The sequence below is a fragment of the Cellulomonas fulva genome (assembly GCF_018531375.1).
GTDB lineage: Bacteria > Actinomycetota > Actinomycetes > Actinomycetales > Cellulomonadaceae > Cellulomonas > Cellulomonas fulva.
The window spans coordinates 1-461,373 of record NZ_JAHBOH010000002.1 but is presented as its reverse complement, the minus strand read 5'-3'; the positions used below and the strand labels follow the sequence as shown (position 1 = coordinate 461,373).

The window sequence follows — 461,373 nt, the reverse complement described above, 5'->3', positions numbered from 1 at the left end:
GGCCGTCGACGAACGACTCGGCGTCGAACGGCGCGAGGTCGTCGGGACCTTCCCCCAGCCCGACGAGCTTGACCGGGACGCCGAGCTCGCGCTGCACCGCGACGACGATGCCGCCCTTGGCGGTGCCGTCCAGCTTGGTCAGGACGATGCCTGTGACCCCCGCGACCTCCCCGAACACCCGGGCCTGGTTGAGCCCGTTCTGGCCCGTGGTCGCGTCGAGCACCAGGAGGACCTCGCTCAGCGGGGCCTCCTTGCCGATGACGCGCGTGATCTTGCCGAGCTCGTCCATCAGCCCGGCCTTGTTCTGCAGCCGCCCGGCGGTGTCGACGACGACGACGTCGACCTCGGCCTGCTTGCCGGTGCGCACGGCCTCGAACGCGACCGACGCGGGGTCCGCGCCCTCGCGGTCGGAGCGCACGGTCGGCACGCCGACGCGCGATCCCCACGTCTCGAGCTGGTCCGCGGCCGCGGCGCGGAACGTGTCCGCCGCACCGAGCACCACGGACCGCCCCTCGGCGACGAGCAGGCGGCTGAGCTTGCCGATCGTCGTCGTCTTGCCCGTGCCGTTCACGCCGACGACGAGCAGGACGGCGGGCGTGCGCGCGCCCTCGTCGGACACGCTCGGCGCGGTGCGCAGCGACCGGTCCAGCGACGGGTCGACGAGCGCGAGGAGCTGCTCGCGCAGGACCGCCCGGACCTGTGCGGGGTCCTTGAGGCCCTCGACGCGCACGCGCGTGCGCAGCGCGTCGATGAGCTCACCGGTCGGACCCGCACCGACGTCCGCGAGCAGCAGCGTCTCCTCGAGCTCGTCCCAGTCGTCCTCGGTGAGGTGGTCGCGCGAGAGCACCGCGAGCAGCCGGGTGCCCAGCGGCGAGCCGGAGCGGGCGAGCCGCTCGCGCAGCCGCGCGAGCCGGCCGGCGGCGGGCGCGGGCACCTCGAGGTCCAGCGGCGGTGCGGCGCCCGCGGGCGACGCCTCCTCGAGCAGCTCCTCCTCGAACGGCGGGGCGCCCTGGCCCGGCACGCCGGGGGTCGGCGCCGTTCCCGTGGGCACTCCCGCGGTGGGTGGGACGGGGACGCCGGTCGCGTCGACCGCGTCAGCCGCCGACGGCTGGGTCGGCACCTCGTCGACCGTCGAGGGCGGGGTCGTCGGGCCCCCGCGGTCGCCGCGGCGACGGACGACGAGCGTGGCCGCGACCGCGACGAGCGCGATCGGGACCCCGGCGGCGAGCAGGGTGGTCAGGACGTCCGGGTTCACCTGCACAGTCTGACGGGCGAAGAGCCCACGCGGCGAACCGGGCGGAGCCCGGCGGCGTCAGGAGCGCACGACGCGCGGCCGCGCCTCCTGCTTGGCGTCAGCCGTGGCGGCGCAGCGGGATGGCGCGGGCAGCCTTGTCGCGGGCGCGCTGCAGGTTGTCCGAGAGGTCGTCGACGTTGAGGTAGCCCTCGCCCTCCTCCGTCGTCTGACGCAGGAAGTCGGCGAGCGACAGGTCGACCGGGCGGGCCTGCGCGGCGGTGGCGGCGGCGACCTGGTCCGGCTCCGGGCGCTTGCGTGCCGAGAGCCCGCGGCGGAACGCCTGCCAGGGCGACTCGGGGGCACCGTCCTCCGGACGGCTCTCGGACGCGCTCGCGAGCAGGAGCACCACGCCGGCGACGACGAGTGCGAGCAGGATCCCGAGAGCAACGGCCACGGGACCAGTGTGGGTGCCCGCACCCCGCACGGCAGCCGCGGGACACGATCACGACGACAACGTCACACAATCTTCACCGCGCCGTGGATCGCCGTGGATCGCCGTGGATCGCCGTGGATCGCCGCGTGACCGGGGATGACGCCCGTCAGGCCGTGTCGCGCATCCGCTGGCTCACGACGGTCGTCACGCCGTCACCGCGCATGGTCACGCCGTAGAGCGCGTCGGCGATCTCCATGGTGCGCTTCTGGTGCGTGACGACGATGAGCTGCGAGTCCTCCTGGAGCTCGCGGAAGATCTCGAGGAGGCGGCCCAGGTTGGCGTCGTCCAACGCGGCCTCGACCTCGTCCATGACGTAGAACGGGCTCGGCCGGGCCTTGAAGATCGCGACGAGCATCGCGACCGCGGTCAGCGAGCGCTCGCCGCCCGAGAGCAGCGACAGCCGCTTGACCTTCTTGCCCGCGGGCCGTGCCTCGACGTCGATGCCCGTGGTCAGCATGTCCGAGGGGTCGGTGAGGACGAGCCGGCCCTCGCCGCCCGGGAACAGGCGCGGGAACACGTCGTCGAACGCGGCCGCGGTGTCGCGGTACGCCTCGGCGAAGACCTGCTCGACGCGCTCGTCGATCTCCTGCACGATCTCGAGCAGGTCGGTGCGCGACTTCTTGAGGTCCGCGAGCTGCTCGACCAGGAACCGGTGCCGCTCCTCCAACGCCGCGAACTCCTCGAGCGCGAGCGGGTTCACCCGTCCGAGCAGGGACAGCGCGCGCTCCGCCGAGCGCAGCCGCTTCTCCTGCTGCTCGCGCACGTAGGGCACGTGCGTGGGCGCCTCCGGGTCCGGCTCGGTGCCCGGCGGGACGACCACGGGGACGTCCTGGTGCGGGCCGAACTCCTCGAGCAGCACGGCGGGGTCCAGGCCGAGCTCCTCGACCGCCCGCGTCTCCAGCTGCTCGATGCGCAGCCGCTGCTGGGTCCGGGCGACCTCGTCCCGGTGCGCCACGTCGGTCAGGCGCGCGAGCTCGCCGGCCTGCTGCTCCGCCTGCGCGCGGGTCCCCGCGAGCGCCTCGTCGCGCTGCGCGCGCTCCGCCTCGGCGCGCTCGCGCTCGTCGGACGCCCGCCGCAGCGAGACGTCGAGCACGACGAGCGCGCGCGTCGCCCCGTCCCGCACGGCCTCGGCGACCGCCGCCTGGCGCGCGCGGGCCCGCTCGCGCTCGGCGGCGCGCTCGCGTGCCACGCGCTCGGCCTGCGCGGCCCGCTCGAGGGACTCGGCGCGGCCCGCGAGCGCCCGGGCGCGCTCCTCGACCGTCCGCAGCGTGAGGCGGGCCTCGGTCTCCCGCGTCCGCGCCGCCGTGGCCGCCTGGCCGAGCTCGTCCCGCAGGCGGCTGCCCTCGGCGATCTGCGCCTCGCTCTCGACCGGCTCGACCTCGGCGGCCGCGAGCCGCTCCGTGAGCTCGGCGAGCTGGGCCGTGTCGTCCTCGAGCGTCCGGGCCGCCTGGGCGAGCGACGCACCGACGCGCTCCGCCTCGGCGCGCGCGGAGCGGGCCGCGGAGCCCAGGTTGCCGAGCTGCTCGGCCACCGCCGCGAGCTGCGCGTCCGACTCGTTCAGCCGCTCGAGCGTCTCCTCGTACGCCGATCGCGCGTCCTGCTTGGCCTGCGTCGCGCGCGCGACCTCGAACCGCAGCCGCTCGGCGTCCTGCGCGGCCGCGGCGGCGCCCTGCCGGGCCTGGTCGAGCGCCGACTGCAGGTGCAGCGCGCTGGGTGCGGACGCCGAACCGCCCGAGGCCCGGTGGCGCGACAGCACGTCCCCGGTGCGCGTGGCGACGACGGCGTCAGGGAGCCGCGTCAGCACCGCCCGGGCCGTCGCGAGGTCGTCGACGACGAGGACGTCGCCGAGCAGGTCCGCCACGGCGGCCCGCAGGTCACCGCCCGCCCGGACCAGGTCGACCGCGCGGACGGCGCCCTCGGGCACCTCGGCCCCCGCGAGCACCGCCTGCCGGCCGGCACGGGCGTCCGTCGCCGCGCCGTCGGTGGGGTGCGCCACCAGGAGCGACGTGCGGCCGGCGTCCTCGGTGCGGAGCCAGCGGATCGCGTCCACGGCCGCCTCGACCGACTCGACGGCGACCGCGTCCGCGAGGGCGCCGAGGGCGGCGACGACCGCCTCCTCGTCGCGCTCGTCGACGTCCAGGAGCGCCGCGACCGAGCCGATCGTGCCGGGCAGCCCGTCGGCGGCGAGCAGCGCGCCGGCCCCGTCCTTGCGGGTCAGGCTGAGCTCGAGCGTCTCGGCCCGGGACTCGAGAGCGGCGCGCTCACGCTCGGCGGCGGAGAGCCGCTCGGTCAGGTCCGCGAGCTGCTGGGTGGCGCGCTCGAGCGCGTCGGCCGCGGCCTCGTGCGCCGCGTCCAGTCCTTCCTCGCCCTCCTCGGCCCCGGCGACCTGCGACTCGAGCGCGGTGAACTGCGCGCTCGCCTCGGCACCGCGCTGCTCCGCCGCGGCCAGCGTCTCCCGCAGCCGGCCGAGCTCGGCCTGCGTGGCCTCGACCCGGCTGCGCCGGGCGGCGACCTGACCGGCCAGCCGCGCGACGCCCTCGCGACGGTCGGCCGCGCCGCGGAGCGCGGTCGCGAGCGCCTTCTCGGCGTCGCCCGCCTCCGTCTCCGCGCGCTGGCGCGCCGCCACGGCACCCTCGAGCCCCGCCCGCGCGACGTCGACCTCTGCCGCGAGCTCCGCCTCGGCCTGCCGCACGCGCTCGGCCTGGGCGGCCAGGTCGTCGGGGTCGCGGCCGTCGGATCGCTCGGGCGCCGACGAGCCCAGGAGGCGCACCCGGTCCGCGGCCAGCGAGGCCGTCCCCCGCAGCCGCTCGCGCAGCGAGGACAGGCGGTACCAGATCTCGCTGACCTCGGCGAGCGCGGGCGCCGCCTGGGCCGCCTCGCGCTCGAGCGTCGCGAGGCGCGCACGCGAGGCCCCGAGCTCCTGCTCCACCTGCGTGCGCTGGGCCACGAGCGCGGTCTCGTCGGCGATCTCCTGCTCGAGCTGGGAGCTGAGCTGGGCCAGGTCGTCCGCCAGCAGGCGCGCGCGGGCGTCGCGCAGGTCGGACTGGACCACGGCGGCCTTGCGCGCGACCTCCGCCTGGCGGCCGAGCGGCCCGAGCTGGCGCCGGATCTCGGCGGTGAGGTCGTTCAGCCGCGTCAGGTTCGCCTGCATCGCGTCGAGCTTGCGCAGCGCCTTGTCCTTGCGCTTGCGGTGCTTGAGGACGCCCGCGGCCTCCTCGATGAAGCCGCGCCGCTCCTCCGGGGTCGCGCGCAGCACCGCGTCGAGCTGGCCCTGGCCCACGATCACGTGCATCTCGCGGCCGAGGCCGGAGTCCGAGAGCAGGTCCTGGATGTCGAGCAGGCGGCAGCCCTGGCCGTTGATCGCGTACTCCGAGCCGCCGTTGCGGAACAGCGTCCGGGAGATCGTCACCTCGGTGTACTCGATCGGCAGCGCACCGTCGGTGTTGTCGATCGTCAGCGACACCTCGGCGCGGCCGAGCGGGGGCCGACCCGCGGTGCCGGCGAAGATGACGTCCTCCATCTTGCCGCCGCGCAGGGACTTGGCGCCCTGCTCCCCCATGACCCACGCGAGCGCGTCGACCACGTTCGACTTGCCCGAGCCGTTGGGTCCGACGACGCAGGTGACCCCCGGCTCGAAGCTCAAGGTCGTCGCCGAGGCGAACGACTTGAACCCGCGCAGGGTCAGCGTCTTGAGGTGCACGGGGGCGAGTGTAGGTCGCGGGGTGCTACAGACCCGGGAACCAGAGCCCGATCTCCCGCGCGGCCGACTCGGGCGAGTCCGAGCCGTGGACGATGTTCTCGATGACCTTCTTGCCCCAGTCGCGGGCCAGGTCACCGCGGATGGTGCCGGGGGCCGCGGTCGTCGGGTCGGTCGCACCGGCCAGCGAGCGGAAGCCCTCGATCGCCCGGTGCCCCTCGACGACCGCCGCGGCCGTCGGGCCCGAGCTCATGAAGTCGACGAGCGGCTGCAGGAAGGGCTTGCCCGCGTGCTCGGCGTAGTGCTCCCGCAGCAGCGCGTCGTCAGCGGTGCGCAGGTCGAGCGCGACGAGGGTGTAGCCCTTGGCCTCGATGCGGCGCAGGACCTCGCCGACGAGGCCGCGGGCCACGCCGTCGGGCTTGACGAGGACGAGAGTGCGCTGGACGTCGGTCATGTGCCGAACCCTAGTGCCGCGGTGCGTGCCTGCGGGCACCGGTCCGACGAGCGGGTCCTCTCGTCGGACCGGCGGAGCGGCTCAGGGGCCGACGACCCCGGGGTTCGCGGCGTCGAACTCCGCGCGCTCCCGGTCGATGCGGCCGCCGAGCCGCAGGGCCGTGACCCACAGCGCCACGAAGACCAGCGCCACGACGATGCCGATGTCCCGGGCCACCGACGGCAGCAGGACCGCCGCGGCGACCATCCAGCCCTGGAGCACCCAGCCCACGACGTACCCGCCGGGCCGGCCGACCAGGCCGGCCGCGAGCACCATGAGCAGCGCGAGGCCGCCGCCGACGCCCCACACCACGGCGGGGTCCGCCGCGCGCAGGCCGTACGCCACGAGCGTCGCGAAGAGCACGCACAGCGCCTCCAGGACGAGGATCGTCTGGGTGAACTGCGGCTTCGCGGGACGCTTGCGGCGCACGGCCTGCTCGGGGGACGTCACCGGCCCAGGTTACCGGCGGGCTCGTCGACGCGGTCGTGCCCACCGACGTCGTGCCCACCGACGTCGAGCTGGTCGCTGTCGACGTGCGCGGTGAGCTCGTCCACCACCAGCGGCCCCTCGACCGGGGCCGCGCCCGAGCCGTCGGCGGCCACGGCCTCGCCGCGCGCCACCATGCCGGCGACGTCGGAGAGCTTGACCTCCTTGAGGAACAGCGCCAGCACCAGGCCGACGAGCACCAGCGGGACGAAGTACCAGAACGAGGGCGCCAGCGTGCTGGCGAACGCGTCCACGACGCCGCTGTGGTACGGCTCGGGCAGGTTCTTGACGATCTCCGGCGTGATGTCCGTGGCTCCGCCGGTCGAGCCGGCCGGTGCGTCCGCGAAGACGTCGGTGAGCTTGGCGGCGAGCGCGGTCGTGAAGATCGTCGAGAAGATCGCCGTGCCGACCGCCGCGCCGATCTCGCGGAAGAAGTTGTTCGAGCTCGTCGCCGTCCCGATCTCGTGCGGGTCGACGGAGTTCTGCACCGCGAGCACGATCGTCTGCATCACCAGGCCCATGCCGGCGCCCAGGACGAAGATCATGGCGCCGAAGAGCCACATCGACATGTCACCGGTGATCTGCGTGAGCCACGCCAGGCCGCCCGCGGTGATCAGCAGACCGGCGACCGGGAAGAGCTTGTAGCGGCCGGTCTTGGTGATCGCGATGCCCGAGCCGATCGCCGTGATCATCACGCCGACCATCATCGGGAGCATCAGGAACCCGGACTCGGTGACGCTCGCGCCGGTCGCCATCTGCAGGAACGTGGGCAGGAACGCGAGGGCCGCGAACATGCCCGCGCCCAGGATGAACCCGATGAGCGTCGCGATCGTGAAGGTGGCGTTCTTGAACAGGCGCAGCGGCAGGATCGGGTCCTGCACGTTGAGCTCGACGAGGACGAACGCGCCGATCGAGACGAGGGTGCCCACCACGAGCCCGACGAGACCGAGGTCGGACCAGTCGTAGTCCGCGTTGCCCGAGAACGACGTCCACGAGCTGGTCAGGACCAGGCCCGAGGTGCCGAGCACCAGGAAGAGGATGCCGAGGACGTCGAGCGGGCGGTTCGAGCGGTGCGACGGCAGCTTGAGCGTGAACCACGCGGTCGCGAACGCCGCGATGCCGATCGGGATGTTGATCCAGAAGCACCAGCGCCAGTCGGCGTGCTGCGTGAACAGACCGCCGAGCAGCGGGCCGACGACCGCGGCGATGCCGAACAGCGCGCCCATCGGGCCCATGTACTTGCCGCGCTCCCGCGCCGGGACGATGTCCGCGATGATCGCCTGCGACAGGATCATCAGGCCACCGCCACCGAGGCCCTGCACGCCGCGCCACGCGACGAGCTCGCCGAACGACTGCGCGAAGCCCGCACCGGCCGACGCGACGGTGAACAGGCCGATCGCGACCAGGAACGGCCAGCGCCGGCCCCAGATGTCGCCGAACTTGCCGTACAGCGGCATGACGATCGCGATCGCCAGGATGTAGGCGGTGACGACCCAGCCCTGGTGGGCGACGCCGTCGAGCTCGCCGACGATCGTGGGCATCGCGGTGCCGACGATCGACTGGTCGAGCGAGGACAGGAACATGCTCGCCATGAGCGCGCCGAAGATCAGCCAGACGGTGCGCGGTGTCAGCACGACGAGCGGCTTGTCGCTCGTCTGCTCAGGGGTGGTGGCCAGGGCCATGGGGGACCTCATTCGGTGGTACGGCCCGGGTCGTGCAGCGGCCCGGGAGCTCAGGGGGGCGACGCTCAGGCGAAGAGCGTGCGCAGGTCGGTGACGACGGCGGCGAGGTGCGCGCGGGAGTCGGTGTCCGGTCCCGCGGCCTCCCAGCGCATGCCCGTCGCGTGCACCAGGAACATCGACACCGCGGCGATCGTCTCGGGGTCGACCACGGGGTCGGCGCCGAGCCGGGCGGTCGCGAGCTCGAGCATCTCGCCGCGGTGCGCCTCCACCCACGCGATGTGCCGCGCGAGCAGCCGGGGCTCGGCGGCGGCGAGCTCGAGCGCCCGCCGGAACCGCTCGTGCCCGAGCGGCGGCTGCGCGATGACCGTCGCGAGCAGCGCCTCGAGGTCGGTCACCAGGTCGCCCGTGGGGCCGCCCGCGACGAACCGTGCCGACGCCACGGGCGAGACCGGCCACGGCGCGTGGCCGAGCACCGCGTCGTCCTTGGACTCGAAGTAGTTGAAGAACGTCCGCGACGAGACGCCCGCCTCGGCGCAGATCGCGTCGACGGTCACGGCGTCCAGCCCGTCGCGCTCGACCAGCCGGTGGGTCGCGTCGATCAGCGCCTCGCGGCGCGCGCGCTTCTTGCGCTCGCGCAGGCCCACCTGCGGCGCGTCCTCGTAGGCGTCCGCGAGCGCCGCGAGGTCGGGCTCGGGCCCCCGTCGCGGACGCGCCGCCGGAGACGTCGGCGCGGTCGCCGTCGTGCGGGCGCGCGGGGTGGACTCGGTCACGCGAGGACATTACACGGAGTGCAACTTTGCAGTCCATGTAAAACCGTGCGACATCGGTCACACGGCGGTCACCCGGTTCAGATCTCGCCGAACCCCGAGTCGATCGCCGCGGTGAGCGCGTCCACGGCGGCGGACGCCTGCGCGCCCGAGGCCTCGATCCGCAGCTCGGCGCCCTGCGTCGCCCCCAGCTTCATCAGCTCCAGGACGCTCGCGGCATTCACGCCGTTCACCGCGACCTGGGCGTCGAAGGCCGCGAGCATGCGCGCGACCACCGCTGCCGGGCGCGCGTGCAGCCCGAGCGGGTTGAGCAGCGTCCGTGTGGCCCGCACGACCCCGTCGGCCGCGCCCTCGTCGGACGCCTCCCCCGCCTCCTGCGGCGCGCGCGAGCCGAACAGGCTCCCCGCGTGCTCCGCCGACGCCTGCACCTCGGCGAGCGAGGCGCCGCCGTGCGCCGTCACCGCCGCCGCCACCGCTCCCTCGACGAACGGCGCGTCCGCGAGGACCACCCGCTCCGCCACGTCGGGATCCGCCATCTCCAGCACCGCCTCCGTCGTCAGCACCGCCGATCCCAGGTCCGTCAGCACGACGACGGAGCGACCCTCGCCCGCCGCCCGCGCGACCGCCTGCTCGATCCGCCCGTAGTCCGTGCCCAGCAGCCCGCCCTCGAGCCCGCCGGCGGGCACGATGAGGACACCGGGCGCCATCTGCCCCGCGAGCTCCGCCGCGCCCTCGGCGAGTCCGCCCGAGTGCGAGACCAGCACCAGCGCGACCGCGGCGAGGTCCCGTCCGCCCGCGGTCACGGCGCCGGTTCCGCGGCCGCGGCGGCGGCCTCCAGCAGGAGCTGCGACGAGCGCGCGCCCGGGTCCAGGTGACCGGCGGACCGCTCACCGAGGTAGCTGGCCCGCCCCTTGGTGGCCACCAGCGGCGCGGTGGACCCGGCCCCGCGCGCGGCGGCCTCCGCGGCGGCGCGCAGGACCTCGCGCGGCCCGGCGCCGTCCGCCGCCGCCTTCGCGGCCGCCTCCGCCGCGGGCGACCACGCGTCGACCATCGTCTTCTCCCCCGTGGTCGCCTTGCCGCGCGCGACGATCCCGTCCAGCCCGGCCTCGAGGAGCGCGACGACGCCCGCGGAGTCCAGCGTCGGGCCGGCGGCGGCCTTCGCGGCCCGCAGGTAGGCGGTCCCGTAGAGCGGGCCCGCCGCACCGCCGACCGTCGACATCAGGGTGGTCGCGACGAGCTTGAGCACGTCCCCGATGGTCGCCGGGGGCTCCTCGAGGGCGTCGAGCTTGGCCACCACCGCCGTGAAGCCGCGCTTGAGGTTCTCGCCGTGGTCGCCGTCGCCGATCTGCCGGTCCAGCTCGACGAGCTCGTCACGGTGCTCCAGCACCGCCGCCGCGCTCGCGCGTACCCATCCGACCGCCCATGCCACGTCCAGCGTCATCCACGCGCCTCCCTCTCGTCGCCCCCATCCTTGCCCACCCGGACCCCTGCCCACGCACCGACTCACCCGCCGGCGGCGTCCGGCACCGTCCTGCTCCCTCGACCACCGGACCGCCGCGGGCGGTCGGTCACCAGCGCAGCGCCGTCGTGTGCACCGGGGCGTCCCACAGCGCCGTGAGCTCGTCGTCCAGCCGCAGCACCGTGACGGAGGCGCCCTGCATCTCCAGCGACGTCACGTAGTTCCCGACGAGCGAGCGCGTCACCTCGACGCCCCGCTCCTCCAGCAGCTGCCGTGCCCTGCGGTAGACGATGTACAGCTCGGACGCGGGCGTTCCGCCCATGCCGTTGACGAGGAGCAGCACCTGCTCGCCCGCCTGGAGCCGCAGGTCCTCGACCACGGGCGTCAGGAGCATCTGCGTGATCTCGTCCGCGGTGGCCATCGGGATGCGGTGGCGTCCGGGCTCGCCGTGGATGCCGATGCCGATCTCGATCTCGTCGTCCGTCAGGTCGAACGACGGCTTGCCCGCGTGCGGGACGGTGCAGGCCGACAGCGCGACACCCATCGTGCGGACGTTCGCCACGACCTTCTTCGCGACCGCCTCGACCGCGTCGAGGTCGTCGCCGCGCTCCGCCGCCGCGCCCGCGATCTTCTCCACCGCGACCGTGCCCGCGACGCCCCGACGGCCCGCCGTGTACAGCGAGTCCTCGACCGCGACGTCGTCGTTCACGACGACCGTGCGCACCGTGACGTCCTCCGCCTCGGCGAGCTCGGCGGCGGTCTCGAAGTTGAGCACGTCGCCCGTGTAGTTCTTGACGATCGCGAGGACGCCCGCGCCGCCGTCGGCGGCCTGAAAGGCGGGGGCGATCTGGTCCGGCGTGGGACTCGTGAACACCGCGCCGGGCACCGCCGCGTCGAGCATGCCGACGCCCACGAACCCGGCGTGCAGCGGCTCGTGACCGCTGCCGCCGCCGCTGACCAGGCCGACCTTGCCGCTCGTCGCGCCGCCCGCCCGCGTGACGTAGTCCGGCGCCGTGTGCACCGCGACCAGGTCGCCGTGCGCTGCCGCGAACCCCGCCAGGGTCTCCGCGACCACGTCCGCCGGATCGTTGATGAGCTTCTTCACCCTCGCCGTCCCATCTCCGGGGCTCCTCGTCGGGCCCCGGACGCACGTGCTGAACCGGACGTCCTCACCTTCGTCGCGCGCCCCGCTCCGCGGCAAGTGGAACTCGTGCACGCGCCGTGCACGTTTGTGCACGGCGGCGGTACCGACCGCGCACCCCGGCGCGGCAGGCCCGACTCAGTCCCGGCCGAGGAGCACCCGCGCCTCGGCCACGAGCAGGATCGACCCCGTCACCAGGACCGCCGCCCCCCGCTCGACCTCGGACTCCGCGCGCTCGACCGCCCGCGCCACCGCCTCGTCGAGCCGCTCGACGACGTGCACGCGATCCTCCCCGAAGACGTCCACGGCGATCTCGCCGAGCTCGTCGGCCGGCATCGCGCGCGCGGCGGTCGCCTGCGTCACCACGATCTCGGCCAGCTCGGGCTCGAGGACGGACAGGATGCCCTCGGGGTCCTTGTCCGCCATGACGCCGACCACACCGACCACGCGCTGGAACGCGAACGCCTCGTCGAGCGACGAGACCAGCGCCTGCGCGCCCGCCGGGTTGTGCGCGCCGTCCACGACGACCGTCGGGCTGGAGCGCACGATCTCGAGGCGACCGGGCGACGTCACGTCGCCGAACGCGACCTCGACCACGCCGCCGTCGAGCGCGGCGCCGCCCGTCAGCAGCGCCTCGGTCGCGACGAGCGCGAGGAGCGCGTTGTGCGCCTGGAACTCGCCGTGCAGGGGCAGGAACACGTCCGTGTAGACGCCGCCGAGCCCGCGCAGCGTCAGGAGCTGACCGCCCACCGCCACCTGGCGCTCCACGACCGCGACGTCGACGCCCTCCCGCACGACGCGCGCGCCCCGCTCCGCCGCGATCTCGAGCACCACTCCGTCGACGTCCTCGTCCTGCTCCGCGAGGACCAGCGTCGCGCCGTCCTTGACGATGCCCGCCTTGACCGCCGCGATCTCGAGGAGCGTGTCGCCGAGCCACTGCTCGTGGTCCATGCCCACGGGCGTGATGACCGCGACCTCGCCGTCGGCCACGTTGGTGGCGTCCCACAGCCCGCCCATGCCGACCTCGATCACCGCGACGTCCACGGGCGCGTCCGCAAAGGCGGCGAACGCCATCACGACGAAGACCTCGAAGAACGACAGCCGGGGCTCGCCGCGCTCGGCCGAGCGCGCGTCGACCATCTCCACGTAGGGCAGGACGTCGCGGTACGTCGCGACGAAGGTCTCGTCGTCGATGGGCTCGCCGTCGATCGCGATGCGCTCGTTGACCCGCGTGAGGTGCGGGCTGGTGAACCGTCCCGTGCGCAGCCCGTGCTCCCGGACCAGCCGCTCGACCATGCGGCTCGTCGACGTCTTGCCGTTGGTGCCCGTCAGGTGCACCACGCGGTAGGCGCGCTGCGGGTCGCCCAGGAGCTCGCACACCTCCTGCACGCGACGGAACGACGGGTCGATCTCGTGCTCCGGCGTGCGGCGCAGGATCTCCCGGTAGACCTCGTCGGCCTCCCGACGCGCGGCCGCGGCGGCCTCGTCCCGGCGGTGCTCGCGGCCGCCCTCGCGCCTGCTCATGCGCGGGCTCCCGGGGCGGACGGCTGGGGCTGGACGTGCGCGGTGCCGGTCATGGGGCCATTGTGCCCGGCGCCGGCGCCGGCGCCGGCACCGGCGCCGGCCCCGCACCGCTACCGTGCGTCCATGCGCCGCCGCACCCGTCCTCGCGTCGCCCCCGTGCTCGCCCAGGTCGTCGCCTCCGTCCTCGCCCTCGTCGTCGCGGCTGTAGTCGTCCTCACGGCCACGCCTGCGACGGCCGCCCCGCAGCCCTCACCCGCGGCCACGACGACGGTCGGCCGCGGGACCCCCGCGTCGTGCACGCCGGCGGCCCTCGCGGCGGCGGTCCGGCGCGGCGGCACGGTGCGCTTCGACTGCGGCCCCCGACGCGTGACGATCGTCCTCGACCGCACGCTCGTCGTGTGCAACACCACCACCTGCCACCACCCGTGGGAGGACCCGCGGGCGGCGGTCGTGGAGCAGCTGGTGCTCGACGGCGGCGGGAAGGTGACGCTCTCGGGCGGGGGCACGCGCGGCATCCTCTATGCGAACACGTGCGAGGAGCGGCTCGGCTGGCTCGACGCGCACTGCGACACCCAGACCACGCCGCACGTCGTCGTGAAGAACCTGACGATGCAGAAGGGCAACGCCACCAGGGCGCCGACCTGGGGCGGGGGCAAGCGGTTGGCGGACCTGCGGGGCGGCGGCGCGATCGCGATGCGGGGTGGCCGGCTCACGGTCCAGCGCGTCACGTTCCGCGACAACCGGTGCGTCGTGCGCGACTCGGACGCGGGCGGCGGCGCGGTGCGCCTGGTCGGGCAGCGCGTGACCGCCCGGGTCCTCGACTCGACGTTCACCGGCAACCGGTGCGCCAACGGGGGCGCGGTCTCCTCGCTCCAGGCCCCGCTGCTGCTGCGCCGCAGCACGCTCACCGAGAACACCGCGACCGGGTCCGGTGCGTCCTCGGGGCAGGGCGGCAACGGCGGTGCGGTGTACTTCGACGGGACCCGTCAGGGCGTGACCGTCGACGCCTCGACCCTGCAGCGCAACCACGCACCCGAGGGCGGCCCCGGCGTCTTCTACGTGAGCAACGACCGGACCGGGACGCTGACGATCAGCGGCTCGACGATCACCCGCAACACCGGCGCCTCGTTCTGGACGGGGAGCACGCACAGCCTGTTCTTCCTCGGCAAGCGGCTGGTCCGCTCGGGGTCGACGATCACCTGACCACCCCGCGGCCCGGTCCCGGACCCGCGGGTCCGGGACCGGGTGCCCGCCGGGTACGGGACCGGGACGACGAGCGTCAGGCGCTCGTCCTGCGCACCTCGGCCTCGAGCGCCTCGCCCGCGGTGACGGTCAGCTCGAGCGCCAGGGTCTCGGCGGCGACGAACTCCCGGTGCGCCTCGACCGCGGCGACGTGCTCGGCCGGCACCGTCAGCGCGAGCGCGATGCGGTCGGTCACGTCGAGGCCGGCCGCCTTGCGGGCGTCCTGCACGGCGCGGACGACGTCGCGGGCGTAGCCCTCGGCGCGCAGCTCGTCGTCGAGGCCGATGTCGAGCACGACGAAGCCGCGCTCGGGCAGCACGGCCGCGGCGACCTCGTCGCCCTCCTCGTCGCGCACGGCCGCGACGAGCTTGTACTCCGTCTCGAGGAGCGGCACCTCGCCGTCGGGGGTGCGCACGACCACCCCCGCGTCGGTCTGCTCCCAGTCGCCGGCCTTGGCGGCCCGGATCACGGTCTGCACCGCCTTGCCGAGCCGCGGGCCCGCCGCTCGGGCGTTGACGTCGAGCCGCGTCCAGACGCCGAACTCGGAGGCCGCGGCGTCGTCCACCGAGTGCACGACGACGCTCCTGACGTTCACCTCCGACGCCACCAGGCCGGTGAACGGCCGGGCGAGCTCCGGGAACGGCAGCGCCACGCGCAGCTCCCGCAGCGGCTGGCGCACGCGCAGCCCGTTCGCCTTGCGCAGGGCGTGCGCGGTCGAGACGACCTCGCGCACGCGGTCCATGGCGGCGACCAGCTCGGCGTCCGTGAACTCGGCGCCCGTCAGCTCGGCTCCCTCGACCGTGCTCGCCGCGCCCAGGCCCGGCGCGGTGACCAGGGAGTCCGCCGTCGGCCAGTCGGTCAGGTGCACGCTGCGCCCGCCCGTGAGCCCGCGCCAGATCTCCTCGGTGACCAGCGGCGCGAGCGGCGCCATCACGCGCGTGATCGTCTCGAGCACGGTGAACAGCGTGTCGAACGCCGCCGCGTCCTCGTCCCAGAACCGCTGGCGCTGGGTGCGCACGTACCAGTTGGTCAGCACGTCCAGGTGCTGGCGCACGGCCTCGCACGCGCCGGACACGTCGTACTCGTCGAGCAGCCGCGTGACGTCGGCGACGAGCCCGCGGGTGCGTGCGAGCAGGTCCCGGTCGGCCGTGGCCAGGCCGGGCGCGCTCGCCTCGTCGACCGCCGAGGCGACCAGGCCCGCGCCGTCGTTCGCGGCGCCCGCGTACAGCGTGAAGAAGTAGTACGTGCTCCACAGCGGCAGCAGCACCTGGCGCACGCCGTCGCGGATGCCCTCCTCGGCGACGATCAGGTTGCCGCCGCGCAGGATCGGGCTCGACATGAGCGACCAGCGCACGGCGTCCGAGCCGTACACGTCCCACATCTCGACGGGGTCCGGGAAGTTGCGCAGGGACTTGCTCGCCTTGCGGCCGTCGTCGCCGAGCACGATGCCGTGGCACATGACGTTGCGGAACGACGGGCGGTCGAAGATCGCGGTGGCGAGCACGTGCAGCGTGTAGAACCAGCCGCGCGTCTGGCCGATGTACTCGACGATGAAGTCGCCCGGGTAGTGGTGCTCGAACCAGTCCGCGTTCTCGAACGGGTAGTGCACCTGCGCGAACGGCATGGAGCCCGAGTCGAACCAGACGTCCAGCACGTCGGGGATGCGGCGCATGGTCGAGCGCCCCGACGGGTCGTCGGGGTTCGGACGGGTGAGCTCGTCGATGAACGGGCGGTGCAGGTCCGGCTCGCCCGCCTCGTTCGTCGGGACGCGGCCGAAGTCGCGCTCGAGCTCCGCCAGCGAGCCGTACGCGTCGACGCGCGGGAACGCGGGGTCGTCGGACACCCACACGGGGATCGGCGTGCCCCAGTAGCGGTTGCGGCTGATCGACCAGTCGCGCGCGCCGGAGAGCCACTTGCCGAACTGCCCGTCCTTGATGTGCTCCGGGATCCAGGTGATCTCCTGGTTGAGCTCGACCATCCGGTCCCGGAAGTCCGTGACGCGCACGAACCACGACGAGACGGCCTTGTAGATCAGCGGGTTCCGGCAGCGCCAGCAGTGCGGGTAGGAGTGCTCGTAGGTCTCGTGCCGCACGACGACCGCGCGCCGCGCCTCGTCGACGCGGGCCAGCGGGCCCGTGCCCGCCTTGAGGTCGGCGATGATCGGCTTGTTGCCGTCGAAGACCTGCACGCCCGCGTAGTCGCTGACCAGCGACGTGAACCGGCCCCGCTCGTCGACCGGGACCACGGCCGGGATGCCGGCGGCGTCGCACGCCGCCATGTCGTCCTCGCCGAACGCGGGCGCCAGGTGCACCAGCCCCGAGCCGTCCTCGGTGGTGACGAAGTCGGCGAGCAGGACCTGGTGGGCGTTCTCGTGCCCGACGAGGTAGTCGAACGGCGGGGTGTAGCGGCGGCCCGCGAGCTCGGCACCACGCACCGTCGCGACGACCGTCGCCTCGCCGAGCTCACGCGCGTACGCGGCCAGCCGCGGCGCGGCGAGCAGCACCCGCTCGCCGGGGTGGGCCTGCCCGAAGGGCGAGTCCGGCGCCGGCTCGACCGTGACGTACTCGATGTCCGGACCGACCGCGACCGCGAGGTTGCTGGGCAGGGTCCAGGGCGTCGTCGTCCAGACGAGCGCCAGCTCGCCGGTCTCGAGCCGCAGCCCGACCGTCAGCGCCGGGTCCTGGCGGTTGGCGTAGACGTCGTCGTCCATCCGCAGCTCGTGGTTGGACAGGGGCGTCTCGTCCACCCAGCAGTACGGCAGGACGCGGTAGCCCTCGTAGGCCAGGCCCTTGTCGTAGAGCTGCTTGAAGCCCCAGATCACCGACTCCATGAAGGAGACGTCGAGGGTCTTGTAGTCGTTCTCGAAGTCGACCCAGCGCGCCTGGCGCGTGACGTACTCGCGCCACTCCTGGGTGTACTTGAGCACCGAGTCGCGGCACGCCGCGTTGAACGCCGCGATGCCCATCTCCTCGATCTGCGCCTTGTCGGAGATGCCGAGCAGCCGCTGCGCCTCGAGCTCGGCCGGGAGCCCGTGGGTGTCCCAGCCGAACCGCCGCTCGACGCGGCGGCCCTTCATGGTCTGGAAGCGCGGGATGACGTCCTTGGCGTAGCCCGTGAGCAGGTGGCCGTAGTGCGGCAGGCCGTTGGCGAACGGCGGGCCGTCGTAGAAGACGTACTCGTTGCTGCCGTGCTCGCCCGCCTCGCGCTGGTCGATCGAGGCCTGGAAGGTCCCGTCGGCGTCCCAGTGGGCCAGCACCTCGCGCTCGAGCGCGGGCAGGTCCGGGGAGGGCGGCACGGGCGTGCCCGGGCGGTGCAGCGGGTAGTGACGATCGGTCACCGGAGCATCTCCTGTGGTCGGCACGCAGGTGCGTGCGTCGCGCGGCTGCGAGGACGATCGCCCGGACCGCCCGGGACCACCGCGGTACCACCCCGCTTGCCGGCTCGTCGTCCCCGGCGGACCGCGAGCGGCTCCGACGAGGGTGCGACGCGTCGACCACTCGTGACGGCTGTGACGGGCCTGCCCGTCCGGTTCTACTGAGGTCCGCCGACGCCCGCTGGTGCGGGGCTCGTCGGACCCGTTCTTCCGGAGGCTCCCCGGTGATGGCCGGATCGGTGCCTGTCCGCCCAGGGTAGCCCAGCGACGCCGCGGGCGACCCCGGGCGTGCGGCACACTCCTGGCGTGACCCTCCCGATCTCCCGCGGCCGCCCCGTGGTGCTGCTCGATCTCGACGGGACGCTCAGCGAGTCGGCGCCGGGCATCACGGCGAGCCTGGCTGCGGCGTACCGCGACCTCGCCCTGCCCGTCCCGGACGCGGCGGTGCTGCGCTCGTTCGTCGGCCCGCCCCTGACCGCGAGCTTCCGCACGCACGGCGTGCCGGAACCGCTGGTCGCCGACCTGCTCGCGGCCTACCGGAGGCACTACGACGCCGGCGGGCTGCGGGACACGCGCGTCTACCCCGGGGTGCGCGACGCGCTCGCCACGTTGCGTGCCGCCGGCTGCACCCTGCTCGTCGCCACCTCCAAGCCGCGCGTCCGCGCGCTGCCGGTGTGCGCGCACCTCGGGCTCGACGGGCTGCTTGACGGGGTGTTCGCCGCACCCGACGACGAGGCCTCGACCAGCAAGGCCGACGTGGTGGCCGCGGCGCTCGCGAGCGCGACCGACGCCGGGACGGACCGGCGACCGGCGGTCATGGTCGGCGACCGGGTGTTCGACGTGGCCGGCGCGCACGCCAACGGCATCCCGTGCGTCGGCGTGGCGTGGGGCTACGCCGAGCCCGCCGAGCTCGCGGACGCCGACGCCGTCGTCCGGGACCCGGCGGACCTCGCGCGCACCGTGCTCGACCTGCTGCGCGCCGCCTGAGCCGCACTTCGGGCCGGCTCGCTGCGGATGAGAGGATCCGCCGGGTGACGAGCGTGGCGCTGCTGGACCTGGACGGGACCCTCATCGACTCGGCGGACGGGGTGGTCGCCGCGCTCCGCGACGGCTTCGTCGAGGCCGGCCTGGACGCGCCGGACGACGCGGTCCTGCGGACGTTCATCGGGCCGCCCGTGCACGACTCCGTGCGGCGGGTGGGCGTGCCGGCGGACCTGCACGACGCCGTCGTCGCGGGGTACCAGCGCGCGTTCGGCGAGCGCGGCAACCTCATGTCGCACGTCTTCGACGGCATCCCCGAGGCGCTCGCCGACCTCCGTGCCGCGGGCGTGCGCCTCGTCGTCGCGACCGCCAAGCCGTACCGGTTCGCCGTTCCCGTGCTCGAGCACCTGGGGCTGGCTCCGCTCGTGGACGGCGTCGTCGGCGCACCGGACGACGAGAGCGAGTCCAAGGGCGGCATCATCGGCCGCGCGCTCGCCTCGCTCCCGGCCGGCAGCCGCGCGGTGATGGTCGGTGACCGGGAGCACGATGTCGCGGGCGCCGCCGAGCACGGGCTCGACTGCATCGGCGTGCTGTGGGGCTTCGGCGACCGGGAGGAGCTCGAGGGCGCAGGTGCCGCCGCGCTCGTCGGGTCGCCCGGCGACCTCGTCGGGACGGTGCTGGCGCGACTCGACCGCTGACCCTTCCGCAGGCTGCGCGCCGGCTTGCGGTTGACGCGACGTCAACCTCTACCGTGGCGTGCGTCGCCACGGAAGGAGGAGCGGTGGACGCGTCCATCCAGGAGGTCGCCCGGCTGACGGGCACCACGAGCCGGACCCTGCGGCACTACGACGCGGTCGGGCTGGTGCCGCCGAGCCGGGTCTCCGCAGGAGGCACCCGGTGGTACGACGAGACCGCGCTCGTCCGCCTGCAGCGCGTCCTGCTGCTGCGCGAGCTGGGCCTCGGCCTGGCCGAGATCGGCCGGGTCCTGGACCGCGAGCACGACGAGGCGACCGCGCTGCGCCGCCACCTGCGGTGGTTGCGCGCCGAGCAGGACCGGCTGGCGCGTCTGGTCGCGTCGGTCGAGCGCACGCTCACGGCACGAGAGAGCGCACGAGAAGGCGCACGAGGAACCGCACGAGAGGAAGGAGCCGGTCTCATGGCCGAGGAGATGTTCGACGGGTTCGACCACACCCAGTACCGGCAGGAGGTCGAGGAGCGCTGGGGCCAGGACGCGTACGCGACGTCCGACGCCTGGTGGCGCGGCATGGACGACGGCGAGCGCACCGCGTGGCAGAAGCGCGCGGCACGGCTGTCCGCGGACTGGCGCGCCGCGGCGGAGTCGGGCACCGACCCCGCGTCCGACGAGGCGCAGGCGCTGGCCGCGCGCCACGTCGCGTGGCTGACCGCGATCCCCGGGACGCCCGGGCACGGCATCGGCTCGCCGGTCGCGTACGTCCTGGGCCTCGCCGACATGTACGTCGCCGACCCGCGCTTCGCGGCGGGCTACGGCGGCGCTCCGGGCGCGACCTTCGTCCGCGACGCCCTCCGCGCCTGGGCGGCCGCCCGCTCCTGACCGCCCCGGCACCCACCCCCGCCCCGACTCCGTTCCCGTCCCGACTCCGTCCCCGTCCGCGACCCCGCGATGTCTCCGGCTCTGACCGCTCAGAGCCGGAGAGATCACGGGGTCGCGGGTGGGGTCGAGGAAGGGGGGTCAGGTGGGGTGGGAGGCGGTCAGGGTCGCCTGCCAGTCCGCGTAGAGCTCGGCGAACCGCCCGTCGCCGGCGGCGAGCTCGGCCGGGCTGCCGTCCTCGACCACGCGTCCGCCGTCGACGACGAGCACGCGATCGGAGCCCATCACGGTCGAGAGCCGGTGGGCGATGACCACCGCGGTCCGCCCGGCGAGGAGCGTGCGCAGGCCGCGCTGGACCAGCGCCTCGCCCGGCACGTCGAGCGAGCTCGTCGCCTCGTCGAGGATGAGCACGGCCGGGTCCGCGAGGAACGCGCGCGCGAACGAGACGAGCTGCCGCTGGCCGGCGGAGAGCCGCCCGCCGCGCTTGTCCACGTCCGTGTCGTAGCCCTGCGGCATCGCGGCGACGAGCTCGTGCACCCCGACGGCGCGCGCCGCGGCCTCGATCTCCTCGCGGGAGGCGTCCGGACGGCCGAGCGCGATGTTCGCGGCGATCGAGCCGGAGAACAGGTAGGCCTCCTGGGTGACCATCACGACGGCTCGGCGGAGATCGGTCGGGTCGATGCGGCGCACGTCCACGCCGTCGAGCAGGACCGCACCCGTGCGCACGTCGTAGAAGCGCGCGAGCAGCTTGGCGATCGTGGACTTGCCCGCGCCCGTCTCCCCCACCAGCGCGAGCGACTGTCCCGCCGGCACGTGCAGGTCCATGGCCGGCAGGACGCTGGGCCCCGCGCCGTAGCCGAACTCGACGTCCGCGAACCGCACGTCGCCCCGCACGCGCGGCAGCGCGACGGGCTCGGCCGGGTCCGGCACGGTGGGCTCCTCGGCGAGCAGCGCGGACAGCTTCTCCAGCGCCGCGGTCGCCGACTGGAACGAGTTGTAGAACATGCCGATCTGCGCGAGCGGCTGGAAGAACCGCCGCGCGTACAGCACGGCCGCCACGAGCACGCCGACCTCGAGCCCGTCGTCGAGCACGCGCAGGCCACCGACCAGCAGCACCGCCGCGACGGTGACGTTGCCGATGAGCGTGAGCCCGGTGTCGAACACCCCGTTGACCCGGATCGCCTCGGCCGTCGTGCGCCGGTAGTCCTCCGCCTCCGCGCCGTACACCGCGTCGGCCCGGCCCTCCCGGCGGAACGCCTGCACCGCGCGGATGCCCGTCATGGTCTCCACGAAGCGCACGATCACCCGCGCCGCGGCCGTGCGGTTGAGCCGGTACTGACGCTGCGACCGGATCTGGAACCACCGCGTGAGCAGCACGCCCGGCACCACCGCCACCAGCAGCACGAGCCCGCTGCGCGGGTCGAGCCACACGAGCGACGCGGCCGTGAAGACCATCGCGAGCCCGCTCGACGCCAGGGTCGTCACGCCGCCGTCGAGCAGCTCGCGCAGCGCGTCGGTGTCCGAGGTCTGCCGCGAGATGATCCGGCCCGAGGTGTACCGCTCGTGGAACTCGAGGCTGAGCCGCTGCGTGTGCCGGAACAGCCGGCCCCGCAGGTCGAGCAGGATCGCCTGGCTCACCCGCGCCGACGCGCGCACCACCTGCGCCGAGAGCAGACCGCCGCCGAGCGCGAGCACCAGGTACGTGCCCGCCGCCAGCACCAGCGGCGCGGCGTCGTCGTCGTCGGCGAGCGCGGGCAGCGCCGAGTCGATGCCGAACGCGACGAGCGCGGGGCCCGCCACCGCGGCGAGCTGCGCGAGCACGACGAGCGCGACCGTCCACCACGCCGGCCCGGCGACCGGACGGATCAGCGACCCGAGCAGCCGCAGCGACCGGCGCCGCACCGCGCGGGGGTCCTCGCGCTCGTCGTCGGTGACCGTCCCGCGCGGCGCCGCCGCGCGGTCCGCGCCCGTGCCCGCGCTCATCGCCGCACCTCCAGCTTCTCGTCGGCCGTCTCGTCCGCGACCTCCACGACCTCGGACTCCTCGTCCTCGCGGCGCTCCGCCGCCCGGTCGCGGCGCTCGGCCTCGAGCGCCGCCCGCTCGGTGTCCTCGAGCTCGAGGGCCGTCAGGACGTACCGGTAGTGCGCGTGCGTGGCCAGCAGGTCGGCGTGCGCGCCGACGGCGGTGATGCGCCCGTCCTCGAGCACCGCGACGCGGTCCGCGAGCGCGACGGTCGAGGGCCGGTGCGCGACGACGAGCGTCGTGGTCCCCGCGAGCTCCTCCCGCAGCCGGCGCGTGACCTCGGCCTCCGTCGTGACGTCGAGCGCGGACAGCGGGTCGTCGAGCAGCAGGACGCGGGGGCGCACGGCGATGGCTCGCGCGAGGGCGACCCGCTGCCGCTGGCCGCCGGACAGGCTCAGCCCCTCCTCCCCGATCACGGTGTCCAGCCCGTCGGGCAGGTCACGGGCGAACCCCGCCCGCGCCACGTCGAGCGAGCGCTGCAGGAGCGCCTCCGCCTGCTCGGGCGGCAGGTCGTCCGGGGCGCCCATCAGCACGTTCTCGCGCACCGACGCCGAGAACAGGATCGGGTCCTCGAACGCCACGGAGACCGCGGCCCGGAGCTCTGCCCGGGTGAGGTCGCGGACGTCCACCCCGTCGACCCGGACGGCACCGGCCGTCACGTCGTAGAGCCGGGGCACGAGCTGCAGGAGCGTCGTCTTGCCGCTGCCCGTGAGCCCGACCAGCGCGGTCGTCGTGCCCGGCTCGAGCCGCAGGTCGATCCCCGTCAGGATCTCGGTGCCCGCGTCGCGGCCCCGTCCGGGGTGCGCGAACCGCACGTCGGCCAGCTCGACGAGCGACCCGCCGCCGGGCGGCGCAGACAGGCGCGCGGGCTCGTCCGGGTCCTGGACGGCGGGGACGGTGTCGATGACCTGGACGAACCGCTCCGTGGCGGCGCGCGCGTCGAGGGTCATCGCGAGCAGCTGACCGAGCCGCTCGACGGGCGCGTTGACGATCGCGGCCGTCGCGAAGAAGGCGACCAGCGCGCCGACGGACACGTCACCGCGCGCGGCCAGCACGACGCCGATCGCGAGCGAGACGGCCAGGACGGCCTCGGGGATCGCCCCGAGCGCGAAGGTCACGCGCGACTGCGTGCGGGCCTTGGCGACCTCGGTCGCCCGGAGCGCGTCCGCCTGCCGCACGAAGTCGCCGAGGGCGTCCTCGCCGCGGCCGAAGGCCTTGAGCACCCGGATGCCGTGCACGGACTCCTCGACGGTCGTCGCCAGGTCACCCGCCTGGTCCCGCGCGCGCCGGGCGACCACCCGGTAGTCGCGCCGGAACCGGAAGCCCAGCCAGACCATCGGCACCGCGCCCGCGAGGTAGACGAGCCCGAGCACCGGCGCGGTCGCGATCATGAGGCCGACCCCGACGACCACGGTCGTCGCGCTCACGCAGAGCATCACGAGGCCGAACACCATCCACCGCCGCACCGTGGACAGGTCGCTCATCGAGCGGGACAGCAGCTGCCCGCCCGACCAGCGGTCGTGGAACTCGACGGGCAGGTCCAGCAGGCGACGGAACAGGTCCCGCCGCATGGCCAGCTCGACGTTGGTCCCGGGCGTGAGGATCAGCGCCCGGCGGCACCAGACGAGGAACGCCTCGAGCGCGCCCAGCAGCAGCACCAGCCCCGCCGCCTCGACGACCCCCGTCCGGGACCCGCTGGTCAGCAGGGGGCCGTTGACGACCGCGCGGAGCACCTGCGGGACGGCGAGGGCGAGCAGGCTCGCGCCGAGCGCCGTCAGCCCGCCGAGGACGATGCGGGGCAGGGCGGGGCGGCCCCAGGCGACCAGGCGGAGCAGGACGCTGGTGGTGGACGCCGTGCGCTGGGGGGCCGTGCGGGGCGACGAGCCGGAGGGCTGGGGAGCGGGGGTGGGCGAGAGTCGCGGTGTGCGGGGTGGATCTGAGGGCACCCGATCACCCTACGACCGTCCGCCGACAGCGCTCGTCGGGCAGGCTCGTCGGGCAGGCTCAGACGCCCGTGCGCGCGATCGTCGTGTTGTTCGCCTGCGCGCGCGGACGCACGACGAGCAGGTCCACGTTGACGTGCGCGGGCCGCGCGAGCGTCCACGCGATGGCCTCGGCGACGTCCTCGGCAACGAGCGGCTGGTACCCCTCGTAGACCTTGGCGGCCCGCTCGGCGTCCCCGTCGAAGCGCACGAGCGAGAACTCCTCCGTCGCGACCGCGCCGGGCGCGACCTCGATGACGCGGATCGGCTCGCCGACGATCTCCCAGCGCAGCGTCGTGGCGAGCATGCGCTCGGCGTGCTTGGCGCCGGTGTAGCCCGCGCCCCCCGGGTAGGCCCCGTGGGCCGCGGTGGACGTCACGACGACGACGTCGCCCTGGCCGCGCTCGCGCAGCAGCGGCAGCAGACCCTGCGTGACCCGGAGCGTGCCGAGGACGTTGAGCTCGAACATCGCCCGCCACTGGTCCAGGTCGCCGTCCTCGACGGTGTCCTGGCCCAGCGCACCGCCCGCGTTGTTGACCACCGCGTCCAGCCCGCCCGTGGACCGCACGTGCGCGACGAGCGCCGCGACGTCCTCGTCGGACGTCACGTCGGCCACGAACGTCTCGGCGCCCGTCTCCTGCGCGAGCGCGGCCAGCCGGTCGGCCCGCCGCGCCGTGGCCAGCACGTCCCAGCCCTCCGCGCGCAGCAGGCGGACCGTGGCCGCGCCGATCCCGGACGACGCGCCGGTGACGACGGCGCGCCGGTGGCGGCCGTGGACGGTGCTGCTCATGCCTGCTCCTCGACTGTGTCCCGCGGGCGTCCAGCCCGCACGAGCACGCTACGACACCGACCCCACCCCACCCCCACCCAGACCCCCGACCCCCACCCAGACCCCCCGACCCCCAACCCGGCGCGGACCCCGGCCCGACCCGACCCGACCCCACAACCACCCCGCCGAGAACGCCTTCCCTCCGGCTCTCAACGGCCAGACCCTGAGGGAAGGCGTTCTCGGCGGCAGGTGGCGGGGTCGGGCGGGGTGGCGGGGTGGGGCGGGGGCGGGGTCGGGCGGGGGTCGGCGGGGGCGGGGGGCGGGGGGGTTGGTTTGCTGTGGGGCGGCGGCGTCCTTAGGGTGGCGGCGGAACCTCGGTCGGACGTTCGACCAGGTCGCACCGGCCTCGACTGGGACGGTCCTCCGCGGCGCGACGTGCGCCGGCACCCGTCCCTCTCCACCTTCCCGCGCCCGACGGCGTGCGCGGCGCGTCGCCCACCGGAGGACCGATGCCCACGCCCGTGCGCCACCCGCTCCACCCGCTCCGACGGCGCCGCCAGCGCCGGCTGGTGCCCGCCGCGACCGTCCTGGCGGTCGGCGCCGTGCTGACGCTCAGCGCGTGCGGCGATGACACGCCCGACGCCGACACCACGCCGGCCGCCGCCGGGCCGACCGCCATCGCGTCCGTTGCCGCCGCCGACTACCCCGTCACGGTCGACAACTGCGGCACCGAGGTGACGTTCGACTCCGCCCCGCAGCGCATCCTCGCGGTCAAGTCCTCGACGGCGGAGATGGTGGCCGCGCTCGGGGCGGCCGACCGCCTCGTCGGGACCGCGTTCAGCGACGGGCCCCCGCCGGAGGACCTGGCCGCAGCCCTCGCCGACGTCCCCGTCGTCTCGGACAAGGTGCCGGGCCAGGAGGCGACGCTCGCGCTCGAGCCGGACCTGGTCTACGGCGGCTGGGAGTCGACGTTCTCGGCCGACGGCGCGGGCGAGCGGGACACGCTGGCGGGCTACGGGATCGCGACCTACGTCTCGCCCTCGGCGTGCAAGGAGCCCGGCTACCAGCCGGACCCGCTGACGTTCGACGACGTGTACGACGAGATCCGCGAGGCCGGGGCGGTGCTCGGCGAGCCGGCCGCGGCGGAGACGGTCGTCGCCGAGCAGCAGTCCACGCTCGCCGCCGTCGAGCCTGCGGACGGGCAGACCGTCGTCTGGTGGTCGTCGGGCACCGACACGCCGTACGTGGGGGCGGGGATCGGGGCGCCCGAGATGATGCTCGAGGCGGCCGGACTGACCAACGTCTTCGCCGACGTGCGGGACACGTGGACCTCGGTGGGCTGGGAGGAGGTCGTCGCGGCCGACCCCGACGTCCTCGTGCTGGTGGACTCGGTGTGGAACTCCGCCGACGACAAGAAGGCCGCGCTCGCCGCCAACCCCGCCACCGCCGCGCTGCGCGCGGTGCAGGACGAGCGCTACGTCGTCGTGCCGTTCGCGGCCACGGAGGCAGGCGTGCGCAACGCCGACACCGTGGCCACGCTCGTCGACCAGGTCGCCGCGCTGGGCTCCTGACCGTGCCGACCCCCGCAGCCGTCCCGGTGCGGCGCCCGCCGCTCACGCTGCTGCTGGGGGTGGGCGGTGCGCTGCTCGTCGCGAGCCTGCTCGTGGCCGTCACCGTGGGACCCGCCGGGCTGGGCGTCGGCGAGGTCGCGCGGGTGATCGGCAGCCACCTCGGGGTGGGCGGCGACGTCCCGCCGCTGCACGACGCGATCGTCTGGGAGCTCCGCCTCCCCCGCGTGCTGACGGCAGCCGCCGTCGGGGGCGGCCTCGCGGTGGCCGGGGCCGTCATGCAGTCGCTCACGCGCAACCCGCTCGCGGACCCGTACCTCCTCGGGCTGTCCTCCGGGGCGTCGCTGGGCGCGGTCGCGGTCCTGGTGCTCGGCGTCGCGGTGCTGCTCCCCGTCGCGGCGTTCGTCGGGGCGCTCGCCGCGCTCGTCGCGACCCTCGCGCTCGCCCGCACCGGCGGCTCGGTCACCCCCACGCGCGCCGTGCTCGCGGGGCTCGCCGTCTCCCAGCTCGCCGCCGCCGCCACCTCCTTCGTGGTGTTCTGGACCGCGACGGGCGACTCCTACCGCGAGATCCTGTCCTGGCTCATGGGCTCGCTCGCGGGCGCGACATGGACGTCGGTCGCGATCGCGGGCGGCGCCGCGCTCGTCGTCGGCAGCGTCCTGCTGGGCGCCGCGACGCGGCTCGACGCGTTCACCTTCGGCGACACCGCCGCCGCCGCGCTCGGCATCGACGTGGACCGCACGCGCTGGACGCTCATGACGCTCGTCGCGCTGCTCACCGGCGGGCTGGTGGCCGTGAGCGGTGCGATCGGGTTCGTCGGGCTGGTGCTGCCGCACGGCGTGTCGCCGCTCACCGGCCCGGCGCACCGGCGCCTCCTGCCGGTCGCGGCGCTCACAGGCGCCGTGTTCCTGGTGTGGGCGGACACCCTGGCGCGCACCGTGTTCGCCCCGCGTGAGATCCCGGTCGGCATCGTGACCGCACTCGTCGGGGTGCCGGTGTTCGCGGTGGTGCTGCGGCGCGGACGGGGGACGTCGTGGAGCTGAGGATCGAGGGCGTCGGGGCGCGCCTGGGCGGCCGCTGGGTGGTCGACGGGGTCGACGCCACTCCCCCGCCCGGCGCGCTGACCGGGCTGCTCGGACCCAACGGCGCGGGCAAGACGACCCTGCTCCGGCTGGTCGCCGGGCTGCTCCCGCCAGGTGCGGGAGCGGTGCTCGTCCCGGACGACGAGCACCCGGGCGGGTCGTCAGGCCCCGTGCCCGCGCCTCGGCAGGTGCCCGTGCACACGCTCGACCGGCGACGACGAGCGCGCCGCGTCGCGCTGCTCGAGCAGGAGTCCAGCGCGAGCGTCCCGCTGACGGTGCGTGAGGCGGTCGCGCTCGGCCGCATCCCCTACCGGACGCTGTGGGGCTCGGACCCCGACGAGCGCGCCGTCGACCGCGCGCTGTCCGCCGCGAGCGCCGAGCACCTGGCCGAACGCACGTGGGCGACGCTGTCCGGCGGCGAGCGGCAGCGCGTGCACGTCGCCCGCGCGCTCGCCCAGGAGCCCGAGCTGCTGCTGCTCGACGAGCCGACGAACCACCTCGACGTGTCCGCCCAGCTCTCCCTGCTGGCGTTCGTCCGCGGCCTCGGCGTGACCACGATCGCCGCGCTGCACGACCTCAACCTCGCGGCCGCCTTCTGCCGCCACGTGCTGGTGCTGTCCGACGGTCGCCTGGTCGCCGCCGGCGCCCCCGCCGACGTGCTCACGCCCGCGCTGCTGCGCGAGGTCTACGACGTCGACGCCGAGGTGCTCACCCACCCCCGCACCGGCCACCCGGTCATCGCGCTCTCCCCCGACGAGGCATGACGCGGACCTCCCGGCTCGCCACAGCGCAAGGCAGGATGGACGCATGACGCTCTGGATGACCGGCGACGCCGCCGCGGACGCGCTGCTCGACTCCGACCCGTTCGCGCTCCTGCTCGGCATGCTGCTGGACCAGCAGTACCCGATGGAGGCGGCGTTCGCAGGCCCCGCCAAGATCCTGGACCGCCTCGGGACGCTGGCGCCCGCGGCCGTGGCCGACACCGACCCCGAGTCGTTCGCGGCGCTGTGCGCGACTCCCCCGGCCGTGCACCGGTACCCCGGCTCGATGGCGACGCGCATCCAGGCGGTCGCCCGCGCGGTGGTCGACGAGTACGACGGGGACGTGACGCGGATGTGGACCGAGGGCGACCCCGACGCGGCGACCGTCCTCACGCGGCTGCGCGCGCTGCCGGGCTTCGGCGAGCAGAAGGCGAGGATCTTCCTGGCGCTGCTGGGCAAGCAGCGCGGCGTGCAGCCCGCCGGCTGGCGCGAGGCCGCCGGCGCGTACGGCGAGGAGGGCTCGCGGCGGTCCATCGCGGACGTCACCGACGCGGTGTCGCTGGGTCAGGTGCGCGAGACCAAGAAAGCCGCCAAGGCCGCCGCGAAGGCGGGCTGACGTGCGCCCGGAACTCGTGCTCGCCGCGCTGGGGGCGGCGCTGCTCGTCTCGTCGTGCGGGGCCTCCGAGGACGACACGGCCGGCTACGGGCACGTCGAGGTGACCGACCTGCGCGAGGACGCGACCGCGCACTTCACCGCCGAGAGCGCGGTGGTCGCCGCGCGCCTGGTGCTGCGCGACAACGGCTGCGTGAACGTCGAGATCGACGGGACCGAGCACGTGCCGCTGTGGCCGGAGGGCACGCGCGTCGAGCAGGACGGCGACGACCTGGACCGGTACGAGGTCGAGCTGAGCAACGGGTTCGTGCTCGCCGTCGCCGGCGCGCACGGGGACGCGTTCACGGCCAACGGCGTCGTCGACTCCGCGTCGGTCCCGCTGACCAGCGACGACGAGGGCGGCAAGGTCGGCAGCCTCGTCGGGTACTGCGAGGCCACGGGCGCGCCCGTGGCGTTCTTCGACGCCGCGTCGTTCGAGCACGTCGACGCCTGACGGCTCGCTACAGCGCCGCCTTGGCCGCGAGCACGCGCTGGAACGCGGCGTCGACCTGGGCGGCGAAGTCCGGGTCCACCTGGGCCTGATGGACGACGGCCCGCACCATCTCCGGTGCGACGTCCGGCACCTTCGAGACCAGCACGACGTCGACGCCGGCGGCGATCGCGGCGATCGCCCGGTCCGCCGGGGACCACGCCGCGACCTGCTCGGCGCCCGAGAGGTCGTCGGTGATGACCAGGCCGTCGAACCCGAGCCGGCCGCGCAGGAGGCCGCCGACCACCGCGCTCGAGAACGCCGCCGGGGCGCCGGGGTCGATCAGGCTGTAGACCGCCGTCGAGACCATGACCGACTCGGCGCCCGCGGCGATCCCCGCGGCGAAGACCTGCACCTCGGGCCCGTCGCTCGTCGTGACGTCGTCGGTGACCCCGGCAGTGGTGTCGGTGTTCGCGGTGACGTGGCCGAGGCCCGGGAAGTGCTTGATCGACGACGCGACGCCCGCGTCCCGCAGGCCGACGGCGAACGCGTTCGCGTGCGCCGTGACCGACGCCGCGGTCGTGCCGTAGTTGCGGCCGAGCGCACCGACGGGCGGGTTGTCCTGCTCGGTGCCGGGCGGCACCAGGTCCATCACCGGCGCCAGGTCGAGGTCGACCCCGACGCCCGCGAGCTGCCGGCCCCACGCGCCCGCCTGCTCACGCAGTTCCGCGGGGTCCCAGGTGGCCTGCTCGGTGGCCGCCGGGATGTCGGCGAACCCTGGGCCGCGCAGCACCTGCACGGTGCCGCCCTCCTGGTCGGTCGCGACCAGCAGGGGGACGTCGTTGGTCGTCTCCGGCCCGACGAGCGCGGTGTAGCGCGCGACGAGCGCCGCGACCGCGTCGGCACCCGCCTGCGTGCGCCCGTGCAGGAAGACGTTCCCGACGTGCTCGTCGACGATCGACGACCGGCTGACGTCGGCCGGGTCGGTGACGTCGACGCCGACCATGAACAGCTGGCCGACCTTCTGCTCGAGGGTCCAGCCGTCGTCGGGATCGGTCGGGTCCGACGTGGGGGTGGGCGTCGGGTCCGGGCTCGGCGTCGCGACCGGGCTCGGCGCGCCGCTCGTGGTGCCGCCCGACGCGGCCGGCGACGGCCCACCCGCGTCCCGCGCCAGCACCACCGCGGCGAAGGTCACCGCCACGCACACCAGCACCACCGCGCCGGCCATCGCCCACCTCTGCACCCGGGTCACCCGGCCATCGTCGCCTACGGCGCGGCGTCGCCGCAGGTCGCGCGCCGCGATGACAGGCTCGACGCATGATCGTCGTGACCACCGAGACCGTCGCAGGCCACCGCATCCGCACGACCCTCGGCGAGGTGCTGGGCGTCACGAGCGTCAACGTCCGTGCGGGCATCACCTTCGCCGGCTCGTTCGGCGCGTCCGCGCGCGACGAGCTGCCCGACCTCACCCAGGTCCTCTACGCCACCCGGCGCGAGGCGATCGCCCGCATGGTCCACGAGGCGGTGCAGCGGGGTGCGAACGCGGTCGTCGGGATGCGGCACGACGTGGGCGAGGTCGGCGAGTTCCGCGAGGTCTGCGTCTACGGGACCGCGGTCGTCATCGAGCCCGCGGACGCGTGACGAGCGCGCACCTAGCCCGTCGGCTCGTCGCCGCCCTGCTCGCCGAGCGCGTCCTTCCAGCCCTGCGCGTACGCCTCGGCGCTGCCCTGCCGGAACATGTCCTGCTCCCCGAGCCGGACCAGCACGCGCGCGCCCGGCCCGTCCTCGTCGAGGACGTGGTCGGCCAGGCCACGCACCACCGCGAGCGGGCGGCCCGCCGCCTTGCCCTTGACCAGCTCGGCAGCCGCGGCGACCTCGTCGGCCACCGCCGTCACGGTCATGGTCAGCGGTCGGCCGTGCGAGTCGGTCTCGCCGCGCAGGTCGTCGAGCACGCGCACACCGGCGGCGCCGATGGCGATGTCGGTGACGCCGTCCCGCCACGGCCGCCCGGCGGTGTCCGTGACCAGCACACCGACGCGCACGCCGAACGCCGCGGCGACGCCCGCCCGCAGCGCGCGGGCACTGGCGTCGGGGTCGACGGGCAGCAGCAGGACGGTGCCCTGCGGGGTGTTGCTCGCGTCCACCCCGGCCGCGGCCATGACCAGGCCGAGCCGGTTCTCGACGATGCGGGTCACCCCGCCGGGGTGCTCGCGCGTGGCGACCACCCGCACCGTCTCGTCGGTGATCGCCTGCTCGCGGTCGTCGGCCGCGACCACGCGACCCTCCGCCTTGGACACGACCTTCGACGTCAGGACGAGCAGGTCGCCGTCCGCGAGCGCGCGGTCCGGGTGCGCCCGCGCGTCGTCGGCCAGGAGCCCGACGAGCAGCGCGACCAGGTCGTCGCCCGGGACGACCTCCCGCAGCCCGTCCGGCGCCCAGACCCGCAGCTCGGTCACCGGACGAGCTTCGGCAGCACGTGCTCGCCGAAGGTCTCGATCCACTCGCGCTGGTTGCGCCCCACGTTGTGCAGGTAGATGCGGTCGAACCCGAGGTCGACGTACTTCTGGATCTCGGCGCGGTGCTTGTCCGGGTCGCTGGAGATGACCATGCGCCCCTCGAAGTCCTCCGGCCGGACCAGCTTGGCCATCTGCTCGAACTCGAACGGCGAGCGGATGTCCGCCTTCGGGAACTTCATGCCGCCGTTGGGCCACTCGTGCATCGCGTTCGCGAGCGCCTCCTCGTCGGTGGCGGCCCAGGACATGTGCACCTGCAGCACCTTGGGCAGCGACTCGGGGTCCCGCCCGGACTCGCGCACGCCCTCGTGGAACCGGCCGAACAGCCCTTCGATCTTCTCGAGCGGGGCCCCCACGGTGATGAGGCCGTCGGCGTGGCGCCCGGCGCGCTTGGCCGTGATGGGTCCGGCGGTCGCGACGAGGATCGGCGGCGCCTCCTCCGGCATGGTCCACAGCCGGGTCGACTCCATCGTGTAGAAGTCGCCGCGGTGCTTGACGTCCTTGCCGGCGAGCGAGCCGTGGAAGAGCTTCTTGATGATGTCGATGGCCTCGAACATCCGGTTGATGCGCTCGGGCGCCTCCGGCCAGTACTGGCCGGTGATGTGCTCGTTGAGCGCCTCGCCCGAGCCGAGCCCGAGCCAGTGCCGCCCCGGGTACATGGCGGCCAGGGTCGCGCTCGCCTGGGCGACCATCGCGGGGTGCCAGCGGAACGTCGGCGCGGTGACGCCCGGCCCCATGTCGCCCGTCGTCCGCTCGCCGACCGCGGTCAGCACGTTCCAGACGAAGCTCGCCTGGCCCTGCGCGGGCACCCAGGGCTGGAAGTGGTCGGCGGCCATCACCCCGGAGAAGCCGTGCTGCTCGGCGTACGCCGAGAGCTCGACCGCCTCCGTCGGGTGGAACTGCTCGAGCATCGCCGCGTACCCGACCGTCAGACCGGCCGCGGTCACTCCCGACCCCACACCATCCGTCGTCCCCGCCACGCAGCGTCCCTCGTCCCTGTGCTCGCGCACCGCTCGTCGTCCTGCTCGTCGCTCGACCCTAACCCCGTGCGCGCCGCACGGGAGGTCGGGGCCGTGCCGGCCGGTGGTGCGCCCGGATGGCGTGTCCGGATGGCGCGCCCGGATGGCGCGTCCGGGTGGGGCGTCCGGATGGTGCGTCCGGGTGGCGCACCGGCTGGTACGACCGGACCGGCCGGGCGACGTCGTCAGGCGGAGTGCGCCCGGTCGCCCAGCGCCGGCAGCGCCGCGGTGTGCAGCCACGCGTCGAACAGGTCGCCGAGCGGCCGCCCCACCGCCGCCTCGGCCTCGGCGACCAGGTCCGCCGTCACCACGGTGCCGAACCGGTGCCGCGCGCTCCACGCCCGCAGCAGCCCGAAGAACGTCGCGTCGCCCGCGGCCAGCCGCAGGGCGTGCAGCGTGAGCGCCCCGCGCTTGTACACCCGGTCGTCGAACATCCGCTCGCGCCCGGGGTCGCCGACCAGGAGGTCCTGCGGCGCGGCGGCGAGGCGGGCGTGGGCGGCGCGCGCCCGCTCGTCGGCGGTCGGTCCGCCCGAGGCCTGCGACCACAGCCACTCGGCGTAGCAGGCGAACCCCTCGTGCAGCCAGATGTCCTGCCAGCGCCGGACGGTCACGCTGTTGCCGAACCACTGGTGCGCGAGCTCGTGCGCCACCAGGCGCTCGGCGCCCCGCCGGCCGTCCACGTGGTTGGACCCGAAGACGCTCATGCCGTGCGCCTCGAGCGGGATCTCGAGCACGTCCGCGGTGACCACGACGGTGTACTCGTCGAACGGGTAGGGCCCGAAGCACTCGACGAAGAGGTCCATCATCTGCGGCTGGCGAGCCAGGTCGTGCGCCACGCGAGCGGCGAGCGCGGGCGGCGCCACCACGTGCTGCGGCACGGGACCGCCGACGAGCGTGGATCGCGTGTACCGGCCGACCTGGACCGTCGCGAGGTACGGCGCGGTCGGCTCGTCGTGCTCGAACTGCCACCGGACCCGGCTGGACCGCACCGTGCGCGCCACCAGCCGCCCGTTGCACGCGACCTCGTACCCCGGGTCCGTGGTCATCGCGATCGAGAAGCTCGCCTTGTCGCCGGGGTGGTCGTGGCAGGGGAACCAGGACGGGGCGCCGTCCGGCTGGCCGGCGACGATCACGCCGTCCTCGAGCTCCTCCCAGCCCACCTCGCCCCACGGGCCGCGGCGCGGCTGCGGGTGACCGGCGTAGGCGACGTCGACGACGAGCGTGGCGCCCGCGGCCACCGGCCGGGCCAGGCGGACGTCCAGGCGCCCGTCGCGGTGGGTCCAGCGCGCGGGCCTGCGGCCGTCGACGAGCACCTCGCCCACCCGCAGCCGCACCAGGTCCAGCGACAGCCGGTCCAGCGCGTGCGTGGCGCGCGCGTGGACGCGGGCGCGGCCGGACAGGCGGTTGCCCGCGACGCGGTAGTCGAGCTCGAGCTCGTACCGCGCGACGTCCAGCCCGCCGTCGACGCGGCCGGGCAGGTACGGGTCGACCGCGCTGACCGTGCTCGATGTGCTCGCTGTGCTCGCTGTGCTCGCTGTGCTCGCTGTGCGCACTGTGCTCCCCGTGCTCATCCCGCGACCGGAGCGACGGGGTTGCCCGTCCACCGCGTCCCCGCGGGGATGTGCTCGCCGCGCAGCACCAGCGACGCCGGCCCCACGCGGGACCCGTCACCGAGCGCCGCCGCGGGCAGCACCACCCCGTGCGGACCGATCCCCGCACCGGTCCCGACCGTCACCGTGTCCATGCTCATCACCCGATCATGGAACAGGTGCGTCTGCAGCACGCAGCCCCGGTTGACGCTCGCGCCGTCGCCGATCCGCACCAGGTCGGCCTCCGGCAGCCAGTAGGTCTCGCACCAGACGCCCCGGCCGATGCGCGCGCCGAGCGTCCGCAGCCACAGCACGAGCGCGGGCGAGCCCGCGGTGGCCGGCCCCAGCCAGGGCACCGCGACGTACTCCACGAACGTGTCGGCGAGCTCGTTGCGCCAGATGAACGAGCTCCACAGCGGGTGGTCGCCCGCCCGCAGCCGGCCCACGAGCAGCCACTTCGCCGCGGTGGCGAGCACGCACGCGACCGCGGCCGCGGCGAGCACGACGAGCCCCGACAGCAGCGCCGCCGCGAGCGTCCCGAACCGGTCCACCACGCCCGCCAGCGCGACGAGCACGGCGGTCCCGAGCGCGAACGTGGCGCACACCGACGCGAACCGGCACACCTCGACGAGCGCGCGTGCCACGCGCAGCCGCGCGGGCGGCTCGAACGTCAGCCCCTGGTCGACCTCGGCGCTGGCACGCCGCAGCCGCACGGGGGGCGAGCCCAGCCACGACGAGCCAGCCTTCGCCTTCTCCGGCGTCGCGGACAGCACCGCGACGAGGCTGCGCTTCGGGACCGTCCGGCCCGGCGCGATCATCCCCGAGTTGCCGAGGAACGCGCGCTTGCCGATGCGCGCCGGCTCGATCCGCAGCCAGCCGTGCCCCAGCTCGTAGGAGCCGACGAGCGTGTCGTCGGCCAGGAACGCACCGTCCCCGACCGACGTCATGGTCGGCAGCAGCAGCACGGTGGAGGCCTCGACGTCGCGCCCGACGTCCGCACCGAGCGCACGTAGCCAGGCGGGCGTGAGGCTGCTCGAGTAGAGCGGGAACAGGGTCGTGCGCGCGTCGTCCATGAGGCGCAGGGTCGCCCACACCTGCCAGCCGGTCCGGCTGCGCACCGCGTGGTACCCCTCGCGCACGCCCAGGCCGAGCAGGCGCGCGCCGGCGAGCGTCGCGGCGGCCAGCACGACGAGCAGGACGAGCGCCCCGAGGGGGCTCGCGAGCAGCAGCCGCCCCGCGGCCTCGCCCCACGACGAGGTGTCCCGCGCGAACGCGGCGACGACGGCCAGGCCGCACGCCGCCGCGAGGACCGGGAGCGCCGCGATCGCGCCCGCCGTCGCGCCGTAGACCGCGGGCCAGGCACGCCCGCGCGGGGCGCGCGCGGACGGCCAGTGCTCGCGCGCCGGCCCCTCGAACGTCGCGGGCGACCCGGTCCACAGCTCGCCCGGCGGCACCGACCCAAGCACGGCGGACCCGGCGGCGATCTCCGCGCCCTGCCCCACGCGTACCCCGGGCGCGAGCGTGCTGCGCGTGCCGACGGTCGCGCGCTTGTCGATCCGCACGCGTCCGAGGTGCAGCACGTCCCCGTCGATCCAGTGCCCGGACAGGTCGACCTCCGGCTCGACCGCGCACCCGTCGCCCAGCGTCAGCAGGCCGGTGACCGGCGGGAACGCGTGCAGGTCCACGTCACGGCCGACCTTGGCGCCCAGCGCCCGCGCGTACACGGCGGTCCACGGCGCGCAGGACAGGTTTCCCGCGCCCGCCGCGGCCGCCCAGCTCTCGACGAACCACAGCCGCAGGTGCACCGAGCCGCCCCGGCGGTACCGGCCCGGACGCACCCCGCGCAGCAGCACGCGCGCCACCAGCACCGTGCTGCCCATCCGGCCGAGCGGGCTGATCAGCGCGAGCCACCCGGCCGCCACCCACCACCACAGCCCGGCGACCTCCGGCAGCCACCCCGCCCAGCCGACGGCACGGGCCACGCCGAGCGCGGCCAGGAGCCAGGTCAGCCAGCGCAGGCCGACGAGCGCGGCGAGCGGCGCCGCGAGCACCCACTGCAGCGCCTGCGTGCTCGTCGGGACGGGCGCGGCCGGGACCTCGTCGCCACCGACCACCGGCTCGAGCTCCTCGAGCCGCCGGGCGAGGTCGGCGAGCCGCGGGTTCTCGTAGACGTCGGCGACGGTGGCGGTGGGGTACCGCTCGCGCAGCGCCGAGACCAGCTGGGCGGCGAGCAGGCTCCCGCCGCCGCTCGCGAAGAAGTCGTCGTCGGGCCCCTGCACGGCGGCTCCCAGCACGGACGTCCAGCGCCGCGCGACCCACTCCTGCGTCGGCGTCAGCCCGGCCACGGGCTCGTCGGAGGCCGCCGCCTGCTCGAGCGGCCACGGCAGGGCGTCGCGGTCGACCTTGCCGGAGCCGCGCGTCGGGATCGTCTCGACGACGGCGAGCAGCGGCACCAGGGCCGCGGGCAGCTCGCCGCGCAGGCGCGTGCGGGCGTCCTCGAGGTCGATCGTCGCGCCGGCCACGGGCGCCAGGTAGCCGACGAGCAGGGCGCTGCCGGACGGTGCGCGGCGGACCGCAGCGGCCGCGCCACCGACCCCGGGCAGCGCCGCCAGCGCCGCGTCGACCTCGCCCAGCTCGATGCGCCGGCCGCCGATCTTGACCTGGTCGTCGGCGCGCCCGACGAACACCAGGCCCTCCGGCTCGTCGCGCACCAGGTCGCCGGACCGGTAGGCGCGGTCCCAGCCCAGCGCGGGCGCGGGCGCGTACTTCTCGGCGTCCTTCGCGGCGTCGAGGTAGCGCGCCAGCCCGACGCCGCCGATCACCAGCTCGCCGGTGCCGCCCGGCTCGACCGGCACGCCGTCGGCGCCCACCACCGCGAGGTCCCAGCCGTCGAGCGCGTGCCCGATCCGTACGGGCCCCTCGCCGGTCATGAGCGCCGCGCACGCGACCACGGTCGCCTCGGTGGGCCCGTAGGTGTTCCACACCTCGCGGCCGGCGCCGACGAGCCGCGCCGCCAGCTCGGGCGGGCACGCCTCGCCACCGAAGATGAGCAGCCGCACGGCCGCGAGCTCCTCGGCCCGCCACAGGCCGGCGAGCGTGGGCACGGTCGAGACCACGGTGACCCGCTGCGCGACCAGCCAGGGCCCCAGGTCCATGCCGGTGCGCACGAGCGCGCGGGGCGCGGGCACCAGGCACGCGCCGTGCGCCCACGCGAGCCACATCTCCTCGCAGCTCGCGTCGAATGCCACCGACAGCCCCGCGAGCACCCGGTCGCCCGGCGCCAGCGGCTCGCGCTGCAGGAACAGCCGCGCCTCGGCGTCGACGAAGGCGGCGGCCGAGCGGTGGGTCACCGCGACCCCCTTGGGCGTGCCGGTGGAGCCGGACGTGAAGATGATCCACGCGTCGTCGTCCAGCGCCGGCGGGCGGACCTGGGTCTGACGAGCGGGCGGCCGCGTCGCCAGGTCGCCCTGCGTCAGCACGCGCGCGACGCGCGCCTCGCGGAACACCGTCCGGGCCCGCTCGTCGGGGTCGTCGACGTCCACCGGGACGTAGGCCGCGCCCGCCGCGAGCACCGCGAGGATCGCGACGTACAGCTCGACGGTGCCGGAGGGGATCCGCACGCCGACCCGGTCCCCCGGCCCGACCCCCGCGACCGCGAGCCCCTGCGCGCCCACCTCGACCGCGCGCGCGAGCTCGCGGTAGGTCAGGACCGTGGAGCCGTCGTCGAGCGCGGGCGCGTCCGGGTAGCGCGCGACCGTGGCCGCGAGCACGTCGACCAGGGTGCGCGCCGGGGGCGCCAGGTGCGCGCGGAGCAACCCCGCGCGGCCCTCGTCGGGCGCGCCGTCCGGGTGACCTGCCTGGCCGTGGACCTGCGTGCCGTCGATGCTCCACCTCCGCGCCGTCGGCCCGCCGGGCCGTAGGCCCGTCCGGCCCGACGGTCGATCCTGTCAGCCTCGCGCGGTGCGGACCGCCGCGCGAGCGGGGCGTTCACCGAGCCGTCACGCAGGGTTCGACGGGCGTTCGCCGAGCCGGCGGCACCTCGCCGTCCTCGGCCGCGCCCGCGCGGACGAGCGCGACGCCCGCCACCACCAGGAGCGCGCCGAGCACCTGCACCGGCAGCGGCTGCTCGCCGAGCAGGAGCCACGCCAGCAGCACCGCGAACAGCACCTCGGTGAGCGCCAGGAAGGACGCGATCCGCTCCCCCAGGAGCCGCACGGACACCGCGCTCACGCCGTACGCGAACGCGGTCGGCACCGCGCCCACGACGAGCAGCGGGACCGCCCAGTGCACGTGCGCACCGAGCAGGTCCACCCGCACGTCCGGCGCCGTCACCGGCAGGATCCCGACGAGCGCGACCAGCGAGACGGTGAGGGCGCCGACGACCATCGCGGCGCCCGCCAGGCTCACCGCGGGCAGCTCGATCGGCCGCGCGGTGAACGCGAAGTACGCCGCGTTCCCCACGGCCGCGCCGGCTGCGGACAGCAGCCCCACCGGGTCGAGGTCGAGCGAGCCGGTGACGTCCAGGACCAGCACCAGCCCGCCCATCGCGAGCGCGGCGCCGACGAGCGTGGCGCGCGCGGGCGGACGCCGCGTGCGCACCCAGGCGAGCGCGAGCAGGAGCAGCGGCCCGGTGTACTCGACCAGCAGCGCGACGGCGACGGGGAGCCGGTCGACGGCCAGGAAGTAGCACGTGGTCGCGCCCGCGACGCCGAGCAGACCGAGCCCGACGACCGTGCCGCGGTCCGCACGCAGCGCACGCCAGCGGCCGCGCAGCGCCCAGGCCGCCGGACCCGCCAGCAGGAGCGCACCCAGCCAGAGCCGCACGACGACGGCCGCGCCCGGGGACCAGCCGGCCTCGAGCAGCGGCTTGACGACGGGCCCGCTCGTCGCGAACGCGAGCGCCGCGACCAGGCCGGCGACGACCCCCGCCCCGCGGACCCGTGCGCGCGGTGCCGACGCGCCCGCCGCAGCGTGGCCCGTCCCGGGCGACCCCGTCCCGCCGTCCATGCGTCCGCTCCCGATCTCCGGCGTCACCTGCTCCCGTGCTCGTGACCCTACGGTCACCGCCGTCGGAGGCCTACCTCTCGCGCCGCGTGCCGACCGGGCTCCCGCGACGGGACGACGACCGCCCAGGGCTGACGCCAGGACCCGAGCGAGAACCCGGAGCCGACGAACTGGTCCCGGCTGACCGTGCGGAGGACCCCGCGGCTCGGCTCGTACACCTGGACGCCGCGCTCGTCGTGGGCCAGTGCCAGCACGACGTGCCGCGGCGAGAGGTCGTTGCCGACGTAGAGGAGCGCCGGGGAGCCGGCGTCGGTCGCGTCGACGAGCGACCGGAACGCCGCGGCGCGGTCCCGCGCCGAGCCCTTGTCGACCAGCTCGACGCGGTGGTCGACCCCCGAGCCCTGCCGGAGCTCGCGCGCCGCGGCCCAGGGCGCCGTCCCCGCGGCCGGCGGCCACGGGGCGGACAGGTTGCGCGGTGCCCAGCCCCGGGCGGGGTCGTCCCGTGGGTCGTCGGTGCGCGCCTTCGTCTGCCGGACGAGCTCCTCGAACCGGTCCTGCGGCGTGCGCGCGTCGCGCTCGTCCGTGCGGACGTCGTAGCCGTCGAGCACCCAGGTCGCGACCGCGGGGTCCCGCACCATCCGGGCGACGACGAGCGACGACGAGCCGCACGTGAGGTCGTCGGGCTGCCGCAGCGTGCGTCCCGCGGCGAGGTGACGCACCGGGTCCGACGAGGCGTCGGGGTCGCGGTCGGCGAGGTGGCGCGCCAGGCGGTGCAGCGCCGTCGGACCGTGCCCCGCCGCGAGCAGCGCGAGCAGCCACGCCCGGGTGCGCGCCGACGCCGCCCCCGCGAGCGCCGCGTCCACGGCGGCGCGATCCGTCGCCGGCAGGCGGGCGTACTCGTAACGTGCCCGGCGCAGCACGCCGTCGACGAGCGGGGGCCGGCCGGATCCCGGCGCGTGCAGCGCGGTCAGCTCCGCTGCGCGCAGGCCGGGCGCGAGGCCGTCCGGGAACGGCATGGCGGCCCGCACCGCAGCAAGCTCCGCCTCGCACCGGCGCGCGGCCGTGGCGGCGGCACGCCAGGGGCCGAACCCGGCCGCGAGCGCCTCGCGGAGGTGCGCGAGCAGGCCGTCGACCCGGCCGAGGTCCCGAGGACGGCGCGGGAGGTCGGCGGCGGCGCGCCGCAGTGCCGTGCGCACCGCGCCGTGGCCGGTGCGCGCGCGGGCGAGCGCGTCGGCGAGCGCCGCCAGGGCCGCGCCGGCTCGTCGGGCGCCCGCGGCGGTGTCCTCCAGCCGGGATGCGAGGTCGCCGGCCGCGCCGTCGGTCGCCACCTCGCGGGTGGCCGCATCGAGCGCGTCCGCCAGGGCGCGCCACGCGTCCGCGGCGCGCCCGCTCGCGGCCGCGTCGCCGGGCGGCGGCCGGGTCGCGGCGCGGCGTGCCCGTGCCGCGAGGGCGGCCGCGGTGCGGAGGTTGGCGGCTGCGTCGCGCGGGTCGAGCGAGAAGCCCGCCGACCCGACCCGGTCGAGGGTCCGCCACAGCGCTCCGACGACGGCCTCGGCGGCCGCCGTCGCGAGGCCCGCGAGCCCGCGCGGCGACGGCGCGCGTACCGTCGCCGACGGGGCCGGCGGGGCCGGCCGGGCCGGCGGGGCAGACAGCGCCGACAGCTCCTGCGACGGCTCGTCGTGCCGTCCGTCGCCCACCTCGGTCAGCGCCGCGGCGGCGACACGCAGGCCTGCGGTCCACCGCCGGGCGGCCGCGGCGTGCACGGCCGTGACCGGGTCGACCGGCGCGCTCGTCGCGCGTGCGTGCGCGTCCCGGGCGGCCTCGACCAGCGCGCTCGCCCGGTGCGCCCCGCCGCCGGGCGCCGGACGCTGCCCCGCGAGGCCGTCGTCGCCGGTCATCGTTCCCCTCTCGACGCCTCGCCATCGTGCCAGAGGCCGCGCGCCGTGACGCGCGCTCCCGGCCCGCCCGGAGGGCACGTGGAATGCGTGCGGCGAGCGCCGCCGCATCTGGGAGGATCAGGGGTCATGAGCGACCTCACCCCCGACGCAGCACGCACCGAGCCCGCGACGTCCGCCACCGGCCGCCGGGTACCGGACAAGGTCGGGCTCGAGGGGCTCGAGGACACCTGGGCCGCGCGCTGGGCGCAGGACGGCACGTACGCGTTCGACCGGTCGCGCACGCGCGAGGAGATCTACTCGATCGACACCCCGCCGCCCACGGTCTCCGGGTCGCTGCACGTGGGCCACGTGTTCTCCTACACGCACACCGACGTCGTCGCGCGCTACCGCCGCATGCGGGGGGCCGAGGTCTTCTACCCGATGGGCTGGGACGACAACGGCCTGCCGACCGAGCGGCGGGTGCAGAACTACTACGGGGTGCGCTGCGACCCGTCGCTGCCCTACGTCGAGGGCTTCGAGCCGCCGCACGAGGGCTTCGAGGGCTCCGCCGGCAAGTCCCGCGCCGCCGACCAGGTGCCGATCAGCCGGCGCAACTTCGTCGAGCTGTGCGAGCGGCTGACGGTGGACGACGAGCGCCAGTTCGAGGCGCTGTGGCGTCACCTGGGCCTGTCGGTGGACTGGTCGCGCACGTACCAGACCATCTCGGCCGAGGCGCGCGCCGTCGCCCAGCAGGCGTTCCTGCGCAACCTCGCGCGCGGCGAGGCGTACCAGGCCGAGGCGCCCGGGCTCTGGGACGTGACGTTCCAGACCGCGGTGGCGCAGGCCGAGCTCGAGGCGCGCGACTACCCGGGCGCCTTCCACCGCGTCGCGTTCCACGGTGCCGACGGCCCTGTCCACATCGAGACCACGCGCCCGGAGCTCCTGCCGGCGTGCGTCGCGCTGATCGCGCACCCCGACGACGAGCGCTACCAGCACCTGTTCGGCACCACGGTGACGACGCCGCTGTTCGGCGTCGAGGTCCCGGTGCTCGCGCACCCGGCGGCCGAGCCGGACAAGGGCGCGGGCATCGCGATGTGCTGCACGTTCGGTGACCTCACCGACGTGCAGTGGTGGCGCGAGCTGCAGCTGCCGACGCGCTCGGTGGTTCAGCGCGACGGCCGGCTGCTGCGGGAGACGCCGGAGTGGATCACCTCCGAGCAGGGCCGGGCACGGTTCGCCGAGCTGCACGGCAAGACGACGTTCTCGGCGCGCGAGGCCGTCGTCGCCGGGCTGCGCGAGACGGGCGACCTGGACGGCGAGCCCACACCCACGCAGCGCAAGGCGAACTTCTACGAGAAGGGCGACAAGCCCCTCGAGATCGTCACGAGCCGCCAGTGGTACCTGCGCAACGGCGGCCGCGACGAGCAGCTCCGCGCGGACCTCCTCGAGCGCGGCACGCAGCTCGACTTCCACCCCGACTTCATGGCGGTCCGCTACGCCAACTGGGTCGGAGGCCTCAACGGCGACTGGCTGATCAGCCGGCAGCGGTTCTTCGGCGTCCCGTTCCCGGTCTGGTACGCGCTCGACGAGCACGGCGAGCCCGACCACTCGCGCCCGCTCGTGCCCACCGAGGACCAGCTCCCGGTGGACCCGTCGTCCGACGTCCCGGCCGGCTACTCGGCCGACCAGCGCGGCGTGCCCGGCGGCTTCGTCGGGGACCCCGACGTCATGGACACCTGGGCGACCTCCTCGCTCACGCCGCAGATCGCCGGCGGCTGGCGCACGGACCCCGACCTGTTCGCCCGCGTGTTCCCCATGGACCTGCGCCCGCAGGGGCAGGACATCATCCGGACGTGGCTGTTCTCCACGGTCGTCCGCTCGCACCTGGAGCACGGCTCGCTGCCGTGGTCCGACGCGGCGATCAGCGGGTGGATCCTCGATCCCGACCGCAAGAAGATGAGCAAGTCCAAGGGCAACGTCGTCACGCCCATGGCGCTCCTCGAGGAGCACGGCTCCGACGCGGTGCGGTACTGGGCGGCCTCCGCACGCCTCGGCACGGACGCCGCGTTCGAGGTCGGCCAGATGAAGATCGGCCGCCGCCTCGCGATCAAGGTGCTCAACGCGTCCAAGTTCGCGCTCTCCTTCGGCGACGCGGACGCCGCGCCCGCGCTGGACCCGGCGCTGGTCACGGTGCCGCTCGACCGGGCGATGCTGGCGGGGCTCGCCGACGTCGTGGAGCAGGCGACCGCGGCCCTCGAGGCCTACGACCACACGCGCGCCCTCGAGGTCACCGAGACGTTCTTCTGGACGTTCTGCGACGACTACCTCGAGCTCGTCAAGGACCGCGCCTACGGCGAGGGTGCCGGCGCCGACAGCGCGCGCGCCGCGCTGTGCCTCGCGCTCGACGTGCTGCTGCGCCTGCTCGCGCCGGTGCTGCCGTTCGCGACCGAGGAGGTCTGGTCCTGGTGGCGCGAGGGCACCGTGCACCGCGCCCCGTGGCCCGAGGCCGCGCCCTTGCGCGGCGCCGCGGGCGACGCGACGTTCGGCACCGTGACCGCCGCGGGTGCCGCCCTCGCCGCGCTGCGCAAGGTCAAGTCCGAGGCCAAGGTCTCCATGCGCACCGAGATCCTCGCGGCGCGCCTGGAGGTCCCGGCCGAGAGCCTGGACGCGGTCGGCACGGCGCTCGACGACGTGCGCGCCGCGGGCCGCGCGACCGGCACGCTCGAGCTCGTCGGCGGCGACGTCGAGCAGCCCGTGGCGCACGACGCGCAGCTGGGCGAGCCGGTCAAGCGCGGCGGCTGACTCCCGCTCGCGGTCGAGGCGGGCGGGGCTCGTCGGACGCACGTAGCGTGAAACCCATGACCCTCCTCACGCACGCGCTGTCCGACGGCCTCGCCCTGCCCGCGATCGGGTTCGGCACCTACCCGCTCAAGGGCTACGCCGCGCGGGACGCGGTCGCCGACGCGATCGACGCGGGCTACCGCCTGATCGACACCGCGTACAACTACGAGAACGAGGCCGGCGTGGGTGCCGGCGTCCGAGCCTCCGGCGTGCCGCGCGACGAGCTGGTGCTGCAGTCGAAGCTGCCCGGGCGCTACCACCGGCACGACGACGCGGTCCGCGCGGTGCAGGAGTCCCTGCTCCGCGCCGGGCTCGACCACTGGGACCTCTACCTCATCCACTGGCCCAACCCGGGGCACGGCCTGTACGCGGAGGCGTTCGCGGCGCTGCTGTCGCTGCGCGACGCGGGGCTCGTCCGGTCGGTCGGCGTGTCCAACTTCCTGCCGGAGCACCTCGACTCGCTGCAGCGCGTCACCGGCGAGCTGCCCAGCGTCAACCAGGTCGAGCTGCACCCGCGGTTCGCCCAGGCGGAGCAGCGGGCCGCCGACGCCGCCCGTGGCGTGGTCACGCAGTCGTGGAGCCCGCTCGGACGCGGCAGCACGGTCCTGGAGGACCCCGCCGTCGTCGGCATCGCGCAGGAGCACGGGCTCACGCCCGGGCAGGTGGTGCTGCGTTGGCACGTCCAGCTCGGTGCCGTCCCGCTGCCCAAGTCCTCGTCGGCGGACCGACGCCGGGAGAACCTCGCCGCGCTCGACGGGGACGGGCTGTCCGACGAGGAGATGGCGGCGATCAGCGCCCTGACCCGCCCCGACGGGCGGATCGCCGACCAGGACCCGGCGGTCTACACCGAGCTCTGAGCGGCGGTAGGGTCGCGGCGTCCACGGTGCCACCGACCTCGGGAGACCCACGTGCCCGGCACGCCCGCCACCGCCACGGCCGACCCGCTCGCGGACGCGCCGCGCAACGTCCCCGGCCTGCTGGCCCGCCGCCTCGAACGCGATCCCGAGGGCGTGCTGGTGGAGCGCTCGTCGGGCCCCGGCACGCCGTGGGTCCCGCTGTCGGTCCGCGAGGTCTCCGGCCACGTCACGGCCGTGGCGCGCGGTCTCGTCGCGCGCGGGCTGCAGCCCGGCGACCGGGTCGCGATCATGAGCCGCACGCGCTACGAGTGGACGCTGCTGGACCTGGCGGTCTGGGCCGCCGGCGCGGTCGGGGTGCCGATCTACGAGACCTCGTCGCCGGAGCAGGTGCGCTGGATCTGCTCGGACACGGGCGCGCGGCTCGCGGTCGTGGAGACCCCGGCGCACGCCGCGGTGGTCGCGCAGGTCCGCGACGACCTGCCCGGGCTCACCGACGTGCTCGTGATCGACGAGGGCGCCGTCGACGCGCTCGTCGCCGAGGGCCGCGACGTCCCGGACAGCGAGGTCGCGCGGCGCAGCGCGTTGGCGGGGCCCGACGACCTGGCCACCGTCATCTACACCTCCGGCACGACCGGTCGCCCCAAGGGCGTCGAGCTCACGCACGGCAACTTCGTGTCGCTCGCACTGCTGGGCGTCGACGGCCTGGGCGACGTCTGCGCGCGGCCCGGGAGCCGGACGCTGCTGTTCATGCCGCTCGCGCACGTGTTCGCCCGGTTCATCCAGGTGCTGTGCATCCCGTCGGGCGCGGTCCTGGGCCACACGCCCGACACCCGCAACCTCCTGCCGGACCTGGCGTCGTTCCAGCCCACGTTCGTGCTCGCGGTCCCCCGGGTGTTCGAGAAGGTCTACAACTCCGCGGAGCAGAAGGCCGGCTCGGGCGCGTCGCTGCGGGTCTTCCGGTGGGCCGCCAAGGTCGCGATCGCGTACTCCCGCGCGATCGACGAGCCCGGCGGCCCCGGCGCGGCGCTGCGCGCGCAGCACCGCCTCGCGGGCCGGCTGGTGCACGGCCGGCTGCGCGCGGCGCTCGGCGGGCGGGCCGAGTACGCGATCTCCGGCGGGGCGCCCCTGGGCGAGCGCCTCGGCCACTTCTACCGCGGCATCGGCGTACGGGTGCTCGAGGGGTACGGCCTCACGGAGACCACGGCGCCGACCGCGGTCAACCGACCGGGGCTGGTGAAGGTCGGGACGGTGGGCCCCGCGTTCCCGGGGACCCGGCTGCGGGTCGACGAGTCCGGCGAGATCTGGGTGGCCGGCCCGCACGTGTTCCGCGGCTACCGGCACGACGAGGAGGCGACCCGGGCCGTGCTCGTCGACGGCTGGTTCCGCACCGGCGACCTCGGCACGCTCGACGAGGACGGCTACCTGCACATCACCGGCCGGTCCAAGGAGATCATCGTGACCGCGGGCGGCAAGAACGTCGCGCCGGCGGTGCTCGAGGACCGCCTGCGCGGGCACCCGCTCGTGAGCCAGGTCGTCGTGGTCGGCGACCAGCGCCCGTTCATCGGCGCGCTCGTCACGCTCGACGCCGAGATGCTCCCCGGGTGGCTCGCCAACCACGGGCTGCCGGAGATGGACGTCACCGCGGCCGCGACGCACCCCCAGGTGGTCGAGGCGCTGGACCGCGCCGTCTCGCGCGCCAACGAGGCCGTCTCCCGCGCCGAGTCGATCCGCAAGATCCGCGTGCTCGACACCGACTTCACGGAGGCCAACGGCTACCTGACGCCGAGCCTGAAGGTGAAGCGCGCGCTGGTGCTGCGCGACCTGGCGGACCAGGTCGACGCGCTCTACGTGGACACGCGCGAGGGCACCGACCGGGCGTGAGCCCAGCCGGCGCCCCGGGGGCGCCGGTGCCCGTCGTCAGACGATCGAGCGCACCCGGCCGGCGTCCGCCGACTGCGTCAGCAGCTGCTCGCTCGGCGTCGACTCGTCGGTCCAGCGCAGCAGCGCGCCCACGCCGTCGACGAGCTCGACGGTGCCGTCGGGCGCGAACGTGACGCCCGCGTCCTGACCCAGCGCCGCCCGGACCAGCGCGACGATCGCCGGATAGCCCCTGGACTCGGTGGCGCCGAGCGCGTCGAGGTCCGCCTGGTTGGTCGCGAGCTCCAGGGGCTGGCCGCCGACGACGAGCTCACGGTCCTGCAGCCCCGCGAGCCCCGCGTCCGCCAGCACCAGCTCCGCGACCTGACCGCGGCGCAGCACCTCGACCACGTCGGCGAGCGACGTGACGGCGCCGTCACCGCGGCCCAGCGCCTGCGCGAACCGGTCGAGCGTCGCGCCGCGACGGCGCATGCGGAACGCGTCGACCTCCTCGCGCACCTTCGTCGCGAACGCCCCGGCCTTGACGCCTTCGCCACGGGCGCCACCGGGCACCTCGACGACGAGCTCGCGCACGTGCTGACCGACCGCCTCGCACACCAGCGCGACCGCCCGCACGTCGCCCGTCACGACGACGAGCTCCGGCGAACGCTCCGTCACCCGCCGGTCGAGGAACGCCGCGACCGCCTCCGCGTTGCGGTGCCACGAGTCCTCGGCGCGCGTCTGGCTGCGCCGGGACAGGCCGCCCTCGCGCGTCTTGTGGATGTCGTCGTGGTCGCCCTCCACCGTCTCGCGGCCGGGCTGGTCACCGCCCTCCGCGGTGGACCGGGCCACGTCCGCGTCCTTCCAGGTCAGGTCCGCACCGGTGCGGTCGACCTCGACGACGAGCAGCGACACCGACTCGTCCGCCGACCGGACGGCCGGCAGCAGGTCGGGGACGGGGCCGTGGGTCGCGACCGTCTGCGCGGGCGCCTCCGAGACCACCCGGTCGATCACCACGCCGTCGGCGTCGGCGACCACGACCCGGCCGTGGGGTCCGCGCACCGAGGGCGGCCGCGCGACCAGCTCCTCGATCTCGTCCAGCACCCCGGACGCCGCCCCCGCTCGCTCCAGGTCGCGGCGCGCGGCGCGCCACCGGTCCGACGCCTCCGACTCCCCCGCGACCTCAGCGCGGGTCGCGTCGAGGAACACCGTGGTGAACGGTGCCGGGCGTCCGAGCAGCGGCGTGAGCCAGTGCAGGTCCATGGGCAACCTCCTGTGGGCTGGTACGGGCCCCTGCATCCACGTCCGGCCAGGGCCCGCGTGCTTACCCCACCAACCAACCGCACGCCGCCCGGAGCCGCCACCCCAGGAAAGACTGCGCGCCTGAGCGCGACCGCACGCGACCCACCTAGCGCGACGGCGAGCGGCCGCCCGAGCCGCGCTGCTCGTGCCGCTAGTCCTGCTGCTGGTCCTGAGCGTGGTCCTGCGCCAGCGCCTCGTGGTGCCGGATGACCTCGGCCACGATGAAAGCCAGGAGCTTCTCCGCGAACACCGGGTCGAGGTCGGCGGTGCGGGCGAGCTCGCGCAGGCGCGCGACCTGGCGCTCCTCGCGACCGGGGTCGGACGCGGGCAGCCCGCGCTGGGCCTTGAGGACACCGACCTGCTTGGTCGCCTTGAACCGCTCGGCGAGCAGGTAGATCAGCGCGGCGTCGATGTTGTCGATGCTGTGGCGCAGGCGCGCGAGCTCGGGCGGGATGCCGTCGTCGTCCCGGGACGTCGTGGCGGGCGTGTCGGTCACGCGAGCGATCCTAGGCCGGGCGGACGGCTCGACCCGTACTCTCAGGCGCTCTTCTCGCGCGGCGTGCGCTTGTCCCGCGGCGCCTCGCGCGGCACCAGCGTCGGGTTGACGTTCTCGAGGACCACCTCGCGCGTGATCAGCACGCGCGCCACGTCGTCGCGGCTGGGGACCTCGAACATCACCTGCTGGAGGACCTCCTCCATGATGGCGCGCAGACCGCGCGCGCCCGTCCCCCGCAGCAGCGCCTGGTCGGCGATCGCCGCGACGGCCTCGTCGGCGAACTCGAGCTCGACGCCGTCGATCTGGAACATCCGCTGGTACTGCTTGACCAACGCGTTCCGCGGCTCCGTGAGGATCCGGACCAGTGCGTCCTGGTCGAGCCGGCCCACCGCGGCGACCACGGGGAGCCGCCCGATGAACTCCGGGATCAGCCCGTACTTCTGCAGGTCCTCGGGGCGCACCTCGGAGAACAGGTCGCCCTCCTCGTGGTGGTCGACGAGCGGCGCGCCGAAGCCGACGACGCGCTTGCGGGCCCGCGCGGCGATGATGTCGTCCAGCCCGGAGAACGCACCGGCGACGATGAACAGCACGTTGCCCGTGTCGATCTGGATGAACTCCTGGTGCGGGTGCTTGCGGCCGCCCTGCGGCGGGACCGAGGCGGTCGTGCCCTCGATGATCTTCAGCAGCGCCTGCTGCACGCCCTCGCCCGAGACGTCGCGCGTGATCGACGGGTTCTCGCTCTTGCGCGCGATCTTGTCGATCTCGTCGATGTAGATGATGCCCTGCTCGGCCTTCTTGACGTCGTAGTCCGCGGCCTGGATGAGCTTGAGCAGGATGTTCTCGACGTCCTCGCCGACGTAGCCCGCCTCGGTCAGGGCGGTCGCGTCCGCGATGGCGAACGGCACGTTCAGCATCCGCGCGAGCGTCTGCGCGAGGTACGTCTTGCCCGTGCCCGTCGGTCCGACGAGCAGGATGTTCGACTTGGCGATCTCCACGTGGTCGTCCGCGCTGCGCGCGCCCTCGCCCGCCTGGATCCGCTTGTAGTGGTTGTACACCGAGACCGACAGGGCCTTCTTGGCCTGCTCCTGGCCGACGATGTACTGCTCGAGGAACTCGAAGATCTCCTTCGGCTTCGGCAGCTCCACCAGGCCGGTCTCGCTGGCCTCGGCGAGCTCCTCCTCGATGATCTCGTTGCAGAGCTCGATGCACTCGTCGCAGATGTAGACGCCGGGCCCCGCGATGAGCTTCTTGACCTGCTTCTGGGACTTCCCGCAGAAGGAGCACTTGAGGAGGTCGGCACCGTCCCCGATCCGAGCCACGTCGTGTCCCCTTCCGTGCAGTCCTGCGTTCCGTGTCCGTGCAGTGCGTGTGCCTGTTCATTGGACACTACGCCGTGCCCCGTGTCAGCCGTAGCCGCGCCGAGAGTCGCGGCGTGTCCCTGTCTCTTCGGTCCTGAACCGGTTCACACGAGGAGCCAGCGGCCGAATCACCCGCATGAGCGCTCACGGCGGCGCCGCGCCGTCCCGCGGTCCCCGGGTCCAGCATGCGGACCCGGGACGGGACGGACGCGACGCCGCCGTCAGGACGAGCGGGTCAGGAGGGCTCGATCACCGTGGGCTGGACGCCCTTGCGGCTCGCGAGCACCTGGTCGACCAGGCCGTACTCCAGCGCCTGCTGCGCGGTCAGGATCTTGTCGCGCTCGATGTCCTGACGCACCTTGTCGACCTCGCGGCCGGTGTGGTGCGCGATCGTCTCCTCGAGCCACTCCCGCATCCGGATCAGCTCGTTGGCGTGGATCTCGATGTCGGACGCCTGCGCGTAGCCGCCGCCCTCCATCGCGGGCTGGTGGATCAGCACGCGGGCGTTCGGCAGTGCCAGACGCTTGCCCGGCGTGCCCGCGGCCAGCAGCACGGCCGCGGCCGACGCCGCCTGGCCCAGGCAGACCGTCGCGATGTGCGGCTTGATGTACTGCATCGTGTCGTAGATCGCGGTCAGCGCGGTGAACGAGCCACCGGGCGAGTTGATGTACAGCGTGATGTCGCGGTCCGGGTCGGTGCTCTCGAGCACCAGGAGCTGGGCCATGACGTCGTCGGCCGAGGCGTCGTCCACCTGCACGCCGAGGAAGATGATGCGGTCCTCGAACAGCTTGGTGTACGGGTCCTGGCGCTTGAAGCCGTAGGCGGTGCGCTCCTCGAACTGCGGCAGCACGTACCGGCTGGACGGCGCGGCGGCCGCCGGCCGGCCGAAGCCGCCGGCGAGCGTGCCCGCGCGGGCGATGAACTGGGACTCGGTGCTCACGGGTTCTCCTCGAGGTCTCGGTGGGCGACGGGCCGGCCGGTGCCGGCGACGCGGCGCACGCTCAGGCGGTGCCGCCGGCGCCGGTCACGGAGCTCGCGGCCTCGACCACGTGGTCGATGAACCCGTACTCGAGCGCCTCGGGCGCGGTGAACCAGCGGTCGCGGTCCGAGTCGGCGTGGATCTGCTCGACCGGCTTGCCGGTCTGCTCCGCGATCAGCTCGGCCAGCACGGTCTTCATGTGCAGGATGAGCTGGGCGTTGATCCGCACGTCGGTCGCGGTGCCGCCGATGCCGCCGGACGGCTGGTGCATCATCACGCGGGCGTGGGGCGTCGCGTAGCGCTTGCCCTTGGCGCCCGACGAGAGCAGGAACTGCCCCATCGAGGCCGCCATGCCCATCGCGATCGTGGCGACGTCCGGCTTGATGTACTGCATGGTGTCGTAGATCGCCATGCCCGCCGTGATCGAGCCACCCGGCGAGTTGATGTACAGCCAGATGTCCTTGTCCGGGTCCTCGGCCGCCAGGAGCATCATCTGCGCGCAGATCGCGTTCGCGTTCTCGTCGCGCACCTCGGAGCCGAGCCAGATGATCCGCTCGCGCAGCAGCCGGTTGTAGATGTGGTCGTTCAGGCCGAATCCCGGGGAGTCAGCCCGGGCCATCGGGGCGTCGTTCACGAAGGCTCCTTGGTCGGTACGGGGGTCCTGCGTTGCAGTGACACTAACGCCAGCGACGGCGCCGTCATGGCCGGGCGGGGCCCGTTTTCGCTGTCGGCGCAGCCGAGCGCCCGGTGGGTCGCAGGCGGCCCCGGGGACGACGAAGGCCCCGCCCAGGCGCAGAGCCGGGGACGGGGCCTTCGAGCGGGCTCAGGCCTTGGCGGCGGCGGCCTCGTCGTCCGTGGTCTCGTCGGCGGTCGCCTCCGCCTCGGGCGCGGACGCGACGGCGGCGTCGGCCACCGCGGCGGCCTGGGCCGCGGCGTCCTGCTCGGCGGCCGCGTCGTCCTCGTCGGACCCGATGAAGTCCGAGAGGTCGACGTCGGCGCCCGCCGGGTCGGTGACCTTGACCTGGCGCAGCGCGACCGCGAGCGACTTCGAGCGCGCGACCTCGGCCACCATCGCCGGGATCTGGCCGCCCTCGTCGAGCGTCTTGATGAACGTGTTGGGGTCCATGCCGTACTGGCGCGAGGCCTGGACCAGGTACTCGACGAGCTCCTGCTGCGAGACCTTCACCTCGAGCTGCTCGGCGAGCGTGTCGAGCAGGATCTGGTTGCGCAGGGCGGTCTGCGCCTGCTCCGTGACCTCCGTGCGGTGCTCGTCGTCCTCGAGGCGGTTCTCCGACTCCAGGTGACGGTGCACCTCGGCCTCGACCACGCCGGCCGGCACGGGGATGTCGGTGCCCTCGAGGAGCTTCTCGACCAGGAGGTCGCGCGCCTGCACGGCCTGGTTCGAGACCTTCGTGCGGGCGGCCTGCTCGCGCAGGTCGGCGGTCAGCTCCTCGAGCGTGTCGAACTCCGAGGCCAGCTGGGCGAAGTCGTCGTCCGCCTCGGGGAGCTGGCGCTCCTTCACGTTGGACGCCGTGACGGTGACCTGAGCCTTCTCGCCCGCGTGCTCGCCGCCGACGAGCTCGGTCTCGAACGTCGTCGTCTCGCCCGCCGACAGGCCCGTCAGCGCCTCGTCGAGGCCCTCGAGCATGTTGCCCGAGCCGATCTGGTAGCTGATGCCGGAGACCGAGTCGACCTCCTCCTCGCCGATCTTGGCGACCAGGTCGATCACGACGAAGTTGCCCTCGACCGCCGGGGCGTCGACGCCCACCAGCGTGCCGAAGCGCTCGCGCAGCGCGTCCAGGCGCCCCGCCACGTCCTCGTCGGACACCTCGACGCCGTCCACCGTGATCGCGACGTCCGTCAGCGCGGGGATCGTGATCTCGGGGCGCACCTCGATCTCGGCGGAGAAGTGCAGCTCGCCCTCCTCCTCGCCGGCGACCAGGCCGGGGACCTTGGTGACCTCGACCTCGGGCTGGCCCAGCGGGCGCAGCTTGTTCTCGCGCACCGCGTCGGCGTAGAAGGCGCCCAGGCCCTCGTTGACGGCGTGCTCGATGACGGCCGGACGGCCGACCCGCTGGTCGATGATCCGCGGCGGCACCTTGCCCTTGCGGAAGCCCGGCACGGTGACCTGCTCCGCGATGTGCTGGTAGGCGTGCTCGATGCTCGGGCGGAGCTCGTCGTACGTGACCTCGACGGTCAGCTTGACCTTCGTCGGGTCCAGGGTCTCGACGGCGCTCTTCACTTCGATGCTCTCCAACTGATCGGGGTGGCTCGCCGAGATCGGCGGCTGGCGTGCGCGGCTCGCAGGACGCGCGGGCGACCCTCGATGGTACGCCACGGCGGTTCCCCGGGCCGAATCACGGGCTGGCGGGAACGACGTCCGGCGAACGCGGCAGCGGGCTGCGCGCACCGGGTGTCGCCGGTGCCGGACCGTCCGCGAGAACCGGTAGCCTGTCGGGGCTGGTCACCCCGCGGGTGGCCCGTGCGGACGTAGCTCAATGGTAGAGCCCCAGTCTTCCAAACTGGCTACGCGGGTTCGATTCCCGTCGTCCGCTCCCAGCATCAGGCCAGGTCAGGCCATATTTGACCGGTCGGCCGAAGGGCCCGGCGAGGCGGTTTCAGTACCGGGATGGGCCGTTGTGGCGTGTTCCGGTACCCACTCAGTACCGACTCGGTACCGGCGGCGGGTGCAGACTGGCTATCAACCCGCGTTCGAAGGTCCCCGTGCCACGACCGTTCGGCCGTGTCCGCGAGCAGGCCGGTTGGTGGCATGGCAGGCCTACCACCCAGGCCCTGACGGGAAGCGCGTCCACGAGACCACCCACTTTGAATCCTACGACGACGCCCGTGGCTGGCTCGACGACCTCACCGGGGCGGGTGGAACGACCCCGCTGCGCCACAGCTGCCGCTTCGGCACCCTGGCGAGCTTCCGGGCGGTCATCGCGGCCACCTCGTCGGCAGTGAGGATTCGTTCACCGTCACCACGCGGGTTCGTCGTCACGCCGCTCATCGTCCCTGGCAGGACGGCCAGGGGCGAAATGCCCGGCCCTCCCTGATGAGGGTCACCGTGCCGGGCGGTATTCGCTTCGACTTCGTCGCACGTCAGGAGGCGGCCCGGCTAAGGGCTTTGTGTCATCACTTGGTGCGGGGGTTCCCCACGGGTAACGACCTGGTCACCCCTACTCGCATACCCGACCTTCGGGGGCCACGGTGATGCTTGTGTGCGTAAAGGCCGTGTGAGGAGTGCCCTCGACTTTGTAGTGAACTACAGACTGGTGCGCCGACCCGCCCTCCTCAGAGGCCTTGACTACCTGAACGAGACCCCACGTCTCGCCAGCGGGAACGACCGCATCCGCGCCCGGGGGAATCGCCTGGCTGACCCACTCGTCGCTCGGCCTGAACGGTGCGCCGTTCATCAGTCTCTGCCAGACCTCCGGAGGCGCGATGTACGCCTTTGTGAGCTCGAGGGCCTTCTGCTCCTGCAGTTCGACCGACTCGACCGTCAGATCTCGGTCGCCGCGACTATTGTCCAACCCCACTGTAGCGCTGATGACACCGGTATCGGCGTATGGCACGCAGTGCTCGGAATCTACCGAGTCGTCGTCGGCTCCGATTAGGTTCTCGACTGCGGGCGCCGACGACGTGCAGGAGGACAAGGCTAACGCTGCCGCGACTAGGAGGGACGTCCTACCTGCGTACGACTGTCGACCTACCGGTCTCTCTCCAGCCGCACCGTGTACGGACGTGAGCATCGGTGCTCCTGTCTCGGCCCGGGCAGATCGTGCCACCGGTTACGAAGTCCCAGCGCGTGTGTACAGCCGCGCGGCAACGTTGGCTGGCCCGTTGGTCCCGCAAATTCGGGCAGCCTTGTTGAACTGGTATCGGATCTTCACGCGGGTGTTGTAGCCAGCCTGCGAGCTCAACGTCATACCGATGGCATCGCCAACTGCCAGGCCTCCGCCGAACGTCGCAGCCTTCTCACTCGCCCTGCCGTAGCTGCTGCCGGCGACCTGATTAATGCAGTACTTGAGTGGACCCGTCGGAACGTTGGTGGAGGATGAGACTGCCGTCCCTCCTGCGCCCGCCCAGGGGCGCAGGCTGTAGGAGACTGAGATGGGATTAGGGTTATGAAGCGACCAGCATGTCGTCTTGTAGATGGCCATGAAGAACCCAGTCTTGTACACGTTCTTCGATGCGAAGTAGGTGGAGGCCGGGAAGTCGACTTCGACATCCGACTTGAGCGTCTTGGTTCCGGAAGCCTTCCAGCCTCCCGCCTTGGAGGTCGCAGAAATCGCTGTTCCAAGCGTCGTCTCACGACCCTCGTTGTACGAGAACTGGTTGGTCACGCCGGTCGAGTTGTAGCCTTCGCCAACGATCGCCCACCGATTGCCGACTTCCTTGTAGCGTGCCACGGAGCATGAGCTGGCGGGGGTCGCCTCGCTGGAAGCAACCGTGGAGATCGGCGCCGTGGTTGCGGCGGCCGAGTCCGCGTCCATCTCTGCGGTCTCCTCTAGCGGTACCGTTCCATCCGGGCTTAGGCTGATCCCGTTTGTTTCGACGGTGGGCTCGATCTCGGCGACTTCGACCATCCCGGATGTTCCCTCTGGCGTCGTACCGCCGTTCACCACGGGAAGCCCCGGACGCACGCCTCCCGCAAGAATCTTGCGCACGCTGCGCTTGACGGAGAACGACGAGCTCACTGGCTGCGCATCCGCCGATGTCATAATCTCCAGGTCCGCAATGCCGTCGCCAGACGAGAACGGCGCGAGCGCGTCCGAGTTGGGCAGTCGAAGTTCAAACCTGCCCGCCGTGGTCGTCGTTGCGGCGACCGGCGTCAGCGGGAGTGCCTCTCCGATGGCCGCACTCGCGAGCGCTTCGTCGTCTGGCCACGCGTACAGCACGACGGGGGTTCCATCGCCTACAGCTGCGCCGGTGGTGGTTCGCAGGGTGCCGCTGCTTAGCAGCGGGGTGTCAAGGCTGCGGGAATCTTCGATGCCACTCGGAAGTTCTGGTGCCGCTACGTCCGGCGGCGCGACCGCTCCCGCCGTAGTCAGCGCCACGGTCACTGCAAGGGCAGATGCCGCTGCCGCTGCCTTGCGCTCGAGCATGTGCTTCATCTACCCGGAGCCCCCTAAGTGGTGCGATACCGGGTGTATCGCGCGTCCAAGGTAGCCCTTGGTTGACGCACCCGGAAGGGTTGTTGACTCCGGCGTCATGCGGCCGGGGTGTGATCCGCATCACATCGGGAGGGAGCGCGTCGGACCCCCCTCTGCCTGCGTCGTGCTCACCCCCTGCGTGCGGCGTCGAGCCCTGAGCATGAAGAAGCCCCCGGTGACGTTCCACCGGGGGCTTCTCTCGTCACTTGGGCGGGGTCAGCAGGACGCGGCTGCCGCTTCCCTGAGCTGCCGCCGCGTCGTGGTCGCGGGGGCACGGTCCGGGTCGGTCGTCGCCATGGATCGGGCAGGGCGGCTCGGACCCGTAGCGAACAGGCCGCGAGGGGTACGTGGGGTAGACCCGCACGCGGATGCCGGGGCGCTCCTCGGGTGGGTGCTCGAGCAGCGCGCGACCCTGTACCGGGAGCTCTGACGACCAGTGCGTGCCGAGCCGCGTGCAGCGGCTCACCGCCAACGGGCCGCGCGTGCCGTGCCAGGACCCGGCGTGAGGCGCGCTCAGTCGCTATCGCAGCCGTCTCAATTGGGACCTGGGACCGGCCAAACGAGCGACTCGACACCGCGTAGTCCGAACTGGTTGACGACGTCTTCTGTCAGTTGCCGGCTGACGTGACGCCTGTCGACGACCGCTGCTGGGTCGATGAGGTCGGCCTCTGCTGGAAGCACCCGCTTCAGTCCGATGGTCCAGTCCGCAACCTCGTAGCCGAGGTCGAGCCCGCCGATGACCCGGCGGGTCACTGCGCGTGTGAGCTTGGCGGCGGGGGTGACACGCGAACGACTCTCCAGCGAGAGTGCAATAGCGCCACCGAGGCCTAGCGACTCCGCCCACGCGGTCGCAAGCGATGCCAGCGCCACGGATGCCGTCTCGACGAGTTGGGACGGCAGCAGCGAGTCATCTCGGTAGACCGCTTCGAGCTGCCTCGGCGCGCGCACGGGCAACGCCAGGCTCGTGGAGCCATCGTCGTGGAACTCTGCGTAGATCTCGTAGACGAGTCCAGTGAGGCGGGTCTGGTCGCTGTCGCGTCGGAGAACCCACCGTCGAAGCCCCTTGCGGGGATTCACGGCCGCGTCACCGAAGGTGACCAGGGTGCGTGCGATGCGTGCGAGCGCCTGGCCCGGACCGCTCTGCACATCGACGCCCTCCCAGAGCGTCTCCTCCTCAATCGCCGCGGCACGCGCTACGGCTGCGGTAACGGCGTCTCTGTCGGGCGACGAGAGTGACAACCCTGCGGGTGACCGTGGTCTGGACACGCCGACCAGCCATGGATGCTCGCCCGCCAGCCGCTCAGCGGTCGACTCGAACAGCCGCTCAAGCCGGGCGTGTTCGTCCTGACGGCGCGCAAACCGGTCTGCGTAGGCGCGCTCAATCTGACGCTCCAGCATCGCGTCCGTGTGCGAACCGTTCCTCCACGGTGCAATGGTCGACTCACGACGCTCAACGAAGTGCGGCGCATCGGGCGACCGCGGGATGTACACGACCACGACGCCGTATCCAGGTCGCGAATCGCAGGGCAGCTGAGCGACCTCAACTCCTTGTACGACTGGCCGAACCCGAGACACGTTCACTGCCCGAACCTGCTGCTCGGCTTGCTCCCCGAGCGCGACCGGGCTGAGTTCGAGGGCTTTCTCCGCTCCCTTGCCCTTCTCTGCAACACCGATGACAAGGACGCCGCCTGCGGTGTTCGCCATCGCAGCGATGTCCTTGGCGAGTTCGGCTCTCGCCGCCTCGTCGGAGCGTTGGTCCGACTTCCAGTCGAGGTCGTCCGCCTCGCTGACGTTGGCGGCAACGGCGCGGGCCACGAGTTCATAGGTCAGCGGACCGCGGGGGGCGCCCAGGGCTTCGTGGATTCGCGACCAGGATGTCGGCACGCGTCGAGTCTGTCAGCCCAGTACACAACTCGGGTGACTATCCGATGCCGACCCACTCCCCTCTCGTGTCACGCAAGCCGGGGTGCACTGGTTGGGGCCACGCGCCCGGCCGCACGTGCCCCGGTCGGCCCTACCTCCACTTCCTCATGTACTTCGATACCGACTCGATACCGACTGGCTATCGAACAGGTGCTGCGATGCAGGTCAGCGCACTTAACACCCCAGTCTTCCAAACTGGCTACGCGGGTTCGATTCCCGTCGTCCGCTCCCCTGTCTCGGATCTCCCGCTCGGCCGCTCCGTGGCCGTCGCCCGCCGCAGCCGGTGTGGGACGGTGTGCCGATGACGACCTTTCGCACCGTCCTGATCCGGTCCGGCGCCAACAACGTCGGCATCGATGTCCCGGAGGACCTGGTGCTCGCGCTCGGTGCGGGGAGGCGGCCGCCCGTCCTCGTGACCCTCAACGGCCACACCTACCGGTCGACCGTCGCACCGATGGGTGGCCGGTACCTCGTCCCCGTCTCCGCCCAGGTCCGCGCGGAGGCGGGCGTCGCGGGCGGCGAGGAGCACGAGGTGACGATCGTGCTCGACGACCAGCCGCGCACCGTCGACGTGCCGGACGACCTCGCCGCCGCGCTCGCCGCGGCGGGCGTGCGCGACGCCTTCGACGCGCTTGCGCCGTCGCGGCGCAAGGAGCACGTGCGCGGTGTCGTCGAGGCGAAGCAGGAGGCGACGCGAGCGCGACGCGTCGCCGCGGTCGTCGCGTCGCTCACCTGAGCGCCCTCCCTTGCTGGGCGCGCCCGCGACCGGGACCGCGACGAACCCCGTCGCCTCGCCGTGTCGGTGGTGCTGGCTAGCGTCGGGACGTCGGTGCGCGCCGCGCACCGACTCCGCTGCGGACGCCGAGGGGGTCGCTCGTGAAGGTCGGGATCGTGGGGACGTTCGGCGCGGCGGGCGAGGTCGTGGACCTCGCCGTCGCGGCCGAGGAGCACGGGTGGGACGGGTTCTTCACCTGGGACGCCGTCGACCTGCGGATGGAGGACGCGGTCTGGGACCCCTGGTCGATCCTCGCCGCGGCGGCCGTGCGGACCCGGCGCATCACGCTGGGCGCGCTGGTGTTCGCGCTGCCGCGGCGGCGGCCGTGGGTCGTGGCGCGGCAGGCCGTGACGGTCGACCACCTCTCCGGCGGGCGGCTCGTCATCCCGGCGGGCCTGGGCGTGCCGACCGACCACGGGTTCGTCGGCGTCTCGGGCGAGCTCGTCGGGACGCGTGAGCGTGCGGAGCTGCTCGACGACCATCTCGCGATCCTCGACCGGGCGTTCAGCGGCGAGGTGTTCGCCTACGCGGGCACGCACCACACGGTGACCGACCTGCAGATCCGCCCGCGGCCCGTCCAGCGACCGCGCGTGCCGCTGTGGGTCGTCGGCGCGTTCCCGAGCGAGCGGTCGATGGGCCGCGCGGTGCGCTACGACGGGGTCGTCCCCCAGCTGCGCGGGGACCGCGCGATGGACCACCTGGGGCCCGACGAGGTGGCGGAGGTCGCCGCGTGGGTGGCCGAGCACCGGCCGGCGGACGCGGGCCCGTTCGACATCGTGCTGCAGGGCCGTCTGCCCGACGACGCGGCGGAGGCGCGGGACCACCTCGCAGCGCTCGCCGAGGCCGGCGCCACCTGGTTCATCGACTCCCGCTGGGAGGGACCGGAGGCGACGATCGAGGCGGTGTCCGCCCGGATCCGCGCGGGAGCGCCCGCGCGCTGAGTGCAGCCACGCCGCGGGATGCGGCCGGCCGTGCGCATCCTGCGGCAGGCCGGGCCCCCGTGCGCCACTGCGCTCGGCCACCGCTCTCCCGACGGGTCAGCCCCAGGTGGAGACCTGGCGCTGGACGGCCTCGCGGGCGCGGTGGAGCTGCTCCGCGACGAGCCGGCGCTCGGCCCAGAGCACCTCGCGGGCGCGCAGTGCCCCCTCGATCCGCGCGAGCTCGTCGTCGTCGACGGCCAGGCCGTAGGCGGTCGGGACCATCCGTGCGAGATCGGCGCGGTAGTCGTGCCCGCGCGCGACGAAGGTGCCCGGGACGGTGCTCATCGCGTTGGTGACGTCGACGAGCGTGAGCACGAACGACACGAGCGGGTACCAGTGCGCCAGCCGGGAGACGCCCGGCGGTCGGGTCGCGACCGGCCCCAGCCAGCCCGGCTGCTGGATCGCGAGCGCGCCGTCGAACCGCGTGATCGGGTCCTCGTGGTGCGAGAGCAGGAAGTAGCGCTGGCTCTCGCGCACGTCCTCGTCCTGCGCCGCCCACTCGGCCCACGAGCCGACCTCGACCGCCTGCGCCCCGGGATCGTCCCGCTCCGGGTCGAGCCGCCACTGCTTGGCCCACGAGCTCCCCGCCGGCGTGCCGAGGAACAGCGCACGCTCCATGTCGACGCGGTGCAGGCCGCGCACCCCCTCGTGCAGGAACGCGTCCTGCAGCGTGTGGGCGCCCAGCGACTCGCCGAACCCGACCAGGCGCGGCCGGGACTCCTCCGGGATGCTGCGCAGGCGCCAGGTGAGGGCGTGGAACAGCGCGCGGTTCTGCTCGCGCCCCATCGCGACGCGGTCGAGCGAGAGGAACGAGGGGCGCAGCGAGTACTGCAGGGCGACCGTCGCGCAGTCGCCGCGCGTCAGGTACTCGAGCGTCTCGATCGCCACGTAGTTCACGTACCCGCTGCCGGTGGGCGACGCCACGCAGATCACGCTGCGCTCGAACGCGCCCAGCCGCTCGAGGTCGCGCATCACGAGGTCGACCCGGGCGTCCACGGTCGGGGCGCTCGCCAGGCCGACGAAGGCGCGCACCGGCTCGACCACCTGCGCCTCGTCCGCGCCCGTGACGTCCGTGATCTCGCGCGGCGTGAGCGCCATGTTGACGAACCGCACGCCCTCGCGCCCCATCGTCGACCACGGCACGAGCGACGCCGGCCCGCCGCTCACGCTCGTGGACTCGGGCGCGCTGGTGTACGCGGCGTCGATCGCCGCGCCGCCCGCGTCCGCGGTCCGCAGCGCGTACTCGACGGCGCCCGCGAGCCCCGCCGCGGTCGCGCCGAGGGCCACCGTGTGCCCGACGGCACCCGCGAGCCGGCCCGAGCCCGGGGCCACCCGACGCACGCCGGCGCTCACCGTCCGGGCGAACAGCCCCTCGAGCGCGGCGAACGACTGCAGCCCGACGTTGACCGCCGCGCCCAGCACCAGCGAGCGGGTGACGGGCGGAAGCGGCAGGGCCGTCGAGGCGTCGGCGGTCCCGATCGACGCGCCGGTGACGGGGTCCACCGCCGGCGCCAGACGAGCGCGCTCGTCAGGGTCGTCCGTGCGGTACTGCCGGATCTGCCAGGCCGCGAGCGCCGTGCCGACCGCCAGGCCGGCGCCGCCGGACGCCGCCCGCAGCCACCGGTGCCGGTCACCGAGCGCCGCGTCGGCCGCGGCGAGCGCCGACACCGCCACGCCGGACAGGCCCACCCGGAACGTCCGACGACCCACGGTGCGCACCATCGCGCGGCGCACGCGCTCCCCGTGGCGCGGCGACGCCAGGCGCTCGGCGGCCGCGCCCGCCGTCGCCAGCACCAGGCCCGCGCCCGCCTGCACGGCCAGCCGGCGCGCGGCGGCCGCCGTCGTCCCGTCGTCGTCGACCAGGTGCCGGGCGACCGCCACCGAGACGGACTGCGACGTGACCACCAGGCCGTACTCCGTGGCGGCCACCACGCCCGTGGCGACCGCCTGGTCCGCGCCGTCGCGCGCGAGCAGCCCCGGCATGAAGGTCATGCCGGTCGACAGCGCCGAGACGAGCGCCGCCGTCTGCTCCGCGGGGTCGACGCCCGCCACGAGCCGTGCGGCCTTCCGAGCTGCTCCCGCGACGTCCATGGCGCGATCCTCTCGTCCCCCGCGGCCGGACGTCCATGCCTGTCCGGCGGTGGTTGTCACCGCCACCTGGCACCCTGGCCGCGAGCGCCTCCAGGGCGCCGGGAGGAGGCGGACGTGATCGAGACCGTGGCGGTCGAGGGCTACCGCTCGTTGCGTGGGCTCGTGCTGCCGCTGGGCGGGCTCACGGTGGTGACCGGGGCCAACGGCACGGGCAAGTCCGGGGTGTACCGGGCGCTGCGGCTGCTCGCCGAGTGCGCGCTCGGCGGCGCCGTCGGGGCGGTCGCCCGGGAGGGCGGCCTGCGCTCGACGCTGTGGGCCGGGCCCGAGCGCGGCACGCGCCGCCGCGGTGGCGACGCGCAGGGCACCGTGCGCTCGGGGCCGGTCGCGCTCCGGCTCGGCTTCGCGAGCCGTGAGGACCTGGGGTACGCGGTCGACCTCGGTCTGCCGCAGGACGGCGGCTCTCCGTTCATGCTCGACCCGGAGGTCAAGGTCGAGTCGATCTGGAGCGGGCCGTTCCCCCGCCCCGCGACCACGCTCGTCGAGCGGCGCGGTCCGGCGGTCCGGGTCCGGGACGACGAGGGTGCTTGGCAGCCCGTCGGCGGCCGGCTGCGGCCGTTCGACTCGATGCTCTCGGAGGTCGTCGACCCCACCGGAGCGCCCGAGGTCGTGGCCGTGCGCGAGCGCCTGCGGGGCTGGCGGTTCTACGACCACCTGCGCACCGACGCCGACGCCCCCGCGCGCCGCGTCCGCGTGGGCACCCGCACCACCGCCCTCGCCCACGACGGCGGCGACCTGGCGGCGGCGATCGAGACCGCGCGCGAGCTGGGGCGCGGCCAGGAGCTCGACGACGCGGTGGCCGAGGCCTTCCCCGGTGCCCGGGTGGTGGTGCGCGCCGACGACGGCCGGTTCGCGCTGCAGCTCGAGCGCCGGTCGCTGCTGCGTCCGCTCGACGCGGCGGAGCTGTCCGACGGCACGCTGCGCTACCTGCTGTGGGTCGCGGCGCTGCTGACCCCGCGCCCGCCCGAGCTGATGGTGCTCAACGAGCCCGAGACGAGCCTGCACCCCGAGCTGCTGCCCGCGCTCGCGCGGCTGGTGCAGCGCGCGGCGCGCGACACCCAGGTCGTGGTCGTCACGCACTCGGACGCGCTCGCCGCCGCTCTGGTCGCGGGCCCGCAGACCGTGCCCGACACCCAGGAGGTGCGCCTGCTGCTCGAGCAGGGCGAGACCGTCGTGGACGGCCGCGACGGGCCGCTCGACCAGCCGGCGTGGCACTGGCCCTCGCGCTGACCCCGGTCCGCGTCCGGTCGCGCTTAGGCTGAGGGACACCGACCACGCCCCCGGAGCTGCCGACATGACCGCCGACACCTGGGCCGACGCCGGCCTGGTCCTCCTGTTCATCCTTCTCGGCGGCGTGTTCGCCGGGACCGAGCTCGCGCTCGTCTCGCTGCGCGAGTCCCAGCTCGGCCAGCTCGAGAAGCAGAGCCGACGTGGAGCGCGGGTGGCCGCCGTCGCCCGTGACCCCAACCGCTTCCTGGCGGCCGTGCAGATCGGCGTGACGGTGGCCGGGTTCTTCTCGGCGGCGTTCGGCGCGTCGACGCTCGCGCCGTCGCTGTCGCCCGCGCTCGAGTCCCTGGGGCTGTCGCCCGGGGCGGCGTCGGGCACCGCGCTCATCGTGCTGACGCTCGTCATCGCCTACCTCTCGCTCGTCCTGGGCGAGCTCGCCCCCAAGCGCATCGCCATGCAGCAGTCCGCCCGGGTGTCGCTGTGGGTGGGGCCGCCGCTCGACCGGTTCGCCGCGCTGATGACGCCGGTCGTGTGGCTGCTGTCCGTCTCGACCAACGGCGTCGTGCGGCTCCTGGGCTTCGACCCGCACGCGACCAGCGACCAGATGTCCGACGAGGAGCTGCGCGACCTGGTCCGCACCCACCCGGACCTGCCGGAGGACGAGCGGCGCCTGATCGACGACGTCTTCGCCGCCGGCGACCGCTCGCTCGTCGAGGCGATGCGTCCCCGCGCGGACGTGCAGTTCCTCGCGGCGGACGCGCCGATCGCCGAGGCCGCGCGCGTCGTCGGCGACCTGCCGTACTCCCGGTACCCCGTGACCGGGGAGGACTTCGACGACATCGTCGGGTTCGTGCACGTCCGCGACCTGCTGGCGCCCGTCGCGCGCGCCGTCCGCGACGCCGACGAGGACCCGGACACGCGGGGTGGGGAGGGCGTGGTCGAGGCGATCATCGAGGTGGCCGCGACGACCGTGCGCGACGTGACGCGGCCCGTGGTGTCGCTGCCCGGGACCAACGCGGTCCTGCCGACGCTGTCGATGATGCGCCGCACCGGGGCCCATCTCGCGGTCGTCGTCGACGAGTACGGCGGCACCGACGGGATCGTGACCCTCGAGGACCTGCTGGAGGAGCTCGTCGGCGACATCGTCGACGAGTACGACGTGGTGCCCGCGTCCCCTCCCGCGTCCCGGGACCAGGACTCCGAGGTGGACGCGCGGCTCACCCTCGAGGAGTTCGCGCAGCGCACGGGTGTCACGCTGCCGGACGGACCGTACGAGACGGTCGCGGGCTTCGTCCTCGCGCGGCTGGGCCACATCCCCGTGACGGGCGAGGCGGTCGACGTCGAGCCGGCCGACGGGGCGCACGACGGGTCGGTCCCGAGCGGGGCGCCGGTCGCGCGGATCGTCGTGCGGGACGTGGACCGGCGCCGCATCACCTCGGTGCGCGTGGAGCGCGACCCGGCCCCGGCCGACGACCCGCTCTGACGACCCGGTCCGACGACGGGGTCTGAGGTACCTCAGACCCCTCACCCTGACCCTCACCACCCCTCACCTCTGCCTCACGCGAGAACACTGGACGGTCTCCCGATCCACCCCGGCGCGCCTCACGACGAGAGTCGACGTGTCGGATCGAGACGGGTCGGCTCCAGGACGGGTCGGCACACTTCCGGAGGGGGAAGAGCCATGGTCGAGATCGTGGACTGGTCGGGGGCGGAGCTCGCGTACCGCCGCGAGCGCGTGGTCGAGGACCTGCGGGCGGAGCGGGGTCACGCGGACCGGGGGCGTCCGGCGCGGCGCCGCACGCGGGGCGAGACGTCCGCGCACCGGCGGACCCGTGCGCCGCGTGGGTGGTCGCTGCGAGGATCGGGGGCGTGGTCCGCGGCCCGATGAGCACACCCTTCGTCGCCCGCTCGCACCAGGTGGACGTCCTGCGGGACGCGCTGGTCCGGGCGGGCGCCGGCGCGCCCGGCGTCGTCCTCGTCGCCGGTGACGCCGGCGTGGGCAAGTCCGCCCTGGTGCGGGAGGTCGCGCGCCGCGCCGCGGACGGCGGGGCGGCCGTCGTCGTCGCGCACTGCGTCGACCTGGGCGAGATCGGCCTGCCGTACCTCCCCTTCGCCGAGGCGGTCGCCCGCCTGCGGGAGGAGTGCCCGGAGACGGTCGCGCGCGTCGCGGCCGACCGCCCCGCGCTGGGCCGGCTCCTGGGCCGCGGCGACCTGGGGGACGACGCGGACCGCCTCCAGCTCTTCGACGCGCTGGCCGAGCTGTTCGCCGCCGTCGCGAGCGCCGACCGACCGCTGCTGCTCGTCGTCGAGGACGCGCACTGGGCCGACGCCTCGAGCCGGGACGTGCTGCGGTTCCTCGTCAGCCGGCTGCACGACGAGCACGTGCTGCTCGTCGTGTCCTACCGCACGGACGACCTGCACCGCCGTCACCCCTGGCGGCCCGTGGCGCTCGAGCTCGCCCGGCACCCGCGCGTGCAGCGCCTCGAGCTGCCTCCGTTCACCCCCGCCGAGGTGCGGGAGTTCGCGACCGCGCTCACCGGACGGGCGCCCGCCGCGCGGACGGTGCGTCGCGTCGCGGAGCGGTCGGGCGGCAACGCGTACTTCGCGCAGGAGCTCCTGGAGCAGCCCGACGACGAGCTGCCGGGCTCGCTCGCCGACGTCCTGCGAGCCCGCGTCGAACAGCTCGACCCAGCGGTCCAGCAGCTCGTGCGGGTCGCGTCGGTCGCGGGTCGCCGGGTCGACGAGCCGCTGCTGCGGGCGGCCGCCGGCGCGCTCGACGCCGGCCTGACGGCGGGGTTCGACGCCGCGCTGCGGGAGGCGGTCGGTCACCACGTGCTGGCGGTCGAGGACGGGCACCTGGCCTTCCGGCACGCGCTGCTGGCCGAGGCGGTGGCCGCCGACCTGCTGCCCGGGGAGACGACCGCGGTGCACCGCGCCTACGTGACCGCGCTGCGCGCCGAGCCGGCGCTGGGGAGCGCGGCCGAGCTCGCCACGCACGCGATGCAGGCGCACGACCTGCCCACGGCGCTCGGCGCGTCGCTCGCGGCGGGGCGGGCGGCGCACACGCTCCTGGCGCCCGAGGAGGAGCTGCGCCATCTCGAGGTGGCGCTCCGGCTGTGGGACGCGGTGCCCGCCGCGCCGGAGGAGTCCGGGGAGCGGCGCGACGCCGTGCTGGCCCGCGCGGCGTCGGCCGCCGCCGCGACCGCACGGCGGGACCGCGCGGTGCAGCTCGCGCGCTCGGCCGTCGAGGAGGCGACCGACGCCGACCGCCCGCGCCGCCGGACCGCGCTGGCCCGCCACCTGCAGGCCGTCGAGCGCGTGGCGGACGCGCTCGAGCAGTCGGGCCTCGCCCTCGCCGACCTGCCCACGGCGCCCAGCGCCGAGCGGGCCTGGGCGCTCGCGACGCACGCGCGCTCGCTGGTCTACCTCGACCGTACCCTCGAGGCCTTCGCGACCACGCAGGAGGCCCTCGCGGTCGCGCGCGGCATCGGCGCGCTCGACGCGGAGTCGGACGCGCTGACGACGCTCGCGGTGATGGTCGCCGACGACGACGCCGACCAGGCCGAGCAGATGCTGCACCAGGCGCTCGAGCGTGCCCGCTCGGTCGGCGACGTCGTGACCCAGCTCCGGATCCTGACCAACATGGCGGCCAACCGGTACGACGTCGGCGACCTCGAGGGCACCGGGCGCCTCGCCGCTGACGGGGTCGGCCTCGCCGCGGCGGCGGGGCTGGCCAACACCGAGCACGGCCTCGAGCTCGCCGGCTACGCCGCACTGGTCGCCTACCAGCGCGGCGACCTGTCCCCCGTGCCGGCGCCCGCCCGCGGGCCCGACGAGGACGGCGGACTGCTCGACGTGGCCGTGTTCTACAGCGCTGCCGCGCGGGGCGACGAGGACCTGCTCGACCGGGCCCGGGCGCTCGAGCCGCAGTGGGAGCGCGACGGCCTGATCGCGCTCGTGACCGGCGGGTGCGCCGCGGACGTGCTGACCCGCCAGGGCGCCACGGACGAGGCCGTCGCGCTCGTGTCACGCGTGGTGACCCTGTTGAGCGAGGCGTGGAACCCGCAGTTCTTCGGTGGGCTGTGGCTCTCCGCGCTCGCTCTCGCCGCCCTGGCCGACGCCGCCGAGGACGACCGCCTGCACGGCCGCGACCCCGCACCGCGCGTCGAGCAGGGCGAGCCGTTCCGCGAGCGGGTCGAGTCCACCGCGGCGCGGCCGCTGCCCCCCGGCCGACGCGTCGGCCCCGAAGGGCTGGCGTGGGTCGCCCGGGCGCGCGCCGAGCACGCGCGCCTGCGCGGGGCGCACGACGAGGCGGTCGAGCTGTGGCGCGCCTCCGTCGAGGCCTTCGGGTACGGCAACCGGTACGAGCAGACGCGCAGCCGCTCGCGCTGGGCCCAGGCCCTGCTCGAGGCCGGCGACCGCACCGAGGCCGCGCGTCAGGCGACGACGGCGCTCCAGGACGCCCGCGCGATGGCCGCGGTGCCGCTCGCCGAGGAGCTCGAGGCGCTCGCGCGCCGCGGTCGGCTCGCCGTCCCGGGCACCGCGTCGGAACGCGCGGGGGCCGACGTGCTCACCGCGCGCGAGTCGGAGGTGCTCGCGCTCGTCGCGCAGGGTCTCTCGAACAACCAGATCGGCGCGCGGCTCTTCATCTCCGGCAAGACCGTCTCGGTGCACATCTCGAACGTGCTCGCCAAGCTCGGGGCGTCGGGGCGCGCCGAGGCGGTCTCGATCGCCCACCGCCGGGGCCTGCTCGACGTGGCCGCGGCGCCGGGCTGAGCCGACGATGCTCGTCCCGCGGCATCGCCGAGATCGCGCAGAGATCGCCGAGCACCGCGCCCGGGGTCGTGCTGCGCCTCGTCGTGCGTGCTCGTCGTGCGACGCGCACGCACGCCCCTGCGTGGTCGGGGTGGTCGGATTCGAACCGGCGACCTTCCGCTCCCAAAGCGGACGCGCTACCAACCTGCGCCACACCCCGCCGCACGGCACCGAGGCCGTGCGCGGGTTCAGGCTAGTGGACGGCCCGCGCCCGGTCCCGCGGCACGGCCCGATGTGGTGGGATGACGCCCGTGACGACGTTCCTGCAGCGTGGCGACCGCGTCCTCTTCCAGGGCGACTCCATCACCGACTGGGGCCGCGACCGCGACGACCCCATGAGCCTGGGCCACGGCTGGGTCGCGATCGCCGCGGCCCTCGCGGGTGCCCGCCGGCCCGAGCTCGGGCTCGAGTTCCTCAACCGCGGCGTCGGGGGCGACACCGCGGCGATGGTGCGGGACCGCTGGGAGCGCGACGCGCTGGAGCTCCGGCCGACGGTGATCTCGCTGCTCGTGGGGATCAACGACACGTGGCGCCGGTACGACGCGGGCACCGCCACCAGCACGGACGAGTACGAGGAGCACTACCGCGCGCTCCTGGACCCCGCGCGCGAGCGCCTCGCGGCGCGGTTCGTCCTGGTGGAGCCGTTCCTCCTCCCGCTGACCCCCGACCAGCCCGCGTGGCGTGAGGACCTGGACCCGCGGATCGCAGTGGTCCGGCGCCTGGCGACCGAGTACGACGCGCTGCTGCTGCGCGCGGACGACCTCTTCGCCGAGGCCGCCGAGGCCGCGGGGGCGGAGCACTGGACCTTCGACGGCGTGCACCTGTCCGTCGCGGGCAACGGGCTGCTCGCCGAGGCCTGGCTCGACGCGGTGGGCATCCCGGCGTGACCTGTCCGGCGTGATCTGTCCGGCGTGACCTGTCCTGCGTGACCTGTCCGGCCGGAACTGTCCGGCCGGCACCTGTTCGGCTCGATCTCGCTGGTCCTGGTTGCGCACGGCCCGTCCGACGAGCCTGCGCGCGGCCTGTCGGTGGCGTGCGGCAGGCTCCGAGGGTGCTCGTCCTGCTCGCGCGACCCGCGTCACCCGCCGGCGCGCCTCGCGCCGCGCCTCCCGACGCACCTGCCGACGCACCTGGTCCCGCGGGGTCCGTCGGTCCGGTGGTCAGCGTGCGGAGCGTGCCCGACGCCGTCGTCGGGCATGAGCGCGCCGTCCGCTGGGTGTGGGCGGACACCGCGAGCTGGTACCCGCGCCTGCTGCAGGACGGCACCCGCGTCGAGCGCTGCCTGGACCTGCGCCTCACCCACCGCATCCTGCGGACCTCGGCCGCGACCGCGGGCTCCGCGCTCGCCCGCGACGTGCCCGGCCCGTTCGACCTCGCGGCCGCGGCAGCCGTGCCCGGTCCCGTGCGCCCCGACGGTCGCCAGGACACCCTCTTCGACGCCGACGAGCCCGACGAGCACGGCGCCGCGGGCGGGTCCGACGACGCGGCCCCGGGCGTCGACGCGTGCGAGCGGGAGCTCGCCGCCCAGGACGCGGCGGTCACCGGCTCGACCGCGCCGCACCGGTTGCGGCTCCTGCTCGTCGGCGAGTCGGCCGGGGCGCTCGCGGCCGCGGAGATGCAGCACACCGGGCTGCCCTGGGACGTCGCGACGCACGACGCGGTGCTGACCGACCTGCTGGGGCCGCGACCGCCGCGCGGCGAGCGGCCCGCGCTCATGGCGGACCTCGCGGCCCGCCTCCGGACCGCGCTCGACGCGCCGCTGCTCAACCCCGACTCGCTGCCCGACGTGCTGCGCGCGCTGCGCCGCCAGGGGCTCCCCGTCACCTCGACCAGGTCCTGGGAGCTGCGGGAGGTCGACCACCCCGCCATCGCGCCGCTGCTCGCCTACAAGAAGCTGTCCCGCCTGCACAGCGCGAACGGCTGGACCTGGCTCGACCAGTGGGTGCCCGACGGCCGGTTCCGGCCCGAGTACGTCGTCGGCGGCGTGGTCACCGGTCGGTGGGGCTCGAGCGGCGGCGGTGCGCAGCAGATCCCGCGCCTGCTGCGGTCCGCCGTGCGGGCGGACCCCGGGTGGCGCCTGGTCGTCGCCGACGCTGCCCAGCTGGAGCCGCGCGTGCTCGCGGGGCTCGCGCACGACGAGCGGATGGCCGCCGCCGGGGCGGGCAAGGACCTGTACGCGGGCATCGTCGAGTCCGGCGTGGTGCCCGAGCGCGCGCTCGCGAAGGTCGGGATGCTCGGTGCGCTGTACGGCGGCACGACGGGCGCGAGCGCGAGCGTCCTCCCCCGGCTCCTCCAGGCGTACCCCCGAGCGACCGGGCTGGTCGAGGAGGCCGCCCGCGCGGGCGAGCGCGGTGAGGTGGTCTCGACGCTGCTCGGCCGCAGCTCGCCGCGTCCCGACGCCGCCTGGGCGCAGGCGCAGGCGGACGCGCTCGACCCCGAGGCGAACGAGGGCGCCCAGTCCCGCGCCCGGGCACGGACGCGCGCGTGGGGCCGGTTCACCCGCAACTTCGTCGTCCAGGGCACCGCCGCCGAGTGGGCGCTGTGCTGGATCGCCGAGCTGCGCCGCAGCCTGTGGGCGATGGGCGTCGACGACGATGCGCCGGGCCTGGTGCGACCGCCGTTCCAGGGCCGCCCGCACCTCGTGTACTTCCTGCACGACGAGCTCGTCGTGCACTGCCCCGCCCGGCACGCCGGGGCCGTGGCGGACGCGGTCGTCGACGCCGCGACGACCGCCGGGCGCCGCCTCTTCGGCGACTTCCCGATCGAGTTCCCGCTCTCGGTGGGCACCGCCGCGACGTACGACGCAGCCAAGGAGTCGGCCGAGCTGCGTCAGGGCCCGGCGGGCAGGGTGTGACGCGCGAGACGGTCCGGTTCCTCCCGGAACGTCGGAAATGACGGCGACCGGTGTGGGTGGCGGCACCTAGGGTCGAGAGGTCGCCGGGCCTCCGCGCCCGCTCGCGCGGCGCTCGGCGCCGCGCTCTCGCACCAGCACACTCACCACGCATGCCACAAGGGGATACCTCCGCTATGAAGTCGTCCGTCATCCGTTCCGTCGTCGCCCTCGTCGCGGTGGCCGCCCTCGCGGCCGGCTGCTCCGACGACTCGTCCGACGAGTCGTCCGACGCGACCACGGGCACCAGCGCCACGGCTTCGGCCACCGACATGGCCGACGCCGACGCCACGCCGCAGGACACCGCCTCCCCCACGGAGGTCGAGGTCCTCGACATCACGTACGTGCAGCTGCAGACCGCCATCGACACCCTCGGCCTGCGCGGCCTCGAGGCCAAGGCCGTGGACGCCGACGGCAACGAGGTCACGCCCGACGAGGACACCACCTGGCTCGTCGTCGACCAGGACCCGATCGAGGGCGTCGTGCCCGTCGGGACCGTCGTGACCCTCACCGTGAAGAAGCAGGGCAGCTGACCTCGTCCCGCCTCCGACGACGCCCGCCCGGCCACGGCTCCCGCCGCGGCCCGGCGGGCGTCGTGCGTCACGGCCCGGGAGACCGTCCGAGGCGCGGGAACCTTTGCGCTCGGGTTCCCGTTGACGCTAGCGTCACCACGTTCGCGGCCGGCACCGGCCGCCCCGGGAGGAGAACGATGAGCGAGCGGACGTCCGTCCCCGCCTCCTTCCCGCGCGCCCTCGTGGCGCCCTGTTGTCGCTGTCGGTAGAGCGCTGGCTCCCGCGCGCGACGACACCACCCCTGGGTGAGGATCGTCCCTGTGCACCAGCGCTCGCCCCGGCGGCCGGCTCTGCACGGACAGCAGGCACGGACAGCAGGCACGGACCGCAGGCACAGACCGCAGGAACGGCCCTGCGGAGACCCCGTCCTCAGCACGACGACACCCCCACCGCCGACCACCCGCGTCGGCTCGACCGAAGAGGAACCATGGCACGCATCTACGACGACGCGACCGCGCTCATCGGCAACACGCCGCTGGTCCGCATCAACAAGATCACCGACGGCGCCCCCGCCACGGTCGTCGGCAAGCTCGAGTTCTACAACCCCGCCAACTCGGTCAAGGACCGCATCGGCGTCGCGATCATCGACGCGGCCGAGGAGTCCGGGGACCTCAAGCCCGGCGGCACGATCGTCGAGGCGACGTCGGGCAACACCGGCATCGCGCTCGCGTTCGTCGGCGCCGCGCGCGGCTACAAGGTCGTGCTGACCATGCCCGAGTCGATGTCCAAGGAGCGGCGTGCGCTGCTGCGGGCGTTCGGCGCCGAGCTCATCCTCACCCCCGCGGGCGAGGGCATGAAGGGTGCCGTCAACCGCGCCAACGAGGTCGCCGCCGAGCGTGAGGGCGCGATCCTGGCCCGCCAGTTCGCCAACGAGGCCAACCCGGCGATCCACCGCCGCACGACGGCCGAGGAGATCTGGGCGGACACCGACGGCAAGATCGACATCCTCGTCGCGGGCATCGGCACGGGCGGCACCATCACGGGCGTCGGCCAGGTGCTCAAGGAGCGCAAGCCCGACGTCAAGATCGTCGCGGTCGAGCCGGCCGAGTCCCCGATCCTCAACGGCGGCCAGCCCGGCCCGCACAAGATCCAGGGTCTCGGGGCCAACTTCGTCCCCGAGATCCTCGACACCACGGTGTACGACGAGGTCATCGACGTGGACGCCGAGACGGCCGTGACGTACGCGCGCCGCGCCGCCGCCGAGGAGGGCCTGCTCGTCGGGATCTCCTCCGGCGCCGCGCTGTACGCAGCCAAGCAGCTCGCCGAGCGCCCCGAGAACGCGGGCAAGCTGATCGTCGCGGTCATCCCGTCCTTCGGCGAGCGCTACCTGTCGACGGTGCTCTACGCCGACCTGCTCGACTGACCGGTCGCCGTCCCCCGGCCGCCACCGCGGCCGGGGGACGGCGCGCTCCGGCCCGTCCCCCCGCACCACCACCCGAGAGCCAGGTCCCATGCCCCCGCTGCGCCACTTCGCCGCCACCTTCCGCGAGGACCTCGAGGCCGCGCGCCGCCGCGACCCCGCGGCACGCTCGCTGCTCGAGGTCGCGCTCGCGTACCCCGGCGTGCACGCGGTGTGGACCTACCGGGTCGCCCACGCGATGTGGCGCGAGCCCGGGCTGCGCCTGCCCGCGCGCCTGCTCTCGCAGCTGGTCCGCGCGCTGACCGGCATCGAGATCCACCCCGGCGCACGTCTGGGGCGGCGTCTGTTCATCGACCACGGCATGGGCGTCGTGATCGGCGAGACGGCCGAGGTCGGCGACGACGTGGTGCTGTTCCACGGGTCGACGCTCGGCGGCAAGTCGATGCGCCACGGGAAGCGCCACCCCACGCTCGGCGACCACGTCGTGGTCGGTGCGGGCGCCAAGATCCTCGGTCCGGTGTGGATCGGCGACGGTGTGCAGGTGGGCGCCAACGCGGTGGTCATCCACGACGTGCCCGCCGGTGCGATCGCGGTCGGCGTGCCCGCCCAGATCCGCCGGCGCAGCGTCGCCGCTCCCTTCGACGCCGAGGTCGACGACCCCGCGATCTACATCTGAGGCGATCGACGTCTGAGGCGATCTACGTCTGAGGCGGCCTCGGGCCGCGGCGGCTCACGGCTGAGGCGGCGCGTCGCCCGGCGCCGACCGCGCCTCGACGCGCACCCGTCCCGCCTCGACGACGAGAACCGTGTCCTCGTCGGGCGGCGGAGCGCCATCCGGCAGGAACGCGCCGACCAGCTCGGTACCGCCGACCAGCTCGGGGCCGAGCCCGTGCAGGGCCCGCGGCACGAACGGCAGCGTCGGCAGGGCGCCGACCTCAGCGAGCGCGACCCACGCCAGGTCGTCGGACGTGCCGTCGACCTCCGGCCGCTGCGCTCCCCCGACGAGCTCGAGCGGGTAGCAGAGACGGACCGAGTGGACGACGACGCCCTTGCCCCGGACGTCCATGACGTCGGAGACGACGACGGGCGCGCCGACGACGCGCGCGGTGAGCCCGGTCTCCTCCGCGACCTCGCGGACGACGGCGCGCTCCGGGCTCTCCCCGAACTCGACCCCGCCGCCCGGCAGCCACCAGGTGCCCGGGACGTCGGAGCGGATGCTCGCGCGCACGAGCAGCACCTCGGGCCCCGCCGGGCCGGGCCGGGCCAGCACGCCGTACGCAGCAACCCGGACGACCCGCTGCGACCCCACGTGCCGAGTCTAGGCCGCACCCGCCGGGCCGTCGGGTACCGGCCGGTAACCTGACCGGGCCGCACCGACGCGGCGCGACACCACGGGAGGCATGGATGCGGCTGGGCTACTCGTTGGGGTACTGGTCCGCGGGGCCTCCGCCAGGCGCCCTCGAGACGGTGCTCGCCGCCGAGCGGCTTGGCTTCGACTCGGTGTGGACGTCCGAGGCGTACGGCTCGGACGCGTTCACCCCGCTCGCCTGGTGGGGCTCGCGCACGACGAGCGTGCGGCTGGGCACGGCGATCGCGCAGATCTCCGCGCGCACGCCCACCGCGACGGCGATGGCGGCGCTGACGCTCGACCACCTGTCCGGGGGCCGGTTCGTCCTGGGCCTGGGCGCGTCCGGGCCGCAGGTCGTCGAGGGCTGGTACGGCGCGCCCTACCCGCGGCCGCTGGCCCGCACGCGCGAGTTCGTCGCGGTGGTCCGCCAGGTGCTCGCCCGCGAGGCGCCCGTGACGTACGACGGCGCCTTCTACCGCCTCCCCCTGCCGTCCGACGAGGGCGCCGGGCTCGGCAAGGCGCTCAGGCCGACGGTGCACCCGCTGCGTGCGGACCTGCCGATCCACCTGGCCGCCGAGGGCCCGCGCAACGTCGCCCTCGCCGCGGAGGTCGCCGACGGCTGGCTGCCGATGTTCTACTCCCCGCGGATGGACGGCGAGTACCGCTCGCTGCTCGCCGAGGGCTTCGCGGCCCGCACCGACGGGCGCGGCACCGAGGGCTTCGAGGTCGTGTGCCCCGTGCCCGTGGTCCTCGGCGACAGCCAGGAGTCCGCCGCCGACCAGGTGCGCCCCTTCGTCGCGCTGTACGCCGGAGGCATGGGCGCCAAGGGCGCGAACTTCCACCGCAACGTGCTCGACCGGCTGGGGTACACGGAGGTGTGCGACGAGATCCAGGCGCACTACCTGGCCGGGGACAAGGAACGGGCCGCCGCCGCCGTGCCGCTCGAGCTCGTGCGGGACGTCGCGCTCGTCGGGACGCCCGACGACGTGCGGGCCCAGCTGCCCGCGTGGCGCGCGACCGCGATCACGACGCTCGTCGTGCAGGGCGACCCGCGGACCCTGCCCGCCGTGGCCGAGGTGCTGCGCGAGGACGGCTGAGCAGGGCAGGCTCCCGTCGTGGACGAGACGTACCTGGAGGCCGTGCTCGACCTGGTCGCGAGCATCCCCGCGGGCCGGGCGATGACGTACGGGACGGTGGCGGAGGTCGTCGCGGAGCGGTTCGTCGCGGCCGGCGAGCCCGCCCGCGGCGGTCCGCGGCAGGTGGGGCAGGTGATGGCGCGGGCCGGCTCGGGGGTGCCGTGGTGGCGCGTCGTCAACGCGTCGGGGGCGCCGCCCGCGCGGCACCTGGCGCGCGCGCTCGTCGAGCTGCGGGGCGAGGGCACGCCGCTGGTGCCCGACGGGACGCGGGTCGCGCTGCGCCGGGCGATCTGGTTCCCGGACGACGACGCCTGACCGCCGCCGTCGCCCAGAAAGCGCTGGGCAGCCCGGCTGCCCGGACGCCACCATGGGCGCATGACTCCTCTCCCGGACGGGTACCGCGTCGTCGCCGTGCCCCGCGAGCGCAAGCCCGAGCTGCTGGCCGTCGACCACCTCGCGTTCGCGTACGAGCCCGACGCCGCGACGAGCGAGATCGTCCCCGACCAGCTCGAGTGGGACCGCACGGTCGCCGTCGAGCGACCCGACGGCACGCTCGCCGCCGTGCACGCGTCGTACGACTTCGACCTGCCCGTGCCGGGCGGCGAGGTGGCCTGCGCAGGCCTCACCTGGGTGGGGGTCCGGCCCGACGAGCGACGTCGCGGGCTGCTCACGGCCATGATGGACGCCCACTTCACGCGGTCGCTCGAGCGCGGCGAGCCGGTCTCGGCGCTGACCGCCGCGGAGATGGCGATCTACGGCCGCTTCGGCTACGGCTGCGCGTCCGACGACGTCCGGCTCAAGGTCCCGCGCGGCGCACGGCTCCGGGACGTCCCCGGCAGCGACGCCCTGACGGTCCGGATCGCGACGGCGGACCCCGACGAGCACACCGAGCTGGTCCACGCGCTGCACACCGCCGCGGGAGCGGGGCGGCCCGGGTGGGTGCTGCGGTCGAGCGACGCGCTGCGCCGCGGCCGCGTGGTCGACCCGCCCGCGTGGCGCGACGGCGGGGAGCCGCTGCGGATCGTCACGGTGCACGACGAGGCCGGCGAGCCGCGCGCGTACGCGCTGCTGCGCCGCAAGGAGACGTGGGCGGAGACCGGCGCGCGCTACCCCGTCATGGTGCGCGAGGCCGTCGCGGCCGACGCGGCGGCGGCGCACCGGCTGTGGTCGTTCGTGCTGGACATGGACCTCACGCACGAGGTCTCGGTGCGCGGGCTGGCACCGGACGACGCCCTGCTCTCGCTCCTGCTCGACTCGCGCTCCGCCGTCCCGCAGATCGGCGACAACGTCTGGGTGCGCCTGCTGGACGTGCCGCGCGCGCTGACCGCCCGGCGCTACGCCGCGCCCGTCGACGTCGTCCTCAAGGTGACGGACGACCGCCTGCCGGCCAACGCGCGCCGCTGGCGGCTGACCACGGGCGAGGCCGACGGCGCCGGCCTGGCCGCCGAGGTCACGCCGTCCGACGACGAGCCCGACCTGCGCCTCGACGTGCGCGAGCTCGGCGGCGCGTACCTGGGCGGCCGCTCGCTCGCCGCCTACGCCCGCGCCGGCCTGGTCACCGAGCTCACGCCCGGGGCCCTGCTGCGGACCGCCACGGCCTTCTCGTGGCCGCTCGCGCCGGTGTGCAGCTGGGTGTTCTAGGACCGCGTCGCGTCAGCGGGACTCGTACGTCGCCAGGAGGTCGATGCGGCGCTGGTGGCGCGGGTCCCCGCTGAACGGCTCGGCCAGGAACGCGTCGACCAGCTCCGTGGCCTCGTCCACCGAGTGCTGGCGGGCGCCGATCGCGACGACGTTCGCGTCGTTGTGCTGGCGGCCCAGGCGGGCGGTCTCGAGGTTCCACGCGAGCGCGGCCCGCACGCCGCGGACCTTGTTCGCCGCGATCTGCTCGCCGTTGCCGGACCCGCCCAGGACGATGCCGAGCGAGCCGGGCTCGGCGACCACGGCCTCCCCGGTCTCGAAGCAGAACGGCGGGTAGTCGTCCTGCGCGTCGTACGTGTGCGCGCCGTGGTCGACGACGTCGTGCCCTGCGGCCTGCAGGTGCTCGACGAGCGCGACCTTGAGCTCGTAGCCGGCGTGGTCGGAACCGATGTGGATGCGCATGGCGCCATCCTGCCGCACCGGGCGGCGAGCACACCCACCGCGTCCGTAGGCTGGGGCCATGACGCGCAGCGGCCTCGACCTGACCGACCTCGACCCCGACGTCCGCCCCCAGGACGACCTGTTCCGGCACGTGAACGGGCGCTGGATCGCCCAGCACGTGATCCCCGCGGACCGCGCGATGGACGGCACCTTCCGCGCGCTGCACGACCGGGCGGAGGAGCAGGTCCGCGACATCATCGCCGACCTCGGGGCGCAGGCCGACGGCGACGCGTCGGGCGCCGGTGCCAAGGTCGGCGCCGTCTACGCGAGCTTCATGGACACCGAGGCGATCGAGGCGGCGGGCCTCACGCCGCTGCGCACCGACCTGGCACTGGTCGAGGACGCGACCTCGCAGGCCGAGCTCACCGGCGCGCTGGGCGCGCTGCAGCGCACGGGCGCCGGCGGCGCGGTCGGCTTCTGGGTCGACAACGACGCGGACGACCCCGAGCGGTACGTCGTCTACCTCACCCAGAGCGGCCTGGGCCTGCCGGACGAGGCGTACTACCGCGACGAGCAGTACGCGGCGGTGCTCGCGGCGTACCGGCCGCACGTCGCCCGCATGCTCGAGCTCGCGCAGGTCGCCTCGGGCGACGAGGCCGACCGGCTCGCCGGGCTCGTCGTCGACCTGGAGACGCGCCTCGCGGCCGGACACTGGGACGTCGTGAAGGACCGCGACGCCGACCTGACCTACAACCCGACCACGCTCGCGGCGCTCGCTCAGAGCGCGCCCGGCTTCGACTGGCGCGCCTGGGCGCAGGCGCTCGGCGCTCCGGCGGGCTCGTTGGACCAGCTCGTCGTGCGCGAGCCGGAGTACGCGGAGGCGTTCGCGCGGGCGTGGGCCGACGAGCCGCTCGAGAGCTGGCAGGCGTGGCTCGCGTACCACGTGGTCACGGCGCGGGCGCCGTACCTGACCGACGAGGTCGTCGAGGCGAACTTCGACTTCTACGGCCGCACGCTCACCGGGGCGCAGGAGCTGCGGGACCGGTGGAAGCGCGGGGTCTCGCTCGTCCAGGGCGTGCTCGGCGAGGCGGTGGGCGAGGTCTACGTCGCGCGGCACTTCCCGCCCGCGCACAAGGAGCGGATGGACGAGCTCGTCGGCCACCTGGTCGAGGCGTACCGCGAGTCGATCACCGGCCTGGACTGGATGAGCCCGGAGACCCGGGCCAAGGCGCTCGCCAAGCTCGACGCGTTCACGCCCAAGATCGGCTACCCGGTGCGGTGGCGGGACTACTCCGCGCTGCAGGTCGACGCGACGGACCTCCTGGGCAACGTCCGGCACGCCAACGCGTTCGAGCTCGACCGGGAGCTCGGCAAGATCGGCAAGCCGATCGACCGCGACGAGTGGTTCATGACGCCCCAGACCGTCAACGCCTACTACAACCCGGGCATGAACGAGATCGTCTTCCCCGCGGCGATCCTGCAGCCGCCGTTCTTCGACGCCGAGGCGGACGACGCGATGAACTTCGGCGCGATCGGCGCGGTCATCGGCCACGAGATCGGCCACGGCTTCGACGACCAGGGCAGCAAGTACGACGGCGCGGGCCGGCTCGAGGACTGGTGGACCGCGGACGACCGCGCCGAGTTCGAGCGCCGGACCGCCGCGCTCGTCGCGCAGTACGACGCGTTCTCCCCCGCACAGCTCGACGGGTCGCACCACGTCAACGGCGCGCTCACCATCGGCGAGAACATCGGCGACCTGGGCGGCCTGTCGATCGCGCTGCGCGCCTACCGCATCGCGCTCGGCCGTCCGCTCGACGAGGCCCCGGTGATCGACGGCGTCACGGGCGTGCAGCGGTTCTTCCTGGGCTGGGCGCAGGCCTGGCGGACCAAGGGCCGCGACGAGGAGGTCGTCCGCCGCCTGGCGACCGACCCCCACGCGCCGGACGAGTTCCGGTGCAACGGCGTGGTCCGGAACGTCCCGGAGTTCGCCGCGGCGTTCGACGTGCAGCCCGGCGACGCGCTGTACCTGGAGCCGGAGCGCCGCGTCCGCATCTGGTGACCGCCGTCAGGGCAGCTCCTCCCAGGAGGCGCGCGCGAGCTTGAAGCCCACGCCGGCGTCGTCGGTGCACGTGACGCCGTCGGTGGCGCTGGTGCACGTGTAGCCGCCCGCCGTCGCCGACGAGCCGTACTCGAGCACGGGCACGTCGTCGCCCGCGACCGACGGCGCCGCCCCGTTCACGCAGTCGAACGCGAAGCCGTCGTCGTTGAGGACGAGCACGTGGCCCGTGTCGCCCGTGCAGCCGGCGACCGCCGGCGGGTCGTAGGTGATGCTCGCGATCGTGCAGGTGACCCCGCTGGCCGCCATGGTGCACGCGATGTTGCCGCTCGGCAGGGCGAACTCCGTGGCGTCGCCGGCGCGCGTCGCGACCGCCGTCGGGGACCCCGACGGTGGCCCGGCGCCCGGGTCCGCGGGCTCGTCGTCGCCGCTCACGAGCGTGACGACCAGCAGGACCAGGAAGACCGCCACGAGCACCGCGTCGATGACGACCCACGTGCGGATCGTTCGCCTGGTGGCCATCACGGGACTCCTCACCGTCAGCTGTCGTGTCCGTCGCCTCGACGGGGCCGCGCGGCAGCCGGCAGGGGCCGGCCACGGGACCGCGTCACGCTAGCCTGCCACGCCGTGCCCGGCGCGCACCCGGCGTGGCCATCGCCCTCGTCGGCCCCGTCGACCCGTCCTCTGCCCGCGCGGCCCCGTCAGAACTGGGGGCCGGCGGTCCGCGTGCGCTTGAGCTCGTAGAAGCCGGGGACGCGCGTCATCAGCACGAGCCCGTCGAAGAGGTCGAGCGCCGCCTGCCCGGTCGGGGCGGGCGTGACGACGGGGCCGAAGTAGCCGACGCCGTCGATCGCCACGACGGGCGTGCCGACCTCGTCCCCGACGAGCGCGATCGCCTCGCCGTGCGAGGCGCGCAGCAGGTCGTCGACCTCGTCCGTCGCGCCCACGGCGGCCAGCTCGGCGGGCAGGCCGACCTCGGCGAGCGACTCGGCGATGACCGCCTCGTTGTCCTCCCGTCCGCCCGGGTGCTTGCGCGTGCCCATCGCGTCGTACAGCGGCTTGAGCACCTGGTCGCCGTGGTCACGCGCGGCGGCGACCAGCACGCGGACGGGCGCCCACCCCTCGCTCATGAGCCGCACGTACCGCTCGGGGAGGTCCTCGCGCCCCTCGTTCAGCACCGACAGGCTCATGACGTGCCAGCGCACCTCGAGGTCGCGGTGGCGGGACACCTCGTCGATCCAGCGGGAGGTCATCCACGCCCACGGGCAGGCGGGGTCGAACCAGAAGTCGACGACGGGACGTGCGGGCGTGCCGGACACAGGCGCTCCGTTCCTCGGGTGGCCGACGGCGGGTGGCCGGCGGCGGGGGTGTGCCCATCATGCTCCGTCACCCCTCGGCGCTGCGTGCGATGATCGGCTGCGGCCCGCAACCCGGGCCTATGAACCGACCGAAGGAGCCCCTGTGCCCGCCGAGAACCTGACCCGTGCCGAGGCGCGCGAGCGCGCCTCGACCGTCGCGACGCAGTCGTACGACGTGACGCTGGACCTGACCACGGGTCCGACGACGTTCGCGTCGCGCACGGTGCTGCGGTTCACCGCGACGCCCGGTGCGAGCACGTTCGTCGACCTGATCGCCCCGGCGGTGCACGAGGTCACGCTCAACGGGCGCTCCCTCGACCCGGCGCAGGTCGTGGCCGACTCCCGCATCGCGCTCGACGACCTCGCCGAGACCAACGAGCTCGTGGTCGTCGCCGACTGCGCGTACATGAACACGGGCGAGGGCCTGCACCGGTTCGTCGACCCGGTGGACGACGAGGTGTACCTCTACTCGCAGTTCGAGGTGTCGGACTCGCGCCGCGTCTTCGCGGTGTTCGAGCAGCCCGACCTCAAGGCGGAGTTCACGTTCACCGTGACCGCGCCCGCGCACTGGGTGGTCGTGTCGAACTACCCCCAGGTCGGGGAGCCGGTCCCCGTCGAGGGCGGCGTCAACCGCAACGGCGGCCGGGACGAGGGCACGGCCACCTGGACGTTCGAGACCACGCCGCCCCTGTCGTCGTACGTCACCGCCGTCGTGGCGGGTCCGTACCACCACGAGCACAGCGCGCTGACGAGCGCGGACGGCCGCGAGATCCCGCTCGGGGTCTACTGCCGCGGCTCGCTCGCGCAGTACCTGGACACCGACGAGATCCTGGACGTCACCCGCCGCGGGTTCACGTTCTACGAGGAGCAGTTCGACCGGCCGTACCCGTTCGCGAAGTACGACCAGCTCTTCGTGCCCGAGTTCAACGCCGGCGCCATGGAGAACGCGGGCGCGGTGACCTTCCTCGAGACCTACGTCTTCCGGTCCAAGGTGCCCGAGGCCACGGTCGAGCGGCGCGCGGTGACGATCCTGCACGAGCTCGCGCACATGTGGTTCGGCGACCTCGTGACGATGCGCTGGTGGGACGACCTGTGGCTCAACGAGTCGTTCGCCGAGTACGCGTCGACGCTCGCGGCGGCCGAGGCGACGCGGTGGACCTCGTCGTGGACGACCTTCTCCTCGCTCGAGAAGTCCTGGGCGTACCGCCAGGACCAGCTGCCGAGCACGCACCCGATCGTCGCGGACATGCGCGACCTCGAGGACGTCGAGGTGAACTTCGACGGCATCACCTACGCCAAGGGCGCGAGCGTGCTCAAGCAGCTGGTCGCCTGGGTGGGCCAGGAGGAGTTCTTCGCGGGGGTCCGCGCGTACTTCGCCACGCACGCGTGGGGCAACACCGAGCTGCGTGACCTCCTGACCGAGCTCGAGCGGACCTCCGGGCGCGAGCTCGCGCCGTGGTCCGCGCTGTGGCTCGAGCAGGCGGGCGTGACGCTGCTGCGGCCCCGGGTGACCTCCGACGAGGACGGCACGATCACCTCCTTCACGATCCACCAGGAGGTGCCCGACGAGCACCCCGTCCTGCGCCCTCACCGGCTGGCGGTCGGCGGCTACGACCTGGCCGACGGACGGCTGGTGCGCACGCTGCACGTGGAGCTCGACGTGGACGGCGAGAGCACGGACGTGCCCGAGCTAGTGGGGCAGCGGCGGCCGCTGCTGCTCCTGGTGAACGACGACGACCTGGCGTACGCGAAGGTCCGGCTCGACGAGGAGTCGATGGCCGCGGCCATCGAGCACCTGGCCGCGTTCGACCAGTCGCTGCCGCGCACGCTGATCTGGGCCGCGGCCTGGGACGCGACGCGCGACGGCGAGACCCCGGGCCGTGACTACGCCGACCTGATCGTGCGGAACGTCGCGCACGAGACGGACTCGACGGTGGTCCTGGTGCTCATGCGCCAGCTCGCCACGACGCTGGACCTCTACGTCGCGCCCGAGCACCGCGAGGCGGCCGCCACCGCGGCGGCGGACCGGCTGCTCGAGCTCGCCCGCTCGGCCCCCGCGGGCTCGGACCTGCAGCTGCAGCTGCTCAAGGCGTTCGCCGCCCGCGCGGCCACGGCCGAGCAGCTGGACGCCGTCGCCGGGTTCCTCGACGAGCGCGAGGTGCTGGACGGCCTGCGGATGGACACCGACCTGCGGTGGGAGCTGCTCACCGCGCTCGTGGCCGGCGGTCGGGCCGACGAGGTCCAGATCGCGGCCCAGCTCACCCAGGACCCGACGGCCACCGGCGAGCGCGCCGCGGCCCAGGCGCGCGCGGCGCTGCCCACGGCGGACGGCAAGCGCTCGACGTGGGAGGCGATCGTGCACGGCGACCTCCCGAACGCGATCCAGGCCGCGTCGATCGCCGGGTTCGGGCGCGTGCACGACCGCGCGCTCCTGCGCCCGTTCGTCGCCGCCTACTTCGCGAGCCTCGAGAGCGTCTGGAAGGACAAGACGAGCGAGATCGCGCAGAACATCGTCGTCGGCCTGTACCCGACGCTGCTGGCGGACGACGAGGCCGCGGACGTGCTGGGCGCGACCGACGCCTGGCTGGCGTCGCACGAGGACGCCACCCCCGCGCTGCGGCGCCTGGTGCTCGAGGCCCGCGACGGCGTCCGGCGCGCCCTGGCCGCCCAGCAGGCCGACCGCGCGCGCGGCTGAGCCCGACGACCCCGCGGGCGGCGCACTGCCGCCCGCGGGGCTGCGTGCGTGCTCGGCCGGCGTGCTTACCGGTGTGCTCGACCGGGGTGCTCGACCAGCGGGCCCGACAGCTGTGCCCGGCAGCCGGGCTCAGGACCGGAGGACCGCCGCGAGGCTGCGGAGCCGGGCGTTGGTGAAGAGGTCGTCGAGCAGGACGACCTGACCCACCGAGTCGGCCAGCGGGACCTTCCAGTTGGGGTACTCCTGGTCGGTGCCGGGCTGGTTCTGGGCCCGTCGTTCCCCCACCGCGTCGGCGAGCGAGACGCCGACCAGCACGGCCGGCGTGGCCATGACGTAGCGGTGCAGCGCCTCGACGACCTCGCGCTCCGAGGGGTCGTCGCCCACCAGGCCGCGCTGCCGCAGGGCCGCCAGCATCCGGTCGCGCTCCGCGTCGGCCTGCGCGCGGACGACCGCGAGCGGCTCGGTGAGCAGGCCGAGGCGCTCCCGGATCGCGACGTGCTCCCCGGCGAGGTAGCCCGCGCTCGGCGGCAGGTCGTGCGTGGTCACCGTGGCGAGCACGAGCGGCCGGTAGTGCTCGGGGGGCAGCGGGCTGCCGTGCCCGTCGCCCTCGAACCACAGCACCGAGGTCCCGAGGATGCCGCGCTCGGACAGGTAGTCCCGCACCCACGGCTCGACGGTGCCGAGGTCCTCGCCGATCACGACGGCACCGGCGCGGTGCGCCTCGAGCGCGAGGATGCCGACGAGCGCCTCGTGGTCGTACCGCACGTAGGCACCCTCGTCGGCGCCCGCGCCGGTCGGGATCCACCACAGCCGGAACAGGCCGATGACGTGGTCGATGCGGATCGCGCCGGCGTGCCGGAGCACGGTGCGCAGCATGTCCCGGTAGGGCGCGTACGCGGCCCGGGCGAGCGCGTCGGGGCGCCACGGCGGCTGCGACCAGTTCTGGCCCTGCTGGTTGTACATGTCGGGCGGGGCGCCGACGGTCGCACCGCGGGCCAGGACGTCACCGAGCGACCACACGTCGGCGCCGGCGGGGTGCACGCCCACCGCGAGGTCGTGCATGATCCCGATCGCCATGCCGCCGGCGTGCGCGGCGGCCTGCGCCGCGGCGAGCTGCTCGTCGGCCACCCACTGCAGCCACGTGTGGAACTCGACGCGGTCCGCGAGCGCCGCCCGCTCGGCCGCGACCGCGGGCGACGCGGGGTCGCCGAGCTCGGCCGGGATCGTCTCCGGCCCGTACTTCTCCGCGAGCGCGCACCACAGCGCGAACGTGCCGAGGCCCGGGCCCTGCTCCTCGACGAAGTCCTGGTAGGCGGCCTGCCGCGCGGCGGAGCGGGGCTGCGCGAACAGCACGTCGAGCGCGGACCGCTTCGCCTCCCAGGCCGCGTCGCGGTCGATCGGCCCGGCGTCGAGCGCGAGGCCCTGGACCGACTCGAACGCCCACTCGACCAGCGAGCGGTCCGCGGAGGTCAGGTAGGCGGCCTCGGGGACCGCCTCAGGGCGGATGTACAGCGGGTTGACGAACCGGCGCGTGGTCGGCAGGTAGGGCGACGGCGTCATGGGCGCCACGGGCTCCGCCGCGTGCAGCGGGTTGATCAGCAGGAAGTCGGCGCCCGCCTCCCGGCCCGCGAGCCAGCCGATGTCGGCCAGGTCCGCGAGGTCGCCGACGCCCCACGAGCGCCGCGAGCGCACCGAGTAGAGCTGTGCCATGTAGCCCCACGACCGCCCGCCGCGCAGCCGCTCGGGGAGCTCGAGGCGGTCGGGGGTCACGACCACGACCGCACGGGCGTTCGCCGACGGGCCCGCGGCGTGGATCTGGTGCCAGCCGAGCGGCAGGTCCCCCGGGAGCGTGAACGTGGCACGTCCGACGCGTCGGCCGTCGACCGCTCGCGGCTCGACGTACGCGTCGACCTGCGTGAGCTCCCGGCGTCCGCCGCCCGCCTCCTCGTCGAGCTCGAGCCAGACGTGCACCGGGTCCCCGTCGGTGACGTGCACGGGAACCTGCTGCTGCCGGCCCTGCCGCGTGACGACCACGGGCGGCAGGATGCGGCGCCACGGCTGGTCGTCGACGTGCGCGAGCGCGACGTCGATCCGCTCCGGCGAACCGGCGTCCACGCCGAGCGCGGCGAGGACGGCGCGCAGGGTGTCCGCGGACGCGCGGCGCAGGTCGCCGTGGAAACCCCAGTGGTCGGGGACGACGCCGTGCGCTGTCGCGAGGCGCAGCAGCGCCTCGGAGGGTGCCTGGGTGTCGTCCGCCACGGTTCGATCCTGCCAGAGCACCGCGGCGACGGCCGTCCCACAGGTCCCGACGCGCAGGCGCAGGCGCACGTCGTAGCCTTGCGGACCATGACCGCACCCTCGTCGAACCCGGTCCCCCGCACGCCCCGGGCGGCCGACCCCGCGGCCGCCCCGACGTCCTTGACCTCCCCGGCCACCCCGTTCGGGTACCCGTCGGCACGCCGCGTCGACCTCGTCGAGGACCTGCACGGCCACCGGGTCGCCGACCCGTACCGCTGGCTCGAGGACGCGGACGACGACGAGACGCGCGCCTGGTCGCAGGCGCAGGACGAGCTCTACGAGCGGTGCCGCGCCGCGGCCGAGCCCGCGGACGGCCCGTTCGCGACGGCGACGCTGACCGCGCGGATGCGCACCCTGCTCGGCGCGGGCTTCGTCGGCGCGCCGGTGTGGCGGGGCGAGCGGCGCTTCTTCTCCCGCCGCGCGGGCGACCAGGAGCACGCGGTGGTCGTGCTGGCGGAGCCGGGGGGACGAGCGTCCGGGCCCGCGGGTGCCGAGAGCGCCGCGGGTGCGCACGGCACCGGCGCGGAGCGCGTGCTCGTCGACCCCATGCAGCTCGACCCCGCGGGCACCACGACGCTCGACGCGTGGCAGCCGTCCCGGGAGGGCGACCTGCTGGCCTACCAGGCGTCCACGGGCGGGACCGAGGAGTCCGTGCTGCGCGTGCTCGACGTGGCGACCGGCGAGGTGGTGGACGGGCCGATCGACCGGGCCCGCTACTCGCCCGTCGCGTGGCTGCCGGGAGGCGAGGCGTTCTTCTACGTCCGCCGCCTGGCTCCCGTGCTGCTGCCGGAGGACGAGCGGCAGTACCACCGCCGGGTGTGGCTGCACCGGGTCGGCACCCCGGCGGACGACGACGTCGAGGTGTTCGGCGCCGGGCTGGCGCACACCAGCTACTACGGCGTGTCCGTCTCCCGGGACGGGCGCTGGCTGATCGTCTCGGCCTCCGCCGGCACGGCGCCGCGGACGGACGTGTGGATCGCGGACCTCGCGACGTCCTCGCCGCAGGCGCCGGTCTTCGTCGAGGTCGCGGTCGGTCTCGACGCCGAGACCGGCGCGTGGGTCGCCCGCGACGGCCGGCTCTACGTGCACACGGACCTGGACGCGCCCCGCGGGCGGCTGGCGGTCACGGACCCCACCACGCCGGGCGTCCCCCACTGGCGCACGCTCCTGGCGGAGGACGACGAGGCCGTGCTCGAGGACGTCGCGTTCACCGACGACGGCGGGGACGACGGCCGGACCCCGAGGCTCCTGCTCGCCTCGTGGCGCCGGCACGCCGTCTCCGAGGTCACGGTGCACGACCCCGCGTCGGGCACGCGCCTGCCGGGCGCCGACGGCAGCGTGGTCCTGCCCGGGCTCGGGTCGGTGTCGGGCCTGGTCACCCGCCCCGAGGGCGGTCCGGAGGTGTGGTTCTCCTACACGGACCACACGAGCGTGCCGAGGGTGCTGCGGTTCGACGCGACGACGCGGGAGGTGACGCTGTGGGCCGCTCCCCCGGGTGCGGTCGCCGACGTCCCGGACGTGCGCGTCCTGCGCCACGCGGTGCCGTCCGCGGACGGGACCACCGTGCGCGCGTTCGTCGTGGTGCGGGCGGACCTGGTGCGCCCGGGCGCCTCCGGGGACGACGAGGACGTGCGTCCCCTCGCCGCGCTGCCGACGATCCTGTACGGCTACGGCGGCTTCCAGATCTCGCTGGACCCCGCGTACTCCGCGTCCACGCTCGCGTGGGTGGAGGCCGGCGGCGCGTACGTCGTCGCGAACCTGCGCGGCGGCGGCGAGGAGGGCGAGCAGTGGCACCGCGACGGCATGCGCGGCGCCAAGCAGAACGTGTTCGACGACTTCCACGCGGTCGCGCAGGCGCTCGTGGCGCAGGGCTGGACCACGCCGGACCGCCTCGCGTGCTGGGGCGGCTCCAACGGCGGCCTCCTGGTGGGGGCGGCGATCACGCAGCGGCCGGACCTGTTCGCCGCGGCCGTGTGCTCCGCCCCGCTCCTCGACATGGTCCGCTACCAGCGGTTCGGCCTCGGCGTGACCTGGACCGAGGAGTACGGCGACGCCGACGTCCCCGAGGAGCTCGCCTGGCTCCTGGGGTACTCCCCCTACCACCGCGTCGTCACGGGCACGCGCTACCCCGCCACGCTGTTCACGGTGTTCGAGGGCGACACGCGCGTCGACCCGCTGCACGCGCGCAAGCTGGCCGCGGCGCTGCAGCACGCGACCTCGGCCACCGTCGAGGACCGTCCCGTCCTGGTGCGCCGGGAGACGGGCGTGGGCCACGGCGGCCGGGCGCTGTCGCGCACCATCGGTCTGACGGTGGAGCAGCTCCAGTTCGCGGCGCGCCACACCGGCCTGGCAGGCTCGTGACGATGACTGCCGCCACCCTGGCCACCGCACTGGCCACCACGACGCCGAGCCCCGGCCCCACCGACTCGGACCTGGCGCCGGGCGACCTGACGTCCGCGAGCGCGTGGTGGGACTGGCTGCTGGGCGTCCCGCTGCGCATCGCGATCATCGTGGTGGTCAGCGCGATCGTGCTCGTCGTGCTGCGGTCCGCGATCCGCCGCGTGACCGACCACGTCGCGGAGGGCACGCCCGCGCTGCGGCGGGGCGTGCTCAAGCCGATCGGCGACAGCGCGGTGGGCGCGACGCTGCTCAAGGCGGACCCGATCGCGACCGCTCGTCGCGCGCAGCGCGCCCGGACCCTCGGCTCGGTCCTGCGCTCGACCGCCACGATCCTGGTCGGCAGCATCGCGGTCATCCTGGTGCTCGACGCGCTCAGCGTGAACGTCGCACCGTTCATCGCCTCCGCCGGCATCGTCGGGGTGGCCCTCGGCTTCGGCGCCCAGAGCCTCGTCAAGGACTTCCTCACCGGCACGTTCATGCTGCTCGAGGACCAGTACGGCGTCGGCGACGTCGTCGACGTCGGGCCGGCCAACGGGACCGTGGAGGCCGTCACGCTGCGGGTGACGAAGATCCGCGACGACGACGGCACGCTCTGGTACGTGCCCAACGGCACGATGCTGCGCGTCGGCAACAAGACCCAGGGCTGGGCGACCGCCGTGGTCGAGGTCGACGTCGACTACTGGGTCGACCTCGACGAGGCCCGGTCCCTGCTGACCCGCGCGGCCCGCGCGGTGGCCGCCGACCCGTCGCTCGAGGGCGCCGTCCTGGGCGCGCCGCGGATCACGGGGATCGAGAAGCTCACGGCCGACGCCGTCACCCTGCGGATGCGGGTGCGCACCTCGCCGGCGATGCAGTGGGAGGTCGCCCGCGCGCTGCGGACCGCGGTCCGCAGCACCCTCGAGGAGGCCGGCGTCCCGCTCGCGGGCCAGCGCGACGCGCTCACGGCCTACCGCGCCCGCGCGCAGGAGGCGGCGTCCGGCGGGGCCGACGACCAGGCGGGCGGGTCCACGGCCGAGGAGGAGCCCGCCGAGGACGCGCCGCAGTCCGCGGACGACGCGCGACGCCCGCGCGACCCGCACGCCACCCCCGTCGAGGAGGCCCTGGACCCGCCCGCCCCGGAGCCGCCGGCGCGCCCCTGACGACGGACGCCGGGCCGGGGATCCGGGGTCGCGGATCGCGCGGTGTCGACGGTCTCAGCGCCGGATCTCAGTGCCAGGTCTCAGTGCCAGGTCAGCAGGTGGTCGCCGGCGGCGACGTGTGCGCCCACGGGCGCGGCCTGCTCGACCACCGCGGGCTCGGCCTGCAGCGCGATCACGGGGCACACGGTGGGCATCCCGGACGCGGCGACGTCCACGGGTGACCACGTGATCATCCGCTGGCCCGCGTGCACCTCGGCGCCGCGGTCCACGTGCAGCTCGAACCCCAGCCCGGCGAGGCTCACGGTGTCGATGCCGAGGTGCACCAGGACGGAGCGGCCGCCGTCGACCTCGAGGGCGAACGCGTGGGGGTGCAGCGCACCGACGACGCCGTCGCACGGTGCCACGGCCGTGAGGCTCTGCACGCGGTCCGGCTCGACGGCGGCGCCGGGGCCGACCATCTCGCCGGCGAAGACGGGATCGGGCACGCCCGTCAGGGCGACGACCGTGCCGGCGACGGGGGCCAGGATGCGGAGCTCGCTCATCGGCGGGCGGCTGCGCGGGGTGCCGACCGGCGGCCGGTCAGCGCAGGGAGTCGAGCTCGGCGGCCAGGTTGTCGGCCTCCGGGCCGACGATGACCTGCACGATGCGGCCGGACCGCACGACGCCGAACGCGCCCGAGGCCTTGAGCGCCGCCTCGTCGACGAGCTGGGCGTCGCTCACCTCGACACGCAGTCGCGTGATGCACGGCTCCAGGTCGACGACGTTGCCGTCGCCACCCAGTGCGGCGAGGATCTGCTCTGCCTTGCTCAATGCCACTCCCCGAGGTCCAGGCGAGAACGGCGCGGCGGGGTCGCCGCGCACCTGCACCAGCCTAACGCGCGGGGAGAGCCGTGCACGTCCCCGCGTGTCCGGCTGGCGGCGCGGGTCGCGCGGGGGCCAGACTGCCCCCGAACGACGAGGAGGTCGCCCCGTGAACGCCCAGCCCCCCACGGTGGTGCCCGGCCTCGGCGTGAGCCCCGGGCGCGTGGTCGCGCCCGTCGTGCTCATGCCGGAGCCCATCACCGAACCCCCGTCCGGTCGGCGGCTCGCCCCCGGCGCGGACCACGAGGCCGCAGCGGCGCAGATCGCCGCCGCGTCCGAGCGGGTGCGCGCCGCCCTGGACGCGGCGGCGGACCGGGCGCAGGGCGACGCGGCGGACGTGCTCCACGCGACGGCGGCGATCGCGGCCGACCCGACGCTGGTCGCGGACGCCGTGCAGCGCGTGATGACCGACCACCTGGTGCCCGAGCGTGCCGTCTGGGAGGCGGCGGAGTCCGTCGCCGAGCAGTTCGCGGCGCTCGGCGGGCTGTTCGCCGAGCGGACGCGCGACATCGCCGACGTCCGCGACCGCCTGGTCGCCGACCTCACGGGCCGGGCCGCGCCGGGCGTGCCGGACCAGGACGAGCCGTTCGTGCTCGTCGCGCCGGACCTGGCACCCGCGCTCGTCGCGACGCTCGACACCGCTCGCGTGCTCGCGATCGCGACCTCGCAGGGCGGTCCGACCGCGCACACCGCGATCCTCGCCCGCGCGCGCGGCATCCCCGCGGTCGTCGCGGCGCGCGGGCTCGAGACCGCCGTCACGGCGGGCGACGTGGTGATCGTCGACGGCGGCGCGGGCACGGTCGTCGTGCACCCGGACGACGAGCAGGTGGAGGCGGCCCGCGCGCTCGCCGCCCAGGCGCGGACGTTCGACGGCGACGGCCGGACCGCCGACGGGCACCGCGTCGAGCTGCTGGCCAACGTCGGCGACCCCGCCGACGCGGAGGCGGCCGCCGCGGCGCACGCCCAGGGCGTCGGGCTGTTCCGCACCGAGTTCCAGTTCCTCGACCGGGACGAGCCGCCGACGATCGACGAGCAGGTCACCGCCTACCGGCGCGTGTTCGCGGCGTTCGCGGGCCGGAAAGTCGTCATCCGCACGCTCGACGCGGGCGCGGACAAGCCGATGCCGTTCCTGACCAGCGACGACGAGGCGAACCCGGCGCTGGGCGTGCGCGGTCTGCGGACCGCGGCGCTGCACGCCGACGTGCTCGAGGACCAGCTCACCGCGATCGCGCGCGCCGCGGACGCCGAGTCGGCCGTGGTGTGGGTCATGGCGCCGATGGTGTCGACCGTCGACGAGGCCGAGGACTTCGTCGCGCGCTGCGCCCGGCACGGGCTCGGCACCGCGGGGGTCATGGTCGAGGTGCCGAGCGCGGCGCTGGTCGCGGACCGCATCCTGGCGCACGCGGCCTTCGCGAGCATCGGCACCAACGACCTCACGCAGTACACGATGGCGGCGGACCGGCTGCTCGGCTCGGTCGCCCACCTGTCCGACGCTTGGCACCCCGCCGTGCTGCGCCTGGTCGCCGAGACGTGCCGCGGCGGCGCCGCGCAGGGGCGGCCGGTGGGGGTCTGCGGTGAGGCGGCCGCGGTGCCGGCGCTCGCCGTCGTGCTCGTCGGGCTCGGTGTCACGTCGCTGTCGATGACGCCGCGCGCCCTCGCCGACGTCGCGGCCGTGCTGGGTGCGACCACGTCCGACGAGTGCGCGCGCCTGGCGCAGCGGGCGCTGGCGGCCCCCACCGCTGCCGACGCCCGCGAGCTGGTCCGCGCGGCGCTCCCCGTGCTCGCCGAGCTGGGGCTGTGACGCCCGGCTGACGTCCGGCTGACGTCCGGCTGACGTCCGGCCGGCGCGCGTGCGACGTCCGGGACCGCCGTGCCTCCGTGTGAGGATGGGCCGGTGAGACCCGACTCGTTCTACGCCGCCGTGGGCGGGCACGAGACGTTCGTCGCGCTCGTCGCGCGGTTCTACGAGGGCGTCGCGGCGGACCCGGTGCTGAAGCCGATGTACCCGGAGGAGGACCTGGGGCCCGCCGCCGAGCGCCTCACGCTCTTCCTCGAGCAGTACTGGGGCGGGCCGACGACGTACTCCGACCAGCGCGGCCACCCGCGACTGCGGATGCGGCACGCGCCGTACAAGGTCAACCCGGACGCCCGCGACCGCTGGCTCGCGCACATGCGCGACGCGGTCGACTCCCTCGACCTCGCGCCGCTGCACAAGGCGGAGCTGTGGGACTACCTGGAGCGGGCCGCCCACTCGATGCTCAACACGTTCGACGACTGAGGCGACGACTGAGGCGGACGCCACCGCCGCGGGGTCCGCGCGGACGCGACGCCGGACCGGGGCCGCGTGAGAGTCTGCGGTCATGACCTCGGACCCCGCTGCGACCCCCCGCACCGGACGCATGGCGCCCGTGCTCGACGTGCTCCGCCTGACGGACGACCCCGCGAACCCGGACCTGTTCCAGGGTCGCTCGCTGCCGCAGCCGAACGGACGCGTCTTCGGCGGTCAGGTGCTCGCGCAGGCCCTGCTGGCCGCGGGGGCCACGGTGCCCGACGACCGGCTCCCCCACTCGCTGCACGGCTACTTCCTGCGCGCCGGTGTGGTCGACGAGCCGATCACGTTCGCCGTCGAGCGGCTGCGGGACGGGCGGTCGTTCACGGCCCGACGGACCCACGCGCTGCAGGGCGGCGCGCCGATCCTGTCGATGATCACCTCCTTCCAGGCCGAGCAGGACGGGCACGAGTACGCGGACCCGATGCCGGCGGGCGTCCCGGGTCCCGACGATGTGCGCTCGGCGTACGACGTGATCGGCCACATCGACCACCCCGTCGCGAAGTTCTGGACGCAGGAGGCGGCGTTCGACGTGCGGCACGTCGAGGGCGCGCTCTACCTCGGTCCGGCGGCCGAGCCGTCGGGGCACCAGATGGTCTGGTTCCGCGCGCTCGACCCGCTGCCGGACGACCGGCTGCTGCACCGCGCGCTCCTGGCCTACGCCTGCGACCAGGTGATGCTCGAGCCCGTCCTGCGCCGCGCCGGCCAGTCCTGGATGACCCGGGGCATGTCGATCGCGAGCCTGGACCACGCGATGTGGTGGCACCGGGACGTCCGCGTCGACGAGTGGCTGCTGTTCGTCCAGTCCTCGCCGAGCGCGCAGGGCGGGCGCGGTCTGGGCGCGGCCCGCGTCTTCACGCGGTCCGGCGAGCTGGTCGCCTCGATCGCCCAGGAGGGGATGGTCCGGCTGCCCTGACCGGACCGGGGGTCACGCGGGTCACGCGGGTCACAGGGGTCACAGGGGCACTCGGGTCACGGCGGCTCCGACGACACGCCGACGCGCCTGACCTGCGGTTCGACGAGCGCGGTGGCGCGTCGTCGTCCATGCTCGCACCATGTCCCGACGCCCCGCTCTCGTGCGCGCCGTTCTCGTCGCCGTCGCCGTCGTCGCCTGGCTCGCCATCGGCTCCTTCGGTGGCATGGCCCAGGGCAAGCTCTCGCAGGTCCAGACCAACGACGCGGCGGCGTTCCTCCCGTCGTCGGCGGAGTCGACCCTGGCGGCCGAGGCGAGCCGCGCCTTCGTCGAGACCCCGACCCTGCCCGCGCTCGTCGTCCTGACCCCCGCCGACGGCGGCGCCGTGTCCGACGAGCAGGTCGCGGGGGTCACCGAGGTCGCCCAGGCCGTGCCCGACGGCGAGGTACCCGGGACGCAGGACACGTGGGCGTCGTTCCTCACCGCCGACCCGGTGGTGACGCCGTCGGACGACGGCGAGGCGCTGCTGGTCGTCTACTCGCTCGACGCTGACGCGGCGGACCAGCTCGTCGGGGCGGACGAGGAGTCGGTCACCGAGGCGTTCGTCGCCGATCTGCGCCAGACCTTCGACGACGAGCTCGGTGCCACCGCGGACTCCGCGGGCGAGCTGGGGCTGAACGCCTGGGTGACCGGGCCCGCGGGCTTCGTCGCCGACCTGGTCACCGCGTTCGGCGGGATCGACGGCATCCTGCTCCTCGTCGCGCTCGCGGCGGTGCTCCTCATCCTCGTGGTGGTGTACCGCTCGCCGCTGCTGCCGCTCGTCGTGATCCTCACGGCCGTGTTCGGCCTGTGCCTCGCGGGCCTCGTCGTCTACCACCTCGCGGACTCCGGGACGATCGTGCTGAACGGCCAGGCGCAGGGCATCCTGTCGATCCTGGTCGTCGGCGCCAGCGTGGACTACGCGCTCCTGCTGGTGGCCCGCTACCGCGAGGAGCTGCGCCGCGCGGAGCACCCGGCGACCGCGATGCGGCGTGCCTGGCGCGCGTGCCTCGAGCCGGTCGCCGCGTCCGCCGGGACGGTCATCGCCGGCGTCCTGTGCCTGCTGCTGTCCGACCTGGGCTCCAACCGCAGCCTGGGCCCCGTGGCCGCGATCGGCATCGCGTCCGCCTTCCTGGCGGCGCTCACGCTGCTCCCCGCGCTCCTCCTGCTCGGCGGGCGGCGTTCGCGGTTCTACTTCTGGCCGCGGATCCCCCGGCCCGCCGCGCCGACGTCCGACCTCACCTCCGACGGCCTCACCTCCGACGCGCACGGGCAGCACGCCGCGCCGGCGCAGGACCCGGCCGAGTCCACCGGCCTGTGGGGCCGCCTCGCCCGCTGGGTCGCGCGCCGCGCACGCCCGGTCTGGGTGGTGACCGCGGTGGTCCTGCTCGGCTTCGCCGCGTTCCTGCCCACCTTCCAGGCGTCCGGGACCAGCGAGTCCGACGTCTTCCGGACCGACGTCGACGCGGTCGCGGGTGAGGAGGTGCTCGCCGAGCACTTCCCGGCGGGCGCGGTCCAGCCGATCACCGTCGTCGTGCCGCAGGAGGACGCGCAGGCCGCGACGCAGGCCGCGCAGGACGTCGCCGGCGTCGACGCCGTCGCGCCGTACACGGGCGCGCCGGCGGGCGCAGGCCCGGGCGGGGGCGGGCAGGAGGCCGAGCCCGTGGTCGTCGACGGCCGGGTGCGCCTGGACGTCACGACGAGCGCGCCCTCCGACTCGCTGGCCGCGCAGGACGCCGTGCGCGACGTGCGCGAGGCGGTCCACGCCGTCTCGCCCGACGCGCTCGTGGGCGGCGCGGCGGCCGAGCAGGTCGACACCGTCGACGCCGCGCAGCGCGACCTGCGGGTCATCGTCCCGGTGGTGCTGACGGTGATCGTCCTGATCCTCATGCTGCTGCTGCGCTCGGTGGTCGCGGCGCTGGTCCTTCTGGTCGCCAACGTGCTGTCCTTCGCGGCGTCGCTCGGCGTCTCGGCGATCCTGTTCAACCACGTCCTCGACCTCCCCGGCGCCGATCCCACGGTCCCCCTGTTCGCGTTCGTGTTCCTGGTCGCGCTGGGGGTCGACTACTCGATCTTCCTGATGACCCGGGTGCGGGAGGAGTCCGTCCACTCCGGGACCCGGCTGGGGGTGGTGCGCGGGCTCGCGGTGACGGGCGGGGTCATCACGTCGGCCGGCGTGGTCCTCGCGACGACGTTCGCCGCGCTCGCCGTGATCCCGCTGCTGTTCCTGGTGCAGATCGCGTTCATCGTCGCGTTCGGCGTCCTGCTCGACACGTTCGTCGTGCGCAGCCTCCTGGTCCCCGCCCTGGTGCACGACCTGGGCGACCGGACCTGGTGGCCCTCGCGCATCGGCGGCGCCACGCACCAGCCCGCGCACGCCACGCCCGACGCGCCGGTCGCGGACCGGTCGGGCGAGCCTCGCCCGGGCGGGCCGCAGCCGGGCGACCCGGCGAGCGGTCCGCGAACGGCCGGGTGAGACTGCCCGCATGGTCCGTCTGCGTCGTGTCCGCATCGACGACCCCGGCTGGTCGCGGCGGCGGTCCGGCTCGGGGTTCGTCTACCTCGACCTCGACCGTGCCCGGATCGTCGACGAGGAGCACCTGAGCCGGATCGTCGGGCTCGCGATCCCGCCCGCGTGGCAGGACGTGTGGATCTGCCCGCTGCCCCACGGCCACATCCAGGCGGCGGGGCTGGACGACGCGCAACGGCGGCAGTACCTGTACCACCAGCAGTGGCGGGCCCGCCGGGACCGGCTCAAGCACGACCACGTGCTCGAGGTGGGCCGCCGGCTGCCCGCGGCGCGCCGCCGCGTGCGCCGGGACCTCGCGCTCGACGGGTTCCCGCGGAACAAGGCCCTGGCGCTCGCGTTCCGGCTGCTCGACCTGGCCTACCTGCGGGTCGGCGGCGAGGGGTACGCGCTGCGCCACGGCTCGTACGGCCTGGCGACGCTGCGCAAGGACCACGTGCGCGTGCTGGCTCCGGCCGACGACGCCGACCCGGGCCGTGTCCACCTGCACTTCCCCGCGAAGTCCGGCCAGGTGCGGGACACCGTCGTGGAGGACGACGACGTGGCGGAGCTGGTACGCACGCTCGTGCGGCGACGCGACGAGAGCCCGGAGCTGCTCGCGTGGCGCGACGAGGCCGGCTGGCACGACGTGACCAGCGCGGACGTCTCGTCGTACGTGAAGGAGCGGCTCGGCGAGGACGCGAGCCCCAAGGACTTCCGGACGTGGCACGCGACCGTGCTCGCCGCACGCGGGCTCGCGGCGGCGGGGGCCGCACCCTCGTCGGACCGCGGCCGACGACGCGTCGTCACGCAGGTGGTGAAGGACGTCGCCGAGGAGCTCGGCAACACCCCGGCGGTCTGCCGCGCGTCCTACATCGACCCGCGCGTCATCGACCTCTGGGAGCGGGGCCAGACCATCCGGCCCACGCGCTCGCAGGCCGTGGCCGAGCGCGAGACCCTCGCGCTGCTGTCCTGACCCCGGCCCGGCCGGCGCGACCGCGCCTCCGGGTTCGCGACCGCGGCTCCGGGTGCGCGGCCGCGCGCGGGCACGCAGACTGCGGCGATGACGTCCGACGCCGATCTCGCCCCCGAGCCCGTCGCCCGCACCCTGCAGGGCCTGGTCCCGGGGACCGGCCCCGACGGGCGCCCGCGTGCCGACGCGCCCCTCGCCGTCGTCACGGGCGTCACCGGCTACGTCGGCGGCCGCCTGGTCCCCGAGCTGCTCGCCGCCGGCTACCGCGTGCGCGCGCTCGCCCGGCACCCCGACCGTCTCCGCAGCCGTCCCTGGTACGACGAGGTGGAGGTGGTCGCCGCCGACGCGTCCGACCGCGAGCAGATCGGTCCGGCGCTGCGGGGGGCGCACGTCGCCTACTACCTGATCCACTCCCTCGGCTCCGGGCGCGACTTCGCCGAGCGCGACCGGCGCACCGCGACCACGTTCGCCGACGCCGCCCGGGCCGCGGACGTGGGCCGCGTGGTGTACCTCGGTGGCCTGATCCCGGACGACGAGGACCTCTCCCCTCACCTGGCCTCGCGCACGGAGGTCGGCGAGATCCTCCTCGCCAGCGGTGTCCCGACGACGGTGCTGCGCGCCGCGGTGATCCTGGGCTCCGGCTCCGCGTCGTTCGAGATGATGCGCTACCTGACCGAGCGGCTCCCGGCGATGACGGTGCCGCGGTGGGTGGAGAACCGGATCCAGCCGGTCGCGATCCGGGACGTGCTGCGCTACCTCGTCGGGTCGGCGGCGATGCCCGCGGAGGTGTCCCGGACCTTCGACATCGGCGGCCCGGACGTCCTGACCTACCGGGACATGATGCAGCGGTACGCGGCCGTCGCGGGGCTGCCCCGGCGCCTGATCGTCGGCGTGGGCGTGCTGACGCCGCGCCTCTCCAGCCTGTGGGTGTCGCTGGTCACCCCCGTGCCGAGCGGGCTGGCGCGCCCGCTCGTCGACTCGCTGGTGCACGAGGTGGTGTGCCAGGAGCACGACATCGCGCAGCACGTCCCGGACCCGCCCGGCGGGCTCGTCGGGTTCGAGCGCGCCGTGCGGCTGGCGCTGCGCCGCGTGCAGGAGGCCGCCGTCGCGACCCGGTGGTCCTCGGCCGCCGTGCCCGGCGCGCCGTCCGACCCGCTCCCGAGCGACCCGGACTGGGCCGGCGGGTCGCTGTACGTCGACGAGCGCCGGGTCGAGGTCGACGCCTCGCCGGCGGCGCTGTGGCGCGTGCTGGAGGCGGTCGGTGGCGAGCGCGGCTGGTACTCGTGGGCGCTCGCGTGGCGGGTCCGTGGGCTGCTCGACCGGCTGGTCGGCGGGCCGGGCCTGCGCCGCGGCCGCCGCGACCCCGGCCGGCTCCTGGTGGACGACGCGGTCGACTTCTGGCGAGTCGAGGCGATCGAGCACGGCCGCCTGCTGCGGCTGCGCGCCGAGATGCGGGTGCCGGGCCTCGCGTGGCTGGAGCTGCGGGTCGAGCCCGCGGAGGGCGCCGACCCGGCCACGGCGTGGACCACGCGCGGCGTGACCTACGCGCAGCGCGCGCTGTTCCACCCCCGCGGGCTCGCGGGCCAGCTGTACTGGTGGTCCGTCGCGCCCTTCCACGGCGTCGTGTTCGGCGGGATGCAGCGCAACATCGCCGCGGCGGCGATGAGCGCCGAGCGCGCCATGGTCCGGCGCGAGACCGCGCCGCCGCCGGCCCCGGCACCCGCGTCGTCGACGCCCGCCGACGAGCACCCGGCGTCCTGACCCGGCGCCCCGGGGTCCTGACGAGCGGCCCCGGCTCCCTGGCTCAGCGCGCGCCGCGGCGCCGGATCGCGACCGGCTCCTCGAGGAACGTCTCGAGCACGGCCCGTTCGGCCGCCCCGATCCGCGTGGGCGATCCCGTCGCCGGGTCGACGAGCACCAGCGTGGTGACCGCCCGCGCGTGGACGACCGACGCGGGGTCCGCCGCGGGCAGGTCCCGCACCTGGTAGCAGACGTCGAGGCTCGCGCCGCCCAGGTGGCCGAGCCACATCTCGACCACGACCGGTGCCCGGCGGTAGCCGAGCGGCCGCAGGTACTGGATCTCCTGGTGCGCGACGAGCGTCGAGACGGTCGCCCCCGGGCCGGCGTCGATCACCGCGGTGGCCCACCGGGGCTCCGGACGGACGCCGTCCGGCCCCGGCGGGTGCTGCCAGAACGCCTCGATGCGCGCCTCCTCCAGGAGGCGCAGCATCTCGACGTTGTTGACGTGCTGGTACGCGTCCATGTCCGACCAGCGGAGCTGGACGGACACCTCGAGCCGGGCCACCGGGCGTCAGTCGCGGCGCAGCTTGCGGTACGTCACGCGGTGCGGACGCGCCGCGTCGGCGCCGAGCCGGGCGACCTTGTTCTCCTCGTAGGAGGCGAAGTTGCCCTCGAACCAGTACCAGTTCGCCGGGTCCTCCTCGGTGCCCTCGTACGCCAGGATGTGCGTCGCGACGCGGTCGAGGAACCACCGGTCGTGCGAGACCACGACGGCGCAGCCCGGGAACTCGAGCAGCGCGTTCTCGAGCGAGCCGAGCGTCTCGACGTCGAGGTCGTTGGTCGGCTCGTCGAGCAGGAGCAGGTTGCCGCCCTGCTTGAGCGTCAGCGCCAGGTTGAGCCGGTTCCGCTCGCCGCCCGAGAGCACGCCCGCAGGCTTCTGCTGGTCCGGGCCCTTGAAGCCGAACGCCGCGACGTACGCGCGCGACGGCATCTCCACGTTGCCGACCTTGAGGAAGTCGAGCCCGTCGGAGACCACCTCGAAGAGGGTCTTCTTGGGGTCGATGCCGCCACGCGACTGGTCGACGTAGGAGATCGAGACGGTCTCGCCGATCTTCAGGTCGCCGTCGTCGAGCGGCTCGAGGCCGACGATCGTCTTGAACAGCGTGGTCTTGCCGACCCCGTTGGGGCCGATCACGCCGACGATGCCGTTGCGCGGGAGCGTGAACGACAGGCCGTCGATGAGCGTGCGGCCGTCGAACCCCTTCTGCAGGTCCTTGGCCTCGAGCACCACGTTGCCCAGTCGCGGACCCGGCGGGATCTGGATCTCCTCGAAGTCCAGCTTCCTGGTGCGGTCGGCCTCGGCCGCCATCTCCTCGTAGCGCGCCAGGCGCGACTTCGACTTGGTCTGGCGGCCCTTGGCGTTGGACCGGACCCACTCGAGCTCGTCCTTGAGCCGCTTGGCGAGCTTGGCGTCCTTCTTGCCCTGGATCGCCAGGCGCTCCTGCTTCTTCTCGAGGTACGTCGAGTAGTTGCCCTCGTACGGGTACAGGCGGCCGCGGTCGACCTCGCAGATCCACTCGGCGACGTGGTCGAGGAAGTACCGGTCGTGCGTGACGGCCAGGATCGCGCCGGGGTAGTCCTTGAGGTGCGCCTCGAGCCACAGCACGCTCTCGGCGTCGAGGTGGTTGGTCGGCTCGTCGAGCAGCAGGAGGTCCGGCTTCTCGAGGAGCAGCTTGCACAGCGCCACGCGGCGACGCTCACCGCCGGACAGGACGGTGACGTCGGCGTCCGGGGGCGGGCAGCGCAGCGCGTCCATGGCCTGCTCGAGCTGGGCGTCGAGGTCCCACGCGTCCGCGGCGTCGATCGCCTCCTGGAGCTGGCCCATCTCCGCCAGCAGCGCGTCGAAGTCCGCGTCGGGCTCCGCCATGAGCGCGGAGATCTCGTTGTAGCGGTCGAGCTTGGCCTTGATCTCGCCGACGCCCTCCTCGACGTTGCCGAGGACGGTCTTCTCCTCGTTCAGCGGCGGCTCCTGCTGCAGGATGCCGACCGAGAAGCCCGGGCTGAGCCGCGCCTCGCCGTTCGAGGGCTGGTCCAGCCCCGCCATGATCTTGAGGATCGTCGACTTGCCCGCGCCGTTCGGCCCGACGACGCCGATCTTGGCGCCGGGCAGGAAGTTCAGCGTGACGTCGTCGAGGATGACCTTGTCGCCGTGCGCCTTGCGCGCCTTGTACATGCTGTAGATGAACTCAGCCACTGGCTCGGTACTCCGCCTCGGTGCTCGGGTGCTCGGGTGCGCGTGCGATCGCCCGCCGGCCCCGCTGCACGCGGGCCGCGCGGCGATCCCCGCCGACGCCGGCCGCGGCACGTGCGGCGTGCGCGTGCGCGCCGCTGGACCGCGGCCGGGCGTCGTCGGGATCGCGATGCACCAGCCTAGACGCTCAGGCGCGGGACGCCGCCAGCACGCCCGCGCCGGCCTCCTCGAGGTCGTCGTCGTACTCGTCGAACCCGTCCTCGCCCGGCGCCCGGTCGTCCGCGAGCACGTCGCCCGCCTCGACCAGACCCTCGTCCTCGCCGCCGCGCTCGTCCTCGTGCACCCCGTCCACCGCCGTGAGGGCCGAGAGGTCCACGGGCGGCCGCTCGGCACGCTCCTCCTGCGGGCTCTGCGCGGCCGCGCCGGACAGCGTGCGCTGGAACTGCCCCACCGTGCCGTAGCTGAGGTCGATGCCGACGGACGTCGCCTCGAGCACCAGCGACGTGCGCAGCGCGCCGCCCGCGTCCTGCCACTCGCGCGTCGAGAGCCGGCCCTGCACCACCACCGGCACGCCCTTGCGCAGCGAGAGGCCGACGTTCACCGCGAGCGCGCGCCAGGCCTTGACCTGGAACCACTCGGTCTGCGAGTCCTGCCACGCGCCGGTGGCACGGTTCCACCAGCGCCGCGTGCTGCCCAGGCGGAACGTCGTGTACGCCGCCCGCCCGTCCTGCGCGGGCAGGGTCGTGACGTCGCTGCCCACCAATCCCGTGACCGTGATGTCGAGGGTCCCGTTGCTCATGCTGCCTCCCGTGCCAGGGCGCCCCTGCGTGGGACGCGTCCGGCCGAGCGTCGCGCGTCGCGGGGCGCCGAGAGCCGCGCGCCGACCGGTTGTGGAGGACCGCGCTCGGTCAGGGGGCTGGGGTCGGGTCGCGGGCCCCACCACGGTCAGGCGCGCACGGCCAGGAGCGCACGGCCAGGCGCGGACGGTCAGGCGCGCACGGTCAGGTGCGAGCCGTCAGGCGCGCGCGGCCTCGAGGAGCCCGCGGACGCGCCGGTGCTCCGCGACCACCTGCGTCGCGGGGTCGACGAGGTCGCGCCGCGCGACCGCCTCGATCGCCGCGCGGCCCTGCTCGTGCACGCGGGCGCCCGCCCGGGTCGCGGCGGTCCGGCGCAGGATGCCGGAGGCCGCACCGGCCAGCACGGCGAGCACGGCCAGCACCACGGCCGTCCACAGCAGCCCGGCGCCGGACCCGCCGGCGCCGTCCGGTCCCAGCATCCGTCCCCCGGCGACGCCCCCGACGACGAGCGCGCCCGCGCCCAGCGCGACGGCCAGCCAGCCGAGCACGGACACCACGCCCGAGCGGCGCGCGCTGACGGTGACCTCGCCGAGGGCGTCCGCGAGGTGGGTGCCGACCCGGTCCGCGGGGACGACGCGCTCGTCGACCGACCGGACCCACGGCCGCGGCAGCCCCGCGGTGGCGGCGGCGAGCCATGAGGAGCGAGCGAGCCGGACGGCGTCCGGGTGCACGGCCGCGAGCGCCGGGACGCCGGAGCGCCGGCCGCGCCCGCGCAGCACCGCGACCACCGCGTCCCGCACGGCGTCGAGCCCCGACGCCGCGGCGAGCGTGTCGACCAGCGGGCCGGTCGCGAACGCCGTCGGCCCGGGCTCGCGCTCGGCCAGCCCCTGCCCCACGCGGTCGGTCGCCGCACGGACCTCGGCCTCGGCCCGGCGCGCGGCCAGCGACCGCCCGGCGACGACCGCCGCGAGCCCGGACCGCAGCTCGGCGATGCCCTCGCCCGTCGCCGCGGACGCGGGCCGCACGGGCACCCCGGGCAGACCGTCCGCCGCCAGGAGCCGGCCGACGTCGCGGACCAGCGCGTCGCGCTCGTCGGGCCGCACGGTGTCCACCTGGTTGAGCACGACGAGCATCGAGGTGTCCTGACCCACGAGGCCCTGCAGGTACCCGGTGTGCAGCGCGTCGTCGGCGTACTTCTGGGGGTCGACCACCCACACCAGGAGGTCGGCCTGCGGCAGCAGCGCGTCCACGACCTCGCGGTGGGTGGGCTCGACCGAGTCGTGGTCCGGCAGGTCGAGCAGCACCAGCCCTCGCAACGGCGCCTCGGTCTCGCCGTCGAGCAGGCTCTCGCGCTCGATGCGGCGCTCGGGGTCGACGCCCAGCCAGTCCAGGACGGCACCGCCGCCGCTGCCCCACACGCACGCCGTGACCTGCGACGTCGTCGGCCGGCGGACGCCCACGTCGGCGAAGTCCAGCCCGCTGACCCGGTTGAAGAGGCTGGACTTGCCGGAGCCGGTGCCGCCGACGAGCGCGACGACCGTGTGGTCCACGCCCAGCCGCAGCCGCTCGCGCAGCCGCTCGACCGCCGTGCGGGCGTCCTGGACGGCGTCGGCGTCGAGGCGGTCGCCGCCCAGCTCGATCGCGTCCTCGAGGGAGGCGACCCGCGCCTCGAGCGCCCGCGTCTCCTCGCCGACAGCCACGTCGGTGCGTTCCGCGGGCGTCGGGCCAGGTCCTGCCGGTACCTGCTGCGGCGTCTCGGTCATGTGAGCCCCTTGATGACGGCCAGGCGCACGCGCAGCCGGGCGGCGGCGTCGGCGGCCAGGTCGGGATCGGCGAGCGGCTGTGCCGCCTCGGCACGCACCTGCTCCACGCGGGTGGCCGCGTGCGCGGCGAGGTCCGCGCGCAGGTCGTCGACCGCGGTCCGGCCGGCGGGTCCGACGAGCGCGACCAGGAGGTCCCCCGCCCCGGCGACGCCCGCCGCGGCCGTGAGCCCGATCGTCGCGAGCGTCTGCTCCCCCAGGACGCGGACGGCCTTGTCGCGACGACGAGCGGCCGCCTTGTCCGCGAGCGGCGCCTGGAGCGCCGCGGTGACGGCACGGACACCCTGCCCGGCCCACGCCCGGGCGTGCTGCTCGGCGGCGGGGTCCGGGCCGGGTGGCTGCACGGTCCACCGGGCGAGGACGGCGTGAGCACCGGCGGAGCCCGACTCGAGCGCGGCGCGCAGGGCCTCCTCGGCGTCGTCGGCGGCGGCCGAGAGCACCGTGGTGGCCGCGCGCGTCACCTCGTCGCGCAGCGGCTGCACCCCGGCCTCGCGCTCCGCCCGACCGCGCGGCGAGCCCTTGACCTTGCCGGTCGGTGCGCCCGTCCGGTCGACCACGCCGCCGAGCGGCCCGGCCGGCGACGTCAGCTCCGCCCACCGCACCCCGACCGCGCCGTCGGCCACGTCACCCCGCTCGACCGCGGCCACGGCCGCGCGCACCGGTTCGGCGAGGGCCTCGTCGAGCAGGGTGCCCACGCTCTGCGCCGCGTCGGCCTGCTCCTGCACCGCCTCCGCGAGCTCGTCGACCCACACGCGCAGGGCCGCCAGCGAGCCGCGCAGCGTCCGCCCGATGACCGTGCGCGCGCGGTCCGGGCCGGCCAGCATGAGCAGCCATCGCGTGACCGGGGCGACCGTCGCCGCGTCGAGCGGGCCGCTGTGGGGTCCGCGGTCCGGCACGACGAACAGCGGCGACCCGGCGAGGCCGTGCTCGCGCAGCCGCTCGAGCAGGTCGCCGCGGACCGCGGGCAGCGACGCGGGGGGCACGCGGTTGAGCACCATCGCGATGGACGCGCCCCGGGCGACGGCGTCCTCCAGCACGCGCCACGGCAGCGCGTCGCCGTACCGCGCCGCGGTGGTGACGAAGAGCCACAGGTCCGCGGCCTCGAGCAGCCGGTGCGCCGAGGCCCGGTTGGCCTCGAGCAGCGAGTCCAGGTCCGGTGCGTCCAGCAGCGCGACCCCGCGGGGCACGGCCTCGTCGGCGACGGCGCGCGCGGACCCGACGAGCGGGTGCGCGGCCAGGAGGTCGGCGTCACCCGGGTGGTGCACCAGCACGGGCTCGCGGGTCGTCGGGCGCAGCACGCCCGCCGTCGTCACCTCGCGGCCCACGATCGAGTTCACGAGCGTCGACTTGCCGGCCCCGGTCGACCCCGCGACCACGACGACCGCGGGGGCCGAGAGCTCGGTGAGCCGCGGCACCAGGTGCTCCGTGAGCTGGTCCACCAGGCGCGCACGCGAGGCGCGGGCGCGCTCGACGCCCGGCAGGTCGAGCGGGAAGGCGGTGTCGTCGACGTCGCGGCGCAGGTCGCGCACCGCGTCGAGCAGCGAGCCGGCGGCCAGCGGCCGGGCGAGGATCGAGCGCGGGTCGTCGGCCGTGTGCCGGCCGGCGTGCACCGGTGACCCGCCGCCCGTGCTGCCCGACGACGCGGCCGACGCGACGTCCCGCGCGACGTGGGGCACCTGTCGCGCCGAGTCGGTTCCCTGGGCGCTCACGGTGACATTGTCGGGGCCCCGGATGACCAGGACAAACGCGCCACGCGGGGGACGGTCCGCCGATCCGCGCGCCGGGTATGTCCGGACGCCGGCGGATCGGCGCGTGCGGCGCCCCCGGCAGGACTCGAACCTGCGACCGGCCGCTTAGAAGGCGGCTGCTCTATCCACTGAGCTACGGGGGCCTGTGCGCCGCAGGTTACCGGCTCCCTCCCCCGGTCCGACGGGCGGCCCGGGTGCGGCCGGGTTGCAGGTGGTGACAAATGCCGTGACGTGGGTATCTGTCCCGTGGTCGAGTGCTCCTGCTACCTCGTCGGACCACGGTCACGACGATCTCGCGGCCCGGTGCCGCACCCACCCCACCCACGCAGCAGGAGTCCGTCATGCACGCCTACGAGCTCGACCTCAACCGCACGCACCTCGTCCAGCGCCTCACCGACCGGCTGGCCGACCAGGCGCACGACCGTGCCGCCGAACCACGCGAGCACGCCCCGAGCCATCCTCCGGATCCCCGGGCGGCCTACGCACGCGCGTCCTGAGCCCACCGGCTCCTGCGCGCTCGACGGGCGCGGACCCTCTCCCTCACGGGACGGGTCCGCGCCCGTCGTCGTCCCGGCGCCGTGCCACGATGTCGCCATGCATGACCGGCGCGACGGGCGCGACGAGCGCGACGAGCCGCAGCGCACCGCGCTGCGCGATCCGACGCCCCGGACCGGCGGCGGCGACGCGGACGCCCCCTGATGGGGCGGCACGCCGACGCGCCCGTGCCGGCGCCGGACGCCCCGCGACGCCGCTCCGTGTGGCTGGAACGCGCCGCGACCGGGCTCGTCGCGGGGGCCGTCCTCGCCCTGGTCCTGCGGTGGACCGGCTGGTCCTGGTCCGCGAGCCTCCTCCTCGGCGCGGCGGTGCTGGCGGGCGTCCCGCTGGCGGCCTGGCTCGCGGGCACGGTCCCCGGTCCGCCCGACGACGGTGGACGGGCCGCCGCGCCGCACGACGAGGAGCCCTAGGCTGGCCCCCGTGACCAGCAGCAGCACCAGCCCGGGCAACGGGCACGAGAGCGCGGACCGGATCGTCTGGATCGACTGCGAGATGACCGGGCTGGACCTGGCCGCCGACGCGCTGGTCGAGGTCGCCGTCGTCGTGACCGACTCCGAGCTCAACGTCCTCGGCGAGGGTGTCGACGTCCTGATCGCGCCGCCGGCCGCGGCCCTCGAGCAGATGGGCGACTTCGTCCGCACCATGCACACGACCTCGGGCCTGCTCGACGAGCTCGCCCACGGCACCACGCTCGCGGACGCGCAGGAGCAGGTGCTCGCCTACGTGCGGCAGTGGGTGCCGGAGGCGAACAAGGCGCCGCTGGCCGGGAACTCGGTCGGCACCGACAAGGCGTTCCTCGAGCGGGACATGCCGGAGCTCGTCGGGCACCTGCACTACCGCGTGGTCGACGTCTCCTCGATCAAGGAGCTCGCCCGCCGTTGGTACCCGCGGGTGTACTTCGCCTCGCCGAGCAAGCAGGGCGGCCACCGCGCGCTCGCGGACATCCTCGAGAGCATCGACGAGCTGCGCTACTACCGGGCGGCGCTGTTCCCCGCGCTCCCCGGCCCGGACTCCGCCACGGCGCGCAAGATCGCGGCCGAGGTCACCGCGACGTCGGTCGCCGCACGCTGAGACCCATCGCACGCTGAGACCCATCGCACGCTGAGACCCGCCGCACGCTGACACCCGCCGTGCGCGGGTGCGCGGTGCGCAGGAAGATCGTGGCCATGGCCACGACGACGTCCGCCACCCCGCCCCCGATCGTCCTCGTCCCGGGCTACTGGCTCGGCGCGTGGGTGTGGGACGCCGTGGTCGCACGGCTCGCCGAGCGCGGCCTGGACGCGACCGCGCTGACCCTGCCCGGACTGGCCCCGGGCGCCACGCGCGCGGGCGTCCGGTTCGCCGACCACGTCGCGCACGTCGCCGAGCACGTCCCGCCGGGGCGCGGCACGGTGCTGGTCGCGCACAGCGGTGCCGGCGCGGTCGCGACCGCCGTCGCCGACCGCGCACCGGACGCGCTCGCGCGCGTGGTCTACGTCGACTCGGGCCCGGTCGCGGACGGCCACGTGCCGGACGCGGACCTGCCCGCGGACCAGGTCGACGTCCCCTTCCCCGGTCTCGAGGCGCTCGGCGAGCAGGGTGCGAGCCCCGAGGGGCTCACGGCCGCGGACAGGTCGCGGCTCGAGACGCTCGCGGTCCCGCATCCCGCGGGCGCGGTCCGCGACCGGGTGGCGCTGCACGACGCGCGGCGCGACGCGGTGCCGACGACGCTCGTGTGCTGCTCGATCCCGAGCGCGACCGTGCGCGAGCTGGCCGGATCGGGTGAGGGGATGTTCGCACCCGTGGCGGCCCTGACCGACCTGACCCTGGTCGATCTCCCGACGGGCCACTGGCCGATGCTGTCCCGCCCGGTCGACCTGGCCGACCTGATCGCGGCCGAGGCGACCCGGGGCTCCTGACGGCGGTCCGTGGCCGGTCCGCACCCGGGCCGAGAGCCCCGCAATGGGGCGAGGCCCGCCCCGCGGCCGGAGTGTCCTCCGGTCCCGCGGTGCGGGCCTCGCCCTCGTCGGGGTGGCTAACGGGACTTGAACCCGCGACCCCCTGGACCACAACCAGGTGCTCTACCTGCTGAGCTATAGCCACCATGCCGTGCGCACGACCCGGCGGACCGGGCCGACGAGAAGTGTACCTGCTCGTCGTACACCCCTCGAACACGATCCGCGCAGGGGCCTGTCGTCAGCCCGCGGTCACCCGCGCGGCCACGGCGTCCGCGAACCGGTCGACCGCGCCCGGGGCGTGCTCGAAGAACAGGGACGGCTCGGTGAGCTCGAGCTCCAGGAGCACGGGGTTGCCCTCGTCGTCCGGGATGAGGTCGACCCGCGCGTAGAGGAGCGGCCCGTCGAGCCCCAGCACCTCCGGCAGCAGGCCGATGATCCGGCGCGCCAGCTCGAGCTCGGCCTCGCTCGCGTCCCGCGGGGTCATGACCTCCTCGCGGTAGAGCAGGCCCTCCTGGTCACCCTCGCGGTACGGACCCTGCAGCAGCGGCCCCTTGCGCACCGCGTGGCTGAACTCGCCCTCGACGAAGACGAGCGCCGTCTCCCCCGCCGAGTCCACCTGCGTCAGGTAGCGCTGGATCATGACCCAACGCCCGACGCCCAGGAGGTTCTTGGCGTGCATGATCGCCTGCGAGCGCTGCGGCGTCTCGTCCGCGCGGTAGCGCCCGGTGTCCCGCGACCCCGCGCTCACCGTCGGCTTCACCACGAAGTCACCGAACGCCGGGAAGCGCGTGTGGATCGCGCGGGAGTCGAAGTTGCGCGCTGGGTCCAGCCAGATCGTCGGGACCGTGGCGATCCCTCGCGCCTCGAGGTCCCGCAGGTAGGTCTTGTCGACGTTCCACGCGACCACGCCGGCCGGGTTGAGCAGGACGCTCGACGCCTCGACCTGCTTGGTCCACTGGGTGAAGCGCAGCGGCCGCTGCGTGTAGTCCCACGTCGAGCGGATCAGGACGTGCTGGTACGTGCCCCAGTCGACCGTGGGGTCGTCCCACACGACGACGTCGGTGGCGATGCCGCGCGCCTCGAGAGCGGTCCGCAGTGGGACGTCGTCCGGGTCCAGCTCGGGGAGCTCGGCGCACGTGGCGAGGGCGAGGCGCGCGTGCTGCCCGTCGGGTGATGTCGTCACCCTCGGAAGGCTACCGGCGCGACGACGAGCGCGACCCTGGTGACGCTCGTCACGTGAGCCGCCGCGGTCCCGCTCGGCGTACGACGCTGGAGCGCAGGGCGCCGACGGCGCGGGACGCGGAAGGCCCCCGACGCACGAGCGTCGAGGGCCTTCCGGGGTGGTACGGCACCAGGGACTCGAACCCTGAACCCGCTGATTAAGAGTCAGCTGCTCTGCCAGTTGAGCTAGTGCCGCGCGGTGCAGAAGATTAGCAGCCCCCGGGCGCCGGAGGCGAACCGGATCCGCCACCGTGACGAGGCTCACGAGCCGACCCGCTCGGACACGGGACGGCCGGCCGGGACGCCGTCACTCGCCGAGCCGCTCCTGCCGCAGGATCTGCTCGCCCGTCGCGGCGCCGGGCGCGAGGTCGAGCAGGAGCGCGTGCGGCACCCGCCCGGCCACCAGGGCGCGGATGCGCTCGGGGCTCACGTCGACGTCCTCCGGGCGGCCGGTCCGGCCGCGCGGCGGGACCGGCTCGAGCGGCCGTCCTCCGGACTGCTTCATGGTGCACCTCCACACCGGGTGGGACTGCGCCCGGTCAGCACACACCATCACCCGGACCTGTGCGTGGCAACCTGCCACGGCCCGGGCGGCCAGGTCCTGACGAACCCTTCACAACGCGGTCCCGTCCCGCTCACCTCGACGGTGGTCGACGAGGCGTGCAGGGCGCCTCGACAAGCACGCGGCTGGACCGCCGGCTGGACGGACGGCTGGATCGACGGCCGGTCGTCAGAGGTACAGGCCGGTGCCCTGACCGCCGGGCCGCGGCGCGGCGACGGCGTGCACGTCCTTCTCCCGCAGCAGCAGGAACGTCTGCCCGTCGAGCTCGACCTCCGCGCGGTCCTCCGGGTCGAACAGGACGCGGTCGCCGACCTCGACCTGGCGCACGTGCTGCCCGACCGCGCGGACGCGCGCCCAGGCGAGCCGCTTGCCGACCACCGCCGTCGCGGGGATGACGATGCCGGCCGACGAGCGTCGCTCCGACGCGTCGGCGTCGAGCTCGACGAGCAGGCGGTCGTTGAGCATGCGGATCGGCAGCTCGCGCGCGGTGGCGGCGGCCGCGTCCGGCGCGGCCGCGGGTCGCGGGTCGGGAGTCGTGCTCACCCGCCGACCGTACCCGGGTCCCGGCACGGTCGGCGCCGCGCGCAGCGACCGGGCCCGACCGTCTCGTCGTACCCTGGCGCAGCCCGCCCGGACCCGCTCCGGCACGTCCCCGAAGGAGACCCCGTGCCCCGCCTCGCCGTCGGCGACACCGCCCCCGACTTCACGCTGCCCACCGCGGACGGCGGCAGCCTCACGCTGTCCGACCTGCGCGGACGGCGCGTCATCGTGTACTTCTACCCCGCGGCCGGCACGCCCGGCTGCACCAAGCAGGCGTGCGACTTCCGGGACTCGCTCGCGTCGCTGCAGGGCGCCGGCTTCGCGGTCGTCGGCGTCTCGCCGGACCCGGTGGCCAAGCTCGCGCGGTTCGCGGCCGACGAGGAGCTGACCTTCCCGCTCGTGTCCGACGAGTCGCGGGAGGTGCTCGAGGCGTGGGGCGCCTACGGCGAGAAGCCGCTGTACGGGAAGACCGTCACGGGCGTGATCCGCTCGACCGTGGTGCTCGACGCCGAGGGGTACGTGGAGCTCGCGCAGTACAACGTGCGCGCCACGGGGCACGTCGCGAAGCTGCGCCGGGACCTCGGCGTCTGACGCCCGGCCGCCGGTCCGGCCCCGTGTGGAAGGATCGGCGGTCTCGCGGGAGTGGTGAAACGGCAGCCACGCCAGGTTTAGGTCCTGGTGCCCTCACGGGCGTGCGGGTTCGACTCCCGTCTCCCGCACCCAGCGGGTCCGTGACCTCCGGGCGACCTCGTGGCTCCGCGGTCACGAGGTGGCCCGCAGCTCACGATCTCGCGGCGCCTGCCCCGACGTGACGAGAGGGCTGGTCCGCGTGGACCAGCCCTCTCGTCGTGCGTGGTGAGTCGGTCAGGACTCGGTGTCGGAGGTCGCGGCGATCTTGGCGCGGACCTCGTCCATGTCCAGGTCCTTGACGGCCTGGACGACCTGCTCGAGCGCGGGCGCGGGGAGCGCGCCGGCCTGGTTAAAGACCAGGATGCCGTCGCGGAACGCCATGAGCGTCGGGATCGAGAAGATCTGCAGCTCCTGGGCGAGCTGCTGCTCGGCCTCGGTGTCGACCTTGGCGTGGACGACGTCCGGGTGGGTGTCCGACGACGCCTCGAAGACCGGGCCGAACCGCTTGCACGGTCCGCACCACTCGGCCCAGAAGTCGACGAGCACGATGCCGTTGTCGTTGATGGTCTGACCGATCGTCTCGGCGGTCAGCGTGGTGGTGGCCATCAGGCCTCCTTCGTCTCGGGGTCCGCCAGGTGGAGCGTCCGTGCGCGCACCAGTATTCCCGCGGACCCGCGCGCCCGCCTGCGCGCCTGTGGGCGTCGCCGCGCTCGTCGGGGTAGAACGGCACGGTGACCGAGACGGCCGACTTCCCCCCTGACCGCGAGCGCCCCGCCGGCTGGCTCCCGCCCGAGGAGATCGCGCGGGTGCGCGGGATCATGCCGCTCGTCTACGTCGACGCGGTGCCGGTCCGCGTCGACGACTCGGGCGACGTGGTGGCGGTCGGGCTGCTGCTGCGCGTGACCCGGGAGGGCGTGATGTCCCGGGCGCTGGTCTCCGGCCGGGTGATGTACCACGAGCGGGTGCGCGACGCCCTGGTGCGGCACATCGAGAAGGACCTCGGCCCCGTGGCGCTGCCGCAGATCCCCGCCGCGCCGCAGCCGTTCACCGTCGCGGAGTACTTCCCGACCCCGGGCATCACGAGCTACCACGACCCGCGCCAGCACGCCGTGTCGCTCGCCTACGTCGTGCCGGTGCTCGGCGACTGCCGGCCGCAGCAGGACGCGATCGACCTGGCCTGGCTCACGCCGGAGGAGGCGTGCGCGGAGCAGGTGCAGGTCGAGATGAACGGCGGCCAGGGCGTGCTGCTGCGCCAGGCGATGGCGCACGTCGGCCGCCTCGGCTGACCCGCGTCAGGTCAGGTCCAGCACCGGCCAGTCCGCGAGGTCGGCACGCATGCGCCGGTCGTGCGTCGCGACGACGACAGCGGCGGAGGTCGCGCGCAGGGCGGCCGTGAGCTCGTCGACGAGCCCGACCGACAGGTGGTTGGTCGGCTCGTCGAGCAGCAGCAGGTGCGGGGCGGCGAGCAGCGCGCACGCGAGGTCGAACCGCCGGCGCTGCCCCACCGACAGCTCGCGCACCGGCCGCTCCAGGTCCTCCTCGCTCAGCAGCCCGAGCGCCGCGACCGGGACCAGCTGGTCGGGGTCGAGCAGTCCGCCGTCGAGCAGGTCGAGCGCGTGCCGGGCGTACGCGTCGAACGCCGTGCGCGCCGCGGCCCCGTCGTCGCCGCGCTGCTGAGCGTGCACAGCGCCGTGCACGGCGTCGTGCGCTGCGACGTGCTCGGCCGGACCCTCCTGCGCCAGGACGCCCAGCCGCACGCCCGGCGCGAGCGTCCGCGTGCCGCGGTCGAGGGCGACCGTCCCGGCGAGCGCGGCCAGCAACGTGGACTTGCCGGAGCCGTTGGGCCCGACGACGAGCAGGCGGCCGGCCGGCCCGACGTCGACCCGACGCCCGGGCAGGTCCAGGCGCGGGCCGTGGGGACCCGCGACGCGCGGCGCACGCACCTCCAGCAGCGGTCCCGAGTGCGCGGCGCGCCGGTCCGCGTCGGGGTCGAGCGGCCGGTCGGGGTCGGCCCCGGTCGACGCCCGACGCGGCAGGCTCGGCAGGTCCGGGAAGACGAGGCTGGGCGGCGGCACGGGCACGGCGACGGCCTCCGCCTCGAGCTTCTGCACCAGCCGGTCGGCGGCCTTGACGTGGATCCGGGCGCGCGTGGCTCGGCGGTGCGGGCGCGAGCCCTTCGGCGGGCGCCACTCGTCGGACAGCCCCTCGTAGGACGCGTCGAGCTGCGCCGCGAGCCGCTCGGCGCGCTTGCGCTCCTGCCGGTACCGGGCGCGCCAGCGGCGCAGCATCTGGTCCTTGGCGAAGCGGTAGTCGGCGTAGCGGGTGGCGCCGTAGAGCGCGGGCCGGCCGTCCATCGCCGGGTCCAGGTCGAGGATCGCCGTCATCACGTCGTCGAGGAGCTGGCGGTCGTGGGTCACGATCACCACCGCTCCGGGCCACTCCCGCAGCACGCCGGTCAGGTAGTCGATGCCCGCCGCGTCCAGGTGGTTCGTCGGCTCGTCGAGCAGCAGCACGTCCGCGCGCTCGCCCAGGCGGCACGCGAGCCGCACGCGGTACCGCTCGCCGACGCTGAGCGTGTCCAGGCGGCGCTCGGGGTCCCGAGGGGCGCCGAACCGGGTCAGCGCCTCGTCGACCCGTCGGTCGACGTCCCACGCCGCGAGCTGCTCGCAGCGCTCCATGGCCGCGCCGAGCTCGGCCAGGTCGCCACGCTCGTGGTCGAACGAGGCGATCGCGCCCTGCAGCGCCTCCGCCGCCTCACGCACCGTGCGGGACGTCGCGGCGACGAGCGTGCCGACCGTGTCCCCGGAGGCGACGACGAGCTCCTGCTCGACCACCGCGAGCGACCCCCGCACCCGCACCTGCCCGGAGCGCGGCGCCAGCTCCCCCGCGAGCACGCGCAAGAGGGTGGTCTTGCCCGCGCCGTTCTCGCCGACGAGCCCCAGCCGCTCCCCCGCGGAGACGGTCACGTCCAGCCGGTCCAGCACGGGGCGGCCCGGGTAGCCGAACGTGACCGCCTCCGCGACCAGCTGGCAACCCGTCGGCCCGGCGGGCTCAGCCACCGGCACCCGGGGCGAGCACGCGTACCACGTACGGCGCCAGCGCGCGGAACGCCTGGCCGCGGTGGCTGATCGCGTTCTTCTCGTCGGGTGCCAGCTCGGCGCACGTGCGGGTCTCGCCCGTCGGCACCAGCAGCGGGTCGTACCCGAACCCGCCGGCCCCGCGGGGCGCGGTCGCCAGGGTCCCGACGAGCGCGCCCTCCTCGACGTGCTCGAACCCGTCCGGCGTCACGAGCGCGGCCGCGCACACGAAGCGGGCGCCCCGGTGCGGGTCGCGGATGTCCGCGAGCTGCGCGACGAGGAGCTCCAGGTTCGCCGCGTCGTCGCCGTGGCGGCCCGCCCAGCGCGCCGAGAAGATGCCGGGCGCACCGCCGAGCACGTCGACGGCGAGGCCGGAGTCGTCGGCGACCGCGGGCAGACCGGTGAACGCGACGAGCGCGCGCGCCTTGAGCAGCGCGTTCTGCGCGAACGTCACGCCGTCCTCGACCGGCTCGGGCGCCGCGACGTCGCGCGCCCCGACGACAGCGCGCTCGTCGAGCCCCGGCAGCAGCGGCGCCAGGATCGCGCGCAGCTCGCCGACCTTGTGCGCGTTGTGGGTGGCCAGGACCAGCCGCGCGCCGACCGGGCCGCTCACGCGTCGGTCCCGTGCGTCGGCCCGTCCGCCAACCCACCCGCCGGCCCGCCCGTCGACCGCGTGGCGGAACCGTCCCCGGCCGGCGCCGCGAGCGCGGCGCGCTGCAGCTCGGCCAGGCGGGCGGTGCCGGCGACCGCGAGGTCGAGCAGCGAGTCCAGCTCCGCCCGGTCGAACGGCGCGTGCTCGGCGGTCCCCTGCACCTCGACGAACGTGCCCGATCCGGTCACGACGACGTTCATGTCCGTCTCGGCGCGGACGTCCTCGACGTAGGGCAGGTCGAGCACCGGGACGCCGTCGACGATGCCGACGCTGACCGCGGAGACCGAGTCCGTGAGGACGGTGCGCCCGGCGCGCACGATCCCGCGCTCGCGCGCCCACTCGACGGCGTCCGCGAGCGCCACGTAGGCGCCGGTGATGGCCGCGGTGCGCGTGCCCCCGTCGGCCTGCAGCACGTCGCAGTCCAGCACGATCGTGTTCTCGCCGAGCGCCGAGACGTCGATGATCGCGCGCAGCGAGCGGCCGATCAGGCGCGAGATCTCGTGCGTCCGGCCGCCGATCTTCCCGCGCACGGACTCGCGGTCGGAGCGGCTGTCGGTGGCGCGCGGCAGCATCGAGTACTCGGCGGTGACCCAGCCCTGGCCCGAGCCCTTGCGCCACCGCGGCACGCCCTCGGTGAAGGACGCGACGCACAGCACCTTGGTGCCGCCGAACTCGACCAGCACGCTGCCCTCCCCGGCGGTGAGGAAGCGGCGGGTGAGGGTCACGGGGCGCAGCTCGTCGGCCTGGCGGCCGTCGGGGCGTGCGGGGGTCACGGCAGCAGCAGACATGCCCCGAGCCTAACGAGCCGCGCGGACACCTCCGCGCGGCGGGTCACAGCACGTACGTCGCCCCGGGCTCCGCGACCGTCACGTCGCCGCGGTACGACGAGCGGGCGTGCGCGAGCACGTCCGCCGGGTCCTCCCAGGCCGTGAGGTGGGTCAGGACCAGGCGCCCGGACCCGCCGCGCGCGGCCGCGGCCCCCGCCCGGGCGCCGTTGAGGTGCACCCCGCGGATCGCGTCGTCGTGCCCGTCCCGGAAACCCGCCTCGCACAGCAGCAGGTCGCTCGCGGCGAGCTGGTCGAGGCCGGGGCACTCGTCGGTGTCGCCGGTGTACGCGAGCGTCACGGCGCGCGCCGGCTCGTCGTCGGACGGCCCCGTGACCCGCACCCCGTACGCCTCCACGGGGTGGTTCACCGGCACGGCCTGCAGCGTGAGCGGCCCCACGCGCACGGGCGCGGCGGGGTCCCACGTCCGGAACCGGAACTGGCCGTCGACCTCCGTCGCGGGGTCCTTGCCGGCCATCTCCGCGAGCCGCTGGGCGGTGCCGGACGGGCCCCAGACGTCCACGGGCGGCAGCGGACCGTCCGGCCGGTAGCGGCGCAGCACGTTGAGCACCACCAGGTCGGCGACGTGGTCCGCGTGCAGGTGGGACAGCGCGACCGCGTCGAGCGCGGTGGGGTCGCCGTACCGCTGCAGCGCGCTGAGGGCGCCGTTGCCGTGGTCCAGGAGCACGGTCCAGGTCCGGCCCGTCGCGTCGTCGGCCTGCACCAGGTACGACGAGGCGGCGGACGTCGACGAGGGGTACGAGCCGGCGCAGCCCAGCACGACGAGCCTCATCGCAGCGCCCCCGCCGGTTCGACGGTGCCGACCTCGGGCCCGAGGAACCGCCGTGCGAGCGCCCGGAACGAGTCGGGGTCGCCCGTGGCGAGGAACCGGTGCTCGGGCGGGCCGGCGTCGGCCGACCGCTCGAGGCCGTGCGCGACGAGCGTGCGGTACACGTCCTTGGCGGTCTCCTCCGCGCTCGAGACCAGCGTGACGCCCTCCCCCATGACGTAGGAGATCGCGCCGGTGAGCAGGGGGTAGTGGGTGCACCCGAGCACCAGGGTGTCGACGCCGGCAGCCCGCACCGGGTCCAGGTACTCGTGCGCGACCGCGAGCACCTCGGGCCCGGACGTCACGCCGGCCTCGACGAGCGGGACGAACCGGGGGCAGGCCTGCGTGACCAGCTCGACGCCCGGCGCCACGGCGAACGCGTCGTCGTACGCGAGCGACTCGACGGTCGAGCGCGTGGCGATCACGCCGATCCGCCCGGTCCGGGTGGCCGCGACGGCGCGGCGTGCCGCGGGCAGGATCACCTCGACCACCGGGATGCCGCGGCGCAGCGTGTACCGTTCGCGCGCGTCCCGCAGCATCGCCGAGGACGCGGTGTTGCACGCGATGACCAGGACCTTGACGCCCGCGTCCACCAGGTCGTCCATGACCTGGAGCGCGAACGCCCGCACCACCGCGAGCGGCTTGGTGCCGTACGGGGTGTTGAACGTGTCCCCGATGTAGAGCGTCGACTCGTTCGGGAGCTGGTCGAGGATCGCCCGCGCGACGGTCAGGCCCCCGACGCCGGAGTCGAAGATCCCGATGGGCGCGTCGTTCACGCAGCCGAGCCTAGCCCGCGGCGCCCGGGGTGCCGCCCCCGCGCCGGTGTGAGGTGCCCCGCGCCCGCGCGGCCGTCAGCATCGCGCCGACCAGCGACTCCTGCAGCTCCGAGAGCACCGCGTACACGCCGACGAAGGCGTGCCGCACCTGCGCGGCCCGGTCCTCCGCCGGGTCCTGCGCGAGCTCCGCGTAGAGCCGGTCGCCGTCGTCGTCGGTGCGCACGCCCAGCCGCTCGGCGAGCACCAGCCGGACGTCCGTCATGGCCGCCGCCACCGCGGGCGCCTCCGCCTCGGTCACCGCGACCGCGTCGCCCTGCCGGCCGCCGGGCGTCGTCAGCGCGGCCCACCAGGTGCGCAGCCCGGCGATCTTGCGCTCGCGCAGGTCGCCCTCCGTGAACCGGCGGAACTCGGCGGCCTGCTCGGGGTCCAGCGAGCCGTCGGGCAGCAGCCGGCGGACCGCGGGGTCCTCGGGCGGGTCGACGGCCTGGGACCACGGCCACGCGCCGTGCGGGTCCGCCGCGCGCTCGCTCGTCGGGCGGCCGGAGCCCGCGGGAGGCTCGTCGCCCGCCCCGGCCCGACCGGCCGCCGGCTCGGGCGCCGCGTCGAACGGGGCGGCCCCGAGCATCCGCGCGACGTCGGACGCGACCGTCGCCAGGACCTCGCGCTCGTCGGACCCCAGGCGCACCACGTACTCGCCCTGCCGGGCCACGAACCGCCGCATCACTGGCCGCTGCGCTGCAGGGTCGCCCACAGGCCGAACCCGTGCATCGCCTGCACGTCGACCTCCATCGCCTCGAGCGTTCCGCGCGAGACGACCGCCCGGCCCTCCTGGTGCACCTGCCGCATCAGCCGCGTCGCGACCTCGTGCGGGTGGCCGAAGTAGGTCTCGAAGACGTACGTCACGTAGGTCATGAGGTTCACCGGGTCGTTCCAGACGATCGTCACCCAGGGGTCGTCGACGGACGCCTCGGCGGCGGCCTCGACGACCTCGTCCAGCTGGGGCACGGACATCCTCACGCGCCCCACTGTAGGCAGCGCGCGAGCGCCGCGCTTCGGCCTACCGTGTGGCCATGACGACGCCGTCCGCTGGGTGGACCACCGATCGCACGGCCGGGAGCGCACCCGACCCCGGCCCCGGCGCGGGGTCCCCGGCGCTGCTCACGGACCGGTACGAGCTGACCATGCTGCAGGCCGCGCTCCGCGACGGCACCGCGCACCGGCGCTGCGTGTTCGAGGTCTTCACGCGCCGGCTGCCGCCGGGGCGGAGGTACGGCGTGGTCGCGGGCACGGGCCGCGTCCTGGAGGAGATCGAGCGGTTCCGGTTCGGCACGCCCGAGCTGGACTGGCTGTCCGACGAGCGCGTGGTCGACGACGCGACGCTCGAGTACCTGGCGGGCTACCGGTTCACGGGGTCGGTCGTCGGGTACGCGGAGGGCGAGACGTTCTTCCCGTCGTCGCCCGTGCTCGTCGTGTCCGGGACCTTCGCCGAGGCCGTGCTCCTCGAGACGCTCACGCTCTCGGTCCTCAACTACGACTCGGCCGTGGCGTCCGCCGCGTCCCGCATGACGAGCGCCGCGGTGGACCGGCCGTGCCTCGAGATGGGGTCGCGTCGGGCGCACGAGCACGCGGGCGTCGCGGCCGCACGGGCGGCCGTCGTGGCCGGGTTCGCGGGCACGTCGAACCTCGAGGCCGGGCGGCGGTACGGGCTGACGACGATCGGCACGGCGGCGCACGCGTTCACGCTGCTGCACGACGACGAGGAGGCGGCCTTCGCGGCGCAGGTCGCGGCGCTGGGCACCGGCACCACCCTGCTGGTCGACACCTACGACGTGCACCGCGGGGTCGAGCGGGCACTGGCGGTGGCGGGAACCGGCCTCGGCGCCGTGCGCCTGGACTCCGGGGACCTGGGCGTGCTGGCGCACGAGGTGCGGGCGCAGCTCGACGCCGCGGGGGCCACCGGCACGCGGATCACCGTGACCTCCGACCTCGACGAGCACGCCATCGCGGCGCTCGCCGTCGCGCCCGTCGACTCCTACGGCGTCGGCACGTCGGTGGTCACCGGTTCCGGGGCGCCCACCTGCGGCATGGTCTACAAGCTCGTCGCCCGGGAGGGCGCCGACGGGCGGCTCGCCCCGGTCGCCAAGGCCTCGGCCGCCAAGACCAGCGTCGGCGGCCGCAAGGGCGCGGCCCGGCGCGTCGTGGACGGGCGCGCCGTCGAGGAGGTGCTGGTCGGCGGGGCCGACGAGCGCGTGGCCGCGTGGGTGGCCGACCCGGACCCCGGCGCCCTGGGACCCGACCGGGGTGCGGGCGAGCTGCGGCCGCTGCACGTGCCGCTGGTGACGGACGGCGTGGTGGACGCGCGCTGGACCGGCGCCGGCGGCGTCGTGGCGGCGGCCGAGCGCCACCACGCGTCGCGCGCCGAGCTGCCCCGCGGTGCACGTCGGCTCTCGGCCGACGAGGCCTGCGTCCCGACCACCGCGCTCACCCTGCCCGCCTGACCCCTGACCTGTCCGGGTCGAGCACGCTCGGTCATCCCGGGCGCGACGACGCCGGCCGGGCCGCACCGTGAGGCGGGCCCGACCGGCGTCGGGGACTGCGGGCAGCTCACGCTGCCTGGTGGCGACCGCTACACGCGGCGGCGGCCGACGAGCGCCAGGATCAGGCTGACGACGAGGACCGCGATACCGATCCAGATGAGGAACTGCCCGACACCGGCGAAGCCCAGGATGAGGAGGACGACACCGATGATGATGAGGATGAGCCAGGCGGACATCGCATAACCCTTTCGTCGGGGGCGGGGATCATCCCGCCGTTCCAGAGGGGCGGGGCTCCGGCGGTACCGGGGCCCTCGAGCACCCCCCAACGTTCCCGCGGTCGGCGTCGCTCGGCACGTCGAGAGAGCAGTTGCGTCGGAGAGAGTCGCTGGTATGTGGACACGCGTCCACGGCCCTGACCTGCGAGTTCTCACGCCCGGTCCGCTCTAGGCGGGTGTCCACATCGTGAGACGGGCCTTGCGCCCCATCCGGCTCAGGCGTACTAGCGCTTGCCCACGAACCAGCCGCGGAGCATGGCGACGCGGGCCTCGAGCTGACCCGGGTCCGCCAGCGCCACCTCGGGACCGCCGCACCGACGCCGCAGCTCGGTGTGCACCGCGCCGTGCGGCTGCCCGCTGCGCCGCGACCAGGCACCCACCAGCTGCGCGAGCTCCTTGCGCAGCTCCGCCTGCTTGCGGTGGTCCATCTCCGCGAGGTCCGGCTCGGTCCGCACGGACCGTCGCCCCTTGAGCTGGTCGGCCTGCCGCTGCCGCAGCAGCGCCGAGACCTGGTCGGCGTCGAGGAGCCCCGGCAGGCCCAGGAAGTCGAGCTCCTCCTCGGAGCCGACCTCGGCGCCGGTGCCGAACTCGCCGCCGTCGAACAGCACCCGGTCGAACGAGGCCTGCGCCTCGAGCGCCTCGAACGTGCCCTGCAGCCCGTCGGGACCGACCGCGTCGGGCCCGTTGCGCTCGCTGTTCGCGGCCGCGAGGAGCGCGTCCTCCGGGCTGTATTCGGCACCCTCCTCCTCGGCGGTACGCGGCCGGTCGAGCGCGTGGTCGCGCTCGAGCTCGAGGCCGTTCGCCAGCGCGAGCAGCTGCGGGACCGAGGGCAGGAACACCGAGGCCGTCTCACCGCGCCGCCGCGCCCGGACGAACCGCCCGACGGCCTGGGCGAAGAACAGCGGCGTCGCCGTGCTCGTCGCGTACACCCCCACAGCGAGGCGCGGCACGTCCACGCCCTCGGAGACCATCCGCACCGCGACGAGCCAGCGCGAGTCCCCCGCGGAGAACTCGTCGATCTTGTCGCTCGCGCCCTCCTCGTCGGACAGCACGACCGTGGGCGAGCTCCCCGTGATGCGGGCCAGGTGCCCCGCGTACGCGCGCGCGTCGGTCTGGTCGGTGGCGATGATCATGGCGCCGGCGTCCGGGACCGTGCGCCGCACCTCGGTGAGCCGGCGGTCGGCCGCCTGGAGCACCGAGGGGATCCACTCGCCGCCGGGGTCCAGCGCGGTGCGCCACGCCTGCGCCGTCATGTCCTTGGTCATCGCCTCGCCCAGGCGCGCGCTGACCTCGTCGCCCGACCGGGTCCGCCACCGCATGTCGCCGCTGTAGGACAGGAAGATCACCGGACGCACCACGTGGTCGCGCAGGGCGTCGCCGTAGCCGTAGGTGTAGTCCGCCGCCGAGCGCCGGATGCCCTCGGCGTCGCGCTCGTAGGTGACGAACGGGATCGCGGCCGTGTCCGACCGGAACGGGGTGCCCGTCAGCGCGAGCCGGCGCGCAGCGCCCTCGAACGCCTCCCGGACGCCGTCGCCCCAGGACAGCGCGTCACCGCCGTGGTGCACCTCGTCGAGGATCACGAGCGTCGGTGCGGCCGTCGTGCGCGCGGCGTGCAGCGCGGGCTTGTTGGCGACCTGCGCGTACGTCACGGCGACGCCGTCGAACCCGTGCCCGTGCCGGCCCTGCGCGTTCGAGAAGTTCGGGTCGAGCCGGATCCCGACCCGCGCCGCCGCGTCCGCCCACTGCCGCTTGAGGTGCTCGGTGGGTGCGACCACGGTCACCCGGCGCACCACGCGCGCCTCGAGGAGCTCCGTGGCGATGCGCAGCGCGAACGTCGTCTTGCCGGCCCCGGGGGTCGCCACCGCGAGGAAGTCCCGCGGCGAGCGCGCCCGGTACGCCTCGAGCGCCTCCGCCTGCCACGCGCGCAGCTTGCCGGCCGTCCCCCACGGCGCACGCGACGGGAACGCCGGCGGGAGGTGCGACGCCGCCGACGTGGACGCGTGGGTGGTGGAGGGCTCCTGCCAGGCGCTCAACGAGCCGACGAGCCGCGGCCGAAGCCCCAGCGGCGGCCGCCGCCGGAACCGGAACCGCCGGAACCACCGCTACCACCGCCCGAGCCGTCACCGTCGTCCTGCGGCGGGCGCAGGCCCTCGTAGATCTCCTTGCACGTGGGGCACACGGGGAACTTGTTCGGGTCCCGGCCCGGCACCCAGACCTTGCCGCACAGCGCGACCACGGGCTTGCCGGTGAACGCGGACTCGGTGATCTTCTCCTTGCGCACGTAGTGCGCGAAGCGCTCGTGGTCCCCCGGCTCGACCTGCTCGGTGGTCTCCGTGCGCTCGAGGACGCTGGTCCCCGTGCCCTGGTCCGGGCCGAACGGCTCGTCGGGTGCGGCGGGGAACTGCGGTTCGCTCATGCCGGGAAGTCTACGTCGCGCCTCCGACACGCAGGAGGCGCGTCGGCCGCTCCCGCCCGGCCCGGCGCACGCGTCACAGCCCCTGCCAGCCCGGCTTCGCGGCGTACGTCTCGCGGTAGTAGTCCGCGAGCTGCAGGCGGCTCGCCGCGCCGTCGTCGACCAGGACGGTGACGTGCGGGTGGTGCTGCAGGACCGTCGCCGGCCACATCGCGGACACCGGGCCCTCGACCAGCTGGTGCACCGCCTCCGCCTTGCCCCGGCCCTGCGCGAGCAGCACCAGGTGGCGCGCGGACATGATCGTCGCGAGGCCCTGGGTCAGGCAGTGCGTGGGCACCTGCGCCACGTCGTCGTCGAAGAACCGCGCGTTGTCCTCGCGGGTCTGCCGGGTCAGCGTCTTGATCCGCGTGCGCGAGGCGAGCGAGGACCCGGGCTCGTTGAACGCGATGTGCCCGTCCGTGCCGATCCCCAGGATCTGGAGGTCCACCCCGCCCGCGTCGAGGATCGCCCGCTCGTACGCCGCGCACGCCGCCACCAGGTCGTCGGCGAGGCCGTCCGGACCCTGCACCGCGCCGGGTGCCAGGTCGACGCGGGACGCGATCTCCTTCTCGATGACGTTGCGGTAGCGCTCGGGGTGCTCGGCGGGCAGGCCGACGTACTCGTCGAGCATGAACGCGCGCGCGTGCGCGAAGGACAGGCCGTCCTCGTCGTGCCGCCGCGCGAGCTCGTCGTACACCGCGAGCGGGCTCGAGCCGGTCGCCAGACCCAGCACGGCCTGCGGGCGCGCCCGCAGCAGCTTCTCGATCGCGTCCGCCGCGATCCGGGCCGTCTCCGGCCCCGGGGCGATGACGACCTCCATCAGATCCCTCCTCGTCCGACGAGCGCCGCGCCGACCGCGCCGACGGGCACGCCGACCGGCGCCAGGCGCACGCGGCCCGGCAGGTCCGCGGCCCGCAGGAACGGCGACGACGCGGCGCGCCGGTCCAGCTCGGCGACGAGCGCGCGCAGCAGCGGCTCGCCGAGCTGGCTCACCCCGCCGCCGATCACGATGCGACCCACGTCGCACGTCAGCACGAGCACGCGCACCGCGGCGGCCACGGCGGCGACGAACTCGTCCCGAACCCGCCGCGCGACGCCGTCTCCCGCGGCCGCGGCCTCGAAGAGCTCCACGGGGGCGGGCCGGCCGGTTCGCGAGGGCCAGAGCGCGTCGATCGCCGACCCGGAGGCGTAGCGCTCGAGGCAGCCGGCCTGCCCGCACTTGCAGGGCAGGCCGTCGGGCACGTACTGCAGGTGGCCGATCTCGCCGGCCGCCTGGTGCGGCCCGCGCCGCAGCCGCCCGTCGAGCATGATCCCCGCCGCCAGGCCGGTGCCGAGCGCGACGAACGCGAGGTCGTCGACCGGGCCCTCCCCCGACTCCGCGAGGTGGTGGGCCGCACCCAGCACCGCCGCGTTGAGGTCGTTCTCGAGGCGTACCGCGACGCCGTCGCCCAGCCGCTCGGCGACCAGGTCCGCGAGCGGCACCCGGCCCCCGATCCCGAGGTTCACCGCGTTCGCGACCGAGCCGGGGCCGGGGTCCACGACACCCGGCACCCCGATCCCGACGCCCGCGAGCGCGGCACGCGGGACGCCCGCCTCCGCCAGGACGCGGTCGACCGCCTGCGCGGCGTCGGCCGCGACGGACGTGGCCCCCTTGCGGGTGGGGGTGCGGTCGTGGGCGACGACGTGGCCCGCCGCGTCGAGCAGGATCGTCGCGGTCTTGGTGCCGCCGACGTCCACGCCCACGGTGTAGCCGGCGGAGAGGTCCGCCGTTGTGCTGGTCTGCATGTCCGCTCGCGCCTCAGCCCTTGACCGCGCCGGAGACCAGGCCGGAGGTCATCCGGCCCTGCACGAACAGGAAGAACACGATCACGGGGATCGCGATGAGCGTGGAGGCGGCCATGACCTGGCCCCAGTCGACTCCGCGGTTGGCGGACGCGGCCAGGAAGCTGCGCAGCCAGATCGGGAGCGTCTGCGACGTCTCGGAGGGCAGCGCCACGAGCGCGACCGTGAACTCGTTCCACGCCTGCAGGAAGGCGTACACGCCAGAGGCGACCAGGCCGGGTGCGAGCAGCGGGAACGTGATCCGCAGGAACGCCTGGGTCCGGGACAGACCGTCCACCATCGCGGCCTCCTCGAGCTCGGCGGGCACGCCCGCGACGAACCCGCGCAGCATCCACACCGTGAACGGGATGATCGCCGCGACGTACAGCACCGAGACGCCGATCACCGAGTTCAGGAGGTTCGCGCTCGACAGCATCTTGTACTGCGCGATGAACAGGCCCTCGGCCGGCAGCATCTGGATGAACAGCACGGCCAGGATGAACGACTTGCGCCCCCGGAACCGCCAGCGGCTGATCGCGAGCGCCGCGAGGAAGGCGAACGCGAGCACCACGACGAGCGTCAGCAGCGTGATCGCGAGGCTCATCCGCAGCGCCGACAGGAAGCTGTCCCCCGTCATCACGCGACTGAAGTTCGACCAGGTGGCGTGCATCGGCAGGAACTCCGGCGTCGAGCGCCGCAGGTAGGCCGCGGGCGTGAACGCCGACAGGACCATCCAGTAGACCGGGAACACCCAGACGACGGCGGCGACGATCCCGAGGGCGCTCACCAGGATCTTCCCGACGAGCCTGCGGCGCGCGCCCGGGGCGTGCTGCTTGCGGGCCGCCTGGCGCGTGGTGACCGGCGCCGTGGCGGGCGGTGCGATGGCGCTCATGCGTCCTCCTTCAGAAGGCTGCGGACGTACGGCCAGCTCAGCACGATCGTGAGCAGCAGGACGAAGATCGAAACGGCAGCGGCGCCGCCGAAGTCCTGGCGGCTGATCCCGAGCTCGTAGATGAAGTTGCCCAGGAGGTTGGTCTCGGAGACGGGGGCACCGGCGTCCTGCAGCAGCCGGATCTGGGCGAAGACCCGCAGGTCCCAGATGATCTGCAGCAGGAGCACGATCGAGAGCACGGGCCGGACCATGGGCAGCAGGATGTGCCAGAGCTGCTGGGCGCCGCTGGCGCCGTCGATGCGCGACGCCTCGAGCACCTCCTCGGGCACGGACGTGAGCCCGGCGTAGAGGGACAGCGCCACGAACGGCACGGACATCCACACGATGACCAGCGTCGCGACCAGGAAGAAGGTCAGCGGCTGCGAGAGCCACGAGAACCCGTCCATGCCGGCGAAGCCGACCTGCACCAGGAACCAGTTCACGACACCCGTGCGGTAGTCGAACAGCCACTTGAAGACCGTGACCGCGGCGACCATGGGCATGGCCCACGCCAGCAGGAGCGAGACCTGCAGGACGATGCGGATGGTCGTGCCGACCGCCCGCATCAGGAGAGCGAAGCCGAGTCCGATGAGCACCGTCAGGCCGGCGTTGACCAGGCAGAAGGCGACGGAGCGGGCCACGACGGCCCACAACGCGTCCTCGGAGAAGATGCGGGCGAAGTTGTCGAGCCCGATGAACGTGGGCGGCTGGCCGAACTGCTGAGCCAGACCGTACTCCTGCAGCGAGGTGACGATCTGCCAGTAGACGGGGTAGCCGAGCCCGAGGAGGAGGGCGACGACCGCGGGGACCAGCAGCACGTACGGGCTGGCCGGGGTCCGGCGCCGACGGACGACCGGCGCGGGCGCGGTGCCTGGCCGGCGTGCGGCCGGCGCACCGGCGGGCACGCCGAGGGCAGCGTTCTGGGACATGGGTTCTCCTGGCGCCGGGGCGGCGCGGCATCGGTGCCGAGGCGGTGCCCCGGGTGGCGTCGTCCGCGGGGCGCGGGGGGGTCGCGCCCCGCGGACGATCGGGTCTGTGCATCAGGTGGGCCGGGCCGTGGCCCGGCCCACCCGGGGCGGGCTCAGCCCGCGGCGCCGCCGTTGAGCATCGGCGTCAGCTTGGCGTCGTACTCCTTCGCCAGCTCCGTGACGTCGCCGCCGTCGGCGATCTTCTGGAACAGCTCCTCGTAGACGAACGCGCCCTCGATGGCGGCCCAGCCCGGCGCCGCCGGGGTGAGCTTGGAGGCCTGCGCGGTCTCGATCATCGTGGTGGCGAACTTGTCGTCACCGAGCGAGGACACGTAGTCGGAGTTGCCCGGGCCCAGGCCCGCACCGCCCAGCATCTCCTGGTACTCCTGCGAGAAGATGATCCGCATCAGGTTCTCGGCCAGCTCCGGGTGCTGCGACTTCGCGGACACCGCGATGTTCGAACCACCGGCGAACACCGGCGCGACGCCGCCGTCCACGCCCGGCAGGGCGAAGATGTCGAACTTGGTGTCGTCGGCCATGCCGTCGCGCACCTCGTCGCCCTCGTCGTTCTTCGTCATGTCACCGATGGACCAACGGGCCCAGCCCGGCGCCATGATCGTCGCGGCGGCCGGCGCGTCCGGGTCGTCGTTCAGGAAGTCCCAGTACGCGACGTCACGCTCGGTCGAGGGCAGGTTGGACGCACCCTCGTACACGTCCTGCCACTGCTCGAGGCCCTTGATCGTGTTGGGGTCGGAGAGCGTGGAGGTCCAGGTGGTGCCGTCGACCGTGGCGAGCTCGCCGCCGTTGGCGAAGACCCACGAGATGCCGTTGCGCCAGTCCTGGCCACCCATGGCGAAGCCCGACAGCTTGTCCGTCTTCAGCGACTTCACGGCCTCCGAGAACTCCGAGAGCGTCTTGGGCACCTCGAGGCCGGCGTCCGTCCAGATGTCCTTGCGGAAGAACATGTAGCGCGAGCCGAAGTAGTACGGCAGCGCGTAGTGCTTGCCGTCGTAGTCGCCCGCCTCGACGAACGACGGGAGCAGCTTGTCGCCGCCCAGCTCGTCGTACATGGGCGTCAGGTCACGGAAGGCGCCCACCGTCGAGAACGTCGGGGCCTGCGTGTTGCCGATCTCGACGACGTCGGGGGTGTTCGCCTCGTCGGGCAGCGCGGTCGTGAGCTTGGGCACCAGGTCGCCCCAGGCGACCTCCTCGATGGTCAGCGTCGAGCCCGGGTTCTCCGCGGCGAACGTGTCCTTGAGGTACTGGCGGAGGTCGTCGTTGGTGTCACCACCGGCCAGCCAGAGGGTGATGTCGGCGGCCTCGGGGGCGGCCGTCGTCTCGCCACCGCCGTTGGTGGCCGGGTCGGTGGGGTCGTCGTCGCCGGAGCTGCACGCGGTCAGTGCGAGCGTCGCCGCCACGCCGAGAGCGGCGAACCGTAGCATCTTCACGTTGGGGTTCCTCCCGTGAGCGAGGCGAACGCCGGGGCGGCGGTCGCCGGGATGGTGCTTCGACCTGCAAGGGGGCGGCTCGGGGTCGTCACGTGACCCCGAGCTGCCCTGACAGGACCAGGACTGCCGCGCCGGACAGCACCCCGTCCTCGTCGAGCGAGCCCATGCGGACCGAGAGGTCACGCCCGATGACGGGCATGGTCCGGGTCCGGATGGCGGTGAGCGCCGCATCGCGCAGTGGGCCGTCCAGCAGCTCCGGGGGGCCGGAGAGCAGGACCTCCGCGAGGTCGAGCGCACTGACGACGGGTGCGAGGGCGATGCCCAGCAGCCGTCCGACCGACGCCAGGGCGGCGTCGGACTCCTCGGGGGCGAGACCGGCGACGCGGCGGCGCAGCGCCGGCACGCTCAGCACGGTCTCGAGGCAGCCGGCGCGCCCGCACGCGCAGGGCGCGGGCACCTCTCCGGCGGTCGTGACGTCGACGACGGTCACGTGGCCGAGCTCGCCGGCCGCGTTGTTGCGGCCCAGCACCAGCGCTCCGTCCACGACGAGCCCGGCGCCCACGCCCTCGCCCACCGTCAGCACCATCGAGCCCGAGCCCGACGCGGTGCCGAAGGTGAACTCGCCCAGCGCGCGGGTGTTGGCGTCGTTGGCCACGTGCACCGGCACGCCCAGGCTCTCGGTGAGCCGCGCGGCCAGCGGCAGGTCGTACCAGCCGCGGTTGGGTGCCTGGACGACGTGGCCGTCCGTGGTGATGACGCCCGGGGAGGCGATGCCGACGCCGATCACCGGCCGCGTCGCCGCGGCGAGCAGGTCCCGGCACAGGTCCTCGAGCGCCCGCACCGCCGCGTCCCCGGAGCGGCCGTCGAGCGGCACCTCCCGCCGTGCGACGACGTCGCGCACCAGCGTGAGCACGGCACCGTGGATCGTCGCGTCGTCCGTCAGGTCCACCGCGACCACCTGGAAGGACTCGGTCCGCATCCCGACGAGCGTGGCCGGCTTGCCCACCTTGCCCTCCGCGCGGATCCCCAGGTCCTCGACCAGACCCTCCTCGAGCAGGTCCCCCACCAGGCCGGACACCGTGACGCGGGTCAGGCCCGTGGACCGCGCGATATCGGCGCGCGACGACGGCCCCGTGTGGAACAGGTGCCCCAGCACGAGCGACCGGTTGTGGGCCCGCGCGTGCTCCGGCAGCGCCTTGTCCGTCGGCCGCAGGGCGCGGCCGGCGCGGGCACCGGAGTGGCGGGTCGTCGTGGTCACGTTTGTTAGTAGACGTTCCTTACTAATCCAATGTCAAGCACCATCCGTGACCGTGATCACATCGTGACCCCCCGTTCACACCTCCGGAACACCGCCACCGCCCCGCCGCTCGGCGACGACCCGGCCGGCGCTCCGGTCACGCGGGCCGGGAGGCGGAGGGATCGCTGGGGCGGGGGGCGAGGAGGGCGTAGGTCGCTGCTGCTAGGGCGGCCGCGGTCAGGAGGACCGAGGGCCAGGCGCCGAGAGCGGTCCGGGCGAGGAGGTGGGTGGCCACGAAGCCGACACCACCGAGCGCCAGGACGGCCGCGATCCGCCACCACGCCACCGCCGGCCGCGAGCGCCACGCGCACCAGGCAGCCCCGAGCACGAGGACCGCTCCCCCGAGCGCCCGGACGTCGGTCAGCTGGGCGACCCCGAAGCCCACGACGAGGGTGAGCGCGGCGATCAGGGCGGTCAGGGCTCGTCGGGACACGCGCCACACCCTAGGCGCCGGGCCGTCGAGCTCGTGAGGTCGTCAGAGCACCCCGACGCCCTCGTGGTCCCACGGACGTCCCGAGCGAGCCGTCGCGCCGGGCCAGTAGGTTGGGAAGGTTCGCGCGCAGCCGGAGCGCACCGCGCCCGGAGCGCCGCGCGCCCCGCTCAAGCAGCCGGTCCCAGTCATCCGGAGGAACCATCGTGACCAGCCCCATCGACGCCACGACGACGAGCGCGTGGCAGGACCTGTCCGCGCACGAGTCGACCCTCACGCCCGACCTGCGCGGCTGGTTCGCCGCGGACCCGGGCCGCGCCCAGCGACTCTCGCTGCGGCTCGCGGACCTGCACGTGGACCTCTCCAAGAACCTGGTGACCGACGAGACGCTCGCCCTCCTGGTGCGCCTGGCCGACGAGGTCGACCTGGCCGGCCGCCTGCAGGCGCAGCTGCGCGGCGAGCACATCAACGTCACCGAGGATCGCGCCGTGCTGCACACGGCGCTGCGTCGGCCCGCGGGTGCGCAGCCGCCGCTCGTCGTCGACGGGCAGGACGTGGACGCCGACGTCCACGCGGAGCTCGAGAAGATGTTCGCGTTCGCCGAGCGCGTCCGCTCGGGTGCCTGGACCGGCGTCACGGGCGAGCGCGTGCGCACGGTCGTGAACATCGGCATCGGCGGCTCGGACCTCGGCCCGGTCATGGCGTACGAGGCGCTCAAGCCGTACGTGCAGGAGGGCCTCGAGGTCCGGTTCGTCTCCAACATCGACCCCACGGACCTCGCCGAGACCGTCAAGGACCTGGACCCGACGACGACGCTGTTCATCGTCGCCTCCAAGACGTTCGGCACGCTCGAGACGCTCACCAACGCGCGGCTCGCGCGCACGTGGCTGTGGGAGCGACTGGCGGCCGCGGGCCACCTCGAGGACTCCGACGACGCCCGCACGGCCGCCGTCGCCCAGCACTTCGTCGCGGTCTCCACCGCGCTGGACAAGGTCGCCGCGTTCGGCATCGACCCCGCCAACGCGTTCGGGTTCTGGGACTGGGTCGGCGGCCGGTACTCGGTGGACTCGGTCATCGGGACCTCGCTCGCGATCGCGATCGGCCCGGACGCCTTCCGCGACTTCCTCGCGGGCTTCCACGCGGTCGACGAGCACGTCGCGAGCACGCCGTTCGCGCAGAACGTGCCCGTGCTGATGGGCCTGCTCAACGTCTGGTACGTCAACTTCCTGGGCGCCCACACGCACGCCGTCCTGCCGTACGCCCAGTACCTGCACCGCTTCCCGGCGTACCTGCAGCAGCTCACCATGGAGTCCAACGGCAAGTCCGTGCGCTGGGACGGGACGCCGGTCACCACGGCGACGGGCGAGGTGTTCTGGGGCGAGCCCGGGACCAACGGGCAGCACGCCTTCTACCAGCTGATCCACCAGGGCACGCGCCTCATCCCGGCCGACTTCATCGCGGTCGCCAACCCGGCCCACCCGCTGACCGACGGCGGCACGGACGTGCACGCGCTGTTCCTCGCCAACTTCTTCGCGCAGACCAAGGCGCTCGCGTTCGGCAAGACGGCCGACGAGGTGCGCGCCGAGGGCACGGCCGAGGAGATCGTCCCCGCTCGGGTCTTCTCGGGGAACCGTCCCACGACGTCGATCCTCGCGCCGTCGCTGACCCCGGCGGTGCTGGGCCAGCTCATCGCGCTGTACGAGCACATCACGTTCGTCCAGGGCGTGGTCTGGGGCATCGACTCGTTCGACCAGTGGGGTGTCGAGCTGGGCAAGAAGCTCGCGCTCGAGATCGCCCCCGCGGTCGAGGGCGACGTCGCGGCGCTCGAGGCGCAGGACCCGTCGACGGCGTCGCTCATCGCGACGTACCTCTCCCTGCGCGACTGACCCCCGCGACCGCCCGCCACCACGCGGGGCACCCGACCCCGGACGGGTGCCCCGCGTCGTGCGTGACCAGCCTCAGGGCGTCACGACGACGCGCCCCTGCGCGCCGGACTCCGCGTCGGACATCGCGTGGGTCACGAACGGGTACGTCCCGGCCTCGGGGAACGTCAGCTCGACGAAGCCACCCTCCGCGGGCTGCAGCGCGAGCACCTGCGAGCCGCCGCTGCCCGTCGAGCCGCCGTCCCGGAGCGCGTACTCGCCCTCGCGGAACACCGTGTCGAACTGCCCGCCCACGACGTGGAACGCGCTCGGCCGGTTGGGCCCGGCGTCGAGCACCCAGAACCGGACCCGCTCCCCCGCGGTCGCCGTGAGCGGACGGTCCCGGTACTGGTTGGCGTAGCCGTTGAACACGACGAGGTCGGGCTGCGCGGCGGCGACCTGGGCGGCGTCCGCCTCGCCCCCCTGCGGGCCCAGGTACAGCTCGGACTGCACGACGACGTACTGCCGGCCGACCTCCGGCAGCCCGTCGGGCTCGATCACGACCGCACCGAGCATGCCGTTCGCGAGGTGCACCGACATCGGCATGGTCGAGCAGTGGTACATCCAGATGCCGGACCGGGTGGCCGTGAACGTGTAGGTCAGCTCCTCGCCCGGCGCGATGGTCCGCATCACGTCGTCGGGCGCGAGCGCGCCCGCGTGGAAGTCGATCGAGTGGCCGATCGTGCCGTCGTTGACGAGCGTCACGACGAACGTGTCGCCGACCCGCCCGTGCAGCACGGGTCCGGGCGCCTCCCCACCGAACGTCCACAGCCGCTGCGTGACCCCCGGCGCCACCTCGCGCACCACCTCCTGCACCTCGAGGCGCACGCGGTGGGTGACGGGTCCGCGGTCGGGCCCGAGAGGGCTGAGGGCGGCGTCGCGCGCGACGAACGCGTCGTCGGGCGTCGCCATCAGGTCCAGCAGGTCCGCCGCGTCCGTGCTGCCGTCCGAGGTGGCGCCCGAGGTGACGTCGTGCCCCGACATGTCGTGCCCGGAGTGCTCCGCCGGCTCGTCGGGGTCCGCGGACGGACCCGCCGCTACCACCGCCTCACCCGTGACGACGACCTGCAGCGTCATGCCCATGAGCCGGTGGCCGGCCACCGAGCACCAGCCGTCGAGGTCCGCACCGACGACGCCGACGTCGACCGTCGCGGCCGCACCCGGGGACAGCCGTCCCGAGGTGGTGCCGTCCGCGAGGACCAGGTCGTGCACGTCGTCGTCGGCGTTGGTCACCTCGAGCACCAGCCGGTCCCCGGCGGGCACCTCGACGCGCGCGGGCACGAAGCGCATCTCGCGCGCCTCGACCTGGACGGTCGTGGTCCGGCCCGTCGCGACCACGTCCGGGCCGACCCCGTCCACCGGGGCACCCGCGGCCGCGATGCCGGCAGCGGGCGGGTCGATCGCGACCCCGACGACGAGCGCGAGCGCCAGGGCGCCCACGCCGACCGCGAGCGCCCCGGAGCGCGGCGGCCGGGGCGGGCCGGGCACCGCCGACGAGACCGCGCCGGACGACGCAGGCGCGGGTGCCGGCGCAGCCGCGGGTGCCGGCGCAGCCGCGGGTGCCGACGCAGCCGCGGGCCGCCGAGCGACCCGGACCGCACGCGCCGCGAGCACCAGGAACGCGACGAGCGCGCCCAGCACGACGAAGGACACGAGCACGCGCACGGTGCTCGGCACCGGCGCGCAGAACAGCAGCAGCCCGCCGTTGACCAGCACGAGCCGCACGACGGCGCCGCGGTCGAGCTCGGCCGCCGTCCGACGCGCGACGGCCGGGCCGCCCCCGAGCACCACGGGCAGCAGGTGGGACAGCGCACCGAGCAGCACCTGCGCGGCGAAGCCGACCGCGAACGGCGCGACCAGGCCGCGCACCCGCAGCGCCGCGACGTCCCAGCCGGGCGCGGCGACGACGACCACGCCGAACGCCACGAGCGAGCCGACCAGCCAGGCCACGGACGCCGCGAGCGAGCCCGGCGCGAAGACGGGCGGCACGTGCACCGGCGCGGTCCGCGCGGGCACCACCCGTGCGGCGTTCGCGGCGACCACGGGAGCGGCTGCCCGGTGCTGGCGCCACATCATGGCGCCGACCAGCCCGGCGCCGACGGCCACGACGACGCACCCCGCCAGGACGAGCCAGCGCCAGCCGGTCGCGGCGGCGAGCACCACGACGCCGAGGCCGGCCAGGACCACAGGCAGCGCACGGCGCCCCGCGGCCTCGTCGGACGGCTCGATGCGAGCGTGCCGGACGGTGGGCCACAGGACCACGAGCGTGCCCAGGACGGTGGTGGCGACCCAGCCGACGAGCGTGAGGACGACGTGCGCGACGTAGAGCCGCCCGTGCACGTCGTCGGACACGGTCCCCCGCGCGAGCACGACGCCGCACGCGACGCCGAGCGGCAGCACCGCGCCCGCGCCGACGTACCAGCGCGCGAGCGGCCGGAACCGCGACGGCAGCGCGGAGCGCATCTGCCGGCCCACCACGACCGCCTGGCCGACGCCCGCACCACCGACGAGCACCGAACCCGCGAGCACCAGCGCGAAGGCGGGCACGACGAGGCCGGCGACCACGAGCACCGCGCCCAGCGTGTGCGCCGCGAGCCGCACGACGAGCCCGCGCCGCCCGCCGGGCGCCGGCTGCCGCAGCAGCGTGTCCGCGAAGTGCTGGCTCCACAGCAGGATCGCGGTGCTGACCGCGCCGAGCAGGAGCAGGTGCACCATGAGCCACTGGGCCGCCGCGACCCACCGGTGCGCGACGGTCAGCACCGCCGCCGCGACGAGCCACGCCAGCACCAGCCCGTTGGCACGCAGGTGCCACGACGCGCGGCTCACGCGGTCACCTCGACCGGCTCGGCGCCGGCGGGCGACGCGGCCTCCGGGACGCGCCCTTGCCTCGTGGTGCGGCCCGTCCGTCGCGGTGCGCCGCGCAGCACGCTCGTCACCGCCACGCCGACGAACGCCAGCACGGCCACGATGTTGCCGACCCCGCCCACCTGGACGGCCCACCCGACGCCGCGCGCGTCCCCGACGAGCACGCGCAGCACGAGCGTCGCGTGCAGCAGCGCCAGCGGGACGTACATGGCCGCCCGGTACGGCAGCGGCCGAGGCAGCACCGCCGGCAGGATCACCGGCGCGTGCGCCATGACCATGGACATGACGAAGCCGAGGAAGACGGCGTGCAGCACCGCGTCGTACCGCACGCCGCCGGTCGTGGGGCCGCCGACGAGCCAGGTGGCTCCGGCGACCGCGAGCCAGGCGAACGCCGCGAGCATCGCGACCGCCATGAACCGGGGCAGGCCCGTGCCCCGCACGGTCCGCCGCGCGACGTCGTACCGCAGCAGGACCACGACGAGCCCGACGAGGGCCGCGCCCACTACCGCGGTGCCGGGCCCCGGCCACAGCAGCGCGAGCGCGGCCCCGGCGACGAGCGCGAGCGCCCCGGCGACCAGACCGTGCTCCGCCGTCGCGGGCACCGGCACGATCCGCATCAGCTCGAGCCGCTCGCCCACGACCGTCAGCACCAGGAACGCGACGAGCCACGGCGAGAGGTCCGGCACCGGCACCCCGCCCGACCACAGCACGGCCGCACCGACCGCCGCGAGCGCGCCCAGGCCCTGCACCGCGATGGCCGCGTCGGGGCGGCGTCGCCACGCGGCGCCGTAGAGCGCGACGAGCACGCCGGAGCCGACGACCTGGCACGCCTGCCCGGCGCGCACCGGCGCGGGCGAGACGAGCAGCAGCGCGCCCAGCCCGAGCAGGCCGGGCGCGGCCCAGGCCCACGGCCGCGCGCGCTCGGGCTGCGTCCCGCCCTGGGCGCGTGCGAGCGCCACCGCCCGCTCGAGCGCGACGAGCGTCCCGACGAAGCCGAGCACCATCAGCGGACCGTGCACCTCCGGGAGCCGCGCGAGCTGCACCGGAGCCGGCAGGCCCAGCAGGGTCAGCGCGGCGTCCAGGCCGGCGAGCAGAGCGGTCCCGGCGGGCAGCAGCAACGCCAGCCGCCCGGGCGGGACGGCGCGTCGCGGGCGGTTTTCCACGGAACCGACCGTAGGTATCCGCGCGCAGGGTCGGCGCGGGACCTCCGTCCCCTTTTCCACGGCCGGGCCGGGCCGCAGACTGCCTGCATGCCCGCCACCCGCCGCCTGCCCCTCGAGGGCACGCTCGCGGCCGCGAGCCGCGTCGAGCTGCTGCACCTCCTGCAGCGCGGCGGCCAGCACACCGTGAGCGAGCTGGCGCAGTCGACCGGGCTGCACCAGAACACGACGCGCGAGCACCTGGCGCGCCTGGTGCAGGACGGTCTCGCCGCGCGCGCGCCGGAGGTGCGCACCGTGCGCGGGCGCCCGCGCATCCTCTACCGCGCCGCGTCCCCCGACGACGCGCGCGAGGACCCGGAGACGATGCGGCGGCTGGAGCGGTCCATCGCTCAGGTCGCGCTGACGCGCGTGCTGCTCGAGGGCTACGGGCGGGACCTGGGCCCGACCGCCGAGGCCGCCCGCAGTGCCGGCCGCGCGCTGACGGCACCCGGCGGCGTCCTCGAGCCCGCGCTGGGGTCACGCTCGCCGGCCGCGTCCGACGAGGACAGGTCCGACCGCGCGGCCGCGCGTCAGCTCGATGCCCTCGAGGGTCACCTCGACCGGCTGGGGTTCGACCCGGCGCGGGACGACGACGGCCTGCGCGTGGACCTGTGGCGCTGCCCCTTCGTCGAGCTCGCGCGGCAGCGTCCCGAGGTGGTCTGCAGCGTGCACCTGGGGCTCGCCGCCGGTGTCCTGGCCACGGCCGGCGGTCCCGTCACCGCGCACCGGCTGCGGCCGTTCGTCGGCCGCTCGCACTGCGTGCTCGAGCTGCGCCGGGCCGCGTCCGACGAGGGGTCGTCAGCGGGCGGGACCTCGACGGCCGGACCGTCGCCCAGCGTGTCCACGCTCGATTTTTCCACGGTCGGATTTTCCACGGTCGGTCCGGCGGCACCGGACGCGGCCGAGGACCGACGCTCGACCCACGGGCGGAGCACCGCCCAGGAACCGGAGGCATCATGACCAGCCAGCACGTCGACATCCAGACGTCCCGCCCACCTCTCGAGAGCGCGCCCCTCGCGAGCGCGCCCGAGGGCGGCCACACCTGCGGGTGCGGCGGCCACGACGAGGGCGACCCGGTCCTCGACGTCCGGACGATCCCGCACGCGATCCGGCACGCGACGGTCTTCGGCGCGTTCGAGGCGATCGCGCCCGGCGAGTCCCTGGTGCTCGTCGCGCCGCACCTGCCTCGCCCGCTGCTCGCGCAGCTCGCCGAGCGCGCGCCGATCGACACCGAGGTCCTGGTCGACGGCCCCGACGCGTGGACCGTGCGGATCACTCGCCGCGCGGCCTGACCGTCTCCTCGCTGCTGCCGACTGCCGTCTGCTTCCTGCCGTCTGCTTCCTGCAGACCGACTGTCAGCGCAGCGGCAGGACCAGCCTCGTCACGTTCGCGGCCGGGTCGCCGTCCGGAGACGGGTCGGTCACGTACTCCTCCCAGAAGTCGCCGCGGCCGGCGGCGTCGTGCTCGCCGGCCCACGCGACGACCTCGCTCCACGCGTCGGGGAGCCCGTCGTACGGGCCGGTGTAGGTCCCCACGACCGCGGCGGACGCGGGGAGCTCGACGGTGTCGACGCCCTCGAACGGCCCCGAGCCCTCCGGGACGGCGAAGCCCGCGGCGACGTCGACCGAGTCGGTCGGCATGCCGGCGTACCAGCCGACCGCCGGTCCCGCGGGCGCCACGCCTGACGCCGCGAGCGCCTGCGCGACCTGCCCGTACGCCTGGTCGTAGAACCCGGCGAGCTGGTCCATGCGCACGGTCCGGCGCACCGCGACCAGCGTCACTGCCGGGAGCTCCACCCGCTCGACGTCCATGCTGCCCCGCCCCTCGTCGTCCCACGGCCACCCCCACGGCGGCCGCACCGATCGTCGCACCCGGGCGCCGGGCGCGCAGCCGGTCGCCGCGACGAGGCGCACGGCCGTGCCGCCGGGTGCGCGCGGCCGGGTGCGTGCCGCCGGGTGTGTCAGGGTGGGTGCGTGGCGGAGGCGGTACGGGCGCGCGTGGACGCGTGGTGCTGGGCGGTGCGCCTGTTCCCGACGAGGTCGGCAGCGGGCGCCGCGTGCCGCGCGGGGCACGTGCGGATCAACGGCGAGCGCGCCAAGCCCGCGACGATCGTCGTGCCGGGCGACGAGGTGCACGTGCGCGGCGGCGAGCGCGAGCGGGTCGTGATCGTGCAGCGCACGATCGTCAAGCGCGTCGGCGCCGCGGTGGCCGTGACCTGCTACCTCGACCGCTCCCCCGCGGTGCCGCCACGTGAGCAGGTCGCCGTGGCGGCCGTCCGCGACCGTGGCGCGGGCCGGCCGACCAAGCGCGAGCGCCGCGAGATCGACCGCCTGCGCGGCCGCGCCTGACGCACGCCCGGCGACCGGCGACCGGCGACCGGCGCGCGACGACCGGCGACCGGCGACCGGCGAACCTCACCGCAGCCGTGCGATGAGTCCCTGCGCGTCGACGGGCGCCCGCACCTTGACGTCGTTGTCGAAGTAGACGAAGACGTCCCGGGGCGTGGCCACGGCCGGCGGGCCGAGCCGGCGCGCGTCGTCGGGCTCGCCGCCCGCGGCCCACGCCCGCACGCGCGCGGCCCAGCGGTCGAGCGCGGCGTCGTCGTACCCGCTCGTGTACAGCTCGGTGTCGCCGTGCAGGCGCACGTAGACGACGTCGGACGTCACGTCCTCGATTCGCGGCCAGCGGCCCGCGGTGTCCGCCACCACGACGCCGACGTCGTGCTCCCGGGCCAGCGCCACGAACGCCGGCTGCTCGAAGGACGCGTGCCGCACCTCGAGCACGTGGCGCAGCGGCCGGTCGGCGTCGGTGGTGGTCCACGCGCGGCCGTCGAGGCGCTCGTCGTGCTCCGCCGCGAGCGCCGCCGCCGCCGCGGTGCTGCGCGGCAGCAGCGCGAAGAACGAGGCGAGCCGCGCCTCGTCGTACCCGAGGTTCGGCGGGAGCTGCCACAGCACCGGCCCCAGCTTGTCGCCGAGCGCCAGCACTCCGCTGGCCAGGAAGTTCGCGACCGGGGTGCGCACGTCCGCGAGCTTCTTGAGGTGCGTGACGAAGCGCGGTCCCTTGACCGAGAAGACGAAGTCCGCCGGCACGTGCTCCGCCCACGACCGGTAGCTCTCCGGCCGCTGCAGCGCGTAGAACGAGCCGTTGATCTCGATGCTCGTCATGCGCTGCGCCGCGAACTCCAGCTCGGCGCGCTGCGGCAGCCCGCGCGGGTAGAACTCACCCCGCCACGGGGCGTACCGCCAGCCCGAGATCCCCACGCGCACGTCCATGCGGACCAGCCTGCCCTGCCGTGCGGAGGGCGGCAGGGCGGGCCGGTCCGGGCGCGTGGACCCGGGGCTCAGGCTGCGCGGCAGGTGACCGAGGTCGCCGTCGGGTCGCCCGTGCCCTGGAACCCGAGCTCCGTGGTCCCACCGGCCGGGAGGCTGCCGTTCCACGGCGCGGGCGTGAACGTCGTGGTGCCGCCCGCCGTGGTCACCTGCGAGCTCCACGCGTTCGCGACCTGACCGCCGGGCAGGGTGGCGGTGACCGTCCACGACGAGATCGGCCGGGCGCCGGCCGTGACCCGCACGGTGACCACGAAGCCACCGGGCCACCGGCTCGCGACGACCCACTGCGCCGTGCAGCCGAGGTACGGGGGCATGGTGAACGTCGGGCTCGCGGTCGGCGAGGGCGTCACCGTGGGCGTCACCGTGGGCGTGGGCGTGGGCGTGGGCGTGGGCGTCGGCGTGGGTGTGGGCGTGGGGGTCGAGGTGGGTGTGGGGGTCGGCGTCGGGCTCGTCGTCGGCTGCGTCCCGGTGAGGACCGCGGCGAGCGGCGCGTACCACCGGTCGGCCATCTTCACGATGCCGGCGTCGTTCGGGTGCACGCCGTCACCGGTGTCGGTCGCCGGCACCCAGCCGGTCCACTGGTCCACCACCCGGACCGGCGACCGCGCGGTGCTCAGCCCGGCGGCCCAGGCGGGGATCGCCTGGTTGAGCGCGACCGTGCGGGCCGGGCACTCGGCGCACGACGCGGGCGCGACCGGGATGATCTGCGCGACGAGCACCACCATGTCCGGGTTGTCGGCGCGCATCTGCTGCACGAGCGTGGTGTACGCGGCGAGGATCTCGGTCGTCGAGCGGTTCGACCACACGTCGTTGGTGCCGAAGTGCATGAGCACCACGTCCGGGTGGGTCGCGCCCAACCACCCGACGAGCTGGCCCCGCGCCGCGACGTCGGTCACCAGGTAGCCGCCGTGGCCCTCGTTCTCGCCGTCGTACGCGAACCCGCAGCCCTGGCCCGGGAGCGTCCCCACGAAGTCCGTGCCGGTGAGCCCCGCGGTCTGGAGCCGCTGCCAGAGCAGCGCGCGCCAGCAGCCCGGCGAGCCGGTGATCGAGTCGCCCAGCGCCATGATCCGCACGGGCGAGGCGGCCGCGCCGGCGGGCGAGGTCGCGACGAGCCCCATCACCGCGGCCAGCGCCGCGACCGCGAGGCCGGCGAGCAGCGCCGCCCAGCGTCGCGGGTGGGACCGCCCGTCCGCAGCCGGTCCGCTGACGGTCGTCCTGGTCGTCGTCATGCTCGTCCTCCCCCGTCGGGTCCGCGACGTCGCGGACGTCCGCGTACGGCCACCTGGCGTGTGCAGCGTGCAGCCCGCGTCCGCTGCGCCCGTCGTTCGCGGATCGTCGAACCGCCTCCGGCGCGGGCGCGAGCGCGCGTGGTCTCGTCGTACCGTCCCGCACGTCAGGCGGTCCGCACACCCGTCGAATCGCTTAACCTCGCGGCCCTCCACGACGCCTCGCCGCGGGCCACTCCCCCGGCCGTCCGGCGCGCCGGAGCACGGGTGGCCGCGTTCCCCGGCGCCGAGCGCGACGAACCCGCCAGGATGAGGTGTCGAGATCGTGATCGCTCGCGCGTCACCACCACGAACGGCCCGGGAACCCGGGCCCCCACGACCCAGGGAGCCACCATGCAGTTCCTCATGCTCGTCTGCACCGACCCCGAGGCCGAGCCGTACCGTGCCGAGGACGACAACATCGGCGAGTGGGTGCGGGACGTCGAGCAGCGCGGCGTGCACGTCATCGGCAACCGCCTGCGCCCCGCGGCCGAGGCGCGCACCGTCCGCCTGCGCGGCGGCGACCTGTCCGTGACCGACGGCCCGTTCGCCGAGGTCGGTGAGCACATCGCCGGGTTCGACCTGCTCGAGTGCGCGTCGCTCGAGGAGGCGGTCGCGGTCGCCGGCCGGCACCCGATGGCCCGGTTCGGGCGCATCGAGGTGCGCGCCGCGTGGCCGTTCGAGGACGAGGCGCCGAACCCCGCGTGACGGCCGCGTCGGACGCGGGTCCGGCGGTAGGCTGCGCGTCATGAGCGAACCCGTCCTCCAGCGCCGCGACGACGACCGCTCCGGGTCCCCGGAGCGCGCGGTCACCGTCTTCTTCGCGTTCCTGCTGTTCCTCCTCGGCCTCGCGCTGTTCGCGGTCGCGTTCGAGGTGGTCGACGCCGCCAAGCCGTGGGTGTTCTTCGGTGGCATCGCGTCGATCGCGCTCGCGTTCGCGATCCCGATGACGATCGTCCCGGCCCTCGAGGACCGCTGACGACACCGGCACGACACCGGCACCGACACCGGCGCGGACGCCGCACGGCGCCGGCACCACCGCACAGGCCGCAGCCCGCTCGGGTTGCGGCCTGTGCTGCGCCCGGGGGGCGTGACCTTGGTCTCACCTGCGGGGCACCCGGCACTCCTACGTTCGGTCGCGAGAACACTTCGCCGCCCGAGGGGATGTCGTGGACGCTGTCGCCCGCACCAGTGAGAACCGCCCGCCGCACGGCCGCCGCCGACGACCCCGGGCGCTGCGCGCCCTGCTCGCCGCCGCGCCGCTGACCCTGCTCGCGGCGTGCGGTCAGGCCGCCTCGGGCACCGAGGGCGCGCACCGCGGCGAGGCGAGCCTCGCCCTGCCGGACCTGAGCCAGGTGAGCGTCCTCGGTGGGCTGTCCGGCCGCGTGCTGCTGGGCCTCGGCCTCGTCGTGTGCGTGATGGGCCTGGCCATGGGCCTGGCGACGTACCTGCAGCTGCGCCGGCTCGAGGTGCACGCGTCGATGCGCGAGGTCTCGGAGCTGATCTACTCCACGTGCCGTGCGTACCTCGCGCAGCAGGGCCGGTTCTTGCTGGTGCTGTGGGGGTTCATCGCCGCCGTCATCGTCGTGTACTACAAGGTGCTCGTCGGGTTCGCGTGGGGTCGGGTCGGCATCGTCATCGCGTTCAGCCTCGTCGGCATGGCGGGCTCGTACTCGGTCGCGTGGTTCGGGATCCGCGTCAACACCCTCGCCAACAGCCGGGTGGCGTTCGCGAGCCTGCGCGGCCGGGCGCTGCCGCTGCACCGGGTCCCGCTGCAGGCGGGCATGTCGATCGGCATGGTGCTGATCAGCCTCGAGCTGATGATGATGCTGGTGATCCTGCTGTTCCTGCCGCGGGACGTCGCCGGCGCGTGCTTCATCGGGTTCGCGATCGGTGAGTCGCTCGGCGCGAGCGCCCTGCGCATCGCGGGCGGCATCTTCACCAAGATCGCGGACATCGGCTCCGACCTGATGAAGATCGTCTTCAAGATCAAGGAGGACGACGCCCGCAACCCCGGCGTGATCGCCGACTGCACGGGCGACAACGCGGGCGACTCGGTCGGCCCGTCGGCGGACGGCTTCGAGACGTACGGCGTCACGGGCGTCGCGCTCGTGACCTTCGTGCTGCTCGGCGTCCCGGACCCGGCCGTGCAGGCCGGCCTGCTGGTGTGGATCTTCGTCGTGCGCGCCGTGATGATCGTCGCGTCCGCGGCGAGCTACCGCCTCAACGACCTGGTGGCGAGCCGGCGCTACCGCGACGCGGAGCGGATGGACTTCGAGAAGCCGCTGTCGAGCCTGGTCTGGCTCACGTCCGCCACGTGCATCGTCGCGACGTTCGTCACCACGTGGTTCGTGCTCGCGGACTCCGCGGCGGCCGACCAGTGGTGGCGGCTCGCGACCATCGTGTCCTGCGGGACCATCGCGGGCGCGCTCATCCCCGAGCTCGTCAAGGCGTTCACCTCCACGTCGTCGCGGCACGTGCGGGAGGTGGTCAAGAGCTCGCGCCAGGGCGGCCCGTCGCTCAACATCCTGTCCGGGCTGGTCGCGGGCAACTTCTCCGCGTACTGGCTCGGCGTCGCGATCGTCGGCCTCATGGGCGGCGCCTACCTGCTGAGCCTCGACGGCCTCGCCGACCTCATGATGGCGCCCGCGGTGTTCGCGTTCGGGCTGGTCGCGTTCGGCTTCCTCGGGATGGGTCCGGTGACCATCGCGGTCGACTCCTACGGCCCCGTGACCGACAACGCGCAGAGCGTCTTCGAGCTGTCCGTGATCGAGGACCTCGAGGGCATCGACGACGAGCTCGAGCGCGACCACGGCTTCCGGCCGCAGTGGGAGCGCGGCAAGCTCATGCTCGAGGAGAACGACGGCGCGGGGAACACCTTCAAGGCGACGGCCAAGCCGGTGCTGATCGGCACCGCGGTGGTGGGCGCCACCACGATGATCTTCTCGATCATCATGGGCCTGACCGAAGGGCTGACCACGGGGCTGGAGAACCTGTCGCTGCTGCACCCGCCGTTCCTGCTCGGCCTGATCACGGGCGGCGCGGTCATCTACTGGTTCACCGGCGCCTCCATCCAGGCGGTCACCACCGGGGCGCACCGTGCGGTGGAGTTCATCCGCACCACCATCAAGCTCGACGGTGCCGCGAAGGCCAGCGAGGCCGACTCCCGGCGCGTCGTGGAGATCTGCACGCAGTACGCGCAGCAGGGCATGCTCACGATGTTCCTGGGCGTCTTCTTCGCGACCCTCGCGTTCGCGTTCGTCGAGCCGTTCTTCTTCATCGGCTACCTGGTGTCCATCGCGATCTTCGGGCTGTACCAGGCGATCTTCATGGCCGACGCGGGCGGCGCGTGGGACAACGCCAAGAAGATCGTCGAGACGGACCTGCACGCCAAGGGCACCGCGCTGCACGACGCGACGATCGTCGGTGACACGGTCGGCGACCCCTACAAGGACACGTCGTCGGTCGCGCTCAACCCCGTCATCAAGTTCACGACGCTGTTCGGGATGCTCGCGGTGGACCTCGCGGTGTCCCTGACCGACCGCGGCCAGCACACGCTCGTGCTGACGCTCGCCGCCGCGTTCTTCGTCGTATCCGCGTTCTTCGTGCACCGGTCCTTCTACGGCATGCGGATCCGCACGTCGCTCGAGGGCGAGGACGAGCCCGCGGTCGAGGACGGTCCGACGAGCACGCCCTCCGCCGGGTCCGAGGCGGCCCGCAGCCCGCACGACGAGCAGGTGCCGCAGGAGGCCGGCGCGCGATGAGGATCGCCGTGCTGTACCGCGACGCGCTCGTCGACCCCGACGGGCGCGTCGCGGGGCACGACGCGGGCGCCACGCTCGTGCGCCGGCTGCTGCGGGTCTTCCCCGGCTCGATCGTCGTGGGCGACGGGCCGCGGCGGTGCCAGGGGTTCGACGTCCTGCCCCTCGAGTTCGTGGACGCGGCGGACACGCTCGTCGTGAACATGGACGTGGTCGACTCGCCCTCGGTGTGGCGCACGCTGCGCGCCTCGCACGACGAGCCGCGCGTCATGAACTTCGTGTGGTGGACCACCTCCCAGTTCACGCACCCGGTCGAGCGCGCCGCCCTCGGGCTGTCGTGCGCGCTGTTCCCCACGTTCGCCAACTCGGAGCGCACCGCGACCGAGGTCCGCGAGATCGTCGGGCAGCAGGTGGTGCAGCAGCTCGCCGAGCACGCGCGGATCGGCTGGGTGAACCTCGGGATCCGGCTCGAGCACGTGCACCCGCGCCGTGAGCCGGACGTGCCGGTGGTCCTCTACCCGGCCATCTACCTGTCCGAGCGCAAGCAGCCGCGGCTGTTCGTGGACGTCGTGGAGCGCGTGCACCGCCAGGCGCCGCTGCGGGTCGAGGCGCGCCTGGTCGAGTCGCACCTGGTCTCCGAGGAGGCGATGCGGCTGTCCCGGCTCGACTGGGTGTGGCTCGGCCCGCTGACCGCGAGCCGGGACGACTACTGGCAGGCGCTCGCGCGCACCACGGCCTTCCTCGCGACCTCGACCGACGAGTCGTACGGGCTCGAGTACGTCGAGGCCCTCGTCGCCGGCGCGGTCGGCGTCCTGCCCGACCGCGCGTGGGCGCGCGCGCTGGTCCCCGACGGCTACCCGTTCCTGTACCGCGACGCGACCGAGGCCGAGCGGCTGCTCCTGCGCGCCGTCCAGGACCCGGGCGCGTGCCGCCGCGAGCTCGACGCGTGCGTCGACCCCACCGGGTCGGGCGGCGCGTTCCAGCGCTGGCTGCGCGCCCGGCACGACGACGACGGGTTCGACCGCGCGGTCGTCGAGCACGTCCGGCGCTGGTTCGGCTGACGGGACCGTCCGTCGGGTCCCGGGCGTGTCAGCCGGACCCGACGAGCGGGACCAGCCAGTCCGCGACGTCCGGCGCGAGCGAGCGCGCGTAGGTCGCGGTCATGTGGTGCGCGTCGCGCCAGACCAGCGCGCCCCCGATGATCGGCGGGCAGGACCCGTCCGGGCAGAACCGGTCGGTGAGGTCCAGGACCGGCACGTCCGAGGTGCCGGCGGCCGACTCCTGCTGGGCGAGACCGGAGCGCGCCGCCGCGGCCTCCTCCCCCACCGTGCACGCGCTCGCCCAGCTGCCGGTGTGCCGCGCGACGCACTCGGGCACGTCGATCCCGACCCACGGCGTGTCCCCGAGGACGACGACCCGGGTGCCCGCGGCCGCCAGCTCCTGCCACGTCGCGTCGAAGCCGTCGACGACCGCCTGCTCGCCCGCGGCTCCCGTGAGCGGGCCGTCGTCGCCCGCGGGCTCGACCGCGTCGTTGCTGGTGACCACGACGTCGGGCGGGTCCGCCAGGAGCGTGTCGAGCACCGCGCGGTTCCACTCGACGCACGTCTCGTACGGCCCGTCGATCGTGGACAGCCAGGGCGTCGCGGACGTGAACGCGCAGCTGCCCTTGGTGTAGGTGTCCAGCCGCCAGCCGTTGTCCTCGGCGACCTCGCGGACCGCGGGCTGCCACTGCCCCGCGTGCGAGTCGCCGACCAGCGCGACGACGGTGGACGCGCCCGGGTCACCGTACGTGCACGCAGCCGGCTCGACGCCGAGCGAGTTCTGGTGGCAGCCGTCCGCGTACAGGTCCGCGACGTCCTGCGTCGCGTCGGCGAGCGACGGCACGAGCGTGTCGAGGTCCATGCCGGCGTCCGGCCCGTCCCACCCGCCGTCGCGCAGCACCTGCGCCCCGGGCGGCGTCGTCGCCGGCGTCGGTGTGACCAGCCCGTGCACCGCGGCCGCCGCCCCGAGCCCGACGAGCGTGCACACCACGCCGAGCGCCCCCGCGGCACGGGTGGTCGCCCGCCACCGCACGTGCAACGGCCGCTCGACCAGCAGGTAGGACGCGACCGCCGGCACCACCGAGACGGCCACCGCGGCCACGCCCCAGGTGACCGGCAGGTCGCCGTCCGCGAGGCTCGTCGCCACCACGACCGCCGGCCAGTGCCACAGGTACAGCGAGTACGAGGTGGCACCCACGGGCTGCAGGACGCGGGCCCGCAGCGGTGCGAGCCCCGCGCCGACGACCCCCGAGGCGAGCACCAGGAGCGCGCCGGCCACCGGGACAGCCGCGGCCACGCCCGGGAACGGTGTGGCTCCCGAGAAGGTCGCGGCCGCGAGCACGACGAGCCCGAGCCCCACCCACCCGGCCGCGGTCAGCCAACGCCGTGGCAGGCGTGCCACGCGTGGCACCGCGAGCGCCAGGAGGGCGCCCGCCGCCAGCTCCCACGCCCGGGTGGTGGTCACGAAGTAGGCGCGCGCGGGCTCGTCGTGCGTCAGGTGCACGGACCAGGCGAGCGAGGTGAGGCCCAGCACGGCCACCGCGACGACGAGCGTGCGCCGGCTCAGGCGACGGCCCCGCCGACGGGCGACGGCCAGCAGGGCGACCACTAGCAGCGGCCACACGACGTAGAACTGCTCCTCCACCGCGAGCGACCAGAAGTGCTGCACGGGGCTGGCCGCGCCGCCCGCGGCCAGGTAGTCGACCGAGCGGTCCGCGAGGCGCCAGTTGACGACGTACAGCGCCGTCGCGGCCACGTCGCCCGCGATCTCCCGCCACCGCGTGACCGGCAGCCAGACGACCGTCGCCGCCGCGACCCCGACGAGGGTCAGCGCCGCCGCCGGCAGCAGCCGCCGTGCTCGTCGGGCGTAGAAGCGCCCCAGGCGCAGCCGTCCGGTGGTCAGCGCCTCGTCGACCAGCAGTCCGGTGATGAGGAAGCCGGAGATGACGAAGAAGACGTCGACGCCGACGAACCCGCCCGGCACCGGGAGGCCCGCGTGGTAGCTCAGCACCAGCAGCACGGCGACGGCGCGCAGACCCTGGACGTCGGCGCGGCGGGGCGTCCGCTCGCGCGCGGGCGCCCGGACGACGCTCGGCGGGGTCTCGGTCTGCTGCACCGGGGGACGGTAGCAACCCGCCCCGTCACCCGCTCGGTCGCACCCACCGGCGACGGGCGGGGACAATGGGACGGCACGACGCACCGCACCACCACCCCGCGCCAGGAGGCACAGCGTGAGCGAGCCCACGAGCCCTGCACCGACGGACACCGCCGGCACGAGCACGGACCGGATGAACGTGGAGTCGTTCAACCTGGACCACCGGACCGTCGCCGCGCCCTACGTGCGCCTCGCCGACGCCAAGCGCCTCCCGGCCGGCGACGTGATCGAGAAGTACGACGTACGGTTCACGCAGCCCAACGTCGCCCACCTCGAGATGCCGGCGGTGCACTCGCTCGAGCACCTGGTCGCCGAGCACTCGCGGAACCACACCGACCAGGTGATCGACTTCTCGCCCATGGGCTGCCAGACGGGCTTCTACCTCACGCTCGCGGGGCACTGGGAGTACGACGACGTGCTCGCGCTGGTCGAGGCGACGCTGCGCGACGTCCTCGCGGCGCAGGAGGTGCCGGCGGCCAACGAGGTCCAGTGCGGCTGGGGCGCCAACCACACGCTCGCCGGCGCGCAGGACGCGGCACGCGCCTTCCTGGCGCAGCGCGACGCGTGGAGCACGGTGACGGCGTGACGTCGCCCGACGACACGGCCACGCGCCCCGGCGCGCTCCCGGCCGTGGACGCCGTCGTGGTCGTCGCCATGGACGTCGAGGCCGAGCCGTTCGTCGCCCTCGCCGAGCACGCGCACCCGCCGGTCGTCGCGCCCGGTGGGTCCGAGCACCGTCGGCTCCGGCTCCGGGGCGCCGACGTCCTGCTGGTGCGCTCCGGCATCGGACTGGTCAACGCGACCGCCGCCGCAGCGGTCGCCCTCACGACCGTGACGCCCCGGTTCCTCCTCAGCGCGGGGAGCGCGGGCGGTCTCGCGGCCGGCGTGCGCGTCGGCGACGTCGTGGTCGGGGTGCAGCACGTCCACGCGGGCGCGGACGCGCGCGCGTTCGGGTACGCGCTGGGTCAGGTGCCCGGCATGCCCGCCGTCTACCCGGCCGACGAGCGCCTGCACGCCGCCGCGATCACCGCCGCCACCTCGCTCGCCCCTTGGCCGGGTGCGCCGCACGAGGTGCGGGTGCTGCCCGGCGCGGTGGTCTCCGGCGACGTGTTCGTCGACGCCGACCGCGTCGCCCCCGTGCGGGCGGCCTTCCCGGACGCGCTCGCGACCGACATGGAGACCTCCGCCCTGGCCCAGACGGCGTACCGCTTCGGCGTGCCCTTCCTGGCCGTGCGCGGGATCAGCGACCTGTGCAGCCCGATGGAGGCCGGCGAGTTCGCGACCCACGTCGACGACGCCGCCGACCGCTCCGCGGCCGTGGTCGCCGCGTGCCTCGCGCAGGTGCTGCGGCAGACCTGAGCCCGGCACGGCCTCGATCGTCGCGTGCCTCGATCGTCGCAGGCCTGGATCGTCGCCGCGCCGGGTCCTGGGCGCGCTCAGGCGCCGCGGCGGGCGAGCTCGGCGTCGATCTGCGGGTCGCCGAGCTGGCCGAGCCAGTGCAGCAGGTCCGGGTAGGTCGACGGGTTGGCGGCCAGGTGGACGCGCAGCTCCGGCGCCTGGGCGGCGATCGCGGCGAGGACCTCGAGGTCCGTCGTCGGGTCGAGCGCCTGCTCCGCGGTGAACGGGTGCGCGGGCACCGCCGTCCCGGCGGAGTGCGGCACGGGGCGGTCCACGCTGCCGGTCGGGCCCTCGCTCGGCGTCGTGGCCTCGACGGCCGGGTCGCCTGCCGGGGCGCCGACGACGTCCTGCTCCGACCCCGCGACCGGCTCCGGCGAGAGCGTCGGGGCGACGACGGGCGCGGCGACCGGCGCGTGCGCCGTCGTCGGCTCGTCCGCCGGCTCCTCGTGCGCGAGCTCGACGAGCTCGATGCGGTCGGCCTCGATGCGGTCGGCCTCGATGCGGTCGGCCTCGTCACGCTCGGTCTCGTCGGGCTCCACGGTGTCGATGTCCACGCGGTCGATGTCCACCGGGTCGAGGTCACGCGCGGGCTCGTCGGTCGCGGCGACCGCCGTCGGCGTCTCGTCGAGCGCAGCGCCCTCGGTCGCCGGAGCGGCGGCGTACGGCGGTGCCACGGGCGGCTGCCCGGCGCGGGCGGCGGCGAAGGTCGGCTCGTCGTCGTCCCGCCACCGGCGCAGCGGCTCGTCGTCCGCGTGCTCCACGAACCACGCGCGGACCGGTGCGGGCACCAGCAGCGCGACCGCGGCGAGCACCGGCAGCCCGAACGCCACCAGCAGGAGCTCGATGCCCACGCCGACGCCGGCCCCGACGAACCCGTCGGCGCTCGAGGCGACCAGCGCGATCGCCACGACCCCGAGGACGACGACCACCCCGGTCACCGCGAGCGCGGGGACGCGGGCCGACGACGGGCTGCCGAAGAAGATCGTCCGGGCGATGACCGCGGCCACCGCGGCGAACACCAGCACGACGACGAGCACGACGAACCAGGCGGGGACGCCCGCCCCGCTCAGCAGCGCCACGCCCACGAGCCACAGCACGAGGACCACGGCGTAGAGGGCGGCGACGGCCGTCGTCGACAGCCACGCGAGCGAGGCCGTGGTGAACCAGGGGCGCTCGGGTGCGTCCAGCGGCGCGGCCCGCAGGATGCGCCGAGCCGCGGGCGTGACGGCCAGCGCTCCCGCGGCGGGCAGCAGGACGAGTGCGGCGCTCCCGCCGGCGACCGACATCGTCAGGAGCACCTCGCGGCCCACACCGTTGAGCGGGCCGAGGAACAGCAGGTCGAACGCCGCCACGACGGCGACGGTCACGAGGAGCGCGCGCCACGGCGCCGACCGCAGCACCGTGCCGAGCAGCGGGACCGCGGCCACGGCAGTGATCAGGAGCGCGCGGACGAGCGAGCTCAGCAGGAACGCCCAGCCGCCCGAGCCACGCAGGATCGACGGGCTGTCCACCAGCACCGACACGACCCCGACGGCCTGCAGGAGCAGCATCATCACGAGCAGCGCCACGAGCGCGGTGCGCAGCGCGCGGGCGAACAGGTCGGCGGTGCGCGGCGCGCCGATCTCCGCAGCGCGCGGCGCCACCACGAGCGCGACCCCCGCGAGGCCGATCGCGACCGAGGGCCCGAGCCCGCCGCCGGCGGAGAGGCGGCCGTCGTCGAACGCCGCGACGACGTCGAGGACCACGTAGACCAGCACCACGACCAGGTACGGCACGTTGGCGAGGGCCCGCACCGCGACGACCGTGCGGTTGGTCCATCCCGGCGGCATGGCGCCCGCACGCGCGAGGTAGAACAGGGACAGCGACAGGATCGAGACGACCGTCGTGAGCACGACCTCGACCCGGTCGGTCGCGGAGCTCCGCGCGTCCCAGCCGAGCCCGAGCGCGACGCACAGGAGCACGATGGCGAGGACGTCCGTGACGTAGTCGCGCACGGGGACGCTGCTGAACGGGCCGGGCCGGCGCGCGCTCGCGTGGGGCAGGCCGTCGCTCCGGCCGTCGGGCACCCTGACCTCGTCCGGGTCGCTCATCGTCGTCTGGCCTCCGTGTCGTCGAGCCGTGGTCACCCGGTCGCCGTCCCGCACGCGTTCGCGCTGCGGCGCACCAGCCTCGTCGTGACTGTAGCGGCGCCACCCAGGTGCCGCGTCCGTTTCGTCACGCGGTGGAGGAGGCTGCACCGCCGGGGGCCGCGCGCTCGAGGAGGACCGCCACCTCGTAGTGCGTCGTCTGCGGGAACATGTCGAACACGCGCGCCTCGCGCACCACGAGCGCGGGCATCGCGGCGAGGTCGGCCGCGAGCGACACCGCGTTGCAGCTGGAGTACACGACCCGCGGCACGGTCGACTCCTGCAGCCACCGCGCGAGCTCCGTCCCGATGCCGCGCCGGGGCGGGTTCACCACCACCGCGTCCGGGGGGTGGGCCGGGTCGGTCGCGAGCGCCCACGCGGTGGCGTCGGCCGCGACGAACCGGGCGTCGGGGTGCCCCAGCTCGGCCGCCGTGAGCCGTGCGGAGGCGACCGCCTCCGCGCTGGTCTCCACGCCGACCACGTGCGGGGCGCCGACGTGCAGCGCGAACCCGCCCACCCCGCAGTACAGGTCCCACACCGTCTGCGCGCCGGTGTCCGCGACCCAGCCGGCCGCCTGCGCGTACAGCGCCGCGGTGACCGCGGTGTTGGTCTGGAAGAAGCTGCGGGGCCGCAGGTGCAGCGCCACGCCGTCGACCTCCATGGTGAGCGACTGCCGCTCGGTGAGCGGGATCTCGAGCTCGCCCTCCAGCACGGCCTTGTGCTCCGGCAGCACGTTGACGGACGCCACCTCGAGCCGCGGCAGCTCCGCGCGCAGGCTCGGCAGGTGCTTGCGGATGCGGGCGACGGCCTCCTGGGAGCGCAGCACGAACCGCACCATCAGTGCGCCGTCGGGCGCCTGGGTGACGAGCACGTGCTTGAGCTCGCCGCGCCGCGAGGGCACGTCGTAGGGCGTGATCGCGGCGCGGGTCACGAACCGCGCGACGGCCGGGAACGCGGCCCGCAGCCCGTCCGGGTACAGGCCGCAGCCCTGCAGGTCGACGCCCTGGCCGGCGGCGTCGAGGATGCCGAGCGTCGGTGCGTCCGCGGTGCCGGCCACGACCATCTTCGCCTTGTTCCGGAAGGCGTCCTCCGGGCTCGCGACCGGCGGCAGCCACACCGGCTCGTGGTCCGCCAGGAGTGCGCGGCAGTGCTGCTGCTTGGCCGCGAGCTGCTCGTCGTACGGCCGCCCCATCCAGCCGCAGGACCGGCACAGGCCCGCGTCGAAGTAGGAGCACTGCACGTCCACAGCCTACGGGCGAGGCCCCGGCCGGCTGTCGGGCCCGGTCGCTAGGGTGCGGGACGTGGACGACGAGGCCGTGGCGCAGCTGCGCGGGCCCGGCGCGCGGGGGGCCGCGGCGACCGGGCTGCGCGTGCACGTCGCCGAGCGGGCGGACGCGCTGGTCACGGCGCTGGCGGACGAGCTCGCCGTGCCACCGGAGGACCCCTTCGCCGCGGACCTCGTGGCGGTCCCGACGCGCGGCGTCGAGCGGTGGGTCGGGCAACGGCTCGCGCACCGGCTCGGCGCCGGCCCCGACGACCAGGACGGCGTGTGCGCGAACGTCCGGTTCGGCTCCCCGGCGCGGCTGGTCGCCGACGTGCTGGCGGCGGTCGTGGGAGTCGACCGCGAGAGCGACCCGTGGCGGCCGGACCGCCTCGCCTGGGACGTCCTCGCCGTGGTCGACGAGCACGCGCACGAGCCGTGGCTCGCCACGGTGGCCCACCACGTGGGCGCCGCGGGGACGTCGGACGACGAGCACGACGAGCTGCGCGCGGGTCGGCGCATGCACCTCGCGCAGCGGATCGCGCGCCTGCTCGTCGCCTACGACGCGCGGCGCCCGTCGCTCGCCCTGGCATGGACCGCGGCGACCGGGCTCGAGAGGACGGCAGCCGTGGGAGCGGCCGCCGACGACGACGGCGCGGGGCAGCCCCTGCCCGCCGACCTGGCGTGGCAGCCGCGGCTGTGGCGCGAGCTCGTCGCGCGACTGGGTCCCCCGCCGGCCGCCCGGCTGGCGGAGGCGACCGCCCGCCTGGTCGAGGAGCCGGCGCTCGTCGACCTGCCGGACCGGCTGCACGTCTTCGGCCCGACCGCGCTCCCCGCCGCGCACCTCTCCGTCCTCGCGGCACTCGCCGAGCGGCGCGAGGTGCACCTCTGGCTGCCCCAGCCGTCGCTCACGCTCTGGCGCGCCGTGACGAGCACCGCTCGCCCGCCGACGGCCGCGCCGCTGCGGCGCCGGGAGCGCACGTCGCCCGCGCACCACCCGCTGCTGCGCTCCATGGCGAACGACGCGGTCGAGCTCGCCGGGCGCGTGCAGGCGCTGCGCCCGGCGGTCGAGGAGGTCGCCGCGCCCCCGACCCCGCCGACCGTGCTGGGCGCGCTGCAGGCGCGGCTGCGGGCGGACGCGCCGCCGGACGGTGCCGGGGGCCGGCACGTCGCGGCGCCCGGGGACCGCTCGGTGCGGGTGCACGCGTGCCACGGGCGCTCGCGCCAGGTCGAGGTCCTGCGCGACGTCGTCGTCGGGCTGCTCGCGGACGACCCGACGCTCGAGCCGCGGGACGTCGTGGTCATGTGCCCGGACGTCGAGGCCTTCGCGCCGCTGGTGCAGGCGGTGTTCGGGCCGGCCCCGGACCTCCCGGGCGAGGACGCACCGCCCGAGCACCCCGGGCGGACGCTGCGCGTGCGCATCGCCGACCGCGCGCCCACGCGGACCAACCCGGTGCTCGGCGTGCTGGCCACCCTGCTCGAGCTGGCCGACTCGCGGGTGACCGCCTCCGCCGTCGTCGACCTCGCGGGCCAGGAGCCGGTGCGCCGGCGGTTCGCGCTCGACGACGAGGGCCTCGACCGGCTGCGCGCGTGGGCGCTGGAGTCCGGGGTGCACTGGGGCGAGGACGTGGAGCGGCGGGCGCGGTTCCGGCTCGGCGCGGTCCCGCAGGGCACCTGGGCGGCGGCGCTCGACCGGCTCCTGCTGGGCGTCGCGATGGCCGAGGAGGACCAGCGCTACGTCGGCGCGGTGCTGCCGGTCGACGACGTGGGCTCGGCCGACGTCGCGCTCGTGGGGCGGGTGGCCGAGCTGCTGGACCGGCTCACGGCGGTGCTGGCGGACCTCGCCGACGCCCGGCCCGCGGAGCGGTGGTTCGACGCGCTCGACCGGGCGCTCGCGCTGCTCACCGCGGTCGCACCGGCGGATCGCTGGCAGGAGCTCGAGGCGACGCGCGTGCTGGCGGAGGCGCGGGCGGATTCCGCGGGACGGGGTGGCCTGCTCCGGCTGCCCGACGTGGTGACCCTCCTCGCGCCGCGGCTGGCAGGCCGGCCGACCCGGGCGGGCTTCCGGACGGGGGCGCTCACGGTGTGCTCGCTCGCGCCGATGCGCGCGGTGCCGCACCGCGTCGTGGTGCTGCTCGGCATGGACGACGGCGCGTTCCCGCGCGGCGGGCGCCGGGACGGCGACGACGTCCTGGCGCGCGACCCCCTCGTCGGCGAGCACGACCGCCGGCAGGAGGACCGCCAGCTGTTCCTCGACGCCGTGACGTCCGCGACCGAGAGCCTGGTCGTCCTGCACACCGGCGCGGACGAGCGCACGGGGGCCCACCGCCCGCCGTGCGTCCCGGTCGGCGAGCTGCTGGACGCGGTCGACGACGCCGCCGACCTCCCGGGCGGCGCGCGCACCGCGCTCGTGGTCGAGCACCCCCTGCAGCCCGTCGACGCGCGCGTCTTCGAGCCGGGTGCGCTCGGCCGGCCCGGGCCGTTCGGCTTCGACGCGCTCGACCTGGCCGCGGCGCGCACGGCGACGCGACCGCGCCTGCCGGCGGGACCGCTCGTCCCGGTGCCCCTGCCCGCGCCGGAGGAGGGCGGCGTCGTCGAGCTCGACGAGCTGGTGCAGGTCCTCGAGCACGCCCCGCGCGCCTTCTTCGCGCAGCGGCTAGGCGCGCGGCTGCCCAGCGACACCCCGCAGCTCGACGACCGGATGCCGCTCGAGCTGGACCCGCTCGCGCGGTGGAGCATCGGCGACCGGCTGCTGCGCGCGGTGCTCGACGGTGCGGACCCGGCCGAGGCCGCCGCGGCCGAGCGTCGCCGCGGGCACCTGCCCCCGCGCGAGCTCGGGGGCGCGGCGCTCGGCCGCATCCTCGGTGAGGCGGAGCCGGTCCTGGAGACCGTCCGGCCGGTCCTCACGAGCGAGGCGCGGTCGTTCGACGTCCGCGCCCGCGTCGCCGGGCGCGACGTGACGGGGACCGTCCGGGACGTGCACGGGGGGCGGCTCGTGCGCGCCGTGTACTCCCAGCTCTCGGCCAAGCACGTGCTGCGCTCGTGGGTGCAGCTTCTCGCGCTCGCGGCGAGCGAGGCGGGTGGCGCGAGCGAGGCGGGTGGCGCAAGCGTGGCGACCGTGCGCTCGGCCGTCACCATCGGGCGCGGACGCGCCGGCGCGAGCACGACGATCCTGCGCGCCCCGGCCCCGGAGCACGCGCTCGCGGTCCTCGGCGAGCTCGTGGCGGTGCGGGACGAGGCGCTGCGCGAGCCGCTGCCCCTGCTCACCCGGACGAGCCACGCCTACGCGCGCAGCCGCTGGGAACGCGGCTCCACGCAGGAGGCGCTCGCCGCGGCCCGCCGCGAGCTCGGCACCGCCGAGCAGGCCGAGGGCGGGCGGGGCGGGTTCGAGCGGGTCGACGCCTACCACGTGCTCGCGTGGGGTGAGGGCTTCGAGCTCGCGGACCTCCTGGGCGAGCCGACCGCCGTCGACCGCGCGACCCGCCCGCAGGAGCCCACCCGGTTCGGCGCGCTCGCGTCGCGGGTGTGGCGCGAGCTGCTCGCCGCGGAGACGTTCGAGGAGGCGCCGTGACCGACGACCTGCGCGAGCACCTGCGCGAGCAGGACGGCACGGGCGCCGTGCCGGTGTTCGACATCCGCGGCCCGCTGCCGGGCGTGGAGACGGTCGTGCTCGAGGCGAGCGCCGGCACCGGCAAGACGTGGACGATCGCGTCGCTCGCGGTCCGGTTCGTCGCCGAGCAGGACGTCCGTCTGCCCGAGCTCATGCTGGTCACGTTCGGGAGGGCCGCGACCACCGAGCTCCGGGACCGAGTCCGGGCCCGGCTGGTCGAGGTCGAGCGCGCGCTGCGCTCCCCCACGGCGGGCTCGTCGTCCGACGACGTGGTGGCGCACCTGGCGACTGCCACCCCCGAGGAGGTCGCGGTGCGCCGGTCGCGACTGGCGCGCGCCCTGGCGGAGTTCGACGCCGCGACCATCACCACGACGCACGGGTTCTGCCAGCAGATGCTCACGATGCTGGGCACGACGGCGGACGTCGACCACGACGCGACGCTGCTGCCGGACGTCGCCGACCTCGAGGCGGAGGTGGTCGACGACCTGTACCTGCGCACGTACGCGAACAGCGCCGAGCCGCTCGTCCCGGTGGCCGACGCGCGCGAGCTGATGCACGCGGCGATCTCCGACCCCTCCGCGGCCGTCGAGCCCCAGGACGCCGAGCCGGGGACGCCCGCGTTCCACCGGCTGCGCCTCGCGCAGGTCGCGCAGCAGGAGATGGTCCGGCGCAAGCGCGCGGGTGGCGTCGTCGACTACGACGACCTCCTCACGCTCCTGCGCGACGCGCTGACCCACCCGGTGACGGGGCCGGCGGCCCGCGACCGCGTGCGCGGCGCGTACCGGGTCGTCATAGTCGACGAGTTCCAGGACACGGACCCCGTGCAGTGGCAGATCCTGCAGGCCGCGTTCGACGGTGCCCGCACGCTCGTGCTGATCGGCGACCCGAAGCAGGCGATCTACGCCTTCCGGGGCGCGGACGTCGCGACCTACCTGGTCGCCGCCGGCGGTGCCCGGCGCGAGACGCTCGCCCGCAACCACCGCGCGGACCCCGACGTCCTCGCGGGGCTGCGCCCGCTGCTCGACGGCGCGGCGCTGGGCGACCCGCGGATCGTGGTGCGGCCGGTCGTGGCCCAGCGCACGGGCCGACGCCTCGAGGGCGGACCGCCCGTGGTGCTGCGCCAGATCACGCGCGAGGCGCTCGGCACGACGAGGGTGCCCGCCGTCGGCGCGCTGCGGGACTTCGTCTACACCGACGTCGCCGCGCAGGTCGTGCGCACGCTGCGGACGTCCCGCCTCACCGAGGGACCTGCGGCCTGCGGGCGTGCGGTGCGGCCCGGCGACGTCGCGGTGCTCGTGCGGCGCAACCGCGACGCCCAGGCGGTGCAGCGCGCGCTCGCCGCGGTCGGCGTCCCCGCGGTGATCTCGGGCCTGGCCAGCGTCTTCGGCACCCGGGCCGCGCAGCACTGGCTCACGCTGCTGTCCGCCCTCGCGCGCCCCGACGACCCCCGCCTGGCCGCCGGCGCGGCGCTCACGCCGTTCCTCGGCTGGTCGGCGAGCGAGCTGGCGCTCGCCGGCGACGAGGCGCGCGACCGGCTCGCGGAGCGCGTGCGTGCCTGGTCGGGGACGCTCGCGTCCCACGGCGTCGCGGCGCTGCTCGAGGCGGCGTCGGCGGCCGGCCTGCGCGAGCGGGTCATGCGGACGGCGGAGGGCGAGCGTGACCTCACCGACCTGCGGCACGTGGGCGAGGCGCTGCACGCGGTCGCGGTGCACGACGGCCTCGGCGCCGCCGCGCTGCTCGAGTGGCTGCGGGCGCGCGTCGACGAGGCCGCGCGGGACTACGCCGAGGAGCGCAGCCGACGCCTGCAGACGGACGCCGCCGCCGTGCAGGTGATCACGGTGCACGCGAGCAAGGGACTGCAGTTCCCGGTGACGCTGGTGCCGTTCGCCTGGGACCTGTGGGTGCCGTCCGACCCGACCGTGCTGCGCTTCCACCGCGACGACGAGCGCACGCTGCACGTGGGCGGCCCGGGCAGCCCCGGCTACGCCGACGGCCTGGCGGCCCACCAGCAGGACGAGGCCGGCGAGCAGCTGCGGCTCACGTACGTGGCGCTGACGCGCGCGCACAGCCAGGTCGTCGTGTGGTGGGCGCCGAGCAAGAACGTCGAGCGCAGCCCGCTCTCACGGCTCCTGCTCGCCGAGCGCGCCCCGGACGGCACGCCCGCGGCGATGGTCCCGGTGCCGAGCGACGAGGCGGCGAGCGAGGCGTTCGCCGCCCTCGCGGCCACGACGGACGGCGCCCTGGTCCACGAGCTCGTCACGGCCGCGCCCGCGGTCGACGCCTGGACGCCCACGACGGCCGAGCCCCCGGCGCTCGAGCTCGCCCGGCTCGGGCGGGCGCTCGACACCGCGTGGCGGCGGACCTCGTACACCGGTCTGACCTCGGCGGCCTACGACGTGCGCCACCACGCGCCGTCGTCGGAGCCCGAGGAGCGCGGCCTCCAGGACGAGCCCGAGGGCGCCGCCGGCTCCGGGTCCCGCGTCGGCTCGGCCGGTACGCCCGAGGCCGACGGCGCGCCCGGCGCGGACCAGGAGACGACGCTGCGCGCGCTCGCGTCGCCCATGGCGGACCTGCCGGCAGGGACGGCCTTCGGGACGCTGGTCCACCACGTGCTGGAGCACGTCGACACCCGCGCACCCGACCTCGCGCGCGAGGTCGCGGCCCGGTGCGCCGAGGCGGACCCCGGACGGCAGCTCCCGGGCGGTCCGGACGAGCTCGCCAGGGCGCTGCTCCCAGCGCTGCGCACGCCGCTGGGCCGGCTCGCCGGCGACCGCTCGCTCGTCGAGGTCGCGCCCGCCGACCGGCTCCCCGAGCTCGAGTTCGAGCTGCCCCTCGCGGGCGGGGACGCGGCGGACCGCACGGCCGGCACACTCCGCGACGTCGCCGCGCTCCTGCGCACCCACCTGCCCACCGAGGACCCGTTCGCGCACTACGCGTCGCGGCTCGACGACCCGGCGCTGTCGACCAGCGCCCTGCGCGGCTACCTCACGGGCAGCATCGACGCGGTCCTGCGCGTGCCGTCGCCGGACGTCCCGGGCCAGGTCACGCACCTCGTCGTGGACTACAAGACGAACCGCCTCGGCTCCTGGGAGGAGCCGCTGAGCGCCTGGCACTACCGGCCGGTCGACCTGGTCGACGCGATGGTCGAGCACCACTACCCGCTGCAGCTCCTGCTGTACTCGGCCGCGCTGCACCGCTACCTGCGCTGGCGCGTGCGCGGCTACGACCCCGACGTGCACCTGGGCGGCGGGCTGTACCTCTTCGTGCGCGGGATGCTCGGGCCGACCACCCCCGTGGTCGACGGGCCGGGCGGGCCGGCGCCGACCGGAGTGCTGGGCTGGCGTCCGCCGACGGCGCTGGTGCTCGACCTCTCCGACCTGCTGGCAGGTGCCCGATGACCGACACCGAGCCCCCGCCCGTGACCCACCCCGCGGCCGTCCTCGACCCGTCGCCCGACGTGCCCTGGCGGGTCGACGGGCTGCTCGCGCCGTTCGTGGCGGCTCGCGTGCTCACGTCGGCGGACGTGCACGTCGGACGGCGCGTCGCGCGGCTGTGCGGCGAGGAGGACGAGCGCGTCCACCTCGCGGCCGCGCTCGCCGTGCGGGCGCTGCGCGCCGGCTCGGTGTGCGTGGTGCTCGCGGACGCGCCGGCCACCGTCGTCGAGCCGGCGGAGGACGAGGACGCGGCGAGCCCCGACGTCGGGCCGGGTGTCACCGTGCCGGCGGACCCGACGTCCGGCCCGCTGCCGTGGCCCGAGGCCGCGGCGTGGACGGCCGCGGTCCGCGCCAGCCCCGCGGTGGCCGACGGCCCGGACGGGCCGCCGGACCGGCCGCTGCGCTGGTCCGGCGACCGGCTGTACCTCGACCGGTACTGGCGGGACGAGGTGCAGGTGCGCGAGCAGGTCGTCGACCGATCGCGCGACGTCGCGGTCGACGCGTCCCGGCTCGAGTCCGCGGTGGATCGCCTGTTCCCGCGCGCGCAGGACGAGCGCCAGCGCGCGGCCGTGCGCACGGCCGCCACGTCCCGGCTCACGGTGCTCACCGGCGGACCGGGCACCGGCAAGACGACGACCGTCGCCCGGCTGGTGGCCGCCCTGCAGGACGTCGCGGGTCCGGGGCTGCGCGTGGCGCTCGCGGCGCCCACCGGCAAGGCCGCCGCCCGGCTCCAGGAGTCCGTGAACGACGAGCTGCGCGCGCTGGCCCACGACGAGGACCGCGAGCGCGCGGGAGAGCTGCGCTCCAGCACGGTGCACCGCCTGCTCGGCACCCGGCCCGGCAGCAGCACCCGCTTCCGGCACGACGCCGGGCACCGGCTCCCGCACGACGTCGTGGTGGTCGACGAGTGCTCGATGATGTCGCTGCCGCTCATGGCCCGCCTGCTCGAGGCGGTCCGTCCCCAGGCCCGCGTGGTGCTGGTCGGCGACGCGCACCAGCTCGCGAGCGTGGAGGCCGGCGCGGTCCTGGGCGACCTGGTCGCGGCGCTCCCACGGGGCGTCGTCGAGCTCACGCACGAGCACCGGTTCGGCGCCGAGCTCGCCGCGCTCGCGCGCGCGGTCAAGGACGGCGACGACGAGCGCACCGTGGAGCTCCTGCGCGCGGGCGGCGAGGCCGTCGAGTGGGTCGAGACGACCGGGGACCGCCCGACGGCGTCCGAGGTCGCGGCGATCGAGGCCGACGTCCGCGCGACGGGTCGCCTGCTGGTCACGGCGGCACGGGCAGGCGACGCGGACACGGCGCTCGCCGCGCTCGGCGCCCACCGCCTGCTCCTCGCGCACCGCCGCGGTCCCGCGGGCGTCGCGCACTGGTCGGAGGTCGCCGAGGACTGGGTGGCGCAGGAGACCGGCGGCCGGTCCGCGGCGCGGTTCCCGCCCGGACGTCCGCTGCTGGTCACCACCAACGACCGGCCGACCGGCCTCTACAACGGCGACACCGGCGTCGTCGTCAGCACCGCTGACGGGGTCGCGGTCGCCTTCGGCGCCCCGGGGGCGCACCGGCTGGTGCCCACCTACCGGCTGCCCCCGGCGCAGAGCGTGCACGCCATGACCGTCCACCGCGGCCAGGGCAGCCAGTTCGCGCGCGTGAGCGTGGTCCTGCCGCCCGCGAGCTCCCCCCTGCTCACCCGCGAGCTGCTCTACACCGCGATCACGCGCGCGCGGGAGCGGATCCGGGTCGTCGGCACGCAGGACGCCGTGCGGGCGGCCGTGCGGCGCCGCGTGCAGCGGGCCAGCGGCCTCGGCCGCCCGCTGTGAGCGCCCTCGCACCGCACCGGCGGCCCGGCCCAGCGCCTGCCCGGCCGCGTGGTCAGCGCCCGAGCGGCAGCCAGGCCAGGACGTCCTGGATGCGCGCGTCCCAGTAGCCCCACTCGTGGTCGCCGGGTCCCTCGACGTCCGCGAGCACGTCGATCCCCCGCTCGCGAGCGCGGTCGAGGAAGCTCAGGTTGTGCCGGTGGAGGAAGTCCTGCGTCCCGCACGTGACCATGAGCGCCGGCAGCGCGGCCGGCTCCGCGGCATCCAGCAGCGCGAGCAGGTCGTCGTCCGGTCCGGGTCCCGCCGGTCCCCAGACCTGCGGCACGTCGTGCACCAGCTGCGCCTCGGCACGGATGTCGAGCGCCCCGGAGAGCGACGCGGCGGCGGCGAACCGCGTCGGCTCACGCAGGGCCCACTTCACGGCGCCGTAGCCACCCATCGACAGGCCGGCCACGAACGTGTCCTCGCGCCGGTCGGAGACCCGGAAGAACGACGAGACGAGCGCGGGCAGCTCCTGCGTGAGGTGCGTCCAGTGCGCGCCGCCGTGCACCTCGTCGCTGTAGAACGACCGGCCCGCCCGCGGCATGACCACGGCCACGCCGCGCTCGGCCGCGTAGCGCTCGATCGAGGTGCGCCGGGTCCAGATCGTCTCGTCGTCGGACAGCCCGTGCAGCAGGTACAGCACCGGCGGCGGCGCGGCGCTGGCGACGCCCGCGAGGCCGATCTGGGACTGCGTGGCCTGTGGCAGCAGCACCGTCATCGCGGTGCTGACGCCGAGCGCCTCGGAGAAGTAGTGGCAGGTCACCAGCGCCACGCCGGCCTCCTCGTCGTCGGGGTGCGCCCGTCGTCGGGCACCGCCAGCGTGCCACGGACGGAGGCGGGACGACGAGGTCGGCACCCGCTCAGTTCGCGGGGCCCTCGGCGAGCGTGACGGTCGCCGTCCGCGTCCCGCCCGTGCTGCCCGACGTCCAGGTGAGGGTCACCCCGTCGCCCGGCGCGTACCCGGCGAGCACCGAGGACAGCTCGTCGCCCGACCCGATCGTGGTGCCGTCCACCGCGGTGATGGTGTCGCCCGCCGCCAGCCCGGCCAGCGCGGCGGGGGTGCCGTCGACGACGCCCGCGATCATCGCGCCGCTCGTCGTGCCGTCCGCCGTGCCGCCCAGCGCGCCCCCCGGCCCGGTCGCGGCCTGGGCCAGGGACACCCCGAGGAAGGCCGGGTAGCCGATGGTGACGCCCTCGGAGGCGTCGCCCGCCTCGATCTGCCGCGCGATCACCAGGGCGTCCTGGATGTCGATCGCGTACGCGACCGTCGTCGTCGAGCCGCTCGAGGCGGCCGTGGTGATCCCGACGACCTCGCCCTCGTCGTCCACGACCGGTCCGCCGGAGTCGCCCGAGACGACGTCCGCCTGGAGCTCGATCAGGCCCGACAGGGTCTCCGAGTCGGTGCCGTCGGTCGAGGCCGTCATGGTCTGGTCCGTCGCGGTCACCGTGCCGGCGGCGGCGACCAGGTCGCCCGTGCCCTCGGCGTTGCCGATCGCGGTCACCTCGTCGCCCGTGGTCACCCCGCCGTCGTCGTCGATGTCGACCGGCGTGAGGCCCGACGCGTCCTCGAGCTGCAGGAGCGCGACGTCGGAGTCCGGCGCCGTGCCGACGACCGTCGCCGTGTAGGCCCGCCCGGTGGACTCGACCGTCACCTCGATCGCGGTGGCGCCGTCGACCACGTGGTTGTTGGTCAGGACCAGCCCGTCGGCGCTCAGGACCATGCCCGTGCCGGCCGCGCTCCCGCCGGAGTACCCGAGCTCGGTCACGATGGTCACCACGCCGACCTGCTGGTCCGCGTCCGCGGGGACCGCGCCGGTCGGCGACCCGCCGAGCGCACCCGATCCGAGCCCGTCCGACGCGCCCGGCGCCTGGTCCAGCCCGCCGAGCCCGTCACCGCTCGGCCCGCCCCAGCCCTCGCCGCCCTGGCCGGGCTGCGCACCCGAGCCATCACCCGTGGAGCCGTCGGAACCGCCCGCCGCGCCGTCATCGGTGCCGGGGTCCGCCGGCTCGAGCTGCGCGGTCACGCCCGTGCCCGACGAGGTGGCGGCACCGTCCGCCGCGTGGAGACCACCCAGGACGCCGACGCCGACGACCGCGGCGATCGCGACGGGCGCCACGCCCATCGCGACGAGCTTCCACGTCGCGACGCGGTGCTCGGCCGGCGCGGGCGCCGCGGGGACCGCCCACTCCGGCGCCGGAGCCGACGACGCGGGTGCAGGCCCTGGCGCTGGTGCCGGCGCGGCCGCACCCGGGACGGGGGCCGAAAGCAGGGGAACCGGGGGTAGGGGAACCGGAGGCAGGGGGTGCGGCGGGACGGGGCCGGACCCGTCGCGGGCCGCGTCGTCGGGGGTGCGGTCGGAGCCGTGGGGCGTGGTGTCGGTCATGGTCGTGGTCCCTCCGTCGCGCCCGTCTGGCGCTCTGGGAGCCATGTCACCCGGCGAACCCGGGAGCCGGCTGGGAGCCGCGTCGGACCCGCCTGTGAGTTCGCGCGCGGGCGTGCCGCGGTCGGGCGGCCGGCGCGGCGTCCCGTCAGCGGACGCGGTTGCGCACGAGCTCGAGCGCCACGTCCTCCCACCACTGGCCGGCGCCCGGACCGCCGTTGCACGTCCCGTCGGACTCCCCCGGGTGCTTGACCCACAGCAGCGCGTCGAGCTGGTAGCCCGCCTGCACCGCGCGGGGCCGCACGCCGAGCCCCTGGCCTCGCGGGTTGCACCACTGCCCGTCCGCGCTCGCCGTCCCGTTGCGCGAGGTGTCGACGACGTAGTGCCGGTGCCCCGCGCCCAGGCCGCTCGCGGCGAGCCGGCGCGCGACGGCCTGGGCGTACGACTTCTCGCGCGAGGTCGCGTTGTAGTTCGAGACGTTCGTGAAGAAGCCGCGCGCCCGCGCCACGCCCGCGGCGCGCAGCCGGGAGGCCGTGTCCGACGCCGTGCGCCAGTTCGAGTGGCCCGCGTCGAGGTAGACCCACGCACCGGTCGCGGCGAGGCGCGCGGTGGCGTCGCTCATCAGCCGGTTGCGCCGCGCGTCGAACGCCGCGCTGCCGCAGTCCATCATCAACGAGTCGGGCTCGAGGACGACGAGCGCCTGGCTGCGCCCGCCGACGGCGCCGTCCCGCAGGCCGAGGGCGACCTGCGCGACCCACCGCGGGTACGTCGTCTCGTCCAGGCCGCCGCCCGAGTAGCTGCCGCAGTCGCGCCCGGGGATCGCGTAGAGCACGAGCTGCGGCGTCCTCGCGGCGGCCCGCGCCTTCCGCACGTAGCTCGCGACGGTCGACCGCACGCTCGCGGTCGGGTACCAGTCGCCCACCCACATCGCCTGCGGCGCCGACGCGATGACCTGCAGGCTCGTCGCGACCCCGGTCCGCCCCGCGGCCCGCGCGGCCGCGACCGCGTCGTGCGCCTGGGTCGTCCGGTCCACGTAGAGCGGCTGCCGGAGCCGCGGCGCGGTCGCGGGGTACGCGTTCGTCGCGAGGGCAGCGCTCGTCGCGGCGGCTGGACCGGAGGCTCCCGGCGCCCCGTCGGCCGCGTGCGCGGGACGAGCCCGACGACGAGTGCGGCGACGAGCGCCGCGCCGGGCAGGAGGGCGGGGAGGACAGCGCGCGCGGTGCTGCGCGGCGGGCGTACGGTCACGGCGCGAGGGTAGCGACCCGGCCGCGACGCGTCACTGCGGCACCGTCCCTCGTCGAACGGCTAGACGTCCACCAGGCGCAGCCGCACCCGCGCGACGTCACCCGCCTCGACCGACTCCGCCCGCCGGACGGCGGCCTTCACCGGCAGCACGTACGTGGTCGCCCCGGGGAAGATCGAGGTCCGCCACGTCGTCGCGCCGATCGTGACCTCGACCCGCACCGAGCCGAACCCGCGCGCCACGCCCTCGGCCTCGTCCGCGATCTCGTCGGCGACGCTCGTCGGAAGGTCCGCGAACGTCCACGAGTCGCTCTTCCGGGCGTCCCACAGCCGCAGCCGTGCCTCGAACTCGAACTCCACGCCCCCATCATCCCCAGCCCCACCGACACCGGCCCACCACCCTGCTCTCTCCGGCCCGCTTCGACGCCCGCGGCGACGGATTCGGTGGGCGGGGTGGGGGCGGGGCTCAGGCCTGGAGGGGATGCGTCGACGGGCGGACCGGGGACGGGAGCGCGGTCGAGCTCGTCAGGTAGCGGTCGACCGCGGCCGCCGCGGAGCGCCCCTCCGCGATCGCCCACACCACGAGCGACTGCCCGCGCCCGCAGTCGCCCGCGACGAACACGCCGTCCACCGCGGTGGAGTAGTCGTCGGCCCGGAGGATCGCCCCGCGCTCCCCCAGCGGGAGCCCGAGTGCGGCGGGCAGCGCGGGCTCGGGGCCGGTGAACCCCAGCGCGAGCACGACGAGCTGCGCGGGCAGCACCCGCTCGGTGCCCGCGACGGGGAGCAGCGCGCCGTCCGCCGCGCGCTCGACGCCGACGACGCGCACGCCGGCCACGCGCCCCTCGTCGTCCCCGACGATCTCGGTGGTGCTGACCGCGAAGGCGCGCGTCCCGCCCTCCTCGTGCGAGGAGGAGACCTTGAACAGGGCGGGGAACACGGGCCACGGCTGGTCCGCGGGCCGGGTGCGGGGCGGCTCGGGCAGGATCTCCAGCTGGGTGATCGACCGCGCCCCCTGGCGCACCGCCGTGCCCACGCAGTCGGCGCCGGTGTCGCCGCCGCCGATCACCACGACGTCGCAGCCGGTCGCGACGACGGCCCCCCGCACCGGCCGGCCCTGCGCCGCGTGGTTGGCGGGAACCAGGTACGCCATCGCGGGCAGCACGCCGGTGAGCGCCGCCCCGGGGACGGGCAGCGGGCGCGGGAGCGTCGCGCCCGTCGTCACGACGAGCGCGTCGTGCCGGCTGCGCAGCTCGTCGACGGTCACGTCGCGCCCCACCTCGATCCCGCACCGGAACACCGTGCCCTCGGCACGCATGACGTCCAGCCGCCGCTCGAGCACGGCCGCGGGCAGCTTGTACTCCGGGATGCCGTACCGCAGCAGGCCGCCGGGCGCGTCGTCGCGCTCGTACACGCACACGACGTGGCCGGCCTGCGTGAGCTGCTGCGCGGCGGCGAGCCCGGCCGGGCCGGACCCGACCACGCCGACCGTGCACCCCGTCATCCGCTCCGGGGGCAGCGGCACGACGAGCCCGCGGTCGAACGCCTCCTCGGCCAGGCTCAGCTCCACGTTCCGGATCGTCACGGGCTGCGCGCCGATGCCCAGGACGCACGCCGACTCGCACGGCGCGGGGCAGAGCCGGCCCGTGAGCTCCGGGAAGTTGTTGGTCTGGTGCAGCCGGGCGACGGCGTCCGGCCACTGCCCGCGCCACGTGAGGTCGTTCCACTCGGGCACCAGGTTGCCGAGCGGGCACGCGTGGTGGCAGAACGGGACCCCGCAGTCCATGCAGCGCCCGGCCTGCCGGTGCAGCACCGCGAGCTGGTCGACGTCACCCGTCGGGTGCCGGTGCACCTCGTCCCAGTCGAGGATCCGCACGGCGACGGCGCGGTCGGGTGGCAGCTCGCGCTGGCGCGTGCGCAGGAAGCCCCGGGGATCGGCCATGCCGGGAAACTAGCGGCGCCGCACGGCCCCGCCGCCCGCCCTTGGTCCCGGTCCGGTCCCGGCCGTGCGACCGGCTGCCGCGCCGGCTGCCGAGCTCGCGGGGTGCCGGCCCGCGAGCGGGACGCCGGACCGGTCCCGGCGGTGCGCGAACACCAGGCTGCGCTGGACCTGGAACCCGACGACGAACAGGCCCAGGTCGGTGACCGCCTTCGCGACGAGCAGCGGCACCCCCAGGTGCGTGAACGCCCACAGGCAGGCGTACCCGGCACCGAGCAGGACCGCCGCGAGCACCCAGTACCGCGCGGCCTCGCGACCCAGCCGGCCCCGGGTCGCGCTCGGCGGAGCCACGGGTCGGGTGAAGACCCACCGCCGGTTCACGACGAAGTTGAGGCCCGAGCTCAGCACGCGCGCGAGGACCACCGAGAGCAGCAGCGCGTCCGTCGCGGCGACCAGCGCGACGAGCGCGAGCGCGTCCACGGCGAACGCGGTGAGCGAGGACGCCGCGAACCGCAGCAGCGGCGCGTACACCCGCGCGGAGTCGACCAGCGGCCGGAAGTGCGAGGACGCGTTGGCGTCCAGGTACACCGTCGCGATCGGCACCTCGACCACCGTCAGCCCCTCGGCGACCGCACGCAGCAGCACCCGCAGCTCGTACTCGAACCGTTCACCGCCGATGCCCGCGAGCCACGGCAGCACGCGGCCGGGGTACGCGCGAAGCCCTGTCTGCGTGTCCTGGACCCGGTGCCGCGTGCCGAGGTGGAAGGCCGCGCGCGTCACCGCGTTGCCGAACCGCGAGCGCAGCGGCACCTCCCCGGTGAACCGGCGTGCGCCGAGCACCACGTCGGCGTCGCCGCGCGCCGCACGGTCGGCGACGACGAGCACGTCGGACACCGTGTGCTGGCCGTCGCAGTCCGCGCAGACGACCGGAGCACCAGGGTGGCGCGCCGCCACGTGCGCGAACCCGGTCTTGAGGGCGCGGCCCTTGCCGCGGTTCTCGTCGTGCCGCAGGACCGTGGCACCGGTGGCCGCGACCTCGTGGAACACCTCGCTGAACGCCGGTCCGCTGCCGTCGTCGACCACCACGACGGGCAGGTCGCGCCGCGCGGCACGCAGGTGGACGACCAGGGAGACGAGCCGCTCGTCGGGCTCGTAGGCGGGGATCAGGACGACCACGGCGATCACCCGGCCGTCGCCGACGAGAGCCCGCCGACGTACAGGATGTCCGACGTGCCTCGCTCCTGGCCGCGGCCGAGCGGGTCGTTGACCAGCTCGCCGCCGAACACCATGGTCGACGAGCCGCCGCCGTCGATGTTGTACGCGGTCTGCGCGCCGAGCCCCTGCATGATCCCGGCCAGCTCGGTCATCGTGACGCCGCGGCTGTAGCCCGTGCTGCGCCCGTCGACGACGACGAGGACCAGGTGGTCGTCGTCCACCACGCCGACCGCGGTGCGGGGCTGCGCGCCCTGGATCGAGTGGTTGCCGACGTTGGTGTCGACCTCGACCTCGTCGATCCCGTCGAGCACCTGGCCGTCCTCGAGCAGCGCGGGACCGAAGCTGAGGGTGTTCCACACGCCGTCGGCGACGAGCTCGTCGGCGGTCGTCGCAGTCTCGTCGTACACCTCGACGTGGCCGTCCCGGTAGAACGCGAGCCCCTCGCGGGCGCCCTCGTCGCGGAAGACGACGCCGTCGCGGATCACGATCCCGGTGTCCCGGAAGCCGTAGTAGTCGCCGTTGATCGCGAGCACCGCGTCGTTGTCCGCCGCGATGTCGGAGGTGTCCTCGACGATGTTGGTGCCGAACTCGTTGTTCGCGAACGCCGACCGGAGCACGGTCGCGTCGGACAGCACCACGTCGGCGACGTAGTACGTCACCGTGTCGTCGCCGCTGCCCGTGGTGACCGTCGAGATCGTGATGCTCGCGTCGTCGGACGTGTAGGACGTGTCCGTCAGCGTCCCCGTGCTCGCCGCGCCGTCGGACGAGGTGCCCGTGGCCGTGCCGGTCGAGGTGCCGGTCGAGGTGCCGGTCGAGGTGCCGGTCGAGCCGTCGGCGGTCTGCGCCGCGACGTACGCGTCGACGTCGGCGATCTCGACGTGGTCGATGACGAACCGGTCGAGTGCCCACGCCCCCGTCCCGCCGACGGCGAGGACGACGACGGCACCCGAGGTGACGAGCACGCGGCGCAGCCGGCGCCGGCGGGAGGGGTCAGGTCTCTGCATGCCCTGATGTCTACGGACCCGACCTGGTGCGACGGTGGGTGCGGGCTGGGCCTGCGCTGTGGGTCCTGCCGTGCGGCCCGGCGGGCACTCGGCACCGGGAGTGTGACCCAGGTCCCAGGTCGCGCGGTCTCCGCGGCCGTACGTTGCGGGTCACGCGCGGATCGCGAGCAGGTGCGGTGCCCGTCACGTCGACGTCGCCCCGCGGTCCCCCGACGAAGGGAGCACCCGTGGGTCCCGTACCCCAGCTGTCCGCCGTCCGTCTGCCGCCGGCCGTGCGCGCCGCGATCGAGGCCAGCCCCCGTGTCGTGGTCCCGGCGACGCGCGACGAGCTCTACCGCCTCGCGCTCGGCCCCGCCGGCGGGCCGGTCCACGAGGTCGCGTACGACGTGGACGTGGCGTCCGACGAGGGCCCGACGAGGGTGGTCGAGGCGACCGTGACGCGCTGCCGCAACGGCATCGCGGTCAACTACCCGGAGGACTACCTGCGCCGCCGGGACCCGGACTGCATGCGGATCGCGGACGACCTGCCCACGGACAAGCCGCGCTTCCGCGACGTCTACGGCGAGGAGTTCGGTCCGCTCAAGACGCGCACGCTCGAGTGGCTCGGGAGCCAGGAGCTCGTCGTCGTGCCGTTCATGGCGGGCGGACCGACGTACGGGTACCCGTCGCTCGCGCTGGTGCCGCTCAACGCCGCGTTCTTCGCGCTCACGCTCGTCGACCTGCAGGGCTGGGTCACCTTCGAGGAGCTGCAGGCGCAGCACGGCGAGCTCACGCCCCGGTCCGTCCTGTACGTCGCGCCGCCGTTCCGGCACACCGCGTTCGCGGGGCGGCAGGCGGTGGTGCACGACCGCACGCCGGACCTGCACGAGGTGTTCGCGTACAACCTGTACCCCGGGCCGAGCGCCAAGAAGGGCGTCTTCTCGGTGCTCCTGGACATCGGCCAGGCCGAGGGCTGGGTCACGGCGCACGCCTCCGCGGTGCGCGTCACCACGCCGTACGACAACGAGACCGTGATCATGCACGAGGGCGCGTCGGGCGGCGGCAAGTCGGAGATGTGCCAAGAGTTCCGCCGGCAGGACGACGGCCGCATCCTCATGGGCACCAACGTGGTGACGGGTGAGCCGTACGTCATCACGCTCGCCGAGTCGAGCGCGCTCGCGCCGGTCACCGACGACATGACGCTCTGCCACGCGTCGTTGCAGGACGGGGACGGCCGCCTGGTGATCGCGGACGCCGAGGCGGGCTGGTTCGTCCGCGTCGACAACCTGCGGTCCTACGGCGAGGACGTCGCGTTCGAGCGCGCGTGCATCCACCCCGAGCAGCCGCTCGTCTTCCTCAACATCCAGGGCGTGCCCGACGCGACCGCGCTGCCGTGGGAGCACACGCTCGACTCGAGCGGCGCCCCCTGCCCCAACCCGCGCGTCGTCATCGACCGCAGGATGATCCGCAACGTGGTGTCCCGGCCCGAGCACGTGGACGTGCGCACCTTCGGCGTGCGGATGCCGGCGTGCACCCGCGAGCACCCGACCTACGGGATCATGGGCGTGACGCACGTGGTGCCGCCCGCGCTCGCCTGGGTGTGGCGCCTGATCGCGCCGCGCGGGGACAAGAACCCGTCGATCGGCGAGTCCCGGTCCGAGGCCACGGTGATCGCGCACGGCGGCATGGTCTCCGAGGGCGTCGGCTCCTACTGGCCGTTCGCCACGGGCACCAAGGTCGCCGCCGCCAACCTCCTCCTGCGCCAGCTCGTCGACGCGTCGCGCACGCGCTACGTCCTCACGCCCAACCAGCACGTCGGCGCGTACCGCGTCGGGTTCGCCGCGGAGTGGATCACGCGCGAGTACCTGGCCCGCCGCGGCGGCGGGCGGCTGCGCCGGGACCAGCTCGTGCCGGCGCGGTGCGCGCTCTTCGGGTACGCGCTGCGGGAGATGAAGCTCGACGGGCAGCTGGTGCGTCCCACGTGGCTCGCCCCCGAGAAGCAGACCCAGGTGGGCGTGGACGCCTACGACGAGGGCGCGCGGGTCATCTCGTCGTTCTTCCGCGCCGAGCTCGCGCAGTACCTGACGGACGACCTCGACCCGCTCGGCCGGGCGATCATCGAGGTGGTGCTCAAGGACGGCGCCGTCGAGGACTACGAGGCGCTGACCCCGCTGCACGTCTGAGCCGGTGCTGGCGCGATGTCGGCGGTCGGGTCGAACATGTGTTCGTGGACCCGGGAGCGCGCGCGACGATCCTGCACGCCGACCTCGACGCGTTCTACGCGTCGGTCGAGCAGCGGGACGACCCCCGCCTGCGCTCCCGTCCGGTCGCGGTGGGCGGCGGGGTGGTGCTCGCCGCGTCGTACGAGGCGAAGCGGCGCGGGGTCCGCACCGCGATGGGCGGGCGGCAGGCGCGCCGGCTGTGCCCGGACCTGATCGTCGTGCCCGCCCGCTTCGAGGCCTACCTCGAGGCGAGCCGGGCCGTGTTCGAGGTGTTCCGGGACGTCACGCCCCAGGTGGAGGGCGTCTCGATCGACGAGGCGTTCCTCGACGTCGCGGGCCTGCGTCACCTCGACCCGACGCCACCGGTCGAGATCGGCCGCCGTGTGCGGGACCGGGTGCGCCAGGAGGTGGGGCTGCCCATCACCGTCGGCGTCGCCCGGACGCCGTTCCTGGCCAAGGTCGCCAGCCGCGTCGCCAAGCCGGACGGCCTCCTGCTGGTGGAGCCGCACGACGAGGCCGCGTTCCTGCACCCGCTGCCCCTGGAGACGCTGTGGGGTGTCGGCGAGGCGACCGCCGCCAGGCTGCGCGCGTGGGGTCTGCGCACCGCGGGCGACGTCGCGGAGCTGCCCGAGCAGGTCCTGCGCGGCGCACTGGGACCGGCGGCGGGGTCGCACCTGTTCGCCGTGGTCCACGGCCGGACGCCGGCGCGGGTGGTCACCGACCGGTCGCGGCGCTCGGTGGGTGCGCAGCGCGCGCTCGGTGCCGGCCCGCACGACGACGCGTCCGTGCGCGCCGCGCTGCTCGGGCTGGTCGACCGCGTCTGCCGGCGGCTGCGCGCCGGCCACCGGACGGCCCGCACGGTGGTGCTGCGGCTGCGGTTCGCGGACTTCTCCCGCGCGACGCGCTCGCGGTCGCTGCCGTTCCCCACGGCGAGCGGCGACGAGCTCGCGGCCGCGGCGCTCGCGCTGCTCGACGCCGCGTCGCCGCTGGTCCGGGCGCGCGGGATCACGCTCGTCGGGGTCGCGCTCACCGGCCTGGGGTCCGACGAGGCCGTGCAGCAGACCCTCGCACTCGACGCCGCCCACCCCGCCGCGGCCCGCGAGCGCCTCGACGCGGCGACCGACCTGCTCGCCGACCGGTTCGGCTCCCGGGCACTCACCCGCGCGAGCCTGCTGCACCGCGGCGCCGGCATCGAGGCTCCGCTGCTGCCCGACCCGTAGCGGACTCGCGCCGGGTCGCGTCTCCCCGGGACGCCGACGCGCCTAGCCTGGGCGCATGCGCACGGCACTCGTGATCGGTGGCAGCGGACAGATCGGCCTCGCGGCGGTGCCCGCGCTGGTCGCGGACGGCTGGTCGGTGCGGGCGCTGGTCCGCACGGCCGAGGGCGCGGAGACGGCGTCCGGGCTGGGCGCCGTCCCGGTGGTGGCGGACCGGCACGACGAGAGCGCGCTCGACGAGGCGCTCGGCACCGGCGTCGACGCGCTCGTCGACGTCGTCGCGTACGACGACCGGGACGCCGCGCCGCTCCTGGCCCGTGCCGACCGCATCGGGTCGGCCGTCGTCGTCTCGTCGGCCGCGGTCTACGTCGACGGGCGGGGTGGCGGCTTCGAGACCGAGGAGTTCGCCGACTTCCCCGTCCCGGTCACCGAGGACCAGCCGACGGTCGAGCCGGGACGCGACACCTACGCGACGGGCAAGGTCGCGCTCGAGCGCGCGTGGCTCGAGGGGCCGGTGCCGACGACGGTGCTGCGCCCCGGGGCGATCCACGGACCCGGCTGCCGCCAGCCGCGCGAGTGGACCTTCGTCAAGCGCGTGCTGGACGGCCGGGACGTGCGGGTGCTGGCCTTCGACGGCGCCAGCCGCTTCGCCACGACCTCGACCCGGGTGCTGGGCGAGCTCGTCCGCCTGGCCGCAGCCGCCCCCGGCGACCGCGTCCTCAACGCGGCCGACCCGGACGCGCCCACCGTCGCCGAGATCGCGGCCGCGGTCGACGCCGCGATGGGCGTCACGTCGCGGACGGTGACCGTGCCCGGCGAGCCGGTCGACGGCGTCGGGCTCACGCCGTGGGCGGTGCCCCGGCCCGTCGTGCTGGCGATGGACCGTGCGGCGGCCACCCTGGGCTACGTCGCACCCGGCCGCTACGCCGAGACCGTGCCGGCGGCGGTCGAGTGGCTGGTGGCCCAGGTGCGCGGCGGCGCCGACTGGCGCGAGGCCTTCCCGGGCTTCGTGCGGATGGAGGCCATGGGCGACTTCTTCGCGTACGCCGCCGAGGACCGGTTCCTGGCCCGGGCCGCAGGGCCGGGAGCCGCGGACCGGGACGGGAGCTGAGGTCCGGCGTCACACCGCGGACGGCTCGTGCGCACGGCTCGTCGTGCCGATCCACTCCCCGTGACCGCTGAGCCGACCCACCCGCCGACGGCCGTGCCGGGCCTCCTGCCGGGCGCCCCGCACCGCCGACGAGCCGGCAACCGGCGCGCCGTCGTGGCGTTCGTCGGCGCGCTCGTCGTCGTGCTCGTGGTGGGCTGCACCCCGACCGACGGCCCGGGCTCCACGGCCTCGTCGACCCCGGCCGCGACGATCGGCGCTCCCGGCCCGACGTCGACGCCCGCGCCGGCGCCGCCGGATCCGACGGGCACCGCTGCGGCGAGCCCGGAGACGGGCTCCGCTCTCGCCCTGCTCGCGACGCTGCCGGTGAAGGGCCGCGCCCCGCTCACGGGCTACGACCGCGGGGCGTTCGGCTACGACGTGGAGGACCTCGACGGCGACGGCTGCGACACGCGCAACGAGATCCTGCTGCGCGACCTGTCCGACGTGACCCTGCGACCCACGGGCTGCCTCGTGGCGACCGGCTCGCTCGCCGACCCGTACTCGGGACGGACGATCGCGTTCGTCCGCGGGGTCGCGACCTCGTCGGCGGTCCAGGTCGACCACGTCGTCGCGCTCGCCGACGCGTGGCAGAAGGGTGCGCAGCGGTGGGACGAGGCGACGCGGGTGCGCTTCGGCAACGACCCGCTCAACCTGCTCGCGGTCGACGGCCCGCTCAACCAGCGCAAGGGTGCGGGCGACGCCGCGACGTGGCTGCCTCCGAACACGGCCTACCGCTGCGCGTACGTGGCGCGGCAGGTGGAGGTCAAGAGCGCGTACGGGCTGTGGGTGACGCGCGCCGAGCAGGACGCGATCGCCCGCGTCCTGCAGGCGTGCCCCGACGAGCCGCTCCCCGACGCGTCGTCGAACGGCTGGACGCCGCCGGCCGCCCCGTCCGAGCCGGAGGTCGAGCCGAGCGACGGCGGCGACCCGACCGGCTCGTCGGACGTCTACTACGAGAGCTGCACGGCCGCCCGGGAGGCCGGTGCCGCGCCGCTGCACCGCGGCGAGCCCGGGTACCGCTCCGGGATGGACGGCGACGACGACGGCATCGCGTGCGAGTGACGCGCGACCGCCGGTGCGGGTGCCGCGGCCGTCCGGGGACGGGAACCCGGGCGGTCAGGCGCTGCCGCGCACGACGAGCGTGGGCGCGTAGAGGGTCGGCTCGACCGGCCCGTCGGTCCGGTCGAGCTGCTCGAGCAGCAGGCGGGCCATCTGCGCGGCCATGGTCTCGATGGGCTGGCGCACGGTCGTGAGGGCGGGCCGGCACATCAGCGCGGCGGTCGAGTCGTCGAACCCCACGACCGCGACGTCGTCGGGCACGACGAGCCCGCGCTCCTGCGCGGCGAGCACCGCACCGACCCCCATGTTGTCGTTCGACGCGAAGACGCCGTCGACCCCGGCGTCGAGCAGCTCGCGCGTCGCGGCCATGCCCGAGTCCACCGAGAACGTCCCCGCGACGGGCGGGAGCGGCTCCAGCCCGTGCGCAGCCATCGCCTCGACGAACCCCTCGAGCCGGTCCTGCGCGCCGGGGACACCGAGGGGGCCGGTGACGATCCCGAGCCGTCGGCAGCCCCGCGCGACCAGGTGGTCGACGGCCAGCCGGGCGCCCGCGCGGTTGTCCACGTCGACGTACCCCACGGGCAGCGCGTGGTCCGGCCGGGAGAACAGCACCACCGGCACGCCCGCGTCGACCAGCTGCCCCGGCAACGGGTCGGGCGCCTCGGCCGAGACCAGCAGCACCCCGTCGGCGCTGCCCTCGCGCACGTAGCTGACGACGCGCGCGCGCTCGTCGTCGGTCAGCGCGAGCATGAGCACCGGGTGCACGTCGCGCGGTCGCAGCGAGCTCATGAGGCCGCCCGCGAGCCGGCCGAAGAAGGGGTCGGCCAGCACCTCGCCCGGTCCCCAGGGCCCCTCCACCGAGCGGTCGGCGCCGGAGACGACGACGAGCGCCGTGCCGGCTCGTCGGGTCACCAGGGCGCGCGCCGCGCGGTTGGGGACGTACCCGGTGGTCGCGATCGCCTGCTGCACCACCTCGACGATGCGCGGCGCGACGTCGGGCTTGCCGTTGACCACGCGCGAGACGCTGGCGCGTGACACCCCGGCCACGCGCGCCACGTCCTCGAGCGTCGCGGCCCGACCGCTCCCCTGCTCCGGCACGGCGGTCACAGTAGCGCCACGCCCTGGCGCCGTCAGCCCACCTTGGCGGTGAAGAGCGTGGACAGCAGCCCGAACGTGATCCGGAACGAGTCGCCCGTCACCGTCCTGGTGCCCGACGAGCCCGTGAGCGTGATCGTCTTCACGCGGCCGCCGTAGGCGCCCTTGCCGTCGCGGGTGAACGTCACCGTGCGGAGCGTCCCGATCCCGTAGGCCGCCGCGACCTGCGACGCCGTGACGGTCCGCTTCCACACGTCGAACTCGTCGTAGGGGTCCGCGAACGCCCGCAGGTACGGCTGCGACCCCTTGACGGTGTACCCCCCGTTCGACGCGCTGAACTGCGTGAACGCGGGCTTTCCGCCGTACGTGCGGACCTGGCCCGCGGTCGCCGCCACGGCCTTGTTCGTCGCGGACCAGACGTAGGTCGCCACGAGCGAGCCGCTCGTCGTGTAGTCGGCCTCACCGCGGAAGACCTGGCAGGAGGCGGAGTCGCACGTGTCGTACCACCACGGCCGGTACGAGCTCGCCCGCTCGTAGGAGGCGTAGGTCCGCGCGGCGATCGCCTGGGCCCCGAGGGCCTGGGCGTGCCAGTACGTCGGCATCTCCGAGGGGACCACCGAGCGCAGGTAGTGCGTGAACGTGGTGGTCGCGGTCACCCGCACGGTCCGCTGGTCCAGGTTCGCGCTGAGCTTGCCGCGGTACTGGCGCGCGGTGCTGCCGACGACGTTGCGCACGGTGCCGTCAGCGGACGTGACGGTCACGCGGGTGGCGCCGCTGAGCGTCGCGCGGATCGCGGCCGTCGAGACGTTGACCCAGGCGCCCTTCGCGCGGGCCTGCACCCGCCACGCACCGCTCGCGCGCTTGACCCGCCACCGGTCCGGGGTCGCGCCCGAGACGGTCGCCGGCAGCGTCACGAGCGACCGCGTCACGCCCTTCGCCGGGTTGCTCCCGCGCAGCCGGAGGCCTGCCTCGCGCACCACGTTGAGCGCGCCGTCGGTGTCCGCCGTGAGCCAGACGTCGATCGCGCGCGCGTCCGACGCGGTGCCCGCCGACGTGCCCCAGTAGTAGGCCTGGACGATCTGCTGCGCGGTCTTGCCCGCCTCCGCGCGGCCCTTGGCCCCGTACTGGGAGAGGCCGATCCCGTGCCCGAACCCGCGCCCCGTCACGGCGAGGTCCCCCGCCGCCGCGGGTGCGGCGTCCCCGGCTCCCCGTGCCGCGGCGCTGCCGCCCGCACCCGCAGCCGTCGCGTCAGCGGCGAGCGCATCGACGGCCGTCTCGGCCGAGCCGTCCGGACCGACAGCCGGCCCCCGCAACCCGCCGAGGACCGCCGCCTCGGCGCCCGCGCCCGACGGGTCGGCCGCGGGCGGCCGCTCGGCCGCCACGGCCGGCGACCCGCCCGCGAGCCCCAGCGAGAGCACGAGCGAGGCTGCGACGACGGCGACCGATGCCCGCCCCTGACGACGACGACTGGCGAGAGACATGCGCCCCACCCTAACCACCGCCCCCACCCCGCCATCGCTCTGGCCCCCCGCCCCCGGGCCAGGGGCAATCGCTGGGTCGGCGGGTGGGCGGTCGGTGGGGTTGGGCCGGGCGGGTGCCTCGTAGAGCGCTCTCTTGTGCGGGCGTCCAGGACGGCGCCATACTGCTCGCGCCACGGTCAGAGAGCGCTCTACGAGCGTGCACCACCTGCAGGACCGCCGCTCGACGACGAGCGGCATCGCACCCGGTCAACGCCGACCGGACGTCTGGAGGACCGATGACAGCCCCACCAGCCCTGACCACCCGACCCGCGACAGCCCGACCCGCGACACCCTGGCGCCGGCTCACGGCCGCCCTGACCGCCGCGGCCCTGACCGCGACCACCCTCACCACCGTCGGCATCGCGATCGCCTCCCCCGCGAGCGCCGCCGACGCGCCCGTCCTGCTCTCGCAGGGCAAGCCGGCCACCGCGACGTCCGGCGACGCCGCGAAGGCGTTCGACGGCAGCACCACCACCCGCTGGGAGAGCGCCAGCGCCGACCCGCAGTCCATCCAGGTCGACCTCGGCAAGGTCGCGACGATCTCGCAGGTCGTGCTGCGGTGGGAGACCGCGCGCGCCCAGGACTACACGCTCGACGTCTCCGCCGACGGCGAGACCTGGACGACCGTGCACACCACCACCGACGCGCCGTACGCCGCCAACGCGGTCGACACCGTCACCCCCGACGGCGGCACCGCGGAGGGCCGCTACCTGCGGATGCACGGCACGCAGCGCACCACCGCCTACGGCTACTCGCTCTGGGAGCTGGAGGTCTACGGCTCGGTCGAGGTCGGGACGCCGACGGACCCGACCGGGCGCACGGTCGAGGTCGTCGGCAGCTACGGCGACTGGGACCTGTACGTCGACGGCGAGCCGTACACGGTCAAGGGCCTCACGTGGGGCCCGACGACGAGCGGCGCGGGCGCGATCAGCGCCGCGAAGCTCGACGAGTACCTCGACGACCTCGTCGGCCTGGGCGTGAACACCATCCGCACCTGGGGCACGGACGCCGGCTCGCAGGTCCTGCTCGACGCGGCCGCCGCGCACGGCATCCGCGTGATCGCGGGCTTCTGGATCCAGCCCGGCGGCGGCCCTGGCTCGGGCGGCTGCCCGGACTTCGTCGCGGGCACGGACGGCTACCTCGACGACGTGCGCGACGACGTCGCGACGTACGTGGCGCAGTACGCGGACCACGACGGCGTGCTCATGTGGAGCCTCGGCAACGAGTCCCTGCTGGGCCTGCAGAGCTGCTACTCGGGTGCGGAGCTCGAGGACCAGCGGCACGCCTACGCGGCCTTCGTCGAGGAGCTCGCGCAGGACGTGAAGGCGATCGACCCCAACCACCCCGTCACCTCGACGGACGCGTGGGTCGGCGCGTGGCCGTACCTCCAGGCCGAGGCCCCGTCGCTCGACCTGTACGCGATCAACGCGTACGGCGCGCTCGACGGCGTGCAGCAGGCGTGGCAGGACGGCGGCTACACCGTCCCCTACGTGGTCACCGAGACCGGACCGCGGGGCGAGTGGGAGACCGACGCGGACTGGACGGGCAAGCCGTCCGAGCCGTCCGACGCCGCCAAGGCGCAGGCGTACCTCGACGCGTGGGCGGAGATCCAGTCCCACGAGGGCGTCGCGCTGGGCGCGACGATGTTCCACTTCGGCACCGAGACCGACTTCGGCGGCGTGTGGTTCAACCTGTTCCCGGGCGAGCAGCGGCGCGCGTCCTGGTACGCGGTCGCGCAGGCGTACGGCGGCGCGGCGGCGGACGGCAACCGGCCGCCGACGGTCACGGCCGTCACCGGTCCCACCTCGGCCGTCACCAGCGGCTCGACGTTCCAGGTCACGGCCACGGTCGCGGACCCCGAGGACGACGACGTCGCGGTGCAGGTCCGGCAGTCCGGCAACTACGCCACGGGCGACGGCTCGCTCACGCCCGCGGTCGCGACGGGCGGCGTCACGGACGGCGCCGGCACCTGGACGGTCACGGCCCCGGCCGACGCGGGCGTCTGGAAGGTCTACCTCACCGCGACCGACGGCCACGGCAACGTCGCGTACGCGCCGCTGTCGGTGACGGTCACGGACGCGGCGGGCACCAACGTCGCCCTGCACGCGACCGCCACGGCCTCGTCCGCGCAGGACCCGGCCGCCAACGGCGTGGACGGCAGCATGTCCACCAAGTGGGGCAGCGCGCTCGACGGCTCGTGGAACGGCAAGGACGACGAGTGGTACCAGGTCGACCTCGGCCGGTCCTACCCGGTGCACCAGGTCAAGCTGTTCTGGGAGGGCCAGGCCTACGGCAAGGACTACGACGTGCAGGTCTCGTCGGACGGCGACACCTGGACCACGGTGGCCCAGCAGCGCGGGCAGTCGGCGGGCACGCACACGGTGACGTTCGACGAGACGAGCGCGCGCTACGTGCGGATGCAGGGCATCCACCGCGGTAGCACGTTCGGCTACTCGTTCTACGAGATGCAGGTGCTCTCCGGCTCGGGCGTCCCGTCCGGTGCCCAGCTGGTCTGCGGCCGCGACCTCGTCAACGCGACGAGCGTGACCGCGACGGCGTCGCACGGCAACGGCAACGACGCCGTCAACAACAACGTCTGGGCGCGCTGGGACTCGGGCACGCAGGAGGTCCCGCCGGGCTCCGGCAACTGGGTGGGCCGGGACGGCGAGTGGCTCCAGGTCGACCTCGGCACCACCACCCAGGTCTGCGGCGTCAAGCCGTACTGGGAGGAGGCGTTCGCGCGCGACTACGACGTGCTCGTCTCGACGAACGGCACCGACTGGACCACCGCGGCGCAGGTGCGCGGCGTGACGGGCAGCGGCCCGCACGTCTCGCGGTTCGACGCCGTCACGGCGCGGTACGTCCGGATCCTCGCGGTCACCCGCGGCACGCAGTTCGGGGTGTCGATGTGGGACCTCGAGGTCTTCGAGCCGCGCCAGGTGGTCCTGCCGACGACGAGCCTGCTGGGTGACCACGTGCTCGTGTTCGACCCGTCGATGGACGGCAAGGACATCCAGGCGGTGATGGACTCGGTGTTCGCCGACCAGGAGACCGACCAGTTCGGCACCGGCCGCTGGCAGCTCTTCTTCAAGCCCGGCGAGTACACGGTCGACGCCCGCGTCGGCTTCTACACCTCGCTCGCGGGGGCCGGGCTGGACCCGACCGACGTGACGATCTCCGGCGCCGACTGGGTCGACGCGGAGTGGTTCGGCATGAACGCCACGCAGAACTTCTGGCGCTCGGCCGAGAACCTCACGTACGCACCGGACGGCGGGGTCGGCCGGTGGGCCGTCTCGCAGGCCGCGCCGCTGCGTCGCGTGAACGTGGAGGGCGACCTGCTGCTCGACTCGGGCCGGTACGGCTGGGCGTCGGGAGGCTTCATCGCGGACTCCAAGGTCTCGGGGTACGTGAAGTCCTGGACGCAGCAGCAGTGGTACACCCGCGACAGCGAGGTCGGCACGTGGGCCGGCGGCGTGTGGAACTTCGTGTACTCGGGCGTCGAGGGCAAGGTCTCGACGGGTGACGCGCCGGGTTCGCCCACCGCGATGCTCCCGGACACGGTGCCCGCGTGGCCGACGCCGCCGCAGACGGCGCTCGAGCACACGGGCAAGCTGGCCGAGAAGCCGTTCCTGTACCTGTCGGGCGACGACGAGGAGGACGCCGCCGACTGGTCGGTGTTCGTCCCCGCGCTGCGCGACGGCACCACCGGGACCACCTGGTCGGACGGCACGGACGCCACGGACGGCGAGTCGCTCCCCCTGACCGACTTCACCGTCGTGCAGCCCGGCGCCACCGCGGCCGAGGTCAACGCGGCGCTGGCCGGGGGCAAGAACGTCCTGCTCACGCCGGGCGTGTACGAGATGGACGAGACGATCCAGGTGACCCGCCCCGGCACGGTCGTGCTGGGCCTGGGCCTCGCCACGATCATCCCGACCGGCGACAGCTTCGGCATGCACGTGGCCGACGCCGCCGCCGGCTCCCGGGTCGCCGGGATCCTGTTCGACGCCGCGGTCACCGAGTCGCCCGCCCTGCTCGTCGTGGGCGACAAGGGCGTGCACACGGATCACGGCGACGACCCGGTCGTGCTGAGCGACGTGTACATGCGCGTCGGCGGCCCGGTCGCGGGCAAGGTCAAGGCGGCCATGGTGGTCAACGCGGACGACACGATCGTCGACCACCTGTGGTCCTGGCGCGGCGACCACGGCGAGGGCATCGGGTGGGACGAGAACACGTCCGACTACGGGCTCGTCGTGAACGGTGACGACGTGGCCGCCTACGGCCTGTTCGTCGAGCACTACCAGAAGTACAACACCCTCTGGAAGGGCGAGAACGGCCGCACGGTCTTCTACCAGAACGAGCTGCCGTACGACGTCCCGGACCAGGAGTCCTGGGACCACGACGAGGTCCAGGGCTGGGCGGCGTACAAGGTGGACGAGGGCGTCACGCAGCACGAGGCGTGGGGCCTGGGGTCGTACTCCAACTTCACCTCGGACACCGAGGAGGAGGAGATCACGGTCGACGGCGGCTTCGAGGTCCCGAAGGGCGAGCCCGGCGTGCGGCTGCACCACATGCTCACGGTCTCGCTGGGTGGCGAGGGCATCTTCGAGCACGTGGTCAACGGGGTCGGCGAGCGCCAGTTCTCGTCGGACACCATCCCGTCCTACGTGGCGGAGTACCCCGTCCCGGGCGACGCGGACGCCGGGATCGACCCGCCGGCCGCACCCGTGGACCCGGCGACGGACCCCGAGACGGACCCCGCCGTGGACCCGGAGCCGCACGCGGCGACCGTGACCGCCGCGCGGCCGTCGCTCACCTACGGCACGGCCGGCACCGTCACGGTGCGGGTCGCGTCGGCCGGCCCGGTCCCCACCGGGACGGTGCAGGTGCGCGAGGGGTCGGCCGTGCTCGGCACGGCGACGCTCGATGCCGCGGGCAAGGCACGCGTGCCGCTGCCCGCGACGCTGAGCCGGGCGAGGCACACGCTCGTCGTCGCGTACCTCGGTGACGACGAGACCGCCCCCGCGACGCTCGGCGCGCTGCGGGTGAACGTCGCCAAGGTGGTGCCGCTCGTCACCGCGAGCGTCACGCCGCTGCGGCACGGCACGGCGGGCCGGCTCACGGTGAACGTGGGCGCGCCTGCCGGGGACGCCTCCGGGAAGGTCACGCTCACGGGCGTGACCAACGGGATGGTGCGGGTCGCGACGCTCTCGCACGGGGTCGCGCGGTTCGACCTGCCGCCGGGGCTCACGCCGGGGTCCTTCACGTTCCGCGTGAAGTACCAGGGCAGCAGCACCGTCCGGCCGGGAGCGACGCTGCTCACGACGACGGTGCGACGGGCGGCGTCGACGACGACCGCGCGGCTCTCGTCGTCCAGCGTCACGCCGACGACCTCTGCGGTGCTCACCGGCCGCGTGAAGGGCGTGGGCGTGTACCCGAAGGGCACCGTGCGGGTCCGCGTCCTGACGGCGTCCGGCGCGGTCGCGCACGCCGCGACCGCGACGCTCGACGGCGGCGCCTACCGCGTCGCGCTCCCCCGCCTCGGCCGGGGTGCGTACACGGTGGTGGCGACCTACGCGGGCAGCACCACGGTCGCCGTGTCGACGACGAGGGTGTCGCTCACGGTGCGCTGAGCCGCAGCGCGACGACAGGCGGGGCCGTCCGGGACCACCCGGGCGGCCCCGTCCGCGTCCGGAAATACCGTGGCGCCGCCGCACGCTCCGTGCGAGGGTGCCGTGTCCTTGCCGTCGAACGAAGGTCGTGATCATGACGGGCAACCGGTCCGCGCCGCGTCCCGCGCGCTGACCCCGCCCCGCCGCCCGCTCCGGGCGGCCGAGGGCTGACGGTCGCGCGCACCCCGCCGACCCTCCGGAGCCCTGCATGACCTCACCGACCCCTCTCGCGTTCGCCGACGCCACCCTGGTCCGCCCCGACGGCACCGTCACGCTCGACCGCGTGACCGGCACGTTCGGCACCGGCCGCACGGGCCTCGTCGGGGCCAACGGCTCCGGCAAGTCCACGCTGCTGCGGCTCGCCGCCGGGCTCCTGGAGCCCACGTCGGGCAGCGTCCTCGCGCCGGACGACGTCGCCTACCTCCCCCAGTCCGTCGCCCTCGACGGCTCCCGGCGCGTGGCCGACCTGCTCGGTGTCGCCGGTCCGCTCGACGCGCTGCGTGCGATCGAGTCGGGCGACGTCGCGGTGCACCACTTCGACGCGGTCGCCGACGACTGGGACGTCGAGTCCCGCGCCGCCGACGCGCTGCGCCCGCTCGGGCTGGGTGCGGCCGACCTCGATCGCCCCGCGGACACGCTCTCCGGCGGCGAGGCCGTCCTGGTCGCCGTGACCGGGCTGCGGCTGCGCCGCGCCGCGCTGACCCTCCTCGACGAGCCGACCAACAACCTCGACCGCGCCGCGCGCGCGGTCGTGCGCGAGCTGGTCCGCGGGTGGCCGGGCACGCTCGTCGTCGTCTCGCACGACACCGCGCTGCTCGACGAGATGGACGAGACCGCCGAGCTGTACGCGCACCGGCTGACGGTGCACGGCGGGGCGTACTCCTCGTGGCGCGCGCAGCTGGAGATCGAGCAGGCGGCCGCCGTCCAGGCGGCGCGCACGGCCGAGCAGCGGGTGCGGGTCGAGCGGCGGCAGCGCGTCGAGGCCGAGACCAAGCTCGCGCGGCGTGCCCGCGTCGGCCGGACCATGGCGGAGAACGCCCGGGCCGCCCCGATCGTGCTGAACGCCTGGGCCGCGCAGGCGCAGGCCACCGCCGGCCGGCACCGGCGCGCGCTCGACGGCAAGGTCGCGGACGCCCGTGAGGCCGCGGACGCCGCGGCGCAGCGCGTGCGGGAGGACGAGTCCGTCCGCCTGGACGTGGTCGACCCCGGGGTCCCGCGCGGCCGACGCCTCGCGGAGCTGCCGGTGCTCCTCGACGTCGCGGGGCGACGGGGCGCGCCGGCCGAGGCCGACCTCGCGGGTGTCGCGCCCGTCGTCGTCCAGGGACCGGAGCGCGTGGCGCTCGTCGGCCCGAACGGCGTGGGCAAGACCACGCTGCTGGAGGGCCTCGTCCGCGGCACGGGGCCGGGGCGCCTGCTGACGGACCGCGTCGGGTACCTGCCGCAGCGCTCGTCGCACCTGGACGACGAGGCGAGCGCGCTGGAGGTGGTGCGGGCGGCCGCCCCGGACGTGCCGGACCGCGAGCTGCGCAACCGGCTCGCCCGGCTGCTGCTGCGCGGGGACACCGTCCACCGGCCCGTCGGGACGTTGTCGGGTGGTGAGCGGTTCCGCGTCGCGCTGGCCCGCCTGCTGCTCGCCGACCCGCCGCCGCAGCTCCTGGTCCTCGACGAGCCGACGAACGACCTCGACCTGCCGACGGTCGACCAGCTGGTCGAGGCGCTCACGTCCTACCGCGGGGCGCTCCTGGTGACCAGCCACGACGACGCATTCCTACGCCGCCTGGCCCTCGACCGCGTCCTCGAGCTCGGCCCCGACGGCCGACTCCGGGAGACCCCCCGCCCCGCTAGCCCCCGACCACCGCCGGGACAGTGATCCCTCGACAGTGATCCCTCGACAGTGATCCCTCCGGCTCTGAGCGCTCAGAGCCGGAGGGATCACGAGCGCGCGGCGCTGGGGCCGGCGTGGGTCAGCGGCCGACGAGCTGAGGTCGGGCGGCGCTGGTCTCGTCGTGCTCGTGGTGCTCGTCGTGCTCGTCGACGCCGGGCCCGCGCGGGTGCGGGACCACGGCCTCGGCGACGAGCGAGCCCTCGACCGGTCCCTCGACGACCGGCGACTCGAAGCCGGGCAGCTCGTCGGCGGCGCGTGCGCGGTCGGGGGCGCTCGTCGTCGCCCGGCCGAGCGCACGGTGGGCGCGCACGTACGCGGGAACCAGGACCAGCACGGCACCGATCCACGCGAGCGGGTTGCCCCACACCACGCCGGCGTAGCCGAAGGCCGCGCCGAGCACGAAGGCCGCGGCGACCCGCATGACGAGCTCGACGATCCCCGAGACGGTCGGGACCGCGGCGTTGCCGAGGCCCTGCAGCGCGCCGCGGAGCACGAAGAGCACGCCGAGGACGCTGTACAGCGCGCCGTTCACGGTAAGGAACTGCGCGGCCATGTCGACCACCTGCTGCTCCCCCGGCCCGACGAAGAGCTCGACGATGCGGGCGCCGCCCGCGATGAGGACCGCGCCGAGCGCGACCGAGCCCGCGACCGACATCCACACGCCCTGCACGACGCCCCGCCTGATGCGGTCCGGCCGACCGCCGCCCAGGTTCTGCGCGACGAAGGTCGACACCGCGAGCCCGAGCGAGGCGAGCAGCGCGACCGCGAGCCCGTCCACGCGCGCGGCCGTGGTGTACGCCGCGACCGCGTCGGCACCGAGCTCGTTGAGCCGCAGCTGCACGGCGAGCGCCCCGATGGCGATGATCGACGCCTGGAACCCCATCGGCAGGCCGAGGCGCAGGTGACGCGCCAGGTCGTCGCGCGTGATCCGGAAGTCGGCGCGGCGGACGTGCAGCGCGGGCACCCGCCGGCGCACGAACCACAGGCACAGCGCGACCGAGACGCCCTGGGAGACGACGGTCGCGAACGCGGCACCGCCCACGCCCGTGCCCAGCCCGCTGACGAGCAGCACGACGAGCGCGACGTTCAGCACGCAGCTCACGGCGAGGAAGACGAGGGGCGTCCGCGAGTCGCCGATGGCCCGGATGATCGACGCGAGGAAGTTGAAGAACATCGTGGTGACCGCGCCCGCGAAGCTCACGACGGCGAAGGTGTGCGCCTCCGGCACCAGCTCCGCCGGCGTCTGCAGCAGCTCGAGCGCGGGGCCGGTGAAGGCGACGGCGATCGTCGTGATCACGACGCTGGCGACGGCCGTCAGCACCGCGCCCGTGGCCACGGACCGGCGGACCCCCGCCGCGTCGCCCGCGCCGAACGCCTGCGCCGTCGGGATCGCGAAGCCCGAGGTCATGCCCCAGGCGAAGCCGATGAGCAGGAAGAGCAGGCTCCCGGTCGAGCCGACGGCCGCGAGCGCGTCGACGCCGAGGGTGCGGCCGACGATGAAGGCGTCCGCGACCTGGTAGAGCTGCTGGACGACGTTGCCGACGAGCAGCGGGATCGCGAACAGGAGGATGACGCGCCAGGGGCGGCCGGCCGTGAGGACCTTGGCCATGGTGATGCTCCGATGGTGGTGCTGGGCGGGGGTTCGGGGCGTCCTGGCTCGTACCGGCCGATCGTGGCGCCATGCAGAATCGTATCGTTACGACTGGCGCTGACCTGCATCTTTTTCCGCGTCTCACCCGCTCGGCGGGTGTGCCCTCGCGCACACCCGGCGGATCCGTGGCGCAGTCCTGGCGCGCTCGTGGTCCGGCGCGCGCGGACGTTGCCCGCGCATGGCGCGGGCTTGCCAGGGTGTTGGGCGGTGTGCGCCCACCCGGGCCTGGGGCCTCAGCCGACGGGCGCCGGCTCCTCGTCCGCGTCGCGCAGCAGTCCGGACGCCCCGATGATCTCGAGCACGTCGCGCAGCACCCGGTGGGGGTCGCGCAGGGACAGGTCGAGCCCGGCCTCGTCGGCGGCGCGCTTCATCTGCATCACGAACGCGATCCCGGACGAGTCGACGAACCGGGCGTCCGTGGAGTCGACCACGATCGGGTCGACGCCTGTCAGCGCCGTCGCCATCGACAGGCTCGCCTGCTCGCGCAGTGCGACGTCGATCTCCCCCACCAACCGGACGACGGTCGTCCCGGGCCCCGCCTCGACGCGGATCTCTCCGGAATCGACCACTTCGTCTCCTAGCTCGTCGCGACCGCGCGACGCGGCCTGTGGAAGGTTACGCGCTCCGCGCCGTGCCGCCACCCAGGGCGACTCCCTCCACGATGCTGAACGCCGACAACTCCGAAACCGTTCCCGGCCGCCGGTCACAGAACCTGCACACCGCGTCCGCGAACCCCAACCGGGGGCAATCGGACGGGACCGACATACCGCAGGCCGACCCCCTTCCGCCCGGGACCAAAGTCCCGGGTGAGTCTTGTCGGACGCATGCTGCAATCGTTAGGTCGTACCGCAGGTACTAGTTACCAGCGGGGCGACGACGGCGCCTCGCGGCGGTTCCCTGGCTCACAACTCGGTCCCGCCGCGAGGTGTCCGGTCCCCCGGCCCACGAGGCCCGGACAGCACGAGGCCCCGGCCGCTACCGCGACCGGGGCCTCGCTGCGTCGTGCGCCCGACGAAGGGCGCTCCGGGTCGAGTGCCGGGGCGTCAGCCGACGGTGACCGGCTCGCGCACGCCGTCGCGCGACCCCCCGTCCGCCGCTGCGTCGACCGCCGCGGCGTCGATCTCCGGCTCGTCCGAGAACAGGTCCTCGGCCGACGCGGACGCATAGCGCTCGAGGTCGAGGATCCCCTCGCGCTTGGCCACGACGGTCGGCACCAGGGCCTGGCCCGCGACGTTCACGGCCGTGCGGCCCATGTCGAGGATCGGGTCGATCGCGAGGAGCAGGCCGACCCCCGCGAGCGGGAGGCCGAGCGTGGACAGCGTCAGGGTCAGCATGACCACGGCGCCGGTGAGCCCGGCGGTCGCCGCCGAGCCGACGACCGACACGAACGCGATCAGCAGGTAGTCGCCGAGCGACAGGTCGATGCCGAAGATCTGAGCCACGAAGATCGCGGAGATCGCCGGGTAGATCGAGGCGCAGCCGTCCATCTTCGTCGTCGCGGCCAGCGGCACGGCGAACGAGGCGTACCCGGACGGCACGCCGAGGTTGCGCTCCACGACCCGCTGCGTGACGGGCAGCGTGCCGATGGACGAGCGCGACACGAACGCGAGCTGGATCGCGGGCCACGCGCCACGGAAGTAGCTCAGCACGCGCAGGCCGTTGGTCCGCAGGATCACGGGGTAGACGACGAACAGGACGATCGCGAGGCCCAGGTAGATCGCCAGCGCGTAGGTGCTCAGCGGCTCGAGCAGGTCCCAGCCGTAGGTCGCGACGGCCTTGCCGATGAGGCCCAGCGTGCCGAGCGGCGCCAGGCGGATGATCCACCACAGCACCTTCTGGACCACGGCGAGCGCCGAGCGGTTGAACGCCAGGAACGGCTCGGCCGAGCGGCCGGTCTTGAGGGCCGCGATGCCGACGACGAGCGCGACGACAACGATCTGTAGCACGTTGAAGGAGATCGAGGTCTCGGCGCTGCCGTCGTCCTGCAGCTGCGTCGACGCACCCAGGCCGAGTGCGTTGCCGGGGATCAGGCCGTTGAGGAAGTCGAGCCACGAGCCGGACCCGGGGGGCGCCTCGCCCTGCGCCGGGTCGAGCGAGGCCGACGAGCCCGGCTTGAGCAGCAGGCCCAGGCCGATGCCCACGCTCACCGAGATCGCCGCGGTGATGGCGAACCACAGGATCGTCTGCCACGCGAGGCGCGCGGCGTTGGTGACGTTCCGGAGGTTCGCGATCGACGCGACGATCGCGAGGAACACGAGCGGCGGCACGATCGCCTTGAGCAGGGTGACGAACGACGAGCCGATCGTGTCGAGCGTCGTGGTCAGCCAGTTGGCCTCGCCGTCCGCGGCGGGGCCCATCTGCAGGGCGACCCAGCCGAGCAGGATGCCCAGGCCGAGGCCCAGCAGGACCTGGACGGTGAAGGAGGGGAAGCGCAGCCGGCGGGCGGGCTTCGTGGACGTGTCGGTCACGGGGAACCTTTCAGGGGCGCACGACGAGGCCGTGGCACGGTCAGGACGGACGGGCCACCCGGGGTGGCGGGAGACGGCCCGACGAGCGGGCGGGCGGCGCCCGGCGAGGCGGACGCGGACGCCCGGCGGACGGGCGGGTGACGGCGCGAGGACCGTCCGGGACGGCGCGGGGAGCCGGGGCGGCGACGCCGCCTCAGAGGCTCAGCAGCCGGACGTGGCGCGACAGAGCGCGCTGGCGACCCGGTGCAGGTCGACGGCGCGGCGCTCGGTCAGGGTCGTGCTCACGTGGATGTGTCTCCCGGGGACGCGGGGCCGCCGCTGCGGCGGCCTCCGATGCGATAACACGGTCGCTCCGGGAAATCATCCCACGGCACCCGGGCGACCCCCACCACCCGTCCCCCCACCCACCACTCCACACCCCACCCACCGCCGAGTGCGGACGATGCGGACCGAACGCACCCGCTCTTCGTCCGCGCTCGCGTGCCGGTGTCCGCGCTCGCGGGGGTGTGGTGTGGGGAGGGGTCAGGTCGGGGGCTGTACCCGGGCGTGACGGTCGGTGCCCGCCAGGCGCGAGTGGCTGCGCGAGTAGAAGAAGTAGATCGCGAACCCGATCGCGAGCCACACCAGGAACCGCAGCCAGGTCTCGACCGAGAGGTTCAGCATGAGGTAGAGGCAGATCAGGGCGGACAGGATCGGCAGGACCGGCACCCACGGCACCCGGAACGCACGCGGGAGGTCCGGCCGGGTCCGGCGCAGCACGATCACGCCGATGCTGACCATGACGAACGCGGACAGCGTGCCGATGTTGACCATCTGCTCCAGCACGCCGACGGGTGTCAGGCCGGCGACCAGCGCGGTGATCCCCGTGACGATCGCCGTGATGACCCACGGGGTGCGGAACCGCGGGTGCACCTTGGCCAGACCGGCGGGCAGCAGGTGGTCCCGGCTCATGGCGAACATCACCCGGGACGCGCCGATCATGAGCGTGAGCACCACCGTCGTCAGGCCCGCGACGGCGCCGGCCGAGATGATCGTCGCCATGCCCTCCGCCCCGTGCACCGCGAAGGCGTTGGCGAGCGCCGCCTCGGGGTCGAGCTCGTCGTACGGGACCATGCCCGTCACGACGACCGCGACGGCGCAGTACAGCACCGTGCAGATGACGAGCGAGCCGATGATCCCGATCGGCAGGTCGCGCTTCGGGTTCCGGGTCTCCTCCGCGGTCGTCGCGACGACGTCGAACCCGATGTACGCGAAGAAGACGAGCGCGGCGCCGGCGACGATCCCGCCGACGCCGAACGTGGTGGGCTCGAACCCGAGCAGCGCCTGGACCAGCGGCTGCGTGAGCCCGCTGGCGGCCGCCGGCTCCTGGGCAGGCGGGATGAACGGGCTGTAGTTCGCGGAGGAGATGAAGCCGATCCCGGCGAAGATCACGAACAGCACGATGAACAGCTTGAGCCCGACCAGCACCAGGTTGACCCGCATCGACTCCTTGATGCCGAGGGTCATGAGGCCGCCCAGCACCAGGACCAGCAGCACGGCCGGCACGTCCACGACGCCGCCGTAGCCGATCGACTCGGGGATCGACCAGCCCAGGTTCTCGGCGAGCGAGCCCAGGTACGCGCTCCACCCCTGCGCCACGACGCTCGCGCCCAGGAACATCTCGAGGATGAGGTCCCAGCCGATGATCCAGGCCAGCAGCTCCCCCAGCGACGCGTAGCTGAAGGTGTAGGCCGAGCCCGAGACCGGCACGCTCGAGGCGAACTCGGCGTAGCACATGGCCGCGAGCCCGCAGCAGACGGCGGCGATGACGAAGGACAGCACGATGGCCGGCCCGGCGACGTCGTGCGCCGCCCGTCCGGTCAGCGTGAAGATGCCGGCGCCGATCACCACGCCGACCCCGAAGACCACCAGGTCGAGCGCCGACAGGGTCCGCTTGAGCTGGTACTCCGGCTCGTCGGCGTCCGCCAGGGACTGCTCGATCGACTTCGTGCGCAGCATGCTCATCGAGTGCTCCCCGCTCCCCGTCCGACGCCGGTCACCTCGAGTGTGTCGGAGGGCGCGGGGCCTCGCGCGCCGGGGACGGCGCCCGGGCGACGCACCACGGACCTCAGCCGGACAGCCGGACCCGCCACCGGGTCCAGGGCGGCTGGCGCCGCCAGTTGCGCCGCAGGGTCCGGCCCGCGCGCGCGAACCGTCGGGCGAGCTGGCTGCCGCCGCGCAGCGAGCGGGCGGACACGCCGACCCGCAGGCCGCGCTCGAGGCGGACGCGCCGGCGCGGGCCGAGCGCGAACGCGAGGTCCAGGTCGTCGTGGACCTCGGCGTCGCTGCGCGTCACGTCCCGGCGGACCTCGCGCCACGCACCGCGACGCAGCGCCATCGACGAGCCCCAGAGCGTGGTGCCGCCCACGGCGAGGCCGCCGAGCACGTAGTACGCACCCAGGTAGACCGTCATGGCGGCCGGGCCCACGACGGCGGGCAGGTCGACGAACCGGCCCGTCCCGGTCACGGCGGCGCACCGGGGGTCGCGTGCGAAGGTCGTCGCGACGCGCTCGACCCAGTCCGGCGCCGGCACCGAGTCGGCGTCGAGCCGGCCGATGACGTCGCCCACCGCGGCGTCGTAGCCCGCCGCCGCCGCGGCGGGGATGCCGCGGCGCGGCTCGTCGACCACGCGGGCGCCCGCCGCGCGCGCCACGGCCGCGGTCGCGTCCGAGGACCCGTTGTCGACGACGACCACCTCGAGCGGCGCGACGGTCTGCCCCGCGAGGGCCTGCAGGCACCGGGCCAGCGCCGGCGCGTCGTCGAGGGCGGGCACGACGACCGACACCGTGGGCAGCGCGCGTGGGGTCATCCCGTCATCGTCGCCGGGCCGCGGCGCGGGCGCGCGTCGGGCGGCGTTCGCCGTCGAGCAAGCCGTCGAGCAAGCCGTCGAGCAAGCCGTCGAGCAAGCCGTCGAGCAAGCCGTCGAGCGCGGCGTCGAGCACGGGGTCGATCCCGACGCGGTCGCGGCGGCTTCGTCGCGCGCCCGCCGCCCTCGGCTCGTACGGTCGTGCAGGACGGGGTGGCGCGTGCCCGCAGCGGCGGGCGCCGGCGCCGCCCGCCCGGTCCCACGTGGAAGCGAGGAGAGCGATGTCTGGTCGACCGCACGACGTGGTGATCGTCGGGTCCGGGTTCGGCGGGTTGTTCACGGCGCGGGCGCTGCGCGACGCGCCGGTGCGCGTCACCGTCATCAGCGGGACCAACCACCACCTGTTCCAGCCGCTGCTCTACCAGGTCGCCACGGGCGTCCTCTCGTCGGGCGAGGTCGCCCCCGCGACCCGCGACGTGCTGCGACGCCAGCGCAACGCGCGCGTGCTGCTGGGCGTGGTCGAGGACGTCGACCTCGAGGCGCAGGAGGTGGTCCACCGCTCCCCGGTGGGTGAGACGCGGACGCACTACGACTCGCTCGTCGTGGCCGCCGGTGCCGGCCAGTCGTACTTCGGGCACGACGAGTTCGCGGACCACGCGCCCGGGCTCAAGAGCCTGGACGACGCGCTCGAGGTCCGCGGGCGCATCTACGGCGCCTTCGAGCTCGCCGAGCTCGAGCGGGACGAGGCCGCGGTGGACCGGCTGCTCACGTTCGTCGTGATCGGCGCGGGCCCCACGGGCGTCGAGATGGCGGGGCAGGTCGCCGAGCTCGCGCACCGGGTGCTGCCCGGCCAGTTCCGGAGCATCGACCCGCGACGCGCCCGCGTGCTCCTGGTCGACCCGGTGCCGCACGTCCTGCCCGGGTACCCCGAGCGGCTCAGCGCGGCCGCCACCGAGCAGCTCGAGGACATGGGCGTCGAGATCTGGACGGGCTGGAAGGTCGTCGACGTCGACGACGAGGCGGTCACGGTCGAGGGCACGGACGGCGAGCAGCAGCGCATCCCCTCGTCGAGCAAGGTCTGGGCGGCCGGGGTGCAGGGCGCACCGCTCGGGCGCGTGCTCGCCGAGCGGGCGGGGTCCGAGGTGGACCGGGCGGGCCGGGTCAAGGTCACCCCGTCGTGCACGCTGCCGGGCTACCCGAACGTCTACGTCATCGGCGACCTGATGAGCCTGGACGACCTGCCGGGCGTCGCGCAGGTCGCGATGCAGAGCGGCGAGCACGCGGCCGACCAGATCCGCCGGCACGTCGCCGGCGAGCCGCACGGGGAGCCCTTCGTCTACCACGACAAGGGCAGCATGGCGACGGTGTCGAGGTTCTTCGCGGTCGCGAAGGTCGGGCGCATCGAGGTCGCCGGGCTGCCGGCGTGGGCGCTGTGGCTCGGCGTGCACCTGTTCTACCTCGTCGGGTTCAAGAACCGGTTGACGACGCTGCTGCACTGGGCGGTCTCGTTCGTCGGGCGCGGCCGGGCCGAGCGCGCTGCGACCTGGCAGCAGGTGATCGCCCGCAACGCGCTCCGCCGCGAGGGCGAGGTCGCGCTCGGGTCACGCACCGACGACTAGCCGCCGGCGGGGTGCCCACGTCGACGGGCGGGACCGCTACGAGCTCGAGCGGCGCTCGGCGAGCAGCGCCAGACGGGCGAGGGTCTCCCGGTTCCGTGTCGTCAGCGCCGCCGCGCGCAGAGGGCGCGGGATCCAGCGCCCCGGCCCGCTGACGGCGTCCTCCTCCATCCGCACCACGCACCCGTCGCCCCGGGGCGCCACCTCGATCCGGATCCGTGCCTCCCCCGCCGGCCAGGCGCGTGCCAGCAGCTCGATGCCGCGGTCGGGAACCCACCGCTCCACGACGGTCTCGTCGTCCAGGACCGCGGGCCACAGCCCCACGGAGTGGCCGATCCGGGCGCGCGGCGCGGGCCACGCCGCGTCGACCTCGCGGATGCGTGACGCGCCGACCACCCAGGCCGCGTACGTCCACCCGTCGGCCAGGATCGCCAGGACGGCGTCCGGGGAGCTCCGGACCTCGCGGACCACCGTGATCATGACAACCCTCTCCCGCCGGTGACGTGTGACGGCATCGTCCGTCGCGCGGGCCCGGCGCGCGACCGCACCGGCCCTCGCCTCGCCGCTGACTCCGCCGCCGCCCCGTCAGCCCGCGCGGATCGCCGCGGGGTGCCGCACGCTGGAGGACGAGCCCGACTGCCCACCGGAGGAGCCGCCCGCATGACCACCGTCGCCGAGAACATCGTCGCCACGCTCGCCGCCTCCGGGGTCCGGCGGGTCTACGGCATCCCCGGCGACTCGCTCAACGGCTTCACGGACGCGCTGCGCGGCTCCGGCATCGAGTGGGTGCACGTCCGGCACGAGGAGGCGGCGGCGTTCGCCGCGAGCGCCGAGGCCGCGGTCACCGGCGAGCTCGCGGTGTGCGTCGGCTCGTGCGGCCCGGGCAACCTCCACCTGATCAACGGGCTGTACGACGCGCAGCGCTCGGGCGTCCCCGTCCTCGCGATCGCGGCGCAGATCCCGACCTCCGAGATCGGCTCGGGCTACTTCCAGGAGACCCACCCGACCGAGCTGTTCCGTGAGTGCTCGGTCTACGTCGAGTACGCCGCTCAGGCCGTGCAGATGCCGCGCGTGCTGCGCACCGCGATGCAGGCCGCGGTGGAGCTCCGCGGCGTCGGCGTGCTGGTCATCCCCGGGGACGTCGCGCTCGCCGACGCGGCGGACGAGACCGTGACCGGCGTGCGCGCCGCGCGCCCGCGGGTGCTCCCGTCCGACGACGAGCTCGCGCGGCTGGCCGCCGTCCTGGACGACGCGGAGCGCGTGACCATCCTGGCCGGCGCGGGGGCGGCGGGCGCCCAGCCCGAGCTCCTGCAGCTCGCCGACGCCCTCGGCGCGCCGATCGTCCACACGCTGCGCTCCAAGCAGGACGTCGAGCCGGACAACCCGTACGACGTGGGCATGACGGGGCTGCTCGGGTTCGCCTCGGGGTACAAGGCCATGGCCGCGTGCGACACGCTGCTCATGCTCGGCACCGACTTCCCGTACCGGGCGTTCCTCCCGGACGAGGCGCGGATCGTCCAGGTCGACCTGCGCGGCGAGCGGCTGGGCCGTCGCGTGCCGCTGGACCTCGGGATCGTCGGGGACGTGCGCGAGACGCTCGTCGGGCTGCTCCCCCTGCTGACCCGCAAGGAGGACCGCCGCCACCTCGACGATGCGCTCGCGCACTACGCGAAGACGCGGGACCGGCTCGACGACCTCGCGACGCCGCGCAAGGGCGACAAGCCGCTGCACCCGCAGTACGTCGCGCGGCTGGTCGACGAGCTCGCGGCCGACGACGCGGTGTTCGTGCCCGACGTGGGCTCCCCCGTCATCTGGGCGGCGCGCTACCTGCGCATGAACGGCCGGCGCCGGCTCATCGGCTCGTTCATCCACGGCTCGATGGCCAACGCGGTCCCGCACGCCACGGGCGTGCAGGCGGCGTTCCCGCAGCGTCAGGTGGTCGCGCTGTCCGGCGACGGCGGGGTCGCGATGCTGCTCGGCGAGCTGCTGACGCTCACCCAGAACCGGCTGCCCGTGAAGGTCGTCGTGTTCAACAACGCCTCCCTCAACTTCGTCGAGCTCGAGATGAAGGCGGCGGGCTTCGTGACCACCGCGACCGGGCTGGACAACCCGTCCCTCGCGGCGATCGCGGAGGCCGCCGGGCTGCGGGCGTTCCGCGTCGAGCGGTCCGACGAGCTGCGGCCCGCCCTGCAGGAGGCGTTCGCGCTGGACGGGCCGGCGCTCGTCGACGTCGTGACCGAGCGGCAGGAGCTGACCATCCCGCCGTCCATCGAGCTCGAGCAGGCCAAGGGCTTCGCCCTCTACGCGCTGCGCACGCTGCTGTCCGGCCGCGGCGACGAGCTGCTCGACCTCACGCGGGCGAACCTCCGTCAGGTGCTCTGAGGTCCGCCCGCGGTCGGGCTCGTCGCCGCGACCGTTCGGCAGGCTGGCGTTCGGCAGGGCTGCCGTTCGGCAGGCTGGCGTCGTCGGGCCGTGGTGGTCAGGCCGTCACGTCGACGCGCTCGAACGCCCCCGGGCGGTACAGGTGGTCGAAGAACTCCTGCTTCGGGCCGTAGAACCGGAACAGGCTGAACCAGCCGCGGCCCGGCACGGTCTTGAGCCAGTTGGCGGCGCCCTCGGGCCGCTCGGGACCGATGAAGAACGTGACGGAGCCGTCCTCGTCGTACTCGAGCGGGTCCATCGAGTTGAGCGACGGGTACTCCTGGCCCTCGGCGTCGACCCCCGCGGCCGTCTCCGCGTCGTACACGGTGACCGACCAGAACAGGTTGGCGGGCGCGTTCGGCGGCATGACGAGCCGGTAGGTGCGCTCACCGCGCAGGTACTCGCCGTCGGAGTCCTTGTAGGCGTCGCCGTACTTGGCGCCCATGCCGACGACCGACGACATCATCCCGGTGCTGATCGAGTAGTGGTTGATGAACATGTGCACCTTGGCGTCCACGTGCGTGTGGCCGGTGGTGCGGTAGCGCCACTCCTCGTCGAGCAGGGTGTGCATGAAGTCGTCCGGCTCGGTCAGCACGTGGGCCACCCACTGGCGGTCGTCCCACCACAGCGCCTTGTCCCGCTCGTCGTAGTTCGCCGCGACGTTCTTGGCCATCTTCCAGGCCGTCGTGGCCGCCTGGTCGAGCAGCTCGCGCTCGCGCGCGCTCGGCGCGAACGTCCCGCCCTTGACGATCCCCAGCGCCGCCAGCACGCCGTGCATGTACGGGTCGACCGCGTCCACCTGCTCGCCCTGGACGAACTCGTCGAGCAGGTCGAAGTACGTCGCGTCGTGCGGGAACAGCGCGTCGGCCGGCGCGTCGGAGACGTGCTCGAACCGCATGGGCTCCGCCTCGCCGTGCAGCGGGCGGATAGTGATGCCCTCGACCGAGGCGACCCCCGGCGCGAGGTCGTCGTTCGAGGTGAAGAACCCTCGCACGAAGATGAAGACGCCGTTCGTCGGGCTGGTGAAGACGAAGTAGTCGTCGCCCATCTCCTCGTCGAACCCCTGCGGGACGACGAGGTACGTGCCGCCCTTGCCGCGGTCCGGCCCCGGGATGCCGATGTCGCCCAGGTACTGGTGCCCGTCGATGTTCGGTCCGACGAGCGGGCGGTGCCAGAAGTCGTCCATCAGCGCCTGCAGGTGCGGCGGCGCCTCGATCACGAGCGGACCGGTCTGGGACAGGTCCGCGAACGTGAGGCCGTAGATGACGTCCGAGTTGGGGGTCGTGATGACGGTGCGCGGCTTGAGCCGCTTGTCCGCCACGGACATGACGTTGTAGCCGGTGCCGGAGACCTTCCCGAGGCCCACCTTCATCGCGTACATGTTCACGGCGGGCAGCGCCCACAGGTACGCCTGGGTGGCGCGCTGGAAGTACAGCTCCTCGTCCAGCGTGCGCCGGGTCTCGGGCGTCGGGTAGCCGCCGTCGAACGGCAGCTCGGCGAGCTCACGGAATCGGTCGGTGCTCATGTGTCCTCCAGGGTCGTGCGGGGTGCGGTCACGCTGGTCGGGTCAGGGGACGATGATCTCGAAGTCGCGGTCGCCGGGCTGGAGGACCGAGAGGAGCGAGCCGAGCACGGCCTCGTCGCCCTCGAGCGCCAGCCCGCCGGACCGCGCGGCCGCGACGTCGCCGCCGGCGAGCGCCGTGAGCGCGGGACGCGGGACCGTGAGGGTGAGCTGCGCGTCGCCCGAGCCGTCCTTCAGGTACGTGAGCACCCCGTTGCGCAGCGTGACCCGGAAGGTCGCGCCGTGGTCGGGGAAGGTCCAGCGGGTCGCGAGGTCGAGGTCCCAGGCGCGCGGCCCGTCCACCTGCACGGCGAGCGCGTCGAAGAACATCTCCGGGCTCAGGTGGCTCACGACGTCGGGCGCCGCGGTGACCGTCGGCGTGCCGAAGCTGCCGCTGCGCAGCTCCATGGCACCGGACAGGTACGCCGAGCGCCAGGTGCCGTTCTCGGAGCCGAAGCCCAGCTGCTCGAGCGTGTCGGCCAGCAGCGCCCGGCCGTCGGCGTGGTCCGGCTGGGCGAACACGACGTGGTCCAGGAGCTCGGCGGCCCAGCGCAGGTCGCCGGCCTCGAACGCCTCGCGCGCCTTGCGGACCACCTCGTCGGCCCCGCCCATCGCCTCGACGTAACGGGTCGCCGCGTTCTCGGGCGTGTGCTGCCAGAGGCGGGCGGGGTTGCCGTCGTACCAGCCCATGTAGCGCTGGTAGATCGCCTTGACGTTGTGGCTCACCGAGCCGTAGTAGCCGTGCGTGTGCCACGCCGCGTCGAGCGCGGGGGGCATCTGGAACTGCTCCGCGATCTCCGAGCCGGTGAAGCCCAGGTTCGTCAGGCGCAGCGTCTGGTCGTGCAGGTACGCGTACATGTCCCGCTGCAGGCTCAGGAACTCGACGACGTCGTCGGTGCCCCAGGTGGGCCAGTGGTGCGACGCGAAGAGCACGTCGGTGCGGCTGCCGAACGCGTCGATCGCCTCGGTCAGGTACGTCGCCCACACGTGCGGGTCGCGGACGAGCGCACCCCGGAGGGTGAGCAGGTTGTGCAGCGTGTGGGTCGAGTTCTCCGCCATGCACAGCGCGCGGCGGTCCGGGAAGTAGAAGTGCATCTCGGACGGGGCCTCGGTGCCCGGGGCCATCTGGAAGACGATGCGCACGCCGTCGATCGTGTGCTCCTCGCCCGTGGTGGTCACGAGCACCGTCGGCACGATGAGCGTCACGCTGCCCGTCGAGGTCGTCTGGCCGAGCCCGGCCCCGACGCTGCCGGTCGCGCTGCGCTCCAGCGCCGCGCCGTACATGTAGCCCGCACGCCGTCCCATCGCGGTGCCGGCGTAGACGTTCTCGGAGATCGCGTGCTCCAGGAAGCCCTCGGGCGCGAGCACCTGGACCTCGCCGGAGTCGACCTGCTCCTGGGAGACGATGCCCTTGACGCCGCCGAAGTGGTCGACGTGGCTGTGGGTGTAGATCACGGCCTTCACGGGCCGCTCGCCGCGGTGCTCGCGGTACAGGGCCCAGGCCGCGGCCGCCGTCTCGGTGGAGATCAGCGGGTCGATGACGATCACGCCCGTGTCGCCCTCGACAAACGTGACGTTCGACAGGTCGTAGCCGCGCACCTGGTAGATGCCGTCGGTCACCTCGAACAGTCCGTGGCGCGCGACGAGCGTCGACTGCCGCCACAGGCTCGGGTGCACGGTGCCGGGGGCGTCGCCCTGGAGGAAGTCGTAGCTCGTCGCGTCGTAGACGACCTCGCCCGCGTCGTTGCGCACCACGCCCTCGCCCCGCGCGACGAGCCCCCGCTCGCTGGCGTCGAAGTCGCGCGTGTCGTCGAACGGCAGGTTCGCCGCGCTCGTCGTGCCCACCATGGTGTGCTCCCTCGGTTCTGTGCTGGATCTGCCTGTGCTGGTTGTGCTTCTGCTGGTTGTGCTTCTGCTGGTTGAGCCTGTGCTGGACCTGCTTGTGCTGGATGTCCTGTGGAGGACCTGCGGTCGCGACGGCGCCGTCAGTGCTGCGCGCCCTCGTCCGGGGCGGCGCTCGTCAGCGTGTGCGCCCGCTCGACCGCGCGGTCGAGCGACTGCGTGATGCTCGCGGTGGCGACGACGACGTTGTCGGCGCCCAGCGTGCTCGTCGTCCCTGCCTTCTCCAGCGACTGCGCGACCGCCGGCGCGACCCCGGCGAGCACGAGCGTGACCCCGGCGTCCTGCAGCCGCCGGTGGTACGCCTCGAGCACCCGGATCCCGGTCGACCGGATCGACTCCACGGACCGCATGCGGACGACGAGCGCGGCGCCCTCCGCGCCGTCGGGACGCGGCAGCCGCTGCGCGAGCCGCGGGACGCCGGCGAAGAAGCCCCAGTCGCGCAGCCCGATGACGGTGACCTGCCCCGGGGGCAGCACGTCGGGCGCGGGGCGCTCTTGCCAGTAGCCGTCCGGGCCGCGCACCAGCTCGTCGACCCGTCCGCTGCGCGTGGAGTCCGCGAGGTAGACCACGAGGCACAGGCCCATGCCGAGGAAGATCGTCCACTGCAGCGGGATGAACAGCGCGGACACGAAGGTCAGCAGCATCGCCACCGTCGAGGTGGCCGACGTGCTGTAGACGAGCCGCGCGCTCGGCAGCCGGCCCAGCACCAGCTCGGCCGCGATGACGAACAGCAGGCCGGCGATCACCGCGAGCGGGACCTTCTCGGCCTGGCTGCCCAGGAGGAGCATGAGCACCCCGAGCCACAGCGCGGCGAACACGCCGCCCCACCGCGAGCGCGCGCCGCCGGACACCGAGATGCCGGTGCGGGACAGGGAGCCGCCGGTGGACATGGACTGGAAGAACGAGCCGGCGATGTTGCCGATGCCCTGCCCGACGAAGTCGCGGCTGGCCGACGCGGTGGAGCCGGACGGGTTGGGGTACGCGGTCGAGATGCCTGCCCCCTGCACGAGCGCGACGACGGCGACCGAGATGGAGCCGAGCGCGACGAGCGGGATCACCGAGAAGTCGGGCGCGACCGGCCCGGGCAGCCCGCTCGGGATCGTCGCGATGTCGGCGACCGTGGCGACCGAGGCCCACCCGCCGAGGCCGACGACCACCGTCATCACGATCAGCACGATCACGGGCGCGAGCTTCTCGGTGACCCGGATGCGCTTGCCGATCACCACGAGCACGATCGTCGCGACGGCGACCGCGGTCGTGGCCCCGTCCCAGTCGCCGACGTGCGCGAACCAGTCGACCACCTGCGTCAGCTTGTTGCCGCCCTCGGGGTCGTAGCCCGAGAAGTCGCCGAGCTCGCCGATGAGGATCAGGAGCGACGCCCCGGCGACGAAGCCCGTCATCACGGAGTTCGAGACGAAGTTGACCATGCTGCCGAGCCGCAGCAGCCCCAGCACCAGCATCACCACACCCGTGAGCAGCGTGATGGTGAACAGCGCGTTCGGCAGGTCCTCGTCGCCGATGCCCGCGGCGACCATCACGCTGCCCGTCGACAGGGCGATCGCGGAGGTCAGCGTCGAGATCATGAGGACCGAGCCGGTCGACAGCGCAGCGAACAGCGTCGCGACGAGGCCCGAGTACAGCCCGTAGAGCGGGTTGACGCCCGCGAGCTTGGCGTAGGCCATGCCCTCGGGGATCGAGAACAGGCCCGTGGCGAACCCCGCGACGAGGCCGGACACGAGCGTGCTCCGCTCGAACCCGTCGATCCCCCGCATGCTCGGCACGACGTTCACAGTAGTCATGCCCTGCCACGTCCGCCCAGGTCAGCGCGCCCGCGGATAGCATGCGCGGGACGATGTTCACCGGGAGGTCGCCCGGTGGTCACGGGCGCGGCCCAGCATGTCCCCGGCCACCCCAGGAAGAAGGTGCGACGTGAACGGTGTCCTCGGTGCGCTGCTGCCCCTCGCGGTCGGCGTCGCGATCAGCCCCATCCCGATCATCGCGGCGATCCTCATGCTGCTGTCCCCGCGCGCGTCGTCGACGAGCCTCGGGTTCCTCACGGGCTGGATCGCCGGGATCCTCGTGGTCGCCACCGTGTTCACGCTCCTGTCCTCGGCGCTCCCGTCCGACGACGCGGGGCCCGCGACCTGGGTGGGCGTCGTCAAGATCGTGCTGGGCGCGGCGCTGCTGCTCATGGCGTACCGGCAGTGGAAGAGCCGGCCCGCGCCGGGCGAGCCCGCCGCGACCCCCAAGTGGATGGGTGCGATCGACTCCTTCACCTTCGGCAAGGCGCTGGGCCTGGGCGCGCTGCTGTCCGGCGTGAACCCCAAGAACCTCCTGCTCGGCGCGTCCGCCGGCCTCACCATCGGCGCCGGTGAGCTGAGCGCGGCCCAGACCGCCGTCTGCATCGTCGTGTTCACCGTCGTGGCCGGCGCCTCCGTCATCGTGCCCGTGGTCGGCTACCTCGCCGCGCGCGAGCGGATGGCGGCGCCGCTGGACCGGATGCGCTCCTTCCTGCTGGAGCACAACGCCGCGATCATGACCGTGCTGCTCGGCGTGATCGGCACCGTGGTCCTGGGCGGCGGCATCAGCGCGCTCTGACCGTTTGTCCACAACCGGCGGGACGTGGCTGCGCGAGCGTGTCCTGTTTGGGTAGTTTCCCCGCATGCGTCGTCTCGCAGGGGGAATCAGCGCGCTCGCCGCGCTCGTCGTGCTCGCCGCCCTGAGCGGGTGCACGTCCGACGAGCCCGAACCGGGCCGGCCCACGCCCGTGCCCGTGGTCACGGCGTCACCGACCGTCTCTGCGGCGCCCAGCGCCAGCCCGACCCCGAGCCCGACCCCGTCCTCCGCGCCCACCTCCGGCCCGGACCAGGACGTCACCGTCGAGCCCACCCGGCCCTCGGCCCTCGACGGCCCCGCGACCGAGGACAACGCCATCGCCGTCGGCAAGTACTTCGTCTCACTGTTCCCATACGCGTACGCGACCGGCGACCTGGCGGAATGGGACAGGCTCAGTGGCCCAAACTGCGACTACTGCTCCTCCGTGCGCGAAGCGGTGCGCGAGGTCTACGACGCGGGCAACCACGGCGTTGGCGGTGGCCACGACATCGGCTTCGGGAGCGCGTCCGCCACGGGCCGCAACTCGTTCATCCTGTCCGTCGACGTGAAGGAACACCCATCCCAGACCCTCAGTAGCGATGGGTCGGTCGTCGAGGACTTCCCCGATACCAACTACTACCGGGCGGACATCGAGCTGAGTTGGGATGACGGCCATTGGATCATCGACGGGGCGGCGTTCACCGAACGGGGCGCAGAGTGAACCGCGGAGGGCGCTGTGGTGCCATCGCGGCTCTGTTCCTGATGATCACGGTTCTAACTGCACCGCCTGCGCTCGCTGGCACGCAGGGCGACATGAGGCGCGACAAGGTGCAACTGAGCGACACGTTCAAGCGCCACCTCGCGTACCGCGCACACCTTGCCCACCCGGACCCGCTGGTCGAGTACGCGTACTACACGCTCTGCAACGTCAACAGCGAGCACCTCGAGCCCGGGATCGACGGGTGCCCGCCGCCCAACGGGACCGTGAGCATCCCCGCATGCGGTGACGACGTCGCCGTCGAGCCGCTGTGGCGGCGGACCCGCCCCGCGGTGGACCAGGACTGGGGACCGTGGGAGATGCAGATCGGCTGGGTGTGCCCCGACGAGCTCCTCCCGCCCTTCACGCAGGCGGACTTCCGGCAGCTGACGATCGAGCCGCCGACCGCCCACCGTCAGCCGGAGGGCGGCGACGCGCTCGTGAACAGAGCGCTGATCGTCTACGCCGACGAGGTCGAGCGCACGTTCCGAACCAACCTGCACGGGTTCGAGATCGACGTCATCGCGACGCCGTCCGAGTACGCGTGGGACTTCGGCGACGGCTCGACTCTCACCACAACGTCGCCCGGCGCCCCGTATCCCTCCTTCGAGCTGAGCCACACCTACGAGCGTGTGCTCACCGCCACGGTGACCCTGACCACGACGTGGACGGGGAAGTACCGCGTCGACGAGGACCCGGACGGCGAGTGGCGCGACATCGAAGGCACCGGCGAGACGACCACCTCACTCGACCCGTTCGACGTCGTCGAGCTGCGCACGCGTCTGACGGACTGAGCAGCGCCGCGGGGCGGCCCGCCCCGCGGCGCGTGCGCGCGGGGTCCGAGGTCACCCCCGGCTCGCGGCCTCGACCACCACGAGCGCGATCCCGACCACCAGCAGCAGGACGCACGCGGCGTTCCAGCCGATCCGCGCCCAGTCCGTGCCCGTCGCGGCAGCGCCGTCGCGCTCGTCGGCCCCAGTCGGCTCGGCCGCACGCCAGCGGCACCACACCGCGGCGACCAGTGCCAGCGCGGCTGGCACCGTGAGCCAGGTGAGCCCGAGCCAGACGAGCTGCGTCAGGGCCGCCACCGACGCGCCCACCGCGACGGGGAGCACGGCAGCGGTCTGCGCGGTGCGGTCCGTGGTCATGGCGCCAGCATGGCCGATCCGCCCGCGCGATCGCGTCGCGTCTCAGTCGGCTGCGCGGGGCGTCGGCATGGCCTACGGTCGGTCGCTGTTGCATCGTTTCGACCTGAGGAGAGTCATGGCCCGCGTCTTCGTCACCGGATCGTCCGACGGCATCGGTCTCGAGACCGCTCGCCAGCTGCTGGACGGCGGCCACGAGGTCGTCGGGCACGCCCGGAACGCCACGCGCGCAGCCGAGCTCACCGCGGCGCTGACCGGGCTCGCACGGGTGGTGACGGGCGACCTGAGCTCGCTCGACGAGACGCGGACACTCGCCGACGTCGCCACGCAGGCCGGCCCGTTCGACGTCGTGATCCACAACGCCGGCGTGGGCGGCGGTGCTCCGTCACGGGTCGAGACCGCGGACGGTCTGGAGCGGATCTTCCACATCAACACCGTCGCGCCGTACCTGCTCACGGCGCTCATGCCTCGCCCGCGCCGGCTCGTCTACCTGACGTCGGGGCTCGAGGCCCAGGGCCGGGTGGACTTCGAGGACCTGCAGTGGACCAGCCGGGCATGGGACGGCATGCAGGCCTACTCCGACTCGAAGCTCTACGACGTCGTGCTGGCCTTCGCGGTCGCCCGCCTCTGGCCCGACGTCCTGGTCACGACGGTCGACCCCGGCTGGATCAAGACCAAGCTCGGCGGCCCGGACGCCTGGGACGAGGTCGCCGACGGCGCGGCGACCCAGACCTGGCTCGCGACGTCCGACGACGAGGGCGCCCGGGTGACCGGCGCCTACCTCAAGCGCTTCGAGCAGCTCGACGCCAACCCGGCGGCGTCGGACACCGCCGTCCAGGACCGCCTGCTCGCCGTGCTGGCCGACATCACGGGCTCGCCACTCCCCCGCTGACGGCGCTTTCGGAGCCCGAGTCAAGCCTGCGGCACCGCCTGCCGATGGCTGCAGTACCGTCCTGACGCACCTCGCGCTGCAGCGCGAGGTGCGACGGACCCGACGAAGGAGCGCCTCCGTGTCCTCGGACCACCCCGGCTTCCCGCCGCCCGGCAACCCGAACGAGCCCGCCGGCGAGCCGCCCTACCCCGCGGGCACGCCCGCGTACGGCACGCCGCCCCCGCCGGCCGACGCCCCCGCCTACGGTGCGCCGACGTACGGAGCCCCGCCGTACGGCCCCCCGGCGTACCAGGCACCTGGGTACGGGACGGGCTACCCGCCGGGGACGTACCCCGGTCCGGGAGTCGACCCGGGGTCGTCGGACAAGTCGTTCATCGCGACCTGGCTGCTCTCCTACTTCCTGGGCGTCTTCGGCGTCGACCGGTTCTACCTGGGCAAGGTCGGCACCGGTCTCGCCAAGCTGTTCACGTTCGGCGGGTGCGGCATCTGGTGGCTCGTCGACCTGATCCTCGTGCTCGCCGGCGCGCAGAAGGACAAGTACGGCCGCCGGCTCGCCGGGTACGACCAGCACAAGAAGCTGGCGTGGATCATCACGGCCGTGCTCGTCGTCGTGGGCGGGATCAGCTCGACCGCGTCGAACGCGTTCAACGCCTCGACCGACGACCTGGGCTCCTCGAGCGCCTCGGCGGCGGCACCCGAGGAGGCCCCCGCCGACGCCGTCGCGTCCGACGGGCCGGTGGCCGACGAGCCCGCCGCCGACGAGCCCGCGAGTGAGCAGCCCGTCGACGAGGCACCCGCTGCGGAGGAGGGCACCCGGGAGAACCCCTACCCGATCGGCACCCCCGTCACCGTGACCGGCTGGGACGACTCGACGTGGGAGATCACGATCGGCAAGCCGGACCTGGACGGCACGGACGAGGTCGCCGCCGCGAACCAGTTCAACGACCCCGCTCCGAAGGGCATGGTCTACGCGGTCGTGCCGGTCACCGCGACGCGGGTCAGCGGCGAGGCCGAGGCCCCGTGGATCGGCGTCAGCGTCGAGTACGTCTCGGCCGCCGGCACGACGCACACCCAGTCCGACACGATGTCCGTCGCGCCCGACCCGTCGTTCAACGACATCAACGAGCTCTACGAGGGCGCCAGCGGCACGGGCAACGTCGTGATCGCCATCCCGGAGGACGACGCCGGCAAGGGCGCCTGGGCGGTCAGCGCAACATTCGGCGACGACCCGGTCTTCGTCGCGGGCCGCTGACGACGAGCCCGCGCGGGGTCGATCAGCGCACGTGGCCGCGGCCCAGCCCGCAGGGCTGTCCCTCGTGACGGCCGGCGCCTGGCTCGCCCGCGCCCCGGGACCGCGATGCCCAATCACGGTCATCGACTGACCGACGAGAACTCGCTGGCCACGCAGGCTCGATGCCGCGAGAGCCGTTGCAGCGACGCCGGCCCGCCGGCCGCCGCGAGGATCACGGCGCTGCGCTGAGCCGGATCAGTCGATCCGCTCGCGCACCAGCGCGTAGACGCGACCGAGGTTCACCGTCCACCCGACACCGAACACGTGCGGGCTGAGCAGGTGGTCGCCGTCGGTGTCCCACAGCCGCTGCTTGATCCGCTCGGCCGTCGGCATCCGGAAGTCGTACGGGACGAAGCCCGCGACCTTGCCGTTCCAGGTCCGCTCGTCCGCCGGGAGCCGCAGCTCCTTGACCACGGCCGCCGCCGCGAGCGCCAGGACCAGGATCCTGAACACGCCCGGGCGGGAGCGCTTGCTGTCCTTCGAGCCCATGATGGTCTCCTCCCCAGGACCCATCATCACGTGCCGAGGTCCGCGACGCGAGGAGGCGACATGACGAACCTGCCGACCGCCGACGAGGTCGACGACGCCGGCCCGTTCTTCCACGGGACCAAGGCCGCGCTGCAGGTCGGCGACGTGCTCGAGCCCGGGCGCAGCTCCAACTACGGGTCGCGCCGCACGGCGCAGTTCGTGTACCTGACGGCGACGATGGACGCGGCCACGTGGGGCGCCGAGCTGGCGCAGGGCGACGCTCCCGGGCGCATCTACGTCGTCGAACCGCTCGGCCGGATCGAGAACGACCCGAACCTGACCGACCAGCGGTTCCCGGGCAACCCCACGCGCTCCTACCGCACGCGTGACCCGCTGCGGGTCGTCGGGGAGGTCGAGCACTGGGAGGGGCACCCGGCCGACGTCCTGCAGGCGATGCTCGACCACCTGCGCGCGCTCGACGAGCAGGGCATCGAGGCGATCGAGGACTGACGCGCTGCGCGTACGCACGTCGTGCGTACGCGCGGATGTGGAGAGCGGCCTGCGCCCACGACACGCCCGGCGGCCGCGGATAGTCTCCCCCTCGTGATCGTGTCCCACGCACTCGCCCCGTACGGTCCCTCGTCGACGATCCGGGGCGAGCGCTAGTGGCGACTCTCGTCCTGGTCCGGCACGGGCGCAGCACCGCGAACGTCGCGGGGATCCTGACGGGGCGCGCCGCTGGGGTCACGCTCGACGCGGTCGGCCGCGACCAAGCCGCGCGCACCGCCCAGCGGCTCGCCGTGGTGCCGCTCGTCGCCGTGGTCTCGAGCCCGCTCGCACGGTGCCGGCAGACGGCTCGCGCCATCGCCGACCAGCAGAGTGGCGACGTGCCCGTGCAGCTCGAGCCCGGCATCGTCGAGTGCGACTACGGCCAGTGGCAGGGGCGGCCGCTGAAGGACCTCGCGCAGGAGCCGTTGTGGTCGGTGGTGCAGACGCAGCCGTCGGCCGCGGTGTTCCCCGGCGGCGAGTCGCTGGTGGGGATGCAGGCCCGCGCGGTCGCGGCGGTACGCCGGCGGGACGCGGCGCTCGAGGCCGAGCACGGCGCGTCGGCGGCGTGGGTCGCGGTGACGCACGGCGACATCATCAAGTCGGTCCTCGCCGACGCGCTCGGCATGGGCCTCGACCTGTTCCAGCGGCTCACCGTCAACCCGGGGTCCGTCTCGATCGTCCGCTACGGCAGCGCGCGTCCCGAGGTGGTCGCGACCAACACCGACTCGGGCGACCTCGGCTGGCTGCGCGCGGCCGGCCCCGTCGCCGACGCCCCGGTCGGCGGCGGCGCCGGACATTCCTAGAGTGGGACCCATGCCGGCACCTGTTCACCAGTTCGACTGGCCCGACCGCGTCGTCGTCGGCACGGTCGGCAGCCCAGGCTCGCGCAGCTTCTACCTCCAGGTCCGCGACGGTGCGCGCAGCACCAGCGTGGGGCTCGAGAAGCAGCAGTCCGCGCTGCTCGCGGACAGGATCGACGAGATCCTGAACGCGCTGATGTCCGACGAGGGGAACCGCTTCAGCGTCCCCGCGGCGGCGCCCGTCGAGCTCGTCGACGACGACCCGCTGGACCAGCCCGTGCTCGAGGAGTTCCGCGCGGGCCTGATGCGGCTGGGCTGGGACCCGTCGACCGCGCAGGTGGTCGTGGAGGCGTTCGCGTACGACGAGGCCGACGACGACAGCGACCCCGACGCGCGCGAGAAGCTGCTGGTGCGGATGCCGGTCGGGACGGCGCGGGCGTTCGTGCAGCGCACGCGCCAGGTGGTCCAGGCGGGCCGGCCCGTGTGCCCGCTGTGCGGGATGCCCATCGACGGCGACGGCCACGTGTGCGACCTGCGCGACGAGCCGTGACCGACGACGAGCCCGACCTCGTCGAGGGCGAGCTCGAGCTCGTCGGACGCATCACGATCGCGTCCAACGCGACGTTCCTCGCGACGGTCGGGGACGTGCAGGTGGTCTACAAGCCCGTCGCCGGGGAGCGCCCGCTGTGGGACTTCCCCGACGAGACGCTGGCGAACCGCGAGGTGGCCGCCTACCTGGTCTCGGAGTCGTTCGGCTGGGACGTGGTGCCGACGACCGTGCTGCGCGACGGCCCGCTGGGACCGGGGATGGTGCAGCGCTGGCGCGAGCCGGACGCTGCGCAGGACCCGGTCGACGTGGTCCCGGCGGGCGCGGTGCCGCCGGACGGCTGGCGCGCGGTGTTCCGAGGCGTGTCCGAGAAGGACCAGCCGCTCGTCCTGGTCCACGAGGACTCGGCCGCGCTGCGCCGGATGGCCGTGTTCGACGTCGTCGTGAACAACGCCGACCGCAAGGGCGGCCACGTCCTGCCGATGGCCGACGGGCACCGCTACGGCGTGGACCACGGCGTGACGTTCCACGTCGAGCACAAGCTGCGCACGGTCCTGTGGGGGTGGCGCGGCGAGGAGCTGCGTCCCGACGAGGTCGCGGGCGTCGCCCGGGTGCGCGCCGAGCTCGACGGCGGCCTCGGCGGGCGGCTGGCCGGGCTGCTGTCCGACGACGAGCTGGCGGCGTTGGCGATGCGCTGCGACCGGCTGCTGCGGGACGGCGTGCTCCCCGGTCCGGGCGGGGACATGCCGGCGTTCCCGTGGCCGTTCTTCTGACCGACCGGGACCGGCGGGTCAGGGCACGTTCGCCCCGCCGTTGACGTTGATGACCTCGCCCACCACGAAGCTCGACTCGGGCGACGCGAGGAACACGTAGGCCGGCGCCTGCTCGACCGGCTGGCTCGTCCGCCCGAGCCAGGACGAGCTGCCGAAGCCCTCGAGCTTCTCCGGCGGCTGCCCGTCCGAGACCTGCAGCGGCGTCCACACCGGACCGGGCGCGACCGCGTTCACCCGGATCCCCCGCGGTGCGAGGTCGGCCGCGAGGGCCTTGGTGAAGCCGATGATCGCGAACTTGGTCGACGCGTAGCTGATGATCATCGGCGAGGGGTTGTACCCCTGCACGGACGTGCTGTTGATGATCGTCGCGCCCGGACCCAGGTGCGGCAGGGCGTCGCGGGTGATCCAGAACATCGCGTAGACGTTGGTCTGGACCGTCCGGTCCAGGTCCGACTCGTCGAGCTCGTCGAAGCTCGGGTGGTACACCTGGTGCGCCGCGTTGTTCACCAGGATGTCCAGCCCGCCCAGGCCGCTGACCGCGTCGGCGACGAGGGAGCGGCAGAACTCCCGGTCGCGGATGTCGCCCGGGAGCAGGACGGCCGTGCGGCCGGCCGCGCGCACGTGCTCCGCGATCGCCTCGGCGTCGACCTGCTCCTCGGGCAGGTAGCTCAGCGCCACGTCGGCGCCCTCCCGCGCGAACGCGATGGCCACGGCGGCGCCGATGCCCGAGTCACCGCCCGTGATCAGTGCCTTGCGTCCGACGAGGCGGCCGGTGCCGCGGTAGGTCGTCTCGCCGTGGTCGGCCTTGGGGTCGAGCTTCGCGTCGAGCCCGGGCACCGGCTGCCACGAGGCGTGCGGGGTGAGGTGGGCGTGCCGCTCGACGGGGTTGTCGAACGTGAGCTGATCGGGCGACATCGTCGTCTCCTTCACGGTGGCGGATGTCGATAACGATATCGGCCCGCGCGTCAGACCACCGTCACCACTCCTCGTCGCGGCCCCAGCCGCCGAACGCGCCGTTGCGCCGCGAGCCCAGGTAGGAGCCGATCACCGCCGCGCCCAGGTCGTCGGCCTCCGGGGTGACCACCGTGCCACCGGCCCGCCGCGCCATGGCGTCGACCAACCGCGCGAGCCCGGGGTCGTCGCCCAGGCGGAAGAACGTCGTGCGGGCCCCCAGGCGCGTCGCGCCGTCGAGCTCGCGGACCGCGAGCGCGATGGTCAGCGGGTGCGGCGGGTAGTCGAAGAAGACCTCGCCGTCGCGCTCCAGGTGCGAGGTGGGCTCCCCGTCGGTGACGACCAGCAGCACCGGCTGCGCCCGCGGGTGCTTGCGGAAGTGCCGGTTGGCCAGCAGCAGGGCGTGGTGCAGGTTGGTGCCCTTCTCCCACTTCTCGTCCAGCCCCACGAGCTGCTCGATCGCCATGACCTCCGCGCTGCGCCCGAACCCGATGAGCTGCAGGTCGTCGCCGCGGAACCTCGTCGTGACCAGCGTGTGGAGCGCGAGGGCGGTCCGCTTCATCGGCACCCAGCGGCCCTCCATGGCCATCGAGAACGAGGTGTCGACGAGCAGGGCGACGCACGCCTGCGTGCGCGCCTCGGTCTCCTGGACCTCGACGTCGTCGACGAGGATCTCGACCCGGCCGTCCGTGCGCGGACCGCCCGACGCCCGTCGCGTGAGGGCGTTGGTGATCGTCCGGGTCACGTCCCACGGCTCGGTGTCGCCGTACGCCCACGCGCGGGTCGCCCCGGAGGGCTCCCCCGCGGCGCCCGAGCGGCGCACCTCGTGGCCGCCCTGCCGGCCGGACATCGTCTCGGCGACGGACCGCAGCACGGCCTTGCCGAGCTGGCGCATGGCCTTGGGCGTCAGCGCGAGCTGACCGTCCGAGCCGCGGCGCAGCGTCCCGGAGTCGCGCAGCGCGCGCTCGAGCCGCTGCAGGGTGCGGGCGTCGACGGCGGCGTCGGCGCCGAGCTGCCGCGCGAGCGCGTCCAGGTCGACGTCGTCCAGCCGGGAGCCCTGGTAGGACTGCGCGAGCTGCTCCGCGAGCGCGTCCAGGTCGGCGAGGTCCTGGAACACGCCGGTCCCGTCGCCCAGCCCCAGCCCGTTCGGCCCGTCCATCCGCTCCGAGCCGCCCCAGTCCTCGCCGGGCCGCAGCGAGCGCAGGCTCTCGTCCAGCCTTCCGAGCGCGTCCATCAGGTCTGACGAGCCGAACGCCTGCTGGGCCAGCGCGTCGAGCTCGTCGCGCTGCTCCTGGGTCATCGAGTTGCGCATCCGCTGCGCGGCAGCCGCGCGTGCCGCGAGCGCGTCCAGCAGCTCGTCGAGCGTTCCCGGCCGCTCGGGGAAGTGCTCGCCGTGCTTCGCCATGAAGTCGTCGAACTGCTCCGGCGTGTCCCGTCCCTCGCGACGAGCATCGAGCAGCGCGTTGAGGTCGGCGAGCATCGCGCGGAGCGCGGCCCGGTCGGCGTCGCTCGCGTTCTCGAGCGCCTGCTTCATGCCGGCGAAGCGCTGGTCCAGCGCCTCCCGGCCCAGGAGGTCCTTGATCTTCTCGAACTCCCGGCGCGCCTCGCCGCTGCGCCAGTCGTACCCACCGAGCTCCTGGACCGCGGCCGCGGGCGAGGCGGGCAGCTGGTCGAGCTGCAGCTGCGCGAGCGCCCGGTCGCCCTCGTCCATGTCCACGTCGCGCGCCAGCTGCTTGCGCTCGGCCAGCACGGCGCGGTCCAGCAGCTCCTTGACCTCCTGGAGGGTGCCGTCGAGGCGGTGCTCGCGCGTCAGCTCCCGACGCCGCTCGGCGACCCGCCGCGCCAGCTCGTCGAGCCCGGTCCGGTCCCGGCCCCCACGCCGCAGGAACTCGCGCATCGCCCGCTCCGGCGAGGCGCCCGCCATGACGTCCGCGCCGATCGCGTCGAGCGCCTCCGCGAGGTCGACCGGCGGCGCGAGGGGGTCCGGCCCGTCGACGTACGGGGCGTAGCGGGCCAGCCGCCGGTTCGGCCTAGCCATAGATCGTCTCGCCGCCTCCGGACTCCTTGCTGATCCGGCGGGCCAGGTACAGGCCTTCGAGCGCGAGCTCGATCGCGGCGGCCCGCTCACCGTCGCTCGTCGCACCGAGCCGTGCGCAGATCTCGTCGTACACCTCGGACTCCCCCAGCGCGGGCAGGCCGGCGAGCACGTCCCGCGCGGTGACCTGCTCGCCGGTGGTGACCATCACGCCGCCCTGGATCGCGTCCGCCAGGAGCGTGAGGTCGACGCCCCGCAGGTGCGCGCGGACGGTCTCGGCGGTGGCCGTCCGCAGCAGGTGGTCGAGGATCTCGTCCTCGCGGCCCTCCTCCCCCGACTCGAACTCGATCTTCCCGGCCAGCACGTCGACGGCCGTCTCCAGGTCGACCGGCCGCGCCACGGCGGCGTCCTCGCCCTGGCGGGCCGCCCGGTGCAGCGCGGACGCCGCCACCGTCTCCGCGCCCGCGATGGCGAACCGTGCGCTCACCCCGCTGCGCTGGTCCACCGCGCTCGACTCCCGCAGCGCGCGCGTGAACCGGGCCAGGATCTCGACGAGGTGGTCGGGCACCTCCGCCTGCAGCACGGCCTCCTGCCGGATGACTGCGACCTCGTCGGCCAGCTCCGTGGGGTAGTGCGTGCGGATCTCGGCACCGAACCGGTCCTTGAGCGGGGTGATGATCCGCCCGCGGTTGGTGTAGTCCTCGGGGTTCGCGGTCGCGACGACGAGCACGTCGAGCGGCAGCCGCAGCACGTAACCGCGGATCTGGATGTCCCGCTCCTCCATCACGTTGAGCATCGCGACCTGGATGCGCTCGGCCAGGTCGGGCAGCTCGTTGACGGCGACGATGCCGCGGTGCCCGCGCGGCACGAGACCGAAGTGGATGGTCTCCGGGTCTCCCAGTGCCCGGCCCTCGGCGACCTTCATGGGGTCGACGTCGCCGATCAGGTCCGCGACGCTCGTGTCCGGCGTCGCGAGCTTCTCGACGTACCGCTCGTCACGGTGCCGCCACGCGATCGGCAGCTCGTCGCCCAGGTCGGCCGCCAGCCGCCTGCTCGCCGCGGTGATCGGCTCGTATGGGTGCTCCCCGATCTCCGACCCCGCGATCACCGGCGACCACTCGTCGAGCAGGCCCGCCAGCGTGCGTAGGATCCGCGTCTTCCCCTGCCCGCGCTCGCCCAGCAGGACGATGTCGTGGCCCGCGATGAGCGCGCGCTCGAGCTGCGGCACCACGGTCTCGTCGAACCCGTGGATGCCGGGCCACGGGTCCCGCCCGTCCCGCAGCGCGGCCAGGAGATTGGTGCGGATCTCCGCCCGCACCGACGTGTGCACGTGGCCCGCTGCGCGGAGCTCGCCGACCGTGGTCTGAGTAGGACGCCTCACCCGGCCGAGCGTAAGCCTGGCGTCTGACAGCCGCTCGCGGCCGCCCGACCGCTCCGCCGCCCCCGAGCGCCGTGTGTCAACCCCCGTCCGGGTGAGGTCTGGGCTCCCCGGGTGCGGGATGCGCGAGGCGGGCTTAGCGTCGGCCGCGTGCTGGGACATCTTGACAGGCCGCTGCCGACGTGCTCGTCGGACGATCCCGAGCGCCCTGTCGTCGATGGTCGCTACCGGCTCGACGGCGTGCTCGGGCACGGCGGCATGGCCACGGTGCACCGCGCGCACGACCTGCTGCTGGGGCGCGACGTGGCCCTCAAGGTCTTCCCCGTCGTCCACGGCGACGACGACGCGTTGCGGCGCACCCGCGCCGAGGTGCTGGTGCTCGCGGCGCTCAGCCACCCCGGGCTGGTCATGCTCTACGACGCCGGCGCTGTGCAGCACCCCGACGGGGGCCAGCAGGACTACCTCGTCATGGAGCTCGTCGACGGACCGACGCTGTCCGAGCGCCTGCGCCCCGCGCGCCTCGACCAGGCGCAGGTCGCCCGGCTGGGCCGCGACCTCGCCGAGGCGCTCGCCGTGGTCCACGCCCAGGGCGTGATCCACCGGGACATCAAGCCCGGCAACATCCTGCTGACCGGCCCGGACGCGCTCGAGGCGGACGAGGCGGGCGGACCGGCGGTCAAGCTCGCCGACTTCGGCATCGCGCGCCTGGTCGACGGCACGCGGCTGACCGTGACCGGGCAGGCGCTCGGCACCGTCGTCTACCTGAGCCCGGAGCAGGCGGGCGGGTCCGCGCTGGCGCCGTCGAGCGACATCTACTCGTTGGGCCTCGTCCTCATCGAGTGCCTGACCGGGCGCCCCGCCTTCTCGGGCACCACCACCGAGACCGCGATCGCCCGGCTGGTCACGCCGCCACAGGTCCCCGAGGACATCGACCCCGCGCTCGGGGCGCTGCTGCAGCGGATGACCCGCATCAGCCCGGAGGACCGCCCGAGCGCCGACGAGGTGGCGGCAGGGTTCGCAGCGCTCGCCCCGTCCGACCGCACGATGCAGGTGCCGACCGCCGACCCCACCGTCGCAGCGCTCCCCCCGAAGACGTCGGTCGACCTCCCCGCGCCCGAGGAGCCGGACGAGCAGCAGCGACGCCCGCGCCGCACGCGTAGCGCCCTGCTCTCGGCGGCCGTCGTCGTGCTGCTGGCCGGTGGCGGGCTCGTCGTCGCCGACCATGCCTCGTCGGACGCGCCGTCCGACCCCCCGACGTACCCGACCGTGGAAGGACGCCTGGGCGAGGCGCTCACCCAGCTGCAGGAGAGCGTGCAGCCATGACCCGCCTGCGCAGCACCGTCATCGCGCTCGGGCTCACGCTTGCGCTCCTCGGCGCGTCCGGCTGCTCGGGCAGCGCCGAGCTCACCACGGAACGGGGACGGACGCTCCAGGCGTCGGTGCTCGAGGTCACGCAGGCCGCGGCTCAGGGCCACTGGCGCGAGGCCGCGACCCTCCTCGCCGCCACGCGGGCGCTGCTCGACGCCGGCGTCGACCGTGGCGAGGTCTCGACCGTCCGGTACCGCGCCATCGACGCCGCCCTCGACGACGTCGCGACCGAGCTCGCCGCTGCGCAGCAGCGCGCCGCCGCGGCCAAGGCGGCAGCAGACAAGGAAGCGGCCGAGGCGGAGCCGGTCGCGACCCAGCAACCGACCGTGAAGAAAGCCGTCGTCGAGGAGACCACGGCGCCGCCGAAGTCCGAGCCGGCCCCGCCGCCTGAGCCCAAGAAGGCCAAGGAGCCGGTTAAGACTGAGCCGGACAAGGTTGGCGGCGAGAAGGGCAAGCACAAGCCCGGCCCCGAGAAGGGCAAGGGCCCGGGCAAGTAGCTGCTCCGCGCGGGGGCGGGCCAAGAGATCTCTGCGATCCAGGCTTCCGACCGAAAAGGCCGCGCTGAGTAAGTGCAGCGACCTCGGCATTCGCTTGCACCGTGAGCGCCCCGGGCTGGCAAGCTGAGCCCGAACAAGGGAGCGCGTGTGGAACCCGGGCTGTACGAAACACTGATCACCGCGACGATGGCCGCTCCCCTTGCAGGCCTCGGCGAGAACGCCCAGCGCCAGGCCGTGCCCGGTGCTGACCAACCGCACCTGCTCGCGCGCCACATCGCAACGGCGGCGGATCGTGCATTGCAGGCGATCCGCACACCCGAAGAGCGAGTCGCGCTCGCGAACGCCGTCATCGCGCTGCTCGCGCAGCCGGATGAGCTCGTGACACCCCCCGAGCAATTGCTCTCCATCCGGGGGGCAGGACCTCGTGGTCACGACCTCCCTCGCCCGGCCACGCCACTCACCGAGGCCGCCCTTCTCACGAACGCACGGAATGAGCCGAGCATCGGCAGCGAACTGCGCTCCGAGATGGAGTCCGCTGACGAGGTGCACCTCCTGTGCGCCTTCGTGAAGTGGCACGGACTGCGCGTGCTCGAGGCAGAGCTCCGCCGGCTGGCGATGCGCGGCTGTGCGCTCAAGGTCATCACGACGACGTATATGGGCGCGACCGAGCGCCAGGCAATCGACCGCCTCGTGCGGGAGTTCGGTGCGGAAGTCAAGATTCACTACGACACTGAGCGCACCCGACTTCATGCGAAGGCGTGGCTGTTCTCACGGCGCACCGGCTTTGACACGGCGTACATCGGATCGTCGAACCTCTCGAGGGCCGCACTCCTCGACGGGGTCGAGTGGAACGTTCGCCTCTCTCCGTCGAGCACTCCCACGCTGCTTCGGAAGTTCCGGGCCACGTTCGACAGCTACTGGAACGACCCCACCTTCGAACCGTACGACCCCGATCTCGACCGCGACCGACTCGATGACGCGTTGGGCCGTGCGGGAGGTCCCGCGAGAACGCCGAGCCTCGACTTGTCCGGCCTCGAGGTCCGGCCGTACGCGTTCCAGCAGTCGATGCTCGATGCTCTAGCAGCCGAACGTGCACTCCACGATCGTCACCGGAATCTCGTAGTTGCCGCCACGGGAACGGGGAAAACCGTCGTTGCCGCCCTCGACTACCAACGACTCATTACCGACGGACGCCGTCCGTCGCTCCTGTTCGTGGCGCACCGACGGGAAATCCTCCAGCAGTCCTTGCGGACTTATCGAGAAGTGCTGCGAGATGGAAGCTTTGGGGAGCTGTGGGAGGGTGGCCAGCGGCCGGAGCGCTGGGAGCACGTCTTCGCCACCGTGCAGAGCATGTCGCGGTACGGCGCTGACGCGATCCCGCCGAACGCATTCGAAGTGGTCGTCATCGACGAGTTTCACCATGCGGAAGCCGCGACCTATCGCCGGATCCTCGATCACCTTTCCCCGCGCGAGCTGCTGGGTTTGACGGCGACACCCGAGAGGACGGACGGCGGCGACGTTCGCACCTACTTCGGCAATCGAACTGCCTACGAGCTCAGGCTCTGGGACGCCCTCGAGCAGGACCTCCTGTCGCCGTTCCACTACTTCGGGATCGCCGACAACACGGATCTGTCCCGTCTCGCCTGGACGCGCGGCCGGTACGACGAGGCAGCGCTAGCGAACCTCTACACGGGCAACGACGCGCGGGCGGCGCTCATTCTCGAGCAGGTACGTCTGAAGATCTCGGATCCCCTGAGGATGCGCGCACTGGGCTTCTGCGTGGGCGTCGGGCACGCGCGGTACATGGCAGATCGCTTTTCGCGATCGGGGATACCCTCGCTCGCAGTCACCGGTGAGTCCAGTCCGGACGACCGACGTCATGCGCTCGACGCACTGCGCGCTGGCGAGCTCAACGCGTTGTTCACCGCCGACCTCTTCAACGAGGGCCTCGACATCCCGGACGTCGACACCGTGCTCTTCCTGCGACCTACGGAGAGCAGCACGATCTTCCTCCAGCAGCTCGGTCGCGGGCTGCGCCGGTCGTCCACCAAGGCGGTTCTCACGGCGCTCGACTTCGTCGGCCACCACCGCTCCGAGTTCCGATTCGACCAACGCTTTCGAGCGCTCACCGGCTTCTCTCGCACGCGGCTCGAGCACGAGGTCGAGCACGGCTTCCCGTTCCTGCCCTCGGGGACGCAGATCGTCCTCGACGTGCAGACTCAGCGAGCCGTGCTGGGCAATCTCCGTTCGCGACTCCCCACGAAGACGCCGCAGCTCACCGCCGAGGTACGGACGCACCCGAACGCGGGTCTGCCGGGCTTCCTGCAGGCGACGGGACTGAGCCTCGCCGACATCCTCCGGCCGAACCGAAGCTGGACCAGCCTGCGCCGCAAAGCCGGTGTCGAACAACGCCCGGCGGGTCCGGCAGAAGCTGCCCTCGTGAAGCGCGGGCGCAAGCTCGCCCACGTCGACGATCCACTGCGGGCCGACGTCTACCAACGACTGCTCGGACCGGGCGCGCCCGCATACGGCGACCTGAGCGCCGTCGAGCAGTCCGTAGCACGGATGCTCTACTTCGGCCTCTTTCCCCGAGGCGGTCCCGCCAAGGACTACACGGTCGACCTTCAGGCCGTCGCTCACGAGATCGTCGCTGCGGAGGAGCTTGCCGACATCGTCGCGATCGCATTCGACGAGACTCGTCGAGCTCCCACACCGCTGTCGGGAGTTGGGCCTTCCGTGCCGCTCGTGCCCCACGGCCGGTACCAGCGCGAAGAGGCGCTCGCCGCCCTCTCCTGGGCGACCCTCGAGCGCACGCCGGCAAGTTTCATGGAGGGTGTGCTCTACCAACGCGACCTCAATGTGGACGCGCTCTTCGTGACCGTCCGCAAGTCTGAAGCCGACTTCTCACCAACCACCATGTACCGCGACTTCCCGATCAGTCGCGAACTGTTCCATTGGGAGTCACAGTCCGTGACGTCTCTGGCCTCGCCCACGGGCCAGCGATACGTGAACGGGACAAGTACGGTGCTGCTGTTTGTCCGTGAATCGAGTCAAGGCGCGTTCGGCACGGCGCCGTACACCTACCTCGGTCCGGCAACGCATGTCGCTCACGAGGGCGAACGGCCGATCGCGATCACGTGGCGGCTGCACACGCCGATGCCCTCCGACCTGTACGTCGCGACAAGCGCGGCCGTCGCATAGACCACCTCGGCATTGATGATGCTGCGGCCTGAGAGGGCGCGGCCCTAGTCGGATGACGAGGGCCACGCTTGTGTGGTGCAGATGGCAGAAATCGGCGGCGTTGACAGTCGCTTGGATCCGACGGTCCAGGCTCGACCGCAATTGCACACAATCCCAAACGGCGATCAGGCGCCACTGGCCCCGCGTCATTGCTGCCTCGGACGGGCGCCGATGTCGTCCACAGAGTGACCGTCCACCCGCCATCCCGCGACGCCTGAGCATTGCGACCGCTTGCCGCGCGCTTCGGTCACCCCGCGGCCGTTGACCGAGGCAGGTGAGCTACTCGCGGCGGTCCGGCCCGCGGTCAGAGGCGCGAAAGGAGCTCCGCCTTTTTACTTGTGAACTCTTCGTCCGTCAGGATGCCTGCCTGATGAAGTTCGGCCAGCTTGCGAATTTGCCGCATTACGTCGTCATGGATATTTGTACTGGTGATGTCCAGAGTGGCTGAACCTCCGTGGATTTTGTCCCGCACCAGGTCTGAGAATACCTGCAACGCCGCCTGGTCAGAGATCCATTTCATCGCCACTTTGTTGCCGGAGGCGAAGAAAGTGACCGAATGCCCCATCATGCTTTTTGACTGCTCGTACGAGCTGACCTTGTCGTAGGGGAAAGACTCAAGATCATACCCGCCCATCTTCTTTGCGTAGAACACGATGCGCTTCTGGGTCGCGATCAAGATGCCAGCGCGGGTCCAGTCGTTCCCCATCTTCTTGGTCTCGTAGGTGCCCTGGACGGCGGCGATCACCTCTTCCCCAGCCTCCAGGTGGTCCGTCGCCTGTTCCAGCAACTTCTCGATCTTGGCCATGGCGCCTCCCCCCGAGCGAGTTTCCTTCCACGCCATACTTCTCGCCGCAGAGCGCGTTGTCTAGGATGCGGGCACGCCGCGATGAGGCGTGCGCGGGCCCTTGAACGCGGAGTTTCAGTTCGCCACACCGGTGTGAAGTCGGGTCCGCTGCAGCCAGTACGCCGCGCTGTCGCCTGCCGTCAGTCGTCCTCGCCTCCGGTGGTGATCTCGGGCCGCTTGCGCGTGGCGCGTGCCGTGACAGCGCCTGTGAGTCTCGTCGTCGCCGACTTCGCGCGGCCCAGAGTCTGCTCGCCGATGCCCTTGGCGCTCTCGATTCCGGTCGCACCCGACTCCAACGCCCGGTCCCGTGCGTCCGTCGCGGCGTCCAGCCACCGCCGGACGGCGACGGACTCGCGCTCTGCCTCGACGCCGAGGGTGTCGTTGAACGCCACGACGCTGGACTCGACAATGCCGCTCGACACCTTGATCGTCTGGGCGGCACGCGGATGCAGCAGCACCTTCGCGTTCGCGGTCGCGGCCGCTGCGTCCATCCGCATCATCAGTCGCTCGGTGCTGCGCGCGATCGTGTCGAGCCGCTTCTGCCGGGCGATCAGGATCCCGGCCCGGTGCTGCTCGATCTCCTCAGGCGCGGCGCCGAGCACCCGGTCCAGCTCGAGAACGGCGACCGCGTCCTGGAGCTGGAAGCAACGAGCCAGTACCGCCAGCCACTCGTCGACGACCGACTGCGCGTCCTGCGCTGCCTTCGCGACGTCTCCCACTGCTGACGCTCGTTCCAGCTTCTGCGCGACGGAGTCGAGCTGTCGCAGGGCATAGGCCTGGGTCTGGGCGATCGTCGCGGGCGTGGCCTGGACCTTCGACCAGGTGACGTCGGAGACCGAGCCGACCTGCTCGCGGATCGTGAGCGCGTCCTCGATCACCAGCTGAGCGCCCACCATCGCCGACAGAGCTGCGTCCTTCTGCGCGCGCAGCACGTCGTCGACCTTCGCGTCGATCCGGGCGAGGTAGTCGGTGATCTCCTGCATGGCCTGCTGCATCGCGACCTGGGCCATCAGTCCGGCGACGCCAGTCAGCATCGCGGGGTTCGTCAGCATCGCGCCCGGCGTACGGACGATCTCGAGGATGTGACCGGTCTTTCCGCCGTCCATGGCGACCGCTCGGCTGCTCCCTGCGGCCGAGCCCTTCATCAACGGCATGGTCTTCATCGCTCGGGCTGACTTCTCTGTCAGTTGCACCCAGCGGCCCGAGTTGCCGGCGATCTGGGAGCCCGCTTCAAGAGCGCTCGCACCCGCGGAGGTCGCAGCGCGGAGCCGGTGCAGGCCGAGGTCCGTCGACGGCAGCCCCTCCGACGCCAGGAACCGGCCGATCGCCCCGGCGTCCCCGAGCAGGGCGATTCCGTTGCCGTCGCTGACTATCTCGATCTCGTCGTGCACCACACGCTCCTGACAGACCCTGCCCGACTGCTCGAGCGACCATCCTCCAGCCACGACAGCCGAGGCGTTCGCGTCCGATTCCGTCACACAGCGGAGCACCGGCGCTCGCTCACCGTACCGATCTCGCGGTGACAACAGTTCAAGACAATGCCGTCGCCCCGTAGCGCACACCCGAACGGCGCACGAGCGCGCCCCCGCGGCGCTCACGCACCTGCGTGCCACGGGGACGCGCGGCGAAGCTGCGCGCGTGCGGCCGCAACTGCATTACGACACAGAGCGAGGCCCGCCCCTGATGGGACGGGCCTCGCAGTACTTCTAGGAGGATCCTCGCGTCGAGGACATCCAGGTGGGGTGGTTGCTGATTGCATCGCCGCAGGCCACCGGCCCCATTCAGCAAACAGCCGTCGTTGCCCGCACCCTTCGAGTCCAGATTGAGCACCCGTACATTTCGGGCACGGCTATGCGGTGGTGGATCCCGCGGCCTTCAGGTTGTACTTCATTGCTCGCGTAGCGCCGCGGGTCGACAGCTCCGCGGCGCTACGCCGCAGTAGGAGCTGGACGTAGTCGATCTTGAACCCAGACACGTCCGCCAACTGCCGTGCCGTCCTCCAGGGGTTGTCACGAACGACACCAAGGAGGTGCAGCCGATCGTCCTCGAGCGGATCCGTCGGGCGAGCATCCGCCGTGCCGAGTTCCTGAACTACAAGCGACTCGACGGCGGCGGAGAGTTCGTCAAAGTCTCCGTACTGCAGCCTGTCATAGCCGCGGACGTCGCTTGGCACATCCGCAAGATCCGTCTGGGCAGGGTTGAACGCGATGAACGCGGGCGCACCCAACCCACGCGCTACCCCGTACTCAAGCGTCACATTCGCGTTCCAGCTGGAAACGTCGTAGATCCCGAAGGCGGCAGACTCGATCATCCCAATGATCTTCTCGAGCACCGTGCCGGTAGTCACACGTTGTTCCGCGAAGATGAACTTCACATTGAGCGCGCGCTCCATGGTCGTATAGGCGCGCTTGTAGGCGACTCGATCTGGGTAGAGCGACCACGGGTACGCCACGAAGATGTTGCGGTCGGCCGGTACCGGCACGGCACTTCCCTCTCGTCGGGCCGCCAGGGTCATCGATCACCAACTGCTCGGCATGTTCCCACAGTCGGCGGACGTCAGTAGCTGGTTCGAGATCACCGAGTTCGCGTGCATGACGGTGGCTCGGCGAAGAGGGCCGATCAAGGCCCCCGGGGACTCCGACATCGCCCACTCGGACGGCATCGAACGACTGCGCCGTCGGTCGGCGTCCAGATGGGGGTGCATGAGGGTCCGCCCGTGACACGTTCACGACGCTTCGGCCGCGACAGTGCCACGCGACGCCTCGACAGCCGATGCACTTGATGCACCGGCCGGAAGCGCCCCAATCGTTGGACCACTCGACGCCACGACGACTACGCGGTGCCGACGAGGTCCTCGAGGGTCGAGTCATCGCTGAGGAACAAAGTCTCAAACAGCGACTCGATGGTGGAAGTCAGGATGTCGGTCTCGTCGTACACGGCTGGGACTCCTTCTCGAACGGTCACGCTGACCTCGAGGACTGTCGCCACGGTGGCGAGGACCGCAATCGCCGCAGCGGGCGAAAGCGCGTCACCCCGGTGGCAGGGTGTGGGCATGGCGAAGTACGACCCGCTTCGGGTGGAGCTGGAAGGCGCCGCTGCGCGTGGGCAGACGTCGTTGGAGATGACGTTCGAACAGGTCGGGCAGCTCGTAGGAGGACTTCCTGAGTCCGCCTCGCAGTTCCGCCAGTGGTGGGCGAACGACTCGAAGGTCGAGGCCAGAGCTTGGCGGGCGGCGGGTTGGCACGTCGCTTGGGTGTCGCTCGACCATCGACGGGTCCGGTTCGAGACCGGTGTCGTCGGTGGGGCGTACGCAACTCGACGAGGGTGGGCATAGTTCCCTCTACCCCATCGCCACGCTGAGCGCGGTGGGTCCGTCGTGTCACGCCCTACGCCGCCGTTTGCCCAGGTAGCGTCGGTGTAACGGAGGGAGGCGACCGTGCCATACGAACTCGAAGACCGGCTCGTGATCGGGATCGCGTCGAGCGCTCTTTTCGATCTCGCCGAGTCTGACGAGGTCTTCCGCAGCGAGGGCGAGGACGCCTACCGGAAGTACCAGGAAGCGCACCTGGACGACCCGCTCAAGCCGGGAGTGGCGTTCCCCTTCATCCAGCGCCTTCTCTCGCTCAACGACTTGAGCACGCCCAGCGATCCGCTGGTGGAGGTCATCATCCTGTCGCGGAACGATCCCGACACCGGACTGCGAGTGATGGAGTCGGTCAAGCACCACGGCCTCTCGATCACCAGGGCCGTCTTCATGCAAGGCCGATCTCCCTACAAGTTCATGCCAGCGTTCAGCATGTCCTTGTTTCTGTCGGCGAACGACGCTGACGTCAGGCAGGCAGTCGAGGCCGGCCTTCCGGCCGGACGCGTCATGGACTCCCCCGCCGTCGACGACGACTCGCACGATCTGCGCATCGCGTTCGACTTCGATGGCGTGCTCGCGGATGACGAGTCCGAGCGCGTCATGAAGGATGCCGCCGACGACCTACAGGCGTTCCACGACCACGAGGTTGCGAACATCGCGACGGCACATGGCGGCGGGCCCCTGCGGGACTTCCTCGCGAAGGTCAATGCGATCCAGCGCCGGGAGGAGGAACGACACTCGTTGGATCCCAACTACCAACTTCGCGTGCATGTCGCGATCGTCACTGCGCGGAACGCGCCCTCCCATCGACGCGCCGTCGAAACCCTGAAGCAGTGGGGCCTGCGCGTGAACGATGCCTTCTTCCTCGGTGGGGTCGAGAAGCGGCGAGTGCTTGAGGTGCTGAAGCCGCACATCTTCTTCGAGGACCAGCTCGGCAACTTGGTCGGGGCGGCGAGAGTAGTACCGAGCGTTCACGTTCCTTTCGGCGTCAGGAACACCGACCGGAACGGTTGACGCCACGCGAGGCGCCGACCGCCCGCCGGAACAGCGAAGGGCGCGACCCACCCGCGTCGTCCCTCACTGGATGTCACCGATCGCGACTCGGACGATGGAGGTGCACGTTCGCGGTACCCACCATCGGTAGTCGAACGACCCGCCGAGCGGGTCGGTGAGGAAGTGGTGACGTGCACCGACGCGGAGCATCTCGCTCTCTCCCCCGAGGACGCTGAACGAGACCAGCGTCACCCAGATGTCGTCGAAGTCACCGCGGGGGCTGCCTGGGCCGCACTGTCGCAGTAGCCGGCGACGGTCCAGGTCGACGAAGTAGACCGTCGAGCTCGAACTGTTGAGCTTCCAGAGTCCGCCGTCACTGAATGCGACCTCAAGGACCAGGGACTCCCGGCAAGGCGTAGTGAACCGCCCCGGGTTCCATGGAGGCTCTCCATCCCCGGATGGATGAGAGTCATGGCTGCACCGAGGAAGTATCCGGATGAGTTGCGTGAGCGCGCGATCAGGCTCGTGCTGGAGGCGAAGCGGGACCCGGTGACTCGTCCGGCGGCGTGCCGGCGGATCGGGGACCAGCTCGGGATCAATCCTGAGACGTTGCGGGGCTGGGTCCAGCAGGCCGAGGTCGACGCGGGCGAGCGGCCCGGGATGACGAGTAGCGACGCGCAGCGGCTGATCGAGCTGGAGAGGGAGAATCGTGAGCTGCGGCGGGCGAACGCGATCTTGAAGGCGGCATCGGCTTTCTTCGCGGCGGAGCTCGACCGCCCGTCGGCCAGGTAGTGGCGTTCATCGACGCCCACCGTGAACAGGTCGGGGTCGAGCCGATCTGCCGGCTGTTGCAGGTCGCCCCGAGCACGTACTACGCAGCCAAGACCCGACCGCCCTCGGCGCGCGCGGCCGCCGACGCGGCGCTAGGCGAGGTGATCACGGTCGAGCACGCGGCGAACTACGGCGTCTACGGGGCCAGGAAGATGTGGAAGCACCTGCACCGGGTCGGGCACCCGGTCGCGCGCTGCACGGTCGAGCGGCTGATGCGTGAACGTGGCCTGCACGGGGTGGTCCGCGGCCGGGCGAAGCGCACCACGATCCCGGCCAAGGACGGGGTGCGCGCCAGTGACCTCGTCAATCGTGCGTTCAGCGCGAGCGCGCCGAACCAGCTGTGGGTCGCCGACTTCACCTACGTCCGGACCTGGGCCGGCTTCACCTACGTCGCGTTCGTCATCGACGTCTACTCCCGGATGATCGTCGGCTGGAAGGCCGACACCCGCATGCGCGCCGACCTGGTCACCGACACCCTCGAGATGGCCGTCTGGGCGCGCGGCCGCGCCGGGGTCAGCGACCTGGCCGGGTTGATCCACCACAACGACGCGGGAGCTCAATATGTCAGTCTGGCGCTGACCGAGCGGCTCGCCGCGCTCGGGATGCGCGCCTCGATCGGGTCCGTGGCCGACGCCTACGACAACTCCATGGCCGAGTCCACGATCGGCTTGTTCAAGAACGAGCTGATCCGCCGCAAGGGCCCATGGCGCACGCTCGACGACGTCGAGATCGCCACGCTCGAGTACGTCGACTGGTTCAACAACCGGCGCCTGCACACCGAGCTCGGCGACGTCCCACCCTCCGAGCACGAGGCCAACCACTACCGTCAGAACCCGGCGTCGACGACGCTGGAGACCAGAGAACCGAGCCTCCACTGAACCCGGGGCGGTTCAGTGCTGCTTGCCGGTGTTCTTTCCGGCGCCGTCGTGCGAATCGGTTGTGGACATCAGCCCTCCAGGGGCTTGGCACTCCTTGGACGGGTTGCCCTCGGTAGTGCGAAGCGCTCGCGCGCTCACCGGTGGACAGTGAGCGCGCGAGCGCTGATGACAATGGGTTCGATTCAGCGCTGGTTGAGGTAGCGGCAGCAGTCTTGCACCGCGTACTTCTCGATCCAGTCCGCCGCCTGCCCGCAGGTCGGGTCCCACGTGAACCGGATCGCGAACTCGTTCCTGGGGTTCGCCTTCCGCGTCGCCTCGGTGCCGTGGGCCAACGCTGGCGAAGGACCGAGCTCGCGCTCCATCTCCTCAGCGGTGAGCTGGAAGTGCCAGACCCGGTAGTCCTGATCGATGACGAACAGGTCGTACCGGCCAGGTCCTGGTACGGCCGGATCTGCACGAAGTTGGCGACCGAGTTGGTCGAGGTCAGGACCGTCACCTTCATCGCCCGGTGCTCGCCCGCTGCGTTGCGGACGTTGCCGCGATCCTCCCCACGGGGAACGGCGTCCATAGCGTGCTCACCCGCCAGGAAGGTCAGGACGCGCGGGCTGGCGGACTGGGGCGTGAGCAGCCGCATGTGCCGCATGAACTCAGGGAGCTCGTAGTCCATCCCGAAGTAGTCGTCGGCAGCGGCCTCGTCGCGAGTGGCCTCCAGGCGGGCGATGACAGCGTCCAGCTCCTCGATGGTGGCCTGCGACATGGTGTTCGTGGTGTGCGTCATGCGTTGGTCAGTCCGGCCGGACCGAACGACGGCAATCGCCCACGACCTGAACCTGATGTGACGTGCGCCACGGTCGACGGCGTCGGGTCAGCGAGCCGGACTTCAACCACGCGGGGCTCGAACACGGAATCCGATGAGACCGGCGCATCGCCGCGCCCCGCGATTGCCGTGACCCTCCGATGACGTCGCGGGCAACTCACATGCTCGCGCTCGCGCGGTCGCTCCGTCGGTCTCGTGTACCGACTTGTCGCGCGTGCGAAAGCACGTGGCGGGCCGGTTCTATGGGGACGCCTACCGAGAGATCCAGGAGACCCGACCGCCTGGTGGCAGGACACTGCGCCTCGCCAAGCGCCCTCCCACCGTCTTCTCGAGGATGGGCGCGCATGTTCCGCGGACTCCCGGCTTTCCGGGACCGCCCGCACCGCGCGGTCGAATCTCGACCAGCCGTGCGCGTCCCGCAACCGTGCGACGGTCCGGCCGGAGCTGTCGCCCGGGTAGCTGTCGAGCTCCATCACTCGCCGGCGCCATTCCGGGCAGTTCCGGCATGCGCCGTGCTACTCGCCCGATGCGGGGGAAGGATGCGCCAAGATGCGAGGGTGACCCGGCTCGAAGACGTCCTCGATCAGCTCTACTACTCCGCCACGAGCGAGCGAGAGAAGGGCGACAAGTTCGAGCGGCTGATGCTGGCGTTCTTCAAGACCGACGTGCAGTGGGCCGACCGGTTCGCGGACGTGTGGATGTGGAGCGAGTGGCCGGAGCGACACGGGCGTCGCGACAACGGCATCGATCTCGTCGCGGTGGACCGGGCAACGAACGAGACCGTCGCGATCCAGTGCAAGTTCTACGACCCTGCGCACTACCTGACCAAGCCGGACATCGACTCGTTCCTGTCCGAGTCAGGAAAGGCCCCGTTCGCGCAGCGGCTGGTCGTGTCGACCACGGACCGGTGGAACGTGAACGCCGAGGCGGCGATCGAGAACCAGCAGATCCCGGTGCAGCGGCTTCGATTCATGGACCTGGCCGAGTCGTCGATCGACTGGTCGCAGTTCGACCTCACGACGCCCGAGGTCATGGAGCTCAAGGACAAGAAGCAGTTGCGCAAGCACCAGACCACAGCGCTGGAGAAGGTCCGCGCGGGCCTGGCAACTGCCGACCGCGGCAAGCTGATCATGGCCTGCGGCACTGGCAAGACGTTCACCTCGCTTCGGATCGCCGAGGACTTGGTCAAGCCCGGCGGGACGGTCCTGTTCCTGGTGCCGTCGATCTCGCTGCTGTCCCAGACCTTGCGCGAGTGGTCGATCGAGGCCGACACCACGCTGCGTCCCTTTGCGGTGTGCTCGGACGTGAAGGTCGGAAGGAGGGCGGCAGACGCCACCGAGGACATCTCGGTCGTGGACCTCGCGATCCCCGCCACAACCAACCCGTCCCGCCTGCACGCCCAGCTCGCCAAGCCCGCGCCCGACCAGCTCACCGTCGTGTTCTCGACGTATCAGTCCATCGCGGTCGTCGCCGAGGCGCAGACCAACGGTCTGGCTGACTTCGACCTGGTGATCTGCGACGAGGCACACCGCACCACCGGCACAACCCTCGCCGGCACCGACGAGTCCGCATTCGTGAAGGTGCACGACAACACGTTTATCCGCGCCACGAAGCGCCTGTACATGACCGCGACCCCGCGGATCTACGACGACTCGTCCAAGGCCAAGGCGGGTCAGGCGCAGGCCGTACTCGCCTCGATGGACGACGAGAGCCTGTACGGCGCGGAACTGCACCGCCTCGGGTTCGGGGAGGCCGTCACCAAGGGCTTGCTCACCGACTACAAGGTCCTCGTACTGGCGGTCGACGAGAAGGACGTCTCGCGGACGTTCCAGGACCAACTGGCCGACGAGAACTCTGAACTGCGCCTCGACGACGCGGCCAAGATCGTCGGCTGCTGGAACGGCCTTGCCAAGCGCGGCCACGCCGAGTCGGGGTTCGGCGAGGACACCGCACCCATGACGCGAGCAGTGGCATTCGCCGGGTCCATCGCCAAGTCGAAGCAGTTCGCCGCGATGTTCTCCCAGGTCACTGCCGACTACGTGGAGGCCCGTCGCCTCGCTGGCGCGACCACTGGGGACGACCCGTTGCAGTGCGAGGTCGACCACGTCGACGGCACGTTCAATGTCCTCGAGCGCAACAAGCGCCTCGACTGGCTCAAGGCCGAGGTTCCGGATGGGGCGTGCCGAGTTCTGACGAACGCTCGGTGCCTGTCCGAGGGCGTGGACGTGCCAGCCCTGGACGCGGTGATGTTCCTCAACCCACGCAAGTCGGTCGTCGACGTGGTGCAGTCGGTCGGCCGCGTCATGCGCAAGGCGCCCGGCAAGCAGTACGGCTACATCATCCTGCCCATCGGCATCCCCGCCGGGATGAAGCCCGAGGACGCCCTGAAGGACAACACCAAGTACGCCGTGGTGTGGGAGGTCCTGCAGGCGCTGCGCGCGCACGACGAGCGCTTCAACGCCATGGTCAACAAGATCGAGCTCAACAAGACGCGCAACGACAAGATTCAGATCATCGGCGTCGGAGGCGGCGCGGACACCGACCGCGACGGATCGTCCGCACCCAGCGCCGGTACGCAGGGAACCTTCAACTTCGAGTGGTTGCAGGAATGGGCCGAGGCGATCTACGCCAAGATCGTCACGAAGGTCGGCGACCGGCGGTACTGGGAGACCTGGGCGCAGGACATTGCGGTCATCGCCGAACGTCACACGACCCGCATCACGGCCCTGCTGGAGACGCCTGGCTCACCAGCGGCGGGCGAGTTCGACACCTTCCTCGCCGGCCTGCGCGGCAACCTCAACGACTCCATCACCGCCGCGCAAGCCGTCGACATGCTCGCGCAGCACCTGATCACCCGGCCCGTGTTCGACGCCCTTTTCGAGGGGTACTCGTTCGCCGAGCACAACCCCGTGTCCCAGGTGATGCAACGGATGCTGGACCTGCTGGACGAGCAGAACCTCGGCGCCGAGAGCGAGACCCTCGACAAGTTCTACGAGTCGGTGCGCCTGCGCGCCGAGGGCATCGACAACGCGGCGGGCAAGCAGAGGATCATCTCCGAGCTGTACGAAAAGTTCTTCAGGATCGCCTTCCCACGCACCGCCGAGTCCCTCGGCATCGTCTACACCCCGGTCGAGGTCGTCGACTTCATCCTGAGCTCTGTCGAGCATCTCCTCGGAACGGAGTTCGGCGCGTCCCTGTCTGACGAGGGCGTGCACGTGCTCGACCCCTTCACGGGCACCGGCACCTTCATGGTCCGGCTCCTCGAATCGGGCCTCATCAACCCGCACGACCTGGCCCGCAAGTACGCCTCCGAGCTGCACGCCAACGAGATCCTGCTCCTCGCGTACTACATCGCCGCCATCAACATCGAGGCGACCTACCACGCCGTGCGGGCCGAGGCCGACCCCGACGCCGGGTACGAGCCTTTCGGCGGCATCGTGCTCGCGGACACCTTCCAGATGACCGAGCACGGCGACGTCCTGGACACCGCCGTGTTCCCGGTCAACAACGCCCGCGCATCCGAGCAGCTCGCCCTCGACATACGGGTCATCGTCGGCAATCCGCCCTACTCGGTAGGGCAGACCTCCGCCAACGACAACAACGCGAACCTCAAGTACCCGACACTCGACAAGCACATCGAGACCACGTACGCCGCGCGCTCGAGCGCAACGAACAAGAACTCCCTCTACGACTCCTACATCCGGGCAATCCGGTGGGCCTCCGACCGCGTCAAGGACGCCGGGATCATCGGCTTCGTCACCAACGGCGGCTTCCTCGACGCGAACACCGCCGACGGGCTGCGCAAGACCCTCGCCGACGAGTTCGCCACCATCTACGTCTACAACCTGCGCGGCAACCAGCGCACCGCCGGTGAACTGTCCCGCCGAGAGGGCGGCAAAATCTTCGGTGCAGGTTCCCGCAACACGGTCGCCATCACCTTCCTGGTCAAGAAGCCCGGCCACACCGGACTCGCGACGATCCACTACCGCGACATCGGCGACTACCTCACCCGTGAGGACAAGCTCGACATCGTCGCTCACGACGACCTTGCCCTCATCGACTGGCAGCCCATCGAGCCCAATGCGGCGGGCGACTGGATCAACCAGCGAGGCGACGTCTTCGACACGTTCACCCCGATCGGTTCCAAGAGTGAGACCGGCGCGATCTTCCGCGTCCACTCCGGCGGGCTCAAGACGAATCGCGACGCCTGGGTCTACAACTCGTCGTCGAGCACGCTCCAAGCGTCGGTGGGCGGGCTTGTCGCGTTTCACAACGGCGAGGTGGACCGCGTCGCGTCGATCGCCAAAGCGGCCGGACGCTCGGCCCGCGACCTGAACGCCGACGATGTGCTCACGTTCGACCCGACGCGCACGAGCTGGAACCGCGCGGACAAGTCCGCGGTCCTGCGTGGTGTCAAGCGCACGGTGCCGACGGATCGCACGTTCGTGGCGGCGTATCGGCCATTCAACAAGCAGCACGTCGCCTTCGACCGGACGCTCAACGACATGGTCTACGGCCTGTACGACATCCTTCCCACACCCCAGCATCGGAACCTCGGCATCGAACTAACCGGGGTCAGCTCCCACTTTGAGTTCACGCCGTTTATCACCGACGCGCTGCCCGACTTGCATTTGCTCGATACGGGCCAGTTCTTTCCCCGCTGGACCTACGAAGCCGTGGGCGGCGGCGACTCCGGTCAGGGCGCCCTCGACCTTAACGAGGCCACTGCGGACGTTGTGAGCGGGTATAGGCGCCTCGACAACGTGACCGACTCGGCGTTGACCGAGTACCGGGTTTCGTACGAGGACGATGTGACCAAGGACGACATCTTCTTCTACGTCTACGGGCTGCTGCACTCACCCGACTACCGCGCGACGTTCGCCGCCGACCTGAAGAAGTCTCTGCCTCGCATTCCCAAGGTCGCCGGTCGAGCCGACTTCGACGCGTTCGTCGCCGCCGGCCGGTCACTGGCCGACCTGCACGTCGGCTACGAGCGGGTCGAGCCGTACCCGCTGACGATCGTCGGCGAGCCCGCGATGCCGCCGTCGGTCTACGGCGCGGAGCACGCGCTGTACCGCGTCGAGAAGATGCGCTGGGGCGGCACGGCCAAGTCCAGGGACCGTTCGACGATTGTCTATAACTCGCGGATCACGGTCTCCGGAATCCCCGACGAGGCCCATGAGTACATGCTCGGCTCCCGCAGCGGGATCGAGTGGGTCATGGAGCGCTACCAGGTCAAGACCGACAAGGCGTCGGGCATCGTCAACGACCCGAACGACTGGTCCGGGGAAGTAGGCAACCCGCGATACATACTCGACCTCCTTTGCCGTGTCGTCACCGTCAGCGTCGAGACCGTCAGGATCGTGAAGTCCTTGCCGTCGATCGACTTCACAAGGGCCAGCTGATGGAGGCGCATCCGCGACGGCTGCGAGCCGTGTTCTCGCGCGACGTCCGGCTCGTCGTGCCGCTGTTCCAGCGTGCGTACGTCTGGGAGGCCGAGACCCAGTGGTCGCCGCTGTGGGACGACGTGCTCGCGACCTACGAACGCTCGCGTCACAACGACGACACGGCGCACTTCCTCGGCGCTGTCGTGCTTCAGCTACGCCCGGGCGCGCTCGGCGCCATTGAGCAACGCGAGGTCATCGACGGCCAACAGCGGATGACGACGCTCCAACTGCTCATCGCAGCGGTGGCAGACGCATTCACGCGTCGTGGGATCGAATCACGCACGTCCCGACGCCTGCGCCGTCTGCTGGAGAACGACAAAGACGCAGTCGAGGACGACGTCGAGCTCTACAAGCTCTGGCCCACGAACCGCGATCGTGCCGAGTACCGGGCTGTTCTCGACGGCCGGCTTCTCGAGGCCGAACCTGCCGACGTCTCGGGGCAGATCGGCCGCGCGTACTTGTGGTTCCGCGACGCGATCGACGCGTGGCTCAACGGGCTCGGCGACGACGACTCCGACGAGCGCCTGACGCGCCTCGCAGACGTGCTCGGTGACCTGCTCGAGGTCGTCGTCATCGACCTCTCCGAGGACGACGACTCGCAGGTCATCTTCGAGACTCTCAACGCGCGCGGCACCCCGCTCCGGGCGTCCGACCTGATCAAGAACCTGCTGTTCCGCACCCTCCAGGACGCTGGGCGTCCCGTCGAAAAGCTCTACGCAGAGCACTGGCGCGAGCTCGAGGATCCCTACTGGGAGCAGAGCGTCCGGATCGGCCGACTGGTGCGTGAGCGCCTGGACGTCTTCATGGGGCACTTCCTCGTGCTGCTGCTCAACGCCGAGGTTCAGTCACACAGTCTCTTCGACACGAGCCGCCGGTATGTCCGCGGAGACGCCGCCCGAGCAGATCGTCTTCTGGGGGAGATCGCGCGCTACGCGCGCATCTACCGTGCGCTCGACGAACGGACCGCGCTGCCAGAGCGGGAACAAGCCGTGCTCGCGCGGATCGCGCTCGCGGATACCCAGACGGTCGTGCCTCTACAGCTCTGGCTGTACGCACACACCGCCGACGCCGAGCGGCTACGCGCGCTGAAGCTGTTGGAGTCGTACCTGGTACGGCGGACAGTCTGTCGAATGACGGCCAAGAACCTGAACCGGACGTTCCTCGAACTCCTTCGCTCCCTCGGTCAGGAAGAGACGACCGCGGCTGAGACCATCGAGACCTACCTCACCTCCTTACGCGGCGACTCCGGAGTGTGGCCCACCGACGCGGACCTCTCGAAGGCCTTCACCACGTTCCCGCTGTACCGCATGATGCGGCGCGCACAGCTCCAGCAGGTTCTCCTGGCACTCGACGCTGCTGCTACCGGCCCGCGAGCTGAGCTCGTCGAACACAAGCACAAGCTTTCCATCGAGCACCTGCTCCCCCAGTCCTGGCGCGACAACTGGCCGCTCCCCGACGAGGAGCGCGCAGCTGAGCGCGAGGCGGAGGCGCGAGAGGCACTGCTGCACACGATCGGCAACCTCGCTCTCGTCACCGGTCCGCTCAACAGCGCTCTGTCGAACGGCTCGTGGCCGACGAAACGCGCTGCGATTCTCGAGCATTCGGCGTTCACTCTGAACCGCACGCTTCCGACCGACTGGGGGACCTGGCGCATCGAGGAACGCAGCAAGCGGCTCACGGAGATCGCCGTCGAGCTCTGGCCCCGGCCCGCCTCTGGCCTCGTCGAGACAACGTGGTCACCCGAGGTGGAGGCGCCCGCAGAAGTCGCGACACCCGGCCCCGGGACCGGAGGTCGTGGCGACATTGCCGCACACATCGCTGAGGCCTTCGCAGGGCTGGAGGCCGGCGCGTTCCTCACGATCTCCCAGATCCGACGCCATCGGTCGCGGGCCTACCCCGACGGTCCACCTTCCGCCGGCGCGATCTCGGCGCGTCTCTTCCCGCGCGACGGTCGCCCGACCACGATCGAAGGCGTCGTACCTGACTTCGATAACGGGGTACGTGGAGCACGCAAAGAGTGAAGTCGTCCCGGGCGATGCCAGCCCATAAGCGCTTCGCTTGGGTGCAGGCCACTCACCGCGCGGCGGGGCGAATGCTGGCAAGAGCGGTCGGCTTCTGACAGCATCGCGGCGTGGCGAAGGCGAAGGTCCCGCAAGCTCGAGCGATCGAGCTGGAAGCGCGGGCCACGGCTGGCGCGAGGCAACGGGGCTCGGCTGCTCGCGGGACCGACATCGCCTACGGCATTCGGGTTGCTCTGGGGCAGGAGCGGGGCGGAGCTGCCGAGTTCCACCGCCGAACCGGAGTCCGCGTGACGGCTCTGGAACTGCGCGCCATCGCGAACTTGCCGCGGACCGTCCTCGCGGGCGGCGTGACCGAACAACAGAGCAAGGCGGTCAAGACCGAACTCGCGGCAGCGGCTAAGACACGTAGGGCGCGGTTAGAGCGGCGCTGGGCGCGGGGAAGGACGGCCGGTTCCGACGCGACCTCGGTGCGTACAGTCAGCGGCGGACTCCCGGGGCTCGGTCAGCGCCCGTAGCAGCAACACCCGCCGACGCATCGACCACGAGACCAGCAACACCCCTCAGGTCGCAATCGCCGCCTGAGAATCGCTGTCGCCTACTCGTGCAGCAGACGCGCGGCCACGCCTTCGAGGTGGATAGCAACGCCGCTGCGACTCAGCTCGAAGGTCAACCGATCACCGGCGCCTCACGCCGTCCCCGGAACAGGAGCGCATCCGTCAATCGCGCGACCGAAGCGTCCGTCGGATGGAGCGCATGAGCGCGGTCGTCTCCATCCACTCACGGTGGTCGAGGTCGGCAATCGTGCGTTGGCCAAGGTGGTGCGCCAACTCCTCGTCGGACATCGTGCCGGTGTCTCGGGCGATGTACAGCCGGATCAGGGCGTTGACGAGCTCAGCGCCGTACAGCTCGAGGCTGCGACTGGCCAGGAACCCGACAATCCCGTGCAGCTGCTCAGTGGTCAGCTCGTCGACGTAGCGGACGCAAGCTCGCGCGTCGATCCAGAACTCGTGGTGCAAGACCCGCGGGTCGAACCGACCTGCCTCGATGTTGAGCGCCCAGTTGGGGAACGGTGCCCTGGCGGAAGGTGTCATGCGGCCGAACGTGTCCGGCGACGTGTGGCTGACATTGGCCGCGCGGCGACGACGCAGCGCTGAGCGGGACTCGAAGGCCGTGTCGATGGAGCTCGCGTCCGGCAGGTCTCTGAACGCGTGTCGGTCTGCCCGGTGCCCGGCTCCGCGTGCCGGGGACGGTTGCGCGATCACTGCGCCACCGGACGTTGGCGGGTATGAGTGACTTCGCAGCCCAGATGCGTGATCTTCGCGCGACCTACCGGCCCCGCAATGCCGCGCCCGCATGGAGCGGCGTTGCGGCGTCCGCGTTCGACCTCGCCGAGCGAGCCGGCGAGCCGGACGCCACGAGAGTCGAGAAGGATGTCTCATTGCTGGCCCTGGTCACGTCCGCGGTGTTCCCCAACTCGGAGACCGTCACCCTCGACGAGCTTCTGAGCAACGAGACGGCCACCGACTTCGACCACTGGATGGGCGAGAACGACTACGCGGACGGAACGCGCCGAAACCACCGCGCGGCGCACGGCCGGCTCGGCAAGGCTCACCGCCATCAGCCACTGCAGCGGCCACGCACGCGGGCTGGCAGCCGTATCGACTCGATGCCAGGAGCCGAGCATTTGGAGGAGTTCCACCGACTTGAAGGCGCGGCGCGCCAGAGCCCGAGTAGCGATGGGCACGCGTGGCTCACGGTCGTCGACGAGGCGCGAGCGGCGCGACTCGCCGGTCGTCCATACGTCTCGTGGCCCGACATCGCCTACCGGGCGGCCGCCCGGCGCCACGCCGAGACGAACGGGAGTGCTCCCTGGGGAGTGCGCGACATCAGTCGTGCTGTCGTTCTTGAGATCTTGACGCGCCCGGAGCCGGTGGCCGTCCTGATCGACCGATACTCGCTCAGCCGTGAGGCGGTCGAGCTTGGTCTCGGCCTCGGCCGCACGCTGCCGTCCACCCCCGACGACGCGGCCGCTGCGCTGCTCCGGGGGTGGGCGCGGACGCGGTGAAGGGTTGATTGCGCTTGCGCAACTCGTCGGCACGTTCCTCGGCGTCACCCGGATGGTCCGGGTGCACCGTCCGACAAAGGAATGAGATGTCGAACCGAAAGAAGAAGCGGCCGTCGATGGCTGCGATGCAGCGCAAGATGGCGGAGCACCGCGTCAAGGCGGCGATGCCCCCGGAGCCGCTCCCCGCTGAGATCGCCGAGCTCATCGCCAACTACAACAACCGAGCGGTGGACCCCCATCTGATGGAGCAGATCCGCCCGTTCTTGCTCGAGTGCATCGCTCGGAGCGAGATCCGCGGCAAGGAGAGCGTCCGCAAGCACCTGGTGCACCTCACCGCGCTGGCCAAGCACGGCGCCGGGCTCGGCTGGCCGCTCACCGTCGCCGACCTGCTCACCACTGCGTCGATCGAGTCGCTGATCGCAACCGGCATGCCCGACGACAGCGTCGACAACCGCGCGCTGCGCCGATCGCGGCTGCTCGCGCTGGCCGCGAACGTCAACCCGGGTCCGAGCGTGCCCAGCAAGCTCAAGCCGATCGGCTACTCGGCGGTCCAGCCGTGCTACACGCCGGGCGAGCTCGACCGGATCCTGCTCGCGGCGCAGAACCAGCCCACCGACGCCCGCACGCGTGACTGCGCCTTCGTGGTCTCGCTCTGCGCGGGCGCTGGCGCGGACTCGGTCGACCTGCACGGCCTCCGGGTCCGCGACATCACCGACCTTGGCCCGGACGGGTTGGTCGTCCACTTCGGCGAGCCGCGCCCGCGCGTCGTCGTCGTCCGGGCGCGGTTCGAGCCACTGCTGCGCAGCGCGTTGCGCGACGCTGACCCCGACCGCCTGGTGCTCGGGATGAAGGAGGGGCGGAAGAACGTCGCCGCCCCGGCCCTCGGCCGCATGGCCGGGTACCGGCTTCCGCACCTCACCACGTCCCGACTGCGGGCAAGCTGGCTCGCCGATCTCATGACCGACTCCGTGCCCGTGGCCCTCATCCTGCAGGCCGCCGGCATCATCACCGCCCGCACCCTCATCGACCTCACGCCCCACCTCGGCCCGTGGCTCACCGCGAAGAACCTCGACCCGTCGACCAGCGTGCGGGGCGATGTCCGATGAGCATCCAGTCGGCTGTCGTCACGCCAGGCATGCTCGCCCGCACGCTCCACGTCATCCGCGCGTCGGGGATCCTCGCGCTCCTGCTCCCGGCGCCGAAGCGCGGACCTGGCCGCAAGGGCAACCTGCGCCTCAACGTCTTCCTGCTGATCGTCGGCATGCGCCTGTGCGTGCTGACCGGACGCGAGACGAGCATCGCCGGGATCCACACCATGCTGACCACCGGCCTCTCACGCCAGGACCAGTGGGACCTCGGGGTTCTGCGCCCGCTGACCAGCAAGTCGCTCACCGAGCGCACGCAAGGGAGCACGAAGACGGTGAACGTGCTCGACCTCCGCTCCCGCAAGTCCATGTCGAAGGCTCGCGACGCCGAGGCCGGCTACGAGACGGTCAGCCAGCAGGATCTGCATCGAGCGTCGCAGAAGATCCGCGACCACCTCGACCACGGCAAGTGGTCCGCGGCAAAGCTCAGCGTCGCCGAGCGCGACGACCGCGCACGTGTCATGGCACGCATCGTCGACGGGGTGCTGCGCGTGACGACCATCGGACGACTCGGCACCACGTTCGCGATCGACGCGACTGGCATCTGGTCGTGGCGCATCGGCAAGACCAAGAGACGCAAGCAGCTCGAGGAGCTCGCCAAGAAGGGCAAGGTCGACTTCGACCTCGACATCGTCGTGGAGGACATTGCGCCCGACGTCGACGAGGGCGGCACGCCGACCGACGTCGAGATCGAGTACGCGGTCGACGACGCCGTGCCCGAGGGATCGCCTGGGCCCGCGATGGACCGGCGCGATCGTGGAGACGACGGCGAGTGGGGCTACAAGACTGCCAAGGACGGCGGCCGCGAGGTCGGCTACGGGTTCACCAGCACACCATCGTCCGCGTTCCGGACTCGCCCGACGCGGAGCCGGTGCTGATCGACGGCCTCGTGCTGACGCCCGCGTCCGGCGACGCCGCACCCGCCTCGCTCGGACTGGTCGACAGGGTCATGGAGCGGCACCGGGTGCGGACATTGATGGGCGACACGCTGTACACCAACTTCAAGCCGGCCCGCTGGGCATATCCGCTCGCGCAGCGCGGCATCAGGCAGGGACTTCCGCTCGGCAAGAGCCACCACGGGACCATGGACGTGAAGGGCGCGACCCTGTTCCACGGTTGGCTCCACTGCCCGAGCGCCACGATCGAGACCTTCCCCTCGATGCCCGGGCCGACCGCCAGCAAGGAGGAGTGGGAGAAGGTCACCGACGAGGTCGACGAGTTCCAGCAGAGGTTCGCGTTCACCCGCAAGGAGAGTGGCCTCGGGTAGAGCTTGACCAGCAAGTGGCAGTGCCCAGCGGTGATGGGGCGGGTCGGCTGCCCCGCGCGTGGGCAGGCGAGCACCGCATCAGCCATCGAGCTGGGCCTTCCTCTCCTTCGGCCGCCGGCCGACTTCGCACTCCGCGGCTGCTGCACCCAGAAGACGATCGATTTCACGCCTTCTCTGGACGAGCCGAGCCACCAGCGCAAGCTGGCACAGGCGGAGTACTTCCTGTCGACCGCGTGGCGTCGGTTGTACAAGGGTCGAGCGCGGGTCGAGGGCGTCTTCGGCATCATCAAGAACCCAGGGCGCGAACGTGTGCAGCGGGGTCAGGCTCGAATCGGTGGAATCGCGTGGATGACGCTCGTGCTCGCGATCAAGGCATCGGTCTTCAACGAGCACGAGTTGCGCGCCTGGCATGAGCGCACGGGCCTGGGTCCGGCAGACCATCCGCTCCTGCAGCCGGAGCCGGTCTACAACGGGTTCGCACACCTCACCCAGGAACAGGCGGACGCGATCGACGAGACGAACCTGGCCGACGTCCACAGGCGAGCAGCGTGAGCACGCGAACGGCCCTGCACCCATCGAGGGTGCAGGGCCGTTCGTCGTTTCGGTGCATGCAGCCGCGAAACACAATGTGCAAAGACATCGCGCGCAATCTGCAAACACCTCCCAGGTGGAGGTGGCGGGAATCGAACCCGCGTCCGATGACGGGGAACCAGGACTTCTCCGGGTGCAGTCTGTGATGGATTTTCTCGGCCCCCACGACTCCCACAGACAGGAACGTGGACGGGCTCAGTCAGCTAGAAGTCCCGATCCTCACACTGACGATGAGGACCAGCAGTGGCTCCCTGGATGACGCCAGGAACTAAGCCGGAAGCATGCTTAGGCTGACGGACTTCGAAGCTCGCTCAGGCGGCGAGGGCGAAGTCGGTGCGCTTGGAATCGGCACCTATGGGTTTGCACGGAGCGTTATCGAGATAACCGTGCATCCTCGACCCGCTTCTCCTGGCTCGACGACCACCGTCGAAACCGATCACCCCCGTGTTGAGTTATCAACGCGCCCGGTCCACCGTCAGCGACGCTGGGGCGGAGCCGAGCAGTGACCAGACTACCGTCCCAACACGGACCGGGTCGCGCTGATTCCGTCACCGCTCGGGGGACGAGCGCTCGGGCACGGCCGAGTCCGCCCAGCGGCGGGTCGCGGACGAGGGCGGGCGCACCTGGGACCAGAGGGTCGAGGTGACCAGGCCGGTGCCGAAGATCGCGAAGTACCAGGCGCGCTCGTCGGCGTTGAGGCGGGTGTCCGGCAGGCGCCGCCGCCGCACGAGCCAGTCCCGCCGGCCGTGGGGGCCCTCGACGGGCTCGAGCGTCAGGTAGTCGCGCCCCTCCAGGTCGCGCACCACCTGGGGCACACGTACCACGCGGCCGGCGGACGCGTTGCGCACGATCATCGTGACGCCGAGCGCGAGCACCGCGACGACGGCGACGATGCCGATCAGCGCGCCCGCGTCGAGCTCCCCCGACGGCCCCGCGAAGCCGGTCGGCACGTCGTACGGGCTGGCGCTGCGGGCGGGCGTCGGCTCCGCGACGCCGGGCAGCGCAAGGGCCGCGACCAGCAGCCACACCGCGACCGCCAGGCCGAGCAGGAAGCGTGCGCGCGGCCTCGACCGCTCACGCTGCGCCTCACGCATGGTCCACCCCAGTCCGCCGGTCTCGTCGAGAGCCCCCTCCGGCAGGAGGAAAACTACGGACCGACGAGGGCGCGCGACGGCTCCTGGCGCCAGGATCACCCTCGTCGTGCGTGGGGCTCGCCGCGGACCGTCACGCGCGCGAGTGAGGCCTCGGGCAACCGATCACACGGTGGTGTCGTCGGCCCGACGAGCGGCGCACCGGCCAGTTCATCCTCCCCACCCCGCGCGGTCGCGGCTAACCTGCTGTGCAGTCCGAAATGTCGGGTTGGAGGTCCCATGGACCGGGTGGTCGACGCGGAGCTGGGCGAGGGCGACACGGTCGCCATCGCGATCACGCGCCTGGAGGGCGACGCGGGCGCCGACCGCGAGCAGGACGTCTCCGCGCTCACGGACGCGCTGCGCTTCGACGACCTGGCCCGCTCGGTCTCGCAGGTCGCGAGCGCGATGACCGATGCGCTGCGCCGGGCCGCACCCGACGAGGCCGAGGTGACGTTCGGCGTCGACGTCGCGGTCAAGGCCGGCAAGCTCACGTCGCTGATCGTCGAGGGCGACGCCACCGCGACGTTCCAGATCCGGCTGCTGTGGAAGAAGTCGGCCGAGGACGCCGCCGAGAGATGACCGACGAGCTCGCGACCCTCCTGGCCCGGGCGACGGTGCGGATCGACGTCGACGGCCAGGTCAGCGGCACCGGCTGCCTGGTGGCGCCGGGCCGCGTGCTCACGTGCCACCACGTCATCAAGCAGGCGCTCGACCGGCCGGGCGGGCAGACGATCATCGGCGTCGTCGGCCCGCGCGGCCCGGACCCGACGAGCACGCCCGTCACGGCCGTCCTCACCGACGTCACCAACGACCTCGCGCTGCTCACGGTCGACCTGCCGGGCGCGCCGCCGCCCGTGGTCTCGCTCGGGGACACGCCGCGGATCGGCGACGAGCTGTACGCGTACGGCTACCCACCGCGCAAGCCCGACGGCACGTCGGGCACGTTCCGCTACGAGGGGCCGGAGGGCGGCCCTCCCCTGCTGCACAAGCTCAAGGCCGGCCAGGTGCAGCCGGGCCTGAGCGGCGCGCCGCTGCTCGACCTGCGCACCGGCACGGTCGTCGGGGTGATCCGGCGGACCCGCAACGCGGACACCGACCTCGGCGGCCTGGCCGTGCCGATCGAGGTGGTGCTCGACTCGTTCGACCGCCTGCGCCGGGACAACGCGGACGCGGTCGCGCGGGACCGCCGCTGGGTCGAGCGGATGACCCAGCAGCAGCGCGCGGCGCTCGGCCGGCACGACGGCGGTCCGCGCACGGCGCGCCTGCTCGTCGTCGACATCGGTCAGCGCGCGGCCGAGCCGGGTGACGGCGACGAGCGCTGGACGGTGTCGTTGTCCTCGCCCTCGTCGGACCTCGAGTGGGGCGACGAGATCCGCGTGGACCTCAACATCCTGCGCCCCGACGTCGCTCGGCTGTTCCGCATGCTCAAGGCCACCAACCGCTCGTCGGAGAAGGAGCAGTCGCAGGCGGTCGGCCGGGCGCTGGCGAAGGCGCTGTGGACCGACGACGTGCAGCAGCGCCTGCGCACGCTCCTCGCGGCGGAGGACCAGGTGCTGGACGTCGTCCTGCACTTCCGCGACGACGTCGACGAGGACCTGCGCTACCTGCCCTGGGAGGCGCTGCAGCTCGCCCCCGCCACGCGGTCCCGTACCGCGCGACCGGTGTGGCTCGGCACGACGAGGGGCGCGACGCTGGTGCGCGCGGTCGACCTGGGGGCGCCGGGCCCGGCCGTACCCGGCGCGTTCCGTGCGGTCGTCTTCCGCTCGTTCGACGAGGGCGGCCACCTGGTCGACGTCGCGCGCCGCGTCGCCGAGCTCGCGTCCGGCGTGGGTCCGACGACGCTGGAACCGGCCGACGACGGCCACCCGACCCGCCTCGCGCTGCGCAAGGTCCTCGAGACCTCGCCCACGCTGGTGCACGTGGTCGCGCGCGGCCGCACCGACGGGTCCGACGACCTCATCGACCTCGACGCGTACCCGGAGCCGACCCGCCGCCCGGTCGACGCGGAGGAGCTCGCGGACGTGTTCCGCTTCGACGTCGGGCAGGGCGTCGACCCGCCGACGCTCGTCGTGCTGCACGCCGTCCGGGCGTCCGAGTCCGAGCAGCCGCCGGACATGACGGTGTTCGCGCACGACCTGCTGGACGTGGGCGTCCGCGCGGTGCTCGCGTTCCCGCTCCCGGTGGACGACGAGGCCGCGACGACGTTCTTCGACGCCTTCTACTCCCGCCTGCGCACCGGGTCGAGCCTCCAGACCGCGGTGCAGCGCGGTCGCGAGGCGCTCGCCCGCTGGGACCGGTACTGGTCCTTCCCCGCGCTCGTCACGCGCGACGCGCACCCGATCGTGCTGCGCGCACCCGCCGCACCCGGCCGCCCCGACGAACCCGACGAGCCCCGCGAGGCGGTGCCATGAGCACCGACGTGCCGCTCGCGCGGTCGCTCGTGACCGTGGCGTCCACCGTCCGGGACGCGCTCGACGGCTCGTTGTACGAGCTGATCGACGACCTCACGGACGCGACGCCCGCGGTCACGCTGCGCGACGAGGCGGGCCGCCTGCGGCAGCTTCTCGACCGGCTCGTCGTGCGGTGCGACGGCGCCGCCGAGCTCGCGGAGGTGCACGCCCGGTACGCGCGCGCGGCCATCCGCACGATGGTCGAGCGCATCCGCGACCTGCGCACCGACGAGCCGCGGCGGGCCGACGCGCTCCTGGTCATCGAGTTCGTCGCGGCGTACCGCGACGGCGACGACGTCACGACGGACGTCCTGCTCGACATCGTCCGCGAGGTGGACCCCGCGAGCGACCTGACGACGCTCGGCGACCTGCGCGAGGCGCTGCGGGAGGGCGACGCGCGGCGGCTCGTCGACCGGGCGCGCGAGCTGTCGCGGATCGTGCGCGCGGGTGCCCGCCGCTCCCCGCGCGCCGCGGAGACGCTGACCGACCTCGCGGTGCTGCAGGTGAGCGGGCTCGACGCCGAGGGTGACCACGACGCGTGCCTCGAGGTCCTCGCCGAGCACCTCGAGCGGTACCCGGGAGCACGCGTCCGCTGCGAGATGGTCGCGATGATGCTGGCGCACGGCCGGCTCGACGAGGCGGCCGCCCACGCGCGGGCCGCCGCCGACGACGAGCCGCTCGGCGACGGCGCGCTCGCGCTCGCGCTCGTCGCCGAGGCCGAGGGCGACCTGACGACCGCGGTCGAGTGCTACCGCCAGGCGTTCCCGCACTGGCCCGTGCGACGGCTCGCGTTCACCGAGGCCCTCACCCTGCGGGCGGAGACCGGTCTGATGCTGCGCGAGCTCGCCGCCGCCCGGCTGGGGGTGGGCCTGCCGCAGCGCGCGCTGAGCACGTGCGACGAGGCGCTCGCCCACGGCGTGCGCGGCCCGGAGCCGTATCCGGACGAGGCCGTGTACCGCACGCGGCTCGAGGCCCGGCGCCAGCTGCGCGCGCCGGCCGAGGAGTCCTTCGAGGACACGCTCGAGGTCGCCAAGCGCGTCGTGTGGAGCGCGTTCGAGGACGGCCGGGTCGTGCCCGAGCGGGTCGACGAGGCGGTCGCGCTGCTCCGGCCGGTGGTCGCGTCCGCGCAGGCCCCGCCGCTCGTCGGCTGGTACCTCGCCGAGGCCTGCCGGCTGCAGGGCGGACTGCCCGGCGCGCCGGACCCCCGCGCCGCCGCGATCGAGGCCGAGCGCATCTGGACCGACTGGACCGCGCGCGAGGTGGACCCGGACGGACCGCCGCCCACCACCGAGTCGTGGGTGTACGCGAGCGGCTCGCAGATCGCGCTGGACCTCGCGTACTGCCTGCCGGACCCCGCGGCGCCGCGCGAGCTCGACCGGTCGGTCGTCGCGCGCAGCTGGCCCGCCGTGCACCGGATCGAGAAGGCGCTCGTGCTCGACCAGACCGACCCGCTGACGTGGGCCATGGCGGACCGCGCCCTGCTGGCGACCGAGCTGGCCGACGAGGCGGCCGACGTGCGCCGGCACGGCCTCGAGCTCGACCCCGGCAACGAGCAGCTGCTCGCCGAGACGGTGTTCGCCCACTACGCCGCGATCGAGCCCGAGGCCGTCCTCGCGGCGGACGAGGTCACCGGGCCGCTCGCGGGTCATGGCCACGCACTGCGGGCGTGGGCGTGCCTCCAGCTCCTGAACCCGCAGGGCGCGCTCGACGAGCTCGCCCTCATCCGGCCCGGGACCGGCGACCAGGGGTGGTACCTCCAGCTGCGGTGGAGCGCGCTCGTCGGCCTCGGCCGCACGGACGAGGCCGAGGCTGCGCTGACGGAGCTCGCCTCGTCCGAGCCGACGGACCGCAACGACGTGATCCGCCTCGTGTGGGCGCAGGCCCTGACGGGCGACACGGCGGGCACCCGGCGCGCGCTCGAGCTGCTCGCAGGGTCGCGCGCCCCCGGCGTCCTGCGCGCGCTCGTCGTCGCCGACGCGGCGCTCGGGGAGGCCGACGCGGCGCACGAGCACGCGGCCCGCCTGCACCGCGAGGCCGACGGTCCGGCCGACGTGCGGCACAGCACCGACCTGTGGCGCACGTGCGCGGCGGCGCTGCGCGCGCGGCACCCCGCCGTCCGCGCCGCCGCGCTGCTCGACGAGGTGGCGCAGCGGGCGAGCTCGGCGCCACCCGTGCCGTCCCCGACGCTCGATCGCCTGCTGGACCGGTACGCCGACGACGCGGTCGCGCACGAGGCGCTGCTCGCGGTGCGCGCCCGTCGCGAGCGGCTCGACGGCGACCTCCTGGCCGCCCAGCGGACGTACGGCGCACTGCGACGCACGGCGTTCGAGCCCGAGGCCACGCACGCGTGGCACGAGGTGGTGCGGGCCCGGCTGACCGCCGCGGTCGAGGCGGGCGACGCGGACCTGGCGCGCGAGCTGCACGACGCGCTCGCCACCGACGACAGCTCCCCGTTCCTGACCGCGGCGATGGCGGTCGCGGCGGCGTACGACGCCGTGGGCGACCACGAGCGCGCGCGGCAGGCGCTCGCCGAGTGGGTCGACCACCCGGACACGTCCGTGCGCGCGCAGATCCGGCTGTGGCTCGCGATGTACAGCGCGGCCGCCTCCCCGGACGAGGCGTTCGCGTGGATGGAGCGCGCCGCGGCGGACAGCGAGACGATGGCCGAGGAGGGAGCGCCGGACCCGGAGCTCGACGGCCGGATCTCGGCCCGCCTCGCGGTGCTCGCGGCGGCCACGGGTCACTCCGCCGAGACGGTCACCGCGTTCCTGGTCGCGGCGCTCAGCGACTACCGGTCCGTCGCGACCGAGCCCGCGTTCGCGCTCGAGTGGGAGATCCGACGCACGCTCGGCTTCGTCCCCGCCGCCGACGTCACCCTGGTGCGAGAGTGCTACGACGCCGCCTGCGCGGTCACCGGCACGGAGAGCGCGCCGTGGGGCTCCGACCCGCCCGAGCTCGTCGACGCCTGACGCGTCACACGTCGACGTCGGCGTCCGCGCGCAGGCGGGCCGGCTCGACGCCGTCGGCGGACGCGAGCTGCAGGACCGCCACGTCGGCCCGGGCGTCGGTGACGAGCACCGACGCCGACGAGCGCCGCCCGGTCGCCGGGTCGGTGACCACGATCGCCGTGGCGCCCTCGACCAGGTGCTGGTGCGTCACGACGATCCCGCCCTCGGTGACCGCGAGCGCCGTGCCGCGCACGGGGCCCGACACCCCGGCGGCCGACACCTCCAGCACACCGGCGGTCGGGTCGTCGGACGCCAACCCCGGCCACGACGGCGCGACGAGCGTGCGCTTCTCCTCGTCGGCGACGGTCGCAGCGGCGGCCGCGGCCGGCCCCACCACCGTCGCGCCGACGGCGAGCGCCGCACCGATCGCGAGCCCGCGTCGTCGCCCGCGCTGCGGGCGGTCGGCGGGGCGGGAGCCGTCGTCGCTGGTCGCCATCGTCGTCCCCTCTCCTGCGACGCCCGGGCGGCGCCGTCAGGACACACTCAACTGACGTCACCAGGACAACGGCTGAGCCGCTCATGAGAGTTCCCTGGGAATCGTGTGGCGTTGGTCAAGCGCCGGTCACGACGGGTCGCGTCAGAGGTCCGGTGCGCAGATGCCGCGGCCGAGGGCAGCGAGCCCGTCGAGGTCCCCGTCCTGGAACGTGCTCACGCCCTCGACGCCGTACGGGTTCATGAGCTGTGTCTCGTCGTCCACGTGGCCGAGGCCGATCGCGTGCGCGAGCTCGTGCCGCAGCACCGGGAGGTAGGCGGGCGCCCCGTCGACCGCCTCGTACGTGAGGAGTTCGCTGTCCAGCAGGACGGTCCCCGAGACCGCGACGAGCAGCCCGTCGCCACGCTCCGCCCAGTGCTGTCCCCCGAGGCCGCCCACGGATCCGGCGAGACGGGACTCGGTCTCCTCGTCCGTGAACGCGACGAGCATCGGGACCCAGCGGTCGCCGTAGTTGTCCCGCTGGACGAGGTCGCGGTCGAGCGAGACGACCTCGCTGGTCATGCCGTCGGAGACGAACACGAGACCGGTCGCCGCGGCGACCTCGGCGACCGCGAGGTCCACCTGTCCCTCGAAGCCCGGAGGGGCGCCCTGGGTCGCGACGGCGTAGTGGACGGGCCGGCACGGTGACCACGCCACCGGGGCAGACGTCCCGTCCGGAAGGGTCTGGACCTGCTGGAACGCGTGGGCGGAGCCCGCGCCGGCCCGCACGACCGGCGTCCCGATCGGTTCGGACTCCTCTTCGTCGCTGGGCGGCGGGCGGTCGAGGACGACGGTTCCCGACCCGTCCCACCCCGCGTCGTACCGCACGACATCGCGGTCGAGCACCGCGTTCGTGACGCCGTCCCAGGACTGGTCGGGCAGCGACTGGAACCACCGCAGCACCATCCCGAGGCCGAGCAGCACGGCGAGTACGGCGGCGCCGATGGCCTGACGGCGGTGGGACACGTCGCCCCGCGCCGCCCGCCTGACGTTGCGCGGCACCTTCGCGGTCGCCGACCGACGACCGTGCCGCCGGTGCGGTGGGACGGGCGGGACGTACGCCCGCGTCCCCGAGCGGCGCTCACCGGGCAGGATGATCGGTGCCACGCTCGCCGGAGGCCGCCGCGACCTACGGGTGCCCTGGTTCGCGGAGGTGTCGTAGGCCGCGTCGCGCCAGGCCGGCGGGGACGTCGCGCGCCCCTGCGCCTCGTCCACCACCCACTGAGGCACACGCCCCGTGCGCGAGCGCGGCAGGTCGTCGTGGGACACACCGGGACATCGGCAGGCCCGCCGGCGCGCTCAAGCCGACCGGCAGGACCGGTGTCGCGTGTCACACGTCCGGGGCAAGATGACCACCATGCAGCTGCCCGTGATGCCGCCCGTCGCACCGATGCTCGCGAAGTCGGTCAAGGAGATCCCCGACGTCGGGCACGTCGAGCCGAAGTGGGACGGCTTCCGGACGATCGTGTTCCGCGACGGCGACGAGGTGGAGCTCGGGTCGCGCAACGAGAAGCCGATGACGCGCTACTTCCCGGAGCTGGTCGAGCAGATCAAGGCGAGCACGCCGGAGCGCTGCGTGCTCGACGGCGAGATCGTCATCGTCACGGGCGACCGGCTCGACTGGGACGCGCTGACCAACCGGATCCACCCGGCGGCGTCCCGCGTCAAGCTCCTCGCGGAGCAGACGCCGGCGAGCTTCGTGGCGTTCGACGTCCTGGCGCTGGGCGACGAGGACCTGATGTCGACGCCGCTGCGGGAACGGCGGCCGCGGCTGGTGGACGCGCTGGGCGGCGCGCGGGCACCGATCCACGTCACGCCGGCCACGGCGGACCTCGCGGAGGCCCGGCGCTGGTTCACCCAGTTCGAGGGCGCGGGGCTCGACGGCGTCGTGGCCAAGCCGCTCGACGGGACGTACCAGCCGGACAAGCGCTCGATGTTCAAGGTCAAGCACGAGCGCACGGTGGACTGCGTGGTCGCGGGCTTCCGGTGGCACAAGACGGGCCCGATCGTGGGCAGCCTGCTGCTGGGGCTGTGGAACGCGGACGGGAACCTGCAGCACGTGGGCGTCGTCGCCTCGTTCCCGATGGCACGCCGCAAGACGCTGGTCGACGAGCTGGAGCCGCTGCGCACGGGCGTCGAGGACCACCCGTGGGCGGCGTGGTCGGACCAGGAGGCCCATGCGGGCCAGCGCATGCCGGGTGCGGTGAGCCGGTGGAACGCGACCAAGGACCTGAGCTTCGTGCCGCTGCGGCCGGACCTCGTCGTCGAGGTGGCCTACGACCACATGGAGGGTGACCGGTTCCGGCACACGGCGCAGTTCCGCCGCTGGCGCCCGGACCGCGACGCGCGCACGTGCACCTACGAGCAGCTCGACGAGCCCGTGCGCTTCGACCTGGCCGACATCCTGGGGCTGTAGGTCACCAGCCCCCGCCGCCGCCTCCCCCGACGCCGCCGCCGGAGAAGCCGCCGGAGAACCCGGAGCCGCCCGAGGACCCCGGCGTCGGCGCGGTCAGCGACTCGGTCGCGACGGTCTGGAAGCGGTCCATCGAGGACGCGAACGCCGACGCCCAGAACACGCCGGGCAGCGGGTCGTAGTACCCCGCGTACCAGCCGGGCTGCGCGACGGGGCGGCCCTGCGCGGCCAGCTCCGCGAACACCCGCGCCCACCGCTCCGCGACGCCGAAGACGATCGCGTACGGCAGGTACCGGCTGAACACGTCCTCCCCCTCCTCGAACCGGATCTGCTCCGCCTCCGCCGTCGTCAGATACGTGCGGAAGCCCAGCGCCTGCGCGAGCACCGCCGTGCCGTCCTCGGTGCGCGCCGGCGCGTGCGAGCCGCAGACCACCACGACGACGCCGACGACGGCGAGCGCCACGGGCACCCAGGCGAACCCGGGCCACTCGATCCCCGCGGCGAGAGCGAAGATCAGCAGCAGGAGCCCCGCGAACACCATCGCACCGCCGGCCACCCACCACGCGGTGCGCACGTTCTTGGGGTTGCTGCGGAACCAGCCGACACTCGTCACCTGGGTGTAGAGGTGGTCCTGGACCTTCGACATCGAGGACGCGAACGTCGTCTTGAGGTCGGACAGGTCCACCCGGTCGCGCCCGGAGAAGATCTCCTCGAGCAGCAGCCGCTCGTACTCGAGCAGCGCCTCGTCCGCGGGCCGCAAGGACACGAGCGTCCAGTCCTTGGGCTTCTTCTTCGGGTTCGAGCGCGGCACCTCCTCGATGCGCAGGTACCCGCGCACCGCGAGGTCGATCAGCGTCGCGGTCACGTCGACCGGGTCCGCCTTCTCGTCGACCAGCGTCCCCAGCTCACCCGGCCGGACGTCGGCCGGCGGCGTGAACTGCACCGCGATCGGCGCGCGCTTGTCCCGGAAGCCCGACGCGCCCGGTCCGACGGGCGCCTGCCCCGTGACCGGGCGCAGGCCCGGGGTCAGGCCGAGGTACGCGCGGTCCCGTCCGGTGCGCCGCACGCGGCGCACCACCAGGAACGTCCCGACGACGAGCCCGACGAGCCCGACGGCACCCCACGGCGACACCGGCGCCCACGCCGCGGCGGGGTCCGGCTTGTCGACGATGATGGGCGCGACGCCCGGGAAGGTGCCGCCGGGCCAGCCGGTGACGGTCGTGAACGCCTCGCCGCGGTCCAGCAGGTCCTGGGTGAACGTCGCGGTCGGGCCCGCGACGTCGGCCGAGGTGCACGCCTGCGTCGACCCGCTCGGACCGGCGAAGCACGCCGCGCCCTCGACCGCGGCGGGGCCGGTGATCGTCGCGCTCACGTCGCCGATCGGCACCTCCCACCCCGTGCCGATCACGTTCCAGTAGAGCTCGTCGCCCGAGTGCTGCTCGTTGGCGGGGTTGAGCAGGCCGTCGACCGCGTAGGTCAGCGTGTACGTCTGGACGCCGTCGACGTCGTCGACGTCCTCGTCGCCGATCCGCACGACGAGCCACTCGCCGTCGTCCTCGGTGTGCAGGTCGGCCGGCGCCCCCGTCGGGCTCGCCGCGGTCACGTCGCGGTAGCGGAACTCGCGGTCGTGCTCGTCGTCCACGCCCTGCAGCCGCGGCAGGGTCAGGTACGGGCCGTGCCCCGGGTCGTCGCCGAAGTCGAAGTCGAAGTCGATGGTGACGTCCGTGACGCCGTCGACGCCGACGTCGGCGGTGACGTCGTACCGCGTGATCTCGCGGCCGGACGTCTGGTCGGGCACCTGGCCGGGGAGCTGGTCAGACACCGGGCCGGGCACCGCCTGGGCGGACGCGCCCCCGAGCCCGACGAGGCCCGCCGCGACCGCGAGCGACGCCGCGGCCCGCACCCTCGCCCGGCCTGCTGGACGGCCGGCGCGCAGGAGGCCCGCGCGGGACGGGACGGACGGAGAGGCCGGGGCGGTCGTGCGTGCGGTCACCGCGGCAACCTACCGCGCCTCGTCCGGGACCTGCCGGGTCCCCGACCGGGACCGGCGGGTCGCGTCACCCGCTCGCGAGCGCGCGCCTGCGGAGGCGCGCGAGGCGCTCGGGAGCCGGGTCACCGCCCGTCATGGCCTCGAGCAGGGCGGTCCCGAGCAGGTCGCCCAGCAGCTCGTCGACCGCGACCGGCGTGCTCGCGTCGTCGACCTCCGTACCCCGGGCGCGCGCGACCAGCGGCGCGGCCGCACGCGCGATCCGCGGCAGGACCACGCCGCGGAACGTCTCCCCCAGCTCCGGCGTGGACGGCGTCTCCCCCACCACGAACCGCAGCAGCTGCAGGCAGCGGGGCGAGAACACGACCGCGTGCAGCGCCTCGGCGAACGCGGGCAGGTCCCGCGCCCCCTCGACGGGCGCGAACACCAGGTCCATCTCGAGCTCGAGCGCGGCCGTCAGGAGGCCCTGGCGGCCCCCGTAGAAGCGCGCGATCGTCGCCTTGGAGGCGCCGGCCGCACGCGCCACGTCGTCGACGGTGACCGCGCGGAAGCCGCGCTCGACGAACAGCTCGAGCGCGGCCTCCGTGATCGCGGCGCGGCGCGGCTCACCGCGTGGCGCGGATCCCCTCACGCTCGATGACCTCCAGGAACGTCGACGGCTCCGGGCGGACCCGGTGGTCGTGCGCGTGGTGCACCCAGACGACCCGGCCGTCGTCGTCGGTGATCACCACGGTCGGCACCACCGAGTCGCCGTCCGTGCCCGCGGAGAACGCGAGCGGGACGCCGCCCGCCTGGACCAGGTCGAGCCTACGCGCGGCCCGGCCGTCGGCGTCGACGTAGAACGCCATCGGCACGTCGAACCGTGACGCCAGCTCGGCGGTGTCCTCCGGCCGCTGCGGGCTGATGAGCGCGACGCGCACGCCCAGCCGGTCGAGCTCGCGGTAGTCCTCGGCGATCGCCCGCACCTGCGCGACGCAGAACGGGCACCACGAGCCGCGGAAGAACACGATGACGTGCGCGCCCTCCCGCAGCTCGGCCGAGGTCGTCGGCGACCCGTCGGTGCGCTGCAGGGGGAAGTCCGGCAGGGGCCGGCCGACCTCGAGCACCGCGGCGGGCACGTGCTGCCGGCTGTACCACCGCTGGTACCCGACGAGCGCGGCGACGCCCGCCGCGGCGACGAGCACCGGGAGCGGCGAGCGCGCGACGAGCGCCGTGGCCAGCGTGCTCGTGGCGCCCACCGCGACGAGCGCGTGGTCGACCCGCTCGGGGTGGGCGGGTACGCGCAGCTTCGACCCGGCGACCGCCCCCACGGCGACGAGCCACGGCAGCGCGGCCACCAGCCAGCCGGGCGAGCCGGCGACGGCCCGGACGACGGCGAGCACGAGCACGACGAGCGCGAGGACCGCGATCGCCTCGACGTAGCCGCGGCGGACGAGACGGAGCAGACGGTTCATGACGACCTCCAGCAGAAGTGTACGGATGCGTACACTTCCAACCCGCGGCCGGTCCGAGATGTTCCGTGGGGGTGGATCAGCGGTCGCGTCGCTCGCGGATGGCGCGCTGCGCCTCCATCGTGTCCTGGCGCTCGCGCAGAGCCTGGCGCTTGTCCCAGTCCTTCTTGCCGCGAGCCAGCGCAATCTCGACCTTGGCGCGGCCGTCCAGGAAGTACAGCGCGAGGGGCACGATCGTCTGCCCCTTCTCCCGCGTGCGCGCCTCGAGCCGCTCGATCTCCTCGCGGTGCAGCAGCAGCTTGCGCTTGCGCCGCGGCGCGTGGTTGGTCCACGTCCCCTGCGCGTACTCGGGGATGTGGACGCCGTGCAGCCAGGCCTCGCCGGCCTCGACCTCGCACCAGCCGTCGACCAGCGACGCACGGCCGGCGCGCAGCGCCTTGACCTCGGTGCCGGTCAGCACCACGCCGGCCTCGAAGACGTCCTCGATCGTGTAGTCGTGGCGGGCCTTGCGGTTGGCGGCCACGAGCTTGCGCCCGGAATCCTTGGCCACCGCGCAACCCTCCTCGTCGTGAGTGCGCACGCTCGTCGTGCGCCGGACGAGCCTACCCGCCGTACCGGGGACCGCCCGAGCGTTTTCGCGGAGGGCTCAGATGCCCAGGTAGGGCCGCGGGTTGGTGGTGGCGCCGTCGATGTAGACCTCGAAGTGCAGGTGGCACGCGGCGGAGGTGCCGGTGTTCCCGGCCCGCGCGATCAGCTGGCCCGCCTTGACGTACTGGCCCGGGCTGACGACGAACGACGTGAGGTGGTTGTAGCTGGTGGCGACCGAGTGCCCGTTGATCGAGCCGTGGGTGATCATCACCTGGTTGCCGTAGCCCGAGCGGTACTGGGTCCAGAGGACCGTCCCGGAGCGGCCCGCGTACACGTCGTTCCCGCAGTAGTCGCGCAGGTCGATCCCGGCGTGCAGGCGCCAGTAGTGCAGGATCGGGTGGAAGCGCATCCCGTACTCGGACGTCACGTAGATCGGGTTGGTCTGCGTGGGGTTGACGAAGTACCGGCCCGTGGTCGCCGCGGGCGGGTCGTTGTGCTGCTCCTGGCGCTGCCGCTCCCGCTCGCGCTCGCGGTCGCGCTCCGTCTGGTCCGCGATCGCGTCCTTGAGGTCCTGCTCGATCTGGTCCGCCTGGGCGTCGATCTCCGCCAGCTTGGCGTCGATCTCGTCCTTCTTGGACAGCAGGAGGTCCTGCTTCGCCTGGTTCTCCGCCTCGAGGTCCTCGAGCTTCTGCTTCGCCTCCGCGGCCTTGGTCTGCGCGACCTTGCTCTCGGCGAGCTTGGCGTCCGCCTCGGCCTTCAGCTCGCCGATGCGGTCCTTGACCGCGCCCAGCCGCTGCGCGGAGTTCCGGTTGCCGGACTCGGTGGCCTGCAGGTCGTCGAGCACCTGCGCGCGCGTGCGCAGCGCCTGGCTCATCAGATCCGCGCGCTCGACGAAGTCCTCGCTCGAGTCGGCGTCCAGGATCATCGTGACGCTGGAGAGGTCGCCGCCGCCGCGGTACGCCTCGCGCGCCATCTGGCCGATCGCCTCGCGCATGCGCGTGGCCTCGTCGGAGTCCTGGTCGATCGTCGTGCGCAGGTCCGTCGCCTGCTCGCGCGCGTCCTTGAGGCGACCGGCGACGATCGCGGCCTCGCGCTTGGCCTTGGCGACCTCGTCGTTCGCCTCCGCGAGCGCGAGCCGCGCGCCCGGGAGCTCGGCCTGGATCTCGAGGATCCGGTCGGAGACCACGCCCAGCTCGCCCTCGAGGCCCTCGAGGGCCTCCTCGGCGTCGTCGCGCGCCTGCTGGTTCTCGGCCTGCTCCTGCTCCGCCGCCTCGCGGCGGTCGTCGATCGCGTCCCCCTGCGCCGGCGTGGCCGCGCCGAAGGCGAGGGCGCCCAGCAGGCCGGCGACCGCGAGGGCGGCACCCGTGCGCGACGCGGTCCGGGACGTGCTGCGGGGCGTGCGGCGGAGGACAGGTCGGCGCATCGTCACACCTTCGTGTAGCGGCTCAGCGTCACCAGCGACGAGATGGTCGCCAGCAGGATCGCGATCAGCACCAGGAACGGCGCGATCGTCAGCACGTCGGCCGTGGAGACGTACGGCACCCAGCTCACCGTGCCCCCCAGCCAGTCGGTCACCAGGTACTCGACCCCCAGCCACAGCCCGCCCACCGCGAGCGCGGCGCCCACGGTCGCGGCGATCGCCCCCTCGAGCATGAAGGGCAGCTGGATGAACATCGTCGACGCACCCACGAGTCGCATGATGCCCGTCTCCCGGCGCCGGGAAAGCGCCGACAGGCGGATGGTCGTCGTGATGAGCAGGACGGCGGCGATCAGCATGACGGCCGCGAGCCCACCGGTGAGCAGCGTCGCGCGGTCGATCACCAGGAACAGCCGGTCGAACAGCCGTCGCTGGTCCTCGACCTTCTCCACGCCCTGGCGCCCGGAGACCACGTCCGCGACCACCTGGTACTGCGACGGGTCGGTCAGCTTGATCCGGAAGGAGGAGTTCATGTCGTCGACCGTGGCCACGGACGCCCAGGACTGGTCGCCGAACTGCTCACGGAAGGAGTTGAACGCCTCCTCCTTGGTCTCGAAGAAGACCTTCTCGACGTACGGGGCGACCTCCGGCTCCTCGAGCGCGTCCTGGATCGCCTGCTTCTGGTCCTCGGTGACCTCGCCGCCCGCGCAGGTGGGCTCGGGCGAGGTCGCGGGGCACAGGAAGACCGAGACCTCGACCTTGTCGTACCAGTCGTCCTTCATCTTGTCGATCTGCATCTGCAGCAGGGCCGCGGAGCCGACGAAGGTGAGCGACACGAAGGTCACGAGGATGACCGAGATGGTCATCGACAGGTTCCGACGAAGACCGATCCCGATCTCGGAGAGGATGAAGCGCAGTCGCACGGCCGGTCCCCCTCAGCGGTCCGAGCCGTAGACGCCGCGCGACTGGTCGCGCACCATCTCGCCGGTGGACAGCTCCACGACGCGCTTGCGCATCTGGTCGACGATCTCGTCGTCGTGCGTGGCCATGACCACGGTGGTGCCGGTGCGGTTGATCCGGTCGAGCAGGCGCATGATCCCCAGGGACGTGGTCGGGTCGAGGTTGCCGGTCGGCTCGTCGCACAGCAGGATCTGCGGCCGGTTGACGAACGCGCGCGCGATCGCGACGCGCTGCTGCTCACCACCCGAGAGCTCGTGCGGACGCCGCTTCTCCTTGCCGGCGAGCCCCACCATCTCGAGTACGTCCGGGACGGTGGTCAGGATCTGGTGGCGCGGCTTGCCGATCACCTGGAGCGCGAACGCGACGTTCTCGAACACCGTCTTGTTGGGCAGCAGGCGGAAGTCCTGGAACACCGCGCCGATCTGGCGGCGCAGCTGCGGGACCTTCCACGACGAGAGCGTCCCGAGCTCCTTGCCCGCGACGAAGACCTTGCCGGCCGACGCCCGCTCCTCACGCAGCACCAGCCGCAGGAACGTGGACTTGCCGGAGCCGGAGGCGCCGACCAGGAACACGAACTCGCCGCGCTCGACGTCCAGGGACACGCGGTCCAGCGCCGGCCGGGCGCCGCGCGCGTAGACCTTGGTGACGTTCTCGAACTTGATCAACCGCTCGCCTTGCTCGCTGGGACTGGCCGGACCTGACTCGCCGGTCACCGGACCACCCGCCGGACGCCTGTGCGGACGCCCAGCGGTGGGCAGGACCGCGTCGAGACTAGGCACCCCCGCTGTGCTGCCGGACAGCCGACACGCCGCAAGCGTGCGGAGGTCCCGTGAAGGCAGACCGGGGCATCCCCCGACGAACCGGGACGAACCCGCGCCCGCGGGTTCGTCCGCGCTCAGCGCAGGGCGTGCAGGCGCGGCTCGCGGCGCACGGTGGCCCCCGTGATCGCCGCGAGCACCTCCTCGTGGCTCGTCGTCGCGGCCTCGAACGTGCCGTTGTTGCGGCCGTGCCGCAGCACGACGATGCGGTCCGAGACCGCGCGCACGTCCGTCATGTTGTGGCTGATGAGGATGACGCCGAGGCCGAGCTCCCGCAGGCGCTCGATGTGCGTGAGCACCTCGGCGGTCTGCGCGACCGACAGCGCCGCGGTCGGCTCGTCGAGCACGACGATGCGCGGGTCCCCGATGAGGGTCCGGGCGATCGCCACCGCCTGCCGCTGGCCGCCGGACAGCGTCGACAGCGGCGAGCGGACCGACGGGATGCGGCTGTTCAGCGCGTTGAGCACGCGCCGCGCCGTGGCCTCCATGTAGCCGTCGTCGCGCAGCGGGCCGTTGCGGACCTCGCGGCCCAGGAACAGGTTGCTGGTGACGTCGAGGTTGTCGCACAGCGCCAGGTCCTGGAACACGGTGGCGACACCGAGCTCGCGGGCCGCGCCGGGCGTCGCGATGGTGGTGGGCTGGCCGTCGATCTCGATCAGGCCCGCGTCGGCCGTGTACGCACCCGCGACGATCTTGGCGAGCGTGGACTTGCCCGCGCCGTTGTCGCCGACGAGCGCCACCACCTCGTGCGCGTGGACGTCGAGGTCGACCCCGACGAGCGCCTCGACCGCGCCGAAGTTCTTGCTGATGCCGCGCATCGACAGCAGCGGCACGTGACTCGCGCCCATCTGCTCACCTGCTCCCCGTCGAACATGCGCCTGTGGAGCAGTCTGCCACTGGTCCCCGGTCGGTTGGTGCGTCAGCTGGTCCGTCACGTCAGACCTCCGACGTCCACGGTCTCCTCGACGCTCAGCGGCACGTCCGTGGACTGCACCGCGAGCGCGAGGGCGCCGATCATCTCGGCGCGCGTGCCCAGCCCCGCGCGCACCACCTCGAGCGGCGCGATGCTGTTGGGCAGCGCGTACCGCTGCAGCGCCGCGCGCAGGGGCGCCACCAGCGTCTCACCCGTCTCGGCCAGCTCGCCGCCGACGACGACGACCTGCGGGTTCACCGCGAGCGCGAGGCCGGCCACCGCCGTGCCGATCGTCGCGCCCGCGTGCGCGATCACGTCGCCGCACCGCTCGTCGCCCTGGTTGGCACGCTGGACCACGTCGCGCAGGCTCGCGACGCCGGGGACCTGCCCCACCGCGGCCAGCAGGGCGCTCGCGCCGACGACCGTGTCGAGGCAGCCGCGGCGGCCGCAGCGGCACTCGTCGCCCTCCGGCTGGACCGTCAGGTGGCCGATCTCCCCCGCGGTCCCCGCGAACCCGCGCAGGACCTGGCCGCCGAGCACGATCCCGGCGCCGACCCCGTAGGACGCCCGGACGTACAGGCTGTCGCCGAAGTCGCGGGACGCGCCCGCGTTGGCCTCCGCGAACGCGGCGAGGTTCGCGTCGTTGTCGACGTAGACCGGCAGGCCCAGGCGCTTGGACAGCACCTGGCCCAGGTGCACGTCGTCCCAGCCCGGCATGATGCCGCGGACCGAGATCATGCCCGTGCCCGCGTCGACGGGCGCCGGGACCCCCACGCCCATCCCCACGACGTCCTCGAGCGAGGCCCCCACGCGCTCCAGCAGGTCGACGACGAGCAGCGCGACGCGGTCGAGCGTCGTGTCGACCCGGTGCTCCACGGGCAGCGGCAGCACCTGCTCGGCCAGGACCTCGCGGCTGAAGTCGCCGAGCGCCACGCGCAACTGCCGGTGGCCGATCTGGATGCCGGCCGCGAGACCGACGCGGCGGGCGAGCGTGACCATCTGGGCACGCCGCCCGCTGCGCGTGGTCGCGACGGTGTCGACGACGCCCGCGGCGTACAGCTCACGGACGATCGTCGACACCGTCGCCTGGGACAGCCCGGTCGCCGAGGCGAGCTCCACCTGGGTCAGCCCGCCGAACCGCTTGACGGTCTCGACGACGAGCTGACGGTTGGCCTCGCGCAGCGACGACTGGGAGCCGGCTGCGCCTGCGGGCCTGCTCACGCTGGCACCCTATCGACGGAGAGCGACCGGATCGTGGACCGAGCGGTCAGCTCGTGCCCGCGCGCCGCTTGTTGATCAGGTCGAACGCGACCGCCAGCAGCAGCACGAGGCCCTTGATGGCCTGCTGCCACGACGGGTCGACCGACAGGATCGACAGGCCCATGTTGAGCACGCCCATGATGAGCGCACCGACGATGGCGCCCGAGATCCGGCCGATGCCGCCCGTGACCGCCGCGCCACCGATGAAGCAGGCCGCGATCGCGTCGAGCTCGTAGTTCTGGCCGGCGGCCGCGATGGCCGCACCCGAGCGGGCCGTGGTCACGATCGCCGCCGCACCGGCCAGGATGCCGATGTTGACGAAGATCATGAAGTCGACCTTCTTGGTGTTCACGCCGGACAGGCCCGCCGCCAGGCGGTTGCCACCGATCGCGTAGATGTGCCGGCCGAAGACCGTGCGCCCCATGAGGAACGAGTACGCGACGATCAGGATGCCGACGATCACCAGGACGATGGGCGTGCCACCGGCCGAGTTGGACAGGACGACCGTCAGGAAGCCGATGCCGATCGCGACCAGCGCGAGCTTCGCGGCGAACACGCCGAGCGGCTCGACGTGGAGCTCGTGCTTGCGCAGCTGGGCACGGGCGCGCAGCTGCGAGAACGCGAAGGCCGCGATCGCGACGATGCCGATCACCAGCGTGACGACGTCCATGTTCCCGGAGAAGCCCAGGAAGTTCGGCAACGAGCCGTTCGCGATGCGGTTGAACGACGAGGGCAGGCCGGCGATCGTCTCGCCCACCACCACGAGCGCGAGCCCGCGGAAGATCAGCATGCCGGCGAGCGTCACGATGAACGCCGGGATGCCCACGTAGGCGACCCAGAACCCCTGCCAGGCGCCGACGACGGCGCCGATGGCCAGGCCCAGGAGGACCGCGACGATCCAGGGCAGTCCCCAGTCACGCATCGAGACGGCGACCACGCCGCCGACGAACGCGACGACGGACCCGACGGACAGGTCGATGTGGCCGGCGACGATCACCATGACCATGCCGATGGCCAGGATCATCACGTAGGCGTTCTGCTGGAACAGCGCCGCGACGTTGTTCGGCATCAGCAGGCGGCCGTCGGTCAGCACCTGGAACAGCAGGACGATCACGACGAGCGCCCCGAAGATCCCGTACTGGCGCGCGTTGCCGCCCAGGCCGGACAGGCGCTGGCTCAGCGGGACGCGGGGCGTCTCGCCGGGCGGCATCGCGGGGGCGAGAGTGGTGTCGGTGCTCATCGGACAGTCACGTCCTTCTCCATGGTCATGTAGTGCATGAGTCGCTCCTGGGTCGCATCCTGGCGGGCGACCTCGCCCGTGATGCGGCCCTGCGACAGGGCGTAGATGCGGTCACAGATGCCCAGCAGCTCCGGCAGCTCGGAGGAGATGACGATGACGCCCTTCCCCTCGTCGGCCAGCCGGTTGATGATCGTGTAGATCTCGTACTTGGCACCCACGTCGATACCGCGCGTCGGCTCGTCGAGGATCAGCACGTCCGGGTCGGAGTAGATCCACTTGCTCAGCACGACCTTCTGCTGGTTCCCGCCGGACAGCTTCCCGACGAGCGCCTCGACCGTGGGCGTGCGGATGTTGAGGTCCTTGCGGAAGCGCTCCGCGACCTTCAGCTCCTCGTTGCGGTCGATCACCCCGCCCCGCGCGACCTTGCCGATCGCCGCGCCGGAGATGTTGTCCCGGATGGTCGAGATCAGGTTGAGGCCGAACCGCTTGCGGTCCTCGGTCGCGTACGCGAGGCCGGCGTCGATCGCGTCGCCGACCGAGTGCAGGTGCACCTCGCGGCCGTCCTTGAAGACGCGGCCGGAGATGTGCGCGCCGTACGACCGGCCGAACACCGACATCGCGAGCTCGGTGCGCCCGGCGCCCATGAGGCCGGCGATGCCGACGATCTCGCCGCGCCGCACGTTCAGCGACGCGCCGTCGACGACCTTGCGGGCCTGGTCGAGCGGGTGGTGGACGGTCCAGTCCTCGATGCGCAGGACCTCGTCGCCGATCGTCGGCTCGTGGTCCGGGAAGCGCTGGTCGAGCGAGCGGCCGACCATCCCCTTGATGATCCGCTCCTCGTTGACCTCGCCCGAGTGCATGTCGAACGACTCGATGGTCTGGCCGTCGCGGATGATCGTCGTGGTGTCCGCGATCGCCTCGATCTCGTTCAGCTTGTGGCTGATGATGATCGAGGTGATGCCGTGGTCACGCAGGCCGCTGATCAGGCCCAGGAGGTGCGCGCTGTCCTCGTCGTTCAGGGCCGCCGTGGGCTCGTCGAGGATGAGGAGCTTGACCTCCTTGGACAGCGCCTTCGCGATCTCGACCAGCTGCTGCTTGCCGACGCCGATGTCCTTGATCTTGGTGTCGGGCAGCTCGTTCAGGCCGACGCGCGCGAGCAGCCTGGCCGCCTCCGCGTTGGTCTTGTTCCAGTCGACGACGCCGCGCGTGGCGCGCTCGTTGCCGAGGTAGATGTTCTCGGCGATCGACAGGTACGGCGAGAGCGCGAGCTCCTGGTGGATGATGACGATGCCCTCGTGCTCCGAGTCGCGGATGCCGCGGAACTCGGCCGTCTTGCCCTCGAACACGATGTCGCCGTCGTAGGTGCCGTGCGGGTACACGCCCGAGAGCACCTTCATGAGGGTCGACTTGCCCGCGCCGTTCTCGCCGCAGATCGCGTGGATCTCGCCGCGGCGCACGGACAGCGTGACGTTCGAGAGAGCGAGCACACCGGGGAAACGCTTGGTGATGTCCCGCATCTCGAGGATGTAGTCGGGTGTTGCTGTGGTGTCCATCTCGACCTCGGTCCTTGCCCGGTCTTCCTGCCCGCCCTGCGGCGGGACGGTCGTTGCGTCCCGTGGGACGCGGCCCGCCACGGCCGCCGGTACGCGCGAGGCGTACCGGCGACCGTGACGAGCGTGCGTCAGGCGAGGGTCACAGACCCAGGTCGCCGGCCTTGTAGAAGCCGGACTCGACCAGGATCGACTCAACCGAGTCGGGCGTGACGACCTGCGGGTCGAGCAGGAGCGTCGGGACCGTCTTGACGTTGTTGTTGTACGTCTCGGTGTCGTTCACCGTGACGTCGCCGCCCGCGACGATCTCCTGGACCATCTTGGCCACCGCGTCGCCGAGCTCACGGGTGTCCTTCCAGACCGTCATGGACTGCTTGCCGTCGAGCATGTTGAGCACGTTGGCCTTGTCCGCGTCCTGGCCGGTCAGGACGGGCCAGTCGCCGCCGTCGCCGGCCTTGTAGCCCGCGCTGTCCAGCGCCTGCGCGATGCCCAGCGCCAGCGAGTCGTTCGGGGACAGGACCACGTCGACCTTCTCGCCACCCGTGTAGAACGAGTTGAGGCGGTTCTCCATCTCGGCCTGGGCGTCGTCCGAGCCCCAGCCGAGGATGCCGATGCTCTGCCAGTCGTCGTCCGAGGCGGGGGCCTTGCCGGACTTCACGACGAGCTCCTTGGAGTCGACGTACTGGCTCAGGATGTCCCACGCGCCCTGGAAGAAGAACTTGGCGTTGTTGTCGTCCGGCGAGCCGGCGAAGGGCTCGAAGTTGAACGGGCCGTTGCCCTCGCCGAGCTTGAGCTGGTCCTTGATGAACTCGCCCTGGAGCTGGCCGACCTTGTAGTTGTCGAACGTCGCGTAGTAGTCGACGTTCGCGGTGTCGTTGATCAGGCGGTCGTACGCGATGACCTTGATGTCCTTGGACGCCGCGTCCTCGAGCACCGGGCCGAGCGCCGTGCCGTCGATCGACGCCACGACGAGCACCTTGGCGCCGTCGTTGATCATGTTCTGGATCTGCGTGATCTGCTGGTCGACCTTGTTGTCCGCGTACTGCAGCGAGGTCTCGAACCCGGCGTCCTTGAGCAGCTCGTCCAGGTGCGAACCGTCACGGTTCCAGCGCTCGAGGCTCTTGGTCGGCATCGCGATGCCGATGAGGCCGCCCTCGGTGGCGGTGCCACCCGTGGCGTCGTTGCCGCCCTCGTCGTCGTTGCGCTCGCTGCTGCAGGCGGTCAGCGAGGCGGTGAACAGGCTGGCCGCCGCAACCGCGACCGCCACCTTCTTCCAAGTCTTCGACATCGTCGTCTGTTCTCCTCTGGTACCTCCCCGGCGGTGCGTCGGGCCGGAGGCTGCACCGGCCCGCGGAACGTGAGCCGCCGATGGCTCACCACCCCGGGGTGACCCTTGGATTCAAGTCTCAAAGGCATGGATCGCGCAAGCGGCGTTACCAAAGCGTGTCCTAGCGGTGACCCGCCACGCGTGGCGCCCGTGACATCCCTTCACTTCACGATCCGAAGCGAGTGTCCGATCTGCCCGGCTGTGTCCACCGCCGGGTCAGGACGCGCCCCCTGGACGCGCGTCCCGTCGCGGGTGGACGACTGGCCCCGCAGCAGCCCCGTAACCAGCACAATCGAGGCGTGACCGTCACCATCCGCGACGTCGCGCTGCGCGCCGGCGTGAGCAAGACGACCGTCTCGCGCGTCCTCAACGGGCGCGGCGAGCTCGACGAGCGCACCGCCGAGCGCGTGCGTGCCGTGATCGACGAGCTCGGGTACGTGCCCAGCGCGCGCGCCGTCGCGTTCGCCCGCGGCTCCACCCGCGTGGTGGCGATGCTGCTGCCGTCCCTCGCCTGGCCGTGGATGGGCGAGGTGCTGCAGGCCGCGGTCGAGGTGGTGGAGGACGAGGGCTACGGGATGCTGGTCTTCACCACCACGCAGGGCGACGAGTCCATGCGCCGGTTCGGGGCGCACGTGTCCGCGCGCGCGTTCGACGGCCTGCTCGTCGTCGAGCCCGAGGGGCAGCTCGACTACATCGCCCAGCTGCACGACCAGGGGCTGCCGGTGGTCCTGATCGACGACCGCGGCCACGAGCCGCGGTTCCCGTCGGTCACGACTACCAACCGCGTGGGCGCGCTCGCCGCCGCGCAGCACCTGCTGTCGCTGGGTCGTCGCCGCCCGCTCGTCGTGACCGGCGAACCGCGGTTCGGCTGCATCGGCGAGCGCCTCGCGGGGTTCGCCGACGGCTACCGCGCCGCGGGCGTCGAGCTGGACCCCGCGCTGCGCGTCGAGGGCGACTTCACCTACGAGTCCGGCCAGGCGGCCGCGGTGCGCGCGCTCGAGGCGGGCCTCGAGTTCGACTCGCTGTTCGCGCACAACGACGTCATGGCGGCGGGCGCGATGACCGTCCTGCGGCACGCGGGGCTGCGGGTGCCCGACGACGTCGCGGTGGTGGGCTTCGACGACCTGCCGGCCGCGGCGCAGTGCGACCCGCCGCTGACGGCCGTCCACCAGCCGATCCGGGAGATGGGCGCGACCGCCGCGCGCATGCTGCTGGCGAACTTCGCGGGCGACCCGCTGCCGAGCGCCCCGACCGTCCTGCCGACGTCGTTCACGGTCCGCGCCTCGACCGCCGGCTGACGCGGGCGTCAGTCCGCCGCGACCTCCTGGCCGCGGCGCCAGCGGATGCCCGCCTCGATGAAGTCGTCGATGTCGCCGTCGAAGACGGCGGCCGGGTTCCCGACCTCGTGCTCCGTGCGCAGGTCCTTGACCATCTGGTACGGCTGCAGGACGTAGGAGCGCATCTGGTCGCCCCAGCTCGCCTTGATGTCGCCCGCGAGCTCCTTCTTGGCCGCCCGCTCCTCCTCCTGGCGCACCAGGAGCAGCCGGGACTGCAGGACGCGCAGCGCCGCGGCACGGTTCTGGATCTGCGACTTCTCGTTCTGCATCGACACGACGATCCCCGTGGGGACGTGCGTCATGCGCACCGCCGAGTCGGTGGTGTTGACCGACTGGCCGCCCGGGCCCGACGAGCGGAACACGTCGACCTTGATCTCCGACTCGGGGATCTCGATCGAGTCGGTCTGCTCGATCAGCGGGATGACCTCGACCGCGGCGAACGACGTCTGGCGGCGGCCCTGGTTGTCGAACGGGGAGATCCGCACCAGGCGGTGGGTGCCCGCCTCGACCGACAGGTGGCCGTACGCGTACGGCGTCTTGACCTCGAACGTCGCGGACTTCAGGCCCGCCTCCTCCGCGTAGGAGGTGTCGAGCACCGTCGTCGGGTAGTTGTGCCGCTCCGCCCAGCGCAGGTACATCCGCAGGAGCATCTCCGCGAAGTCGGCGGCGTCGACGCCGCCCGCGCCCGCGCGGATGGTGACGACGGCGTCGCGCTGGTCGTACTCCCCCGCCAGCAGCGTGCGGACCTCGAGCTCGCCCAGGTCCTTGCGGATCTTGGTGAGCTCGCCCTCCGCCTCCGCCATCGCGTCCTCGTCGCCCATCTCCTCGCCCAGCTCGACGAGCGTCTCGAGGTCGTCGATGCGCCCGCGCAGCTTGTCGACGCGCTCGAGCTCGGACTGCGCCGCGGACAGCGCGCTCGTGACCTTCTGGGCGGACTCCGGGTCGTCCCACAGGTCGGGCGCGGACGCCTGCTCGGACAGCGTGGCGATCTTCGCCCGCAGCGCGGTCGGGTCGCTCACGGCCTGGATGGACTCCAGGGTGCTGCGGAGCTCGCGGATCTCGGCGGTGAAGTCGGTGGTGGCCACGACCGTCCAGGCTACCGGCACCCGCACCTCGTCGGGACCCGGGGCCAGGCAGCCCGTGCCCTGCGCCCGCTTGTGCAGGTCACGTGGCGATGGGGCGCACACCTCTCGATCCCCGGCCGGACGTGCCGATGACCTGGGTGACACTGGTGGCTCAGGAGGACCGACATGCGCACCCTTTCCCGCCCGCTCGCCGGCCCGAGGGCCACGAGCCGGACGCTCGCCGGCACCGCCCTCGCGGGCCTGCTCGTCGTGCTCGCCACCGCGGGCGCGGCCGCCGCGGCCGGCCCGACGCCGACCACGGAGCCCGCCCTCGAGCCCGCCGCCGTCAGCACCGAGTTCGCGATCGGCGCCGCGAACATCGCCAAGCCCGGCAACGGCGGGCGGACCATGTGGGTCTCCACGCAGGGCAGCGACAAGCACACCTACCGGACCGAGTGGGGCGGCACCAAGACCGTCAGCCGGCACCTGTGCCTGCACCGGCGCGACACGGACCGCGCGACCTGCCCGCCCGCCGACGCGAAGCACCCCCTGCACACCATCCAGGCCGCGATCCTCTCGGCGCTGCCGGGCGACGTGATCGTCGTGCGCGGCGGCACGTACACCGAGGCGGTCGGCTGGAACGCGACCTCCGGCACCGCGAAGAAGCGCATCGTGCTCCAGAGCGAGCCCGGCGCGCGCGTGGTGCTGCGCGGCACGCTCATGATGAAGAAGGTCAGCTACTGGACCGTGCGCGGCTTCCACTTCCTGCACGATGCGGGCGTCCAGGGCAACGGCCAGGCCATCGTGCACATGCAGGGCGGCACCGGCTGGGTGCTCACCAACAACGAGATCGCCGGCTCCCCGGGCGTCTCGAACCTCATGGTGACCCCCGGCGAGCGCACCGGCAGCACCGCCGCCCGCAAGGCGGCCGGGCCCCACAGCTACGCGATCGTCCGCAACTGCATCCGCGACAACCGCGGCCGCCACGACCACGGCATGGACCACAACATCTACCTGATGGCCGGCGTCTACTCGAGCGGCGGGCGCATCGAGCGCAACCTGCTCGCCGGCGCCCCCAACGGCGCGCAGATCAAGGTCTCGGCGTCCACCTGGGACACCTGGGCGGACAGCCCCCGCAACGTGCGGGTCCGCTACAACACGATGATCAACGGCGCGGCCGGCGTGACCGTCGGGGTCGCCGCCCGCAACATCCTGATCGAGCGCAACATCGTCGCCAACCAGGTGAACGGCTCCCGCTACGACGCCGCGATCAAGACCTGGGAGCTCGAGCGGCACGACCTGACGACGGTGAAGAGCAACTACCTCGCCGGCTACGCCCAGCTCTACCACCAGGAGCCGGGCGAGTACCTGGTCAAGTCCGGGAACGTGTCCGCGGGCCGGCTGTCCTACGTCGGCTCGATCACGGGCTGCACCGCCAAGGCCGCCAACGCGCACGTCCGCGAGACCTACGGGCAGCGCGCCGACCTCTGACGCCGCCGCCGTGACCGGTGCGCACCCGCCGGTCACGCGGCGGTGGCGCTCGCCTCGGCCTGCAGGACGATGCCGTCGGACCACGGGGCGAGCACCCACGCGACCGACGACGGGTAGACGCGCGCCTCGAGCCGCACCGTGGCGGTCAGGGCGTCCGTCGCCTCGGCGTCGACGACGGCGAACGCGCGCCAGTGGTCGGCCTCCGCCGGGTGCTCGTCCAGGTAGGCGTCCACCGCGGCGCGGACCGACGCGTCGGTGAGCGTGATCCGCTCGTCCTGCTCGGCGCCGTAGTACCGCTCGTCGGGCACTGCGTCCGCCGCCTCCAGCGCCAGCAGGTCCGCGAGCGCCACCAGCCGTTTGCGCTCGAGGTGCAGCTGCGCCGCCGCGGCCACGACGAGCACGAGAGACAGCGCGATCACCACCGCGCCGATCGTCAGGATCATCACCTGGCCGTCCTCACGGCGCTCGTCGTCCCGACCGACCCGGTCGGCGAGACGTCGACGCCACGCACGGACGCCCCGGCGGTGTGCGGCACCGTGGTTCACGGCACTGCGGTTCACGGCACTGCGGTTCACGGCACTGCGGTTCACGGCACTGCGGTTCACGGCACTGCGGTTCACGGCGCTGTTGTTCACGGCGCTGTTGGTCACGGCGTTGCCCGGTAGGTGTCGACCACGGCCACGTGCGACGAGCGCACGGGCACCTCGAGCGGCACGACGTCCCGCACGAACCCCGGGACGAACGGCAGCGGCACCCTCACCTCGACCTCGGCCTCGACGTCGGTCCCCGGACGGAGGCAGGGCACCGACTCGCACGTCAGCGTCAGCGCGGCGGCCGGGTCGTCGGTGAAGCCCTGGTCCTGCAGGGCGACGCCCGTGACCGCGACCGCACGCGCGGCGGCCGACTCCGCGTCCTGCGCCGCGACGTAGACACGGGCGGCGTCCCGGGCCGCGCCCTCGGTGGCGAACGTCGCCGCCTCGAGCCGTCCCAGGACGAGCACCAGGTAGACCAGCGGCACCAAGAGGACGAGCGACAGCGCGAGGAACTCCACCACCGCGTTCCCGGTCTCGCCTCGCACGTCGACCCTCGCGCGCACCCGCCGCACCACGGCGTCGACGCCGTTCACGGCAGCGCGTCCTCGGCGATCGCGTGCCCCGTGACGGTGAGCACGCCACCCGGGCCGACGAACCCGACGACGGGCAGCGGCGCCGTGACCCGCACCTCCACCATCGCGACCCCGCCGCGCTCGATCCGGCTCGCCGTCACGTCCTGCGCGAACGAGTCCACGAGCGAGCCGGTGATGAGCTCGCGCGTGCGGCCCGCGCCGTCGGCCGGGGTCCGCCCGTCGACCGCTCCGTACCGGGCGCCCTCCGAGGCGCTGTCCACGAGCGTGCTGCGCACGTGCAGCACCAGCGCGAGCTGGACCACGGCGAGCACCGCGACGACGACCAGGCCTCCCACGAGCACGAAGTCGACGACCGCCGACCCGCGGTCGTCCCGCGCCGGCCGACGCGGCGTCAGCCCTTGGGGGCCTTGACGTCGCGGACGGCCTGGTCGAACAGGTCGCTGAGCAGCGGCTGCGCGAGTGCCCAGAGGATCGTCACGATCCCGGCCGTCATCAGCGTGACCATCACCCAGCCGGGCACGTCTCCGCGGTCCTGGGCACCGTCCACCCGGCGCACCATCCACGCGTGCACCCGGGCCACGGCGCGTACCGGCTCGTGGCGCAGCCTCGTCGTCGTGCGTCCCATCGGTTCCTCCTCGGTCGTCGGGCCGGCGGGTCCGCCGCGCCCCCTGCTCCTCCGGCCGGGCGGTGCCCGGCCGGTCCTGCTCGCGCTCGTCGTGCGGGGTCACAGGCCGACCCGCAGGACGACGAGGCTGGGGAAGACGGCGAACAGCACCGTCACGGGAAGGATGAGGAAGACGACCGGCATCATCATGAGGACCTCGCGGCGGCCGCCCTCCTCCATGAGCTTGCGGCGCCCTTCCTCCCGCACGTCCTGCGCCTGTGCGCGGAGCACGTCGGCCAACGGCGCGCCGCGCTCCACGGCGACGGCGACGCCCTCCGCGAACCGCGACAGCGCCGGCAGCCCCGTGCGGTCCGCGAGCGCGTCGAGCGCCTGCACCACCGGCATCCCCGCGCGCGCGTCGGCGAGCGTGCGCTCGAGCTCGACGGACAGCTCGCCGTGCGTGCTGCGGACCACCCGCTCGAGTGCGCCCACAGCCCCCTCGCCCGCACCGACCGCGAGCGCGAGCAGCTCGGCGATCGTCGGCAGCTCGGCCATCATGCGCGTCTCGCGCTCGCGCACGCGCCGGGTCAGCAGCCAGTCGGGCACGAGCATCCCGACGAAGCCGCACACCAGGACGAGGACCGCGAGCGCGACGGTCGCGCTCCCCCGCGACGCGGCGAGCACCAGCGCGAGCGCGAGGCCGGCCGCGAGGCCGAGCGCCCCCGCGACCACCTGGCCCACCCGGAACTCCTCGACGGTCTGGCGACGTCCGGCGCGCGTCAGCCGGTGACGCAGGTCGGCGGTGGGCGAGCCGACGCGGGTCACGAGACGCACGCCGTCGTCCAGCACCGGGGCGACCAGCCGCTCGAGCGTCGAGAACGGGCCGCGCGCCACCGGGACGTCGAGCAGCCGGGAGCTGCGGCGGGGGCGCAGGTAGGGAGCGAGGCGCTGGTCGAGCGTCGTCCGGCGGGCGCGCACCCGGGCCACGACGAGCAGCACGCCGAGCCCCGCGAGCAGCCCGGCGAGCGCCCCCTGCACCGTCGGGCTCACCGCAGCACCCTCGGATCCTCGGGGAGGCGCGCGACGCGCACCATGAGCAGGTACGCGACCACCGAGCACGTGCCCCCGGCCAGGAGCACCACGAAGCCCGCGACCGAGTCGTAGGCCGCCGCGGCGGAGGTGCGTGTGGCGAGCAGCGCGAGCACCACCCACGGTGCAGCGACCGCGAGCCGCGCGGCGTACACGGTCCAGCTCTGCCGCGCCTCGAGCTCGCCGCGCGTGCGCACGTCGTCGCGCAGCACCGTGGGGTAGAGGTCGTTACCTCAGGAGTTCGAGCGTGGTGAGCCCAAACTGGTGCTCGAGGTCCTCCGCGAGCTGCCTCGCGATGAGCTGTCGGTCGCCGGGGTCCTGGGGGTCGAGCAACTCCCCCTCAGCGGGTACAAGTCGAGTCCGTCCCGTCGTCCACTCGGGCACCTCAGGGATGACAAAGCCTTGACCGTAGGCGTGGTTGCTAACGACACGGAGTAATGACGTCCTGTCGCGCTTCCGGGGCAAAACGTCCACCCGGAGCGCGTATGTCCCCACCGCTCCGGCTCGGGCGGCCCACGCCGCAGCCAGTGCAACCGTCGCAACGGCGTTGTTCTCAATCGTGGCGGCGTGCACCAAAGAGTCGTCCCGGTTGGCGTCCCGCAGGTCGCTGCTGACCCGGCACGGTTCGGCGAGCACCACTGCACCGCTCTCGTGGAGTTCCGCGTAGGTGGTCGTGGCGACGCCTGTTCGGCTCAGTTCGGTGCTGTCTGGGCGAATGACCCAGCGTCGGAGTCCACGCCGCGGGTTGCGCATGGCGTCGCCGATGGTTGAGAACGGTGTGGAGTATGACCTCGGAGGCTGGATGGCTCTCGGTGCGTCCGTCTCCGCACCGTGAACCACAGTGTCCCGGGCGAGTTGCAGCGAATCGAGGACCGCCGTCGTCGCGTCGTCACGGGAAGGAACGTTGAGCGTCACACCACGGTCGACTCGGGGCTGCGCGACGCCCACAACCCACACCTTGTCATGACTGAGCAGTTCACGAGTCGAGTCTGCGAGGTGTTTCAGGTTCGCGGAGGCCGTCGCGCGTCGGGCGAATCGGTCGGCGTACGCACGTTCTATCTGTCGCTCGGGTAGGACGTCTGTGTGGGAGCCGTTTCGCCAGGGAGCGACCGTGCTCTCTCTACGCTCGACGAAGTGTGGGGCGTCCGGTGACGGCGGGACCGTGACCACGACGACGCCGTTGCCGGACTTATCGTCCATCGGGAGCAGCCGAACGTCGAGGCCCTGGATCACAGGTCTCACGCGCGATACGTTGACGGAGCGGACCTGCTGTTCGACCTGCTCCATGAGGGGGAATGGCTGCATCACGAACCTCTTGTCCGTGCCGCGACCTTCCTCGCCCACTCCGATGACGAGGATGCCACCGGCGGTGTTCGCGAGTGCGGCGAGGTCTTTCGCGAGTTCCTGCTTCGCGACCTCGTCCGTGCGGACTTGCGCCTTCCAGTCGAGCGTGTCGCTCTCAGGTACTTGCGCTGCGACGGCACGCTCAACAAGCTCAAACGTCAATGCGCTCCTCGGCTCGCCCAGCGCCACGTGTATGGGAGTCCAGTCAGTCGCGGCCACGGTGCGAGTCTCGCACCCGGGTCAACCTGCGGCCGCGACCGGCACGAGCTCGACCCGACTCGGGTCCCAGCGTCTCTGCCCCTTGACGCGTGCCGGGTGGAGTCGGACGACGAAGAGCCCTTTGACGACCGCACGCTGGTCTTCGAGCGGGAGCGTGGACCAGGCGGCGGCTACATCGTCGGCGTCAGCGAGGCGAAGGGCTGGTGAGCCTGATGCGCGCCGGACAGGGACCTGGGCGCGCGCCTCAGCCAGTCGGTCTCGCACCTTCCCGGCGGCGAGCTTGTACGCGGCGGCGTCAGTGGTGCCGTCGGCGAACGCCTCTGCGAGCGATTCGAGTCGTGCTTCGAGTTCCGTAACGCGCACTCGTGCGGCGGCGCGGTCGAGTTCGGATGAACGCGTCGAACCACGCAATGCCACGATGGAGGCCGGGTTTGTGAGCGTCCCAATGACTGCCTGAGTCACGAGGTCATCCACAGGTGGTGCCTGGATGTACACGCCACGGCAGCCTGCGGCGTCGCACTGGTATGCGGGGTACCGGATGGCCGAGCCGTTCCTGGGTCGCTGGTTCGCGAACCTCACCGGGGAGCCGCACCGCGCACACACGGCAATGTGCGAGAGCAGGTGCACGGGCTGCACTCCCCTGTGCAGCACGCGCGACGGGTCCGCGAGGATGTCCAGGATTCGCCGGCGCTCGTCGAGGCTGATGATGCCGTCCCAGGACGCGTCGTAGAACTGACGGACGCCGTCCCTGGTGTGCTGTCGAAGGCCAGCGATAGACGGCGAGCGGAGCACCTGGCCGACCGTCGCGGCCGTCCAACCGCGGGACCGTGACGGGTCCCGTGGGGGCTTGGGCATCGCGATGCCTCGGCGGTGCATGTCGAGGGCGAGTTGGCTGAGGGACTCTCCGGCAAGAAACCTGTCCGCGAGCTCGCGCACGAGCGGCCCAGTCTCGGGGTCAGGCTCTTGCCCGAGCAGCCACCCGCGACGGTCGTCGTAGATACGCCGGTAGCCCCACGGAACGGGCCCGGAAGGGCGGCCGTGCTCGGCATCGTGCAACTTTGCCCGGAGTGCCCGCTCGGAGGTCCGGTCCGCTTCGTACTGCGCTTCGACGGAGTCGGACGCGACCCTGCGTCGGTCTCCGGCCTTCGTGAGGTCGTAGGTGTCCCCCTGGTAAGCGAGCAGCACTCGGCGCTCGCGGAGGATCTTCTCGAGCGCGACGTACACCGCGAGGTCGCGTGTGGCACGCGACCACTCCCACATGAGCAGGACGTCGACGTCACCGGCCGCGATGCGGTCGACGACCTCCTGCCAACCTTCGCGTTCACGCTTCGCACGTGTAGATGCTGAGCGGTCGTCATCGACGACGGCGTCGACGACGAGCCAGCCGCGGTACGCAGCTTCCCGCTCGCAGTAGTCACGCTGGGACGCGGTCGACTTCCCTCGCCGGCCAGGGTCGTGTGATGTCCGGGCGTAGATGAGGGCACGCAGCGGGGTCGCGTCGTCCTGCGGGAGGTCCCGGACCGCTCGCAGGTGAGTGACCATGCGGTCGAGCGTACCTCTACGTGTTGCTACTACGTGCAAGCTTACGCAGCGGTGTCGTCTGCGGCTCGGCCCTGTGCGGCTTCAGCAAGGTTCCGAATGAGCCGCGCTTGTGCGGCCGTGAGCGACGGCAGGTTCAGGCTTGCGATGTAGGCGGCGTTCGCGGCGGCGATGTCTGCTGGTACGGCCCGACGGGTCGGGCTCGCACCCGCCTGTCGGGTCCGTGGTGTCATGGGCACCACCGTACCGGTCGGGTCTGACAGGTTTAGGCCCCTGACCTGCAGGTTTGCACGCTAGCGTGCTACTTTGCTCCCGATAGATGCCTGTCTATACGTTGCAGTCCGATATCTCCCGCAGAACGTGTGACCAAGGCCACATCGCGCGACATGTGAGTTGCGCCTGCTCGAACGCATGTTCGACTTCGGCGTGCGCTTTCGACATGTCCGCCACCGCTCCCAGCCATTCCGACGGTCGGCCCATATGGGCGCGCGTATAGAGCGGCTGGCTCTGCCGCCCACCAGCCGCCTGCGCGGCTTGCGGCACCCCGTGACCTACCCACGGCCCTGCGGACGGGTGTCGCGACGTTGCACTATGGAGCCTGACCACGGTCCCCGTGGCGCACAGCAGCGACTCGCGCGTCGCTGCTGTGCCAGCGTCAACCCTTCCCGAGGCCCGGGAGCCCACCGGAAACGGACCGTACCGATGACGTCCCGGGTCGGTCCGAGTTGGTCGTGGGCGCCTGCCACTTGCCCTCACCAGCGCGAGCAGCAGCAGCGGCGTCAAGGGCGGCTTGGCGCCGGTCCGCTGCGAGGGCGCGGAGACGACGTACTCGAGCACCCTTTGACTCGACGGGGCGTTTCGGGCGTCGAGTTCGCTCGACCGCCGTCTCGGCTGGCACGAAGCTGTCCTCCTCCCGCGTGGTCTCAGACCCGTCGCGGTCAACTCGCTGTGCGGGTGTGACGACCACGATGTCGTCGAGGTCGCCTGCGAACCGCGACCGCGACCGTCGCCCCGGGTCGCTGCCGCTCGCGTCGCCTCGTTCCTGTTCGTCCATGCCGACCTCCACGAATCGAAACGCCCACGCGGCACCAACCCCCACATGCTTGCGGCCCGCCCCCCGGTTTCACCAGCAGGGGGGCGGACCGCAGCCCGTGACACCGGTCATCGGGACCGGCAGCGCCACCCCCAGGATAGGAGCCGCCCCGGACGGTCACCGCGTCTCGGTGGCGGCGCGAGCAGCAGCGAGCAGGCTGGCGATCTTCTGCCGGCTGTACCCGGTGGCGTCGAGCAGGTCCTCACGCGTTTCACCGGCTGCGAGGCGTGCGGCCAGCGAGCGGCCCTCGGCGACTCGGGCGGCACGCGCAGCTGCGGCCCGTTCAGCCTTCTTGGCAGCAATCTCGAGCTTCCGGGCGGCTCGCTCCTGAGCGCCCTGCTCACGGAGCGCGTCGAGCGCCATCTGACGCGACGGCGAAATGTAGTTGCGGTTGTTCTGCACGAGAGCCCGCACCCGCTGCGTCGAAACCCCGAGCTCGCGGGCAAGCTCCGCATGCGTTGCACCACGAGCCAGGCGTTCCCGCAGCAGCGCGGAACGTTTCCGACGCAGACGCCGCAGGTAACCGGCCTCCGGGTCGCTCAGGGCGCGGTCCACCGCGCTGAGCAGCAGCGTGCGTGCACGCAGGTCGCTGTCCGCCGTGCGCCGCCCATCCGTACGGGTCGCTGCCGTCAGGAGCGTGTCGAGGGCGGTCAGTGCGTGCCGAACCGCCCGCTCACGGGCCGCGTCAGTCGCGTCATCATCCGTAGGCGGCTGCGGCCAATGCGACCCCGGCGTGCCAGTCAGTGCCGGTTCCGACAGGTGCCCCAGCGGGTCCGTCATAGCCTCCACGAGCGCCGGCAGCCCACCCGCGAGCATGTCACGGTCCCATCGGTCAGTGCGGCTGGTCATCGGAGCTCCCTCAGGCTGTGCGGGCAGGTCTACCGCTCAGTCTACATGCCCCAAACGACAACACCCTATTGGCGATTCGGGCATGTGGTACACTTGTTCTAACGAACCGCCCCACCCGAAAGACTCACCCCCGCCGCACCACGGCCGAAAGGACGAACATCATGAAGACCAACCGCATCCCCGCCCTCGCCGTCGCCGGCATCCTCGCCATCACCCTCACCGCCTGCAGCGACACCAACACCCCCGCCCCGAGCACGCCCGCACCGGTCGCCGTCGAGTCGACGCCCGCCGCCACGGAGCCGACCACCCCGGCCCCTGTCGCGGACGAGCCGACCTGCCCGACGTTCACCGCCGGTGACCTCCTGGCCACCATGGGCGACATCACGTGCGCCGAGGACGCCGGTTTCATCGCCTACCGGCTCGCCGAGGGTGCCATCGTCGTCGACCCGGACGCCGACAAGATCCCCGCCGCAGTCCAGAAGGAACTCGCCGCGCCGGTCGCTCAGTCCATCAAGGACTACGGCCAGGAGGTCGGCGATGGCGCCGGCGTGTGGGCGGCGGCGCCGCAGGCGGCCGCGTCGATCTCGACGGAGCTCGGTCGGCCTGTCGCGGTTGTCGCCTCCTTTACGAATGACGATGGCGTGACGTTTGCCGCGTGGGGCTCTTCGGCGGCGGACGAACTCAACGCAGTGTCGGCGTCCACGTCTCACCAGAGCACCCTGGCGAAGACGAAGGCGTGGATCGCGGACCAGCCGAACGCGGACGAGTGGCTCATCATCGACGCGACCGTCTGACTCCACACACGACAGGAGCCCCGCACCGATCCTCTGGTGCGGGGCTCTCGTCTTGTGCCGCTTAGGGCACGTCCACGACCGGTCCGTACGCCCAGCCGGACGTTCCCGACGGGCCCACGGAGCGCACGCGCCACTGGAACTTGGACACGACGGTCTGACCGATACCGGTCGTGAACGTGTAGTTCGTTCCGTTCGAGGTGTCGTACGGCGAGTTCAGCGACCCACGCGACTGGTCACCACCCCAACCCGAGGCTAGGCCGCCTGGCTTGTTCCACGTCTGGATTTGCGCTTCGTAGCTCGACGCACCATTCACCGAGCAGAAGTTGACGATCGCCATCGTCACACCAGGACCACCCGCGTACTGCGCTGAGGACGTACAACCCGGTGCGGACGGAACCGGCGGCGGCGGAGACTTGATCGTGACCGTCGGGCACGCGTCGAACCCGGAGAAGTTCGTGTTGTAACCGTCGGTGTTGAAGTTACGGGCGTACCCGGTGTAGGAACCAGCGGTCAAGTTGTTGAATGTCTGCGTGCCGTTGTACACGGTGCCGGACGACCCGAGCTTGACCTGGTCACCGCCGCTGACACGGACCGAACCCGGAGCCGTGTCGTCCACAACAGTCGCGACACACGCGGGAACCCCAGGGGTCGGGAGCCGGGACGTGCTCGTCGACCCGGAGACCCACGCGTTGTTGAAACCGTCGCTGTTCGTAGCGGTCCACGAGAACGACGAGTTGTCCGCCAAGGGGTCGATCGTCTGTGCGCGCACACCCGTGTAGGTCGTGAACCCGAACTTGATGGACGACTCCGCGGCCAAGCCGTTGCCAGCGGTGAACGACACCCGCACCGACCGGGTCGTGATGCTGTCCGTCGAAGCGATCGGATCGTCGATCACGACAGTCGCGACATCGAGGGTGTCCGTCAGGTCGTTCACACCATCGGTGACGGTCGCAGTGACGCGGTAGGTCTTGTTGTCCGCGAGCGGGTCCCAGTACCAGGTGTTGTCCGCGGTGCACTGGGTGGTCGACGCCGGGTTGCACGCCCGGCCAGCACCGCTGTCCTCCCCGGCTAGTGGGGTGGACCCGTCACGGCGAGCCAGCGTCGGAGTCCGGACAGTTGCGTTGCCGCTGGTGACCTTCACCGAGATTGTGCGTGTGGTCTGCGCGAGGGTGCCGACCCATTCGGCGCGTCCCGTGGTCGTCATCCACAGAGCCTGGGTGGTCTTCGTCGTGCACGGCCCCCAGTCGGACCAGCCGCCGAAGGCGCTCGACGCGTTCCGGGTGCGGACCTTGAAGTCCTGGTCCTTGTCAGCGCGGAGCTTGTCAGCCGTCTTCTCGGTCTGCAGCGCGCCACCTGTCCACGTGACCGCGTTCCCGGGTGCTGCGGTACCGCCGGTTGCGTCGTACTCGGTCGCGTAGCTCGCCATGTCAGCGGGTACGACCGTGACCTTGGCTTGACGTGTCGTCAGATCGGTCACGGTGCAGCCAGGTACCGGGGGGCGTTGCAAGGCGTTCGCGGTGCCGTCTGACCATGGGGAGCAGCCTGAGTCGTTGCACGAACGGGCGCGGTACAGCGTCCGGTCACCCAGCGTTCGACCGGTGTGGGTGTATGTCGTCGCGGACGCGTTACGGCTGGTCAGGTCAGCCCATCCTTCGGAGGTCTCACGGCCTTGCAGGTCCCATGTGATGGTCCGTGAGGTCGCGGGTGTTCCACCGTTACCGGTCCACGACGTGCTCGGGGTCCACGTGATCGAGTTCGACGCGTTCGCGTTCGGGTCAGCGGTCACGTCCGGGGTCAACGGTGCGGTGACAGCACCGGCGCTCAGGCTCGAGTACGCGCGAGCTCCTTTCATCTGGAAACTGGCGGAGACGTTCGTGCCGAGCGGGGCGACGTCCGACCCGCGGATACCGGTCGTCCACCGCTGCTCCCACGTGTTGACGGCGACGACCCGGTACGGGTGGTCGTGGCCGTATCCGCTGCTGCCCCACCCGTAGGCGGCGGTGCTGTCGGTGAAGGTCCGGTTCGTCAGCCCGGTGCGGACCAGTGACCCGTCGCGGTACACGTCATAGCTGGTCGCACCGGACACAGCCGCCCATGTCACCGCGATGGACGTGGTGGAGCCGGTCGCGGTCGGTGCAGCGGCTTTCCCTGGTCGAAGGCCGGTCACGACCGAGTTCGACATCGCTTCACGGCCTGCGGCGTCCAGGGCTGCGACGACGTAGGACGCGGTCTGCCCGGCTGTCAGTGTCGTGTCGGTCCAGGTGGTTGTCGCGGGGTTCGCGATCTGGGCGACCAGGCGGAGCTTGGAGTCGCTGGCTGCACCGGTCGTCCACACGGTGCGGTACACGGCGTACCCGGTGGTGACGCTCGACGTGTTCGACCAACGAACTGACGGCTGGTCGTACCCTTCGACGGCGGTGTTCAGCTCGAGGACGGGGGCGGACACCGATTCGATTGCGCAGTCCGTTCCCTCCGCGCACCCGGTCACCTCGGCTCGTCCTTCGAACGCCTGCGACGAGCCGAGGGTTTGCGGCTCGATCAGGCCGGGCAGGTGCGTTTCGAGGTCCCAGTGGACGAGCTTGATGCTCGCGAGGTCCTCAACCGGGGTCGTCTTCGTGCGCCCGGACTCGCCCTTGTATGTGAACGTGTGCGTGCCTGTGTAGTAGCTCAACAGGAGTTCGGTCTTGGATTCTTCGGCGCCGGTCGTGACGCACTTCGCGCTGCCGAGCCACGTCGTGGTCACGCTGAGGGTCTGCGCTGTGGGGTCGACGACGTAGTCGCGCTTGATGCAGCGCAGGTCGTCGGTGGTGTCGGCGGTCTGCTCGTACACCCCATAGATGGTCAGGTGCTGATCTTCGGCGACCTCGATGCGTGACCCGCGCCCGACATCACGGATGAGCGCCTGCTGGACGTCCAGGGTCGCGTTCCACTGTGCTGCACGGTCTGGCAGGGCGTGCGCGTCGCGCTGTGCGACCCGCAGCGCCATCATGAAGCTCGCACCGACGACCGCGGTGATGAGCATGGCGACGAGCGCTTCGATGAGCGTGAAACCAGCATCACGGGCTGGTCTGGCGGCCCTTCCACGGGCCTTTTCTGTGAGGCCCATTTCGGACCACCTCCAACATTTTTGTGCGGTCCCGGTCGTGCCCTGTGCCAGACCGGGGGGTCTGGGGCCGGGCGGTGCGCGATCTCTCGCGGCAGGGCCACCGCCCGGCGATGCGAATCGTGTGGAGGTGGTCACACGAGCCGCAGTTTTTCGGGGCGTTTCGCCTCAGCCTTTTCGGCGAGCCGGTCAACGCCTTCCTGCATTGCTTCTATTCTATTTGTTGACCCGGACGCTCGGCTTTTCCGTCGCTCACACGCCGACCAGCGCACCCTGGTCGGTCACAGCACCGGCCTCGCGGGCAGCCGCAGCCCACCGGGTCCCCGTGGACGGCGGCACACCGACCGCCGCTGCGGCACCACGCGCCGACATCCCGGCAGCGAGCAGCGCCAGAAACTCCGCCCGCGCCTCCTCGCGTCCCGACCGGACCGTGCCCGTCGAGGCACTGACCGGGCGGACCGTCGGGGCGGGTGCTGTGGGTGCGACAGGAGTCGGGGTCGCCTGGGTGGTGGGTGCCGTCAGAGCGGGCAGGGTGGGCTGGACCTGCGCGCGGCGGCGGGAAGCGCGGCTCGGCGCCGGAACGTTCTCGTCCGGGCTCGCGATGACCGTCCGCGCCAAAAGCTCCGTCGTTACCAGAATCGCGATAGGAGCAGCGACGGCGATGAGGACGCCGACAGCCCGCTCGGGGCCGCTCGTCGAGGCAGCGAGCGCATGGACCGCGTTACCTGCCACCGACAGCGCAGCGAACGCGACCATTGCGACGGCCGCGATGCTCCGGCTGGCGCGGTCGTGGCGCTCCTTCGCGACCAGATATGCCAGTGACCCACCGATGAGCACGCCGTCGATGAACAATGGCACAAAGACGCGCTGGCCCTCCGCGACGTTCGCCCACCCCGCAGCAGCGATCAGACCTGTAAAGCTCACGACCACTGCGCACACCCAGATGCCGGCCAGGACGAGCGTCTGCACCACGAGCACAGCGATCGCGTCAGCAGGGATGCGGGCACGGTGCACGGTGGGATGAGCGGTCGTCTTGGGCTTGGTGATCATGGGCTCTCCTGCTGTCTGGGGCTGGTCTGGACGGCTGGTGCGGCGGCCGGTCGTCACGCCGCACCAGCCGTGGATTGGGAGCGCGCGTCCATGTAGCCGTAGGCCTGGTCCGTCCCGGTGTCCGGGTCTGACCAGATGCGACCGACGCCCGTCAGGACCGCGGTGGCGGTCTGGGTTCCGTCCGGGGCGACGAGCTCGGCTCGTGTCCCGATGTCGTGACTCAGGTCCGCCGGGGCGCCTACGGCGACGACCCGGCCGGAGCGCGTTCGCTTGGCGAGGTAGGTGTGCATGCCGGTCCTCCTGGTCTTCCCGGGCCACCGGAGCGGTGAGGTCGTCGGGCGTTAGAACGTTGTTGCGAGAAGTCAACATTCTATTCGCCCGGGCTGACAGTCAGCGTCAACGTTTAAAGTGGTTCCATGACGACACCGCAGACACCCCCGCCCGTCCATGTCGAGGGCTGGGCGACCATCGCCGAGCTCGCGCAGCGCTGGTCCTGCGCACCGTCCACGATCCGAATGGCGATGCGCCCCGGCGGATGGATGCCCCCGGCAGACGGTCGCATCGGCCGCGCCTACGCCTGGCGGGAAGCAAGCCTCGTCGCCATCGAACGCCCGGCGACTGGCCGTCCCGCAGGCGCGAAGGACAAGGCGCCCCGCGCCCGGCGCGCCAGGCGCGCCAACTCGCCCGATGGCACTCCGGACCCGTCATGAGCGCCCGGGACAGAGGTTTCGTGCCCGCCCCGCATCTGTCTCCCGCCCGCCGTTGGTGGGCTCACTTCCCGAGCCCGAGCCCAGCCGACCTGGACCGTCTCGCCCGCCTCGAGGTGGCGTGCTGGTCGGTCTTCCCGACGCGTCCCGTCCAGCTCGACGACGACCACCTGCGACGGCTCATCCTCGGCGAGCGGCTCAACCCCGGCGAATGCTCGTGTGTCGTTGAGCGGCTACGCGGGCTCATCGAGCAGGTAGAGCGGGACGCGGCGTAGGAGTCTTCGTCTGGCGACTACGCCCGCGCTTCGGTCTCTCGAATCGCCGCGTTCATGCGGTGCTGGCAACGGCGGTCGGTCGCGGTGCGAACGAACATCTCAGTGGCGTCGTTGCCGGAGCGCTCGAAGCCGAGACGGGAGAGCTGGTCGATTTCCAGTTGAAGTCCGGACAGATAGAGCGAGTCAAGGTCAGCCGACGCCACAACTTCGGACGCGTCCGGGCATCGGGCGTAGAGCGAACGGCGCGCGTCCCACAGGTCCGATACGTAGTCGTCCCAATGGCGTTTACCTGCCGCGGACAGCTTGCTCGGAGATGCCGCGCCGCCGGCACCCGCGTAAGGAACGAGGTAAGCAAGGAGCTTCGATAGGTGGTCCTGCGCGACGACGATGCGGCGAGCGAGCTCCGCGACATAATCGCCGGTCTCGACAAGCGCCAACGAAACGTCACAGTTGAGAACGTACAGAGAGTCCTCAAAGTGCTCCTGGCAGATCGAGTCGGTCGGTGGGTAGCCGAGAGCCCGCAAGTGCGTCTCGATGCGCGCTTCGTCAAGCGCGAGCGCTCCGAGGCACAGCATCTCCCACTGCCAGTTCGGGCCGGCCAGTCCGCGCCGTCCGCCCAGGTCCTCTCCACGATGGTTGAGCAGCGCGTGGCCGCCCTCGTGCGCGAGCAGCCGTTCGACCTCGCCAGGGTCGCGATGGCGGACCTCGCTGGTGTTCACGAAGACGACCGACTTCCCGTCCGAAGCCGGGATCGTGCGTGCCCCTACGACACCCGCACCCCGGCCGACGTTGTAGGACGCGTTGCCGGTGAAGCGTGCGACGTCTTCGCTGAAAGCATCGGTGAAGACGACGCACGTTTGGTCGGGGGCGCCGACGCGCTCGAGCCCCTCGGATGCGGCTCGCATTAGCAAAGCCGAGACGTTTCCGTGGATGTCGTACGTCACCAGAGCCCGCCCGAGCGCGCCTCGGTAACGAGTTCAGCGATCTCGTTCGCGATCTCATCGATCGAGACCATTGCCGTGTCCCGCGCGAGCTTGTCGGCGAGAGACGGGCTCTGCGCAGCCACGTCGGCGCGACCCACGCCGTGCCAGATCGGCAGGACGCTCTGCTTGCCCTCCACGGTGAGCGTCACGATGCCGTCAAGCTCGTACTGCGGCCAACCTTTCGAGAAGTACGCCTCGCTCAACACCACGGCCGCGAATCGGCTTGAGCGAAGCCCCTTGTCGATGTGACGGCGCAGGCTATCGCCGATGCGTAACTCCGCCTTGTCGAGCCAGACGGTCACACCTCGGTCTTGAAGCGCCTGCGCCAGTGGGATCGCGACGGCCGCCTTGTCCTCGGAGGCGTGCGAAACGAAGACGTCCCACGTCCGTCCGTCGAGGTCGTCAATGGTCGTCGGTGGCGCGGGTTCCCGAACGACCACACTGTCCGCCAGGGTTCGCATCGATGGGTTGCGATACACGGGCAGGTCGCCTCTCAGTGGTGGCTCGACGTGGACGGAGTGCCGGATCTGTCCGGACCCGCCGCCGAGGTCTATCGCCACGAACCAGTGGCCCGTTGACGGCACCGGAATCCGCACCGGGCTCTTGGTCGCTAGGCCGCCGTGGTAGTTGAACCGTCCGCCACGACCTGCGGCGTACGTGTGGTAGTTAGGTGAGTTCATCAGCAGGACGTTCGCGCGCTTGTTGAGAGTGACGACAACGGTCGAGCCCTTCGCGACGCGTCCCAAGTCGAACTTGAGGTGCTGCACGCCCAACCTCCCCGCAGAGCAGTGCGCGGGCGCACACCCGCCTGAGCAGGACCCTAGCGACCACCGACGACGTCGTGGACGCGCCCCGCGTTGGTGTCGTCCATGGCGGTGCGTGTGAGTCACCTGGGTCCTCGACGACGACCTCCCGTGCTGGCCGAAACCGTGTAGCGACTCGCATCCACGCCTCAATCGGCGCATCGTAGGCTCAGGCCATGGCTCGTAAGGACCGCACCATCGCGATCGGGCAGGCACGTGCAGCGCTCATCGTCGCTGCGACACGTCGAACCCTCCTCACCTACGGCGAGCTCGGCCTCGCGCTCGGACTCGACGGCGTCGCGCTGCGCAACGAGCTCCGGCACGTCCTCGACGACCTGTCGACGGACTGCATCGAACGAGACGAGCCATCCCTCGCCGCACTCGTCATCAACAAGGACACCGGCGAGCCCGGCTCAGGCTGGCGCGACGGCCCGGGAATCACCTGGCACGAGGAAGTCCGGGCCTGCTTCAACTACTGGCAGCCCGTCTGACCTACGACAGTCGCGACATCCGCGGCGGTCACTGCGGTTGAATGCCGCCATGAGACCGTCGAGGAACGCACTCATCGGTGGCGCCGTCGTCATCCTGGTAGCGGGCGCCGGCATCGGATACGCAGCCCACCCTTCGTCGATGGCACACCTGATACCGCGCACAGCCGACGAATGGACAGCACTTGCGACGTGGATCACGGTCGGTATCGCTGCCGTCGCCGCCTGGGTCGGACTCTCTCAGGCCGTCGAGGCGCGTGACCTGCGTATTGAGCAGGCCCAGCCGTACGTCGTCGCGACGATGGAACCGAACCCGTCAGGTCCAGAGACCATCGAGCTCGCGATCCGGAACACCGGCAACACCCCAGCTCGGAACGTCGTCGTCCAGTCGACACCGCCGCTTCGTGCAACCGGAGACGGGGACGCCGTTCGAGATGTCTGGCTTCCGGACTCGATCCCGTACCTCGCGCCGCGCCAGGAATGGCGAACGAGTTGGGACTTCGCGGGCGCGCGGCTCAGCCACCCCGCGCTCAAGGATGAGGACCGCCATGACCTCGCTATCCAGTTCGACGGAATCCCTGGCACGCCACGTCAGACGACGACCGCAGTGCTCGACTGGGCCGCGCACAAGGGCCGCGCTTACCTCGAGCGCAAGACGCTGCACCACGCCGCGACAGCCTTGATGCGGGTCAGCACGACCCTCGAGAAGTGGACCGACAGCCCAAGGGGCGGCCTCGCAGTGTTTACGCGAGACGGCGACGCGAAGGATGAGCGACGTAGCGAGCAGCATGCAAAACTCCAGCGACAGCACCAACGCGTTGTGGAGCGACTCGAAGCCGAGCGCGCCGAAGATAGCGACGGCCCGCCCACGACACCCGGTTTTGAGCCGACCGGCGACACCACCTGAGCAGAAGACCCCGCCAGAATCCTGCCTGGCGGGGTCTTCTCGTGGGCTGGCTCTACGCTTTGCCGTCGATGAGCTTGATGATCGCAGCGGAGCGGGCTTCGCGTGCCGCGACGCGCTTCGCGGCCTTCACGGCGTACTCACCACCCGGTGCGAGCTTCGTCCGCAGCGCCTCGAACTGGACCCGCTCCTGCGCAGTAAGAGCGCGGTGCCTCCGGCCGGCCTTCTGGTCGTCCTGTGCCATCACTCCTCCTCCGGGTCGGTTGGCGCGTACGCCCTCGATGCTACGGCCACCAGGGCAACAGCGACAGGGTGTGGGGCTGTCTCACCGAGCGCGTCCAGCACAACGAGTGCGTTCGCTGGGTCCAGCTCGTCGAGACGCCCCTGCAGTGCTTCGTGCTGCTGCCACCATGCTGCGAAGTCGCGGTCCTCGACGGCAGCGACACGCACGAGCTCAGCAGCCCTCTCGGCACTGCGCCGCTGCTTGCGTGCCATCCGCCTGTCAGCTCTGATGCGCCGATTTACACCGCAGAGGGCGAAGCCGGCAGCGAGCGCGGCCATGAGGCCCGCGAACGCGGCTGACGTTGTGAACGCCTCGAGCCAGTTGCTGGGCTCCCATCCGCTGGCTGCAACTGGCGCTGCGGCTCTGCACAGCACGGCGTGCATGGTCAGTGCGCCGCCCGGTAGGCGTCCTGGATGGTCTGCGGGATACGACCACGCGCAGGAACGCTGTGCCCGTTAGCGACGGCCCACGCCCGAATGTCTGCCGGGCTACCAGCCCCGGTGGAACGAGAACGGCGCCGCGTCGCAGGGCGCCCGCCAGCGACCTTCCGGCCGTGCCCGATCCACGTAGCGAGCGTGGCGCGGAGCTCGACAGCTTCCGCTGTCGTCAGGTCCGCCTCGTAGGCGACTCCGTCGAGCGCGAAAGTCACGGTTTCATCAGCGGGCTCGCCGCTGATGTCCGACGTCAGCGTGACCAGAATCTTCTGTGCCATATGTGGCCCCGGTCCTTGTACGAATGAAGTCGCGTTGAGCGTAGCGGCTGTCGTAGCGTCAGTCGACCTTGTAGACGCGAAAAGCGAACCCTGCTCCGATGGCGACTTCGTGCTTACACACGACCCGCGCGTGGATGTCTGTCGGGGCCGCTTTCGACTGCGCCGTCGCTGCCAATCTGCGACCGATGCGCGCGTCGCCGCAGTCGGATGACCCAGCAACGCGACGTGTGGGGCGCGTCGCCCGCCCCGCCTCGACCCGGTCACGCCTCGCCCCGGTGAGTCACACCCCTGCCCCGCCCCGTCTCGCACCGCCCCGCCCCGTCCCGTCCCGTCACGGTGCGACCCGCGCACCCCGCCCTGTGGGTCACGACTGCGGGGCGACCCATCACCTGACAGGGCACGAACCGTGGCGCGGTCCCCGAGGAGCAGCACCCGCTGCACCACCACCCCGCCGGGCACGTCCACGCCACGAACCGAACCGAACCGAACCGGGCCGGGTCGTGACGACGCCACGAACCGCGACGACACGACACGAGACGAGACGAGACGAGACGCGGCACGAGCGAAGCGAAGAGCGGCGCCCGAAGGGCGTGCAGCATTACGAGAGTCTCCACCTACCGGGTGCTCCAGCATTCGTGTGGGACTTTGATGGCGTTTCCGCAGGTGAAGGCGCCATTCAGCTTCGTCCATCGCTGTGCCCACTGGGTGGGCGCCGTGGTGGGCACGACGGTTCCGGCTTGCTGTAGCTCGGTGCACCTATCGTGGCTACGTAACCGCCGTATGAAAATATCCAGAAAGGCACCGGCACCATGGCACCTCGGCACCAGTTGACAAGGCTCGATATCGAACTGCTCCGCCTGCTCACCCGCGCGGGATACATTCGCCCCGATGCGTGCGTGGGGCATCTGGGCGCTTCCCCGTGGGGCATTCGGAAGTCCTTCCGGCGTTTGCAGGACGACCGGCTCGTTCGGGCCGTGCCTGTCGCGCTCGACCTTCACGACTCACACGGTGTGCTGCGCGCCACCGTCGCGACCGTATGGACCGCCACCGGGCGTGGGGCGCGCATCCTCGACCCGCACGTCGTACCGGGCACTGACGCACACGTCCAGCTCGGTGCACCGAAGGTGTCCCGGTCCATGGCGCAGCACACTGTCGGCGCCTCCGCCCTCGCCGCCGCGTACCGGAGGGCCGGCTTCCAGGTCGCCTTCGAGCGGGACATCCGCACCTTGGAGCAGCCGAGCGCCATCGGCGGCCGCCCGGTCCAGACCGTTAGTGCGTGGACCGTCCAAGTCGGAATCGGGATGCGAGGCGTCCGTCCGCCGGACCTCGGCCTCGTCGACCCCGCCGGCACCCGTTGGGCCTGCGAGCTGGAGCGCACCACCAACCGGAAGGCCGCCGATTACCGCGACATCGTGATGGCGTGGCATGCCGCCGGCCTCGGGCAGGTGTGGCACGTCCAGCGCGAGAAGGCCTGGCGCGAGCTCATCGCGGGCGTCCAAGCCGCTGGCCTTCAGTGGGGTCCCTCCCCAGCACCCGGGGTCAACATGACCGTCGACGGGCGTGTACGCGTCACCGGCTGGGCACCCGGGCGCATCCTCGCCGGCCCGGCCAGCTGGGCATGGGAACAGAACAGCACCACGCGCCCGCCCGCCGGGTTCCGCACACCGACTGAACCCTTCGTCCTCGACAGCTGGCGGCAGGGCACTGTCGTCGACCCCCACGCGCCACTCTGGGAACCCAACCGCGAACTACGGGCCGCCTGACGTGTTCCGCCTACTACTGAGCCCCGGTGTCCGCAGAGGCCGGGGCTCAGTTGATCATTGCTCGACACGCCTAGCGTCACCAGAGTCGCGCGCCGTGCACGGGAGCGGCGAGGTTCAGAACGGATGCCCCGTCCATCCGCTCTTGACCTCCGCTGCAGCCGGGGTTCCCGCCAGGAGTTCGCCCCACCCGGCCTGCTTCATGGCCGCCTTCCACCGCAAAGGCCGCGACGTGCCAGGGATCATCGTCGAGAGTCCGTGCGTGGTCAGGACCGCGACCTGGACGACCATGCTCATCGCATTGCGCGCATGGTGTGACTGCAATGAGAGCTTCTGTGTGGACGTCACCTCCACAACTCCAGGGGTCGACTTGGGTGCACTTGCCTTGTCCTGATGCGCGAAGCCGTGCCGAACCTGAACCATCGCGTCGAGTGCCCGTGCGGCGGCGTCTGCCTTGTAGCTGATTGTTGTTCCGCGCCAGCGTGTCCCAGAACCGACCTCCGCCCACGATGCGTCGAGCAGGAGGTCCCAATCAGGGCGCGGGTCGTACCGGAAGATCGTCCAGAAGAGTTTTGCGATGTTGTTCGAGTTTGGCGTCTGGACCATCCCTCGTGTCCCGGCAATCGCGTACCACTGCGCTGGCGGCACTGCGCCCGGTACGAGGGGCTGGGCTCGGAGCGCGAGGTCCTCACAGAAGGCCTCGAGCGCACCAACGGCTGCGACGACGACCGCGCGGTTGAGGGACTTGTGAGTTACCGGAGGCGACCCCGCGCCAGTCTTGTTCCCAGCGGCCCGGCGGGCTCGAGTCAGCGCGGCGTTCCGTTCCTCGACGACTTCGAAGAGATGTCCCGCGTCGCCCAGGTACTCGGGCAGATAATCGAGTGACTCCTGAAGCGGATGCGGCGGCGCCATGAGTTGACGGTAGCGGTGAGGGAGCGGGCTTCGCCGCTACGGACGCCTCACAATCGACCAGAGCACCGCTCTCGGGTCGTCTGGCAACGGCATCGAGACGGCCCCGAATGCGTCGATGAACTTCTGAATGTGCGCCTCGTCCCACTCCTCGCTCACCAACCCGAGGAAGGTCGCCGTCCACCCCACGACGCGCTCGTCCCCGAGGTCGACACCGCCCCACTCGGCCTGCCTCCGCGCGAGCCGCGTCGCCGCGTCGAGCAGGCCGTCGAGGTCCTGGCTGTCCGTCACGACGCACCTGCCCGCGCGGCTCGTACACGGCCCGTAGACGGCCTGGAAGCGGTCCGTACGGGGCGGCGTCGGGTCGGGTTGGTCTCGGCCGTTACGGAGGCCTGTGCACGCGCCAGCCGCCCTGCTCGTGCGACCGAGAGGGCAGCTGGCGACGGCGTGGTAGTGGGGAACATCAGGCTGCCTGGGCGTCAACGTGGCGGCGGCGCGTCTCGAGGTCGACGTCGAGCGTCAACGCGCCCTGGCTGTAGGCCTCCTGCTCGCGGAGGCGGGCTTCGAAGCCCGCCTGGATGTTCTCGGCGCGGCTGATGAGGCGCAAGTGCGAGATCTCGCAGCAGCGGCGGACCCGACAACGATGGTCGACGGTGAGGTCTTGCGTCTCGTCGATCGGGCCGTACGCGTCCTCCCAGACCACCCGGTGCACGTAGCGGGTAACGCCAGCGCGGGCGACCTTGGCGTAGCCGTCTCCAGAGAGATGCCCGGTCCAGAGGCGGTGTCCGTCCTCGTCGCGGACGGTCATAGCGTCCAGGAGGTCGCTGAGCGTCTTCGCGCGTGGTCGGCGTGGTGGTGGGCCGCCCAGGTCTGTGCGTCCCGCTCGGACCATCTGGGCGTGTCCGGCGCACAGGTGGTCCCGGCCGGCCGTTGCTGGTCGCGGGCACCGTGGGATACGGCATGGCGTCTTTGCTCGTGCGGTGTCCTGCCCCGCCTCCCACGTGAGGACGTCGTCCATCTCGTACCACGTGCGCCCGCGCAGCTTCCTGCCTTCGGGGGCACGGCCGTTCGAGCGCCACAGGTGCACCGTGTGCGAGGTCACGCCGTGCCGCAGCGCGAGTTCGGCGGTTGAGAGGTAGGCCTTCCCGTCAATCTGAATGGTCATCGCGGTACCTATCTACTTGTTTCGATACGCCGCAAATCGGGCATATCAAAACGGTACCTCCTCGGATATACAGAAAGCGGCGGTACATGTACGGCCCGGCTTTACGTGTAGACATTCGCCTAACGTCTATACGCAAATGCACCCTCTGCACGCCACCGTGCTAACCCAGCCACGCACCCAACCCCTCGCACCGGCACAAACTGAAACGCCCCGCCTGACGAATCGAGGCGGGGCGTTCGGGACGGGCGCGGGATGGTCAGGCGCTCCGCAGTGCGTCGACCTGCGCACGGAGCGCCGGAGGCATCGGCACCGAGCGCGCACGCGGCGCGCTGTCGTCGGGCGCAGCGGTCGCCCCATCCTCATTGAGCCACGCGGGCGGGTCCTGCGGCGCGAGCCCTTGTTCGTCCGGTGAGGCATCGGGCACAACCTGCAGGTACGGATACTCGACCGGCGGCGGCAACAGTTCCTCCAGGCGTCCGGCGTTCACGAACTCGTCGATGGCACGCCTGGACTGCGCCGCGCCGGCACCCAGCGATGCGACGACCTCCGCGGCGAACGCGTCCGGGTTCTCCACGCCACGCGTCGCCGCCGCGTCCCTGATGCGGCCCTTCGACTTGCGCTTTGCGGCGGCGTTCTCGCGGAAGCTCTTGTAGACCGGGATGTCTGCCGGGGCGGTGCCGGTCAGGACAGCAAGGATGCGTCCGTCCGTCGCGTAGGCACCCGCGTGTGCCGCCTCGATATCCGCACGGGCCGTCTCGACGGCGAGGTCCGCGTCACGACGCAGGTCTGTGTCGTCGAACTCGGGCACGCTGTCACCGGTGTCGTCACGGACTCGCTTCGCGGATGCGGCACGGACCGCTTCCTCCTTCCACCGGTCCAACGCCGCACGCTCACCAATCACGTCGACCACGTAGTAGACGGTCGACGTCACGCCCTTGGTCCGGTCGTTGCGCTGACCGGGGTAGATGAGGCCAGCAGCCTCCAGGTCGGACAGGGCGCGGCGGACCGACCGGGCGTCGACCGCGAGCGTGCCGGCCAGCGTGTCCTGCGATGGAAAGACGAGCCGGTCACCGGCCTTTTCCTTGATGTGCCAGAGGAGCCGCTCATAGGCGTATCGCTTCGTGACTGCGCTCGCGCCCGCCTTGGACGGTCGGAGCGCCTTGAACAGGTCGGCCGACGGCTCGCCCTTGACGCGCCTGTACTCGTAGTCGATGAACGCGTTGAGTGACTTGTTGCCCATGGTCTGCGATATCCTTGTCTCGTTCAGGTTCGAAGTTCTTGAAGGTCACGGCCCCCCCTCGCACGGCGGGGTTTCGTGTTTCAGGCGGCGGCGCTCTCGCGGTGCCGTCGGGCGGTAGCGAGGACCTCGTACACGCCGGAGCGTGCACGGTGGAGCCCGTCAGCGAGGACCAGTACCGGGCAGCCTTCTTCGTGAAGCTCGAGCACCGACTGCCGGTACTCGCTGGCGCTGATGCCGCCGTTAGCGCGGCGGTGGCTCAGTTCGGCGGCGGCTGCGAGCCAGGACAGTTCCTGGATGCGGCGGGTGCGCCGGTCTACGTTCATCGGGATGTCCTATCGGGTTGCTGCGACTGGTGTCGATTACCAGAGTAAGGAGCAACCTGGACAGAAAATGGCCTGGTTGATACCAAACACCCCAACACCGGGACGGCTCGTGACGCACATCACGCCGCTTGAGATACTTCGTTGCGATCCGGACACGCTGTCCGGGCGCCGCGAGTTCGTTGTTAAGAGACCTGCACGGTAGGTACCTGACGGATCTGAAAGTGAGTCCTTCGCGACGAAAGGCGGCTGGTGACTGACGAGTCGTTGCGCAAGTCCACCTTTGTCGTCAGGGCCGCCCAGTGCGCTTCAGCGCGCTGGACCCAAGCGCATCAGCGCGCGGGAGCGATTCCGGGCTCAGGGCGGAGCCTTCCCTGTTCTCTTCCCTGTTTGTAGGACAGCCTGCCCGCCCCATCGGACACGCTGTCCGCCCCCATCGGACACGCTGTCCGGATCGCAATAGGACAGGCTGTCCGGATCGCAAGCAATCGCGGTCTCGGAACGACGTCAGCGGCTGTCTGCGGACACTTGCGCGCGTAACCGGTGGAGGGCGGCGAGGCTGGCTCGCGTAGCAGCGGAAGCCGTCCGTGCGTCGCGCACTGCACGCTTTGGGGCTGTGGAAGCCGGGGCCGTCGCCTGCTCAGCTGCGCCGTTCATCCTGCTCGCCTCCTCAGCGTCCTGGTCGTCACGATCAGGGTAGGTGCTCGGCCAGACGCAGTCCCGACCGACCGAGCCCGCAGACGGCCGCCCTCACCTAGCCACCTACTCGACCCACCCGCCGAACCGCTCGTCCCGTCGCCGGCACGCCCACGTGACGACCGGGTCGTGGCGGAGCGGCGGCCAGGTGCCGCTGTGGTGGGCGCGGTGGCCCGGCCGGGTGTCAGGTCTTCAGGGCCGTCGCGCCGATGCCGATGTCCGACGTGGCACCGACCCTGGTGCTAACTGACGCGCAGAGAGGGAGCGACCCCGTGAGCAACCTCGGCCGCTACCAGGAGATCGTGACGGAGTCGGCCCGTGCTGGTGGCGTCGACAAGTTGATCAAGAGCATCGAGAGCGGCGCGGTCGCCAAGGCCACACCCGGGCTCGTAGGCAAGGGTGTCGGACTGGGCGTCCTGCTCGCGGGGACTGCCGGGGTCGCGGTGATCGCGAGCAAGCGAGCATGGGGCTCGCTCAGGGCAAGGCGGGTCGCCGGCGACGCCGCTTCGGCCGACCTCGCTGGCCTCGTGTCGGACAGCGAGTCCGAGTCCGACGAGCTCGAACGCGACGCCGAGTAGTTCCGGCGCGTGGGCGCCGCGAGAGACGCGCTTGCTGCAACGATCCTCGGATGCAGTGGTTGAACCGCCATCGGCGCCTCGTGTTCGGGCTCTGCGTGCTCGCCGCTGCCATCGCGGGGTGGGCGCTCGGTACTTGGTCGACCTGCGGCCCGACCTGCGCGTTCAACGTCACGCTGTTCGAGGCGTGGGGAACCTGGTTCGGTGCCATCGCGACGGCGGGAGCGCTCATCTACACCGCTCGAGCTGTTCGCGCCGAACTCGCCCGCCGCAACGCCGAACGCCACGACGCAGCCGCCGAACTCCTGGCGATCGCGATGACATGCACGCTTCGCTTGGCACCGAAAGGCCTCTCGAACGGCAGCTACACGCACTGTGCCGTCAGGTTCACCAACCGCACCGGACATGCCGTGCGGAACGTCGTCGTGCGCCTCGGCGACGATGTGCTCGACGGCGCCGCCCTGATCGCTCCGGGAGCCCAAGCGTGGGGCTTCAAGAGACCACTGACGGACTTGGGCCTTGGCCCCGCTCTTCCGGAAAGGTCGGCTGCGTCGACAATCCGAGATCAGCTTCAGCCCCGGTTGGTGTTCGAGTTCAGCCTGCGCGGTTCACGCTACGTGAGGCGGGGGCAGAACACGCAGCTGGCAAGTGACGCGATGCAGTCGTCTCATGCAGCAGGGCGGACGCGTTCGGCGTCGCACCAGCCCCCCGCGAGCGGCTCCGAGCGGTCGCGCCGGACACAGCAGATTGGCGGACGATGACGGACGGCCGCCTGCCGCACATCGAGTTCCTTGTCCCGGCCGCCAACGAGACCCGGTGGTGCGATGCTCTCGCGGCGCTTATCGCGACGGATCCGGCACCGATCGCTAGGTTCGTGGGAGAGGTCCCCGACGACGTGCTTCGTGAGGTCCCTATCCCGGCGGTCGCGGGTCGCGGACGGGATCGCCTCGACCTTCTCCTGTCCCGAGATGGTCGGCATGTCGCGGCGATCGAGGCGAAACTGTACGCGGACCTCAGCCCGGGCCAGCTGGCGCGCTACGCGGCAGGCTTCCCCGATGCGCGACGTCGGTTCGTGCTCCACCTCGCGGGTCTTCCTGTCCATCACGGGAGCGCACCCAGCTGGGAGTCGCTGACGTGGGAGTCCGTCCTCTCGGCGTACAGCCAGAGCGAGCATCCGTGGGTACGCGCGACCGCAGAGGCGTGGCTCGAGAAACTGCCGACGCTGGTCCCGCATGTCGGTCCCGAGACCGTGTGGAACGACGTGCCGGACAACGCGCCAGAGTTCGAACTCGCGCTGCGAGCGCGCACCGCCTGGCTCGCTCGTCGTATGGACACCTGGTGCAGCATCGAGCGCACGCTCGAGCAGTCATCCGGCGGTGGCGCTTGGGTCGTCGCGATGCGCGCGCCCATCACCGGCTCAGACCATGTCGTCTTCGCTGAGGTTCAGGAGGGCACGGCAGCGCCCGAGTGGCGGCCGACCGATGTGCCGTACCGCGAGCGGCTGAAAGGCCCGGTCGTGCTCGTCGGCCTTGCGCGCTTCGGGATCTACTCGTCCGAAGGGTTCGACTGGCCGCTCTTGCGTCGCGCCTTCGCGCCGTACGTCGCTAGTTCGGCTCTCGATGATGACCTCCGCTGGAGCACCACGTCGCCCAACCCGCGCGACCCAGTCGACCGTCAGCAGTGGAAGGCGATCGTCGACGACGGCGCCCCGACGTGGCTCGGTAAGGGCTACGGCATGGCGACGGCACGGACGCACGGGGTGTGCGCCTTCGGCGCGCGCATCGACCTACCGCCGTCCTCGACCCTCGAATACGTCGATGGCGTGCTTCAGCGTCTCGAGTCACTCGTTCTCGCGATGGCGACAACCGCCGCGCCGGCACCGCCCCCGTCGGCTAGCTGGGGCACCCTCTAGGTGTTCGTCGCGGCGCCCTCACCTCTGGCTCTCTGCGAGCCGCTTGCGGTGGCCGCGCGTATGCTCCCGGGGCTATGACTTGCTCGTTCGAAGGATGCGACAACGCCCTGGGCAACAAGGGCGGCAAGGGTATGGGCCTGTGCGTCTCGCACTACGTGCAACTTCGACGCGGCGGAGAGCTGAAGCCTCTGGCGAAGCGGGCACCCAAGGGCTCGCCCGACGCGAGAACGTACAAGCCCGGTCGCAGCGCCGCGATCCGCGCGTGGGCGCGGGATCAGGGCTACGACGTCTCGCCGCGTGGCCCGATACCTGAGCACATCGAGCTGGAGTACATGGCGCAGTAGTTCGCCCCCGCCCCGCCACGGCCGCTCCTCCAGCTTCGGCACGCTCGCGCGCCGGACGGGTCGAGGCGAAATGCCCGAGGAGGGGGCGGCTCGGGCAGTTCCGGCCTCTTCGCCCTGTATGCGCCACAGCGAGCGCGTGTTACCAAGTCCCTGGGGGAAGTCGCTTGAGCCCTTTGGCGCCGTCGCCTCGTTCCAGGGACAGCCTGCGCATCCCCCTGAAACGACCTCTAGCGACCAGGCGGGCATGGAGTTTCGTCGGACCGATGTTGCTGATTTCTGCGGCCAGATGTTCGAAGTAGGCGTAGTAAACATCGTCGCCGTTTCGGCGCTCACGGTCCGCATAAATGTACGGGCCCGTAGCGCGCCAGGCATTCTCGATGGAACCGCCCATGAGGCTGGACACCAGAGTCAAGCTCACGCTGCCGTTCGCCACGAGGGCGCCAATGTAGTTGAAGAAGCTCATCACTTGTACCGCCCGCGCCCGCTCAGCGTCCCGCAGTTGCGGACGGCCTTCGCTGTCGACCGTCGCGCCATTGGCCAGGTCGTGCTCGACGGCGTACAGGTTCGCCTTGAACTCAGTCGACCGGAACTCGCCTAGCAGGTGCGTCATGACTGGAAATAACTGATCGCGTCGCGCCTGCACGATTTGTTGTCGGGCGAACAGGCTCGAGATCAAGATCGCCGCGAGCGACAGGGCTGCCGAGACGGCTGCGACGATGTCGGACTGGTCCATGACGCCACCGTAGCCAACCGGGCTCACGCATCGCCGGATCCTGCCCGGCCGACTCCTGCCGTACCGACACCCACGGACGCTCGTCATACTCGGCCCCTCTTCTCCCGCTGTCCACAGCTCGCGCCGTGTCACGGCCAGCGACCCCGCGCGTCCTCATCGATCGCGGCCGAGAGTTGACCCGTGCGCTCCAGCGCAGCCACACCCTCGCCGTCGGTCCCGAGGACGTCCGCGACCTGCTCCCCAGCGAGCAGTTCATCCGGCCCGTTCCACTCGCGGTAGAGCGCCAGCCGCTTCACCGCCGGCGCCAGCGCCACCGTCGGCTCCGCCACCTCCGCCGCCTTCGCGACCGTCGCCTGCGGCTTGTCGGCCTTCTCGGCACGCTTCGCATCCGCGATGGCACGGGCCGCCGACGTGCGCTTCGGGGCCGGCGCAAGGGCGACCGTCCCGGCGAGCACCCCGTCGGCGTCCGCACCAGTGACCTGCGCCGATGTCAGGCCCAGGTCCGCATAGTGCTGACCGTCAGCGTTCCGCCCGTCCGGGCCCCACTGCGTACCGGTCGCTACGTGAAACCCCAACGCGTCCCTTCGCGTGGCCCTGTGGAAACCCGCCCGGTCGTAGCCACCTTCGTCGAAGCGGGTCCCCGTGATCTTGTGCCGCCCGGTCTTCGGGTGCCACTGGTCGGTCCGTACCGGTCCGGCCGGCACGTCGTCAGGCTGGTCAGCGAGCACCTGCGGGCCATGCAGCGCGAGGTGCTCGGCCCGGGTGGCTGCGCGCTCCTGCCAGATGCCGGTTAGCTCTTCCTGTGCTGCCAGTGCGCGCGATAGTGCGCCGTCGCGAGCTTCCACGAGCGCGGCCACGGTCGCGTCGTCCGCACCGAGACGCTGCGCATCGGCGAGTTCCTGGTGCGCAAGGCGCGCGTCCTGCCGGGCGACCTGCCAACGCGCATGCTGCATCGCGACCGTGCGCGCGTCTCCCAGTGCGTCCGGGAGCGGTTGGCCCGGATGAGCGGCGCGGAACGCGTTCTGCGCCCTCACAGGGTCAATGTGTGCATCGCACGCGCAACGCGGGCCGGGCTTTACAACATACATTTCTTCCTCCACCACCTCGGGTCGAAACGCGCCAAATCGCACATTTCGTTACCCGGATGGAAGGTGGTGGCATAGACAGGAAAGTGCAAGCTCGTGCGGGCTCGGGCGGCAGCGAAGATCGCCTCAGTTGGTCTCTGAGCGCCGCAGGAAACTCGGCACATAATCGGGATGCGCAGCGGCAACACGCGCGACACCCGCCTGCTGCATGGCGCGCGACCGGTGGCGTCCGTTGACCCAGTCGTCTGCTGCGACACAAATGGGGTCGACGTAGAGGCTCGTGAACGCGATGTCATCGTTGCCCGAGAGTCCGCGAGATTGCCCGAACGCGCACCAGGCGTCGAGATGATCGTCATCCATGCCCAGGCCGGATTCAACCGCCGCGACGGACGCTTCGGCGACGGCGTGCCAGTTCACGTCGCCGAACGCCCACGTGCCCATGTGCAGTTCCGCGATCTCGCCGTCCTCCCACGCCGGCATACCAGCAGTGGCTAGACAGACCAGGTACGGCGCGGACACTCACGCACCCCTCACTCGTGGCGCTCGGTGAGTCGCGACACGCGCTCAGTCCTCGTCGTCCAGGCTGTCGTCCGCGCCGCCGCACGTGCACTCGTCAAACACGGGCGTCCAGTCGACCTCGCGCGCTCGAGCGATGGCGACGGTCGGGCAGGCAGCGTCGTGCTCGCCCTTATCCCACACGCCCATGCCCCACGGCTCGCCGTCGCCCGACACGCACGCCGGTTCGACCTTCTCCGACCACGGCATCCACGCCATCGGCATCTCGTCGCGCAGTTGCAGGGTGCCGCACCCGTGGCACCAGCCGACCGCGAGGCGCTGTGCTGTCTCCGTCATGGATGTCAGGCTCCCACCGCACGAGACGTGCCTTCCGGACCGACACGAGAAAGTCCAGGCGCGCGCGTGCACAGACAGGGGTGCCGGTCTCTGCGCACAAGCCGCGTGGGGCCCGCAGATGGCGAGCCTGTTCGGTGTCAGGTCCGGTCGGGCAGTTTCGCAACCAGAGCGTTCGCGAGGTCGAGCAGGCCTGACGACGGGTCGGGCTCGGAACCGCCGTCTGACTCGCCTGGAAGCACGAAGATCGCTTCCGCTGCCGCGATCCGCAGCTTGTCCTGTTCCTCGGCGTCGAGATTCGCGATGAACGGCTCAAGCGCTGTGAGTACGAGCTGGACCTGTTTCGCTCGACGTTCCTGACGACGATGCTGCGAAGACTCGCGAGCGGCGTATAGCCCGACTCCGGCGACCGCCGCCGTGACCCCCAAACGCGCGAGCGCCGACTCCCACATCGAGGCCTCGCCCGTGAACCATGGGAAGGAACTCGCGATGAACCAGACTCCGGCCGCCAGGAACACCGCGGCCGCGACCCTGCGCCACTGGTTGGCTGCCGTCCGCTGCTCCTCGGCGTAGCCGCCGAAGTTCGTGGCGGTGGAGTTCACGCCGACCGCTTCAAGGACCTTCCGGGACTTCGCCTCGTACTCCGCCATGCGGTCCTGATGCTCGACGGCATAGGCCCGGGCGGACGCGATAGCCGCGTCCCAGGCGTCGGCTCGCTGCTTGATCGCGCCCTCATGCTCTTCGGTCCACTCGCGAACGGCTTCGTCGCCGTCGGTCGTGAACTTCGCTATTGCCTCGGTGATGCGCTGCCGTTCGGCGGCGACAGCGCTCTCCACTTCCGCTTGCTTCGTCGCGAGCATGGTGATCGAGGCGTCCAGCTCGACTGTTCGTCGCTCGACTCCGTCAGCGGCTTCGAGTACGCGCGTCTTGAAACTCTCAACGGCGGAGTTGATGCCGCCCAGGTAGCGGGCGAGTTTGAGCGGAGGCCACTGACCGAGACGCGTGATGACTTGGTCGGCGACCGGTACGACTTGCTGCCAGGTGTATTGGCCGGACACCACGAGGTCGAGATTCGTGGCGAAGTTGCTCACGGCGCTCTGGGCCTCGTCGAGCATCGACGGGCTGACCTCTCGACCGTCTGTGTCCTCCCGGCGTCGCTCGAGAAGTTCGAGGACCATGCCCGCGTAGTCGAGTGCGTCCCGTTCTGCTTGGGCGTCGGGTAGCACGGTCTCGTTCATCGTGGCCCGAGCCCGCTCCACTGTTCTCCAGAGCTCGTGGTTCCTGAACCGTGCGTCCCACAGTTGCATCGCCGCCTCCTGGCCGGAACCTATCGCGGCAGGGACCGCGATAGACGGACGCCGGGTCCGAACCCGCGCAGCGCGCGCCGTGTCTCGAAACCTTGGTACTGATAGACCGCCGCGACAGGTCGACCATGTCCGGTTCGCCCACCCAACCGGCCTATCAGAATCTCTCTCGAATCGCCCTTCTCGGTAGCTGATCACAGCGACGACTTGAGAGAAGGTCGACGCATGGACATCGGATACGCCCGCGTCTCGACGACGCACCAGGACCTCACCAGGCAGATCGACGCACTGGTGAAGTTCGGCATCCCCGAGGAACGCATCTACGTCGACAAGCGCACCGGCGCGAACACCGACCGCGAGGGCTGGAAGGCGGCGCTGGCGTACGCACGCCCCGGGGATCGGGTGGTCTCCTACACCCTCGACCGCATGGGTCGGTCGGTGCTGTCTGTCCTCGAGGCAGTTCGGGACCTGAAGGAGCGCGGCGTCGGCATCAAGACGCTCGCAGACCCGGTGCCCGTGGACACGTCCGAGGACGGTGGACCGATGGCGGAACTCGCGCTGATTCTGCTGAGTCTCTTCGGGCAATGGGAGTTGACGTACGGGCGTGAGAGGGCCGCACACGCAAGGCGGGTCGCGGCAGAGACGGGCAAGCAGGTGGGTAGGCCGCGCCGTCTCACTGACGAACAGATTCGCTACGCGACTCATTTGCGCGATGTCGAAGGTCGGAGTGTCTCAACCATCGCGCGAGACCTCGGCGTCGGCGTCGCGACCCTGTACCGCGGGCTGCCTCCGCGTCCCGTCCTCGCTCCGACGGCGAGCGGGACCGAACCGGAGCAGCGCTGACGGCCTCCGCTCCAACCCCCGACTCGTCTCGCGAGGAGCGCGCCCGGACCGCTGCTGGCGCCCTGGCGAGTGCAGCCTTGGCGGTTCACGAGCCCGACCCATGGCTGGCCGAACTCGCCGTCCGGTACGTGCGCGGCGAGCTGAGCGTCGCCGACCTGAGGGCGGCCGTCCAAGCGCTCTACGCGTGTCCCCCTGACCTGACCAGCACCGATAGCCCCGGAGGCGCCTTTGACCGATGGCCTGACCCTGCCCCGCTCCTGCCCGTACGCCCTCACGGGCGTCGCGGCGCACCCGACGCACGACGGCGGCCTGGCGCTCGACGCGACGCTCACACACGACGGCGTCCCCTTCGCGACCGTCTCGAACGACGGCCGGGGCGGCGCCGATCTTCTCCGCCCACTCGCACCCGGCGACCAGCGGCGCATCGACACGTACCGGGCCTACGCGGACGAGGTGCTCGGACCGCAGGGGGTCGTGTACGAGCCGGAGGACGAACTCACCTCGCTGCTGCTCGAAGCGTGGGCTGCCGGGCAGCAGGAGCCCGTTGACGGGGACGGGCGATGACCGTGAACGCGTCATTCACGGAGAGGATCGTCGAACACCTGTGCACCGCCGGGCTCGTCGCGCTCGTCGACCGTCAGGTCGGACCCGGCGCCATCTGCATCGAGCTCATCCCCGACCAGGTGCTCGGCTTCATCGACCTGGGCGACCTCACGTGCGCGGTCACCATCGACCGAGCCGGCACGCAACGCCTCATCGCAAACGGGCCGCTCGTTGAGAACGAGGCGTGCGACGACCCAGGGTGCGTGTCCGGGGCCGTCGTGGAGTGGGTCGTCCAGCAGCGAGCCGCCGCGTACGCCAGGTGAGCGGAGTCGGCTCTAGTGGTCACGTCAACCCGAGAAGGCCGCGCACAGCGACCTCAATCTCGCTGGCCACTCCGTCGAACTCGAGTGCAGTTCGGACCGCACCTCGCGCGGAAACGAAACTGGTGCCCGCCGCCACAGGCACTGCAGCCGCCACCTCCTCAGCCCGCGCACCTAGCGCGGCAAGTGCCGTGTGGTCCGGGTTGCTCGCGTTATATCGGGGCACGGGCAGTTCCCACGGGTAGAGGTCGAAGTGTCGCGCTCCGAGGTTCCCGCGCGGCTGCAGCGGCTCCACGAGCGTCTGCATTGCCTGGGAGTTCGTGACGGCCGCGAGGTAGCGACCCTCATCATGACTGCCAATGGCACCCCAATACAGCGTGTGGTCGACGATGGCGTCAGCGTCGGCGAGCACAGCGCCCGTCAGCCGCGAACCTGACTTCGAGTAAACGAACCGCAGCGCCGCGCCGGGAAGTTGCGCCGTCAGCTTGCTTGAGTAGTTGGCCCACTCCTGCTGCGTCTGCGTTGTTGACGCTCGACGGTTCCCGGTCCAGATCGCTTCCCCTGCCGTCCACCAAGCCTGTAGACGCGGGTAGGCAGCGAGGCGTGTCTCAGAGTCGCCGATGAGCGCGTGAGTCAATGGCTCGATCGGCAGCACGACACGCCACGGCTCAACGAGTCGATACGGCAGAAGCGTCGAGCCCAGATGCATCTCGCGGACGAACACCCGCTCGACCGGGGCGGGTCCCCGACTCGGGAGATCCTTCCAAGGCTGCTTCTCCTGTGCCGTCCGGGCGGACACGACGTTCACCACCCCGGCTGGCAACCCGAGCGATCCCGTCGGCGCAGTCTCAGTCACGACATGGAGCAGCCGCGGCACGATGGTGGCGCCCTGGGTGAACTTGTCGTCGTGGTACGGCGACCAGGCGGAGCGCGGTGGACGCTGGAACGGCGCGACCGGCTCTCGTGTCACCAGTTGCGTCGCGTCGAACGTGCCCTCCGGAACCTCTCCGGACCACTTTTCGGTGGCCCCCTTGAGGGGTGTCGCTGTCGCCGTGCCGAGCCCGGCGTACGTTCCCGTAACGACAGCCGAAGGCACGGGGAAGATGTGCGGTCGAACGCTGTCCAGGTCCCACACGTCTCCGAACTGGGCAGCTCCGGCGACATCCCACTCTCCGGAGCGGAAACCTTCTGACGCCTTGCTGATGAGAGTTCCGTAAGGCATGACCATGCCGAACCGGCCGCCAGCCTTCAGGTACAACTCGCACGACCGCACCAGGAAGAACGGCGCGAGGTCTTGCTGTGTCGCGACACGTCCGCCAACCCAGAGGTTCCGTGCCTGCGACCTCGTACGGAACGCGGCGCGCATCTGGACGTCCATGAACCTCTGAGAGAGCCACGGCGGGTTGCCGACGATGCGGTCTACGCGCCCGTCGTCGCTGAGCCACAGCGGCCGTGCGAGGTTGCGTACGTAGTAGCCCCAGATGTGGTTGCGGTGGTTGTCGTGCAAGTCGCACAGCGCGGAGAACGTTGCGTCGATCGCGGCGCGGTCTGCGGTGCTGAGGGCGAGGTCACGCACGACGTTCCCGAGCTTCGGGATCGGCTTGGAGCCCCGGTCTCGGTTGGTCGCCAATGCGGTCAGGTCGGTCACGAGTTTGTCGAAGCGTGCCGGGTCGCCCATGGCCGCGCGGGGGAAGTACAGCTCGCTGGCCAGCAGCGCGAAGTTGCCTGAGTCGGTATAGACGGTGAGCCCATCTTGCGAGAGCGTGTCGAGGATCTGCCACTGGACGCTGTCTCCGAGGAACACCGGGATGTGGAGGTCCCCTCGGTCGGCGTTGAGCCGTTCGGAACCGAGTGCCAGCAGGTAGGTGACCCGTGCGAGCGTCACCGCGACGGGGTGAATGTCCATTCCGAGAACGTGCGCCGTGACGTGCTCGAGCACATCGCGGTTCGGCACACCGTCCGCTTCGAGCTCCTCAGCGACGCGGCGAACGGTGTGGAACAGGAACGTCCCGGAGCCGCATGCCGGGTCGAGCACCCGCTGGGCCTTCGGCTCGTCTACGACCTCGGAAACGACCGCGGACGCAAGCCAGTCGGGCGTGTAGTACTCGCCAAGTGAGTGGCGCTGTTCCGGGCTGATGACGGACTCGTAGAGGTGCTTGAGGATGTCGTGCTTCGCGGTTGACCAGTCGATCTGCGCGACCCGACGGGCGATGGCGCGGACGACGCGGCCACCCTCTGGCAGTTCAACTGGCCAGTCGAAGAAGTCGTTCTCGACGACGCCGTGGACGCCTGCCTGGCTGAACTGCCCCCCGGCGACAATCGTTGCCGGGTCGAGCGACGCGACGTCGACCCGGAGCAGCGCGTGAGCGATGAGCTCTGCCGTGATTACGAGGTAGGTGTGCTCGATGAACTGCTCAACGTCCGACTGGAAATGCTCACCGAACGCAGTGTGCAGCAGCTTGCTCCACAGTTCTCGCTTGAGTGCGACCTCGGGCTCGCTGCCGTGCTTGGCCCACAACGCCCTCAGCGCGGCCCGGTCGAGCTCGAAGCCGGGCGAACGCGCACCGAACCTCGCCTTGATCTCTCGCGGTGTGGCCGTGATGCCCTGAGTCGTTGCCAGTACCGAACTCAGCCAGTCGACGAGCGCCGGCCCACTCTCGGCGGACCGCAACTCGAACGTCGAGACTCGTTCGACCGTTCCGGCGGGCGTGAGCGTGTACAGGTGCCAGTCGGCTCCGTCAGTGAGGATGCCGACGTACCGCTGCTGGAAGTGGTCCGTGCGGCGCTGCACATACTCCGCGAGTTGAGGAACGGCAGCGTCGACCGCCCCCGCTCGTCGCAGATCCTTCTTCGTCTCGATGACGGTGAAGCCGACTTCTACGTCGATGCGCTTCTGGTCGCCCGCTTGAGCTTCGAGGTGAACGTCGACCTGCGAGTCCTCAAGGTCGAGCTCGCCGTGCAGGAGTAGCCCGCGGACGTCGGATTGGATGTCTGCTTCGGTGCGGGTCGTCCCGCCCCGTTGCTGGAGCCGTTCGAAGAGCGGTGTGAGGTCGCTAGGCACGCACGCTAGCGTGCCAGCGACCAGGGCAGAAGCGGGAAGGACCCGCCGACGGGTTCAGGTGAACTCGGCGCACACCCGCTGGCGGGCCACGTGCCCTCGAGTCATTGACCTGCGCTGACACCTCTCCGTGTTTGCGTTGTGCACGTCGTCCCGCAGGAAGCCGGAGAGCGTGCGGAGCAGGCGGCCCAGGTCGGTCCCGCCGACGTCGCGCGTGATCCGCAGCGCCTCGACCATGCGGTCCGCGACCGGGTCCGCGAGCCGACCCTTGAGCCGGCCGAGGCTCTCGGAGAACCGGCCGGTCGCCCGGTAGTCCTCACCGAACGCCCGGAACGGCGCGCGCAGCTCGACGGGCCCGCGCTCGCCGACCTGCGCGAGCGCCTCCGGCAATGCGAGCCCGGCCCGGATCCCGGAGGCCAGGTGGTCCACGACCTCGGGCCACAGCTGCCGCAGGCGCGCCTGCCTCCGCCGCGCCCGGCCCCGCACCACCGCGACGGGCGCCGCCGCGGCGAAGACCGCGAAGAACAGGGCGATGGTCGGGATCCGCGTCACCGCGACGCCGACGACGAGCACGACGAGCGCGAGCGCGACGCTCGCGGCGAGCAGCCCGCCCGGCGTCACGCCGACGACCCCGGCCTGCAGCAGCTCGTCCTGCAGCCGCGCGGTCCAGCGCGCGGCCCGGCTCGTCGGCGACGGCTCGCGCGGCCAGAACGCCCACCAGACGCACCCGACGCCCGCGCCCAGCAGGAGCCCGACCACCACGTCCACGTCAGCTCCTCGCCCGCAGCAGCGAAGGGAGGTCGACGCCGATCCGCGCGAACCGGTCCGGGTGCGGCGGGTAGCCGTCGCCGCGCTGCAGCCGCTCGTCGTGCCAGTGGTAGAGGTCGGCGGTCTCGACCACGCCGTTCTCGGTGCGCCCCGGCACGGCGACCACCTCCCGCACCCGCCGGCGACCGCGCGCGTCCAGCCCCAGGTGCACCACGAGGTCGACGCACGACGCCACGGTCGGCACCACGAACCGGTCGGACACGTTCTCGCCTGCCAGCAGCGGCAGGGTGCAGAGCTTGGTGACGGCCTCCCGTGCCGAGTTGGCGTGGATGGTGCACATCGCGGGGATCCCGGCGTTGAGCGCGATCAGCAGGTCCAGCGCCTCGGCCTCGCGCACCTCGCCGACGAGCAGCCGGTCGGGGCGCATCCGCAGCGCCTCCTTCACCAGCCGCCGCAGCGGGATCTCCCCCGCGCCCTCGAGGTTCGGCTGCCGGCACTGCATGGCCACCCAGTCCCGCGCCGCGAGCCGCAGCTCGAAGACCTCCTCGCACGAGATCGTGCGCTCCCGCACGGGCACGGCGCCGGCCAGCGCGTTGAGCATCGTGGTCTTGCCCGCCTGCGTACGAGGCGGTAGTCAACAAGGTGTTTATTGCGTCTCGCATAGCGACTTCACCCGCAGCCACGGAGTGAGATTCAACGGCTCGCCCCACGTCTGTCCCCGTTCGGCCCGGTCCGCCCTTAGCACACCGCGTCGGCGCGAATCCGAATTCTCCCGATTAGTTAGCAGGGTGGGTAACGGCCGGGGTCAGGGCTTGCGGTTCGGCCATGGTTGTCGTCAGCGGCACCCGGCAAGCGGGGCCCGACACGAAGGAGAACGACGATGGGCAAGAGCGAGTTCGACCAGGCAGCCGAGGTGTTCCTGAAGCGGGTGAGCGGACTGCAGCCGACCAACGACGAGGTGTTGCGACTGCTGTTCGGGCTCCTGGAGTACGAGCGGGCGTCCGAGTTCATCAACGACCTGAACGACCGCCTCGACACCGCCTTCTGGGAGGCCCGCAGCGGTACGGGGGCGAAGTGATGGAGAGCCTGACGGTTCGTGACCTACTGGAGGTGCTCGCTGACTGTGACCCGCACGACTCCGTCTACGTCTGCGTCGACATCGAGCCGATCACGATGCACGAGATCCGCGAGATCAGCACCGAGAACGGCGTGCAACTCGTGGTCTACGAGCCGTACGACACCCTGGCGTGACGTACAGCACGAGGGCCCCGGCGCATCGCATCGCCGGGGCCCTCGACCAGTCAGAACAGCGGGAGGCTGTCCAGGTTGTTCTTCGTCGTCGTGTCGGCCGTCGTCGCGAGGTACGGGCGGTACACGCCCTGCTTCACGATGATCTCGGCCCGCTGCGGCAGCAGGACGTAGTAGCCCTCCTGCTTCCGCTGGATGCGGGCGATGGCCTCGGACGTCGAGAGCCGCCACCCGTTGTCGCCGGGCCCGCCCTTCCGGCCGATCGCCGTGATGTCGCCGTTGTGGTCCTTGCTGACGTGCGTCACCTGGAAGGTGTTCATCGTGTGCCTCCTGGGCTGCACACGGCTCCGCCATCCCCGCCCGCGACACGCCCAGGAATGGCGCGCGCGGGCGGCTCAGGCGTAGGGTCGGTCGAGTTCCCGCGAAGAACACTCGACGGCCCCGGTGGAACCGCTGACCTCGGTTGGTGGATCCAAGCCGGGGCCTTCGTGCGTCTCCGACTGTAACCCTCCCCACCGACACGTCAACGCGCCGCGTACGCGTCTGACCTGCGCTTCCACAACTCGTTTCCACAGGGGTATTGCATTTCTGTCTGACTAGGTGTACGCGTCAGGCCGGGCCGCTGACCTGCGGCGGGACGTGACGCGAACCACAACGGTGTAAGTACCCGCACCTGCATGAACAGCCTGGTCAACAGGCCGCGCACAGGGTTATCCACAGGCTCGTGTTCGCTCACAGCGCAATCTGCAGACTCATGAACACCGAACCACCGGCCGATTACGTACGCCTCGAACGCGCCACGCGCACCGACGCCCTGGGGGATGCTGTGGGGACTCTTGATGACCTGCTCGCTGCGATGCCGCACATCGGCTCGCTGGACGACGACGAGTTCCCGGTCTACATCTCGCCCGGGTGGGCCGCGCTCGATGATGCTCAGCCCGACGCGCTCCGCCTCTACGCCCGGGTGAGGTTTGGCTACATGGCGTTCAACAGCGAGCCCGTCGAACAGATCGCGGACGACGTCCTCGGGCAGGCGCGCGTCGAACTTCAACTCGTGGCGGACCAGGTGCTGCCAACCATCGCGAGCCTCACGCGCACGAGCCCGGCCTACTCGCAGGAAGCCTTCAACATCTACCAGGGGCTCGAACGCGCGTGGAAATGGTGGAAGTCGGGGGCCCGGCCGCACATCCGCGGTGACCTGATCGACGCGGCTGCTCGGGTTGCCGAGATCGAGGAACTGGCGCGGCGCGCCGCCGAGAATGAGGCCGCGGTCGACGCAGTCTCTGGGCGACTCCGTGAGTTCGCGGCCTCAGTCGGCACGGGTGAACTCGCCAAGGAGTACGCAGACCAGGCGAAGAGCCATCGGGTAAACGCGGCCCGGTGGGCCTGGGCAGTCGCTGTGTTCGGCGCGGCGGTCGTCGTGGCGGGACTCGTCCTATTCGCGGGCGAGACGTCGCCGGCAGGCGATGCTGGTTCCGTGTGGCTCGACTTTGCGCACGACGCGCTGGCCAAGGTGCTGCTCGTCGGCGGGCTGAGTTACGGGATTGCGTTCTCCGCGAAGGCCTACCGTACGAACACGCACCTGGCAGCGGTCTACAACCAGAAGGCGACGGCGCTCCGGACGTTCCCCCTATTCGCCGCTGCTGTGGAGGGCGACGACGCCCGCTCGCTCGTGCTGGCGGAGTTGGTCCGGTCGGTGTTCTCGTCAGCCGATACCGGCGTGCTCGATGGGGGCGGTTCGGATCGCACAATCATCGAGAACAGCCTGCCTCTCCTCACTCAACTCGGGCCGAAGTCCGGCGGGTAGGCGGTCCCCCATCCTGTCGGTGCCTGGTGCGACGCTCTCCCTGATCCGCGCCCGGACGGGTGCGCGACGCGATCTGGGCGGAGGGCTTCGATGACGGTTGTTCTGGGGTGGATGACGCGGGTCGTGATGGCAATCGGTGCTGTGCTAGCGCTGCACCTGATGCTGCGCTAGTAGCCGGTGCGTGCCGCGCGGGCCGGTCGCCCGCAGGAGGACGGTCGGGCCCAGCCCGCGCGGCGGTCTAGGTGCTGCGGTGGCGGGTGCGGGAGCGGTGCACCTGGTCGGCGCGGAGTAGCGCGCTCTGCCGCTCCCACGCGGTGTCGGAGGCGTGGAACGGGCACGCCCGCCCGCACGGCCCGCGCCACGGGCAGCCCTTGCGCGGGCAGCGGAGCAGCGCGGACCGGGCGGTCATGCCAGCCCCATCGCCTTCAGCCGGGCGAACCCGTCCCGGATGTGCTGCGGGGCGTCGGTCGGGCCGTCGTCCCCGGACCTGAGTCCGCTCCTGCTCGCGCGCGGCCCGGCTGCCCAGCCCTGCGCGTCACGGGCCTGCGGCACCGGCTGCCCGTCCGCGTCGGTGAGCGTGCGCGGTCGACGCGGCGGAAGCGTGCCCAGCACGTCCTCGACGTCCTCGACGGCCTGCGGCTCGGCCACGGTGGCCCCGGCCTCGATGACGAGCGGCGGCGGGGTGAACCCGGCGTCGAGCATCTCCTGCCGCTCCCACGCCAACTGCTCGGGCGTCTTGGGCTCCGGCGTCGGGTTGATGAGGATGGCCGGGTCGGACAGCAGGTCGCGGAAGAACGTCTCCACGTTGTCCGACTGCCCGATGCCCACCAGCACCTTGGACGTCGCGCCGAGTCCGCCCCGGTCCAGCAGGTCGTGCAGGATCTTGACCTTCTCGCGCGTCTCCACCTTGGGGTCGTCCAGCATCTCCATGAGGCGCTTGACCGCCGCGTCCACGGACATGCCGATGCGCGTCGCGGCCTTCTGCACTACCGCCGGGATCGCCCCACCGTGCTGCTCGCACACGTTCGTGCCCTTGACCGACTCACGGCGACAGCGGTCGCCGCTCTTGTAGTGCGCGGTGCACCGGTGGATATGCGCCGGAGCGGTGGTCCACCAGTCCTCGGTGTGGGTGACCTTGCGCGTGTAGGTCACCTCAGCACCACACCAGCGCGGTGCCGACCTCGTCCTGGAGGCGGGAGGCGACGTAGTTGCGCATCGTCACCTGGACCACGGACGCCCCGCACGGCACCCACAGCGTGTTCGGCTCGCGCATCTGGTGGGCCCCGGCGAGGTGGGCCAGGTCGTCCCGCAGCCACGGCGAGATGTCGCACGTGAGCCAGGCCCGGCCCGCGCGCGGCACCGGCGGGTCCATGACCGCCTCCACCAGCGTGATGGCCTCCCGCCCGTCCGCGAAGCGCAGCAGCGGCACACCCTCCATGTGGGGCGGGACGGGCCCGGCGAGCGCGCGCAGCACGGCCTGCTCCAGCGGCTCCCAGGCGAGGGCGTCGGCGTTGGGCTCAGCCCACGGGACCAGGCCGCGAGCGTCCCGGACGGTGGCCTCGAGCGTGTCGGCGTAGGTGGGGGTCATGACAGTTCTCCTTGGCTCGCATGGAGGCGCATGGATGGTCCGGTCGCGGCGGGGGTCCATGCGATGCCGCCCGCCGCGACCGGGGTCTGTCAGGCGTAGAGCGCCGGGACGTCGTACGACCCGGACGCCTTCACCTGCATGACGAGGCCCGCGAGCCGCTGCCGGACGCCGGTCCCGAAGCCCCTGGTCCAGTACGAGTCGATGAGCGGGTACTGGGCGTTGCCGCCGGGGATGGCGATGAGGCCCTGGTACCCGGACGCGACGTGCTGGCGGAACATGATCGGGTTGGTGGACACGAGCGACCCGCCCGACACCATCGCCGCGACGTACCCGGCAGGGATGCGCGCCGACTCGATGACCAGCGCCTCGTCGTACGAGCCCTTGACCACGAAGCCCGCGTACGACGCCGGGACCTGGTTGCCGATGAGGTCGCCGTCCGTGGCGAAGAACCGTGAGCCGGCTGCCGGGACGAAGTCCGACCGCGCGCCAGTCGCCACCCGGAACGTGTTGATGACGTTCCCCTCCGCCGCGTTGACGAAGATGACGATCTGCGAGCCGTTCTCCTGCGAGAAGCCGTGGCTCTTGAAGTCGTCGACGATCTCGTCCAGGTCGCCGGACTGGATGGTCGCCGCGCCCGAGACGCGGAAGTGCGTGTGCGACGCGTCGAACGTCTGGCCCTGGTAGGCCGGGGGGACCCACCCGTCGCCGTTGGCGAACGGCTTCGCGGTGATCTGCGCGGTGCCCTCGGTGAAGGTGCGGTCCGTGTTGCCGAACAGCGTCCGCATGACCGTGTTGAACACCAGGTCCTTGTCCGCCTGGAGGACCGCGTTGGCGTGGGAACTGACCTCCGCCGCCGTCGCGTTGGCGAGGTAGCGCCAGGTCGAGGCCCAGCGGTTGTCGTACCAGGCGAAGTCCGCGCCCAGGTCGAGCGTGGAGAACTCGGCCCGCTTGGACTGCGGGATGCCGTACTCCGACGCCTTCTCGAACGCGGACGCCGCGCCGAGGGTCTGGAGCACCGACTCCACCGCGTTGGTCGTGTTGAACGTGAACAGGGAGAGGAACTGCTCCTGGTCCCGGTTCTGGATGTCCGCGACGGCGTTGAACTCCGCGAACAGGTCGTTGAGGTCCTGGCCGTCCCGCGTCGTCATGACGTCGGCGAAGCCGCTGTAACCGCGTGCCATTGTGGTGCTCCTTGAGTGGCGGGAGATGAGGAATCGGTTATGTACGCGTCTTGCAGTCCCGGTTCCTGCTGTTGCCCCACAACTGCGGGGCCTTTCTCCCGCGCTACTCAGGGCCTCCTGGCCCCGCCCAACGCGGCGACGTTCAACTGCTGGGGTGAATAGTACCCTGCTAAACGGGTTCGGTACGGTTCTCACCCCTGGCGATTTACGCCGAAACCGCGAGCCTGGCCGTTTGGTAGGCGTGCCTACGCCTTTCCCGCCCGCACCTCGACCCGGCGGACGGCGGCGAGGATGTGGCTGTGGTGCCAGGCCTTGGTCCGGGTGGTCGGGCGGGCGACACCCTCGGCCTCCAGTTGCTCCGCGATGGCGGACGCCGACAGCCCGGAGGCGTGCAGCGCGGCGATGCGGTCCTCGACCTCGGCCGGGATGCCGGACGGACGGCCGGTGTGCACGCCCTCCTTGCGGAGTTGGGCGAGGGCGAGCCGCGTCCGCTTGCTGATGACGCGGCGCTCGAAGTCACCGAACAACGCGAACTGAGCGAAGGCGAACCAGCCCTCCGGCGTGCTGGTGTCGAAGGCCTGCTCGATGGAGTAGATGTCCCAGCCCTCCCCGCCGTCGTCCGGGGAGTCGACCAGGCGCAGCAGCCGCCACGCCTTGCGGTACAGCCGGTCTACGTGCCGCACCACGACGACGTCCGCCCCGCCCGCCCGGACGGCGTCGGCCACGGCGGCGAAGCCGGGCCGGGTGTCGTCGTTGCCGGACAGCGCGAAGTCCTCGTGGATAGCGACCAGGTCCCAGCCCTTGGCCTCGCACGTCTGGCGGATCGAGTCGGCCTGCTGCCGCAGCGACAGCCGCTGCTCCTGCTCGGTCTTGGTGCGGTCCGCCTTGCTGATGCGGACGTAGCCGACGGCCTTCACCGCCCGGCCTCCTGCCCGTAGACGAGGGCGTCGAAGTCCTCGCTCGTCTCCCAGTCCCAGCGCTTGCGGCCCACCACGCCGACGGACGACACCACCGGCGCGTAGACCACGGCGAGCGCGGCGTCCGTGCCGGTGCGCACCAGGGCGAACACGGACGGGACGGCGGGGTCGGGCACCCACTCGGCGGCACCCTCGGCCACCAGCCGGTCGGCGGCGGCGACGTAGTTGGGCCAGGCCTGCTCGCGGAAGACGGCGACGGCCTGGCCCAGCGTCGGCCGGGTCACCGGGCCACCGCCGGGACCGGACGGGACTCGCCGTCGGGGGTGACGATGGACAGGTCACCCGCCGGGGACAGGACGAGGTCGTACAGGCGGCAGCGCAGGTCAACGGCGGGCCCGACCCGCAGGGACAGCGACCCGTCCGCCCCCAGCACGGGCCCCACCGCCGCCTCGTCGGGGTCACGCAGGTCACGCCACGCGTTGAGCAGGGCCTCACGGCGGGCGAGCAGTTCAGCGAGAGTCACGGTTCCTCCTTGGTTCGCGGGTAACCGTCCGGTTGCCCGCGGCAACGGTACCTCGAACACGTGTACGACTACTAGCCCAGCCGCCCGGCCCGGCGCGGCGTACATGGCCTGGATCGTCCCGAGACAGGGCCTCTCGCGTGCGCAGGCGTATGAGATGCCCGACCCACGCGGCGGCGGTCTCCCGCCTCCCCTCCGGCCGTTCTCGCGTTGGCCGTTCTCGCGGGCCTCCCGGCGGAGCCGACCCGGGCGAGCGGGTTAGCACCGGCCGACCCGGCCCACCACCTACCCGGCCCGTCGTTTCTCCCGCCTTGCGCCCAGCCACCGCGTTTCTCCGAAACAGAGCACCCGTCTATTTTCTCTATTCTCCGCCGCCCGGCGCTCGCGCTGTCTGTACGTTCCCCCGCCTCTAGGCAGGGGGGGAAACGTACAGTGAAGGCCGCGTATGGTCCGTACAGTCACCCGTATAGTCCCCGACCTGGGGTTCTATGAAAGCCGTACAGTGGCGTAGGGCTGGCGTAATGATCGACGCCAGCCCTACGCCCGTACAGTCACCCGTACAGTGCCGTATCGGAGAAACTCGGCCCTACAGGATGTCGTCCTCGTCGTCTCCGAAGACGTCGGCCGGGTCGGGCGACCGCCACACGGTGGCCGTCCTCGTCGCGGAGTCGCCCGGGACAGACACCAGCAGACCCTTCCGCACGAAGCCGTCGAGCCTGCGACGGGCCTTCGCTACCTGCGCGGGGGTCGGCTTCGGCGTCTCGAACATGTGCTGAGCCGCCTCCTGCGCCGTGAGCGGTGCCCGCAGCGCCAACGCGAGCACGTCGGCCTGGTGGTACACCGACGACTCCCCCTCGGAGTGGTCGTGCGCCACCATGAACGGCCCAACCTCCTCAGCGGGCTGCTTCAGGTGACGCCACATGACGACCGGGTCGCCCGCCTCCCCGTGGAGGGAGACCACCGACCCAGCACCCGCCGTCAGCCACGCGGAGCCGTACACGTCGGCCAACTTGTCGGGAGCCTTACCGCCCTCGCCGCGCTTCACGGTGTGGTGCAACTCCAGCAACTCGACGCCGTTGGCCAGGCACAACTGCCGAGCGCGGTTGTAGCCCGCGCCCACCTCGTCGTCCTTCAGGCCCAACGCGGCGTCCTTCAGGGAGTCCACCACGACGGTGTCGGCACCGGCGTCGCGGGCCATCTGGAGTAGTGCCTCCGGGTCGGCGGCGAGGTCGCGCAGCGGTGGGCCCTGCCACACCACCAGCCGCTCGCTCAGCGTCTCCCGGTCCACGTCGGCCAGCACCCGGTGCAGCGCCCTCGCGATCTGCTGCGGGCGGTCCATCGCCAGGTACAGGACGCGGCTCCCCGTCGGGACGACGGGCATGCCGAGCACGTCTCCACCGATCAGCCGGCCGCGCACCACCTGCCCGGCGAGCGTGGTCTTGCCCACGCCCGGCGGGCCGCTGATCATCAGGGACTCGCCCTCGGCCCACACGACCGCGTTGCCCTCGCCCCACACGGTGGGGATGTCCGGCGGGAGGTCGTGGATGAAGGCCCCACCGTCCACCATGCGTGGGCGGGCGTCCGCGTCGGCGTTGGCGATGCGCTCGTACGCGTCGTCCACGGCCTTGTCGGCCAGCCGCTGGTCCAGCCGGTACGCCACCCGCGCCGCGAACGACGACGGGTTGCCTGGGATGCGGTTGGCGTACAACTTCGCCAGCGCCGCCTCCTGCTCCCCGCTCAGGACCTCCTCCGGGCGGTTGACGAACGCCTGCGCCAACCTCCACTCAGGTATGGACTCGGACAGCGCCTCGGACACCTTCGCCCGCACCTCGACGGACGCCATGGCGACCTCTGCGGCTAGGGCGCTCGCGTACTCACCTTCGCCCATGGTCGGCCTCCCTCTTGTGCTGGCCCGCCCGGTCGGCGTACTTGTCGGCGTGCTCGCGCTTGCGCTCGGCCTGGTTGCGGGCGCGGCGAGCGCGATGGCTGCGCCCCGCCGTCTCGCCCTGGCTCCTCACCCCTGAACCCCACGCAGCAGCAGCACGGTGATGCACACCGACTGCGCCGCGATGACGACCATGAGCACCGCCCAAGCCAGTTCGGACACCGTGAGGGTGATGGCCGGGCGGCGCTTGCGCCGGGGCGTCCCGTCGGCGCTCACGGGGTCCACCCGTGCGCACGCGCCACAGCGACCCGGGCCATGTGCTCGACCTTCGCCACTGCGACTGCCGGGACGCCGGACTCGGCCAGCAGCAGGCCGACCAGGTGGCCCACCTGCGCGTCGTTTAGAGCCGTGCCCGTGCGGGCGATGGAGTCGCGGATCGCCTTGTCCAGCGTGGCCGTGGCGAGCGTGGCCCGCGCCGCGTCCAGAGTGGACGGGTCGGGCACGGCACCGTGGCTGTAGAGCCCGGCCACAGCGCCGGTCGCCTGCCGGGGCGTGGGGAGGTTCCGGATCGGCACGGCTCAGCCCTCGACCTTCTGTGCGGCCTCGACCGCAGCGCGGACGGCGGACTCGATGACGGCGAGCGCGTCGCCCTTGACACCGGCGTTGGCGAGCAGCAGCCCGACCAGGTGCGCGGTCCGCACGTCGTCAAGTCGGGTGTAGCGGCCCGCGACGCGGCGCATCTCCTGGTCGATGCAGGCCGTGGCGAGCGAGCGCTCGGCTTCCACGACGTCTGCCGGGTCGGGCGTGCGCCCGTAGGAACGGAGGCCTCCGAGCCGCGCAGCGGCGGCGCGAGGCGACATGACGTTGGGCTCAGACATGCTGGTACTCCCTACACAGGTGTGTTCACTGTGAGGGGCACCTCCCCTGGCCGGGAGATCCTCTTGGCGCCGTTCGTTGTTTTTCGGACCGTGCCACCGGTCAGGCCTCACGCATTCCCACTTGGGTGAGTTAGCAGCGCTATCGACTAGAGGGCCAAACGCTCGCCCTCAACCCGTGAAGTACGACGTGCCAGCGCGGTAGCGGGTCGGACTCCCAAAGCGTCCATCTAGCGCGCTGAGCCCAACCGTACCTCCAAACGGGATCGGTCTGGCGGCAGTTATCCATCTCCACAACAGCGCTCAGGCCGCCGCGCCGAACCGGCCCGAGACGCGCCGCGAGCCGCCCACCCTGGCGCGTGTAGGGCGAACGGCTCGCAGGCCGGGAGAGCGGCGTCTCGCACGTCCTCGGGTGACTACTCGGCCCAGGCGGCGAGGTCGGCGTCGCTCGGGCGCGCCAGCGGGCCCAGGTGCTCGGGCTGCTTCCAGTCGACCCGCAGCCGGGCGAGCCGCTGGGCGTCCGTCGTCCGGCCGGGCCGACCGCGCGACACCCACACCCGCTCCAGCCCGTCCTCCAGGATGGCCCGCCGGTCCTCAACCGTCTCGGCGTCGGCCCAGTCGTCCCCGAACCGCTGCGTCCCGCGCACCGGGCGGTACTCCACCTTCGGAGCCTTGCCGCGAGCCTCGCGGCGGATGGCCCGCAGGTTGCCGATCTGCTCCATGAGCCGGTCGGCCTCGGCGTCGTCGTCAGTGGCCCGCAGCGCGTCGCTGAGTTCGGCCAGCCGGTGCTCGATCTCGGGCAGGACCGCCGCGCCACCCTCGTACACCTCCTCCACGACGGACCAGCGGACGTGCTCTCCCTTCTGCCTCAGGAACTCCGCCACCAGCGCTTCCTCGAAGTTGGAGATGGACTGGTGGCACTCGGGGCAGTAGTACCCGTGCCGTCCGTTGATGGTGCCCCGGTGCAGGCGGGTGCCGTCCGCCTCGCACCACAGAAGGCCGGACAGCAGCGCGGACGTCTTGGCACGCAGGGCGACCGGCTTGGACTGCGCGGTGTCGCGCTCGTCCAGCGCCTTCACCAGCGCGCGCCACTCCCCCGGCGACAGCAGCGCGACGGACTCGTCCACCACAGGCAGGCCGTCTGCGTCGCGCAGCACGTCCGTCCCGCGCTCCTTGGTGCGGTTGCCCGGGTTGTAGGCCGTCATGCCAGCCACCAGCGGGTTGCGCAGCAGCCGCTCCACCGTCGAGTACGACCAGCCGCCCGCCTTGCGGCGGCTCTGGGAGGCCTCGGGCAGCGGCGCTCCGGCCTCGTCGAGCCACTGCACGATGGAGTACACCGACGCCCCGGCCTGCGCCCGCTCGACCATGCCGCGCACCCAGCCGACGCGCTCGGGGTCCTGGGCCAGCACGTAGCCCGGCCCGTCCGGGTTGGCGACCTTGCGCCAGCCGTAGGGCACCGTCCCGCCGACGACACGCCCGGCCCGGAGCAGGTGGTCCCGGGCAGCCTTGACGCGTGCCCGGATCGCCTCAGCCTCCATCTCGCCGAACACCGCGAGCAACGTGGCGAACGCGCGTCCCTGCGGCGTGGTCATGTCCACGGGGTCCTCCACGGCGACGATGCCCGCCCCGCGCTCCTGAAGCGAAGCGTCGGCGTGGAGGAAGTCCAGCACCCGGCGGGCGAGCCGGTCGATCTTCCACACCAGCACGGCGTCGTACTTCTCCGGCGAGTCGAGCAGCGCGCGCCACCCGGCGCGGTCCTCGGGCTTGTTGTGGGTCGCGCTCACGCCCTCGTCACGGAAGGTGGCGACTACCTGCCAGCCGCGCGCAGCGGCGTACTGTTCCGCCGCCTCGACCTGGCGTTCGATGGAGACCGACGCCTCCTGGGCAACGGAGATGCGGACGTAGATGACGGCTCGGAGCCCGGCGCTCATGTTCATGAGATCTCAAGCGTACTGTGTAAAGCGCTTGCAAACTACCGCCTTGGGTCGCCCCGGAGACCAGGATGTTGAGCCCGGCGCGCACGGCCGCGGCCAGGAACGCCGCGGCGTCGTGCGGCAGCGAGCCGAGCACGACGAGGTCGTCGAGGTGGTCCGCGCGCACCACGTACTTGCGGATGTTGACCGACCAGTGCTGCCGCGTGACGTCGGGGATCACCGCGTGCAGCCGCTCACCGCCCGGGAGCGTCGCGTCGACGAACGGGCTGCTGAGGTCCAGCCGCCTGCCGGAGACCTTGAGCATCCGCTCGACGAGCTCGCGCACCTCGACCGCCGTCAGGATCGTCGTGGTCAGCTCCGCCTCGCCCCGGCGGGCCACGAACACCTGCTGCGGGTTGTTGATCCAGATCTCCTCGATCTCCGGGTCGTCCAGGTACCGCTGCAGCGGGCCGAACCCGGCAACCGCGTCCAGCACGGCCTTGTGCGCGGCCTGGCCGTCGACCAGCGGCGGCACCGCCCCGACCACCGAGCGCGCGTCGTAGTCAGCGATCGCCGCCTCGACCAGCGCGGTGATGCTCGGCCGGTCCCGCACCGGGTCGATGCCACGCCGTCTGATGAGCTCCCGGACCTCGTGCTCGAGGATCGCGACGCCGTCCATCCCGCTCCCCCTGTCTGCCGGCCGCCGACGCGCCGCAAACGGACAATCCCGACAGCGGCGACGGCCCGCACCCTAGGGCACCGGGCACGGGCCGCACACGGGCCTGTCCACAACCAGGACATCCGAAACGTTCCGACCGCACGGTGAGCGTCGCCGATCACCCGATCGGGCGCGGCACGACGAGCCGGATGCGGGCCGGGCGGGCGCCGCGCACTACCGTGGGAGCGTGACCTCCCCGACCACGAACCAGTCCCCCGTCCTGCCGTCCGGCACGCAGCACACGCTGCGGCACGGCGACCAGGTGGCGGTGATCGCCGCCGTCGGCGCGAGCCTGCGGGAGTACCGCGTCGGCGACCGCGACGTCGTCCTGCCGTTCGACCAGCACCAGATCGCACCGGCGTTCTCCGGCGCCGTGCTGGCGCCGTGGCCCAACCGGCTCGCCAACGGCGCCTACGGCTACCGCGGGGCCGCCTACCAGGTCGCGATCACCGAGGCGGACCGCCAGACGGCGCTGCACGGCCTGGTCGCCTACGTCCCGTTCGCGCTCGGGTCGCACGACGAGGCCTCGCTCACGCTGACCACGACGATCGTGCCGATCCCCGGCTACCCGTGGCCGCTCCGCCTCGACGTCACGTACACGCTGTCCGACGAGGGGCTCGAGGTGCGCACGGTCGCGACCAACCTCGGTACCTCGGACGCGCCGTACGGGCTCGGCTTCCACCCGTGGCTCTCGCCCGGGGCCGCCGCGGTCGACGAGTGCACGCTGCAGCTCGGCGCGCAGCGCCACGTCGTCGTCGACGCGCGCCTGCTGCCCACGGGCGACGAGGCGCTCGTCGGGAAGTACGACCTGCGCGAGCCCACCCTCCTGGCCGGCATCGCCCTGGACGACGCGTGGCTCGCCCCCACGCGCGACGAGGCGGGCCTCACCTGGGCGCGGCTGGCCTCGCCGGACGGGCACACGGTCGCCCTGTGGGCCGACGAGACGTTCCCAGCCTGGCAGGTGTGCACGGGCAACGGCATCGAGGGCATCGAGCGGCGCGGCGTGGCCGTCGAGCCCATGACGTGCATCGCGGACGCGTTCCGCACCGGCGACCTGCTGGTCGAGCTCGCGCCGGGCGCGTCGCACGACTCCCGCTGGGGGCTGCGCCTCGAGTGAGGTGAGCCGCCGCAGACGACGACGGCCGGCCCAGGGTGATCCCGGACCGGCCGTCTCGTCGTCGGCGGGCTTCGTCGGTAGCTGTCGTCGGCTAGGACTCGCCGTAGTACTCGCCGTCGGCCATGACGCCCTTGAGGTACTCCCAGTGCCAGCGCTCGTAGGGGCCGGAGCCGCCCTCCTTCGCCCAGGCCGGGTTCTCGAAGCCGTAGATGCCCGCGTTCTCGTTCAGCCACTCCCACCGGTCACCCGACGTCATGTCGCTGCACAGGTCGACCGCGAGGCCCCAGCCGTGGTTGCTCTTGCCGGGCGTGGCCGCGAGGCCGCCCTTCTGCGCCTTGAGCGTGTACTGCACGGCCAGCGTGCGGTAGCCCGAGACCACGCACATGTCCGCGCCGAACCGCGCCGCGTAGACCGCGTTCAGGCCGGCCAGTGCGGACGCGGCGTCCGCGCGCATCTGCGTGTGGCCGTCCCACAGCGTGCACAGGTCCTCCGTGGCCAGCTGGCCGTTGAGGCCCGCGGCGCGCGCCGACGGGTCGCAGCCCGGCAGGGTCTGGCGGGTGGCGTCCCGGCTGACGCGGGCGAGCGCACGCTCGTCGACCACGACCTCCTTGCTCGCGGCGAGCGAGGCGGGGGGTGCGCCGATGGCGGGCTGCGCGGTGAGCGCCGAGACCGTGCTGGGCAGCGCGCCGCGGTCGGTGGGCAGGCCGGACAGCACCTCGGTCCCGCCGAAGGTGCCGTGGCTCAGCGGCACCGCCACGGTCACGGCCGCGAGCGCGCCGACCACCCCGAACCGGGCCGCGTTGCGCCCGTGCTTCCGGTGGGAGCGCAGACGGACGACGAGCGGGGTCTCGGCAGCGGTGCGCGGTGCGCGCTCGGCGGAGCGGGTGGCACGCTCTGCGGGCTCGTCCGACGGGGCCGGGGCCACGGCGGCGAGCGCCATCGTCGCGGCGGCGCGGACCGCCGGCTCGGTCGCCTCGGCGGCCGGCGGCGTCGCGCGCTGCTCGGACGGGTCCGCGGCGGGCCGCACCACGTGGACCACGCGAGCGGTCGTGGGGACGGACGCCAGCGGCACGCGCGGCATCTCGTGCGCCGCCGCCACGATCACGTCGTCCGGCACGGTCCGCCGGGGCGTGGCGGCCGGGCGCGGCTCGGCGGGGCGAGCAGCGGTCTCGGGGAGCGCGATGCGCGGGGTCGCCGGCGGCTGGCCGACCGTGCGACGTCCGGGCACCCAGTCCGGGGTGTGCGCCTCGGGACGCGTGTGCACCGTGGGGACCGTGTGCCCCGCGGGGGCCGAGTGCCCAGAGGTGGCTGGGGTCGGGCGGGCGCTCGCGCCGTGGTCGGCGACCGTGCGGGCCGCCGGGGACCCGGGCGCCGGGGTGGGCGTCGCGCCGCAGGCCGGGACCTCGCGTGCCGCGGCGCGCTCGGCGGCGGCACGTTCGGCTTCGCGGATCTCCCGGCGGGTCAGGGGCGGAGGGGACGCCTGGCCACGCTCGACCACAGCACCTCCTCGCACGGTCGACCAACGGACTCGGGCACGGACGAGGGCCAGGGGCTGCTCTCGTCCGTCGCTTCGCCGACCCGATGCGCGGTGGTGCAGGGGCCGCATCGTCGTCGGCGATCACGAAACCATAACGGCTCGTGAGCACGCTTCCAAGCCCCTGGACGAATGTCCAGACCGTCCGCGAGATCCGCACCGCCGGCCGGCGCGCGCCGACACGCCGGGCGACACGCCGGTTCACCCGGATGCCACCCCAGGTTCACCCGCCGACACGCCGAACGATTCCGGTCAAAAGCCGCGCTCTTGCAGGTCACCGGCCCAGTTGTGAAGGTTTCGTGCCACGCGGGCATCGGACCGTCCCCTAGGCCTGAGGTCCTCGCTGCATGGCGTCGCGCACCTCGCCGACGAGCTCCTCGAGGATGTCCTCCAGGAACACCACGCCCACCGTGCGCCCGTCGTCGTCCACGCGGGCCAGGTGCGCGCCGGAGCGCTGCATCGCGGCCAGCGTCTCCTCGACCTCGTCGTCCGGTGCGACCACGGCGAGCTGCCGGACGCGCCACGGCGGGACCGGGACGTCGCGCTCGTCGTGCTCGGCGTACAGGACGTCCTTGAGGTGGAGGTACCCGACGACCCCGCCCGCCTCGTCGGCCACCGGGAACCGCGAGAACCCCGTGCGCGCGACCAGGTGCTCCACACCCGCGGGCGTGGCGCCCGGGTCGAGGGTGACGAGCGCGTCGGACGCGACCATGACGTCGCGCGCCAGGCGGTCGGAGAACTCCAGGGCGCCCGTGAGCAGGCCCTGGTCGTCCTCGAGCAGCCCCTCCGCCTGCGAGCGCTCGACGATCGACTGCACCTCCTGCGCGGTGAACGCCGAAGCGACCTCGTCCTTGGGCTCGACGCCCGCGGCGCGCAGGGCGTGGTTCGCGAGCCAGTTGAGCGCCACGATCACGGGGCGCACCACACGGGCGACGACGACGAGCGGCGGACCGAACAGCAGCACGGCCCGGTCCGGGCCCGAGACCGCGAGGTTCTTGGGCACCATCTCGCCCAGCACCACGTGCAGGTAGACGACGATCAGCAGGGCGACCACGAAGGCGATCGGGTGCGTCCACGAGTCCGGGACGCCGACCGCGTGCAGCGGGTCCTCGATGAGGTGCGCGATCGCCGGCTCGGCGACCACGCCGAGGCTCGTCGAGCACACCGTGATGCCGAGCTGCGCGCACGCGAGCATCAGCGAGACGTTCTCCATGGCCCACAGGACCGTGCGCGCCCGGCGGTCGCCCGCCTCCGCGCGCGGCTCGATCGACGAGCGCCGCGCGGAGATGATCGCGAACTCGGCCCCGACGAAGAACGCGTTGGCGGCCAGCAGCAGCACGGCCAGGACGAGTGCGGTGGTGCTGTTCACCGGCGCGCCCCCCGTCGCTCGTCACGCGCGTCCGGTCGGCCGTCGCGGCCCGCCCCCTCGGCGTCGTCCTGCTCGGTCTCGGCCACGCGCACCCGCTCCACGCGACGGCCGGCCATCCGCTCGACCTCGATCCGCACGCCGGGCAGCTCGACCACGTCGCCCGCGGCGGGGATCCGGCCGAGGCGCGCCATCACGAGGCCGCCGAGCGTCTCGTACGGCCCGTCCTCGGGGACGACGAGCCCGGTCTGCTCGCGCAGCTCGTCGGGCCGGACCACACCCGGCAGGTGCCACGTGCCGTCGGCCGCCCGGGCGACGCTCGCGCGCCGCCGGTCGTGCTCGTCGGCCACGTCCCCGACCAGCTCCTCCACCACGTCCTCGAGCGTCACCACGCCGGACGTGCCGCCGTACTCGTCGACGACGACGGCCATCTGCATCCCGTACGCGCGCAGCTCGACCAGCAGCGGGCCCAGGTGCACCGTCTCCGGCACGCGCGGGGCCTCGTCCATCAGCGCCGCCGCGGGGACGTCGCCACGCCGCTCGTACGGCACCTGGATCGCGCGGCGCAGGTGCACCAGCCCCACGATGTCGTCGCTGCCCTCCCCCACCACGGGGAACCGCGAGTGCCCGGTCCGCCGGGCCAGCGCGACGACGTCGGACGCGCGGTCCTCACGCCGCACGGCCACCATGCGCTGCCGGTCCGTCATGACGTCGACGGCGGTGAGCCCGCCGAAGTCCAGGGAGTTGGTGAGCAGCGTCGCGGTGGACTCGTCGAGCGTGCCGACCTCCGCCGAGCGCCGCACCAGGGCGGCGAGCTCCTGCGGCGAGCGACCGCCGGCCAGCTCCTCCCGCGGCTCGACGCCGACGCGGCGCAGCAGCCAGTTGGCGCTCCCGTTGAAGAAGCCGATCACCGGCAGCAGCCCGGTGGTGAAGCCCCGCTGCAGCGGCGCGACGACGCGCGCGGTGCCGATGGGGTGCGCGATCGCGAAGTTCTTGGGGATGAGCTCGCCGACCAGCATCGAGAAGCCGTTGACCAGCACGATCGCCAGCACCACGGCGATCGCGGTGGCCGCGGTCTCGCTCAGCGCGCCGTCCCCCAGCCACTGCGCGACCAGCCGCTGCACGGCGGGCTGGGTGGTGTAGCCGAGCAGGACCGTGGTCGCGGTGATGCCCACCTGCGCACCCGAGAGCTCGGTCGACAGGCGGCGCAGGGACTTGATCACCGACTGGCCGCGGCGGTCGTCGGGCGCCGTCTGCCGCTCGACCACGCCCGGGTCGAGGGTCACCAGGGAGAACTCGCCGGCGACGAACACGGCGGTACCCAGTGTCAGCAGCACGCCGAGGCCGACGAGCAGCCACTCGGTCAGCATGCGGGACCGCTCGGGCCGGCCGCGGCGCTCGTCGGACCTGCCGACAGGAGGCCGCGCGGACGGCGGACGGTGGGGTGCGGCGCGTGCGCAGCACGGGGTCTCAGGTGGGGGCCGGCCTGGTCGGGCCCGGTCCCCGGTGCGTGGGCACCGGTCCGGGCGGGACGCCGGCAGCTACTTGAGCTGCTCATGGTGGGCACATCCTACGGGCGGTGCCCGGGTGCGGCACGAGCACGTGCCGTGCCTGTGGACGCCGCTGCGCCCGCCGCGGTCCGGGTCGCCTCCCGGCCGTCGGGTCCCGGTTGTGCCACATTGGGACCATGACCGTGGTTGGTGGGGCAGCTGGGGCGCGCACGCCCGGGGGTCCGACGAAGGTGCTCGTCGTCGAGGACGAGCCGGCCATCGCCCAGGCGATCGCGCGCCGGCTGTCCGCCGAGGGGTGGGCCGTGGAGGCGGTCGGTGACGGCCTGGCGGGCGTCGAGGCCGCCGCCCGTCTGGTGCCCGACGTCGTGGTGCTGGACGTGATGCTGCCCGGCATCGACGGGCTCGAGGTGTGCCGGCGGATCCAGGCCGAGCGCCCGGTCCCGGTGCTCATGCTGACGGCGCGGGACGACGAGACGGACATGCTGATCGGCCTCGGCGTCGGCGCCGACGACTACATGACCAAGCCCTTCTCGATGCGCGAGCTCGTGGCGCGCACCAAGGCGCTCCTGCGGCGCACCGAGCGTGCGGCGCGCAGCGTGGAGCTCTCGGCGGCTGAGGCGCCCACGCCGCCGCTGGTGATCGGCGACGTCTCGATCGACCGCGCGCAGCGCCGGGTGGTCCGGCACGGCGAGGAGGTCCACCTCACGCCCACGGAGTTCGACCTGCTCGTCGCGCTCGCGACCTCGCCGCGGACCGTCCTGACCCGCGAGCGCCTGCTCGCGGAGGTCTGGGACTGGATCGACGCGAGCGGCACCCGCACCGTGGACTCGCACGTCAAGGCCCTGCGCCGCAAGCTCGGGGCGGACCTGATCCGCACGGTGCACGGCGTCGGCTACGCGTTCGAGCCCGCCGAGGGCGGCCCCACCGGGCCGGACCAGCCCTGACCCGGCGCGCCGGTGGGAGGAACCCGTGACCGTCCCCCGGCACGTCCGCGGCGAGCCCGTCCGGTCGCGGCTGCCGGACCTGCGCCCGCTCGACCGGTTCCGCTCGATCAAGATCAAGCTCGGCGTCCTGGTCGCGGCCACCGTGACCATGGCGTCCTTCATCACGTGGCTGGGCCTGTCCTACAAGCTCGGCCCGTCGCGCACCTTCCCGCTCGCGATCATCATCTCGCTGGTGCTCACGCAGATCCTGGCGCGCGGCATGACCTCGCCGCTGCGGGAGATGACGTTCGCCGCCCGGCGCATGGCCGGGGGCGACTACTCGCTGCGCGTGCGCGCGACCAGCAACGACGAGGTCGGCCAGCTGGCCGAGGCGTTCAACACGATGTCCGACGACCTCGAGCAGTCCGACGCGTTCCGGCGCGAGCTCATCGCGAACGTCTCGCACGAGCTGCGCACCCCGGTGACGGCGCTGCAGGCGCAGCTCGAGAACGTGGTCGACGGCGTCACGGACCCGGACCCGGCGACCATGGAGGCGGCGCTCGCGCAGACCGAGCGCCTGGGCCGCCTCGTCGCGTACCTGCTCGACCTGTCCCGGCTCGAGGCCGGGGACGTGCCGCTCGAGGTCACGCAGATCCGGCTCGCGGACTTCCTGCAGGAGGCGGCCGAGGGCGCGATGCTCGTCGGCGCCGCCAAGCGCCTGCGGTTCCCCGTGGTCGTCGAGCCCCCGGACCTCACGGTGCCGGGCGACCCCGAGCGTCTGCACCAGGTGGTCGCCAACCTCCTGCACAACGCGGTGCGCCACTCCCCGGACGACGACGAGGTGCGCCTCGAGGCCTCGCGCGTCGGACCCGACGTGCGGATCGACGTGGTGGACCACGGGCCGGGGATCCGGCCCGAGCAGCGCGCGCACGTGTTCGAGCGGTTCGTGCGCGGGAACACCCCCGCGACCACCGGGCAGGTCTCGACCGGCGGCACGGGGCTGGGCCTGGCGATCGTGCGCTGGGCGGTCGAGCTCCACGGCGGCCGGATCGAGGTCGCGGACGTGCCCGAGGGATGCACGATGCGCGTCACGCTGCCCCTGTTCACCCCGCCCGCGTCGATGCGACCGGTCTTCCCGCGGCCCTGAACCGGCCCGCACCGGCGCCCGCTCTGGTTAGGGTCGTGTGCCATGACCTCGCCGAACGCCGCCCCACCGGACGTGAACGTGCCCGACGAGCCCGGGCTGGTGCGCGTGCAGCACCTGACCAAGCGGTTCGGCAGCGGACCGGGCGCGGTGCTCGCGGTCGACGACCTCACCTTCGACGTGCGGCCCGGCCGGGTGACCGGCTTCCTGGGTCCCAACGGCGCCGGCAAGACGACGACGCTGCGGATGCTGCTGGGGCTCGTCGCGCCCACCGCCGGCAGCACGTCGATCGGCGGCCGCCCGTACGGGGCGCTCGGGCGGCCCGCGCACGTCGTCGGCGCCGCCCTCGAGGCCGCGAGCTTCCACCCCGGGCGCACCGCGCGCGACCACCTGCGGGTGTACGCGCCGCAGGTCGGCGTCCCGGACGCGCGGGCCGACGAGGTGCTCGACCTCGTCGGGCTCGGCGCGGCCGCGCGGCGCCGCGTCGGTGGCTTCTCCCTCGGCATGCGGCAGCGGCTCGCGCTCGCGACGACCCTGCTCGGCGACCCGCCCGTGCTCCTGCTCGACGAGCCCGCCAACGGCCTGGACCCCGAGGGGATCGCGTGGCTGCGCGGGTTCCTCCGGGCGCTCGCCGCCCAGGGCCGCACCGTGCTGGTCTCGAGCCACGTGCTGTCCGAGGTCGAGCAGACCGTCGACGACGTCGTGATCATCGCCCGCGGGCGCCTGGTGCACGCGTCCTCGCTGCCCGAGCTCGCGCGGCTCGCCCGGCCCCGCCTGCGCGTGGCGTCGCCCGACGGCCCGGCGCTCGACGCGCTCGTCGCCGGGCAGGCCTGGTCGGTCGAGCACGTCGACCGCGCGGGCGGCGGCGCGGCGTACGACCTGCTCGACGTGGACGGCGCGACCGTCGGCGCCGCGGCGTTCGCGGCCGGCGTCGAGCTGCACGCGCTGGCCGGGCGCGACGTCGGGCTCGAGGACCTGTTCCTGCAGCTGACCGCACCACCGACCGCGTCCGGCCCACAACCGACCGCCACCACGACGACGGACGGGAGCGACCGCTGATGGGCGCCGCGATGGTCACCGAGTACCGCAAGCTCGTCACGACGCGCCTGTGGTGGATCCTGCTGGCGGCCATGGCCGTCTACATGGCGTTCCTGGCCGCGGGGCTGGGCTGGGCGCTGAGCCAGGGCACCGCCACGACGGGAGCCTCCGACGACGCCGTGGTCGTCTCGCCGCAGGAGGTCGTGCGCACCGTCTACACGATCGCCGTCTCGTTCGGCTACGTGTTCCCGCTCATCGTCGGCGGCATGTCCTTCTCGTCGGAGTTCCGGCACAAGACGATCACGCCGACCCTGCTCGCCGAGCCGCGGCGGACGGTGGTGCTGCTCGCCAAGCTCGCGTCCGGCGGGCTGCTCGGCCTCGTCTTCGGCGTCGTCGGCACGGTCGCGTGCGTGGCCGCCGGCGCGGGCGTCCTCGGCCTGCTGGGCGAGCCGACGTTCCTGGGCGAGGCGTCGACCTGGCGCACGCTCGGGCTCTCCGCGCTCGCCCTCGCGGTGTGGTCGCTGCTGGGCGTCGCGCTCGGCACCGTCATCACCAGCCAGGTCGCGATCGTCGTGATCGCGCTCGCGTTCACGCAGTTCGTCGAGCCGATCGCGCGCGTCGTGCTGGGCATGACGTCGTGGGGCGCCGATGTCGCGTCGTTCCTCCCGGGCGCGGCGGGCGAGGCGATCTCCGGCGGGTCGTTCTACGCAGCCTCCGGCATGGGCACGCTGCTGTCCTGGTGGCAGGGGCTGCTGGTGCTGCTCGGCTACGTCCTGGTGCTCGCGCTCGTCGGACGGTTCACGACCCTGCGCCGCGACATCACGTGACGTGCGCGACGGCCCCGGGCCGTCGTCGTCGGGCTGGGGGGCGCGGAGGCGCGGAGGCGCGGGACACCGTGCGACCACGACGGGACCGCATCGTGAGACGGCCCGGGGTGGACGTGGCGCGGTTCACCCGTTCGCGTGATGCGGACCGCCGGTGACCTGGACGTGAGCCCAGCCGAACCAACGGCGACCGGTCCCCGGCCCAGATCACCGCCGCCTGAGGCGGACTTGCCCATCGGGACAACGTTGTCTTGCCCGCCGTTGACCCGCAGGTGAGGGCCTCGTGGAGAGCCCGGGGACGACCGTCCGACGGGAGCCGCCCCGCACGGGCCGAAGGTCCCGGAGGCCGTAGGGTTGGGACATCAGAACCGGCAACGACGCGGTCCTCGCAGACCGCAGCGGAAGTGGGCGATCCTCGCGTGTCCCAGAAGGCTGAGCCTGACTCGGTCCGCGCCGTCTTCGGCGCGAACGAATGGCTCGTGGACGAGTTGTACGAGCAGTACCTGAAGGACAAGGACGCGGTCGACCCCGCGTGGTGGGACTTCTTCGAGGGCTACAAGCGCACGGAGAGCGACGGTGCGTCCACGAACGGCGCCGCCGCCCCGGCCCCGGCGAGCGCGCCGGCGTCCGCCGGGTCCGCGCCGCAGGCCGCCGCGTCGCGGCCCGCCCCGAGCACGCCCACGGAGCGCGCCCAGGCCATGGGCCCCGCGCCCACGGCGCAGGCCGTGGCTCCCGCGGCCTCGTCGTCCACGCCCGCCACCGCACCCGTCGCCCCCGGGACGCCGAGCACGGACGGCCCCGCCGTCTCGCCCGTGGTGGCGACGGCGCAGCCGGCCACCGCGCCGTACGCGGCGGTCGCGCAGCGCTCGAACCAGCCCGACGACACCGCGGCGACCGACGACGTGCAGAAGCTGCGCGGACCCGCGGCGCGCGTCGTCACCAACATGGAGTCCTCGCTCGAGGTCCCGACGGCCACCTCGGTGCGCGCGGTGCCGGCCAAGCTCATGGTCGACAACCGCATCGTCGTGAACAACCACCTCAAGCGCGGCCGGGGCGGGAAGATCTCGTTCACCCACCTCATCGGCTACGCGATCGTCGAGGCGCTGGCGGACATGCCCGCCATGAACGCGGCGTACACGCTCGTCGACGGCAAGCCCGGCATCATGCAGCCGGCGCACGTCAACCTGGGCCTCGCGATCGACCTGGCCAAGCCGGACGGCACCCGCCAGCTCCTGGTGCCGTCGATCAAGAAGGCCGAGACGCTCGACTTCGCGCAGTTCTGGTCGGCGTACGAGGACGTGGTGCGGCGCGCCCGCGGCGGGAAGCTCACGGTCGAGGACTTCGCGGGGACGACGATCTCGCTCACCAACCCCGGCACCATCGGCACCGTGCACTCCGTGCCGCGCCTCATGCAGGGCCAGGGCACGATCGTCGGCGTCGGCGCGATGGACTACCCGGCCGAGTTCGCCGGCACGTCCGAGGACCGCCTGAACAAGATGGGCGTCTCGCGCGTCCTGACGATCACCAGCACGTACGACCACCGGATCATCCAGGGCGCGCAGTCGGGTGACTTCCTGCGGATCCTGGGCGCCAAGCTGCTGGGCGAGGACGGCTTCTACGACCGCGTCTTCGCCGCGCTGCGCGTGCCGTACGAGCCGGTGCGCTGGGTGCGCGACAGCTCGAGCGACCCCGAGGCGGAGGCGATCAAGCCCGCCCGCATCGCCGAGCTCATCCACGCCTACCGCTCGCGCGGGCACCTCATGGCGGACACCGACCCGCTCGCCTACCGCCAGCGCAAGCACCCGGACCTCGACATCCAGAACCACGGCCTGACGCTGTGGGACCTGGACCGGCCGTTCCCGACCGGCGGGTTCACGGGCAAGTCGCGCGCGACGCTGCGCGACGTGCTGGGCCTGCTGCGCGACTCCTACTGCCGGACCACCGGCATCGAGTACATGCACCTGCAGGACCCGCGCCAGCGGCGCTGGCTGGCCGAGCGGCTCGAGTCCGGCTGGGCCCGGACGCCGCGGGAGGACCAGCTGCGGATCCTGCGCCGGCTCAACGCCGCCGAGGCGTTCGAGACGTTCCTGCAGACCAAGTACGTGGGCCAGAAGCGGTTCTCGCTCGAGGGCGGCGAGTCCGTCATCCCGCTGCTCGACGCGATCCTGTCCAAGGCCGCCAACAACGGCCTCGACGAGGTCGGCATCGGCATGGCCCACCGCGGCCGGCTCAACGTCCTGGCCAACATCGCCGGCAAGTCCTACGCCCAGATCTTCAGCGAGTTCGAGGGCAACGCCGACCCGAAGTCCGTGCAGGGCTCCGGCGACGTCAAGTACCACCTGGGCACCGAGGGCCTGTTCACCGCCGAGTCGGGCGCGACGACCAAGGTGTACCTCGCGGCCAACCCGTCGCACCTCGAGGCCGTCGACCCGGTCCTCGAGGGGATCGTGCGCGCCAAGCAGGACCGGATCGACCTGGGCGGCGACGGCTTCTCCGTGCTGCCCGTGCTGATCCACGGCGACGCGGCGTTCGCCGGCCAGGGCGTGGTGTTCGAGACGCTCAACCTGGCGCAGCTGCGCGGGTACCGCACCGGCGGCACCATCCACGTGATCATCAACAACCAGGTCGGCTTCACCACCGGTCCCTCGTCGTCGCGCTCGTCGCAGTACGCGACCGACGTCGCCAAGGGCCTGCAGGTGCCGATCTTCCACGTGAACGGCGACGACCCGGAGGCCGTGGTCCGCGCGGCCGAGCTCGCGTTCGAGTACCGCGAGCAGTTCGACCGCGACGTCATCATCGACCTGCTGTGCTACCGCCGCCGCGGCCACAACGAGGGCGACGACCCGTCGATGACGCAGCCGCTCATGTACAACCTGATCGAGGCCAAGCGTTCGGTGCGCAAGCTCTACACCGAGACCCTGGTCGCGCGCGGCGACATCACGATCGAGGAAGCCGAGCAGGCCCTGCGCGACTACCAGTCGCAGCTCGAGCGCGTGTTCGCCGAGACCCGGGAGGACGGCTGGGCGCAGCCGACGGCGGACGCCGAGTCCGTCGCCGGGCTGGAGCGGCCGGAGTCGCAGCTCGAGGACGCGGGCGTGATGGTCGGCTGGAAGACCGCCGTGCCGGCGTCCGTGCTCGAGCGCATCGGCAAGGCCCAGGTGCGGCCGCCCGAGGGCTTCACGGTCCACCCGAAGCTGCAGCAGCTGCTCGACAAGCGCGAGGCGATGTCCCGCGAGGGCGGGATCGACTGGGGCTTCGGCGAGCTGCTCGCGTTCGGCTCGCTGCTCGTCGAGGGCACGCCCGTGCGCCTCGCCGGCCAGGACTCGCGCCGCGGCACCTTCGTCCAGCGCCACGCGGTGCTGCACGACCGGGAGACGGGCGCCGAGTGGACGCCGCTGCTCTACCTCTCGGGCGACCAGGCGAAGTTCTGGATCTACGACTCCTCGCTGTCCGAGTACGCGTGCCTCGGGTTCGAGTACGGCTACTCGGTGGAGCGGCCGGACGCGCTGGTGCTCTGGGAGGCGCAGTTCGGCGACTTCGTCAACGGCGCCCAGACGATCATCGACGAGTTCATCTCCTCCGCCGAGCAGAAGTGGGCGCAGCGCTCCTCCGTGGTGCTGCTCCTCCCCCACGGCTACGAGGGCCAGGGGCCGGACCACTCGTCGGCCCGCATCGAGCGGTTCCTGCAGATGGCCGCGCAGGACAACATGGTGATCGCGCAGCCGTCGACGCCCGCGTCGTACTTCCACCTGCTGCGCCGTCAGGCGTACGCCCGGCCCCGCAAGCCGCTCGTCGTCTTCACCCCGAAGTCGATGCTCCGGCTCAAGGCCGCGTCGTCGGCGGTGGAGGACTTCACCACCGGCACGTGGCAGCCGGTCCTGCGCGACGAGCTCGCGGAGGCCAAGGCCGGCCAGGTCGACCGCGTCCTGCTCTGCTCCGGCAAGGTCTACTGGGACCTGCTCGCGCAGCGCGTGAAGTCGGGCGACGAGCACACCGCGATCGTGCGGCTCGAGCAGCTCTACCCGCTCGACGCCGAGGCGTTCCAGGCGGCGCTCGCACCGTTCGACGGCGCCGAGCTCGTGTGGGTGCAGGACGAGCCGCACAACCAGGGCCCGTGGTCGTACCTGTCGCTGCACGTGCCGCAGCTGCTCGGGCGCACGCTGCGCGTCGTGTCGCGCCCGGAGTCGGCGTCGCCGGCCGCGGGGACGGCCAAGAAGCACCAGGCTCAGCAGGCCGACCTCCTGACCGAGGCCTTCGCCCGCTGACCCACCCGCCACGCCCGCGAGGACGTCGGTTCCCGCCCAGCACGTCGGATCCTTCCGACGCGCTCGGGGAGAACCGGCGTCCTCGCGGTGTTCCGGGCCTCAGACCGGGGCCGGCTCGCGGGGGGCGAAGGTGCGGCGGTAGGCCTGCGGGCTGGTGCCGAGCGTGCGCGCGAAGTGGTGCCGGAGCACGGCCGCCGTGCCGAAGCCGCTGCGGCGGGCCACCTCGTCGACCCCCACGTCGGTGCGCTCCAGCAGCTCCTGGGCCCGCACCAGCCGCTGCCGGGTGAGCCAGGCCGCGGGCGTGGTGCCGGTCTCCGCGCGGAACCGACGCGCGAACGTGCGCTCGGACATGAGCGCGCGGGCCGCCAGGTCCGGCACCGTGTGCTCCTCCTCGAGGTGCTCGACGAGCCAGGCGAGCAGCGGCGCGAGCGTGTCCGCGTCGCACGGCAGCGGGGTGTCCACGTACTGTGCCTGCCCGCCGTCCCGGTGCGGCGGCACCACCATGCGCCGCGCGATCACCGCCGCGGCCGCCGCACCGAGCTCGCGGCGCACCAGGTAGAGGCTCGCGTCGATGCCCGCGGCGGTCCCGGCGCTCGTGAGCACGCGGTCCGCGTCGACGTAGAGCACCGACGGGTCCACGCGCGCCGCGGGGAACCGCTGCGCGAGGTCCGCGGCGTGCATCCAGTGCGTGGTGCACGCCCGGCCGTCGAGCAGGCCGGCCTCGCCGAGCGCGTAGGCGCCGCTGCAGATGCTCAGGATCCACGCGCCGCGCTCGTGGGCCGCGCGCAGGGCCGCGAGCACCGGCTCGGGCACGGGTGCGGGCCGCAGGCCGTAGGCGGGGACCACGACGAGGTCGGCGTCGAGGGTCGCGGACAGGTCGTGCTCGACGAGCAGGCTGAACCCGGTCTTGGTGGGCACGACCCCGGGCTCGAGCGCGCACACCCGGAAGTCGAAGCCCGGTCCCCCGGTATCGGTGCGGTCGATCCCGAAGACCTCGCAGGCGACCCCGAGCTCGAACGGGGAGGTGTCGGGCAGCAGCACGGCCGTGACGCGTCGGAGCATGGGGCCATCCTCGGCGAGGGTTGGCGGAAGATCAATGGGCGACGGCAGTCCTGCCACTGTCGGCGGGGACTCGACGGACAGAGACTTTCTGCCATGACTTGGTTCCTGCTCCTGGTGGCGCTCGTCGTCCTGACCGCCATGCTGCGCCTCGTCGCGACCGTCCGTCGCGACGGACTGGGCACGCGGACGCCGCCGGCGTCCCGCGCCGCCTGGACGGACGACGTCCAGAACCTCCCGTCCCGTCCGTACTGACCCGGTCCGGCCGCGGCCGGACTCCCCGGCCGGCCCGCCGGGACCGCGACTCGCCCGGTGAGGTCGGGTGCCCGCGCCCGGCGCGCTGCGAGACTGTCCCGACGAGCGCAGCGAGCTGCTCGGCGAGGGCGCGGGGGACGACGGCGGGGAGGCGGCACGGTGGGTGAGACTCGGCTCGTGGTGGTCGGCGACGAGCTCGTCGCGGGCGCCGGGGACCCGAAGGCCCTGGGCTGGGTCGGCCGCGTCGCGGCACGCACCCGCACCGACGACCGCCTGACGGTCCTCACGCTCGCGGTGCCCGGCGAGACCAGCACCGCGCTGGGCCAGCGCTGGGACGACGAGGTGACGCGCCGCCTGGCGCCGGAGGCGGACAACCGCCTGGTCGTCGGGCTGGGCCGGGCGGACCTCGCGGCGGGCCTCTCGCTCGCCCGCAGCCGGCTCAACCTCGCCAACGTGCTCGACGTGGCCGAGCAGCGCCACATCCCCGCGTTCGTCGTCGGCCCGCCGCCCGGGGCGACCGCCGAGGGCGAGCGCCTCGCGGAGCTCTCCGCGGCGTTCGCGGACGTGGCGACGCGCCGCCGCGTACCCTACGTGGACACGTACTCACCCCTCGCCGCGCACGAGCAGTGGCTCGGCGACCTCGCCGCGGGCGACGGCGTCCTGCCCGGTCAGGCCGGCTACGGGCTCATGGCCTGGCTGGTCCTGCACACCGGCTGGCACGCCTGGCTCGGGCTTCCCGACGACGCGGCCTGACCCCGCCACCGCGAGCCACGCGGCGGCCGGGAGGAGCGCGAGCCTCCACCGCCACAGCAGCATCGCCCGCACCCCTCCCCGCGTCGTCCGGTGACCGCGACGGTCAGCGCAGCGTGCCGCGCACGGCGTCGCGCGCCGAGTCGAGCACGGTCCGCAGCGTGTCGACCGTGAGCCGCTCGACCCCGCCCTGGGCGTCGGCCCGGCGCAGGTCCGCCCGCAGCTCGTCGCGGAACCGCTGGAGCACCTGCTCCGCCTCGACCCAGTGCACGTGCGAGACGGTCCGCGGGTCCGACGACACCGGCGTGTACGGCACGGCGCTCTCCCGGGCCTGGCGCGCCGCGGCGGCCAGGTCGGCCCGCAGGTCGCTCATCGAGCCCCGCACGTCCTCACGCACCTGCGAGGCACGCTCGCGCACCGACTCGGTGATGCCCTGCTCGAGCGAGGCGAGGTCGTCGCGACGCGCGTCGAGCTCGGCGTAGCCGGACTCCGTCAGCGCGTACGTGCTCTTGCGCTCCTCGTCGTACCGCGTGACCAGGCCCTCCTCCTCGAGGCGGGCCAGGCGCGGGTAGATGGTCCCCGCGCTGGGGCGGTACGTGCCGCCGAACCGGTCGGACAGCGCGGTGATCAGCTCGTAGCCGTGCTTGGGCCCGGACTCGAGCAGCGAGAGCAGGTACAGGCGCAGCTGCCCGTGCGCGAAGACGGGGGCCATCATCAGGCCACCCCGCCCTGGACGTCGTCCTGCACCTGGTCGCTCACCTGGTCGCTCACCTGGTCCTGCATCTGGTCCTGCGGCTGGCCCGGGGCGCCGCGCAGCACCGTCACGTGGCCGGAGACCGTGCTCGCGGACACGAAGCACGCGCCGTCACCGGTCGACATGTCGACCTTGCGGCCGCCGGGCGAGGAGCCCTTGTACTCCTCGCCGTCGACGACGAGCCGGCCGGAGACCGACTGCGCCTTGACGTGCACGCCACGGCCCGCGGGCAGCCGCACGGTCACGTCGCCCGACACGGTCGAGGCCGTGACGGAGGACGTGCCCGTCGTGACGTCCAGCGACAGCGCACCGGAGACGCTGTTGGCCTGCACCAGGGACAGGTCCCCCGAGGCGGCGATCTCGCCGGACACGGTGTTGAGCTTGAGCGGCCCGCCGTGGTCCCGGACCACGACCTCGCCGTTCACGGTGTTGACGCCCAGGCGGCCGCGGGTGCCGTCCGTGACGAGCGAGCCGGAGACGGTGGAGACCGACGAGTCCTCGGCCACGCCGGCGAGCAGCCCGTCCGCGCTCACCGTGCCGACCTTGGCCGCGACCGCGCGCGGGATCGCGATGTGCACGTCCGCCCGGTCCTTGTCCCGGAAGTTGCGGAACTTCTCCAGGAAGCCGTCCCAGCCGCTGAGCGTGAAGCTGTAGCCGAGCCGCAGCTCACCGTCGGCGAGGCCGATCTCGAGCGGGCGGCCCTCGACCGAGTGCACCTCGATCCGGGCACCCGGACCGTCGTGCGCGACGACGTCGACGCGGCCTCCGACGAGCTGGACGCGCAGCGAGGCGACGTTCTCGACCTCGATGATCTGGGGGCCGGCGACGACCCAGGACTCCGTAGCCATGAGGATCTCCATTCGCGATATGTCGTGTCGTCGAACACGATACATCGCGTCTTCGCGCGGATGTCAAGCGCTCCCTGGGCACGACGACGGACGCCGCCCCGGTCCGCGGGGACCGGGGCGGCGTCGGGGACCACGGGTGGCTGGACGCCCGGTGTCAGGCGACGATGCCGGCCTGGCGCAGCTCGACGGTCAGGTCGTGCGGGTTCGACGAGGCCGCGAGCGCCTCGTCGTACGTGATCACGTCGTCGCGGACCAGCCGGAACAGGTGCTGGTCGAACGTCTGCATCTTGTAGTAGTCGCCGTCGCGGATCAGGTCGACGAGCGGCGGGTTGTTGCCCGGGTCGAGGATCGACTCCGCCGTGCGGCCGGTGTTGATCATGACCTCGACCGCCGCGCACCGCCCCGTGCCGTCCGCCTTGCGCACCAGGCGCTGGGAGACGACGCCGCGCAGCGCCTGCGAGAGCGCGACGCGGACCTGCTTCTGCTCGTGCAGCGGGAAGAAGTCGACGATGCGGTTGACCGTCTCCGGCGCGTCGATCGTGTGCAGCGTGGACAGCACCAGGTGACCGGTCTCGGCGGCGGACAGCGCGGCGCGGACGGTCTCGACGTCGCGCATCTCGCCGACCAGGATCACGTCCGGGTCCTGGCGCATCGCGGCCCGGAGCGCGACGGTGAAGTCGGCCGTGTCCTGGCGCACCTCGCGCTGGGAGACGATCGCCTTCTTGTCCTGGTGCAGGATCTCGATCGGGTCCTCGATCGTGACGATGTTGACCTCGCGGTAGCTGTTGATGAGGTCGACCATCGACGCGAGGGTCGTGGTCTTGCCGGAACCCGTCGGCCCGGTCACCAGCACCAGCCCGCGCGGCTCGAGCGCGAGCTCGCCCACCACCTCGGGGATGCCCAGCGAGCCCAGCGACTCGGCGCCCACGGCGACCCGCCGGAACACCAGCCCGTAGGTCCCGCGCGCCTGGTAGGCGTTGACGCGGAACCGGCCGACGCCGGACACCGAGTAGGCGAAGTCGGCCTCGTGCGACTCGCGGAAGGTCTGCACCAGGTCGTCCGGCAGCACCTCCTCGAGCATGCGCTCGGTGTCGGCCGGCTTGAGCTCGGGGACCTGAAGCTTGCGCAGGCGGCCGTCGACGCGCACGCGCGGCGCCGAGCCGACCTTGCAGTGCAGGTCGGAGCCGCCCGTGCTGGCCAGGGCGTGCAGCAGCGGGATGACGGACTGGGTCGGCGTGCTCACGTCCGGATCATCGGAACGCGCGCCGCCCGACTTGAGACCGTGCGCACCACCCGCACGGGACGCCGGTGCGCGGCCACGGTCCCGGGGCGGCCGCCGGGTGTGGGACCATGGCACGTACAGCGACCGCAGGTCGCCGGCCGGCCTCAGCGGGAGTGTCACGCAGAGGGACGAGTCGGTGTGCCAGGGAAGGAACAGCCATGAGCAAGCGAGGCCGCAAGCGTCGCTCCCGCGCCGGGAGCGCCGCGAACCACGGCAAGCGCCCCAACGCCTGAGCCCACGCTCAGCAGGGCGACGCCGTCGCACCCGCACGAAGGCCCCGCCGCACCAGCAGGTGCAGCGGGGCCTTCGTCGTCCTCAGCGGGTCCGCGACGTCTCGGCCGGCGGTGCGGCGAGGACGGTCCAGCCGCTCGTCAGACCTCGCGGACCTGGATGGTCGTCAGCGTCGCGTGGATGCGGGCGCGCAGCTCGGCCGGCGCGGCCTCCTCGTCGGACCAGCAGCGGCGCACGAGCTTCTTCACGACGACCTCGACGTCGTGCTCCTCGAGGCAGTCCCGACACCCGTCCAGGTGCTCCTTGACCCGCGCGGCCTCGATCGGCTCGAGCTCGGAGTCGAGGTACGCCCACAGCTCGGCGACCGCCTCCTCGCAGTCGCACCCCGACGTCGAGATCTGCACGACGGTCTCGTCGTAGCTCTCCTGCTCCTGCATCACTCGCCCTCCCCCGACGAGCCGTGGCCGGCCGGCACGAGCCCGCGCTCGCGCGCGTAGTCCGCCAGCAGGTCGCGCAGCTGGCTGCGGCCACGGTGCAACCGGGACATCACCGTCCCGATCGGCGTCCCCATGATCTCGGCGATCTCCTTGTACGCGAAGCCCTCGACGTCGGCCAGGTACACCGCCTGACGGAAGTCGTCGGGGATGCGCTGCAGCGCGTCCTTCACGTCCGAGTCCGGCAGGTGGTCGAGCGCCTCGGCCTCGGCCGAGCGCAGGCCGGCGGACGTGTGCGACGCCGCGCGCGCGAGCTGCCAGTCCTCGATCTCCTCCGCGTGCGACTGCTGCGGCTCGCGCTGCTTCTTGCGGTAGGAGTTGATGTAGGTGTTGGTGAGGATGCGGTACAGCCACGCCTTGAGGTTGGTGCCCGGGCGGTACTGGTGGAACGCCGCGAACGCCTTGGTGAACGTCTCCTGGACCAGGTCCTCGGCGTCCGCGGGGTTGCGCGTCATCCGCAGCGCCGCGCCGTAGAGCTGGTCGAGGTACACCAGCGCGTCGGCCTCGAAGCGGGCGGTGCGCGCGGCGTCGTCCTCCGACGACGGCGCGCGGGAGGTGCCCTCGCCCACCGGGATCGGGTCGATCGTCTCCTGCGTCGGCTCCTCGCTCATCGGGGCCGAGCCTATGCCCACCGGACCCGCCGCACCGGGCGGGACCACCACGCTGTGGGCACCGTCACCGAGCGGGGGCACCGCGCTGAGGGAGGCGAACGGGTGCAGCGTGGTCGGGGTCGCGGGCGGTGCGTCCGGCCGCGACTCGGTCAAGCAGGTCATGTCGGTCGTCAACGCGGGCCCGCCGCGCGGGATTCCCGTCCCCGGCCGGCCCGACGCCTGAGCCCGCGCCTGAGCCCGCGCCCGCCCGCGGGCGCGCGGGTAGCGTGGCTCCTGTCCGGCTGTCCGCCGGCACCGGCCCGACGAAGGGGTTCCCGTGCTGCTGCGTCGCATCGCCCGTCCGCTGTTCGCCTCGTGGTTCGTGTCCGAGGGGATGGACGCGCTGCGCCGGCCCGCGCCCCACGTCGCGGACGCCCGCGCCGCGCTGGACCGCCTCGAGCGGACCGTGCCGAGCGCGCAGGTGCACCTCACCGACACCCAGCTCACCGCGGCCGTCCGCGCGCACGGCGCGGCGGTGGTCGCCGCGTCCGGGCTGCTCGCGTTCGGCAAGGCGCCGCGGACCGCGGCGCTCGTGCTCGCCGGGCTCACGGCGCCGCTCGTCGTCGTGAACCTTCCCGACCGGACGCTGCGCGCGCGGACGCCCGAGGAGAAGCGCGCCCGCCGCGACCGCCTGGTCCGGGCGCTCGCGTTCACCGCGGGCGCGGTCCTGGTGGGGGCGGACTACGAGGGCCGGCCCGGCGTCCGCTGGCGCATCGACGCCGCGCGCGAGCGGCACGCCGCCGTCAAGGCCGCGACCTCGGACGAGGGCTGACGTCCGCCGGGCACCCACGGGCGCCCGACGGACGCCCGGCGGGCGACGACCGCGTCAGTGCGCGCGGGCGGTCAGGACCACGTCCTGACCCACGGTGACCGTTACGTCCGTCAGCCGCAGGCCCGCGGGGAGCTCGGCGACCAGGTCCACCCGACGCCCGTCGTAGCGATCGACCTTGCTCCGCACCGCGCCCAAGAGCGCGGCGACGACGGGGTTGCGGCTCGTGACCCGCACGTCGCGCACGGTCACGCCGAGGGCGTCGTCGACCGTCGCCGTCATGGCCGCCTCGACCGTCGCGGACAGGAGCGACTTCTTGACCTGGGCCTCCGCCACCACCGCGATGCCGTTGGCGCCGGCGGGGGTCAGCCGCAGGTCGAGCCGCGTGAGGCGCAGGCCGTTCGCTGCCGCGAGCTGCGCCGCGACCCGCTCCGCCGCCGCCTCGAGGTCGCGCACCGGGATCGCGACGCGCGCCGACCCGTGCACCGCGTGCGCCTCGTCGGGCTCGACGCCCACGACGCCCAGCTCGCCGCCCGCGCCCTCGACCCACTCGAACGGGACGTCCGTGGCCTCGACCTGGACGTCCGCGCCGGCGCCGACGACCGTGACGGGGTGCGCGTCGACGCGCAGCGACCCGATGGTGCCGCGCTCGCGCCGCACGACGGCGAACCCGCCCGTACCCTGCGCCGCACGCGCCTCGCGCGGCGACAGCGTGACGCCGGTCAGGTCGACGGCCAGGGAGGGGACGTCGGCGCCCGACGAGGTCGCGGTGACCTGCACGCGCTCGGCCGACGCAGGCTCCACGCCCGCGGAGGCGACGAGCGCATCGCGCAGCCGGGCGGAGAGCTCGGCGTCGGAGGACGGGCGGGGCGCCGCCCCGAGGGTCAGAATGTCCGTTTCAGGGGTGCTCACGGCGTGAGCCTAGACGCTCCCCGGCAGACCGGGTGACTAGCCTGGCGCCATGACTGCGACGATCCCGCCGACCTCCCTGCCGCTGTGGGCCGCGCCCACGGCGCGCACGCCGCTCGACGCGCGCGTGGACGTCCCCGGCTCGAAGTCGCTCACCAACCGCTACCTGGTGCTCGCGGCGCTCGCCGACGGCCCCGGACGCCTGCGCTCCGCGCTGCTGTCCCGCGACACGCGCCTCATGGCGTCCGCGCTCGAGACGCTCGGGGTCGCGGTGGACCTGGGCTCCGACGTCGCCGTCACACCCGGACCCCTGCGCGGGCACGTCACGATCGACTGCGGACTGGCCGGCACGGTCATGCGGTTCCTGCCGGCGGTCGCCGCGCTGGCGGACGGTCCGGTGCACTTCAAGGGCGACGTCGAGGCGCTCGCGCGGCCCATGGGTCCGGTGATCCGAGCCCTGCAGGCCCTCGGCGTGCGGGTCGACGAGGAGGGCGAGCCCGGGCGGCTGCCGTTCACGGTGCACGGGCACGGGTCGGTGCGGGGCGGTCGCGTGGACGTCGACGCGTCGGGCTCGAGCCAGTTCGTGTCCGGGCTGCTGCTCGCGGCCGCGCGGTTCGAGCAGGGGCTCGTGGTCCGGCACACCGGCCCGACGCTGCCGAGCCTGCCGCACATCGAGATGACCGTGGAGACGCTGCGCGCCGCGGGCGTGCAGGTCGACGACTCGCGGCCGGCGATCTGGGAGGTCGCGCCCGGCCCGGTGGTCGCCCGCGACGTGCGGGTCGAGCCGGACCTGTCCAACGCCGCGCCGTTCCTGTGCGCCGCGCTCGTCGTCGGCGGGACCGTGCGCGTCCCCGGCTGGCCGGCCCGGACCACCCAGCCCGGCGCGCTGCTGCCCGGCATCCTCGAGCGCATGGGCGCGACGACCGCGCTGGTGGGCGACGAGCTCGCGGTCACCGGCACCGGCGTGATCCGCGGCGTCGACCTGGACCTGCACGCCGCGGGCGAGATCGCCCCGACCATCGCCGCGCTCGCCGTGCTGGCCGACTCCCCGACGCGCCTGCGCGGCATCGCGCACCTGCGCGGTCACGAGACCGACCGGCTGGCCGCGCTCGCGAGCGAGATCACGCGGCTGGGCGGCCAGGCGGAGCAGACCGCCGACGGCCTGGTCATCACGCCGCGGCCGCTGTCCGGCGGCACGTGGCGCACCTACGCCGACCACCGGATGGCGACGGCCGGCGCGTTGATCGGCCTGCGGGTGCCGGGGGTGCAGGTCGAGGACGTGGCGACCACCGCCAAGACCATCCCCGACTTCGTCGGGCTGTGGGACGCGATGCTCGCGGGTGACACGACCTCGACGGGCACGACTTCGACGGGCACGACGTCGACGGGCACGGCTTCCGGGGGCACGGCCTGACCCCGCGGCGGCAGTACGACGAGAGCGACGTGCGGATCCGGCCCGGCAAGGGGTCGCGACCGCGGACCAAGCAGCGCCCGGAGCACGCCGACGCGGAGCGCGCCATGGTGACCGGCGTCGACCGCGGCCGGTACGCCGTGCTCGTCGACGCCGACGGGCCCGACGAGCGCCGGGCGACCGCGATGAAGGCGCGCGAGCTCGGCCGCGAGCGCGTGGTCCCGGGCGACCGGGTGGACCTGGTCGGCGACACGTCGGGCGCCGAGGGCTCGCTGTCCCGCATCGTGCGGATCGGTGAGCGGCGCACGGTCCTGCGGCGGACGGCCGACGACACCGACCCGGTCGAGCGCGTGATCGTCGCGAACGCCGACCAGCTCGTCATCGTCACCGCGCTCGCGGACCCCGAGCCGCGCACGCGCATGATCGACCGCTGCGTCGCGGCGGCGTACGACGCCGGGATGGACGCGCTGCTCGCGCTCACGAAGGCCGACCTGGCGGACCCCGCCGAGCTCGTCGGGATGTACGCGCCGGTCGGCGTGCGGGTCGTGGTCACGCGCACGGAAGGCCCGCGCGACCGGCGGACGATCCACGGCCTGCCCGACCTGCGCGCCGCGCTCGCCGGCCGGACGTCCGTCCTGGTCGGGCACTCCGGCGTCGGCAAGTCCACGCTGGTCAACGCGCTGGTGCCGGACGCGCGCCGGGCCACCGGCGTCGTCAACGTGGTCACCGGCCGCGGGCGGCACACCTCGACGTCCGCGATCGCGCTGCGCGTACCCGACGAGGCCGAGCCGACGTGGGTCATCGACACGCCCGGCGTCCGGTCCTTCGGGCTCGCGCACGTCGACCCCAACCACCTGCTGCAGGCGTTCGCCGACCTCGCACAGGTGGCGGCCGACGACTGCCCGCGCGGCTGCACGCACGCCGCGGACGCGCCCGACTGCGGGCTGGACGACTGGGTCGCCGCCGCCGCGGAAGAGGAGGAGCGCGCGGCGCGGGCCGCGCGCGTCGACTCCTTCCGGCGGATACTGGCCAGCCGGCTGGGCACCGCGGACCAGGACGCGCCGGCCTCGTCGTGAGACGTGCTCGTCGTGAGACGTGCTCGTCGTGAGACGTGCTCGTCGTGAGACGTGCTCGTCGTGAACGTCCCCCGACGCCCCCGGCCGTCACCACTACGGCCGTCACCACTACGGTGAGGCCATGAGCCTGCGGACCGGGTACGACGACGACCTGCGCCTCGCCCACGTGATCGCCGACCAGGTCGACGCGCTGACGATGGACCGCTTCAAGGCGCTCGACCTGCGGGTCGAGACCAAGCCGGACCTGACACCCGTCTCGGACGCCGACCGCGCCGCCGAGGAGCTGATCCGCGCGCAGCTGTCGCGCGCCCGGCCGCGCGACGCGGTGCACGGCGAGGAGATGGCGGACACCGGTCACGGCCCGCGGCGGTGGGTGGTCGACCCGATCGACGGGACCAAGAACTTCGTGCGCGGCGTGCCGGTCTGGGCGACGCTCATCGCGCTGCTGGACGGGGACCAGGTGGTGGTCGGCCTGGTGAGCGCGCCGGCGCTGGGCCGGCGCTGGTGGGCCGCGCAGGGCTCGGGCGCCTGGACCGGACGCTCGCTCTCGTCCGCCACCCAGCTGCACGTCTCGCAGGTGGACCGCCTGGCGGACGCGTCGTTCTCCTACTCCAGCCTCACCGGCTGGGAGGACGCCGGCCGGCTGCCGCACGTGCTCGACCTCATGCGCTCGGTCTGGCGCACGCGCGCGTACGGCGACTTCTGGTCCTACGTGCTGGTCGCGGAGGGGGCGGTCGACATCGCGGCCGAGCCCGAGCTCGCGCTGCACGACATGGCGGCCCTGGTGCCGATCGTCACCGAGGCGGGCGGCCGGTTCACGTCCGTCCGCGGCGTCCCCGGACCGTTCGGCGGGTCCGGCATGGCGACCAACGGCCTGCTGCACGACGAGGTGGTCGCGCGCCTCGACCCGCTGCCCGGACCGCGCTGAGCACGATGAGCGGACCGGCACCCGACCCCGCTCAGGACTGGCGCAGCGAGCTGCACCGCGCGCGGTCGTCGTCGTTCGGCCGCAGCGTCGACGCCTACGCGGCCGCGCGCCCGAGCTATCCCGCCGAGGCCGTCCGCTGGCTGGTCCCGGGCGAGGCGCGGGACGTCGTGGACCTCGGGGCGGGCACCGGCAAGCTCACCGCGGGCCTGGTGACGCTGCCCGGCGTGCGCGTCACGGCGGTCGAGCCCGACGAGGCGATGCGCGCCGTCCTCGCCGGCGCGCTGCCGCAGGTGACCGCGCGGGCGGGCACTGCCGAGGCGACCGGGCTGCCGGACGCGAGCGCGGACGTCGTCGCGGTCGGGCAGGCGTGGCACTGGTTCGACCCGCTGCCGGCGACCACCGAGGTCGCACGGGTGCTGCGGCCCGCCGGGCGGCTCTCCCTCGTCTGGAACGTCGTCCTCGAGGGCGACACCGACTGGGCCGACGCGTACTTCGAGATCGTGCACCGCGGCGACACGCTCGACTACTCGCGCTCGTCGGACCCCGTCGTCGGGCCCGAGCTGGGGCCGTGGGAGCGCGCGACCTTCCCCTGGCGGCGCACCGTCCGGCCCGACGAGCTGCGCGCGCTGGCCGCCAGCCGCAGCCATCTCATCGCCATGGCCCCCGACGCCCGCGACGCGCTGCTCTCCGAGGTCGACGCGCTGTGGCGCACCCACCCCGACCTCGTCGGCCGCGCGAGCGCCGAGCTCCCCTACGTCACGCGCTGCTGGCGCGCGACGACGCGCTGACGCCCCGCGACGCCGCCGTGCGGGTGGAGAACGTCGCGCTGGGCGCTACCTTCTCCACCCACAGGCCTGCGCAACGCAGCGGCGACCTCAGCCGGCGGCCCGCGGCGCGTCGAGACCCAGTACGGCGGGCAGCTCGCCGAGGGAGCGGATGGTGTGCACGCCCGTGACCGCGGACTCGTCGACCGGCCTGCGGCGCGCGCCCGGGCGGTCGACCCAGATCCCGACGAGGCCCGCGTCGCGCGCCGCGAGCGCGTCCACGTCCGGCTCGTCGCCGACGTAGGCGGTGCGCGCCGGATCGGTGCCGAGGCGCCGGCACGCCTCGAGGAAGACCCGCGGGTCGGGCTTGCCGAAGCCGAGCGTGTCCACGCCGACGAGCATCGGGACGCGGTCCAGCAGACCCGCCTTCTCGAGCTTGGCGGTCTGCAGCTCGGTGCCCGCGTTGGACAGCGCGCCCACGGCGACGCCCGCCGCGAGCAGGGCCTCGAGCGCGTCCTCCGTCTCGTGGTGCGCGGCCCAGGCGGCGCGGAAGCCCTCGTCGAACACCGCGTTCCACGTGTCGAACGCGTCCTCGTCGAGCTCGGGACCGCCGAACGCCGCGTGCAGGTCGTTGGCCCGCAGCCGCTTCTGGTGCAGGTACGAGTCCGCGCCCGTGGTGTACCGGTGGTACCGACCGTGGGCGTCCTCGCGCCACATCGCGACGAGCGCGCGGTGCCGCTCGGCATCCTGGTCGTCCGGCACCGCCGGCAGGTACGTGCGCGCGACGGCCGTCAGCGCCGCGGCGAACGCCGAGCGGGTGTCGACGATCGTGTCGTCGATGTCGAACAGCACGCCGTCGACGAGCAGGTCCCGCGTGCTCGTCGTGCTGGAGCCCCTCCCCGTCACAGCGACGCGCGCAGCGCGGCGACGCGGGCGAGCGTCGACTCCCGGCCGAGCAGCTCCATCGACTCGAACAGCGGGGGCGAGACCCGGCGGCCGGTGACCGCCACGCGCAGCGGCGTGTAGGCGAACCGCGCCTTGATGCCCAGGCCGCCCTCGTCGACGAGCGCCGCGGTGAGCGCCGCCTGCGTGGCCTCGGTCGTGAAGCCGTCGGCCGGCAGGTCGCCGAGCACGCGCGCGGCGGCGTCGAGCACGTCGGCCGCCTCGGGGCGCAGCGCCGCCCGCGCGTCGTCGGCCACGTGCAGCTCGTCGTCGGCCGTGAACAGGAAGCCGAGCATGCCCACGGACTCGCCCAGCAGGGTCATCCGCTCCTGCACCAGCGGGGCCGCCGCGGTGAGCAGGGTGGCGTGCTCGTCGGACAGGTCCGCGAACGAGTCCGCCGGGACCAGGCCCGCGTGGTGCAGGTACGGGACCAGGCGGTTCCGGAAGTCCTGGGGCTCCAGCATGCGCACGTGCGCGGAGTTGATGGCCTCGGCCTTCTTCAGGTCGAACCGCGCCGGGTTGGGGTTCACGTCGTGCACGTCGAACGCCGCGACCAGCTCGTCGACCGTGAAGATGTCGCGGTCCGCGGACAGGCCCCAGCCCAGCAGCGACAGGTAGTTCAGCAGGCCCTCGGGCGTGAAGCCGCGCTCACGGTGCAGGAACAGGTTCGACTCGGGGTCGCGCTTGGAGAGCTTCTTGTTGCCCTCGCCCATGACGTACGGCAGGTGGCCGAACTGCGGCATGACCGTGGCCACGCCCAGGTCGAGCAGCGCGCGGTAGAGCGCGACCTGGCGCGGGGTCGAGGACAGCAGGTCCTCGCCGCGCAGCACGTGCGTGATGCCCATCAGCGCGTCGTCGACCGGGTTGACCAGCGTGTACAGCGGGTGGCCGTTGGCGCGCACGATCACGAAGTCCGGCACCGAGCCGGCCTTGAACGTCACGTCGCCGCGGACCACGTCGGTGAACGTGATGTCCTCGTCCGGCATGCGCAGCCTGATGACCGGCTCGCGGCCCTGCTCGCGGTAGGCGAGCCGCTGCTCGTCGGACAGGTCGCGGTCGAACCCGTCGTAGCCGAGCTTCGGGTCGCGGCCCGCGGCGCGGTGCCGCGCCTCGATCTCCTCGGGCGTCGACCAGGACTCGTACGCGTAGCCGCCCTCGACCAGCCGCCGCACCACGTCGCGGTAGAGGTCGTACCGCTGCGACTGGCGGTACGGCTCGTGCGGACCGCCGACCTCGACGCCCTCGTCCCAGTCCAGGCCCAGCCAGCGCAGCGCGTCCAGGAGCTGCTGGTAGCTCTCCTCGGAGTCCCGGGCGGCGTCGGTGTCCTCGATGCGGAAGACGAACGTGCCACCCGTGTGCCGCGCGTACGCCCAGTTGAACAGGGCCGTGCGGATCAGGCCGACGTGCGGCAGACCGGTCGGGGACGGGCAGAAGCGGACGCGCACGGCGGAGCCGTCGACAACGGGGGTGGTCACGCCCCCAGGTTATTCGCCTTCGACGACGCCCCAGTACGTCAGTGGCGGCGCAGCACCGGGTTGCGCAGCGTGCCGATCTCCTCGACCTCGCACTCCACGACGTCGCGGTCCACGATCGGGCCGACGCCGGCGGGCGTCCCCGTGAGGATGACGTCGCCGGGCAGGAGCGTGAACACCTCGCTGCAGTAGGACACCAGGTACGCCACGTCGAACACCATCTGCGACGTACGGCCGTCCTGCTTGGGCTCGCCGTTGACGCGGGACCGCACGGCGAGGTCGTCGACGTCGAGCCCGGGAACCACCCACGGGCCGATCGGGCAGGAGCCGTCGAAGCCCTTGCCGCGGGTCCACTGCGCGTCGCTGCGCTGGATGTCGCGCGCCGTGACGTCGTTGGCCACGGTGAACCCGAAGACGTGGTCGAGCGCGCGCTCGGGCGGGACGTCCTTGGTGACCTTGCCGATCACGACCGCGAGCTCGGACTCGTACTCGACGTGCTCGCTCCAGTCCGGCAGGACGATCGGGTCGTCCGGGCCGATCACGGCGGTGTTGGGCTTGAGGAACAGCAGCGGCTGCGTCGGCACGTCCACGCCGTGCTCAGCGGCGTGGTCGGCGTAGTTGCGGCCGACCCCGATGATCTTCGACCGCGGGATGACGGGTGCGAGCAGGCGCACCGCGTCGTCGTCGAGCCGGACCCGCTCCCCCGTGGCCTGCACGGGGGTGTAGATCGGGTCGCCGGTGATGACGACGAGCTCCTCGGACCCCGGCTCGCTCTCGACCAGGGCGTAGCGGGGGTCCCCGCCGGTGGTGAACCTCGCGATGCGCACGGGACCACCCTACGGTCGGGGTCGCTCTGCTCGCGCCGTCAGGCCCGGGCCAGGACCTCGCCGTGCAGCACGGTGAACCAGCCGTCGGGCTGCCGGCCCCAGTCGTGCCACGCGTCGGCGAGCTGCTCGAGCCCCACCTCGTCGGCGAGCCCGTGCGCCAGCGCCTGGGCCGCGAAGCTCGACGCGACGCACCGGTCGGCCCACAGGTCCGACCACCACGTGCGGTCCTCAGGCGTCGCGTAGCACCAGACCCCCGCGCTGGGCGCGATGCCCGCGGGGTCGAACCCGGCCTCGCGCACCCAGGACAGCAGGCGACGGCCCGCGTCGGCGTCCGTGCCGTTGGCCTCCGTGACCTCGTGGTAGAGCTGCGTCCACTCGTCGAGGCCTGCCGAGTCCGGGTACCAGGTCATGCCCGAGTAGTCCGCGTCCCGGACCGCGACGACGCCGCCGGGGCGCGCGACGCGGCGCATCTCGCGGAGCGCGGCGACGGGGTCCGTCAGGTGCTGCAGCACCTGGTGCGCGTGCACCACGTCGAACGCGTCGTCCTCGAACGGCAGCGCGTAGGCGTCGGCCACGTCGAACGTCACGTTGAGCGCTCCGGCCTCGGCCGCCGCCTTGCGTGCGACGTCGACCACCGCGGCGGACGCGTCGATCCCGACGACCTCGCCCGGCGCGAGCCGCTGCGCGAGGTCGATCGTGACGGTGCCCGGTCCGCAGCCGACGTCGAGCAGCCGCTGCCCGGGCTCGAGAGCGGGGAGCAGGTACGCCGCCGAGTTGGCGGCCGTGCGCCACCGGTGGGAGCGCAGCACGGACTCGTGGTGGCCGTGCACGTAGACGTCAGAACGGGTGCTCACACGTGAGAGTAGGGCGCATCCCGGCCGATCGATCAAGAGACGGGACGTTCTGGCCCAGCATGCGAGACACCGGCGGTCGAACCGATCCGGGTAGCCTCGTCGCCATGGCGCTGCCCGGGGACCGGCCGTCCGACGCGCCGCGGTCCGACCCGCGCGACCGCACCGCCCGGCTCTCCTCGGGGCGCATCGTCGGGATCGACGCCGCCCGCGGGCTCGCCGTGCTCGGCATGATGACCGCCCACGTCGGTCCCGAGCCCGGCGACGGCTCACCGGCCGACCGGCTCCTGCACCTCGCCGACGGACGGCCCTCCGCGCTCTTCGTCGTGCTCGCCGGCGTCTCGCTCGCGCTCCTGTCCGGCGGCGTCCGTCCCGTCACCGGACGGGACCTGGCCCGGTCCCGCGCGCGGATCCTCGGCCGCGCGCTCGTCGTCCTGGTGATCGGCGTGGCGCTCGAGGCGCTCGGGACGCCCGTCCTGGTCATCCTGCCGACCTACGCGGTGCTCTTCGCCGCGGGCTGCCTCGTGCTCACGTGGCGGCCCTGGGCGCTCGTCGTCGCCGCCGTGTCGGTCGCGCTCGTCGCACCGCCCGTGCGCACCGCGATCGGAATGGGCACGGAGGCGACGGACCCGGGCGGGCTGGTCGGGCTCGTCGTCGGGCCGCACTACCCCGCGCTGGTCTGGTTCGCGTACCTGCTCGCCGGCCTGGCGGTCGGCCGCCAGGACGTCACGCGTCCCGCGGTCCAGCGCGCGCTCGTGGGATGGGGCGCGGTCCTGGTGCTGGTCGGCTACGTCGGCGGGTGGGCTGCCCAGGCGCTCGGGGCGCCGGTGTCGCTCGCGTCGATCGCCCCGCACAGCTCGACGACGTTCGAGGTCGTCGGGAACACCGGCACCGCGTTCGTCGTGCTCGCGGCCTCGCTCGCGGTCGCCCAGCGGTGGCCGCGCGTCGTCGCGCCGGTCGCGGCGGTCGGCGCGCTCGCGCTGACCGCGTACACGGTGCACGTCGTCGTGATCGCGCTCGTCGGGACCGACGTCGTGTGGCGGCCCACCGTGGCCGGCTGGCTCGCTTTCCTGGGGACGACGACGGCGCTGTGCTGGGCGTGGCGCGCGACGCTGGGCCGCGGACCCCTCGAGCGGGCGATGGCCACCGTCTCGACGGGCGTCGCGGACCTGCTGGTCCCCCGGCGCCCGGACGACGCGTCGCGCCGCCCGGGCAGCCGGGGCTGAGACCTGTCCGAGGGCGCGGTCGTCAGGACATCGTCACCGTCGGCACCGTGACGGTCGCGCCGGTGCGCACCGTCGCCGTCCGCGTCGTCGTGACGAAGCCGCCGACCCACTCAGGGTCCCGGAGCTGCACCGTCCGGGTCCCCGGGCGCAGACCCACCAGCGTCCACCGGCCCGACGCGTCGGTGGTCGTCGAGCGAACGTCCGCGGCCACCACGACCTCGACGCCGACCGCCGGCCGGCCGCCCGGGCCGTGCAGGACACCCGTGAGCCGGCCGCCACGCACCAGGCGCACGTCGCGCGTCACCGCGCTCGAGCCGCTCACCCGGATCGCGACCGACGTCAGCGCGTCGGTGCTGGACGCGGGCGGGATCACCACCACGTCGTAGTCCCCCGAGACGGCGCCGTTCACGCTGTAGCGGCCCGAGCTGTCCGTGGTGACCATGGTCCGGACCATGCCGTACCGGTCCGTGGCGTACACCGTCGCACCGCGCACGGCCGAACCCCCGGAGGACCGGACCACACCCTTGACGACCACGACCGGTCCGCGCGTCAGCGTGCCGACCGACGCGACGCCATGCGCACCCACCTTGACGGACTTCATGACGTTGGCTCCGTCGACCGAGACGTAGTAGGTGCCCGCCGCCAGCTGGCCCCAGCCGAAGTAACCGTCCTTCGCGGGGCGCGACGTCGTGATGTAGCGACGCTGCGCGTCGAACAGCGAGACGTCCTGCGTAGTGGGGCTCGAGCCCGTCGTGCGCAGGTAGCCCCAGACGACCGCGTCGTCGGTCACGCGGACCACCTGACCGGACAGCGTCGAGCCCGCCTTGAGCGTGACGGGCTTCTCGGCGCTGCGCGCGTACTCCTTGATCGCGAGGATCCGCGCGGAGCCGCCAGCCAGGCCACCCGCGGAGAACCGGCCCTGGCTGTCCGCCGTGACCTCGGCCTGGCCAGCGCGGTTCGTCGACCAGACGTAGACGGTCGCGTAGGGCATCGGCCGGCCGGCGGCGTCGACGACCTTGCCGGACACGCGCGCCGTGCGCACCACGTCGATGCTGGCGCCCGTGACGGCCCCGCCCGAGGTCACGGTGACGCTGCGGGCGTCCGGCCGCCGGACGGTGTTGCCGTAGTACGTCGTGAAGTAGCGGCCCTTCGGGTCCTTGACGACGTAGGGCTGGACCGTCCCCGGCGCCACCGTGAGCTGGTACTTCCCGGTCCGCGTGGTCGCCTCGACCGTCTTGCCGACCAGGCGGACCGTCGCCCCGTACGCCGGGTCGCCACCGATCCGGACCTTCCCGCTGATGGTTCCCGTCGCGGCAGCCTGGACGTCACCGGCGTCCGTCGGCGTCCCGGCGGCGACCGCCGGAGGGCCCACGACGAGCCCCGCGACGAGCGCCACGAGCGCGGCGGCCGCCGCGGTTGACCGATGCACGTGACGCATCGCGTCCGCCCCCTGTCACCGGAGCACGGACCGGTCCCGGCGCGCCCTCGTCGGCGCAGCGCGGTCAGTGTGGCAGGGCGGACCGACAGCGTCGTGCACCGTCACCCGTTCGCACCAGCGGCAGGCGGTCAGCCCGCGAGCACGACGAGCGCGCCCACGACCGCGAGCAGCGGGACGGTCCCCTGGGTGACCGCCGCGCGCAGCATCCGCCGGTCCGAGAACCCCAGGACGAGCGCGGCCGCGAGCATCGACCCGCACGCCAGCAGCACCAGCGCGAGGCCCGTGTCACGCGTCCCCTCGACGAGAGCGAGCCCCGCCCCGACCGCCGCGCCGATCCCGAGGAACAGGTTGTAGAACCCCTGGTTGAGCGCCCACGGCGCCACCGCCGCGACGTCCTGCGGGCGCGTGGCGAACCGCGCGTGGACGTCCGGGCGCCGGAACAGCACCGCCTCCATCACGAAGATCACGACGTGCAGCACGGCGGCGAGCAGGGCGAGCACCACGGCGAGGATCAGCACGCCGACCAGCATGGCAGCCCTCCCTCGTCGGGACCGCCCCAGCGCGTCCGTACCCTGGACGGATGACCGCGAGCACAACCCCCTCCCCCGTCGTGCTGCGGCACGACGAGTGGGGTCCGCTCGCCGCGGCGCACGCCGCCCGCGCCGACGCGTCGACCGCGGGCCACCGCGAGCGCCGCGCCCGCGGCGAGCGGCACGCGATCGAGGACTTCCTGTTCGAGTACTACCCGACGAAGCCCGCGCAGCTGCGCCGCTGGCACCCCGGCGCCGGCGTGACCCTGGCGCCGCGCCCCGACGGCACCGCACCGCACGCGGCCTGGCGCTGGTACACCACCGACGACGAGGGTGGCGTGACCCTGGACGTCGACGCGTTCCTGGCCGAGCGCGGCGACACCGTGCGCTACGTCGTCGACCTGGTGACCGCGACCCTCTCCCGCCCCGCCGCGACCGGGTGCTTCGGGCTGCACGAGTGGGCGATGGTCTACCGCGAGCAGGAGCACCGCCATCCCCTGCCCCTCCGGCTCGGCGGCGCCGGTACCGACGCCGTCGTCGAGGCGCACCGCATCCGCTGCACGCACGTCGACGCGTTCCGCTTCTTCACCCCCGACGCGGTGGACCGCAACACTCTGCAGCCCACCCGCGAGACCCAGGTCGCGATGGAGCAGCCCGGGTGCCTGCACGCCAACATGGACGTCTACAAGTGGTGCCTCAAGCTCGGCCCGCTCGTCCCCGGCGACCTGCTGCTCGACGCGTTCGAGCTGGCCCGCGACATCCGTCTCACCGACATGCAGGCCTCGCCGTACGACGTCTCGTCGTACGGGCTCGACCCGGTCTCCATCGAGACCCCCGACGGCAAGTCCGAGTACATCCGCCGGCAACGCGACTACTCCGAGCGCTCGAACGCGCTCAGGCGCCGGCTGCTGGACCTGTCCACCCACCCCCGTGCGGCGACAGAGAGTCCCAGCGACGCATAGACGCCACCGATTGTCCGCCCGCAGCGTCAGAACGTCCCGGCCGCGGACCGAGTCCCCACAGGTCAGGTATCACCTATCCGTGCAGCAGACCACTCGCTACCCGACACGGAAGTTCGCGACATTAACGAAGTACGCCCGGTCCAGGTCGGCGTCTTCAGCACTAACTGAGTACCGGCGCTCGTCGAGCAGCAACTCCTCAGCGAGCGTGCGAGGTGCGGGACTCGGCTCGTCCGACCATTTCCCGAACCATACTTGGATCAGATCCTGCGCCAAGAGGTCGACCAGCGCGCTGGAGACGCGATGGATCGCCGCCTCACCCTCGACGAGCGGGCGCACCTCTGGAGTGTCGAGAATCTCGGGAAGCGGAATCCAGTCTTCGAGTCCGAGTTCCAACAGTGCATCGTGCAGCGGGGTCAGGTCAGTCACGATACCGCAAAGGGATTCGCGGCGGGCATCCGACCACCGAAGAAGCGTGTGTTGCGCACGAGGATAGCGGGGGCGCCGACGTGGTCGGTGTGGATGTCGGTGATGGTCGGGTTGTACGCGGGTGCGGTGCGGCTCGTGGCCGAACCCGGTCACGGTCAGGGTTGTCCCGTCGGCGGCCAGGACCTTCTCACCGGCGGCGAGCTGGTCGACATGTTCGAACGTGTGGTCGGTGACCGACCAGAACGGGTGGTCCTCGATCGCGGTGATCACCTGACCGTCGATGACCAGGTCGGTCAGGGTGTCGCCGTGCACCAAAGCGCACTCGCCCCCTTCTCCTCCTCTCATTGGTCGCGCTCTGCGTCGCCCAGCGCCATGTTCCTGGCGATCTGGGTGCGACGGGCCAACTCGTCGGCGAACGCCTCCGCCTCTTCGTGGCTGTATCCCAGAACATCGAAACGCTCACCCCGGAGCAGCAGATGTTCGTCAAGGGCGCCCGCGAGCAGCAGGAACTCGAACCGAGGAAGGGTGAGGATGTACTCCTCCCCTTTGATCTGCACATCCATCAGTCCCACGCTCCCCTTGCGACCTGCCGTCGAATGTATTTCTCGTCTGCATGGTAGCCGCTGATCTGCCACGGCTTCTGAACGATGACCACCGGAGAAGACCCGGTCCTGTCGATAACGATCCCGGCACCGGTCCTTGCATCGATGAAGTCCGGGGATCGCCCCTCGAAGTGGCTCAGGTACTCCCCTACCGCACAACGCCCTGCTGACGTGCACGCGTCGCCAACCCCTTCGATCACGTGGATGACGTTGCCCGCACGGATCTCGTCCGCCATATGGTCGAGCCCTTGTTCAACCGCATCAGAGAAGCCATGCACCCGCTGAACGTCACCGCCCCACGTTCGAACCCGTGGTCGGTGACCGACCAGAACGGGTGGTCCTCGGTCGCGGCGATCACCTGACCATCGATGACCAGATCGGTCAGGGTGTCGTCGTGCACTCACACGTGCGCCACCGACTTGGCGGCCTGCTCACCGCCATGCGGGTCGGACCTCAGCACCTCCTGCGCCACCTGCACATCCGCGATCGCCCTGGTCGAGCCGCCAGCCGGGAGCACGAGCGGCAAAACCGCGATCGACCGGGATCGCAACCGCCGCCCGCGAAACGTTGGGGTGCATGCTTTGACGCCGCGAACGCCCTACCCGCCGCCTGATCCGCCGACGACGCCTCCCCTGATGCTGATCAGCGCTCACACGCCAGTCGGGTATACCTCTGCGGCGCGAACCAGCATCGCCACTTCCTGGCCGACTACATGGAATGGCGGTTCCCCTACGGTGTCGATGAGAACGAGATGCCCTGCCGCGAGCACCGTCAGCACTCCATCCTGGTCGAGGTCCTCGATCAATCCCCGGAGCCGCAACTCCTCGCAGGCCGGCGCCGGGACGTTTGCCGCTCGATCGCCGACACCGATGTCGCGCCAATCGACTGCCGATGGCACTGCCAATTCGACATCCGAGTCCCGAACGCAAGGCAGAAGTTCCTCGCCTCCCCAAGCGACTACGCCGACGACATCGCCGCTCCCACCTTCAACGAAAAGCCGGTTGCCCGCCGCTAACCGCACAACATCCAGCCGCATCACCACGCCCCCTTCGAAACGGGAACCCGCACCAGGACGTTGTCGACGAACCACGTGTTCGAGCCGGAGTCAAAACGCCAGGTCTCCTCGTGATAGTGGAGTCTGGTCGGCGAACTCCGCATCTCATGCGGCCCGAACCGAATGCTTCGCAGACCATCCGAGGAGACGATCCGGTTCGGGTCGGGTACCCCCGTTCGCGGGTGAAGATTAGTAGTCGGCCTTTCCCGAGGAACTCATCCCAGCGTGGAACAGCCTCGCTCGGCTTGAGCGCCTGCGCGGCTGTCCGCTCGGTGACCACGATAGAGGCCTCCGCCTCTGCGGCGCCCCGAGATGCCGCTCCGGCGCCATCGCGCGTCTGCCCCGCGCCGCTCGTGACGCGTCGGGGTACCGACCGCACCGCGGCGGCCGCCTTACCGGCCGCCCGACCCGCCGACGACGCTGCCGCTGCCGCCCGCGGCGCGGCAGTGCGCACCGCCGAGCTGACCGCCGCACCCGCGGCCTTGACCGCCGGCGCCACGAACTCCGAGGCCACGGTCCCCGCCCCCAGGCCGAGCACACCGGAGGCGGCACCCATCACCGTGTCCGTCGCGAACGACGCCACACTGAACTCCTGAGTGTGCTGAACCTGCGACTTCCACAAGTTCGTCACCGCACCACCCACAGCACCAGCGGCAGCAGCGCACCCGACCGACCCCACACCCCACGACCCGGCCATGCACCCGCTGAACGTCACGACCCCGGCGATGCCCCCGACGATCTCGCCCTGGTACCGGTCCACGAAGTCGACCGTCGCCGAGGCCACCCCCTTGACCGCGTTCCACGCATCACCCAGACCCCAGAACAGGCCCGACGGGTCCGACCACGTCATCGGGTTGTTCGCCGAGTACACGTACGCGTTGAACTGCGCCGGCACACCCGGATCCAGCAACGGGTCCACCGACACGAACCGGCCAGTGACCTCGTCGTAGTACCGCGCCCCCAACAAGGTCAGCCCCGAGCCGTCATCACGGGTCTTGCCCAAGAACCCCCGATCACCCGGCACCAGCTCCGCCGTACCGGCCTGCCGACCCGCACCGAACGGATCGGAGTACACGCGCGCGACCTCACCCGCACGCTGGGTATTCGCCACCGCGACCAGCACCGTGCCGTGCGCGTCGGCGACCAGGGACGTGACGCCCTCGAGACCGCGGCCCGTGCGCACCGCGACGGTCTGCCCCGCGAACGAGTAGTACCTGGTGGGCTGGACCTCGCCGGTGGTCTTGACGAGAAACTCCTGCCCGCCGGGCAGGTACACCGTGGTGCCCTCGTCGTTGGTCCGGGTCAGACGCTGACCCGACCCGTCGTACACGAAGGACGCCTCGCCCGCCTCGAGCGCATCGGTCCGGTTGACCTTGGTGATCGCCGACAGGCGTCCGGTCGCGTCCCAGTCCAGCGCCTTGCTCGGTGTTCCCGAGACCGAACGCTGGGTCACGTTCCCCGCGTCGTCGTAGGAGAACGTCCCGGTGGTGCTGGTCGCGCCGTTGCGGGACGACTCGATCCTCGTCAGCCGGTGGGAGCTCGCGCCGGCGTACTCGTAGTCGATCTTGGTGCGGCCGTTCGACGTGGTGTCGTGCTGCACCACGCTCGTGCGGTTACCCAGCTCGTCATAGGTGTACTCCTGCCAGTACGGAGACGCCCCACCGACGCTCTCGCTCGTGATCGGCGCCGTGCAGCTGGACGCGCTGCTGGCCGACCACGCCTCGATCAGGCGCTGCCAGTCGTCGTACTCGAAGCACTGGTTGTCCTGCCGGTCCAGCTGACCCGACGACGCGGTGGGCCGGTCCTTCGCGGAGATCACGTTGCCCGCGTCGTCGTAGGCGTACTGCAGCGACAGGTCCGTTCCGTCGACCTGCTCACGGTCCAGGCTGATGCGCGCCACCCGGCGGGTGACCGCGTCGTAGCGGTAGGACGCGACCGTGCCGTAGGTGTTGCCCAGGTCCATCGCCAGCGGCTCGCCGTAGACCGACGTGCGGGAGTCGGCGACGTAGGTGCCCCACCCGAAGCCGCCGGCCATCCACCGGGGCGTAGAGGCCGAGTCGTAGTACGTGGTGACCCGCTCGGCGCCCAAGACCTTGGACTCGATGCCGCCGACCTGCTGGCTGATCGCCGGGAGCAGGACCTGCTCGGTCTGGCCGTCAGCGGTGTACCGGGTCCGGGTGGTGAACTCCCGGCTCGGAAGCTTCGCCAGCGCACCCACCGCGGGCAGCGCGACCGTGGTCGACAGTGGGCGGTACCCCTTGTCGTACGCGTCGACCTTCGTGGTGTAGGCCTTGCCGTCGACGTAGGTCGTCGAGGACGCCCGCTGGCATCACTGCACCCTGCCGCGAGCCTCGCGACGTCAGCGCAGGGTCACGGGCGTGTTGCAGGCTCCTCCACGACGCCGAGGCGTCGGAGTGCGCGCAGGACGCCTTCCGCGTCGACGGAGCCGATCACGGCGTCGCCGTCGCGGACCGGGAGCGCCTGCGCGGAGTCTCGGGTGAGGGCGTCCAGCACCTCCGCCAGCTCGTCGCCGAGGCGGACGCCGGCGGTGCCGCCGTCCTGGTTCGCGGGCGGCGGAGCGGTGACGTCCGCGCGCTCGAGGCGGCCCAGGGAGAGCAGGCGGGCGGTGCGGCCGCGCCCGACGAGGTCGGCGACCGCGGGCGTCGCGGGGTTGGCGACGATCTCGAGGGGCGGGGCGAGCTGCTCGAGGTGGGCGCCGGTGCTGAGCACGGCGACGCGGTCGGCCATGCGGACCGCCTCGTCGATGTCGTGCGTCACGAGCATGACCGTGGTGCCGAGCTCGCGCTGGATGCGCTGGAACTCGTCCTGCAGGCGGCGGCGGCCCACGGGGTCGACGGCGCCGAACGGCTCGTCCATCAGCAGGACGGGCGGGTCGGTGGCCAGGGCGCGCGCGACGCCGACGCGCTGACGCTCCCCGCCGGAGAGCTCGTGCGGGTAGCGCTTGGCGTAGCGGTCCGGGGCGAGGCCGACGAGCTCGAGCAGCTCATTCACACGCGTGCGGGTGCGCGCCTTGTCCCAGGCCAGCAGGCGCGGGACCGTCGCCACGTTCTGGGCGACGGTGCGGTGCGGGAAGAGTCCGACGTTCTGGATCACGTAGCCGATGCGACGGCGCAGCTCGACGGGGTCGACCGTGGAGACGTCCTCGCCTTCCAGCAGCACGCGTCCGGCGGTCGGTTCGACGAGGCGGTTGACCATCCGCAGGGTCGTCGACTTGCCGCAGCCGGACGGGCCGACGAGGACCAGGACCTCGTGCGCGCGCACGTCGAGCGTCAGCTCGTCGACCGCCGCCGGCGCATCCGGCCCCTGCTCACCGACCGCGTACCGCTTGGCGACGCGCTCGAAGCGGATCGCCGCGTCGCCAGCCGCGTGCCCTGCGTCTCCTCGTGCGTTCTCTGCTGCACCGTCCGTCACGCCACAGGACGCTAACGGTGCGCACCGACAGCCGCGACCCTGATCTGCGGATGTCGGCGGTCGCCGTTAGGTTCGCTGCCATGCTCGTGACCGACGCGCCGCCCAATCCCTGGTTCTCCTGGGACTACGTGACGCGCAACTCGTCGGACATCGAGCGCGCGCTCTCGCAGCACGTCTCACTGACGCTGCAGGCCGTCGTCATCGCGCTCGTGATCGCGCTGCCGCTCGCGGCCGTCGCCCACCTGCGGCCCCGGCTGGCGGCCCCGATCGTCGGCAGCGCGGGTGTGCTCTACACCGTGCCCTCCCTCGCGCTGTTCGCGCTGCTCGCCCCCTACACGGGGATCGGGCGCGCGACGGTGCTGATCGGCCTGGTCGCGTACGCGCTCCTGGTGCTGGTCCGCAACGTGCTCGTCGGGCTGCAGGGCGTGGACCCGGCGGTGACGGACGCCGCGCGCGGCATGGGCTACGGCCGCGTGCGCATGCTGCTGCAGGTCGAGCTCCCGCAGGCGCTGCCCAGCATCGTGGCGGGCGTCCGGGTCGCGACGGTGACCACCGTCGCGCTGGTGACGGTGGGCGTCGTCGTCGGGTACGGAGGGCTCGGGCAGCTGATGTTCCGCGGCTTCCGCAGCGACTACCACGCCGAGATCATGACGGCGACGGTGCTGTGCCTGGTGCTCGCCCTCGTCGGTGACGTGCTCGTGGTGTTCGTCGGCCGGCTGATGACGCCCTGGTCGCGCTCGACCCGGATGCTCGCGGACTCGGCGGCGTGAGGGAGCGCGCATGGACATCCTGACCGAGGCCGTCGCCTGGCTCAACGACCCGTTGAACTGGACCGGGCGGAACGGCGTGCTCGCCCTGACCTGGGCGCACCTGAGCGTGACGTTCCTGGCCGTGCTGCTCGCGGCGCTGGTGGCGATGCCCGCGGGGATCTGGCTCGGGCACGCGCGCCGCGGCGCCACGCTCGGCGTCGTCGTCGCCAACACCACGCGCGCCCTCCCGACGCTCGCGCTGCTCACCCTGTTCGCCTCGGCGGGGCTCTTCGGGAACACCGCGACCGTCCTCGCGTGCGCCGTGTTCGCGGTGCCGCCGCTGCTCACCAACACCGTGACCGGGCTGGGCGGCGTCGACCGCGACGTGCTGGACGCGGCGCGCGGGCTCGGGATGAGCAGCCGGCGCCGTCTGGTCCTCGTCGAGCTCCCGCTCGCGGTGCCGCTGGTCGCCGCCGGCGTGCGGACCGCCGTCGTGCAGGTGCTCGCGACCGTGCCGCTCGCGGCGCTCGTCGGCGGCCGCAGCCTCGGCTCCGTCATCGTCAGCGGCTTCGCGACGCAGCGCTACGGGCAGGTCCTCGCGGGCGGGCTCCTGGTCGCCGGGCTCTGCCTGGTCGCCGAGGGACTGCTCGCCCTCGCGCAGCGCGCGGTGACGCCGCGCGGTGTGCGCGCGGCCGCCCGTGGGACGGCCTCCCGCGGGCGAACCGCCCGCCGACGTCCCACGACGGCGGCGGATCCCGCCCCAGGGGTTGCCGCCGCCGCCGTGGGCGGGTCGAATGGACCGTCCTCATGAGCGCACCGCGGGGAGCAGCCCGCCACCAGCTCGTCACCCCAGCTCGCACGCACCTCGTCGTCCCCTGTCTGGAGTCACCATGTCCCTGAGCCGTACGCACCTGCGGACCGGCCGTCGCCCGGCCCTCGCCCTCCTGTCCGCCACCACGCTCGGCGCCGCGCTGCTCCTCGCGGGCTGCGGCGACCCCGGCTCCGGCGGCGGCGTCGCCGACCCGACCACCGACACCTCCGCCACCGGCTCGGCGTGCGAGCCCGTCGCCGGGGACCAGCTGGTGGTCCTCGAGGACGACCAGGCGCTGCAGAACTCCGAGAACATCGTCCCGGCGATCAACGAGAAGGCCGCGAAGGCGCACCCCGACATCGTCGACCTGCTGAACGCGGTCTCGGAGAGCCTGGACACCGAGAAGCTGATCGGCCTGAACATGGCGGTCGACATCGACCGCCAGACGTCCAGCGAGGTCGCGGCGCAGTACGTCGAGGACGAGGGGCTCGCCGCCCAGGACACCCCCGGCGAGGGGGCCTCGCTCACGATCGGCGCCGCGAACTTCTCCGAGAGCGCCACGCTCGCCGAGATCTACGCCGCCGTGCTGACGTCGGCGGGCTACGACGTCGAGGTCCGCACGATCGGCAACCGTGAGACCTACCTGCCCGCGCTCGAGAAGGGCGACGTCGTGGCCGTGCCCGAGTACGCGGCCACGCTGAGCGACTTCCTCAACGCGAAGGTCAACGGCGCGGACGCCGAGTCCGTCGCGTCGGGCGACATCGCCGAGACCATGTCCGGTCTCGAGCCGCTCGCGCGCAAGAGCGGGCTGATCATCGGCACGGCCTCGGACGCGCAGGACCAGAACGCGTTCGCGGTCACCCAGGAGTTCGCCGACGAGCACGGCGTGACCACCCTGAGCGACCTCGCCGAGGCGTGCGGCGGCGGCCTGACGCTCGCCGGGCCCGCCGAGTGCCCCGAGCGCCCCTTCTGCCAGATCGGTCTCGAGGAGACCTACGGGCTGACGTTCACGGAGTTCACCGCCTACGACTTCGGGCTGATCGGTGAGGCCGTGCGCAAGGGCGAGGCCGCGATGGGCCTCGTGCTCTCCAGCGACGGTTCGCTCGCGAGCTGACGGCGGCCCTAGCACACCCCGGCACGATCGAGGCCGGCGACGCCCGTCGCCGGCCTCGGCCGTCCCTGTCGTCGGGCTACAGACCCGCGGTCTCGGCGAACCGGAGCCAGACCTCGCTGACGGTCGGGTACGAGGGCACCGCGTGCCACAGCCGCGACAGCGGAACCTCCCCGACCACGGCGATGGTCGCGGCGTGCAGCATCTCGGCCGCGTCGGGCCCGACGAACGTCGCGCCCACGACGACGTCGTCGCGCCCGGCGTCGAGCACGAGCTGGGCCCGGCCCCGGTAGTCCGGCGAGATCACGCTGGCCCCGGCGACGTCCGCGAGCTCGTAGGACACGACCCGGACGTCCAGCCCGGCCTCGCGCGCCTCCGCCTCGGTGCGACCCACCCACGCGACCTCGGGGTGGGAGAACACCACCTGCGGGACGGCGGCGTGGTCGGCGGTGGCGCGGTACCGGCTCCATGCCCCGGCCGACGCCTCGGCCGTCCGCGCGTCCTCGTCGTCGCCGAACCGCGCGGCCACCACGTCCCCGACCACCCGGGCGTCGTACTTGCCCTGGTGCGTGGTCCCGGTGCGGCCCGTGACGTCCCCGACGGCGAAGAGCCAGCCGCCGTCGACGCCGACCGCCGCCAGCGAGTCGTCGACCTCGATCGGGGCGCCGGGATCCAGCCCCAGGACCTCGACACCGAGATCGCGCGTGCGCGGGTGCCGTCCGGTGGCGACCAGGACCTCGTCGGCGTCCAGCCGCTCGTCGTCGAGCGTCACGTGGACGCCCTCGGCGTCGCGGTGCACCGCACGCGCCTCGGCACCCAGGAGCACGCGGACACCCGCGGCACGCAGCGCCTCCAGGACCAGCTCGCCGGCGAACGGCTCGGCGCCCGCCAGGATGCCGCTGCCACGCACGACGAGCGTGACCTCGGAGCCCAGGCTCGCCCACGCCGTCGCCATCTCGACGCCGACCACGCCGCCGCCCAGCACGACGAGCCGCGCGGGGACGTGCTGCGCGGCCGTCGCCTCCCGGCTGGTCCAGGGCCGCGCGTCCGCGAGGCCCTCGATCGGCGGCAGGGAGGCCGTCGATCCGGTCGCGACGACGATCGCGTGGCGGGCGCGCAGCGTCGTCGTCCCCTCGTCGGACGTGACCGTCAGCTCCCGCGGGCCGGTGAACCGCGCGTGCCCGCGCACGAGCGTCAGTCCGGCGCTGCTCACCCACTCGGCCTGGCTGGAGTCGTCCCAGCCGTGCGTGATCTCGTCGCGCCGGGCCAGGACGGCGGCGACGTCGAGGTCCCCGGGGTCCGCGACCCCGGGCGTGCGGCGCGCGGCGTCGCGCGCCGCGCCGGGGCGCAGCAGGACCTTCGACGGCATGCAGGCCCAGTACGAGCACTCGCCGCCGACGAGCGCGCCCTCGACGAGCGCGACGTCCAGCCCCGTCCGCGAGGCGCGGTCCGCGGCGTTCTCCCCCACCGCGCCGCCTCCGACGACGACGACGTCGACGACCTGTTCCTGCGTGCCGCTCATGTCCCGCCTCCCCGCGCCGGCGCGCACGGCCGGCGACGCTGCTCATCGTCGTCCTCACCCGGCGCGGACGCGCGCGGAACCGGCGCGCGTCGCGCGGCGGACGTCAGACCGGGTCCGCCACGGGCGACGGCGACGCGGCCGCCGTGACCCGCCGCGCGTCCCCCGGCCCCAGCACGAACCTGATCGAGCGCGTCACCACCTGCCCGCCCGCGAGCGCGACCCGACGCGCCGCCGGGCGGGGCACGGGCAGACCGAGCTCGGCGACCGCCCAGTCGGGCAGCGTGGCGACGGCGGCGCGGGACAGGAGCGCGTACCCGGGCCGCAGCGAGGACGGGACGGGCGGCTCGGCGAGGAGGAACCGCGCCGTGTCGCGCGCCTGCTCGCCAGCTGCGAGCGACGGCCGGAACGCCGCGAGGGTGTCCGCGAGGGCGTCCACGTCCTCCGGGAGACCGGTCGCCCCGAGGGCGTGGCCGACGACCGCGGCGTCCCGCAGGTAGGCGTCGGCGCCCGCCCGGTCGAGCGGCCGGCTGCCGAAGCGCTGGTGGGCGCGCAGGAACGAGTCGACCTCCGCCGTGTGCACCCACCGCAGGAGCTCGGGGTCGTCGGCGCGGTACGGCACGCCGTCGGGCGTGCGGCCACGCACCCGCTCGTGCACGGCCCGGACGCGGTCGACGGCCTCCTGCGCGTCGTCGGCGGTACCGAACGCGGTGACCGCCAGGAACGTGCTGGTGCGGGCGAGGCGGCCCCACGGGTCGCCGCGGTAGCCCGAGTGCCCGGCGACCCCCGCCATGGCGGCGGGGTGCAGCGCCTGCAGCAGGAGCGCGCGCAGGCCGCCGACGAACATCGAGGCGTCGCCGTGCACGCGGCAGATCGCCGAGTCCGGCGCGAACCAGCGCGGACCGGGGGTGCCGTGGATCCGGGCGCGGCTCGCGAGCCCGTCCGGGCCGGCCACCCGCAGGAAGAGCGAGGTGCCGACCTTGTCCCGCCACGCGTCGAGGATCATCACCCCATGGTGCGCCCTTCGCCCGTGCGTGTCCGCTCGGCGGCGATGATCTCGAGCAGGGCGCGGGCCGCGTCCGGCACACGCGGGAGCGTGGGCGACCAGACGACGCTCAGCGGACGGGTCAGGCGCAGGTCGGCGAGCGGCACGCGGCGCAGGCTCCCGGCCGCGAGCGCGTCGCGCACCGCGAGCAGGCTGAGCACGGCCGGACCCGCACCGGCGGCGACGGTGGCGCGCACGGCCGCCGTGGTCGGCAGCTGCGCGAGCGGGCGGGGCAGGTCGGCGACCTCGATGGCGAGGTGTCGGGCGAGCGCGGCCTCGAGCGCGGCGCGCGTCCCGGAACCGGGCTCGCGCGTCACCAGCGGCGTCGCGGCGAGCTCGGCGGAGGTCAGCGGGGTCGCCCGGCGTGCCCACGCGTGGTCGGGACCGACGACGACGACGAGCTCGTCGTGCCCGAGCGTGCGCCTGCGCAGGTCCTCGGGCGGGTGCGGGGTCTCGACGAAGCCGACGTCGTGGCTGCCGGCGCGCACCAGCTCGACCACGCCCGCGCTGTTCACCGCCGTGAGCTCGACGGCGTCGCCGCCCGGGACGCCGGCGGCGCGCAGCCGGACCAGCCACGCGGGCAGCAGGTACTCGGCGACCGTCAGGCTCGCGGCGACCCGCAGGGGTGTGGCGCCGGGAGCGCGCAGCGCCTCGACCGCGACGTCGAACCGGGTCGCGGCGTCGACGACCTCCCCGGCCCACGCGGCGACCAGCCGGCCGGTCTCGGTGAGCGCGGACCCGCGGGTCGACCGTGCGACGAGCCGCGCACCGACCTCCCGCTCGAGCCCGCGCACGCGCTGCGAGACGGCCTGCTGGCTCAGTCCCAGCGCACGCGCCGCGGCAGAGATGCTCCCGTCCCGGTCGACGGCGACGAGCACCCGCAGGGCGGTCAGGTCAGCCACCACGCCTCCTTGTGTCCTGGACACATCGACACAAGCATAGGTTGTGGCCCGACAACGTCCGTCGTCTACCGCGCGACCGGTGCCCCGTCCAGACTCGAGGCATGCTGCACCCCGCCCCCGCCCGCCTCCCGCTGACCGCCGCGCACGTCACCCCCAACTGGTTCGCGGCCGTCATGGGCACGGGGATCGTCGCGACGTCCGCGGCCGGGCTGCCGGTGCAGGTGCCCGGGCTGCGCGTGGCGGCGACCGTGGTCTGGCTGGTCGCGGCGGCGCTGCTCGTCGTGCTGGTCGGTGCCACCGCCCGGCACTGGTACGCCTACCGCGGCACCGCGCGCGGGCACCACCTCGACCCGGTGATGGCGCACTTCTACGGGGCCCCGCCGATGGCGTTCCTCACCGTCGGTGCCGGGAGCCTGCTGCTGGGACCCGCGCTGCTCGGCGACCGGGCCGCGCTCGTCGTCGGCGCAACCGCGTGGACCGTCGGCACGGTGCTGGGGCTCGCCTCCGCGGTCGCCGTCCCCGTCCTGCAGCTGACCCGGCACGCCCGGTCCGACGAGGCGCCGTTCGCCGGGTGGCTGATGCCGGTGGTGCCCCCGATGGTCTCGGCCGCGACCGGTGCGCTCCTGCTCCCCCGCGTCCCCGCGGGCCAGGCACGGCTGACGTTCGCCCTCGCCCTCGGCGCCATGTTCGGGATCGCGCTCCTGGCGACGGTGCTGGTGCTGCCGCTGGTGTGGGGCCGCCTGGTGCGGCACGGCGTCGGCGCGCCCGCGCTGGTGCCGACGCTCTGGATCGTGCTCGGCCCGCTCGGTCAGTCGGCGACCGCGGCGCTCGCCCTCGGCGGCGAGGCGGACCTCGTCGTCGCCCAGCCGACCGCACGCCTGCTCGAGGTGGCGGGCGTCCTGTACGCCGTGCCCGTCCTCGGCTTCGCGGTGCTGTGGGCCACCATCGCGGTCGTCGTCACCCGGCGCGCCGCGCGGACCGGGCTGCCGTTCGCGCTCACCTGGTGGGCGTTCACGTTCCCGGTCGGCACGTGCGTGACCGGCCTGTCGGGGCTGGCGCTGCACACCGGCTCGCGCGCGGCGGGGGCGCTCGCCGTCGCGTCGTTCGTCGCGCTCGTCGGCGCGTGGCTCGTCGTCGCGGGTCGCACCTGGCACGGCAGCGTCGTCACCCGCGCCCTCCTGCACCCCGCCGCCGCGGCGTAGCGGACGCGCGCGCCGATGCCGGGGCGCGCGGACACTGACCGGGTGGACATCTGGACGATCGGGCACTGGACGCTCACGCAGGACGCCTTCGTCGACCTGCTCGCCGCCCAGCGCGTGGACCTGGTCGCGGACGTGCGCGCCCACCCCGGGTCCCGCAGCAGCCCGCACTTCCACCGCGACCTCATGCCGGGGTGGCTCGCCACCGCAGGGATCGGCTACGCCCACCTCGCCGACCTGGGCGGGCGGCGACGTCGCCAGGACGTCGACCCACGGACCAACGCCGGCTGGCAGAACACGAGCTTCAAGAACTACGCGGACCACACCCTGCAGCCGGCGTACGAGCACGGGATCCGCGAGCTCACCGCGCTCGCCGCGGAGCACCGGGTCGCGGTCATGTGCGCGGAGCCGATGCCGTGGCGCTGCCACCGCCTGCTCGTCGCGAACACGCTCACCGCGCGGGGCCGGCGGGTGCTGCACGTCGTCGGACCGGGCGAACCGCGCGTCCACGAGCTCGGCGCCTGGGGCGCCCGGCCCGTCGTCGACGCCGCCGGCGTCGTGACCTACCCGCCCGTCGAGACCGACCCGCCCGACGACACGGACCCGCCCGACGAGACCGACCCGCCCGACGAGCCGACGGACGCCGCACCCGAGGACCCGTCGGCGGACCGGCCGTAGCGCGCGACGAACGCCGCGAGGATCCGCGGCGGCGCCCAGACATCGGCCGCCGCGACCCCGGCGAGCACCTGCTCCTGCTCGTCCGGCGCGTAGTAGCCGTACCCGCCGTAGATGCGGATGCGGTCGCTGATGCCCGCTACGTCGAGCTCCGGGTGGAACTGCGTCGCGTAGAGGTTCCGGCGCACGCGGAACATCTGGACCGGGCACGTCGCCGAGCTCGCGAGCAGCGTCGCCGTGGGCGGCAGCACCCGGCACGCCTCCTTGTGCCCGACGAACGCGTCGAACTCGTCCGGGACGTCGGCGAGCAGCGGGTCCGCTCGCCCCGCGGCCGTCAGCGACACGCGCACCGCGCTGATCGGCTCGGCGAACGTCCGGTCGATGACCCCGCCCTGGTGCGTGCCGAGCGTGCCGACGCCGTAGCACGCGCCGAGGAAGGGCTCGTCGCGCGCGACGAGCACGTCGAGCAGCGCCGACATCTCCCGCTCCACGCGCACCTGGGTCACCGACTTGCGGACCTCGGGGGTGCTCGCGTCGAACGGGCTGCCCCCGACGACGACGCCCGACAACGCGTCGAGGTCGAGCGCGGGCAGCGGCGCCGCCTCCATGCGGACGCGCAGCAGCTCGTGCTCGGCGAGGCCGCCGAAGCGCAGCATCGCCTCGTACTCGGCGTCTGCGGCGGCGTCCTCGGCCCGCGAAGCCAGCAGCACGAACGGCTTCATACCCACCGACCCTAGCGCGGGGACGACGGCCGTCCGGGTGACGGCCGACGTCATGCCGGCATGGCGCGACAAGCTGGCGCTGCGGACGGCGGAGGCGCGACGCAGGGACCTCGTGCCTCGCCGGGATGGGAGGATGCGTCGGTGCCCGCGACCCTCGCCGACCGGATCCCGGCCGACCCCACCGACCCTGACGCGCTCTACGAGACGTTCACGGGGTGGGCGGCCGAGCAGGGGCTGAGCCTGTACCCGCACCAGGAGGAGTCGCTGCTCGAGCTGGTGACGGGCAGCCACGTGATCCTGTCGACGCCGACCGGCTCGGGGAAGTCGCTCGTCGCGACCGCCGCGCACTTCGTCGCGCTCGCCGCGGGCCGGCGCACGTACTACACCGCGCCGCTCAAGGCCCTGGTCAGCGAGAAGTTCTTCGCGCTCGTCGCCGCCTTCGGCTCGGAGAACGTCGGCATGATGACGGGCGACTCCGCGGTGAACCCGGGCGCCCCGATCATCTGCTGCACCGCGGAGATCCTGGCGAACCTCGCACTGCGCGACGGGCCGGGTGCGGACGTCGGTCAGGTCGTCATGGACGAGTTCCACTTCTACGCCGACCCGCAGCGCGGCTGGGCGTGGCAGGTGCCGCTGCTGGAGCTGCCGCGCACGCAGTTCGTCCTGATGTCGGCGACCCTGGGCGACGTCACGTTCTTCGCCGACGACCTGCGGCGCCGCACGGGCGGCGAGGTCGCGGTCGTGACCAACGCCGAGCGCCCCGTGCCGCTGACGTTCTCGTACGTCGTCGACCCGCTGCACGAGGTGCTGGACGAGCTCGTCAGCACGCGGCGCGCTCCGGTGTACGTCGTGCACTTCACGCAGAAGGACGCGGTCGAGCGCGCGCAGTCGCTGCTGTCCGCGACGCTGACCAGCCGCGAGCAGCGCGACGCGATCGCCGCCGAGCTGGGCGCGTTCCGGTTCGGGCCGGGGTTCGGCCGCACGCTGTCCCGGCTGCTGCGGCACGGCGTGGGCGTGCACCACGCGGGCATGCTGCCCAAGTACCGCCGCGTGGTCGAGCGCCTCACGCAGCGGGGCCTGCTCCCCGTGGTCTGCGGGACCGACACGCTCGGGGTCGGCATCAACGTGCCGATCCGCACCGTGGTGCTGACGAGCCTGGTGAAGTACGACGGCACCCGGATGCGGCACCTGTCGGCGCGGGAGTTCCACCAGATCGCGGGCCGGGCCGGGCGCGCGGGCTTCGACACGGTGGGCGAGGTCGTGGTCATGGCGCCCGAGCACGTCATCGAGAACCGGCGCGCGCTCGCCAAGGCGGGCGACGACCCGCGCAAGCTCAAGAAGATCGTCCGCAAGCAGGCGCCGTCCGGGCACGTGAACTGGACCGACAAGACGTTCGAGCGGCTCCGCGACGCCCCACCCGAGCCGCTGACCAGCAGCTTCACGGTCACGCACGCGATGGTGCTGCACGTCCTGGCCCGCGGTGCGCAGGGCGAGGACCCGGTCCTGGCGATGACGCGGCTGCTGACGGACAACCACGAGCCGCCGTCGGCGCGCGGGCAGCACGTGCGCCGGGCCGTGGCGGTGTACCGGTCGTTGCGGGCCGCGGGCGTCGTCGAGCGGGCCTGGGTGCCCGACGAGACCGCACCCCGTGGTCGTCGTCGGACCGTGCGCCTGACGCACGACCTGCCGGCCAACTTCGCGCTCAACCAGGCGCTGTCGCCGTTCGCGTACGCGGCGCTCGACCTGCTCGACCAGGCGGACCCGGCCTACGCCCACGACGTCGTCTCCGTGCTCGAGGCGACGCTCGACGACCCCCGCCAGGTGCTCGCGGCGCAGGAGAACAAGGCGCGCGGCGAGGCGGTCGCGCGGATGAAGGCGGACGGGCTGGAGTACGACGAGCGCATGGCGCTGCTCGAGGACGTGACCTACCCGCGACCCCTGGCCGAGCTCCTCGCCGCGGCCTTCGCGACGTACCGGACGACCAACCCGTGGGTCGCGGACCTCGAGCTGTCCCCCAAGTCCGTGGTGCGCGAGATGCACGAGCGCGCCGCCACGTTCGCCGAGTACGTCAGCCTCTACACCCTCGACCGCACCGAGGGCGTGCTCCTGCGCTACCTCGCCGACGCCTACCGCGCGCTGCGCCAGACCGTCCCGGAGGACGCGCGGACCGAGGAGCTCTGGGAGCTGATCGAGTGGCTGGGCGACCTGGTCCGGCGCACGGACTCGAGCCTGCTCGACGAGTGGGAGCGGCTCGCCAACCCGCTCGACGAGCACGGTGCGGACGCGCCCGGCGGGATCGACGACGACACGCCCGAGCCGGTCACGGGCAACCCCCGCGTGTTCCGCGCGCTGGTCCGCGGCGCCCTGTTCCGCCGCGTCGAGCTCGCGGCGCGCGAGCAGTACGGGGCGCTCGCCGCCCTCGGCGACCTCGACCTCGAGCAGGCGCCGTGGACGGCGGACCGCTGGTCCGCGGCGCTGGACCCGTTCTACGACGACCACGACGAGATCCTCACGGGCCCGCCCGCACGTGGTCCGGCGCTCTTCCAGGTCACGACGAGCGCGACGACCTGGCGCGTGCGCCAGGTGCTGGACGACGCCGAGGGCGACCACGACTGGCGGATCGACGCCGAGGTCGACCTGGCGGCCTCCGACGAGGCCGGCGAGGTGGTCCTGCGCGTCACGGCGGTCGGCCCGCTGTAGGGCGCTCGTCGTCGCGGGCGTCGCCCGGGCCGAGCCCGGAGATAGGCCAGCCAAACCTATGAAAGCCCAGGTCAGGGCAGGCTTTCCAACGATGACAGCGCGGCCGGGACGTGCCTACGGTGAGGCCATGACGGCGCTGACGACCCTGCTGCACCCGGCCACCCGGAACCCCGCCGCGACCCCCGACGGGCAGCACGACGGCGCGCACGGCGGGCCGGTCGACGCCGCCCGTCTCAACCGGCTCCGCGCGGCCGTCCTCGGCGCGAACGACGGCATCGTCTCGGTCGCCGCGATCGTCGTCGGCGTCGCGGGGGCGGACCCCGGACCCACGGTGGTCCTCACGGCGGGCGTCGCCGGGCTGGTCGCCGGCGCGCTGTCGATGGCGGCGGGCGAGTACGTCTCGGTGAGCTCCCAGCGCGACGCCGAGCGCGCGGGCGCCGTCGCGGCGGACCAGCAGTCGAACCCGTGGCACGCCGCGTTCGCGTCGCTCGGTGCCTTCGTCGTCGGCGGTCTGGTGCCGCTGCTCGTCGCGCTCCTGCCGTGGGGCCGCGCGATGGTGCCCGCCGTGTTCGTCGCCGTGCTGCTCGCGCTCGTCGTGACCGGTGCCGGGAGCGCCCGCTTCGGCCGCGCGCCCGTCGCCCCGGCGGTGCGGCGCAACGTCGTCGGCGGCTCGGTCGCGATGGTGGTCACCTACGGGATCGGCGCGCTCGTCGGGCTCGCCGTCTGACGCGGGCGCCACGCCCTACCCTGGGCGCGTGGCGAAGCACGGCAGGCACGCACCGACCGGGACCCCGGCGCTCGTCGCCCTGACGCAGGCGGGCGTGCCGCACACCGCGCACCCGTACGAGCACGACCCGGCCACCGAGCTCGGCTACGGCCTCGAGGCGGCGCACGCGCTCGGCGTCCCGGCCGAGCAGGTCTTCAAGACGCTCATGACCGTGGTCGACGGCGCGCTCACCGTCGCCGTGGTCCCCGTCACCGGCCAGCTCGACCTCAAGGCGCTCGCCGCCGCCGTGGGCGGGAAGAAGGCCGCGATGGCGCCGCGCGCGGACGCGGAGCGCGCGACCGGGTACGTCGTCGGCGGCATCTCGCCGCTGGGCCAGCGCACCGCGCACCCGACGGTCGTCGACGAGACGGTCTGGGTGTTCGACACCGTGCTGGTCTCGGGCGGCCGCCGCGGCCTGGACATCGAGCTCGCGCCCGCCGACCTGGTGCGCCTCACGTCCGCGACCGTCGCCGACGTGGCCCGGCCCTGAGCCCCGTCGCTCAGCGGCCGTAGCCCGCGAACGGCCGGTCCGTCGAGACGACGTCCTTGCCGAGCGGCAGCAGCGAGATCGGGATCATCTTGAGGTTGGCGATGCCGAGCGGGATGCCGATGATCGACAGGAACAGCGGGATCGCGGTCACCACGTGGCCGATCGCGAGCCAGATCCCCGCGACCAGCAGCCAGATCACGTTGCCGATCACCGAGAACACGCCCGAGGTCGGCTTGTCGACCACGGTGCGGCCGAACGGCCACAGCGCGTAGCCGGCGATCCGGAAGGACGCGATGCCGAACGGGATCGTGACGATCAGCACGCAGCACACGATGCCGGCCGCGACGTAGCCGAGGGCCAGCCAGAAGCCGGCGAGCACCAGCCAGATGACGTTGAGCAGGGTCTTCACGTGCCTACGGTCCCACGTCGCCCCCGCGCGCGGCATCGGGGACCTCCCGGGTTCGCCCCTGAGCCGCCGGGTCCGCTAGGTTCCGGCGACGTGGAGGACGACGACGTGCGCGAGCGGCTCGCGGCCGTGCGGGACCGCGTCCGACGAGCGTGCGAGGCTGCCGGCCGCGCGCCCGACGCGGTGACGCTCCTGCTCGCGTCGAAGGCCCAGCCCCTCGCCGCGGTCCGCGCGGCGCTGGAGGCGGACGCCGACCTGCGTGCGGCCGGTCTGCGTGCGGCCGGTCTGCGTGCGGCCGGCCCCGTGCCGGCCCCCGTGCTGCTGGGCGAGAACCGCGTCCAGGAGCTCGTCGCGAAGGCGCCCCTGCTCGCCGACCTGGACCCGGCCTGGCACTTCATCGGCCCGCTGCAGTCCAACAAGGTCAACGCGGTGCTGCGGTTCGCGCGGTGCGTGCAGACGGTCGCGGCACCCGAGCTCGCCGATCGCCTCGCCGCCCGCGCGGCCGGGCTGCCCGCGCCGCTGGACGTCATGGTGCAGGTCAACGTCTCGGGCGAGCCCACCAAGAGCGGCGTCGCCCCGTCCGCGGCCCGCGCCCTCGCGCTCCACGTGGCGGCCCTGCCGGGCCTGCGGCTCACCGGGTTCATGACCGTCGGGGCGAACTCCCCGGACGAGCGGGTCGTCGCGGCGGGCTACGACGCGCTGCGGGCGCTGCGGGACGAGGTCGTCACCGGTGGCGCCCCGGGCACCGCGGCGGCCGACGGGCTGTCGATGGGCATGAGCCGCGACCTCGAGCTCGCCATCGCCCACGGCGCGACGGTCGTGCGCGTCGGGACGGCGGTGTTCGGCTCGCGCTGAGCACGGCGCACGCGGGCGGCGCCCCGCCCGCCGCGCGCCCACGTCTCCCGCGCGTGCAGCAGCGCCATGCGCCGCAGCTCGCGGTCGAGGTCGAGCCGTTCCGGCGTCGTGCGGTGCATGGGCGTGGTCCTCGTCGGGTGCTCGGGATCGGACTCGGGATCGGGCGGCAGGTGGGGCTGGACCGGCCCGGCATCGCCGGGTCGTCAGGCAGGAGCGCGCGGACGGACCGGAGATACCGCCAAGATGGGTCCATGAGCAGCGACCGCGCACCGCGCCGCTTCCCCGCGTGGGTCTACGGCACCGGGCAGGAGCCGGACGCGCGGTTCTCGATGGCCAACGAGCGCACGTTCCTGGCCTGGGTCCGCACCGCGCTCGCGCTGCTGGCGGGCGGCGTCGCGCTCGAGGCGCTCGAGCTGCCGGTGCAGGAGGACCTGCGCTTCGCGGCCGCACTGCTGCTCGTCACGCTCGGGGCGCTGACGCCGCTCATGGCCTGGTGGGCCTGGGCCCGGGCGGAGCGCGCCGTCCGCGAGGGCCGGCCGCTGCCCGCGCCCGCCGGGTTCGCGGTGCTCGTCGTCGGGGTCTGCGTGGCCGGTGCCCTGGTGCTGGTCGGGATGCTGGTGCGGTGACTCCCCCCGACGAGCCGGGCCACCCGCTCCCCTCGCGCACGGACCCGCCCAGCACCTCCGCCGGGCCGGCGCAGGAGGCGGGGCTCGCCCGCGAGCGGACGCGGCTGTCCTGGCGGCGCACGGCGCTGGGCCTCGCGGCGGGGAGCGTCGGCGCGGGCAAGCTGCTCGAGACCATGGTGGGTCCGGCGGCGTGGACGCTCACCCTCGCGGGGTTCGTCGCGGCGTCTCTCGTCGTCGTCGCCGCGATGCGGCGGCACCTGCCGGACGTGCCGGCGACCTACCTGGGCGGACGGCTCGTCGCGGTCGTCGCGGGCACGCTCACCGTGCTCGGCCTCGTCGCGCTCGTCGCCCTCGCGTCCCGCGACGTCCCCGTCCTGTGAACGCCCGCGGGCGACCGGGCGCCGCGGGGACCGTGGGCGCGGCCGTCACGGCACGCGGGCGGTCCACGCGTCGTCGGCGAACTTGGTGCGGCGCAGCTCCTCGGCCCGCTCCAGCTCGTCGGGCCGCAGGTCGCCCGTGACGCTCGAGTACCGCGCCCGGAAGTGCGCCTCGAACGCGTCGATGACCTCCTCGCGCGGCAGCTGGGTCTGCGAGCGGACCGGGTCGACGCGCTTGGCCGCGCTGCGCGTGCCCTTGTCCGAGACCTTCTCGCGGCCGATGCGCAGGACCTCGAGCATCTTCGCGGCGTCGATGTCGTAGGACATCGTCACGTGGTGCAGCACCGCACCGCCCACCACGCGCTTCTGGGCGGAGCCCGCGAGCTTCCCGGCGGGCGACGCGATGTCGTTGAGGCCGGTGAGCGTCGCCTCGACGCCGACGTCCGCGAGCGCACCGAGCACCCACTGGTTGAGGAACGCGTAGGACTCCTCGAACGTCATGCCGTCGACCAGGGACGCGGGCACGACGAGCGAGAACGTGATGCAGTTGCCCGCCTCCATGAACATCGCGCCACCGCCCGAGACGCGGCGCACCACCGTGATCCCGTACCGCTCGGCGGCGGCGAGGTCCACCTCGTTGCGCAGCGACTGGAACGACCCGATGACCACCGCCGGGTCCTCCCACTCCCAGAACCGCAGCGTCGGCCCGCGCAGGCCGGCGGCGAGCTCCTCGGTGAGCACCTGGTCCAGCGCGGCGTGCAGCGCGGGGTGCAGCGGCCCGGTCCGGATCACGTCGAACGTGTGGTCCTCCCACGTGGTCGACAGGCCGAGCGCCCGCCGCACCGCGACCGCGACCGCGCGCTCGTCGAACCCGACCATCGCCACGGGGCCGACGAGCCGGCCCGCGTCCTGCGCGGCGGTCAGGTGCTCGCGCACCGCCGTCGCGAGCCGGGTCGTCGTGGTGTCCGCCGGCAGGCCGGTGAGCGCGACGTCGATCTCCGCGAGCGCCTCGTCGGGCTCCAGGAAGAAGTCGCCCGCGACCCGCACGTCCGCGAGCACGCCGTCGCGGACCGTGAGGTCGACGCCGACGAGCTTGCCGCCCGGCACCTTGTACTCGCCGTGCCGCGGCTCTACACGCTCTGCGTGCTCTGCGTGCTCGTGCTCGTCGTGCTGGTGGTGCTCGTCGTCCGTCACGGCACCAGCCTAGGCACGCTCAGCCCAGCGACTGGACGGCCAGGCGCGCGCGGTCCTGGACCATCATCGAGAGCGCCTCGGGCGGGCCGAGCGTCGCCAGGCGCGCCGCGTCGTCGTCCCCCTCGGCGACCGCCGCCGCCGTCCAGGACACGATCACGTTCCCGACGAGCAGGTGGCCGCGGTAGGTGGGCGTGCGCGCGCCCTCGGCGACGTGCACGACCTCCTGCACGATCGAGGGGTACGTCCCCTGGCCCTCGATCGCGGGCTGGGCGGCCCAGCGCGCGCCGTCCGTGCCGGGGTTCACCTGCGCGTAGGTCGGGCAGCCGTCGACCGCGGTGACCAGGTCACGGAAGGCCTCCTGCGCCTGCGCCGCGTCGTCGAGCCGGGTGAGCGTCTGCGTGAACTCCATCGCGTCGTTGCCCCACGAGCGCGCGTCGAAGCCCGGCGGGGTGGCGTCGACGACCGTCACCGCGACGTTGCACTGCGCCGGGTCGACGCTCGATCCCTGCGGCAGCCCCCACGTGAGCTCGCCGGGACGGATGCCGGCCGTGACCCCGTCCTCCGCCGCGGGGACCACGCTCTGCAGCTCGCGCTGCCGGACGAAGAGCAGGTGGAGCGCGTCGTCGTCGAACTCCGCCTCCTCCCCCGGCACGGGCGGGACCGTCGGGGTCGGCGAGGGGCGCGGGGCGGGACCGGTCGGCGGCGCGGTGGGGGTCGGGCTCGCCGTCGTCGGCACGATCACGGGCTCGGTCTCGTGCGAGCCCCACGGCTGCACGACGAGCAGGAGGACCGCCACGACGACGGCGGCGACCACCACGGCCCACCACCAGGAACGTCGCGCGGCGGGCGTGCCGCTCCTCGTCGTGGGTGGCGGTGACGCGTCGGGGCCGCGGGGCTCCGTGCTCGTCACTGCGCGTTCCTCCCTCGTGCCCCCGCCGTCAGGTGCGTCGTCGGTTCCGAGGCTAGGCCCAGACGCGCGTCGCCGCGAAAGACCGTCCAGAACCGGCTCGCGCGCGAGGGTGACCCCGGCGGCGGCTCAGCGCGGGGCGACCTCGGCGTGCAGCAGCCCCCAGATGGTGGCGTCCGTGAGCGCCTCCCAGGAGGCCTCGAGCAGGTTGGGGCCGACCCCGACCGTGCTCCACGACGTCTGCCCGTCCGTCATCTCGATCAGCACGCGCGTGACCGCGTCGGTGCCGTGCATCGAGTCGAGGATCCGGACCTTGAAGTCGATCAGCTCGAACGCCTCGAGCTCCGGGTAGGCGCCGACCAGGGCCTGCCGCAGCGCGTGGTCGAGCGCGTTGACCGGGCCGTTGCCCTCACCGGTGGTGACGAAGCGCTCGCCGCCCGCGTGCAGCTTGACCGTCGCCTCGGCCGTGGCGGGCGTGCCGCGGCCGCCCGACCGCTCGACGATCGTGCGCCACGACTCGACCCGGAAGTACTGCGGCCGGCCGCCCTCGATCTCCTCGACCAGCAGCAGCTCGAACGATGCGTCCGCGGCCTCGTACGTGTAGCCCCGCGCCTCGGCGTCCTTCACCCGCTCGGTCACGCGGGACAGCACGTCGGGGCGGTCGGAGAGGTCGAAGCCCAGCTCGCGGCCCTTCAGCTCGATCGACGCGCGCCCCGCCATGTCGGAGACCAGCATCCGCATGTCGTTGCCGACGAGCGCGGGGTCCGTGTGCTGGTAGAGGTCCGGGTCCACGCGGATCGCGGACGCGTGCAGGCCGGCCTTGTGCGCGAACGCGCTGGCACCCACGTAGGGCGAGCGCGCGAACGGCGAGATGTTGGTGATCTCGCTGATCGCGTGCGCGATGCGGGTCAGCTCCGGCAGCCCGCCCGGCCGCTCGTCGTCGCGCGCCAGCGCCGGCAGGCCGTACTTGAGCTCGAGGTTGGCGACGACCGCGAGGAGGTCCGCGTTGCCGGTGCGCTCCCCGTAGCCGTTGACCGTGCCCTGCACGTGCGCGCAGCCGGCCTCGACCGCCGCGAGGGTGTTGGCCACGGCACAGCCCGAGTCGTTGTGCGCGTGGATGCCCAGGACGGCGTCCGGGCCGACCGCCGCGCGCACGTCCTGCACGATCTGCGTGACCCAGGACGGCACCATGCCGCCGTTGGTGTCGCACAGCGCCACGACCTCCGCACCCGCCTCGAACGCCGTCAGCACGGCCTGCCGGGAGTACGCCGCGTCGTAGCGGTAGCCGTCGAAGAAGTGCTCGGCGTCCACCACCACGCGCCGGCCCTCCCGGACCAGCAGCGCGACCGTGTCGGCGATCATCGCGAGGTTCTCCTCGCCGGTGGTGCGCAGCGCGCGCTCCGCGTGCCGCACGTCGTGCTTCGCCACCACCGCGACCACCGGCGCCTCGGAGTCGAGCAGCGCCCGGACCTGCGGGTCGTCCGTGGCCCGCGTCCCCGCCTTGCGGGTGGCACCGAACGCGGCGAGCTCGGCGTTGCGCAGGTCGAGCTCCTTGGCGGCGCGCTTGAAGAACTCGGTGTCCTTGGGCACCGCGCCCGGCCAGCCGCCCTCGATGAACCCCACGCCGAGCTCGTCGAGCAGCACGGCGATCGCGAGCTTGTCCGCCACCGAGAGCGCGATGCCCTCCTGCTGCGCACCGTCGCGCAGCGTGGTGTCGTACACCTGGAACGCCTGGCCGGCGAGGCGCGGCAGCGCCGTCGGTGCGGTCGAGGTGCTCGGGGCGGGGGTCGTGCCGTTCACTGCGCTCACGGTGCTGCTCTCTTCACGTGCGGGCGGGGCGGGGGCCGTGCCGGTGGTGCGGGGGTGTCCTCGTGAGACGGACCCGCACCAACAAAAAGACCCCCCGGGGTACGGGAGGTCTGCGCGCCGACGGGTGGGTCGGCGCGCTAGTCGATAATCGCGGTCCACGGGGACATGGCCACATGGTGGCACAGGTCACGCGCACCGGTCACGCCCGCTCCCCGGGAGGTCCATCCCTCGGACTGCGCCGGGCCGGGGCTCCCGCTCCGGCGTTCGGGATGCGGTGCGGCGCTACGCCGCTAGCGTGGCGAGGACGACGGCCGTCCGTGCCGTCGTGCTGCCCATCCCGGCGAGGAGGCCATCGTGTCCGTCCCACCGCCCGACCAGCCCGCCTACCCCCCGCGCCCGTCCGCGTACGGCGAGCCCGCGGCCACGACCCCGGTGACACCACCGGTCACGCCGCCGGCCGTGCAGCCGGTCGCCCAGCCTGCCGTCCCGGCGTCACCGCCACCGGCCGTCCAGCCGGTCTGGGCGCAGCCGGCCGAGCCGGTGCCGCCGGCCTTCGCCAGCACGCCCGCGCCGGCGCCCACCTCCCGCGTCGTCCTGCGCGCCGGCCCCTACTGGGGCGGCGCGGTCGCCACCGGGATCGTCGCGGCTCTCGTCGGGGTCGTCGGGGTGCTCGTCTTCCAGTCGATCCTCGACGTCGGCATCGTGGTCAAGGACCCGTTCGGCACCGACAGCGACTCGTGGGCCTACGCCGTCGCGGGGTTCGTCGCGGCGATCGCGGCGGCCGCGCTGCTGCACCTGCTGCTGATCTCGACGCCGCGGCCGCGGGCCTTCTTCGGCTGGATCATGGCGCTCGCGACCGTCGCCGCCGCGCTCCTCCCGCTCACCTGGACCGACGACACCACGGCAGCCCTGTGCGCCGGCGCGGTGAACCTGCTGGTCGGGATCGCGATCTGGTCGCTCCTGAGCGGCGTCCTGTCCCGCACCACCACCGTGGTCACCACCTGACGGCACCGCCGCACGGTCACCGGCCGCCGGCGACCGTACGACGCCGCACGACGCCGTACGAAGCCGTACGACTCCGTACGACTCCGTACGACGCAGGACGACGAGAGCCGCCCTCCCGCACCGAGCGGGTGGGCGGCTCTCGTCGTCGCCAGGTCAGGCGATGCGGTGCAGCCACCCGTGCCGGTCGGTCGCGCGGCCGTACTGGATGTCGGTGAGCTCGGCGCGCGTCCTCGTCGTGACCGGACCGGCCGTCCCGTCACCCACCGTGAGGTCGAAGTCGTCGCTCGCCAGCCGGCCGATCGGCGTGATCACCGCGGCGGTCCCGCACGCGAACACCTCGGTGACCGAGCCGTCGGCGAGGCCGGCCTTGAGCTCGGCCAGCGCGATCGGGCGCTCCGAGACCTCGTGGCCCGCGTCCGCCACGAGCTGCAGGATCGACGAGCGCGTGACGCCCTCGAGGATCGAGCCCGCCACCGGCGGGGTCACCACGGACCCGTCGGCGTGGACGACCACGACGTTCATCCCGCCGAGCTCCTCGAGGTAGGTCTTGGTGGACGCGTCGAGGAAGCACACCTGCTCGAAGCCCTTGGCGTAGGCGTTCTGCTGCGGGAGCAGGCTGGCCGCGTAGTTGCCGCCGCACTTGGCGTCGCCGGTGCCGCCCGCGCCCGCGCGGTGCAGCTGCTGGTCGACCCAGATGGCCACCGGCCGCACGCCGCCCGCGAAGTACGGGCCCACCGGGGAGGCGATGACCAGGAACTCCGCCTCGAGCGACGGCCGGACGCCCAGGAACGACTCCGAGGCGTACATGAACGGCCGCAGGTACAGGCTCTTCTCCTCGCCCGCGGGCACCCAGGCGGCGTCCGTGCGCACCAGCGCCTCGATCGCGCCCAGGAAGTCGGCCTCGGGGAGCACGGGCAGGGCCAGCCGGTGCGCCGACCGTGCGAAGCGCGCGGCGTTCGACTGCGGGCGGAACGTCCAGATCGAGTCGTCCGGGTGCCGGTACGCCTTGAGTCCCTCGAAGATCTCCTGCGCGTAGTGCAGGACCGACGTCGCGGGGTCCAGCTGCAGGGGTCCGTACGGCTCGACGCGCCGGTGGTGCCAGCCGTCCTCCTGCGAGTACGTGATGCGGGCCATGTGGTCCGTGAAGACGGTGCCGAACCGCGGCGCGGCGAGCAGCTCGGCGCGCTCGGCGTCGGAGGCGGGGCTCGTCGTCCCGTGCACCTCGAAGAGGTCGGCGGACGTGGGGGAAGCGACGGTGCTCATGTGGGGGCCTTTCACCTGGGCTGGTCTGACGGTACCCGGCGGCGGCGGCCTGGTGAACTGTCCGCGGGCCTCGTCGTGCCGTTCAGCGCGTCGCGCTGCCACGCGGCACGGACGTCACGGCGGACGGAGGCGTACGGCAGGTCGGCCGTCTCGTCACCGGGGACCCGGGGACGGGGGACGACGACCTTCGGTGGGACGAGGAGCGACTAGCCGGCGACGCGCGCGGCGAGGTCCTTGCCCACCTCGGCCGTCGACCGTACTCGCGCGGTGGCGCCGCGCTCGGCCAGGTCGGCCGCGACGGCGTCCTCCACCGTCCGGGCCTGGGTGTGCAGGCCCAGGTGGTCCAGCAGCAGGGCGACCGAGAGCACGGTGGCGGTCGGGTCGGCCTTGCCCTGGCCGGCGATGTCGGGGGCCGAGCCGTGCACCGGCTCGAACATGCTCGGCGCCGTGCGGTCCGGGTTGATGTTGGCGCTGGCCGCCAGGCCGATGCCACCGGTGATCGCCGCGGCGAGGTCCGTCAGGATGTCGCCGAACAGGTTGTCGGTGACGATCACGTCGAACCGGCTCGGGTTCGTCACCAGGAAGATCGTGGCGGCGTCGACGTGCAGGTAGTCCACGGTGACGTCCGGGAACTCGGCGTTCACGGCCTCGACCGTGCGGCGCCACAGGTGCCCGGCGTGCACCAGCACGTTGTGCTTGTGGACGAGCGTGAGCTTCTTGCGGGGGCGCGCGGCGGCCCGGGCGAACGCGTCGCGCACCACGCGCTCCACGCCGAACGCCGTGTTGACGCTGACCTCGTTCGCCACCTCGTGCGGCGTGCCCACGCGGATCGCCCCGCCGTTGCCGACGTACGGGCCCTCGGTGCCCTCCCGCACGACGACGAAGTCGACCTCGCCGGGGTTGCCGAGCGGGCTCGTCACGCCCGGGAACAGCTTGCCGGGGCGCAGGTTCACGTAGTGGTCCAGCGCGAAGCGCAGCTTGAGCAGCAGCCCGCGCTCGAGCACGCCCGACGGGACGCTCGGGTCGCCGATGGCGCCGAGCAGGATCGCGTCGTGGGTGCGGATCGCCTCGAGGTCCGCGTCCGTGAGCGTCTCCCCCGTCGCGTGCCAGCGGCGCGCGCCCAGGTCGAAGTCCGTCGTGGTGACGCCGACGCCCGAGCCGGACAGCGCCGCGTCGAGCACCAGCAGGCCCTGCTCGACGACCTCGGTGCCGATGCCGTCACCGGCGACGACGGCGAGGTTGATGTCCCGGGCGGTAGCGCTGCTGCTCATCCCCCCACGCTACCGGCCGTCCCACCCCGCGATACACCGATCTCACCATCCGACACAGCGCCTCCCTGCGCCCGTCTCCCAGCCGCCGGCCCGCACGCAGCGCCTCGAGACCGTGCGCAGTCCCGTCGGGACGGTGGGCAGGGGCGGCGCGGGGTCCCGGTGAGCGGGTCAGTCGACCGCGGGGGTGGCGCCGCGGGTCGGGTAGATCAGCTCGTACGTCTCCGCCACCGCGTCGTCGGTCACCGTGACCTCCGTGGTGCGGATCAGCGCGCGCGGCTCGGCCGCGCTGTCCAGGACGATCGCCAGGTCGCCCACGCGCGGCAGCTCGTCGCCCTCGTGGAAGTCGGCCCGGGGCGTCGAGCCCTGCGTGCGCGTGCCGGCCAGCACCTCGAGCACCGCCGCGTCGGCCTCCGCGCCCTCGCCGTAGGAGAACGACGGCGGCGGGACCACGTCGAGCGGCACCGCCCCGACGATCCCGTCCAGCTTGCCGAAGCCCACGTGCCCGCGCGCCGCCTGCCAGAACGCGGTGATGCGCTCGTCGCCGTCGTAGGCCACGTCCGGGTTCTCGTCGGCGACCTCACGCCCCGCCGCTGCCTGCTCGTCGTACCCAGTCATGCCCGCTCCTCCTCGACGTCGGTGCCCCCATCCTGCCGGACCCGCACCACCCTGTCCGACCAGCCCTCCCACGCCCGCGCGTCGGGCGGGACGCGAGCGGGGACTCGTACGCGGGATCCGCCGGTACGACGAGGCGCGGCGCACCTGTGGTGCGCCGCGCCTGGTCGTGCAGGTCAGCGCGCGGCGCTTCCCTCCACGTAGTCGGTGTCCGAGGGCTTCACCCACGCGAACAGCTTGCGCAGCTCGCGGCCGACCGGCTCGATCGGGTGGTTCTGGCCCTTCTCGCGGAGCTCCTTGAACTCGGGGGCGCCCGCGTCCTGGTCGTTGATGAAGCGCTCCGCGAACGCGCCGGACTGGATGTCCGCGAGGACCGCGCCCATGTTGGCCTTGACGTCCGGCGTGATGACGCGCGGGCCGGAGACGTAGTCGCCGTACTCGGCGGTGTCGGAGACGGACCAGCGCTGCTTGGTGATGCCGCCCTCGAAGATGAGGTCGACGATGAGCTTCAGCTCGTGCAGCACCTCGAAGTACGCGACCTCGGGCTGGTAGCCCGCCTCGGTCAGCGTCTCGAAGCCGTACTGGATGAGCTGCGAGACGCCACCGCACAGGACGGCCTGCTCACCGAACAGGTCGGTCTCGGTCTCCTCGGTGAACGTCGTCTTGATGCCGGCGGCGCGCAGGCCACCGATCGCCTTGGCGTAGGACAGCGCGAGGTCCCACGCGGAACCGGACGCGTCCTGCTCGACGGCGACGATCACGGGGACGCCGCGGCCGTCGACGTACTCGCGGCGGACCAGGTGACCCGGGCCCTTGGGCGCGACCATGATCACGTCGTGGCCCGCGGCCGGCTTGATGTAGCCGAAGCGGATGTTGAAGCCGTGCCCGAAGACGAGCGCGGCGCCGTCCTTCAGGTTGGGCTCGATCTCGTCGCGGTAGACGAGGCGCTGGACCTGGTCCGGCGCCAGGATCACGACGACGTCCGCGCCCGCGACGGCCTCGGCCACCGTGGCGACCTTGAGGCCCTGGTTCTCCGCCTTGGCGCGGGACGCCGAGCCCTCGCGCAGGCCGACGGTGACGTCGGCGCCGGAGTCGCGCAGGTTCAGGGAGTGCGCGTGCCCCTGGCTGCCGTAACCGACGACGGCGACCTTCTTGGACTGGATGATCGACAGGTCGGCGTCGTCGTCGTAGAACAGCTCGGCCACGGTGGGTCTCTCCTTCAGATGGGCTCGCCCGGGGTCCCGGGCGGGTGCTGCGGGGTTCTGGACTTGGTGTATCAGGCGGAGCGCGAGACGCGCTCGAGCGCCCGGTCCGTGATCGAGCGCGAGCCGCGGCCGATGGCCACCGTCCCGGACTGCACGATCTCACGGATGCCGAACGGCTCGAGAGCGGCCAGGAGCGCGTCGAGCTTGCCGGGCGAGCCGGTCGCCTCGATCACGACGCTGTCCGGGACGACGTCGACGACGTGCGCGCGGAACAGCTGGACCACCTCGAGGACGGAGGTCCGCTGCGTGACGTCGGCCTTGACCTTGACCAGCAGCAGCTCGCGCTGGACCGAGGCCGCGTCCTCGAGCTCGACGATCTTGATGACGTTGATCAGCTTGTTCAGCTGCTTCGTCACCTGCTCGAGAGGCAGCTCGTCGACGTCGACGACGACGGTGATGCGGGAGATCTCGGTGTGCTCCGTGGGGCCCACCGCGAGCGAGTGGATGTTGAACGCCCGCCGCGCGAACAGGCCCGCGACGCGCGTGAGCACGCCGGGCTTGTTCTCGACGAGGACGGACAGGGTGTGCCGGCTCATGGTCAGTCCTCCCGGTCCCACGCCGGGCTGATGCCCCGCGCGTACTGGATGTCGTCGTTGCTCACGCCCGCGGCGACCATCGGCCACACCATCGCGTCGCGCGAGACGGTGAAGTCGACCACGACGGGCTGGTCGTCGATCTCGAGCGCGCGCTTGATCGTCGCGTCGACGTCGGCCTTCGTCTCGCACCGCAGGCCCACGCAGCCGTAGGCGTCCGCGAGCTTGACGAAGTCCGGGATGCGGCGCGTGCCGTGACCGGTGTGCAGGTCGGTGTTCGAGTACCGCGACTCGTAGAACAGCGTCTGCCACTGCCGGACCATGCCGAGCGAGGAGTTGTTCACCACCGCGACCTTGATCGGGATCTCGTTGATCGCGCAGGTCGCGAGCTCCTGGTTGGTCATCTGGAAGCAGCCGTCGCCGTCGATCGCCCAGACGGTGCGGTCCGGCTCCCCGACCTTGGCCCCCATGGCCGCCGGGACGGCGTAGCCCATGGTGCCGAGGCCACCGGAGTTGAGCCACGCGTTCGGGCGCTCGTACTTGATGAACTGCGCGGCCCACATCTGGTGCTGCCCGACGCCCGCGACGTAGGTCGCCTCCGGACCGGTGATCTCCCCGATCCGTTGGATCACGTGCTGCGGCGCGAGGTGGCCGTCCGAGGGCTCGTCGTAGCCGAGCGGGAACGTCTCCCGCCACGCGTCGAGCTGGCGCCACCAGGCCTCGAGGTCCGGCTTGCCGTGCTGGCCGTGCTCACGCTCGAGCTCCGGCAGCAGGTCTGCCAGCACCTCCGCGAGGTCGCCGACGATCGGCACGTCGACCGCCTTGTTCTTGCCGATCTCCGCGGGGTCGATGTCGGCGTGCACCACGGTCGCGTTCGGCGCGAACGACGAGAGCTGGCCCGTCACCCGGTCGTCGAACCGCGCACCCAGGGCGACGACGAGGTCCGCCTTCTGCAGCGCCGCGACGGCGGCGACCGTGCCGTGCATGCCCGGCATCCCGAGGTTCTGCGGGTGCGTGTCCGGCAGGGCGCCGCGCGCCATGAGCGTGGTGACGGCGGGCGCGCCCGACGCGTCGACGAGCGCGCGCAGCTGGCGTGCCGCACGGGCGCGGATGACGCCGCCGCCGACGTACAGCACGGGACGACGAGCCGTCGCGAGGAGGCGCGCGGCCTCGCGGATCTGCTTGGCGTGCGGCTTGGTCACCGGGTGGTAGCCGGGCAGCGCGATCTCCTGCGGCCACGCGAAGGTGGTCTGCGCCTGCATCGCCGACTTGGCGATGTCCACGAGCACCGGGCCGGGCCGCCCGGACTCGGCGATGTGGAACGCCTCCGCGATGACGCGCGGGATCTCGTCCGCGTCCGTGACCAGGAAGTTGTGCTTGGTCACCGGCAGCGTGATGCCGACGATGTCGGCCTCCTGGAACGCGTCCGTGCCGATCAGCGACGCGCCCACCTGCCCGGTGATCGCGACGAGGGGCACCGAGTCCATGTTCGCGTCGGCGATCGGCGTGACCAGGTTGGTGGCGCCCGGGCCGGACGTCGCCATGCAGACGCCCACCCGGCCGGTCGCGGCGGCGTAGCCCGTCGCCGCGTGACCGCCGCCCTGCTCGTGCCGGACCAGGATGTGCCGGAGCCGCGTGGAGTCCATCAGCGGGTCGTACGTCGGCAGGATCGCGCCGCCGGGGATGCCGAAGACGACCTCCGCACCGACCTCCTCGAGCGAGCGGACGATCGACTGCGCTCCCGTCACCTTCTCGGCCGCGGTCGTCGGGGTGCTCGGCGCGGGGCGCGCTGCGGCGCTCACGACCGCCGGGCTCACGGGTGTCCGCGGCGGTGCCGGGTGGGGGCCCTGGGCCATCGGTGTCTCCCTGCTGCTGGTGGTGCTCGGCTGGTGCTCGTCGTTCGTGGGACGGGTGCGGGCCGTACCGGCCCGGACAACAGAAAACCCCTCGCGCCGGCTGCTGCCGACGGGTCGAGGGGTGAGCGCGCTGACGAGGCCTGTGCTTGCTGGCCCTAGCCGGCGCGCTCAGGAAGTACTACGAGGATCGTCTGCACGCAGGTGAGGTTACGCCTGAGGACGATGACGTGTCACCTCCCGGCCCGCGCGTCTCACATCGTGGCTCACGTGCCCGCATTCCGGATGACGACGCGAGTGCCGTCGTGTCGCGCAGACCGCCCCGGTCTCCCGACCTAGCCTGGTCGGACGACGAGGAGAGCCCGGGGGGCGCGATGTCGACCGCAGGGACGACCGCAGGGACGACCGCAGGGACGACCGCACGAACGACCGCACTGTGCTCCGTCCGGTGCCGGGCGGCGGGGATGGTGCTCGCGCTGGCGGCGGGTCTCACGCTCGTCGGCTGCGAGGCAGGCGACCCGACCGGGGCCGGCGACGGCCCGACGGCGCCGGCCACCGCACCCTCGTCGGACGGCGCGACGGACCGTGCGACGCCGGCCGAACCCACCCCAGCCGAGCCCACGTCAGCCGAGCCCACGTCAACAGAACCCACGTCAACAGACCCCACGTCAACAGACCCCACGTCAGCCGAGCCGGACGGCGGCCCTTTCGCGGACCCGGGCACCGTCCTCGAGCAGGACGCGGACGGCGGCGTGCTCACGGTGGTGGACGTGCGCACCGGCCGGCACGACGGTTTCGAGCGCGTGGTCTACGAGCTGGCCGGCACGGGGCTGCCGGGATGGCGCGTCGAGTACGTCGAGGAGGCGGTCGACGACCCGAGCGGCGAGGTCGTCGACGTCCCGGGTCCGGCCACGCTGCAGGTCGTCGTGACCGGCACGGCGTACCCGGACGAGACAGGTCACGACGAGCTCGCGCGGGACGTCGCCGGCGCCGGAGCCGTCCTCGAGGTGACCCGCCCCCTGACCTTCGAGGGCGCGTCCCAGTCGTTCGTCGGGCTCGACGAGCGGCGGCCGTTCCGCGTGACGCTCCTGCGCGACCCGGCGCGCGTCGTGCTCGACGTGCGGACCTGACGGGCCGCAGAGAGGTGGCCTAGCCGATGTCGCGCAGCCGGAACGCCAGCGCACCCAGCCCGAGCGCCACGAGAGCCACCCCGAGCAGGACCAGGCCGCCCTGGGCCTGGGTGACCACGTGCTCGACGGTCGTGCACGTCTCGACGCCGGCGGCGTCCGGCGCGCACTCCTCCGTCAGCCAGTAGCCGACGCCCTCGACCCACGCGCCGAGGTTCGTCCCGAGGGTGACGCCGCGGGCCTGGGGGAAGATCGTCGGGAGCGCGCTCTCGACGGCGGCGACCCACCACACGACGACGCCCGCGACGGCGGCAGCGTGGCGCAGCGCGAAGGCGAGGCCCAGCCCCAGCGTCGTCGCCCACAGCCCCGTCGCGAGCGCTCGCCACGTGATCGACGCGAGCTCCTGCGCGGCGTCCGCGCGGTCCGTGCCCAGCGCGCCGTTCCAGGCGAGGACCGCGACGATGCCCAGCGCCGCCGTCCCGAGCGCGAGGACAGCCACCGGCACCGCGGCCGCGAGCGCGGCGACGAGCCTGCTCAGCAGGACCCGGCCGCGCCGCGGGGCGAACGTCAGCCACGTGCTCATGGCACCGGAGGCGAGGTCGGCGCTCACGAGGCTCACGCCCATCACGAGCAGGCCGACCACCAGCACCCAGGTCATCGGCTGCAGCCTGCGCGCGAACGTCTCCGCCAGGGCCGGCCGGTACGGGAGGAACGCCTCGAGCACGGGAGCGGCGAACAGCTCCTCGCAGCTCGTCCCGTCCTCGTCGGCGGGCACGTCGCCCTCGACCTCCTCGCACCGCGCGACCTGCTCGTCGTGGTGCCGCTCGTGGTCGGCCAGCGCCGCGTCGAACGCCACCTGCGCCTCGGCGACCTGCTGCTCGGTGGGCGGCCTCGTGTCGTCCCACGCCGCCACGACGAACCCGAGCGCCGCGACCACGAGCACGAGCGCGGTGCCCCACACGACGGTCCGCGCCCGCACGCGCGCGAGCTCGGCCCGGACCAGCGCGCTCATGCGACGACCTCGTGGTCGTCCGACGTGCGCCCGCGACGACCGCGGCGCTGCGTGCCGCCCGTACCCACGTGCGCGGTGAGCTCGAGGAAGACGGACTCCAGGTCGTCGTGCACCGTGCGCAGGTCGTGGGCGTAGACGCCGCCCCGCGCGAGCACCTCGTTGACCGCGCCGCCGTCGGCGGTCCCGGCGACGACGAGCCCGTCCCCCTCGGGCTGCACCGTCCAGCCCTGCGCGGCGAGCAGCGCCGCCGCCGCGGCGCGGTCCGGGACCAGCACGCGGACCTGGCCGCGGCCCCGGACGAGCGCCGCCACGGTGCCCTCCGCGACGAGCCGCCCGCGCGCGACGATCGAGACCGTGTCGGCGACCTGCTCGACCTCCGCCAGGATGTGGCTGGAGACCAGGACGGTGCGGCCCTCCCCCGCGAGCCGACGCATGGTCGCGCGCACGTCGCGGATGCCCGCCGGGTCCAGGCCGTTCGTCGGCTCGTCGAAGATCAGCAGGTCGGGGTCCTTGAGGAGCGTCGCTGCGATCGCGAGCCGCTGCTTCATTCCGAGCGAGAACCGGCGGAACGGGTCGCGTGCGCGCTCGCGCAGGTCGACGAGCTCGAGGACCTCCTCGACGCGCGCGTGCGGGGTCTCGATCGCGGTGGCCAGCAGCTGCAGGTTGCGCCGCCCCGAGAACATCGGCACGAACTTGGGCTGCTCGACGACGGCCCCGACCCGGCCGACCACGTCCGGGAGCCGCTGCGGCACGGGGACGCCGAACAGCCGCATCTCGCCCGAGTCCGGGGCCGCGAGGCCCAGCAGCATCCGGATCGTCGTCGTCTTCCCCGACCCGTTGGGGCCCAGGAAGCCGTGCACGCCGCCCGCCGGCACGTCGAGGTCCAGGCCCTCCACGGCGACGACCTGCGAGAGGTCGAACCGGCGGTACGTCTTGCGCAGGCCCCTGGTGGAGATGGCCGGTTCCGCGGTGCTGATGCTGCCTCCAGGTTCGTCGTCCCCTGGTGCTTCGGCACGAGGGGGCGACGACCTGAGGCGGGTGTCAGCTCACGTCGCGGCGGCGGAACACCAGGGCGGCCAGTCCGACGAGCACGACGAGCACGATCCCGAGCACCACCGCACCGTGCGCCTGGCTGACGTCGTGGTAGATCGTCTCGCACATGGTGCCGCCGTTGTCCGCGTCGTACTCGCAGCGCTCGATGCCGTACTGCGTGCCGCCGCGCACCCACGCGTCGAGGTTGACCGCGAGGGTGTACGGCTGGAGCTTCGGCGCCTGCACCCGGAGGAAGCCCTCGACGAGCACCGCCCAGCCGAGCAGGACCCCGAGCACCGCCGCCGTGTGGCGCAGGAGGAACCCGAGCGCCGCGCCCGCGACCGCCATGGCGATCGCGACCGCCACGATCCGCAGGCCCATGAGCGTCAGGTTCGCGGGCGTCATCAGGTCCGGACCGGCGCCTGCCTCGTCGACGTAGACGCTCGGGTTCTGCATCGCGTCGTTGAGCCGGAAGCCGAGCCACGAGCCGCCGACCAGCACCACCGTCGCGACGACCACCGTCGGCAGGTAGCCCAGGGCGGTCGCGGTGAGCTTGCTCGTCAGCACCCGGCCGCGCCGCGGGGCGAACGTCAGCCAGTTCCCGATCGCGCCCGTGGAGAACTCGGCCGCGACGAAGCTCGCGCCCATGAGCACGCCGGCCAGCACCAGGACGATCGCCATCCCCGCGACGCCCGACTCGGCCTCGGTGTCGAAGTACTGGCGCCACGGCAGGAAGTCCTCGACCCGCGGCTCCCACTCGCAGCCCCAGTCGAGCGTCGGGTCGCCGGTCGCCTCGCGTTCCGCCTCCTGGCCCTCGAGGCACGAGTCGAGCTGCTCCTGCATCATCTGCTGCTGCTGCTCGAGCTGGTCCTGGGCGCGCTCGTAGTCCTGCTGGCTCGGCGGCCGCGACTCGGTCCAGGCGTTGAGCGGCACGATCACGGCGAACGCGACGGTCGCCGCGGCCAGGACCCACAGCAGGGTCCGGCCGCTCCAGCGGTACAGCTCGGTGCGGATCAGGCGGATCATGCCGCACCTCCCGCCGCGCGCCGGCCGTGCGTGTGCTCGGGGTCCTCGGGTGGCCGGGTCCCCGGCCCCTGCCCGGCGGTCAGCTCCAGGAACACGGACTCCAGGTCCACGCGCACGGGCACGAGCTCGTCCACGTAGAGGCCCTCGCGCGCCAGCACCTCGGTGACGCGCGCACCGCCGGGTGCGCCCTCGACGAGAAGGTGCTGCCCGTCGCGGCGCACGGTCCAGCCCTGGGCCGCCAGGACGTCGCTCGCGGTGCCCGGCACCTCGATGCCCACACGGATGGTGGTCGCGGCCTGCGAGCCGATCAGCTCGGCGACGGTGCCGTGCGCGATCAGCCGGCCCCGCGCGACGATCGAGACCGTGTCGGCGACCTGCTCGACCTCGGCCAGGATGTGGCTCGAGACCAGCACGGTCTTGCCGCGGTCCGCCAGCCCGCGCATGGTCTCGCGGATCTCCCGGATGCCGGCGGGGTCCAGGCCGTTGGTCGGCTCGTCGAAGATCAGCAGGTCCGGGTCCTTGAGCAGGGTCGCCGCGATCGCGAGCCGCTGCTTCATGCCCAGGGAGTAGCTCTTGTACCGGTCGCGGGCGCGGTCGGCCAGGCCGACGTCCGCGAGGACGACGTCGACCAGCTTCGGGTCCGCACCGATGCCGCCCGCGAGCAGGCGCAGGTTGCGCCGCGCGGAGAAGCTCGGGAAGAACTTGGGCTGCTCGACGATCGCCCCGACCCGCCCGACGACGTCCGGCAGCCGCTCGGGCACCGGCTGGTCGAAGACGCGCATGGTGCCCTGGTCCGGCTTCACCAGCCCGAGCAGCATGCGGATGGTGGTCGTCTTGCCTGCCCCGTTGGGGCCGAGGAAGCCGTGCACGCCGCCGACCGGCACGTCGAGGTCCAGTCCCTCGACGGCGACCTGCCGCGACCCGTTCCGCCTCCGGTACGTCTTGCGCAGCCCCCGCGTCGAGACCGCGAGCTCACCTGTGAACGCCACAGAACCCCCTGCTTCCCCTGGCACCGTCGTCGGAGCCGGGGGAACCGTACCGGCCCGAGCCCCCCCGCGGGCGCCGGAACACGCAGGTCAGGACGGGTCGGGCGCGGGACTCGGGTCCATGTCGAACGCCGGGAGCCCGTCGATGCTGGTGCGGTTCTTGAGGCGGCGGTAGTCCGCCCGCCCGTCGACGCCCTTGCGCTCCATGAACTGCGGTAGCAGGTCACGCTCGCCCTCGTAGGACATCAGCGGGACGCCGTAGCCGCACGAGTCGGAGACCCGGTCGACGTCGACCACGACGACCGCGCGCGCCCCGCGTGACTCGTCGACGCCGCCGGGGAACAGCGCCAGGAGCTCGTCGAACCCCTCGTCGTACAGGGTCACGAACCGCCCGCGGCCGTGCAGCCGGACGATGTTCGGCGGGCCGTCGAACGCGCAGAACATGAGCGTGACGCGACCGTTCTCGCGCAGGTGCGCGATCGTCTCGGAGCCGGAGGCGGTGACGTCGACGTAGGCGACCGTGCGGTCGTCGAGCACGACGAACGTGCCCCCGATGCCCTTCGGCGACACGTTCACGTGCCCGTCCGGCCCGCTCGGCGCCGTCGCGACGAAGAACAGGTGCTGCGCCGCGATGAACGCGCGCAGCCGGTCGTCGATCCGCTCGTGCACCTTGCCCATGGCCGTGACGCTACGCGGACAGGCTTGACCGTTCACTTTCCATCTTGGAAACTACTTTCATGACCGCTGATGACCACTCCACCTCCCCGCTCGAGGGACCCACCCCGGAGCAGGCACGCGCGCTGCTCGCCGGTTCCGGCACCGCGTCGGGCGCCCTGCGCGCCCAGGGCGGCGACCGGCGGGCGATCGCGCTCACCGCCTTCGCCGCCACCACGCTGATGTTCTTCGCCGGTCTCGCGTCGGCCGCGCCGGACGACGCCGCCGCCCTGGTGCTGATCGGCCTGTACGTCGTGACCGGGGCGGGTCTGTGGTTCGCGTTCGTGCGCACCGCGCCCGTCGCCAAGCCGGGTGCGGTGCGCCGGTGGTCGCGCGCGGTCGGCTGGTGGGGCGCCGCCTACGGGGTCGCGCTCTTCGTCGGGCTGTCGTCCTTCCGGGCGGCACCCGCGTACTGGTACGTCGCGGCGCTCGTCGTCGCCGCACCGCTCGCCGTCGCGGCCTCACGCGAGGCGCGGGCGTGAGCACGCTGCCCGGCCCGGAGAGCGTCGGGGAGCCCGCACGCGCCCGCCTCGACGACGTGATCCACTCCCCCGTGCGGCTCACGGTCGTGTCCGCGCTCGCCGGGACCGACGAGGCCGAGTTCGCCGCCGTGCGGGACGCCGTCGAGATCAGCGACTCCCAGCTCAGCAAGGCCGTCGCGGTCCTCGAGCAGGCGGGGTACGTGGTGGTCCGCAAGGGCTACGTCGGCAAGCGGCCCCGGACCTGGCTGCGCCTGTCCGACGAGGGCCGCGCGGCCCTGGCCGCGCACCTCGCCGCCCTGCGCACCATCGCGGGGCTGTGACGCCGCGCTCGGGGCTGACGCCGCGCTCGGATATGACGCCGCGCCGGGGGGACGGTCACGGGCGGCGGCGGACGACGAGCGCCTCCCATGGCCGCAGCACCACGGGCGTCTCGACGACGCGCTCGTCGTCGTAGTTGCCCAGCACCACCTGCGCGTCGGTCCACACCGGGTCGACCAGCGCGAGCCGCTCCTCCGCCGTGAAGTTGCCGAGGACCAGCAGCTCCACCTCGCCCAGCCGGCGCGTGAACGCGTAGACGTGCTCGTCGTCGGGCAGCAGCATCGTGAAGTCGCCGAGCGCCACCACGGGCTCGTCGTGCCGCAGCGCGATCAGCCGGCGGTAGTGGTGGAACACCGACCGCGGGTCCGCCCGCTCGGCCTGCGCGTTGACCGTGTCGTGGTTCGGGTTGGCCGCGAGCCAGGGCGTCCCCGTGGTGAACCCCGCGTGGGGCGTGGCGTCCCACTGCACGGGCGTGCGCGCGTTGTCCCGGCTCATCGCGGCGAACGCGGCGAGCAGCTCGCCCTCGCCGCGGTGGGCGCGCGCCTCGGCCAGGTAGTTGAGCGTCTCGATGTCGCGGTAGGCGTCGAACGAGGTCAGGTGCGCGTTCGTCATCCCCAGCTCCTCGCCCTGGTAGACGTACGGCGTCCCCCGGTGCAGGTGCAGGACCGTCGCGAGCATCGTGGCGGACTCGCGGCGGCACCGGCCGTCGTCCCCCCAGCGGGAGACGATGCGCGGCTGGTCGTGGTTGTCCCAGTACAGCGAGTTCCACCCCGTCTCGGCGAGGCCGGCCTGCCAGCGGCCGAAGCTCGCCTTGAGGTCGGTCAGCCGCAGCGGGCGGGGGTCGAACTTGCCGCCCGGCCCGTGGTCCAGGCCCACGTGCTCGAACTGGAACACCATGTCGACCTCGGCGCGCGCCGGGTCCGTGAACAGGCGCGCGTCCTCGAGCGTGACGCCCGGCATCTCACCGACGGTGAGGAACGCCCCCTCCCGGCCGGCGAACACCTCCCGGTGCATCTCCGCCAGGAACTCGTGCACCCGCGGGCCGGACGTGTAGTGCGGGCTGCCGTCGCCCAGCAGCCCGTCGTGCGTGAGGCCGTCGGGCAGCGAACCGTCCTCCTGCACCGTCTTCGAGATCACGTTGATGACGTCCATCCGGAAGCCGTCGACCCCGCGGTCGAGCCACCAGCGCATCATCGCGTAGACGGCCGCGCGGACCTCGGGGTTCTCCCAGTTGAGGTCCGGCTGCTTGCGGCTGAACAGGTGCAGGTAGTACTCGCCGCTCGCCTCGTCGTACTCCCACGCCGGCCCGGAGAAGAAGCTGCCCCAGTTGGTGGGCTCCGCGCCGGGTGCGCCGGGCGCCATCCCCGCTCGCGCCGGGCGCCACCAGTACCAGTCGCGCTTCGGGCTGTCCGGCGACGAGCGCGACTCGACGAACCACGGGTGCTCGTCGGACGTGTGGTTCACGACGAGGTCCATCACGACCTTCATGCCACGCGCGTGCAGCGCCGCGACCACCTCGTCGAGGTCGGCGAGCGTGCCGAACAGCGGGTCGACGTCCTGGTAGTCGCTGATGTCGTAGCCGTTGTCGTCCTGCGGGCTGCGGAAGATCGGCGAGAACCACACCACGTCGACGCCGAGCTCGGCCAGGTGGTCGACGCGCTGGAGCACGCCGCGCAGGTCGCCGACCCCGTCGCCGTCCGAGTCCTGGAAGGACCGCGGGTACACCTGGTACACCACGGCCCGCGTCCACCACGGCGCGTCCTGCTCGCTGAACCCCATGCGACCGACCCTGACCCGCCCCGCCCACCCCCGCAACCCCGCCACCCCCTCCCCGAGCGCGGACGGCACCGCTCGAGCGCGGACGTCGATGGTCCGCGCTCGGCCCACGACGTCCGCGCTCGGCGGTGTGGGTACGTGGGTGGGTGGGTACGTGGGTGGGGTGGGTACGTGGGTGGGGTGGGTGTGTGGGTGCGGGGGGGTGGTGGGTGGGGTTACGTGAGGACGGCGCCTGTGCTCGCGGACTGGACGAGCTTGGCGTACTTGGCCAGGACGCCCCGGGTGTAGACGGGCGGGAGCGGCTGCCACCCCTCGCGGCGTGCCGCGAGCTCGGCCTCGTCGACGAGGAGGTCCAGCCGCGCGTTCGCGACGTCGAGGCGGATGCGGTCGCCGTCCCGGACGAAGGCGACGGGTCCGGCGTCGACCGCCTCGGGGGCGACGTGCCCCACGCACAGCCCCGTCGTGCCGCCGGAGAACCGGCCGTCGGTCAGCAGCAGGGCGTCCTTGCCCAGCCCGGCGCCCTTGATCGCGCCCGTGATCGCGAGCATCTCGCGCATGCCCGGCCCGCCCTTCGGGCCCTCGTAGCGGATCACGACGACGTCGCCCGCGACGATCGTGCCGTCCTCGAGCGCGTCCATCGCGGCGCGCTCGCGGTCGAAGACGCGGGCGGTGCCCTCGAACACGTCGGAGTCGAACCCCGCCGACTTCACGACCGCACCCTCGGGGGCGAGCGAGCCGTGCAGGATCGTGATGCCGCCGGTCCGGTGGATCGGGTTGTCGAGCGCGCGCAGGATCTTGCCGTCGGGGTCCGGCGGGTTCACGTCCGCCAGGTTCTCCGCGACGGTCTTGCCGGTGACCGTGAGGCAGTCGCCGTGCAGCAGGCCCGCGTCGAGCAGCGCCTTCATGATCACCGGCACGCCGCCGATGCGGTCGACGTCGTTCATCACGTAGCGCCCGAACGGCTTGAGGTCGCCCAGGTGCGGGACGCGCTGCGCGACGCGTGCGAAGTCGTCGAGCGTCAGCTCGACCTCGGCCTCGTGCGCGATCGCCAGGAGGTGCAGCACCGCGTTGGTGGAGCCGCCGAACGCCATCACCACCGCGATCGCGTTCTCGAACGCCTCCTTCGTCATGATCTGCCGCGCGGTGATCCCACGGCGCAGCATCTCGACGACGGCCTCGCCGGAGCGGTGCGCGAACTGGTCCCGGCGCCGGTCCGCGGACGGCGGCGCGGCGGAGCCGGGCACGGACATGCCCATCGCCTCGGCGACCGACGCCATCGTGTTCGCCGTGTACATCCCGCCGCAGGCGCCCTCGCCGGGGCAGATCGCCCGCTCGATGCGGTCGACGTCCTCCACGCTCATCAGCCCGCGGGCGCACGCCCCGACGGCCTCGAACGCGTCGATGATCGTCACGTCCTTCTCGGTGCCGTCCGAGAGCTTCACCCAGCCCGGCATGATCGAGCCCGCGTAGAGGAACACGGACGCGAGGTCCAGGCGCGCGGCGGCCATGAGCATGCCCGGCAGCGACTTGTCGCAGCCGGCCAGGAGGACGGAGCCGTCGAGCCGCTCCGCCATCATCACCGTCTCGACCGAGTCGGCGATCACGTCGCGGCTCACCAGCGAGAAGTGCATGCCCTCGTGGCCCATCGAGATGCCGTCGGACACCGAGATGGTGCCGAACTCGAGCGGGTAGCCGCCCGCGGCGTGCACGCCGGCCTTCGCGGCCTTGGCGAGCCGGTCGAGCGAGAGGTTGCACGGCGTGATCTCGTTCCACGAGCTCGCGACGCCGATCTGCGGCTTGGCGAAGTCCTCGTCGCCCAGGCCGACCGCGCGCAGCATCCCGCGCGACGCCGTGGCCTCCAACCCGTCCGTGACCTGCCGCGACCGCGGCTTGATGTCGATCTCCGAGCCCTGCGCGGCCGTGTCCGTCATGCCCCACACGTTAGGAGCGCCGCGCCCCCGCTGCACGTCACACCCCCGGGACTCGCCGGGCACGGGTCAGGCGCGGCGGATGCGGCTCACGTCGCGCACCGCGCCGCGGTCCGCCGAGGTCGCCATCGCGGCGTACGCCTGCAGCGCGGGCGAGACGTAGCGGTCGCGGTCCTTCGGCTGCCACGGGTTCTCCGAGGCCTCCATCTTGGCGCGACGGTCGGCGAGCACCTCGTCGGGGACGTTGATGCGGATGACCCGGGTCTCGACGTCGATCTCGATCTCGTCGCCGTCCTCCACCAGGCCGATCGCGCCGCCCGCCGCGGCCTCCGGCGACACGTGCCCCACCGAGATGCCCGACGAGCCGCCCGAGAACCGGCCGTCGGTGATGAGCGCGCAGACCTTGCCCAGCCCACGGCCCTTGATGAACGAGGTGGGGTAGAGCATCTCCTGCATGCCGGGTCCACCCGACGGGCCCTCGTAGCGCACGACGACGACGTGCCCGGGCTGGACCTCCTTGCGGAGGATCTTGTCGACGGCCTCGTCCTGCGACTCGCACACCAGCGCGGTGCCGACGAAGTGGAAGACGTCCGGGTCGATGCCGGCCGTCTTGATGATCGCGCCGTCGGGCGAGAGGTTGCCGCGCAGCACCGCGAGCCCGCCTTCGACCGTGTACGCGTGCTCGGCGTCCCGGATGCAGCCGTTCACCGCGTCGGTGTCGAGCGACTCCCAGACGTTCGACGTCGAGAAGGCGACGGTGGTGCGCACGCCGCCCGGCGCGGCGTGGAACAGGTCGACCGCGCGCTGGGTGGCCTGGCCGCCGCGCACGTCCCAGTCGTCCAGCCACGCCCGCAGGGTGGGGGTGTGCACCGACGTCACGTCGTGGTCGAGCAGGCCGGCGCGGTCGAGCTCGCCCAGCAGCGCGGGGATGCCGCCCGCGCGGTGCACGTCCTCCATGTGGAAGTCGGGGTGGTTGGGGGCCACCTTCGACAGGCACGGGACGCGGCGCGAGAGGGCGTCGATGTCGGCGAGCGTGAAGTCGACGCCCGCCTCCTGCGCAGCCGCCAGGATGTGCAGCACCGTGTTGGTGGAGCCGCCCATCGCCACGTCGAGCGTCATCGCGTTCGCGAACGCCGCCTTGGTGGCGATCGCGCGCGGCGCCGCGGTGTCGTCCTCGTCGTCGTAGTAGCGCCGGGCGAGGTCCACGACCGTGCGACCGGCCTCCAGGAACAGCTCCCGCCGGGCGGCGTGGGTCGCCAGCGTCGAGCCGTTGCCCGGCAGCGACAGCCCGAGCGCCTCCGTCAGGCAGTTCATCGAGTTCGCGGTGAACATGCCGGAGCAGGAGCCGCACGTGGGGCACGCGTTCTCCTCGACCTGGGCGAGCGCGGCGTCGTCCACCGCGTCGTCGGCGGAGTAGTTGATCGCGTTGATGAGGTTGAGCGGCGTGCGGGCGACGCCGTCGGCCACCACGGCCTTGCCCGCCTCCATCGGTCCACCGGACACGAAGACGACGGGGATGTTCAGCCGCAGCGCGGCGTTCAGCATGCCGGGCGTGATCTTGTCGCAGTTGGAGATGCAGACCAGGGCGTCCGCGCAGTGCGCGTTGACCATGTACTCGACCGAGTCGGCGATCAGGTCCCGCGAGGGCAGGGAGTAGAGCATGCCCGCGTGGCCCATCGCGATGCCGTCGTCGACCGCGATCGTGTTGAACTCCTTGGCGACGCCGCCGGCCTCACGGATCGCCCCCGCGACCAGGTCGCCCATGTCCTTGAGGTGCACGTGCCCGGGGACGAACTGCGTGTAGGAGTTCGCGATGGCGATGATCGGCTTGCCGAAGTCGTCGGACCCCATGCCCGTGGCGCGCCACAGCGCGCGGGCGCCGGCCATGTTGCGGCCGTGGGTCGAGGTCCGGGAGCGCAGCGGACGGCTCATCGCGGTATCTCCTCTCGCAGGCGTCGTCGGGGGGCGACGCGCGGCGGACAGCGTACGTCCGTCTCACGGGACGGATGCCACGCGTCCACGCCTCGACCCGTACCGGCCGGGACGTCGAGCGCCCCGTGACGGCCGTGGGGGGAACGGCCGTCACGGGGCGCTGACGGGCGGGGTCGACGGAGGGCCCCCGCCCGGCGGGACGATCACCCGGGGCAGACCTCGGTGACCGTCCACCGGTCGTCGTCCAGGACGGGGTGCAGCGGCCCGACGAGCCGGACCTCCGCCTGGGCGCAGCGCTCGGCGCTGGTCCCGACCCACAGCTGCAGCGCACCCGGCTCCACGGCACGGACCATGTCGCGTCCGCTGAACGCCACGCGCGTCGTCGGGACGTCGAACCGGACGACCGCCGACTGCCCGGCCGCCACCCGCACCCGCCGGAAGCCGACGAGCTGCGCGACGGGGCGCGTGACGCTGGCGACCGGGTCGTGCGCGTAGAGCTGGACGACCTCGTCGCCGTCGCGCTCGCCCGTGTTGGTCACGCGCACGGCCACCCGGATGCGCCCGTCCGTCGCGACCTCGTCGTCCACCGCGTCGAGCGCGCCGTACGCGAAGGTCGTGTAGGACAGCCCGAACCCGAACGGCCGCACCGGGGTGCTGCGCAGGTTGGTGACGTCGCCGTCCCCGCCGAGCGCCGGGTTCAGGTAGGAGTACGGCTGCGCCCCGGCCGACCGCGGCAGGCTCACCGGGAGACGGCCTGACGGGTTGACGCGGCCCGTGAGCACGCCCGCGAGCGCACGCCCACCCTCCTCCCCCGGGAAGAACGCCTGGACGGCGGCCGCGGCGCGGCCGAGCACGGAGTCGATCGCGTACGGCCGGCCGCTGACCACGACGAGGACGACGGGCGTCCCGGTGGCCAGCACCGCCTCGACGAGGTCGCGCTGCACGCCCGGCAGCTCGAGGTCGTCGCGGTCGCACCCCTCGCCGACGGTGCCACGCCCGAACAGCCCGGCCTGGTCGCCGACCACGACGACCGCGACGTCCGCGGCCGCGGCGAGCGTGGCGGCCTCGGCGATGCCCGACCGGTCGTCGTCGTCGACCGCGCACCCGCGCGCGGCGGTGACCTCGACGCCCGGCAGCTCGTCGCGCAGCGCCTCGAGGACCGTCGGCACCTCGATGCCGCGCTCCGCCTCCGGGTGGTGCTCGAGCACGTGGTTGACGAACGAGTAGCACCCGAACATCGCCTCGGCCCGGTCGGCGTTGGGGCCGACGACCGCGACGCGCCGGACGGTGCCCGCGGCCGACCCGGCACCCGTGCCACCCGCCAGCGGCAGCACGCCGTCGTTCGCGAGCAGCACCACCGACTCCTCGGCGAGCCGCGCCGCGACCTCCCGGTGCTCCGGGGTGTCGAGGTCGACGTGGGTCGGCGGCTCGTCGTCGAACGACGCGTCCAGGAGGCCCAGCTCGGCCTTCTGCAGCAGCGCGCGCGTGGCCGCCCGGTCGACGAGCGCCTCGTCGACCTGCCCCGTCCGGATCGCCTCCGCGAGCGGCTCGAGGTACGCGTCGCCCGTGGGCAGCTCGACGTCGATGCCCGCGGCGAGCGCCTGGCCGGCCGCGTCGCCGAGCCCGTCGGCCACCTTGTGCAGGAGGTCGAGGAACGCGACGCCGAAGTAGTCGGCCACCACGACGCCGTCGAAGCCCCACCGGTCCCGCAGCAGGTCCGTCAGGATCGTCGGGTCGCTGGCGACGGGGACGCCGTCGATCTCGGTGTACGCGTGCATGACCGAGCGCACGCCGCCGTCCCGCACCGCCATCTCGAACGGCAGCAGGAGCACGTCGGCGAGCTCGCGCGGACCGACGTGCACGGGCGCGAAGTTGCGCCCCGCCTGCGACGCGGAGTACCCGACGAAGTGCTTGAGCGTCGCGTGCACGCCGGCGTCCTGCAGCCCGCGCACGTACGACGTGCCGATCTCCCCGATCAGGTACGGGTCCTCCGCGATGCACTCCTCGACCCGGCCCCAGCGCGGGTCGCGCACCACGTCGAGCACCGGCGCCAGCCCCTGGTGCACGCCCAGCTCGCGCATCGAGCCGCCGATGAGACCCGCCATGCGCCCGACGAGCGCGGGGTCGAACGACGCGCCCCACGCCAGCGGCGTCGGGAACGTGGCCGCCCGCCACGCGGACAGGCCCGTGAGGCACTCCTCGTGGACCAGGGCGGGGATCCCGCTGGACGCGACGAGCTCGCGCTGCTTGCGCCACAGCCACGCCGCGCGCTCGGCCGGGTCGACCGGGCGCGTGCCGTAGACGCGCGTCAGGTGGCCGAGGCCGTGCCGCGTCGCCTCGTCGAGGCCGCCGTCCCGCGTGAACTCGCCCTGGAGCGGCGCGACGACCTCGCCGTCGCCCTTCTCCCAGAAACCGACGAGCTGCGCGAGCTTCTGCTCGAGGGTCATGCCCGCGACGAGGGCGCGCACGCGCTCGTGCGTCGCGGTGTCGACGGCGCGGTTGACCGGGGGCACCGCGGTGCCCCGGTCGCCCGGCTCGTCGTGCTGGGTGGCGCCGGGCGCCACCGGTGCGTCCGCGCCCGGGGCGCGGACGGTCGTACCCGCCTGGCGGGTGGGGGTCTGCGTCATCGCCATCAGCCCTTGACCGCGCCCTGCAGGCCGCTGACGATCCGCTTCTGCATCGCGAGGAAGAACACGAGCGCGGGGATCATCGCGAGCGAGGTGAACGCGAACACGCCGGCCATGTCCGACGCGTGCTCCGAGGAGAAGTCGGCGACACCGAGCGGCAGCGTCTTGGTCTCGCTCTGCAGCAGCAGCAGCGGGAGCAGGTACGCGTTCCAGGACCCGACGAACGCGAGCACGCCGACGGTCACCAGGCCGGGACCGGACAGCGGCAGGAGGATCCGCCAGAAGAACCCGATCCGGGACGCACCGTCGAGCTGCGCCGCCTCCTCGAGCTCGTCGGGGATCGCCTGCAGGAACGGCCGCAGGATCACGATCGTCACCGGCAGGGCGAACGCCGCCTGCGGCAGCGCGATCCCCCACCACGTGTTCCCCATCTGCAGGTCCTTCGAGATGAGGATGAACAGCGGGATGATCGCGACCGTCGCGGGGAAGAGCAGCCCGAGCACGAAGACCATGTAGATGCCCTCGCGCCACTTGAACTTGTACCGGGCCAGCGGGTACGCGGCCATGACGCCGCAGATCACCACGAGCGCGGTGGTGATCACCGCGATGATCGTCGAGTTCAGCGCGTACTTCCAGAAGCTGGGGTTGGAGAGCACCCCGGAGTAGTTGCTCAGGACCCACGGGTCCGGCAGCCCGGCCGGGGACTCGGCGAGCTGGGCGTTGGTGCGGAACCCGCTGAGCACGCCGTACAGGACGGGCCCCAGCGTGAGCGCGACGACGATCAGCGCGCCGAACCAGATGAGCGGCGAGCCGCCGTTCATCACGTTGGTGCTGCGCCCGTGGCGCTGCTGGTCCTGCGAGCGTGACGCCGCGGCACCCCGCACGTCGGTGGTGGCGGTCATCGCCTGGCCTTCTTCCGGACGACCGTCGTCGCGGTGCTGTCACGACGAAGGATGAAGTACTGGTAGAGCACGGCGAGGACGAGCGCGACGACGAAGAGCACGACCGAGGCGGCCGACGCGATGCCGTAGTTCGACCGCTTGGTGCCCTCGGTGATCAGGAACGTCGCCATGGTCGTGGTCGCGTTCGCCGGGCCGCCGCCCGTGAGGATCCACACCATGTCGAAGAGCTGCAGCGAGCCGATCATGGACAGGAACGCCCAGGTGCGCAGCGTCGGGCCGAGCATGGGGATCGTGATCTTGCGCTGGATCTGCCACCACGAGGCGCCGTCGATCTGGGCGGCCTCGTACAGCTCGTCGGGGACGGACTGCAGCCCCGCGAGGAACAGGATGATGGCGAGCCCGAGGTACTTCCAGGTCAGGACCGCGATCACGGTCCACAGCGCGTAGCGCGGGTCACCCAGGAAGCCCTGCTTGGGGCCCTGCAGGCCGACCCAGCCGAGCATCGTGTCGATCACGCCGTAGCGCGGGGCGAGCATCTGCAGCCACACCACGCCCGCGATGACCTCGGACAGCACGTACGGGACGAAGATGATCGTCCGCAGCACGCCCTGGCCGCGCATCCGGCGGTTGAGCAGCAGCGCGATCAGGAGACCCAGGGGCAGCTGGATGGCGATCGACGCCACCACGATGATCAGGTTGTGCTGCAGCGCACCGATGAACACGTCGTTCTGCAGCACGCTCACGTAGTTCTTCAGGCCGACGAAGTCGACCAGCGGGCCGTAGCCCTTCCACTTGTAGAACGAGAACTGGACGGCCTTGACGATCGGCCAGACCACGAACAGGAAGAACAGGATCAGCGCCGGCGCCACGAACGCGGCGATCTCGAGGCGCTTGCGGACGGCCGCACCGTTCCTGCGGCGTCCGCCCGGGGCGCCGGCCCCCGGCAGCGCCGAGGCGCTGCCGGGAACCGGGTCCGTGAGGGTGGACGTCGCAGGCGAGGCGGCGCCCACGCGGGCGGTCGCGTCGTCTGCCACGTCGGTCACTCCGCGTCAGCCGCTGCCTGGGTGGCGTCGACGATGTCCTGCGGCGAGGCCTGGCCCGCGAACATCAGCGCGATCGAGTCGTTCATCGCGCCGCCGACCGAGGCACCGAAGGCCGTGTCGAAGTACAGCTGGACGTACGGGGCGTTGTCGCGGACGTCGAGCAGCTGCGCGAGCGCCGGGTCCGAGACGTACTGCGACGCCGTGCTGTTGGTCGGCAGACCCATGTCCAGCTCGGCGAAGCCCTTCTGGACCTCGTCGGAGAGCAGGTACTGCACGAAGTCGACGGCCTCGTCGGGTGCGTCCTGGCCCACGGCCCACGCGTCGCCGCCGCCGAGCGCGGCCGACTGGTCGCCCTCGCCGCCCTCGATCGTCGGGAACGCGAACCAGCCGGTGTTCTCGCCCAGGCCCTTGCCGTCCTCGGTGAGGCCCTGCATGACGCCGGGCTCCCAGTGCCCCTGCATCTCCATCGCGACCTTCCCGGTCGCGAGCAGGCCCGAGGCGCTCGTCGCGCCGGTCTGCGCCGGCGTCGTCAGGAAGCCGTCGTTGAAGGGCTCCTGCGCGACGAGGTCCTCGACGTCCTCACCGGCACGGACGAAGCACGGGTCGGAGAAGTCCAGCGAGGTCACGGCGCCCGAGAGGACGTCCTGCGAGCACTCGCGCAGCGCGGTGTAGTACCAGTAGTGCGCGGCGGGCCACTTGTCGCCCGCGCCGACCGAGACCGGCGTGATGCCCGCGGCCTTCAGCTTGTCGAACGCGGCGTACAGGTCATCCATCGTCACCGGCGTCTCGGTGATGCCGGCCTCGTCGAACAGCGCCTTGTTGTACCAGAAGCCCACGACGCCGACGGAGAACGGCAGCCCGTAGGTCTTGCCGTCGACCTGCCAGCCCGCGACCGAGCCGCCGAGCTTGGCGATCGTCTCGCCGGCCGCGTCCGAGAGGTCCTTGGTCAGGCCCGCCTCGACGTGGTCGGCGAGCTCGCCGCCACCGCGCTCCATGTAGACGTCGGGGGCGTCGCCCGCCTGGAACGCCGCCTCGAGCTTGGTCACCATGTCCTCGTGCTGCATGGCGTTGACCTCGACGTGCACGCCGGGGTTGGCGGCCTCGAAGTTGGCGGCGACCTTGTCGTAGTAGGTCTTGCCGTCACCGGTGTTCGAGTTGTGCCACCACGTGACGGTGACGTCCTTGCCACCCTCGCTGGGGTTGTCGCCCGTGTTGTCGTCACCGTCGCCGCCGCTGCACGCAGCGAGCAGAGCGACGGTGGTGGCGAGCGCGACAGCCGCACCCGCTCGGCGCATCCTTGCCATGTCTGGTCCCTTCCAGTCTTCGTTGACCCACCTGGACGACCCGGAGTCTGGCAAGTATCGGCGCGACGTGTCAATCGTTATCGAAACCGATATCGACACCGTTATGAAACCGATGCCTTAGGATCGCGCCGTGGAGCTGACAGGGCGGGTCAAGATGGCCGACGTCGCGCGTGAGGCCGGGGTCTCGGTGGCCACCGTCTCCAAGGTCGTCAACGGACGGTACGGCGTCGCCCAGTCGACTCTCGACCGTGTCCAGCAGGTCATCGCGGACCTCGGGTACGAGGCGAGCCTCGGCGCCAGCAGCCTGCGCAGCCACCGCACCAACGTGCTGGGCATCCTGGTCGCGGAGTTCGAGCCGTTCAGCACCGAGCTGCTCAAGGGCGCGTCGTCGGCCATCACGCAGACGGGCTACGAGCTGCTCGCCTACTCGGGCGGCGCGCGCGGTGCGGACGTCGGCTGGGAGCGCCGGTACCTCTCCCGCCTGGGCGGCACGCTGATCGACGGCGCGATCATCGTCACGCCGACGGTCGTCGACGCGAGCAACGGCATCCCCGTCGTCGCCGTGGACCCGCACACGGGCCCGTCCGGCCTGCCGACGGTCGACTCGGACAACTTCGCGGGCGCCGTCATGGCGACGCAGTACCTGCTCGCGCTCGGCCACCGCCGGATCAGCCTCGTCGGCGGCCGTCCGGACCTCGAGTCCGCACGCCTGCGCGAGGCGGGCTTCCGGTCCGCGATGGCGGACGCCGGCCTGGACGTCGACGAGTCGCTCGTCGTGATCGGCGGCTACCGCCCCGAGACCGCGGACCAGCCCGCGCGCGAGCTGCTGACCCGGCCGGACCGGCCCACCGCGGTGTTCGCGGCGAACGACCTGTCGGCCATCCGCACCATCGAGGTGGCCCGCGAGATCGGGCTGCGGGTGCCCGACGACCTGTCGGTCGTCGGCTTCGACAACGTGCCCGAGTCCGCGCTGTGCGACCCGCCGCTGACGACGATCAACCAGCCGCTGCGCGACATCGGCGCGCAGGCGCTGCGCCTGCTCGTCGACCTCCTGCAGGGCACGGACACCCCGACGCACGTGCGCCTGCCCACCGCGCTCGTCGAGCGCGCCTCCTGCCGCGCGCTCGTCTGACCGCGTCGCCCGATCACGTCGTCCGTTCACGTCGTCCGCACGCCGGCGGACGCGTCCCGCTCATGCCGCGTCCGCGCCCTCGCGGATATGGCGCGTGACCCACGGTGCGACCGCGAACATCGCCCCCGCGCACACCAGCGCGACGAGGCCGATCCCACCGAAGTAGGCCGGCGGGCTCGCGTCGGCCGTGACCTGGACCAGCTGGGCCGTGATGGCGTTGCCCGCGCTCGTGGCGAGGAACCACAGCGCCATGGCCTGGCCCTTGAACGCCCGCGGCGCCAGCAGCGTCGTGGCCGCGAGGCCCACGGGCGACAGGCACAGCTCGCCGACGGTCTGGATGACGTAGACGACGACCAGGACCCACCAGGGCGAGCGACCGTCGCCGGCGATCGCGGCGGCGCCCGCGAGGAACAGGAAGGACAGCGCGGCGAACGTGAGCCCGATCGCGAACTTCACCGCGGTGGGCGGACGGTCGTCGAGCCTGACCCACAGCCACGCGAAGACGGGCGCGAGCAGGATGATCGCCGCCGGGTTGACGGACTGGAAGAACGCCGGCGAGACGGTGTGACCGAAGATCTCGAGCTCCGTGTGGTCCTGCGCGTAGGCGGAGAGCGTGCTCGCGGCCTGCTCGAAGATCATCCAGAACAGCATGGCCGCGACGAACAGCGGCACGTACGCCCGCAGCCGCGAGCGCTCGGGCGCGGTCACCTTCGGCGAGCGGAACATCACCCAGAACGTCGCGACCGGCGCGGCGAGGGCGATGTAGGACAGCGCGTCGACGTAGGTCGTGACCTCGAACCCGCCGGAGACGACCGCCGCGATCGCGAGCGCCACCAGCGCCCCGAGCGCGACGAGCAGGACCAGCCGGACCACGCCCGCGCGGTCCGCCCGCGTCAGCGGGTTGGGCGGCACCTCGCCCGCGCCCGCGAGCAGGCGACGCCCCGCGACGAAGAAGACGAGCGCGATCGCCATGCCCACGGCGGCGACCGCGAAGCCCGCGTGGTACCCGCCGATCTCCCGCGCGACGCCCACCAGGATCGGGGCGAGCAGGGAGCCGATGTTGATCCCCATGTAGAAGATAGAGAACGCCGAGTCCCGTCGCGGGTCGTCGCGCGCGTAGAGGTCGCCGACCATGCTCGAGACGTTGGGCTTCAGCAGCCCGGTGCCGAGCGCCACGAGCACGATCCCGGCGAAGGAGAACCGCGTGTCCGGCACCGAGAGGCTGACGTGCCCGGCGGCGATCACGACCCCGCCGTACAGCACCGACCGGCGGGCGCCGATCATCCGGTCGGCCAGCCAGCCGCCGACCACCGAGAGCAGGTAGACCGACGCCCCGTAGGCCGCGACGACCGCGTTCCCCACGTCGTCGGGCAGGCCCAGCCCGCCGTTCGCGATCGTGTCGGTCAGGAAGTAGAGCAGGATCGCGCGCATGCCGTAGTAGCTGAACCGCTCCCACAGCTCGGTGCCGAACAGCGTCAGCAGCCCCAGCGGGTGGCCGAAGAACGCGTGGTCGCGCGGCACGACGCGGGTGCTGTCCTCCTCCGCGTGCGGCGGTGGCACCGCGGGGTCGAACGGCACGGCTCCGGTCCGACGGGTCCGGTCCTCCGGGGTGTCGCGCTCGCCGCCCCCACGCTCGTCGCTCATGAGGTCATCGTGGTGCCGGACGTGGCCGCGCACCACAGCACGGCGGTCCGAGCACGGCCCGTGCGCCCCGGCCGGGCGGCCCGCGCGGCGTCAGCCGAGCTGCCCCGCGCGGTACTCGTCCTCCAGCAGGCCCATGTCGATGCCGTCGCACCACCGCTCGCCGTCGCGGTAGGCGTCGCGCCGGCGTCCCTCGACGCGGAAGCCGAGGTTCTCGTACAGCGACAGCGCGCGGGAGTTGATGGCGAGGACGCTCAGGCCGACGCGGTGCAGCCCGAGGCCGTCGAACGCGAGGCCCAGCACCAGCTGGATCGCCTCCGTGCCGTACCCGCGACCGCGGTAGCCCGGGCGCATCACCAGGCGGAGGTCGGCGCTGCGCACGGCCTCGTCGAGGTTCTCGAGCACGATCTCCCCGAGGTACTCGTCGTCCGGGTCCCCCGCGAGGGTGATCGCGAGGTCGACGCGGTCCGGCGCGGTCGCGGCCGCGGCGCACCACGCCTCGACCTCCTCGCGGGACGGGCGGCGGGTCTCCCCCGTGAGCCGCATCCCCTCGACGTCGCTCACCGACTCCCACACGTGGTCCGCGTCCGACGCGCGGACGGGTCGGAGCGTGAGCATCTCGCCGAGCAGCGTGGGCTTGTCCATGCGCGGTGCACCTCCCGGGGCGATCACCCGAGGCTAGGCCAGGCCTGGGCGAGCCGGTCGACCGACCCGCCGTCGTGCCCGGGCGCGACGACGCCGTCCCGGGGGCAGCCCTCCCCCGAGACGGCGTCGCGACCGCGTGGCCGGGCGTCGTCGGCCGGCCACGCGCGTCGTCAGCGCACCGTCAGGCGTGCCGACGAGCTGGTCACCGAGCCGGCGGCGTTGCGCACCACGGCCCGGTAGAGGGCGCCGTCACGCGCGCCCGTGGCCAGCAGCTCGAGCGTCGTGCCGGTCCGGCCCGTGAGGGCCACCCAGGAGCGGGAGCCCACCCGACGCTCGTACCACTGGACCGTCGGAGCCGGGTACCCCGCCACCTTCACGGAGACCGACGTGACCGCGTTCCGCGCGGCGGTCCACGCCGTCGGCTGCCGGGTGATCCGCGGCGCCACCTGGGCCACGCGGACGGTGGCGGCCGCCGAGCGTGCCGTGCCGGCGGAGTTGCGGAACACCGCGCGCAGCTGCATCCCGTCGTTGGCCGGGTAGGCCGTGACCTTGATGCTGGTCCGGGCCGCGCCGCTGACGCGGACCCACGTCGTCGAGCCCGGCTTCTTCTTCTCCCAGTAGACCTTCGGCTGGGGGAAGCCCGTGGCCGCCGCGGTCAGCGTGACCGTGGTGCCCGCCCGGACGGTCGCCTTCTGCGGGTTCCGCGTGGCCTTCGGGGCCACCCGGACCACCTTGACGACCGCGACCCTCGTCGTGGCGCTGCCGGCGGTGTTGGTGAAGACCGCGCGGAAGCCCGCGAAGTCGTTCGCCGCCGACACCAGCACCGTGAGGTCCTCGCCGGTCGCGCCCGGGATCGCCTTCCACGTCCCGGAGCCCGGCGCGCGGCGCTGCCAGACGACCGTCGGGGCCGGCTGCCCCGACGCCGCGGCGTGCAGCGTCACCGTGCCGTTGAGCTTCACCGTCGCACCCGTCGGCTGCGTCGTCACCACGGGCTTCGTGGCGACGGGAGCCGCGGGTCCGACGAGCTCGGCGACACCCCAGTGCGCGGTCGACTGGTAGCCCGTCCCGGTCGGGTCGGCCCAGTTCGTGATCGCGTGCCGGCTGCCGCCGGCGGCGTCGTTGACCTGCAGGTCCAGGCCGTGGAACGTGCCCAGGCCGCCGTACTCGAGGAGGCTGATCGCCGCCTCGACGCGGTAGCCGTCCGCCGTCTCGACGACCGCGGACTCCAGCCGGTTGCGCTGGAACGCCTCGTCTCCGGTGCCGAACGAGACCGCGCCGGACGCGTCGATCCGGATCTGGGTGTCGTCGTAGCGGTAGGAGCCGTTCTTCAGGTTCCCGCCGTCGACGTAGATCTCGACCGAGTCCTTGGTCCACGGGTCGCTGCCCGTCGTGTCGACCTCGGGGTCGGCGACGTCGGCCAGCACGTAGAGCGTCTGGTCCCGCCACAGCGTGCGGAACGTGCCCCGCGCGCCGTCCGAGCCCGACGTCACCTTCTCGGTGACGGCGGTCCCCGCGCCGGCCCACACCCCGTCGACGTCACCGTCGATCGAGGGTGCGACCGTCGCCTGCGGGATTTCGAGGAACGAGAGCGGCTCGACGAGCGAGACGCTGCCCAGGACGCCCGGCGTGTTCCACCCGGTCGTCGTGCCGTCGTCGACCACCTGCACGTCGAGCCCGACGACGTCGCCCCGCGCGGCGCCGTCCAGGGGCACGGTCACGACGGCGGTCCAGCCGCCGTCCCGCTCGATCGCCGTGCCGTCGAGGTCGCCCTCGCCGTCCCGGCCGAACGTGGCGGTCCCGTCCTCGGTGACCACCGTGATCGCGTCGGACGCGTCCACGGTCGCGTCGTCGACGTCCACGTACAGCGTCAGGTGGTCAGCCGACCAGCGCGTCTGGAACCGGGCGACCTCGCCGACCGCGTGCAGCGGGAGACGCTGCCACTGCGGGGAACCCACCCCGTAGTCGCCGTCGGCGTCCGCCGCGAACGCGTTCGCGCTGCGCACGGCCGCGGGCAGCTCCAGGTCGGCGGCCCCGTAGTACGCGGGCTTCGCCTGGAAGTAGTCGTCGAACAGCAGCGGCTTGCCGTTGTTCGACGCGCGCCACGAGCGACCGTCGGTGAGCCCCCACACCGTGACCGAGAACAGGTCGTCGGCGTGGGCGCGGAACGCGTCGAAGGCGGCGTCGTAGTAGTAGCCCTGGTCGATCGCCTTGGCGTTGTCCGCCGACCCGACGAAGACGTCGAGCTCCGTGACGGCCTGCGTGACCGGCAGGTCCTCGAAGTCCGCGATCGCGTCCTCGAGCGTGCCGACCGGCGTGGAGAGCGCGACGTGGAACTGGTGGCCCACGCCGTCGATCGGCACGTCGCGCGCCAGGAGACGCTCGACGAGCGCCTTGTACCGCGCGCGCTTGCCGGTCTGCTCGGTGTTGTAGTCGTTGATGAACAGCGTCACGGGGTGCTCGACGCCCTCGGCCGCGAACTCGCCGTTGAACGCCTCGTTCGCGTACCGGAATGCGTCGTCGACGAACTCCTCCCCGAGGATCTGGTACCACTTCGAGCGCCGCATGCCGTCGGCGTACGCGGTGCCGTCGTCGATGACCTCGTTGACCACGTCGAACGCAACCAGCGGGTTCGTGTCCGAGCCGAACGCGCCGTACTCGTCGGACAGGGCGCGCGCGACGTTGGTGATGTGGTCCCGCATCCGGCTCCGCAGCGCCTCCGGCGTGAGGTCGTCACCCTCGTCGTCCTGGAAGAACCAGTCCGGCGTCTGGCTGTGCCACACGAGGACGTGGCCGTAGACCCGCAGGTCGTTCGCCTGGGCGTAGTCCATGAGGGCCTTCGCCTCGGGGTGCATGCGGAACGTGTCGACGCCCTCGCCCGAGTACCAGGCCTCGACCTTCATGTAGTTCTCGGCCGTCACCTGGTCGAAGTGCTTGAGCAGCAGCTCCGACGCGGCACCGTTCATCTCGCGCGAGTCGATGGCGGCGCCGACGGGGAAGTCCACCGTGTCCTTGAGCGGCGTGAGGTCCTGGATCTGCGAGGGCGGCGTCGAGACGATCGAGATGTCGTCGACCACGAACGTCGACGTGTTGCCGGCCTCGCCGTTCGCCCACTTGGTCTCGAGGTACAGCTCCGCCGTGGTGTCGAACGCCGGCATGGTGAACGTGCCCGTCACGTTGACCCACTGGCTCGAGGAGAGCCCCGTCAGCGCGACGACGTTCGAGTAGGTCGACGTCCCGCCCGTGACGGTGTGCGCCGAGAGCGACATGTCACCGGGGGTGCCCTCGAACCTGATCCAGGCCGACAGGTCGTACGACGCACCCGGTGTCGCGGCGTCGGTGACGTCGATCTGCAGACCCTGGCCCTGCGACACGCGGTCGGAGACGCGCACGGCGTACGTGCTGTCGTGCGCGACCTCGTCCTGCACCGTCAGCGTCGGTGCGCCGTTGCCGTCGTCGCGCGGCGCCCAGCCCTGCAGCGTGCCGTCCTCGAAGTCCGAGTCGACGAGCGTGACACCCCGGGGCGCCGCACCCCCGGCCGGGAGGGTGAACGTCCAGCCGTCGGCCAGGAGCTCGGTGACGACCGTCTTGACCGCCGCGACGCCCGCCGTGCGGTCGCCGCCGCCGTCGTGCACCAGGACGATCTCGCCCGGGTTGCCCGTGATCGTGGCGCGCAGCGCGGCGGTCAGCTTGGCCTCGTCGCCCGCGTTCTCCGCACCGTCCCAGTCGTTGATCAGGTTCGTCACCGCGAGCGGCTGCATGCCGAGCGCGACCGCGACCTGGTTGGTCTGGCCCCACGCCCCGTTGGGCGCGCGGAAGTACGGCACCTCGGCCTCGGGGTCGCCCAGCGCGTCCCGGATGATCTCGAGGTTGGCCTTGAGCTTGTCGGCGACCTGAGGCTTGGTCAGGCCGTCCATGCCCGCGTAGTCGGTGCTGTGGTTGCACAGCGTGTGCCCGTCCGCGACGATCCGCTTCAGGACGTCGGCACCGCCGGGCGCCTGGACGTTCTGGCCGATCACGCAGAACGTCGCGGTGACGCCCTCCTCCTCGAGGAAGTCGAGCAGCTCCGTCGTCGTCGCCCCGTTCGGGCCGTCGTCGAACGTGAGCGCGGTCGTCTTGGTGGTGCCGCGGGCCGACGAGACCGGGGTCTCCACCGGGCTCAGCGCGCCGCCGGGGACGAAGTCGGGGTCGGTCTGCACGTAGTCGCCGTCGTCGCCGCTCTCGCCCTGCACCAGCAGGTCGTCCACCAGGTAGGTGTAGCTCGTGGCGCCCGTCAGGTCGCCCGTGCCGATGTACAGCTGCAGCGCGGAGGTGTCCGCGTCCGCCGGCACCGTCCACGTCCCCGTGACCACGGACCAGTCCGCGGCCGTCATGGTCGTGTTGCCGATCCAGGCGTAGTCGGGCTTCATGACCAGCCGGACGCCGGCGGTCCCCTCGACGCCCTCGCCCAGCCGGGCCCGCATCGAGAACGTGTAGGTGCTCCCGGGCACCAGGCCGGCCAGCGCACCCGCGGGCGTCTGGATGCCGACGTAGTCGGCGTCGCGGCCCGCGACCTGCAGCGCGGGGTCGCCCGCCACGTCGACGACGCTCAGCGTCGGCGACCCGCTGCTCTCCCAGTCCGTCTGCCACGAGTCGTCGGAGAAGTCGCTCGACAGGACGGTCTCGACCTCGGGCTCGGCGGGCGGGCCGACGACCGACAGGTCGTCGACCAGGTAGGTGTAGCTCGTGGCGCCCGTGAGGTCGCCCGTGCCGATGTACAGCTGGAGCGCGGACGTGTCCGCACCGGCGGCGACCGTGTAGCTGCCGCTCACCGTGGTCCAGCCCGCGGCGCTCATGCTCCCGTTGGCGACCCACGTGTACGCGGGCTTCATGACGAGGCGGGCTCCCGCGGAGCCCTCGGCACCGGCACCCAGCCGGACGCGCATCGACATCGTGTAGGTCTCGCCCGGCACCAGCCCGGCGAGCGCGCCCGCGGGCGTCTGGATGCCGACGTAGTCGGCGTCGCGGCCCGCGACCTGCAGCGCCTGGTCGCCGTCGACGTCGACCAGGCTCAGCGTCGGGTTCCCGCTGGCCTGCCAGTCGTCCTGCCAGGACGCGTCGGAGAAGTCGGTGGACAGGATCGTGGTCGCGGCGGCCGGCTCGGCGGCCGTCGTCACCGCCGCGGGCGTGGCGGCCCCGGCCGACGAGGCCGCGACCGCGGTCAGTGAGGACAGGACGAGCGCGCTGATCGCCGTCAAGGCGCTCGCGCGGGCCCGGGGGAAGCGGGACATCGACGCTCCTTTGCGTGACGTGGCCGTACTCGGTGCGGCGAGGCTACCGCCGACTGAACCGTTATCGGAAACGTTCTAGGTAACGATTTCGATACCGTTCCACACGCGAACCGGCGCGACGGCCCACCTGAGCGGCCCGTCCACCCCGTCTCGACCGTTCCGTCCCGGTTCTTCTGTGCCGCGCGGCCTCCCTGTGCGGTCACGACGGCGCCGTCGCGCCCTCCCGCGACCCCGGTCCGCCCTCGGCCGACCTCTCCCCACCACCGGCCGTCCGATAGTTGCGGTCGGCACGGGCCCCCGCCCGACCCTCGCGTACCCTTCGCCCGCGGGTGCGCAGAACGCGACGAGCGCGCCAGCTCGGGCTGGCGCGCTCGTCGCGTGCGGGCGCTGAGGCCGGCGGGTCGGGTCAGGCCTGGACGCGCTCCAGGACCAGCTCCCGCACGCGGCCAGCGTCGGCCTGGCCGCGCGTGGCCTTCATGACCGCGCCGATGATCGCGCCGACCGGGCCGAGGTTGCCCGAGCGAATCTTCTCGGCGATGTCCGGCTGGGCGGCGAGCGCGGCGTCGATCGCCTCGAGCAGGGGGCCGTCGTCGGACACGACCTCCAGGCCGCGCGCGACCACGACCTGCTCGGGCTCGCCCTCGCCCGCCAGGACGCCCTCGAGCACCTGGCGCGCGAGCTTGTCGTTGATGCGGCCGGAGTCGACCAGCTGCTGGAGGCTGCCGATCTGCGCCGGCGTGATCGGGAGGTCCGCGAGCTCGACCTCCCGCTCCTTGGCGGTGCGGGCGAGCTCGCCCATCCACCACTTGCGTGCCGCCGCGGGCGCCGCGCCCGCGGCCACCGTCGCCTCGATGAGCTCGATCGCGCCCGCGTTCACCACGTCCCGCATCTCGGCGTCGGCGTAGCCCCACTCGCCCTGCAGCCGGCGCCGACGGGCCGCCGGCAGCTCCGGCAGCGCCGCGCGGATCTCCTCGACCCACGCACGGTCCGGCGCGATCGGGACCAGGTCCGGCTCCGGGAAGTAGCGGTAGTCCTCGGCGTCGGACTTCACGCGCCCGCTCGTCGTGACACCCGTGTCCTCGTGCCAGTGCCGGGTCTCCTGCACGATGGCGCCGCCCGCGTCGAGCACGGCGGCCTGCCGCGAGATCTCGTAGCGGACCGCGCGCTCCACCGACCGGAACGAGTTGACGTTCTTGGTCTCGGTGCGGGTGCCGAGCGCGCTCGTCGGGTCCGGCCGCAGCGAGACGTTGACGTCGGCCCGCACGTTGCCGCGCTCCATGCGCGCCTCGGACACCTCGAGCGCACGGAACAGGTCCCGCAGCGTCTGGACGTAGGCGCGAGCGACCTCGGGCGCCCGCTCCCCCGCGCCCGTGATCGGGCGCGTCACGATCTCGACCAGCGGGATGCCCGCCCGGTTGTAGTCGACCAGCGAGTACTCGGCGCCGTGGATGCGGCCGGTGGCGCCGCCGACGTGGGTGTTCTTGCCGGCGTCCTCCTCCATGTGCGCGCGCTCGACCTCGACGCGGAACGTGGTCCCGTCCTCGAGCTCGACGTCGACGTAGCCGTCGTAGGCGATCGGCTCGTCGTACTGCGACGTCTGGAAGTTCTTCGGCACGTCCGGGTAGAAGTAGTTCTTCCGCGCGAACCGGCAGGTCTCCGCGATCGAGCAGTTGAGCGCGAGCCCGATGCGGATCGCGTACTCGACCGCCGTGCCGTTGACCACGGGCAGGCTGCCCGGCAGCCCCAGGGAGACCGGCGTCACCGACGTGTTCGGCTCCTCGCCGAACCCGGCCGGCGCGGCGTCGAACATCTTGGTGGCCGTGCCGAGCTCGACGTGCACCTCGATCCCGATGACGGGGTCGAACCGGGCGATCGCGTCGTCGTAGTCGACCAGGTCGACCGCGGCGTGGCTCATCGCGCCACCTCCAGCTCCGGGGCCTGGGCCAGCAGCGGGCCGCCCCACTCGTTCTCCAGCAGCGACTCGAGCGCCGCGCCCACGCGGTACAGCCTGTCGTCGGCCTTCGCCGGGGCGAGGACCTGGAAGCCGACCGGGAGCCCGTCGTCGGACAGGCCTGCGGGCAGCGAGAGACCCGGGACGCCCGCCAGGTTCGCGGGGATCGTCGCGACGTCGTTGAGGTACATCGCCAGCGGGTCGTCGAGCTTCTCGCCCAGCTTGAACGCCGTGGTCGGCGCCGTGGGCGAGACCAGGACGTCCGCCTGCGCGAAGGCCGCGGCGAAGTCGCGCTGGATCAGCGTGCGGACCTTCTGCGCGCTGCCGTAGTAGGCGTCGTAGTACCCCGCCGAGAGCGCGTACGTGCCGAGGATGATCCGGCGCTTGACCTCGTCGCCGAAGCCCTGGCCGCGCGTCGCGGCCATGACGCGCTCCGCGGTGACCGGGCCCTCGCTCGGCTCGACGCGCAGGCCGAACCGCATGCCGTCGAACTTCGCCAGGTTGCTCGACGCCTCCGCCGGCAGGATCAGGTAGTACGCCGCGAGCGCGTACGTGAAGTGCGGGCAGGAGACCTCGACGACCTCCGCGCCCGCGCGCTGCAGCAGCTCGAGCGACTCGTGGAACCGCGCCAGCACGCCGGGCTGGTAGCCCTCGCCCTGCAGCTCGGTGATGACGCCGACGCGCACGCCCGTGAGGTCACCGCCCGCACCGAGCCGCGCCGCGCCGACGAGGTCCGGGAGCGGCTCGGCGATCGACGTCGAGTCGCGCGGGTCGTGCCCGCCGATCAGCTCGTGCAGGAGCGCCGAGTCCAGCACCGTGCGCGTCACCGGGCCGGCCTGGTCGAGGCTGCTCGCGAGCGCGATCAGCCCGTACCTCGACACCGAGCCGTAGGTGGGCTTCACGCCGACCGTGCCGGTCACGGCCGCGGGCTGACGGATGGAGCCGCCCGTGTCCGTGCCGATCGCCAGCGGCGCCTCGTACGCCCCGACGGCCGCGGCGGACCCGCCGCCGGAGCCGCCCGGGATCCGCTCGAGGTCCCACGGGTTGTGCGTGTTCCCGTACGCGGAGTGCTCGGTCGAGCTCCCCATCGCGAACTCGTCCATGTTCGTCTTGCCGAGGATCGGCAGGCGGGCCGCCTTGATGCGCTCGACGAGCGTCGCGTCGTACGGCGGCAGCCAGCCCTCGAGGATGCGCGAGCCCGCGGTCGTCGGGACGCCCTGCGTGACGACGACGTCCTTGACCGCGATCGGCACCCCCGCCAGCGGGTGCAGGTCCTCGCCGGCCGCGCGGCGGGCGTCGACGTCGGCGGCGGTCGCGAGCGCGTCCTCGTCGGACACGTGCAGGAAGGCGTGCACCGCGCCGTCCACGGCCGCGATCCGGTCGAGGTGCGCACGCGTCGCCTCGACCGACGAGACGTCGCCGGCCTGGAGCCGGTCCGCGAGCGCGGCCGCGGAGATCCGCGTCAGGTCCTCGCTCATACGTCCTCCCCCAGGATCTGCGGCACCAGGAACTTGCCGTCCTGCGCGGCGGGCGCCGCGGCCAGGACCGCGTCGCGGTCCACGGGCGGCTCGGGCACGTCGGCACGGAACACGTTGGTCAGCGGCAGGGGGTGGCTGGTGGCCGGCACGTCCGGCGTGGCGATCTCGCTCACGCGCGCGACCGACTCGACGATGACGTCGAGCTCGCCCGCGAGCCGGTCGAGCTCGGCGGACGTCAGGTCGATCCGGGCCAGCCCCGCCACACGCGCGACCTCGTCGCGGGAGAGGGTGGACATGCGAGCGAGTCTAGTGGCGCGTCACACCCGCTCGACGGCCGCGGTGATCAGGGCGAGCAGCGCGAGGGCGTAGGCGTCCTCGGCGCTGTCCGCGGTGAACACCTGCTCGGGCCGTCCCGCGAGCTCGACGAGCACCTGGTGCCGGCCGTCGGTGGACCGCGCCAGGGACCGGAACGTCCCGCCCAGCAGCTCGCGCAGCTGGTCCTCGCGCGGCAGCCACACCGCGTCGTCCTGCGCCACCGAGTCCAGCGCCCACTCGGTGGTGCCGTTGAACCCCAGCACCGTCCCGGTCGGGTAGTCGTGCGCCTGGATCGTCATCTCGCTGACCGTGAAGACGTCGTCGACGCCCTCGACCAGGACGCCGAACCGGTCCCCGGACGTGGGGTGCCAGTGCAGGCCGGTGCGGCGCAGGCGCAGCGCGAGGTCGCGGGAGATCACCTGGTCAGTATCGTCCCGCGCCCTGCGCGCCGCCCCTCGTCGTCCCGCGCGTGTCCGCGATCCGGTCCTGAGGCCGTCAGCGCGAGCTGAACGCCGCGTCGAACGCCGCCGCGGGCGGGTCGAACGCGTTGCGCCGGACGAACTCGAGCGCCTCCGGCGCGCCCAGCAGGCGGTCCATGCCCGCGTCCTCCCACTCGACCGAGATCGGGCCGTCGTAGCCGATCGCGTTGAGCGCCCGGAACGACGCCTCCCACGGCACGTCGCCGCGGCCGGTCGACACGAAGTCCCACCCGCGGCGCAGGTCCGCCCACGGCAGGTGCGAGCCGAGCCGGCCGTTGCGGCCGTTCCCCAGCCGGAGCTTCACGTCCTTGCAGTCCACGTGGTAGATCCGGTCCCGGTGCTCGAGGATGAAGTCCACCGGGTCGAGCTGCTGCCACATGAAGTGGCTGGGGTCCCAGTTGAGCCCGAAGGCCTCCCGGTGGCCGATCGCCTCGAGCGTGCGCTGCGTCGTCCAGTAGTCGTAGGCGATCTCCGACGGGTGCACCTCGTGCGCGAACCGCACGCCCACCTCGTCGAACACGTCGAGGATCGGGTTCCAGCGGTCGGCGAAGTCCTGGTAGCCCGCGTCGATCGCGGCGGCGGAGACCGGCGGGAACATCGCGACGTACTTCCAGATCGAGGACCCGGTGAACCCGACGACGGTCCGCACGCCGAGGCGGGCCGCGAGGCGGGCGGTGTGCTGCATCTCCTGCGCCGCACGCTGCCGCACGCCCTCCGGGTCGCCGTCGCCCCACACGACGTCCGGGAGGATGTCGCGGTGCCGCTGGTCGATCGGGTCGTCGCAGACCGCCTGGCCCTTGAGGTGGTTGGAGATCGCCCAGACCTTCAGTCCGTGCCGTTCCAGCACCTCGAGCCGGTCCGCGACGTAGTCGTCGTCGTCCCAGCGCCACGGGTCCAGGTGGTCGCCCCAGCAGGCGATCTCCAGGCCGTCGTAGCCCCAGCCCGCGGCCAGGCGCGCGACCTCCTCGAACGGCAGGTCCGCCCACTGGCCGGTGAACAGGGTGACGGGTCGGGTCATCGCAGGGCCTCCTCGACGTCGCGCGCGGCCGCGGGCCGGCTCGCGCTGGTGGTGACCGGGGTCCAGGTGCTCTGTGCCGCGGCGGAGCGCTCGACGGCGTCGAGCACGCGCTGCACCTGCAGCCCGTCGGCGAACGTCGGGGTCGGGTGCTCGCCCGCGACGACGCCGCGCACCAGGTCCACGGCCTGGTGCGTGAACGCGTGCTCGTAGCCCAGCCCGTGCCCCGCGGGCCACCAGGCGGCGACGTACGCGTGCTCGGGCTCGGTCACGACGATCCGCCGGAAGCCCGCCGTCGCGGCGGGCTCGTGGGCGTCGAAGAAGTGCAGGACGTTCATGTCCTCGAAGTCGAACGCGAGCGAGCCGGCCGACCCGTTGATCTCCAGCCGGATCGCGTTCTTGCGCCCGTACGCGAACCGCGTGGCCTCGAACGTCGCCAGGCCGCCGCCGCTCATCCGGCCCAGGAACACCGCCGCGTCGTCGACCGTCACGGGGCCGGTCGCGCCCGAGCCCGACGACGAGCCGGACAGCCCCGTGAACTCCTCGGCCACGGGCCGCTCGGTCACGAAGGTCTCCAGCACCGCGCTCACTCCGGTGACCTCCTCACCCGTGACGAACTGGGCCAGGTCGACCACGTGCGCGCCGATGTCTCCGAGCGCACCCGAGCCCGCCTTCTGCTTGTCCAGGCGCCAGGAGAGCGGTGCCTGCGGGTCCGCGATCCAGTCCTGCAGGTACTGCGCCCGGACGTGGCGCACCTGGCCGATCCGCCCGTCCGCGACGAGCGTGCGCGCGAGCTGGACGGCCGGGACGCGCCGGTAGGTGAAGCCGACCATCGCGACCTGGCCCGGCGCGGCCGCGGCGGCGTCGGCCATCTCCTGCGCCTCGGCGACCGAGTTGGCGAGAGGCTTCTCGCACAGCACGTGCTTGCCGGCGGCGAGCGCCGCGAGCGCGATCTGCGCGTGCAGGTCGCCCGGCGTGCAGATGTCGACCAGGTCGACCTCGTCGGACGCGACGAGCTCGCGCCAGTCCGTCACCGCCCTGCGCCAGCCGAGCCGGTCCGCGGCCGCGCGCACGTTCGCCGGGTTGCGGCCGGCGACCACCGCCATGTCGACGTCCGCCGGCAGGTCGAAGAAGCGCGGGGCGTTGCGCCACGCCTGCGAGTGCGCGACCCCCATGAACGCGTAGCCGACCATGCCCACGCCGAGGCGCGGACGGTCCGCAGCGGATGCCGTCATGGTCCCTCCTCTCGGAACCGGGGTGGGGGCGACCGCTGAGCCGCCCCCACCCGCGTGGGTCAGGACTCGAAGGCCGTCGGCAGGTACTGGTCGACGTTCTCCTTGGTGACGACCGGCGCGTACAGCTGGACCGTGCGGGGCACCTCGACCTCGACCAGGTCGCTCATCGACTTGCCCTGGACCAGGAGCCGGGCGAGCTTGATGCCGTCCGCCGCCTGCGTGGAGGGGTAGATGACCGTCGCCTTGAGCACGGTGTCGTCGGCCTTGATGGCCTCCATGACGTTCTTCGAGCCGGCGCCGCCGACCATGAAGAACTCGTCGCGGTTCGCCGCCTCGATCGCGGCGAGGACGCCGACGCCCTGGTCGTCGTCGTGGTTCCAGATCGCGTCGAGCTCCGGCGCGGCCTGCAGCAGGTTCGCGGCCGCGGCCTCGCCGCCCTGGACCGTGAAGTCCGCGGCGACGCGGTTGCTGACCTTGAGCCCGCACTCGCCCAGCGCGTCCGCGAAGCCCTTGCTGCGGTCCTGCGTGAGCGGCAGGGAGTCGATGCCGGCGATCTCCGCGACCTTCGCGTCGGGGGTGCCGCCGAGCTGGTCGCAGATGAACCGGCCCGCGCTGATGCCCATCCCGTAGTTGTCGCCGAGCACGGTGGTGCGCGCGGCGGTCGGGTCGTCGAACTCGCGGTCCACGTTGACCACGACGATGCCGGCCTGCATGGCCTTGATGGCGACCTCGGTGAGCGCCGCGCCGTCGAAGGGCAGCAGCACGATCGCGTCGACGCCGTCGTTGATGAACTGCTCGATCTGGCTGATCTGCAGGTTCACGTCGTTGGTGCCCTCGGCGACCCGCAGGTCGATGTCGGGGTACTCCGCGGCGACGTCCTGGGCCGACTTGGTGATCGAGCCCATCCAGCCGTGGTCCGAGGCCGGGGCCGAGAAGCCGATGACGACCTCGTCACCCTGCTCGTCGTTCCCGCCCGACGGTGCCTGCGGCGCCTCCTGCGTGGCGGTCTCCTCGGTCTCCTGCGGCTCGTTCGACGTGCAGCCGGCGACGAGCAGCGAGGCTGCGGCGACGGCTCCTGCGGCTGCGACCCAGCGGCGACGGGGACGTGCGGACATGGCGATCCTCCTTGATCGATGGTGCGCGAGAGGTACGCCGACGTGCTGCGGACGCCGGCGCGGGCTGAGGCGAGGGTGGTGGCGCGGGGGCTACGTCCCGGCGCGGGAGCGGTCGGCGAACCGCTGCTGCAGCAGCACCGCGCCGACGATGATCGCGCCCTTCGCGATGGACTGGGCGGAGATCGACAGGTTGTTCTGCGTGAACACGTTGGTGAGCGTCGTGAAGATGAGGACGCCCAGGACGGTGCCGACGATCGTGCCGCGGCCGCCGGACAGCAGCGTCCCGCCCACGACGACCGCGGCGATCGCGTCGAGCTCGTAGAGCTGGCCGTTGGTGGAGCTGCCGGCCGTGGTCCGGCCGAGCATCATGAGGCCGGCGACGCCGGCCGCGAGCCCGGCCAGCGCGTACAGGTACATCGTGTGGCGCTGCACCTTGATCCCGGCGAGGCGCGCGGCCTCGGCGTTCCCGCCGACCGCGACCGTGCGGCGGCCGAACGTCGTGCGGTTCAGCAGGACCCAGCCCGCGACCGCCACCACCGCGAAGATCCAGACCAGCATCGGCACGCCCAGGGGCGACATGCGGAAGAACGAGATGAACTCCGGGACGCGCACCACCTGGGTCTGCCGGTTCGCGATCATCTCGGCGAGCCCGCGGGCGGCGACCATCATGGCGAGGGTCGCGATGAACGCGACCACCTTCCCGTAGGCGATCAGAACCCCGTTCACGAGGCCGGCGCCGATGCCGACGGCGATCGCGCACACGGCCATCACCACCCAGTGCGAGTCGCGCGCCATGGTCTGCGTGGCCAGCGTGGACGCCCACACCGACGCGAGCCCGAGCACCGAGCCCACGGACAGGTCGATGCCGCCGCCCGTGATCACGAACGTCATCCCGATCGACAGCACGCCGATCACCGACGCGAGCCGCAGGATGGTCAGCGCGTTGGACAGGTCCCAGAACCGGTCCCCCGCCGTGACGATCCCGACGACGCAGATCGCGACGAGCGCGATCACGAGACCCAGGTTGCGTGCTGCCGCACCGTGCAGGCCGGACGCCCGGGCCCGGGGCGGCCGGACCGCCGGCGGCGCTGCGTCGGCCGGAACGTCTGCGGCGCTCGACGCGAGGTTGCTCTCGCTCACGCGGCACTCCCTTCCATCACGAGGTCGAGGACCCGATGCTCGTCGATGTCGGCCGCCGGCCCGGAGTGGACCACGCGACCCTCGGAGACGACGAGGACGCGGTCGGCCAGGCCGAGCACCTCCTCGATCTCGCTCGAGACGACGACGACCGCGGCGCCCGCCGCCGTCAGCTGCGCCACGAGCGCGTAGATCTCGGCCCGTGCGCCGACGTCGACGCCGCGCGTCGGCTCGTCGAGCAGCAGGACCTTGCAGCCGTGCACGAGCCACCGCGCGAGCACGACCTTCTGCTGGTTGCCGCCCGAGAGCGTCCGCGCCGTGCGCGCGACGTCCTGCGGCCGGACCTCGAGCGCGCGGACCTGCTCCTGCGCCTGCGCGCGCTCGGCGCCCTCGTCGAGCATCCCGCCGCGCGCGGTCCGGGCGAAGGAGGACAGCGTGATGTTGCGGTACACCGGCTCGTCGAGGAGCAGCCCCTGGCTCTTGCGCTCCTCCGGGCACAGCCCCACGCCCGCGTCGACGGCGTCCGCGACCGAGCCCGTGCGCAGGCGACGGCCGGCGACCGTGACGCGCCCGCTCGTCGTGCGGCGTGCCCCGAAGACCGACTCGAGGATCTCGGAGCGGCCCGAGCCGACGAGCCCGGCGAGCCCGACGACCTCGCCCTCCCGGACCGTGAACGACACCCCCTCGAACACGCCGGTCAGGCCCAGCGCCTCGACCTCCAGCACCACGGGCGCGTCCTCGCGCACCGGCGGCCGTCGCGGGATCGCGAACTCGACGTTGCGGCCCGTCATCAGGCGGATCAGGTCGGGCGTCGGCGTGGTCGCCGGGAGGCCCGTCGCGACCGTCCGGCCGTCCTTGAGGACCGTGATTCGGTCCCCGATCTGCCGGATCTCCTCGAGGCGGTGGGAGATGTAGACCACCGCGACGCCCTGCGCCGTGAGGTCCCGCACGACGCGGAAGAGGGTGGCGACCTCCTCGGAGTCGAGCACGGCGGACGGCTCGTCCATGACGATCACCCGCGCGTCGTGGGACAGCGCCCGCGCCATGCTCACGATCTGCTTGGACGCGGCGGAGAGCCGGCCGACCTCGCGGTGCGGTGCGATCGAGCCGTGGCCGAGGCGTTCCATGAGCTCCCGCGCCCGGGCCGTCTGGGCACGGCGCTGCGTGAACCCTCCGCTCGTCAGCTCGTGGCCCAGGAAGATGTTCTCCGCGACGGAGAGCCCGTCCACGACGTCGAGCTCCTGGTACATCGTGGCCACGCCGAGCCGGAGCCCGGCGACGGGGTCGGCGATCGTCACGCGCCGCCCGTCGAGCAGGATCTCCCCCTCGTCGGGCTGGTGGGCGCCGGCCAGGACCTTGATCAGCGTCGACTTCCCCGCGCCGTTCTGCCCGAGCAGGCAGTGCACCTCCCCCGCGCGGACCTCGAGCTCGACGCCGTCCAGCGCGCGGGCTCCGGGGAACTGCTTGACGATGCCGCGCATCGCCAGGAGCGGGGCGCCGTCGGCTGATGCGCCGCGCGCGGTGCCGGCTGCGTCACCGGTGTCCGGTGTGCCCCAGACGGGGCGGTCCTCGTCGACCATGAGGACGAAGTTAGGCAGGCTTCTGCCGAACGTCAAGCAAAAGTTGTCTTCCGTGTGGCAGCGTTACACAATCGCGATCTGCAGAAGCCGGGGCGAGGGTGCGTGCGCCGCACGCCGACGCCCGACCAGGACGGAGTGGTTCACTGTGCGCATGGACGAGCTGACCAAGTTCGCCCCGCGCCCGACCGGGGCCGGCGAGATGTTCCAGCTCCTGCGCGACGGCCAGCCCCGTACGCGGTCGGACCTCGCGACGACCACCGGCCAGTCCCGCTCCACGATCGCGGCGCGCGTCGACCTGCTGCTCGCGTCCGGGCTGGTCAGCCCCGCGGGCGAGGCGACCTCGACGGGCGGTCGCCCGCCCGCCACGTTCGCGTTCAACCCGGCGGCGCGCGTGGTCCTCGCGGTGGACCTGGGCGCGACGCACGCCCGGCTCGCGGTGACCGACCTCGCGGGCACCGTGCTCGCCGAGCACGGTGAGCAGATCGCGATCGGCTCCGGGCCGCACGCCGTCCTGGAGCGCGTCGTCGAGATCGGCGAGCTGCTGCTGGACAAGGCGGAGCGGCCCGCGCGGGACCTGGTGAGCGTGGGCGTCGGCCTGCCCGGTCCGGTCGAGCACTCCACGGGGCGGCCGATCAACCCGCCGATCATGCCGGGGTGGGACGACGCCGACGTCCCCGGCATCCTCTCCTCCCACCTGCGCGTGCCCGTGCTGGTCGACAACGACGTGAACCTCATGGCGCTCGGCGAGCACACCAGCCAGTGGCGCGACGTGGACCACCTGCTCTTCGTCAAGGTCGCGACCGGCATCGGGGCGGGCGTGATCTCCGACGGGTCCCTGCGTCGCGGCGCGCAGGGCGCCGCGGGCGACATCGGGCACGTCGCCGTCCCGGGCGTCGTCGACCTGCCCTGCCGGTGCGGCAACTCGGGCTGCCTCGAGGCGATCGCGAGCGGTCCCGCGATCGCCGCGGCCCTCACCGAGGCCGGCGTCCCGGCGACGACGAGCGCCGACGTGGTCGCGCTCGTGCGCGCCGGTGACATCGACGCCGGCCGCGCCGTCCGCGACGCCGGTCGCCACATCGGCGGGGTGCTGGCGGCGTGCGTGAGCCTGCTCAACCCCTCGGTGATCGTGATCGGCGGCCAGGTCGCCGAGGCCGGCGAGCACCTCATCGCCGGGATCCGCGAGGTGGTCTACCGGCGCTCGCTGCCGTTGGCGACGCAGCACCTGCGGATCGTCGCGTCCCGCACGGGCGCGACGGCCGGCGTCCTGGGCGCGAGCGCGATGGCCTCCGAGCACGTGCTCTCGGCCGCGGCCATCGACGCGCTGATCACCTGACCCGTACAGTCCGGACGACCCCGTACGACGACGTCGGAGGCACAGTGGAGATGCAGCAGCGGCGAGCACTCGTCGTCCGCGGAGGATGGGACGGCCACGCGCCGGTGGAGGCGGCCGAGCTGTTCGTGCCCTTCCTGCGCGAGCACGGGTTCGCGGTGACGGTGTCCGACTCCCTCGAGGTCTACGCGGACGAGGACACCATGCGGGCGACCGACCTCGTCGTCCAGTGCTGGACCATGGGCGAGATCCTGGCCGACGAGCTGCGCGGCCTGCGCGCCGCGGTCGCCGCGGGCACGGGCTTCGCCGGGTGGCACGGCGGCGTCGTCGACTCGTTCCGGATGGCGACGGACTACCTGCAGATGGTGGGGGCGCAGTTCGCGGCCCACCCGGGCGACGTCGTCGAGCACACCGTCGACGTCCGGGACGCGGAGCACCCGATCACGCAGGGCGTGGCGTCGTTCTCCCTGCGGTCCGAGCAGTACTGGCTGCTGACGGACCCGCTCAACGAGGTGCTCGCGACCACGACCGTGCCCGCGCGGGCCGACGACCCGTGGCACCGGCCGGTCACGTCGCCGGTCGTGTGGACGCGGCGGTGGGGCGCGGGCCGGATCTTCGTGTGCACGGTCGGGCACCAGCTCGCGGACCTGGAGGTCCCGCAGGTGCGCACGGTCGTCGAGCGCGGACTGCTCTGGTCCGCGCGCGGCTGACCCGGGGGTGCGCCGGGCGACGTCGCGCTCGGCTCAGGCCGGCGCCGGCTCCCGGTAGGCGTACGCGTCGGCCGGGCGGAAGCCCAGCCGCGAGTAGAGCCGCGCGGCCACGGCGTTGTGGGCCTCGACCTGGAGGAACGCCCGGCGCGCCCCGTGTGCGAGCGCGAGGTCGAGCGCCCGCAGGGTGAGCGCCCGGCCCACGCCCCCACGCCGCGCGAGCGGGTCGACGACGAGGCAGGAGAGCGCGGCCCAGTCCTGCTCGTAGGCGACCCGGATGACGCCCACGACCGCGCCGCCCCGCCGGGCCGCGACGTGCTGGGCGACGCCACCGGCCAGGATGGCGCGCGCGACCTCGCGGTCGGCGCCCGCCGACTTCACGGCGAGGTACGCGTCCAGCCATGCGTCGTCGGGCGTGTTCGTCACGGTGCACTCGAGCGCGCAGGCCTCGGCCGCGCCGTCGAGCGGCAGGTCGGCGACCAGCACGTCCGTCTCGGAGGCCGTCACCCAGTGGCGCGCGCGGAGCTCGGCGGCGACCGCGTCCTCGAGCGGCGAGCGCCCGAGCCGCACCACGGGGCGCTGACCGTTCTCGGTGTAGACCGCCTCGACCTCGTCCACGGCGGCCGCGACGTCGGCGGGGGCGACGAGCACCACGGCGCTGTTCGCGCGCCGCGTCAGGCCGTGCGAGAGCCCCAGCCGCCAGCCCGCGCTCGTCGTCTCGGTGCGCAGCGGCGGCCAGCACGCCACCTCGGTCAGGACACCCGGCGGGGCGGGCGGCGTCCACGTGTGCACCAGGAGCCGCACGTCCTCGTGGCCCCAGTCGCGGGCGGGCACCGGACGGAAGCCGAGGCGCGCGTACAGCCGCTGCGCGGTGCGCATCGCCTCGAGCGTCGACAGCACCAGCCGCCGCGCGCCCGCGACGACGGCCTCGCGCTGGGCCGCGGTGACGAGCGCCTCCGCCACGCCCCGACCGCGCGCCTCGGGTGCTACGGCGAGCATCCGCAGCTCGAGCTCGCCCGGCTCCGCGACCTCCGCGTAGGACGTGCCGTAGGGCGCCAGCGTGATCGTCCCGACGACGACCTCCCGGCCGTCGCCCGCCTCCAGCGTCGCGACCAGCACCGTCGCCTCCCGCGCGCGGCGCTGCGCGTCCCGCAGCTCCCGCTCGTAGTCGTCGTCGGCGTCGACCAGGCGGTCCGCCAGGTACGCCTCCGCCGTCAGCGCCCCGGCGTCCGCGACCTGGTCGCCGCGGGCGACCGCGACGCGCGGCAGCGCGGTCATGCCTGCTCGTCCGGCCCGTGCGCCAGGAGCCGCTCGAAGCCGGCCTCGTCGAGGATCGTGAGCCCGAGCTCGCGCGCCTTGGCCTCCTTGGACCCGGCGTTCTCCCCCACCACCACGTAGTCGGTCTTCTTCGACACGGACCCCGCGGCCTTGCCCCCGCGCACCAGGATCGCCTCCTTCGCCTCGTCGCGGCTGAACCGCTCGAGGCTCCCCGTCACCACGACCGTGAGCCCCTCGAGCGTGCGCGGCACGTCCGCGTCGGACGAGTCCGCCATCCGCACGCCGGCGGCCTGCCACCGGTCGACGACCTGGGCGTGCCACGGCGTGGCGAACCAGTCGACCAGCGAGCCCGCGATGGTGGGACCCACGCCCTCGACGCCCGCGAGCCGCTCGGCCGCCGCCTGCGGATCGCCCTCCACCACCGCGCGCAGCGCCGCCATCGAGCGGAACTCCTGGGCGAGCGCGCGGGCGGCCGTCGGGCCGACGTTGCGGATGCTCAGCGCCACGATCACCCGCCAGAGCTCCTTCTCCTTCGCGAGGTCCAGCTGGTCGAGCAGCGTCCGCGCCGCCTCCGACGGCTCCCAGTCCCGCAGCGCCCGACCCTCGCTGGCGGCCTGCGCCTGCTGCGCACGGGTCCAGGTGAGGCGGCGGCGGAACGGCGTGCGCCGGCGCACGTTGCCGTCCTCGTCCTCGCGCGGCAGCCCCGTCTCCGGGTCCCGCACGACGACCTCGATCTCGGCGAGCCGCGTCAGGCTCGCGGCCCGGACGCGCTCACGCTCGTCGTCGGGCGCGTCCGCCGCGTAGCCGACGAGGTCGAACAGGTCCGCCTCGGTGCGCAGCGGCGGCGTCTCCGGCACGGCCGGCTGGGTCAGCGCCGCGGCCGTGACCTCGCCCAGCGCCTCGATGTCGAACGCTCCCCGCGACCCGATGTGCTCGACGCGGCCGCGCACCTGCGCCGGGCAGGACTCGGCGTTCGGGCAGCGCAGGTCCACGTCGCCCTCGCGCATGGGTCGCAACGGGGTGCCGCACTCCGGGCAGTCGGCCGGCATGTGCCACTCGACGCGCGGCACGTCGTCGTCCGGCGCCTGCGGCGCGGGGCCCACCACCTCGGGGATCACGTCGCCGGCCTTGCGCAGCACCACCATGTCGCCGACGCGCACGCCCTTGACCTTCACGACGTCCTGGTTGTGCAGCGTCGCCTGCCGCACGGTCGAGCCGGAGACGAACACCGGCTCCATCACGGCGAACGGCGTCGCCCGCCCGGTCCGGCCGATCCCGACCTCGATCGCGAGGAGGCGCGTGTTCACCTCCTCCGGCGGGTACTTGTACGCGATCGCCCACCGGGGCGCGCGGCTCGTCGCCCCCAGGCGGCGCTGCAGCGCGATCTCGTCGACCTTGACCACGATGCCGTCGATCTCGTGCTCCACGTCGTGCCGGTGCTCGCCGTAGTGGGCGATCATCTCCCGCACGCCGTCCAGCCCCGTCACCACGCGCGTGTGCGACGAGACCGGCACGCCCCACCCCGCCAGCAGGTCGTACACCTGCGACTGCCGCGTCACGTCGGCCTGGGCGCCCGTCTCGCCCCAGCGCAGCGCGCCGACGCCGTGCGCGTACATCCGCAGCGGACGCGACGCGGTCACGCGCGGGTCCTTCTGCCGCAGCGAGCCGGCAGCGGCGTTGCGCGGGTTCGCGAAGGGCGCCCGGCCCGCCGCGACCTGCGCGGCGTTGAGCTCGGTGAACGCCTCGACCGGGAGGAAGACCTCGCCGCGGATCTCGATGAGCTCCGGGTGCGACGCGGGGTCCCCGCCGAGCCGGTCCGGGATCGTCGAGATGGTCCGGACGTTGAGCGTCACGTCCTCGCCCGTGCGGCCGTCGCCGCGGGTGACGGCGCGCGTCAGGCGCCCGCCCTCGTACCGCAGCGCGATGGCGAGCCCGTCGATCTTGAGCTCGCACAGGTAGTGCGGCGGACCGGGCTGCTCGAGGTCCCGCTGCACGCGCTCCGCCCAGGCCTGCACGTCCTCGTCGGAGAAGGCGTTGTCCAGCGACAGCATGCGCTCGACGTGGTCGACCGCCTGGAAGTCGGTGGAGAACGTGCCGCCCACCCGCTGCGTCGGGGAGTCCGGGGTCCGCAGCCCGGGATGCGCGTCCTCGAGCGCCTGGAGCTCGCGCAGCCGCTCGTCGTACTCCGCGTCCGACGCCGTCGGCGCGTCCCGCACGTAGTACGCGAACTGGTCCGCGCGCACCTGCTCCGCGAGCAAGTCCCAGCGGTGCCGCGCCTCGGGGGGCACGGGCCCGGCCGCGTCCTCGTCGCGGGCCGGGCGCTCGTTCGGGGCCGCAGTCGGGGCAGCGGTCGGGGCAGCAGCGGCGTCGGTCACCGCACCATTCTGGCGCGGACCGCCGACACGCGCGTCAGCGGCGCAGCCGCGGGGCCACGAGCACGCCGACGCAGGTCAGCACGCCGCCGACGAACAGCACGAGCCCGGCCCAGAACAGCACGGGCGACGCCTCGGCCACGACGACCGTCTCGGCCGTCCCGCTCGCGTCCGTCCAGGTGCACACCGCGCGCGGCGGCAGCACCTCGTTGCGCACGGCCGCGCCGGCGACGTCGGCGTCGACCGCCTGCAGGCACGGCACGTCCCCCGACTCGGTCGCCTCGAGCGAGCGCGTGCCCACCGTGACGAGCGCGACCAGGAGCAGCACGACGCCGACGATCGCGGCGCCGCTCGCCAGCACGAGCGTGAGGGGCCGGGCGATGCCCGGCCGGCTCGTCGGGGCCGAGGCCTCGGGCATGGGGTCGCCTCCCGTCCGTGGGCGGGCGGTTCCCGCGCCCGTGCAGCCTACGACGAGCACGCGCCCGGCCCGACCAGCCGTGCGGCCCCCAGCTGTGCAGCCCCCAGCCGTGCAGCCGTCAACCCCCCTCAGCCGTGCGACCGTCAGCCGTGCACCAGCTCCGCGACGACACGTCCCGCGCGCACCACGCCCGCGAGCGCCCCGCGCGCGTCATCGGGGCCGGCGGGCGCCTCGCCGGCGACCGGGCCGGCGAGCAGCACCACGTCGTCGAGCCCCGCGACCGGCAGGCCGACCGCGCGCCACGGGGCGGTGAGGGTGCGCGCCTGGCCCACCGCGTCGGGCCCCGCGCACTGCGAGCTCTCCTGCGGCGGCACATGCGCCCACAGGCGGAGGCCGCCCTCGACCGCCTCCGCCACCCGCTCCCAGGCCGCCTGGTCCAGCCCGGCCACCTCGAGCGCGATGCCGTCCGCACCGCTCGCGCGGACGGCCGGGAGCGTGGTCCAGGCGGCTCCCCCGTGCACGACGACCGTGCTCGCGCCAGCGCCGCGCGCGGCCGTGACCACCGCGCCCACCCGCTCGGCGGCGAGCGGCCCGGGCAGCGCGCGCAGCCGGGCGTAGCCGGAGAACGACGGCAGGACGCCCGCCGTGGCCTGCGCGAGCAGCGGCTCGTGCACCAGCACCTGCGGCACCGCGCCGGGCGCCGCGCGCCGCACCGCCGCCAGGTGCTCGCCGACCCCCTCCGCGAGCGAGTCCGCGAGCTCCCGTACGGCGCCGGCGTCCGCGAGCGCCCGGTCGCCGCGTGCGAGGTACACGCCCGCGGCGAGGCTCACCGGACCGAGCACGGGCACGACGAGCGGGCCCGCGTACCCGTGGCACGCGACCGCGAGCGCGTCGAGGTCCTCCCGCAGCAGGGAACGTGCGCGCGTCACGTCACCGCCGGGACGGTCGGACAGCTTCCACCCGTGCGGCCCGAGCTCGGCCGCGAGGTCGACCAGCATCGCGAGCGACCGTCCGACGAGCGTCGCGCCCGGGCCGCGGGCGGGCAGGTGCACCGCGAACGGGAGCCCCTCGACCTCCGCCGGCGTGTCGGTCAGGTCGCCCACGACGACGCTCTGCGCCTCCAGGACCTCGCTGCCCGGCCACGTCCCGGTGCCGCTGACCGCGATCACGCGCCGGCCCCGGTCACCCGAGCCGGGGCGAGCGCAGGCGCGCCCGGACGCTCGGTGGCCGTCACGGTGGCCTGGCCCAGCACACGCGTGCCGTCGTACAGCACCAGCGACTGCCCCGGCGCGACGCCGCTGAGCGGCTCCACGAGCCGGACCCGCACGCTGCTGCGGTCCTCGCGCTCGTCGGGACCGGACGTCCCCGGGACGACCGGCACGGCCGCAGCCGCGGCCGCAGCCGCAGCCTCCACGACCCCTGCCACCGGCGCCCCGTGCGCACGGACCTGCACCTGCACCTGCCTCTGCGCCTGCGACCCGACCGCGGCCCCGGCGCGGGCACCCTCGTCGTACCAGACCGCCCGGTCCGCGTGCACGACGCCCACCGCCAGCTCGTCGGCCGGTCCGACGACCACGCGGTTGCGCACCGGCTCGACCTGCAGGACGTAGCGCGGGCGGCCGTCGGGAGCGGGCCGCCCCAGCGCGAGGCCGCGGCGCTGCCCGACGGTGTACGCGTACGCGCCGTCGTGCTGCCCGACGACCGCGCCCGTGGTGTCCACGACGTCGCCGGGCCGGCTGCCGAGCCGGTCGCGCAGGAAGCCCTGGGTGTCGCCGTCGGCGACGAAGCAGATGTCGTAGGAGTCGGGCTTGGCGGAGACGGCCAGCCCGCGCGCGGCGGCCTCACGGCGCGTCTCCTCCTTGGACGCGACGTCGCCCAGCGGGAACATCGAGCGGGCGAGCCGGTCCGGACCCATCACGGCGAGCACGTAGGACTGGTCCTTGGCGGCGTCGCGCGCGCGGTGCAGCTCGGGCGTCCCGTCGCGGTGCTCGACGCGCGCGTAGTGGCCGGTGCACACCGCGTCGAACCCGAGCGCGAGCGCCTTGTCCAGCAGCGTCGCGAACTTGATGTGCTCGTTGCACCGCACGCACGGGTTGGGCGTCCGGCCGGCCGCGTACTCGGAGAGGAAGTCGGCGACGACCGTCTCCTCGAACCGCTCGGACAGGTCCCACACGTAGTAGGGGATCCCCAGGACGTCCGCCGCCCGGCGCGCGTCGCCCGCGTCCTCGATCGAGCAGCACCCGCGCGAGCCGGTGCGGAACTGGTCACGAGTCCGCGACAGCGCCATGTGCACCCCCACGACGTCGTGGCCGGCGTCGACGGCCCGGGCGGCCGCCACCGCGGAGTCCACCCCGCCCGAGAGCGCCGCGAGCACCCGCACTCAGACCACCTCCGGCGTCGACCGACGCCCCGACGAGCCGACGAGGCCCGCCTCCCGGGCGCGCGCCAGCACGCCGGGCAGCGCCGCGAGCAGCGCCGCCACGTCGTCGGAGGTCGACGCGTGGCCGAGGGAGAACCGCAGCGCACCCCGCGCGTCGTCCTCCGCCACACCCATCGCGAGCAGCACGTGCGACGGGCGCGGGACGCCGGCCTGGCAGGCCGATCCGGTCGACGCCTCGACGCCCGCCGAGTCGAGCAGGTACAGCAGCGAGTCGCCCTCGCACCCCGGGAACGTGAAGTGGGCGTTCGCCGGCAGCCGCCGCGCGCCGTCCCGCGGGCCGCGGAGCACGGCGGTCGGGTCGGCGCGGCGCACGCCCGCGACGAGCTCGTCGCGCAGCGCCGCGAGGCGCACGGACTCCTGCGGCCGGGCCGCGACGCCCGCATCGACGGCGACGGCGAACGCCCCCAGCAGCGCCGCGTCGAGCGTGCCGGAGCGCACGCCGCGCTCCTGCCCCCCGCCGTGCTGCACGGGCGTGAGCTCGAGGCCGCGGCGCGCCAGCAGCGCACCGGTCCCCCCGGGCCCGCCCAGCTTGTGCCCGCTCAGCGTGAGCGCGTCGAGCCCGCTGGCGCCGAAGTCGACCGGCACCTGGCCTAACGCCTGCACCGCGTCCGCGTGCACCGGGACCCCGTACCGGTGCGCGAGCGCCACCACCTCGTCGAGCGGCTGCAGCGCGCCCACCTCGTTGTTCGCCCACATCACCGAGACCACCGCGGCCGCGTCGCCGTGCTCCTCGAGCTCGGCGCGCAGGGCGTCCAGCTCCAGCACGCCGTCGGCGTCGACGGGCAGCAGCACCAGCTCCGCACCCGCGTGCTCGGCCATCCAGAACGCCGGGTCGAGCACGGCGTGGTGCTCGACCGCCGACACCAGCAGGCGCCGTCGTCGCGGGTCCTGCGTCCGGCGCGCCCAGAACAGGCCCTTGACGGCCAAGTTGTCGGCCTCGGTACCGCCCGACGTCCACAGCACCTCGCTGGGTCGCGCGCCCAGCGCCGCGGCGAGCCGCTCCCGCGCCTCCTCGACGACGCGACGTGCGGCGCGGCCGGACGCGTGCAGCGACGAGGGGTTGCCGGGCCGGGCGAGCTGCTCGGACAGCGCGCGCACGGCGACCGGCAGCATCGGCGTGGTCGCCGCGTGGTCCAGGTACGCGCTCACCCCAGGAGTCTACGAACGTCCGCGGTCCCGACCGTGCCGAGGGGCCACGGGCGTCCGGTCGCGCACGGACGTCACATCCCCGGGACCACGATCCGGCCCCGCGCACCCCCCGCTGCCTGGCAGGATTGCGCCGTGAGTCCCGACGACGACGTCCTCGCCCTGCCGCTCGCCTTCAGCGGCCAGCGGCTGGACTGGCGCGACCTGCCCCGGCACGTCCGCGAGCAGATCTCGACGGCGTCGGGAGCCCAGGTGACCGCCGAGATCGGTGCGACGAGCGGGTTCTCCCCCGGGTTCGCCGCCGTGCTCGAGCTCGCCGACGGTCGCGGCGTCTTCGTCAAGGCGGTCTCGCCGGAGCAGAACCCCGTCTCGCCCTCGCTCGCCCGCGCCGAGATCCGCAACGCCGCGGCCCTCCCGCCGCAGGTCACGGCGCCGCGGCTGCTGTGGTCGCGCGACGACGGCGAGTGGGTCGTCCTCGGCTTCGAGGTGGTGCACGGCCGGTCGCCGGAGCTGCCGTGGCGGCCCGACGACCTGGGCGCGGTGCTGGACGCGGTCGGCGCGCTGGCCGAGGCCGAGCCCCTCGCGGGCCACGCGCTCCCGCGCACGGACGACCAGCTTGCGGAGGACTTCGTGGGCTGGCGCCGGCTGGTGGCGGGACCCGGAGCCGTGGTGGACGAGCTGGTGGCCACCTCCGGCGAGCTCGGCGGCTGGATCGGCGACGCGCTGGAGAAGCTGGTGCTGCTCGAGCAGGACGCACTGCCGGCACTGGCGGGCGACGCGCTCGTGCACGGCGACCTGCGCGCGGACAACGTGATGATCGACGGCGACCACGACCAGGTGTGGTTGATCGACTGGCCGCACGCCAGCGTGGGCGCGCCGTGGCTGGACCTCGCGTTCATGCTGCCGAGCGTCGCGCTCCAGGGCGGCGGGGACCCCGGCCGCATCTTCCGCGGTCACCACCTGTCGGTGGGCGTGTCCGACGACGAGCTCCGCGCCGGGCTGGCCGGGCTCGCCGGCTACTTCACGTGGAGCAGCCTGCAGCCCGCGCCGCCGGGCATCCCCAACCTGCGCGCCTTCCAGCGCGCGCAGGGCCACGCCACGCTGCGCTGGCTGCGCACGCTCTGAGCCGCGCCGCCGAGGCGTCGCGCGTCAGCCCTTCAGCCGGCGGAGCTCGGCGGCCGCCTGCGGCAGGACCGTCCGCAGGTCACCGACGATGCCGAGGTCGGCGATCTCGAAGATCGGCGCGTCGGGGTCGGAGTTGACCGCGACGATCGTGCCGGACGCCTGCATGCCCCCGCGGTGGTGCACGGCACCCGAGACGCCGGCGCCGATGTACAGGCGCGGCGAGACGGTGACGCCCGTCTGCCCGATCTGCGCGTCGTGGCCGATCCAGCCCTCGTCGGTCGCCACGCGCGTCGCCCCGACCGCACCGCCCAGGACGTCGGCGAGCTCCTCCACCTGCGTGAAGTCGCCCTCGGTGCCGCGTCCGCCGACGACCACGACGTTCGCGCTGCCCAGGTCCGGCCGGCCGGTGGCGGGACGCTCGGTGCGCGAGACGAGCCGCACCCGGAGCGCGCCGGCGCTCGCGGTGGTGGCGTGCTCGACGACCTGCGGGGCCGCGGGGGCGGGCGCGTCGGTGGCCGTCACGCTGTTCGCCTTGAGCGTCACGACGGCGAGCGGCGTGCGCACGGCCGTGCGCGTGGTCCACGTCCCGGCGAACACGGTCTTGCCGACGACGAGCCGGCCGTCGACCCGCTCGACGGCGTCGGCGTCGGTGACCACGCCCGCACCCGTCGCGAGGGCGAGGTGCGCCGCCGCCTCCTTGTTCTCGAACGACGAGGTCGCGAGCACCGTGCCGACGCCCGTGGCGGCGACGAGCGAGGCGAGGGCCTCGGCCAGGACGGCCGCCACGTGCAGGTCGCCGTCGCTCGTCAGCCGGTGCACCGTGCCCACGCCGAGCGCGCCGAGCTCGGCCAGCGCGGCGTCGTCCGGCTCGGCCCCGTCGACGGCCCACGCGCCGTGCACCGCGCCGTCGGTGAGCGTGCGGGCGAGGGTCACGAGCTCGCGCACGGGCGCGCGCAGCGCACCGGCGGCGGTGTGGTCGAGCAGGACGAGGATGTCGCTCACGGGTGGGTCCTCAGGTCTCGTCGGGCAGAACGGTGGCGGTGCGGGCGGGAGCGCTCAGGCGAGCTGGTTCTCGACCAGGAAGGCGGCCAGGCGCACGCCCGCGTCGCCCGTGTCGTTGATCAGGACGCGGTCCTCGCGCGCCGGCCGGGGCGCCGACTCGAGCACCTCGGTCCAGGCGCCGGACGTGCCGACGAGCGCGGCGTCCAGGCCCAGGTCCGCGAGGGTGAGGGTCTCCACCGGCTTCTTGCGCGCGGACATGATCCCCTTGAAGTTCGGGTAGCGGGGCTCGTTGGTCTGGTCGGTGACGGAGACCAGCGCGGGCAGCGGCGCCTCGAGCACCTCGGTGGCGTGGTCGAGGTTGCGGGTCACGCGCACGACGCCCGCGTCGACCTCGAGCGTCGCCGCGAGCGGCAGCGCGGGCACGTCGAGCAGCGCGGCGAGCGCGCTCGGCACCAGGGACGTCAGGCCGTCGAGGCCCGCCATGCCCGTGACGACGAGGTCGACCTCGCCCACACGCGCGACCGCCGCCGCCAGCACGCGCGCGGTGCCCAGCGCGTCCGAGCCCGCGACCGCGTCGTCGACCACGTGCACGCCGGCGTCGGCGCCCATCTGGAGGCCCTTGCGCACCGCGTCCACCGCGTCGTCGGGGCCGACCGTCACGACGACGACCTCGCCCTCGCCGGCCGCCTCGACCAGCGCCAGGGCCGCCTCGAGCGCGTTCTCGTCGAGCTCGTTGAGCGTCCCGTCACCCCCGTCACGGACGGTGCGACCGTCCGCGATCCGGCGGTCCGACTGGATGTCCGGCACGTGCTTGACGCACACCACGATCTTCACCCGCGGAACGTTACCCTCCGCACCGGCGGGCGCCGCCGCCGGTTCGCCCTGCGGACGGCGGACCGGGCCGACGACGGGCCGACGACGGGCCGACGACACGTCGCGGACACGTGGGTCCGCCACAATGTCCCGCGTGAGTCCGCGTCCGTCCACCCACCCGGAGCCCTCCGACGCGCGCACCGGGGGCCCCGCCCTCGCCCCGCGCCCGGGCTCCCGACCGCCGCGTCTGGGGGTCCACCCCGTCCCCGGCGGCGTCGAGGTCGCCGTCCTCGCGTCGCACGCCACCGGCGTCGACCTCTGCCTCGCGGTGGACGCGGACGGCGCACCGGACGGCACGACGAGCGAGCGCCGCGTCCCGCTCTCCGGCCCTGCCCTGGGGGTGTTCAGCGCCTTCGTCCCCGACGTGGCACCCGGCGCGCGCTACGGCTTCCGGGTGCACGGGGCGTGGCAGCCCGAGCAGGGCCTGCGCCACAACCCGGCCAAGCTCCTCGTCGACCCCTGGGCGCGCGGCCTCGAGGGCGAGATGACGTACGGGCCGGCGACGTACGGCCACGTGGTCGACGAGCACTGCCGGGGCGACGTCTACGGCCCGGCGGACCCCCGCGACTCGGCGGGCCACGTCCCCTGGTCGGTCGTGGTCGACGTCGACGCGCTGCCCGGTCCGGACCCCGCGGCGAACCGCCCGTGGACGCCGTGGGACCGCATGGTGGTCTACGAGGCGCACGTCCGCGGCCTGACCATGCTGCACCCCGAGGTCCCGGCCGAGCTGCGCGGCACCTACGCCGGCCTCGCGCACCCCGCGGTCGTCGACCACCTCCTGCGCCTGGGCGTCACCGCGATCGAGCTGCTGCCGGTGCACGCGTCGACCGACGAGCCGCACCTCGTCGAGAAGGGCCTGACCAACTACTGGGGCTACAGCACGCTCGGCTTCTTCGCGCCCGAGCCGCGGTACGCGACCGCCGCCGCCCGCCAGGAGGGCGCGCACGCGGTCCTCGCCGAGCTGCGCACGGCGGTGCACGCGCTGCACGCGGCGGGTATCGAGGTGCTGCTCGACGTGGTCTACAACCACACGTGCGAGGGCGGCATGCCGGGGCAGCACGTCTCCTGGCGCGGCCTCGACAACACGGTCTACTACGCGCACGACGGCGCGGTCCCCGCGAACCTCGCGGACGTCACCGGTACCGGGAACACGCTCGACTTCCGGCGCCCCGAGGTGATCCGCATGGCGCTGGACTCGATGCGCTACTGGGCCGACGTGGTGGGCGTCGACGGCTACCGGTTCGACCTGGCGGTCACGCTCGCGCGCGGCGCTGACGGCTTCACGCAGGACCACCCGCTGCTCGTCGCGGCCGCCACGGACCCCGCGCTGCACGGCCTGAAGCTGGTCGCGGAACCGTGGGACGTCGGACCCGGCGGCTGGCGCACGGGCCAGTTCATCCAGCCCTGGGCGGAGTGGAACGACCGGTTCCGCAACGCCGTGCGCTCGTTCTGGCTGGCGGACCCGGCGCGAGCGGCGCACGGGCTGCCCGGCCACCGCGTGCGGGACCTCGCCACCCGGCTGTCCGGGTCGGTCGACCTGTTCGGGCACAGCGACCCGCCGCTGGTGCGCGGCCCGCACGCGTCCGTGAACTTCGTGACCGCGCACGACGGCTTCACGCTCGCCGACCTGGTCACGTACGACCACAAGCACAACCTCGCCAACGGCGAGAACAACCGGGACGGGTCCGACGACAACCGCTCGTGGAACCACGGCATCGAGGGACCCGTGGACCAGGAGTCGCCCGCCGCGGCCGTGGCGCCGCTGCGCCGCCGCTCGATCCGCAACCTGTTCGCCACGCTCGCGATCGCCGCCGGCACGCCGATGATCACGGCGGGCGACGAGATGGGGCGCACGCAGCACGGCAACAACAACGCGTACTGCCAGGACGGCCCCGCGACCTGGGTGTCCTGGGACCTCACGCCGTGGCGTCGTGACCTGCTCGCGACGACGCGCGGGCTGCTCGCGCTGCGGCGGGACCACCCCGCGCTGCGGACCACACGCTTCTACCGGGGGCGCGCGGCACGCCCCGGTGGGCGGCTGGACCTCGCGTGGTTCGACGCGGCGGGCGTCGCGTTCGACCACGAGCGCTGGCACGACCCCGCCAACCGCACGCTGCAGATGCTGCGCGCGGTCGACACCGACGACGAGCCGCTGGACGTCGTGCTCGTCGTCGTGAACGGCCGGCTGGAGCCGGTGGACGTCACGCTGTGCGGCGAGCCGGGCGACCGGTGGCGCGTGGCGTGGGACTCGGTCTGGGAGCACCCCGACGAGCAGCGGTCGGCGGCGATCGCCGGGGCGCTGCACACCGCGGCCGACGAGGAGACCCTGCTCGAGCCGCTGAGCATGCGCGTGTACGTGCTCGACCCGGACGGCTGACGAGCGGGACCTGGGGCCCACGGGTGGGCGGCACGCCACGCGCATGCTGGTGCCATGTCCGCGGTCGTGGTGTTCGAGTCGATGTTCGGCTGCACGCGTGCGGTCGCCGAGGCGGTCGCGGCCGGGCTCCGCGACGGCGGCCTCGAGGCGGCCGCGCTCGACGTCGCGGAGGCCGCGGCGCGCGACGACACCGTGCTGCGCTCCGAGCTGCTCGTGATCGGCGCCCCGACGCACATGCGCGGGCTGTCCACCCCCCGCAGCCGTGCGCTCGCGCGGGCCCGCGGCGCCCAGCCCGGCGACCTCGGGGTGCACGAGTGGTTCGACGCCCTGCCCGGGCTGCGCGGACGGCGCCTCGCGGTGTTCGACACCCGGGGTCCGGGCCGCTTCTCCGGCTCGGCGGGCCTGCGGATCGAGAAGCTCGCGGCCAAGGCCGGCGCCGACCTGGTCGCCCCCTGCCAGGGGTTCGCGGTCGAGCAGCTCGACGACGGGCGCGCTCTCGTCGCCCCCGGTCAGCTCGACCTGGCGCGGGGCTGGGGGCGCTCGCTCGCCGTCTCGACCGCCCGGAGCGCGCCGGGGCACGGACGCGCGGTGCAGCCGACGCCCTGACGCGGGCGCCGACCCTGTTGGACACGCGTCCAAGGACGTAGGCTCCGACACATGGGAACCCACGACGTCGTGGTCGTCGGCGCCGGCCTCGCCGGCCTGGTCGCCACCGCTGAGCTCACCGCCGCGGGCCGGCGGGTCCTGCTGTTGGACGCGGAGAACGCGGCCTCGCTCGGCGGGCAGGCGTTCTGGTCCTTCGGCGGTCTGTTCCTGGTCGACTCCCCCGAGCAGCGGCGCCTCGGCGTCCGGGACGGCGCGGAGCTGGCGCTCGCCGACTGGTTCGGCTCCGCGCAGTTCGCCGACGACGGCAGCGACCGGTGGGGCCGCGCGTGGGCCGAGGGGTTCGTGGACTTCGCCGCGGGCGGGCTGCGCTCCTGGCTGCACGGCCTCGGCGTGCGCTGGTTCCCGCTGGTCCAGTGGGCCGAGCGCGGCGGCTACACCGCGGGCGGCCACGGCAACTCCGTGCCGCGCTTCCACGTCACCTGGGGCACGGGCCCCGGCATCCTCGAGCCGTTCGTCCGCGCGCTGCTCGACGCCCGCCGCGCCGGGCTGGTCGAGGTCCGGTTCCGGCACCGCGTGACGGACCTGGTCGTGACCGACGGGCGGGTCACGGGCGTGCGCGGCGACGTGCTGCGGGACGACCACGGGGGCCGCGCGGTGCCGTCCTCGCGCGACGTCGTCGCATCGTTCGAGGTCGCGGCCGACGCGGTCGTCGTCGCCACCGGCGGCATCGGCGCGAACCACGACCTGGTGCGCGCGACCTGGCCCGCCGACGCGGGCCGCCTGCCCGCACGCATGCTCTCCGGCGTCCCCGACCACGTCGACGGCTCCGGCATCCGGGCCGCACGCGGCGCGGGCGCCGCGGTGGTCCACGAGGACCGGATGTGGCACTACCCGGAGGGCATCACCAACCACTCGCCGGTCTGGACCGGCCACGGCATCCGGATCCTGCCCGGGCCGTCCTCGCTGTGGCTCGACGCGGACGGCCACCGGCTGCCGGTCCCGCTGTTCCCCGGCTTCGACTCGCTCGGCGCGCTGCAGCACATCACTCGCCGCGGCGACGACCACTCGTGGTTCGTGCTCGACAAGACGATCCTCGGCTCGGAGTTCGCGCTGTCCGGCTCGGAGCAGAACCCCGACCTCACGGGCAAGGACCTGCGCCTCCTGCTCGAGCGGGTCAGGCCGGGCGCGGTCGGTCCCGTCGAGGCGTTCGCGGAGGGCTCCGACGAGTTCCTCTGGGCGAGCACGCCGGCCGAGCTCGCCGCCCGCATGAACGCGCTCACCGGCACCGACCGGATCGACGCCGCGGAGCTCGAGCGCACGATCGTCGAGCGCGACCGGCAGGTGACCTCCGGCCTCGGCAAGGACCTCCAGGTCGTCGCGACGGCCCAGGCGCGCACGTACGTCGTCGACAAGCTGATCCGTGTCGCCAAGCCGCACCGGCTCCTGGACCCCGCGCACGGCCCGCTGCTCGCCGTGCGGCTCTCGGTGCTGACCCGCAAGACGCTCGGCGGCCTGCACACCGACCTCGAGGGACGGGTGCTGCGCCCCGACGGGCAGGTGCTGCCCGGGCTCTGGGCCGCCGGCGAGGCGGCGGGGTTCGGCGGGGGCGGCGTGCACGGCCACCGCGCGCTCGAGGGCACGTTCCTGGGCGGGTGCCTCTTCACGGGCCGCACGGTGGGCCGCGCCCTGGCCTGACCGCGGCAACCGCCCGGCAGACGAGCCCCGGCAGAGAACCCGGCAGGACAGCACCGGCAGGGAACGACGACGAGCCCGCGGCGGGGCCGCGACGTGCGGCATCGCCGTCAGCGGATGCCTCGCCCCCGCACCTGCGGATAGGTTCGGGAGCGTGACGACCTCCCCCGCCGCACCCGGTCGGCGCCGCCGGAGCTCCCGCGACGCGACCGTGGCCGCCCAGGCCGACGCCGGTCGCGTCGCGAGCACCGCGAACGCCGCAGCCGCAGCCCCCGTCCCTCCGGTCCCCCCCGCTCCGCCGGCGCCCGCCGACGAGCCCGCGGCCACCGCCACCCCCACAGGAACCGGCACACCCCCAGGGGACGACGAGCCCCCCACGGGCAGCGTGCTCACCCAGGACCGTCCGGCACCGATCGGCCGCATCCCCGTGGTCGACGTGCAGCCGGTCGCGGAGGCGGGGCGCTTCCCGGCCAAGGCCGTGGTGGGCGAGGCGTTCCCCGTCCGGGCGACGGTGTTCCGCGAGGGGCACGACGCGGTCGCCGCGACCGCCGTCCTCGTCGACCCCGACGGCCAGGTCCACATGCGGGCGCCGATGGTCGACATCGCACCGGGCCTGGACCGGTACGAGGCGCGCCTGGTCCCCGACCGGACGGGCCGCTGGACGTTCCGCGTCGAGGGCTGGTCGGACCCGTACGCCACCTGGGCGCACGACGCCGCGATCAAGGTCGAGGCGGGCATCGACGTCGAGCTCATGCTGGCCGAGGGCGCCGTCCTGCTCTCGCGCGCGGCGGACCGCACGGGCGAGGACGCGATGAGCGAGCACGGCGCCGCGACCCTGCGCGACGCGGTCGAGGCGCTGCGCGACACGCACCGCTTCCCCGGCGAGCGCCTCGCGTGGGCGCTGTCCCCGCACGTCCGCCAGGCGCTCGCGCGCGAGCCCCTGCGGGACCTGGTCACCGCGTCGCCCGCGTACCCGCTGGTGGTCGAGCGGCCGCTCGCGCTCGCCGGCTCCTGGTACGAGCTGTTCCCGCGCTCGCACGGCGCGCAGTGGGACGACCGCGCGCAGGAGTGGCGCTCCGGCACGCTGCGCACCGCCGCCGAGCAGCTGCCGCGGATCGCGGCGATGGGCTTCGACGTGGTCTACCTGACGCCGATCCACCCGATCGGCGTGACCAACCGCAAGGGACGGAACAACTCGCTCGGCGCGCTGCCGGGCGACCCGGGGTCGCCGTACGCGATCGGCTCGGCGGACGGGGGCCACGACGCCATCGAGCCCAGCCTGGGCACGTTCGAGGACTTCGACGCCTTCGTGGCGCGCGCCCGGGACCACGGCCTGGAGGTCGCGCTCGACATCGCGCTGCAGTGCTCCCCGGACCACCCGTGGGTCGCGGAGCACCCCGAGTGGTTCACGACGCGGGTCGACGGCTCCATCGCGTACGCGGAGAACCCGCCCAAGAAGTACCAGGACATCTACCCGCTGAACTTCGACAACGACCCGGAGGGCCTCGCCCGCGAGATCCGGCGCGTCCTGCAGGTCTGGATCGACCACGGCGTCACGCTGTTCCGCGTCGACAACCCGCACACCAAGCCGCTCGACTTCTGGCAGTGGCTGCTGGCGGACGTCGCCCGCGACCACCCCGAGGTCGTGTTCCTCTCGGAGGCGTTCACCCGCCCCGCGATGATGCAGACGCTCGCCAAGGTCGGGTTCCACCAGTCGTACACGTACTTCACCTGGCGCAGCACCAAGGAGGAGGTCGCGGAGTACCTCGAGGAGGTCTCCGGGGACCAGGCCGCGTGGATGCGGCCGGCGTTCTGGCCGACGACGCACGACATCCTGCCGCCGTACCTGCAGGGTGCGGGCGGCCAGGCCTGGGCGGTCCGCGCGGTGCTCGCCGCGATGGGCGCACCGACGTGGGGCATCTACTCGGGCTACGAGCTGCTGGAGAACGTCCCCCGCCCGGGCGCCGACGAGCAGATCGACAACGAGAAGTACGAGTTCCGCCCGCGCGACTGGTCCCTCGCGGACCACCTGGGCATCGCGAGCCTGCTGGGCAGGCTCAACCAGATCCGCCGCGAGCACCCCGCGCTGCAGCAGCTGCGCAACCTGCACGTCCACCCGACGAGCGACGACGCGACCGTGGCCTTCTCGCGCCACCTCGCGGCGGAGCACTCCCCGACCGGCCGCGCGAGCACGGTGGTCACCGTCGTCAGCCTCGACCCGTGGAACGCACGGGAGGGCATGGTCGAGCTGGACCTCGCGGCGTTCGGGCTGCCCGCCAGCGGCCCGGTGCACGCGCACGACGTCCTGCGCGACGAGCACTACGAGTGGGGGCCGTCCGTCTTCGTCCGCATCGATCCCGCCGAGCGCCCCGCGCACATCGTCGTCCTGGAGCACCCGTGACGGAACCCACCGTGAACCAGACCGCCAGCCCGCCGGCTCCCGCGCGGTTCCCCCGCGTGCGGGAGCCCGCCCCGACGACGACGCAGATCCGCCTGCCCGCGATGCGCCAGCCCGAGGTCCCGGAGGTCACCGAGGGCGGCCTCGTCGAGGACCCCAGCTGGTACCGCACGGCGGTGTTCTACGAGGTCATGCTGCGCTCGTTCTCCGACTCGACGGGCACGGGCAGCGGCGACCTGCGCGGGCTGATCAACCGGCTCGACTACCTGCAGTGGCTCGGCATCGACTGCCTGTGGCTGCCGCCGTTCTACCCGAGCCCGCTGCGCGACGGCGGCTACGACGTCGCGGACTACACGGCGGTCGCCAGCCAGTACGGCACGCTCGACGACTTCTCGGAGCTGATCGAGCAGGCGCACGCGCGGGGCATGCGCATCGTCGTCGACCTCGTCATGAACCACACGAGCGACGCCCACCCCTGGTTCCAGGCGTCTCGCAGCGACCCCGAGGGGCCGTACGGCGACTTCTACGTGTGGTCCGACGACAACACGCGCTACCAGGACGCGCGCATCATCTTCGTCGACACCGAGACGTCCAACTGGACGTTCGACCCCGTGCGCCGCCAGTACTTCTGGCACCGCTTCTTCAGCCACCAGCCGGACCTCAACTTCGAGAACCCGCGCGTGCGGGAGGCGATGCTGGACGTCGCGCGGTTCTGGCTGCACCTCGGCATCGACGGCTTCCGGCTGGACGCGGTCCCGTACCTGTTCGAGGCGGAGGGGACCAACTGCGAGAACCTCCCCGAGACGCACGCGTTCCTGCGGACCGTGCGCGCCATGATCGAGGAGGAGTTCCCGGGCCGGATCATGCTGGCCGAGGCGAACCAGTGGCCCGAGGACGTCGTGCACTACTTCGGCACCGAGGAGGAGCCGGAGTGCCACATGTGCTTCCACTTCCCGGTGATGCCGCGCATCTACTACTCGATCCGTGACCAGCGCGCGGCGCAGATCGTCGACATCCTCGCGGACACCCCGCCGATCCCGGCCAACGGGGCGCAGTGGAGCACGTTCCTGCGCAACCACGACGAGCTCACGCTCGAGATGGTCTCCACCGAGGAGCGCGCGTCGATGTACGGCTGGTACGCGCCGGACTCGCGCATGCGCGCCAACGTCGGCATCCGCCGCCGGCTCGCGCCGCTGCTGGACAACAGCCGCAAGGAGATCGAGCTGGCGCACGCGCTGCTGCTGTCCCTGCCCGGCTCGCCGTGCCTCTACTACGGCGACGAGATCGGCATGGGCGACAACATCTGGCTGCCGGACCGCGACGCGGTGCGCACGCCCATGCAGTGGACCCCGGACCGCAACTCGGGCTTCTCTGTCGCGGACCCCGGCAAGCTCTACCTGCCCCTGATCCAGTCGCTCGTCTACCACTACGGCCACACCAACGTGGAGGCGCAGCTCGCGCAGCCGACGAGCCTGCTGCACTGGGTGCGCGGCATGCTCGCGGTGCGCCGGCAGCACGCGGCCCTCGGCCTGGGCGACTTCCAGGTGGTGCCGTGCGACCACGAGTCGGTGCTCGCGTTCACGCGCCGCACGCCGACGGAGACGCTGCTGGTCGTGGCCAACCTCGCGGCCACCGCGCGCTCCGCCCACGTCACGGTCGCGGACCGGCCGGGTGCCGAGCTGCACGACGTGTTCGGCGGCTCGTCCTTCGGGTCCCTCGACGCCTCGGGCTCCGCGCGGTTCACGCTCGGCTCGCGCGAGTTCTTCTGGCTGTCCGTCACGCCCGCGCCGGGTCCGACAAGCGGGAGCGCCTTCGGCCCCGCGGCGGGGGCGTGACGTGCTGACGGCCCGGACGCCCACGGCCGACGACGACCGCGTCCTGGCGGCACTGGCGGCCGACCTGCCCGCGCGGCGCTGGTTCCCCGTCAAGGGCGCGCCGGCCGAGCTGACGCTGCACGCGGTGCTGCCGCTGACGGACCCGGCGGATCGCGACGCCGCCGACGTGCGCGTCCTGCTGGTCCGGGCACGCGCGGGCTCGATCGACGCGCTGCTGCAGGTCCCGGTGGTCGTGCTGCCCGACGGCTCCGCGGGCGAGGCGGCCCAGGCCCAGCTCGGCGACGGGCGGGTGGTCGTGGACGGCGCCGCGCACCCGGCGTTCCTGCGCGCGTGGTTCGCGGTCGCGGACGGTCCCGGGGGCGCGCCGGCCGCAGTCGACCTGACGACGGCGACCGCGATCACGGGCGAGCAGTCGAACTCCTCGGTCGTGCTGGGCGCACCGGGCCGTCCCGGCCGCGGGATCCTCAAGGTCCTGCGCGCGCTGCAGGCCGGTGAGAACCCCGACATCGACGTGCCCCGCCACCTGGTCGCGGAGGGCTACCGGGGCGTCCCGGCGCCGCTGGCCTGGCTCGAGGCGCGGTGGCCGGACCCGGCCGGTGCGCAGGACGTGCATGGGTACCTCGGCGTGGTCAGCGCGTTCGTCGAGGGCGCCCACGACGGCTTCGAGCTCGCGTGCGAGCTCGCGGTCCGCGAGGAGCCGTTCGACGCGCTCGCCCACCGGCTCGGCGTCGTGACGGCGCAGATGCACACCGCGCTGACGCACGCCTTCCCCACGGTGGCGGACGCCGACGGTCCGCAGCGGCTCGCGAACGCGGTGCTCGACCGGTTCGCGTGGGCGCTCGCCGCCGTCCCCGCGCTCGAGCGGTACCGCGCCGGCGTGGAACGCACGGCCGACGAGGTGCGCGGGCTGACGGCGACGCCCCCGCGCCAGCGGGTGCACGGCGACCTGCACCTGGGCCAGGTCCTGCACGTCGACGACGACTGGCTGGTGCTCGACTTCGAGGGCGAGCCCCTCGCCCCCCTCGAGGCCCGCACCCGGCCCGACCTCGCGGTCCGCGACGTCGCCGGGCTCCTGCGCTCGTTCGACTACGCGGCGGCGGTAGGCGGGCTCACGGGCGAGGCCGCCGACCGGTGGACGACGAGCGCACGTGCCGCCCTGCTCGCGGGCTACGCCGAGGCCGCCGCGGCCTCGTCGGGCCCGGGTACGGACCCGGACACGGACACCCGTCCGAACCCGGACCCGCGCTCGGACGACCCGACAGCGGACCCGGGCCAGGCCGCGCTCCTGACCCGGGCGCTCGAGCTCGACAAGACGCTGTACGAGGCGGTGTACGAGTCGCGCAACCGGCCTGCCTGGCTCCCCATCCCGCTCGCGGGGCTCGACCGCCTCGTCGGCTGACGGACCCGCACGCGACTGCCGGTCACGCGGTCGCCGGCGTCGCCTCGATCGTGTCCAGGACCATCCGCATGCCCGCCCGGCGCGGCGCGAGCTCGGCCTGGAGCACCAGGGCGGCCGCGCCCACGGCGGCGGCCTCGGGCGCGTTGGAGGAGATGCCGACGCGGACGGCGTGGCTCCCGCGCGCGAAGAACGAGCGCGCGAGCCGCTCCTCGAGCACCGGGAGGTAGAGCGAGCCCGCGAGCGCGAACGACGGTCCGGTGAGCACCACGTGCGCGACGTCGAGCACGTTCGCCAGGGTCTGGGCCGCCACCGCGACGTACCGCGCGGACCGCTCGAGGAGCGCGAGCGGCGTCTCCTCGCCGCGCGACGCGGCGCGCGCGAGCTGCGCGAAGTCCTCGGAGACGCTGCGGCCGGCGAGCTCGACGCCGACGGCGCGGGACTGCGCGACGACCGCGGCGGGACCGGCGAGGGCCTCGACGCAGCCCGCGCTCCCGCACCAGCAGTCCGGCCCGTCGATGTCGACGCAGATGTGGCCCACCTCGCCGGCGTTGGAGCTCGAGCCGCGGTACACGGTGCCGTCGACGATGATGCCCGCGCCGATCCCGGTCCCCATGTAGAGCGCCGCGAACGCGGTCCCCGTGGGCACGCCGCCGGACCAGTACTCGCCGATCGCGGCCGCGGTCGCGTCGTTGTCCAGCAGCACGGGCAGCCCGACGGCGTCCTCGAGCGCCTCCGCCAGCGGGAACTCGGTCCACGCCTGCATGACGGGCGGCGTGAGCGTCATGCCCGTGGACGCCGCGATCGGCCCCGGCGAGACCACGCCGAGGCCCAGGATCCGGTCCGGCTCGACGCCGATCCGGGCCACGGTCGCCCGGATCTCGGCAGCGATGCGCTCGACCACGACGCGCGGGTCGTCGGACCCCGCACCCGGACGCCGCCAGCGCGCGACGATCGCGCCGCCCAGGTTGGCGATCACGTAGGTGATGCCCGCGTGGTCCAGGTGCACGCCGACCGCGAACCGCGCGTAGGGGTCCAGCTCCAGCAGCATGCGGGGCTTGCCGCCGGTCGACTCGGCCCGGCCGGCCTCGACGACGAGCCCGTCGTCGATCAGCTTGCGCACGACGGTCGAGACCGTGGCGCCCGTGAGCCCGGAGACGCGCGTGAGCTCGACGCGCGAGATGGTCCCCGCCGCGCGGATCAGGTCGAGGATCGCCGACCGGCTGCTCGCGTGAGCCGCACCGAGCCCCGGCTGGGAGCTGTTCACCGGACCTCCTGTCCGTGGCTGCACGACGGTGTGCGCCCACGATAGCCACCGCGGGATCGACCCCGACGGGACGTGCCGACGGCGGCGCGCCCCGGGTAACGATCCGGGAACGGACACGGTGGGAGGACCCACGCGTGTTGACTTACTTTGTTCACCGGCCTAAGAATGCCACACGGAGCGGGGTCGAACCCCGATCGGCAAGGAAGCCCCTCCACCCACGGCCGGCACGCGGAGGTGCCGGGACGACGAGAGGATCACCGATGTTCCCTCAGCAGCGACGCCGCCGGCTCATGGCCCTGGCCGCGGCCGGCACCATCCTCGCCCTGACCGCCGCGTGCTCGGGCGGGTCGGACGACCCGGCCGACACCTCCTCGGAGGGCGGCTCGGACACCCCCAGCGGCTCGATCAGCGTCCTGACCTGGCGCACCGACCTCGTCGAGGACGGCACCTTCGACAAGTACGTCGAGGAGTTCAAGGCCAAGTACCCCGACGTGACCGAGGTCAAGGTCGAGGGCGTGACGGACTACGAGGGCACCGTCAAGACCCGCATGAACACCGACGACTACGGCGACGTCCTCGCCATCCCCGGCTCGGTGACGCCCGACCAGCTCGGCGACTTCTTCGAGCCGCTCGGCGACCAGGCCGAGATGGCGAAGGAGTACCGCTGGATCAACGACAAGTCCTTCGAGGGCAAGTCCTACGGCATCCCCGTCGTCGGCAACGTCCAGGGCATCCTCTACAACAAGCGGGTCTGGGAGGAGGCCGGCGTCACCGAGTTCCCGACGACGCCGCAGGAGTTCCTCGACGACCTGCAGAAGATCAAGGACGCCGGCGTCGCCAAGGTGGCCCCGCTGTACACCAACTACAAGGACTCGTGGGCGCTCTCGCAGTGGGAGGGCTGGCGCGGCGCGGTCACCGCGAACCCGGACTACGTCAACGACATGACGCAGACGGACACGCCGTGGACCGACACGTCGGACTCGGGCGTCATCGACGGGACCATCTACGACGTGGTGGCGAACGGCCTGACCGAGGCCGACCCGACGACGACCGACTGGGAGGGCTCCAAGCGCCTCATCGGCATCGGCGACATCGCGACCATGGTGCTCGGCTCCTGGGCCATCCCGCAGATGCAGGCGGCGGCCGAGGCCGCCGGCGCGGACCCGGCGGACATCGCGTACATGCCGACCCCGGCGCAGGTCGACGGCAAGTTCCACACGGTGGCCGGCGGTGACTACAACCTCGGCATCAACGTCCACTCGAAGAACAAGGTCACGGCGCGCGCCTGGATCGACTGGTTCAACCACGACTCCGGCTACTCGGAGTCGCAGGTCGGGCTCTCGCCGCTGGTCGACGGCCCGGTGCCGGACGCGCTCTCGGGCTTCATGGAGAACGTCGAGCTCATCACGATGAACCCCGCCCCCGAGGGCCAGGAGTCGCTGTTCGCGGACATCGACACCGCGTCCGGCATCGTCACGACGGACCCGAAGTACCGCGTCCAGATCATCGACGACGCACGCTCGGGCAACCGGACCAAGCAGGAGATCTTCGACGACCTCAACTCCAAGTGGGCCGAGGGCCGCGCGGACGTCGGCTGAGGTCCACGATGACGACCGCTCCCTCCGGGCTCACCGGCCCCGCGGCCGCGGCCGAGCGTGACGCCGTCGCTCCGACGACCCCCCGGGGTCGTCGGGGCGGCGGCCCCGCCGGCCGGGCCCGCAAGCTCACCCCGTACCTGTTCCTGCTGATCCCGGTCGGGCTGCTCCTGCTGCTCACGTACGTCCCCGTCGTGAACATGTTCTGGTACTCCTTCACCGACTGGGACGGGCTCGACAAGACCAAGAACCTGGTCGGGTTCGACAACTACGTCGAGGTCTTCACGGACCCGGACAACGTCCGCGTCTTCCTGGTCTCGCTGTACTACGTCGTCGGCTCGTTCGTGCAGATGGCGCTCGCGCTCTACTTCGCGACGCTGCTGTCCTTCAAGGTCCGGTTCAAGAACATGTGGAAGGGCATCCTGTTCTTCCCGTACCTGATCAACGGCGTGGCGATCGGCCTGATCTTCCTCAACTTCCTCAAGCCGGGCGGCGGCCTGGACACGGTGCTCATGAAGGCCGGGCTCGACGGCCTGATCCACCAGTGGACGGGCGACCCCGACATCGCGAACTACACGCTCGCCTCGGTGTCGGTCTGGCGCTACACCGGCCTCACGTTCGTGATGTTCCTGGGCGCGATCCAGTCCATCAACTCCGACATCTACGAGGCGGCCGCACTCGACGGCGCGACGCGCTGGCACGAGTTCTGGCACATCATCCTGCCGTCGATCCGGCCCATCGTCGGGCTCGCCTTCATCCTCGGCATCTCGGGGTCGCTGTCGGTCTTCGAGATCCCGTTCGTGATGACCGGGGGGTCCAACGGCACCGAGACGTTCGTCATCCGCACCATCTGGATGGCCTTCCAACGCAACACGGTCGGCCTGGCGTCGGCGATGGCCGTCGTCCTGCTGCTCTTCGTCCTGATCGTGACCTGGATGCAGCGCAAGATCGTCCCCGAGGAGGAGGTCGACCTCACATGACCAAGCTGCTCACCGGCACCGCGAAGTACGTCTCGCTCGTCGTCGCCGCCGTCGTCACCCTCCTGCCGCTCGGCCTGATCCTGTTCGGCTCGCTCAAGACCAGCCAGGAGTTCCTGGCGACGGGGCCGCTGGACCCGCCCGAGAACTGGTTCAACTTCGACAACTACGTGACGGCGTTCAACCAGGGCATGGGGATGGCGTTCGTCAACACCATCCTCGTCTTCGTCGCCGCGATCGTGGGCACGATCTTCATCGGCGCGGCCACCGCCTACGCGCTCGACCGGTTCCGGTTCCTGGGCCGCGGCGCGGTGCTCAAGCTGTTCCTGCTCGCGACGCTGGTGCCGGGCGTGACCACCCAGGTCGCGACGTTCCAGATCATCAACGGGCTCGGTCTCTACGGCTCGCGCTGGGCGCTGATCCTGCTCTTCATGGGCACGGACATCGTCTCGATCTACATCTTCGTGCAGTTCATGCGCAGCATCCCGCGCTCGCTCGACGAGGCCGCGATGATCGAGGGCGCCGGGCCGGTCCGGATCTTCCTGCAGATCATCCTGCCCAACCTCAAGCCCGCCATCGCGACGGTCGTGATCATCAAGGGCATCGGCATCTACAACGAGTTCTTCCTGCCGTTCCTGTACATCAACGACCCGGACAAGCTCCCGATCTCCACCGCGCTGTTCAAGTTCATGGGCCCGTGGGGCTCGCAGTGGGAGCTGATCTGCGCGGGCGTCGTCATCACGATCATCCCGATCCTGCTGCTCTTCCTGTTCCTGCAGCGCTACATCTACAACGGCTTCACGTCGGGCGCGACGAAGTAAGGCGACGCGTCGACGCCGCCGTCGACCCGTCGCCGGCGCACCCCGCGCGCCGCTGCCCGAGCTGCCGTACCGCCCCGCGACCTGGAGCACCCATGACTGCGTACCACCTGACCGACGGCTGGACCCTGTCCGCGACCGCCGGCACCCCCGCGGACCTCTCCCCCGAGCTCGCCGCCGCGCTCCGCGACGGCCTGCCCGCCGAGGTCCCCGGGACCAGCCACACCGCGCTCCTCGCGGCCGGCCTGATCCCGGACCCGTACCTCGACCGCAACGAGGAGGTCCTGGCCTGGATGCGGCACGTCGACTGGCGCTACGAGCGTCCGCTCGACCTGCCCGTCCCGGCGGGCGACGAGCGGGTCGACCTGGCGTTCGACGGCATCGACACGGTCGCGACGATCGGCTGGACGGCGCCCGACGGCGCGCGCACCGAGCTCGGCCGGACCGCGAACCAGCACCGGTCCTACCGTTTCGACGTCCGGGAGCTCACGGGCGCGGGCACCCTGCGCGTCGACCTCGCGTCGGCGCTGCACCACGCGGAGGCCGAGGAGCGCCGGCTCGGGCACCGCCCGCTCGCCTACCCGCAGCCGTTCAACATGGTCCGCAAGATGGCGTGCTCGTTCGGCTGGGACTGGGGGCCGGACCTGCAGACCGCGGGCCTGTGGAAGGACGTGCGCATCGAGCGCTGGCGCGTGGCCCGCCTCGCGCAGGTCCGCCCGGTCGTCACGGTGGACGCCGACGGCACCGGTCACGCGGAGCTGCACGTGACCGTGGAGCGCTCGGGCCTGCCCGGCGGCGACGCCCCCCTCGCGCTCCGCGCCGAGGTCGGCGGCCACGTCGCGACGGGCACGGTCGCGCCCGGGCACACCGAGGGCGTCCTGCGCGTCGACGTGCCGCAGGCACCCGTGTGGTGGCCGGTCGGGCACGGCGCGCAGCCGCTCGTCGACGCCGTCGTCGGTCTCGCCGGCCCGGACGGGGCCGTGCTCGGCACCTGGCGTCGCCGGCTCGGCTTCCGCACCGTCGAGGTCGACCGGAGCCGCGACGAGCACGGTACCCGGTTCACCTTCGTCGTGAACGGCCGCGAGGTGTTCGTCCGGGGCGCCAACTGGATCCCCGACGACCACCTGCTCACCCGGATCACGCGCGAGCGCCTGGCCCGCCGGATCGACCAGGCGCTCGGCGCGAACCTCAACCTGCTGCGGGTCTGGGGTGGTGGGATCTACGAGTCCGACGACTTCTACGAGCTGTGCGACGAGCGCGGCGTGCTCGTCTGGCAGGACTTCCTGCTCGCGTGCGCGGCGTACCCGGAGGAGTCTCCGGTCCTCGAGGAGATGGAGGCCGAGGCCCGCGAGAACGTGGTGCGTCTGGCGTCGCACCCCAGCCTGGTGCTGTGGAACGGCGGCAACGAGAACGTGTGGGGGCACGAGGACTGGGGCTGGAAGGAGGAGCTGGGCGACCTGACCTGGGGGCTGCGCTACGCCGCCGAGATCTTCCCGGCCGTCGTCGCCGAGCTCGACCCGACCCGGCCGTACGCGGACAACAGCCCGTACTCCCCCGGCTTCGCCCCCGACGAGGTCCACCCCTGCGACCCCGACCACGGCACGCACCACCAGTGGGAGGTCTGGAACCGCGTCGACTACGCGCACTACCGCGACGACGTGCCGCGGTTCTGCTCGGAGTTCGGCTTCCAGGGTCCGCCGACGTGGGCGACGCTCACGCGCGCCGTGCGCACGGACCTCCAGGTCGTGACCCACAAGGAGGACCCGACCTTCCTGCTGCACCAGAAGGCGGAGGACGGCAACGGCAAGCTCGACCGCGGCCTCGCACCGCACCTCGGGGTCCCCGAGGACTTCGTCGACTGGCACTGGGCCACGCAGCTCAACCAGGCGCGCGCGGTCGCGTTCGCCGTGGAGCACCACCGGTCCTGGTGGCCCCGCACCGCGGGGTCGATCGTCTGGCAGCTCAACGACTGCTGGCCGGTCACGTCCTGGGCCGCGGTCGACGGCGACGAGCGCGTCAAGCCGCTGTGGTGGGCGCTGCGGCACGCGCACGCCCCGCGGCTGCTGACGGTGCAGCCGCGTGACGGCGGGCTCGCGCTCGTCGTCGTGAACGACACGGCGGAGCCGTGGCACGGGACGGCGACGCTGCGACGCGAGACCTTCGCGGGCGACGAGCTCGCCCGGGGCACGCTCGACGTCGCCGTGGCACCGCGGTCCGTCGGCACGCTCCCGCTGCCGGCCGCGCTCGCGTCGCCGCACGACGCGTCCCGCGAGGTGCTCGTCGTGACGCTCGACGACGAGCGGACCGTGCACGCGTGGGCGCCGGACGTCGAGCTCCGTCTCGACCCGAGCCCGCTCGACGCGACCGTGGAGCCCGAGCCCGACGGCTACGCCGTGCGAGTCACGGCCCGGGCGCTCGCGCGGGACGTCACGCTGCTCGTCGACCGGCTCGACCCGGACGCGACGGTCGACGACGCCCTCGTCGACCTGCCCGCGGGCGCGTCCGTCACGTTCCACGTCCGCACGACGAGCGCGCTCGACACCGCCGCGCTCGTCGCGCCGCCCGTGCTGCGGACCGCGAACGACGTCGTCGTCCCGGCCGCCGCTCCCTCGCGGGCCTGAGGCACCGTGGTGGGCCGACGGCTCGGCGCCGTCGGCCCCCGCGGCCTCGGCGGTGCCGGGGACGCCGGCGGCGGTGCGTCTGCCGCCGGTGCCGCGCGACCCCGCGGCGGGGCTACGCTCGGGCCCGTGACGCACCCGGACGCCGTCGGTCTCGTGCTGGCGCGACCCGTGCGCCTGCTGGGGATCGAGCCGTTCTTCGCCGAGCTCATCTCCGGGATCGAGGAGCGGCTGTCGGGCGAAGGCCGGTCGCTGCTGCTGCACGTCGTGCCGGACCACGCCGCGGAGATCGCGGCCTACCGGCGGTGGAGCACGGGCGGGGTCGACGCGGTCGTCGTCGTCAACGTCGCGCTCGAGGACTCGCGCCTCGACGTGCTCGCCGAGCTGGGGATGCCCGCGGTGGTCGTCGGCGGCCCGACGCCCGACCTGCCGTTCGCGAACGTGTGGATGGACAACGCGCGGGCCATGCGGGACGCGGTGGCCCACCTGACCGCGCTCGGTCACCGGCACCTCGCGCGCGTCTCCGGGCCCGCGGCGCTGGCGCACACCCAGGCGCGCACGGACGCGTTCCTCACCGAGTGCGCCAAGAGCGGGGCGCAGGGCGTGGTCGTCGAGGGCGACTACCTCGAGGAGTCCGGCACGCGGGCCACCCGCTCGCTGCTCGGCCGCGGCTCCGCGCCCTCGGCGATCATCTACGACAACGACGTCATGGCGGTCGCCGGGCTGCAGGTCGCGGCCGAGATGGGCGTCGCGGTGCCAGACCGCCTGTCCCTGCTCGCGTGGGACGACTCGGCGCTGTGCCGGCTGTCCCATCCCGCCCTGTCCGCGATGAGCCTCGACGTGCACGCGATGGGCGTCCAGGTCGCCGACTGCGTGCTCAACGTGCTGGCCGACGGTGCCGTGCGCTCCTACACCGCGCCGCTCCCGCGCCTCGTCGCGCGCGGCACCACCGGCCCGGCGCCCTCCGCCTGAGCCCCGTCCCAGCAGGTCACCGCACCCCGAACCCCTGCACCGGACCCCGTGGGGTGGTTGGCTAGGCGTATGAGCCCGGCCGCCCCCACCCCGGTCCCCGTCGACTCCGGCACCCTGAGCGCCGTCGCGCACGGGGCGTGGTTCGACCCGCACGGCATCCTCGGCCCGCACCCCGGCGTCGGGGGTGTCACGGTCCGCACGCTGCGCCCGCTGGCCGACGCGGTCGTCGTGGTCACGCCTGACACGCGCGTCCCGGCGCGGCACGAGCAGGACGGCATCTGGGTGGCCGTGCTGCCCGGTGACGACGTGCCGGACTACCGGATCGAGGTCACGTACGGCACGACGACGACGACCGCCGACGACCCGTACCGCTTCCTGCCCACCGTCCAGGAGCTCGACCGCCACCTCATCCGCGAGGGGCGGCACGAGGAGCTGTGGACCGTCCTGGGCGCGCACGTGCGCACGTACCCGGGGGTGCTCGGCGAGGTCCAGGGCACCTCGTTCGCGGTGTGGGCGCCCAACGCGCGCTCGGTGCGCGTGATCGGCGACTTCAACTACTGGCAGGGCGCGACGCACGCGATGCGGTCGCTCGGCGACAGCGGCGTCTGGGAGCTGTTCGTCCCCGGCGTCACCGCGGGCGCGCGGTACAAGTTCGAGATCCTCACGCCGGACGGGTCGTGGCGGCAGAAGGCCGACCCGATGGCGCAGGGCACGGAGGTACCGCCCGCCACGGCGTCCGTGGTGGTCGAGTCCGCGTACGCGTGGGACGACGACGAGTGGATGACCCGTCGCTCGCAGCGCGACCCCCACACCGGGCCGGTCTCGGTCTACGAGGTGCACCTCGGCTCGTGGCGCGCGGGCCTGTCCTACCGCGACCTGGCGCACCAGCTCACCGAGTACGTGCTCGACCTGGGGTTCACGCACGTCGAGTTCCTGCCCGTCGCGGAGCACCCGTACGCGCCGTCCTGGGGCTACCAGGTCACGGGGTACTACGCGCCGTCCTCGCGGTTCGGCCACCCCGACGACCTGCGGTACCTGATCGACACGCTGCACCGCGCCGGCATCGGCGTGATCGTCGACTGGGTGCCTGGGCACTTCCCCAAGGACGAGTGGGCGCTCGCGCAGTTCGACGGCACGGCGCTCTACGAGCACCCCGACCCGCTGCTGGGCGAGCAGCCCGACTGGGGCACGTACATCTTCAACTTCGGCCGCAACGAGGTCCGCAACTTCCTGGTCGCGAACGCGGTCTACTGGCTCACCGAGTTCCACGTCGACGCCCTGCGCGTGGACGCGGTCGCCTCGATGCTCTACCTGGACTACTCGCGCCAGCCGGGCCAGTGGCGGCCCAACAAGCACGGCGGCCGCGAGAACCTGGACGCGATCGCGTTCCTCCAGGAGACCAACGCGACGGCGTACCGGCGCGCACCCGGCACGATGATGATCGCCGAGGAGTCGACCGCGTGGCCGGGCGTCACCGCCCCCACCGACCACAACGGCCTGGGCTTCGGGCTGAAGTGGAACATGGGCTGGATGAACGACACCCTGCGCTACCTGGCGGAGGAGCCGGTCAACCGCAGCTGGCACCACGGGGAGATCACGTTCTCGATGGTCTACGCGTACTCCGAGCGGTACGTGCTGCCGATCTCGCACGACGAGGTGGTGCACGGCAAGGGCTCGCTGTACGGCCGGATGCCCGGGGACCACTGGCAGAAGACCGCCGGCGTGCGCGCCCTGCTCGCCTACCAGTGGACCCACCCGGGCAAGCAGCTGCTGTTCATGGGCCAGGAACTCGCGCAGCCCGACGAGTGGGACGAGTCGCGCTCGCTGTCCTGGTGGGCGCTCGAGGACCCGCTGCGCGCGGGCGTGCAGCGGATGCTGCGCGACCTCAACGCGCTCTACCGCGCCACGCCCGCCCTGTGGGAGCTCGACCACTCGCCCGAGGGCTTCGAGTGGATCGACTCGAACGACGCCGCGCACAACGTGCTCGCGTTCGTCCGCAAGGGCGTCGGCACCCCGCCGGTGGTCGTGGTCGTCAACTTCGCGGGGATCCCGCACGAGAGCTACCGGCTCGCGCTGCCCGACGGCGGCCGCTGGACCGAGTCGTTCAACACCGACGCCCTCGAGTACGGCGGCTCGGGCGTCGGCAACCTGGGCTCGGTCGAGGCCCGGCCCGACCCGCACCACGGCCGCCCCTACTCGGCGCTGGTGCGGGTCCCCCCGCTCGGGGCGGTGGTCCTCACCCCGGCGCAGGACTGACGCCCGCACGACGCGAGGGGCGGCGACCACCGGGTCGCCGCCCCTCTCGTCGTCCCGTCGACACGGTCCCGTCAGCCCACCCGCAGCCTCAGCGGCCCCGCCGTGCCGGCCCGGACGCTCGCGTCGCTGCCGTAGCGCACCGTCAGGGTGTAGGCGCCCCGCGGCAGCCGCGGCAGCGTCACCGTCACCCGGCCGCGCGCGGCGGGCGTGAGCGCGACGACGGTGCTCCTCGACCCGTAGCCCACCCGCACGAAGCCGGTCGGGGCGGGCACGCCCGCCGCGGCGACGACGACCCGGACCTGCGCGCGCTGCGCCGTCGTCACGCTCGACCGCACGAGCGAGGCGGTCACCGTCGGCGCCACCTTGACCACCACCAGCCGGCCGGCCGACGCCGTGGCGCCGGCGACCGCCGCGTCTCCGGAGTACGCGACCTTCACGGCCCGGGTGCCCGCGGTCAGGCGCGGCAGCACCACCGTCTTGCGCCCCGCGTCGGCCCTGGACAGCGTGACCGTCCGCGTCGTCGTCCCGGCCGTCACGGTCAGCGTGCCGGTGGGCGCGGCGATCCCCGCCGCGGTGACGACGACGTCGACGCGGGCCTGCTCGCCCGCGGTGATCGTCGCGTCCCGCAGCGTGGCCCTCAGCGAGGCCGTCGCCCGGGCGACGGTGAGCGCCGCACCGTCCGCCGCGCCGGGCACCACCTTCGCGTCGCCCTCGTACGCGGCGCTGAGCGGGTAGGTGCCGGCCGCGAGGCGGGGCAGCGTGAATGTCGCCGTCCCGTCGTCGGCCGCCCGCAGGAGCGACGTGGCGGTCCGCGTGCCGTAGGTCAGCGTGACCGTGCCGGTCGGGCGCTCGGTCGTCCCGGCCGTCACGTGCACGGTCACCTCGGCCTGCTCACCGGTCGTCACCGTCGGGTCCGCGGCCGTGACCGTCACCGTCGGGTGGGCGGCGGCGTCGACGACGAGCGCGTCGATCGCGGCCTCGACCAGGTCGGCCGCCGCGTCGACGTCGTCCTGCGTCGCGAGCGCGCCCGCGAGCACGACGCGCCCGGACTCGACCGCGCGGTCGAGCCCCGCCACCGTCGCCGGGGTGTAGCGGGCGCGCTGCACTCCGCCCGCCGCCGCGACGGCGGCCCGCAGGTCCGCGGTGTCGGTCGTCGTCACCTCGCGGTACGGCTCGAGGACCACGTCGTCCACCCAGTACCAGCCACCGCCGGCGACGGAGCCGCCGACGGCGACGGTCGCGACGCCGTCCTCGCCGACCTCGACCTCGGCGACCGGGTGCTGCCAGACGGTCCAGCCCTGGAGCTCGAACGGCGCGGAGAACGTGCCCTCGGAGGTCGTCGCGGACACCGTCAGGTCGCTCGTTGCGGCGTCGCCGCCGTGCGCCCACGCGGACAGCGAGTAGGTGCCCGGCTCGAGGCCGGTGACCTGCTGCGTCACGACGTTCGTGTAGTCGGCCGCCGCCCAGAAGTTCAGCGCCTTGCCACCCGAGTGCGCGTCACCGGAGGACTCCTTCACGTTGGCCGTGGTCCAGTCGAGGGTCCACCCGCTCCCCCAGCTCTCGAAGCTCCCGTCCGTGACCGCGTTCGCCGCCCCGACCGTCACGACGGCCGTCGCAGTGGCCGTCCCCGTGACAGTCCCAGCGCCCGTCGTGTGCGCGTCGTCGGCCACCGTGCCCGTGATCGCGTACGTGCCCGCACCGCGGATCCAGTCGACCGAGTCGTTCCACGCGACCGCGGCCTGCGCCGTGGAGCCGTCGTTGTACGTCACCTCGACGGTGCCGGGCAGGACCACGTCGTCGCCCTCGTCGACCGCGAGCGCGACCGGCGTGACGCGGTAGACGGCGAGCGGCGCGGTCGAGCCGGTCGTCACGTACCGGAACACGTCCAGCGACGCGAGCGGCTCGCCCTCCACGTCGAAGAGCGCCTGGTTGTCCCACGACGAGCCGCCGTACCAGGTCGCCGCGTCGTCCTCGTACTCACCGGCGTGGCTCGACGCCCAGCCGGAGCCGTGCTCCTCCCAGAGCGTCGTGTTCTGCTCGAGCTGCGTCGGCGGTCCGACGGGCAACCACGCCGGCTCCCAGTAGAAGACGCCGATGCCCGCGTCCCCCGGGACGTCCGCCACGGCCTGGACGACGTCGCGCACCGCGTTCGCCTGGCCCTGCACGCTGATCGGGTACGCGAGGTCCGCGTCGTTCTGGCCGGCGCGCACCGTGTTGTCGTGGCCGTCCCCGTCCTCGAGCGTGTACGCCCAGGACGTCTCCGCGACCATGACCTTCTTGCCGTAGGTCGTCGCGACGTCGCCCAGCACGGACGTCAGGTTGCCCAGCGTCCCGTGCCAGAACGGGTAGTACGACGAGGCGAACACGTCGTAGTCGACGCCGCGCGCGTCCAGCTCGGCGGCGTAGCCGGCGTAGCGGCCCGCGGTCTCGGGGTTGGTGAAGTGCAGCGCGACGAGCGCGTCGGGCAGCACGGAGCGCACCGCGGCGCTGCCGGCGGAGAAGACCTGGGCCATCCCGTCCCACCCGGTCACGCCCGCGACGCCGTTGTTGGTCTCGTTGCCGACCTGGACCATCGTCACGTCGACGCCCGCGTCCTCGAAGTCCTGCAGGCTCGCCTCGGTGTACTCCCGGACCGCGTCGGCCTTCTCCGTGACCGTCAGCCCGCTCCACGCCTTCGGTGCGGTCTGCTTGCCGGGGTCGGCCCAGAAGTCGGAGTAGTGGAAGTCGACCAGCACGCCGAGGCCGGCCGCGGTCGCCCGCTCACCGATCTCGACCGCGCGCTCGACGTCGACGGTCCCACCGCCGTAGCCGTGACCCGCGGCGTCGTACGGGTAGTTCCACACGCGGACGCGCACGTCCGTCACGCCCGAGTCCGCGAGGACCTCGAACAGGTCGGCGGGCGCCCCGGAGCGGTCGCGGAACACGACGCCGCTCTCCTCGAGCGACAGCACGGACGAGACGTCCACGCCGCGGATGAAGTCGGCGGGCAGCCCGCCGACCTTCTGGACGACGATCCCGGCGTCGACCGGGCCGTCGTCGGCCGCGACCCCGGGGGGCGCGACGATCAGCAGCGACCCGGCGGCCACGCAGGCGGCGGTCCGGAGTCGGCGGAGGGGTGCAGACACGAAGGGGGTCCTCTCGGCTCGAGCATCATCGGTCGAATCGCGCGACGCGGGGCGTCGCCACCGCCGCGGCCCGGACCGGGTGCGCTCCCGGGCGAGGCGGCTCCGGGCGAGGCGTACCCGGGCGGCTGTTCCCACCGGTCGCGGTGCGGCCGGTGCCGTGCGGTCAGGGGCAGCGGGCCGGGCGTCGGGGACGCCCGGCCCGGTGGTCAGCCCTTGACGGAGCCAGCGGTCAGACCGCTGACGATGTACTTCTGCAGGAACAGGAAGAGGGCGAGGATCGGCAGCGCCGCGATCACCGCACCCGCGGCGAACAGTCCCCAGTTCGCCTGGAGCTGGTCCGAGACCCAGCCGTACATGCCGACCGCCAGGGTCCAGTTGTCCTCCGACGTCAGGATCACGCGCGCGAGGATGAACTCACCGAACGTCGAGATGAAGGACAGCAGCCCGACGACGGCGAGGATCGGCGTCACGAGCCGCAGGATGATCGTCCAGTAGATCTGCGCGTGGGTCGCCCCGTCGATCTTCGCGGCCTCGTCGAGCTCGCGCGGCACGCTGTTGAAGAACCCGTACATGAGGAACGTGTTCGTCCCCAGCGCACCGCCCAGGTACACGCAGACCAGCGCGGTCTTGCTGTTGAGCCCGAGCGCCGGGACCACCTCGCCGAGGGACAGCAGCAGCAGGAAGATCGCCACGAAGGCGAGCATCTGCGGGAACATCTGGATGATCAGCAGGCCGGTGAGCCCGCCTCGTCGTCCCGCGAACCGGTACCGCGAGAACGCGTACGCCGCCGCGGCGCCCATGAGCACCGAGCCGAACGCCGTGATCAGCCCGATCACGATGCTGTTGCCCGCCCAGGTCCAGAACTTCGTGCTGTCGAGCGCCTCGTAGTTGGCGGTGCTGACGCTGCGGAACAGCTCGGTGGAGCCGGTCAGGGTGCCCGACGTCGCGAGGGACGCGGACAGCACGTACACCAGCGGGAACGCGGCGTACACGATCACGACGAGCGCGAGCACGTACTTCCAGCTCACCTCGAGGAACCAGCGGCGTCGCCGGCCCCGGGCGCGGACGGCGGCGTTGCTCGCCATCACCGGGCTCTGGTGGGTCGTGACCATCAGCTGACCTCCTCGAGCTGGCGGGTGCGCCGGAACATCAGCGCGGAGATCACGCCGATGATGACGAAGATGACGATCGACAGCGCCGCCGCGAGGCCGTAGTCCGCCCGCCCGCCCGCGACTCCGGAGATCTGGTAGACCATCGAGATCAGGATGTCCGTGTGCCCGAGGGTCGCGGACGTGTCGGTGAACCGCGGACCGCCGCCCGTGAGCATGTAGATCAGCGTGAAGTTGTTGAAGTTGAACGCGAACGACGCGATGAGCAGCGGAGCGGTCGACACCAGCAGGAGCGGCATCGTGATCGAACGGAACTTCCGCCACACGCCAGCACCGTCGATGCGCGCCGCCTCCTGCACGTCGTCGGGCAGCGACTGCAGCGCACCGGTGCACACCAGGAACCAGTACGGGTAGCTGAGCCAGAGGTTCACCAGGATCAACGAGACCTTGGCGAGCGTCGGGTCGTCGAGCCACTCGATGCGCGCGCCGAAGAAGAACAGCTTGTTGACGATCCCGTAGTCCGGGTTCGCGCTGAGCATGCCCTTCCACAGCAGCGCGGACAGGAACGCCGGGAAGGCGTACGGGAGGATGAACAGCGTCCGCAGCACCTTGCGGCCGCGCACCCGCGGGTCGTTGTAGACCAGTGCGAGCAGCAGCCCGACGAAGAAGCTGACGAACACGCTGAAGAACGCGAACACGAACGTCCACACGGTGATCCGCAGCAGCGGGCCGGAGTAGGTGTCGTCGGTGAACGCCTTGGTGAAGTTCTCGAACCCGACGAACACGCGCCACCCGACCGGCAGCGCGGTCCCGTCGTCGGCGACGAACTGGCCCTCGTCGGTCGCGTGGTAGACCACGCCGGTGTCGGTGTTCGTGAGCGTGCCGGCGGACCCGTCGTACTCGAGGACCGAGCGGTACACCGAGCCGATCGTCGCGTCGCCGGTCCGGATCGAGCCGTCCGCCGCGTCGTCGGAGATCGGCACCCGCAGCGCCAGCACCTCGTCGGCGAGGGCGGGGTCGCTCAGCACGTCGTTCTTGGGGACGACCTCCCAGCCCGGCACCCCGGTGACGCGCCCGTCGGTGATCGTCGCGTCGCCCGCCTCGCTCAGCGGGTCGTCGGCGGTCCCGACCATCGCGGTCCCGTCCTCGACGATCGCGAAGCCGAGCTCACCGTCCTGCTCGACGATCGTCAAGGGGTAGGTCGCCGAGTCGGGGACCTTCTTCTCGTTCTGGCTCAGCAGCGCGTCGACCGCCTGCTGCTGGGAGCCGTTGTGGCCCGTGCCGTAGTTGGTGAGCGCGACGTACCCCGTGTAGCCGATCGTGAACAGCTGGAACACGACCAGGAAGGCGAGACCTGGCAGCAGGTACTTCAGCGGGACCGGGCGCTTGCTGAAGTACACCCAGTCGGCGACGACGAGCAGCGCCAGCAGGACCCCGAAGATGACCCACGAGCCGTTCAGGTAGGCGGACCACAGCGCCAGCACCCCGAGCGCGTTGACGAGGGCCATGATCGCGAGCTTCGCGAGGAAGCCCGCCCCGTGCCCGGACCAGCCCCGGGCGTGCGACTCCCGGACGCGCTGCCGCGTCGGGGGCGGCGCGCCGTCGCCCGTGGCGACGGCGGTGGTGGACTGCTCGGTGGACATGTCTCCTCCGGAGGCGTTCATGCGAGAGGGGGGAGGACGCGGGGAGGGAAGGGCCGGCGGCGAGGGCTACGCCTCAGACCTCGCCGCCGACCCGGCTCCATCAGCCGAGCTTCGCGTCGAGATCGGCCAGCATCTTGGTCCAGGCGTCCTTCGCGCTGGACGAGCCGGAGATGATCGACGCCTCGGCGGCGTTCCAGTACTCCCACACGTCGCCCATCTCGGGGATCGACGGCATCGGCGCACCGTTCTTCGACGCGGCCAGGAAGCCGGCCACGATCGGGTCGGCCGCGACCTCGTCGGCGACCGACGTCATCGCCGGGAGCCGCGGGTCGGCGTCGTAGAGCGCCTTGATGACGTCCGGGGTGGCGACGTAGTTGACCAGGAAGTCGTTCGCGACGAGCTTGTTCTGGCTCTGCGAGGACAGGTAGAAGCCCTGGACGCCGACGAACGGCGCCGCGGTCTCGCCACCGGCGGACGGGATCGGGTCGACGGCGACGTCGATGCCCGCGTCCTTGTAGGTCTGGATCGCCCACGGACCGGCGATCGTGTACGGCGCGTTGCCCTTGCCGAACTCCTCGTTCGCGACGTCGTAGGTCCAGTCGGTCGAGAAGTTCCCCTCGCCCTTCATGCCGTTCTCGGCGAGGAAGTCGGCGAACGCGAAGCCCTCGTCGCCGCCCATGCCGATGTCGGTCGTGTACGAGCCGTCGTCGTTCTGGACGAAGACCGGCGCACCGAACGACGTCTGCAGGCCGTAGTAGGTGTAGGCGTCACCCGTCGTGCCGTTGGTGTTGATGACGAACGGGTACTTGGTGCCGGCCTCCTTGCCCATCGCGATCATGTCGTCCCACGTGTCCGGCGTGGAGTCGACGAGCGCGGTGTTGCGGACCACGGCGACGGTCTCGAGGGCGTACGGCAGGCCGTACATCTGGCCGTCGTAGGTGAACGCCTGCGTCGCGACCGTCTCGAACTCGTCGACCTTCTCGCCGAGGTCGAGGGGCTCGACGACGCCGTCCGCGATGAGCGCGCCGAGCCAGTCGTGCGCGCCGATCGTGATGTCCGGGCCCTTCCCGGTGGGGACCTGTGCCAGGAAGTCGGCGCGGATGTCCTCGAAGTTCTTCTGGACGAGCTCGACGGTCACGTCGGGGTTCGTCTCGTTGTAGATGTCGACCGCGGCCTGCACGGCCGGCTTGCGGTTCTCGTCCACCCAGATCGTCAGCGATCCGGTGGCACCACCCGCAGCCTCGGTGGTCTCGGCGGTCGTGGGCTCCTGGGACGCCGGGGGCGTCTCGGAGCCGCCGTCACCGCACGCCGCGAGCAGCGTGACGGCTGCCGCGACGGCGGCGGCGCGGAACAGGGTCGTGCGCATGGGGGTCCTTCCGGTAGGCGTCCCAGCGTGCGACCCAGGAGATCGCGACGCTGCGACGGTGGTGGTACCGAACTGCTGCGGGCGCCGGGCAGGGCGCCCGGGGCTCTACGGTCGGCCATCACCTCCGGGGCGCCGGGGCGCCGTGCGGAGCACGACGACCGAACCGGAGGGCAGGTCGAGCGTGCCGGCCACCGCGGTGGCGCCGAGCAGCTCCTGACCGTCGCCGAGGGCGAGCTTGACGTCCTCGGACGTGTGGTTGATCGCGACGACGAAGTCGGCGTCCTCGCCGTGCCGGGTGACGACCTCGACGCCCTGCGGCAGGCCCGTCGGCGCCAGCCCCGCGTCCGCGTACACCTGCTCGAGCACGGGCTCGAGGGCGTCCACGTCCAACCGGGTCGAGACGTACCAGGCCGTGCCCGCGCCGTACGCGTGCCGCGTGATCGCAGCGCCGCCCGCCGCAGGACCGTCGAGGTGCGTACCGACCACCTCGGCGCCGTCGACCACCAGGTCGTCCTGCCACACGTCGGCGACCAGGGTGCGCGCCGCGACGCCCGCCGGGGCCCAGGCCACCCGCGTGGTCTCGCCCGCGCGCAGCGGGAGGAACTCCTCGACGGCCACGCCGAGCACCTCGCGCAGCGGGGCCAGGAACCCTCCCGCGTGCACCGCGTCGTGCTCGTCGACGATCGCGGAGAAGAACGAGACGAGCAGCGTGCCGCCCTGCTCGACGAAGCGCGTCAGGTTGGCCGCGTCCCGCTCCCGCAGGAGGTACGACGCCGGCGCGACGACGAGCCGGTACGCCGACAGGTCCTGCGACGGCTCGACGAAGTCGACCGTCCTGCCGTCGCGCCACAGCCGCTCGTAGTAGGCGCGCACCCGCTCCCGGTGCTGCACGTCGACCGACGGGCGCCACTCCAGGTCCTGCGCCCAGAACGACTCGGTGTCCCACAGCACCGCGACGTCGGCCTCGACGCGCGAGCCCCGCACCGGCGCGAGCCGCTCGAGCGCGGCACCGAGCGCCACGACCTCACGCCACACCCGCGAGCCGGTTCCGGCGTGCGGCACCATCGCCGAGTGGAACTTCTCCGCCCCGGAGCGCGAGGCCCGCCACTGGAAGAACAGGATGCCGTCCGCGCCCCGGGCGAGGTGGGACAGCGAGTTGCGCGCCATCTCCCCCGCCCGCTTGGCCACGTTCCGCGGCTGCCAGTTCACCGCGGACGTCGAGTGCTCCATGAGGATCCAGGGCCTGCCGCCCGCCACCGAGCGTGTCAGGTCCGCTGCGAGGGCCAGACCGACGTGGCCCCGCTCGTCGGCCGCCGTGAGGTAGTGGTCGTTCGAGACCACGTCGACCTCGCGCGCCCAGGCGAACAGGTCGGTCGTCGGGCACTCGTTCGCCATGAAGTTCGTCGTGACCGGCTGCGTCGCGTGCGCACGGATCGCGTCCCGCTCCGCCAGGAAGCACGCCCGCAGCTGGTGGTCGGTGAACCGCGCGAAGTCGAGCCGCTGCGCGGGGTTCGCCACGCTAGGCGTCGCGCTCGGCAGACCGACGTGCTCCCACTCGACGTACCGCTGGCCCCAGAACGCCGTGCCCCACGCCGCGTTCAGCGCGTCGAGCGACCCGTACCGCGTGCGCAGCCACTCCCGGAACGCCGTCCCGGCAGCCGCGGAGAAGTCCTCGCCCACCGGCGCGCCGTACTCGTTGTGCACGTGCCACATGACGACAGCCGGGTGCGACCCGTACCGCTCGGCGAGCTTCCCGGCCACGCGCGTCGCGGCCCGCCGGTACTCCGGCGAGCTCGGCGAGGCCATGCCGCGCGACCCGAAGCCCTGCACCGTGCCGTCCTTGGCCACCACGCGCGCCTGGGGGTAGGCGGCGAAGAACCACGCCGGAGGCGAGGCCGTGGGCGTGCCGAGGTCGACCGCGATGCCGTTGCGGTGCAGGAGGTCCAGCAGGCCGTCGAGCCAGGCGAAGTCGAACTCGCCCTCGCGCACCTCGAGCATCGCCCACGAGAAGATCCCGACGCTCACCAGGTTGACGCCGGCCTCGCGCATGAGCGCGACGTCCTCGTCCCACACCTCACGCGGCCACTGCTCGGGGTTGTAGTCGCCGCCGAAGCAGATCGCGCTGCCGGTGGGCCAGCTCGAGAGGGACATGACACTCCGTCGGGTCACGACCGGCACCTGTGCACGGTCACTGCCTGTGAACGTGCACATACTAAGCACGGCGCGGCCCCGCGCGGGAAGAGAGCGTCCCGAGTTGTTACCGACCTGTGATCGTGCACAGCCGCCAACACCGAGATCGGACAACTCGCCCGATTGCGCGAGCCACGTCCAGCCGCCGCCCGACGCCGCCGGTGGGTACGCACAGAGCACGCCCGCCGGCCGCCCTCACCCAAGCACGAGCCGACAGCACGCCCACGCCCCGCCAGCACGACCCGACAGCACGCCCACACCCCGCCAGCACGACCCGACAGCACGCCCACACCCCGCCAGCACGACCCGACAGCACGCCCACACCCCGCCAGCACGACCCGACAGCACGCCCACACCCCGCCAACACGACCCGACAGCACGCCCACACCCCGCCAGCACGAGCCCACGGGGGGGAACGCTGGTGAGCTCGCGCGGCACGCCTCTCATGCCTCCGGCACGTGTCGGTGGCGCATGTCGATGGCACGCGTCGCCCCCACCGCTGCCCCAGCGCGACGCATCGGACCGCGCCGTGCGACCGGGGCTGACACCCGCCGCGCCCTCATGCCGACGCGGTCCCGCTCACTCCACCCATTGCGGTCCGTGCGAACGGCCAACACCGCGCACCCACGCCCCAGGTGGCGGTCACCTCGTCGTGGCGGTCGCCGCTGACCGACAGCCCGGGCAGCTCGGCGCCCGAGCTTCGCCCAGATCGCGGCGCGGTGGCGAGAAGGTCCACGCCCGTCACCGACGTGGCGCTGCGGCCGGTGCCCGGCGCATGCCGCGACGTGTCCTTGCCCGACGCGGCGATCATCGCCCGGCCCCGCGCGGATCCACACGGACGGGCTCGGCACTCCCCGCCATCTCGCAGGGGAAACAGAAGAAGCCACCCCGTGTGGGGTGGCTTCTTCTGAATGGTGTCCGGCGGCGTCCTACTCTCCCACACCCTGGCGAGTGCAGTACCATCGGCGCTGAAGGGCTTAGCTTCCGGGTTCGGA

The 461,373-nt window shown here is 73.3% G+C and carries 387 protein-coding genes, 6 tRNA genes, 1 rRNA gene, 1 other RNA gene, 3 pseudogenes and 1 other annotated feature (1 of these 399 only partly in view); of the genes and pseudogenes, 156 read left to right on the top strand and 242 right to left on the bottom strand.

Annotated elements, in window-relative coordinates; all coding sequences use genetic code 11:
- The 11 genes from ftsY to KIN34_RS15565 form a co-directional block, all read right to left on the bottom strand.
- Positions 1-1,255, bottom strand: partial view of a signal recognition particle-docking protein FtsY gene (gene ftsY / locus KIN34_RS15615; protein ID WP_214352844.1) — the 5' portion only. Its footprint begins 11 nt before the window's first position; 1,255 of the gene's 1,266 nt are visible here — the first part of the coding sequence; the start codon lies at positions 1,253-1,255; its stop codon lies beyond the left edge, outside the window.
- Between the two features lie 97 nt (positions 1,256-1,352).
- Positions 1,353-1,688: a hypothetical protein gene (locus KIN34_RS15610; protein ID WP_214352843.1), complete on the bottom strand. Its 336-nt coding sequence runs from the start codon at positions 1,686-1,688 to the stop codon at positions 1,353-1,355.
- Between the two features lie 145 nt (positions 1,689-1,833).
- Positions 1,834-5,427, bottom strand: coding sequence for a chromosome segregation protein SMC (smc, locus tag KIN34_RS15605; protein WP_214352842.1), 3,594 nt, complete (start codon positions 5,425-5,427; stop codon positions 1,834-1,836).
- 25 nt (positions 5,428-5,452) lie between these two features.
- Complete coding sequence (ndk, locus tag KIN34_RS15600; RefSeq protein ID WP_214352840.1) at positions 5,453-5,878, bottom strand: nucleoside-diphosphate kinase; 426 nt, start codon at positions 5,876-5,878, stop codon at positions 5,453-5,455.
- An 81-nt stretch (positions 5,879-5,959) separates the two neighbouring features.
- Positions 5,960-6,367, bottom strand: coding sequence for a DUF4233 domain-containing protein (locus tag KIN34_RS15595; protein WP_214352838.1), 408 nt, complete (start codon positions 6,365-6,367; stop codon positions 5,960-5,962).
- On the bottom strand, positions 6,364-8,085 hold the full coding sequence (locus tag KIN34_RS15590) for an MDR family MFS transporter (protein WP_214352836.1): 1,722 nt from the start codon (positions 8,083-8,085) through the stop codon (positions 6,364-6,366). The genes KIN34_RS15595 and KIN34_RS15590 overlap by 4 nt, the downstream gene beginning before the upstream one ends.
- 65 nt (positions 8,086-8,150) lie before the next feature.
- Complete coding sequence (locus tag KIN34_RS15585; protein ID WP_214352834.1) at positions 8,151-8,855, bottom strand: TetR/AcrR family transcriptional regulator; 705 nt, start codon at positions 8,853-8,855, stop codon at positions 8,151-8,153.
- 77 nt (positions 8,856-8,932) lie between these two features.
- The gene (gene dhaM, locus KIN34_RS15580; protein ID WP_214352832.1) at positions 8,933-9,655 is read right to left on the bottom strand and encodes a dihydroxyacetone kinase phosphoryl donor subunit DhaM; all 723 of its coding nucleotides are present in this window, start codon (positions 9,653-9,655) and stop codon (positions 8,933-8,935) included.
- Positions 9,652-10,293 carry a dihydroxyacetone kinase subunit DhaL gene (gene dhaL / locus KIN34_RS15575; RefSeq protein WP_214352830.1) on the bottom strand — a complete coding sequence of 214 codons (642 nt, stop codon included), beginning with the start codon at positions 10,291-10,293 and terminating at the stop codon, positions 9,652-9,654. Before dhaL ends, dhaM begins: the two co-directional genes overlap by 4 nt.
- A 127-nt stretch (positions 10,294-10,420) precedes the next feature.
- The gene (gene dhaK, locus KIN34_RS15570) at positions 10,421-11,416 is read right to left on the bottom strand and encodes a dihydroxyacetone kinase subunit DhaK (RefSeq protein ID WP_214352828.1); all 996 of its coding nucleotides are present in this window, start codon (positions 11,414-11,416) and stop codon (positions 10,421-10,423) included.
- A 174-nt stretch (positions 11,417-11,590) separates the two neighbouring features.
- Entirely contained in the window at positions 11,591-12,976 is a 1,386-nt protein-coding gene (locus KIN34_RS15565; RefSeq protein ID WP_214352826.1) for a bifunctional folylpolyglutamate synthase/dihydrofolate synthase, read from the bottom strand.
- Positions 12,977-13,099: 123 nt separating this feature from the next.
- On the opposite strand from KIN34_RS15565, the gene KIN34_RS15560 reads away from it, so the two are divergent.
- On the top strand, positions 13,100-14,179 hold the full coding sequence (locus tag KIN34_RS15560; RefSeq protein ID WP_214352824.1) for a hypothetical protein: 1,080 nt from the start codon (positions 13,100-13,102) through the stop codon (positions 14,177-14,179).
- Between the two features lie 76 nt (positions 14,180-14,255).
- On the opposite strand, the gene ileS is transcribed toward KIN34_RS15560, so the two are convergent.
- Entirely contained in the window at positions 14,256-17,555 is a 3,300-nt protein-coding gene (gene ileS, locus KIN34_RS15555; RefSeq protein WP_214352821.1) for an isoleucine--tRNA ligase, read from the bottom strand.
- A gap of 342 nt (positions 17,556-17,897) precedes the next feature.
- Here ileS and KIN34_RS15550 point away from each other — a divergent pair, with 342 nt between their 5' ends.
- The 3 genes from KIN34_RS15550 to KIN34_RS15540 all read left to right on the top strand — a co-directional run bounded on the left by KIN34_RS15550 (position 17,898) and on the right by KIN34_RS15540 (position 20,145).
- A complete protein-coding gene (locus tag KIN34_RS15550; protein WP_307858286.1) occupies positions 17,898-18,578 on the top strand; it encodes an HAD hydrolase-like protein in 681 nt (226 codons plus the stop codon).
- A 44-nt stretch (positions 18,579-18,622) separates the two neighbouring features.
- On the top strand, positions 18,623-19,270 hold the full coding sequence (locus tag KIN34_RS15545; RefSeq protein ID WP_214352819.1) for an HAD hydrolase-like protein: 648 nt from the start codon (positions 18,623-18,625) through the stop codon (positions 19,268-19,270).
- Between the two features lie 83 nt (positions 19,271-19,353).
- Positions 19,354-20,145 carry a MerR family transcriptional regulator gene (locus tag KIN34_RS15540; protein ID WP_214352817.1) on the top strand — a complete coding sequence of 264 codons (792 nt, stop codon included), beginning with the start codon at positions 19,354-19,356 and terminating at the stop codon, positions 20,143-20,145.
- Between the two features lie 138 nt (positions 20,146-20,283).
- On the opposite strand, the gene KIN34_RS15535 is transcribed toward KIN34_RS15540, so the two are convergent.
- From KIN34_RS15535 to KIN34_RS15525, 3 genes are read right to left on the bottom strand one after another with little or no spacing between them, the layout of a single operon-like run.
- Entirely contained in the window at positions 20,284-22,125 is a 1,842-nt protein-coding gene (locus KIN34_RS15535; RefSeq protein ID WP_214352815.1) for an ABC transporter ATP-binding protein, read from the bottom strand.
- On the bottom strand, positions 22,122-24,110 hold the full coding sequence (locus KIN34_RS15530) for an ABC transporter ATP-binding protein (protein WP_372449563.1): 1,989 nt from the start codon (positions 24,108-24,110) through the stop codon (positions 22,122-22,124). Before KIN34_RS15530 ends, KIN34_RS15535 begins: the two co-directional genes overlap by 4 nt.
- Positions 24,111-24,168: 58 nt before the next feature.
- A complete protein-coding gene (locus tag KIN34_RS15525) occupies positions 24,169-24,936 on the bottom strand; it encodes an SDR family oxidoreductase (protein WP_214352813.1) in 768 nt (255 codons plus the stop codon).
- A 488-nt stretch (positions 24,937-25,424) separates the two neighbouring features.
- On the opposite strand from KIN34_RS15525, the gene KIN34_RS15520 reads away from it, so the two are divergent.
- From KIN34_RS15520 to KIN34_RS15500, 5 genes are read left to right on the top strand one after another with little or no spacing between them, the layout of a single operon-like run.
- A complete protein-coding gene (locus tag KIN34_RS15520; protein WP_214352811.1) occupies positions 25,425-26,486 on the top strand; it encodes a putative F420-0 ABC transporter substrate-binding protein in 1,062 nt (353 codons plus the stop codon).
- Positions 26,487-26,488: 2 nt separating this feature from the next.
- A complete protein-coding gene (locus KIN34_RS15515; protein ID WP_372449562.1) occupies positions 26,489-27,526 on the top strand; it encodes a putative F420-0 ABC transporter permease subunit in 1,038 nt (345 codons plus the stop codon).
- Positions 27,517-28,329, top strand: a complete 813-nt coding sequence (locus KIN34_RS15510; RefSeq protein ID WP_214352809.1) for a putative F420-0 ABC transporter ATP-binding protein — start codon at positions 27,517-27,519, stop codon at positions 28,327-28,329. Before KIN34_RS15515 ends, KIN34_RS15510 begins: the two co-directional genes overlap by 10 nt.
- A gap of 43 nt (positions 28,330-28,372) precedes the next feature.
- On the top strand, positions 28,373-28,942 hold the full coding sequence (locus KIN34_RS15505; RefSeq protein WP_214352807.1) for an HhH-GPD-type base excision DNA repair protein: 570 nt from the start codon (positions 28,373-28,375) through the stop codon (positions 28,940-28,942).
- A 1-nt stretch (position 28,943) separates the two neighbouring features.
- The gene (locus KIN34_RS15500) at positions 28,944-29,432 is read left to right on the top strand and encodes a hypothetical protein (RefSeq protein WP_214352806.1); all 489 of its coding nucleotides are present in this window, start codon (positions 28,944-28,946) and stop codon (positions 29,430-29,432) included.
- Between the two features lie 7 nt (positions 29,433-29,439).
- Here KIN34_RS15500 and KIN34_RS15495 read toward each other — a convergent pair whose 3' ends face one another.
- Entirely contained in the window at positions 29,440-30,660 is a 1,221-nt protein-coding gene (locus KIN34_RS15495) for a glycoside hydrolase family 3 N-terminal domain-containing protein (RefSeq protein ID WP_307858285.1), read from the bottom strand.
- A 65-nt stretch (positions 30,661-30,725) separates the two neighbouring features.
- Here KIN34_RS15495 and KIN34_RS15490 point away from each other — a divergent pair, with 65 nt between their 5' ends.
- On the top strand, positions 30,726-31,049 hold the full coding sequence (locus KIN34_RS15490; RefSeq protein ID WP_214352805.1) for a heavy metal-binding domain-containing protein: 324 nt from the start codon (positions 30,726-30,728) through the stop codon (positions 31,047-31,049).
- An 11-nt stretch (positions 31,050-31,060) separates the two neighbouring features.
- On the opposite strand, the gene cofE is transcribed toward KIN34_RS15490, so the two are convergent.
- From cofE to KIN34_RS15460, 6 genes are all read right to left on the bottom strand, one after another.
- Entirely contained in the window at positions 31,061-31,864 is an 804-nt protein-coding gene (cofE, locus tag KIN34_RS15485) for a coenzyme F420-0:L-glutamate ligase (protein WP_214352804.1), read from the bottom strand.
- Positions 31,861-32,901: a TIGR03557 family F420-dependent LLM class oxidoreductase gene (locus KIN34_RS15480; protein WP_372449561.1), complete on the bottom strand. Its 1,041-nt coding sequence runs from the start codon at positions 32,899-32,901 to the stop codon at positions 31,861-31,863. The genes cofE and KIN34_RS15480 overlap by 4 nt, the downstream gene beginning before the upstream one ends.
- Before the next feature lie 224 nt (positions 32,902-33,125).
- Positions 33,126-34,511 (bottom strand): M1 family metallopeptidase, encoded by a 1,386-nt coding sequence (locus KIN34_RS15475; protein ID WP_214352803.1) that lies wholly within the window; start codon positions 34,509-34,511, stop codon positions 33,126-33,128.
- Complete coding sequence (locus tag KIN34_RS15470) at positions 34,508-38,299, bottom strand: Pls/PosA family non-ribosomal peptide synthetase (protein WP_307858284.1); 3,792 nt, start codon at positions 38,297-38,299, stop codon at positions 34,508-34,510. The genes KIN34_RS15475 and KIN34_RS15470 overlap by 4 nt, the downstream gene beginning before the upstream one ends.
- 217 nt (positions 38,300-38,516) lie before the next feature.
- Positions 38,517-39,536, bottom strand: coding sequence for an EamA family transporter (locus tag KIN34_RS15465; RefSeq protein ID WP_214352801.1), 1,020 nt, complete (start codon positions 39,534-39,536; stop codon positions 38,517-38,519).
- 53 nt (positions 39,537-39,589) lie between these two features.
- The gene (locus tag KIN34_RS15460; RefSeq protein ID WP_214352800.1) at positions 39,590-41,431 is read right to left on the bottom strand and encodes a hypothetical protein; all 1,842 of its coding nucleotides are present in this window, start codon (positions 41,429-41,431) and stop codon (positions 39,590-39,592) included.
- Between the two features lie 126 nt (positions 41,432-41,557).
- Here KIN34_RS15460 and valS point away from each other — a divergent pair, with 126 nt between their 5' ends.
- Genes valS through KIN34_RS15445 form a run of 3 tightly spaced genes read left to right on the top strand, consistent with a single transcriptional unit; the run spans position 41,558 to position 46,989 of the window.
- Entirely contained in the window at positions 41,558-44,212 is a 2,655-nt protein-coding gene (gene valS / locus KIN34_RS15455; protein WP_214352799.1) for a valine--tRNA ligase, read from the top strand.
- Between the two features lie 56 nt (positions 44,213-44,268).
- Positions 44,269-45,108 (top strand): aldo/keto reductase, encoded by an 840-nt coding sequence (locus KIN34_RS15450; protein ID WP_214352798.1) that lies wholly within the window; start codon positions 44,269-44,271, stop codon positions 45,106-45,108.
- Positions 45,109-45,159: 51 nt separating this feature from the next.
- The gene (locus KIN34_RS15445) at positions 45,160-46,989 is read left to right on the top strand and encodes an AMP-dependent synthetase/ligase (RefSeq protein WP_214352797.1); all 1,830 of its coding nucleotides are present in this window, start codon (positions 45,160-45,162) and stop codon (positions 46,987-46,989) included.
- Positions 46,990-47,025: 36 nt separating this feature from the next.
- Here the strand turns inward: KIN34_RS15445 and KIN34_RS15440 are convergent, their stop codons facing one another.
- The 6 genes from KIN34_RS15440 to tig all read right to left on the bottom strand — a co-directional run bounded on the left by KIN34_RS15440 (position 47,026) and on the right by tig (position 53,342).
- Positions 47,026-48,228: a baeRF2 domain-containing protein gene (locus tag KIN34_RS15440; protein WP_214352796.1), complete on the bottom strand. Its 1,203-nt coding sequence runs from the start codon at positions 48,226-48,228 to the stop codon at positions 47,026-47,028.
- Positions 48,229-48,418: 190 nt separating this feature from the next.
- On the bottom strand, positions 48,419-48,763 hold the full coding sequence (locus tag KIN34_RS15435) for a chorismate mutase (RefSeq protein WP_214352795.1): 345 nt from the start codon (positions 48,761-48,763) through the stop codon (positions 48,419-48,421).
- Positions 48,764-48,804: 41 nt separating this feature from the next.
- Positions 48,805-50,082 carry an ATP-dependent Clp protease ATP-binding subunit ClpX gene (gene clpX / locus KIN34_RS15430; RefSeq protein WP_214352794.1) on the bottom strand — a complete coding sequence of 426 codons (1,278 nt, stop codon included), beginning with the start codon at positions 50,080-50,082 and terminating at the stop codon, positions 48,805-48,807.
- Between the two features lie 274 nt (positions 50,083-50,356).
- On the bottom strand, positions 50,357-51,061 hold the full coding sequence (locus tag KIN34_RS15425; protein ID WP_307858283.1) for an ATP-dependent Clp protease proteolytic subunit: 705 nt from the start codon (positions 51,059-51,061) through the stop codon (positions 50,357-50,359).
- Between the two features lie 61 nt (positions 51,062-51,122).
- A complete protein-coding gene (locus KIN34_RS15420) occupies positions 51,123-51,719 on the bottom strand; it encodes an ATP-dependent Clp protease proteolytic subunit (RefSeq protein WP_214353133.1) in 597 nt (198 codons plus the stop codon).
- Positions 51,720-51,923: 204 nt separating this feature from the next.
- On the bottom strand, positions 51,924-53,342 hold the full coding sequence (gene tig / locus KIN34_RS15415; protein WP_214353131.1) for a trigger factor: 1,419 nt from the start codon (positions 53,340-53,342) through the stop codon (positions 51,924-51,926).
- A 242-nt stretch (positions 53,343-53,584) separates the two neighbouring features.
- On the opposite strand from tig, the gene KIN34_RS15410 reads away from it, so the two are divergent.
- A tRNA-Gly gene (locus KIN34_RS15410) sits at positions 53,585-53,655 on the top strand.
- A 624-nt stretch (positions 53,656-54,279) separates the two neighbouring features.
- On the opposite strand, the gene KIN34_RS15405 is transcribed toward KIN34_RS15410, so the two are convergent.
- The 3 genes from KIN34_RS15405 to KIN34_RS15395 all read right to left on the bottom strand — a co-directional run bounded on the left by KIN34_RS15405 (position 54,280) and on the right by KIN34_RS15395 (position 58,140).
- Positions 54,280-54,852, bottom strand: coding sequence for a hypothetical protein (locus tag KIN34_RS15405; protein ID WP_214352793.1), 573 nt, complete (start codon positions 54,850-54,852; stop codon positions 54,280-54,282).
- 39 nt (positions 54,853-54,891) lie between these two features.
- Positions 54,892-56,208 (bottom strand): hypothetical protein, encoded by a 1,317-nt coding sequence (locus KIN34_RS15400; RefSeq protein ID WP_214352792.1) that lies wholly within the window; start codon positions 56,206-56,208, stop codon positions 54,892-54,894.
- Positions 56,209-56,790: 582 nt separating this feature from the next.
- Positions 56,791-58,140, bottom strand: coding sequence for an AlbA family DNA-binding domain-containing protein (locus KIN34_RS15395; protein ID WP_214352790.1), 1,350 nt, complete (start codon positions 58,138-58,140; stop codon positions 56,791-56,793).
- Between the two features lie 340 nt (positions 58,141-58,480).
- Here KIN34_RS15395 and KIN34_RS15390 point away from each other — a divergent pair, with 340 nt between their 5' ends.
- Positions 58,481-58,915 carry a YdeI/OmpD-associated family protein gene (locus KIN34_RS15390; protein ID WP_214352789.1) on the top strand — a complete coding sequence of 145 codons (435 nt, stop codon included), beginning with the start codon at positions 58,481-58,483 and terminating at the stop codon, positions 58,913-58,915.
- A 140-nt stretch (positions 58,916-59,055) separates the two neighbouring features.
- Positions 59,056-59,895, top strand: a complete 840-nt coding sequence (locus KIN34_RS15385; RefSeq protein ID WP_214352787.1) for an LLM class flavin-dependent oxidoreductase — start codon at positions 59,056-59,058, stop codon at positions 59,893-59,895.
- A 96-nt stretch (positions 59,896-59,991) separates the two neighbouring features.
- Here the strand turns inward: KIN34_RS15385 and KIN34_RS15380 are convergent, their stop codons facing one another.
- Entirely contained in the window at positions 59,992-62,025 is a 2,034-nt protein-coding gene (locus KIN34_RS15380; protein WP_214352785.1) for an alpha/beta-hydrolase family protein, read from the bottom strand.
- Between the two features lie 114 nt (positions 62,026-62,139).
- Here KIN34_RS15380 and KIN34_RS15375 point away from each other — a divergent pair, with 114 nt between their 5' ends.
- From KIN34_RS15375 to KIN34_RS17220, 3 genes are all read left to right on the top strand, one after another.
- Entirely contained in the window at positions 62,140-63,312 is a 1,173-nt protein-coding gene (locus tag KIN34_RS15375) for an AAA family ATPase (protein ID WP_214352783.1), read from the top strand.
- A gap of 64 nt (positions 63,313-63,376) precedes the next feature.
- Positions 63,377-64,792: a hemolysin family protein gene (locus tag KIN34_RS15370; RefSeq protein WP_214352780.1), complete on the top strand. Its 1,416-nt coding sequence runs from the start codon at positions 63,377-63,379 to the stop codon at positions 64,790-64,792.
- 401 nt (positions 64,793-65,193) lie between these two features.
- Positions 65,194-68,085 carry a helix-turn-helix transcriptional regulator gene (locus KIN34_RS17220; RefSeq protein WP_214352778.1) on the top strand — a complete coding sequence of 964 codons (2,892 nt, stop codon included), beginning with the start codon at positions 65,194-65,196 and terminating at the stop codon, positions 68,083-68,085.
- Between the two features lie 122 nt (positions 68,086-68,207).
- Here KIN34_RS17220 and KIN34_RS15360 read toward each other — a convergent pair.
- Positions 68,208-68,284 (bottom strand) — tRNA-Pro (locus KIN34_RS15360).
- Between the two features lie 82 nt (positions 68,285-68,366).
- On the opposite strand from KIN34_RS15360, the gene KIN34_RS15355 reads away from it, so the two are divergent.
- From KIN34_RS15355 to epsC, 5 genes are all read left to right on the top strand, one after another.
- Positions 68,367-69,011: an SGNH/GDSL hydrolase family protein gene (locus KIN34_RS15355; protein ID WP_214352776.1), complete on the top strand. Its 645-nt coding sequence runs from the start codon at positions 68,367-68,369 to the stop codon at positions 69,009-69,011.
- A gap of 269 nt (positions 69,012-69,280) precedes the next feature.
- Positions 69,281-70,978 (top strand): bifunctional 3'-5' exonuclease/DNA polymerase, encoded by a 1,698-nt coding sequence (locus KIN34_RS15350; protein ID WP_307858282.1) that lies wholly within the window; start codon positions 69,281-69,283, stop codon positions 70,976-70,978.
- Positions 70,979-71,151: 173 nt separating this feature from the next.
- Positions 71,152-71,547: a hypothetical protein gene (locus tag KIN34_RS15345; RefSeq protein WP_214352774.1), complete on the top strand. Its 396-nt coding sequence runs from the start codon at positions 71,152-71,154 to the stop codon at positions 71,545-71,547.
- Positions 71,548-72,013: 466 nt separating this feature from the next.
- Positions 72,014-72,949: a cysteine synthase A gene (gene cysK / locus KIN34_RS15340; RefSeq protein ID WP_214352772.1), complete on the top strand. Its 936-nt coding sequence runs from the start codon at positions 72,014-72,016 to the stop codon at positions 72,947-72,949.
- 88 nt (positions 72,950-73,037) lie between these two features.
- Positions 73,038-73,622, top strand: coding sequence for a serine O-acetyltransferase EpsC (gene epsC, locus KIN34_RS15335; RefSeq protein WP_214352770.1), 585 nt, complete (start codon positions 73,038-73,040; stop codon positions 73,620-73,622).
- A 54-nt stretch (positions 73,623-73,676) separates the two neighbouring features.
- Here epsC and KIN34_RS15330 read toward each other — a convergent pair whose 3' ends face one another.
- Positions 73,677-74,255, bottom strand: a complete 579-nt coding sequence (locus KIN34_RS15330; RefSeq protein WP_214352769.1) for an NUDIX hydrolase — start codon at positions 74,253-74,255, stop codon at positions 73,677-73,679.
- 95 nt (positions 74,256-74,350) lie between these two features.
- Between KIN34_RS15330 and KIN34_RS15325 the strand changes: the two genes are divergently transcribed.
- From KIN34_RS15325 to KIN34_RS15315, 3 genes are read left to right on the top strand one after another with little or no spacing between them, the layout of a single operon-like run.
- Positions 74,351-75,391 (top strand): LLM class F420-dependent oxidoreductase, encoded by a 1,041-nt coding sequence (locus tag KIN34_RS15325; protein ID WP_214352766.1) that lies wholly within the window; start codon positions 74,351-74,353, stop codon positions 75,389-75,391.
- 18 nt (positions 75,392-75,409) lie between these two features.
- A complete protein-coding gene (locus tag KIN34_RS15320; RefSeq protein WP_214352764.1) occupies positions 75,410-75,745 on the top strand; it encodes an MGMT family protein in 336 nt (111 codons plus the stop codon).
- Positions 75,746-75,805: 60 nt separating this feature from the next.
- Positions 75,806-77,071, top strand: a complete 1,266-nt coding sequence (locus tag KIN34_RS15315; protein ID WP_214352762.1) for a GNAT family N-acetyltransferase — start codon at positions 75,806-75,808, stop codon at positions 77,069-77,071.
- A 12-nt stretch (positions 77,072-77,083) separates the two neighbouring features.
- Here KIN34_RS15315 and KIN34_RS15310 read toward each other — a convergent pair whose 3' ends face one another.
- Positions 77,084-77,530: a ribose-5-phosphate isomerase gene (locus tag KIN34_RS15310; protein WP_214352760.1), complete on the bottom strand. Its 447-nt coding sequence runs from the start codon at positions 77,528-77,530 to the stop codon at positions 77,084-77,086.
- 58 nt (positions 77,531-77,588) lie between these two features.
- Here KIN34_RS15310 and KIN34_RS15305 point away from each other — a divergent pair, with 58 nt between their 5' ends.
- A complete protein-coding gene (locus tag KIN34_RS15305; protein ID WP_214352758.1) occupies positions 77,589-79,568 on the top strand; it encodes a M13 family metallopeptidase in 1,980 nt (659 codons plus the stop codon).
- Between the two features lie 6 nt (positions 79,569-79,574).
- On the opposite strand, the gene KIN34_RS15300 is transcribed toward KIN34_RS15305, so the two are convergent.
- Together KIN34_RS15300 and KIN34_RS15295 are read right to left on the bottom strand one after the other, a co-directional pair.
- The gene (locus KIN34_RS15300; RefSeq protein ID WP_214352756.1) at positions 79,575-80,087 is read right to left on the bottom strand and encodes a DUF6636 domain-containing protein; all 513 of its coding nucleotides are present in this window, start codon (positions 80,085-80,087) and stop codon (positions 79,575-79,577) included.
- A 179-nt stretch (positions 80,088-80,266) separates the two neighbouring features.
- Positions 80,267-80,884: a mycothiol-dependent nitroreductase Rv2466c family protein gene (locus KIN34_RS15295; RefSeq protein ID WP_214352755.1), complete on the bottom strand. Its 618-nt coding sequence runs from the start codon at positions 80,882-80,884 to the stop codon at positions 80,267-80,269.
- Between the two features lie 142 nt (positions 80,885-81,026).
- On the opposite strand from KIN34_RS15295, the gene pepN reads away from it, so the two are divergent.
- The gene (gene pepN / locus KIN34_RS15290; protein ID WP_214352753.1) at positions 81,027-83,618 is read left to right on the top strand and encodes an aminopeptidase N; all 2,592 of its coding nucleotides are present in this window, start codon (positions 81,027-81,029) and stop codon (positions 83,616-83,618) included.
- A 129-nt stretch (positions 83,619-83,747) separates the two neighbouring features.
- On the opposite strand, the gene malQ is transcribed toward pepN, so the two are convergent.
- Positions 83,748-85,877 (bottom strand): 4-alpha-glucanotransferase, encoded by a 2,130-nt coding sequence (gene malQ / locus KIN34_RS15285; protein WP_214352751.1) that lies wholly within the window; start codon positions 85,875-85,877, stop codon positions 83,748-83,750.
- 87 nt (positions 85,878-85,964) lie between these two features.
- Between malQ and KIN34_RS15280 the strand changes: the two genes are divergently transcribed.
- A complete protein-coding gene (locus tag KIN34_RS15280) occupies positions 85,965-88,277 on the top strand; it encodes a prolyl oligopeptidase family serine peptidase (protein ID WP_214352749.1) in 2,313 nt (770 codons plus the stop codon).
- A 2-nt stretch (positions 88,278-88,279) separates the two neighbouring features.
- Positions 88,280-89,455 (top strand): mechanosensitive ion channel family protein, encoded by a 1,176-nt coding sequence (locus KIN34_RS15275; RefSeq protein ID WP_214352747.1) that lies wholly within the window; start codon positions 88,280-88,282, stop codon positions 89,453-89,455.
- Positions 89,456-89,535: 80 nt separating this feature from the next.
- Here the strand turns inward: KIN34_RS15275 and KIN34_RS15270 are convergent, their stop codons facing one another.
- Together KIN34_RS15270 and KIN34_RS15265 are read right to left on the bottom strand one after the other, a co-directional pair.
- On the bottom strand, positions 89,536-89,997 hold the full coding sequence (locus KIN34_RS15270; RefSeq protein ID WP_214352745.1) for a PTS sugar transporter subunit IIA: 462 nt from the start codon (positions 89,995-89,997) through the stop codon (positions 89,536-89,538).
- Positions 89,998-90,034: 37 nt separating this feature from the next.
- On the bottom strand, positions 90,035-90,265 hold the full coding sequence (locus KIN34_RS15265) for a PTS sugar transporter subunit IIB (protein WP_214352743.1): 231 nt from the start codon (positions 90,263-90,265) through the stop codon (positions 90,035-90,037).
- Positions 90,266-90,500: 235 nt separating this feature from the next.
- Here KIN34_RS15265 and ptsP point away from each other — a divergent pair, with 235 nt between their 5' ends.
- From ptsP to KIN34_RS15235, 6 genes are all read left to right on the top strand, one after another.
- Positions 90,501-92,117 carry a phosphoenolpyruvate--protein phosphotransferase gene (gene ptsP / locus KIN34_RS15260; protein WP_237689988.1) on the top strand — a complete coding sequence of 539 codons (1,617 nt, stop codon included), beginning with the start codon at positions 90,501-90,503 and terminating at the stop codon, positions 92,115-92,117.
- A gap of 93 nt (positions 92,118-92,210) precedes the next feature.
- Positions 92,211-92,594, top strand: a complete 384-nt coding sequence (locus KIN34_RS15255; RefSeq protein WP_214352739.1) for a globin — start codon at positions 92,211-92,213, stop codon at positions 92,592-92,594.
- Positions 92,595-92,676: 82 nt separating this feature from the next.
- Positions 92,677-93,561: an acyl-CoA thioesterase gene (locus KIN34_RS15250; RefSeq protein WP_372449560.1), complete on the top strand. Its 885-nt coding sequence runs from the start codon at positions 92,677-92,679 to the stop codon at positions 93,559-93,561.
- Positions 93,562-93,700: 139 nt separating this feature from the next.
- Positions 93,701-96,073 (top strand): MMPL family transporter, encoded by a 2,373-nt coding sequence (locus tag KIN34_RS15245; RefSeq protein ID WP_214352737.1) that lies wholly within the window; start codon positions 93,701-93,703, stop codon positions 96,071-96,073.
- A gap of 10 nt (positions 96,074-96,083) precedes the next feature.
- The gene (locus KIN34_RS15240; protein WP_214352735.1) at positions 96,084-97,079 is read left to right on the top strand and encodes a DNA topoisomerase IB; all 996 of its coding nucleotides are present in this window, start codon (positions 96,084-96,086) and stop codon (positions 97,077-97,079) included.
- A gap of 87 nt (positions 97,080-97,166) precedes the next feature.
- Positions 97,167-98,837: an SDR family oxidoreductase gene (locus KIN34_RS15235; RefSeq protein WP_214352733.1), complete on the top strand. Its 1,671-nt coding sequence runs from the start codon at positions 97,167-97,169 to the stop codon at positions 98,835-98,837.
- A gap of 43 nt (positions 98,838-98,880) precedes the next feature.
- Here KIN34_RS15235 and KIN34_RS15230 read toward each other — a convergent pair whose 3' ends face one another.
- From KIN34_RS15230 to KIN34_RS15205, 6 genes are all read right to left on the bottom strand, one after another.
- Positions 98,881-99,381, bottom strand: a complete 501-nt coding sequence (locus KIN34_RS15230; protein WP_214352731.1) for an acyl-CoA thioesterase — start codon at positions 99,379-99,381, stop codon at positions 98,881-98,883.
- Between the two features lie 6 nt (positions 99,382-99,387).
- Positions 99,388-101,070 carry an energy-dependent translational throttle protein EttA gene (gene ettA, locus KIN34_RS15225; protein WP_214352729.1) on the bottom strand — a complete coding sequence of 561 codons (1,683 nt, stop codon included), beginning with the start codon at positions 101,068-101,070 and terminating at the stop codon, positions 99,388-99,390.
- A gap of 184 nt (positions 101,071-101,254) precedes the next feature.
- Complete coding sequence (locus KIN34_RS15220; protein WP_214352728.1) at positions 101,255-101,866, bottom strand: single-stranded DNA-binding protein; 612 nt, start codon at positions 101,864-101,866, stop codon at positions 101,255-101,257.
- A 216-nt stretch (positions 101,867-102,082) separates the two neighbouring features.
- Positions 102,083-103,627, bottom strand: coding sequence for a GTPase (locus tag KIN34_RS15215; RefSeq protein WP_214352726.1), 1,545 nt, complete (start codon positions 103,625-103,627; stop codon positions 102,083-102,085).
- On the bottom strand, positions 103,624-105,393 hold the full coding sequence (locus KIN34_RS15210) for a GTPase (RefSeq protein WP_214352724.1): 1,770 nt from the start codon (positions 105,391-105,393) through the stop codon (positions 103,624-103,626). The genes KIN34_RS15215 and KIN34_RS15210 overlap by 4 nt, the downstream gene beginning before the upstream one ends.
- A 109-nt stretch (positions 105,394-105,502) precedes the next feature.
- Positions 105,503-105,575, bottom strand: a tRNA-Arg gene (locus KIN34_RS15205).
- 111 nt (positions 105,576-105,686) lie between these two features.
- Between KIN34_RS15205 and KIN34_RS15200 the strand changes: the two genes are divergently transcribed.
- The 4 genes from KIN34_RS15200 (at position 105,687) to KIN34_RS15185 (ending at position 107,885) form a co-directional block, all read left to right on the top strand.
- Positions 105,687-105,929, top strand: a complete 243-nt coding sequence (locus KIN34_RS15200) for a hypothetical protein (RefSeq protein WP_214352722.1) — start codon at positions 105,687-105,689, stop codon at positions 105,927-105,929.
- Positions 105,930-106,130: 201 nt separating this feature from the next.
- A complete protein-coding gene (locus KIN34_RS15195; protein ID WP_214352720.1) occupies positions 106,131-106,397 on the top strand; it encodes a hypothetical protein in 267 nt (88 codons plus the stop codon).
- Between the two features lie 10 nt (positions 106,398-106,407).
- Positions 106,408-107,058 (top strand): oligoribonuclease, encoded by a 651-nt coding sequence (orn, locus tag KIN34_RS15190; protein WP_214352718.1) that lies wholly within the window; start codon positions 106,408-106,410, stop codon positions 107,056-107,058.
- Positions 107,059-107,153: 95 nt separating this feature from the next.
- Positions 107,154-107,885 (top strand): alpha/beta fold hydrolase, encoded by a 732-nt coding sequence (locus KIN34_RS15185; RefSeq protein WP_214352716.1) that lies wholly within the window; start codon positions 107,154-107,156, stop codon positions 107,883-107,885.
- 111 nt (positions 107,886-107,996) lie between these two features.
- On the opposite strand, the gene KIN34_RS15180 is transcribed toward KIN34_RS15185, so the two are convergent.
- The 5 genes from KIN34_RS15180 to KIN34_RS15160 all read right to left on the bottom strand — a co-directional run bounded on the left by KIN34_RS15180 (position 107,997) and on the right by KIN34_RS15160 (position 110,250).
- A tRNA-His gene (locus KIN34_RS15180) sits at positions 107,997-108,069 on the bottom strand.
- A 93-nt stretch (positions 108,070-108,162) separates the two neighbouring features.
- Positions 108,163-109,107 (bottom strand): ATP-grasp domain-containing protein, encoded by a 945-nt coding sequence (locus KIN34_RS15175; protein WP_214352714.1) that lies wholly within the window; start codon positions 109,105-109,107, stop codon positions 108,163-108,165.
- 158 nt (positions 109,108-109,265) lie between these two features.
- Positions 109,266-109,341: transfer RNA gene (locus KIN34_RS15170), tRNA-Lys, on the bottom strand.
- A gap of 111 nt (positions 109,342-109,452) precedes the next feature.
- Positions 109,453-109,650 (bottom strand): hypothetical protein, encoded by a 198-nt coding sequence (locus KIN34_RS15165; RefSeq protein ID WP_214352712.1) that lies wholly within the window; start codon positions 109,648-109,650, stop codon positions 109,453-109,455.
- A gap of 225 nt (positions 109,651-109,875) precedes the next feature.
- On the bottom strand, positions 109,876-110,250 hold the full coding sequence (locus tag KIN34_RS15160) for a GroES family chaperonin (protein ID WP_372449559.1): 375 nt from the start codon (positions 110,248-110,250) through the stop codon (positions 109,876-109,878).
- 123 nt (positions 110,251-110,373) lie between these two features.
- Here KIN34_RS15160 and bcp point away from each other — a divergent pair, with 123 nt between their 5' ends.
- Together bcp and KIN34_RS15150 are read left to right on the top strand one after the other, a co-directional pair.
- On the top strand, positions 110,374-110,838 hold the full coding sequence (gene bcp / locus KIN34_RS15155) for a thioredoxin-dependent thiol peroxidase (protein ID WP_214352710.1): 465 nt from the start codon (positions 110,374-110,376) through the stop codon (positions 110,836-110,838).
- Between the two features lie 45 nt (positions 110,839-110,883).
- A tRNA-Leu gene (locus KIN34_RS15150) sits at positions 110,884-110,966 on the top strand.
- Positions 110,967-111,111: 145 nt separating this feature from the next.
- On the opposite strand, the gene trxA is transcribed toward KIN34_RS15150, so the two are convergent.
- The gene (trxA, locus tag KIN34_RS15145) at positions 111,112-111,483 is read right to left on the bottom strand and encodes a thioredoxin (RefSeq protein ID WP_214352708.1); all 372 of its coding nucleotides are present in this window, start codon (positions 111,481-111,483) and stop codon (positions 111,112-111,114) included.
- Positions 111,484-111,608: 125 nt separating this feature from the next.
- Here trxA and KIN34_RS15140 point away from each other — a divergent pair, with 125 nt between their 5' ends.
- Positions 111,609-112,163 (top strand): NUDIX hydrolase family protein, encoded by a 555-nt coding sequence (locus KIN34_RS15140; RefSeq protein WP_214352706.1) that lies wholly within the window; start codon positions 111,609-111,611, stop codon positions 112,161-112,163.
- 6 nt (positions 112,164-112,169) lie between these two features.
- On the opposite strand, the gene KIN34_RS15135 is transcribed toward KIN34_RS15140, so the two are convergent.
- From KIN34_RS15135 to clpS, 7 genes are read right to left on the bottom strand one after another with little or no spacing between them, the layout of a single operon-like run.
- Positions 112,170-113,936: an ATP-binding cassette domain-containing protein gene (locus KIN34_RS15135; RefSeq protein ID WP_307858281.1), complete on the bottom strand. Its 1,767-nt coding sequence runs from the start codon at positions 113,934-113,936 to the stop codon at positions 112,170-112,172.
- Complete coding sequence (gene rdgB, locus KIN34_RS15130) at positions 113,929-114,567, bottom strand: RdgB/HAM1 family non-canonical purine NTP pyrophosphatase (protein ID WP_214352701.1); 639 nt, start codon at positions 114,565-114,567, stop codon at positions 113,929-113,931. Before rdgB ends, KIN34_RS15135 begins: the two co-directional genes overlap by 8 nt.
- Complete coding sequence (gene rph, locus KIN34_RS15125; protein ID WP_214352700.1) at positions 114,564-115,394, bottom strand: ribonuclease PH; 831 nt, start codon at positions 115,392-115,394, stop codon at positions 114,564-114,566. Before rph ends, rdgB begins: the two co-directional genes overlap by 4 nt.
- A gap of 43 nt (positions 115,395-115,437) precedes the next feature.
- Complete coding sequence (locus tag KIN34_RS15120; RefSeq protein WP_214352698.1) at positions 115,438-116,223, bottom strand: MBL fold metallo-hydrolase; 786 nt, start codon at positions 116,221-116,223, stop codon at positions 115,438-115,440.
- Positions 116,220-117,035, bottom strand: a complete 816-nt coding sequence (gene murI, locus KIN34_RS15115) for a glutamate racemase (RefSeq protein ID WP_214352696.1) — start codon at positions 117,033-117,035, stop codon at positions 116,220-116,222. The genes KIN34_RS15120 and murI overlap by 4 nt, the downstream gene beginning before the upstream one ends.
- Before the next feature lie 10 nt (positions 117,036-117,045).
- Positions 117,046-117,756: a DUF2017 family protein gene (locus tag KIN34_RS15110; protein WP_214352694.1), complete on the bottom strand. Its 711-nt coding sequence runs from the start codon at positions 117,754-117,756 to the stop codon at positions 117,046-117,048.
- The gene (clpS, locus tag KIN34_RS15105) at positions 117,756-118,046 is read right to left on the bottom strand and encodes an ATP-dependent Clp protease adapter ClpS (protein ID WP_214353124.1); all 291 of its coding nucleotides are present in this window, start codon (positions 118,044-118,046) and stop codon (positions 117,756-117,758) included. The genes KIN34_RS15110 and clpS overlap by 1 nt, the downstream gene beginning before the upstream one ends.
- 59 nt (positions 118,047-118,105) lie before the next feature.
- Here clpS and KIN34_RS15100 point away from each other — a divergent pair, with 59 nt between their 5' ends.
- Entirely contained in the window at positions 118,106-119,533 is a 1,428-nt protein-coding gene (locus tag KIN34_RS15100) for a nicotinate phosphoribosyltransferase (protein ID WP_214352692.1), read from the top strand.
- A gap of 128 nt (positions 119,534-119,661) precedes the next feature.
- Here KIN34_RS15100 and KIN34_RS15095 read toward each other — a convergent pair whose 3' ends face one another.
- The 10 genes from KIN34_RS15095 to KIN34_RS15050 form a co-directional block, all read right to left on the bottom strand.
- Positions 119,662-119,808, bottom strand: coding sequence for a hypothetical protein (locus KIN34_RS15095; RefSeq protein WP_214352690.1), 147 nt, complete (start codon positions 119,806-119,808; stop codon positions 119,662-119,664).
- Positions 119,809-120,071: 263 nt separating this feature from the next.
- Positions 120,072-121,880, bottom strand: coding sequence for a DEAD/DEAH box helicase (locus KIN34_RS15090; RefSeq protein WP_214352688.1), 1,809 nt, complete (start codon positions 121,878-121,880; stop codon positions 120,072-120,074).
- The gene (locus tag KIN34_RS15085) at positions 121,877-122,263 is read right to left on the bottom strand and encodes a DUF3039 domain-containing protein (protein ID WP_214352686.1); all 387 of its coding nucleotides are present in this window, start codon (positions 122,261-122,263) and stop codon (positions 121,877-121,879) included. Before KIN34_RS15085 ends, KIN34_RS15090 begins: the two co-directional genes overlap by 4 nt.
- A gap of 73 nt (positions 122,264-122,336) precedes the next feature.
- Entirely contained in the window at positions 122,337-123,119 is a 783-nt protein-coding gene (gene nagB, locus KIN34_RS15080; protein ID WP_214352684.1) for a glucosamine-6-phosphate deaminase, read from the bottom strand.
- Positions 123,119-124,084 (bottom strand): ROK family protein, encoded by a 966-nt coding sequence (locus KIN34_RS15075; RefSeq protein WP_214352682.1) that lies wholly within the window; start codon positions 124,082-124,084, stop codon positions 123,119-123,121. Before KIN34_RS15075 ends, nagB begins: the two co-directional genes overlap by 1 nt.
- A gap of 13 nt (positions 124,085-124,097) precedes the next feature.
- On the bottom strand, positions 124,098-125,012 hold the full coding sequence (locus KIN34_RS15070; protein ID WP_214352680.1) for a carbohydrate ABC transporter permease: 915 nt from the start codon (positions 125,010-125,012) through the stop codon (positions 124,098-124,100).
- A complete protein-coding gene (locus tag KIN34_RS15065) occupies positions 125,009-125,980 on the bottom strand; it encodes a carbohydrate ABC transporter permease (RefSeq protein ID WP_214352678.1) in 972 nt (323 codons plus the stop codon). Before KIN34_RS15065 ends, KIN34_RS15070 begins: the two co-directional genes overlap by 4 nt.
- Before the next feature lie 152 nt (positions 125,981-126,132).
- Positions 126,133-127,461 carry an extracellular solute-binding protein gene (locus KIN34_RS15060; RefSeq protein WP_214353122.1) on the bottom strand — a complete coding sequence of 443 codons (1,329 nt, stop codon included), beginning with the start codon at positions 127,459-127,461 and terminating at the stop codon, positions 126,133-126,135.
- 94 nt (positions 127,462-127,555) lie between these two features.
- On the bottom strand, positions 127,556-128,725 hold the full coding sequence (locus KIN34_RS15055) for an ROK family transcriptional regulator (protein WP_214352676.1): 1,170 nt from the start codon (positions 128,723-128,725) through the stop codon (positions 127,556-127,558).
- A gap of 136 nt (positions 128,726-128,861) precedes the next feature.
- The gene (locus KIN34_RS15050) at positions 128,862-129,197 is read right to left on the bottom strand and encodes a hypothetical protein (RefSeq protein WP_214352674.1); all 336 of its coding nucleotides are present in this window, start codon (positions 129,195-129,197) and stop codon (positions 128,862-128,864) included.
- Positions 129,198-129,397: 200 nt separating this feature from the next.
- On the opposite strand from KIN34_RS15050, the gene pgi reads away from it, so the two are divergent.
- Positions 129,398-131,080, top strand: a complete 1,683-nt coding sequence (gene pgi / locus KIN34_RS15045; RefSeq protein ID WP_214353120.1) for a glucose-6-phosphate isomerase — start codon at positions 129,398-129,400, stop codon at positions 131,078-131,080.
- Positions 131,081-131,152: 72 nt separating this feature from the next.
- Here the strand turns inward: pgi and KIN34_RS15040 are convergent, their stop codons facing one another.
- Both KIN34_RS15040 and KIN34_RS15035 read right to left on the bottom strand, forming a co-directional pair.
- Positions 131,153-133,942: a multicopper oxidase domain-containing protein gene (locus KIN34_RS15040; RefSeq protein WP_214352672.1), complete on the bottom strand. Its 2,790-nt coding sequence runs from the start codon at positions 133,940-133,942 to the stop codon at positions 131,153-131,155.
- Entirely contained in the window at positions 133,939-135,144 is a 1,206-nt protein-coding gene (locus KIN34_RS15035; protein WP_307858279.1) for a DUF8744 domain-containing protein, read from the bottom strand. The genes KIN34_RS15040 and KIN34_RS15035 overlap by 4 nt, the downstream gene beginning before the upstream one ends.
- Before the next feature lie 87 nt (positions 135,145-135,231).
- On the opposite strand from KIN34_RS15035, the gene KIN34_RS15030 reads away from it, so the two are divergent.
- Positions 135,232-136,140, top strand: a complete 909-nt coding sequence (locus tag KIN34_RS15030) for a helix-turn-helix transcriptional regulator (RefSeq protein WP_214352670.1) — start codon at positions 135,232-135,234, stop codon at positions 136,138-136,140.
- Positions 136,137-136,472 carry a DUF2249 domain-containing protein gene (locus KIN34_RS15025; RefSeq protein WP_214352668.1) on the top strand — a complete coding sequence of 112 codons (336 nt, stop codon included), beginning with the start codon at positions 136,137-136,139 and terminating at the stop codon, positions 136,470-136,472. Before KIN34_RS15030 ends, KIN34_RS15025 begins: the two co-directional genes overlap by 4 nt.
- A gap of 63 nt (positions 136,473-136,535) precedes the next feature.
- On the opposite strand, the gene KIN34_RS15020 is transcribed toward KIN34_RS15025, so the two are convergent.
- The gene (locus tag KIN34_RS15020; protein ID WP_214352666.1) at positions 136,536-136,991 is read right to left on the bottom strand and encodes a GyrI-like domain-containing protein; all 456 of its coding nucleotides are present in this window, start codon (positions 136,989-136,991) and stop codon (positions 136,536-136,538) included.
- Between the two features lie 162 nt (positions 136,992-137,153).
- On the opposite strand from KIN34_RS15020, the gene KIN34_RS15015 reads away from it, so the two are divergent.
- Complete coding sequence (locus tag KIN34_RS15015; RefSeq protein ID WP_214352664.1) at positions 137,154-137,528, top strand: RNA-binding S4 domain-containing protein; 375 nt, start codon at positions 137,154-137,156, stop codon at positions 137,526-137,528.
- Between the two features lie 66 nt (positions 137,529-137,594).
- Here the strand turns inward: KIN34_RS15015 and KIN34_RS15010 are convergent, their stop codons facing one another.
- Positions 137,595-138,452, bottom strand: a complete 858-nt coding sequence (locus KIN34_RS15010) for a DUF72 domain-containing protein (protein ID WP_214352662.1) — start codon at positions 138,450-138,452, stop codon at positions 137,595-137,597.
- Positions 138,453-138,520: 68 nt separating this feature from the next.
- A complete protein-coding gene (locus KIN34_RS15005) occupies positions 138,521-139,738 on the bottom strand; it encodes a GDSL-type esterase/lipase family protein (RefSeq protein ID WP_214352660.1) in 1,218 nt (405 codons plus the stop codon).
- 390 nt (positions 139,739-140,128) lie between these two features.
- Between KIN34_RS15005 and KIN34_RS15000 the strand changes: the two genes are divergently transcribed.
- The 4 genes from KIN34_RS15000 to KIN34_RS14985 all read left to right on the top strand — a co-directional run bounded on the left by KIN34_RS15000 (position 140,129) and on the right by KIN34_RS14985 (position 144,596).
- Positions 140,129-140,482 carry a YciI family protein gene (locus KIN34_RS15000; RefSeq protein ID WP_214352658.1) on the top strand — a complete coding sequence of 118 codons (354 nt, stop codon included), beginning with the start codon at positions 140,129-140,131 and terminating at the stop codon, positions 140,480-140,482.
- Positions 140,483-140,522: 40 nt separating this feature from the next.
- Positions 140,523-140,753, top strand: coding sequence for a hypothetical protein (locus tag KIN34_RS14995; protein WP_214352656.1), 231 nt, complete (start codon positions 140,523-140,525; stop codon positions 140,751-140,753).
- A gap of 190 nt (positions 140,754-140,943) precedes the next feature.
- On the top strand, positions 140,944-143,538 hold the full coding sequence (locus KIN34_RS14990) for a sodium-translocating pyrophosphatase (protein ID WP_214352654.1): 2,595 nt from the start codon (positions 140,944-140,946) through the stop codon (positions 143,536-143,538).
- Positions 143,535-144,596, top strand: a complete 1,062-nt coding sequence (locus KIN34_RS14985) for a glycosyltransferase family 1 protein (protein ID WP_214352652.1) — start codon at positions 143,535-143,537, stop codon at positions 144,594-144,596. Before KIN34_RS14990 ends, KIN34_RS14985 begins: the two co-directional genes overlap by 4 nt.
- A 28-nt stretch (positions 144,597-144,624) precedes the next feature.
- Here KIN34_RS14985 and KIN34_RS14980 read toward each other — a convergent pair whose 3' ends face one another.
- On the bottom strand, positions 144,625-146,691 hold the full coding sequence (locus KIN34_RS14980) for an acyltransferase family protein (protein ID WP_214352650.1): 2,067 nt from the start codon (positions 146,689-146,691) through the stop codon (positions 144,625-144,627).
- 172 nt (positions 146,692-146,863) lie between these two features.
- On the opposite strand from KIN34_RS14980, the gene KIN34_RS14975 reads away from it, so the two are divergent.
- Both KIN34_RS14975 and mtnN read left to right on the top strand, forming a co-directional pair.
- Positions 146,864-147,316 (top strand): S-ribosylhomocysteine lyase, encoded by a 453-nt coding sequence (locus KIN34_RS14975; RefSeq protein ID WP_214353116.1) that lies wholly within the window; start codon positions 146,864-146,866, stop codon positions 147,314-147,316.
- Positions 147,313-148,089, top strand: coding sequence for a 5'-methylthioadenosine/S-adenosylhomocysteine nucleosidase (mtnN, locus tag KIN34_RS14970; RefSeq protein WP_307858278.1), 777 nt, complete (start codon positions 147,313-147,315; stop codon positions 148,087-148,089). The genes KIN34_RS14975 and mtnN overlap by 4 nt, the downstream gene beginning before the upstream one ends.
- A gap of 77 nt (positions 148,090-148,166) precedes the next feature.
- Here mtnN and KIN34_RS14965 read toward each other — a convergent pair whose 3' ends face one another.
- Complete coding sequence (locus KIN34_RS14965) at positions 148,167-150,218, bottom strand: DUF7937 domain-containing protein (protein ID WP_214352648.1); 2,052 nt, start codon at positions 150,216-150,218, stop codon at positions 148,167-148,169.
- Positions 150,219-150,342: 124 nt separating this feature from the next.
- Positions 150,343-151,494, bottom strand: coding sequence for a 23S rRNA (uracil(747)-C(5))-methyltransferase RlmC (rlmC, locus tag KIN34_RS14960; RefSeq protein WP_214352646.1), 1,152 nt, complete (start codon positions 151,492-151,494; stop codon positions 150,343-150,345).
- A 61-nt stretch (positions 151,495-151,555) separates the two neighbouring features.
- Here rlmC and recC point away from each other — a divergent pair, with 61 nt between their 5' ends.
- The 3 genes from recC to recD are packed head-to-tail and all read left to right on the top strand — an operon-like array spanning position 151,556 to position 160,373.
- Positions 151,556-155,086: an exodeoxyribonuclease V subunit gamma gene (recC, locus tag KIN34_RS14955; RefSeq protein WP_307858277.1), complete on the top strand. Its 3,531-nt coding sequence runs from the start codon at positions 151,556-151,558 to the stop codon at positions 155,084-155,086.
- Positions 155,083-158,523 carry a UvrD-helicase domain-containing protein gene (locus KIN34_RS14950; protein WP_307858276.1) on the top strand — a complete coding sequence of 1,147 codons (3,441 nt, stop codon included), beginning with the start codon at positions 155,083-155,085 and terminating at the stop codon, positions 158,521-158,523. Before recC ends, KIN34_RS14950 begins: the two co-directional genes overlap by 4 nt.
- Positions 158,520-160,373, top strand: coding sequence for an exodeoxyribonuclease V subunit alpha (gene recD, locus KIN34_RS14945; RefSeq protein WP_214352644.1), 1,854 nt, complete (start codon positions 158,520-158,522; stop codon positions 160,371-160,373). Before KIN34_RS14950 ends, recD begins: the two co-directional genes overlap by 4 nt.
- Positions 160,374-160,425: 52 nt before the next feature.
- On the opposite strand, the gene KIN34_RS14940 is transcribed toward recD, so the two are convergent.
- The 7 genes from KIN34_RS14940 to KIN34_RS14910 all read right to left on the bottom strand — a co-directional run bounded on the left by KIN34_RS14940 (position 160,426) and on the right by KIN34_RS14910 (position 168,190).
- Positions 160,426-161,184, bottom strand: coding sequence for an alpha/beta hydrolase (locus tag KIN34_RS14940; RefSeq protein ID WP_214352642.1), 759 nt, complete (start codon positions 161,182-161,184; stop codon positions 160,426-160,428).
- 88 nt (positions 161,185-161,272) lie between these two features.
- Entirely contained in the window at positions 161,273-162,535 is a 1,263-nt protein-coding gene (locus tag KIN34_RS14935) for a S1C family serine protease (RefSeq protein ID WP_214352640.1), read from the bottom strand.
- A 406-nt stretch (positions 162,536-162,941) separates the two neighbouring features.
- A complete protein-coding gene (locus KIN34_RS14930; RefSeq protein ID WP_214352638.1) occupies positions 162,942-163,826 on the bottom strand; it encodes a glycoside hydrolase family 6 protein in 885 nt (294 codons plus the stop codon).
- A gap of 272 nt (positions 163,827-164,098) precedes the next feature.
- Entirely contained in the window at positions 164,099-164,395 is a 297-nt protein-coding gene (locus tag KIN34_RS14925; RefSeq protein ID WP_214352636.1) for a DUF1905 domain-containing protein, read from the bottom strand.
- 106 nt (positions 164,396-164,501) lie between these two features.
- Entirely contained in the window at positions 164,502-165,974 is a 1,473-nt protein-coding gene (locus tag KIN34_RS14920; RefSeq protein ID WP_214352634.1) for a glutamate synthase subunit beta, read from the bottom strand.
- A 9-nt stretch (positions 165,975-165,983) separates the two neighbouring features.
- On the bottom strand, positions 165,984-167,147 hold the full coding sequence (locus KIN34_RS14915) for a glycosyltransferase (RefSeq protein WP_307858275.1): 1,164 nt from the start codon (positions 167,145-167,147) through the stop codon (positions 165,984-165,986).
- 5 nt (positions 167,148-167,152) lie between these two features.
- The gene (locus KIN34_RS14910) at positions 167,153-168,190 is read right to left on the bottom strand and encodes a phosphodiester glycosidase family protein (protein WP_214352630.1); all 1,038 of its coding nucleotides are present in this window, start codon (positions 168,188-168,190) and stop codon (positions 167,153-167,155) included.
- A gap of 227 nt (positions 168,191-168,417) precedes the next feature.
- Between KIN34_RS14910 and KIN34_RS14905 the strand changes: the two genes are divergently transcribed.
- The 4 genes from KIN34_RS14905 to KIN34_RS14890 are packed head-to-tail and all read left to right on the top strand — an operon-like array spanning position 168,418 to position 173,820.
- A complete protein-coding gene (locus KIN34_RS14905) occupies positions 168,418-170,352 on the top strand; it encodes a DUF4914 family protein (RefSeq protein WP_214352628.1) in 1,935 nt (644 codons plus the stop codon).
- Positions 170,353-170,396: 44 nt separating this feature from the next.
- Positions 170,397-171,611 (top strand): DNA polymerase IV, encoded by a 1,215-nt coding sequence (dinB, locus tag KIN34_RS14900; protein ID WP_214352626.1) that lies wholly within the window; start codon positions 170,397-170,399, stop codon positions 171,609-171,611.
- 55 nt (positions 171,612-171,666) lie between these two features.
- Positions 171,667-172,719 (top strand): NAD-dependent epimerase/dehydratase family protein, encoded by a 1,053-nt coding sequence (locus KIN34_RS14895; protein ID WP_214352624.1) that lies wholly within the window; start codon positions 171,667-171,669, stop codon positions 172,717-172,719.
- Positions 172,720-172,779: 60 nt separating this feature from the next.
- Positions 172,780-173,820, top strand: coding sequence for a GmrSD restriction endonuclease domain-containing protein (locus KIN34_RS14890; protein WP_307858274.1), 1,041 nt, complete (start codon positions 172,780-172,782; stop codon positions 173,818-173,820).
- A 54-nt stretch (positions 173,821-173,874) separates the two neighbouring features.
- On the opposite strand, the gene KIN34_RS14885 is transcribed toward KIN34_RS14890, so the two are convergent.
- A complete protein-coding gene (locus tag KIN34_RS14885) occupies positions 173,875-174,915 on the bottom strand; it encodes a LacI family DNA-binding transcriptional regulator (RefSeq protein ID WP_214352622.1) in 1,041 nt (346 codons plus the stop codon).
- 32 nt (positions 174,916-174,947) lie between these two features.
- On the bottom strand, positions 174,948-176,393 hold the full coding sequence (locus KIN34_RS14880; protein WP_214352620.1) for a SpoIID/LytB domain-containing protein: 1,446 nt from the start codon (positions 176,391-176,393) through the stop codon (positions 174,948-174,950).
- Between the two features lie 275 nt (positions 176,394-176,668).
- Here KIN34_RS14880 and KIN34_RS14875 point away from each other — a divergent pair, with 275 nt between their 5' ends.
- Together KIN34_RS14875 and KIN34_RS14870 are read left to right on the top strand one after the other, a co-directional pair.
- Complete coding sequence (locus KIN34_RS14875; protein WP_214352618.1) at positions 176,669-182,062, top strand: pectate lyase-like domain-containing protein; 5,394 nt, start codon at positions 176,669-176,671, stop codon at positions 182,060-182,062.
- Between the two features lie 247 nt (positions 182,063-182,309).
- Entirely contained in the window at positions 182,310-183,971 is a 1,662-nt protein-coding gene (locus KIN34_RS14870; RefSeq protein ID WP_214352616.1) for an ATP-binding cassette domain-containing protein, read from the top strand.
- A gap of 94 nt (positions 183,972-184,065) precedes the next feature.
- Here KIN34_RS14870 and KIN34_RS14865 read toward each other — a convergent pair whose 3' ends face one another.
- The 7 genes from KIN34_RS14865 to KIN34_RS17210 form a co-directional block, all read right to left on the bottom strand.
- A complete protein-coding gene (locus tag KIN34_RS14865) occupies positions 184,066-185,595 on the bottom strand; it encodes an MATE family efflux transporter (protein WP_214352614.1) in 1,530 nt (509 codons plus the stop codon).
- A 275-nt stretch (positions 185,596-185,870) separates the two neighbouring features.
- Positions 185,871-186,206, bottom strand: coding sequence for an STAS domain-containing protein (locus KIN34_RS17445; RefSeq protein WP_214352612.1), 336 nt, complete (start codon positions 186,204-186,206; stop codon positions 185,871-185,873).
- 474 nt (positions 186,207-186,680) lie between these two features.
- Positions 186,681-188,105 carry a dicarboxylate/amino acid:cation symporter gene (locus KIN34_RS14855; protein WP_214352610.1) on the bottom strand — a complete coding sequence of 475 codons (1,425 nt, stop codon included), beginning with the start codon at positions 188,103-188,105 and terminating at the stop codon, positions 186,681-186,683.
- Positions 188,106-188,306: 201 nt separating this feature from the next.
- Entirely contained in the window at positions 188,307-188,390 is an 84-nt protein-coding gene (locus KIN34_RS17520) for a putative leader peptide (RefSeq protein WP_372449567.1), read from the bottom strand.
- Positions 188,391-188,627: 237 nt separating this feature from the next.
- Complete coding sequence (locus KIN34_RS14850) at positions 188,628-190,109, bottom strand: amino acid permease (protein WP_214352608.1); 1,482 nt, start codon at positions 190,107-190,109, stop codon at positions 188,628-188,630.
- Between the two features lie 103 nt (positions 190,110-190,212).
- Positions 190,213-190,953, bottom strand: a complete 741-nt coding sequence (locus tag KIN34_RS14845) for a glycosyltransferase family 2 protein (protein WP_214352606.1) — start codon at positions 190,951-190,953, stop codon at positions 190,213-190,215.
- Positions 190,954-190,957: 4 nt separating this feature from the next.
- On the bottom strand, positions 190,958-191,086 hold the full coding sequence (locus tag KIN34_RS17210; RefSeq protein WP_273544150.1) for a hypothetical protein: 129 nt from the start codon (positions 191,084-191,086) through the stop codon (positions 190,958-190,960).
- Between the two features lie 145 nt (positions 191,087-191,231).
- Between KIN34_RS17210 and KIN34_RS14840 the strand changes: the two genes are divergently transcribed.
- Entirely contained in the window at positions 191,232-192,569 is a 1,338-nt protein-coding gene (locus KIN34_RS14840; RefSeq protein WP_214352604.1) for an NAD(P)/FAD-dependent oxidoreductase, read from the top strand.
- 36 nt (positions 192,570-192,605) lie between these two features.
- On the opposite strand, the gene KIN34_RS14835 is transcribed toward KIN34_RS14840, so the two are convergent.
- A complete protein-coding gene (locus KIN34_RS14835) occupies positions 192,606-193,046 on the bottom strand; it encodes an SRPBCC family protein (RefSeq protein WP_214352602.1) in 441 nt (146 codons plus the stop codon).
- Positions 193,047-193,226: 180 nt separating this feature from the next.
- Between KIN34_RS14835 and poxB the strand changes: the two genes are divergently transcribed.
- Positions 193,227-194,948: a ubiquinone-dependent pyruvate dehydrogenase gene (gene poxB, locus KIN34_RS14830; protein WP_214352600.1), complete on the top strand. Its 1,722-nt coding sequence runs from the start codon at positions 193,227-193,229 to the stop codon at positions 194,946-194,948.
- A gap of 97 nt (positions 194,949-195,045) precedes the next feature.
- On the opposite strand, the gene KIN34_RS14825 is transcribed toward poxB, so the two are convergent.
- The 3 genes from KIN34_RS14825 to KIN34_RS14815 form a co-directional block, all read right to left on the bottom strand.
- Positions 195,046-196,512, bottom strand: a complete 1,467-nt coding sequence (locus KIN34_RS14825; protein ID WP_214352598.1) for a DUF1254 domain-containing protein — start codon at positions 196,510-196,512, stop codon at positions 195,046-195,048.
- Between the two features lie 42 nt (positions 196,513-196,554).
- Positions 196,555-198,396, bottom strand: coding sequence for an alkyl/aryl-sulfatase (locus KIN34_RS14820; protein WP_214352596.1), 1,842 nt, complete (start codon positions 198,394-198,396; stop codon positions 196,555-196,557).
- Positions 198,397-198,533: 137 nt separating this feature from the next.
- Complete coding sequence (locus KIN34_RS14815) at positions 198,534-200,249, bottom strand: SulP family inorganic anion transporter (RefSeq protein WP_214352594.1); 1,716 nt, start codon at positions 200,247-200,249, stop codon at positions 198,534-198,536.
- Positions 200,250-200,379: 130 nt separating this feature from the next.
- On the opposite strand from KIN34_RS14815, the gene KIN34_RS14810 reads away from it, so the two are divergent.
- The 3 genes from KIN34_RS14810 to KIN34_RS14800 all read left to right on the top strand — a co-directional run bounded on the left by KIN34_RS14810 (position 200,380) and on the right by KIN34_RS14800 (position 202,596).
- Complete coding sequence (locus KIN34_RS14810; protein WP_214352592.1) at positions 200,380-201,048, top strand: GAP family protein; 669 nt, start codon at positions 200,380-200,382, stop codon at positions 201,046-201,048.
- Positions 201,049-201,112: 64 nt separating this feature from the next.
- The gene (locus tag KIN34_RS14805) at positions 201,113-201,766 is read left to right on the top strand and encodes a DUF6318 family protein (protein WP_214352590.1); all 654 of its coding nucleotides are present in this window, start codon (positions 201,113-201,115) and stop codon (positions 201,764-201,766) included.
- Between the two features lie 92 nt (positions 201,767-201,858).
- Positions 201,859-202,596, top strand: coding sequence for a PKD domain-containing protein (locus KIN34_RS14800; protein WP_214352588.1), 738 nt, complete (start codon positions 201,859-201,861; stop codon positions 202,594-202,596).
- Positions 202,597-202,647: 51 nt separating this feature from the next.
- On the opposite strand, the gene KIN34_RS14795 is transcribed toward KIN34_RS14800, so the two are convergent.
- Positions 202,648-202,950 carry a hypothetical protein gene (locus tag KIN34_RS14795; RefSeq protein ID WP_214352586.1) on the bottom strand — a complete coding sequence of 101 codons (303 nt, stop codon included), beginning with the start codon at positions 202,948-202,950 and terminating at the stop codon, positions 202,648-202,650.
- Between the two features lie 115 nt (positions 202,951-203,065).
- On the opposite strand from KIN34_RS14795, the gene KIN34_RS14790 reads away from it, so the two are divergent.
- A complete protein-coding gene (locus tag KIN34_RS14790) occupies positions 203,066-203,839 on the top strand; it encodes an SDR family NAD(P)-dependent oxidoreductase (protein ID WP_214352584.1) in 774 nt (257 codons plus the stop codon).
- A gap of 118 nt (positions 203,840-203,957) precedes the next feature.
- A complete protein-coding gene (locus KIN34_RS16930) occupies positions 203,958-205,091 on the top strand; it encodes a TM2 domain-containing protein (protein WP_307858273.1) in 1,134 nt (377 codons plus the stop codon).
- A gap of 234 nt (positions 205,092-205,325) precedes the next feature.
- Here the strand turns inward: KIN34_RS16930 and KIN34_RS14780 are convergent, their stop codons facing one another.
- Complete coding sequence (locus KIN34_RS14780) at positions 205,326-205,619, bottom strand: DUF5808 domain-containing protein (protein WP_214352583.1); 294 nt, start codon at positions 205,617-205,619, stop codon at positions 205,326-205,328.
- Between the two features lie 60 nt (positions 205,620-205,679).
- Here KIN34_RS14780 and arr point away from each other — a divergent pair, with 60 nt between their 5' ends.
- The 4 genes from arr (at position 205,680) to KIN34_RS14760 (ending at position 208,267) form a co-directional block, all read left to right on the top strand.
- Positions 205,680-206,108, top strand: a complete 429-nt coding sequence (gene arr / locus KIN34_RS14775; RefSeq protein WP_214352581.1) for an NAD(+)--rifampin ADP-ribosyltransferase — start codon at positions 205,680-205,682, stop codon at positions 206,106-206,108.
- Between the two features lie 155 nt (positions 206,109-206,263).
- Positions 206,264-206,950, top strand: coding sequence for an MSMEG_4193 family putative phosphomutase (locus tag KIN34_RS14770; protein ID WP_214352579.1), 687 nt, complete (start codon positions 206,264-206,266; stop codon positions 206,948-206,950).
- Between the two features lie 10 nt (positions 206,951-206,960).
- Positions 206,961-207,497 carry a DUF3090 domain-containing protein gene (locus KIN34_RS14765; protein ID WP_214352577.1) on the top strand — a complete coding sequence of 179 codons (537 nt, stop codon included), beginning with the start codon at positions 206,961-206,963 and terminating at the stop codon, positions 207,495-207,497.
- Complete coding sequence (locus KIN34_RS14760) at positions 207,494-208,267, top strand: SCO1664 family protein (protein WP_214352575.1); 774 nt, start codon at positions 207,494-207,496, stop codon at positions 208,265-208,267. The genes KIN34_RS14765 and KIN34_RS14760 overlap by 4 nt, the downstream gene beginning before the upstream one ends.
- Before the next feature lie 18 nt (positions 208,268-208,285).
- On the opposite strand, the gene KIN34_RS14755 is transcribed toward KIN34_RS14760, so the two are convergent.
- The 3 genes from KIN34_RS14755 to KIN34_RS14745 form a co-directional block, all read right to left on the bottom strand.
- A complete protein-coding gene (locus KIN34_RS14755; protein ID WP_214352573.1) occupies positions 208,286-209,182 on the bottom strand; it encodes an SDR family oxidoreductase in 897 nt (298 codons plus the stop codon).
- A gap of 61 nt (positions 209,183-209,243) precedes the next feature.
- Positions 209,244-211,256, bottom strand: coding sequence for a vWA domain-containing protein (locus KIN34_RS14750; RefSeq protein WP_214352571.1), 2,013 nt, complete (start codon positions 211,254-211,256; stop codon positions 209,244-209,246).
- A complete protein-coding gene (locus KIN34_RS14745) occupies positions 211,249-212,634 on the bottom strand; it encodes a MoxR family ATPase (protein WP_307858272.1) in 1,386 nt (461 codons plus the stop codon). Before KIN34_RS14745 ends, KIN34_RS14750 begins: the two co-directional genes overlap by 8 nt.
- Before the next feature lie 147 nt (positions 212,635-212,781).
- Between KIN34_RS14745 and KIN34_RS14740 the strand changes: the two genes are divergently transcribed.
- The 3 genes from KIN34_RS14740 to KIN34_RS14730 all read left to right on the top strand — a co-directional run bounded on the left by KIN34_RS14740 (position 212,782) and on the right by KIN34_RS14730 (position 217,697).
- Positions 212,782-213,954 (top strand): serine/threonine-protein kinase, encoded by a 1,173-nt coding sequence (locus KIN34_RS14740; RefSeq protein ID WP_214352567.1) that lies wholly within the window; start codon positions 212,782-212,784, stop codon positions 213,952-213,954.
- Positions 213,951-214,496: a hypothetical protein gene (locus tag KIN34_RS14735; protein ID WP_214352565.1), complete on the top strand. Its 546-nt coding sequence runs from the start codon at positions 213,951-213,953 to the stop codon at positions 214,494-214,496. Before KIN34_RS14740 ends, KIN34_RS14735 begins: the two co-directional genes overlap by 4 nt.
- Before the next feature lie 147 nt (positions 214,497-214,643).
- Positions 214,644-217,697: a DEAD/DEAH box helicase gene (locus KIN34_RS14730; RefSeq protein ID WP_307858271.1), complete on the top strand. Its 3,054-nt coding sequence runs from the start codon at positions 214,644-214,646 to the stop codon at positions 217,695-217,697.
- 343 nt (positions 217,698-218,040) lie between these two features.
- Here the strand turns inward: KIN34_RS14730 and KIN34_RS14725 are convergent, their stop codons facing one another.
- The 3 genes from KIN34_RS14725 to KIN34_RS14715 all read right to left on the bottom strand — a co-directional run bounded on the left by KIN34_RS14725 (position 218,041) and on the right by KIN34_RS14715 (position 221,095).
- Positions 218,041-218,541 carry a PH domain-containing protein gene (locus KIN34_RS14725; protein WP_214352563.1) on the bottom strand — a complete coding sequence of 167 codons (501 nt, stop codon included), beginning with the start codon at positions 218,539-218,541 and terminating at the stop codon, positions 218,041-218,043.
- Between the two features lie 179 nt (positions 218,542-218,720).
- The gene (locus KIN34_RS14720) at positions 218,721-219,971 is read right to left on the bottom strand and encodes a hypothetical protein (protein ID WP_307858270.1); all 1,251 of its coding nucleotides are present in this window, start codon (positions 219,969-219,971) and stop codon (positions 218,721-218,723) included.
- 458 nt (positions 219,972-220,429) lie between these two features.
- On the bottom strand, positions 220,430-221,095 hold the full coding sequence (locus KIN34_RS14715; RefSeq protein WP_214352559.1) for a hypothetical protein: 666 nt from the start codon (positions 221,093-221,095) through the stop codon (positions 220,430-220,432).
- Positions 221,096-221,482: 387 nt separating this feature from the next.
- Between KIN34_RS14715 and KIN34_RS17530 the strand changes: the two genes are divergently transcribed.
- From KIN34_RS17530 to KIN34_RS14705, 3 genes are all read left to right on the top strand, one after another.
- Complete coding sequence (locus tag KIN34_RS17530; RefSeq protein WP_443623140.1) at positions 221,483-221,914, top strand: DUF7662 domain-containing protein; 432 nt, start codon at positions 221,483-221,485, stop codon at positions 221,912-221,914.
- 102 nt (positions 221,915-222,016) lie between these two features.
- A complete protein-coding gene (locus KIN34_RS14710; protein WP_214352557.1) occupies positions 222,017-222,958 on the top strand; it encodes a 5'-nucleotidase in 942 nt (313 codons plus the stop codon).
- Positions 222,959-223,408: 450 nt separating this feature from the next.
- Positions 223,409-224,646 (top strand): IS3 family transposase gene (locus KIN34_RS14705; RefSeq protein WP_237689895.1). Its coding sequence is split into 2 segments (ribosomal slippage): positions 223,409-223,688 and positions 223,688-224,646, totalling 1,239 coding nucleotides; the frame shifts between segments, so codons are not numbered across the junction.
- Positions 223,687-223,800: a sequence feature (AL1L pseudoknot), on the top strand. (Overlaps the previous gene by 114 nt.)
- 182 nt (positions 224,647-224,828) lie before the next feature.
- Here KIN34_RS14705 and KIN34_RS14700 read toward each other — a convergent pair.
- A complete protein-coding gene (locus KIN34_RS14700; protein ID WP_214352555.1) occupies positions 224,829-225,008 on the bottom strand; it encodes a hypothetical protein in 180 nt (59 codons plus the stop codon).
- A gap of 1,012 nt (positions 225,009-226,020) precedes the next feature.
- On the opposite strand from KIN34_RS14700, the gene KIN34_RS14695 reads away from it, so the two are divergent.
- Both KIN34_RS14695 and KIN34_RS14690 read left to right on the top strand, forming a co-directional pair.
- Positions 226,021-230,868 (top strand): DEAD/DEAH box helicase, encoded by a 4,848-nt coding sequence (locus tag KIN34_RS14695; protein WP_307858269.1) that lies wholly within the window; start codon positions 226,021-226,023, stop codon positions 230,866-230,868.
- Positions 230,868-232,931 carry a DUF262 domain-containing protein gene (locus KIN34_RS14690; RefSeq protein WP_214352554.1) on the top strand — a complete coding sequence of 688 codons (2,064 nt, stop codon included), beginning with the start codon at positions 230,868-230,870 and terminating at the stop codon, positions 232,929-232,931. The genes KIN34_RS14695 and KIN34_RS14690 overlap by 1 nt, the downstream gene beginning before the upstream one ends.
- A gap of 716 nt (positions 232,932-233,647) precedes the next feature.
- Here KIN34_RS14690 and KIN34_RS14685 read toward each other — a convergent pair.
- Positions 233,648-234,193 carry a hypothetical protein gene (locus KIN34_RS14685; RefSeq protein WP_214352552.1) on the bottom strand — a complete coding sequence of 182 codons (546 nt, stop codon included), beginning with the start codon at positions 234,191-234,193 and terminating at the stop codon, positions 233,648-233,650.
- A 23-nt stretch (positions 234,194-234,216) separates the two neighbouring features.
- Between KIN34_RS14685 and KIN34_RS14680 the strand changes: the two genes are divergently transcribed.
- The 5 genes from KIN34_RS14680 to KIN34_RS14660 all read left to right on the top strand — a co-directional run bounded on the left by KIN34_RS14680 (position 234,217) and on the right by KIN34_RS14660 (position 237,960).
- Positions 234,217-234,996, top strand: a complete 780-nt coding sequence (locus tag KIN34_RS14680) for a hypothetical protein (protein ID WP_214352550.1) — start codon at positions 234,217-234,219, stop codon at positions 234,994-234,996.
- Between the two features lie 116 nt (positions 234,997-235,112).
- Positions 235,113-236,102 (top strand): hypothetical protein, encoded by a 990-nt coding sequence (locus KIN34_RS14675; RefSeq protein WP_214352548.1) that lies wholly within the window; start codon positions 235,113-235,115, stop codon positions 236,100-236,102.
- Positions 236,099-237,019, top strand: a complete 921-nt coding sequence (locus KIN34_RS14670; RefSeq protein ID WP_214352546.1) for a hypothetical protein — start codon at positions 236,099-236,101, stop codon at positions 237,017-237,019. The genes KIN34_RS14675 and KIN34_RS14670 overlap by 4 nt, the downstream gene beginning before the upstream one ends.
- Complete coding sequence (locus KIN34_RS14665) at positions 237,013-237,408, top strand: hypothetical protein (RefSeq protein WP_214352544.1); 396 nt, start codon at positions 237,013-237,015, stop codon at positions 237,406-237,408. Before KIN34_RS14670 ends, KIN34_RS14665 begins: the two co-directional genes overlap by 7 nt.
- 3 nt (positions 237,409-237,411) lie before the next feature.
- Positions 237,412-237,960 carry a hypothetical protein gene (locus KIN34_RS14660; protein WP_214352542.1) on the top strand — a complete coding sequence of 183 codons (549 nt, stop codon included), beginning with the start codon at positions 237,412-237,414 and terminating at the stop codon, positions 237,958-237,960.
- A gap of 113 nt (positions 237,961-238,073) precedes the next feature.
- On the opposite strand, the gene ssrA is transcribed toward KIN34_RS14660, so the two are convergent.
- Together ssrA and KIN34_RS14650 are read right to left on the bottom strand one after the other, a co-directional pair.
- Positions 238,074-238,443, bottom strand: a transfer-messenger RNA (tmRNA) gene (gene ssrA, locus KIN34_RS14655).
- 104 nt (positions 238,444-238,547) lie between these two features.
- Positions 238,548-239,093, bottom strand: coding sequence for a hypothetical protein (locus tag KIN34_RS14650; protein ID WP_214352540.1), 546 nt, complete (start codon positions 239,091-239,093; stop codon positions 238,548-238,550).
- 276 nt (positions 239,094-239,369) lie between these two features.
- On the opposite strand from KIN34_RS14650, the gene KIN34_RS14645 reads away from it, so the two are divergent.
- Genes KIN34_RS14645 through KIN34_RS14635 form a run of 3 tightly spaced genes read left to right on the top strand, consistent with a single transcriptional unit; the run spans position 239,370 to position 244,551 of the window.
- The gene (locus KIN34_RS14645; protein WP_214352538.1) at positions 239,370-239,711 is read left to right on the top strand and encodes a CU044_2847 family protein; all 342 of its coding nucleotides are present in this window, start codon (positions 239,370-239,372) and stop codon (positions 239,709-239,711) included.
- Positions 239,708-241,543, top strand: a complete 1,836-nt coding sequence (locus KIN34_RS14640; RefSeq protein ID WP_214352535.1) for a trypsin-like peptidase domain-containing protein — start codon at positions 239,708-239,710, stop codon at positions 241,541-241,543. The genes KIN34_RS14645 and KIN34_RS14640 overlap by 4 nt, the downstream gene beginning before the upstream one ends.
- The gene (locus tag KIN34_RS14635) at positions 241,540-244,551 is read left to right on the top strand and encodes a hypothetical protein (protein WP_214352533.1); all 3,012 of its coding nucleotides are present in this window, start codon (positions 241,540-241,542) and stop codon (positions 244,549-244,551) included. Before KIN34_RS14640 ends, KIN34_RS14635 begins: the two co-directional genes overlap by 4 nt.
- Positions 244,552-244,555: 4 nt before the next feature.
- Here the strand turns inward: KIN34_RS14635 and KIN34_RS14630 are convergent, their stop codons facing one another.
- Positions 244,556-245,026 (bottom strand): trypsin-like peptidase domain-containing protein, encoded by a 471-nt coding sequence (locus tag KIN34_RS14630; protein ID WP_214352531.1) that lies wholly within the window; start codon positions 245,024-245,026, stop codon positions 244,556-244,558.
- Between the two features lie 141 nt (positions 245,027-245,167).
- A complete protein-coding gene (locus tag KIN34_RS14625) occupies positions 245,168-246,169 on the bottom strand; it encodes a M10 family metallopeptidase domain-containing protein (protein WP_214352529.1) in 1,002 nt (333 codons plus the stop codon).
- 250 nt (positions 246,170-246,419) lie between these two features.
- On the opposite strand from KIN34_RS14625, the gene KIN34_RS14620 reads away from it, so the two are divergent.
- Positions 246,420-247,478 (top strand): ATP-dependent DNA ligase, encoded by a 1,059-nt coding sequence (locus tag KIN34_RS14620; protein ID WP_214352527.1) that lies wholly within the window; start codon positions 246,420-246,422, stop codon positions 247,476-247,478.
- 1 nt (position 247,479) lies between these two features.
- Here KIN34_RS14620 and KIN34_RS14615 read toward each other — a convergent pair whose 3' ends face one another.
- The 12 genes from KIN34_RS14615 to chvE all read right to left on the bottom strand — a co-directional run bounded on the left by KIN34_RS14615 (position 247,480) and on the right by chvE (position 260,947).
- Positions 247,480-249,468 carry a DUF2207 domain-containing protein gene (locus KIN34_RS14615; protein ID WP_307858268.1) on the bottom strand — a complete coding sequence of 663 codons (1,989 nt, stop codon included), beginning with the start codon at positions 249,466-249,468 and terminating at the stop codon, positions 247,480-247,482.
- 64 nt (positions 249,469-249,532) lie between these two features.
- Complete coding sequence (locus KIN34_RS14610) at positions 249,533-250,093, bottom strand: TetR/AcrR family transcriptional regulator (protein WP_214352525.1); 561 nt, start codon at positions 250,091-250,093, stop codon at positions 249,533-249,535.
- Positions 250,068-250,916 carry a peroxiredoxin family protein gene (locus KIN34_RS14605; protein WP_214352523.1) on the bottom strand — a complete coding sequence of 283 codons (849 nt, stop codon included), beginning with the start codon at positions 250,914-250,916 and terminating at the stop codon, positions 250,068-250,070. Before KIN34_RS14605 ends, KIN34_RS14610 begins: the two co-directional genes overlap by 26 nt.
- Positions 250,917-250,992: 76 nt before the next feature.
- Positions 250,993-251,463 carry an SsrA-binding protein SmpB gene (gene smpB / locus KIN34_RS14600; RefSeq protein ID WP_214352521.1) on the bottom strand — a complete coding sequence of 157 codons (471 nt, stop codon included), beginning with the start codon at positions 251,461-251,463 and terminating at the stop codon, positions 250,993-250,995.
- A 96-nt stretch (positions 251,464-251,559) separates the two neighbouring features.
- On the bottom strand, positions 251,560-252,924 hold the full coding sequence (locus KIN34_RS14595; protein ID WP_214352519.1) for a M23 family metallopeptidase: 1,365 nt from the start codon (positions 252,922-252,924) through the stop codon (positions 251,560-251,562).
- 2 nt (positions 252,925-252,926) lie between these two features.
- Positions 252,927-253,841: a permease-like cell division protein FtsX gene (gene ftsX, locus KIN34_RS14590; RefSeq protein ID WP_214352517.1), complete on the bottom strand. Its 915-nt coding sequence runs from the start codon at positions 253,839-253,841 to the stop codon at positions 252,927-252,929.
- A 12-nt stretch (positions 253,842-253,853) separates the two neighbouring features.
- Positions 253,854-254,543: a cell division ATP-binding protein FtsE gene (gene ftsE / locus KIN34_RS14585; RefSeq protein ID WP_214352514.1), complete on the bottom strand. Its 690-nt coding sequence runs from the start codon at positions 254,541-254,543 to the stop codon at positions 253,854-253,856.
- Between the two features lie 230 nt (positions 254,544-254,773).
- Positions 254,774-255,544 carry an ATP-binding cassette domain-containing protein gene (locus KIN34_RS14580; RefSeq protein ID WP_214352512.1) on the bottom strand — a complete coding sequence of 257 codons (771 nt, stop codon included), beginning with the start codon at positions 255,542-255,544 and terminating at the stop codon, positions 254,774-254,776.
- An 83-nt stretch (positions 255,545-255,627) separates the two neighbouring features.
- The gene (locus KIN34_RS14575; protein ID WP_214352510.1) at positions 255,628-256,830 is read right to left on the bottom strand and encodes an ROK family transcriptional regulator; all 1,203 of its coding nucleotides are present in this window, start codon (positions 256,828-256,830) and stop codon (positions 255,628-255,630) included.
- Between the two features lie 46 nt (positions 256,831-256,876).
- Positions 256,877-258,109, bottom strand: a complete 1,233-nt coding sequence (gene mmsB / locus KIN34_RS14570; RefSeq protein ID WP_214352508.1) for a multiple monosaccharide ABC transporter permease — start codon at positions 258,107-258,109, stop codon at positions 256,877-256,879.
- A complete protein-coding gene (gene mmsA / locus KIN34_RS14565) occupies positions 258,106-259,662 on the bottom strand; it encodes a multiple monosaccharide ABC transporter ATP-binding protein (protein WP_214352506.1) in 1,557 nt (518 codons plus the stop codon). The genes mmsB and mmsA overlap by 4 nt, the downstream gene beginning before the upstream one ends.
- 139 nt (positions 259,663-259,801) lie before the next feature.
- A complete protein-coding gene (chvE, locus tag KIN34_RS14560) occupies positions 259,802-260,947 on the bottom strand; it encodes a multiple monosaccharide ABC transporter substrate-binding protein (RefSeq protein ID WP_214352504.1) in 1,146 nt (381 codons plus the stop codon).
- 338 nt (positions 260,948-261,285) lie between these two features.
- Here chvE and KIN34_RS14555 point away from each other — a divergent pair, with 338 nt between their 5' ends.
- Positions 261,286-262,284: a LacI family DNA-binding transcriptional regulator gene (locus KIN34_RS14555; RefSeq protein WP_214352502.1), complete on the top strand. Its 999-nt coding sequence runs from the start codon at positions 261,286-261,288 to the stop codon at positions 262,282-262,284.
- 8 nt (positions 262,285-262,292) lie between these two features.
- Here KIN34_RS14555 and prfB read toward each other — a convergent pair whose 3' ends face one another.
- The gene (gene prfB / locus KIN34_RS14550; RefSeq protein WP_214352500.1) at positions 262,293-263,408 is read right to left on the bottom strand and encodes a peptide chain release factor 2; all 1,116 of its coding nucleotides are present in this window, start codon (positions 263,406-263,408) and stop codon (positions 262,293-262,295) included.
- Positions 263,409-263,573: 165 nt separating this feature from the next.
- Between prfB and KIN34_RS14545 the strand changes: the two genes are divergently transcribed.
- Positions 263,574-264,878: a right-handed parallel beta-helix repeat-containing protein gene (locus KIN34_RS14545; protein ID WP_214352498.1), complete on the top strand. Its 1,305-nt coding sequence runs from the start codon at positions 263,574-263,576 to the stop codon at positions 264,876-264,878.
- A gap of 32 nt (positions 264,879-264,910) precedes the next feature.
- On the opposite strand, the gene KIN34_RS14540 is transcribed toward KIN34_RS14545, so the two are convergent.
- The 9 genes and pseudogenes from KIN34_RS14540 to KIN34_RS14500 form a co-directional block, all read right to left on the bottom strand.
- Positions 264,911-265,321, bottom strand: coding sequence for a hypothetical protein (locus KIN34_RS14540; protein WP_214353099.1), 411 nt, complete (start codon positions 265,319-265,321; stop codon positions 264,911-264,913).
- Between the two features lie 203 nt (positions 265,322-265,524).
- The gene (locus KIN34_RS14535) at positions 265,525-266,004 is read right to left on the bottom strand and encodes a pilus assembly protein (RefSeq protein WP_307858267.1); all 480 of its coding nucleotides are present in this window, start codon (positions 266,002-266,004) and stop codon (positions 265,525-265,527) included.
- Positions 266,001-266,399 carry a TadE/TadG family type IV pilus assembly protein gene (locus KIN34_RS14530; protein WP_214353095.1) on the bottom strand — a complete coding sequence of 133 codons (399 nt, stop codon included), beginning with the start codon at positions 266,397-266,399 and terminating at the stop codon, positions 266,001-266,003. Before KIN34_RS14530 ends, KIN34_RS14535 begins: the two co-directional genes overlap by 4 nt.
- Entirely contained in the window at positions 266,396-266,629 is a 234-nt protein-coding gene (locus KIN34_RS14525; RefSeq protein WP_214353190.1) for a hypothetical protein, read from the bottom strand. The genes KIN34_RS14530 and KIN34_RS14525 overlap by 4 nt, the downstream gene beginning before the upstream one ends.
- Before the next feature lie 99 nt (positions 266,630-266,728).
- Positions 266,729-267,658: a type II secretion system F family protein gene (locus KIN34_RS14520; protein ID WP_214352496.1), complete on the bottom strand. Its 930-nt coding sequence runs from the start codon at positions 267,656-267,658 to the stop codon at positions 266,729-266,731.
- Positions 267,655-267,906 (bottom strand): annotated as a pseudogene (locus tag KIN34_RS14515) (type II secretion system F family protein); the annotation flags it as partial. The gene KIN34_RS14520 and the pseudogene KIN34_RS14515, both read right to left, overlap by 4 nt.
- A 19-nt stretch (positions 267,907-267,925) precedes the next feature.
- The gene (locus tag KIN34_RS14510) at positions 267,926-269,260 is read right to left on the bottom strand and encodes an AlbA family DNA-binding domain-containing protein (protein WP_214352495.1); all 1,335 of its coding nucleotides are present in this window, start codon (positions 269,258-269,260) and stop codon (positions 267,926-267,928) included.
- A 21-nt stretch (positions 269,261-269,281) separates the two neighbouring features.
- Complete coding sequence (locus KIN34_RS14505) at positions 269,282-270,802, bottom strand: recombinase family protein (protein WP_214352493.1); 1,521 nt, start codon at positions 270,800-270,802, stop codon at positions 269,282-269,284.
- Between the two features lie 1,207 nt (positions 270,803-272,009).
- Complete coding sequence (locus tag KIN34_RS14500) at positions 272,010-272,741, bottom strand: hypothetical protein (protein ID WP_214352491.1); 732 nt, start codon at positions 272,739-272,741, stop codon at positions 272,010-272,012.
- A gap of 161 nt (positions 272,742-272,902) precedes the next feature.
- Between KIN34_RS14500 and KIN34_RS14495 the strand changes: the two genes are divergently transcribed.
- On the top strand, positions 272,903-273,535 hold the full coding sequence (locus KIN34_RS14495) for a hypothetical protein (RefSeq protein ID WP_214352489.1): 633 nt from the start codon (positions 272,903-272,905) through the stop codon (positions 273,533-273,535).
- 61 nt (positions 273,536-273,596) lie between these two features.
- Here KIN34_RS14495 and KIN34_RS14490 read toward each other — a convergent pair whose 3' ends face one another.
- From KIN34_RS14490 to KIN34_RS14480, 3 genes are all read right to left on the bottom strand, one after another.
- Positions 273,597-276,641: a prepilin-type N-terminal cleavage/methylation domain-containing protein gene (locus KIN34_RS14490; protein WP_214352488.1), complete on the bottom strand. Its 3,045-nt coding sequence runs from the start codon at positions 276,639-276,641 to the stop codon at positions 273,597-273,599.
- Positions 276,642-276,890: 249 nt separating this feature from the next.
- On the bottom strand, positions 276,891-277,688 hold the full coding sequence (locus tag KIN34_RS14485; protein ID WP_214352486.1) for a DUF2637 domain-containing protein: 798 nt from the start codon (positions 277,686-277,688) through the stop codon (positions 276,891-276,893).
- Between the two features lie 53 nt (positions 277,689-277,741).
- Positions 277,742-277,978 (bottom strand): hypothetical protein, encoded by a 237-nt coding sequence (locus KIN34_RS14480; RefSeq protein ID WP_214352484.1) that lies wholly within the window; start codon positions 277,976-277,978, stop codon positions 277,742-277,744.
- A 126-nt stretch (positions 277,979-278,104) separates the two neighbouring features.
- Here KIN34_RS14480 and KIN34_RS14475 point away from each other — a divergent pair, with 126 nt between their 5' ends.
- The gene (locus KIN34_RS14475; protein WP_214352482.1) at positions 278,105-278,398 is read left to right on the top strand and encodes a hypothetical protein; all 294 of its coding nucleotides are present in this window, start codon (positions 278,105-278,107) and stop codon (positions 278,396-278,398) included.
- A gap of 289 nt (positions 278,399-278,687) precedes the next feature.
- On the opposite strand, the gene KIN34_RS14470 is transcribed toward KIN34_RS14475, so the two are convergent.
- Both KIN34_RS14470 and KIN34_RS14465 read right to left on the bottom strand, forming a co-directional pair.
- On the bottom strand, positions 278,688-279,614 hold the full coding sequence (locus tag KIN34_RS14470; RefSeq protein WP_214352481.1) for a hypothetical protein: 927 nt from the start codon (positions 279,612-279,614) through the stop codon (positions 278,688-278,690).
- Positions 279,611-280,420, bottom strand: a complete 810-nt coding sequence (locus KIN34_RS14465) for a DUF1883 domain-containing protein (RefSeq protein ID WP_214352479.1) — start codon at positions 280,418-280,420, stop codon at positions 279,611-279,613. Before KIN34_RS14465 ends, KIN34_RS14470 begins: the two co-directional genes overlap by 4 nt.
- A gap of 212 nt (positions 280,421-280,632) precedes the next feature.
- On the opposite strand from KIN34_RS14465, the gene KIN34_RS14460 reads away from it, so the two are divergent.
- Both KIN34_RS14460 and KIN34_RS14455 read left to right on the top strand, forming a co-directional pair.
- Positions 280,633-280,947, top strand: coding sequence for a hypothetical protein (locus KIN34_RS14460; protein WP_214352477.1), 315 nt, complete (start codon positions 280,633-280,635; stop codon positions 280,945-280,947).
- A gap of 139 nt (positions 280,948-281,086) precedes the next feature.
- Positions 281,087-281,851 (top strand): DUF8453 domain-containing protein, encoded by a 765-nt coding sequence (locus tag KIN34_RS14455; RefSeq protein WP_214352475.1) that lies wholly within the window; start codon positions 281,087-281,089, stop codon positions 281,849-281,851.
- A gap of 52 nt (positions 281,852-281,903) precedes the next feature.
- Here the strand turns inward: KIN34_RS14455 and KIN34_RS14450 are convergent, their stop codons facing one another.
- From KIN34_RS14450 to KIN34_RS14440, 3 genes are all read right to left on the bottom strand, one after another.
- Complete coding sequence (locus KIN34_RS14450; protein WP_214352473.1) at positions 281,904-282,092, bottom strand: hypothetical protein; 189 nt, start codon at positions 282,090-282,092, stop codon at positions 281,904-281,906.
- Entirely contained in the window at positions 282,092-282,343 is a 252-nt protein-coding gene (locus KIN34_RS14445; protein WP_214352472.1) for a hypothetical protein, read from the bottom strand. The genes KIN34_RS14450 and KIN34_RS14445 overlap by 1 nt, the downstream gene beginning before the upstream one ends.
- 173 nt (positions 282,344-282,516) lie before the next feature.
- Positions 282,517-282,843, bottom strand: coding sequence for a histone-like nucleoid-structuring protein Lsr2 (locus KIN34_RS14440; RefSeq protein WP_214352470.1), 327 nt, complete (start codon positions 282,841-282,843; stop codon positions 282,517-282,519).
- A gap of 809 nt (positions 282,844-283,652) precedes the next feature.
- Here KIN34_RS14440 and KIN34_RS14435 point away from each other — a divergent pair.
- Complete coding sequence (locus tag KIN34_RS14435; protein WP_214352468.1) at positions 283,653-284,606, top strand: hypothetical protein; 954 nt, start codon at positions 283,653-283,655, stop codon at positions 284,604-284,606.
- A 114-nt stretch (positions 284,607-284,720) separates the two neighbouring features.
- Here KIN34_RS14435 and KIN34_RS14430 read toward each other — a convergent pair whose 3' ends face one another.
- The 5 genes from KIN34_RS14430 to KIN34_RS14410 form a co-directional block, all read right to left on the bottom strand.
- Positions 284,721-285,515: a hypothetical protein gene (locus tag KIN34_RS14430; RefSeq protein WP_214352466.1), complete on the bottom strand. Its 795-nt coding sequence runs from the start codon at positions 285,513-285,515 to the stop codon at positions 284,721-284,723.
- A gap of 36 nt (positions 285,516-285,551) precedes the next feature.
- Complete coding sequence (locus KIN34_RS14425) at positions 285,552-285,803, bottom strand: globin family protein (protein ID WP_214352464.1); 252 nt, start codon at positions 285,801-285,803, stop codon at positions 285,552-285,554.
- Positions 285,804-285,975: 172 nt separating this feature from the next.
- Positions 285,976-286,677 carry an HNH endonuclease gene (locus KIN34_RS14420; RefSeq protein ID WP_214352462.1) on the bottom strand — a complete coding sequence of 234 codons (702 nt, stop codon included), beginning with the start codon at positions 286,675-286,677 and terminating at the stop codon, positions 285,976-285,978.
- Positions 286,678-286,933: 256 nt separating this feature from the next.
- A complete protein-coding gene (locus KIN34_RS14415; RefSeq protein ID WP_214352461.1) occupies positions 286,934-287,917 on the bottom strand; it encodes a helix-turn-helix domain-containing protein in 984 nt (327 codons plus the stop codon).
- 80 nt (positions 287,918-287,997) lie between these two features.
- Entirely contained in the window at positions 287,998-288,240 is a 243-nt protein-coding gene (locus KIN34_RS14410; protein WP_214352459.1) for a hypothetical protein, read from the bottom strand.
- Positions 288,241-289,205: 965 nt separating this feature from the next.
- Between KIN34_RS14410 and KIN34_RS14405 the strand changes: the two genes are divergently transcribed.
- The 4 genes from KIN34_RS14405 (at position 289,206) to KIN34_RS14390 (ending at position 291,764) form a co-directional block, all read left to right on the top strand.
- On the top strand, positions 289,206-289,511 hold the full coding sequence (locus KIN34_RS14405) for a hypothetical protein (RefSeq protein WP_214352457.1): 306 nt from the start codon (positions 289,206-289,208) through the stop codon (positions 289,509-289,511).
- Between the two features lie 50 nt (positions 289,512-289,561).
- Entirely contained in the window at positions 289,562-290,269 is a 708-nt protein-coding gene (locus KIN34_RS14400; protein ID WP_214352455.1) for a hypothetical protein, read from the top strand.
- Complete coding sequence (locus KIN34_RS14395; protein WP_214352453.1) at positions 290,266-291,420, top strand: PD-(D/E)XK nuclease family protein; 1,155 nt, start codon at positions 290,266-290,268, stop codon at positions 291,418-291,420. The genes KIN34_RS14400 and KIN34_RS14395 overlap by 4 nt, the downstream gene beginning before the upstream one ends.
- Before the next feature lie 74 nt (positions 291,421-291,494).
- Positions 291,495-291,764: an Lsr2 family DNA-binding protein gene (locus KIN34_RS14390; RefSeq protein WP_214352451.1), complete on the top strand. Its 270-nt coding sequence runs from the start codon at positions 291,495-291,497 to the stop codon at positions 291,762-291,764.
- 139 nt (positions 291,765-291,903) lie between these two features.
- Here KIN34_RS14390 and KIN34_RS14385 read toward each other — a convergent pair whose 3' ends face one another.
- From KIN34_RS14385 to KIN34_RS14365, 5 genes are all read right to left on the bottom strand, one after another.
- A complete protein-coding gene (locus KIN34_RS14385; RefSeq protein WP_214352449.1) occupies positions 291,904-292,497 on the bottom strand; it encodes a DUF4760 domain-containing protein in 594 nt (197 codons plus the stop codon).
- Positions 292,498-292,625: 128 nt separating this feature from the next.
- Complete coding sequence (locus KIN34_RS14380; protein WP_214352447.1) at positions 292,626-293,531, bottom strand: hypothetical protein; 906 nt, start codon at positions 293,529-293,531, stop codon at positions 292,626-292,628.
- Positions 293,532-293,708: 177 nt separating this feature from the next.
- Positions 293,709-294,101, bottom strand: coding sequence for a hypothetical protein (locus tag KIN34_RS14375; RefSeq protein WP_214352445.1), 393 nt, complete (start codon positions 294,099-294,101; stop codon positions 293,709-293,711).
- Between the two features lie 45 nt (positions 294,102-294,146).
- Positions 294,147-294,434: a hypothetical protein gene (locus KIN34_RS14370; RefSeq protein ID WP_214352444.1), complete on the bottom strand. Its 288-nt coding sequence runs from the start codon at positions 294,432-294,434 to the stop codon at positions 294,147-294,149.
- Between the two features lie 137 nt (positions 294,435-294,571).
- Positions 294,572-295,669 (bottom strand): hypothetical protein, encoded by a 1,098-nt coding sequence (locus tag KIN34_RS14365; protein WP_214352442.1) that lies wholly within the window; start codon positions 295,667-295,669, stop codon positions 294,572-294,574.
- Between the two features lie 291 nt (positions 295,670-295,960).
- On the opposite strand from KIN34_RS14365, the gene KIN34_RS14360 reads away from it, so the two are divergent.
- The 3 genes from KIN34_RS14360 (at position 295,961) to KIN34_RS14350 (ending at position 297,444) form a co-directional block, all read left to right on the top strand.
- Positions 295,961-296,578, top strand: coding sequence for a recombinase family protein (locus tag KIN34_RS14360; protein WP_214352440.1), 618 nt, complete (start codon positions 295,961-295,963; stop codon positions 296,576-296,578).
- Positions 296,579-296,806: 228 nt separating this feature from the next.
- Positions 296,807-297,142, top strand: a complete 336-nt coding sequence (locus KIN34_RS14355; protein WP_214352438.1) for a hypothetical protein — start codon at positions 296,807-296,809, stop codon at positions 297,140-297,142.
- Entirely contained in the window at positions 297,139-297,444 is a 306-nt protein-coding gene (locus KIN34_RS14350) for a hypothetical protein (protein ID WP_214352436.1), read from the top strand. The genes KIN34_RS14355 and KIN34_RS14350 overlap by 4 nt, the downstream gene beginning before the upstream one ends.
- A 19-nt stretch (positions 297,445-297,463) precedes the next feature.
- Here the strand turns inward: KIN34_RS14350 and KIN34_RS14345 are convergent, their stop codons facing one another.
- The 3 genes and pseudogenes from KIN34_RS14345 to KIN34_RS14335 all read right to left on the bottom strand — a co-directional run.
- Positions 297,464-300,502 (bottom strand): N-6 DNA methylase, encoded by a 3,039-nt coding sequence (locus KIN34_RS14345; protein WP_214352434.1) that lies wholly within the window; start codon positions 300,500-300,502, stop codon positions 297,464-297,466.
- A 54-nt stretch (positions 300,503-300,556) separates the two neighbouring features.
- Positions 300,557-301,267 (bottom strand): type II secretion system F family protein, encoded by a 711-nt coding sequence (locus KIN34_RS14340; protein WP_214352432.1) that lies wholly within the window; start codon positions 301,265-301,267, stop codon positions 300,557-300,559.
- A 1-nt stretch (position 301,268) separates the two neighbouring features.
- Positions 301,269-301,889 (bottom strand): annotated as a pseudogene (locus KIN34_RS14335) (ATPase, T2SS/T4P/T4SS family); the annotation flags it as partial.
- 258 nt (positions 301,890-302,147) lie between these two features.
- On the opposite strand from KIN34_RS14335, the gene KIN34_RS14330 reads away from it, so the two are divergent.
- Positions 302,148-302,345, top strand: coding sequence for a hypothetical protein (locus KIN34_RS14330; protein ID WP_214352430.1), 198 nt, complete (start codon positions 302,148-302,150; stop codon positions 302,343-302,345).
- A gap of 32 nt (positions 302,346-302,377) precedes the next feature.
- Positions 302,378-302,518 (top strand): hypothetical protein, encoded by a 141-nt coding sequence (locus KIN34_RS14325; RefSeq protein ID WP_214352428.1) that lies wholly within the window; start codon positions 302,378-302,380, stop codon positions 302,516-302,518.
- 50 nt (positions 302,519-302,568) lie between these two features.
- On the opposite strand, the gene KIN34_RS14320 is transcribed toward KIN34_RS14325, so the two are convergent.
- Complete coding sequence (locus tag KIN34_RS14320) at positions 302,569-302,835, bottom strand: DUF3892 domain-containing protein (RefSeq protein WP_214352426.1); 267 nt, start codon at positions 302,833-302,835, stop codon at positions 302,569-302,571.
- Between the two features lie 434 nt (positions 302,836-303,269).
- Between KIN34_RS14320 and KIN34_RS14315 the strand changes: the two genes are divergently transcribed.
- Positions 303,270-304,322, top strand: a complete 1,053-nt coding sequence (locus tag KIN34_RS14315; protein ID WP_214352424.1) for a hypothetical protein — start codon at positions 303,270-303,272, stop codon at positions 304,320-304,322.
- A 405-nt stretch (positions 304,323-304,727) separates the two neighbouring features.
- On the opposite strand, the gene KIN34_RS14310 is transcribed toward KIN34_RS14315, so the two are convergent.
- The 12 genes and pseudogenes from KIN34_RS14310 to KIN34_RS14255 form a co-directional block, all read right to left on the bottom strand.
- Positions 304,728-305,474 (bottom strand): hypothetical protein, encoded by a 747-nt coding sequence (locus tag KIN34_RS14310; protein WP_214352422.1) that lies wholly within the window; start codon positions 305,472-305,474, stop codon positions 304,728-304,730.
- A 1-nt stretch (position 305,475) separates the two neighbouring features.
- Positions 305,476-305,910, bottom strand: a complete 435-nt coding sequence (locus KIN34_RS14305) for a hypothetical protein (protein ID WP_214352420.1) — start codon at positions 305,908-305,910, stop codon at positions 305,476-305,478.
- 89 nt (positions 305,911-305,999) lie between these two features.
- A complete protein-coding gene (locus KIN34_RS14300) occupies positions 306,000-307,091 on the bottom strand; it encodes a hypothetical protein (RefSeq protein WP_214352418.1) in 1,092 nt (363 codons plus the stop codon).
- Between the two features lie 245 nt (positions 307,092-307,336).
- Positions 307,337-308,008 (bottom strand): recombinase family protein, encoded by a 672-nt coding sequence (locus tag KIN34_RS17440; RefSeq protein WP_214352416.1) that lies wholly within the window; start codon positions 308,006-308,008, stop codon positions 307,337-307,339.
- Positions 308,005-308,292, bottom strand: a complete 288-nt coding sequence (locus KIN34_RS17435) for a hypothetical protein (protein WP_214352414.1) — start codon at positions 308,290-308,292, stop codon at positions 308,005-308,007. Before KIN34_RS17435 ends, KIN34_RS17440 begins: the two co-directional genes overlap by 4 nt.
- Positions 308,289-308,531 (bottom strand): hypothetical protein, encoded by a 243-nt coding sequence (locus KIN34_RS14285; RefSeq protein WP_214352412.1) that lies wholly within the window; start codon positions 308,529-308,531, stop codon positions 308,289-308,291. The genes KIN34_RS17435 and KIN34_RS14285 overlap by 4 nt, the downstream gene beginning before the upstream one ends.
- Positions 308,532-309,114: 583 nt before the next feature.
- The gene (locus KIN34_RS14280; protein WP_214352410.1) at positions 309,115-310,416 is read right to left on the bottom strand and encodes an AAA family ATPase; all 1,302 of its coding nucleotides are present in this window, start codon (positions 310,414-310,416) and stop codon (positions 309,115-309,117) included.
- Positions 310,417-310,542: 126 nt separating this feature from the next.
- Positions 310,543-310,689 (bottom strand): hypothetical protein, encoded by a 147-nt coding sequence (locus KIN34_RS14275; protein ID WP_214352408.1) that lies wholly within the window; start codon positions 310,687-310,689, stop codon positions 310,543-310,545.
- Positions 310,686-310,988 carry a hypothetical protein gene (locus KIN34_RS14270; RefSeq protein ID WP_214352406.1) on the bottom strand — a complete coding sequence of 101 codons (303 nt, stop codon included), beginning with the start codon at positions 310,986-310,988 and terminating at the stop codon, positions 310,686-310,688. Before KIN34_RS14270 ends, KIN34_RS14275 begins: the two co-directional genes overlap by 4 nt.
- 3 nt (positions 310,989-310,991) lie before the next feature.
- A complete protein-coding gene (locus KIN34_RS14265) occupies positions 310,992-311,291 on the bottom strand; it encodes a hypothetical protein (RefSeq protein ID WP_214352404.1) in 300 nt (99 codons plus the stop codon).
- A gap of 413 nt (positions 311,292-311,704) precedes the next feature.
- Complete coding sequence (locus tag KIN34_RS14260; RefSeq protein WP_214352402.1) at positions 311,705-313,219, bottom strand: recombinase family protein; 1,515 nt, start codon at positions 313,217-313,219, stop codon at positions 311,705-311,707.
- A gap of 28 nt (positions 313,220-313,247) precedes the next feature.
- Positions 313,248-313,880: pseudogene (locus KIN34_RS14255) on the bottom strand (ATPase, T2SS/T4P/T4SS family); the annotation flags it as partial.
- Positions 313,881-314,106: 226 nt separating this feature from the next.
- Here KIN34_RS14255 and KIN34_RS14250 point away from each other — a divergent pair.
- Positions 314,107-315,036: an aldose 1-epimerase family protein gene (locus KIN34_RS14250; protein WP_214352400.1), complete on the top strand. Its 930-nt coding sequence runs from the start codon at positions 314,107-314,109 to the stop codon at positions 315,034-315,036.
- A gap of 91 nt (positions 315,037-315,127) precedes the next feature.
- On the opposite strand, the gene KIN34_RS17430 is transcribed toward KIN34_RS14250, so the two are convergent.
- The 3 genes from KIN34_RS17430 to KIN34_RS14235 form a co-directional block, all read right to left on the bottom strand.
- Positions 315,128-316,300, bottom strand: coding sequence for a D-alanyl-D-alanine carboxypeptidase family protein (locus KIN34_RS17430; RefSeq protein ID WP_214352398.1), 1,173 nt, complete (start codon positions 316,298-316,300; stop codon positions 315,128-315,130).
- A 595-nt stretch (positions 316,301-316,895) separates the two neighbouring features.
- Entirely contained in the window at positions 316,896-317,939 is a 1,044-nt protein-coding gene (locus KIN34_RS14240) for a hemolysin family protein (protein WP_214352396.1), read from the bottom strand.
- The gene (locus tag KIN34_RS14235) at positions 317,936-319,306 is read right to left on the bottom strand and encodes a hemolysin family protein (protein ID WP_214352394.1); all 1,371 of its coding nucleotides are present in this window, start codon (positions 319,304-319,306) and stop codon (positions 317,936-317,938) included. Before KIN34_RS14235 ends, KIN34_RS14240 begins: the two co-directional genes overlap by 4 nt.
- Before the next feature lie 317 nt (positions 319,307-319,623).
- On the opposite strand from KIN34_RS14235, the gene KIN34_RS14230 reads away from it, so the two are divergent.
- From KIN34_RS14230 to KIN34_RS14210, 5 genes are all read left to right on the top strand, one after another.
- Positions 319,624-320,391 (top strand): response regulator, encoded by a 768-nt coding sequence (locus tag KIN34_RS14230; RefSeq protein ID WP_214352392.1) that lies wholly within the window; start codon positions 319,624-319,626, stop codon positions 320,389-320,391.
- A 25-nt stretch (positions 320,392-320,416) separates the two neighbouring features.
- The gene (locus KIN34_RS14225; protein WP_214352390.1) at positions 320,417-321,517 is read left to right on the top strand and encodes a sensor histidine kinase; all 1,101 of its coding nucleotides are present in this window, start codon (positions 320,417-320,419) and stop codon (positions 321,515-321,517) included.
- Between the two features lie 42 nt (positions 321,518-321,559).
- Positions 321,560-322,573, top strand: a complete 1,014-nt coding sequence (locus KIN34_RS14220) for an ABC transporter ATP-binding protein (RefSeq protein WP_214352388.1) — start codon at positions 321,560-321,562, stop codon at positions 322,571-322,573.
- On the top strand, positions 322,573-323,379 hold the full coding sequence (locus KIN34_RS14215) for an ABC transporter permease (RefSeq protein ID WP_214352386.1): 807 nt from the start codon (positions 322,573-322,575) through the stop codon (positions 323,377-323,379). The genes KIN34_RS14220 and KIN34_RS14215 overlap by 1 nt, the downstream gene beginning before the upstream one ends.
- Before the next feature lie 416 nt (positions 323,380-323,795).
- Positions 323,796-327,641, top strand: coding sequence for a multifunctional oxoglutarate decarboxylase/oxoglutarate dehydrogenase thiamine pyrophosphate-binding subunit/dihydrolipoyllysine-residue succinyltransferase subunit (locus tag KIN34_RS14210; protein WP_214352384.1), 3,846 nt, complete (start codon positions 323,796-323,798; stop codon positions 327,639-327,641).
- 99 nt (positions 327,642-327,740) lie between these two features.
- Here KIN34_RS14210 and KIN34_RS14205 read toward each other — a convergent pair whose 3' ends face one another.
- Positions 327,741-328,703, bottom strand: coding sequence for a GlxA family transcriptional regulator (locus KIN34_RS14205; protein WP_214352382.1), 963 nt, complete (start codon positions 328,701-328,703; stop codon positions 327,741-327,743).
- 93 nt (positions 328,704-328,796) lie between these two features.
- Between KIN34_RS14205 and KIN34_RS14200 the strand changes: the two genes are divergently transcribed.
- A complete protein-coding gene (locus KIN34_RS14200) occupies positions 328,797-328,955 on the top strand; it encodes a hypothetical protein (RefSeq protein WP_214352380.1) in 159 nt (52 codons plus the stop codon).
- A 159-nt stretch (positions 328,956-329,114) separates the two neighbouring features.
- Positions 329,115-329,708 (top strand): GDSL-type esterase/lipase family protein, encoded by a 594-nt coding sequence (locus KIN34_RS14195; RefSeq protein ID WP_214352378.1) that lies wholly within the window; start codon positions 329,115-329,117, stop codon positions 329,706-329,708.
- A gap of 103 nt (positions 329,709-329,811) precedes the next feature.
- Here the strand turns inward: KIN34_RS14195 and KIN34_RS14190 are convergent, their stop codons facing one another.
- The 3 genes from KIN34_RS14190 to KIN34_RS14180 all read right to left on the bottom strand — a co-directional run bounded on the left by KIN34_RS14190 (position 329,812) and on the right by KIN34_RS14180 (position 332,550).
- Positions 329,812-330,420: a PadR family transcriptional regulator gene (locus KIN34_RS14190; protein WP_214352376.1), complete on the bottom strand. Its 609-nt coding sequence runs from the start codon at positions 330,418-330,420 to the stop codon at positions 329,812-329,814.
- Entirely contained in the window at positions 330,420-331,307 is an 888-nt protein-coding gene (locus tag KIN34_RS14185) for a DUF4097 family beta strand repeat-containing protein (RefSeq protein ID WP_237689891.1), read from the bottom strand. The genes KIN34_RS14190 and KIN34_RS14185 overlap by 1 nt, the downstream gene beginning before the upstream one ends.
- A 154-nt stretch (positions 331,308-331,461) precedes the next feature.
- Positions 331,462-332,550 (bottom strand): type IV pilus twitching motility protein PilT, encoded by a 1,089-nt coding sequence (locus KIN34_RS14180; protein ID WP_214352373.1) that lies wholly within the window; start codon positions 332,548-332,550, stop codon positions 331,462-331,464.
- A 197-nt stretch (positions 332,551-332,747) separates the two neighbouring features.
- On the opposite strand from KIN34_RS14180, the gene KIN34_RS17515 reads away from it, so the two are divergent.
- Complete coding sequence (locus KIN34_RS17515; RefSeq protein WP_118766687.1) at positions 332,748-332,822, top strand: 50S ribosomal protein bL37; 75 nt, start codon at positions 332,748-332,750, stop codon at positions 332,820-332,822.
- Positions 332,823-332,960: 138 nt separating this feature from the next.
- Here KIN34_RS17515 and rsrA read toward each other — a convergent pair whose 3' ends face one another.
- Together rsrA and KIN34_RS14170 are read right to left on the bottom strand one after the other, a co-directional pair.
- Complete coding sequence (gene rsrA, locus KIN34_RS14175; protein ID WP_214353093.1) at positions 332,961-333,257, bottom strand: mycothiol system anti-sigma-R factor; 297 nt, start codon at positions 333,255-333,257, stop codon at positions 332,961-332,963.
- Positions 333,257-334,087: a sigma-70 family RNA polymerase sigma factor gene (locus KIN34_RS14170; RefSeq protein ID WP_273544147.1), complete on the bottom strand. Its 831-nt coding sequence runs from the start codon at positions 334,085-334,087 to the stop codon at positions 333,257-333,259. Before KIN34_RS14170 ends, rsrA begins: the two co-directional genes overlap by 1 nt.
- Before the next feature lie 154 nt (positions 334,088-334,241).
- Here KIN34_RS14170 and KIN34_RS14165 point away from each other — a divergent pair, with 154 nt between their 5' ends.
- Complete coding sequence (locus KIN34_RS14165; RefSeq protein WP_214352370.1) at positions 334,242-334,736, top strand: DoxX family membrane protein; 495 nt, start codon at positions 334,242-334,244, stop codon at positions 334,734-334,736.
- Between the two features lie 54 nt (positions 334,737-334,790).
- Here the strand turns inward: KIN34_RS14165 and KIN34_RS14160 are convergent, their stop codons facing one another.
- Positions 334,791-335,645, bottom strand: a complete 855-nt coding sequence (locus tag KIN34_RS14160; protein WP_214352368.1) for a hypothetical protein — start codon at positions 335,643-335,645, stop codon at positions 334,791-334,793.
- A 49-nt stretch (positions 335,646-335,694) separates the two neighbouring features.
- Here KIN34_RS14160 and aroA point away from each other — a divergent pair, with 49 nt between their 5' ends.
- The 4 genes from aroA to KIN34_RS14140 all read left to right on the top strand — a co-directional run bounded on the left by aroA (position 335,695) and on the right by KIN34_RS14140 (position 339,845).
- On the top strand, positions 335,695-337,056 hold the full coding sequence (aroA, locus tag KIN34_RS14155) for a 3-phosphoshikimate 1-carboxyvinyltransferase (protein ID WP_237689890.1): 1,362 nt from the start codon (positions 335,695-335,697) through the stop codon (positions 337,054-337,056).
- Complete coding sequence (gene rsgA, locus KIN34_RS14150; protein ID WP_214353092.1) at positions 337,053-338,129, top strand: ribosome small subunit-dependent GTPase A; 1,077 nt, start codon at positions 337,053-337,055, stop codon at positions 338,127-338,129. Before aroA ends, rsgA begins: the two co-directional genes overlap by 4 nt.
- 121 nt (positions 338,130-338,250) lie before the next feature.
- Positions 338,251-339,057 carry a histidinol-phosphatase gene (gene hisN, locus KIN34_RS14145; RefSeq protein ID WP_214352366.1) on the top strand — a complete coding sequence of 269 codons (807 nt, stop codon included), beginning with the start codon at positions 338,251-338,253 and terminating at the stop codon, positions 339,055-339,057.
- 5 nt (positions 339,058-339,062) lie between these two features.
- Positions 339,063-339,845 (top strand): class I SAM-dependent methyltransferase, encoded by a 783-nt coding sequence (locus KIN34_RS14140; RefSeq protein WP_214352364.1) that lies wholly within the window; start codon positions 339,063-339,065, stop codon positions 339,843-339,845.
- A gap of 87 nt (positions 339,846-339,932) precedes the next feature.
- On the opposite strand, the gene KIN34_RS14135 is transcribed toward KIN34_RS14140, so the two are convergent.
- From KIN34_RS14135 to KIN34_RS14120, 4 genes are read right to left on the bottom strand one after another with little or no spacing between them, the layout of a single operon-like run.
- Positions 339,933-340,727 carry an HAD family hydrolase gene (locus KIN34_RS14135; RefSeq protein WP_214352362.1) on the bottom strand — a complete coding sequence of 265 codons (795 nt, stop codon included), beginning with the start codon at positions 340,725-340,727 and terminating at the stop codon, positions 339,933-339,935.
- Positions 340,724-342,238, bottom strand: coding sequence for a glutamate--tRNA ligase (gene gltX, locus KIN34_RS14130; protein ID WP_214352360.1), 1,515 nt, complete (start codon positions 342,236-342,238; stop codon positions 340,724-340,726). Before gltX ends, KIN34_RS14135 begins: the two co-directional genes overlap by 4 nt.
- Before the next feature lie 38 nt (positions 342,239-342,276).
- Complete coding sequence (locus tag KIN34_RS14125; protein WP_214352358.1) at positions 342,277-343,062, bottom strand: fumarylacetoacetate hydrolase family protein; 786 nt, start codon at positions 343,060-343,062, stop codon at positions 342,277-342,279.
- Positions 343,063-343,100: 38 nt separating this feature from the next.
- On the bottom strand, positions 343,101-343,916 hold the full coding sequence (locus tag KIN34_RS14120; RefSeq protein ID WP_214352356.1) for a methyltransferase domain-containing protein: 816 nt from the start codon (positions 343,914-343,916) through the stop codon (positions 343,101-343,103).
- A gap of 104 nt (positions 343,917-344,020) precedes the next feature.
- Between KIN34_RS14120 and KIN34_RS14115 the strand changes: the two genes are divergently transcribed.
- Complete coding sequence (locus KIN34_RS14115; RefSeq protein ID WP_214352354.1) at positions 344,021-345,139, top strand: heparan-alpha-glucosaminide N-acetyltransferase domain-containing protein; 1,119 nt, start codon at positions 344,021-344,023, stop codon at positions 345,137-345,139.
- 22 nt (positions 345,140-345,161) lie between these two features.
- On the opposite strand, the gene KIN34_RS14110 is transcribed toward KIN34_RS14115, so the two are convergent.
- Together KIN34_RS14110 and KIN34_RS14105 are read right to left on the bottom strand one after the other, a co-directional pair.
- On the bottom strand, positions 345,162-346,568 hold the full coding sequence (locus KIN34_RS14110; protein WP_214352352.1) for a carboxypeptidase-like regulatory domain-containing protein: 1,407 nt from the start codon (positions 346,566-346,568) through the stop codon (positions 345,162-345,164).
- A gap of 137 nt (positions 346,569-346,705) precedes the next feature.
- Positions 346,706-347,107 (bottom strand): DUF1304 domain-containing protein, encoded by a 402-nt coding sequence (locus KIN34_RS14105; RefSeq protein WP_237689888.1) that lies wholly within the window; start codon positions 347,105-347,107, stop codon positions 346,706-346,708.
- A gap of 50 nt (positions 347,108-347,157) precedes the next feature.
- On the opposite strand from KIN34_RS14105, the gene KIN34_RS14100 reads away from it, so the two are divergent.
- Positions 347,158-348,069, top strand: a complete 912-nt coding sequence (locus tag KIN34_RS14100) for a 3-methyladenine DNA glycosylase (RefSeq protein WP_214352350.1) — start codon at positions 347,158-347,160, stop codon at positions 348,067-348,069.
- A gap of 96 nt (positions 348,070-348,165) precedes the next feature.
- On the opposite strand, the gene KIN34_RS14095 is transcribed toward KIN34_RS14100, so the two are convergent.
- The 6 genes from KIN34_RS14095 to KIN34_RS14070 form a co-directional block, all read right to left on the bottom strand.
- The gene (locus KIN34_RS14095; RefSeq protein ID WP_214352348.1) at positions 348,166-348,807 is read right to left on the bottom strand and encodes a hypothetical protein; all 642 of its coding nucleotides are present in this window, start codon (positions 348,805-348,807) and stop codon (positions 348,166-348,168) included.
- Between the two features lie 29 nt (positions 348,808-348,836).
- A complete protein-coding gene (locus KIN34_RS14090; RefSeq protein WP_214352346.1) occupies positions 348,837-349,058 on the bottom strand; it encodes a hypothetical protein in 222 nt (73 codons plus the stop codon).
- Positions 349,058-349,333, bottom strand: a complete 276-nt coding sequence (locus tag KIN34_RS14085) for a hypothetical protein (RefSeq protein WP_214352344.1) — start codon at positions 349,331-349,333, stop codon at positions 349,058-349,060. Before KIN34_RS14085 ends, KIN34_RS14090 begins: the two co-directional genes overlap by 1 nt.
- A gap of 413 nt (positions 349,334-349,746) precedes the next feature.
- Positions 349,747-350,139 (bottom strand): hypothetical protein, encoded by a 393-nt coding sequence (locus KIN34_RS14080; protein ID WP_214352342.1) that lies wholly within the window; start codon positions 350,137-350,139, stop codon positions 349,747-349,749.
- The gene (locus KIN34_RS14075; RefSeq protein ID WP_214352341.1) at positions 350,084-352,369 is read right to left on the bottom strand and encodes an RHS repeat-associated core domain-containing protein; all 2,286 of its coding nucleotides are present in this window, start codon (positions 352,367-352,369) and stop codon (positions 350,084-350,086) included. Before KIN34_RS14075 ends, KIN34_RS14080 begins: the two co-directional genes overlap by 56 nt.
- 152 nt (positions 352,370-352,521) lie before the next feature.
- Positions 352,522-353,583 carry an ABC transporter ATP-binding protein gene (locus tag KIN34_RS14070; protein ID WP_307858266.1) on the bottom strand — a complete coding sequence of 354 codons (1,062 nt, stop codon included), beginning with the start codon at positions 353,581-353,583 and terminating at the stop codon, positions 352,522-352,524.
- 80 nt (positions 353,584-353,663) lie between these two features.
- Between KIN34_RS14070 and KIN34_RS14065 the strand changes: the two genes are divergently transcribed.
- The 3 genes from KIN34_RS14065 (at position 353,664) to KIN34_RS14055 (ending at position 356,257) form a co-directional block, all read left to right on the top strand.
- Positions 353,664-354,353: an ABC transporter permease gene (locus KIN34_RS14065; RefSeq protein ID WP_214352339.1), complete on the top strand. Its 690-nt coding sequence runs from the start codon at positions 353,664-353,666 to the stop codon at positions 354,351-354,353.
- A gap of 10 nt (positions 354,354-354,363) precedes the next feature.
- Positions 354,364-355,143 (top strand): ABC transporter permease, encoded by a 780-nt coding sequence (locus KIN34_RS14060; protein WP_214352337.1) that lies wholly within the window; start codon positions 354,364-354,366, stop codon positions 355,141-355,143.
- A gap of 79 nt (positions 355,144-355,222) precedes the next feature.
- A complete protein-coding gene (locus KIN34_RS14055) occupies positions 355,223-356,257 on the top strand; it encodes a glycine betaine ABC transporter substrate-binding protein (protein ID WP_214352335.1) in 1,035 nt (344 codons plus the stop codon).
- 76 nt (positions 356,258-356,333) lie between these two features.
- On the opposite strand, the gene KIN34_RS14050 is transcribed toward KIN34_RS14055, so the two are convergent.
- The 3 genes from KIN34_RS14050 to KIN34_RS14040 form a co-directional block, all read right to left on the bottom strand.
- Positions 356,334-357,776, bottom strand: coding sequence for a dihydrolipoyl dehydrogenase family protein (locus tag KIN34_RS14050; RefSeq protein ID WP_214352333.1), 1,443 nt, complete (start codon positions 357,774-357,776; stop codon positions 356,334-356,336).
- 103 nt (positions 357,777-357,879) lie between these two features.
- A complete protein-coding gene (locus KIN34_RS14045; RefSeq protein WP_214352332.1) occupies positions 357,880-358,779 on the bottom strand; it encodes an oxygenase MpaB family protein in 900 nt (299 codons plus the stop codon).
- Positions 358,779-359,720, bottom strand: a complete 942-nt coding sequence (locus KIN34_RS14040) for a LysR family transcriptional regulator (RefSeq protein WP_214352330.1) — start codon at positions 359,718-359,720, stop codon at positions 358,779-358,781. The genes KIN34_RS14045 and KIN34_RS14040 overlap by 1 nt, the downstream gene beginning before the upstream one ends.
- A 101-nt stretch (positions 359,721-359,821) precedes the next feature.
- On the opposite strand from KIN34_RS14040, the gene KIN34_RS14035 reads away from it, so the two are divergent.
- Both KIN34_RS14035 and KIN34_RS14030 read left to right on the top strand, forming a co-directional pair.
- The gene (locus tag KIN34_RS14035; RefSeq protein WP_214352328.1) at positions 359,822-360,922 is read left to right on the top strand and encodes a TDT family transporter; all 1,101 of its coding nucleotides are present in this window, start codon (positions 359,822-359,824) and stop codon (positions 360,920-360,922) included.
- Positions 360,923-360,964: 42 nt separating this feature from the next.
- On the top strand, positions 360,965-361,597 hold the full coding sequence (locus KIN34_RS14030; RefSeq protein WP_307858265.1) for a DUF488 domain-containing protein: 633 nt from the start codon (positions 360,965-360,967) through the stop codon (positions 361,595-361,597).
- On the opposite strand, the gene KIN34_RS14025 is transcribed toward KIN34_RS14030, so the two are convergent.
- Entirely contained in the window at positions 361,483-362,316 is an 834-nt protein-coding gene (locus KIN34_RS14025) for a glutamine amidotransferase (RefSeq protein ID WP_214352324.1), read from the bottom strand. The two genes, KIN34_RS14030 and KIN34_RS14025, sit on opposite strands and share 115 nt — an antisense overlap.
- A gap of 141 nt (positions 362,317-362,457) precedes the next feature.
- Here KIN34_RS14025 and KIN34_RS14020 point away from each other — a divergent pair, with 141 nt between their 5' ends.
- The 3 genes from KIN34_RS14020 to ybaK all read left to right on the top strand — a co-directional run bounded on the left by KIN34_RS14020 (position 362,458) and on the right by ybaK (position 366,272).
- The gene (locus KIN34_RS14020) at positions 362,458-365,016 is read left to right on the top strand and encodes a DEAD/DEAH box helicase (RefSeq protein ID WP_214352322.1); all 2,559 of its coding nucleotides are present in this window, start codon (positions 362,458-362,460) and stop codon (positions 365,014-365,016) included.
- A gap of 127 nt (positions 365,017-365,143) precedes the next feature.
- The gene (locus KIN34_RS14015) at positions 365,144-365,743 is read left to right on the top strand and encodes a VIT1/CCC1 transporter family protein (protein WP_214352320.1); all 600 of its coding nucleotides are present in this window, start codon (positions 365,144-365,146) and stop codon (positions 365,741-365,743) included.
- A gap of 28 nt (positions 365,744-365,771) precedes the next feature.
- Positions 365,772-366,272 carry a Cys-tRNA(Pro) deacylase gene (gene ybaK / locus KIN34_RS14010; RefSeq protein ID WP_214352318.1) on the top strand — a complete coding sequence of 167 codons (501 nt, stop codon included), beginning with the start codon at positions 365,772-365,774 and terminating at the stop codon, positions 366,270-366,272.
- Between the two features lie 10 nt (positions 366,273-366,282).
- On the opposite strand, the gene KIN34_RS14005 is transcribed toward ybaK, so the two are convergent.
- The gene (locus KIN34_RS14005) at positions 366,283-366,681 is read right to left on the bottom strand and encodes a YccF domain-containing protein (protein ID WP_214352316.1); all 399 of its coding nucleotides are present in this window, start codon (positions 366,679-366,681) and stop codon (positions 366,283-366,285) included.
- Between the two features lie 90 nt (positions 366,682-366,771).
- Between KIN34_RS14005 and KIN34_RS14000 the strand changes: the two genes are divergently transcribed.
- The 3 genes from KIN34_RS14000 to KIN34_RS17195 all read left to right on the top strand — a co-directional run bounded on the left by KIN34_RS14000 (position 366,772) and on the right by KIN34_RS17195 (position 368,539).
- Positions 366,772-367,533 carry a YggS family pyridoxal phosphate-dependent enzyme gene (locus KIN34_RS14000; RefSeq protein WP_214352313.1) on the top strand — a complete coding sequence of 254 codons (762 nt, stop codon included), beginning with the start codon at positions 366,772-366,774 and terminating at the stop codon, positions 367,531-367,533.
- Between the two features lie 251 nt (positions 367,534-367,784).
- Positions 367,785-368,159 (top strand): YidH family protein, encoded by a 375-nt coding sequence (locus KIN34_RS13995; protein ID WP_214352311.1) that lies wholly within the window; start codon positions 367,785-367,787, stop codon positions 368,157-368,159.
- Complete coding sequence (locus tag KIN34_RS17195) at positions 368,156-368,539, top strand: DUF202 domain-containing protein (protein ID WP_214352310.1); 384 nt, start codon at positions 368,156-368,158, stop codon at positions 368,537-368,539. The genes KIN34_RS13995 and KIN34_RS17195 overlap by 4 nt, the downstream gene beginning before the upstream one ends.
- Positions 368,540-368,584: 45 nt before the next feature.
- On the opposite strand, the gene lplAB is transcribed toward KIN34_RS17195, so the two are convergent.
- The 3 genes from lplAB to cimA all read right to left on the bottom strand — a co-directional run bounded on the left by lplAB (position 368,585) and on the right by cimA (position 372,389).
- A complete protein-coding gene (gene lplAB, locus KIN34_RS13985; RefSeq protein ID WP_504740129.1) occupies positions 368,585-369,730 on the bottom strand; it encodes a lipoate-protein ligase LplAB in 1,146 nt (381 codons plus the stop codon).
- Positions 369,731-369,749: 19 nt separating this feature from the next.
- The gene (locus tag KIN34_RS17425) at positions 369,750-370,640 is read right to left on the bottom strand and encodes a sensor domain-containing protein (RefSeq protein WP_214352308.1); all 891 of its coding nucleotides are present in this window, start codon (positions 370,638-370,640) and stop codon (positions 369,750-369,752) included.
- 126 nt (positions 370,641-370,766) lie between these two features.
- Positions 370,767-372,389, bottom strand: coding sequence for a citramalate synthase (gene cimA / locus KIN34_RS13975; RefSeq protein WP_214353088.1), 1,623 nt, complete (start codon positions 372,387-372,389; stop codon positions 370,767-370,769).
- A gap of 411 nt (positions 372,390-372,800) precedes the next feature.
- Between cimA and KIN34_RS17420 the strand changes: the two genes are divergently transcribed.
- On the top strand, positions 372,801-373,451 hold the full coding sequence (locus KIN34_RS17420; RefSeq protein ID WP_214352307.1) for a DUF6069 family protein: 651 nt from the start codon (positions 372,801-372,803) through the stop codon (positions 373,449-373,451).
- 153 nt (positions 373,452-373,604) lie between these two features.
- Here KIN34_RS17420 and KIN34_RS13965 read toward each other — a convergent pair whose 3' ends face one another.
- The 6 genes from KIN34_RS13965 to KIN34_RS13940 form a co-directional block, all read right to left on the bottom strand.
- Positions 373,605-374,714: a branched-chain amino acid aminotransferase gene (locus tag KIN34_RS13965; RefSeq protein WP_214352305.1), complete on the bottom strand. Its 1,110-nt coding sequence runs from the start codon at positions 374,712-374,714 to the stop codon at positions 373,605-373,607.
- Between the two features lie 206 nt (positions 374,715-374,920).
- Positions 374,921-375,985, bottom strand: a complete 1,065-nt coding sequence (locus KIN34_RS13960; protein ID WP_214352303.1) for a 3-isopropylmalate dehydrogenase — start codon at positions 375,983-375,985, stop codon at positions 374,921-374,923.
- A gap of 168 nt (positions 375,986-376,153) precedes the next feature.
- Positions 376,154-376,600 carry an ASCH domain-containing protein gene (locus KIN34_RS13955; protein ID WP_237689886.1) on the bottom strand — a complete coding sequence of 149 codons (447 nt, stop codon included), beginning with the start codon at positions 376,598-376,600 and terminating at the stop codon, positions 376,154-376,156.
- Between the two features lie 173 nt (positions 376,601-376,773).
- The gene (ilvC, locus tag KIN34_RS13950; protein WP_214352301.1) at positions 376,774-377,802 is read right to left on the bottom strand and encodes a ketol-acid reductoisomerase; all 1,029 of its coding nucleotides are present in this window, start codon (positions 377,800-377,802) and stop codon (positions 376,774-376,776) included.
- A 71-nt stretch (positions 377,803-377,873) separates the two neighbouring features.
- Positions 377,874-378,398, bottom strand: coding sequence for an acetolactate synthase small subunit (ilvN, locus tag KIN34_RS13945; protein ID WP_214352299.1), 525 nt, complete (start codon positions 378,396-378,398; stop codon positions 377,874-377,876).
- 2 nt (positions 378,399-378,400) lie between these two features.
- On the bottom strand, positions 378,401-380,251 hold the full coding sequence (locus tag KIN34_RS13940; RefSeq protein WP_214352297.1) for an acetolactate synthase large subunit: 1,851 nt from the start codon (positions 380,249-380,251) through the stop codon (positions 378,401-378,403).
- Positions 380,252-380,712: 461 nt separating this feature from the next.
- Here KIN34_RS13940 and KIN34_RS13935 point away from each other — a divergent pair, with 461 nt between their 5' ends.
- Positions 380,713-381,378, top strand: a complete 666-nt coding sequence (locus KIN34_RS13935) for an AMIN-like domain-containing (lipo)protein (protein WP_214352295.1) — start codon at positions 380,713-380,715, stop codon at positions 381,376-381,378.
- A 19-nt stretch (positions 381,379-381,397) separates the two neighbouring features.
- Here KIN34_RS13935 and KIN34_RS13930 read toward each other — a convergent pair whose 3' ends face one another.
- The 5 genes from KIN34_RS13930 to KIN34_RS13910 form a co-directional block, all read right to left on the bottom strand.
- Complete coding sequence (locus KIN34_RS13930) at positions 381,398-382,387, bottom strand: ABC transporter permease subunit (protein ID WP_214352293.1); 990 nt, start codon at positions 382,385-382,387, stop codon at positions 381,398-381,400.
- The gene (locus tag KIN34_RS13925; RefSeq protein ID WP_214353085.1) at positions 382,384-383,343 is read right to left on the bottom strand and encodes an ABC transporter ATP-binding protein; all 960 of its coding nucleotides are present in this window, start codon (positions 383,341-383,343) and stop codon (positions 382,384-382,386) included. Before KIN34_RS13925 ends, KIN34_RS13930 begins: the two co-directional genes overlap by 4 nt.
- Before the next feature lie 85 nt (positions 383,344-383,428).
- Positions 383,429-384,445, bottom strand: a complete 1,017-nt coding sequence (locus KIN34_RS13920; RefSeq protein ID WP_214352291.1) for an ABC transporter permease subunit — start codon at positions 384,443-384,445, stop codon at positions 383,429-383,431.
- The gene (locus tag KIN34_RS13915; protein ID WP_214352289.1) at positions 384,442-385,434 is read right to left on the bottom strand and encodes an ABC transporter ATP-binding protein; all 993 of its coding nucleotides are present in this window, start codon (positions 385,432-385,434) and stop codon (positions 384,442-384,444) included. The genes KIN34_RS13920 and KIN34_RS13915 overlap by 4 nt, the downstream gene beginning before the upstream one ends.
- Positions 385,435-385,521: 87 nt before the next feature.
- Positions 385,522-386,109 (bottom strand): pyridoxamine 5'-phosphate oxidase family protein, encoded by a 588-nt coding sequence (locus KIN34_RS13910; RefSeq protein WP_214352287.1) that lies wholly within the window; start codon positions 386,107-386,109, stop codon positions 385,522-385,524.
- A 59-nt stretch (positions 386,110-386,168) separates the two neighbouring features.
- Between KIN34_RS13910 and KIN34_RS13905 the strand changes: the two genes are divergently transcribed.
- Entirely contained in the window at positions 386,169-386,627 is a 459-nt protein-coding gene (locus KIN34_RS13905; protein WP_214352285.1) for a hypothetical protein, read from the top strand.
- The gene (locus KIN34_RS13900) at positions 386,624-386,947 is read left to right on the top strand and encodes a winged helix-turn-helix domain-containing protein (RefSeq protein WP_307858264.1); all 324 of its coding nucleotides are present in this window, start codon (positions 386,624-386,626) and stop codon (positions 386,945-386,947) included. The genes KIN34_RS13905 and KIN34_RS13900 overlap by 4 nt, the downstream gene beginning before the upstream one ends.
- A 55-nt stretch (positions 386,948-387,002) precedes the next feature.
- On the opposite strand, the gene KIN34_RS13895 is transcribed toward KIN34_RS13900, so the two are convergent.
- The 7 genes from KIN34_RS13895 to KIN34_RS13865 form a co-directional block, all read right to left on the bottom strand.
- A complete protein-coding gene (locus KIN34_RS13895; RefSeq protein ID WP_214352283.1) occupies positions 387,003-388,724 on the bottom strand; it encodes a glycoside hydrolase family 13 protein in 1,722 nt (573 codons plus the stop codon).
- 212 nt (positions 388,725-388,936) lie between these two features.
- The gene (gene ilvD / locus KIN34_RS13890; RefSeq protein ID WP_214352281.1) at positions 388,937-390,652 is read right to left on the bottom strand and encodes a dihydroxy-acid dehydratase; all 1,716 of its coding nucleotides are present in this window, start codon (positions 390,650-390,652) and stop codon (positions 388,937-388,939) included.
- A 66-nt stretch (positions 390,653-390,718) separates the two neighbouring features.
- Entirely contained in the window at positions 390,719-392,581 is a 1,863-nt protein-coding gene (gene ilvD, locus KIN34_RS13885) for a dihydroxy-acid dehydratase (protein WP_214352280.1), read from the bottom strand.
- A 203-nt stretch (positions 392,582-392,784) separates the two neighbouring features.
- Complete coding sequence (locus KIN34_RS13880) at positions 392,785-395,028, bottom strand: beta-xylosidase/alpha-l-arabinosidase (RefSeq protein WP_214353081.1); 2,244 nt, start codon at positions 395,026-395,028, stop codon at positions 392,785-392,787.
- A 185-nt stretch (positions 395,029-395,213) separates the two neighbouring features.
- Positions 395,214-396,110: a carbohydrate ABC transporter permease gene (locus KIN34_RS13875; protein WP_214352278.1), complete on the bottom strand. Its 897-nt coding sequence runs from the start codon at positions 396,108-396,110 to the stop codon at positions 395,214-395,216.
- The gene (locus KIN34_RS13870; protein WP_214352276.1) at positions 396,107-397,144 is read right to left on the bottom strand and encodes a carbohydrate ABC transporter permease; all 1,038 of its coding nucleotides are present in this window, start codon (positions 397,142-397,144) and stop codon (positions 396,107-396,109) included. The genes KIN34_RS13875 and KIN34_RS13870 overlap by 4 nt, the downstream gene beginning before the upstream one ends.
- Positions 397,145-397,149: 5 nt before the next feature.
- The gene (locus tag KIN34_RS13865) at positions 397,150-398,457 is read right to left on the bottom strand and encodes an extracellular solute-binding protein (RefSeq protein ID WP_214352274.1); all 1,308 of its coding nucleotides are present in this window, start codon (positions 398,455-398,457) and stop codon (positions 397,150-397,152) included.
- Positions 398,458-398,611: 154 nt separating this feature from the next.
- Between KIN34_RS13865 and KIN34_RS13860 the strand changes: the two genes are divergently transcribed.
- Positions 398,612-399,589: a LacI family DNA-binding transcriptional regulator gene (locus KIN34_RS13860; RefSeq protein ID WP_214353080.1), complete on the top strand. Its 978-nt coding sequence runs from the start codon at positions 398,612-398,614 to the stop codon at positions 399,587-399,589.
- 60 nt (positions 399,590-399,649) lie between these two features.
- Here the strand turns inward: KIN34_RS13860 and KIN34_RS13855 are convergent, their stop codons facing one another.
- From KIN34_RS13855 to KIN34_RS13800, 12 genes are all read right to left on the bottom strand, one after another.
- Positions 399,650-401,233, bottom strand: coding sequence for a peptide MFS transporter (locus tag KIN34_RS13855; RefSeq protein ID WP_214352272.1), 1,584 nt, complete (start codon positions 401,231-401,233; stop codon positions 399,650-399,652).
- 90 nt (positions 401,234-401,323) lie between these two features.
- Positions 401,324-401,875, bottom strand: coding sequence for a GNAT family N-acetyltransferase (locus KIN34_RS13850; protein WP_214352271.1), 552 nt, complete (start codon positions 401,873-401,875; stop codon positions 401,324-401,326).
- A 170-nt stretch (positions 401,876-402,045) separates the two neighbouring features.
- Entirely contained in the window at positions 402,046-407,142 is a 5,097-nt protein-coding gene (locus tag KIN34_RS13845; RefSeq protein ID WP_214352269.1) for an endo-1,4-beta-xylanase, read from the bottom strand.
- A 406-nt stretch (positions 407,143-407,548) separates the two neighbouring features.
- Positions 407,549-409,057 carry an Asp-tRNA(Asn)/Glu-tRNA(Gln) amidotransferase subunit GatB gene (gene gatB / locus KIN34_RS13840; RefSeq protein ID WP_214352267.1) on the bottom strand — a complete coding sequence of 503 codons (1,509 nt, stop codon included), beginning with the start codon at positions 409,055-409,057 and terminating at the stop codon, positions 407,549-407,551.
- On the bottom strand, positions 409,054-410,571 hold the full coding sequence (gatA, locus tag KIN34_RS13835) for an Asp-tRNA(Asn)/Glu-tRNA(Gln) amidotransferase subunit GatA (RefSeq protein ID WP_214352265.1): 1,518 nt from the start codon (positions 410,569-410,571) through the stop codon (positions 409,054-409,056). The genes gatB and gatA overlap by 4 nt, the downstream gene beginning before the upstream one ends.
- Positions 410,568-410,867: an Asp-tRNA(Asn)/Glu-tRNA(Gln) amidotransferase subunit GatC gene (gene gatC, locus KIN34_RS13830; RefSeq protein ID WP_214352263.1), complete on the bottom strand. Its 300-nt coding sequence runs from the start codon at positions 410,865-410,867 to the stop codon at positions 410,568-410,570. Before gatC ends, gatA begins: the two co-directional genes overlap by 4 nt.
- A gap of 21 nt (positions 410,868-410,888) precedes the next feature.
- A complete protein-coding gene (locus KIN34_RS13825; protein WP_214352262.1) occupies positions 410,889-411,305 on the bottom strand; it encodes a pilus assembly protein CpaE in 417 nt (138 codons plus the stop codon).
- 76 nt (positions 411,306-411,381) lie between these two features.
- Entirely contained in the window at positions 411,382-412,383 is a 1,002-nt protein-coding gene (locus KIN34_RS13820) for a sugar phosphate isomerase/epimerase family protein (protein WP_214352260.1), read from the bottom strand.
- Positions 412,380-413,615, bottom strand: coding sequence for a Gfo/Idh/MocA family protein (locus tag KIN34_RS13815; protein WP_214352258.1), 1,236 nt, complete (start codon positions 413,613-413,615; stop codon positions 412,380-412,382). Before KIN34_RS13815 ends, KIN34_RS13820 begins: the two co-directional genes overlap by 4 nt.
- A gap of 59 nt (positions 413,616-413,674) precedes the next feature.
- Positions 413,675-414,730, bottom strand: a complete 1,056-nt coding sequence (locus tag KIN34_RS13810; protein WP_214352256.1) for a substrate-binding domain-containing protein — start codon at positions 414,728-414,730, stop codon at positions 413,675-413,677.
- Positions 414,731-414,820: 90 nt separating this feature from the next.
- Positions 414,821-415,870 (bottom strand): ABC transporter permease, encoded by a 1,050-nt coding sequence (locus tag KIN34_RS13805; RefSeq protein ID WP_214352255.1) that lies wholly within the window; start codon positions 415,868-415,870, stop codon positions 414,821-414,823.
- The gene (locus KIN34_RS13800) at positions 415,867-417,348 is read right to left on the bottom strand and encodes a sugar ABC transporter ATP-binding protein (RefSeq protein ID WP_237689916.1); all 1,482 of its coding nucleotides are present in this window, start codon (positions 417,346-417,348) and stop codon (positions 415,867-415,869) included. Before KIN34_RS13800 ends, KIN34_RS13805 begins: the two co-directional genes overlap by 4 nt.
- A 250-nt stretch (positions 417,349-417,598) precedes the next feature.
- On the opposite strand from KIN34_RS13800, the gene KIN34_RS13795 reads away from it, so the two are divergent.
- Both KIN34_RS13795 and KIN34_RS13790 read left to right on the top strand, forming a co-directional pair.
- A complete protein-coding gene (locus KIN34_RS13795; protein WP_214352253.1) occupies positions 417,599-418,780 on the top strand; it encodes an ROK family protein in 1,182 nt (393 codons plus the stop codon).
- A 50-nt stretch (positions 418,781-418,830) separates the two neighbouring features.
- Positions 418,831-419,487 (top strand): ThuA domain-containing protein, encoded by a 657-nt coding sequence (locus tag KIN34_RS13790; protein ID WP_214352251.1) that lies wholly within the window; start codon positions 418,831-418,833, stop codon positions 419,485-419,487.
- 33 nt (positions 419,488-419,520) lie between these two features.
- Here KIN34_RS13790 and KIN34_RS13785 read toward each other — a convergent pair whose 3' ends face one another.
- The 6 genes from KIN34_RS13785 to KIN34_RS13760 form a co-directional block, all read right to left on the bottom strand.
- Entirely contained in the window at positions 419,521-420,762 is a 1,242-nt protein-coding gene (locus KIN34_RS13785; protein WP_214352249.1) for a GNAT family N-acetyltransferase, read from the bottom strand.
- Positions 420,759-423,050 carry an NAD-dependent DNA ligase LigA gene (gene ligA, locus KIN34_RS13780; RefSeq protein WP_307858306.1) on the bottom strand — a complete coding sequence of 764 codons (2,292 nt, stop codon included), beginning with the start codon at positions 423,048-423,050 and terminating at the stop codon, positions 420,759-420,761. The genes KIN34_RS13785 and ligA overlap by 4 nt, the downstream gene beginning before the upstream one ends.
- Before the next feature lie 121 nt (positions 423,051-423,171).
- Complete coding sequence (locus KIN34_RS13775; protein ID WP_214352245.1) at positions 423,172-423,552, bottom strand: hypothetical protein; 381 nt, start codon at positions 423,550-423,552, stop codon at positions 423,172-423,174.
- A gap of 143 nt (positions 423,553-423,695) precedes the next feature.
- Positions 423,696-424,721 (bottom strand): uroporphyrinogen decarboxylase/cobalamine-independent methonine synthase family protein, encoded by a 1,026-nt coding sequence (locus tag KIN34_RS13770; protein WP_214352243.1) that lies wholly within the window; start codon positions 424,719-424,721, stop codon positions 423,696-423,698.
- Positions 424,718-425,932: a tRNA 2-thiouridine(34) synthase MnmA gene (mnmA, locus tag KIN34_RS13765; protein WP_214352241.1), complete on the bottom strand. Its 1,215-nt coding sequence runs from the start codon at positions 425,930-425,932 to the stop codon at positions 424,718-424,720. The genes KIN34_RS13770 and mnmA overlap by 4 nt, the downstream gene beginning before the upstream one ends.
- Positions 425,933-427,141: a cysteine desulfurase family protein gene (locus KIN34_RS13760; RefSeq protein WP_214352239.1), complete on the bottom strand. Its 1,209-nt coding sequence runs from the start codon at positions 427,139-427,141 to the stop codon at positions 425,933-425,935. It lies immediately after the preceding gene.
- A 132-nt stretch (positions 427,142-427,273) separates the two neighbouring features.
- On the opposite strand from KIN34_RS13760, the gene KIN34_RS13755 reads away from it, so the two are divergent.
- Positions 427,274-428,263, top strand: coding sequence for a phosphotransferase family protein (locus KIN34_RS13755; RefSeq protein WP_214352237.1), 990 nt, complete (start codon positions 427,274-427,276; stop codon positions 428,261-428,263).
- A 24-nt stretch (positions 428,264-428,287) separates the two neighbouring features.
- Here KIN34_RS13755 and KIN34_RS13750 read toward each other — a convergent pair whose 3' ends face one another.
- Entirely contained in the window at positions 428,288-429,265 is a 978-nt protein-coding gene (locus KIN34_RS13750) for an electron transfer flavoprotein subunit alpha/FixB family protein (protein ID WP_214352236.1), read from the bottom strand.
- A 54-nt stretch (positions 429,266-429,319) separates the two neighbouring features.
- Entirely contained in the window at positions 429,320-430,099 is a 780-nt protein-coding gene (locus KIN34_RS13745; RefSeq protein WP_214352234.1) for an electron transfer flavoprotein subunit beta/FixA family protein, read from the bottom strand.
- Positions 430,100-430,325: 226 nt separating this feature from the next.
- Here KIN34_RS13745 and glgX point away from each other — a divergent pair, with 226 nt between their 5' ends.
- From glgX to KIN34_RS13715, 6 genes are all read left to right on the top strand, one after another.
- Positions 430,326-432,515: a glycogen debranching protein GlgX gene (gene glgX / locus KIN34_RS13740; protein ID WP_237689910.1), complete on the top strand. Its 2,190-nt coding sequence runs from the start codon at positions 430,326-430,328 to the stop codon at positions 432,513-432,515.
- 54 nt (positions 432,516-432,569) lie between these two features.
- Positions 432,570-433,121, top strand: a complete 552-nt coding sequence (locus tag KIN34_RS13735; RefSeq protein WP_214352230.1) for a flavodoxin family protein — start codon at positions 432,570-432,572, stop codon at positions 433,119-433,121.
- Positions 433,122-433,172: 51 nt separating this feature from the next.
- On the top strand, positions 433,173-434,816 hold the full coding sequence (locus KIN34_RS13730; RefSeq protein ID WP_214352228.1) for an FAD-binding dehydrogenase: 1,644 nt from the start codon (positions 433,173-433,175) through the stop codon (positions 434,814-434,816).
- 382 nt (positions 434,817-435,198) lie between these two features.
- Positions 435,199-437,214, top strand: a complete 2,016-nt coding sequence (locus KIN34_RS13725) for an alpha-1,4-glucan--maltose-1-phosphate maltosyltransferase (protein ID WP_307858305.1) — start codon at positions 435,199-435,201, stop codon at positions 437,212-437,214.
- 101 nt (positions 437,215-437,315) lie between these two features.
- A complete protein-coding gene (gene treS / locus KIN34_RS13720) occupies positions 437,316-439,046 on the top strand; it encodes a maltose alpha-D-glucosyltransferase (RefSeq protein WP_214353077.1) in 1,731 nt (576 codons plus the stop codon).
- Between the two features lies 1 nt (position 439,047).
- Positions 439,048-440,445, top strand: a complete 1,398-nt coding sequence (locus KIN34_RS13715; protein WP_214352226.1) for a maltokinase N-terminal cap-like domain-containing protein — start codon at positions 439,048-439,050, stop codon at positions 440,443-440,445.
- Positions 440,446-440,467: 22 nt separating this feature from the next.
- Here KIN34_RS13715 and KIN34_RS13710 read toward each other — a convergent pair whose 3' ends face one another.
- Complete coding sequence (locus KIN34_RS13710) at positions 440,468-441,709, bottom strand: ROK family transcriptional regulator (protein ID WP_214352224.1); 1,242 nt, start codon at positions 441,707-441,709, stop codon at positions 440,468-440,470.
- Positions 441,710-441,969: 260 nt separating this feature from the next.
- Here KIN34_RS13710 and KIN34_RS13705 point away from each other — a divergent pair, with 260 nt between their 5' ends.
- The 6 genes from KIN34_RS13705 (at position 441,970) to glgB (ending at position 450,945) form a co-directional block, all read left to right on the top strand.
- Positions 441,970-443,307, top strand: a complete 1,338-nt coding sequence (locus KIN34_RS13705; protein WP_214352222.1) for an ABC transporter substrate-binding protein — start codon at positions 441,970-441,972, stop codon at positions 443,305-443,307.
- An 8-nt stretch (positions 443,308-443,315) separates the two neighbouring features.
- Entirely contained in the window at positions 443,316-444,284 is a 969-nt protein-coding gene (locus tag KIN34_RS13700; protein WP_214352220.1) for a carbohydrate ABC transporter permease, read from the top strand.
- Entirely contained in the window at positions 444,281-445,102 is an 822-nt protein-coding gene (locus KIN34_RS13695; RefSeq protein ID WP_214352218.1) for a carbohydrate ABC transporter permease, read from the top strand. The genes KIN34_RS13700 and KIN34_RS13695 overlap by 4 nt, the downstream gene beginning before the upstream one ends.
- Positions 445,103-445,194: 92 nt before the next feature.
- The gene (locus tag KIN34_RS13690) at positions 445,195-447,720 is read left to right on the top strand and encodes a glycosyl hydrolase 2 galactose-binding domain-containing protein (RefSeq protein WP_214352216.1); all 2,526 of its coding nucleotides are present in this window, start codon (positions 445,195-445,197) and stop codon (positions 447,718-447,720) included.
- 126 nt (positions 447,721-447,846) lie between these two features.
- Complete coding sequence (locus KIN34_RS13685; RefSeq protein WP_214352214.1) at positions 447,847-448,689, top strand: LacI family DNA-binding transcriptional regulator; 843 nt, start codon at positions 447,847-447,849, stop codon at positions 448,687-448,689.
- Between the two features lie 69 nt (positions 448,690-448,758).
- On the top strand, positions 448,759-450,945 hold the full coding sequence (gene glgB / locus KIN34_RS13680; protein ID WP_214352212.1) for a 1,4-alpha-glucan branching protein GlgB: 2,187 nt from the start codon (positions 448,759-448,761) through the stop codon (positions 450,943-450,945).
- Between the two features lie 71 nt (positions 450,946-451,016).
- Here glgB and KIN34_RS17190 read toward each other — a convergent pair whose 3' ends face one another.
- From KIN34_RS17190 to rrf, 6 genes are all read right to left on the bottom strand, one after another.
- Complete coding sequence (locus KIN34_RS17190) at positions 451,017-454,070, bottom strand: glycosyl hydrolase 53 family protein (RefSeq protein WP_214352210.1); 3,054 nt, start codon at positions 454,068-454,070, stop codon at positions 451,017-451,019.
- 206 nt (positions 454,071-454,276) lie between these two features.
- Positions 454,277-455,182, bottom strand: a complete 906-nt coding sequence (locus tag KIN34_RS13670) for a sugar ABC transporter permease (RefSeq protein WP_214352209.1) — start codon at positions 455,180-455,182, stop codon at positions 454,277-454,279.
- On the bottom strand, positions 455,182-456,822 hold the full coding sequence (locus KIN34_RS13665) for an ABC transporter permease subunit (protein WP_214352207.1): 1,641 nt from the start codon (positions 456,820-456,822) through the stop codon (positions 455,182-455,184). The genes KIN34_RS13670 and KIN34_RS13665 overlap by 1 nt, the downstream gene beginning before the upstream one ends.
- Before the next feature lie 100 nt (positions 456,823-456,922).
- Entirely contained in the window at positions 456,923-458,188 is a 1,266-nt protein-coding gene (locus tag KIN34_RS13660; RefSeq protein WP_214352205.1) for a sugar ABC transporter substrate-binding protein, read from the bottom strand.
- Between the two features lie 105 nt (positions 458,189-458,293).
- Positions 458,294-460,339, bottom strand: coding sequence for a beta-galactosidase (locus tag KIN34_RS13655; protein WP_214352203.1), 2,046 nt, complete (start codon positions 460,337-460,339; stop codon positions 458,294-458,296).
- A gap of 955 nt (positions 460,340-461,294) precedes the next feature.
- Positions 461,295-461,373, bottom strand: a 5S ribosomal RNA gene (rrf, locus tag KIN34_RS17525); the annotation flags it as partial.

What these genes read in the sequence shown, in the direction of transcription:
- ndk (WP_214352840.1), bottom strand. Translation starts at nt 5,878, where the DNA reads ATGACCGACGTCCAGCGCACTCTCGTCCTCGTCAAGCCCGACGGCGTG.
- KIN34_RS15590 (WP_214352836.1), bottom strand. Translation starts at nt 8,085, where the DNA reads ATGGCCCTGGCCACCACCCCTGAGCAGACGAGCGACAAGCCGCTCGTC.
- dhaL (WP_214352830.1), bottom strand. Translation starts at nt 10,293, where the DNA reads ATGACGCTGGACGTGGCATGGGCGGTCGGATGGGTACGCGCGAGCGCG.
- KIN34_RS15565 (WP_214352826.1), bottom strand. Translation starts at nt 12,976, where the DNA reads ATGAGCAGGCGCGAGGGCGGCCGCGAGCACCGCCGGGACGAGGCCGCC.
- KIN34_RS15560 (WP_214352824.1), top strand. Translation starts at nt 13,100, where the DNA reads ATGCGCCGCCGCACCCGTCCTCGCGTCGCCCCCGTGCTCGCCCAGGTC.
- KIN34_RS15535 (WP_214352815.1), bottom strand. Translation starts at nt 22,125, where the DNA reads ATGAGCGCGGGCACGGGCGCGGACCGCGCGGCGGCGCCGCGCGGGACG.
- KIN34_RS15525 (WP_214352813.1), bottom strand. Translation starts at nt 24,936, where the DNA reads ATGAGCAGCACCGTCCACGGCCGCCACCGGCGCGCCGTCGTCACCGGC.
- KIN34_RS15520 (WP_214352811.1), top strand. Translation starts at nt 25,425, where the DNA reads ATGCCCACGCCCGTGCGCCACCCGCTCCACCCGCTCCGACGGCGCCGC.
- KIN34_RS15505 (WP_214352807.1), top strand. Translation starts at nt 28,373, where the DNA reads ATGACGCTCTGGATGACCGGCGACGCCGCCGCGGACGCGCTGCTCGAC.
- KIN34_RS15490 (WP_214352805.1), top strand. Translation starts at nt 30,726, where the DNA reads ATGATCGTCGTGACCACCGAGACCGTCGCAGGCCACCGCATCCGCACG.
- KIN34_RS15475 (WP_214352803.1), bottom strand. Translation starts at nt 34,511, where the DNA reads ATGAGCACGGGGAGCACAGTGCGCACAGCGAGCACAGCGAGCACAGCG.
- KIN34_RS15465 (WP_214352801.1), bottom strand. Translation starts at nt 39,536, where the DNA reads ATGGACGGCGGGACGGGGTCGCCCGGGACGGGCCACGCTGCGGCGGGC.
- KIN34_RS15460 (WP_214352800.1), bottom strand. Translation starts at nt 41,431, where the DNA reads ATGACCGGCGACGACGGCCTCGCGGGGCAGCGTCCGGCGCCCGGCGGC.
- valS (WP_214352799.1), top strand. Translation starts at nt 41,558, where the DNA reads ATGAGCGACCTCACCCCCGACGCAGCACGCACCGAGCCCGCGACGTCC.
- KIN34_RS15450 (WP_214352798.1), top strand. Translation starts at nt 44,269, where the DNA reads ATGACCCTCCTCACGCACGCGCTGTCCGACGGCCTCGCCCTGCCCGCG.
- KIN34_RS15440 (WP_214352796.1), bottom strand. Translation starts at nt 48,228, where the DNA reads ATGGACCTGCACTGGCTCACGCCGCTGCTCGGACGCCCGGCACCGTTC.
- KIN34_RS15420 (WP_214353133.1), bottom strand. Translation starts at nt 51,719, where the DNA reads ATGGCCCGGGCTGACTCCCCGGGATTCGGCCTGAACGACCACATCTAC.
- KIN34_RS15405 (WP_214352793.1), bottom strand. Translation starts at nt 54,852, where the DNA reads ATGCTCACGTCCGTACACGGTGCGGCTGGAGAGAGACCGGTAGGTCGA.
- KIN34_RS15400 (WP_214352792.1), bottom strand. Translation starts at nt 56,208, where the DNA reads ATGCTCGAGCGCAAGGCAGCGGCAGCGGCATCTGCCCTTGCAGTGACC.
- KIN34_RS15390 (WP_214352789.1), top strand. Translation starts at nt 58,481, where the DNA reads ATGACGACCTTTCGCACCGTCCTGATCCGGTCCGGCGCCAACAACGTC.
- KIN34_RS15380 (WP_214352785.1), bottom strand. Translation starts at nt 62,025, where the DNA reads ATGGACGTCGCGGGAGCAGCTCGGAAGGCCGCACGGCTCGTGGCGGGC.
- KIN34_RS15370 (WP_214352780.1), top strand. Translation starts at nt 63,377, where the DNA reads ATGACCGCCGACACCTGGGCCGACGCCGGCCTGGTCCTCCTGTTCATC.
- KIN34_RS17220 (WP_214352778.1), top strand. Translation starts at nt 65,194, where the DNA reads ATGAGCACACCCTTCGTCGCCCGCTCGCACCAGGTGGACGTCCTGCGG.
- KIN34_RS15355 (WP_214352776.1), top strand. Translation starts at nt 68,367, where the DNA reads ATGACGCCCGTGACGACGTTCCTGCAGCGTGGCGACCGCGTCCTCTTC.
- KIN34_RS15345 (WP_214352774.1), top strand. Translation starts at nt 71,152, where the DNA reads ATGAAGTCGTCCGTCATCCGTTCCGTCGTCGCCCTCGTCGCGGTGGCC.
- cysK (WP_214352772.1), top strand. Translation starts at nt 72,014, where the DNA reads ATGGCACGCATCTACGACGACGCGACCGCGCTCATCGGCAACACGCCG.
- epsC (WP_214352770.1), top strand. Translation starts at nt 73,038, where the DNA reads ATGCCCCCGCTGCGCCACTTCGCCGCCACCTTCCGCGAGGACCTCGAG.
- KIN34_RS15325 (WP_214352766.1), top strand. Translation starts at nt 74,351, where the DNA reads ATGCGGCTGGGCTACTCGTTGGGGTACTGGTCCGCGGGGCCTCCGCCA.
- KIN34_RS15315 (WP_214352762.1), top strand. Translation starts at nt 75,806, where the DNA reads ATGACTCCTCTCCCGGACGGGTACCGCGTCGTCGCCGTGCCCCGCGAG.
- KIN34_RS15310 (WP_214352760.1), bottom strand. Translation starts at nt 77,530, where the DNA reads ATGCGCATCCACATCGGTTCCGACCACGCCGGCTACGAGCTCAAGGTC.
- KIN34_RS15305 (WP_214352758.1), top strand. Translation starts at nt 77,589, where the DNA reads ATGACGCGCAGCGGCCTCGACCTGACCGACCTCGACCCCGACGTCCGC.
- KIN34_RS15300 (WP_214352756.1), bottom strand. Translation starts at nt 80,087, where the DNA reads ATGGCCACCAGGCGAACGATCCGCACGTGGGTCGTCATCGACGCGGTG.
- KIN34_RS15280 (WP_214352749.1), top strand. Translation starts at nt 85,965, where the DNA reads ATGACCGCACCCTCGTCGAACCCGGTCCCCCGCACGCCCCGGGCGGCC.
- KIN34_RS15275 (WP_214352747.1), top strand. Translation starts at nt 88,280, where the DNA reads ATGACTGCCGCCACCCTGGCCACCGCACTGGCCACCACGACGCCGAGC.
- KIN34_RS15270 (WP_214352745.1), bottom strand. Translation starts at nt 89,997, where the DNA reads ATGAGCGAGCTCCGCATCCTGGCCCCCGTCGCCGGCACGGTCGTCGCC.
- ptsP (WP_237689988.1), top strand. Translation starts at nt 90,501, where the DNA reads ATGCCGGAGCCCATCACCGAACCCCCGTCCGGTCGGCGGCTCGCCCCC.
- KIN34_RS15250 (WP_372449560.1), top strand. Translation starts at nt 92,677, where the DNA reads ATGACCTCGGACCCCGCTGCGACCCCCCGCACCGGACGCATGGCGCCC.
- KIN34_RS15245 (WP_214352737.1), top strand. Translation starts at nt 93,701, where the DNA reads ATGTCCCGACGCCCCGCTCTCGTGCGCGCCGTTCTCGTCGCCGTCGCC.
- KIN34_RS15240 (WP_214352735.1), top strand. Translation starts at nt 96,084, where the DNA reads ATGGTCCGTCTGCGTCGTGTCCGCATCGACGACCCCGGCTGGTCGCGG.
- KIN34_RS15235 (WP_214352733.1), top strand. Translation starts at nt 97,167, where the DNA reads ATGACGTCCGACGCCGATCTCGCCCCCGAGCCCGTCGCCCGCACCCTG.
- KIN34_RS15220 (WP_214352728.1), bottom strand. Translation starts at nt 101,866, where the DNA reads ATGAGCAACGGGACCCTCGACATCACGGTCACGGGATTGGTGGGCAGC.
- KIN34_RS15215 (WP_214352726.1), bottom strand. Translation starts at nt 103,627, where the DNA reads ATGACCGAGACGCCGCAGCAGGTACCGGCAGGACCTGGCCCGACGCCC.
- KIN34_RS15195 (WP_214352720.1), top strand. Translation starts at nt 106,131, where the DNA reads ATGGGGCGGCACGCCGACGCGCCCGTGCCGGCGCCGGACGCCCCGCGA.
- KIN34_RS15185 (WP_214352716.1), top strand. Translation starts at nt 107,154, where the DNA reads ATGGCCACGACGACGTCCGCCACCCCGCCCCCGATCGTCCTCGTCCCG.
- KIN34_RS15165 (WP_214352712.1), bottom strand. Translation starts at nt 109,650, where the DNA reads ATGAAGCAGTCCGGAGGACGGCCGCTCGAGCCGGTCCCGCCGCGCGGC.
- trxA (WP_214352708.1), bottom strand. Translation starts at nt 111,483, where the DNA reads ATGGCCACCACCACGCTGACCGCCGAGACGATCGGTCAGACCATCAAC.
- rph (WP_214352700.1), bottom strand. Translation starts at nt 115,394, where the DNA reads ATGTCTGCTGCTGCCGTGACCCCCGCACGCCCCGACGGCCGCCAGGCC.
- KIN34_RS15120 (WP_214352698.1), bottom strand. Translation starts at nt 116,223, where the DNA reads ATGAGGCTCGTCGTGCTGGGCTGCGCCGGCTCGTACCCCTCGTCGACG.
- KIN34_RS15110 (WP_214352694.1), bottom strand. Translation starts at nt 117,756, where the DNA reads ATGCGGCGGTTCGTGGCCCGGCAGGGCGAGTACGTGGTGCGCCTGGGG.
- clpS (WP_214353124.1), bottom strand. Translation starts at nt 118,046, where the DNA reads ATGTCCGTGCCCCAGCTGGACGAGGTCGTCGAGGCCGCCGCCGAGGCG.
- KIN34_RS15100 (WP_214352692.1), top strand. Translation starts at nt 118,106, where the DNA reads ATGACGACGCCGTCCGCTGGGTGGACCACCGATCGCACGGCCGGGAGC.
- KIN34_RS15095 (WP_214352690.1), bottom strand. Translation starts at nt 119,808, where the DNA reads ATGTCCGCCTGGCTCATCCTCATCATCATCGGTGTCGTCCTCCTCATC.
- KIN34_RS15085 (WP_214352686.1), bottom strand. Translation starts at nt 122,263, where the DNA reads ATGAGCGAACCGCAGTTCCCCGCCGCACCCGACGAGCCGTTCGGCCCG.
- nagB (WP_214352684.1), bottom strand. Translation starts at nt 123,119, where the DNA reads ATGGAGGTCGTCATCGCCCCGGGGCCGGAGACGGCCCGGATCGCGGCG.
- KIN34_RS15075 (WP_214352682.1), bottom strand. Translation starts at nt 124,084, where the DNA reads ATGCAGACCAGCACAACGGCGGACCTCTCCGCCGGCTACACCGTGGGC.
- KIN34_RS15070 (WP_214352680.1), bottom strand. Translation starts at nt 125,012, where the DNA reads ATGAGCGCCATCGCACCGCCCGCCACGGCGCCGGTCACCACGCGCCAG.
- KIN34_RS15065 (WP_214352678.1), bottom strand. Translation starts at nt 125,980, where the DNA reads ATGTCCCAGAACGCTGCCCTCGGCGTGCCCGCCGGTGCGCCGGCCGCA.
- KIN34_RS15060 (WP_214353122.1), bottom strand. Translation starts at nt 127,461, where the DNA reads ATGCTACGGTTCGCCGCTCTCGGCGTGGCGGCGACGCTCGCACTGACC.
- KIN34_RS15030 (WP_214352670.1), top strand. Translation starts at nt 135,232, where the DNA reads ATGCCCGCCACCCGCCGCCTGCCCCTCGAGGGCACGCTCGCGGCCGCG.
- KIN34_RS15025 (WP_214352668.1), top strand. Translation starts at nt 136,137, where the DNA reads ATGACCAGCCAGCACGTCGACATCCAGACGTCCCGCCCACCTCTCGAG.
- KIN34_RS15020 (WP_214352666.1), bottom strand. Translation starts at nt 136,991, where the DNA reads ATGGACGTCGAGCGGGTGGAGCTCCCGGCAGTGACGCTGGTCGCGGTG.
- KIN34_RS15010 (WP_214352662.1), bottom strand. Translation starts at nt 138,452, where the DNA reads ATGGACGTGCGCGTGGGGATCTCGGGCTGGCGGTACGCCCCGTGGCGG.
- KIN34_RS15005 (WP_214352660.1), bottom strand. Translation starts at nt 139,738, where the DNA reads ATGACGACGACCAGGACGACCGTCAGCGGACCGGCTGCGGACGGGCGG.
- KIN34_RS15000 (WP_214352658.1), top strand. Translation starts at nt 140,129, where the DNA reads ATGCAGTTCCTCATGCTCGTCTGCACCGACCCCGAGGCCGAGCCGTAC.
- KIN34_RS14995 (WP_214352656.1), top strand. Translation starts at nt 140,523, where the DNA reads ATGAGCGAACCCGTCCTCCAGCGCCGCGACGACGACCGCTCCGGGTCC.
- KIN34_RS14985 (WP_214352652.1), top strand. Translation starts at nt 143,535, where the DNA reads ATGAGGATCGCCGTGCTGTACCGCGACGCGCTCGTCGACCCCGACGGG.
- KIN34_RS14975 (WP_214353116.1), top strand. Translation starts at nt 146,864, where the DNA reads ATGAACGTGGAGTCGTTCAACCTGGACCACCGGACCGTCGCCGCGCCC.
- KIN34_RS14965 (WP_214352648.1), bottom strand. Translation starts at nt 150,218, where the DNA reads ATGAGCGACCCGGACGAGGTCAGGGTGCCCGACGGCCGGAGCGACGGC.
- recD (WP_214352644.1), top strand. Translation starts at nt 158,520, where the DNA reads ATGACCGACACCGAGCCCCCGCCCGTGACCCACCCCGCGGCCGTCCTC.
- KIN34_RS14935 (WP_214352640.1), bottom strand. Translation starts at nt 162,535, where the DNA reads ATGGGCGTGGCGCCCGTCGCGATCGCCGCGGTCGTCGGCGTCGGCGTC.
- KIN34_RS14920 (WP_214352634.1), bottom strand. Translation starts at nt 165,974, where the DNA reads ATGGCCGATCCCCGGGGCTTCCTGCGCACGCGCCAGCGCGAGCTGCCA.
- KIN34_RS14910 (WP_214352630.1), bottom strand. Translation starts at nt 168,190, where the DNA reads ATGCAGAGACCTGACCCCTCCCGCCGGCGCCGGCTGCGCCGCGTGCTC.
- KIN34_RS14895 (WP_214352624.1), top strand. Translation starts at nt 171,667, where the DNA reads ATGCGCACGGCACTCGTGATCGGTGGCAGCGGACAGATCGGCCTCGCG.
- KIN34_RS14880 (WP_214352620.1), bottom strand. Translation starts at nt 176,393, where the DNA reads ATGTCTCTCGCCAGTCGTCGTCGTCAGGGGCGGGCATCGGTCGCCGTC.
- KIN34_RS14875 (WP_214352618.1), top strand. Translation starts at nt 176,669, where the DNA reads ATGACAGCCCCACCAGCCCTGACCACCCGACCCGCGACAGCCCGACCC.
- KIN34_RS14870 (WP_214352616.1), top strand. Translation starts at nt 182,310, where the DNA reads ATGACCTCACCGACCCCTCTCGCGTTCGCCGACGCCACCCTGGTCCGC.
- KIN34_RS14865 (WP_214352614.1), bottom strand. Translation starts at nt 185,595, where the DNA reads ATGGCCAAGGTCCTCACGGCCGGCCGCCCCTGGCGCGTCATCCTCCTG.
- KIN34_RS14850 (WP_214352608.1), bottom strand. Translation starts at nt 190,109, where the DNA reads ATGAGCATGCTGCGCACGAAGTCGATCGAGCAGTCCCTGGCGGACGCC.
- KIN34_RS14845 (WP_214352606.1), bottom strand. Translation starts at nt 190,953, where the DNA reads ATGACCCCACGCGCGCTGCCCACGGTGTCGGTCGTCGTGCCCGCCCTC.
- KIN34_RS14840 (WP_214352604.1), top strand. Translation starts at nt 191,232, where the DNA reads ATGTCTGGTCGACCGCACGACGTGGTGATCGTCGGGTCCGGGTTCGGC.
- KIN34_RS14835 (WP_214352602.1), bottom strand. Translation starts at nt 193,046, where the DNA reads ATGATCACGGTGGTCCGCGAGGTCCGGAGCTCCCCGGACGCCGTCCTG.
- poxB (WP_214352600.1), top strand. Translation starts at nt 193,227, where the DNA reads ATGACCACCGTCGCCGAGAACATCGTCGCCACGCTCGCCGCCTCCGGG.
- KIN34_RS14825 (WP_214352598.1), bottom strand. Translation starts at nt 196,512, where the DNA reads ATGAGCACCGACCGATTCCGTGAGCTCGCCGAGCTGCCGTTCGACGGC.
- KIN34_RS14820 (WP_214352596.1), bottom strand. Translation starts at nt 198,396, where the DNA reads ATGGTGGGCACGACGAGCGCGGCGAACCTGCCGTTCGACGACACGCGC.
- KIN34_RS14815 (WP_214352594.1), bottom strand. Translation starts at nt 200,249, where the DNA reads ATGACTACTGTGAACGTCGTGCCGAGCATGCGGGGGATCGACGGGTTC.
- KIN34_RS14805 (WP_214352590.1), top strand. Translation starts at nt 201,113, where the DNA reads ATGCGTCGTCTCGCAGGGGGAATCAGCGCGCTCGCCGCGCTCGTCGTG.
- KIN34_RS14800 (WP_214352588.1), top strand. Translation starts at nt 201,859, where the DNA reads ATGAGGCGCGACAAGGTGCAACTGAGCGACACGTTCAAGCGCCACCTC.
- KIN34_RS14795 (WP_214352586.1), bottom strand. Translation starts at nt 202,950, where the DNA reads ATGACCACGGACCGCACCGCGCAGACCGCTGCCGTGCTCCCCGTCGCG.
- KIN34_RS14790 (WP_214352584.1), top strand. Translation starts at nt 203,066, where the DNA reads ATGGCCCGCGTCTTCGTCACCGGATCGTCCGACGGCATCGGTCTCGAG.
- KIN34_RS14780 (WP_214352583.1), bottom strand. Translation starts at nt 205,619, where the DNA reads ATGGGCTCGAAGGACAGCAAGCGCTCCCGCCCGGGCGTGTTCAGGATC.
- arr (WP_214352581.1), top strand. Translation starts at nt 205,680, where the DNA reads ATGACGAACCTGCCGACCGCCGACGAGGTCGACGACGCCGGCCCGTTC.
- KIN34_RS14765 (WP_214352577.1), top strand. Translation starts at nt 206,961, where the DNA reads ATGCCGGCACCTGTTCACCAGTTCGACTGGCCCGACCGCGTCGTCGTC.
- KIN34_RS14755 (WP_214352573.1), bottom strand. Translation starts at nt 209,182, where the DNA reads ATGTCGCCCGATCAGCTCACGTTCGACAACCCCGTCGAGCGGCACGCC.
- KIN34_RS14750 (WP_214352571.1), bottom strand. Translation starts at nt 211,256, where the DNA reads ATGGCTAGGCCGAACCGGCGGCTGGCCCGCTACGCCCCGTACGTCGAC.
- KIN34_RS14735 (WP_214352565.1), top strand. Translation starts at nt 213,951, where the DNA reads ATGACCCGCCTGCGCAGCACCGTCATCGCGCTCGGGCTCACGCTTGCG.
- KIN34_RS14725 (WP_214352563.1), bottom strand. Translation starts at nt 218,541, where the DNA reads ATGGCCAAGATCGAGAAGTTGCTGGAACAGGCGACGGACCACCTGGAG.
- KIN34_RS14715 (WP_214352559.1), bottom strand. Translation starts at nt 221,095, where the DNA reads ATGACCCTGGCGGCCCGACGAGAGGGAAGTGCCGTGCCGGTACCGGCC.
- KIN34_RS17530 (WP_443623140.1), top strand. Translation starts at nt 221,483, where the DNA reads ATGGTGGAAGTCAGGATGTCGGTCTCGTCGTACACGGCTGGGACTCCT.
- KIN34_RS14700 (WP_214352555.1), bottom strand. Translation starts at nt 225,008, where the DNA reads ATGGAGCGCGAGCTCGGTCCTTCGCCAGCGTTGGCCCACGGCACCGAG.
- KIN34_RS14690 (WP_214352554.1), top strand. Translation starts at nt 230,868, where the DNA reads ATGGAGGCGCATCCGCGACGGCTGCGAGCCGTGTTCTCGCGCGACGTC.
- KIN34_RS14680 (WP_214352550.1), top strand. Translation starts at nt 234,217, where the DNA reads ATGAGTGACTTCGCAGCCCAGATGCGTGATCTTCGCGCGACCTACCGG.
- KIN34_RS14675 (WP_214352548.1), top strand. Translation starts at nt 235,113, where the DNA reads ATGGCTGCGATGCAGCGCAAGATGGCGGAGCACCGCGTCAAGGCGGCG.
- KIN34_RS14670 (WP_214352546.1), top strand. Translation starts at nt 236,099, where the DNA reads ATGAGCATCCAGTCGGCTGTCGTCACGCCAGGCATGCTCGCCCGCACG.
- KIN34_RS14650 (WP_214352540.1), bottom strand. Translation starts at nt 239,093, where the DNA reads ATGCGTGAGGCGCAGCGTGAGCGGTCGAGGCCGCGCGCACGCTTCCTG.
- KIN34_RS14645 (WP_214352538.1), top strand. Translation starts at nt 239,370, where the DNA reads ATGGACCGGGTGGTCGACGCGGAGCTGGGCGAGGGCGACACGGTCGCC.
- KIN34_RS14640 (WP_214352535.1), top strand. Translation starts at nt 239,708, where the DNA reads ATGACCGACGAGCTCGCGACCCTCCTGGCCCGGGCGACGGTGCGGATC.
- KIN34_RS14635 (WP_214352533.1), top strand. Translation starts at nt 241,540, where the DNA reads ATGAGCACCGACGTGCCGCTCGCGCGGTCGCTCGTGACCGTGGCGTCC.
- KIN34_RS14630 (WP_214352531.1), bottom strand. Translation starts at nt 245,026, where the DNA reads ATGGCGACCAGCGACGACGGCTCCCGCCCCGCCGACCGCCCGCAGCGC.
- KIN34_RS14620 (WP_214352527.1), top strand. Translation starts at nt 246,420, where the DNA reads ATGCAGCTGCCCGTGATGCCGCCCGTCGCACCGATGCTCGCGAAGTCG.
- KIN34_RS14605 (WP_214352523.1), bottom strand. Translation starts at nt 250,916, where the DNA reads ATGAACCGTCTGCTCCGTCTCGTCCGCCGCGGCTACGTCGAGGCGATC.
- KIN34_RS14595 (WP_214352519.1), bottom strand. Translation starts at nt 252,924, where the DNA reads ATGCGCCGACCTGTCCTCCGCCGCACGCCCCGCAGCACGTCCCGGACC.
- KIN34_RS14580 (WP_214352512.1), bottom strand. Translation starts at nt 255,544, where the DNA reads ATGGGCGCGAGTCACGTGCCGCTGCTGTCGATGCGCGGCATCAGCAAG.
- mmsB (WP_214352508.1), bottom strand. Translation starts at nt 258,109, where the DNA reads ATGAGCACCGACACCACTCTCGCCCCCGCGATGCCGCCCGGCGAGACG.
- mmsA (WP_214352506.1), bottom strand. Translation starts at nt 259,662, where the DNA reads ATGGACACCACAGCAACACCCGACTACATCCTCGAGATGCGGGACATC.
- chvE (WP_214352504.1), bottom strand. Translation starts at nt 260,947, where the DNA reads ATGTCGAAGACTTGGAAGAAGGTGGCGGTCGCGGTTGCGGCGGCCAGC.
- KIN34_RS14545 (WP_214352498.1), top strand. Translation starts at nt 263,574, where the DNA reads ATGCGCACCCTTTCCCGCCCGCTCGCCGGCCCGAGGGCCACGAGCCGG.
- KIN34_RS14540 (WP_214353099.1), bottom strand. Translation starts at nt 265,321, where the DNA reads ATGATCCTGACGATCGGCGCGGTGGTGATCGCGCTGTCTCTCGTGCTC.
- KIN34_RS14525 (WP_214353190.1), bottom strand. Translation starts at nt 266,629, where the DNA reads ATGGGACGCACGACGACGAGGCTGCGCCACGAGCCGGTACGCGCCGTG.
- KIN34_RS14505 (WP_214352493.1), bottom strand. Translation starts at nt 270,802, where the DNA reads ATGGTCACTCACCTGCGAGCGGTCCGGGACCTCCCGCAGGACGACGCG.
- KIN34_RS14500 (WP_214352491.1), bottom strand. Translation starts at nt 272,741, where the DNA reads ATGACCAGCCGCACTGACCGATGGGACCGTGACATGCTCGCGGGTGGG.
- KIN34_RS14495 (WP_214352489.1), top strand. Translation starts at nt 272,903, where the DNA reads ATGAAGACCAACCGCATCCCCGCCCTCGCCGTCGCCGGCATCCTCGCC.
- KIN34_RS14490 (WP_214352488.1), bottom strand. Translation starts at nt 276,641, where the DNA reads ATGGGCCTCACAGAAAAGGCCCGTGGAAGGGCCGCCAGACCAGCCCGT.
- KIN34_RS14485 (WP_214352486.1), bottom strand. Translation starts at nt 277,688, where the DNA reads ATGATCACCAAGCCCAAGACGACCGCTCATCCCACCGTGCACCGTGCC.
- KIN34_RS14480 (WP_214352484.1), bottom strand. Translation starts at nt 277,978, where the DNA reads ATGCACACCTACCTCGCCAAGCGAACGCGCTCCGGCCGGGTCGTCGCC.
- KIN34_RS14475 (WP_214352482.1), top strand. Translation starts at nt 278,105, where the DNA reads ATGACGACACCGCAGACACCCCCGCCCGTCCATGTCGAGGGCTGGGCG.
- KIN34_RS14460 (WP_214352477.1), top strand. Translation starts at nt 280,633, where the DNA reads ATGGCTCGTAAGGACCGCACCATCGCGATCGGGCAGGCACGTGCAGCG.
- KIN34_RS14455 (WP_214352475.1), top strand. Translation starts at nt 281,087, where the DNA reads ATGGCACACCTGATACCGCGCACAGCCGACGAATGGACAGCACTTGCG.
- KIN34_RS14450 (WP_214352473.1), bottom strand. Translation starts at nt 282,092, where the DNA reads ATGGCACAGGACGACCAGAAGGCCGGCCGGAGGCACCGCGCTCTTACT.
- KIN34_RS14445 (WP_214352472.1), bottom strand. Translation starts at nt 282,343, where the DNA reads ATGGCACGCAAGCAGCGGCGCAGTGCCGAGAGGGCTGCTGAGCTCGTG.
- KIN34_RS14440 (WP_214352470.1), bottom strand. Translation starts at nt 282,843, where the DNA reads ATGGCACAGAAGATTCTGGTCACGCTGACGTCGGACATCAGCGGCGAG.
- KIN34_RS14435 (WP_214352468.1), top strand. Translation starts at nt 283,653, where the DNA reads ATGGCACCTCGGCACCAGTTGACAAGGCTCGATATCGAACTGCTCCGC.
- KIN34_RS14430 (WP_214352466.1), bottom strand. Translation starts at nt 285,515, where the DNA reads ATGGCGCCGCCGCATCCGCTTCAGGAGTCACTCGATTATCTGCCCGAG.
- KIN34_RS14420 (WP_214352462.1), bottom strand. Translation starts at nt 286,677, where the DNA reads ATGACCATTCAGATTGACGGGAAGGCCTACCTCTCAACCGCCGAACTC.
- KIN34_RS14415 (WP_214352461.1), bottom strand. Translation starts at nt 287,917, where the DNA reads ATGGGCAACAAGTCACTCAACGCGTTCATCGACTACGAGTACAGGCGC.
- KIN34_RS14410 (WP_214352459.1), bottom strand. Translation starts at nt 288,240, where the DNA reads ATGAACGTAGACCGGCGCACCCGCCGCATCCAGGAACTGTCCTGGCTC.
- KIN34_RS14400 (WP_214352455.1), top strand. Translation starts at nt 289,562, where the DNA reads ATGCAGTGGTTGAACCGCCATCGGCGCCTCGTGTTCGGGCTCTGCGTG.
- KIN34_RS14395 (WP_214352453.1), top strand. Translation starts at nt 290,266, where the DNA reads ATGACGGACGGCCGCCTGCCGCACATCGAGTTCCTTGTCCCGGCCGCC.
- KIN34_RS14390 (WP_214352451.1), top strand. Translation starts at nt 291,495, where the DNA reads ATGACTTGCTCGTTCGAAGGATGCGACAACGCCCTGGGCAACAAGGGC.
- KIN34_RS14385 (WP_214352449.1), bottom strand. Translation starts at nt 292,497, where the DNA reads ATGGACCAGTCCGACATCGTCGCAGCCGTCTCGGCAGCCCTGTCGCTC.
- KIN34_RS14370 (WP_214352444.1), bottom strand. Translation starts at nt 294,434, where the DNA reads ATGACGGAGACAGCACAGCGCCTCGCGGTCGGCTGGTGCCACGGGTGC.
- KIN34_RS14365 (WP_214352442.1), bottom strand. Translation starts at nt 295,669, where the DNA reads ATGAACGAGACCGTGCTACCCGACGCCCAAGCAGAACGGGACGCACTC.
- KIN34_RS14360 (WP_214352440.1), top strand. Translation starts at nt 295,961, where the DNA reads ATGGACATCGGATACGCCCGCGTCTCGACGACGCACCAGGACCTCACC.
- KIN34_RS14350 (WP_214352436.1), top strand. Translation starts at nt 297,139, where the DNA reads ATGACCGTGAACGCGTCATTCACGGAGAGGATCGTCGAACACCTGTGC.
- KIN34_RS14330 (WP_214352430.1), top strand. Translation starts at nt 302,148, where the DNA reads ATGGGCAAGAGCGAGTTCGACCAGGCAGCCGAGGTGTTCCTGAAGCGG.
- KIN34_RS14320 (WP_214352426.1), bottom strand. Translation starts at nt 302,835, where the DNA reads ATGAACACCTTCCAGGTGACGCACGTCAGCAAGGACCACAACGGCGAC.
- KIN34_RS14315 (WP_214352424.1), top strand. Translation starts at nt 303,270, where the DNA reads ATGAACACCGAACCACCGGCCGATTACGTACGCCTCGAACGCGCCACG.
- KIN34_RS14305 (WP_214352420.1), bottom strand. Translation starts at nt 305,910, where the DNA reads ATGACCCCCACCTACGCCGACACGCTCGAGGCCACCGTCCGGGACGCT.
- KIN34_RS14300 (WP_214352418.1), bottom strand. Translation starts at nt 307,091, where the DNA reads ATGGCACGCGGTTACAGCGGCTTCGCCGACGTCATGACGACGCGGGAC.
- KIN34_RS14280 (WP_214352410.1), bottom strand. Translation starts at nt 310,416, where the DNA reads ATGGGCGAAGGTGAGTACGCGAGCGCCCTAGCCGCAGAGGTCGCCATG.
- KIN34_RS14265 (WP_214352404.1), bottom strand. Translation starts at nt 311,291, where the DNA reads ATGTCTGAGCCCAACGTCATGTCGCCTCGCGCCGCCGCTGCGCGGCTC.
- KIN34_RS14260 (WP_214352402.1), bottom strand. Translation starts at nt 313,219, where the DNA reads ATGAGCGCCGGGCTCCGAGCCGTCATCTACGTCCGCATCTCCGTTGCC.
- KIN34_RS14235 (WP_214352394.1), bottom strand. Translation starts at nt 319,306, where the DNA reads ATGCTGACCGAGTGGCTGCTCGTCGGCCTCGGCGTGCTGCTGACACTG.
- KIN34_RS14230 (WP_214352392.1), top strand. Translation starts at nt 319,624, where the DNA reads ATGACCGTGGTTGGTGGGGCAGCTGGGGCGCGCACGCCCGGGGGTCCG.
- KIN34_RS14220 (WP_214352388.1), top strand. Translation starts at nt 321,560, where the DNA reads ATGACCTCGCCGAACGCCGCCCCACCGGACGTGAACGTGCCCGACGAG.
- KIN34_RS14215 (WP_214352386.1), top strand. Translation starts at nt 322,573, where the DNA reads ATGGGCGCCGCGATGGTCACCGAGTACCGCAAGCTCGTCACGACGCGC.
- KIN34_RS14205 (WP_214352382.1), bottom strand. Translation starts at nt 328,703, where the DNA reads ATGCTCCGACGCGTCACGGCCGTGCTGCTGCCCGACACCTCCCCGTTC.
- KIN34_RS14200 (WP_214352380.1), top strand. Translation starts at nt 328,797, where the DNA reads ATGACTTGGTTCCTGCTCCTGGTGGCGCTCGTCGTCCTGACCGCCATG.
- KIN34_RS14190 (WP_214352376.1), bottom strand. Translation starts at nt 330,420, where the DNA reads ATGATGGCCCCCGTCTTCGCGCACGGGCAGCTGCGCCTGTACCTGCTC.
- KIN34_RS14185 (WP_237689891.1), bottom strand. Translation starts at nt 331,307, where the DNA reads ATGGCTACGGAGTCCTGGGTCGTCGCCGGCCCCCAGATCATCGAGGTC.
- rsrA (WP_214353093.1), bottom strand. Translation starts at nt 333,257, where the DNA reads ATGCAGGAGCAGGAGAGCTACGACGAGACCGTCGTGCAGATCTCGACG.
- KIN34_RS14170 (WP_273544147.1), bottom strand. Translation starts at nt 334,087, where the DNA reads ATGACCTGCTTGACCGAGTCGCGGCCGGACGCACCGCCCGCGACCCCG.
- aroA (WP_237689890.1), top strand. Translation starts at nt 335,695, where the DNA reads ATGACTGCGACGATCCCGCCGACCTCCCTGCCGCTGTGGGCCGCGCCC.
- hisN (WP_214352366.1), top strand. Translation starts at nt 338,251, where the DNA reads ATGAGCCTGCGGACCGGGTACGACGACGACCTGCGCCTCGCCCACGTG.
- KIN34_RS14140 (WP_214352364.1), top strand. Translation starts at nt 339,063, where the DNA reads ATGAGCGGACCGGCACCCGACCCCGCTCAGGACTGGCGCAGCGAGCTG.
- KIN34_RS14115 (WP_214352354.1), top strand. Translation starts at nt 344,021, where the DNA reads ATGGCGCTGCCCGGGGACCGGCCGTCCGACGCGCCGCGGTCCGACCCG.
- KIN34_RS14105 (WP_237689888.1), bottom strand. Translation starts at nt 347,107, where the DNA reads ATGCTGGTCGGCGTGCTGATCCTCGCCGTGGTGCTCGCCCTGCTCGCC.
- KIN34_RS14100 (WP_214352350.1), top strand. Translation starts at nt 347,158, where the DNA reads ATGACCGCGAGCACAACCCCCTCCCCCGTCGTGCTGCGGCACGACGAG.
- KIN34_RS14090 (WP_214352346.1), bottom strand. Translation starts at nt 349,058, where the DNA reads ATGGATGTGCAGATCAAAGGGGAGGAGTACATCCTCACCCTTCCTCGG.
- KIN34_RS14085 (WP_214352344.1), bottom strand. Translation starts at nt 349,333, where the DNA reads ATGGCGGACGAGATCCGTGCGGGCAACGTCATCCACGTGATCGAAGGG.
- KIN34_RS14065 (WP_214352339.1), top strand. Translation starts at nt 353,664, where the DNA reads ATGCTCGTGACCGACGCGCCGCCCAATCCCTGGTTCTCCTGGGACTAC.
- KIN34_RS14060 (WP_214352337.1), top strand. Translation starts at nt 354,364, where the DNA reads ATGGACATCCTGACCGAGGCCGTCGCCTGGCTCAACGACCCGTTGAAC.
- KIN34_RS14055 (WP_214352335.1), top strand. Translation starts at nt 355,223, where the DNA reads ATGTCCCTGAGCCGTACGCACCTGCGGACCGGCCGTCGCCCGGCCCTC.
- KIN34_RS14050 (WP_214352333.1), bottom strand. Translation starts at nt 357,776, where the DNA reads ATGAGCGGCACGCAGGAACAGGTCGTCGACGTCGTCGTCGTCGGAGGC.
- KIN34_RS14045 (WP_214352332.1), bottom strand. Translation starts at nt 358,779, where the DNA reads ATGATCCTCGACGCGTGGCGGGACAAGGTCGGCACCTCGCTCTTCCTG.
- KIN34_RS14035 (WP_214352328.1), top strand. Translation starts at nt 359,822, where the DNA reads ATGCTGCACCCCGCCCCCGCCCGCCTCCCGCTGACCGCCGCGCACGTC.
- KIN34_RS14025 (WP_214352324.1), bottom strand. Translation starts at nt 362,316, where the DNA reads ATGAAGCCGTTCGTGCTGCTGGCTTCGCGGGCCGAGGACGCCGCCGCA.
- KIN34_RS14015 (WP_214352320.1), top strand. Translation starts at nt 365,144, where the DNA reads ATGACGGCGCTGACGACCCTGCTGCACCCGGCCACCCGGAACCCCGCC.
- KIN34_RS13995 (WP_214352311.1), top strand. Translation starts at nt 367,785, where the DNA reads ATGAGCAGCGACCGCGCACCGCGCCGCTTCCCCGCGTGGGTCTACGGC.
- KIN34_RS13965 (WP_214352305.1), bottom strand. Translation starts at nt 374,714, where the DNA reads ATGAGCACCGTCGCTTCCCCCACGTCCGCCGACCTCTTCGAGGTGCAC.
- KIN34_RS13960 (WP_214352303.1), bottom strand. Translation starts at nt 375,985, where the DNA reads ATGAGCAGCAGCGCTACCGCCCGGGACATCAACCTCGCCGTCGTCGCC.
- KIN34_RS13955 (WP_237689886.1), bottom strand. Translation starts at nt 376,600, where the DNA reads ATGACTGGGTACGACGAGCAGGCAGCGGCGGGGCGTGAGGTCGCCGAC.
- ilvN (WP_214352299.1), bottom strand. Translation starts at nt 378,398, where the DNA reads ATGAGCCGGCACACCCTGTCCGTCCTCGTCGAGAACAAGCCCGGCGTG.
- KIN34_RS13940 (WP_214352297.1), bottom strand. Translation starts at nt 380,251, where the DNA reads ATGGCCCAGGGCCCCCACCCGGCACCGCCGCGGACACCCGTGAGCCCG.
- KIN34_RS13935 (WP_214352295.1), top strand. Translation starts at nt 380,713, where the DNA reads ATGGTGCTCGCGCTGGCGGCGGGTCTCACGCTCGTCGGCTGCGAGGCA.
- KIN34_RS13930 (WP_214352293.1), bottom strand. Translation starts at nt 382,387, where the DNA reads ATGAGCGCGCTGGTCCGGGCCGAGCTCGCGCGCGTGCGGGCGCGGACC.
- KIN34_RS13920 (WP_214352291.1), bottom strand. Translation starts at nt 384,445, where the DNA reads ATGATCCGCCTGATCCGCACCGAGCTGTACCGCTGGAGCGGCCGGACC.
- KIN34_RS13910 (WP_214352287.1), bottom strand. Translation starts at nt 386,109, where the DNA reads ATGGGCAAGGTGCACGAGCGGATCGACGACCGGCTGCGCGCGTTCATC.
- KIN34_RS13905 (WP_214352285.1), top strand. Translation starts at nt 386,169, where the DNA reads ATGACCGCTGATGACCACTCCACCTCCCCGCTCGAGGGACCCACCCCG.
- KIN34_RS13895 (WP_214352283.1), bottom strand. Translation starts at nt 388,724, where the DNA reads ATGGGGTTCAGCGAGCAGGACGCGCCGTGGTGGACGCGGGCCGTGGTG.
- ilvD (WP_214352281.1), bottom strand. Translation starts at nt 390,652, where the DNA reads ATGACGGACACGGCCGCGCAGGGCTCGGAGATCGACATCAAGCCGCGG.
- ilvD (WP_214352280.1), bottom strand. Translation starts at nt 392,581, where the DNA reads ATGAGCCGTCCGCTGCGCTCCCGGACCTCGACCCACGGCCGCAACATG.
- KIN34_RS13880 (WP_214353081.1), bottom strand. Translation starts at nt 395,028, where the DNA reads ATGACCCTCGAGCAGAAGCTCGCGCAGCTCGTCGGTTTCTGGGAGAAG.
- KIN34_RS13875 (WP_214352278.1), bottom strand. Translation starts at nt 396,110, where the DNA reads ATGACCGCCACCACCGACGTGCGGGGTGCCGCGGCGTCACGCTCGCAG.
- KIN34_RS13865 (WP_214352274.1), bottom strand. Translation starts at nt 398,457, where the DNA reads ATGGCAAGGATGCGCCGAGCGGGTGCGGCTGTCGCGCTCGCCACCACC.
- KIN34_RS13860 (WP_214353080.1), top strand. Translation starts at nt 398,612, where the DNA reads ATGGCCGACGTCGCGCGTGAGGCCGGGGTCTCGGTGGCCACCGTCTCC.
- KIN34_RS13855 (WP_214352272.1), bottom strand. Translation starts at nt 401,233, where the DNA reads ATGAGCGACGAGCGTGGGGGCGGCGAGCGCGACACCCCGGAGGACCGG.
- KIN34_RS13850 (WP_214352271.1), bottom strand. Translation starts at nt 401,875, where the DNA reads ATGGACAAGCCCACGCTGCTCGGCGAGATGCTCACGCTCCGACCCGTC.
- KIN34_RS13845 (WP_214352269.1), bottom strand. Translation starts at nt 407,142, where the DNA reads ATGTCCCGCTTCCCCCGGGCCCGCGCGAGCGCCTTGACGGCGATCAGC.
- gatB (WP_214352267.1), bottom strand. Translation starts at nt 409,057, where the DNA reads ATGAGCCACGCCGCGGTCGACCTGGTCGACTACGACGACGCGATCGCC.
- gatA (WP_214352265.1), bottom strand. Translation starts at nt 410,571, where the DNA reads ATGAGCGAGGACCTGACGCGGATCTCCGCGGCCGCGCTCGCGGACCGG.
- gatC (WP_214352263.1), bottom strand. Translation starts at nt 410,867, where the DNA reads ATGTCCACCCTCTCCCGCGACGAGGTCGCGCGTGTGGCGGGGCTGGCC.
- KIN34_RS13820 (WP_214352260.1), bottom strand. Translation starts at nt 412,383, where the DNA reads ATGACCCGACCCGTCACCCTGTTCACCGGCCAGTGGGCGGACCTGCCG.
- KIN34_RS13815 (WP_214352258.1), bottom strand. Translation starts at nt 413,615, where the DNA reads ATGACGGCATCCGCTGCGGACCGTCCGCGCCTCGGCGTGGGCATGGTC.
- KIN34_RS13810 (WP_214352256.1), bottom strand. Translation starts at nt 414,730, where the DNA reads ATGTCCGCACGTCCCCGTCGCCGCTGGGTCGCAGCCGCAGGAGCCGTC.
- KIN34_RS13800 (WP_237689916.1), bottom strand. Translation starts at nt 417,348, where the DNA reads ATGCGCGGCATCGTCAAGCAGTTCCCCGGAGCCCGCGCGCTGGACGGC.
- KIN34_RS13795 (WP_214352253.1), top strand. Translation starts at nt 417,599, where the DNA reads ATGGACGAGCTGACCAAGTTCGCCCCGCGCCCGACCGGGGCCGGCGAG.
- KIN34_RS13790 (WP_214352251.1), top strand. Translation starts at nt 418,831, where the DNA reads ATGCAGCAGCGGCGAGCACTCGTCGTCCGCGGAGGATGGGACGGCCAC.
- KIN34_RS13785 (WP_214352249.1), bottom strand. Translation starts at nt 420,762, where the DNA reads ATGACCGCGCTGCCGCGCGTCGCGGTCGCCCGCGGCGACCAGGTCGCG.
- KIN34_RS13775 (WP_214352245.1), bottom strand. Translation starts at nt 423,552, where the DNA reads ATGCCCGAGGCCTCGGCCCCGACGAGCCGGCCGGGCATCGCCCGGCCC.
- KIN34_RS13735 (WP_214352230.1), top strand. Translation starts at nt 432,570, where the DNA reads ATGTCCGCGGTCGTGGTGTTCGAGTCGATGTTCGGCTGCACGCGTGCG.
- KIN34_RS13730 (WP_214352228.1), top strand. Translation starts at nt 433,173, where the DNA reads ATGGGAACCCACGACGTCGTGGTCGTCGGCGCCGGCCTCGCCGGCCTG.
- treS (WP_214353077.1), top strand. Translation starts at nt 437,316, where the DNA reads ATGCGCCAGCCCGAGGTCCCGGAGGTCACCGAGGGCGGCCTCGTCGAG.
- KIN34_RS13705 (WP_214352222.1), top strand. Translation starts at nt 441,970, where the DNA reads ATGTTCCCTCAGCAGCGACGCCGCCGGCTCATGGCCCTGGCCGCGGCC.
- KIN34_RS13700 (WP_214352220.1), top strand. Translation starts at nt 443,316, where the DNA reads ATGACGACCGCTCCCTCCGGGCTCACCGGCCCCGCGGCCGCGGCCGAG.
- KIN34_RS13695 (WP_214352218.1), top strand. Translation starts at nt 444,281, where the DNA reads ATGACCAAGCTGCTCACCGGCACCGCGAAGTACGTCTCGCTCGTCGTC.
- KIN34_RS13690 (WP_214352216.1), top strand. Translation starts at nt 445,195, where the DNA reads ATGACTGCGTACCACCTGACCGACGGCTGGACCCTGTCCGCGACCGCC.
- glgB (WP_214352212.1), top strand. Translation starts at nt 448,759, where the DNA reads ATGAGCCCGGCCGCCCCCACCCCGGTCCCCGTCGACTCCGGCACCCTG.
- KIN34_RS13670 (WP_214352209.1), bottom strand. Translation starts at nt 455,182, where the DNA reads ATGGTCACGACCCACCAGAGCCCGGTGATGGCGAGCAACGCCGCCGTC.
- KIN34_RS13665 (WP_214352207.1), bottom strand. Translation starts at nt 456,822, where the DNA reads ATGTCCACCGAGCAGTCCACCACCGCCGTCGCCACGGGCGACGGCGCG.
- KIN34_RS13660 (WP_214352205.1), bottom strand. Translation starts at nt 458,188, where the DNA reads ATGCGCACGACCCTGTTCCGCGCCGCCGCCGTCGCGGCAGCCGTCACG.
- KIN34_RS13655 (WP_214352203.1), bottom strand. Translation starts at nt 460,339, where the DNA reads ATGTCCCTCTCGAGCTGGCCCACCGGCAGCGCGATCTGCTTCGGCGGC.